This is a genomic window from Thermobifida halotolerans, from assembly GCF_003574835.2.
GTDB lineage: Bacteria > Actinomycetota > Actinomycetes > Streptosporangiales > Streptosporangiaceae > Thermobifida > Thermobifida halotolerans.
Map to the genome: position 1 here is coordinate 4532242 of NZ_CP063196.1, position 461373 is coordinate 4993614.

The following is a 461373-nucleotide window of genomic DNA, read 5'->3' on the forward strand; positions in this document are numbered from 1 at the left end:
ATCAACCCGCTGGCGCTGCCGTACCTGTCGGGACTGGCGCTGATCACGGTCGCGGTCGGGACCGCGTGCGCGGTGAGCCTGTTCACCGACGTCACCCAGGCGGTCCGGGGCCTGGCGCTGCTGTTGGCGGTGTGCGTGGGCGTGCTGCCGAGGATCGCGCTGGCCATGGGAGGACTGTCGAACCTGGACTACGAGGTCCGCCACTCGGGCTCCACCGGAACCGAACGGTTCGAGGAGAGCCTGCGCGACAGCGATCTGCTGCTGCTCGGCGCGGTGATCGGCGCGGCGGTCGCGGCCGCCGCCACCGTTCCCCTGCTGGCGTACGCGGGCGACGGGCTGCCCGACCTGGTGGTGGCCGCACTCGTCGGACTGCTGCTGATCATGCGTTCGCGGTTCTTCGACCGGGTGAGCCACGTGCTGCCGCTGCGTCTGGGCGGGGTGCTGTCGCTGGCGGTGGTCGGTGTCGCCGCGGTGACGGACCGCCTGCCGGTGCTGCTGCCGTGGCTTTCGGGCATCGCCCTGGTGGCCGGGGTGGCGGTCGCGGCGATCAGTTGGATCGACCTGCCCGACGTGCCCCGCGCCAGCCTGCGCCGCCTCCTCAACGGCGTGGAGATCGCGGTGGTGATGGGCCTGTGCGTGGCCCTGGCCTGGGCGATGGGCCTGTTCGGCCTGGTGGCGACGCTGGCGGGGTGAGCGTCGTGGCGACCGCGGCACCAGGAGCGGTGCTCCGCGTTTCAAGCACTGATACCGGTCATCGCCTGTGAGAGGAGTCTTCGATTATGTCTGGTGGTCGGCGTTCGCGGTGGGTGTGGCCGGTGGCGGGGGTGGCGGCTGTGGCGGTCACGGCCCTGGGAGCGGTGGTGTGGTTGGGCAGGGATGTCGAGCACACCACTGCCGGGCCGCTCGGTGAGGAGTTGGCTGTTCCGGCTTCGGTGAGCGAGGTGGGGTGGACGTGGCGGCCTCCGGAGGATGCCCGGGTTTACCGGGTCTATCGGGGGACGGCCGGGATGGTGGTGGCCTTGGACGACGGGGTGGTGGCCGTGCACGGGCGGACCGGTGAGGAGTTGTGGCGGTACCGCCGTACTGACGGGGTGGTGGCCTCGGGGGTGACGCCGGACGGGAGCAGCGTCGTGGTGGCCTTCCGTGTCGGCGGTTCCTCGGGTTCTGAGGGCCGGTTGCTCGTGCTGGACGCGGCCACCGGAGAGGTTCGACACCGACACGAGTTCTCCCTGTCTGGAGGCGAAAGGGGCAGTACGGCGGAAGAGTTGGCCGCGCTGCCGGAGGTGCGGATGCTCACTTCGTCGGTGCGGGTGGTACCCGATGGCACGGACCTGGTGGGTTATGCCCTGGAGAGCAACGAGGAGGTGTGGCGGTTCGCCGCGCCGCCCGAGTGCGGCCACGGCCCGGCCACCTCTGCCGGTGATGGTTGGGGCACGTTGTTCCACTCCGAGGTGGTGGTGGTTCCGCTGGTGTGTGTGCCCGGGGTGGACGACATCGACGAGGTCGAGCCCAACACGGACCCGGACACCGCGTCTTTGGTGGTGGCTTTGGACGCCGAGACCGGGCGGGAGGTCTGGCGGCACGAGAACACCGGGGACGCCGGGGACACCTCGCCCGACCTTCGGGCCTCTGTTGACGGAACCGCTCTCACCATTGCTGAGCGGTTCACAGACGATATGGAGTACGCGTTGTCCGGAGATCGCAGGGTCCTCGACATCGAGACGGGTGAGGTGCTGGTCGAGTCCGTGGAGGAGGTCGCGGGGAAGAGAGACGTCTTCCAGGTTGACGGGGCGGCGGGGACGCTGACCTACTCACTCACCTCAGGTCAGGGCGAGGATGCCGCGGTCGAGTACGGTCAACTCTCCTTCGACGGTGACGTTCTGGCCACCGCGGTCCTGCCCGAGGACGCTGTTGGGAGGGGTCGAGGATTCTACGGGCCGATCAGGAACAACTTCGACCACAGGACAACAGCGGCGGTCCTGGAAGACGGAATCACCGTCCTCACCTGCGACAGAGAATGCAGGACGGCTGACGACCCCGAAGCCGTGCGAATCCAGGGCATGATGCTTCCCTGGGACGGGAGTTCCCCGGAGGGGGGCATCCCCTTGGGCGACCACCTCGACCCCTGGAATCCCAGTCGGACCGACGTCCAGGTCCCCGTTCCAGGAGCGGTTGTCGTCTACCAGACCGACTACGGCCTGGAGATGCTTCTCACGGGAGTCGGCGAAAGATCTCCCCACACCTTTCCTGACACCTCGGAAGCCATCGTGGGGCTCGTGTGACCCGCGCCCCCGTGTACGGCGGCTGTTCGCCCCTGCTCCGGCAAGGGGCCTGTCTGTGATGGTGGGGTTCTCATGAGGTGTCGGGTGTACGGAGGCTGCGGGCTGGCCGATCGGCCCGGGGGTATTCCAGTCCAGCCTTCGCGGTGGGGCGCCACGGGTTGCCGGTGGCCGGTCGAGGCGCCCGGGGCGCCGAGTCCGGACACGACTCCACCCACCTGTGCCCTCCAAGACGACCCCGTGCCACGGGGTACCGGCCTGTGGTGGCGGGTGTCCTCGGTACCGACGGATGCCGGATCGTGGCGGATCTTGGTGTCGCAGACTCCGGAGGTTAGTCGGTCCCCAAATGGCTTTCCAGGATTCTTAAGTGCCTGACCTGTGTGTTTGCCTTTTCTGGGTGGGTGCCCGAGAGATCGGGAGAGAAGTGAGATGGGCGTGGTGTCTCGACGAGGTTGGCTGTGGCTTGGTGCGGGAGCACTGGTCCTGGTGACGGTTCTGGTTCTGGTGGTGGTTGTGGTGCGGGATCGCTTGTCCGCGGGTCTGGTGCACACCACTGCCGCGCCGATGGGGAGTGTGCCGCAGGTTCCCTCAACGGTGGAGGAGGTTGCCTGGACCTGGAGGCTGGAGGAGGGTATGCGGCTGCGGGGGGTGTGGCCCACTGTTGACGGTGCGTTGGTGGAGCTTGAGGACGGGGTGGTCGCTCTTGACACCGAGAGCGGGCAGGAGCGGTGGCGTTACCGGTATCCGGGAGTGGGGATACGCGCGGAGGTCGCGGCCGGCGGGGAGACGGTGGTCATGGTGGTGGAGGAACCCGAGGCCGTGGAGGCGGGAGCCCGCCTGGTGGCGGTTGACAGTTCCACCGGAGAACTGCTCGGTGAAACACGTGTTTCCCCTGATGCTCCGGTCTGGTTTCCCTCCCAGGACTACACCCGGCTTCGGGAGTATCGGCGTCTGACCGGAGTCTCTCGGATCGTCACCGGGGAGTCCGAGGACGCCCCGGTGCTGAGAGCCTATTCGCTGACCGGCCACGAGCCTGTGTGGTCCTACCGCGGGGAAGAGGACTGCGCGCCTTCGCACAGCGGTCTTCCGCTGGTCACGGGATTGGGGGTGCTGCCGGATGTGGTGGTGGTGCCGCTGTTGTGCTCGGAGGGAATCGCGAGTGGAGAGAGCACGGTCGACGACCGCGAACCGATGACTTCCGGAGTCGTGGCTGTGGATGCTGCGACCGGGCAGGTCCTGTGGCGGCGGAACTGGCCCGACAGTTCGACCAGAGCGCTTCCCGCGGACCTGGCGGTTTCTGCCGACCACGGTGTGCTGGTGGTGGATGACAGCCTCCGCAGCGGGGTTCACGTGCTGGATCCGGCCACGGGGGAGGTGGTGGCCGCCGACGTGGAGGGGCTGACGCTGGGGGTGGGAGATGACGCACTGGTGGGCTTCGACTCCTCCTCCTATGTGCGGACGGAGCAGGAGGAGGAAGGGATCAGTTACCGGCGTTGGTCGTTCGACGGCACCGCGACGGCGGAGGTCCGTCTGGAGTTGGACGGGACGCAGTTGCAACGCGAGTTCGACACCCTCACCGAACCTGAGATCTTCCTCCTGGAGGAGGCACTGGTACGCACCGTGCCGTCTGGAAACACAGAGGACCTTCTCGTTCTCCCCTGGGACACCGATCGTCCTGAGCGGCGGATCACCCTGGAGGGCATGGTGTGGGATCCGGGACGCACGTATTTGCACCTGGTGCCTGGAGCACTGATTGTCGAAGGACCTGTCAGCGACGGGGGAGAAGAAGACAACGCCCTCTTCGGACTCAGGTGAGGTACCCCGTGTCGTCGTAATGAAGCCTCTTTCCAGAAGAAATGCCTTGCCTCCTGGGGATCCGCGAAGGACCCGCGCCAACCGCAGCACCCAACCGCAAGACCCCAGTGAGGTGGTCGAGGAGGCACGGGAAGCCAGCAGGACACAGGTGCCAGCGGTATCGTCGGCATCGATTATCGGGGCTTTGGGATGCCTGCTGGCCGGACCATCGCGTTGGCCGTCCTCTCGGTATCCGATTTCCCCGGCTGAATCGCTCTGGGAACCCTGACTCGTCGTCCAGTTTCTTCCGTCCGCTTGTCCTGTCGATGTCACTGTGCGCTAGATTTCGGGTGCGAAAGCGACCATAGGTCCACGAGGGGAGCGGCGCTCTGCTGGAGAAGCGAGGCAGTGTGCGGCAGGTGATGCTTTCCCATCGCCCGGTCCCTGTGGCCGGGCGGAAAAGTCTGGAGAAGGGCGATGACAGAACAGCACAACAGAGCGGGGTACCGCTTCCTCCTCTGGTGTGGGACCGGAATGGCCTCAACCGGTCTGCTGCTCGCGTCAGCAGGTCTCTTCTCTGGTAGGAGGAGGGAACCCGAAGTCTGGTCCTTCGTGCTCTGGGGAGTGCTGGGTGTTGCGGTCGTCGGTCTTCTGATCAGCGCCTACACCCTTTCCAGGAAGAGAGAGGGCAGAGAGGCAGTCCCTCAGGCGGGAGTGGTGCGGCGGTGGGCCTCTCTTGCGTTCCTCAGTTCGGTCGTGCTGTGCCTCGTGAAGTTTCCGAGTGAGAGTTTCTGGTGGACACGGTTCGGTTTTGTGGATCCGGAAGCGCTGTTCGCCTCGGTCACCTGGATGGGAATGGTCGCCGCGACCCTGGGTTTTCTGTTGATCTTGGTCGCGGGCGCCCAGAAGATCCGGCCTTGGCGGCAGTCCCTCACAGGACTGGCGTCCGGAGTCGTGGCTACGGCCGTGGCGGCGGCCGGAGGAGCAGTGGGAACGGTGTACGAAAAGGTGGAGCACACCACCGCCGAAGCCGCCGGGGACCCCGTGGCGGTGCCCGCCTCGGCGGAGAGAGTCGACTGGGTTTGGGAAGCACCGGAAGACGTTGCTGTCCACGACGTCCATCCCGTGCCCAGCGGTGCTCTGGTCGATGCCGGTGACGGAGTGATCTCACTGGACACCGCCACGGGTGAGGAGCGTTGGCGTTACCGAAGGCCTGGGCAGATCGCGCGATTCGCTGTCACCCCGGACGGGCAGAACGTGGTTCTCTCCTACTTCAAGAAGGAGAGAGGATTCCAGACCCGCAGGTTCGTGCTTGATACGCAGAGCGGTCGCCTGCTCGGGAACTATGACATAGGAGTCGGTATCTACCAGGAAGCCGGAGACAACGGTCAAGGAGGACCGGAACTCGACTACCGACAGGTCCAGGGGGTGGAGACCCTGGTTTCGAGAGTACGCGTCATCTCTGACGACGAGCGCGGTGGTCTCTCGGCTCACGACCTGACGGACAACAGTCTCCTCTGGGCGCGGGAAAGCGATCCGCAGTGTGTCGAACAATCCAGATCGGCGCTCGGTGACCTTCTCTTCCAAGCCGTTACGTGCGCGGATGGACTTGAGACCGACAGTGTGAGGGAAAGAACCGAGCACCTGGATTTAACGGAAGCGGAAACCAGGGTGGTGGCGCTGGACGCACTGACCGGTGAGGAGGTGTGGCGCCAGTCCTGGAAGACCAGGTCCTTCTATCCGAGGGTTTTCTTCCCGGGGATCAGGAGGAGTCTTGTCGGCCTTCCCGGATACCAGAGCCCCGGGGAATCCCTTCTCGTGGTTGAGAACACGACCAGAAACTCCTGGGAGACGTCCGGAAAGATCCTGGATCCGCAGAGCGGGGAGGTGCTCGTCGACGAGCTGGGACACGCGTCCGGCGATTCCGGCAACCCGATCCTCCACGCGAGCGGGGATTCACTTGTCGTCGGGGGCGAGGGTGCGTCCTCCGGTGTGGAGATGAGGTCCTTGGACGGGGATACCCAGAGGAGCCTCGCACTTCCCGGACCAGCGGCCGGAGGAGAAGCGGAGATCGCGTTCCTTCCCGGCGCGGTGGCATGGTTGAGCGCCGAAGGAGGGGCGGTCCACATCACACCGTGGTCCGAGGAGGAAGAGGCGAGCTCGGTTGACCTGCACAGTTGGCTGGAGGAGAGAGGTGTAACAGGCCCCTTCGGAATTCGCCCGGCTCCGGGAAGCTTGGTCGTGTACACGAGGAGCAGCGAGCAAGAAGAGGAAGAACCTGAGGGAGGAGTGATACTGGGCCTCTCCTGAGTCTTCCCCACCCGGAAGGCCTTTTTTAGAGCCCTGACACTTTGCGGAGAGTTTTCATCCTGACGCGATACCTGGGGAAACCTCGTACCGGTTTCCCGGGGGCTCTGAAAACCAGGAAGTCCCTGGTTGACGGATTGCTGCTCATGGCAACCACTCAACCAGATGCTCTGTTGCGGTGGAAATTCCCTGACTTCCGCTCCCGTCATCGCGGGAGGAATATGCAGTGGTCACCGTCCGGGACGGACTTTACCACGCAACGCTTTTCTGGCAGGCTGGCTGTCGTTCGTCCGAAGACCGGCGCGTCCTCTGCCGAATACGGTGCTCCCCTGACGGAGCGCAGACCCCGGCCGACTGACAGTGGCCTGCTGGTGTGAAGACTGACCGGGTTACGGATTTTTCCTGGGGCGGTCCGCCGGTCCTCCCACCCTCATGTTGTCGTATTCGTCAGAATTCTCTGCCTGCAGGTTATTGACAATTTTCTCATAGTAAAGATTGTGTTCGTCGAGATAGTCGTCCGCGAAAGACGATCCAGTGGAGAAGGCTCCGCCCGTCCACTGTTCCTCCCTCTTGATAAGGTTTTGGACCTGGCCGATTATTTCCGCTCTTTCTCGGTCTGAAAAAGACTCTTGTATCTCTCTCTCGGTGGCGATGCGGACATCTCCGCTCTCTGTCTCCGCCAGGATCCCCTGGGGGACTTCACTTGTCGAGACAGTTCCGTTCGCAACCATGTGCTCCAGGGTTTTTAGTCTCACGTGGTTCTCGACTATCTCCCTGTTTTCAAGATGGTCGAGAGAAACTCCTCCGTAGCCCTCTGCTTCGGGTTTTATCGAATCATCGAGGGCCATCTTGAGATATTCTGAAGCCCCCACCTTTCCTGAGTTGAAAAGGATTTCACTAGCGAATGAAAGCTCCCTTCCAGGGGGGAGGGATGAGATGATTCCTGCGCCGATGTCGACGCCGAGCTTCCTTGTCTTGTAGGTGTTCTGCCTTGCTTCGTCGGAGTCTCCGAGACGGTCCATGCTCTCGTTGTATATGGCTGCGTCCACAAGCCCTTGAAGGATTCCGGCGGTGCCAGCTGTCGGCCGCTCGCCGCTGGAGGTGTACAAGTACTCTGTGAGTTGGTCGTTGTTGTAGGTGTAGGCCGCAGACTGCAAGAGACCTGTGTACTCCTCGTTTGCGGCAATATACTGGAGGAACCGTACGCGACTCAGTGGATCGACCTGAAGCTCCTCTTCCTCTGAATCCCAGAGCGACCAAGTTCTGAGGGTCTCCCCATCCTCATTCAGAGGAAAGTTATTTCCGTCTTCCGAAGCAAATTCTTCGAGGTAAGTATAGAACACTCCGTAGAGGCTGGCCGAGAGCGACGGATTGACCTGACCAAAAGAAACCTTCTGATTTGTGTACGAATCATCTCCCTCATCGTGTGGAACCGAGTGAACAGTGTCGGTCAGTTTTTCGAACATATCATTCGATGTTGTTATCCGTATCAGACCTGCTGCTGCCTCACCGGCCATGGTCCGCTGGCTCTCGTCAGAGCTCCCCCCGTACTCGCTGATCCAATTGATGAGGTTATGTACAGAGAGCCCTTCGGCCTCCGCCTCATCCGGCCAGTCGTAAGTGAAGAGCCCCTCCATAATCTCTGAGGAGTCGATCTTGTAATCAGATTTGTTGTCTTCGCTGTCGTTCCGGTACTCCGGGTGGTAGAAGCTGTCGGTCAGGATCGCGTGGTTGGCCTCGTTGTTGCGAGTCGAGATGTCGAGGAGAATGCCGGCGTTGTCGTTGAAGAACGCCTCTCCTTCGGGGTGGAGGAACTCCGGAGACGCTCCGGCTCCGACGATGGAGGTCAGGAGAGCCGAGAAGTCCTTTCCACCCATGAGGTCTTCGTCGGAGTGCTCCAGGATGGCCGCCATCGGTTCGATGTCGGCTCCCCATCCCTGTGAGACGTCTCCTCCGCTGTACCAGTGCTCGGAGTTCAGTGCGTCACGGATGTCTTCGGGGAGGTTCTCGTACCCGCCTTCGAGGTCCTCCCGCGAGAGGACCAGTATTCCGTTTGCCAGTGTTCCCAGGATCTCCTCTTGTTCTTCTTTGCTTTTTTCGATCTCGTCAAGGTAGTAAGGAACGTTGAGGAGTCCATTGGAATGGGTGCCGATGGCGTCGTAGATCGATTTCAGTGTCTCCTGGTCCTGCCTGTCTGCTCCCGTTCCCCGGTTTCCGGCCTCAATGATCTTCATTGAGAGCATGTTCAACATCATCATCATGTCGTCGTACTCTTCGCCCCGCTGACCGGTCTTCCAGGCTTCGGACAGCTTCTCCCCCCACTCGTCCGCCTCGCTCGGACTGATCTCCGGGGCGTACTGGACCGGATCGATGTTGAACATCGACCAGTTGACGTATCCGGCGTCGATCAGGCTGCGGATGTTCGCCGGGGTGGGACCGTCGATGAGTTCCTGTTTCCGGTCGTCGGCGTTGTCCATCAACGTGTCCCAGTTGGTCTTGGCCTGGGCGTTGTACTCCTCGAGTTTCCCCTCGAGTTCGGCGATGATGTTGTCCTTGTCATCGCAGAAGAGGGAGGAGAACAGGTTGGCGTCTCCAAGGGCCGCGATCCGGTCCTCGGCGTCCTTCTTGTCGTCCTCCCACAGGCCGATGAGCCGGTTGCGTTCCCGCTTGAAGTCGTCGATGTTGTCGGCCCAGTGGTCGGTGACCGCGGCGCAGTAGCGCACCGCCCCGGACGCGTCGCGCCAGGCCTGGAGATCCTCGTCAGAGGCGCCCTCGATGTCCCACTGGACGAGTTCGGTGAACTCCATGGCGCTGTCGTCGAACTGCGCGCCCAGATCTTCGGAACGGCCGAGGATGCGGGCGCAGAACATGTCCAGCGAACTCGCCCACCCCCGCACGGTTCCGCCGTTGGCGTCGATGTCCGCAGGGTCGAAGGAGAGATCGATTCCCATGGCCTACTCGGTGTCCTTGCTTCGGTGCTTCGGCGAAAGAGCGGTCAGTACGGGCGGTACGGCGTGCCCGCCGATCCGTTGATGTCCCGGGAGAGCGAGGGCCAGGCGCCCTGGTAGCCGCCGGAGGCGTCCAGGTCGGTCAGGGCGGCCTCGCCCGCACCCGCCTGGATGTTGTTGGCCAGGGTCATGCCGTGGTCCTGGACCTTCTTGATGCTGTCGTAGTGGTCGTCGCGGAAACGGGAGTAGCCGTTGTGGACGTAGATGCTGGCCGCGTCGCGGACCTCGGTGATCAGGTCCTCGAAGGTGTCGGCCAGTCCGGCCATCGCGTTGGCCATCTCCTCGGCCGCCTCCCCCTTGGAAGCGGCCTCCTGGGGATTGGCTCCAGCCTCGTTGCCCACGTCTGTGCTCCCGTTCGCCTGGTTCGGTGCGGACGACGTGCCGAGAAATCCGACCACAGGAATCGGCCACGGTCCGAAGTCGCAGAGTAATACCAGAAAGTTTCCGAAAAGTCCCTTGTGAAGGGTGTTGCCACATGTGGCCACCGGATTGACCGGTCGTCCCTGTGTCACTAGCGTCACGAAGAGCCAGAATCGCGGAGGTGTGTCCGCCTGGCCCGCGTTCGAGGCTCCTTGCGCACTTCTCGCAGAATTTCTTGTCACAGATCTCTGTCCGAAAGGGACGACCATGAACGCTTATGTCGGTCTGACCCAGGCCGATGCCCTCGGGTCGGGTGGTGAGCAGCTCGGGATCGAGGCCGAAGGGCTGCGCTCCCAGTTGAACAACCTGATCGCCGACATGGAGAACGACGGCGAGTCGTTGCAGGGAGGCGCGCTGGCGGAGTTCCGCAAGGCGCGCTCCGAACTGAACCAGCGTTTCGACGAGCTGATCTCCTGGTGCAACAACAACGGCATCAAACTGGGTGAGGCCCAGACCCAGGTGACCCAGACCGACAACACCGCCGGCGAGGACTTCTCCAGTGCCGGAAGCGGGCTGGGCGGCCTCGCGCGTCCGATCAACCTCTGAGCGGAGGACAGCAATGGGCAACCAGTACGAGGTCTACGGAAACGTCGGCGGGCTCCAGGACATGGCGGCCACCCAGCAGGGGTATCTGGGCCGTTTCCAGGGCATCATGGAGCAGATCGACTCCCAGGCCAAGGACACCGTCGGCAAGTGGGAGGGCTCGGGCAGCCCCGAATTCCAGGCCAAGGCCGAGGAGTACAATACCCATTTCAGTGCGGTGAACGACGCCTTCGCCAAGCTCATCGACGCCACCGACGGCGCCGCCAACAATTACTCCAAACTCTCCAACTACCTGAACGGACTGTTCTAGGAGCCGTACCGGCCCGCCCCACCGGTCCCCCGCGATGCCCGACACCCCCAGAACCGACACACCCGCCAAAGGCTCCCCTGGCCCTGCGGTTCCCGAGGCGTTCCACGCCACCCCCAACGCCGAACGGTACGTTCTCCAGGCCGACGCGCTGCGCCGCCAGCAGTTGCGGGCCGCGTTGCTGTACGGGTCCAGCCGCTACTGGCGCCGCCGCCAGCGGGTCTGGCCCGCCGTGATCGCGGGTGCCATCCTCGTCGCGGTCGTGTCGGGCGGCATCGTGGTCGCCGGAGCCTTCGAAAAGCAGCAGGCCATCAACGAGGAGCGCTTCCAGCAGTACGGACAGCCGAGCACCTCGACCAGTCCGGCGGAACCGTCGGCGTCCTCCCCTTCGGCGACGCAGTGAGAGGGGAACACGGGTGAGCGGTCACCAGCACGGCACCGACTGGGTGGCGGGCTTCCACAGCCTGGAGGAGTTGTACCGGGGGCGGACCGCGCTGCTGTACCGGGCGGTGCGGTCCAGCACCGGCGCGCACGCCGTGCTCAAGGTGATGCGCGCCGACGACCGGACGGAGCGCGAGATCGCCGCCACGCGCATGGTGGCGGGCCAGCCCGGCACCGTGGCCCTGCTCGACCTCGGCCGCACGGCCACGGGAGAGCCGTTCCTCGCGACGGCCTACTACCCGGACGGCTCCTATGCGGCGATCACCTCCCGCGGTGGTCCGCTCTCCGTCCGGGAGTCGGCCGCGGTGGGGCGCGCGGTCGCGGTCGGGCTGACCGCCGTGCACACGCGGGGGATGCTGCACAACGACGTCACTCCCGGCAACATCCTGCGCGCCGGATCGGGTGCGGTGCTCATCGACTTCGGGTCGGTCGGTCCGGTCGGCGCGCCGCCGGTCCCCGGCGACCTCCGGTCGGAGACCACGCTGCACGCTCCGCCCGAGGCGCTGCGCGGCGAACCGCAGTCCGTGGCCTCCGACGTCTACCGACTCGCCTCCGTCCTGTGGTTCCTGCTCGCCGGGCGGGCGCCGTTCGCGGTTCGGGAGGGCGCCCCCGGCCCGGAGGGCTACCGGGACCGGGCCCTGTCGATGCCGGCCCATCCGGTGCCCCGCCCGGACGTGCCCGAACGGGTGCAGGAGGTGCTGCTCCGCGCGCTGGCCAAGGGCCCGGCGGACCGGTACGCGACCCCGGCGGAGTTCGCCGCCGCACTGGAGGAGGCCCGTGTCTCGGCGCCTGCTCGACCGGCTGCTCCGCCGCGACCCCCGGAACCGTTGCCGGAGCAGCCCGAGCCCCAGACGACAGGCAGAGTTTCGCCTCGGCTGAGCGGACGCGGTCTGCCGCTCAACCGTGGTGAAGCCGACCTCGCGAGTGCTCCAGACTGGTCCGCGCCGACCCCGCCCTCCGTTCTGTCCGCGCCCACCGGGCCGAACGCGCCGCGCAGGTCCGCGCCGGAGCCTCCGACGCAGCCGGTCCGCCCATCGGAAGCACAACCCGAGGCCGTCCAGCCGTCGACCCCCGCCGCGCCCACCGGGCCGCCCGCCGCCCCGGTCGACAGCGCTCCGCCGCGGCGAGGCGGGCACGCAGGCCGCCAGAGCGATTCCGCACCCGATGCGGCCCCGGTCCGGCCGGAGCAGCACGCACCCGAACCACCGGTTCCGGCGATCGCGGAGCGGGACCGTGAACCGGACCGCATTCTCGACGGTGGCCTGCACGAATGGGCGTGGACGCGGTTGGAGGGGTGGTCCGGGACCGCCGAGACGGCGGCGCTGCCGCGTGACGGTGACGACGACACCGACGACGATCGGCACGACGATTCGGTGCTTTCTCCCGCCGGTTCGGTGGAGAGCGAGCGTCGCCCGCTGTACGTCGCGGCGGTGGTGTTGTCCATCGTGTTCTTCTCCGGCACGTCGGGCATGCTGTCCCTGCTGTCTCCCGGCCCGTGGTGGAGTGGCGACCTGGTCCCGACAGCAGCGGCGGAGCCGAGTCCGTCAGCGCAGCCGTCGCCGAGCCCGCCCCCCTCACCGTCGCCCAGCGAACCGCCCCTGGTGCCGGTCGAACCCACCGGCATCTGGATGTACGACAACGGCAGCAGCGTCCAACTGTTCTGGGTCGACAACACCGAGGGCGACGTCCCCCACCACGTGTTCGGCGGGCCGGAGGGGCTGGCCCGCGCCTCCGTGCTGGAAGCCGAGCCGGGAGCGGAGACCGCGATCGTCTCCGGTCTCGACCCCGCGCTGGAGTACTGCTTCACCGTCGCGGCGGTGGCCGGGGAGAGCGAGGAGCAGATCGTCCACTCCGGTGTGATCTGCACGACGCGCGCTGAGGACCTGCTCGAACAGCAGGAGGAAGCGGAGGAGTCCGCCGCGGAGGAGAGCCCCGAGGCGGAGGGGAGTCCGTCCTCCGACGCGGCGGAGTAGTCCTTCCAGGGCGCCGAGCCCGGCGCCTCCCTGCCATGGAAGCGAAGAAGACCGGCTCTGAGGCATGCGTCTTCTTTAACCTAACAGTGTTAGGTATGGTGGGCCCCAAGGGGGGATGAGGCCGAAGCACAGAACGGAACGTCCACCATGTCCGCTGAGGAAACCGCAGCGTCCCGCCCATCGGGAAAGCCGGGATACTCCGCCCCGCACTTCGTCGCCCGGTTCGGTTGGGGACTGCTGGGTGCGGGACTGCTGGCACTGCCCCTCAGCGACCACCTGCGGTCCACCTCCGCCGATCCCGCCTCGCCACTGCCGCTGCGCTTCCTGTTCTGGCTGGTGGTCGGCTTCTGCGGGTTTCTGGTGGTGCTGCTCCGGCTGTCCGACAAGCAGCACGCCCCGGTCACCGGGCGTGGTGAACGCCTGGTCGTCCTGGGCATCGGGGGCGCCGCCGGGAGCCTGGCGCTCCTGGAGTCCTTCACGCTCCTCCCATCCGTCCTCGGCACGAACGTGGGGCGTCCGGAACTGGTGCTGCGTTGGGTGGGGTTGGTGTCCGTGGTGGTCGGAGCGGTCCTGGCCGCCGTCTTCCCCACCCGCGGCGCCCGCCCTCGGGGTCGCCGTCCACTCCTCGGCTTTGTCAGCGGTGTGCTCGCGGTGCTGGTGGTGGCCTCGGCGTCGTGGGTGTGGGCCGTGGGGCGTTCGGTGTGGCACACCACGGCCGCTGCCGTCGATCCCGGGCCGGTGCCGTCGACGGTGCACGAGGTCGCCTGGACCTGGGAACCTCCCCGGGGCGTCGAGTTGTGGAACGTGCTGCCCACGGCGAGCGGCGCGGTCGCGGTCCTCGACGACGGCGTGATCGGACTGGACACCGCCACGGGTGAGGAGAGGTGGCACTACCGCAGGCCCGGCACCGGCGTGGCGGCCAACGTCACCCCCGACGGAAAGACCGTTGTGCTCACCTTCCGGATCACCGACTACCGCCTCCTCGGTGATGGGAACCGCCGGGAGGCCCTGCTCGCGCTGGACGCCGCCACCGGACGGGTGCTCGGTGACGGTCTGGTACCGCCGGAGTCGCCGCCGCTGGGGGCGTCGTGGACCGACGCCGAGTCGTGGCCCGACCTGTACGTCGGAGGGCTGACCGCGGATGCCCTGATCACCTGGCCCGGCACCGAGGAGCTCCGTTCTCTCGGAGCCTTGGACCTGCGCACCGGCGAGATGCGCTGGACGGCGGACACCGACCCCGACTGCCGGATTCCGTCGGGAAGAACGATCTGGTGGCTGCGGACCCTGCCCGACACGGTGCTGCTCCCGCAGCTCTGTTCCGAGAACGGAGGGGAGACCGCGCGGATCACCGCGTTCGACGCGGACAGTGGGGAGCACCGCTGGGTCCACGAACAGCCGGTGCCGGGGCAGCGGGGATACCGGTGGCTCGTGGTCGCCGGGCACCACGCGCCCTTCGGCCACCCCCGCGGTGCGGGCCGCGGCAACGGCGAGCGACCGAACAGTCCGGTGGTCGTCGTGGCGTGGGACGGGGACAGCGGTCACCTGGTACTGGACAGCGCCACAGGCGAGGTACTGGCCGACGGAGCCGACCACGCCACCGGATGCGGAGGGCTCGCCCACTACACCGCGGAGACGGTCGCCGTGCTGTGCCCCGGCGAAGTGGAGCAGACGCTGCGCCTGGAGAAGCGCACCCTGGACGGCGACGCCGTGGCCGGTGTCGAGATACCCACCCGGCTCGGCTTCGACACCCTCGGAGCCGAACCGCTGTCCACAGCCGAGGTCGACTGGCTGTCCCTGGCCGGGGCCGGGGTGGCGGTCTGGGGTTACCAGACACCCGACGGACAGTCCCGCCTCGAGGCGTACGTCGCCGAGTGGGACGGCGACGTACGCACCATCGCACTGCCCGACACGGGGCGGAGTTGGACCAGGCTGCGGTCCGTCCCCGGGGCGGTCCTCGCCTACGCCAACGAAAGCCGGGAGGTGGTCGGTCTCCGATGAGCATCCCCGAACCGTCGAACCCCACCGCGAGACGAGGAGTGACGATGCACGGGACACCTGGTCCTCCGCCCGCTGCCCGCCTAGGCGGGCAGGCGCCTTCCGTCTCGGGGAACGGACTGCGGAACCTCGTCGCCTGGGCCGGTCTGGGAATGCTGTACACCAGGAACCCCGGTGACTGTCTTCGGGCTCCCCTACGCGCTCCTCACGTACGGGACAGTGGGGGCTTTGCTGTTCGTCCTCATCGTCTCGCCATGGTGGCTCTCCATCGTGGCCCTGTTGACCGTCCTGTTCCTCGTGGTCGGCGGGCTGGTGAAGCTGACCGTGGTGTTCGCCTCGAAGGACGGGCACCGTGCCGCCGCTTCGGCCAGGCGGTTCCGGAACGGTGCGGGAGTGCTGGCACTGCTGGGTGTTCTGGTCCTGCTGCGGCCGGGTTCCTTCTACGCCCCACTCGCGTTCGCGGCCTGGGCTGGTCTGGTGCTCGCGGTGGTCGGGGCGGTGCTGGTCGAGCGGCTGTGGCCGTACCGCACCCTGCGCCCGCCGGTCCTCTCGCTGGGAGGGCCGGCTGTCGGAGCGGCCGTGGCACTGGCCCTGGTCGGGCTGTTGGCGGTGTGGCCCGGCATGCTCCTGGCGGAGCACTACACAACCGTCGACCACTGATCACGTGTCTGCTCCCCGCCCCGACGATGCCGGCCCCGCCCCTCCGGAAGCGAGTGGAGTTGGCCACCGGTTCTGCTGACAGCGGTGAGTCCAAGTGAACGGAAGAGAGGAAACCCGTGGGTTCTGACGGTCACTCCACGCCTGTGCGAGTCTTCGAGTGGGGGCGGTCCCGGCGTGGTTGTCTCCCCTGGTCGGGGGTTGGTCTGCTGGGAGCCGGATCACTGGTGGCGGTGGTCGCGGCCTACTCGATCCTCGTGGTCCGCGACCCGTTCGTGGCCCTCTTCGCCTTCCTGCCGTTTCTTGTGGTTGTGGTGGCCGTGCTCGTGTGGTGGGTGCGGGTGGCCGTGGCGTTCCGGCGAGGGGAGGACCACCGCGGCCTCGTGGGGGCCCGAGCGGTCAGGTGGTTCGGGATCGGCGCGGGAGCGGCGGCGCTCGCGACCTCTCCCGTGCTGCTCAAGCCGGACTACTACCACGGTCCGTCGGCGGCCGCGACCTGGGCCGGCCTGGCGTCCGTGGTGGTCGGGACGGTCCTGACGAGGCGGCGGGACAGCCGCTGGGAACCGCGTCCGAGGGGCGGCCTGCTGGGCATGGTGAGCGGTGTGGCCGTAGCGGTGCTGGTGGCCGCCGCCGCGTGGTGGTCGGGCGCGGAGCGCGCGGTGCGGCACACGACAGTCGAGGCGGTCGCCCCCCAACCGGTTCCCGAGACGGTCAGCGGAATCGCCTGGACCTGGGAGGCGCCGGAAGACATGGGGTCACCGGAGCACTCCACGGTCCGGGACCTGAACATACTCGTGCTCTCCACGGCCGCGGGCGCGGTCGTGGAGACCGGGGACGGTGTGATCGCGCTGGACACCGCCACGGGCGAGGAGACCTGGCAGTACCGCCTGGCCGGGGTCACCGTGTGGGCCGGCGTCTCCTCCGACGGAAGGACCGTCGAACTCGTGCTCCGCCACGACGGCTGGGAAGGCAAGCCCTACTATGGTTCCATCTTTCTGGACGCCGCGACCGGAGAGATCCTCCAACCCGGTGCGGTGCCTCAGGATCTCGACTTCTCCGGCGGTGCCGAGTTCCTGACGGAAGTGGCTCCGGAGATCCAGGGAGCGGCGACACGGATTCCCGGCATCGGGCCGTCCCACGAGTTGCGGTCGGCTCCCGGAGCGATCCTCGCCGTCGACAACGCCGCCGTGACGGTCACCGGGCTCGCCTGACCACCGCACCGGCCGCCCGCCGACCGTCTCGACCGCGCATCCGGGACGGGGGCTCACCGGGGTTCCCAGATCCGCATCTCCGCTCCGGTGAGAGCGCCCGGGGTCCGTTCGACCGGGGGACGCGCCTCGGCCCAGGACAGTCCGCCGTGGCCGCAAGCGCCCGGGAGGCGTCAACCGCGCAGATACCCGCCGACCACCCCGACCGCGCGGTCCACGTCGGCGGCGTCGGTGGACAGGTGGAAGGCGCAGCGCAGGCGGCCCGCGCGCATGGTGGCGATGACGTCCTGCGCGGCCAGTGCGTCGGCGGCGTCCGCGGCGACCTCCAGGCTCACGATCGCGGAGTCCGTCGGAGGAAGTCCCAACCCGGCGCAGAACCGGTTGGCCAGCGCGACGTTGTGCGCGCCGATCGCCGCCTCGCCGAGGTCGGCGAGCATCTCCAGGGCCGGGGCCAACCCCACCCAGGACGCCCAGACCGGGGAGACGTTGAACCGGCGCGCGTCGGGGGCCAGGCGCATCCTCGTACCGTAGAACGACTCCGGCACGGTTTCGGCCGCGAACCAGTTGGCGGCAATCGGGGTCAGGTCGGCCAGCGCCTCCTCGGTCCCGGCGAGGAAGCACGCGCCCCGCGGCCCCAGCAGCCACTTGTAGGCGCTGCACACCAGGTAGTCCACCCGGTCCGCGGGGATCGGCAGCCACCCGGACGACTGGGTGGTGTCCAGCAGCACCCGCGCCCCGTGCGCGGAGGCGGCGGCCAGCAGTCCCCCGACGTCGACGACGTACCCGTCGGCGGACTGCGCGGCCGAGACCGCGACGAGGTCCACCGCCGAGTCCACCGCGTCGACGATCCGCCGCACCGGCACCGGCCGCACCTTGACGCCGCGCTCGGCGGCGGCCACGAAGGGATAGGTCACCGAGGTGAAGTCCTCCTCGGCCACCACGACGGTCGCCCCTGGGGGCAGCGACGCCGCGACCAGGCCGACGAACTGGGAGGCCTGCGAGCCGGCCGCCACCCGCGACCGGGGGACTCCCACGAGTCGGGCGAAGGCGGCGCGCGACCGCTCCACCGCCTCGTCGAAGACGGGCAGGGACAGTCGCCCCGCGGCGCGGTCGCGTTCGACGGCCAGCGTCGCCTCGTGTGCGGCGCGGGGCGGCAGGCCGCAGGACGCGGTGTTCAGGTAGACGACATCGCGGGTGAACTGGTCACGGACCGAAGCGGGAAGCAGCGTCGCGGTATCCATATCAGGATCTTCGGTGAGCGAAGGTAAAAGCACAAGAAGACATCTTCGGCATGACCCATAAGCGATGTTGATACCTTGGGGATGTGCTGGACCTGAACCGACTGCGGGTGCTGTGTGAGGTCGCCCGCCTGGGGTCGATGACCGCCGCCGCGCGCTCCCTCTCCTACACCCAGCCCGCCGTCTCCCACCACATCGCCCGCCTCGAAGCGGAGGCGGGCACGCCGCTGGTGGTGCGGCACGGGCGTGGCGTGCGGCTCACCGAGGCCGGTCGGATCCTGGTCGGCCACGCCGACGCCGTACTGGCCCGGTTGGCGACCGCCGAGGAGGAGGTCGCCGCCATCGCGGGACTGCGGTCGGGCCGGGTGCGCCTGGCCGCCTTCCCCACGGCCACGGCCGGAATCGTGCCGCAGGCCCTGGCCGCGCTGCGGAACCGCGCCCCAGGGGTCGCGGTCACCCTCGTCGAGGCGGAGCCGCCCGAGTCGCTCGCCCTGCTGCGTACGGGCGAGGTGGACGTGGCGGTCGCCTTCGCCTACGACGAGACACCCCCCGACGTGGACACCGGGACGCGGGAGGTCGTGCTCTCCCGGGAACGGGTGCGGCTGCTGCTCCCCGGAGACCATCCGCTCGCCGCCGAGAACCCGCTCGAACTGGCGGCCCTGCGCGGCGAGACCTGGGTGGCGGGCTGTGAGCGCTGCCGGTCGCACCTGGTCCACGTCTGCGGTCGGGCGGGGTTCGAGCCGAGGGTCGCCTACGCCACCGACGACCACCTGGCCGTGCAGCGCCTGGTCTCCCTGGGAATGGCGGTCGGGGTGCTGCCGCAACTCGCCCTGTCACTGCACCGGGGGGAGAACGTCGCGGTGGTCGACTCCCCGGAGCTGGGCTGGCGGCGCCTGTTCGCGGTGATCGCCGCGGGAACGGTACCGCCCGCGGTCGCCGCGCTCGTGGACGAGCTGGCCGCCACCGTGGGTCAACTCAGCTCGGGAAACCAGGAGGGATCGTAGACGCGGGCGGCCACCACGTCGCGCTGCTGCAGGGCGGCGCGCAGCGCCCGGTGCAGACCGTCCTCCAGGTAGAGTTCGCCCCTCCAGCGCACCACGTGGGGGAACAGGTCCCCGAAGAAGGTGGAGTCCTTGGCGAGCAGATGCTCCAGATCCAGGGTGGCCTTGGTGGTCACCAGCTCATCCAGTCGGACCTGACTCGGCGAGATACGCGTCCACGCACTCGCGGAGAGGCCGTGATCAGGATAAGGACGGCCGTTGCCGACCCGCTTGAAGACCATGCACCAATGGTAAGCGGGAACGGACAGTCGGTGAGAGAAGAACCGGAACCGGACACCCGTGGGGCGCAGAGAGTTTCCGGTACGCCGACAGGGGGCGGTGAATTTCTTCTCCGGGCGGTCCGGAAGACCCGAGGAAACCGGAGAACAGCGTGGTCACGCCTCCGAAGGGCTCCCGATGTGGCATATACCTCCGCCCCCGGGGGATTGACGGCCGTGAAACGGGCACAACAGGCATGCGGCTGTCGCGGTCCCCCTCCGGACAGCCAGGAAGAGGGCGGATTTCCGGGCGTCGGACCCCACCGGGGCCGGAATCTCGACTGTTTCGGAGTTTTGCACGGTTACCATCGTTAACATTTGGTACGCGGCGACTTTCCCCACTCCGTCACATGCCTGACGAAACCCGACACCGCGAACCCACGAACGCAACACATTGAGGAGGCGTGCGAATGTCGGAGCCGGACTCGGCGGCGCAGTGGTCCCACGCTCAGCGGGTGACCGACCTACTGCGGCGGCGCCGCGAACAGGCAGCGCAGCGGTGGGCGGAACTGCCGCTGTTTCGCACCGTGTTCACGGTCAGCCGGGACGAGGCGGTGGAGGCCGCGCGCGCCGTGGTGGACGCGCTCACGGCGGTGGCCGCCTCAGGACGCGCCAACGACATCGAAGCCCCGGGTTTCGATCCGGTGCGAGCCCAGATCGGACGGATGGCCGCGGCACGCTCCCGCGCCGGACAGTCGGTGAGCCAGGTCATCGGCGAGGTGGCCGACCTGAGGGACGTGGTCCTGGAACTCCTGGAGGCCGACACCGCACAGGAGCCACCGGAACGGCGGTACGCGGCCACCGCCTACGTCACCGAACTGCTGGCGACCCTGCGCCTGGTGACGATGGAGACCATGCTCCACGAGGGCCAGGAGATCATCCTGCGGCAACGCCAGCAACTGCTGGAGGTGGCCACCCCGGTGATCAAACTGTGGGACGGCGTGGTGGCCCTGCCGCTCATCGGTACGCTCGACAGCGCACGCAGCCAGGTGGTGATGGAGAACCTGCTGGAAGCGATCGTCGCCCAACAGGCCAAGGTGGCGCTGCTCGACATCACCGGTGTGGCCACGGTCGACACCCAGGTGGCCCAGCATCTGATGAAAACAGTCGCTTCGGCACGGCTGATGGGCGCCGAGTGCATCATCTCCGGCATCCGTCCGGCGATCGCGCAGGCCATCGTCCAACTCGGCATCGACCTGGAGTCCGTGATCACCCGTGCCACCCTGGCCGACGCGCTGGCGCTGGCCCTGCACCGTGTCGGTCTCCAGGTGCGGTCCTCCAATCTCGAGCAGCCCTAAGGAAGGACGGACGTCGGTGTCCCAGATCCCGGTCATCCCTCTCGGAGACGTCCTACTCGTCAGCATCCAGGGCGAGCTGCACGACGCGATGGCATTGAGCCTGCAGAACGACGTCACCATGGCGATCGAGCAGCACGGTGCTCGCGGGGTGATCATCGACATCTCCGCCGTCGACATGGTCGACTCCTTCCTCGGCCGTGTCCTGGCCGAGATCGCCGCCTGCTCCCGGCTGCTCGGCGCGGACACGGTGGTGGTGGGTATGCGCCCGGCCGTCGCCATCACCCTGGTGGAACTCGGCCTGACCCTGCCGGAGCTGCGCACGGCACGCACGGTCGCGGACGCCGCGGCACTGCTCGGCCTGTGGGTGCCCTTCCAGACACCGCGCACGTCAACGGCGCCACCGGAGGAGATCGACGGCGGTAGCGGAACACGGGATGTTTCATGAGCGCGGCCGGGGGTACGGCGGCACGGTTGCCGATCCTTTCCGACGCCGACCTGTCCCTGGTCCGGCAGCGCGTGAGGGCCAAGGCACAGGAACTCGGGTTCGGGCTGGTGCAGCAGACCAAGCTGGTGACCGCCGCCAGCGAACTGGCGCGTAACACTCTCGTCCACGGCGGGGGTGGGGAGATGGAGATGACCGAGGTGACACAGACCGGCAGACACGGTCTGCGGCTGAGCTTCATCGACTCCGGACCGGGGCTCGCCGATGTCGAACAGGCCCTCACCGACGGCTACACCACGGGCAACGGTCTGGGTATGGGACTGGGCGGTGCGCGTCGCCTGGTGCACGAGTTCACCATCGACACCGCTCCGCAGCGGGGGACGACCGTCACGATCGTGGCGTGGGCGTCGACGCCAGTGGACTCCCCGGTAGTGCGGAGATGACCAACGTCTGGGACATCCCCGTGTACGACCCGACACGGATCAGGGATGTGCGCTCGGCGGCCGAGGAGGCCGCCAGGCGGGCGGGGTTCGGCATTCTGCGCGGCGCGTCGGCGGCCCTGGTGGCCACCGAGATGACCACCAACCTCCTCAGGCACGGGGGCGGCGGGCAGGTGCTCATCGAGACGCTGCCGCACGCGGCGGGCGCCCGCCCCAGCGAGGTGCAGATCCTGGCTGTCGACCACGGCCCCGGCATCAGTGATCTCGCCGCCGCCGTGCGGGACGGAGTCTCCGGCGCCTCCTCCCTCGGCGCCGGACTGGGAACCTGCCAGCGCACCGCGGACGTGTTCGACATCCACAGCGTGCCGGGTCGGGGAACCGTGGCTCTGGCCCAGCTCTTCCGCACCTCCCACGACCGGCCGAGACATGCAGCGTGCGCGGGCACGCCCGCCCGGGTGGGGGGACTGCACCTGCCGATGGCGGGTGTCGGGCTGTCGGGCGACGCCTGGACCTGCTGGGCCTCCCGGGACGTCCTCAACGTGGTGGTCGTCGACGGTCTGGGCCACGGACCCGATGCGGCAGAGGCCAGCGACGCGGCGGTCCGCCGGTTCCACGAGAACCCCGACCTGCCACCGGACCTGCTGCTACGGGAGTTGGACGCCGCGCTGCGCCGGACCCGGGGCGCGGCGGCGGCCGTCGTCCGCATCGACACGCGCGCCGGTCGGCTCCACCACGCGGGGATCGGCAACGTCACGGCCCGGCTCCGGACCGGGGACCGGTGGCACCACCTGCTGTCCCGGCCAGGCATCGTCGGTGTGCACCGGCCGTCCCGCATCCAGGTCGAGCACCACCCCTGGGACGCCGACAGCCTGCTGGTCATCCACAGCGACGGGTTGCCCAGCCGCTGGGAGTACCGTGGCGACGGAGATCTGGCCCGACGAGACCCGGCCACGATCGCCGCGGTACTGCTGCGTGACGCGGGCAGTCCGGCCAGCCTGACCCGCGACGACACCACCGTCGTCGCGGTGACCGCGGACCCCTCCTGACAGGAACGAACATGGACAACGTTTCGGTCTCGCAGACGTTCAACACCGTCGAGGACGCCGCTCTGGCCCGCGCCCGGGCCGGTCAGGCGGCGACCGCGGTCGGACTGGACCGGGTCGAACGCCTGGCCTTCGTGGCGAAGCTGTCCGGTCACCTGAGCGAGGCGCTGCGCAAGGCGGGAACATGGCGGCTGGGCGTCGAGGTGGTCCCCGGCCCCGTGCCGCGACTGCGTGCCACGGTCCGCCCGCACGGCGCCGGCGAGACGGAAACCGTCTGGGAGGTCACCGCGGACCTGCGACCGGATGCGCAGCCCCGTCCCGTCGAGGGGAGCGGGAAGCGGGCACTGGTCGCCGAGGCGCTGCTGGACGCCGACGAGGACATCGCCGCCGTGGTGGAGTTGCTCCGCGAGGAGCGGGAGCGGGTGGAGTGGCACCGCGACGAGCTGGAGGAGACCAACCGGGGAGTGCTGGCCCTGCACGCCGAACTCGATGCCGCCAACGAGACGCAGCGCCGCCTGCTGGAGGCCGAGCAGGCGGCCCGCACCGCCGCCGAGACCGCCCGCAACAGACTGACCTTCCTGTCCAGTGCCAGCGCCGCCCTGACCGACTCGCTCAACCACGAGGAGGTGCTGCGCCGCCTCACCGAACTGCTGGTGCCCGGCCACGCCCGAGCCGCCCAGGTGTGGCTGCTGGACTCCCGCAAGCGCCTGGACCGGGTCATCGGCGACCGCGACGCGGTTCCCGAGGCCGAAGCCCGGAGGGCGGCGCTCGCGGCCGTGCGCACCAGGAGGGTGCAGCACGTCGCCGCACGCCCCAGCGGGCTGGACACCGTCGACGACATGCCGCCCGAGAACGAGGTGGAGGACCGGAAGTCCGAGCCGCTGCTGGCGATTCCGATGATCGCCCGCGGCGCCATCGTGGGGGTGCTGCTCCTGGCCGCCGTCACCCGGCTCCGCGACGACGACGTGGTCATGCTGACCGAGGTGGCCCGCCGTGCGGCCATCGCCGCCGACAACGCGCTGCGCTACGAGCGGGAACGCGACATCGCCGAGACCCTGCAACGGGCCATGCTCACCGACCTTCCCACCCGGAAGCACCTGCGGCTGGCGGCCCGCTACCTGCCCGCCACCAGCGGCCTCAACGTCGGCGGCGACTGGTACGACGTCTTCCCGCAGCCCGACGGCAGCCTGATAGGAGTCATCGGCGACGTCACCGGGCACGGCATCCAGGCCGCCGTCATGATGGGGCAGTTGCGCAACGCGCTGCGTGCCTACGCGATCGAGGGGCACCGCCCCGGAGGGCTGCTCACCCGCCTGCACGACTTCCTGCGCCACCTGGAGCCGAACCTGTTCGCCAGCGCGATCACCGCCCAGGTCCGCCCCGGCGACCCCACGGTGCACTGGGCCAGCGCCGGACACCTGCCGCCGCTGCTGCGCGACCCCGACGGCCACGTGCACGTGCTGGAGCCGAAACCGAACGCCATGCTCGGCATGCCCATCGACCAGGTCGTCACCGACCACGAACTCACCCTGGCCCCCGGCGCGACCCTGCTGCTCTACACCGACGGGCTCGTGGAGCGCCGCGCCAGCGGAGTGGACCCGGGAATCGAGCAGTTGTCCGGCATCCTGGCCCGACTGGGACCGCTCGTGGCGCGCGACCCGGAGACCGCGGCCGACGCGATCCTCGACGAGATGCTGCACGACTATCCGGGTGAGGACGACGTGTGCCTGCTGCTGTGCCACGCCGACACCTCGGTGGAGTGGGACCACGACACGGACCGGGCGTTCGGCGAGTTGGCCGCGTAGCGGGACGTCAACCGGGGGTGGTGTCCGCGCGACCGTGCCGCGGCCACCCGTCCGGGAACGGAACGGCCGACACGCCCCGGCCCTCCCATGGTGCGGGTCGGCCGGGAGCAGTCGCGCACCCGCGGCCCCGGGGCGACCGGCGGCGCCGACCATGCCCGCACCCCGCGCGGCGCGCTGACGAAACCGGAGAACCAGACGCACGTGGCGTGGCGGCACGTACGGGTGACCGCACTGGCGGCCCGGACCTGGACAGGGGCGGACGCCGGGGTCCCGTCGTGGAGGCCCCGGCTCCGGCTCACTTCTTGTCGACCGGCTCCAGCACGTCGCGGCCGACGAACGGGCGCAGCGCCTCGGGGACCGCCACGGAGCCGTCCTCGCGCTGGTGGTTCTCCAGGAGCGCGACGATCCAGCGCGTGGTGGCGAGCGTTCCGTTGAGCGTGGCGGCGAAGCGCGGCTTTCCGTCGGCGTCGCGGTAGCGGATGTTCAGGCGGCGGGCCTGGAAGTCCGTGCAGTTCGAGGTGGACGTGAGTTCGCGGTAGCGGCCCTGGCTGGGCACCCACGCCTCGCAGTCGTACTTGCGTGCCGCGCTCGTGCCCAGGTCGCCCGCTGCGATGTCCACCACCCGGTAGGGCACCTCCAGCAGGTCGAGCATCTCACGTTCCCACGCCAGCAGCCGCAGGTGCTCCTCGTGCGCCTGGTCGGGGTGGGCGTAGACGAACATCTCGACCTTGTTGAACTGGTGCACCCGGATGATGCCGCGCGTGTCCTTGCCGTAGGAGCCGGCCTCGCGGCGGAAGCACGGGGACCAGCCCACGTAGCGGGTGGGCAGCGCGTCGGCGGGCAGGATCTCACCCGCGTGGTACCCGGCCAGGGGAACCTCGGAGGTGCCCACCAGGTACAGGTCGTCCGCGGGCAGGTGGTAGACCTCGGCGGAGTGCTCGCCGAGGAAACCGGTGCCCTCCATCGTCTCGGGCTTGACCAGCACCGGCGGGATCATCGGGGTGAAGCCGTTGGCGACCGCCCGCTGCATGGCCAGGTTGAGCAGTCCCAGTTCCAGCATCGTGCCGACACCGGTGAGGAAGTAGAACCGCGCCCCCGACACCTTGGCGCCGCGGTCGGTGTCGATGGCACCGAGCAGTTCACCCAGTTCCAGGTGGTCGCGCGGGGCGAAGTCGAACTCGCGCGGAGCGCCGATCTCCTCGACCACCTGGAAGTCGTCGACACCGCCCGCGGGGGTCTCTGGCTCCACCAGGTTCGGCACGGAACGCAGCAGCGCGGTGAGGTCGCCGGAGAGCGCCTCGGCCTCGGTCTCGGCCGCCTTGACGTCGGCTGCCAGGCTCTTGGCCTGGGCCAGCAGCGCCTCGCGCTCGTCCGCCGACGCGCGGGAGACGGACTTGCCGACGCTCTTCTGCTCGGCGCGCAGCGACTCGAAGCGCGTCAGGGCGGCGCGGTGCCGCGAGTCCAGGTCCAGCAGCCGGTCGACGACGGACTCGTCCTCGCCGCGGGCTCGCTGCGACGCGCGCAGGCGTTCAGGGTCGTCCCGTAGAGCTCGAAGGTCGATCACGTTGAGCAGGGTACCGGTATCACGGCTTCAGGACACAGTGTCGTACCTTTCTGGAACGATACGAGCACCAGGTTCATCCAAGAAGTTGATGAACGTGTTACGGGGACACGACGCATGAAACGGAGGATCTGCGGCAGGGGGGAACAGCGGGACTCCTCATGGAACGGGTCTCGCTTCGGCCGGGGACACCGGCCTTTGCTTCGCGCCCGTGTCGGCGTCGAAGCGGAAAGGGGGAAGAAACACATGACACAGAACTGGGGGATGAAGCCGGTCGGCTCGATGACCGCCGCCGAGATCTGCGCGGCGCTGGACCGGCTCGACGAGGTGGCCCCCGAGGACACCGCCCTGGAGTTGGCACTGCGGCACGAACTGTACCGGGTGGCCTCCGAGGACTGGATGTTCGACGACGATTCGATGCTGGTGGCCTGACCGCCGTCGGATCACCGGCCGCGGCCGGTCGTGCGCCGCGGCCCGGAGTGCTCGGAGGCTCGCCGTCTCCTCACCGGGGAATCCGCGAACGCGGAATCCGTATCCGCTCGTCATGGAACCGCGGAACGGAGTCGCCGTTCACTCCCGGGGAGACGCGCCTGGCGTGTGCGCCGACCGCGGTCTCCCGGTGGTACCCGTTGACCTGCTGCTGGTGCTGGTACCCGGTGGGGGCGTGCCCCCCGGTGACGGGGTGGGACCCTCTGGGGCGCCCGTCCACGCGCGGCTCCCTCCCGTTGGGCTGGTAACCGGCGAACACCCGCTCCATCCGGTCCTCGAGCAGGTTGTCGCGGACGTGCTCACCGCTTCCGAGCCCTTCGTGCCGTCCACTCCTGACCAGTCCGAGCAGACTGTTGAGGGGGCCCTGACGGCCGATGACGAACCAGGCCACGGCGCCGAGGATCGGCAGATGGAGAACCGTGAGCGCCCACAGGAGCTTGCCGCCCCGGGTGAGCGTGCGCGCGGAGAGGACGGAGGCCAGTGCCGCGATGACCAGCGTGAGCAGCGCGATCGCGGCCAGGCCTCCGACCACTCCCAGGACCAGGGCGATGTTGTCCGACATCGGCTGCGTCGCGGCTGCCGCGAACCCCCCCATACGTGACCCCTCCATTCGACACCTCCAGCATGAGGGCTCGCTACCCAACGCACGTCGCGGCCAAGGCCAGCCTCGGGTAAAACTCCCCGCGAATGCGGACATCGGACTTTCGGGAGGGTTCGGGGGTGAGCACGGTGATACCGGCTACTGTTGATCCGTGCTCCGCCGAACCCGGCGGAACCTCTGTGACGGGGGAGTCTCGATGACTGACGGTCCGGTCGGTGAGTCCGCGGTGCCCGCCGCCGCGACCTGGGGTCTGTTCGTGGCCTGGGCCATCCACGACGCGGAGGAGCTGGCGACCATGGCGCACTGGACCCGGCGCGCCCGGCCCCGTCTCGAGGCGGCACTTCCGTGGGTGCCCGCGGCGGTGTGGGACCGCATGGACTTCTCCCAGGAGCACGTGAACCTCTCCGTCGGCCTGGTCGGGTGCGTGGTCGCCGCGGCAGCCGCCGACGGCGCCCGCACGAACGGCCGCAGCCCCCTCTACCAGACCACACTCGCCGCCCTCGGGCTGCACGCCGTTTCCCACGTGGCTTCGGCGGTCGTGACGAGGGGGTACACGCCGGGAGTGGTGACCGCTCCGCTCGTGGCGGCGCCGTTCTCGCTGTGGGCCCGGCGGGAACTGCGCCGTGCGGGGGTTCCCACCACATCGGTCAGACCGACCACGGCCCTGCTGTTCGTGCCGCTGGTGGCCGCGGTGCACGGGACGGCCCCGGCTCTGCTCGCCGCGGGGAGGCGGCTGCGCCGAGGTTTCCGGCGGAGGTGAGCGCGGCCCGGACGGGTGCTCGTCCGGGGCCGTGCCGGTCGCACGCGGAGCGTGAAGCTACTTTCCGGTTTGTCTGCGCGTGCGGGTGACCTGCTGCTTTACTGGGGCCATGGGCGAACACCGACATGTCTTCGCAGGTGATGCCGTATGTCCTGGAGTGGCCGCCTGGATCTGGGGCTCCGGTCGTCTCCGGGGAAACGCGGTCTGCCCGCACGGGTAGCCGCGATGGAGAAGCCCGGTTATCTGCGGGTCGCCGACAGCCTGCGGGAACCCATCCTCAACGGCGAACTTCCCCCGGGGGCGCGGCTGCCCTCCCGGGCCCAGTTGTCCCGCCGCTATTCGGTGAGCGACCAGGTGGCCCGCTGTGCGCTGCGTCTGCTCGTGTCCGAGGGGCTGATCGAGGGGCGGGCCGGCTCCGGATACTACGTGCGCGCACCCTCGATGGAGTTCCTGCTGTCCCGCACCGACCACATCCCCGGTCTCGACCCACTGCGGACCGAGCGGCTGGGCGCCCGTACCGAGACCGCGTCGGCCGCGATGGCGCAGCGGTTGGGGGTGCGTGCGGGTGAACCGCTGTACCAGACCGAGTGTCTGGGCTACGCGAAGGGCACGCCGATCGCGCTGCACATCGCATGGGAGCCCGCCCTGCTCACCCTCAACACGGGTCGGGCTCCGGGAGAGCTTCCCGCGTTCAGTGTCGCCGACCGTCTTGCCGAGGCCGGGATCGCCGTGGACCGGATCGAGGAGGAGGTGTCGGTGCGGGGCCTGCGCGAACCGGAGGCGCGTCGGCTCGCTCTGCGGCCGGGCGCGTCCACACTGGTGGTCCAGCGCACCCACTTCGCCGGGCAGCGCCCGGTGGAGACCTCCGATCTCATCGTCTCGGCCGACCACTGCCGTCTCGGCTACCGACTGGCTCCGCCCCGCCGAGACGGATGAGCATCCCTCCCCGACAGCAGGCCGCCTCCCGTGGTCCCACGGGAGGCGGCCGTTCTCCGTAGCGGAGAAGTCGCGGTCCGGTCCGCACGTGCGGACCGGCGTGCTGCTACTGCTCGGTGCTGTCGTTGACGGCGGTCTGCGCGGCGCAGGCGGAGGAGTTGAGGAGGTTCAGGTTCAGGCCCAGGCCGATCAGCAGACCGGCGCCGACGGCCTCCTGGGTGGACACACACTGAACCGCCTCGGTGGCGGTGACATCGGTCTCGGTGTCGTTGGCCAGAGCCGCGGAGGCGCTGCCACCGATCAGAGCCATGCTCATCGCGCCCACCGTCGCCAGCTTCATCATCCGACGCATGTGATTCATACCTTTCGATGGTGACCATCGACAGCCAGAACGACCGTCGACTAACAGGGATGATGACCGAGGGCTTCTGCTCGATCACCTATGGCAACAATGCCGCATGGTTCGAGCCCAGGCCACGTGGAGACGCCGCGATTACCTTTCTTTTACCGAAAAGGCCGCTTGTCCGCGCTGACGGGACAGGGCGCACGCAAAGGGCCGCCTCCCGGACGGGTGCCACGGGAGACGGCCGACGAGAAGCGACGGGGTGCGGTCCGCGCGTGCGGACCGGGTGCGCTCCTAGTTGTCGTTGACGTTGACGCTTCCGGAGCAGGACTCGGAGTTGAGCAGGTTCAGGTTCAGCCCCACGCCGGCGAGCAGGCCGGCGCCGGTGGCCTCCTGGGTGCTGATGCACTGGGCCGCCGAGGTCTTGGTGATGTCGGTGTAGTTGTCGCCAGCGAGGGCGGCCGAGGCCCCGGCACCGACCAGACCCGCGGCCATCGCACCCACGGCAGCCAGCTTCATGATTCGCCGCATTGCATCCATACCTTTCAACGACGACTGCGGTGGCACAGACGTCCACCAATCGGAGTTGTGCGGCCGAGGCAATTCCCCGGACGCGCACTGCAACAATGCTGCACACGTGCGGTGGAGTGGGGGAGGAAACACGTGACTTGTCTTTCCTTTGCACCGATTGGCGCCCCCGTTACCGTCGGGTGCTTCCGGAGGAAATGACGGGAGAGAGCAGGAAAAACGGAAACCGCCTCCCGCGGTCGTATGCGGGAGGCGGCTGTTCCGCTGAGTGGCAGCGGGACGCCCTCGATCCGTCCGGACCGGGCGCGCTCCTAGTTGTCGTTGACGTTGACGCTTCCGGAGCAGGAGGTGGAGTTGAGGGCGTCCACGTTCGCGCCCAGGCCGATCAGCAGACCGATGCCGGTGGCCGTCTCACTGGCGATGCACTGGGCGGCCTTGGTCTTGGTGATGTCGGTGTAGTTGTCGCTGGCGAGGGCGGCCGAGGCCCCGGCGCCGACCAGACCCGCGGCCATCGCACCCACGGCAGCCAGCTTCATGATTCGCCGCATTTGATCGCACCTTTCAGTAATTGTCGTCAACAACCGAAAACGGTCACTGATCCATCGTCGCGGCGGTCGGAGAGACCCTTCCGGACCGCGCACTGCAACAATGCCTTGTGCGTGCGGCGGAACCGTGCGGAGGACACGTTGCTTGTCTTTCCTTTGCATCGGCTGGCCATTCCGTTACCGCCGGGCTTTTGGGGAGGAAATGACGGGAGAGAGCAGGAAAAACGGAAACCGCCTCCCGCGGTCGTACGCGGGAGGCGGCCGTTGTGCGGCAGCGATGTGGTCCGTGCGGACCGGGTGCGCTCCTAGTTGTCGTTGACGTTGACGCTTCCGGAGCAGGACTCGGAGTTGAGCAGGTTCAGGTTCAGCCCCACGCCGGCGAGCAGGCCGGCGCCGGTGGCCTCCTGGGTGCTGATGCACTGGGCCGCCGAGGTCTTGGTGATGTCGGTGTAGTTGTCGCCAGCGAGGGCGGCCGAGGCCCCGGCACCGACCAGACCCGCGGCCATCGCACCCACGGCAGCCAGCTTCATGATTCGCCGCATTGCATCCGTACCTTTCACCGATGTCTGTCGGCGACACGAGCGCCGCCAACCATCCATGCTGGTGACTCTCCGTGTTTGATTGGTCACCCAAAGGGGCAATCCCCGTGGTCCGGCTGCCGAGAAACCTCTGGCCAGGCGTTATTGCCAGCCTTTTACCGCTTTTGCAGGACAGTCTCCCCATGACAGAGGCCGCGGTTTCGCCCCCGGAAGAGGGACGACCCGCGGCCTCCTGCTGCCCACGTGCTGCCGCAGCCCTAGCCGGTGAACTCCTCGGCGATGAGTTCGGCGATCTGGGCGGTGTTCAACGCGGCGCCCTTACGCAGGTTGTCCCCGCACAGGAACAGGTCCAACGAGCGCGGGTCGTCGATCGACCGACGGATGCGTCCGACCCAGGTCGGGTCGGTGCCGACCACGTCGGCCGGGGTCGGGAACTCGCCTGCGGCCGGGTCGTCCTGCACGACCACGCCGGGGGAGGAGGCCAGCAGACGGCGGGCCTCGTCGGCGTCCACCTCCGTGGCGAAGGTCGCGTGCACCGCGAGCGCGTGGGTGGTGACCACCGGCACGCGCACGCAGGTGGCGGCCACCCGCAGCTCCGGCAGTCCCAGGATCTTGCGGGACTCGTTACGGACCTTCAGCTCCTCCGACGACCAGCCGTCGTCCTTGAGCGACCCCGCCCACGGCACCACGTTCATGGCCAGCGGCGCGGGGAACGGACCCAGCTCACCCACCGCGGCCCGCACGTCACCGGCACGAGAGCCCAGCGTGCGGTCGGCGGCGACCTTGGCGATCTGGTCGTAGAGGGTGTCGATGCCCGACTGGCCGGCGCCCGAGGCCGCCTGGTAGGAGCTGACCACCAGGTCGGTGAGCCCGTAGGCCCGGTGCAGCGCACCGACCGCCACGATCATCGACAGCGTGGTGCAGTTCGGGTTGCTGATGATGCCGCGCGGCCGGTTGCGGGCCTGCTCGGCGTTGACCTCGGGAACCACCAGCGGCACGTCGTCGTCCATCCGGAACGCGCCGGAGTTGTCGACCGCGACCGCGCCCCGCGCCGCCGCGACCGGCGCCCACTCCTTGGACACCTCGTCGGGGACGTCGAACATCGCCACGTCCACCCCGTCGAAAACCTCGGGGGCGAGCGCCTGGACCTCGACCTCCTCACCACGCACGGTCAGCCGCTTGCCCGCCGAACGGGCCGACGCCACCAGTCGGATCTCTCCCCACACGTTCTCGCGGGTGGAGAGGATGTCCAGCATGACGGTGCCCACGGCCCCCGTGGCGCCGACGACAGCGAGAGTGGGAAGACGGGAACTCATCGGCCGGTACCTCCGTAAACGACAGCCTCTACCTGATCGGAGTCCAACTGGAACTCACTGTGCGCGGCGGCCACGGCCGCGTCCACGTCGTCCTGGGCCACCACGATCGAGATGCGGATCTCCGAGGTGGAGATCATGTCGATGTTGATTCCCTGCTGAGCGACGGTGTCGAAGAACCGGGCGGTGACACCGGGGTAGGACCGCATTCCCGCGCCGATCAGCGAGACCTTGCCGATCTGGTCGTCGTACAGCAGCGACTCGAAGCCGATCTTGTCCTGGATCTTCTTCAACGCCGTGAGCGCGGTCTGCCCCGAGTTGGCGGGCAGGGTGAAGGAGATGTCGGTGCGCGAGGTGGAGGCCGCGGACACGTTCTGCACGATCATGTCGACATTGATCTCGGCATCGGCCAGGGCCTTGAAGATCGCCGCCGCCTCTCCGACGCGGTCGGGCACACCCACGACCGTGATCTTGGCCTCGCTCCGGTCGTGCGCCACGCCGGAAATGATCGGTTGTTCCATGCCTTCGGTTTCCTCAACTTCCGAAACGACCCAGGTGCCGGACTTCTGACTGAAGGACGAACGCACATGCAGCGGGATGCCGTACCGCCGGGCGTACTCCACGCAGCGCAGGTGCAGGATCTTGGCGCCGGAGGCGGCCATCTCCAGCATCTCCTCGTAGGAGATCTTGGGGATGCGCCGGGCGGTGGGCACGATCCGCGGATCGGCGGTGAAGACCCCGTCCACGTCGGTGTAGATCTCACACACGTCGGCGTTGAGCGCCGCGGCGAGCGCGACGGCCGTGGTGTCCGAACCTCCGCGGCCCAGGGTGGTGATGTCCTTGCTGTCCTGCGACACTCCCTGGAAACCGGCGACGATGCAGATCGCGCCCTCGGAGAGGGCGTCCTTGATCCGGCCCGGGGTGACATCGATGATCTTGGCGTTACCGTGCAGGGACGTGGTGATGACACCCGCCTGCGATCCGGTGAAGGAACGGGCTTCGTAGCCCAGGTTTCCGATGGCCATCGCGACGAGCGCCATCGAGATGCGCTCCCCGGAGGTGAGCAGCATGTCCAACTCCCGCCCCGGCGGCAGAGGACTCACCTGCTCCGCGAGGTCGAGGAGTTCGTCAGTGGTGTCGCCCATGGCCGAGACCACGACAACCACGTCGTATCCGGCCTTCTTCTGAGCGACGATCCGCTGGGCCACTCGCTTGATGGCGTCCGCGTCGGACACGGACGACCCACCGTACTTCTGCACGATCAAAGCCACGGTCGGCGCTCCTGAGGAATTGGGTTCACAGTAATCGACCAGCCAGTCTAGTGATCGGGTTTTTCGCGGACCCGCCCCGTTCGGCACGGGACACCAAGGCAGGGGCATACCCACGAAAAACGGGCATATCCATCGGTGCCGCGAACACGATCACCCGAACACGGCTCTCGCCCGGCCAGGCGATCCGTCGCGGCCGCTGGGGCGAGGGGGCTGAGGTCGGCTCTCAGAAGTCGAGGGAACGTCGGCCCTCGAAGGCCCGGCCCAGGGTGACCTCGTCCGCGTATTCGAGGTCGCCGCCCACAGGCAGGCCACTGGCGAGCCGGGTGACCTTCAGCCCCATGGGTTTGAGCAGGCGCGCCAGGTAGGTGGCGGTCGCCTCTCCTTCCAGGTTCGGGTCGGTGGCCAGGATCACCTCGGTGACCCGACCGTCCGAGAGGCGCGCCATCAGCTCCTTGACGCGCAGGTCGTCGGGGCCGACGCCCTCGATGGGACTGATCGCACCGCCGAGCACGTGGTAGCGGCCACGGAACTCCCGTGTCCGCTCGATGGCCACGACGTCCTTGGACTCCTCGACGACGCAGACGACCGCGTCGTCGCGGCGCGGGTCACGGCAGATCCGGCACTGGGTCTCCTCGGCGACGTTGCCGCACACCGAACAGAACCGGACCCGTTCCTTGACCGCGACAAGCGCGTTGACCAGGCGCTTGACATCGGCGGTCTCGGCCGAGAGCAGGTGGAAGGCGATGCGTTGCGCGCTCTTCGGACCGACGCCGGGCAGCCGCCCCAACTCGTCGATCAGATTCTGAACCGCGCCTTCGTACATCGCCCGCCTACTCGTGGAGTGCTCGGTTACCACCGTAGTGGAGCCGCGGAGCCGTCGGGGACCCCGCCCTCACCCAAGCTCGGTCCTCCCTGGTCAGAGCCGGGTCAGAAGCCGGGAAGCCCCGGAATGCCGCCGCCCATCCCCTGCGCGAGCGGCCCCATCTTCTGCTGCTGGAGCTCCTCGACCATGCGCTCGGCGTCCCGGATGGCCGCGAGCACCAGATCGGCGATGGTCTGCGCGGTGTCGGACGCGTCGCCGGGGTCGACCGCCCCGGGATCGATCGTGATGTCCTCGACCTGCCCACGTCCGTTCATGGTGACGGTGACCAGGCCGCCACCGGAGGTGCCCTGCAGCTTGGCCTCGTCCAGTTCCTGCTGGGCCGCCATGAGCTGCTGCTGCATCTGCTGCGCCTGCTGCAGGATCGCCTGCATGTCCATTCCGCCGCCAGGATTCACTGTTTCGCTCCTTGCCTGGGTTGTCCGTGCCTGCGAGCCTAGCCGCTCGCCCGCCCACCCGCCCTGTTCCCCGGCACGTCCCGGTGCCGGGGAACCACGGGTTTATGAGGTGCCCCACGGGGACAGTCGAAACGCGGAGAGAGGCGTAGGACACCGGGAATCCGTTCTCGGCGCGGTGGACGGGAGGTAGGACTACGGTGATGGTCCACCATGCGGGCGGCAGAAGACACCTCCGCAGTGAACCGCATTCCGGACAGGCTCTTTCGGGGCCGCGGCCATGACCGCGGCCGAGTTCCCGCCGATCGGCGAGTACGCCCTGCTGTCCGACTGCCGCACGGCCGCACTGGTCGCCCCGGACGGCGCGGTGGAGTGGCTGTGCGTGCCGCGGTTCGACGGCCCCAGCGTCTTCGCGCGGCTGCTGGACCGGCAACGCGGCGGTGCCTGGGAGATGACCGTGGTCGGCGCCACCGCGGTCGAACGGAGCTACGTCGAGGAGACGTTGGTGCTCCGCACCCACTGGCAGACCCCCGAAGGCGTCGCGGTGGGCTACGACTTCCTGGCGACGCTGCCCCACGATCCCGAGGGCGTCGTGTCCGCGGGTGTCCTGGTCCGGCTGGTCCACTGCGAACGGGGAGCGGTGCGCGTCCGCTCCCGGGTCGTCGCACGCCCCGACTACGGTGCCCGTGACGCACGCTGGAACCCGCGCGACGGCGCACTGGTCGAGGACGGCAGCGGCATCCTGCTGTCCGGATTCGGCACGACCATGCCCGGGGTGGGCGGGGCCGTCACGACGGAGACGACGCTGCGCGCCGGGGAGTCGCTGGCCGTCGGTCTGGACTACACGGGAGACACCCTGCGCCGGATCACCGCCGAGACCGCGCACCACCTGCTCGACCAGTCCGTGCGGACCTGGCAGACCTGGTCCTCCGACGCCGACTACCACGGGGTGGCGGCCGACCGGGTGCGGCACAGCGCCGTCGTCCTGCGCGGACTGATGTTCGAGGATACGGGAGGGCTCATCGCGGCGCCCACGACCTCGCTGCCGGAGCGGGTGGGAGGCCAGCGCAACTGGGACTACCGCTACGTGTGGCACCGCGACGCGGCCCTGGTGGTGCTCGCGCTGCTGCGCATGGGACACAAGGAGGAGGCAGGGCAGTACCTGCGGTTCCTGCTCGGTTACTGCGTCGAGAAGGAGCGCCGCGTCCCTCCGATGGTCGGAATCGGTCAGACTCCGGTGCCCGACGAGAAGGTGCTGGACCACCTCAGCGGCTATCGGAACTCCCGGCCGGTGCGTATCCACAACAACGCCTACGACCAGCACCAACTCGACGTCTACGGGCACATCCTCGACGCGGCGCTGGCCTACCAGCAGGTCACCGGAGGTCTGGCCGAGGCCGATCTCGGCGAGTTGCGCAAGGTGGTGGAGTTGGCGTGCACAACGTGGACCCAACCCGACGCCGGGGTGTGGGAGGTCCGCGACGGCCACCGGCACTGGACCAACTCCAAGCTGTACGCGTGGGTGTGCTTCGACCGCGCCGTCCGGCTCTTCCAGAAGACCGGTGCGGTCTCCGACGAGCTGCTCGACACGTGGCGCGTGGAGCGCGACGCGGTCCGCGTCGATCTGCTGAACAAGGGCTGCCATCCCGGTCTCGGCAGGTTCGTGCAGTCCTACGGCTCGGCCAACGTCGACGGGTCGCTGCTGCGTATCCCGCTGGTGGGTTTCCTCGAAGGGGATGATCCCCGGGTGCTGGCCACCATCGACCGGATCGACGCCGAACTGGGCGATGCCGGTTTCCTGGTGCACCGCTACGACACCGCGTCGACGCGCGACGGCATCGACGACGCCCCCGAGGGCGCGTTCCTGCTGTGTTCCTTCGAGATGGTCTCAGCACTGGTGCTGGCGGGCCGGACGGAGGAGGCCCGGAGGCGTTTCGAGGCCCTGTGCTCCCACGCCGGTCCCCTGGGCCTGTTCGCCGAGGAGATGAGCGCTGACGGAACCATGCTCGGCAACTATCCGCAGGCGTTCACCCACCTGGCGCTGATCGAGGCGGCGATGAACCTGGACGAGGCGGGCCATGAGGACGCCCTCCACGCCTGGGCCCGTCGCCACCACACCCGATCACACCGTTGACCCTGACGGCGGAGGGTCTTTCCCGCTGGTTCGGAACCCCTGCCGTCAGGGTCGCCACGGCGGATCAGTAGAAGATCGCCTCCGGCCCCAGGATTCCCTTGATCTCACCGGAGAACTCGGGGCTGACGCGCACCGGGTAGTCGTCGACCGCGAAGATCCGGGACCGCAGCGGATTGTCCACCCTGATCCGCACCGGGGTGTCGCCCCGATGGCTGCGCAGCGCCTGCTTGAGTTCGCTGATCAACTCCTTGGTGACCCGCTTCTCCGGGATGGTGAGCAGTACCGGCGGCTCCCCCTCGGAGATGTGCGAGATGTCCAGGATGGACATCTCCGAGACGAAGAGCGAATAGGTGCCCTCGCGGTCGTTGAGCCGCCCCTTGATGGTGACCGCGGTGTCCTCGACCAGGGCGTCCACGTACAGCGGATAGGTCTTGGGGAAGAGCAGCGCCTCGATCGAGGCGTCGAGGTCCTCGACGGTGGCGATCGCCCACTGGTTGCCCGCCTTGTTGATCCGCTTCTCGACCTTGGAGATCAGTCCGGCGATGCGCACCTCGTCGTTGTTGCGCCGCTCGCCGTTGACCACCTCCAGGAGGGTGGCGTCGCTGGACCGCGCCAGGATGCGCTCGGCGCCCGCCAGCGGGTGGCTGGACACGTACAGCCCCAGCATCTCCCGCTCGAACGCGAGTTTGGTCTTGCGGTCCCACTCCTCACCGGTCCAGTTGATGTTGAAGCCGATCGGCGCGTTCTCCTCCTCCTCGTCGTCGCCCCCGCCGAAGAGGTCGAACTGGCCGTTGGCCTCCTGCTTCTTGGAGCCGATCATGGCGTCGACCGCCGCCTCGTGGTGGCGGTACAGGTCCAGGCGCGAATGGCCGAGGGAGTCGAACGCGCCCGCCTTGATCAGCGACTCGATGACACGCTTGTTGCAGACGGTGAGTTCGATCTTGGACAGGAAGTCCACGAAGGAGGTGAACTTCCCCTTCTCCTCGCGGGTCTTGACGATGGATGCCACGACGTTGGCGCCCACGTTGCGTACCGCACCCATGCCGAAGCGGATGTCGCTGCCGACCGGAGTGAAGCGCAGACCCGACTCGTTGACGTCGGGCGGCAGCACCCGGATACCCATCTTGCGGCACTCGGCCAGGTAGACGGCCATCTTGTCCTTGTCGTCGCCCACCGAGGTGAGCAGCGCCGCCATGTAGGACGCCGGATGGTTGGCCTTGAGGTAGGCGGTCCAGTAGGAGACCAGTCCGTACCCGGCGGTGTGCGACTTGTTGAAGGCGTAGCCGGAGAAGGGAAGCATGACGTCCCACAGGGCCTGCATGGCTTCCTTGGAGAATCCCCGGGCGAGCATGCCTTCGGAGAACTTGACGTACTCCTTTTCCAGGGCTTCTTTCTTCTTCTTGCCCATCGCGCGGCGCATCAGGTCCGCACCGCCCAGCGTGTACCCGGCGAGCTGCTGGGCGATCGCCATCACCTGCTCCTGGTAGACGAGCAGGTGGAAGGACTCGGAGAGGATCGGATCCAGAGCGTCCTTCAGCTCCGGGTGGATCGGGGTGACCTCCTGGCGTCCGTTGGAGCGGTCGGCGTAGTCGTTGTGCGCGTTGGCGGCCATCGGACCGGGCCGGTACAGGGCGAGGACAGCGGCGATGTCACCGAACTTCTTCGGTTCCATCCGCTTGAGCAGCGCGCGCATGGGACCGCCGTCGAGTTGGAACACGCCGAGGGTGTCGCCGCGTGACAGCAGTTCGTAGGTTTTCTTGTTGTCCAGCGGCAGGGTGGACAAATTAATTTCCGTGCCCTCGTTGGCCTTGACGTTCTGGATGGCGTCATCGATGACGGTGAGGTTGCGCAGGCCCAGGAAGTCCATCTTCAGCAGACCCATCTCCTCGCACTGGGGGTACGGGAAGCCGGTGATGATGGCGCCATCGGTGTCGCGTTTGTGCAGCGGGATGACGTCGAGCAGCGGCTCGGAGGAGAGGATGACGCCCGCGGCGTGCACGCCGGTGCCCCGGGTCAGGCCCTCCAGACCGCTGGCGGTCTCGTAGACCTTGCGGACCTCCGCGTCGGATTCGATGAGCTGACGCAGTTCGACCGCCTCGTGGTAGCGGGGGTGCTCCTCGTCGAAGACGGCGGACAGCGGGATCTCCTTGCCCATGACGGCCGGAGGGAACGCCTTGGTGATCTTGTCGCCGAGCGCGTAGGGGTAGCCGAGGATGCGGTTGGCATCCTTGATGGCCGCCTTCGCCTTGATGGTGCCGAAGGTGAGGATCTGGGCGGTGTTGGCTTCGCCGTAGCGCTCGGTGACGTAGCGGATCATGTCGCCGCGCTTGCGCTCGTCGAAGTCCAGGTCGATGTCGGGCATCGACACGCGCTCGGGATTGAGGAACCGCTCGAACAGCAGGGAGTGCTCCAGCGGGTCGAGGTCGGTGATACCGAGGATGTAGGCCACCATCGAGCCGGTCGCTGATCCGCGTCCGGGTCCCAGTGCGATCCCAGAACGGCGCGCGTACTGGCAGATGTCGGCGACGACGAGGAAGTAGGCGGGAAAGCCCATCTCCTCGATGACGCTCAGCTCGTACTCGATCCGCTCACGCACCTCCCGGCTGGGACCGTTGGGGTATCTGTCGTACAGGCAGCGTTCGATCTCCTTGCGTAGCCAGCTCGACTGGGTCTCGCCCTCGGGCACCGGGAACCGGGGCATCAGGTCGCGGTGCTGGAACACCTCGTCGTAGGCACCGTCCTCGACCTGCTCGGCGATCCACAGGGTGTTGCGGCAGCCCTCGGCCCACTCGTCGAAGTGGTTGAGGGCGCGCATCTCGTCGGCGCTCTTGAGGTAGTAGCCGGTGCCGTTGAACCGGAAGCGGGTGGGGTCGTCGAGGTTCTTGCCGACGCCCACGGCCAGCAGCGCGTCGTGCGCGGAGGCCTGGTCCTCGGTGACGTAGTGGGAGTCGTTGGTGACCAGGGGGCGCAGCCCCAGCTTCTTGCCGACCGACAGTAGACCGGAGCGGACCTCGTGTTCGATGTCGATGCCGTGGTCCATCAGCTCAAGGAACACCGAGTCGCGGCCGAAGATGTCCTGGAGTTGGCCCGCGTACTCGACGGCCTCGCGCTCCTGACCGAGCCGCAGCCGGGTCTGCACTCCGCCCGAGGGGCAGCCGGTGGTGACCATGATGCCCTCGCTGTGCTGGGCCATCAGGTCCAGGTCCATGCGAGGCTTGGTGTAGTAGCCCTCGATGGAGGCCAGGGACGACAGCCGGAACAGGTTGCGCAGCCCCTTGGCGTTACGCGCCCACATGGTCATGTGCAGGTAACGGCCGCCGCCGGAGACGTCCTTGCCGCCTTCGGTCGCGTCGTCGCCGCTCTTGCCCCGCCCCCAGTACACCCGCTGCTTGTGGAAGCGGGATTCGGGCGCCACGTAGGCCTCGATTCCGATGATCGGTTTGACCCCCGAGTCCTGGGAGGTCTGCCAGAACTCGTAGGAGCCGAACATGTTGCCGTGGTCGGTCATGGCCACGGCGGGCATGCCCAGCCGGGCTGCCTCCGCGAACAGCGGCCTGAGCTTGGCGGCTCCGTCCAGCATCGAGTACTCGGTGTGAACGTGCAGGTGGACGAAGGGGTCGTTCGTCACGGTGCGGCTACTCCCAACGCGACTTGGAGGACGGGTGTGGCACCTGAGCCTACGACTCTCCCATGCCCCGTGCAGCGCTATCCACAGGTGCGGGGGTGCGACGATCGCGACTTTCCCACGAGGCGCATCCAGTCTTGGACGTGGCCTGTCCAGCGCACGTTCCCCAAGGGACAGATCTGGCCAAAACCACCAAATCCCCCAAAAATTCTGCAAGCCTTGGGGGACACGGCTGCCCATCCCCCAACCCCATGGAAGGACACGAATGGTCTTCAAACGCTTCATGCGTGCCCTCGGCATCGGCGGCCCCACCGTCGAGACCGTGCTCGACTCCACCGAGGTGACCCCCGGCGGAGTCCTCACCGGACGCGTCGAGATCACCGGCGGCGACCACGACACCGAGATCGAGAAGATCTCCCTCTTCCTGGAGGCGGAGGTCGAGCACGAGTACGAGTACGAGTACGAGGACTCCGAAGGCGAGGAGGTGAGCGGGGAAGGCGAGTACACGAGCACCGCGCGCTGGGGGACTCTCCAGGTCTGCGACGCCTTCTCACTGCCCGCCGAGACGAAGAGGACCTTCGAGTTCGAACTCCCCATCCCGTTCGAGGCCCCCGTCACCGTTGTCGGTGACACCCCGCTGGGCGGTCCGAAGATCGGGGTGCGCACCAGACTGCACGTCGACGGCGCCCTGGACAAGGGCGACCTGGACGCGATCACCGTGCGCGCGCTGCCGGTCCAGGAGAAGATCCTGGCGGCCTTCGCCGACCTGGGCTTCTCCTTCGCCAAGATGGACCTGGAGCCGGGCAAGCTCATCGGCACCGAGCAGCGGCTCCCCTTCCACCAGGAGATCGAGTTCGGAGCCAGCCCCCACTACGGCGACACGGTCGGCGACGTCGAGCTGTCCTTCGTCGCCGACGACGAGGGAACCTTCGTCGTCCTCCAGATCGGCGCCCTGGACGACGCCGGCCACACCTTCCGGGTCTCCCACGCCGACGCCGACGAGGACGTCGACTGGGCCGAGTTGCTGGCGGCCCGGTTCGCGGCGGCACTGGACCGCTGACGCCGTTCCGGTCCTGACGGTGGAGGGCTTACGGAGGCCCCTGCCGTCGGGACCAGCGATGCTGTGGCGTCAGCGGGTGTGGTCGATCTCCTCGATGAGCTTGCCGCCCAGTTCGTTCTCGATCAGGACGGAACCGGTGAAGGCGCTCTCGTCGAGGTCGTTCTCGACCGCGTCCTCGGGAGCGTGCGGGGAGTCGTCGACCGGCGCGGGATCGGACCCGCCCGCCGGAGCCGGTCCGGGATCGGGCTCCGGCGCCGGAGACGGAGGAGCCGACCGGGCCGGCGGTTCGTGGCGCGACGGAGGCGCCGGAACGTCGTCCCAGCCGGTCCCGGCCTCCGGCCGGGGCTCGGCGCTCCCGTCCGGGGGCGCCGAGCCCCGGTCCGGCGGTCGCGCGGCAGGCGGCGCGGCCGGTTCCCGGACCGGCTGCGGACGCCGGGGCGGGGCGGCCTGCGGGACCCGCGGGGCACTGCCCGGATTCCCCGTGGATGCCTCCACGGAGACCTCCAGGCCGCACACCTGCTGCACCGCCTCGGCGATGTCCCTGGCCCGTCCGGCCGAGACGAAACTGCGCATCAGGCCGTCGGTCTCGAAGTAGAGGACGAGCGTGCGCCCGTTCAGGACGGTGGCGCGCACCCCGTCGCGGACGATGGCGTGCGCCGCCCGCTTCCGGTTGCTCGCCAGGTAGTCCAGGATGTACGGCCACCGGTCGTCGAACGACCCGTCCGACGCCGAAGCCTGCGGCCGCTGCGGAGCCGGAGCGGCCGCAGGCGTACTCGGGGGAGGAGTCCCCCAGTCGTCCGCCGGGGCCGGACGCGGCCGGGCCGGGGCCGGTGGTTCCGGCCGTGCGACTGGCTCGGGCGCGCTCGGACGGCCCGGTGCGGGCTGGGCGGCGGCCGGGGGCGCGGCCGGAGCGGGAGCCGCCGGGCCGTGCGGGGCGGGAGGCGCCGGAGCGACACCGCCGCGCTCCAACCGCTCCAGTCGGGCCGCCAGCGCCAGTTCGTCGTCGGGACCGGACACGGCGGGAAGCAGGATGCGGGAGCACATCAACTCCAGGAGCAGCCGGGGCGAGGTGGTCCCGCGCATCTCGGTCAGCCCCCGGTTGAGGATCTCGGCCGCCCGGGTCAACTGCGCCGCACCCAGACGGCCCGCCTGCTCGCGCATCTGCTCGACCGCGTCGGGCGGCACGTTGATCAGCCCCTTGTCCAACGCGTCGGGCACGGCGTTGAGCACCACCAGGTCGCGGGTGCGTTCCAGCAGGTCGGCGGCGAAGCGTCGGGGATCGTGCCCGCCCTCGACCACGCGGTCGATCAGCCCGAACACCGCCGCCCCGTCACGCGCGCCGAGCGCGTCGACCATCTCGCCGAGCAGGCCGGAGTCGGTGTAGCCGAGCAGTTGCACCGCGCCCTCGCGGGTGATTCCGCGTTCGTCGGAGCCCGCGAGGAGCTGGTCGAGGATGGACAGCGAGTCACGCGCGGAGCCGCCGCCGGCGCGCACCACGAGCGGCAGCGCGGCGGGGTCGTAGGGCACGCCCTCCTCGGTGAGGATCTCCTCCATGAGTTCGCGCAGTGTGCTCGGCGGGATCAGCCGGAACGGGTAGTGGTGGGTGCGCGAGCGGATCGTACCGATGACCTTCTCGGGCTCGGTCGTGGCGAAGACGAACTTCAGGTGCGGCGGCGGCTCCTCGACGAGTTTGAGCAGCGCGTTGAAACCCTCGCGGGTCACCATGTGCGCCTCGTCGATGATGTAGACCTTGTAGCGCGAGTTCACCGGTGCGAAGAACGCACGTTCCCGCAGGTCACGCGCGTCGTCAACACCACCGTGCGAGGCGGCGTCGATCTCGATGACGTCGATGCTGCCACCACCGTCGGGGGCCAGCGACACACACGACTCGCACACCCCGCACGGGTCGGGGGTGGGGCCCTTCTCACAGTTGAGCGAGCGGGCCAGGATACGCGCGCTGGAGGTCTTGCCGCAGCCGCGCGGACCGCTGAACAGGTAGGCGTGGTTGACCCGTCCGTTGCGCAACGCCTGGCGCAGCGGTTCGGTGACGTGCTCCTGACCGCGCACCTCGGCGAAGGTCGCGGGACGGTACTTGCGGTACAGGGCGATGCTCACGGCGCGCTCACTGCTCCCTCCGCGGACCGGCGCTGTGGGGTCACAGCCTCCTCGGTGGCGTCCACGCCATCCATTCAACCCCGTTCCGGTGACAGTCAGGGGTCGCTTCGCGCGATCCCGGAGCCCGAAACGCGAAAGGACCCCCCGCGCACCCGCCAGAGCCTACTTATCCTTGCTGCCTTCCGGCCCTGGGGAGGTTCGTAGGATGACGCCGCACGAGGGGTCTGCCTCAGAGTCTATAGCCCCTCGTCGCGTTCCGCGAACCAGCTGCCTCCCCTCGGAACGTGCGGGGACGAGAGGACTCCGGCAGGCGGTCGGTCAATCGGTTCGGAGCAGTGCCGGGTTCCATGTAAAGTGGTCTGCGGAGGATTCGCCTAGAGGCCTAGGGCGCACGCTTGGAAAGCGTGTTGGGGGCAACCCCTCACGAGTTCGAATCTCGTATCCTCCGCACCGCCTGACCAGGCAGAACGAGGGCTCCCACCGGACCGCCGGTGGGAGCCCTCGTCGCGTTCCGTCTCAGTTTCCGTCTCAGTTGCCCAGCCAGTCGGCGTGTGTGCCGCTACCGGGTCAGGGTTTCCGGCCGTTGCGACCTGTCCGGCCGGCGGAGTACTTCTAGAACACGCGATCGGCGCGGGGCAGCGAGCGCAGCAGATAGGCCGCGCCCCAGCACAGCGGTAGTGCGAGCGTGCCCACTGCGGCGAACTTGGCGACTGCCGGAGCCTCCCACAAGGAGAAGGCGTGGTTCAGTCCGATCAGCACCAGCGGATGCAGGAAGTAGACCGCGTAAGCCTGCTCGGACAGGAACGTCCACACGGCCGAACGGCGGTTGAGCCACCGCTGGAACAGGGCCAGTAATGCCAGCACGGCGCCTGTGGCCAGGACGTTCTCCGCAACGGCCAGCACCAGCGACTGCCAACTGCCGGGCGGGAGTGCCGTGTCGCGCAGAGCGCCCAACAGGAGCACGTAGACCGGCGCCATGAGTAGTGCGGCGCCCGCTCCGCCCCAGCCCGCCCAGCGCGGGACGGCGTTCAGCCAGCCCCTGCGGAAGGCCAGCACACCCGCGGCGAACATCAGGACGTACTGCGGCATGAAGGCGGGGGTGGGCAGTCCGATGATCGGCCAGGTGGTGCCCATCGGCACCACGGTGCGCCACAGGTAGGTGGTCAGCGCCAGGACGGTCACGAAGCCGGCGACAGCCAGCGGTCCGGGCGCAGGAGTCGGCCCGGCCCGGCGGACCGCCGTCGCGGGCGCGGTTCTGCGTGTGAGCCGGAACCGCCTGATCAGCGCGTACGCCAGGGCGAACACCAGCAGCACCTCGACGAACCACATCGGACCCGGCTCCCACGTCTTCACGTAGAAGAGCCAGTAGGGCGTCCCATCGGGATCGGTCAGGTAGATCCCCAGGTAGACCACGGGGCGCACCAGCAGCAGGTAGAGCAGCAGCGGCACTCCCAGCCGTATCAGCCTGCCGCGCAGGAAGCCGCGGGCCCCCTTGCGGTCATGGGAGCCAGGCGTGAAGAACCCGGAGACCAAGAAGAAGAACCCCATGAAGAATGCCTGGTTGAGGACGAGGAAGACATCCAGCAGGGTGCTGCTGGGGTCGTCGACGGGGTCGATGTAGTACCAGGCCGGGATGTTGCTGTAGGCGAGGGAGGCGTGGTGGAGCACCACCAGCACCGTCAACGCGGCGCGTAGGTGGTCGAGGTAGTGCAGTCGCGGGCGGGGCGGTGCGGCGGCCTCGGCCGGGGAGGCGGCGCTGACGTTCGGCGGAGGAGCGGTGGGCCGGTCCGTTGCCGTGGCTCTCCGAACCGGGTCGGGTGTGCTGTGGCGCGAGGGAGTCGGCCGGGCCGGTGGCCGGATCTGTTGACTCGGACTGTTTTTGTCCATGTGGCCAGTTTTTTGTCCATGCGGCCAGAATGTAAATCAGGGATCTCCCCTACGGGGCCCTGAGTCAGTCCTGAGACGGGTCGGGACAGCTGTCCGCGGCGGCACGGTGGTGCGGCCGAAGCACGGCTCGGCGGGGCGGAGTCAGGCGGGAGGGTCGGCGCGCGCGGAGCGCTCGATGATCTCGGCCAGTTCGGCGGCGTGGGCTTCCAGGTCGTGGTCCGGATGGGTCACCCAGTACGCGAACATGCCGTCGATCGACGCCTGGAGGGTCACCGCCATGACGCGCACGTCGAAGTCGCGCAGGACGCCCCGCTCCTGCCCGGCGCGCAGGCGCTTCTCGATCTCCTGGTAGACCGGCTCGGCCACCATGAGGCGGTGGCGCGAGGAAGTTCCCTCGGAGGTCCGCGTGCCGTTGAAGATGCCGGCCAGGGCCATCAGCTGCTCACGGTGCCCCCGCATGTAGTCGGCCACGGCCAGGACATGGGCCCGCAGGGCGGCGCACTCGTCGGGAGCCTCCGCTATGCGCGGCAGCACGAATTCCGCGATCGCCGAGTAGACCTGCTCGACGACCTGGTCCATCAGCTCGTCCTTACCGGAGAAGTGGTAGGAGATGACGCCTTTGCTGACACCGGCCCGCTGTGCGATGCGCGACAGCGAGGCGTTGGCGAAGCCCACCTCGGCGATGGTGTCGATGGCCGCGGAGACGATCTGCGCGCGCCGGGCCTCCTCGATGAAAGTGTGCTTGCGCTGGCCGTGCGGGCGAGAACCTGGCCTCATGGACAGCGAAGATAGCAGTCGGTCGGAAGAGGCCGCGGGCCCGTTCGGGGATCGTCCGCTGACGGACAGGTGAGCAACCCTGCCGTCGTCTTCCAACAGTCGGGGGAGACCACGCGAAGCCGCACGGAGGTGTGGAGCTCGCCAGACCGCTCCGGGGCGCGGACCCGCTGGGCGCCGGTCGGCGCTCAGCCCAGGTGCACCCTCCGGCCGGTGGCCCGGTAGACGGCCCTGCGCCACCGCGCGCTCGGCAGCGGCGGGAGGTCGCGCAGCATCCGCTCGTAGCCGGGACCGTCCGGGCTCCCGGTCGCCTTCGCCCTCACCGGAGCCAAGGCCGACGAGCGCCAGACCCTGCCGGAGGTGTTCACCGCCGCCCCCGACCTGGTTGCCGCCCGCCCCGGACAGACCCTGATCGCCGACAAGAACTACTACAGACGCGACTTCGAGCGGGTCCTGGTCGAGGCGGGCGTGCGTCTGCCGCGGCCAGCCCGCAGGGGCGAGTCCACGCGGGCCGGAGCGGGGCTGTTTCGGCCGCTGCGTCAGATCACCGAGTCGACCAACCAGACGCTCAAGGGCCAACCCGATCTGGAGCGCCACGGCGGGCGCTCACCGGACAGGGTGGTCGCCCGGGTGCTCCAGCGCATTCTGGCTCTGACCGCCGTGGTTTGGCACAACGACCACACCGGTCAGCCGGTCCTACGGTCGTTGACCGCCTACGACCACTGATCCCCTGGAATCACTCATCTAGGTGCTCAGGCTGCTGCGCCCCAGGTCAGGACGGGTACGGTCCAGACCGGACACCCGGGCGAACATTTGGCGAGCGTGTTGGGGCAATCCTCCAAGTGTTCGAATCCCCTATCCTCCGCGCCGTCTGACCAGGCAGAACGAGGCCCCGGAGTGCCCTGGGGGCTTGTCGTGCTTCCGTCTCAGTTGCTCGGGCGGTCGGTAAGTGCGTCGCCACCGAGCCGACGCAGCTCCGCGACCAGTTCGGCGAGTTCGTCGTCGCGTATGGCCCCTGTCTTTCCCCGAGTCCGTTCCGGGGTTGCTCACTGGGTGGCTCACTTGTTCGCCAGTGAGCAACCTAATGAGCAACCTGGTCCGTTGCGTTCCCCTCCCGACACCCGGTTCGGAGGGCTGTTGGCGGTGCCACGAGGGGCCGGATGGACGGGAGGCGTGGGCTTCGGAGGAGCGGAGCGGTGGGCGGCGAGGGCGTCTCGTCCCGAGCCCCATTCGACGCCGACGCCCATTCCCGAAAGGGAATGGTGAATTCCGGAGATCCATTCCTCTCGTTTTTCGGACGTCGCTCACCGCACTTCTGGACATTTCTGGCCATTGGGGAGACAGAAACGACGAATAAGTCTAGGTTGGGACTGTCAGCGGCCAGCGGAGGGCACGGCTGGATGAACAGTGGGAACGACCTCGTCGTGATCGGCCTGTCAGGGGTGCAGCGGTTCATCGCCGAGGCCCAGAGCACCGCCGACCTGGCCAACGCCAGCGACATCGCGTCGCGATTGGCGGCGGTGGCGGCGCACCGGTTCGCACCGGAGGACCTGGTGCTGCCCGCGTCGGCGGACCCCGAAGGCATGCCGAACCGGATCGTGGCGCTGACCCCGGCGGGGACCGGGCAGGATCTGGCCCGCGCGGCGGTGCGGGCGGTACGCGAGGAATGGGACACCTGGGTGGGTCGGCTGTTCGGCCGCGCGATCGAGGTGCCCGGTTTCCCCGAGGTGTTCTGGAGCGTGGCCGGTCCCGACGTCGGCAACTACGCGCGGCAGTGGGAGGACGCGCACGTGGCGCTGGCCGCCCGCAAACGGCTGCGCGGATTCGACGCCCCCGAGTACGCGGGGCGGCGCCCCTGCGCGCTGGCTCCCCGCTGGGCCGCCGAACCGCAGCCTCCTCGCGGGGTGCCCCGGCACGAACGCGACGCGGGGCTGTCGGCGGCCGGGTGGGTGAAGCGGCGCTGGCACGCCACTCCGGGACTTCCCGCCGTGCGCTCCTCGGGTTTTCCCTCCACCTCGTCGATCGCCTCTGCTCCCTACCGGGCCGCGGTCCTGGACCGGCTCGGCGAACCGGAGGTGCGCTCCGCCGCCAAACAGTTGCGGGCGGCGGTGCGGGCGGTCGCGGGCGACGAACGGTTCCGCGCGGTGGAGTCGCCGGTGCCGGCGCTGCGCTGGGACCGCGCCAACACGCTGGCCGAGTGGCTGGCGCGGGGCGCGGGCTGGTGGGTGTACCCCACCGTGTGGCAGGAGGCGTCGCTGCGCCGCGAGTACGCGACCGACGGCCACACCTTCGACGACGCGCACGTGGAGCGGGGCCGCGCCGCCGCCCGGGCCCTGCACGAGAGCGTCGGCTGGGCCGAACCCACCCCCTACTACGCGGTGCTGGCCCTGGACCTGGACGGCATGGGGGCCTTCCTGTCCCGTGATCCGGTCGACGCGGGACGGCACCGCGCCGTCTCCGCGCGGCTGGGGGACGTGGCGCGGGCCCAGCGGACGGTGATCGAGGAACGGTCGGGGGTGTGCGTCTACGCGGGCGGCGACGACCTGCTGGCGTTCCTCCCGGCGGCTGCGGCACTGGACGCCGTCCAGGCGTGCCGCGACGCACTTCCCGGGGACGGTTCGCTGCCGTCGGCCAGCGCGGCCGTGCTGTTCGTCCACTCCCGGTCGGCGCTGCGCCACGCCGTCAACCGGACGCGGTCACTGCTGGAGGCCGCCAAGTCGGTGCCCGGCAAGAACGCCGTCGCGGTCGGGTTCGCCACCGGTTCGGGAACGGCTTTCCACACGGTGCGGCCGTGGTCGGGCGACGGCTACGGCAACGCGGTCGAGCGGCTGCAGATGTTCCTGCCCGCCGACGCGGCGCAGGGGGCGGGGCTGTCGCCGCGGCTGGTCGCCGACCTGTGGCGGCACCGGCGCGGACTGGCGGAACTCGCCTCCGCGTCGGACAGCCGGGAGGTGTACCGCAAGGAGGTCACGCGCCTGGTGCTGCGGCACGGCGGCTCCCGGACCGACGCCGACACCCTGGTGGCGTTCGGTTTCACCGAGTACGCCGACAGCGGGAGCGCGCCCGTTCCCGTCGACGCGGCGCGGGTCGCGGTGTTCCTGCGGGGGGAGAGCCGGTGAACCGGAGCGGCGAGGAGTCGGTGTGGCTCGGATTCGGTCCGCGCGACGCGGTGCAGGTCCGCGACGGCCGCGTGTTCGACGCGGGCGACGCGGCCCGCACGCTGCGCCCGTGGCCCAGCACGATCGCGGGAGCGGTGGGGGCGGCGTTCGGCCGCGAGGTGGGGGCGGTGCGCGGCGCGCTGCCGACGCGCCGCGACCCGGTCGCCGAGCGCTGGCTGCCGTACTTTCCGCTGCCCGCCGACGTCGTCCCGGTGGAGCGGAACCCCCGCAGGTGGACCCGGCTGCGTCCGGTGGAGACCGGCGTCGCCACCGACCTGGGGGGAACCGACACGCTGCTGCTGTCGGCGCCCGGGGCCGGAGCGTCCCCCGCGGACTGCTGGTGGGGGGCGGCGCGGCTCCGCGACTACCTGCGCGGCGACGCTCCCGCCGCCCGGGCCGGGGCGGCGGCGAGCCCGTTCACGCTGGAACGCCGCACCGGCATCGCCCGCGAGGGGCGGACTGTCAGGGACGCCCACCTGTACAGCAGCGACTTCCTCCGCCTGCGTGAAACCCCCGGCGAGAGGTGGGTGTTCGCCGCCCAGTGCGTCCTGACCCGGGAGAACACGCGCACTCCACAGGGGCCGGTCCGGTTGGGCGGCGAGGGCCGCCTGGCCGACGTGGAGGTGCTGGACCCGGCCCCCGCGTGGCCCGAGCCCCCCGAGGACTTCCCCGGCGGCAGGGTGCTGGTCTACCTGGCCACACCGGGGATCTGGCGCGTCCGCGCCCCCGACGGGAGATGGCGCACCACGTGGCGTCCGCCGCTGCCGCGGCACGCGGTGGTGCGCGCCGCCGCGATCACCGGACCCGACGCTGTCGCGTCGGCCTCCCCCGACGGTTCGGGCGGGGTGCGCGGGGCGTGGCTGCGCTGGGCGGTGCCTGCCGGGTCGGTCTACCTGGTCCAGTTCGGCGGCGGCGACCCCGCCGGGACGGCCCTGGAATGGGCGCGCAAGACGCACGGCACGGCGTTGGGCGCCGACCAGCCCGACCCGATCGGGCGGAGGCTGGCCACGGCCGGGTTCGGCGTGGTCCTGACCGGAAGGTGGCAATGACCGAACTGCTGGCGTTCTTCTACACCGAGTCGCCCCTGCACGCCGGGGCCTCCGACAGTCTCGGCGTGATCGACCTGCCCATCCAGCGGGAGGCGCACACCGGCTACCCGGTGGTGTGGGGGCAGAGCCTCAAGGGCGCGCTGCGCCAGGCCGCGCAGGAGCACCCCGACTGGAACGACGCCGACGTGGCGGCGGTGTTCGGTTCGGAGGTGTCCCCGGGGCAGGCGACCACACCGGGACTGCTGGCAGTGGGCGACGCCCAACTGGTGGCCCTGCCGGTGCCGACCCTGCACCGCACCTTCGCCTGGGTGACCTCCGCGGTCGCGTTGGGCCGCCTGGCCCGCAAGTACCGTGCCCTGGGCCGCGAACCGGCGCCCGCCGTCCCGGACGTCTCCGCCGAGGCGGTGGCCGTCGACGCCGCCTGGACGGGGGAGCAGGCGCTGGGGCCGGTCGTCGCCAGGGTCGTGTCCGAACCCGCCGAGCAGGTCGAGCGGCTCCGCGCGTGGGCCGCGGCGGTGCGCGCCGACGCCTTCGACGCGGACACGGCGTTCGAACCGTTCCGCGCCAAGTTCTCCCGGGACCTGCTGCTGGTCGACAGCCAGGTGATGGGCGTCCTCGTCGAGGAGTGCACCGAGGTCACGGCGCGGGTGCAGCTCGACGACGCCAAGACCGTGTCTCACGGCCCCTTCCACAGCGAGTACCTGCCCACCGAGACCGTGCTGGCGGCCTCGCTCACCCTGCGTCCCGTCCGCTCCGGGAACGGGGTCGACGACGCGGCCACCCGCCGGCACCGGGACCTGGTGCGCGGGCTGCTGCACGGTGACGGCGCGACCCTGCTGCGGTTGGGCGGCGACGAGACCCTCGGCAAGGGGCTGGTCTGGTGCCGTCTCGCGGAGCGGCGGACCACCGGGGCGGGGGGACGCTGATGCGCCGCCTGGACCAGGGCATGGCGCGCGACGCCGCGCTGCTGCTGCCGGAGGGGGACCCGGCCCGCGCCAAGGAGTTGCGCACCCGGTTCCGGCGCCTGCCGGTGCAGTTGCGCACCTCCGGGCTGGCCGCCACCTACGCGTTCCTGGCCGCCCGTTCCGGCACGTCCGGCTCCGACCCGCTCGGGCGGTCCTACGCCGACGTGGCCCAGCAGGTGCGGGCCCGCCTCGCCGACGCCGGTCTGCTCCCGGCCGAGGTGAGGACGGCCGCCGCGCCCGCCGTGCACCGTACCGTCCTGCGCGAACTGGGGGAGATGGACACCGCCCGGTACGCGCGCGCCACCGCCGAGGTGGCGCTGCTGTTCGGGTGGCTGCGCCGCCTCGCCGAAGCCGTGTACGTCGAGGAGGAGTCGTGACCGACCGGCCGCGCCGCCCCCACCCCGGCATGATGCCGCAGACCAGGCCGTCGAATCCTGCCTTCCCTGGTGGGGCTGCGGAGAGCCGGAAGAAACCCGTCGCGACTCCGCCGCCCCCGCCCGGTGGGCGTCCCCGGCCGTCCCGAGGGGAGACGGAGGTGGCCGCCGCCGGTCCGCTGGGGCGGCTCCTGCGGGTGCGCTGGCGCGCCGACGATTCCGCGCCCGCCGTCCTGGACGGCGCCGACGCGGACGCCAACGCGCTGGTCCTACTGCACCGGACCGCGTTTGCCGACGTGACCGGAACCGAGGTGACCCTGCCGGAGAAGGCCAAGCAGGCGTTGCTGTCCTGGGCGCAGCAGCACCGGCTCGGCCAGGTCGCCGCGGACATGGCGCGGGTCGCGGCCCGCCGCGACCGCGCCCTGGAACAGTTGCGGCGGCAGGGGTTGGCCGTGCGCCGCGTCCATCTGGAACCCGAGTGGCGGCTCGTGTCCGGACTGGGGGAGCGCGCCAACGCCCACGAGATCGGCATCCACCTGCACGGCACCTACGGCTGGCCGGCCCTGCCCGGCTCCACTCTCAAGGGCGCCGCCGCCCAGTGGGCCTGGGAGAACACCGACCTGGACGACCCGGCCGCGCTCGGACGGTTCACCGGGGTCTTCGGCACGCCGCTGCCCGAACCCCGCGCCGAGAAGGTGGGGGAACACGACGGGGACCGTCCCGGCCGTCCGCGGTTTCCCGAGTCGGCGCGGGGCCGGGTGCGGTTCCTCGACGCGCTTCCCGCCGCGTCCCCCGTCACGGTCACCGTGGACGTGCTCACCCCGCACGTCAAGCCCTACTACGACGCGGCCGCCGACTCCCGCGCGGCACGGGACGTGCCGCCGCCCGCCGAACACCACCAGCCCGTTCCCGTGCAGTTCCTGACGGTGTCGGCGGGGCGGTTCGACGCCGCGCTCGTCGGCGACGGCGAGCGGGAGACCGAACAGGCCGCCTGGTGGCTGGCCGAGGCCGTCACCGAACTCGGGCTGGGTGCCAAGACCGGCGCCGGATACGGATACCTCGACGCGGAGGAGGAAACGTGACCGTCCATGTCGTCTCCGTGGGACTGAGCCTCGTCGAGTTCTTCGAAGACCCCGAATCCGAGCGGGTTCCCGAGCCGGTTCCGGGAGCCGAGGCGGTCGGGGAGGAGTGGCGTGGGGGACGGCTCGGCCTCGGTGACCACGAGCCCGTGGGGCGGCGCCTGGACGCCGCGTTCGGGACCGGCGCCGCCGACGACTCCCCGGAACGGCAGGAGTTCCAGGAGTTGGCCGGAAGGGTCGGCGCTCAAAAGTGGATTCGCTACCGGGGGGTGTCGGCGGAGTTGGACACCGTGCGCGCGGTGGTCGGCGGCGCTCTTCCCGCGGACGACGCGGTGTTCCTCATCGCCAGCGACACCGACGACGGCGTCGCCGCCGCCGTGTGGACCGCGATCGCGCTGGCCGACGGCGACACCCGCCGGGTCCGCTACCTGCCCGCTGTTGACGAGGACACCCGTCTGGGCGACTCGGTGGCCGGGCGCGTCCACGTCGTCCGGATGCCCGGCCTGGACGCGGCCGACTCCGACCGGGCGTTCCGTGAACCGATGCGGACCATGGGACGCCTGGGCCGCCTGCTCACCGCCCCTCCCGAGTCCGCGCTGGGACGACTCAAGCGGCTCGTCGGCCAGCGCGAGGAGATCTGCTTCCACCTGTCCGGCGGCTACAAGGCCACCCTCCCCTACCTGGTCGCGCTGGCCGAGTGGCTGCGCAGCCTGGGCGAGGAGGCGTCGGCGTGGGTGCTGCACGAAACCTCCGAGCGGGCTTTCCGGATGCCGCTGCGGCGGTTGCACGCCGACTGGGTCCGACGGGAACTCCAGGGTTTCCACGGCGGCAAACGCGCGAAGGCCCCGGAGACCGACTTCCTGGAGGGCTACGCCTACGAGCGGGAGGGTGACGGCGGGGCGCGTCTGACCGCGTTCGGGGAGGGCATGCGCGAACTGTTCGGCATTCCGACCGAACCGGTGCCGCAGTGACCGAGGAACCCGACTGGCGGGACAGGGTGACCGCTGCCTTCCTCGAACGGGAGGGCGACGGTGTCGGCGCGGCACTCCAGCAGGCCCGGGTCGGCGGGAACAGCGACACCGACGCCGCCGTCCTCGAACGGGCCGACGCGCTGCTCGCCGCCTACGACCCGGTGCCGCACCTGCTCCGCAACGACGGAGACCACGACCGGTCCCCTGCCGCGGTCGAGGAACACCTCCGCACTGTCACCGGCCTGTTGGCCGCGGACCGCACCCTGCTCATGGCGGCCCTGTACTCGCCGCTCGCCCTGGTCGCCGCCGTGGACCGGCGGCACGGCGGCCTGGGACCGCACCGGCAGTGGATCGCCTGGTGCTGGACGGTGGAGGCGGTGTGGTGGTGCGTGGCCCGCGTGGACGGCACCGCACCCGACGGGTTCACCGCCACCGAACTGGACATCCTGCTTCCCGTGGCCGCCCGGCAGCGCTGCGTGGCGTTCACCGAGGCGTACCGTTCGTCCGGCGGCGGCCCGGCGGACCGGATGGCCGGAACCGCGCCCCGGGTGTTCGGCACCGGAACCGCCCACCTGTTCGTCGCCCGCAGCGTCGAGGCCCGCCGCGCCTGGGTGGAGTTCCTCGACCAGTACGAGTCCCACATCGCGCTGGGCCGGGCCGACCCTTCCGCGCTGGAACGGGAGGTCACGGCGCTGCTGTTCGGCGGCGGCCGCCGCGGCCCCCTGCTGGGCGTGTCCAGCGCCCGCCTGCACGCCCTGGCCACCGGCGGCGGAAGACAACGCCGACTCCTGGAACGGGACGACCGGCGGATCGCGCACGACCTCGCCGAACACCACCTGCTGCCGCGTTTCCGACTCTGGGACACGCTGCGCGTCGCGGCGGCCACCGCCCAGCGCCCCCGCTTCGGACTCCTCACCACGGTCGCCACCGCCGCGGCGGCCCTCGCCATGCCGCTACTGGTGGCCGCCGCACCGCGCTGGCCCGAACTGGCGGGCCGCACCACCCTCACCCTGGCCGCCGCGGCGGCGGGACTCTGCTGCCTGCTGGGGGTCGTCGGCATCGTCGCGCACGGCCGCATGTGGGCGCTGCCGTGGCTGCTGCGGATGCCCGCCGCCGCCGCGATCGGGCTGTTCATGCTCACCGCCATGCACCCCTCCTGGTGGCACGCCGCGTTCGGCGACGCACTGCCCACCGTCTCCTCCGGCGCCCAGCCCGTCTCACCCCCGCTGGACCCGTCCTGGGTGGCGGTCCTGCTCGGCGCCGCCGCCTACGCCTACCTGATCACCACCGCCCGCAACAACGGGATCGCCTGGTGGGCGGCGCTGGCCCGCGCCCTGGTGGTCTGGCTGGTCGGCGCCCTGCACGCCCTCATGGTGTCGCTGCTGGGCCTGGCCTGGGTCGTCCCCGTGTTCAGCGAGGACGGCGCACAGCTCGCCCAGGGCTGGGCCGTCCACGGCGGCCCGGCCGTCGTCACTCTCGCCCAGGCCACCGCCTGGTGCCTGGCCGCGGGCGTGTTCTCCCAGATCCTGTGGGACGACCGTCCCATCACCGCACCGCTCACCCACACCCGCTGGCGCAAGGACAGGTGACCCATGACGTGGACGAGACTGCACCTGACCGTCACCACCCCGCTCTTCAACGGCGACGGCGACCCCCGACGCGCGGAGGTCCGGGTGCCGTCGATCCGCGGCGCGATGCGGTTCTGGCTGCGCGCCCTGGCCGGGATCACGGCCGCTGACGACCTGCGCGCCCTCAACCGGATCGAGAACCGCGTCCTGGGTTCCACGGCGGCGTCCTCCCCCGTCAAACTCCGCATCCCCCGCCAGCCGGAGAGCCGCTACACGGAACGGCCGGAGTTCCTCGCCTCCGACCTCCACAACCGGTGGATCGGCTACCTGCTGGGGCTCGGGCTGGCCGGTCTCGGCAACGACAACCGGATGCGCCTGGAGCGCGCCCACATCCCTGTCGGCCAGGACTTCGAACTGTGGCTGCGCTTCACCGGCAAGGACACCGACGCCCACGTCACCGCCCTGGCCGCGCTGTGGCTGGCCCTCACCTACGGCGGGGTCGGCGCGCGCACCCGACGCGGTTTCGGCGGGCTGCGCATCACGGGCGTGGGCGGGGGACTGCCCGGTCCGTGGGCGGAGAAGAACCGCATCCTCACCCCGGGCCTCGACTTCTACGAGCAGCACACGCGGTTCCTGTGGCCGAGCCCGAGCCTGGACGCCGCCATGCCCGCCGTACTCCGCATCGCCCGGGAACGCGGCCTGAACGGCATGGGAAGGTGGCGCGGCCATCCCTCCTATCCGGTGCTGTCCAGAGAGCACACCGTCGCGGCGGCCAGTGGGCACCGCTACCCGTCGTGGCAGGCCGTCCTCGCCCACGCCGGTGAGGAACTCAAGGGTTTCCGCCGATACGCCGAGGACGACTCGGGGAAGGAGTACGAACGGCCCGACTGGTTCGGCACCGTCAAGGGGGACGGCACCGACTTCCCGCTCGGGGCGTTCGGGCTTCCCGTCGTGTTCACCAAGGAGGTCGAGGTCCACGCGGACCGGGGTGCCGGAGCCGACGCGGAACCACTCCGCCGCGCCTCCCCGCTGTGGCTGCGCCCGGTCGGACAGGGCGACGAGTGGCGGCTCTTCTCGTTCGGGTTCCTCACCGCCTTCCTTCCCGAGGACGACGGCTCGGCCGTCCACGTCTGGCGGAACGGAAACCAGGACAAGGAGGTGACGGTCACCTCCGGCGACGCGCACGCCATCGTCCGCGAATGGGTTTCCGCGTTCGCAGACGACCGGCCGCCGGTCCGGCGGCTACCGGCCCGCTGGCCCGACGGTGACTGACCCGAGCCCGTACGCGGTCTGCGCGCCCACGCCCGCGAACTCGGCGAACTGCCACAGTCCCGCGAACAGTCGCCGCGTCGGATCGTCGGAGGAACCGTGCACCCCGAACACCACCTCGCCGGTGAACCCGACGCGGCGGCTCTTACCGAGGTCCACCGTGGTCGTGCGGATCTCATGGCGGACCACGAACACCCGCGCCAGCAGCGCGGACAGCGTGTCTTCGGCGATCGGCAGGGGACTGAACGCCCGCCACCGGCGCGCCAGACCGGACAGCAGCAGTTCGGGGTCGGGCAGCGGAATCTGGCGGCCCGCGCGGCTGACGTACGTCGGGGAGGCGAACACCACCCGCGTCCGCAGTGCCGGGGGCGAGGCCGCCAGTTCGGCGTACGGCACCGCGCGACGGCCGGTGACCTCCAACCCGATGGGCGTTGTCCCCAGACGCAGCCCGCCCGCGGCGATCCGCGCCTCCAGTCCCGGGTTCCGCGTGTCGTCCAGCCAGCCGATCTCCACGACCGGTGTGTCCGCCCCGCTGTTCACAGTGCGGGCACTGAACGGTTTGACCTGCGCGGTGTGGGCACCTTCGGGGGCCTCCACCAGCGCACACGCCAGTCCGTGCAACCAGGCCGCGGGAACCGGACTCGGGACCCGTCCCGAAGGCCGCAGCGACCACAGCAGCGGCATGGCCTCTCCTGTTCCTCGAACTCCCCGAATCCTGCCGGCGATTTCGGACACCGGCAGGGGCAGAAACGGTAGCAGTGAATGGCGCGTCTCGGTGGAAAACCGTGGAGAGTGGAACGGGCGGGAGGAATCCCTGGTGCGGTCGGCGCCTGGCGTGCCACCATGGTGGAAGGAACCTTCGTCGCTGGGGACGTGTACAGGGTTTTCCGCGAACCCGTGAGAAACCATGATCGCGCGCACGGTATAACCACAGGTCAACGGGACAGAATTCAAAAATGAGAGCCAGGTCACCCACTCCCTGCGAGGTCTTCCCGTGACCGCGTGCAAACGGACACCGTCGCCGCAGGTCAGCCTGGTCAAAAACCGGGAAGGGTTCCGAAGACCGTCCAAGCCCGAAGGGCATAGAAACGCGACCATTTGCATCTCGCGCCGGAATGATGACCTCGCCGTTCCGAAGACCGTCCAAGCCCGAAGGGCATAGAAGCCTGCTGTCCGAGAAGAATTATGGTGCACTCTTCTGAGGTTTCGAGGACTTTCCAAACCTGAACAGAGCCACTTCTAGATAGCTCTCTAGAGTTTGACCATTGAATATCAATGGTCCACTAGCAGCACCCCTCAAATCGCTGACGTGGGAGGTCACCGGTGGGTTCTTTGTTGGCGAAGGTGGCGAGTGAGGAGGTGTTGTCCTCGGCCTGGCACGAGGTACGGGAGAACGATCTCGATGACGGGGTGAAGTCCCCTCCGGTCCGCGAGTTCGAGAAGGGCGCGTTACGGCGGCTGCTGGATTTGGGGCAACGGCTGCGTTCCGGTGAGTACGAACCCGAACCGGTGGTGGCGATCGAGGTGCCCAAACCCTCTGGCGGGTCGCGGCTGCTGGCGATTCCGGCGGTGGCCGACAGGGTGGTGGAGCGTGCGATTCTGGAAGTCGTCGAACCGTACCTGGATCCGGTACTGCTGCCGTGGAGTTTCGCCTACCGCAAGGGCTTGGGGGTGGATGACGCGGTGCACGCGCTGGCGATGGCGCGGGAGGCGGGCAACGGGTGGGTGGTGCGCGCCGACATCGAAGACTGCTTCGAGGAGATCCCGCGCTGGCCGGTGGTGACCCGAGTGCGAGAACTGGTTCCCGATGCCGAGTTGTGTCTGCTGGTGCAGCAGCTTGTCACCCGTCGTGCGGTGGGTCCGGCCGCGCACCGGGTCCGTGACGGACGCGGCCGGGGTCTGCACCAGGGCAGCGCGCTGTCTCCGGTGCTGACCAACCTGTATCTGGACACCTTCGACCGGGCCATGCTGGAACGCGGCCACCAGGTGCTGCGCTATGCCGACGACTTCGCGATCCCGGCACCGTCACGTGGTGCGGCTGAGCGGGCGCTGGCCGATGCCGGTGAGGTGCTGGCCGAGTGGGGGTTGGCGCTCAACGACGCCAAGTCCCGAGTCGTGTCGTTCAACGAGGGAGTGGAGTTTCTGGGGCGCACGCTCGGTGGGCGGGACGGAGTGCGCGCCGAGGAGCGGGCCAGTCCGTTGGAGGCCACCTTGTACATCACCACTCCGGGGGCGCTGGTGCGTAGCCGAGGCGACCGCGTCCGGGTGGAGCACGGCGAGGAGACGCTGCTGTCGGTGAACCTCAAACGGGTTCGCCAGGTGGTCGCCGTGGGTCGGGTCGGATTCAGTACGCCGTTTGTCCACCGCGCGCTGCGCCAGGGGGTGGAGTTGGTGCTGCTGGATGACATCGGCCGGTTCCAGGGGCGGCTGTCCCGGGCCCTGGGCGGTGACGTGCACGTGCGGGCCGCCCAGTACGAGGCCGCACTCGACGGTGCGACCGCGCTGGCTCATGCCCGGTCTTTTGTGGCGGGCAAGATCGCGAACCTGCGTACCGCGCTGCTGCGTGCCTGGCGCCGTCACGGGGTGGCCGAGGACACCGCCGAAGTGTCGGCGCGTCTGCTGAAGGCACGTACGGGAGCGTTGCGGGCACGGAGCTTGACGGAACTGATGGGACACGAGGGTGCGGCCAGTCGCGACTACTTCGCCTGCCTGGGACGTCTGTTCGGTCCGGAATGGGGATTCACCCACCGCAGGCGGCGTCCGCCTCCAGACCAGGTCAACGCGATGCTGTCATTCGGCTACACCCTTCTGCTCAATGATGCCGTGGTGGCCTGCCACATCGCTGGTCTCGACCCCGAGGCGGGGTTCCTGCACGCACTGCGTCGCGGTCGGGCCAGTCTCGCCTTGGACCTGATCGAGGAGTTCCGGCCTGTCATCGTGGACTCGGTGGTCACCCGACTGGTGCTCGGCGGCAGGGTCACCCCGGACGGCTTCGACGTTTCCGGTGACAGCGAGCAGGGCTGCCGAATGAAACCGGACACCCTCAAGACGTTTCTGGCCGCCTACGAGAAACGCATGCTCACTCTGGCCCGACATCCCGGCTTGGGCCGCCGGGTGTCCTACCGGATGGCCCTGGTCGCGCAGGCCCGTCTCATGGCCTCGGTCATCGCGGGAGACGAATCCGCCTACACGCCTCTGGTCTGGCGGTGAACGCACGTGGGCCGCCATCCCCATCGCCGCCGCTTCTACCTGATCTGCTATGACATCGCCGACAACGAACGCCGCGACGACGTGTCCGAACTGCTGTCCGGCTACGGGCCGCGCGTGCAGTACAGCGTGTTCGAGGCGGCCGTGGAGACTCCGCACGTCTTCGACCAGCTTCAGCAGAGACTCACCGACCTCGTCGACCCCGACGAGGACCAGGTGCGCATCTACCCGCTGCGAGTCACCGACCTTGACAAGATCACCATCATCGGCAACCGTCGCCTTGAGGAACGCGACGACTTCTGGATCATCTGAGGGGAGGTGTACACGATTTGGAGGAAAGCCCGTAGAACCCTGGTTTCTGCGCACCGTATCACCGCAGGTAACAGCCATAGAATCAAGAAAAGAGACCTGGATCACTTGCTCTTGGAAGTGCGGGGACTTGATCACGCGTAAACGGACATCGTCAGCGCAGGTCAGCCCGACCGAAAACCAGGCAGGGGTCCAAAGGACGTCAAAGCCCGAAGGGCATAGAAACATAGGGGTGGTTCCCCGGATATTTTGGGCAGAACTGGTCCAAAGGACGTCAAAGCCCGAAGGGCATAGAAACTCTTGCTCAATGGTTATCCCTGCTCTGGTTTGTCCGGTCCAAAGGACGTCAAAGCCCGAAGGGCATAGAAACCCCCATGATGGCGGCCGGGACGCCCCGGAAGGCGCCCCTGGTCCAAAGGACGTCAAAGCCCGAAGGGCATAGAAACAGCCCAGCTGGACTGAGACCACTCCGAGGACGGCGGTCCAAAGGACGTCAAAGCCCGAAGGGCATAGAAACGTGAAGAGCATCGCCTGGGTCATGTCCCTGGCCGCCAGGTCCAAAGGACGTCAAAGCCCGAAGGGCATCAGAGCACTGTCGGAAGTTCTCGATATCAGCCTGTTTTCCAGGACCGGTTTGTTCCGTCCGATAAATGAGGGCTGCCGTTAATCTCCAGGCGCTGTTGTCCGCTCGTGAGTCAGTACGCGGTACGCAGCCGTCGCGGTATGCCGCTGAAGCGGACTGTTCGCAGGCCGTGACAGTTCGGTAGTGCGTTCGAGGGCTGTCGCGGGGCGCCGTCCGAGGTGGCCGTCACCGGGAAGAACCGGCCCTGGGACGGTGGGGTCTGGGTGCGGCGTGCGCCGCCCCCGGGTCACAGGTCCAGGTCGATGTCGTCGGCGCTGGTGGCCGCGTTGCGTTCGGGGTCGGTGAGTTCGGTGGCGGTGAGGGTCAGCGTGTAGTGGCGGCGCGGGTCGAAGTCGGGGAACTCGTCGACGCGGTCGAGGATGTCGGCGACGAGTTTGCGCAGGAACAGCCGGGGCGCCACACCCACCTTGCCGCCGAGGCCGCCGGTGACGGCGGTGGCGAGTTCCGCGACGTAGGCGTTGTCGACCACGTCGGTGATCCGTTCGGGGTCGCGGGCGCCGCCCGCGTACAGGTCACGGACCCGGCGGCCGAGTTCGCCGAGCCGGTGCAGGTCGAAGCCGGGCAGCCGCAGTTGGACCGCGCGCGGCGAGTCGAACCTGGGGTCGGTGGTGAAGTCGGTGGCGAGGCGCTGGGCGAGCGGGGTGAGCCGCTGCACGCCCTGCGGCCCGTCGTAGAAGGCGGGGGTGCCGGTGATGACGAGGAACAGGCCGGGGAACCGTCCGGCGTCGATCTCGTCGAGGAGCTGCCGCAGCGCGTTGAGGCCCTTCTCGCGGACGTCGCCGCGGACCCGTTGCAGGGTTTCGATCTCGTCGAGGACGAGCAGCAGCCCGGGGTGGCCGCAGTCGCGCAGGACCCGCAGCAGCCCCTGGAGGAAGCCGAGCGCGCCGTAGTGGTCGAGGTCGCCGCGGACCCCGGCGGCGCGCCGCGCGGAGGCGGCCACGGACTTCTGCCCGCCGAGCCAGGCAAGGAGTGCTTCGGCGGTGGCGGCGTCGCCGTTCTCGCGGGCGGTGTGGTAGCCGCGCAGCGCCGCCGCGAAGCCGGGGGTGGTGACGGCGACGTCGGCGAGTCGGGTCTCCAGCAGCGCGTCCACGGCGCGGGCGAGGGTTTCGGGGTCGTCCTCGGTGGCTTCGCCCGCTTCGAGGACTTCCTCTTCGAGGGTGAAGAACCAGGAGTCGACGACGGCGCGCAGCGCGCTGGGCGGGTGGGTGGCGGTGGTGAGCCGTTCGGTGAGCCGCCGGTAGACGGTTTCGAGCCGGTGCAGCGGGGTCTCGGTCTCGGAGATCTGGATTTCGGCGGCGGCCAGTCCGGCGCGTTTGGCGCGTTCGGCGAGCCAACGGGCGAAGAAGGTCTTCCCGGAGCCGTACTCGCCGCGGATGGCGTGGAAGGCGGCGCCGCCGCGGGTGACGGTGGCGATCTCGTCGTCGAGGGCGCGTTCGAAGCGTTCCAGGCCGACGGCGAACAGGTCGAGCCCGGCCTGGGGCACGGTGCCGCGCCGCAGTGCGTCGATCACGTCGCGGCGGCGTGCCGCGCTGACCGGGTCCGCCGGGGTGGCCACTGCTTCTCACCTCCGTGTCGTTGGGTCGCCACCGCCGAACATACGCCACGCCGGAGCGGGCCGTGACCGGCCCGGCCGAGGCGGCATCCGTGTGCCGCTGTCCACAACCTGTGGACAGCGGCACACGGACAGCAGAGGAGGCGGCGGCGCGCCTGGTCACCGCCCGCCCCGGCGGGGCGGACGGGTCACTACGGGTCCAGGTGGAACTGCTGGCGGGCCAGCGGGGTGTTGAGCCGCAGGCGGGCGCCGTTGTCGATGATCTCCAGGACCGGGTAGCCCTCCACGTTGAGCAGGCGTTGCAGCACGGTCATCAGCCCGGTGGCCTGGGTGCGCTGGAAGCCCGCCCGGGCGGCGGCCGCCGTGGCGGACATCGTCCCCCCGGACTCCACGAGCGCGTCGATCACCGCCGCGACCCTGGCCTGGGTCCACCGCTTGGCGGGCACGTACTTGCGCTGCGCCTCGTACACCTTCGACTCCACGACCCGCCAACCGAGCGTGGAGCGCGTCTCCTCCGGCGCGGGTTCGGGCACGGGTGCGGGCGCGGCGGCGGTCCGCTCCTCGCGCGGCGGCGCGGGTGGCGCCGCCGTCCGCCCGGCCGGTGCCGCCGGTGCGGCGGCGGGCCGTTCGGCGGGGCCGCCCGTCCACCAGGCGGGGGTCACCCGGTCCGGTTCCAGCACCTGCCACCCCTTCGGCAGCAGTTCGGTGGAGGGCAGGAGCACCAGGACGGGCACGGTCATCTCGGCGAGCGACGCGCCGCCGTGGTAGCCGCCCCTGCGCTGCGTGTAGCGGATGTCCTCCCGCCACGGCACCACGACCGTTCCGCCGCCCTCCCGCACGCGCGGCCCCGACAGTGTCACCTCGCCTTCCTGCGGGGTGCCGGTGCGCCAGCGGGCCGCTTCCGCCGGGCCGTCGGCGGCGCGGGTAGGCGTGCTGTCGCCGCGGTCCAGCACGTGCCCGTGGTCGGAGACCAGCACCACGGGCCGTCCGTAGGAGCGGGCCGCGTCGAGGAGTTCTTCGAGGTGGGTGATGTCGTGTGGCCGCCACCCGGTGCGGTCGCCCTGCGGCGAGTGGTCGAGGGCCTCGTCGATGGTGTTGAGCACCACGCCCACGACGACCGAGGCGTCGGCGAGCGCGGTCTGCAGTTCGTCGGAGAACCGCCGTCCCGCGTGCCCGGCGATGTCGGCCTTGTGGAACAGGGCGGCGCCGTGGATTCTGCGGGCCCGCCAGAACGCGGCGAACCCGTCCTTCTCCGCGGCCTGTCCGCCTTCGCCGGGGGCGCCGCTGAGCAGGGCGGTCCGGCTGGTGCGGGTGACGGAGGGGATCATCGCGACGGCCGCGTCGCGTACGTCCGGCCGCCGTCCGGCCTCCACCCAGGCGCCGCGCGCCGTGAGGTCGGCGGCGAGGGTCACGGCGACGGCGCTGCTCATGCCGTCCAGGACGACCACGAGCGGCGCGACCCGCTCGTCTTTCCGCTGCACGACCTGGTCGCCGTAGAGCGGTGCGACGACCTCGGCGAGCACGTCCTCCACGAGCAGGCAGCCGCCGGTGGTGTGCGCCTGGTCGGCGGTGCGCGCCCACTGGGCGAGCCGTCGGGCGAACTCCGCGTCGAGTTCGGCCCGCCACTGCCGGACCCGGTGGCAGACGGCGGTGTAGGCGGCGGCGACGTGCGCGTCGGCGTCCGCGTCGCCCGCCCACAGCACGGTGAGGGCGGCGTCGACCCAGCCCCAGTCGGCGAGGTGGCGGGTGACGCCGTCGGCCACCGAAGTGGGACCGGCGCCGGGGTGGGCGAGGCGACGCACCAGGCGCACGGCGGCCTCGGCGGTGCGGACCCGGCGCCGCCACAGGGGGGCGAGCCGGTGCTCCCTGAGCCGGGCGAGGGCGTGCTCGGCGTTCTCGGGGGAGCGGGTGAGGGCGTCGGCGAGGGCGCGCAGCCGGGCCTCGAACGCCGACGGCAGGTAGGGGTTGGCGGCGAGCGCGTCGGTGAGGTCGGCGTCGGCGGCGAGCGCGTCGGCGCGCCGCAGCACCTCCAAGGCCCGGTCGCGCAGCACGGAGCGGTCCTGCCGGTGGTCGGCGAGCCAGCGGGCGAGGGTGCCTTCCACGACAGCGGCGAACGCCTGGAGGTCGGCGGTGGGGATGCCGCGGCCGAACAGGGTGCCCAGGGCAAAACCCGCTTTCGCGAGGTCGACTCCGGCGGTGTTGTGGACGGCGGAGCCGACCACGCCGAGCGGCATGGCGTCGTGGCCGCGCCCCTCGGCGACCAGGGCCATCAGCGGGCGGACGGCGGGTCCGGCGACGTCGGCCAGCCAGTCGGTGATACCGGTCTGCTCGGCGGGGTCGAGCGCGGCGAACCGGTCGGGTCCGGTGCTGGTGCGCGACCAGGCGAGCAGCGTGTCGGCGTCGGGCACGGTGTCGTCGCCGCCGGGCAGGTCGAGGCGGGCGGCGGCGAGCGCGCGCAGCGCGGTGTCGCGGGTGAGGACTCCGCCGACCTGCGGCCACCCGTCGCGGGGTTCGGCGTCGAGCAGGGCGTCGACGAGCCACCGTTCGGCGCGGATGCGCGGATCGAGGCGGGTGGCGCCGAACCGCTGCCGCACGATCTCGACGCGGTCGGCGTTGAGGACGCGGCCCCGCACGGCGTGGCCGCGCAGGTCCCAGCCGAGGGCGGCGTCGGGCACGCCGGTGACGACCACCAGCAGACCGTCGCCGTCGGGGACGGCGGCGCGGTGGTCGTGCCAGGCGGCGGTGATGCCGAGCACCGAGCTGTGCTGGGCGACGGTGACGTCGCGGGGGGCGCCGTCGACGCGGACGGTGAACTCGGTGGGGTCGGCGGGGTCGTAGCGGCCGTGGACGAGGACGAGCCGCCGCCGCGCGTCCGGGTGGTCGCCGTCGCGGCCCGCGGCGGACAGCCGGTGGGCGAGCAGCGCTTCGAGGATGCGCCGCCCCAGCAGGGGCACGGTGGACGTGTCCTGCGGGGCGGCCATCAGGCGTCCTCCCCGTCGGCCGGGGCGACGGCCCGCCAGGTGACCTGGATCTCGGCGTCCGGGTTCTGCTCCGCGTATTCGCGGATCTCCTGGAGCAGGCCGTCCATCTGCTGTTCCAGGGCGGAGGGCGCGCTCCGCGCGGGGATGCGGCGGGTGGCGCCGGAGCGGACGGTGGCGGACACCGGCGGGTCGCCGTGCTCGGTGAGACTCACCTGCTCGGGGTCGGTGACCACCGGGTTCGGGGTGCCGACGGGAGGCTGCGGGTCGGGGGTCGGCTGCGGGTCGGTGATGTTGGCCAGTTGCAGCGCCCGGTTGACGAGTTTCCGCCCCTCCTGCTGGGCCTTGGTCAGCGCGGCGGCGAGGTCGTCGGGGTGGTCGAAGCTGCGCGCCGCCTCGGCGAGGGCGTTGATGGTCTTCCTGGCACCATCGCCCACCGTGTCGTCGCGTCCGGTGAGGGAGCGCACCTGGTCGAGGAGTTGCCAGTCGGTGGTTTCCAGGGCGCGTTTCATCCGGCCCGCCGATCCGACGGCCCGGCCGAGCGTCTGGTCGTCGACGTCATAGGCGACCGCGGCGAGCTCCCGCACCAGCGGCGTGTCGTCGGTGTGTCGCAGGACACGTTCGACGAGGTCGACGGCGTGCCGGGCGGCGAGCGGCCGGGGGGAGTCGAACGCGCCGACCAGGCCGAGCACGGTGGCGTTCTGCTCCCGGGTGAGGAGGGAGTACACGCCGTTGACGTCGGGTTCCGCCGCGCGGGCCTGCTCCCGCACCGCCGCGGCGAGCCGAGTGACGTTGCGCGCGAACAGCACCGGCGGGATGCCGCCGACGCCGAACAGGGCTCCGGCGCGGTTCAGCGCGGTGGTGAAGTCCGCTTCGTCGGGCAGTTCCTGCTGGCGGAGCAGGTACCCGGAGCTGATCTTGCCGATGTCGGGCGGGGCGGACTCCACGCCCCGGTACGGGTGGACCCACGCGCGGTCGGAGAGCAGCGCGTAGGTGGCGATGATCAGATCCTGGACGGGCGTGTCGAGCCCGGTCCAGCCGAGTTCCTCGATCCACTCGCGAAGCTGCGCCACGGACAGGTCGCGTCCGGCGTTCTTCTGGTGGGCGATCTGGTCGATGCGGCGGCGCCACTCGGTGCTGAGGACCAGCGGACCGTCGTGGACCTCGCCGAGTTCCAGCGGGTGCACGATCCGTTTGACGAGCGAGAGTTGGTTGCGGTCGACGGTGACGCGGCGCGACCCGTCCTCCATGGCCCGGCTGATCCAGGAGTGGACGGCACGCAGGTCCCGCACGTCGACGGCTTTGCGGGTGGTGCGAGGGTCGAAGTCGGGGTGTTGGGGGTACAGGTGGTCGAACAGGTTGTCGACCAGCCCGTACAGGGCGGTTTCGAATCCGCCGCCGCCGGCCAGGCGCGGCCGGTGGTCGGGCAGCAGGCTCATGACGTGCCCCTCCTCGGGCAGGGGCGTGCTGGTGTTGGCCTCGTCGAGTCGGGCGATGCCGTAGAGCTGCGCGAGGACGGTGGTGAGCTGCGATTCGAGGCTGTCCCGCTGCGCCTTGAGCTGGTTGCGCAGCCGCATCCGGTCGTCGGTGGACAGGTGGGTGGCGTAGTCGTCGAGGCGGTCGCGTTCCAGCAGGTGGTTGATGCGAATGAGGCGGCCGAGCTGGGCGGCGCGCTGCGGCGACAGGTGGACGGGCAGCCACACCACGGTGGGGTGGTGGTTGCGTTCGTCCTGCCGCAGCCGGTGGACGCGCTGCGCGTCGTCGCTGGGGTAGTGGCCGGGCTGGTCGAACGGGTAGTCGAGGACGAACCGGACGTGTCCCGTGACACTCGGCTCGAACTCCTGGTCGGGGAGGCGCTGGCTGTCGCGCACGTTGCCGAACACGAACTCGGCGGTGCGTCGGCTGCCCCGCCACACCACCTCGCGTTTGCACACGAACTCGCCGGTGTCGGTGACGCCGAGCTCCTTCCACAGGGTTTCCCGGACCCAGCGGAGGCGGGCGCCGGGGGTGTCATGGTCGGCGACCTGGTCAAGCAGAGGTTCGACGTCGAGGTCGGACAGGTGCAGGTTGAACACCGGGTCCTCGTCGCCGTCGGCGCGCAGCTCCCCGAACTCGGCCTGGAGCTCCCGCAGGTGCCGGGTGGCGAGGCGGGCGTCGTCGAGGACGCGGGTGCGTTTGATGGAACCGTGGTTGAGCGCGGCGAGCCGCCGCCCGGTGAGCCGGGTGAACGCGGCGACGTCGGGAGCCAGGTAGGCGAGCAGCAGGGTCTTCACCAGACGCAGGTCGCTGACGTAGCGCGGGTCGTCGGCCCCGTACTTCTCCCGCAGGTACGCCTCGACCCTGTCGTAGAAGCGGACGGCCTGTTCGCCTTCCTTCTTCAACCGTTCGGTGAACGCGCCGCCCATGCCCGCGGCGAGCACGTCCCACAGGTCGCCGAGCGGGATGACCTGGCCGATCTTCAGGTCGTCGCGGCGGCGGCCGAGCAGGTCCTGGATGAGTTTGAGACCGGTGCGTTCTCGTTGCAGCGCGCCCGACAGCGCGACGAGCACGTTGAGCAGGGCGGGAGTGAGCGGGTAGACGGCGCGGAAGTCGTCCCAGTCGGCCCCGGTGGCGCCCTGGGCGTCGAGCAGCGCGTCGCGAACCTCGGCGCCGGCCCGTTCCACGCCGGTGAACGCGGCGTCGATGATCTCGCCGGCGCCGGGCCGGGGTTTGAGGATCCGCTCCTTGATGATGGCGGGCAGGTTGCGGTCCTCCAGGTTGATCACGTCGAACCGTTCGGCGAGGTACTCGACCTGGGCTTCGAGGTTCTTCACCTCGATGCCGGTGACGTCCTCGCCGACGAGTTGGGAGAGGTTCCGCTGCCGGGAGATGAAGGAGACGAGGGGCACGGGCCGGTCGGCGTTGCCGGACTCGATGATCTTGACGAGCTTGTTGACCTCGCGTTTCACGAAGTCCTGGTCGGACATGTGGGACTGCAGCCACAGGATCAGCTCGTCGATGAACAGGATGATGCCGTCGTAGCCGAGCCGTTGGGCGTGGCGGCTGATGACGGACAGCCCGTCGTCGAGCGGCAGGAAGGCGTCGGCGTCGCCGCTGGCGCCGCGCGCGTACGCCTTCATCGGCCCGGACAGCAGCGCGGAGACGAGCCGTTCCCGCAGCGGGTCGCCGTGCGGTGCGGCGAAGGCGCGGTCGAGGAGTTCGCTGGTCCACCCGGTGTCCGCCGCGTCCAGCGGGGCGAGGTCGTCGTCGAGGGGCGCCAGGTCGTCATCGTCGGGGTCGGGGCCGCCGCTGTGGGCGAGTTTGCGGATGAACAGGTCGTCGCCTTCGACGGCGCGGTTGGCGCGGGCGTCGTCGAGGAGCGCGTCGGCGCGGTAGACGGCGGGGGTGGGCGCTTCGGGGTGCTGCCTGCGGACGGCGGCCACGTATCCGCCGAGCAGCGCCGAGTCGAGGTCGGTGGCGCCGACCAGGTGGTAGGGCACCATCAGGAAGCGGCGTTCGCGCAGCCAGGCGTCGTGGTCGAGGATGATCTCGCGCAGCCGGGGCTTGTCGAGGGCGGCGGGGTGCCGGTGCAGGACGGCGTGCAGCACCGTCATGAAGTGGCTCTTACCGGAGCCGAACGAGCCGTGCAGGTAGGCGGCGTGTGAGGCGTTGTCGCGCACGGCGGCGCGGACCAGGTTGAGGGCCTGTTGGAAGGCGGTGCGCAACTGGTCGGTGACGACGTACTCGTCGACGCGGGCGGCGGTTTCGTGGAATCCGCCGGACAGTTCGACTTTGAAGTCTCCGGCGTGGACGTCGTCGGGGGCGGGGATGTCCAGGACGTCGCGGAGGTAGACGTCGGTGGTGGGGGACATGCGCGTCGCGGTTCCCTTCGGGTCGCTACCAGGGGCGGTTCGGGGGACGGCTCGGTTCCGATGCTAGTGCGGGGCGCCGACGGCCGGGAGGAGACAGGGGAACGGGGACCGCCGCCCCCGCCCGGTCGCGGGGAGCGGCGGCCCGGCAGCGTCACTCAGGGACGCCAGTCGGAGAGGTCGTCGTCGGTGAGGCGGTGGCGTTCCTGCTGGTCGGCGAGCCACTGGGCGATCTGCTCGGCGGGGCTGCCGTCCCAGTCGGGGTCGTAGTCGCCGTGCCACTGCTGCACCCACGGCAGCAGTTCCCGGATTCCGGCGAGCAGGGGCGTGAGCTGCTCACCGGTCCAGTTGTCGCGTTCCACCCGGTCCTCGACCAGCCGCATGAGCGCTTCGGCCTGCTGCTGGTGGTTCCACCCGGCCCAGCCCACCACCAGGGTGGGATCCGAGGAGGGACCGGCACCCGGGTAGGAGACGAAGCGTTCCTTAGGCACGTCGAGTTTGCCGCGGTTGGCCCAGTACGACGGCTTGCGGAAGTCGGCGGAGGTGTACTTGGGCGGCACGGGGATGTCGAGGCGCTTCTCCTTCTCGCCTTCCGCGAGGTCGGCGTTGAGCGCGTCCTCTTCGCGCTGGAGGTCCCAGACCTCCTCCCACTGCTCGCGTTTGCGCAGCCCGGAGGGCTTGTAGCGCAGCGCCGCCAGGTAGGGCACGTGCTGGTCGGCCGTGATCTTCTCCAGCACCTCCACCAGCCGCGCGTCGGGTCGGCCGAGGTGGTCGGTGGCGTACAGCTCGGCGACGGACGCCACCTCGGCCCCGCCCGCACCGCGGACGAGCGCGTCGGCCAGCTCGGCGAGCGTCATCGCGCAGGGCACGTCGGCCAGCCCGTCCCGGTCCCGGAACCACAGGGCACGGTCCTCGCACCGGTCCAGCAACCAGGATTCGAGAGCGGCCTTCTCCTTCTTCTCCCACGGCTCGGACTGCCAGCGGCGTTTGTGCTCGGGACGCTCAAGGAGCGCGATGTCCTTGCGGGACTCGATGACCTCGATACGCCTGGCGACGATCTTCTTATAGGCGTCGGGCCAGTGGGAGGGGATCTCGGTGATCGGGGTGGAGCCGTGACGGTTGAACCACTCGCTGGTCGCCTCACCCGCCTTGATCCTGCGGGCGAGCACGATCTCGAAGGCCCGCTCACCCAGCTTGATGTCGGGGACGTCGGCGGTGTCGGAAAGCACCAGTTCGGCGTGCTCGGCGTCGTTGAGAAGGCCGTAGCGGTGATAGACGTCCCAGTCCAGTTCCTCCTGGAGAGCGATCATCCGGGAACGGACGGCGGCGTACTCGGCCCGGACCTCGTTCAGGCGAGCACGGGTGGGGGTGGCGGACTCGATGACGGAGGAGGGTTCCAGGACGGACAGCCGCTGGGCGAGAGAGTCGAGTTCGCGGGCACACTCCAAGGGGAGGGAGACGGGGAGGGGGAACTCTTGGAGTTTGGTTCCAGTGAACTCGTAGAAGTCTTCCCAGGGAATGGTTGTCTGACGTGCCCCTTTGGAATCTACGGTACTTCCCTTGTTGTGGCTGACCTGCTTGAGCCAGAAGCACGCTGTTGATGAGTTCAATACTCCAAGGAGTTCCAGGTGCTGGTCTTCCGTGGCATCTTTGGGAAGCTTGATCACCGGAGCGGAACGGTTGAATACCTTGCCGCCACGGTCCAGCACGAAGTGGTTGTGCGTGGCCACAAAGGCAAAAGTGATGTAGAAATGATGAGCATCAGATCGCCAGGTTACCTGATGCCACTGGTACCAGGGGCGACCTTCTTCAAAATAAGTTTTCTTGCTGAATGTTGCACGATTTCCGATCAAGGTTCGGGTTGGCCACATCCATTTTATGAAGTTAACTTTTTCTAGGGGGAGGAGTTTTCCATTTTGGTCATAAGGGAAGAAGCTTTCGAGGCCGTTGGCTAGTGACCAGTCTCGGATTTCGTCGCCCAGGACAATTCTCTTTGCCCAGTCAGATTTTCCGGTTTTGCGGAGCCAGCTTTCCTTTGGGGCCAGCATGACATCGTCTGCATTGGTCATTCCAAAAACGCCGATGAGAGGCGTTGTCTGACCTAGCTTCCTCTTTCGGTTTTCTTCCAGAAGACTGAAGAGGTTGGCAGCACCCCCACCACTTAGGCTCCACGGGTGGTGGCGCAGGGCCTCTCGATCCAAGTCAGTAACGCTTACCCATTCGCTTTCGCTGCCCGGTTGGTCAATTTGTTTGACAATGGCTTGCCAGACCATGCCCTTGGCGGGGTTGCCCGGTTGGGTGGGCTCTCCTCGGATTCCTAGGACTGCGCGGACAGTACTTCCGGGGCTCCAGAGGCTGTTGCGCCCGACGAGGATGACGGTCGGAGTTCCGTGGCCGGGGATGTAAGCACCGGAGGTGTCGATGACGTGGGTGAGGTTGACCTTGGAGTGGAAGTAGTCTTCGATAAGCTTCTTCCCGAACTCGCGTTTCATGAACGAGTTTGCGGTGATCTGTCCGACGAATCCAGATCCCGCAGTACGGCGGTCATCCCTACCTACCGCCAGTTGGAAGAAGCGCTTTGCGAATGGAACCGAGAGTGCGTATTTGCCGGAGCAGACGTCCTTATATGAATCCCGGTAGTTCTGGTTCTCCTGCTTGTCCTTGACCGTGATGTAAGGAGGGTTTCCCACAACCGCGTGGTAGCTGTTAATTCCGAGGAGATCTACACGTTTGGAGTAGTCCCACACGTCCTCGGTGGAGTAGGCGAACGTCTCTTTCTCAGGGGAGAAAAGATCGCCCGTGACGCTTTCCGATCCTCGACCGTGCAGCAGTGAGTCGCCCACTGCGACGTGAATGGGGAACTCCGGAGCCTGGTTCAAGTGCCGGACCCCTGCCTCCTTGAGAACGGCGATGAGTAAGCGAAACCGGGCGATACTGGCTGCGAACGGGTTCTTGTCGCAGCCGTGGACCGAGTTCAGCGCCTTGCGGATCAGTTCCCAGTCGTCAGTCTCCGGTCCAGCAGCCTCGCGGTGCTTCTCCAGCAGACGGGTGAACAGACCGATCAGGAAGTGGCCACTGCCGCAGGTGGGGTCGATGGTGCGCAGGCCCCTGTGGTGCCAAACCACCTCACCGGCAGCGTTCTTGACCTCAAGCTCTGGTTCCAGGCCGAACTCTTCGATGGCGGGATTCAGGGTGAGGTCAAGGATGAACTCCTCGACGAAGTCAGGAGTCTGCAACAGGGCGTAGGTCTTGCGGGCGTGCTCGCTCAGGTCCTGGTAGAGGTCGCCGAGGAAGCGGGTGTCCAGGTTCTCCCGGTCCTCGAAGACGTGGACGAGTTCACCGTTGGGACCGCGCCGACGCCAGAAGGAGAGCAGGGCGCTGGCAGCCTCGTAGCCGGGGGTGATCTGCCACAGCGGGTTGTACTTCCGGTCGAACAGTCCGGCGACTGTGGGGTGGCAGTCGGCCAGGTGGGTGAAGGCGGCGATGAGCCAGTCGCAGTCGTTGAGTTCGGGGTTGTCCCGGAAGAAGCCGTCGTGCCGGGCTTCGGCCAACTCCAGTCGGTCGCCCGGTCCGGCGATCCAGGGATGTTCGATCAGTTCGTTGTCCTCGCAGAACCGCACGAACAGCGTTCCCAGCACCCAGGCCACCGCCACCTGGGTCACCCGCTCGTCCCGCCAGGACTCGTAGGCGGCGGCGGTGCGGCCCGCCTCACGCGCCTCCCGGTACTCCCTGTCAAGGGGGAATCTGAATTCCGGTTCCTCGCTGCGGGAGCGTAGATCCTCCTCCAGCAGCGCGACCTGCTTGCGCAGGTCACCCAGCAGTCCGCCCTGCTCCGCCTTCCGGCCCGCCACCGGCGCCTCCCTGTTCAGTTCACGTCTTCTGGGCACACGTCCTTTCATCCTGCCAGGTCACGGGGATCTTCTTCACGGCCACAATTCGGGATAGCATGACGGCGGAACGAGTACACGGAAGCCCTCGGCGGTTCTGACCGCCGAGGGCTTCCGTTCGTTGTTCAGAACGTGTCCCGCTTGACGGCGTCGATGAAGGCACGCCACTCGGTGGAGGAGAAGAGCAGACTTCCCTGCTCTCGGTTCTTGGTGTCGCGAACGGCGGTGACACCGGGGGCATCGGCGACCTCGACGCAGTTCTGCTGCTGGGTGTAGCTCGAAGTGCGCCAGCGAGCGCCGTCAGGAAACACGTGCATGGTGGTCTCTCTATCGTCTGATCATCTGCTTCAGGTAGGGGATCGTTCGTTCCTCGTCCAGGGCGGAACTACGTATGTGATCCCACAGCTTCCTGTATAGGGCGATCTCCTCGGGGCGCTCCAGGTACAGGCCGTCGGTGAACGTCTCCAGGTAGACGATCGGGGATGCGGGCTCCAGGAACTCCATGATCACGAATGGTCCGGCCACACCCGCGTGGACTCCGGCACTGGTGGGCAGCACCTGTATCGTGACGTGACTGGAGGAGTCGGCGAGATCGACCAGGTGCTCGATCTGCTCCCGCATCACATCGGGAGCGCCAGCCAGACGCTGGAGTGCGTGCTCCTCGATCACGACCCACAGTTCCGGCGGGTTCTCACCCGTGAGGATCTCCTGACGCTTCATGCGGGCTTCGACAGCGCGCTGGATGTCCTCGGGGTTGCGCCACAGCCGTGCGCGTTGGAGGAGTCGGGCATAGCCGGGAGTCTGCAACAGTCCCGGAACACCGGAAGCCTCGTAGTTGGCAATGTGGGTCGCTTCCGCCTCCAACTCGACGTACGAGCCAGTGAGGATGTCGTCGTAGCGCGTCCACCAGCCGCGCTTCTGAGCCTGTCGGACCAGGGAGAGCACAGCGTCGTGCCTGGGGTCGCTCGGGTTCACGCCGTACTCCTGCATCAGCGCTTTGACTTCGACGACGCTGAGCCTCTTCCGCTCACCTGTCTCGATGTGCCCGAGTTTGGCCCTCGACCATTCGAGCCGCTTTGCCGCCTCCTCCAGGCTGAGCCCGGCGTCCTTGCGCAGGCGTCGGAGGATCGCGGAGAGCTGGCGTCGCCGGATCGTCGGGCTTGCCGCCATGCGCTTTCTTCCTCTCCCACGCTGGTTCCTGAACGTGCTGATGGTAGTCCCCCAACGAGAAAACGGACATTTAGCAATCTATGGATAGCGATCTAAAGCATAGAGCTTGAGATCTAGATTTCTAGGATTCAGTATGGGGGTGTACTCGTTCCCTGCCGTCCCGTTCCAGACGGCTCAGTCATGCGTGAGGAGGACGCCCATGCGTCTGGTCCACACCCTGGTTCCCCTGCTGGCGGCGCTTCCGCTGCTGCTGGCCCGCGCCCTGCCGCGGACGCGTCGACCGGTCGCTGACCGGCCCGCCCCGGCCCGTGCCCGGCGACCGCAGGCGGCCCGGCCCGCGCCCCGCGTTCCCCGGCCCCGTCCCTACGTGCCCCGGCACGCCGTGCCGCCTGCGGTGGACGCCGCCGAGTTCCACCGGGTCGCCCGGCGGCACGCGCCGCTGTGGCAGTTGAGCTACGAACCGCACGACCTCGTGCCGTACCTGGCGCGCCACCGGGTGCTGGGAGACCTGCTGGTCGGCTGCACCGACCTGGATGCCCTGGACTTCACGCTCACCGAGTTCACGCCGCCCGGGTACGCCCGCGCCTACCTGGCCCACCACCGGTGAGAGGGGCGGCGAGCATGCTGGACCTCACCCCCGAGGAGGCGCGCCTGCTGCGCGACCTCGCCGACAGCCTCGTGGCGGGCACGCGGGACCGCGCCTACTGGCTCACCGGAGTGCGGCACACCTGCCTGACGCTGCTGCACCAGATCGCCCTGTGGCTGGGCGAATCCTGCGACCAGTCCCACCCGCTCACCCGCACCGCATGCGTGCGCCCCGCCGACCACACCGGCTTCCACACCGACGTGTTCGGCCACCAGTGGCCCCAGGGCCAGCACAGGATCGCACAACCGGAACGGTAGCCGCCGTCCACCGAGCCGCCGTGCCCCAGCGGTCGGGGAAGACCCCCGACAGGGAGGATGCCGCTGGGGCACGGCCCCATCCCTCCTGCGGTTCCCGGTCCCGAGCCGGGCCGGGGACCGCCGCCGAAGCGCCAAGACCCTCCGTCAGGCTGCCGCGGAACCGTCCCCCGCCAGGCGGGACAGGAAGTCCTCGCGCAGCACCGCGCGCTCGTGGTCGCCCAGCACCTCGACGATGCGGCCGTCCAGGCGCGGCGCGGCCTGCGGGGCGTCGGTCGGGCACAGCAGCCACAGCCCGTGCGGGTCCGCCCCGGACCGGCGGGCCGCGTTCTGCAACCCGGTCAGCAGCGCGTGCCCGCCCGCGTCGGCGTAGCGGGTGGTCAGCCCCGCGTTGTGCAGCAGCACCACCGCGCGCGGCCCCGCCTCCGCGACCCGTTCCCCCAGCCGCTCCTCCGTCCGCTGCCAGGCGAACCGCACATAGGAGCGCAGCCCGCGGCTCAGCTCACCGGAGGCCGCGAACCGGGCGTCGCTGCGCAGCACCGCGTCCCACTGGCCGCGCTCGTCGGCGATGCCCCGCAGTTCCGCGAGGAACACCGCGCCCAGGTCCACCGGAGTCAGCGGATAGGCGGCGGCCAGCAGGTCCGCCACCCCCGGAAGACGCCTGCCGCGCAGCGTCAACGCCAGGAAACCGCCCCGGCGCACCGACTCGTCCAACCGCTCCGCCAGCAGCGCCACCGGGTCGCGTCCCGCCGCGGCCGCCACCACGGCCAGGTCGGTCGCGGCGTCGGTGTGCCGCCCGGTGGTGCGGGACAGTCCGCTGCCGGTCAGCGCGGTCGCGGGCGGCAGGAACCGGCGGCTCTGCGGGTCGTACTCCAGCGAGAACCCGGCCTCGTCCAGCGCCTCCGCCACCTCCACCCGGGTGGGCTCCGCCAACTCCAGGTCGGGGAAACGGGACCGGACCCGCGCCAGCAGCTCCGCCGCACTCACCCCGTGCCCGGCGAGCACCCCCGCCGCGGCCTGCGAGATCCGCAGCGCCCGCGCCAACCCCAGGTTCCGCGGGTACAGCTCCAGCCGCGGCGAGTACCGGGCGTCGTCGGACGCCGCCGCCGCCAACGCCACCAGGCGCGTGTCGGCCAGCGGCGCCATCCCCTCCGGGACCGGCACCTGCCGCAGGTCCCGCAGCACCGCCGAACGGCCAGGCAGCGGCTCGGCGGCCGCCAACCGGTCCGCGACCTCCCCCAGCGCCCGCGCGTAGTCGGCGAGGTCCGCGGGCACCGGATCGTCGGTGCCGGGCAGCGACTCGGCGGCCACCAGCACCCGACTGCCGCGCCGCAGTACCGCCAGCCGAGGCTGGTTCTCCTCGTCCTTGTCCTGCTCCCACAGCTCCGCGTCCAGGGCGGCACGCACCACCGCCGACGCCAGGGCGGCGACCCGCCGCGGATCGTCGGCCCCCTCACGGGTCCCCCGGTGCGCCCGCAGCTCGGCCGCCAACTCCTCGACGGCCATCACCCCGCCGGCCGCCCGCACATACCCCACCAGCTCGTCGCGGACGTCCCGCAGCTCCGGCAGCCCCACCCACCGCTTGATCGCGTCGCGGTGGTACACGGACACGGTCGGCTGCTTGACCCCGAGCCGCCGCGCCACATCGGACTGCGTACACCACGGCGGCAGCGGCGAAGCAGACCCGTCCGCGCCGGGCAGCCCCAGCAGCAGCCGCACCGCCTCCGGTTGGCGGCTGCGCCCGCCCGGCTCGGGAGTGACCAGCCGGGCCAGCTCCTCCACGCCCAGGCGGTGCCCGGCCCCGGCCGCGCCCGCCTCGTCGGCGGCCCCGTGCGGGTCCGCCACCGGGGCGGGCCGTTCCAGGCGCTGCCCCAGCCGGGTGCGCCACTGGCGGTGGCGGCGGTTCAACTCCCTGCGGACCAGCGCGCCCGTGCCGCGTGCCCGGGAGATCAGATGCGGCGCAACGCCCAGCAGTTCGCCCACGGTGGTCGCGCCGAGCTGGTGGGCCGCCGACTCGGCCGCCGGCGACAGCCCCGCCGCCCCCAGCGGCGTGTCCAGTTCGGCGGCCTCGGCCGCCCGGTCCCGCGCCTCGTCCACCGGCACCGACGGGGAGGCGTCCACCGTCGCGGGAGTGCTCGGCGGGGTGGCCGCGTCAGCGGCGGCGAACACCCTCCGCCACGCCTCCCGCATCTGCTGGAGGCTCTCGAACCGTTGGTCCGCGTCGCGGTGCAGGGCCCGCTCGAAGAACTCGACGAGCCCCGGCCGCAACGCCGTGTCGAACAGCTCCGCCGCCAGCGCGGGAACCTCGTCGTCCGTCATGGCCGGACTGGTCGCCTCGTCCCCCCAGCGGGGACGCTCCCCCGACGCCATCTCGTGCAGCGTCACCGCCGCCGCGTACCACTCGGCGTGGTCGTCGTACCGGCCGCGGCGCGGATCGGCTCCCAGGAACGGGTCCACGTAACCGGCGGTGCCCGCCCTCAGGTTCTTGTCCGACGCCCTGGTCAGCGAGAAGTCGAACAGCTTCAACTCCCAGGAGCGGTCCGCGCGGCGGAACAGCCCCAGGTTGTCGGGTTTGATGTCGCGGTGCCGCACCCCGTGCCCCGCCAACTGGTCCAGCGCCACGAACAGGTCGTCGCCGAACCGGGCCAACTCGTGGTAGGTGAGCCGCCCCTCCGACCGCAGCCGCTCGCCCAGCGACCGCTCCCCCGCGTACTCCAGCACCAGGACGGTGCGGCCGTGCACCTGGCGGGGGCCGTCCAGCAGCCGCACCACGCGCCCGCCGCCCACCTTCTCCAACGCCTCGGCCTCGTCGCGCAGCCGTGCCGCGCGCTCCCCCTCGTCCAACGCCACCTTGAGGACCCGCGTCTCCGGGCGCGTCACCCCCTCGGCGGTGACGACCTCGGCGCGCACCAGCAGCACCCGCGACGTCGCGCCGGTGCCGAGCACCCGCTCCACCGTCCACCCGTCGTCCACCTGCTGGCCGGGCAGCGCTTCGAGCGGATCGACGCCCGCCGCGACCGTCTGCTCCGCGGCGGCCCGCTGCTGCTCGAAAGCGTCCAGTCCGGCGACGAAACCCGCGACCGACTCGATGCGGTCGGCCACGTCGGCCCGCGTCACCGAGAAAACCAGGGAGTCCAACTCCTCGGGCACCTCGTCGGCCACCGCCCGCGGCCGCAGCCCGCCGTCCACCCGCAGCCGTTGCAGCAGCTCCGAACGGCTCACCGCGGGCGGGCGGCCCGTGAGCACCAGGTAGGCGACCGCGCCCAGACCGAACAGGTCCAGGTCCACCGGGTCGGCGAAACGCTGGTCGAACTCGGGAGCCAGGTACACCTCGGCGGTGTCCGCCACATGCTCGCTGTGGATGCTGGAGTCGCCCACGGAGGACAGCGGCGTGGTGTCGAAGTCGCGGGCCGCCACCTGCCAGTCGACGACCCGCAGCACCGGATCGGAGCCGTCGTCGCGGCACGACACGTACACCGACCGCGCCGCGAGCGCCCGGTGGTACAGGGAACGGTCGTGGGCGTACCGCAGCGCGTCGGCGAGCTGCCGCACCAGGTCCAGGCGGACCCGCAGCGGCAGCGAGGCGCCGTGCGTGTCCAGGTAGGCGTCCAGGCGCAGGTCGGAGGCGCTGTGCCGGAACAGGATCGCCGGGCTGCCCCGGTGGTCGCGGAACTGGAGGGCCTGGACGATGCCCCGGTGGTTGATGCCCTGCAGCACCTGGTACTCGCGTTCGGCGGCGCGCTCCACCTCGCGGCGGGCGTCCTCGTCGGTCCGCTCACCCACCAGGTAGATGCGGACCCGCCCCTCCTCGCGGATGGGATGCCGACGCACCGCCAACCGGTCCTCCCAGGTGGGACCGCCGTCGATGGGGCTTTTCGACAGCTCCCAGTCGTCGTCGAACCGGAGGTGGGCGGTGGAGGCGTCCACCCCGGCCTTCTTCATCAGACCGGGCAGCAGTTGCGCGAACCGGAACAGCTCCCGGCGCGCCTTCTCCGACGAGGCCGTCGGCGGCAGCGCGAGCAGGTCGTCCCAGATCCGGGGCAGGCCGGTGTCGCGGTCGTTGCGGCCGTAGACCTTGAGCCGCTGCTGCTCGTCCAACTCCGAACGCAGGTCGCGGGCGGACAGGAACACCGCGGCCTCGATCCGGGGGATGACGACGTTGGACCCCGTCGCCTTCGCGGCCCAGAGCAACCGGTCCTTCAGCTCCCGGGCCTTCAACTCGGTCAGGTGCAGCGGGTTGCGGAAGGTGCGGACCCGGTCCGAGGCGTGGAAGTTCCAGGTGCCGCCGTTGTTGACCAGACGGCCGGGATGCGCCTTCAACTCCAGCAGGAACAGGCCGCGCGGCACCAGGATCAGCAGGTCGCACTCGTTGACCCGGCCGCTTCCGGCGGTGAAGCAGAAGGTGGCCCAGGCGCGGAACGGTTCGGCCGGCGGCATGAGCCCGCGGATGTGGTCGAGCGCCTCCTGCTCGTGCGGGTAGGGGGAGGGGTGCTCCTGGAACCAGCGGATCACCCGAGGCGGGGCGGGCCTGGGGATGCGCTTCAACCGGGAGGAGTCTCCGCTCGCTGCCGCCATCGTCCGTCCTCCACGCATGCTGCGACCTGCTGCCGACCGGCGTGCATGGGAGCCTACCGGCCCGGCCGGACAATCCGCCAAGACAACCGCGAACCGGCCGCGCGGCACGCGGACCCCGGCCGACAGGCAGGTCGAGGCACCCCCGAGCCTTCAGAGCCTCCGGCCGTGCCGGACGCCGCTTGGTGGGTGGGCGGAGGTGAACCGGGGTCAGGTCCTCGACGGACTGCCCACGAGAGGACAGCGACACGAGGATCTCGACCGGGTCATCCGGCGGTCGCCGTCACCCACACACGGAAAGCCACCCCGGCAGACCCCGGTGATCTCAGGTCGCGGGGTTTCTGCCCGGTTGTTGCGGTTCGCGGCCCCGCTGGTCGGGGGCTGACGGGGGCGGTCCGGTCGGCCGGTGGGCCGCCGCTGGGCGCCGGTCGGCGCTCAGCCCAGGCGCACTCTCCGGCCGGTGGCCCGGTAGACGGTCCTGCGCCACCGCGCGCTCGGCAGCGGCGGGAGGTCGCGCAGCATCCGCTCGTAGCCGGGACCGTCCGGGCTCCGTTCGGGGTCCGGAACCGGGGAGGCGGCAGCCGGCTCCGGAGTGGGCTCGGGGACCGGCAGCGGACCGGTGATCCGGACCGCCTCCTGGGCGGGTTCCGGTTCCGGGTCTGCTGCCCGGACCGGCTCCGGTTCGGGAATCCGAACCGGCTCGGGGGCCGGGACGTGCGCGGCCTCGGGGTCTGGTTCGGTGGCTTGGACCGGGGGCGGCTCGGGTTCCGGTGCCGCATCCGTCCGCTGCTCCGCAGACCGCTCCGGTCCCGGATCGGGGGATGGTGCGGGCGGCGGGGCCGGAGCCGGGGCGGACGCCGCTTCGGGTTCGGGGGCCGGAACAGGGGCGGGAGGCGGCACCGGTTCGCGGCCCCGGGGCGGTTCCGGATGCGGCGCCGGGGGAACCACCGGCCTCGGTCCTGCCTCGGGCCGGGGAGTCGGAGGCGGCGCGGGCCGGGAGGACGGCTGGGCCTGGAGCCACGGGTGCGGCTCGGGAGCCGGGGGCGGTGCGGGCCGCTGCGGTGCGGGCGGCCCGGAGAGGAACGCCTCGGCCACGGGGTCCGCGGGAATCGCCGAGACGGAGCTGAACCCGGTGGGACCGGGGGGCAGCGCGGATTGGGGGCCCGAAGGTCCGTCGAACCCCTCCGCGCGGCGCGGGCGGGTCCTCGGCGGAGGTTCGGGCCTGCCCCAGGGCGGGGGCAGCGGTGTGGGAGTGAACCGGGGCCGGTTCGGACCGGTCTGGGAGACACCCCGGGGACCGGTCTGCGGCCCCGGGGGAGCCGCGGGAGGCGGGTACGGCCCGTGGGCGCGCGGAGGGACCCGGGGACCGGTGTCCGAAGCCGCCCTGTCGTCCTGCCCGCGCCGCCGGTGATCCTCGGGAACCGGCCCCCGGCCGCTGTGCGGAGGCTGGTCCGGCGGCGGACCCGTTGGAGGGCGTGGCATGGGCTCCTTCTCCTTTCCCGAAAGCTTCCCCGGAACGGTCACAGCGACCGGCGCAGGACCTCCGCGGCCACCCGGGCCATGGTGGTGTGCGTGGCCTGGGCGAGCCGCCGCGGATCGATCACCGTGGTCGCCGCCAGGTGCCGGTCGCGGCCCAGCCTGAAGACGCCGACGCCGCCTTCGGTGAGGATGTCGACCGCGCCCACGAGGTCGAACGTCGGGTCGGGGTTCGTCTCCTGAGCCACGAGGACGACCACGATCCGGGAGGTCAGCGAGTCGCCGCCGGTGGCGAGCAGGGTGTCGAGCATCCGGCCGACACCGACCACCCCGTCCCCGGTCTCGGGCGCCACCAGCACGTGGGCGTGCGCACCCGCCGACACGGCGTCGTGCAGTTCCGTGGGAAGGCCGGTCCCCGAGTGGATGAGCGTGATCCCGAAGAACCGGGACAGCGGAAGGAGTGCGCCCCGGTAGATCCGGGCACCGAGGTCCCCCTCGTCCTCCTCCCTCGCTCCCGGCAGCGTCCACAGCCGTTCCCGGACAGAGGACAGCAGGGGTTCGACGGCTTCGAACGAGTCCGGTGGGTTTGCGTCCGCGACGTCGGTGAGCGACCTCCGCGTCCGCACACCGAACCGCCGCGCCAGCGACCCCGTCCCCGGATCGACGTCCAGCGCCAGCACTCGGTCCTGTCGGTAGTGCGCGAACACCAGGGCGAGCAGCGCCGTCACGGCGCTCCTCTCTACACCGCCGCGCGGACCGTCCACCACGATCCGGCGGCCGGTCAGGATCGGCCGCTGCACCGCCGCACCCACCTCGACGGCGGCGAGGACATCGTCGGAGGGGAGGAAGGCGCGGACGAGCCAGCGTCCGGCCCGGCGGGGCAGCGGGTCCCCGTGCACGGTGGCCGCGGACGCACCGACGCTGCCGCGCGACTCCAGGACCTGGTCCATCTCACTCCCCTCCTCAGGCACAGCGGATCAGAACGTGTCGAGCAGCCGCTGGTAGGTGCCGAACACTCCGAGGGCCACCGGAACCAACGCCACCAGGGCCACAGCCTCGAACTGGCCGGCGATCCGCCGCAGCCGTGCGCGGACGTGCTCGGGCGGGTCCGTCATGAGCGCCATGACCGGGAAGACCAGCGCGATCCCCAGCACGCCCGCCGCAGGCCACACCGCCCACCGCGCGTCACCGGCCCATGCCAGGGCGGGGGCCACCAGGACCACCACCGCGGCCGCCAGCAGGGACGCCTTCTCCACGACCAGCGGGAACATGCGGGACCGGCTCGCCACCACGATCGCGAGCAGGACGCAGAGCGCCGCCGTCCAGCCGGTGAACTCCGTGGCCAGCCCCATTCCCGCAGCCGCGGCGAAGACCGCCACGGCGGCGGTCGCGATCACCATGCTGCGGTGGGCGTCGGTCAGCGCGCTCATCACGTCGGCTCGGCTCACCTCCGCTCCCGTGCTGCGCCGGTCGTCGAGCACCGACAGCCCCGACAGCGCCAGCGCGGTCCGCAGCAGCACGCTCAGCAGGACCACGCAGGCGATGGCCGCCCCCGCCGCGATACGTGAGGCGTCCAGGCCCAGGGCCGCGCTCGCCGACCACAGCACGGTCAGCAGCAGCGCCAGTCCGCCGCCGACCAGACCGGCTCTGCCGAGCCGACTGAGACCGAGGCCGAGAACGAGCAGGGACGCGATGGCGGCCATTCCGCCCCACCGCACCCAGTCCGGGAGTCCGTGCAGTTCCACGGCGAACCACAGCGCGAGTCCGCCCAGGGCGCCGCCCGCGATGGACAGCGCGGTGCCCAGCGGCTCCTTCCAGAACCGCCCCAGCAGCGGACCCAGGACGAACAGCGGTGCCGCGGCGCCCGTGACCGCCCACAGGCCCGTGGAGCCGCCCACCCCCCGCCACACGACACCGCCCAGCGCGAGGGACAGCACCGTGGCAGCCGCCGTGGCGGTCCACCGGGCCGCGTCGGGAGTCCACCGGCCGCGGTGCCCGTCGAGCGCGTCACTCACCGTCTCGGGAACCTCGTGCACCACCGGAGCGGGCAGCGGGTCGTCGGCGCTCACCAGGCGCAGCACCGCCCCGTCCAGCACGCCCTTGTCCGCGAGGGTGGTGTCGCCGTCGAGGATGACGCCGGAGGACGTCGTGAGGTGGCGCAGCCGGGGCGGGTTCTCCACCGGGTCGCCGAGCAACTCCAGGACCTCGGGCAGCAGCGCTCCGATCGGTTCCTGGGCGGGCAGGACGGCGTCGACCCTCCGCCGCTCGCCGACGAGCGTCACCCGGCTCCAAGACGTCATCGGGCTCTTCCAATCTTCCTCCGGGCCCGTTCGGCTCCGGAGACTCCTCGGATGTCGGTCTATTCGGGAACGCCGGTCACCTCGACCCGCTCCAGGTATCCGTTGCGCAGCAGCCAGCGGATGCTCGGCAGCGGCGCGGCCTGGGTGAAGCCGCTGGGGTCGATGACGTAGCGGACGCCGCCGCCCGGATACCGCCCGGCTGAGGGGGAGAACGAGGCGTTCACCAGGAACGGGTAGATGACGCGGTAACGATGGTAGACCGGCGACGAGGTGGGAGCACCGCCCTCCTCGGCGGGGGAGGTGCGGGCATACTCGGGCAGCCCCCGCTCCTCGAACGGCATGCCGTCGGGGAACAGCAGAGTGCCGCTCTCCGGACCGAACGCGTCCACGATCTGCCCGGTCTCCAACGTGACCTTGGCGGAGTCGCCCGGGTTCTCCGACAACCGCGTCTCGACCCGCGCGACGAACTCGGTGTTCTGCTCGGCGGCCCGCTGCTCCTCCTCGGCGGTGAGCCGGTCGGGGGCGGACTCCACCAGCGCCAGCTCCTGGTACAGCCAGCGGGCCGTCTCGTCCTCGGTGGTGAACTCCACGCCCGTGCGGCCCTGCTGGAACTCGATGACGCTGACGGAGTACCTGTCGAGTTCCCGGGTCACCAGGTAGTAGCTCGCGACGCTGTCGGCCGGGGGACGCGGTTCGTCCGGCAGAACGTACAGGTCGGCCGGGACCCCCGCCCGGTCGAACTCCTCCACCAGCATCCCGAACGTGACCTGCGCGCCCACCCAGTCGGCGGGGATCGGCGCCGTGGCGGTGCCGACCGGTCCGGACGCGATCTGCTCCTGCTCCTCCCGCTGGCTCTGGAACTGGCTGCTCGCGAACGACCAGCCGACGGTGCCCGCGCACGCCACCGCCGCCAGGCACACGCTCACGACGACCTTGGTGATGCCCTCGTCCAGGCGTCTGCGCATACGCTGCCCGCCGAAGAGTACGGCCTCGCGGAGCCGCTGACGGCGGACCGCGACCGACTCCAGCAGTTGGCTGTCGTAGTCGCGTGCCACCGGGCCTCCTTTCCGAGGTCGTGCGGGCCGTCACGGCACCGGGAGGGGAAACGCCCGCAACGGTCCGGGAGGGGCGTAGCGCGGCGCCCCTCCCCGCAGGAGTGAGGACGTGTCGTGGAAGTCCGGGGTCTCAGATGCCCTGGACCGCGGCCTGGGCGCGGCTGAGCGCCGACTGCGCGGTGCCGTCATTGGCCTCCAGGGTGTCGCGCACCAGTTGGATGATGTCGCGCACCTCGTTGGCGGCGCTGTGCCACTTCAGTTCCTTGGCGCTGTACTCGTCCGAGACGCCGGTGGCCTCGAAGTCGGCGAGCGCCCTGTCGACGTCGGCGTCGCGCTCGCCGATGATGGCCTCCAGCCGACTCATCACGTTGTGGATGTTGCTCTGCGCCTCCTGCGACGCACCGATGTCGTAGCTGTTGCGTCCGCTCATCGAAGTCCTCCTGGAGTGGGCGGGAGTCAGGCCGTGCGGAACTTGGCGGCGTCGAAGTTGGCCGCGCCCATGTTGCGGTTCGCTTCGTCGGCCATGGTCTGGCTGCCCTCGGAGAAGGCGGTCTGCATCCCGCGCTGGCCCTCGTTGATCGACCCGAGACCGGCGTTGAGGTCGGCGGTGATCTGCTCGGAGCGGCTCTTGAACGAGTCGAAGGCGGCCTTTCCGGCTCCGTTGAACTTGCCCGCCAGCGGTTCGGCGGCGTCGATCAACTGCTTGATCAGAGCGCCCAGGTCGTCCTGGGACCCCGAGGTGTTCTGCGTCAGGGTGGTCAGGGTCTGGTCGCCGAAGTCCCATCGTGATGATGACATCTGTTCACCTACTCCTCGCTGGCCTGCGGCGGGACATCTGCAGAGGTAGACGCTCGCGGGGCGTGGTCGGTTCTCGGAAAACCTCCTCGAATTCTACTGGACGAGGCAGAACCATATGGAGATCCCGGCATCTGCATAATACGAGTAAAGGAAACCGGTGGGCCGGTTCAGGAACGGGGGAAGGGGGCGGCGAAATGAAGTTCGAGTTGGTGGAACCCGCTGATTGGCGCACCGGGGAAGAACCGGACGTCCCCGACGCGGAACGGATCGGGGACCCCGCCGACGACCAGGCAGAAGACATTCAGGAAGGCGGAGAAGAGTCCGAACCGGCCCCGCTGGAGCGGCTCAGAGCCTCGACAGAGCAATTGCGAACCCACGTCACCGCCCGTGCGGCGCAGCTCGGTCCGGCCCTGGCCCGGTTGCGGGCGCACGTCGCCTCGGCCGATCACGGCCTGGCCGGTTCCGGCCACCGGGGCGAGGGGCGGCTTCCCTCCAGTTTCCGAGTGGACAGGTTCGGAGCGTCCAACCCGTGAGGCCGGGAGCGTCCGGCCCGCCTCGGATCCGGACGCGGCGGACAGGCGAGACGAAGGGAGACGATCGCGTATGTCCGGATGGGATCTCAACCCCGCGGAGATCAACACGGTGCTGCAGGCCGTCGGAGAGCACGTCGGCGGAGAGGACGGCACCGGCGGCCTGGTCGGCCTGCTCGACGACTTCGGCACCCACGTCGAGGAGGCCGGCACCGCGTGCGCCAGCGGCCCCATCGGCATGGCGCTGGGGGAATTCATGGACGAGTACACCGACAAGCTGAAAGGAATGGTCGACAAGAGCGTGAGCGCGGTCACCGGATGCAGTGACGCCACCATGTTCTACGTCAACGGAAACCTTGAGATGGCCGCGGAGGCGCAGCGCGGAGTCAACCAGAGCCCCGAAGAACTCGGACTCTGACACCGGATTTCTCCAGTGACCGCTGATTCCCGTGTTCTTCCTGATCATGTGTGTGGACGCCGGGTTTCCGAAAAAAGGGAACCCGGACGCGGTGAGGAGAATCCAACCCAACTGAAGCCGAAACGGGCGGTTGATGCGGTCCGCAGGTCGACTGGCGGGAATTCTGGAGGCTTTCGGTGAGCGGTGACGGGGTGATCGACCCGGACAAGATCGCGATTCCGGACGTGGATCCGGACACGATCGAGGCCACGGGAAAGACGCTGAAGGGCGACGGGTCCGACATCGGCCAGGCGGGGGCCGACATCAAGGCGGCCTGGTCGGGTCTGGAGGGCAACTACATCGCCCCCGAGTCCGAGGAGCTGCTGGCCGCGGTCAACCCGGTGGCCGACGCCGGGGACGAGATGGAGACCAACATCCGTACCGTGGGCCAGGCGCTCATCGACTTCGCCGCCGACATCCGCCCCATCCTGTCGCGGTGGAAGGCGTTGAAGGCCGACGCCGTGGAGCTGTCCGAGAAGATCAGGGGCGACGACGACTGGCGCGAGGACGAGGACACCGTCGAGGAGCACAACCAGCTCAACGACGACCTGCTGGCCGCGCAGAACGACTACATGGCGGCCGAACGCGAGTGCGCCAACAAGATCACCGGCCTGTTCGGCGGCACCCGCTTCATCGCCGCGGCCACCGACGGCTCCACCGTGGCCGACGACGGCGAGCAGGTCTACGGCTTCACCGAGGCCCCGGAGGGCGTGGAGACGCCGTGGGCCAGCCCGCAGGAGTACGACGCCCCCTGGTGGGAGGACGCCTGGAACGGTGTGGCCGACTTCGGGGTGGGCATCGCCCAGGACCTGGCGGGCATGGTCGGCCTGTACAGCGAGACCGGCGGCTGGGGAGCCGGGTCGTGGAGCGAGTGGGGCTCCAACCTGGGCGAGTACTGGGGCGGCACGCTGGAGGGACTGGGCAGCCTGGTCGGCCTGTACGGGGAGAACGGCTGGGGCGTGGGCTCGTTCGGGGAGTGGTGGGGCAACTTCTCCAGCGGGTGGACGGAGTTCGCGCACGCGATCGTGCCGTGGCGGGAGTGGGGCGACCGGCCCGGCTACGTGATCACCCAGAGCGTGCTCAACATCGGCAGCATGTTCCTGGGCGGCTCCGGCGTGGTCAAGGCGCTGGCGCAGGGGGCGCGCCGCGCCGGACCAGACGCCGGCGACCTGGACGCCCCGAACGCGGACGCGCCGACGATGAGCCGGGTGGACGCCTCCGACCTGTCCGGCGGGCTGGACTCCGGCCGCCTGCGGGCGGACCTGGGCGACGCCGTGGACGGGTTGGACATCGACACCTCCCGGTTGGGCGCTCTCGACGACGCGCTGGCCAACGCCGACGCCTTCGCAGACGCCGACTCCTCCCCCAGCCCGACCGGGGGCGGAGGCTCGCCCACCGGCGGCAACGGCGGGCCGACCATCACCCCGACCTCCCACGGCGGCGCTGACAGGCCGACCGGTACCGGCGACGCCCCGAGCACCACGACCGCCGACGTGCCCGCGCCTGCCCGCGGTGGGGACAGCACCCCGGCCACCGACACGGGCGACACCGACGTGGCCTCGCCCGGCACGGACACCCCCGCCACCGTCCACGCGGACGCCCCCGGGGCCGACCGTCCCGGCAGTGCCGACCGCACCGGTGACCGCGACGCCGCCGACGCCGACGCGGCGGCCGACCTGCCCACCACCGAGTGGATCGAGAACCAGGTCAACCAGTTCCGCAGCGACCTGGACCTGGCCGAGGTGGACGGCGGCATCGCCAACCGACTGGCCGAGGACCGCCAGCCCGCCCTGGTTCACGCCGGGGCCCCCGAGGTCCGCATGGAGGCGGGCGGCCACGACTCCGGAGGCTCCCCCGACCTCTCCCCCAGCGCCCACCACAGCGGCCCCGACGGCCCCGGTGGGGGCGGCGGGTCTGGAGGGCCGGGCGGGAGGCTCGATCAGCCTTCAAGCGGCCGTGGTGACACTTCCTCCCCAAGTCTCTCAAACGGAGACAGTGATTCCGGTTTCCCCGGGGGCGGTAGTGACACCCATACTCCAGGACAACACCGAGGAGACCTGGACGGTAACGGCGGTGACTCCGGTAACGGGGGTGACGGCCAGGGCAGCAGCCGGTCCGGTGGTCCATCGACCCGCTCCGTGGACGTGAACGCCGAACGGCCCGACCTGGTTCCCGGAGCCCGGGAGTTGTTCGCGGAGGGCGTCAAGTTGGACCCCGACACGACGTACCGGGTGACCGACAGTGAGGGGAACTACCGGGGGGAGTACACGACTGACCACACTGGTGAGATCGTGCAGATCCGGACGAACGGCGGAAGAGTCGGGCACGGGTGGAACTATGAGCTGAACAACCCGCGCCCGAACATGAAATACATTGTCGACGATCGCTACACATTCCAGACCGACCAGTACTCCAGAACCGTTTCCATGGAGGGCGAGCTCGAAGTCGACAAGAAGTCGGAGAAGGCTCGGAGAAACGGAAACAGCCAAGACAAGGTGATGGAGTTCGGCTACAACGACTACTCCGGCAACAGCCTTTACCAGAATGGCCCTTGGAATGCTGGACACCTCGTCGGGACGAAGTTCAAGGGTCCGGGAGAGCTCATCAACCTTGTTCCGCAGTTGAAGTTCACGAACCAGCATCAGAGGGGACCGAACAACCCGAACGTGAACTTCAGGGACATGGAGAGGGAGTGGCAGCGGCTCATCGAGAGGGAAGGAAAGACGGTCGAAGTAAAGGTCGAGTGCATCTATCCGGAGGACGGAAGTATCAGGACTCCGACGGTGATCCGGGTCCACCACTGGATCGATGGACAGCCGCAGCGGACCATTGACTATGGAAATGTTCCGTTTCGGAACGGAAATCAGGGTTCGGCGTGGAGTGAGACGATCGAACACTGGTGAGAGGCTGGGACCGCTTTCCGGACCGCTTCGGAAGCAGGGACGCCGAGCCGGCAGCGCCGGCAGACGGACGGGGCAGTGCCGTCCCACCGGCACCGGCGATGCGGTGGTTCGTCTGCTCGGGGCCTATTCCGGCCATGGGATCGCGGCGAGGAAGTCGCTGCCGTGGAAGCGGCGGTAGCGTGCCGCGGGCGGGTACCAGTCGGGGTGGTCCTCGAAGGGGATCCAGGCCGGTGCCGGGACGTCGCGCAGGTCGGCGAGCAGGGCTTTGTCCGGGAGATGCCGGGCGACCGCGGCGAGGTCGGGGTCGGGCAGGGCGCGGGCGGTGGGGACGTCCAGGGGGTCCACGTCGACGGGTTCCCTCTGTCGTGCCAGGACCGCCGGGTCCTGGTGGGGGTAGCCGGGGCCCGCCTCGGAGAAGTCGCCGAAGAACCAGGCGTTGAAAGCCTCCCGGAAGCTGGTGAAGTAGCCTTTCGCGGTCTCGGACGACGCCCGCGACACGTAGTCGGACAGATCCTCCAGCCAGTGGAGCAGGCTGGGCGCCACGACCTCGGAGATCACCTCCACGTGGAAGGAGAAGACGCGTCCCCACGCTCCCGTGGCGGGGTCGACGTCCACGTAGTAGGTGTCTCCGGTTCCGTCGTCGACGTGGACGACGCGGAAGGTTCCGGGATCTCCCGAGCAGAGGTGGTTGGGGTCCTCCGGTGCGCTGTTCACGGGGTGGGCCGGTCCGAAGTGTTTTTCTCGGACTCCGCTCGTGATCCGCAGGCCGCTGGTTCTGCGCAGCAGGATCCGGATCTCCTCGGGAACCGGTGCCTCCCAGGAGTCCAGTTCTTCGTCGGTCAGTCCGGGCAGCAGGGCCACGCTCCCTTTCGGGGCGGAGGCCGCCGCCGCGCGCAGTCTCGCGGCCACCTCCTCCGGACCGGGGGTGCTGACCAGGCTATTCACCATCGTTTCCTCCATTCGCCGTTCCCGTGTTTACGGGTAGGGTACTACCCCGTAAGTAATATTCGGGTCGAGAGGCGGTTCAGGGGTTCCGTGGGGTCTCTCCGGACGGAGAGTTCCAAGTTCAGTATCGAGAGGAATTGAAATGTCCCAGCAGGCTCCCATGAATCCGATCGAACAGGAAATGGTAATCCGCGAAATCGGCGGAAATCTGCTCAACTCTGTCCCCGGTGAGTGGGAGGAGATAGTCTTCGAGTACAGTTCCCTGGCCGACATGGCCGCAGTGGACCTTACTGTACTGCGGTCGAACGGGAGGAGGCAGCGTGTCGCTCCTCCCCAATCCGCTTCTGTTGGAATGCGGAGGCTCCGAGAGGGAATGTACCTTCCGGGCAAGGGCACATGGTATTCGGCCCGCTACACGATCCAGCGTTCCGGGAAATACCGAGTCGACTACAATTACGATGACGAACCGGAGTTCGGGTTCCCTCCGTCGGCTTCGAGCTATGTGCTCGACCTTCAGAATTTTCCCCGTGATGACGAGAACATCCCCGACTGGCTGCGGGAGAAGCTGCGGGAGGGGGCCGACCAGCCCTGAGGGCTGGACACTCCGACGCGGAAGGGGAGCGGGCGCCCGCGGCGAAAAGGCGGGACCGCACCTGATCCGGCCCGCCGGAGGGAGAAGGGGCCGCCTGTACGGTGGCTGCTCGGCACGGGAACGGCCTACCTGCGGGCCTCCGGCAAGAAGACAGTGGACGCCCGCGTGAGGAGTGCGTTGATGAGTGATCCGGTCGAGGCTGTGGTGGATCGCCTGCTTGCGGTGGACTGGACCGGAAGGTACGACCAGCGGCGTTCCCAGGCGGCGCTGATGCGGGAGTACCTGCGCCGGTCGGCGCTCTGGTCCAAGCACCTCGACGCGGAGGGCTGGCCGTTCTTCGACATCGCGGCGGCGGTGGACCCGACCGTCCGGGCGGACCGGGCGACAGTGGACCGGTTGGAGGCGGAGCTGCCCGACTGGATCTATCCCACGGTGCGACACACGTGCGTGTGGGCGCTGCACTTCGCGGAGCTGAGACGGTCGGGGACGGAACTGCCCGACCTGCCGGATCCGTTCGAGCCGCTGCTGCTGATGTACGAGCGCGGCAACGGGTTCACCCTGGACGGGACGGGCTTCATCGAGGTGGACTTCCTGAGCTTTCCCAGAGGCAGCCGCAGCGAGCACCTCACGGACGAGCCGCGCGCGCCCATGGTCCTGGCCGAACTGGACGCGATGGACCGGTGAACGGGCCACCGGAGCGTTGACTGACCCACAGGGACAGGGCCCTTCTACAAGGACGGAAACGCGCTCAGGAAGTGGGAGGGCGGAAGATGGGTGGATCTGTGGACTTCTATGTCCAGGATTTTCCCGGGCTGGCTCAGATTTCTGTGGAAACTGCCAGGGCTTTCCGCTCTCCCGCGTTCATGATGGGCTTCGAGGAGGCGCGTTTCTTCGTCGATCTCGAAGCTCTCGCCGGGGTTTCCGGTGCTGCCGAGGTGGCCATCGAAGAACTGCTGGACGAGAGAGGCGAGGGCGAGGAGATGTTCTCTGGTACGGTCCTCGAATCCTGCAGGTACGAGATATCCGTGGACTTCAGTCGCCGTACGGAGACCGAGACTCCCGGACCGGGGCAGGGCATCGGGCGGAAGTTGTTCGAAAGGCTCGTCGCCCCCAACGTTCCGATGGCCTACGCGGTGCAGGACGCGGAGAAGGTCGCTGCGGAGTTCTCTCCCGAGACCGGAGTGCGGGACCTCGTTCCTCCAGTGCCTGTCACTGACGAATCACTGAAGACGGAGTCGGTGCTTTCCGTCCGCCCGACCCAGCGCTTCTCCGGAGAACGCCTCCCGACGGCCGTGAATTCGTTCTTCAGGGTCCGCACGGTTGGGAACCTGGTGATTTTCGAACCTCTGGAGGGAAACGGCAGCGGAACCACACTGTCCCCGATCATCGAGGTCAGGTCCTCTCTGGAGGATCCCGAATTTGTCGGAAGTGTGGCAGGGGCGGTCGTGGACTACCTGTCGAGAGGGGAACTGGACAGAGGAGTGGACGACCCCCTCGGGGTGATCGCCACAGCAGTCGGAAAGTCGGTCGAGGAGTTCACTGACCAGGCAGCCAGCTTCCTGGTCGCGGTCGGAAGCGGAGGGGTGACGGTCACCCCGTGGCACTTCCGGCGGGACACCGAGTCCGCTTCTTCCAGTGGCCCCGACCGCGAGGTTGTCCGCGTGGAACTTCCTTCAGACAGCAGAGGATGGGGTGTTCTGCTGCGGGAGGCGTTCGGAACGATCCGTGGAAGGTCCTGATCGAGGTCTGGGTGTCGGGGCCGCGGCGGATACGGCCCGCCTTCCTGTGCCTTTGAAGTCGGTCCCGCGCCCCTGGGGACCGGGTCTGGGGTTTGCGGTGTTCTTGCGGACGAGGCTCCTCCCGCCGCAGAAGGGGAAGCCGTGGAACACAATCCCGATGGGGCGGCCGTCGCACTGACGACCTACCGGAACGGCTGCGAGGACGGTCGCAATGGGAGTGGTTCCCGGACGGCCCCTGAGAGTCGGGGGAACGTGTGTCTACGGCCTGGGGGCCGCGGGCACTTGGCGGGAGTGGGACGGGGACGGAAGCCCGACCAGGGACGAGACCTACCCGGGTGCCCTGTGAGCGGGGAGGGATTCCGGTGACGGGCGGACTGGTCGAACGTCTCGCCGAGCGGATACGGAACATCGACTGGACCGAGAGACCGGGATACCGGCCCTCTCAGGTGAACCTCATGCGGGAGTACCTGCGTCGCTCTGCCCGGTGGTCTGAGGAGACCGGTTCGCTGTGGCCCTTCGACGACTTCGCCCGGCGGATCGACTTCGACGTACGAGCCGACCAGAAGATCGTGGAAGAGATGCAGGAAAGCCTCCCCACCCTGGTTTTCCCCATGGTCGTCCGCACGTGTTCCTGGGCACTGCACTTCGAAGCCCTGCGGGATGCCGAGATCCAGATCCCCGACCTGCCGGATCCGTTCGAACCGCTGCTGCTCATGTACGAGCGCGGGAACTCGTTCAGCATGGAAGGTACAGGGTACGTGGAGGTCGGAACCACGGCAATACCAAAATGGAGCAAGGACGAATACCTCAGCTCCGAGCCCTTTACTCACATGGACCGGGAACAGTTGGACGCCGTGGACAACTGACTCCACGGGACCAGACGGAGATACAGACGATGAGGAGGACCAATGGCGGTTTCCCGCTTTCAGCGAGGGCATCTGAGCCCTCCCGAGCAGCAGGAGATCCTCACGCAGATCGGGATGAGAATCCTCGAGGAGGTTCCGGAGAACTGGGAGAGGATCACCTACTCCATACAGTCCGTCATCGACCATTCCAGCGCGGAGGTGGTCGTCGAGTTCCCGGACGGGACGAGCCGCAGGGAGCCTTTTCCTCCGGAGGTGCTCTCCCTGACGGACGAACTCCGGGCGGGAATGTACCAGGAGGGCAAGGGCACCTGGTTCTCCATGCGGTACGTGATCAGCCGGCCCGGAAAGTTCAACGTCGACTTCGACTACGACGAGGATCCGGGCATCACGTTTCCCACCTCCCGGGGCTTCACGATGGACCTTCGGTACTTCCCGCGCGAGGAGGCGAACATCCCCGACTGGCTGCGGGAGAAGTTGCGGGAGGAGGCCGATGGACGGGCCGACCAGCCCTGACGTCCGGACACCCCGAGGTGGAGGGCGTGCGGACGCCCGCGGCGAAAAGGGCGAGTTGACCGAGCGGGAGAAATCGGCAGCGGAAGTGATGCGGAACATTCTCCTGCTTCTTGAGGGCGGGGTGTCCGGTGCGGGTGCCTCCAAAGCGGAGGGGGCGATGGAATGGATGTCCGATCTGGGACGCCTGCTCCGGGAGTCACCTCCGCAAGACGGGGAGCTGCGGGAGTTCAAGGACCGCCTCACCGATCTGCTGGGCCGTGAACCCAACCTCACCGGTCTGCGGATGTACCTCCACCAGTGTTCCCTCTACGCGCAACGTGGCCGTCTCGACGGCTTCGAGAGTGCCTGCTGGATGCGTACGGGCCTGGAGGTGCTGAAGGAGGAGTGTGTCGCGTGGGAACGCCCCTCCAGTGCGGGCATCCGGGAGGAGTTGGAGGAACTCGGGGAGATCGACGAGACGATCGAGACCGTTTCGGACGAGGCTCCTCCTGTCGCAGAAGAGGACATCCCCGGTTGGGTTCCGGAGACGCACTGGTGGTGGCGGGCGCCCAAGCGGCAGGAGATGAGCCGGGAGGAGCGGGAGCGGCGGCTCTACCACGAGGCGTACGACGTACTGGACGAATGGGCTGAGAAGCGTTGACCGAGCACCCCCCGCCGAGGAAGCCGCGACAGAGCGGAGACCGGACGGTTCCGGCCGGGGCGGATCCGGCTGGGGAACCAGAAGTGATCAGGGTCGACGAGGAAGACCTTGACTTCGACTACGACAGGGCCATGTATGAGGGGGAGCCATTCACCGGTGAGGCGGTGGAGTACAACCCCGATGGGAAAATGGTCGCTTTGACGACTTATCTGAGTGGCTACGAGGACGGCCCGGCCAAAGAGTGGTTTCCAGACGGAACCCTGCGGGCTGAGGGGATGACCTCCTATGGGGCCGGAGCGGTCGGGCTCTGGAAGGAATGGGGTCCGAAGGGAAATCTGGTCAGTGAGAGGGAGTTCAACGAGAAAGGGTTCATCGTGGCCCTGCGTGAGTGGGATGACGAGGGAGACCTGGTGAAGGACGAAACCTACCCCGGGTCTCTCGAAGAAGCTAAGACATGGCCATCTAAGCGAGACAGCAGCAGATCCTCACGCAGACCGGAATGAAAGTTCTTGAGGGGGCTCCGGAGGACTGGGAGAGGATCACCTGTTCCATGCGGCAGGAGGCCGATTGAGGTTTGAGTGTTCGGTTCTGCGGTGGGCACGGGGTCTCCGCGGAGATCCCGGATACAGTGAGGCATTCCACCCTAACCATCCGGAGCGGCCCACCACGGGCTGGCAGCGACTGGTCGAGGCGCCCCCGGCGCTGAGTCCAGGCGCGCCCCACGGACGGATCAGCCGAAAGAACACCGGTCACCCCAGGAGTGGTGCCCCGTGGTGCGGGATCGCCATCAGGAGTGCGGGTGGGCGGGCCGCGTCCGGACTCGGCGCCGGGGCGTCTCGACCGGCCACTGGCAGCCGGTGGCGGGCCACCGCAGGGGGCGATGTGGAATACCCCGGCCCCGCCAGGAGTGGCGGCACAACCGTACCCGCCACGGAACCCGACTCTCCAACCTCGACGAGGAGCGTTGACCTTGGAGCGCCGACCGGAGGCTCCGTGACCGGGACCCCGGAGCGACGCGCCTCCCAAAGCAGTGGTGAGCGTCGCGTCCGCCGTGTGCCGTCCACGTCTCCCGACCGGTTCCGCCCCGGAGGAACGGTGCGGAAAAGGCGTGGACGCACGGTTCCGAAAGCGGCCGCCCGCGTTTTCCACAGCCGGACGAATTCAGAAGACACGGTCCGGATCGCCTTATATACAGTACGTGTGGCGCCTGCCGGTCAGGCTTCGGAACCACCGAGCCGTCCATTTCGAGAGGAGTGCTGGTGACCACCCGCATCGTGCATCGGCCAGCACGGACGGTCTATCCGCCCCCGCGTCGGGAGACGCGCGACGTCGAGGCGCCGCCCACCCTGCCCGAGGGCAACGCGCAGGGCAATCCGCTGATGAGCCTGCTGCCCATGGTCGGCATGATGGCCTCGCTGACCATCATGATGGTGCTGCGCAACCCGGCGTTCATGGCGCTGGGCGCGGTGGTGCTCGTCATCGCGCTGCTCGGCGGCGCGGTCATGATCTTCTCCCGCCGCGGCCAGGCGGCCCGGCAGCGCCGCACCCAACGGGAGCGGTACCTGGAGTACCTGGAGGAGTTGCGGGAGGAGCTCGGCGGTCAGGAGCGGGAGATCCACACCCACGCCCGGCTGCTCGACCCTCCCCCCGAGGCGCTGTACGACATCGTGCGCGACCCCACGCGCCTGTGGGAGCGCCGCCGCAGGGACGACGACTTCCTCCGCGTCCGGATCGGCATCGGACGCATGCCGGGGCAGCCGCTGCGGCTCGCCGAACGCGGCACCGCGCTGGCGCCCACCGACCCCTTCATGCTGTCGGAGGCCCAGGCCGCGATCCGGCGCTTCACCACGCTGCCCGACATGCCGCTCACCGTCCCGCTCGACATGGTCGGCAACGTCAGCGTGGTCGGGGAACGCGAGGACGTGCTGCGCCTCATGCGCGCGCTGATCGCCCACTTCAGCGTGTTCCACGCCCCCGAGGACGCGGCGCTGGCGGTGATGCACGGCGAGGACCGGGCCGACGACTGGGCCTGGCTGAAGTGGCTGCCGCAGGTTCTCGACCCCCAGCGGCGCGACGGCGGGGTCGGCGCGCGGCTCATCGCCCCCACCCCGGCGAAGCTGGGATCACTGCTCGCCGACGAACTCCGTTCCCGCACCGACTTCGCCGCCGAGGTGCGCCGCGGCATGGGCAAGCGCGAGGCCTACCGGATGATGCGCCGCCTGCTGGTGGTGCACGACACCCACGGCGGGGTCGCCCATGAACTGGTGCGCCCCGACGAGGCGGTGTCCCCGGCCGCCCTCGGCGCCACGGTCCTCCACCTGGTCGCCGACCAGGTGGAGGAGCCCGGGGACGTCAGTATCCGCCTGACCGTCTCCGGCGACCAGGTGCGCGTGGAGGACCTGCGCGCCACCGAGCCCGTGAGGCTGGCCGGGACCGTCGACGACGTTCCCGCGGCGACTCTCGACGGACTGGCGCGGATGCTCGCCCCCCTGCGGCTGTCCGCCGAGTCGATCGAGGAGACGGCGGCGGAGGGCGGAAGCGTCGACTTCACCACCCTGATGGGAGTTCCCGACCCGGGGAACATGGAGGTGGACCGGCTGTGGGCCCCACGCAGCGAACGCGCGTTCCTGCGCGTGCCCATCGGGGTCGACGACATGGGACAGCCCGTCATCCTCGATCTCAAGGAGGCCGCGCAGCTCGGCATGGGGCCGCACGGGCTGTGTGTGGGCGCCACCGGTTCCGGCAAGAGCGAGATGCTGCGCACCCTGGTCGTCGCGCTCGCCGCGGCGCACCCTCCCGAGCGCGTCAGCATGGTCCTGGTCGACTACAAGGGCGGCGCCACGTTCGCTCCGTTCGAGAAACTGCCGCACGTCGCGGGGGTCATCACCAACCTGGAGGACGACGCCGCGCTGATCGAACGGGTCCACGCCAGCCTGTCCGGTGAGGTGCAGCGCCGCCAGCAGGTGCTGCGGGACGCGGGCAACGTGGCCAACATCGGCGACTACACCCACAGGCGCAGCCGGGACCCGGGGCTGCCGCCGCTGCCGCACCTGCTGGTGATCATCGACGAGTTCGGGGAGTTGCTGACGGCACGCCCCGACTTCATCGAACTGTTCCTGTCGATCGGCCGGATCGGTCGGAGCATCGGCGTGCACCTGCTGCTGTCCAGTCAGCGGATCGAGGGCGGCAAGCTGCGCGGACTGGACACCTACCTGTCCTACCGGCTCGGGCTGCGCACCTTCTCCGAGGAGGAGAGCCGCACCGTCCTCAACACCCCCGACGCCTTCCACCTGCCGGCACTGCCCGGCTTCGGTTACCTGAAGGTCGACACCAGCGTCTACCAGCGGTTCAAGGCCGGTTACGTCTCGGGCCCCTACCGTGGACCGGTCGCGGAGGAGGAGAGCGACCGCAGGGGGCCCCTGCCGGTGCGCGGATACCCCGCCTACAACGTCGGCGACGCCGACCGGGAGACCCCGGCGACGGCGTCCGACGACGAGCCGATGCCGGAACGCTCCTCCGGACCGACGCTGCTGGACGTGATGGTCGGGCAACTGGCCCGGCACGGCGAGCCGACCCGCGGCATCTGGCTGCCGCCCATGCCGTCGAAGACCACCCTCGACCTCGTCACCGGCCCGGTGCAGATCACCGGGGACGCGATGCGGCTTCCGGCGGGGAACGGGACGCTGCGGGTCCCGGTCGGGCTGCTCGACGACCCCGCGAAGCAGTGGCAGGGGCTGTGGAACATCGACCTGACCGCCTCCGGCGGCCACCTGGCGGTCATCGGCGGCCCGCAGACCGGTAAGACGACGCTGCTGCGCACCCTCATCCTGTCCACCGCGCTGACCCACACGCCCGGCCAGGTGGCGATCTACGCGCTCGACCTGGTCGGCGGCGGCCTCCAGGCGCTGTCCGACCTGCCCCACGTCGGCGGGGTCGCGGTCCGGACCGACGCCGAGCGGGTCCGCCGCACGGTCGAAGAGGTCCGGGACATGCTGGAGCAGCGCCAGGAGGTCTTCCGCGAACGCGGCATCGACTCCATCCAGCAGTTGCGGCGGATGCACGCCAGAGGAGAGGTTCCCGAACTGCCGTGCGCCGACGTCGTGCTGTGCGTCGACGGATTCGGCGCGATCCGCAGCGACTTCGAGGAGATCGACGACATGGTCTCCGACCTGCTGCAGCGCGGCAGCGGATACGGCATCCACGTGGTGGCGGCGATGCTGCGCTGGAACGACGTGCGCATCGCCATGCAGGCCAACTTCGGTCAGAAGGTGGAGTTGCGGCTCAACGATCCGTCGGACTCGTCGATCAACCGCAAACTCGCCGAGACGATCAGCGCCGAGACGCCCGGCCGGGCGCTCACCGACAGCAAGCTCTTCGGCCAGATCGCCCTGCCGCGCATCGACTCGCTGCCCAGCGACGAGGAGTTGGGCGAGGTGGTGGCCAAGACGTGCCGGGCGATCAGCGGAGCCTGGCGGGGGGCCACCGCACCGCCGGTGCGGGTGCTGCCGTACCGGTTGCCCGCCCAGACCCTGCCCGGCCCCGAGGAGAGCCCCCTGGTGCCGATCGGTGTGGACGAACGCAGGTTCGAGCCCGTGCTGCTCGACCTGTTCGACCGCGACCAGAACCTGCTGGTGCTGGGCGACGGGGAGTGCGGCAAGACGAACCTGCTCAGGCTGGTCGCCGAGGGGCTGATGGCTCGCCACGCCCCCGGCGAGATCGTGTTCGCGGTCATGGATCCGCGGCGGACGCTGCGCAACGTGATCCCCGAGCCCTACCTCGGCGGTTACGCCAGCAACCCGCGGGTGTGCGCGGGACTCTCCGGCGGGGTCGCCAAGGAGTTGGAGGGCCGCATGCCCGACGACGCCGACCCCGACAGACTGGAGAACGGCGGCCCGGACGGTCCCCGCATCATCGTCCTCGTGGACGACTACGACCTGTTGACCACGGCGGGACAGAAACCCCTGACCCCCTTCGTCCCCTTCGTCGCCAACGGTCGCGACATCGGACTGCACTTCGTGGTGGCCCGCAGGGTCGCGGGCGCCAGCCGCGGGCTGTACGACCCGCTCGTCCAGGCCATGCGGGAGACCGGCACCGGCGCGGTGCTCATGTCCGGCGACCGCAGCGAAGGACAGCTCTTCCCCAGGGTGTACGCCAACGCGCAGCCTCCTGGGCGGGGACGCTGGATCCGACGCGGGGAACCTCCCCGCCTCATCCAGACCGGACTGCTGGAACGCTGACGGAGGAGAAGCGTTGACATACGACGTGGTGGCACTGGTCGCGCAGGCGCCGGATCTGCGCTCCCTGGTCAGGGGAATGGCGGAGGCGGGACGGGAACTGCGGGTCAGGGGCGCCGGTGAGGGAGCCGTGATCCAACTCTGCGACGACCGGGGGCGTCCCCTGGTCGGCCTGGAGGCCGCGCAGCGCGTCGACGTCCCCGACGAGGTCGAACGGCTGCTGGGAGCCGAGACCGCACGGCGGATTCCCGATCCCTGCTGGTGGGTGGAGGCCAGGGCGGTGGACGCCGACGAGCGGTCCACGGCCATCGCCCACCGGTTCGCGGACGAGATGTCCGAGCGGCTCGGCGGCACGGTCTGGTCCTCCCGGCCACGGCTGCGCGACCACATCGGTCAGGACGCCGAACGCCACCCGGCGGTCGCCGTCGCGACCGAGAAGACGTGGGTGGTGGTGCAGGACCGTCCGGTGGTGCCGCTGTCCTCCTGGTTGACCGACGCCCTCTCCGCGTGCGGGAAGGCAGGCCGGGGCCTGCAGGTCCTCACTCCGGCGGACTCCAGGATCACGTTCCCGCTGCGCGGCCTGCTGAACAACCCGAAGGCCCGCTGGGTGGTGGAGAACGCCTCCGGCGGTCACTATGACGGCTTCTCCGGCATCCCGCTGTCCTGGAACGGCGAGGCGGGGTTCGTTCCCGCCCCCGCCGAGGGCTCCGCGGTCGGTCCGGTGGCCGAGTTCGCCGGGGACGACCGCGCGCCGGGCTGCCAGCTGCTCATCGACCTCCGGGTGCGGCACCCGGCGTCCGAGCTCCTGACCCTCGGCGGTGCGGTCGAGGCCCTCGCGCGGACTCTCGGTGGAGCCGGACCGGTCGCGTGGGGGTTCAGTGAGCCCGCCCTGTCCGAGTGGAACCGCTCCGCGCTGACCGAGGAGTGTCGACGCCGTTCGCCCAGACCGACCTGGTCGGTGTTTGCCGGACCCGGCGGGGAGGCGCGGCGTTTTGTCGGCACGCAGCGGGTGACACGGGTGATGGAGGGGGTGAAGGAGATCATCACCTTCGCGGTGGGCTACGCCGAGGACGAGGAGCCCGCCCTCGACCGGGTCGCGGAACTCGCGCAGCACTTCGCTGACCAGCGGATTCTGCAGACCATGACGGTGCATCGGCTCGCCGGGCGCGCCGACCTCACCTACGCGCCGCGCTGGTCGGGCCTGCCCGTGCCGGTGGGGATGGCGATCGGCGCCGAGGGCGTGACCCACGTCGGTCGGGAGCGTGCTCTTGCCGCTCCCACCCCGGGGAAGGTCCTCGGTCCGGTGAACTCCCCGACGGTGTGGTACCGCTTCGGGGACGGCACCGACCCCGAAGCCTGGTCCAGACTCGACGAGCTGATGAGGTACCTGCATCCGCGGGGGCGCGGGGCGGAGTAGCACCGTCCGTGCCACGTGGACGGAGACGGCGGGGCCCGGAGGTCGGAAAGCTCCGGGCCCCGCCGTCTCCGTCGTGGTTCGGGGGGATGCGGCCGGTGCCGCTGACCGGCTCGGCCGTCGGGTCACGGATGCCGCTCCGGCGGTGGGGCCGGGCGGGGCTGGGGCGGCGGCGGAGGGGGCGGGACGGGGTGTTGGGGGCGGGGGTGCGGCGGGAGGGGAGGTTGTGGCCTCGGTGGCTCCCGGTGGGAGGGGAGCGGTTCCCTGGGAGGCGGAGGCGCCGCTCCGGGGAACGGCGCCGCTCCGGAGGAGGGGGCGCTCCTTTGGACGAGCAGTCCGGCGGTGTTGAAGGCGGCGATTCCGAGCAGCAGGAAGAGGGCCAGCCAGAAACCGATCTCGTCACGGGTGCTGATCATTTCGGACATGATCCCGTAGAGTACGTCTCCCTCGGTCTCCAGGCTCCGCGTCACTTCCTCGTGCACGGCCACCTGGTTTCCGACGAGGGTGAGCAGGGCCAGGAGCGCGCAGCCCAGAGCGGTGACTCTGCCCCACAGCGCGCCGGAGCCGCGGAAGTTCATGACCGCGCTCGCGATACCGCCGCCCAGAACCGCGAATACGGAGAACACCGCCAGGACCAGGACCCCAGAGCGCATTTCGTCGAGATCCTGTTCTGAGAACTCTTCACCGGTGGGTGCCTGAACGCTTGGTTCTCCACCGAATGCCAGGTCGAACCCGGAGTAGGTCACCTCGTAGGACACGCCTCCGCCTGAGCAGGACACCGTGAGGAAAGGGAGAAGGAAGCAGAGGAACACAAGGCCGAAGCCGCTTGGGTTCACGTATTTCAGTAGGGGGAGTCTCCCTGTCATACGGCACCTTTCAACGCGCGCCCGCAGATGCGGTGGGGTTTTCTCGAGAGCCTGCGACAGACTCTAACACCGGTGTCGCACTTCTTTTCGAGATCCGGGAATTCCTGCTGGCGAGGAGCGTCATGGGATGATTGGGTGTCTTACTTTAGGGATTGGTGGCCGACTTCGGTTCCTCTTCCGGGGAGTTGCGATCCCTCCGAGGTGGGACGGGGGATGCTTCACCGGCCGACGGCAGGATGAGGTAACGGGACAACCTCTTCCGCGGCCTGGGGTGAAGTTCTGAGACGTCATGACTCCCGCGTTTTCCCCGAAGTGGGAGGGACTGGTGTCCTCTGCCATGGAAAACGTTTCGAGAATCATGGGCAACGTACTGCGCACCGGTTTTGTCCGCGCGGGACTGATCTGCGCCTTCCTCGCCTTCGCCGGTGTTCGGGGAGGAATGTGGGCGGACTCGTTCCGGCAGGGCGAGACCGCGTGGGAATGCACCACCGATGCCGAGCACGGAATACAGGACCGCTACCAGAAGAGAACGGCCTACGACGCACCCACCGGATACGGGCTGCTCTCGGTGGCCTTCATGATCGGCGCGGTGGCCGTGCGGCCGTCTCCCCGTGTTCCCGTGCCTCTGCCTCCGACCCCTCCTGCGGCACCCCCGTGGCTCCCCAGCGGCAGCAGCCGCTCCACAGCGGACCGCAGGCGCCCCCGGCACGCTGACTGACTGAGGTGTGGGGGTTCGGTTCTGCGGTGGGCGCGGGGGTTTTCGCGGAGAACTCGGGGGCGGGTGGGGCATTCCACCCCGGCCGTTCGGGGCGGGCCACCACGGGTTGGCGGCGACTGGTCGAGGCGCCCCGGGCGCCGAGTCCGGGCGCGCCCTGCGGGCGGATCAGCCGAAAGAACACCGGCCACCCCAGGGGGTAGCGTCCTGTGGTGCGGGACTGTCTCCGAGGGCGCGGGAGGGTGGCGCCGTGTCCGGGCTCGGCGCCAGGGGGCGCCTCGACCGGACACTGGCAGCCGGTGGTGTCCCATCGCGGGGGCTGGGCTGGAACACCCCTGGGCCGATCGGCCGACCTGTCTTCTCCGCACGGGGCCGGTGCCCGTCGCGAAGGCGACCGTCACACCTCAGCGAGGTTTGTTGACCGGGTTCGCGGCGGGCGTTGGCTGTGCGGTGGACGCGGGCCCTGCCTTCCCGCGCGCACAAGACCAACCCGCACCACGGGCAGACCGGCCCCGGGGCGACCGGTGTTCTTCCAGGCGATCCGTCTGCGCAGGCGCGGATGCTCTCCCCGGAGACTCGGGCGGAATGTTTCGCTCTTCCCCGGCTCCCCGGAAGGAACCCGCTTCCACCGCAGAGCCCGGCGCTCAAACCTCAGTGAGTGCTGATCCTGACGATGTCGGGGTCAGAACCGCTGGTAACACCCCACTCTCGTCAAGGTCGTCGGGGTGGTGGCCGGAGCGTTGGCCCAGAACGCGGCAGGCCACGTCGACCGGATGCCGTGACCGGGCCTGCGTGGCGGTCCGGTGCCGCACGAGGGCGGTCACGGCGTGGGACTCTGCGGCAGACGGAGCGGCCCCGGGACGATGGGGGGCGTTCCGGGGCCGCGGTGTTCTCGGTCGGCGCCGTTGGTCACGGCGTCGACGGTCCTCATCCCGTGGACGGTGCCTTCGACGTCAGAGGCTGCGCCGCGGAGGTGGTGCGGGTGCGTCGGGTGAACTGGTCCAGTGCCCAGGCGCCGGGGCCGAGGACGGCGATGAGGAGGAAGGCCCAACTGTACATCGCGGCGAGTTCGCCGCCGTTGTTGAGGGGCAGCAGTGCCTGGGGTTGGTGGACGAAGAAGTAGGCGTAGGCCATGGAGCCGGAGGCGAGGGTGGCGTTGGTCCGGGTGAACAGGCCGATGAGGACGAGGGCGCCGCAGACGAGTTGGATGAGTGCGGCCCACCAGCCGGGCCAGGTGGCGAGTTCGATGGCCTGGCCGGTGCCCCGGTTGCCGCCGAGTACCCCGAACAGGGAGGCCACGCCGTGGAGCAGGAACATCAGTCCCACGACCATGCGGAACAGGGCGAGGACCGGTTCACGGAATTGGTCCAGATTCATGAGATCACCTCGAAGGGATAGGGGGAGGGGAGGAGGTCCGGGCGAGTGGGAGGGTTCGCCTCGGCCGTGTGGATCAGTCCGCGCCGGCAGCCCACCGTGACCCCGTCGCTCCGTTGGGAGGAGCGGCCGTGGGGCCCGTGGCGGGCTGTGGTCCGCAGGCCACCGCCACGTTCGGTCCGGCCGGGACCACCGCTGCGCGGCGGTAGGCCGGGGGCTTCACTGCGGGCGTGCACGGCGATGGAGGCGGGGCTGTCGCCTCCTCTGCCACACAGCGGCAGAGCGTGTTCCCGGTGGGCGGTCTCCTGGTCCGCCGGCAGGACCGGAGGGGCGCGTGCGCACTGGGGCGCCGGAGGCGGTGGATCGCCGTGACCGGGTGGTTTTCCCGACTCCTCGGGAGCGCAACGGGAACTGTTGTGGCCGCCGGTGCTCTCCTCAGCCGCGGAGACGGTGTGAGAACCGAAGCGAAGCCCGCCGTGACGCTCCAGGTACCTGGAGTGACCGCCAAAGGGCTGGCTGCGGGCACGGTTCTTCGCAGGGGCACGGTTGCTCCTTGGGGAGGATCCTCGGACGAGGACAGGTGACACAGGCCAGAGAATCGGAGGTCGCGTTCGACCCTGCCGTGTGGGAAAGCCGGTTCGGACGCGGCCGTCTCCGTCCGGTCGGACTTCCTGTCCGGCGCGACCCGGTGGGGACGCGGCGGCAGGCGTCTTCGCCGGTGTTCCCGAGTTGTTGTCCCGCACTGTCACGGGCGGCCCGATGTGGACGGGACCAGGTGACCGACCATCGCCCCGGTGGCGGGGCGCATCCGCAGCGACGATGGGTGTTGTCGTACGAGATACGGTGAATTACCCGGTGTGCCCGCAACGCGGTTGTATTAGATGGTGACTCTTGGTTTGACGGATGTCAACAGAGTGTAAATATTGGGAAGCGGACAATCTTCCTGAACACTCTCGAACAGGGAGTTTCCTGGTTTTCGACGGACCGGAACCGGTGGTTTCGGCGGCTCCCAAGGCGGTTCCCGAAGCTCTTCCATGTGTGCCGGATCCGGTCGACGACCGGGTTGCCGCCACGGAACGCCGCCGTGGGGCCCGTGGCGGAGCGGCAGGCAGCGGACCCCCATGCCGCCGGGGATCCGCTCCTTCCTGCAGGAGGGCGGTGTTCACCTCGCTTCGGGACGGCGGGCCCCGGCTGTGGTCCCAACGCGCCGGTGCCGGAGTCGGGCGGGACGGCGCCTTGTCCACAGGCTGTTGACGGAGGAGGGCGGCCTCGCGAGGCCGGGGTGGCGACCCCGGCCGAGGGCTGGGCCTCCGCGGCAGTCCGGTCAGCGGGAGCGTCCGGGCGGGACGTCCCGCCGACCGGGGTCACCGCTGTTCTTCGCCGAAGTCCTCGCGGGCGACGCCGGACTCCTTCATCGCGTCCTCCAGTTCCGCTCCCAGTGTGGGACGGGGCTTCGGAGGCTTCGGCGCCTGGTCGTCGGACTCCGGCAGAGCCTGGTCGGTGTCACGGGTCTTGGGCATGTTCTCCTCGGGCGTGGTCACTGCCGTTCCCCTCTCGACCTGTGGGTTCCTGTCGCCTTCCGGCTACCCCCCGGCCGCCCGGACACACGTGGTCCGCGCGGTGGCGACGCTTCCGCGCCGCGACGGCCGCCGCGGATCAGCAGTCCTTCCGAGAGGAGCGGTTGAACATCTCCTGCTGGGCGATGCGGCGCAGTGCGGCGATGGCCACGTCGCCGAGCACCGTGCCCAGGACCGCGCTCTCGACGGCGTCGGTCGCGTCCGCGCGTGAGGAGAGAAAGTCGATGTCGACCTCGGCGATCAGCTCGGCGGCCTCCGCGTAGCGGCCGATGCGGTCGACGAAGCCGTCCTGGTCGAGCAGGCGCAGTCGCGCCAGCACCTCGACCAGTGCGGGAACCCCGGGGTTGTCCTCGTCGTGGGTCCAACCGCGCTCGGCGAACACCGACTCGACCACGTGCCACGCGTCCTCACGCAACCGGTCGGTGCTTCCGCCGGTGGGAACGGCCAGTCCCTTGTGGGCGGTGATGACGGCCCGCCGCGTCGAGGGGTCGGGCCGGTCGATCTCGGCGAGGACCTCGCGGACGGTGGACACCGGAAGCCCGCCGACGTCGATGAGCCCCCGGATCAGTCGGAGGCGGCGCAGGTGCTCCTCGGAGTAGCTGACCTGGTTGGCGGCGGTCCGCTCGCCTTCGGGCAGCATCCTCTCCCGCACGTAGTACTTGATCGTCGGCACGGACACGCCGCTGCGTCGACTCAGTTCACCGATGCGCACCCCGACTCCTCCGTTCTTGCGACCCTGCCACCATATCGATAACCTCATTATCGATAGTTGCTCTATCGATAGAGGCATTGCCAAATCCGTGCGCGTCGCCGACCACAGGAGCAAGGACAGCCATGGCCACCCCCGACACCCTCACGCCGCCCCGCGATCCCGAACGGCCGCGACGCACCCGTTGGCCCCGGGCTTCGCTGACCGTGGCGGTCACCGCCGTCTCCTGCGTCCTCATCACTCTGGTCTTCGTGCCGACCTACCTGACCCTGGATCCCGACACCAGCAGGATCGAGATCCGCCCCGACTCCGCGCTGCACTTCCCGTTCCTGGTCGTCCACGCGGTGACCGGTGGAGTGGCGCTGCTGTCCGGACCCCCGCAGTTCAGCAGACGCCTGCGTCGACACAGGACATGGCACCGCTGGACCGGCCGCGTCTACCTGTTCGCCGGGGTGCTGCCCTCGGCCCTCACCGGAATCGTCGCGGCCCTGCTGACCCCCAGCGGCCCGGCCTCGATGGCCGCGTTCCTGATGCTCGACGTCCTCTGGATCACCACGGCCCTGGCCGCCTACCACGCCGCCCGCACCCGCCGATTCGCCGCCCACCGGGAGTGGATGCTGCGCAACTTCGCCCTCACCTTCTCCGCGGTGACCCTGCGACTGTGGCTCGGTGTCCTCATCGCGGTGCAGCTTCCCTGGCTGGAATCCGGCTACAACGGCGACTTCGAGCGGCTCTTCGACACCGCCTACGCCATCACCCACTGGGTGGCGTGGCTGCCCAACCTGCTGCTCATGGAGGTCTACCTCGCCCGCCACGCCGCCCGCGAGGCCCTCACCGCGGCCCGGCAGGGCTGACCGGGGCACACGGGGGCGACTCCCCGAACACCAGCGGGGCGGGCGGCCCTCCACCGAACACCGCCCGCCCCGCGCCGCTACGCCAGGCCCGCGCGGCGCAGCGCCTCCGCCATCGCGCCGGAGGGCTGCTGCTCGGCGCGGCCGCCGCGCTGCCGACGGTCGCCCCCGCTCCGCTGCCCGCCCCGGTCACTCCGGTCGCCCCGGTCACGTCGCTCACCGCCGGAACGTCCGCGCTCCCCGCGCCCGTCGACCTCGTCGTCCAGGCGCAGGGTGAGCGAGATGCGCCTGCGCCGCACGTCCACGTCCAACACCTTGACCCGCACGATGTCACCGGGCTTGACCACGTCACGCGGGTCCTTGACGAAGCTCTTCGCCATCGCCGACACGTGCACCAGACCGTCCTGGTGCACCCCCACGTCCACGAACGCGCCGAACGCCGCCACGTTGGTGACCACGCCCTCCAGCAGCATCCCCGGTTCCAGGTCGGTGATCTTCTCCACGCCCTCCCTGAACGCCGCCGTCCGGAAGGCGGGACGCGGGTCGCGGCCCGGCTTCTCCAGTTCGGCGAGGATGTCGGTGACGGTGGGCAGACCGAACCGCTCGTCCACGAAGCTCTCCGGACGCAGCGCCCGCAGTGTGTCGGTGTCACCGATCAGCGACCGGATGTCCCGGCCGGTCGCGTCGAGGATGCGCCGTACCACCGGATAGGCCTCCGGGTGCACGCTGGAGGAGTCCAACGGGTCGTCGCCGCCCGGAATGCGCAGGAAGCCCGCGCACTGCTCGAACGCCTTCGGACCCAGCCGCGGCACCTCCCTGAGCTGGGAGCGGGCACGGAACGGGCCGTTGGAGTCGCGGTGCGCCACGATGCCCTGCGCCAACCCGGCGCCGATGCCGGAGACCCGGCTGAGCAGCGGCGCGGACGCGGTGTTGACGTCCACACCCACCGCGTTGACGCAGTCCTCCACCACCGCGTCCAGCGAACGGGACAGCTTCACCTCGGACACGTCGTGCTGGTACTGGCCCACACCGATCGATTTCGGGTCGATCTTGACCAGTTCGGCGAGCGGGTCCTGGAGCCGTCGGGCGATCGAGACCGCGCCGCGCAGCGACACGTCCAGGTCGGGCAGCTCCTGGGAGGCGTAGGCCGACGCCGAGTACACCGACGCACCCGCCTCCGACACCATCACCTTGGTGAGCTTCAGCTCCGGGTGGCGTTTGATCAGGTCTCCCGCGAGCCTGTCGGTCTCGCGGGACGCGGTGCCGTTGCCGATCGCGACCAGTTGCACACCGTGTCTGCGGGCGAGCGCGGCCAGCACCGCGACGGACTCGTCCCAGCGGTTGCGCGGCTCGTGCGGGTAGATCGTCGCGGTGTCCACGACCTTGCCGGTGCCGTCCGCCACGGCGACCTTCACCCCGGTGCGCAGCCCCGGGTCCAGACCGATGGTGGGGCGGGTCCCGGCGGGCGCGGCCAGCAGCAGGTCGCGCAGGTTGGCGGCGAAGACCCGCACCGCCTCGTCCTCGGCGGCCTGCCACAGGCGGGTCCGCAGGTCGATGTCCAGCCGCACCAGGATTCGGGTGCGCCACGCCCAGCGGACCGTGTCCAGCAGCCAGCGGTCGCCCGGACGGCCCCGGTCGGCGATCCCGAAGCGCTGGGCGATGCGGACCTCGTAGCCGCTGCGGACCGTCGGGTCCTCAGGAGCCTCCCCGGGGTCCAGGGTGAGGTCGAGGATCTCCTCCTTCTCCCCCCGAAACAGCGCCAGCACCCGGTGGGAGGGCAGCGTGGCGAAGGACTCGGCGAACTCGAAGTAGTCGGCGAACTTCGCGCCCGCCTCCTCCCTGCCCTCGCGCACCCGCGACACCAGGCGGCCTCGCGACCACATGCGTTCCCGCAGCTCACCAATCAGGTCGGCGTCCTCGGTGAAGCGCTCCACCAGGATGGCTCGGGCGCCCTCCAACGCGGCGGCGGCGTCGGCCACCCCCCTGTCCGCGTCGACGTAGGAGGCGGCCTCGGCCTGCGGGTCCAGGGCCGGGTCGCCGCTCAGCGCGTCGGCCAGCGGCTCCAGTCCGGCCTCGCGCGCGATCTGCGCCTTGGTGCGCCGCTTGGGCTTGTAGGGCAGGTAGACGTCCTCCAGGCGCGCCTTGGAGTCGGCGGCCATGATCTTGGCTTCCAGTTCGGCGTCGAGCTTGCCCTGGGCCTTGACCGAATCGAGGATGGCCGCGCGGCGCTCCTCCAACTCCCGCAGATAGCGCAGGCGCTCCTCGAGCGCCCGCAACTGGGCGTCGTCGAGCATCTCGGTGGCTTCCTTGCGGTACCGCGCGATGAACGGCACCGTCGCTCCGCCGTCGAGCAGTTCGACCGCGGCCCGCACCTGACGCTCGTGTACCCCGAGTTCCTCGGCGATCCGCTGGTGAATAGACGTCGTCACAATCTGATCCGCTTTCTCCCTGAGGTGAGACAGGTGGCATTGTGCCGTCTGGGCACGGCCGCCGCGACCCGCGCGGGGGAAATTCGAGCCCCCGGGGGCCGGGATTTCCCGGAGGTCCGAATCCCGCACCGCCGTGCGGGGGGCGCAGGTCGGTGCGGGCCGCCCCTGTTCTCCGGAACGCCGACGGGTCCGCGGCGGAAGGTCTAAAATTCCGGTGTGGCCCACCATGGTGGCGCCGACGGGCCGAGCGCCACGGACCTCCTTCCCCAAGGTCCACCGGCGTGAGCCCCCGGCACAGGCGGGATCATCGGGGCCCTGCCGCTCACATCCCGGCAGCCGGGCGGTCTGGAGCAGTTCCGCCCGGGGCCCCGGTGCCGCCCGAAGCGCGGTGCGGACCGACCGCTCTCCCGCACCGCCACCGAAGCCGACCGCGGCCCCGGCGACCGGCCCGGGCCCGCTGAGCGTCGGCAGCCGGGGCGCCGCCCGGCGACCGCCTGCGGGGATGCTCCGCGCGTTCCACGAATTTTGTTGAACTCCGGCTGTGGAAGCTTTGACCAGGCATGCTGGGTTATGCGACGTGGGGCCCACGAGGGGTGCCCAACGGGGCGACGCTGGAGGTCTGGATGTTCACAGGGGACGGAGACGGCTGGGTGACGTTGGCTGACGGCTCCCAGCGGTGGGGGCTGCACGGGGCGTCGGGACTGCTGCTGCACAGCGTCGACGAGTCCGGGATCGGCCATGTGCTGCTACAGCATCGCGCTCCGTGGACCCACCAGGGCGACACCTGGGGACTGCCCGGCGGGGCGCGCAACAGCGGCGAGTCGTCGGTCGAGGCGGCGCTGCGCGAGTTCGCCGAGGAGGTCGCGGGCGAACTGGGCGCGCTGTCGCTGTTCGGCATCCACCGCCAGGACTACCAGGTGTGGGCGTTCGACACCGTGCTGGCGAACATCCCCGAACGGCGTCCCTTCTCCCCCGGAAACCCCGAGAGCCAGAACATCCGCTGGGTTCCGGTGCACGAGGTGCCGTCGATGCCGCTCATCCCCGCGTTCGGACGGGTCTGGCCCGAGGTCGCGGCGGCCCTGTCGGAGCGGCTGCTGCTGATCGTGGACGCCACCGCACCGGTACGGCGCCCGGAGTCGGTCGAGCCGCTGCGCGACGGTCTGGCCGAGCTGGCACGGACCGGCATCACCGACGACGCGCTGCCGCCGGAGCTGTCCCTGTCCCCGCTGCACCAGCGTTTCCCCAGCGTGCTGCTGCTGGTGGACGCCCGTGCCCGCGTCACCGCGCCGATGCCCGCACCGGGGGTGGAAGTGGTACCGGTCTTCGAGGACAGCGCCGACGCGGTCACCCGGCTGGCCCGCCGGTACGCCGCGCGGGCGTGCGCGGTGGTCGCCACCGACGACCCCGACGCGCGGACGCGGTCGGCGGCCGCGGGCGCCCACCCGGTCCCCGCCTCCTGGGCGCGCGACCTCGCGGCGGCGGCGCTGCGGATGGAACTCTCGGGCTGAACGGAGTTGCTCAGACGCGCAGCGTCCCCTCGCTGACGGTGACCGCGGTTCCGCCGATGCGCACCCGGCCGGGGGTGTCGGCGGGTAGTTCCACGACGAGGCGGCCGCCGCGCGCCGAGCACTGCACCGCCTCCAGTCGGGTGCGGCCCAGCCGGTCCGCCCAGTAGGGGGCGAGCGCGGTGTGGGCGCTGCCCGTCACCGGATCCTCGGGGACCCCGACCGCGGGCCCGAAGAACCGCGACACGAAGTCGTGGGAGCCTCCCGGAGCGGCGGGAGCGGTCGTGACCACCCCGCGCACGGTGTGCCGGGCGACCGCGGCCAGGTCGGGGGTGAGCGCACGCACGGCCGCCTCGTCGGGGTAGACCACGAAGTGGTCGCCCACGTCACTGAAACCCGCCCACACCGGGGCGCCGCCGAGCGCCGCCAGCAACTCCTCGGAGACCTGCCGCCCGTGGGGCGGGTTGGCGGGAAAGTCCAGCCACAGCAGGCCGTCGTGCGCGGTGACGGTGAGCACTCCGCTGTGGGTGGTGAAACGGAACGGGCCCGCCGCACCGGTTTCGGTGAGCACGTGCGCGGTGGCGAGGGTGGCGTGCCCGCACAGGTCGACCTCGGTCTTCGGGGTGAACCAGCGCAGTTCGTAGTCAGCGTCGGCCGTGGCCACGGGACGGGCGAAGGCGGTCTCGGACAGGTTGAACTCGGCGGCCACCCGCTGCGCCCAGGTGTCGTCGTAGGGCTCGTCCAGGACGAGAACCGCGGCGGGGTTGCCGCGGAAGGGCTGGTCGGTGAAGGCGTCCACCACGTGGAAACGGTTCATGCGACCCAAGAGTAAGGGGGACGCGGCGGCCGTCCTCGGGAGACGCCGGAGCCGAGGCCGCCGACCGGAGCACACGGGCGGCGCTCCCGGCCTTCCTCCGAACGGCCGTCACCGGAGGTGTGGAACTCGGTCCAGCCCGGCAGGACGGGGCGGTGAGGCCGAGGCGGCGCATCGGGCACTTTCCCGGCTGCCGGTTCGTTGAGGTGGGTGGATGACCCCGGTGCGGAAGTCAGGGGGAAGTCAGGGACGGAGCCCGATGTACCCCGGGTGTTTTCGGGGCATGGTGGAAGAAGAGGATGTCCGGGCCGTACCGTCCGGACCGCTCACTACGGACTTGGAGCAGACATGACGCTGGAGCGCGGCAACGCATTCACTCCCGTCGCCTCGGCGACGCTGATCTGGCCGTGGCGCAGCTCCGTGGTCGCGGGCGGCGTGACCGGGGCGCTTTCCCTTCTGATGAGCCTGGGTGAGGGAGTGTTCTCCGCACTGGGCAGCGGCTTCGGCACCGCGGTCTTCTTCTTCGCCCTGGTGGGCGGCGCGGTCGGCCTCCTCGGCGGCAAGGGCGACCCGCGGGCCCGCCGGTACGCGGCCCAGTACCCGTGGCGCTTCGCCGCGGCCCCCGCCCTCCTGGGCGGCGCCGGCGTGGCGCTGGGCGGCCTGCTCAGCGACGGGCTGTTCCTGGGAATCCTGGGCGGCGCCGCCAGCGCGGCGGTCATCTGGGTCATCCTGGGGATCGTCGGCATGGTGGTGGGCAGCAGGAAGTAGTCTCTGAACAACGCTTGACCCACCATCCAGGTGGTCGGCGACGGCCACGAACGCACTCACCGCTCCGGGGGACGCACGCCCCGGAGCGGTTTTTGACCGCCACCCGACGGGGGAACGGAGCTTGTGCCTATGGCGTCTGACACACGGGGACGCACCGGGGGAGACGCCCGGAAGAAGATGATCGAGCGGGTCCGCGGGCTCCTGCGCATGGCGGAGGACCCCGCGGTCACCGACGCCGAGAGCCAGGCGTTCACCGCCAAGGCCGCCGAGCTGATGACCCGCCACGCGATCGCGGAGGCCGAGGCGCGGGCGCAGCGCGGCGAGGGCGTCGAGGAGGTCACCCGACTGGACTTCCCGGTCTCCGGTGTCGGCGGGCACGGCAAGGCCCGGGTCAAGGCTCTGGCGGCGATCGCTTCGGCCTACGGCTGCCAGTCGGCGGTGCGCGGCAACACCTCGGCCAACACCGAGCGGACGCTGATCATCGTGGGCACGGTCACCGCGCTCGACTCGCTGCGGGTGCTGCTGCCGTCCATCAGCATGCAGATGGAGTCGTCGGCCCGGTTCTCCGCGCGCGAGCACGTGGCGAACCTGCGGGAGCTGCGCAACTACGACCGGTCGACACTGACCACCGAGCGCAACCGGTTCTACCGGTCGTTCATCCGCGCCTACGGGGCCGCGGTCGCCGAACGCATCCGCGAGTTCCGCGCCAGGCTGGCCGAGAACGCCGGGGGCGGCGTGAACGGGGACGGCTCGGAGGAGGAGACCCCCACCACCGGCGCGGAGCTGGTGCTGCGCACCGACGTCGACCGCGTCCAGGAGGAGTTCGAGCGCCGTTTCCCGAAACTGCGCCCCACCCGTCCCGAGCGCACCCACCACCGGGCCGGGTACCGCGCGGGCTACCTGCGTGGACGCAACGCCGAACTGGGTATGGGGACCGCTGTGGGAGGGGGCGGCGCGAACCCGCTGCCCGGGCACGCGGAGGCGGACTGACCCGGCGGATTCGGGGCCCGTGGCGTATTCCTTCCCTTTCCGCGAGACCGGAAACGGTCATCCCCAGTTGCTCAAAAGCTGTGGATAAACCTGTGGAAATCTGTGGATAACTTGGTCCACAACGGTGCGGCCGATGGTGGCGGAACCCGAAACCGGGAAGGGGAGCACCGATGACGCGCCTGCTCAGGAGGGGGGAGAGGATGCCCAGAACCGCGCTTCTCCAGGAATTCCGAAACCACCGGATCGCGCTGCTCACCACCTATCTGGACGGTGGCATGACCCCGGTGCACACCCCGGTGAGCATCGCCCTGGACGGCGACCGGCTGCTGTTCCGGGTGGGCAAGAATTCCGGCACGGCCGCCAGAATGGCCGAATACCCCCTCGTTGACCTGCGTACCTGCACACTTCGCGGGGAGCCCACCGGCAGTCCGGTGCGCGGCCGGGTCCGACCACTCAGGGACGGCGAGGCCCGCGAGGCCGCGCGGCTGCTGGCCCGCCGCAACCCCATGGTGCAGCGCTGGGCGATGCCGCTGTCCTACCGGATGCTGCGCTACGAACCGGTCCACTACGAACTGCGGCTGGTGGTGGACGACCCTGTGGAAAGCAGTGAGGGCTGGCCCGACTGACCAGCCCTCGTACCTGTTTTCGGCCCCGCTTTTCGGACACCCGTCCGCAACGGGCGGTCCGGCAGGGTCGCGGCCTACTTGATCAGACCGAGCTTGCGGACGGCGTCGCGCTCCTCCTCCAGTTCACGCACCGAGGCGTCGATGCGCTCGCGGGAGAACTCGTTGATCTCCAGGCCCTGGACGATCTCCCAGGAGCCGTTGCGGGAGACGGCCGGGAACGAGGAGATCAGACCTTCGGGCACGCCGTAGGAGCCGTCGGAGGGCAGCGCCACCGAGGTCCAGTCGCCCTCGGGGGTGCCGTTCACCCAGTCGTGGACGTGGTCGATCGCGGCGTTGGCGGCGGAGGCGGCCGAGGACGCGCCCCGGGCCTCGATGATCGCGGCGCCGCGCTTGGCGACGGTGGGGATGAAGGTGTCGCGCAGCCACGCCTCGTCGTTGACGGCCTCGGCGGCGTTGCGCCCGTCGACCTCGGCGTGGAAGATGTCCGGGTACTGGGTGGCGGAGTGGTTGCCCCAGATGGTCAGCTTCTTGATGTCGTTGACGGTGACGCCGAGCTTGCCCGCGAGTTGCGACAGCGCGCGGTTGTGGTCGAGCCGGGTCATCGCGGTGAAGCGCTCGGCCGGGACGTCGGGGGCGTGCGCCTGGGCGATCAGGGCGTTGGTGTTGGCGGGGTTGCCCACCACGAGGACGCGCACGTCGTCGGCCGCGCCCGCGTTGATGGCCTCACCCTGCGGGCCGAAGATGCCGCCGTTGGCCTCCAGCAGGTCGCCGCGCTCCATGCCCTTGGTGCGGGGGCGGGCGCCGACCAGCAGGGCCACGTTGACGCCGTCGAACGCCTGACGGGCGTCGTCGAAGATGTCGATCCCGGCCAGCAGCGGGAACGCGCAGTCGTCGAGCTCCATCGCGGTGCCCTCAGCCGCCTTGACCGCCTGCGGGATCTCCAGCAGACGCAGCTTGACGGGGGTGTCCGCGCCGAGGAGCTGGCCCGAGGCGATCCGGAACAGCAGCGCGTAGCCGATCTGTCCGGCCGCGCCGGTGACGGTGACGTTGACTGGGGCCTTGGCCATGGCTTGTCTTCTCCTGGTCGCTCAGAAGGTGTGCGGGAGCGGCGCCACGCCGGTGGGCGCCGAACGCCGAGAACCCGCCCGAATCGTGTTGCGACCAGTCTGTCAACCGGCGTCCCGGAGGCTGTGTAGCACCCCCTGTTTGCGTTCCCTGTGTCGCCCTGACCCGCGATGATCTCGACAGGAGCAGCCCGTTTTCTGTGCTTGGACGCCCCTGGGGTCAGGATCATCGAGGGTTCCGGTCACAGGGACCCGGTTTTGAGGCCGGTGAGGAACGCTCGCCACTCGGCGACGGGGAAGGTGAGGTGCCCCAGTTCGGGGTGCGCGGAGTCCCGGACAGCGGTGAACCCGGGGACGGCGGCGACCTCGACGCAGTTCTGCGTGATCGACCCGCTGTAGCTGGACTTGCGAAAGACCGGACGAGGTGTCTCAGGCATGACGTCTTTCCTGTAGGGAGGCCAGCAGGTTCCGGATGAGTTCCCGGGAGGCGTCGGCGGACAGGGCCTGGTCCCGCAGATAGTCGTAGATACGGCGATAGCGGCTGATCTCCTCGGGCTTGTCCAGGTAGATCTCCTCCGCCAACGCTTCCAGGTAGACCACCGGCTGGTTCGGCGGTGAGAAGTCCATGATGACGAGCTGCCCGGTCATGGCGGTGTACGGCCCTCTGGTCAGGGGAAGCACCCGGATGTCGACGGCGGGCCGGGCACCGATCTCCAGTAGGTGGTCGAGCTGGGCGGACAGTTCGGGAGTGACGCGCAGCAGAGCGGCCTCGTCGATGACGGCCTGGTAGTCGGGTGGGGTGCTCTGCGAGAGAACCTGCTTGCGCAGCATCCGGGCCTGGACCCGACGGTCGAGGTCCGCCGCGTCGCTGATCAGCTCGTTGTCACTCATGAGGGCGCGGGCGTAGTCCTCGGTCTGCAACAGGCCGGGCACCGCCGCCGACTCGAAGGTGCGGATGCGGGACGCCTCGGCCTCCAGCCCCACGAACTCGCCCGAGCCCAGCACGTCGCCGAAGGCGGCCCACCAGCCCTTCTGCGTGGCCTCCCGGACGAGGGTGAGGTAGGCGGTGCGCTCGTCCGGGCCGGTGATCCCGTAGATGTCGAGCAGGACGTTGATGTCTTCGGCGCGCACCCGCTTCCAGACGCCGCTCTCCAACCGGTTCAGTTTGGACTCCGACCAGCCGCGTTCCCGACCGGACCGCTCCTTGGCCTGGTCGGCCACCCACTTGGCCGTGAGTCCCCGCTTCTCGCGCGCTTCGCGCAGCAGCGAGGAGAGGCGTCGGCGTCGAAGAGTGGGACTGCTGGCCACGTCCTGTGCGCTCCTCGTGTCACAGCGGATCTGCTGTCCAGATCCTACGGCGATCTTCGGGGAACCAGACATTTCGCTCATCTTCCACTATATTTCTGCGTTGTCACTGATAGATGGGAGCTTACTTTGGAAATGCGGCTTGCAAATTAGCGTGGACGCGGTGAACATGGAAGTGACCAATGTTCGGCCCCTTCCCCGGGAGTGTGCTGATGAAGCTTGTCCGTGCCCTGGTTCCGCTGGTGGCGGCGTTGCCGCTGCTGCTGGCCCGTCTCTGGTCGCCCACCGCCTGCCGGGAGGGCGAGACCGGTCCCGCCCCCGCGCCTCCGGCCCGTTCCCGGCCTCGGGTGCCGCGCCCCCGCCCGTACGTGCCGGTTCCGGCGGCCACCCTGACGCAGGAGCGGGCAGCGGACTTCGCCCGCGTCGCCCAGCGGCACGCCCCGCTGTGGGCGCTGGCCTACGACCCCGTCCAAACGGTGGTGTTCACCGCCCGGCACCGGGTGCTGGCCGACCTGGTCGTGGGCTCAAGCGACCTGGATGCGTTGGACTTCGCGCTGACCGAGTTCACCCCGCCCGGCTACGCCCGCGCCTACCTCACCCGAGCGGAGCAGGCCCGCACCGGGGCAGGGGTGTGAGCGCGGTGGTGGAACTGTCCCCCGAGGAGGCGCGCATCCTGCGCGAGTTGGCCGACGACCCGGTTTCGGGCACCCAGCAGCACACCTTCTGGCTGGACCAGCCTCGACCTGCTGGCCCACATCGACCAGTGGCTCGGTGAGACCTGCCCGCGCGGGCATCCGGTCACAAGAGCCCCTGCCTGCGCCCCGAGGACCACGCCGGGGACTGCGCCGACCTGCACGACCGCACCTGGACCGCTTCCGTGCCTGCCCCAGGCAGGAGGAGGGGCGGATGGCCGCGTTCCCGACCGCCGGGCATGACCGCGGCTGACCCCTACGACACCCGCAGCGGCATCACCAGGTAGCGGAAGTCGGGCTTCTCCCCCTCTTCGGCCGGGGTGCCGGTGATGACCGCCGGTTTGGTGGGGGCGATGAAGTTGAGCAGCGCCGTCTCCGACTGCACCCCGGTCAGGCCGTCGAGGAAGTACTGCGGGTTGAAGGCGATGCGCATCGGCTCGCCCTCGAACTTGACGTCCAGCGCCTCCAGTGCCTGGGCGTCGTCGCCCGACCCCGCCTCCAGCACCACCTCGGACTGGCTGAAGGACAGCCGCAGCGGGGTGCTGCGGTCGGCGACCAGGGCGACCCGCTTGACCGACTCGACCAGGGAGGCCACCGGGACCTCGGCGCGGGCGGCGAAGTCGTCGGGGAAGCGCTGCTCGTACTTGATGAAGTCGCTGTCGATGAGGCGGGTGGTGGTGCGCTTCCCGGCGTGCTCGAAGCCGATCATGCCCTCACCGGTTGCCGGACCGCCGACCGTGGACAGCGCGATGTCGACGTTGCCGCCGGACAGCGCCCGGCCGACCTCGCCGAGGGTGCGGGCCGGGACCAGGGCGGAGGTGTCGAGGTCGGGCACCTGCGACTGCCACCACATCTCGCGCACCGCGATGCGGTAGCGGTCGGTGGCCGCGAGGACGACGGCGTCGGCGGAGAAGGTCAGGTTGACGCCGGTGAGCATGGGCAGCGTGTCGTCGCGGCTGGTCGACGGCAGGACCTGGCGCACCGCCGCCGCGAACACGTCGGCGGGCGCCGAACCGGTGGTCCGCGGCATGGGCGGCAGCGTGGGGTAGTCCTCCAACGGCAGGGTGAGCAGCGTGAACCTGGCGCTGCCGCAGACGAGGAGGGCGCGTGAGCCCTCGACGCGCAACTCGACCGGGTGCGGCGGCAGGTTGCGGACGATCTCGGCGAGCAGCCGCCCCGACACCAGGACACTGCCGGGCTCCTCGACCTGGACGTCCACGGACGCGCGGGCGGAGACCTCGTAGTCGAAACCGGACAGGTGCAGGGTGCTGGAGGCGGCGTCGGCGATGTCGAGGCGCATCCCGGCGAGCACCGGTACGGCGGGGCGTGCGGGCAGCGCCCGCGCCGTCCAGGTGATGGCGTCCGCGAAGGCGTCGCGGTCGGCTCGGAATCTCACTAGGGCCTCCCTGTGCGTCCGGAGTTCCGGAGTTGCCAAGACCCTACCCAGGGGGTACGACAATCCGAGGCAGGACCGCCCACAGCGTGTGGACGAACCTCTCAGTGGGGTTCCCGCAGCTCACGCCGTGCCGGAGGCGCGCGAGACCCTCAGCGGTACAGCCGGAGGGTCCACGCCACGGTCAGGGGCGGCATCAACTTTCACAGGTTGATTGCGCAATCATCTTGATCAAGCACAAGTCCTTGGGGTAAGCTGCTTCGAAGCAGCTTACCCCAAGGACTTGCGCTTGGCCTGTGTCGAGTCGTACGATAAGTCCTGCACGGAGCAGTAGCTCCGGTGAAGTGAAGGCGGCAGCCATCCGGACGGTTGGTGGGCCGCCTTTCGCGCGTTCAGGAGCGGTTTCAGAGTCGGTGGGTCTGGTCGACCATGGATTCCACGGCCGAGCGCCAGGAACCTCCTTTGGCCCAGCACCAGGCGACAGCGTCGGGGATGGCCAGAAGGCACTCCTCGTGGGCACGCATGAACACGTATTCCAGTTCGGTGGCACCGAATTTGCGCACACGCTCGTACAGCACACGCTTGTCGTGGTTCAGGACCGAGTCGTCGCGTTCCAGCACCAGACGCACTCGGCCGCGCCCCGCCAGGTCCTCGGTGATGGCTTCCAGGCAGCGTGTGCGGGCGTCCCGAGGGTGGTGGTCAGAGGCGTCGTAGATCTCCACGCGCGCCTTGAGACCGGTCATTGCGGTGATGATCTGCCGTCGGCGGGCGTCGTTCTCCTTGGTGAAGTGGATGCGCCGTTGGCCGGAGCGACACAGGCCGTTGACCGTCCGGCGTGTGGCGGTCACATCGGGAGGAAGAATGACGGCCGCGGCCACGAGGTAGCCGCGATTCTTGGTCTCGTCCACGAAAACGTGCATGCCCACCAGCATTCCAGCAACGGTTGACAGAACGTCCCGTGTCAGGCTCGCCCCGCTCAGAGCCACCGATGGGGGAAACACCGGAAAGCGCTGCTCGTTGGGGTATCGATCAGCGCATCCGAGTGTTTCTCACCTTTTGGACGTTGACGGGGTTTTGACGAGACCTGATCTCTTCCGGCGGGTGAGGTTTCCGGGGCTGACCAGCACGCACCGCCGGGGACGGTTCCGGCCTTTCCGGCGGTTGAGGCCGCCGTCACCACGGTCTGCCAGAGGCCCAGCGGGATGGTCAGCGGTACGGCCGCAGCGTCCACACGATGGTCGCGGCGGCGGTGGCCGCGCCGTCCTCGGTGCGCAGCTCCACCTCCACCGGGAACTCGGGACGGCCGCCCGCCTCCAGTTCGGCGACGGCCCCGTGCCACTCCTCGCCCAGGCGGGCCTCGGCGCGGACCGCGCCCCCGACCGGTTGCCGGTGGTCGATCCCGGCGCGCACCGCGAGCGGAAGGGCGACCCTGAGCCGGTCCCCGAGCGCGTTGAAGACGGCCGCGCCCGAGGCCGTCTCCGCCAGGGCGAGCAGCGCCCCGGAATGCTGCCCCTGGGCGTGGTCGTGGTGGTCGGGGTTGTCGGGCAGGCGCATCACGGCCCGGTCCTCCGCCAACTCCACGAACTCCAGGCGCAGGGCGCGGGCGAACGGTATCGCCGCGAGGATGGACGACTTCACGAAATCAGCGTCGGTGGTGACCATGACCGCAGATATTACTGACAGGTAAAACTCCGGGTGGCTCCCCCACCCCCGGGTGTCGGCGTTTCCTGGAATCATCGGATACCCACCCGAGCCAACGGACAGGAGAGGTACGTGACCGAGCAGCTCGCTCCCATGCCCGAGGACTGGCAGCGCGCCCTCGCCGTCGTCGCCCACCCCGACGACCTGGAGTACGGGGCCGCCGCGGCCGTCGCCGCCTGGACCGACGCGGGCAAGGAGGTCGCCTACGTGCTGGCCACCCGGGGCGAGGCGGGCATCGACGGCATCAGCCCGGACGAGGCGGCCCCGCTGCGGGAACGCGAGCAGATCGCCAGCGCCGCCGTGGTCGGCGTCACCTCCGTCGAGTTCCTCGACCACCGCGACGGCGTCATCGAGTACGGCCCCGCGCTGCGCCGCGACATCGCCGCGGCCATCCGGCGGCACCGCCCCGAACTCGTCGTCACCCTCAACCACCGCGACACCTTCGGCGGCACCTTCTGGAACACCCCCGACCACAAGGCGGTCGGCCGGGCCACGCTCGACGCCGCCGCCGACGCGGGCAACCGGTGGATCTTTCCCGAGCTCGTCGACCAGGGGCTGCAACCGTGGAACGGGGTGCGGTGGGTCGCCGTCGCCGCCTCCCCGCAGCCCACCCACGCCGTCGACGCGGCGGCGGGCCGCGAGCGCGCGGTGCGCTCGCTGCTGGAGCACCGCGCCTACATCGAGGGCCTCACCGACGAGGACCCCGAGACCTACGCGCGCACCTTCCTCGACCAGATGCTCTCGGCGAGCGCCGAGTCCTTCGGGGGCCGCCCGGCGGTCACCTTCGAGGTCTTCGCGCGGTGACGTCTCCCGCTCCGTGATCGTGGGACCGGCGGGCGCCGGGCGGTCGAAGCGGCCCGCCGGTGTCACGATCGCCGCGAAATGCGGTCGCGCGCCCGCCACCCGTGTGGGTTACCATCGCTTGGAGGGCACAGCCCCCTGGAGGGTTCGCATAGCGGCCGAGTGCGACGCTCTTGAAAAGCGTTAGGTCGGTAGCCCCGGCCTCGTGGGTTCAAATCCCACACCCTCCGCGACGACACCGGCCCCCTCCCGCGCTCGGCAGGAGGGGGCCGGTGCCTTCTCACCGTGACGTCAGCGGAGTGAAACCACGGGGGAGGCCGCCGACGTCACGGCTGGCGGGATCAGCCGAGCCGCCGGCGCAGCGCCTCGTACTCGTCCCACAGTTCGCCGGGCAGGTGGTCGCCGAAGGACTTGAAGAACTCGGGGACCAGGTCGGCCTCCTGTTTCCAGACCTCCCGGTCCACCGACAGCAGCAGGTCCAGGTCCTCGGCCGGAAGGTCCAGGCCCTCGGTGTCGAGGGAGCCCGGGGCCGGAAGCCTGCCGATGGGGGTCTCCCGGGCCTCGGCCGTGCCGTCCAGGCGTTCGATGATCCACTTCAGCACGCGGCTGTTCTCACCGAAGCCGGGCCAGACGAACCGGCCCTCCTCGTTCTTGCGGAACCAGTTCACGTAGTAGATCCTGGGCAGCTTCCCGGGGTCGGCCCGCCTGCCGATCTCCAGCCAGTGGCCGAAGTAGTCGCCCATGTTGTAGCCGCAGAACGGCAGCATCGCGAAGGGGTCGCGGCGCAGTTCGCCGACCCGGCCCTCGGCGGCGGCGGTGCGCTCGGAGGCCACGTTGGCGCCCAGGTAGACGCCGTGCTGCCAGTCGAACGCCTCCACCACGAGGGGCACGGCGGAGGCGCGGCGGCCGCCGAACAGGATCACCGAGATCGGCACGCCCCTCGGATCCTCCCACTCGGGCGCGATGGTGGGCGCCTGGGAGGCGGGGGTGGTGAAGCGTGCGTTGGGGTGCGCGGCGGGCTCGTCGGAGTCCGGCGTCCAGTCGCGGCCGCGCCAGTCGGTGAGGTGCGCGGGCGGCTCGTCGGTGAGGCCCTCCCACCACACGTCGCCGTCGTCGGTCAGCGCCACGTTGGTGAAGATGCTGTTGCCCCACAGCGCCTCGACCGCGTTGGCGTTGGTGGACTCGCCGGTGCCGGGGGCCACACCGAAGAACCCGGCCTCGGGGTTGATGGCGTAGAGGCGGCCGTCCTCGCCGAAGCGCATCCACGCGATGTCGTCGCCGACCGTCTCGACCTTCCAGCCGGGGACGGTCGGCTGGAGCATGGCGAGGTTGGTCTTGCCGCAGGCGCTGGGGAAGGCCGCGGCGACGTACCGGGGCTCGCCCGAGGGCGGGGTGACCTTGATGATGAGCATGTGCTCGGCCAGCCAGCCCTCGTCGCGCGCCATCACCGAGGCGATGCGCAGCGCGTAGCACTTCTTGCCGAGCAGCGCGTTGCCGCCGTAGCCGGAGCCGTAGGACCAGATCTCGCGGGTCTCGGGGAAGTGCGTGATGTACTTGGTGGGGTTGCACGGCCACGGCACGTCCTGCTGGCCGGGCGCCAGGGGGGCGCCCACGGAGTGGACGGCCCTGACGAAGGAGCCGCGCTCCTCGATCAGGCGCAGTGCGGGAGCGCCCATTCGGGTCATGATGCGCATAGACACCACGACGTAGGCGGAGTCGGTGATCTCCACGCCCAGTTGCGAGATGGTGCCGCCGAGGGGGCCCATGCAGAACGGAACCACGTACATGGTGCGGCCGCGCATGGAGCCGGCGAAGACCCCGTTGAGGGTGGCGCGCATCTCGTCGGGGGCGACCCAGTTGTTCGTGGGGCCGGCGTCCTCCTCCCGTTCCGAGCAGATGAACGTGCGGTCCTCCACCCGGGCGACGTCACCGGGGTCGGAGCGGCAGTAGAAGCTGTTGGGCCGGAGCTCCTCGTTGAGTCGGACCAGGGTGCCCTGTCCGACGAGCTGGGAGGTGAGTCGCTCCCACTCGGCGTCCGAACCGTCGCACCAGACCACCTCGTCCGGCTGCGTCAGTTCCGCGATCTCGCGCACCCAGTCGACCAACTCCTGATGGCTGGTCGGAGCCACGTCATTTCCGTGGACCGCAGTAGTCACGATTCCTCCTCCTCAGGGGTTGAAACGAATGATGAACGATCAACCCCTATTTCGACCAGTTGGCATAGACCTTGGACTAGACCTCTGCTGCGTTTTTGGACTAGACCATTCAGGGTGTCGGACAATGCTTTCTCGCGCCTGGTCCACACCTCTGGCCGTGTGCGTCTTCCCTGACGACTTCCCACGTCACAGGGGATACACGCTTATCTATTGAGATATAGGTCACAGCATTTTGGAATGCTGGAGGAGTCCCTCGGAGTCTTTTCGACGGAGTCGGGAATTCCGTGAGCCGTGCGGAGCCACACCCCGGAAAAACAGCCTACCCTCCCTGCTGAAAGCGGGTTGGTGCGGACCCCGTGGAAAACGCTCAGCGATCATTCCGGTGTTTTCCGTGTCCGCTTCCCGTGCCGGGACGGAACAGGGCGGCCGACGCCTGTGGCGCCGGCCGCCCGTCTTCTCCCGCCGCGTGCCGCAGTGCGGCTCAACAGCCGGTCACGCGCTCCCAGTGGTGGGGGGAGGTCTCCCGGAGCGAGGTGGTGACGTAGACGTTCCACAGGCCCAGGAGGTCGTCTCCGCCCTCGCTGTAGGCCTGGCCGTAGCTGACGTAGGCGCGGCCCTCGGCCACGTGCCGGTAGTTGTCCGCGGTCACGCACTCCCCCGAGGGCGGCGGAGGGGTGGTCGGCGACGGGTTCGCCGTCGGAGTGGCGGTCGGCGTCGGGGACGGTTCCGGAGGCTCGCCCAGCCCCCAGAACCGGATCGTGTGGTACGTGGAGCAGATCGTGTCGAGGAAGTAGGCGCCGGCGGTGCCGCACCGGTCGTCACCCGTCCCCGGGGCCACGGGGGTGCCGTGTCCCATGCCGGAGACCGTGTAGCGCGCCACCGCGTCGACGCCGGAGTCGGTCCGGTAGATCTCGACGGTGGTGTTCGAGCCGAGCGAGCCGGTCTCCGCGGGGGTCCGGCCGATGCCCCACACGTCGGTCCACTGGTCGCGGGAGGACGCCGCGTTGGCGGGAACCACCACGCTGTCGGAGGTTCCGTGCCAGACGGCCACGCGCGGCCACGGCCCCGTCCAGCCGGGGTTCTTGGCCCGCACCAGGTCGCCCCACTGCTCGGGGGTCCGGTTCTTCCCGGCGTACATGCAGGTGGTGGCGTCCAGCAGGCTGGTGGCGCAGCCGGTGGGCAGCCCGGCGACGATGCTGCCCGCGGCGAACACGTCCGGGTAGGCCGACAGCATCTCCGAGGCCATCGCGCCGCCCGCGGACAGTCCGGACACGTAGACGCGGTCCTCGTCCAGGCCGTGGATCCGGACCGCGTGGGCGACCATGTTCCGGATGGACAGCGCCTCCCCCGAGTCGCGCGCCGTGTCACCGGACCGGAACCAGTGGAAGCAGGTGGAGGAGTGGTTGCTCCGCCTCTGCTCGGCGTAGACCAGGGCGAAGCCGAGGCGGTCGGCGTACTCGGCCCAGCCGGAGTGCCGGTGGTAGGCGGCGGCGTCCTGGGAGCAGCCGTGCAGCAGCACCACCAGGGGGGCGCCGTCGGGCAGCGTGTCGGGCACGTAGGCGTACATGTTCAGATCGCCGGGGTTGGCGCCGAACGCGGACACCGGCGTCAGCGTCGCGGCCTCGGCCCGGGGGGCGAGGGTGGCGGCGGCGCCGATCACCGCCGCGCACAGTCCGAGCACGGCGGCCAGAACCGCCGGTAGGCGGAGGGGTGTTCGTCGGGTCAGATGCAACGGCATGCGTGCCTCCGGTTGAGAGACCCTGTGGGGAAACGGGTTCGGCCGAACACCGGTACCCGAAGGCTACGAACCATGTGATCCGCATAACATGTGGTCGGTGGCGGGATCTGCGGCGCGCAGCGCGTGGGGAGTCCACACAGCCCACCGCCACATGGGTGGAAGCCACACAGAAAAGCTCCTTCCTGTGGCGGTCGGCCATATCAGCGACCGGAGCCGGGAAACCTAGATTGAAGCCATGACGACGCATGACTTCCATCCCGACACGGCGCCGCCCCCCGCGCCCGCCGTGGCCGGGACGTCCGTTGACGTGGACCTCACGGGCAGGACCGCCCTGGTGACCGGAGCGGCGAGCGGCATCGGCCGGGCCTGCGCCGTCCGGCTGGCCGCCGCCGGGGCCGCCGTCCGCCTCGCCGACCTGAACCGGGCCGCTCTGGACGAACTCGCCGAGCAGGGCGTGGGCGAGCCGTTCTGCGTGGACCTGACCGACCTGGACGCGGCCGAGGACGTGGCGCGCGGCGTCGACATCGTGGTCAACAACGCCGGAGTGCAGACGGTCTGCCCCGTCCAGGACTTTCCTCCCGAACGCTTCTCCCTCATCCTGAGACTCATGGTCGAGGCGCCGTTCCGGATCGTGCGGGCCGCGCTGCCGCACATGTACGCCGGCGGCTGGGGCCGGATCGTCAACATCTCCTCCGTGCACGGGCTGCGGGCCTCCGCCTACAAGTCCGCCTACGTGACCGCCAAGCACGGCCTGGAGGGCTTCTCCAAGGTGGTCGCGCTCGAGGGCGCACCGCACGGGGTGACCTCCAACTGCGTCAACCCCGGGTACGTGCGCACCCCCCTGGTGGAGAAGCAGATCGCCGACCAGGCGCGCACCCACGGCGTCCCCGCCGACGAGGTGGTGGAGACGGTGCTGCTCGCCCGCAGCCCGATCAAGCGGCTCGTCGAACCGGCCGAGGTCGCCGAGATGGTGGCCTACCTGTGCTGTCCCGAGGCGTCCTTCGTCAACGGCGCCTCCCTGACCGTCGACGGAGCCTGGAGCGCGAGCTGAACGAACCCGCCGTCCCCCCGGAGGACGACCCCTGGGCCGCCGAGGCCCAGTCGGTCTTCCTGGAGCTGCTGCTGCGCGACGCCCCCTCGGTCGAGTACGAGCGCCCGCTGCTGGAGGCCCGCGCCCGCGGCGGCGACCCCGAACACCTGGCCCGCCTGGAGCGCGCCAAACTGCTGGCGCTGCGGGTCCGCACCGTGCTGCGCGACCTGCAGCGCCGCGAGTCCGAACTGACCGCCCTGTTCGAGACCGCCAACGACCTGACCGGCATGCGCAGCCTGGACCAGATGCTGCGCGCCATCGTGGACCGCGCCCGTCACCTGCTCGGCACCGACGTCGCCTACCTGACGCTCAGCGACCCCCGCCTGGGGGACACCTACATGCGGATGACGTCGGGATCGGTCTCGGCCCGCTTCCAGCGGCTGCGGCTGGGCCACGGCGAGGGCCTGGGCGGACTGGTCGCCCAGACCGCCCTGCCCTACGTCACCGCCAACTACTTCGCCGACTCCCGCTTCCAGCACACCGAACAGATCGACACCGGAGTGCGGGAGGAGGGCCTCGTCGCGATCCTCGGCGTGCCGCTCCAACTCAACGGCCAGGTCATCGGGGTGCTGTTCGCCGCGAACCGGCGGGAGCGGCCGTTCTCCCACGCCGAGGTGGCACTGCTCAGCTCCCTGGCCACCCACGCGGCCATCGCCATCGACAACGCCAACCTGATCGACGACACCCGCCAGGCGCTGACCGAACTGAACACCGTCAACCAGCGGCTCCAGGAGCACACCGCGTCGGTGGAACGCGCGGTCGCCGCCCACGACCGGCTCACCGACCTGGTGCTGCGCGGCGGCGGAATCGAGGAGGTGGCCGCCGCGGTCGGCGACGTCCTCGGCGGCCGGGTGCGCATCCACGACCTGAACTCGACCGGAGCGTCCCCGCCGTGCGACGACCCGGAGGTGTCCGAGGCGGTGCGCACCGCCCTGAGCAGCGGCCGGACCACCCGGGCCGGCGACACGTGGGTGGCGGCCGCCGCCGCGGGCAGCGAACTGCTGGGCACCCTCGTCCTCCACGGGGTGGAGCTGGACAACACCGGCCAGCGCATCCTGGAGCGCGCCGCCGTGGTGACGGCGCTGCTGCTGCTGATCCGCCGCTCCGCGACCGAGGCCGAGTACCGGGTGCGCGGCGACCTGCTCGACGAACTGCTGGACACCCCCGACCGCGACCCCGAGTCGCTGCGCCAGCGCGCCGCCCGCCTCGGCGCGGACCTCGGCGTCCCGCACGTGGTCGCGGTCGCCGAGTCGCCCCACGCCGATCCGGGACGGCTGCGCCTGGCCGCCATGCACATCGCCGAGACCACCGGCGGGCTCGCCGGAACCCGCAGCGGCCGGGTGGTGCTGGTGCTGCCCGGAACCGAGCCCACCCCGGCGGGCCGCCGGGTCGCCGCCGACCTGGCGACGGCCGCCAACGGCCCGGTGACCGTGGGTGTCGCCGGACCGGCCGACCAACTGCCCGGTTTCCGCGTCGTCTTCACCGAGGCACTGCGCTGCCTGCAGACCCTGCGGGCGCTGGGCCGCGACGGGGAGGTCGCCGCCCCCCGGGACCTTGGCTTCCTCGGGCTGCTGCTGGGCGACGACCGCGACGTCGACGGCTTCGTCACCGCGACCCTGGGGCCGCTGCTGGACTACGACGCCAAACGGAAGACGGTGCTGGTGGAGACGTTGCGCGCCTACTTCGCGGCGGGCGGCAACCTGTCACGCGCCAAGGACATGCTGCACGTCCACGTCAACACCGTCTCCCAGCGGCTGGAACGGATCTCCCAGCTCCTCGGCGCGGACTGGCAGGAACCGGCCCGCGCGCTGGAGATCCAGCTCGCGCTACGCCTGCACGGTCTGCTGGACGGCGGCGTGGACCTGAGCGGCGACGACGGCGGCGGTTGACGAGAACAGCGGGGTGTAGTGGTTGTCGTCGGGCAGCTCCACCAACCGCACCCCGCTGCCGTCCAGGGCGGTGAGCCGTTCCGGGGTGTAGAGGCCGGGGCTCTCGTCCATGAGGCCGCGCGCCGCCCACAGCAGCCACGCCGGGCACGGCAGCGCCCGGACCGCGCCCAGCACCTCGGGGTCGTCCAGTACCTGGGCGCCGTCGACGCGCACCGCCTCGACCACACAGCTCGACCGCATCGCGGGCGGCTCACCGACCAGGTCACGCTGCACGTGGTCGTCGACCCAGGAACTCCACCGCCCCGCGAAGGCGGGGTGCTTCCGCCAGAAGGCGCGGTACTCGTCCCGGTCGGCGAAGGTCATGGACAGCCGGGCCATCGCCGGGCCGATCACCGCCTCGATGTCGGTTCCGGGCGGTGCGGGCAGCCCGAACCCGCCGTCGACGAGGACCACGCCCGCGACCCGGTCGGGGTGGCGCACCGCGGCCAGGCAGGCCACGAACGCTCCCATGGAGTGCCCCACGACGACGGTGCGGTCCACCCCCCGGTCGTCGAGCAGCGCCACCAGGTCGGCGACGTGCGCGCCCAACCCGTAGGGACCGGGCAGATCCGCGCTTCGGGCCCGCCCCCGCAGGTCCGGGGCGAGCAGCGCCAGGCCGTCGGGCAGTTCGGCGGCGAGGCGCGCGAACGAGTGCCCGTTGGCGGTGATGCCGTGCAGGGCCACCACGGGCAACGCGTCCGCGGCGCCCCAGCGGGTGACGGCGAGCGCGCCGCCGTCCACGGCGACGGTGAATTCGGTTCCGGTCACGGATGCTCCTCAGCGGTCGGCGGTCGCACGGAACGGATCGGTTCCGCGCCCCTCCCCGAGTGGAGGGGCGCGGCCACGGGGACGGGTTCCGGCCCGCCTTCGGTGAGGGAGTTGACGGTCGGGGCCGGAACCCGGGTTCAGGGGGCGGTGGTCGCGCGCCCGCGGTCGCGCAGCGCGGCCCGGACGCGGCCCGGTAGAGCGGTCAGCCCGCCGGGAAAGAAGAACACCAGCAGCACGAACAGCGTGCCGAGGATGAACAGCGGCTGGCTCAGCGGGGCGCGGACCGCTGAGGGCAGGGTGTCGAACACGTCGGAGGCCGCCAACTGCAGCAGTCGGTGGTCGACATAGGTGTAGACAACCGCCCCCAGCAGCGGTCCCCACCGGGTGCCCGCACCGCCCAGGGACACCATCACCAGCAGGGTCAGCGTGAACTCGGCGGTGGTGATGGCCGAGGTGACGCCGCCTGCGACCAGCAGGTACACCACCCCGCCCAGGGACGCCAGTCCTCCGGCGACCGTGAACGCCGCCAGCTTGTAGGGGTAGGGGTTGACGCCCAGCACCGACACGCGCTGCTCGTTGGCGCGGATGCCCCGCCAGACACGGCCCACCGGGGTGGCGCCCAACCACCACACCACGCCCACCGCCACGGCCGCGTACGCCACCGCCAGCCAGTACAGGTTGACGGTGTTGACCACGCCGATGAAGGCGCCGGGAACCGTGTCCGGGTTGAGCGACAGTCCCTCCTCGCCGCCGGTCAGCCGCCCCGGGTCGCGGATCACCAGGATCGACCCGGCCTGTGCGAACGCCAGGGTCACCATGGCCAGCGCGATCCCGGACACCCGCAGCGACACCGCGCCCAGCACCAGGGACAGCGCGGTTCCCGACACGACCGCGATCAGCGCCGACCACAGCAGAGGCAGCTCCAGCGTCCCCATCAGCAGCGCCGCGAGGTAGGCGCCCGCCGCGAAGTACAGGGCGTGCCCGAAGGACAGCAGTCCCACCCGCCCGTACAACAGGTCGTAGCTGGTCGCCAGCCCGCCGAACACCAGGCAGGTCGCGAGCAGGTGCAGCGTGGCCGGGCTGTTCAGCGTCCCTTCGAGCACGCCGGGCAGCGGCAGTGTGGAGAACGGCAGGGTCAGCAGCAGTACCGCGACCACGGCCGGCGCCGCCCAGCCGGGGACGCGGCGCGGTCGGCGCACGTCCGCGACCGGCGTCGCCGCCGCGGTCGCGGACGTCCCGGGCGCGCGGTTGGTGTCGGTGTCGACGTTCATGCCACCCTCCCGGCGGTCACTCCGGCCAGTCCGCCCCGCCGCGTCAGCAGCACGGCGGCGAGCACGATGACCACGGCGATGTCGCCGAGCCCGGCGACGGTGTAGTAGTTGGCGAACTGCTGGATCAGGCCGACCGCCACCGAGGCGACCGCGCATCCGACGGTGGACGTGGTGCCGCCGATCACGACCACGATGAACGCGAAGATCAGCAGCGACGTGCCCTGGAACGGGGTGATCACGCCGAAGTAGAGCCCGCCGAGCGCGCCCGCCAGCGCCGCCGCCGCGCCGCCGATCGCGAAGACCAGGGTGAAGGACCTGCGCACGTCGATGCCGAGCGCGGTGACCATGGCCCGGTCCTCCACGCCCGCGCGCACGATGAGGCCGTAGCGGGTGCGGGAGCCGAACAGCAGCAGTCCGACCAGGACGAGTGCGGCGACCGCGATGAGCAGGAAGCGGTCCGTGGGGATGGCCGCGCCCAGCAGCGGGACGGTGCCCGAGACCAGTGCCGGCCGGGGGAACTGCAGCGGGTCGGCGCCCCAGACCGCCTGGACCAGGGCGGGCACGGCCAGGCTGAGACCCACCGTGACCAGGATCTGCTCGCGGTGCCGTCCGTAGAGGGGGCGGATCACCCCGAGTTCCACCAGGGTCGCCGCGAGGGTTCCGGCGGCGACGCCGAACGCCACCGACACCAGGAAGCCGAGTCCGTCCGGCCCCGCGCCGGGCAGGTGGACGCTGGCCCACCAGGTGGCGTAGGCGCCGATGGACAGGAACGCGCCGTGCGCGAAGTTCAGCACGTCCATCAGGCCGAAGATGAGGGACAGGCCCGAGGCGATGAGGAAGTAGAGCGCGCCGAGACCCAGGCCGGTCACGACGAGCAGGACGACGGTGCTCACGAGGTTCCCCCCTGCCGTTGGACGGGTGCGGCGGAGGTCTTGGCGACCCCGAGGAGCTCGCGGGTCCGCTCGGCGTCGTCCAGCAGGTCGAGAACCGGGCCGGTGTGCACGACCCGGCCCGCGTCCACGACGACGGCCCGGCCCGCGACCCGCCGCACCAGCGCCAGGTTCTGCTCCACCAGCAGCACCGGAACCTCCTCGGCGACGCGGGCGACCGCGTCGGCCACCTCCGCCACGACACGGGGCGCCAGGCCCTTGGTCGGCTCGTCCACGATGAGCAGACGGTTCTCGTTGAGCAGCACCCGGCCGATGGCGAGCATCTGCTGCTGCCCGCCGGACAGGGTTCCGGCGGGTTGCGCGGCCCGCTCGGCGAGTTCCGGGAACAGGTGGTGGACCAGCGTGTAGCGGGGGGTCTGGCCGCGCCGCTCCGCCAGTCGCAGGTTCTCGGCGACGGTGAGCCCGGAGAACACGCCCCGGTCCTCGGGCACGTAGCCGATGCCGCGGGAGGTGATGGCGTGCGTGGGATCGCCGGTGATGTCGCGGCCCGCGAAGACGACCCGGCCGCTGCGGGGGACCAGCCCCAGCACCGCCTTGACGGTGGTGGTCTTGCCGACGCCGTTGCGGCCGAGGATCGACGTGACGCCGTGGTCGGCCACCGTGAACGACACGCCCTGGAGAATGTGGGAGCCCTCGATCCACACGTGCAGGTCCTCGACGGTCAGCAGCGGTGCGGCGGGCGCGGCGCTCACAGCGTGTCCCCGAGGTAGGCGGCCTGCACCTGCGGGTCGGCCATGGCGGTGTCGGGGTCGGCCAGGGCCAGCAGCGCGCCGTGGTGCATGACGGCCAGGCGGTCGGCCATATCGAGCAGCACCTCCATGTGGTGTTCGACCATGAGGACCGTGCAGCCCTGTTCGCGGTGCACGGTCCGGATGACCTCGACGAGTTCACCGATCTCGCCCGCGCTCACCCCGGCCATGGGCTCGTCGAGCAGGATGAGGCGGGGCTCGCGGGCCAGCAGCAGCGCGAGTTCGAGTTTGCGCTTGTCGCCGTGGGCCAGGTCACCGGCGAGCGCGTCGACGCGGTGCGACAGCCGCACCAGTTCCAGCACCCGGCCGATCTCGGGGCCGCCCACGGGGGCGGCGCGCCGCCAGAAGCGGCGCGACTCCCCCGACCGGGCCTGCACCGCCAGCCCCACGTTCGCGCCGACGGACAGGTCGGCGAAGACGCTGGAGGTCTGGAAGGTGCGGCCCAGGCCCAGCCGGGCCCTCCGGTGCGGCGGCAGCCGGGTGATGTCGGTCCCGGCCAGCTCCAGACGGCCCCGGGTGGGCCGGGTCAGTCCGGAGACGAGGTTGAACAGTGAGGTCTTACCGGCTCCGTTGGGGCCGATGACGGCGAGGAACTCGCCGTCATCGACCGTCATGGACACGCCGTCGACGATGACGGCGCCGCCGACCGACCAGCTGAGGTCGTCCAGGACCAGCATCGGCGCCGTCCCGCGCCCGTCGCGCGGGGGCGCGGCGGAGGGAGTGGGGGAACTCATCGGCGGCTACTCCGCGACCGGGGGTTCGACGTCGGCGGCGGGGATCTCCGCGATCAGTTCGGGTGCGGCGTCCTCGCCGGAGCCGACCAGACGCACCTGGTACATCGGCTGGAGCAGCGCGTGGTCCTCGGCGCGGATGGTCAGGGTGCCCTTGACGCCCTCGAAGGTCCAGCCCTCCAGCGCGGAGATGCGCTCCTCGGTGGTGTCGCCCTCGGTGACGGCGTGGACCACCATCTGCGCGGCGGTGAAGCCGTCGGGGGTGAACAGGTCGACCGAACCGCCGTTGCCCTCGACGAACTCCTGCATCGCCTGGGCCGCCTCGGTCTGCGCCGCCCCGTCGAAGTAGTGGGACAGGAAGGAGATCTTGCCTTCGGCCTCACCGAACACCGGGTAGGAGGCCTTGATGTCCAGGCCGGTGACGACCTCGGTGGCGTCGAGCACGCCCTGCTGGTTGAGCGACTGCCACATGGCGGAGGCGGTCTCGCCCGCCCACGCCACGAACAGCAGGTCGGGTTCGGCCTGGCGGACCTGTTCGGCGAACGGGGTCAGGTCGGTGCTGTCGGGCGGCGCGAGGACGCTGTCCACCTCGGCGCCCTCGGCCTCCAGGACGGCGGTGACGGCGTCGACGTTGTCCTGGCCGAAGGCGTTCTGCTGGGCGAAGACCGTCACCTTCTTGCCGTCGGGGTCGTCCATGAAGGAGCCCGCGGCGAGGATGTCCTGGTAGGTCTGGCGGCCGGAGCGGAAGGTGTGGTCGTTGACGCCGGTGATGGCGTCGGTGGCGGCCGGGCCGGAGACGAACAGCACCTCGTTCTGCTCGGCGATCGGCGCGACCTGGACCGCCACTCCCGAGGAGGTGGACCCGGCGATGATGTCGTAGCCCTCACCGATGAGTTCGCGGGCCGCGGACACCGCCTTGGTGGGGTCTCCGGCGTCGTCCCGCGTGGTGACCTCGACGGGGCGGCCGTCGATCTCCATCGTGCCGCCGGTGGCGTACTCCAGACCGGCCTCGAAGCCCTGGTAGTACTGCTCGCCGTAGGTGGCCAGGGGGCCGCTGACGGAGTAGACGAGACCGATCCTGACGGGTCCGTCCGCGTCGCCGGTGGCGGCGCTCTCGGGGCTGCCGCAGGCGGTCAGGACGAGGGCGCCCGCGCACAGGACGGTCGCGAATGGGGGGTAGCGCATGGTCTCCTCCAGGTGTCCCCGCCGCCCTGCGGGCGGCGGTGGGGACGGCGGATCGGGGGTGTGCCACCGAAGCTAGAAAAGAAGTGATCCGTTTCACATGTTGTCGTGGCACATATTGATCCACGAACCGATGTGTGCGCTCCCCATCGGAAAACAGTGGGACCCGCCGCCACCGGACGGTGGACCCCGCGCGCTCCGGGCGGACGCCGGGGAGGACGGGCGGGGACAGCCGCCGGGGCCCACAGCCCTCCGACGCTCCGTGTCCCCCGCTCACAGGCGCCGCGCGGCGGGGCGTCCGTTCACCGGGGCCAGGCGAAGGCCTCCCCCACGGTGGCGGCCAGTTCCAGGTAGGCGTCACGGGTGGCCGAGTGCAACCGGTCCAGGTGGATCTCGGCCCCCTCCTCCAGGTGGGGGTCCCACGGGATCTGCACCACCGCGCGGCACCGGGAGCCGAAGTGCTCCTCCAGGCGCTGCAGGTCGACGTTGGACCTGCCGCCGCGGCGCACCATCGACAGCACCACCACCGCGCCGCGCACCAGGAAGCCGTACTCGTGGGCGTCCAGCCAGTCGAGGGTGGCCGACGCGCTGCGCGCGCCGTCCACCGACGGGGTGGAGACCACGATGATCTGGTCGGCCATGCCGAGCACACCGCGCATCGCCGAGTGCAGCAGGCCGGTACCGCAGTCGGTGAGCGTGATCGAGTAGAAGTGCTCCACGAGCCGGGAGACCTCCCGGTAGTCGTACTCGCTGAGCGCCTCCGAGACGGCGGGGTCCTGGTCGGAGGCGAGCACCTCCAGACGGGACGGCGCCTGGGAGGTGAACGCGCGGATGTCGGCGTAGCGCGCGATCATCTCCTTCTCGTTGAGCAGGTCCCGGATGGTCGCCGACGTCTCCAGGTGCAGCTTGTCCGACAGGGTGCCCCGGTCGGGGTTGGCGTCCACGGCGAGCACGCGGTCGCCGCGCAGGGAGGCCAGCGTGGACCCCAGGGCGGCGGTCGTCGTGGTCTTGCCGACCCCGCCCTTGAGGGAGAGCACCGCGACCCGGTGGTGTCCGCCCACCACGTGGGTGCACGCCCGGCCGATCAGTTCCTGGCGGCGGCGTGCCGCCCGGGACTCGCCCGGGGTGAGCAGCCCGAACGTGAGTGACTGTACGGCCCTGCGCCACCCGGAGGTCTGGCTTGAGCGGCGGCCGCCGGTCCACTCCCGGCCGGGGGTCACGGTGGGCGGGGCGAAAGCGCTCGGTCCGGTGGAGACGCCTCCCGGGGGTGTGCCCCCGGCAGGCCTCGGGGGAGTCTGCGGCGGGGCGGCGGGCGCTTCGGTCCACGTGGGCAACGCGGTCGGAGGAGGCCCCCCGAGGGGGTGGTCCGGGCCGCGGAGCCGCTCGCCGGGGAGCGCGGCCGGGCGCGGCTCCTCCCGGGGAACGGGACGCGGCCGCGGTTCGGCGGGCGGGGGCGGTCCGGGCGACGTGGCGGGCCGTGCCGGTCCGGCGTCCGCCGGAGCGGGCGGCTCCGGCGGCGGGGACTGCGGGGCGGGGTGGGGGGCCGGAGGCTCCAGAGGAGGCAGCGGCTCGGGTTCGGGGAGGTCGTCAACGGGCGGTGGAGGAGACGCGGACCGCTGCTGCGAGTCCTCCAGCAACTGCCGGATCTGCGGCCGGTTGCGGCCGAACAGCGACCGCGCGGACGGGGACTGCTCGGCGGGCTGCTCCTCCCCCTCCTGCCGAGCGACCGGTTCGGGACGCGCGGCCGGCGGTTCCGGCGCCTCGGCTCGGGGCTCCTCCGGGAACGGCTCGGGGCGGGAGGGGGGAGGAGGCGTCGGCGGGCCGGGCGGGTCCGGTCGGGCAGCGGGCTCGGGAGCCGACTCCCCGGCGGGCGGCCGCTCCCGAGGAGGCTCCGGGGCCGGGGGGAACAGCGGCTCGGGGCCGGACGGACCGGCCGCGGGGGGTGAGGGCTGGGCATAGGGCGGTGGAGGCGCGACCAGGTCGAAGTCGTCGTCGCCGAACCACTCGTCGGCGGCCTCGTACCGCTCCTCCTCGTATCCGGCGTCGGAGGCGAATCCGTCGTGTTCCGAGCGCGGTGAACGAGCACCGAAGCGTTCGGAACCGTCGTGCTCTCCGTAGGCCACCGCGCCACTCCTAAGGACACTCCGCAGACGATGCGTTCGGCTGTTCGGACCGGTGGAGACGGCGTTCCCGGCGGGCGCGCCGCCTCCGTTCCTCCAGACACCTGGGTCAACAACGATAAAACTAGCGGTCATGAGATGAGAAGAGACCGGGCGCCCGCATCCCGGGATCGTTCGGACTCCGAGACCCGCCCCTCCCCCGGATGGGTAGCGTGGTTTCCATGCGAGCGATTGTCATCAGCGCCCCTGGTGGCCCCGAGAAACTCACCTGGCAGGAGGTGCCCGATCCCGAGCCGGGGCCGGGCGAGGTTCTCGTCGAGGTCGCGGCCACGGCCGTCAACCGGGCCGACGTCAACCAGCGGCGGGGCGACTACCCGCCGCCGCCCGGGGCTCCCGAGTATCCCGGGCTGGAGTGTTCGGGCCGCGTCGTCGCGCTCGGACCCGACACGGCCGGTTCCGGCTACCGGGTCGGCGACGAGGTGTGCGCGCTGCTCAGCGGCGGCGGCTACGCGGAGCGGGTGGCGGTTCCCGTCGGGCAGTTGCTCCCGGTCCCGGCCGGGACGGACCTGGTCGAGGCCGCCGCGCTCCCCGAGGCCGCCTGCACGGTGTGGTCCAACGTGTTCATGACCGCCGCCCTGCGTGAGGGCGAGACCCTGCTGGTGCACGGCGGCGCCAGCGGGATCGGCACCTTCGCGATCCAGGCGGCCCGCGCGTTCGGCGCCCGTGTGCTGACCACCGCGGGCGGCCCGGCCAAGGTGGAACGCTGCCGCCGACTCGGCGCGGACGTCGCCGTCGACTACCGGTCCGAGGACTTCCCCGCGCGGGTGAAGAAGGAGACCGGTGGCCGCGGGGTGGACGTGGTGCTGGACATCATGGGCGGCGGTTACCTGGACGCCAACATTCGCTCGCTCGCGGTGGGCGGGCGGCTGGTCGTCATCGGCCTGATGGGCGGGCGCAGGGCCGAGCTCGACCTGGGACGGATGCTGGTCAAGCGGCTGTCCGTGCACGCCACGACGTTGCGGTCGCGTCCCGTCCAGGAGAAGGCCGCGATCGTGTCACAGGTGGCGGAGCGGGTATGGCCGCTGGTCGAGAAGGGGAGGATCCGGCCGGTCGTGGACCGGGTGCTGCCGCTCAGCCAGGCCGCCGAGGCGCACCGTGTGCTCGAGGCCGGCGGCCATGTCGGGAAAATCCTGCTTGTCACCGGTCAACAGCACGCACCGTGAGAATCGGCGTAGTGTCTCCGAATGTCAACAGCCGCAAGGTGGGAGATGCGATGAACAACGGACCCAGTCAGGAGGAACAGCCCCAGGTTCTGGTACTGGGGCCGGGAGGGCCGACGACCGTGCCCCCCGCTTCGTCCGGTGAGGACAAGGAGGAGTCGGAAGGGCGGCCGGTCACCGAGATGGTCGAGCAGCCCGCCAAGGTGATGCGGATCGGCAGCATGATCCGGCAGTTGCTGGAGGAGGTCAAGGCCGCTCCGCTGGACGAGGCGAGCCGGGTCAGGCTGCGGGAGATCCACGCCAGTTCCATCAAGGAGCTCGAGGACGGCCTCGCTCCGGAACTCGTGGAGGAGCTGGAGCGGCTCTCCCTCCCGTTCGCGGACGGCGAGACGCCCAGCGACGCGGAGCTGCGCATCGCGCAGGCGCAGCTCGTGGGCTGGCTGGAGGGCCTCTTCCACGGAATCCAGACCACCCTGTTCGCCCAGCAGATGGCGGCCCGCGCCCAGTTGGAGAACATGCGCAGGGCGCTGCCCGCCGGACTGCAGCAGCACCAGGGTGAGGGAGAGCAGCCCCAGCAGGGGCGTATACCGGGAAGCTCGGGACCGTACCTGTAGTCCCGGCTGCCTCGGACACCGGACCCGGACCGGCGGGGTCCGGGCGACCGTCCGAGGCGTAGGCCGTGGAAGCATCCCGGACGGGCCGCCCCGGGGCCGCGTGAGAGCCGCCGTGGCCTCCGGGGCGGAGCACCGCGGGTGGGCGGGAAGAGGCTGATGCGCAGCGCCCCGCCGCCCGCGCCTCCACACACGGACGCCGGAGGCGCCTCCTCCGCCGCGGGCACACTCCCCTCGGGGGCGTTCCCGAGCAGTGCCCCGGCCTCTTCCGAATGCCGTCGGCGCCGAACCGTGTGCGGATCCTCTGTTTCGGTCAGGAGACGCAGCCCCGGAGCGTCCCGGTGCGGTCCACCGTCTTTCCTGGTGGGCGGAGTTTCGGCAGGATCTCCCGTGGGAGCGGTCCCAGAGTTCTTTCCCCGTCTCCTCCCGAGTTTTGGACGACGACAATATGGAGAACGACGTTCTATTTGCTGGACTTTTAGGGGACTTTGCACTCAAAGCCCGAATTTTTTTGCCGAGACCATCGAGAACCTGAGCAAACTTCCTGCGAAACGCGGTGTTTTCTTTTTAGGCTTCAATCAATCCCGGCGAAGGAGGGCGCATGGGTGCTGATGATCACGGACCGGCACCGCCGTGCCCGTGGAACAGAGACGAGGTGATGCGAGAGTGGTGATTTCCGAACATCGCCGCCTGATCGCTCAGCTCGTCGCCGACGGGGATCTGACTCCCGACTGGGCCGAGGTCTTCGAGAGGGTGCCCCGCCACATGTTCATCCCCGACCGCTTCTGGGACCGCGGGGAGCACGACTGGTTCCAACGGGATCGCAACGTCGACCCCGGCGTCTGGTTGCAACGGGTCTACTCCAACGGGCCGATCGTGGTCCAGATCGACGACGGACGCGAGAATCCCGATGTCACACGGCCGCGCTGCACGAGTGCGGCGATCATGCCGACGGTGGTCGCGATGATGCTCGACCAGCTCGACGTGGCCTCCGACGCCCAGGTGCTGGAGTTGGGCACGGGAACGGGGTACACCACCGCTCTGCTGGCCGAGCGGGTGGGCGCGGAGAACGTGGTCACCGTCGAGCTCGACTCGCGGCTGGCGTATCGGGCGGGAACCACGCTGCGGCGGGCCGGGTGGGACGTCGCGGTGGCGATCAGGGACGGCAACCTGGGGTGGGCGAGGAGGGCACCCTACGACCGGGTGCTCTCCTCCTACGCCGTGCGGCGGATTCCGTACACCTGGTTGCGGCAGTGCGTGGACGGAGGGGTGATCGTCGCCCCGTGGGGAACGCCGTACGCCAACGCCTTCCTGCTGCGGTTCACGGTGCACGACGAGGTCGCGGACGGCCGGTTCCTGGCGGCGGCGGCCTTCCCGTGGGACCGCTGCCGTCCTCCCCGGTTCCGGGCGATGGACGACCTGGCCGAGCAGCGGCCGCAGGCGGTGGTCAGCCGCACCTTGCTGCGTCCGTACCAGGCCACTCCCGGCTCGGGAAGCTGCCTGGCGGTGGGGATACGGGTGCCCCGGTGCCAGTGGGTGTGGGAGGACGGCGAGGAGCCGGGCAGCGGGACCGTGTGGCTGTACGACGACGCCGAGTCGTGGGCGTCGGTGACGGTTCCCGACCAGTCGGCCGAGGAGTTCGCGGTCCACGAGTACGGGCCGCGCCGCCTGTGGCGTGAGGTGGAGGAGGCGCATGCCTGGTGGCAGCGGCTCGGCAGCCCGGAACAGGAGCGTTTCGGGATGACGGTGACTCCGGAGGAGCAGGTGGTGTGGCTCGACTGTCCTGACACCCCGGTGCACCGCTGGGGCCCGTCCGACAGATAGACCATCCAGGAGCCATCCCGAGGGGGGATAGAGGGGGGAGAGGCCACGGGCGGACTCGCCAACCAGGCGGGATCCCGCCCGTGGCTTTCTGTCTCTTCCGCGGACCCGGCGTGAATGAAAAGGATTCCCATTTTCTGTCGTCCGGATCCACGAATTGACTTAGTAGCTCCGGCCGTCGCGGCGTGAGAATCCGAGAATTCCCAACGCAAATTCAGGGCCGTGTCCGGAGTCATTGTCGGCGCGTCCGCTGCCGGGGGTGTTCCTGTCGCCGCTGCTGGCACGGCAGTCATCCATTCGGGCGAGGATTGTTTTTCCGCCGTCTCGGAAAGTCCGGCACGGTGACCGGCATCACCCCGGAGGCGACCGAGCGGACGGGGCGGATACGGGCGCACGGGTGTGCCCCGCGGCCGCGCTGAAGGCGGTGAGCCGACGCACCGGATCGCGTCCGCGGTCAGGGACGCCTCCCTCCTCCCCGGATCCGCTGCGCACGACCGGGGACCGGGCGCCTCCACTCCGGTGCCCGACTCCGGACGGCTGGAACGTCGCCCGCCAGATCCCGGGCGGGGTGGAGGGCGATCAACCGGATGGAACCTCGCCATACCCGTTTCTGATCTCGCCATCGGCGACCCGACTCGGCGGAGTCCGGGTACCGAGGCGCTGTCCGACGCCGGGGTCGTCACTCGGGTCGCCTCCACGGCATCCTGCCCGCCTCGGCTCCGCCCCGACCGTGGTCCCCATCACCACCCGCCCTTCCCGGCCGAGCGCGTGAACCTGCTCGACCGGCTCACCAAGGGCCGGGCGCTGCTCGGCGTCGGCGGCGGCAACCGCGACACGCGGGAGTGCGTCGGCATGGGGGCGACATGCGGGGTGCGGCCTCCCGTATATCCGGAAGGCGAGTTCACCGTGTCGGACGATCCCGACCCGGTCGCGGCGGGAATTCCCGGAATGTGCTGGTCCTACCACTGGCCCTCCCCACGGAGAGGTACGGGCGGACAGGGTCGCCGACTCCGTCCCCTCACTGGTGCTGCGAGGACTGCAACCGCGATAACGGACGGGACTTTTCTCCGGTGCGCGGTGGAGAACACCGCCGCGCACCGGGGCGCTCCGCCGGGAGGGACCGAATCGGACACGGTCCGGCCTGGGAAGACACCGGTTCTCCAGGGAGTGCGGGTTGTCTTTTCGGGTGTCCGTCCAGGTCGGGCGTTTCCCGGTGACGTCGGCCGTGTGACGCGGTTTTCCGTGCTCCCGACGGCGAAAGTGGCGCCATAGGCCCGTCTGTTCACTTCTGTGCCCATTTGATGGATATTTACCCGAGCATGGTAATGTTCGGAATCCCAGAACAAGCCCGCCCGGAAGTTGGTTTTTGACATTGAGCGAATTCGTCCCCGCTTCGTCGGAGACGGGGACGCGGTCGTGGTGGATCGGGCGTACCGGGAAAGCCTCGCGCTGGTGGAGGGGTTTTTCCGGGCGGGTGCGCGAAGGACGCGGGATGGACGGACCGGTCCCGCGACAACCAGTTCGGGTACGGCCGGCTCCGCCACGCGCCGAATCGGCTGCGAAGGAGACTGACCGGTGGACGGCCTGCTGAACGACCTGCCCGCACGGACCGAGGGAGCGGACTCCGCTCCGGTGCCTCCCCTGCCTGCGCAGGGAAGTGGGGAGCACTTCCGGTACCGGTCCCTGACCGACGCGGCGGTGCGCTACCTCCCCGTGTTCCGGGAGGGGGTGCTCCTGGGGTGCCTGTGGGCGGCCGAGACCGATGACGCGGCGGGTTTTGTCGCCGTGGGCGCCGACGCCGTCCAGGTGGAGCGTTTCTGGACGGAACGGCTCGTCCGGTGCGGGCGTGAGGGGATGCGTCCGCTCCAGGCACTGCACCGGTGGGTCGGCGCGGCAGAGGACCCGGTGGGCGGCGCGGTTCCCGCCGAGGCACGGGAGCGGATCGCGGTGACCCTGGACGCCCTGCGCGGCCTGCCCTGGCTGCGGTGAAGCGCGCGGTGGCCGTGCCCTGCGGCCACGGCGGCACGGAAACGGAACGTATCCGGACCGATCTCTTCGGTAACCGTGGCGACAGAGGGAACGAACCGCTTGTTTCGTGCATCCAAACGAGCGCGGGAACAGAAGACGAGCCCGCGCGAAAGGATGCGAGGCATGAAGACTGCGGTTCGGCGGAGCGTCGCTGTGGTGTCGGTGGGTGCGGCGCTTCTGCTGTCTGGAGCGTGCAGTTTCGATTTTAGCCTGGGTGCGGTGAGCGTCGACAGCGGCACCGTCGCCGAGGTGGTGGAGACCCAGTTGACGGCGGAACTGGGGCAGAGCCCCGGCGACGTCACCTGCCCGGAGAACCTGCCCGCCGAGGTCGGCGCGGAGATCCGCTGCGAACTGGACACCGGTGGCGAGGTCTACGGGGTGACGGTGACCGCGACGAGCGTCGAGGGCACCGATGTCAACTTCGACATCCTGGTGGACGAGCAGCCCATGGGCTGACCGGAGCGGACGACGAGTAGCGGGTGAGCGTGCCCCGGCCACGGGACCGGGGCACGCTCAGGTGCGGGAGTCCGTCGGCTCCCGGGTGAGGCTGGCCATGACGAGGTCGGCGAGGTGGCGGTAGGCCTCGGCGTCGTCGAGCCCGGTGGCCGTCTTGATCGTGCCGTTCTGGATGCCGGTCATGACCTGGGCCACCGCCGCGCCCACGAAGGCGGCGTCCACCGGGCGCAGCACCCCGGCCGCGACGCCTTCGGCGACCAGTTCCCGCACGCGTCGGGCCGCCACGAGGGTGTTCTCCTGGTAGACCTCGTTGGCGGGCGCGAACGCGGCGAGGTCGGCGTAGAACCGCTCCGAGGCCGGTTCCAGTTCCGAGGCGACGGCCTCCAGGTAGACCGCCAGCCGCCGCGGGTTCCGCGATTCGGCGACGCGCGCCTCGATGCGTTCGGCCGCCTTCTTGAAATAGGAGCGGACCGCCGCGACCACGATCTGCTCCTTGCTCGGCGCCACCAGGTACAGGGTGCTCTTGGAGCAGCGCAGCCGTTCGGCCATGTCGCCCACGCTGAACGCGGAGAACCCCTCGGCCAGGAACAGGCGCCGCAGCCCGTCGAGCACCTCCTCACGGCGCGCACGGGTCTTCTCGGGCAGATTCTGGAGGGCAGGCATGGCCCCAAGGGTACCGATCCTGGCATTTGGGTACTGAAATCAGTACTCTGGTACTGATGAAAGTACGGGAGGACGGTGGTCATGTCCGTAACACGTCTTGTGCCGTCCCGTGAAGCCGCCGATCTGGTCGAGCTCGTCCGCGAGGTGGCGCAACGGGAGTTCGCTCCGCACGTCGCCGAAGTCGAGGAGGCCGGGCGCTTCCCCCGCGAGGCGTTCCGGACGCTCGGCAAACTGGGGGTTCTCGGCCTGCCCTACCCCGAGGAGCACGGCGGGGGCGGTCAGCCCTACGAGGTCTACCTCCAGGTCCTGGAGGAGGTCGCGGCGGTCTGGGCGTCGGTGGGCGTGGGCGTCAGCGTGCACGTGCTGTCCTGCTTCGCCCTGGCCGTCCACGGCAGCGGGGAGCAGCGGCGGCGGTGGCTGCCCGACCTGCTCGGCGGTGAACTGCTCGGCGCGTACTGCCTGTCGGAGCCGCACGCGGGCTCCGACCCCGCCGCGATGACCACCCGCGCCCGGCGCGACGGCGACGGCTACGTCATCGACGGCGTGAAGTCCTGGATCACCCACGGCGGACAGGCCGACTTCTACACCGTCATGGCCCGTACCGGCGACGACCGGTCCCACGGCGTCTCCTGCTTCCTGGTGCCCGCCGACGCACCGGGCCTCCAGGCCGACCGGCCCGAACGGAAGATGGGGCTGACCGGCTCGCACACCACGATGTTGCGCTTCGACGGTGTGCGCGTCCCCGCCGAGCGGCGGATCGGCGAGGAGGGGCAGGGCCTGCCGATCGCGTTGTCGGCGCTCGACTCCGGACGGCTGGGCATCGCCGCCGTGGCCACCGGACTGGCCCAGGGCGCGCTGGACGCCGCCGTCGCCTACGCCGGGGAGCGCAGCACCTTCGGCAGGCCCGTCATCGAGCACCAGGGGATGGCGTTCCTGCTCGCCGACATGGCCGCCGCCGTGGAGACCGCCCGTGCCGCCACCCTGCGCGCGGCCCGGCTCAAGGACCACGGCCTGCCGTACAGCAGGGAGGCGTCCATCGCGAAGATGGTCGCCACCGACAACGCCATGCGGGTGACCACCGACGCCGTGCAGGTCCTCGGCGGCTACGGCTACACCCGCGACTTCCCGGTCGAGCGCTACATGCGCGAGGCCAAGGTCATGCAGATCTTCGAGGGGACCAACCAGATCCAGCGCCTGGTGATCGGCCGCCACCTCGCCCGGAACGCTCCGGGGACCACGGTGGCGGTCTCCGGTTAGCCCGCGGGGCCCCGAGGACGGAGTGCGGGGCGGCGACCGTCCGCCCCGCCCGCGTTCCCGGCCGCCGCGTCACCGCTCCTGCTTCCTGCGGACGAACTCGGCGACGAACTCCTGGAAGCGGGGGGAGTTCACCGACGACGCCTGCGCCCACGACTCGAACTCCAGCACGGTGCCGAGGTCGGCGCTCTCCGCCATCCGCACCGCCCGTTTCATGTCCCTGACCAGGCCGGGGTCGCGCTCGGCGTAACGGTGGGCGAGTGCGAGAGCGTCCTTGACGGGGTCCTCCGCCAGCCGGGTGGCCAGGCCGCTGCGGAACGCCTCCTCGGCGTCGATGCGCTCCGCGCCCAGGATGGTCGCCAGCGCGCGGTGTCCGCCCATGCGGCGGGTGAGGAACCAACTGCATCCGCCGCCGGGGTGCAGTCCCATGTCGGCGAAGGTGATCGCGAACCTGGCGCGCGGCCCCGCGATGACGATGTCGCAGGCCATCGCGATGTTCACGCCCGCGCCGACCGCCACTCCGCCCACCGCGGCGATCGTGGGGACGGTCAGGTCGGCGATGCCGAGGAAGCTCGCGTAGACCTCCTTCAACTCGTCGCGGAGCACCGTGGGCGGGCGGGTGGTGTCTCCGAACAGGCTGGTGACGTCGGCTCCGGCGCAGAACGCCCGACCCGCGCCGCTGACGACGAGCGCCCGCGCCGCCTCGTCGGCCGCGACCGCGCGGACCGCGTCGGCGAGCTCCGCCAGCATCGGCCGGTCCAGCGCGTTGAGCCGCTCCGGCGCGTCGAGGACGATGTGCCGCACCGGCCCGTCGGACTCGAACCTGATGAACTCCCCCATAGCTCCTCCACGGTGTCGCGCCCCGGGGCCGTCGTCCCCGCGCCGTCCCTCACGGCACAGAACCGCAGCGTAGCCCTGTGCGCACCGTGGTCACGGGGTGGCCCCCGGCAGTACCGCGGCGGTCTCGACGCCGGAGACCGCCCCAGCGTGTCTCCGGCGTCTCCCACCCAGACCGACGTTCGTCCGTCAGCCCGAGCCTCCACGAGGACGCGTAACGGCCCGGGCCGGTGCCGACCGACCGGCTGGATCTGATGGGGTTGGCCGTGTACGGCCCGCGCAACGCGGTGGACAAGATCCTCGGGGCGCCCGCATGCATCCGAGCGGGACGGCCCCGGCGGAGGGGAAGGGAGCCTCCGGTGACCGCCCTCTCCGCCGAGGTCAGCGGCGTAGGGGCTGTGACCTCGGGTAGCGGCCGAGAAGCCATTGCACGCAGTCGACCGCCGGAGGACGGCCATGACTGTTTCTGACGTCTCCTACGACACCCGGGAGTTCGCGCGCATGCCGATCGGCGGGCACTGGCGCGAGGGAAGCTCCGGAGAGAGCCGGGCCGACACCGACCCCTACCGGGGGGACACGCTGGTGGAGACCGTGCTCGCCGACGCCTCCGACGTGGACGAGGCCTACCAGACGGCACAGGTCGCGCAGCGGAGGTGGGCCGAACAGTTGCCCTCCGAACGCGCCGCCGTGATGCGCCGCGCCGCCGAGGTCATGGACCGGCGCAAGGACCTCATCGTGGACTGGCTGATCCGCGAGGCGGGCAGCACGGTACGCAAGGCCGAGGCCGAGTGGCTGGCGGCCCGCGCCGACTTCCTGGAGGCCGCCTCCTACCCCTACCGGGTGGAGGGCCGCATCCTGCCCGCCGACGTCCCCGGCAAGGAGAGCCGCGTCTACCGCCACCCGCACGGCGTGGTGTGCGTGATCAGCCCGTGGAACTGGCCGCTGCAACTGTCGAACCGGTCCCTGGCCCCGGCCCTGGCCGTGGGCAACGCGGTGGTGCTCAAACCCGCCAGCGACACCCCGGTCACCGGCGGACTGCTGCTCGCCAGGATCCTGGACGAGGCGGGGCTGCCCGCGGGAGTGCTCAGCGTCCTCGTCGGGCGCGGCAGCGAGATCGGCGACCCGGTCGTGCGGCACCCGATCTCGCGGTTCGTCTCCTTCACCGGATCCACCGAGGTCGGTGAGGGCATCCTGCACAAGGCGGGCATCCGCAGGGTCGCGCTGGAGTTGGGCGGCAACGGCCCGCTGGTGGTGCTCGACGACGCCGACCTGGACCGCGCACTCGACGCGGCGCTGTTCGGGTCGTTCTTCCACCAGGGGCAGATCTGCATGCGGGCCAACCGGATCGTCGTCGACGACGCGGTGGCCGACGAGTTCACCGAACGCTTCGTGGAACGGGTCAGCGCACTGCGGTACGGCGACCCCGCCGACCCGCGGACCGCGGTCGGACCCGTCATCAACCACAGCCAACTGGAGGCCGTCCGGGACAAGGTGGAGCGCAGTCGGGCCGCGGGCGCGACCGTCGCGGTGTCCGGTGAGCCCACCGGACCCACCGGACTGGTGCTGCCGCCGCACGTGGTCCTCGGAGACAACAGCGTGGCCACCGCCGCCGAGGAGGTGTTCGGCCCGGTCGCCACGCTGGTGCGCGCCCACGACGAGGAGCACGCGCTCAAACTCGCCAACGACACCGAGCACGGCCTGTCCAGCGCGGTCTTCACCCGCGACGCGGAACGCGGGGTGCGCTTCGCCCAGCGGGTGGAGGCCGGAATGGCGCACGTCAACGACCACCCGGTCAACGACCAGGCCAACACCGCGTTCGGTGGGGAGAAGGCGTCCGGACTGGGCCGGTTCGGCGGAGAGTGGGCGATCGAGGAGTTCACCACCGACCAGTGGGTGAGCGTGCAGCACCGGCCGCGCGCCTACTCGCTGTGACTCCGCCCCGTGACCGGGACGGCCGGACCGCCCCGGTCACGGCTCCTCGGAGCGCGGGGCCGGCTGTGCCGCGGAGTCCGGACCGAAGCGGCGGACACGGCGTGGCAGGCGCGGCATCCGCTGGTGCGGCAGTCGCACGCGCAGTGTCGGCTGGTGGTGGGTCGCCGGGGGAAGGGACTCCTCGCGCAGCGACCGCAGCAGGGCCGCCATCATCAGAAAACCCATGACGAAGAACGGCAGGCCGATGACGGTGACCACCTCCGACAGCGCGTCCAGCCCCGACTGCCCGGTCGCGGCGATCAGCGTCGCCGCGACCACGCCCTCGGTGACCGCCCAGAACACGCGCTGCCGGACCGGGGTCTGCTTCACCTGCTCCGGCGCGGACAGCAGGTCGATCACCAGCGACGCCGAGTCCGACGACGTGGTGAAGAAGATGGCCACGATCAGCACCGCCAGCGCCGACGTCACCGTGGCCAGCGGGAAGTTGTCCAGGAACACGAAGAGCGCGCCGGGGATGTCGTCCTGGACCACGACGGCCTGGACCAGTCCGCCTGGGCCGTCCAGTTCGATGCCGATCGCGGACAGGCCGAACACGCTGAACCAGACGATGGTGAACGCCGTGGGCAGCCCCAGCACCCCCAGGATGAACTCGCGGACCGTGCGTCCCTTGGAGATGCGGGCGATGAAGATGCCGACAAACGGCGACCAGGTGATCGTCCACGCCCAGTAGAACACCGTCCACGTGCCCTGCCAGCCGGTGTTGCCGAAGGTGTCGTTCCAGAACGACAGCGGGACCAGCCAGCTCAGGTAGACCCCCACCATCTCGATGCTTCCCCGGATCAGGTACAGGGTCGAGCCGGTGAACAGGACGAACAGCAGCAGGCCGACCGCGAGGGAGATGTTGATGTCGGAGAGACGCTTGATGCCCCGGTCCAGGCCGAGCGCCACCGAGATCGTCGCGACGACGGTGATCACGGAGATCAGCAGGACCTGCACCGGTTTGCTGAACTCCAGGCCGAACAGTGCCGCCAGTCCGCTGTTGATCTGCAGTGTGCCCAGACCGAGGGAGACCGCGACGCCGAACAGGGTGCCGATGACGGCGAGCGTGTCGATGGCCTTGCCGATCGGCCCGCGGACGCGGTCGCCGAGGAACGGGTAGAAGATTGAGCTCACCCGTAACGGCAGGCCGCGCCGGTAGACGAAGTAGGCGAAGCACAGCGCGGGCAGGCAGAAGATCGTCCAGGTGTGCAGGCCGAAGTGGTAGAGCGTGTAGCCCATGGCCTGGTTGGCGGCGGGAACGCTCTGCGGTTCGACGTTGTTCTGCGGCGGGTTGGCGAAGTGGCTGATCGGCTCGGCGACCCCCCAGAACATCAGGATGGTGCCGATGCCCGCCGCGAACAGCATGGCGAACCAGGTCAGCCTGCTGTAGTCGGGACGGTCCTCCTCCCCGCCCAGTCGGATGCGCCCGTACCGGCTGAAACCGATCCAGACCAGGAAGATCAGGAACGTGGTCACACCCAGGATGTAGAACCAGCCGAGGTTGGTGATGATCCAGGCGGACACCGTGCCGAACAGCACGTCGACGGGGGCGGTGAAGAGGATGGAGGCTCCGACGAACAGGACCGTCAACGCCACGGAGACGGAGAAGATGACGGGGTCCGTACGCAATCCCAGTTTGTGCAGCAGATACATCTGGTTTCGCCTCCTCGGGCCGGGTGACCGGGCAACCCGGTTCTCGGACGGGGAGTCGGCCGGCAGGCCCGTTCTCAGCGGAAGCCCCGCCGCATACACACCGTGATCATCGCACGCACAGAATGTGAAGGCACGTTTCGCTTCCGGAGAAGTCGTGCGTTGGTTCCGGTGAGAGAACCAGGTCAGGACGCTTACTGCCCGACGGAGGCGAAGATGCACATACGGCCCGCCCGCGGGGCAGACCAACGAGGCCGCTCCCGTGGACGGGCCGCGTGGCCCGGAATCAGGAGGCGGGCTTGATGTTGTGGTTGCGGTGGAAGACGTTGTCGGGGTCGTAGTGGGCCTTCACCCGGGCCAACCGCCGGTAGTTCTCGAGGCCGAAGCCCGCGATGGTCCGCTGTTCGCCCTCGTCGCCGATGAAGTTGAGGTAGACCGAGCCGATCGACCACGGCTGCATGTCGGCGCAGGTGCTGTGCGCCCACCGGATGGCCCGTTCGTCGTCGGCCGGGTCGTCCCACAGGCCGAAGGGGTGCACCACCCACGCGGCGTGCCGCCACGGCACCGGGTAGTCGGTCGGCCCCCGCGACACGGTGCCGCCCTGGGGCGCCAGCACGTGCTGCGACGGCGACGGGACGATCATTCGCTCGGCCCCCGCGCAGAACCGGTCCACCGCCTGGTCGGGAAGCGCGGTCAGATGCTCGGCCGACCAGTAGTTGCGGTAGCCGGGCGGGTCGTCGAGCATGCACTGCAGATCGGCGTAGGCCATCTCGGCGGTCATCTCGGCGGCGTGGCCCAGTTCCGTCATCGGCCGGATGGCGGCCAGCCCCTCCTCCTCGCCGCCGGTGTAGACGACCAGGGCCGCGCACGCCAGACGGCCGACCAATCGCTGCGGGACGAAGTCATCGGGCGGTGCGGTGAGGTAGAGGACGCCGCCGCCCACGTCGTCGGTCGAGGACCCGATGAAGTCGCGGTAGGCGCGCACCACCTCGGGTCCGGCCTCGGCGTCCCACAGCAGCAGGGACACGGTCACCGACGGCAGTTCGTGCAGGCGCAGGGTGATCGACGTGGCGATACCGAAGTTGCCGCCGCCGCCGTGCAGCGCCCAGAACAGTTCCGGGTTCTCGGAGTCGGAGGCGCGCACGATGCTGCCGTCGGCCGTCACCAGTTCGGCGTCGATCAGGTTGTCGCAGGCCAACCCGAACCTGCGATCCAGCCAGCCGTTGCCGCCGCCCAGGGTGAGGCCGCACACCCCGGTCGTGGACACCCGGCCGCCGGTGGTGGCCAGGCCGTGGGGCTGGGCGGCGCGGTCGAGGTCGCTCATGAGCGCGCCACCGCCGACCCGGGCGGTCCGCGCCTCGGGATCGACCGTGACCTCGTTCATCATCCGCAGGTCGACGACGATGCCTCCGTCGGTGAGCGCTTTGCCCGCGACGCTGTGGCCGCCGCCGCGGACCGCGATCTCCAGGCCGTGGCTGCGTCCGAACCGCACCGCCCTGACGACGTCGTCGACGTTGGCGCACTGGGCGATGACTCTCGGACGGAGGTCGATCATCGTGTTGAAGACCGTGCGGGCCTGCGCGTAGTCGGGATCGCCGGGTTCGAGGATCCGCCCGGCGAAACCGGTGCGGAGCTCGGTGAGCGCGGTGTCGGTGAGTGCCGTGTTGTTGAGTTGGGTCATGAGGACCTCCCGGTCGGTACGGGTCAGACCGGAGGCATCGGGACTCCGGTCCACGGTGAGGCCCCGATCGAGGTCTCCGCCGCCCTGGTTCGGACCCGAACTGCAAAAAGACTAGAAGCCCGCGCCGATGCTGCCAACACTCTTTTGTCCATGGTTCCCCAGGTAATTGTTTATGTAATTTGCGGAGGAAATTTTTGTCAGAGTTTCCAATTTTCTGTGTTGGGGATTGGACACTTCCGCATCGGGGCGAAGGGGGCGGCGGCGCTGCTCGGCGTGGGCGTCAGCACTGGTCAGCCGTGCTGATACGGCGAAGAGGAGTGATGCGGTGGTCCGGTCGGCCGGGTGGGGCGGAAGGGTGCGCCGCACACCAGGGGAAGCCCGCGGTTTCTGTGGGACGGACGGAAAACCGCCGTCCCTCACCGCACCCGGTAACCCACCCTGGGAATGGTCTCGATGAGTTGCGGTTCGCCCGGTCTGCGGCGCAGGCCGCGTATGGTGACGCGCACGACCGTGGTGAACGGGTCGGTGTTCTCGTCCCACACCCGTTCAAGCAGGGGCTCGGTGGACACCGGCGCGCCCCCCGCGCTCAGCGGCTCCTGGAGCAGCCCGAACTCCTTGGGTGACAGGGAGACGTCGCGTCCGTCCCGCGACACCCGGTGGTACCGCGTGTCCAACCGCACCCCGGAGCGCTCCAGCACGGGCGGGACGAGCCGGTCCGGGCGGCGCGCCAGAGCCCGCACCCGGGCGGCGAGCTCGTCGGAGACGAACGGCTTGGGCGGGTGGCCGTCGGCGCCGCCGGGCTCAGCGGTGCGCGTTCAGCGCGAGCACCGAGACCAGGTCGTAGGCGACGTGCGCGGCGGCGGTCGCGGTGATCTGGGCGTGGTCGTAGGCGGGGGCGACCTCGACGACGTCGGCGCCGACCAGGTTGCAGGTGGCCAGGCCGCGCAGGATCTCCAGGAGTTCCCGGCTGGTCAGGCCGCCCGCCTCCGGGGTGCCGGTGCCGGGCGCGTGCGCGGGATCGAGGACGTCGATGTCCACCGACACGTACAGCGGCCGGTCGCCGATCCGCTGGCGCAGCATGTCGACGACCTCGTCCACGCCGCGGCGCATCACGTCGGCGGAGGTGAGGATGCCGAACCCGAAGCGGCGGTCGTCTTCCAGGTCCTTCTTGCCGTAGAGGGGGCCCCGGGTGCCCACGTGCGCGATGGCCTCGGTGTCCAGGATCCCCTCCTCCACGGCACGGCGGAAGGGGGTGCCGTGCGTGTAGGGTTCGCCGAAGTAGGTGTCCCAGGTGTCCAGGTGCGCGTCGAAGTGCAGCAGCGCGACCGGGCCGTGGACGCGGTGCACCGCGCGCAGCAGCGGCAGTGCGATCGTGTGGTCTCCGCCGAGGGTGACCACCCGGGTGCCCCGGGACAGCAGGTGGCTGACCGAGTCGTCGACGGTCTCGATCGCGTCACCGATCGCGAACGGGTTGACCGCGATGTCGCCGCCGTCGGCCACCTGGACCTCGGCGAACGGGGAGACGTCCAGGCCGGGGTGGTAGGGGCGCAGCAGTCTGCTGGCCTCCCTGATGGCGGCCGGGCCGAACCGGGCCCCCGGGCGGTAGGACACCCCCGTGTCGAAGGGGATGCCGACCACGGCGATGTCGGTCCGTTCCACCTCGTCGGCGCGGGGCAGGCGGGCGAAGGTCGCCGGTCCCGCGAACCGGGGGACCCGGCTGGAGTCGGTGGGGCCTGTCGGAGCACTCACGGGCTACCGCCTTCCATACTGTCGGACCGGATGCGCGACTCTGGGGAGCGGTCCTTGGCGCGCTGTCGGAAACGCAGGTCAAGGCCACGAACACCATAGACTCGGGATGAGCGCCGAGCAGGTGGGCGCCGCACCCCGCCATTCCGCAGTTCTTGGACGAAACAGCCACTTGTCTGCCGCACTCCGCCACGATGGCGCACCGGACCCCCAGACCGTGCCGCTTCGGGCGATCCTCACCCGCCGCGATCTCGCGCTGGACACGCTCGTGCCCGCCTCCCCCGACGCGGGGGTGCGCTGGGCCACGGTCAGCGAACTCGTTGACCCCACCCCCTACCTGCTGGGCGGGGAACTGCTGCTGACCGCCGGAACGAATCTGCCGGAGGATCCCGACACGCTCGACCGGTACGTGTCGACACTGCTCGCAGCGGAGGTCACCGCTCTCGGGTTCGGGGTGACCCCCGTGTACGACGCCGTCCCCGCCGCTCTCGTCGAGCGCTGCCGGGTCCACGGCCTTCCGCTGCTGTTGGTTCCACGTGAAACACCGTTCGTGGCGGTCAGCCAGGCGGTGGGTGAGGAGTTGGAGCACCGGCGTCTGGCGGACCAGCGCCGGTTCGTCTCCGCTGGTCGTGCCCTGACCAGGGCCGCGGTCGGCAACACCCCGGTGCAGGGGGTGCTGGAGACCCTCAGCAGCGTGCTGGGCTGCTGGACGACACTGATCGGTGCCCGCCCACTGGGCCGTGCCGGTCGGGTGCCGACACTCTCCGCGGAGACGGGAGAACTGGTCGGCAAGGTGGGCGCCGCGGGCGGTCCGCTCAGCGCCAAGATCCAGGTCTCTCCGGATCGGGTGGTGCTGCACGCGGTCGGGGAGCACACCCGCGAACGGTCGGTGCTGCTGTTGGGGCGCCCGGAACCGCTGGACGCCACCGACCGTGCGATTCTGGGCACCGCCGTGGCGCTGCTGGGACTGCTGTCACGGTCGCAGTCGGCCGTGGTCGACGACGCTGGACGCCTCGCGGCCCGGCTGCTGTTGTCCGGTTCCGAGCCCGACACGGCCTCGTTCCCGCCACTTCGGGCCCTGCTGTCCGGCGGGGACAGAACCGACGTGTTCCGGGTGCTGCACGCGCGGTGGACGGGCCGAGGAGCGCGGCCGACCGCCTCACCGACACTGTTTCGCACCCGCCTCGTCGACGACACGGGCACGTCGGTGCGGGCCGTACTGGCCGACCAGGGCAGCCGGGAGGAGCACCTGGCCCTGTTGGACGAGTTGCGCGCGTCCGGCTGGCTGGCGGCGGTGAGCGGTCCGGTCTCCGGCACCGGACTGGCGACGGCGGACCGGCAGGCCGCGGCCCTCCTGGTGCGTGCGCACGCGACGGACCGTCCGCTGCTCCCCGACGAGGCGCCGGATCCGTTCGACACGCTGTTCGAGCGGGAGGCGGCGCGCACGGCGGCGCGGACGCTGCTGGGGCCGCTGGCAGGCCCCGGCGAGACCGCCCGAACCCTGCGCGCGACACTGCGCGCCTGGCTGGCCCGCCACGGAAGCTGGGATCGCGCCGCCGCCGACCTGGGAGCGCACCGCAACAGCGTCCGCTACCGGATCGGCCGTATCGAACGTGACCTCGGCGTCGACCTGTCCGACCCGGAGCAGCGGATGCGCCTGTGGTTCGCCCTGTCCCGCTTCGACGAGGACGCCCCGTGACCACGTGTCGTGCGTAGCCTCCGGCGGCTGCCGCCGATGCCGGAAAAGCCGGGTTCTCTTGGCGTAATGCCGTACGGAGACGCAGTCAGTGCCCGTCCGGGCGGTCTCGGTGAAGGCTGGGGCCGATGGAGCCGTTACAGCCGGGAGAGCCGGAGCGGATCGGCCCCTACCGGTTGGCGGGCCGTCTGAGCACGGGCGGGATGGGGCAGGTGTTCCTCACCCGGTCGCCGGGGGGGCAGGCCGGTGGTGGTCAAGGTCATCCGCCCCGAATACGCCTCCGACGTCGGGTACCGGGCCCGGTTCGCCCGCGAGGTCGACGCCGCCCGTCGGGTGGGCGGCTTCCACACCGCCCAGGTCGTCGACGCCGACCCCACCGCAGAACCGCCGTGGATGGCCACCGCCTACGTTCCCGGTCCCTCCCCGCAACGGGCGGTGCAGGAGCGGGGGCCGTGGACCGGGACGCCGTGCGCGCCCTCGCCGTGGGACTGGTCGAAGGACTGGCCGCCATCCAGGAGGCCGGCCTGGTCCACCGCGACCTCAAACCCGGCAACATCATCCTGGCCGCGGACGGGCCGCGCATCATCGACTTCGGCGTCACCCGGCCGCTGGACGCCAGCACCCTCACCGAAAGCGGCGTGTCGGTGGGCACCCTGGCCTACATGTCCCCCGAGCAGGTGGAGGAGCGTCCGGCGGTACCGGCCAGTGACGTGTTCTCCCTCGGCACCGTACTGGCGTTCGCCGCCACCGGAAGGTGCCCGTTCGCGGCCGACTCGATGGCCGGGACCGTGATGCGCATCATCGGTCCCCCTCCAGAACTGCCGGAACTCTCCGACGACCTGCGACGGCTGGTCCACAACTGCTGGACGCGCCAGCCCGAGCGGCGGCCCACCACAACCGATCTCCTGGCCTGGCTCGACGCGGATCGGGCCCGCGTCGACTGGCCGCCGCCCCACATCGGGGACCTGATCGAGGGCGAGGCGACGGGAGAGCCGGACCACTTCCGGCACGGTGCCGGTGCCCTTCCCGAACCGGACCCGCCCGGGCGGTCCTCACCCGATCGGAGGGGGAAACGTCAGAGGCTGCTCGGAGCGGCCGTGGCGGTGCCCGTCGTCGTGCTTGTGGCGGTCCTGCTCGTCTGGCTCTGGAGACCGCTCGTCGTGGCCGTCTCGGGAGTGGACCTGACCGCTCCCTCCAACGCCCCGGTGAACAGCCCCGTGCTGGGTGACCCCCTCGTCATCGACCTCGAACAGCAGGTCTTCCCGGTGGCGTTCGCTCCGGACAGCTCTGTGCTGGCCAGCGGTCATCCCGATGGCACGGTGCGGCTGCGGGACGCCGGAAGCGGCGAGCCCGTGACCGTCCTGGAGGGGCACGCGAACCTGGTGAACTCCCTGGCGTTCGCTCCGGACGGGACCGTGCTGGCCAGCGGCAGCGAGGACGGTACGGTCCGACTGTGGCCGCTGGAACCCGTCACGGACTGACCGTGGCGGAGCACCGGGATCAGGAACGCGGAGGCGTGTCCTCGCCCAGGACGGCGAGCAGGCGCTCCCGGTCGGCTCGGCGCATCCCCGCGACCACCTGCTGGTAGGAGTGCCGGAGCATCTCCAGCAGTTCGTCGTCGGGAACCGTGCCGTCGAGGACGACGGTGTTCCAGTGCCGCTTGTTGGTGTGGTAGCCGGGGATCACGGCGGGAAACTCGGCGCGCAACTCCAGGGCGAGGTCGGGGTCGCACTTGAGTGTCACGAACGGAATCCCCTCCCGATTGCGCTCGCCGAGCAGCGCGAACATCTTGCCCGCCACCTTGTACACCAGAGTGCCGGGACCGAACGGTTCGGTCTCGACGGCTTCGGGAAACCACAGTGCGGCGTCGATGAACTGCTGCGGAGTCATGGCGGGATCTCCTCGGCTGGTCTGCGGTGACGGTGTCCCCCGGCATCGTGGCATCCGGCGGTGACATTCCGCGCCGGGCACGAGGCCGCGGAACACCCCAGCGACTCACCTCTCGGAGCGGTGGACAACCACCAGGGAGTCGACCGCGGTGCGCGGCCCCTCGTCGGCAACCTCCCGGTCCACCTGTTCGGCGCGTTCGACGCGCACGGCGACGCGTTGCTCGGCGGCGATCTCGGTCACGGCCATGGCGATGTCCTGCGCAACGTGCAGGATCTCCGGGATCTGCGGGCCGCCGACACCGCGGGTGAGGTTGTCGAGGGCGTGTCCGACACTCACCAGCCGTCCCCCGGGCGCGAGCGACCGTACGGCCTCGGTGAGCGCGCGCCGCCAGTCGGCGGGCGGCAGGTGCAGGTAGGAGAGGAGAACCAGGTCGTAGCCCTCGGGGCGGGGCGAGGGGGCGCGGGCGTCGGCGCGCAGCCATTCCACCCGAACACCGCGCTCCCGGGCGATGCGCCTGCCCCGCTCCACCGCCACCGAGGAGAAGTCGCAGGCCGTGACCTGCCAGCCCCGCTCGGCGAGCCACACCGCGTTGCGCCCCTCACCCGCGGCGACGTCCAACGCCCACCCCGGCGGCAGGCCGGCGACCACCTCGACGACGAACCGGTTCGGCTCCGCACTCCACACCAGTTCTCGCTCCGCGTAGCGGCGATCCCAGTCACGTGCGTCCATGACACCTCCCCCTTCCCGGCGGCTCGGAGCGGCCCTCGGTCCCGCGTCAATTCTCGACGGAACCGAGGGCGGAGGCCACGGTGGCTTCCGCGGAACGGCGAGTACGGCGGGAGGCCCGGCGTGTCCGCCCCGGTCGGCACCCCGGCCGAGCCGCGGCCCCGGCGTCCGGTCCCACCCGGTGGAAGGGGCCGGCCGCCCGCCGGTCCGGGAGCGCCCGGAACAGCCGCCGGGCGGGATGGGTCCCACCCCTCCGGCTGGTGGGGTGCGTCGCCCCGGACAGCGGGCAGCCCCGCGTCAGGGCGGGCCGCCTCAGCTCACGAGCGGGGCCGCGACCGCCGGGCCGGACGCGGCGCCGAGCAGGCGGGCGAGGGAGAGTCCGCGGTCCCGGCCCGAGCCGGGGCGAGCCAGAAACCGCGGACCCAGGCCCCTCCACCGGGTAGCGTGGTCCCGGTCAGACGCGCCCGCGGCACTCCTCTGCGATGTCCGGAGTAACAGTCGGTCCTCCGCCGCTTCCCGGCCGCCCCGAGGGCGGAGGCCACCCGGTGGCCTTCGTGCAGGACGCGGGGCGGCGAGCGGGCGGGAGGTCCACGTGTCCGTTCCGATCGACGGATCGGTCGAGCCGCGCTTCGCCGCGGTCCGCGACGTTCTGGCCGACCTGGTGGAGACCGGCAAGGAGACCGGGGCCGGGGTGTCGGTCTGGCACCGGGGACGCGAAGTGGTCGGACTGAGCGCGGGATGGACCGACGCGGCGCGCTCTCGACCATGGCGCCGTGACACCCTGGTCAACGTCTTCTCCGTGGGCAAGCCGCTCGCCGCACTGGCGGCACTCGTCGCGTTCGCCCGTCGGAAGGTGGACCTGGACACTCCCGTGGCGCGGCTGTGGCCCGACTACGCGGCAGCGGGCAAGGAGCGCACGACACTGCGTCAGATGCTGGCCCACCAGGCAGGCCAACCGGCGTTCCCGGCCTCCGCAGCCGGAGTCGGCGCCCTCGACGACGCGGGCCTGCGCGCGGCCCTGGCGGCGGCCGCGCCCGAACACCGCCCCGGCGCGGGGGTCGCCGAGCACGCCCTCACCTACGGACACCTGCTCGACGGCGCGGTCCGCGGAGCGGTCGGAGTCCCGTTGGCCGGGGTGTTCGCCGAGACCGTGCCGGAACGGCCGGGGTCCGGCCTGTGGTTCGGTGTGCCGGAGGAGTCACTGCACCGCGTCGCTGATCTGGAGGTGGGAACCCCGCACTGGACGGCGGACTACCTGGCGGACCCGGACTCGTTGCCCGCACGCGCCCTGACGGTGCCGCACGGAGTGCTGCACACGGGCTTCCTCAACAGCACCGCATGGCGCCGCGCGTCGTTTCCCGCTGTGGGCCTGCACGCGAGCGCGTCCGCGCTCGGGGCGTTCTACGCCTCCCTCACCGACGGCGAGGGGCCGGTCGCACGTCTGCTGGGACCGGCCCTGCACGCCGAGTACCTGTCCCCCCAGGCCCGTGGTGTCGACGGGTTCGTGGGAAGGGACACGGTCTGGACCCTGGGCTTCCAGCGGGACGACGAGTCGGTGGGGATGGGCGGCATCGGCGGGAGCGCCGCGTGGTGGTCCTTCCGCCACGGCTACGCCCTGGCGTACCTCACCCGCCGGATGGCCGACCACTCCCGGGTGGCGGCGATCGCGGACGAGGTGGAGAAAGCGCTGGGCGCGTGAGCGACCGACCCCGGGCCCCGGTGGCGTGCCGACCGACACCGCGACGGATGCGGACAACCGGGCACGTGTCCCGCACCGGCCGCGGCCGGGATCCCGGCCGCCTGGCAGGCCCTACAACGCCGAACGCAGGTCTCGAAGACCGATGTTCTCGCTGGTCGGGGTGGCGGGACTGGAACCCGCGGCCTCTTCGTCCCGAACGAAGCGCGGCGCGGCCCGGGCAGTGCAGTGGGTGTGGCGGGCGCGTCCGTCCTGGTATGCCGTTGACCGGGGTTGCCCGGGGCGGTTGCGGTACTTCGCTGCTGTACTTCTGCGTCGCGGTATCAGACACCGAAGGCAACCGGAACGCTGGCACCGGTGTGATCCCTGTCGGGACGTCCTCAAGGGGACCAAGACGTCCTTTCACCGACGAGGTCCCAAGAGCGGGTCAGTTCGCCTCAGCCGAGATGGGGGACCCCTGTCCGTGCTGAGTGCGTGCTGGACACGTAGACGCTTGGGGTGCATGGACAGCGCGTCGAGCTCGCCACGCGGAACCCAGCGCACAAGGGTGGACTCGCTGCTGACCGTCAGGACACCACCGATCGGCCGCCCCCGGAAGCAGATGTTGGACTGCCGTCGGACCTCGCCGTCGTCGTAGGCGATGATGTGCCGCGGGTCGGTGTAGGTGCCCACCAGGCCGGTGATCTCGATGTCGATCCCGGTCTCCTCCCGGGTCTCACGCACGGCGGTCTCGGGCAGGCTCTCGGTCACTTCCATGACGCCTCCAGGCAGTGCCCACAGACCGTTGTCGACGCGCTGCTGCATCAGCAGTCGTCCCTCCGCGTCGAACACGGCGGCACTGGCGGCCACGACCGTGCTGTTGGGCACGGGCGCGGCGGGATCGTCGTAGTACTCGGTACGGGCCACGGCGGTCGCTTCCGGATCGGGGCAGCCGTCTTCCAGACCGCGTCGAAGCTCTCCGCATAGGTGGTGAAGAGCCCCGGGGCGTGGCCGTTGCGGAGGTGGAAGACGGGATTGGCGTAGGCGGTCGCCCCGTAGACGTGGGTGTTGGCGAGCAGTTCGTCGTCGGCGCGGTAGACGGAGTTGTACAGGACCGTGGAGTGCTGGGCCACCTCGATTCCCTTGGCACCGACCAGTGGGGCGTAGTGCAGACGGGCCAGGCGACACCGCGACTCGATGCCGTGTCCGAAGCGCTCCTCCCCGCCCCGCACCCGCACGGCCTCGCTGTCCGGGGCGCCTATGAGAACGCGGACTCGGCATCCGGCCGCCGCCCTGGCACGTAACAGGTCGTTCCAGTCGGGTATCTGCTCGTGGAGGAAGAGCGCCGCGTAGACCAGGACCTCGATGGCCTCCTGAGCCCGCTCGAACATCGAACGCCACGTCCCAAGAGGGACGTCCGACCGGCGGGCGTAGACCGCCACCAGTTCCTCGTGCGTCACCGAGCCGTTCCTGGTCTTCGTCCTCAACGAGGGCCAGAGGTGGGCAGCATCCTTTCCCAGGACCAGGGCTGCGGTATGGGCGTTGCTTCTGTGGGGAACCCGGCCGGTGCTGATCCACCGTTCCACCGTCTTCGGATCGATCCCCAGGGCCTCGGCGAGAGAACGCGCCGTGTGTCCGGCTTCGGTCATCGCGGAGCGCAGACGCTCATTGGGCGTGGGGACGTTGTACCGCACCCGGAGTGGCGATCGAGTGTTTTCCACAGATTGTGGACAGAGGATGGCTGTCGGAACGGTTCGACCTGCCTGTCCGCCTCTTGCTCCGCTTCTCCGGCCACGCTTTCCCCAAGGGTCCTTCTCTGGAAGGCGGCAGAGGGACGGTGACAGGCGCACGGGCTGCGGCATTCGCACAAGACGTTGATGGTCGAGGTGCGGACGCCGGAGGTGCTGCCGCATGAGCGGCGCGGTCACCGGATGGACGGGATCGGCGCGGCCCACACGCGCGTCACGCCGGGGACGCGGGAGGAGTTGAAGGGGGCGTTGACCGAGCGGTAGGAGGCGGCGTTGGACGCGCGGTTGGCGTTGTCTCCTGGCTTTCCGGTAGGCCTCACAACGCCGAACGCCGGCCCGAAGGACCGGCGTTCTTGCTGGTCGGGGTGGCGGGATTTGAACCCACGACCTCTTCGTCCCGAACGAAGCGCGCTGCCAAGCTGCGCTACACCCCGAAGCACCGTTGTCAGTCTAGCGGACACTGAGGGGTGTTCGCACAACGGTTGTCGCCGGGGGACACGGGCTTGTCCGTGCGGCCCGGGACGGTGGCCGAGGATGGCGGTACGGGCGAGACCGTGTCCCCCGGAACCGGTCAGGGAACGAGGATCGCCCGGCCGCCCGGAATCCGGCCCGCGTCCAGGTCGGCCAGGGCGTCGAGCGCCGAGTCCAGGGGGTAGGTGCGGGTGCGCAGCGTGACCCTGCCGCGCGCCGCCAGCGTCATCAGCTCATCCAGGTCGTTGTAGGTGCCCACCAGGTTGCCGACGATGTTGATCTCGCGGGAGATGATGTCGATCGTGGGCACGTCGACGTGGCCGCCGTAGCCGATGACGAAGTAGCTTCCGGTGTCGCGGGTCATCGCCACGCCGTCGGCCTCGGTGCCGTTCTCGCCCACGAAGTCGAAGACGACGTGCGCGCCCTTACCCGAGGTGATGTCGAGCACCGCGTTCACCTGGCCGCCGTCGGAGCGTACCGTGTGGTCGGCGTTGAGCTGGGACGCCAGTTCCAGGGCCGCGACGGACCGGTCCACCACGGTGATCTCCGCGGCCGTCAGCGCCTTCAGCGACTGCAGGCCGATGTGGCCGAGCCCGCCCGCCCCGATCACCACCGCGTGCGTGCCCGGGTACAGCAGCGGGACGGCCTTGCGCACCGCGTGGTAGGCGGTCAGACCGGCGTCGGCGAGCGCGGCCACATCCGCGGGTGCCAGGTCCGGGGCGAGTTTGACCACCGCGCGCGCGTTGCTGAGCAGCAGGTCGGCCATTCCACCGTCGGTGTCGATGCCGGGAAACGCGGAGTTCTCGCAGTGCGAGTCGTCGCCGGCCCGGCACGCGCGGCACAGTCCGCAGGTGACCAGCGGATGCAGGATCACGGTGTCGCCGGGGGCGACGTTGCTGACGGCCGAGCCGACCTCGCGGACGGTCCCGGCGTTCTCGTGGCCGATCGTGTACGGCAGCGAAACCCCGCTCTTCTCGGCCCACTGGCCCTCGACGATGTGCAGGTCGGTGCGGCACACCCCCGCCGCGTTCACCTCGACCAGCACGTCCAGTGGCCCGGTCACGACGGGTCCGGGCACCTGGTCGATCGACGGCGGTTCCCCGTACCGGTGTACTCGGACTGCGCGCATGGGTCCCTCCCGAAGACACGGCCGAACTCTTGTGGTCTGCGTCATTTGGCCGGCCGCGGATGGCGGCCACGGTCAGGGGGCGTGATCGCCTGCCGATGACCCTGGTGGGCTGCGCCCGGGGCGGAGGGGCGGTGATGCGGGTTCAGGCGCAGTGCGATCATCGTGATGTCGTCGTGCCCGGCGACGGGAAGGTCGGCGAGCAGACGGTCGCAGAATTCGTCGAGGGGAGCGTCCGCCATCGACGCGCAGTGGCGGGCCAGTCGCTCCAGGCCGACGTCGAAGTGCTCGTCGGAGTGTTCCACCAGGCCGTCGGTGTAGAGCAGCAGGGTGCTGCCCGGCGGCAGCGGCTCCACGGCACTGGTACGCGGGTGTTCGGCGTCCAGTCCGAGGAGGAGGTCGTGGGAGTCCTCCAGGAAGCGGGTGCTCCCGTCGGGGAGGACCAGCAGTGGGGGCGGGTGTCCGGCCACGGAGTAGGTCATCTGCCACCGGCCGCTGTCGTCCTGCTCGATACGGGCGAGGATGCAGGTCGCGGTCCCCTCGTACTCTCCGGATCTCTCCACCGCGCTGTCCAGGCGGCGCAGCACGTCCCGGGGTTCGGCCGGACGGTCGATGGTGAGGGCGCGGAGCATGTTGCGCAACTGGCTCATGGCGATGGCGGCGGTCAGGTCGTGTCCGGCGATGTCGCCGATGGCCAGCATGGCGGAGTCGTCCACCGTGAAGGCGTCGTACCAGTCGCCTCCCACGTGGGAGGCGGTCGGGCTGGGCTGGTAGCGGCCGACGATGGACATGCCCGGAATCTCCGGCAGGTTGCCGAGGAAACTTCGTTGCAGGGCCAGGGCCACGCGCTGGGTGCGCTGGAACTCCGCGATGGTGCCGATGGCGGGTTCCAGATGGCCGAACAGACCGGTGAGCAGGTCGACGTCGTTCTGGTCGATCGGTTCGCGGTCACCGCAGGCGGCCGCGGTCAGCACGGCGACTGCCGCGCCCTCGACGACCAGGGGCAGGACGATCACGCTGTTGGCCCCGACCCGGGCCAACCACCGCACGCTGTCGGCGGGGAGAAAGCCCGGCGGCGGCCGTCCCGGCGGGAACGTCCTGTGGAACGGGCGGTTCTGCTGGATCGCGTGAACGAACGCGCTGTCGGGGGCGAAGATCTCCTTGCGGCGCGGTGGCAGGTCGGAAAGACCCGGCCGGTGGGCCACGGCGACGCGCTCGGCCGCGAACGGGGCGCCGGCGGGCCGCAGCGCGGGATCGGGGATCAGGTAGATGGAGCACGCGTCGGCCAGATCCGGGACGATCACGTGGGCCAGTGCGGTGAGTGTGTCGTCCATCTGCGTGGCGTCGGCGATGGCGGCGGAGGCGCGGGCGAACAGGTCCCTGCGGCGCTGTTCCCGCCACTGCTGTTCGACGTCGGTACAGGTCCCGGTCCACTCGACCACGACGCCGTTCTGCCGCACCGGGACGGCACGGGTGCGGAAGTGCCGGTAGGTGCCGTCGCGCTGCCGGACCCGGAAGGTGTGCTCGAAGAGGTCGGGCACCTGCTCGACGGCCTGTGACCAGGCCAGTACCAGTGCGGGCCGGTCGTCGGGGGCCACGGCGTCCAGCCACCCGTAGCCCCGGTACTCCTCCGGTCTCTGTCCGGTGGCCTCCTGCCAGCCCCGGTTCAACTCCACAGCGCCGTCGACGGCCGAGGCGCTCCACTCGATCGGTCCTCCGGCCCGCACCAGGCTGGCGTAGCGCTGGAAGGCGAGGTCACGCTGTTCGATGCCGACCTGGTCGGTGACCTCCGACACCAGCACCAGAACCCCGCTCTCGCCGTTCTCCAGGAGGACCGGGGAGAAACTGGTGTCGAAGTAGCGTTCCCGGCGGCCGGTTTCGGGATAGTCCGCGGTGATCGGGGCGTCGGGCAGAAAGGCGGGCTCGCCCGTGGTCATGACCCGGTCGAGCAGGACGGCATACCCCGGCTGGGGCAGATCGCTGAAGGCCGTGTGGAAGGGCTGGTCCAGCGGCCTGTCACCGAACACGGATCGGTGGACGGCGTTGGTGTAGACCAGTCGGTGGTCGGGGCCGCGTGTGACCGCCACCCCGACCGGCGCCTGGTCGAACGCTTTCAACGTCAGGCCGCTGAGTTGGACGTTGCTACCGCTGCTCGTGTCTGTCCGTGGCCTTTTGCCCACAGGCACCCCCCATCTCCTGGGACAAACAGCGCTCTGTCTGCATGTATGCCTCGACTGAGGAGATCTATGCGTGCCTGCCCCGGGCGGGGACGGACCACGCACGGGAGCGTGTGGTCTCCGGACACGGCGGAAGCGGGAGCACAGGGTCGGGGAACCACAGCCGCTCCCGGTGCGGGATAGCGCCGAACGCTGCTCAGGACAGGCGCAGGGCGATCAGCGCGATGTCGTCGTTTCCGGTGATGGGGAGTTCGGTGAGCAGTCGGTCGCAGAACTCGTGGAGGGGTTCGCGCGCGAGTGGCGCCGAGTGGCGGGCCAGTCGCTCCAGGCCGATGTCGAGGGACTCGTGGGGGTGCTCCACCAGGCCGTCGGTGTAGAGCAGCAGGGTGCTGCCCGGCGGCAGCGGCTCCACGGCACTGGTACGCGGGTACTCGGTGTTCAGTCCGAGGAGGAGGTCGTGGGAGTCCTCCAGGAAGCGGGTGCTCCCGTCGGGGAGGACCAACAGGGGCGGCAGGTGTCCGGCCACGGAGTAGTTCACCTGCCAGTGGCCGTCGCCGGTCGGTTCGACGCGGGCGAGGACGCAGGTCGCCGTCCCGCGGTACTCCCCGGATTTCTCCACCGCGCTGTCCAGGCGGCGCAGCGCCTCCTGAGGTTTCTCCGGACGGTCGACGGCGAAGGCGCGGAGCATGTTGCGCAACTGGCTCATGGCGATGGCGGCCGACAGGTCGTGTCCGGCGACGTCGCCGATAGCCAGCATGACGGAGTCGTCCACCGTGAAGGCGTCGTACCAGTCGCCGCCCACCTCCGCGGCGCTCGGGCTGGGCTGGTAGCGGCCGACGACGGGCATGCCCGGAACCGTGGGCGGTTGACTGAGAAGGCTGCGTTGCAGGGCCAGGGCCACGCGCTGGGTGCGTTGGAACTCCGCGGCGATGTCGACGGCGGGCCGCACGTGGTCGAGTATGTCGGTGAGCAGGTCGACGTCGTCCTGGCTGATCGGTTCGCGGTCACCGCAGACAGTCGCGGTCAGCACGGCGGCCACCGCGCCCTCGACGACCAGGGGCAGGACGACGAAGCTGTTGACCCTGGTCTCGCGCAGCCAGCGCACGGTGTCGGCCGGAAGGAAGTCCGACGGTATCTCCTCCGGGAGAGACGTCTTGTGCAGCGGACGGCGTTCCCGGACAGCGTGGACGAACAGGCTGTCCGGGGAGAAGCGGTCCTTGCGGTGCGGCGGCGGGGCCGGGAGGTGCGACCGCTGGACCACGGCGACGCGCTCGACGACGAACGGGGCTCTGGCGGTCCGGAGCGCGGAGTCCGGAACCAGGTAGAAGGTGCATGTGTCGGCCAGTTCCGGGACGATCGCGTGGGCCAGCGCGTCGAACATGTTGTCGATCCGGGTGGCTTCGGAGGTGGCGGCGGAGGCGCGGGCGAGCAGGTCCCTGCGGCGCTGTTCCCGCCACTGCTGTTCGATGTCGGCGCAGAAGCCCGTCCACTCGACCACGACGCCGCCCTTGCGTACCGGGACGGCACGCGCGTAGAAGTGCCGGTAGGTGCCGTCGCGCTGCCGGACCCGGAAGGTGTGCTCGAAGAGGTCGGGCACCTGGTCGACCGCCTGTGACCAGGCCAGTACCAGTGCGGGCCGGTCGTCGGGGGCCACGGCGTCCAGCCACCCGTACCCCAGGTACTCCTCCGGTTTCTGTCCGGTGATCTCCTCCCAGCCGCGGCTCAACTGTACGGTGCCGTCGGTGGCCGAGGCGCTCCACTCCACCACCGCTCCGGCCCGCACCAGGCTGGCGTAGCGCTGGAAGGCGAGGTCACGCTGTTCGGCGTTGACCCGGTCGGTGACCTCCGACACCAGCACCAGAACCCCGGACTCCCCGTCCTCCAGGGAGACCGAGGAGAGGCTGACACTGAAGTAGCGCTCCCGCGGTCCACCCCCGGGGTAGTCGGCGGTCATGGGCGCATCGGGCAGGAACGCGGACTCGCCCGTGTTCATGACGCGGTCGAGCAGCAGGGCATAGCCCGACTGGGCCAGGTCGCCGAAGGTCGCCAGGAAGGGTTTGCCCAGCGGGCGCGGACCGAATATTTCCTGGTAGACGGCGTTGGCGTAGACCAGTCGGTGGCCAGGGCCGCGTGTGACCGCCACCCCGACCGGTGCCTGGTCGAACGCTGTCAGCGCCAGGTCACCGAGTCGGATCTCGTGGCCGACGGCTGCTGTGTCGGTCTCTGTCGTTCTAGCCACACGTACCTGCCCCACCTTGGACAAAGAGGGTTCTACCTGCATTTATGCCTCTGTGGAGAAGATCTATGCGTGTGGGGACAGGGACGGCGGACGCGAAGGGGATCGCGGTCTCCGAGCAACACCGGAGGTGGGAGCGCGCGGGTTCGGAGGGCTGGCGTGGCGACGGGGCAGCGTTACGCGGACAGGCGCAGGGCGATCAGTGCGATGTCGTCGCTTCCGGCGGTGGGGAGTTGGGTGAGCAGTCGGTCGCAGAACTCGTGGAGGGGTTCGCGCGCGAGTGGCGCCGAGTGGCGGGCCAGTCGCTCCAGGCCGTGGTCGAGGGATTCGCGGGGCTGCTCCACCAGGCCGTCGGTGTAGAGCAGCAGGGTGCTGCCCGGCGGCAGCGACTCCACGGCACTGCTCCTCGGGCGGTTGGCGGCCAACCCGAGGAGAGGGGCGTGGGCTCTGTCGAGAAACCGGACGTCGCCGTCGGAGGAGACCAGCAGGGGCGGCGGGTGTCCGGCGACGGAGTAGTTCACCTGCCAGTGGCCGTCGCCGGTCGGTTCGACGCGGGCGAGGACGCAGGTCGCGGTCCCCTCGTACTCTCCGGATTTCTCCACCGCGCTGTCCAGGCGGCACAGGACCTCTCCGGGAGAGCGCGGACGGTCGACGGCGAAGGCGCGGAGCATGTTGCGCAACTGGCTCATGGCGATGGCGGCGGTCAGGTCGTGTCCGGCGATGTCGCCGATGGCCAGCATGACGGAGTCGTCCACCGTGAAGGCGTCGTACCAGTCGCCTCCCACGTGGGAGGCGGCCGGGCTGGGCTGGTAGCGGCCGACGATGGACATGCCCGGAACTGTGGGCGGTTCGCCGAGGAGACTGTGCTGCAGGGCCAGGGCCACGCGCTGGGTGCGCTGGAACTCCGCGACGGTGTCGACGGCGGGCCTTATGTGGTCGAGTATGTCGGTGAGCAGGTCGACGTCGTCCTGGTCGATCGGTTCGCGCTCTCCGCAGACGGCCGCGGTCAGCACGGCGACTGCCGCGCCCTCGACGACCAGGGGCAGGACGACGAAGCTGTTGGCCCTGGTCTCGCGCAGCCAGCGCACGGTGTTGGCGGGAAGGAGGTCCGACGGCGGCTGTCCCGCGGGAAACGCCCTGTGCAGCGGGCGACGCTGTTGGACCGAGCGGGCGAACGCGTCGTAGGCGGCGAAGCGCTCCCTGCGGTGCGAGGGCAGGTTCGGGAGGTCCGGACGCACCGCCCAGGCGATCCGTTCGGAGATGAACCTCGGCCCCAGGGGGTGCGTCACGGAGTCCGGAACCAGGTAGATGGAGCATGCGTCGGCCAGTTCCGGGACGATCGCGTGGGCCAGCGCGTCGAACATCTTGTCGATCCGGGTGGCTTCGGAGGTGGCGGCGGAGGCGCGGGCGAACAGGTCCCTGCGGCGCTGTTCCCGCCACTGCTGTTCGACGTCGGTACAGGTCCCGGTCCACTCGACCACGACGCCGTTCTGCCGCACCGGGACGGCACGGGTGCGGAAGTGCCGGTAGGTGCCGTCGCGCTGCCGGACCCGGAAGGTGTGCTCGAAGAGGTCGGGCACCTGCTCGACGGCCTGTGACCAGGCCAGTACCAGTGCGGGCCGGTCGTCGGGGGCCACGGCGTCCAGCCACCCGTAGCCCCGGTACTCCTCCGGTCTCTGTCCGGTGACCTTCTCCCAGCCCTGACTCAGTTCCACGGAGCCGTCGACGGCCGAGGCGCTCCACTCGATCGGTCCTCCGGCCCGCACCAGGCTGGCGTAGCGCTGGAAGGCGAGGTCGCGCTGTTCGGCGTTGATCCGGTCGGTGACCTCCAGCAGCATCGCCATGACGGCGTGCTCCCCGTCCTCCAGGGAGACCGGGAAGAGGCTGAGATTGAAGTAGCGCTCATGGCGACCGGAGCCGGGATAGTCGACGGTGACGGGAGACTCGGACAGGACTATTGGCTCGCCCGTGGTCATGACGCGGTCGAGCAGCAGGGCATAGCCCGACTGGGCCAGGTCGCCGAAGGTCGCCGGGAAGGGTCTGCCCAGCGGGCGCGGACCGAATATTTCCTGGTAGACGGCGTTGGTGTAGATCAGACGGTGATCGGGGCCGCGCACCACCGCGATCCCTACCGGCGCCCTGCCCAGCGCCTCCAGTGCCAGACCGCCGAGTCGGACCTCTCCGCCGACGGCTGTCGCATTCTGCTCTGCCGCTTTGTCCACACGCACCAACACCGCCTTGGACAAAATCTCTCGCTGTTCGTTGTATGCCCGACCTGAACAGATTCGTGTCTGTCCTGTGAAGCGTCTCAGGAACGGGGGACGAGGTCCAGGATCGCGGCCTCGGGTCGGCAGCAGAAGCGGACCGGAGCGTAGGGGGAGGTGCCCAGACCACCCGACACGTGCAGCCAGGAGGCACCGTTGCGGCTCAGCCCCCAGGCGCGGGCGCGGTCGATGCCGCAGTTGGTGACCAGGGTGCCGTAGAGGGGCAGACAGACCTGGCCGCCATGGGTGTGCCCGGCGAGCAGCAGTTCGTATCCGTCCGCGGTGAACCGGTCGAGGTTGCGCGGTTCGGGAGAGTGCATGACACCGATGCGCAGGTCGGCTGCGGAGTCGGCGGTACCCGCCACCTTTTCGTAGCGGTCCAGGCCGATGTGGGAGTCGTGCACCCCCGCCACCGCGATCTCCAGGCTTCCGGCTTTGACGCTTCCCCGGCGGTTGTTGAGGTCCAGCCAGCCCGCCCCGCTCATGGCCGCCCCGAGCTCCCGCCACGGCAGGTCGGGGATCCTGCGCTTGTTGTAGTCGGCTTTGCTGCTGCGCCACAGGTAGCGGACCGGATTCTTCAGTTGCGGGGAGAACAGGTCGTTGGAGCCGTAGACGAACAGGCCCGGTCGGTCCAGCAGTGGTCCCAACGCCTCCAGGAACGGTTCCACCGCTTCGGGGTGGGCCAGTGAGTCGCCGGTGTTGACCACGAGGTCGGGATCGTGTGCGTCCAGTCCGCGGATCCAGTCGATGAGCATGCGGCGGCCCGGGGTCAGGTGCGCGTCGGACAGGTGGAGCACCCGCAGGCGGTCGCTGCCCGGAGCGAGCACCGGTATCTCGTAGCGGCGCAACCGGAACCAGTTGCGCTCCACCACGGAGGCGTACGCGAATCCGGCGACGCCGACGGCTCCCGTGACGGCCACGGCCCTGCCGACTCCGCGCAGTATCCTGCCCGCCCTGTTCATCACTGCCGAACCTGTCATGTGACGATGGTGTCAGATTCCGGCAACGCCTGGTTCCGGTCACATGAAAAATGTGGACAAGGGAGCAGACGCAGCGGTGTGTCGCGGTGGCGGCGATACGGTCACACCGCCGAGGTGGGCGACACCGGAGAAAACCCTTCGGGGCTTGTGGCGCGAGAACTCTATGATCCTTTCCATGGCCGAACTCAAGACCCGCCTGCAAGCCGATCTCACCAGCGCCATGAAGGCACGGGACCGGGTGCGGACCCGGACCCTGCGCATGGTGCTCACCGCGATCTCCAACGAGGAGGTGGCGGGTGAGTCCGCTCGCGAGCTCAGCGACGACGACGTCATCAAGGTGATCACCCGGGAGGCGAAGAAGCGCCGCGAGGCCGCCGAGGCGTTCGAGCAGGGGGGCCGCTCCGACAAGGCCGCCGACGAGCGGGCCGAAGGGGAGGTGCTGGCTTCCTACCTGCCCGCGCAGTTGAGCGACGAGGAGTTGGCCGCGCTGGTCCGTGAGGCGATCGCGGAGGCCGGGGTGAGCGACGTCAAGGGCATGGGGAAGGTCATGAAGATCCTCACTCCCAAAACTTCCGGACGTGCCGACGGCCGCCGCGTGGCCGACGAGGTACGCAGGCAGTTGGCCTGATCGGAGAGGCGACGGTGGCGGGGGAGCGCCGCCCCCTGTGACCGAAACCGCACGGCCCCGGGACGCCTGTCCCGGGGCCGTGCGGTTTCGGTCTGGGGAAGTACGGACTAGAACATGCCCCATTCGCTGTCGAAACCGGGCAGGCCCCAGTCGCCTCCGGGGAATCCACCGCCGCCTCCGCCCCCGCCGGAGGGGCCGCGGCTCAGGAAGACGTTGACGACCGACCCCTCGGGCAGTCGGGAGCCCGCTCCCGGCTCGACCACGGCCACCGTGCCCTCCGGTTGGTCGGAGGGCAGCCTCAGGTCGGACACGTTCGCCTGGTAGCCGGCCGCCTGGATCTCGGCCACCGCCTCGCCCCGGCCCAACCCGACGACGTCGGGCACGCCGCCCTGGTGGGCGGCGGGGTTCGCGTCGGCGTCGTCGTTCCGCTGCGGCGGAGCGGGTTCGCTGGTGGAGCCGAACTTCGAGGGAGCCTTCGCGAAGCTCTTCTCGTCCAGCTTCTTCACCGCTTCCACCATGGTGTCCCGCCAGATCGGTCCCGGGATGGTCGCACCGTAGACCACCGAGTAGTAGCGTCCGCCGAGCGTGACGTTGCGCAGCGGGTACTGGTTCGGGCCGCGCGGGTCGCCGACGAACACCGCGCCGGCCAGGTTCGGGGTGTAGCCGGCGAACCAGGCGCTCGCCGAGTTGTCGGTGGTGCCGGTCTTGCCCGCCACCGGCCGTCCGATGCTCAGACCCGAGGCGGTGCCGCCCCTGAAGGTCTGCTGGAGCAGGTAGTTCACGCCGTCGGCGACGTCCTTGGAGAGGCGGCGCTCGCACTCCGGTTCGATCTCGATGGTCCGCCCCGACTGGTGGTCCACGATCCTGGTGATCGCCTGGGGCTTGCAGTAGACGCCCCGCGAGGCGAACGTCGCGTACGCTCCGGCCACGTTCAGCGGGGAGACCTCTTCACTGCCCAGGGTGAAGGAGTTGTTTCCCTGGGTGTGGGGGTTGTCGTAGCTCTGGCCGTCGGCGCGGGTGACACCGAGGTTCTCGGCCATCCTGATCACGTCGCACAGCCCGACGCGCTTCTGCAGTCGCGCGAAGTAGGTGTTCACCGACCCCTTGGTGCCCGACACCATGTTGTGCGTCGCGGCGCTGCCGCTCTCGCTGGAGTTGCTGACGGTCCAGTCGGAGAGGGGAGCGCCGTCGCAGGACTTCTGGCCGGTGACGGTGATCGTGCTGCCTGTGGTGAAGGACGTGCTGTAGGGCAGTCCCTCGTCCAGCGCGGCGGCCAGGGTGATGGCCTTGAACGTCGATCCGGCCTGGAATCCCGTGCTGCCGCCGCGGTCGGCGTTGGCCGTGAAGTTGATGGAGGTCTCGCCGATCTTGCTCTCGTCGGGGCCGTAGTTGCGGCTCTGCGCCATCACACGGATCGCTCCGGTGCCCGGTTCCAGGAAGACCTCGGCGGCGACCTTGCGGGACTTGTTCTCGCGCGGCACCCACTTGTCCACGGCCTTCTGCCCGGCCGCCTGCATGTCCGGGTCGAGCGTGGTGTGGATCTCCAGCCCCGCGGTGCGCAGCCAGCGGGCGCGTTCGGTCTCGGTCTCGCCGAACATCTCGTTCTTCTCGATCTCCTGGATCACGTAGTCGCAGAAGAACGGCTGCTTGCTGGGCACGCACCCGTTGCTGGGCATGGTGATGTCGAGTCCCAGCTCCTCGGTCTTGGCCTCCTCGGCCTCCTCCCTGGTGATCACCCCCGTGTCCACCATGCGGTCGAGCACCACGTCGCGGCGGTCCTGGGCCTGGTCGGGGTTGAGCCGCGGGTTGTAGAGCTCGGGGTAGCGGACCAGGCCGGCCAGGGTGGCCGCCTGGCCGAGGGTCAGTTCGCTGGCGCTGACGCTGAAGAAGTGCTGGGCCGCGGACTCCGCGCCGTAGGCGCCGTCACCGAAGTAGGCGATGTTGAGGTAGCCCTCGAGGATCTCGTCCTTGGTCATCTGCTGTTCGAGGGCGACGGCGTAGCGCAGTTCGCGGACCTTGCGGCCCAGGGTCGTCTCGCGGGCCTCCTCCTGCTCGGCCTGGCTCGTGGCACTCTCGATCAGCACGTTCTTCACGTACTGCTGGGTGATGGAGGAGCCGCCCTGGGTGCGTCCGGCGATGGTGCGCAGCGCGGCCCGGAAGGTGCCCATGACGTCGAGGCCGCCGTGTTCGTAGAACCGGCTGTCCTCGATGGCGATGATCGCCTCCTGCATGATCGGCGCGATCTCGTCGAGTTCGACCAGTTCCCGGTTCTGGTCGTACACCTCCGCGATCACCCCGCCCTCGACGTCGTAGATGATCGAGCGTTCCGGTGGAGGTGGGGTCTCCAGTTCGCTGGGCATGTTGAGGAAGCCGGTCGCGACGTTGCGAGCGGTGATGCCGATGCCGCCGAGCAGGGGGGCGACAAGCGCGGCCACCAGCACACCGGCCGCGACCGCGACCCCGAACAACTGACCGAGTTTCTGCAGCAATGTCCCTTGACCCACCCGTCCAGATTACGTGCGGAAGCGGAGAAAACGGCGGTGAACCGCCGTGGGCCTCGCGGGGCCGTCTGTTTCGGCCATGTTCGAACTGCGAGCCCTGTGCCCTATCTTTCCATGATCAGGGACTTGGGCGGAGAACACCGTCGACTAGCGTTTTGTCACTCTCTGTAGTCAGGGGGTGACTAGTTTTCAAGTCTTTAATGGTCCACCTGGGCTATATCAGAAATGGGCCCAATGGGGACTGTTGGCCGCAGGCAGTGAACCGTAATTTCTTTACCAGCGGAGACACAAGAGACGGTACATCACCTACGGGCCCCGCACCCCGTCACCCCCTGAGCCAATCCGGTGTGCCCGCAGACACCGTCCCTGTTGTTCCGCCCGCCGACGTCCGCGCCCGTCGGCTCGATCCGCCAAAGCACAACACATGATGATCTTGGGAGTGGGGCACATGTGGAGCACAGACTGGGCTGCGCGAGCCGCGTGTCGGGAGATCGACCCCGACTCGCTGTTCGTTCAGGGAGCCGCGCAGAACCGGGCCAAACTCATCTGCCGAGGATGTCCTGTCCGTACGGAATGCCTGGCTGACGCGTTGGACAACCGCATCGAGTTCGGAGTCTGGGGAGGGATGACCGAGCGCGAACGCAGGGCGCTGCTGCGGCGCCGACCCGAGGTGACGTCGTGGCGCGCGCTGCTGGAGGACGCGCGGCAGCGGTACCAGCGCGTCGAGACCACCAGAGACGAGCTCGTCACCGGTTGAGGTCCACGGGTAGGGAGGAAACCCGTGGGCGTCTCGCGGCCTCGACGGCGGCCGTCCCGAAACCCTTGGAGGGCGGTTCTCGGGGCGGCACCGGAGGAGGCCGTGGACGAGCCGTCCGGCAGCAGGGGCCGATCGGCCCCGCAGGGTAGGCCCGCCTGGGGCATCGGGAGGACACTGGGCGGGCTTGTCCCTTTCGGTGGGCGCGCGGACGGGACGCGGCGTCTCGCGCACCACCGGAGGGGCGCCCGTCGGAACAGCCGCTCAGAGCGCCGACACAGCCCCATCAGCCCGGAGCGCGGCCGTCGCCGAGCGCCCGCCCGATCTCCCGGAGCGCGGCGAGATCGTGGACGTCCTCCGGGCGGGCCGGAACCTCCACCATGCCGATCCCGGGGTGTGCTGCCGCGAAGGAGTCCCGCAGGCGCAGTTCCCGGTGCCGGCGCCGCACACGTTCGGCGTGCAGCCGCAGGGCTGCGGCGGCGAGCGGATGGTCACCGGATTCCTCCAGCGTCTCCGCCGCCGCGGTCCCGCGCTCGGCCGAGAGTCCCGGGGCGAGTACGCGCTGGGTGCGGTTGAGGACCAGACCGGCCAACGGCATCCGCTCGGCGGAGAGCCGTTCCACGAAGTACGACGCCTCGCGCAGCGCGTCGTTCTCCGGCACGGCCACCACGACGAACGCTGTGCCCCTCGCCTGCAGCAGTCGGTAGGTCTGGTCGGCCCGCTCCTGGAACCCACCGAACACTGCGTCGAACGCGCCCACGAAAGACTGCACGTCCCTGAGGAGCTGCGCCCCCAGGACCTTGGTGATCACACCGGTGACCAGACCGATCCCCGCACCGAGCAGGCGCAGTGCCCCGCCTCGGGCCGGAGCGCTCAGGAACCTGATGAGCCGCCCGTCCAGAAACCTGCCGAGCCGCTTCGGCGCGTCCAGGAAGTCGAGCGCGGAACGGCTCGGAGGAGTGTCCACGACGATCAGGTCCCACTCGCCGGAACGCCGCAACTGCCCCAGCTTCTCCATCGCCATGTACTCCTGGGTGCCCGAGAAGCTGGAGGACAGGGACTGGTAGAAGGGGTTGCCCAGAATCTGCGCGGCCCGTTCGGGGTCGGCGTGCGCCTCCACCGTCTCGTCGAAGGTGCGCTTCATGTCGAGCATCATGGCGTGCAGCGACCCGCCGCCGTCCGTGGCGGTCGGGACCGGTCGCGGCGTGTTGTCCAGCTCGGTCAGCCCCAGCGACTGGGCGAGTCGGCGTGCCGGGTCCACGGTGATCACCACGGCGTGCCGACCGCGTTCGGCGGCGCGCAGCGCCAGCGCCGCGGCCATCGTGGTCTTGCCGACGCCACCGGAGCCGCAGCACACGACGATTCGGGTGTCACCGTCGTCGAGAAGCGCGTCCACGTCGAAGGCTGAGCTCTGGCCGCCGTTCACACCGCCCCCTGGTCCCGCAGCGATCCGGCCAGCCGGTGCAGACCGGCCAGGTCCACGCCGCCGTCCAGAAAGGCGACGTCGTAGCACGGCCGTCCGGCCCCGGCCAGCCGGTCCCGTGCCCCGGCCTCCATCCGCATGTGGCGTGCGTGCTCCACCACCTCGCCGGAGAGTTCCCGGGCGAGCCGCTCGTGCCCGGGCAGCCCCGCGGCCTCGAGACCGCGCGCCAGCGCGCCGACATCGACCGCACCCTCGGCTGCCGCGGCCAGCACGGCGGGTTCCAGCAGCGGGGGACGCACCATGTTCACCAGAATGCCTCCCACGTTCAGTCCCACACCGCGCACCTCCGCGATCCCGTCCAGGCACTCCTGGACCGGCATCTCCTCCAGAAGCGTCACGAAGTGCACCACCGTTTCGGGGGAGCGGATGACCTCCATGACCTGGTCGGCGTGGTTGCGCACCGGCCCCACCCGCGCCAGCCCCGCAACCTCGGCGGTGGCGTTCAGGAACCGCGCGACGCGGCCGGTCGGCGGGGCGTCCAGCACCACCGCGTCGTAGACGAGGGGCGACCGGCCGCCACGCCGCGCCCCCCGGCCGGGCCCGCTCCGGCGGCGTACCGCCTCGGTGGCCTTGCCGGTCAGCAGCACGTCGCGGACACCCGGCGCGATCGCCGTGGCGAAGTCCACCGCCCCGAATCGTCTGAGAGCCTCTCCGGCCCGGCGCAGCCCGTAGAACATCTCCAGATACTCCAGCAGCGCCGCTTCGGCGTCCACGGCCAGCGCGTGGACCGTCCCGCCCCCCGAGGCGACGGCCACCCCGCGCTCCTCGTAGGGAAGCGGCGGGCAGCCGAAGAGGGGAGCGATGCCCTGGCGTCCCTCGACCTCGACCAGCAGCACCTTCCCGCCCTCTGCGGCCAGTGCCAGAGCCAGAGAGGCAGCCACGGTCGTCTTGCCGGTCCCTCCCTTGCCCGTGACGACGTGGAGGCGGACTCCGTCCCAATCGCGATCGCGTGAGCTCACGCAACGGAGTCTATGCAGCGCCACCGCTCCCCGACCGTCCTGTCACCTGGGACGAAGGCACATGGGAGGACAGCCGGGCGCACTCTGCCATGGGGTTGCACGGACTCGCGCTATAAGGTGGGCGCCATGACGAAGTGGGAGTACGCGACCGTGCCGCTGTTGTCGCACGCAACCAAGCAGATTCTGGACACCTGGGGAGACGACGGCTGGGAGCTCGTCACGGTGATCCCCGGTCCCACCATCGGGGACGACCCGCGCAACCAGCAACTGGTCGCCTACCTGAAGCGTGAGAAGAAATGACGGCGGCGACTCCGGAGGAGCGGCTGGCCGAGCTGGGGCACACCCTGCCCGAGGTCGCTCGGCCGGTGGCCGCCTACCTGCCGAGCGTGCGCAGCGGACCCTACGTGTACGTCTCCGGACAGGTGCCGTTGGTGAACGGCGTGCTCAGCGAGACCGGCAAGGTGGGTGCCGACGTCACCCCCGAGCGGGCCAGGGAGTTGGCCGCGGTGTGCGCGCTGAACGCCATCGCCGCGGTCAGGGCCGAGGTGGGCGAGCTGTCCCGGGTCAGGCGCGTGGTCAAGGTGGTGGGGTTCGTGGCCAGCGATCCCTCGTTCACCGGACAGCCCCAGGTCGTCAACGGGGTCAGCGAACTGCTGGGTGAGGTGTTCGGCGAGGCCGGAAGGCACGCGCGCAGCGCGGTGGGAGTGTCGGTGCTGCCGTTGGACGCGCCCGTCGAGGTGGAGATGATCGTCGAGGTGGAGTAACGCGACTCCGGCCAGAGAATCCCACGACCTCCGGGGAGGATGTGCTCCGTGTCAGCGAACCGTCCGGAATGCCGGCAGGGGGAGGAGGGGCGTTCCCGGAGTTCGGTTCCGCCCGCCGGAGGAGACCCGGCCGGATCGGCGGGCGGGGTCGTCCGCCGCCTCGGCGCCGGTGAGATCACTCCCCGGATGCGGGATGTCCTGGCCGGGCGCGTCGCACCCGCGGAACCCCGGGACGCCGCGACCGTGCTGCTGGTGCGGCGGGCGGTCTGCGGACTGGAGGTGTACCTGCTGCGGCGGGTCTCCTCGATGCGGTTCGCTCCCGGCAGGTACGTCTTCCCCGGAGGATCGGTGGATCCCCGCGACTCCGACCGCGGTGTCCGCTGGGCCGGTCCCCCGCCCCGGGAGTGGGCGCACGCGCTCGGGGCCGACGAGCCGCTGGCCCGTGCCCTGGTGTGCGCCGCCGTGCGCGAGACCTTCGAGGAATCCGGGGTCCTGCTGGCGGGCCCCTCCGAGACCGAGGTGGTCGCCGACACCCGCGGTGACGACTGGGAGGACGACCGCCGGGCGCTCGTCGACCGTTCGTTGTCCCTGGCCGAACTCCTGGACCGGCGAGGACTTGTGCTCCGTTCGGACCTGTTGCGTCCGTGGTCCCGATGGATCACCCCCGATGTGGAGCCGCACCGCTACGACACCCGCTTCTTCGCCGCGGTGCTGCCCGAGGGGCAGCAGACCCGGGACGTCGGCGGGGAGGCCGACCACGTCGCCTGGATGGCCCCGAACGAGGCGATACGGCGGTGGCGGAACGGCGAACTGGCGATGCTGCCACCCACGGTGGCCAACCTCAACGGCCTCACCGAATGCGCCACCCCCGAGGACGTGCGGGCGGCCGAACGCGAGATCGTTCCGGTCCAACCCGAGTTCCGAGAGGCCGCAGGGGGAATCACACTGATCGTTCCTGATGGTGTCGGCTATCCGCTCTGACCCACCCCCCTGTCAGTCATGTCGCGAAATGAGGTGCGATGAGGATCGACGGCTCCGGGACCCTGCGCGCGAGTTGCGTTCTGTGCCCGAATCCCGGCCCGATGACGCTCGACGGAACCAACACGTGGGTGCTGCGGGAACCCGGAGCGCGCAGCGTGCTGGTGGTGGACCCCGGACCCGACCACGAACGGCACCTGGAACGGGTGGCGCGGATGGTGCAGGAGCAGGGATCGCAGGTGACGCAGACCCTGCTCACCCACGGGCACGCCGACCACTCGGCGGGGGCCCGCTACTTCTCCGAACTGACCGGATCGCAGGTGCGCGCCGTCGATCCCCGGCACCGGATCAGCGGTGACGGCCTCACCGACGGAGAGACCATCGAGGCGGACGGGCTGGAGGTGCGGGTACTGCACACCCCCGGGCACACCGCCGACTCGGTGAGCTTCCACCTTCCCGCCGATGACGTCATCATCACCGGTGACACCGTCCTGGGCCGGGGTACGGCGGTCATCGCCGACGACGGCGGCGACCTCGGCGACTACCTGAAGTCCCTCACCCTGCTGCGTGACCTGGTGAACAGCGCGGACATCCGTGCGCTGCTCCCGGCGCACGGTCCCGTCTGCACCGAGCCGCTGCTGAAGCTGACCTACTACATCGAGCACCGCGAGGAGCGGCTGGGACAGATCAGCGACGCCGTGGCGGCCGGGGCCGACTCCCTGGCCGAGGTCGTGGACAGGGTCTACGGCGACGTGGACGAGTCGGTGCGGTTCGCGGCCGAGTCGTCGGTCCGCGCCCAACTGCGCTACCTGATCAAACGCGGGGACGTGCCGCCGGAGAGCCTGCGGGAGTGACCTGCGCGGACCGGTGGGCGTCGCGGGAGGCGGGCCGGGAGGAGGACGTCCCGTACGCCCGGGGCCTGGAGGGGGCGGGTGGGGTCGGCGTCGGGGCGCCTCCCCCACTCCCGCTGTCGGTCCTCCGCTCGCGGCCGCTGCCCCAGGACCGTCGGGACGCTTGGCGGCTCCGGGGCCCGGACGTCCGTCAGCGCGCGCGGCGGCGCAGCCGCTCGATGTCGAGCAGTACCACGGCCTTGGCCTCGATCCGCAGCCAACCGCGCAGCGCGAACTCGGCCAGCGCCTTGTTGACGGTCTCGCGGGAGGCACCCACGAACTGGGCCAGTTCCTCCTGGGTGAGGTCGTGGTGGACGTGCAGACCGTCCTCGCCCTCCTTGCCGAAACGCTCGGCGAGGTCGAGCAGAGCCTTGGCGACACGCCCCGGAACGTCGGTGAAGACCAGGTCGGCCACGACGTCGTTGGTGCGGCGCAGCCGGGTGGCCAGCGCCTTCAACAGGTGCACCGCGACCTCCGGCTGCCGCATGATGAACGGACGCAGGTCGTCGTGTCCCAGTCCGGCCAGCACCGCGTCGGTCACCGCGACCGCGCTGGCCGTGCGCGGACCGGGGTCGAACAGGGAGAGTTCGCCCAGCATCTCACTGGGACCGAGTACCGCCAACAGGTTCTCACGTCCGTCGGCGGAGGTGCGGGTGAGCTTGACCTTGCCGCTGAGCATCACGTAGAGACGGTCTCCCTCGTCTCCCTCGGAGAACAGCGTCTGGCCCCGGCCGAGTCGAACCTCGGTGATGGAAGAGCGCAGCGCGGCCGCGCCATCCTCGTCAAGCGCCTCGAACAGGGGAGCCTTGCTCAGCACCTCGTTGGTCTCGTCCACCATTCCTCCTCGCAGCCTGACCGTCAACAGTGTGACGCAAATCGCACCAGCTGTGAAACCAGCGTGTGCCCTGGTGAGTGCACCGGGGGTACGAGCAGTCCGTCACAGCCGACGTCAGCAGTTCGATCCTAGTTGTTCTCCGGGGTCTGTGGCCGCAGACTTCGCCGAAGCGGACAAGAAGCCACGAACAAATCTGGCGATTCTTGCGAAATCAGACATCACTCCGGCAGGGGGAAGGAAGAATCCGTAGGCTGGAACGGTGCCCCGTGACGCATACACCACTTCCTCCTCCTCGGCAGCCAGCAGTGACGCCTCCCCAGCGGAACGCGACACACCCACGGGTGAGACTCGTCTCGCGCTGGTGAGACGTTCCCGACGGATCAACCGGGAACTGGCGCGGATGTATCCCGACGCACACTGTGAGCTTGATTTCACCGGTCCCCTGGAACTCCTGGTGGCCACCATCCTGTCCGCCCAGTGCACCGACAAGCGGGTCAACCAGGTGACTCCGGCGCTGTTCGCCCGCTACCGGTCGGCGGCCGACTACGCGGCGGCCGACCGGGAGGAACTGGAAGGCATCATCCGCTCCACCGGCTTCTACCGGTCCAAGGCGCGCAACATCATCGCCCTGGGGCAGCGACTGTGCGACGAGCACGGCGGTGAGGTGCCCCGACGCCTGGAGGACCTGGTGAAACTGCCCGGAGTCGGCCGCAAGACCGCCAACGTGGTGCTCGGCAACGCCTTCGGGGTTCCCGGCCTCACCGTGGACACCCACTTCGGAAGACTGGTCCGCAGGTTCGGTATGACCGGACAGACCGACCCGGTCAAGGTCGAACACGAGATCGCCGCGCTGTTTCCCCCCAAGGAGTGGACGATGCTGTCTCATCGGCTCATCTGGCACGGCCGCCGGATATGCCACTCGCGCCGCCCGGCCTGTGGGGCCTGCGGGGTCCACCACCTGTGCCCCTCCTACGGCGAGGGACCGGTGGACGAGAAGACCGCCCGGGCGCTCGTACGGACGGGGCCGTTCTCGTGACCAGGCCGCAGGTGACAACTCCCGAATGGTTGCTGTCGCTGTCCCGGGCCGCGCAGCGGATGCCGGTCCCGGCGGAGTTGCGTCCCCCCGCCAGCGGCGGACGCGACTCGGCGGTCCTGGTGCTGTTCGGAGAGGGCGAAGCCGGTCCCGACGTCCTGCTCATCCAGCGCAACACCGGGTTGCGGCGGCACTCGGGGCAGCCGGCGTTCCCCGGCGGCTCGATCGACCCGGACGACGACGGCCCCGTGGACTGCGCACTGCGCGAGGCGGAGGAGGAGACCGGGGCGGTCCGTGACGGAATCCACGTGCTCGGGACGATGCCGCAGTGCTACATCTCCCGTACCGGGTTCCGGGTCACCCCCGTCCTGGCCTGGTGGCACACGCCGACCGACGTGCACGCCGCCGACACGGGCGAGGTCGCCTCGGTCGCCCGCGTGCCCGTCGCCGAGCTCGCCGACCCGGCCAACCGGGTGCGTACCCGTCTGTCCAACGGCCTCACCGGTCCGGCTTTCCGGGTGAGGAACATGCTGGTGTGGGGCTTTACAGCGGGGATACTGGACCGATTGCTTGTATTGGGTGGTTGGGAACGTCCGTGGCTCGACGGAGGCAGCGAGGTGATCGACGTGTTCCAGGTCCTCGCCCGTGACAGCGGCGGCACACCTTAGGAAAACCTCGGCAACAGGGGGATGGGAGAGGGCGTGCTGGACGCGATCCTCATAGCACTCGTCGCGATCTTCGCGGTCTCCGGCTACCGACAGGGCTTCATCGTCGGGGTCCTGAGTTTCGCGGGCTTCATCGGCGGGGGCGTGCTCGCCGCGCTCGGCACGCCGCCGGTGATCCAGGCATTCGTGCCCAATCCCACCCAGCAGGCTCTGGCGGCCATAGCGATGGTGTTTCTGGCCGCCGCGCTGGGCCAGTTCCTCACCTCCTATCTGGGGGCGCTGATCCGCAACAGGGTCACCTGGGACTCGGCGCGGGTCATCGACGCCATGGGCGGCGCGCTGATGAGCGGTCTGTCGGTGCTGCTGGTCGCGTGGTTGATCGGCAGCGCGGTCGCCAACTCGGCGATCCCCATGGTCGCCAACCAGGTGCAGAGCTCCCGTGTCCTCCAGATCGTGGACGGCGTCATGCCCGACGCCACCCAGACGTGGTTCTCCACCTTCCGCAGGATCGTCGACCAGAGTGCCTTCCCGCAGGTGTTCAGCGGACTGGGCACCAGCGAACCGGCCGAGGTGGCCGAACCCGACCCGTCGGTGCTCCACACCGAGGAACTGCGGCAGGCCAGCGAGAGTGTGGTCAAGGTGTTGGGGACCGCGCCGTCCTGTCAGCGCCGGGTCGAGGGCACGGGGTTCGTCTACGCACACGAACGTGTCATGACCAACGCGCACGTGGTGGCGGGAGTCGAGGAGGAGTTGCGCATCGTCACCCGCACCGGGGAGCAGTACCCCGCCACGGTCGTGCTCTACGACCCGCAGCAGGACCTGGCGGTGCTGGAGGTCCCCGGCCTGGACCGCACACCGCTGGAGTTCGAGATGGAGGCGGAGAAGGGCGACGACGCCGTGGTCGCGGGTTATCCCCGGGGCCAGGGGTTCACCGTGGCCCCGGCCCGCATCCGCGCCGAGCAGACCGCACGGGGCCCCGACTTCTACCACTCCCAGCAGGTGAGCCGCGAAATCTACCAGGTGCGTGCGGTGGTGCAGCCGGGCAACTCCGGTGGGCCGCTGCTGTCCCCCCAGGGCACCGTCTACGGGGTGGTCTTCGCGGCCGCCACCAACGACGGGGAGACCGGCTACGTGCTGACTGCCGAGGAGGTCGCGGCCAACGCCGAGGCCGGAATCCGCGCCACCGAACCGGTGTCCACCCAGGAGTGCGACTAGGGTCCGGCCGGTGGGCCGTTCCGGGCCGGAAGCGGTCGGTGCGACCCGCGGACGGCCGGGCACAGGCACCGCGGGCGCCTCCCCGGGGGGAGACGCCCGCGCTGCGATGCTCCTGTCGGCGTCAGTCGAAGTCCGATGCGCCAGCGGCTCCCGCCTCGCCCCTGGTCAGCGGCCAGCTCATGCGGACCACCGTGCCGTCCTCGTTGGGTTCGATACTCACCTCGTCGGCCAGGCCCAGGATGACGGCCAGACCGACGTCGGGTGAAAGACCCGAGAACCCACCCGAAGAGGCGGAGTCGCCGAGGTAGGCCTGTGCACCGCCGTCGAAGCCGTTGAAGACGGGAGTGCCGACCTCCTTGGCCGGGGCACGGTCGGAGACGACCACCTCGAAGCGGTCGGAGCCACTGCCGTTGATCCGGTCCGGACCCACGGGGCCACCGGGGCCGGTGGGTTCCGAACTGTCGATCAACTCCAGTTGGACCGGCTGCTCGGGGCAGTGGGTGCGGTGCGCCTCCACGGCACGCGAGCAGGCCTCCCCGACCGCCAGGCGAATCTCGTCGAGAGTGGATTCGCCGACACCCGCACGCCGGGCCACGGCTGTGGCCATGAGCCGGGCGGTGCGTACATGCGCGGGCAGCGCACTGATCGTGAGCTGGACGATTGCCATCGTTTGCTTACGACTGCTTCGACTTACGCTTGTCGATGGCTTCCTGCACCGACTCGTAGATGCCGAAGACCTTGGTCAGACCGGTGATGCGGAAGATCTTCAGAATCCGCTCCTGGGTGCAGACCAGGTCGAGCGTGCCGTCGTGGGCACGCACGCGCTTGAGACCGCCCACGAGCACGCCGAGACCGGTCGAGTCGAGGAACTCCACCTTCTCCATGTTGACGACGAGGTGGTAGTTACCCTTGTTCACCAGGTCGATGAGGAGCTCTCGCAGGCGAGGCGCCGTATAGACGTCGATTTCACCTTCGACGACGACGATCTCGGTGTCGTCTTGGGTGTGGTGATCAAGCTTCAAGTCCACTAGTCCTCCAGCACCGAACCGCGAAAACTCGCGAGGGATCTCTGCCGGGCGTTACCCCCTCGGGGCGAAATTCAACCACGCCTGGCCTTGTCATCTGGTTGCCATGTCAAGAAAACCACGCCACCGCGCGAGTCTTACCCCAGATGTAACACTGAATACCGTCAATCATCAGCTGCCGTCCTGAGCGAAGACGCGCGATCCAACAGGAGGGTGTCGGGTTTGAACCGTTGGGAGCCGGTCCTCCAACGGCTGTGGCGTGACCATACCCGCACTTCGCAGGTAACACATGTGAAGCGCCTGGCAAGTAGCCCCGGGGTAAGGGAAGACTGGCCCGACTGGGTGTCGCCTGCGGTAGTGGAGCGTCTGGTCGAGTCAGGCATACCGGAGCCCTGGTCACACCAGGTGCGGGCGGCGAACCTGGCTCGCGATGGCAGCAATGTGATCATAGCCACTGGTACCGCCTCCGGAAAATCGGTCGGGTTTCTGCTCCCGTGTGCCGCCGCGGTCGCCGAGGGCGGAAGCGTGCTGTACCTGGCCCCCACCAAGGCGCTGGCGGCGGACCAGCGTCGGGTGCTGTCGGAGTTGGCGCTGCCCGGGATGCGGGCGGCCACCTACGACGGCGACACGGTCGCCGAGGAGCGGGCCTGGGTGCGGGCGCACGCCAACTACGTGCTGACCAACCCCGACATGCTGCACCGCTCGATTCTGGCACGCCATTCCGCCTGGGCGGACCTCCTGCGTCGGCTCAGATACGTCGTGGTCGACGAGGCACACCACTACCGGGGGGTGTTCGGGTCGCACGTGGCGCAGATCCTCCGGCGGCTGCGGCGGGTGTGCGCACGCTACCGGTCCGAACCGGGGTTCATCCTGGCCTCGGCGACCTCGGCCGCGCCCGCCGACACCGCGCGGCGGTTGACCGGTCTGCCCGTGGTGGAGGTGGTGGAGGACGCCTCACAGCGCGCCCCGTTGGACTTCGCCCTGGTGGAGCCGGAACTGACCGAACTGAGGGGTGAGAACGGGGCGCCGGTGCGCCGCACCGCGACGGCCTTCGCCGCCGAACTGCTGGCCGACCTGGCGGCGGAGGACGTGCGCACCCTGGTGTTCGTGCGTTCGCGCCAGGGCGCGGAACTGGTGGCGATGTCGGCGCAGCGGTCCCTGATCGAGGCCAGAAGGTCCGACCTGGCCCGCCGGGTGGCGGCCTACCGGGGCGGCTACCTGGCGGGCGACCGCAGGAGCCTGGAACGGCAGTTGCGCTCGGGGGAGTTGGTCGGACTGGCCAGCACCAACGCGTTGGAGTTGGGGGTGGACATCACCGGACTGGACGCGGTGCTGCTGGCGGGCTGGCCGGGAACCCGGGCGTCGCTGTGGCAGCAGGCCGGGCGGGCGGGACGCGGCGGCCGCGACGCCTTGGCGGTGTTCATTGCACGCGACGATCCGCTGGACACCTATCTGGTGCACCATCCGGAGGCGATCTTCGGGCAACCGGTCGAGGCCACCGTCCTGGACCCGGACAACCCCTACGTACTCGCACCGCACCTGTGCGCGGCGGCCGAGGAACTCCCGTTGACCCCGGAGGACCTGGCGGTCTTCGGACCGGCGGCTCCGGAGGTGCTGGCCGACCTGGTGGACCGGAGGATGCTGCGGCGCCGTCCCCGCGGATGGTTCTGGACCAGACGGGACCGTGCCTGCGACCTGGCCGATATTCGGGGATCGGGTGGACCCCCGGTGCAGGTCGTGGAGGAGGACAGCGGACTGCTGCTGGGGTCGGTCGACGAGGCCGCCGCCCACACGGCCGTGCACACCGGCGCGGTCTACCTGCACCAGGGACTGACCTACGTGGTTTCCGAACTGGACCTCGAAGGCGGGGTCGCGCTGGTCCGGGGAGAGAACCCCGACTACAGCACGTGGGCGCGCGAGGTCACCGAGATCGAGATCCTGAAGACGCTCCGCGAGGAGGCCTGGGGGGACGCGGCCGTGCGTTTCGGGGAGGTGCGGGTGGCCCGGCAGGTGGTGGGCTACCTGAAACGGGATCTGCGCACCGGATCGGTGCTGGGTGAGCAGCCGCTGGAGCTGCCGGAACGGGTGCTGCGCTCGCGCGCGGTGTGGTGGACGGTCGGTCGGGAGGCCGAGGAGCGGTTGAGGGCCGAGGGGGTGGAGCTGCGCGGCGCCGCCCACGCGGCCGAGCACGCCTCGATCGGGCTGCTTCCGCTGTTCGCCACCTGCGACCGCTGGGACATCGGTGGGGTCTCCACCGCCCTGCACGCCGACACCGGGTTGCTGACCGTCTTCGTCTACGACGGCCACGAGGGAGGCGCGGGGTTCGCCGAGCGCGGCTACGCCGCCGCGCGCGACTGGCTGCACGCCACCCGCGAGGCCATCGCCGCCTGCGAGTGCACCGACGGATGTCCCTCGTGCATCCAGTCGCCCAAGTGCGGAAACGGAAACGACCCGCTCAGCAAGCCGGGGGCGGTGCGGCTCCTGGACGCCTTGTTGGCGGCGGCCTGAACGGTCCTCCGGAACCGCCAGGGACGTGGCCGGGGCGCCCACGGGACCGGCGCGGGCGCGGGCCGCCACCCGTGCCGACCACAGACGGGTCGGCACGTCGACGGTGACGGTCAGGGTGAACCCGGAGAGCGAGCAGTGGATCAGCCTCGCCCGGTTCTCCTCGGCGGTGCGCCGGGCGAGCGCGCAGGCGTGCTCGGCGCCCCGCGCGGCCTCCTCGGCCCCGGCCAGCGCGGCGAGGTCGGCGGCGGTGGCGGCCCGGTGACGGTCGATCCGCACGCTCGCCGCCAGGAGGACGGCGGACGCGCAGAACCAGACCAGGGCGCACAGGGCGAGTATCCAGACGGTGCCCGAGCCGCGCTCACACGAGCGAAGCGGAAGAAGACGCATCGGAACCCCTTTCAGCGGTCGGGTTCGGCGGGGGCCGCGGCCGAGCCGCCGACCCGGAGAACGGGGGGTGTTCCGGGGACGATCCGGACCGTGGCGGTGACCGAGACGTGGACGAATCCGGCCTCGGAGGAGAGTTCGACCACGGAGCCGGGAGGGCCGGCCCCGGAGGCCAGGGACCTGACCGCGGCCTCGTCCTCGCCCCGGGCGAGCGCGCGGGCCCCGATCCGGGCGGCGTCGACACATTCGAGATGGCTACCGGCGGCGTGGACGCAGGCGAGCGCGACGCTCAGAACGAGGACGAGGCAGGGCAGCGCCACGGCGGTCTCGGCGGTGACCGCTCCGCCGTCGCGGTGCGGGCCGCTCCCGCGACGGCGGGGAAAGGCACCGGGACGGACGCGGGAGCGGCGGGCCACCTCAGCCCCCGATTCCGAGGGCGTCGACGACCAGGCGGGTGAGGAGATCACGGATCGTGGAACTGGTCACGACGGTGTAGAGGACGGCGGCGAACGCACATGCCGCGACCGTGACGAGCGCGTACTCGGACGTGGCCATCCCGGTGTCGCGGCCCCGGACGACGGGACGGCGCGGACGGCGGGACGGCGGTGCGGTGACGACGGACACAAGACCTCCCTGGAAGAAGGACGGCCGGAAGCGGACCGGAGAACCGGTGCGCTTCCAGGATGGGCGGTGGACACAGGCTGCGCCGGAGGGTTTTCTCTGTCTGTGGACAACCGGGCGGGATGCGGCCGCGGCTGTGCTCCGGCGCCCCGGCACGGAGCCGGTGCTGGGAAAACGGAAGGCCCCGGAGGGGCGGAGCCCAGAAGGCCCCGAAGCCGGTGTCGGGAAGCCAGGGGAGACGAGCTTTCGGGGCGTCTCGCCCCGAGGACCCTGTGGCCCCGGCCCGAGGGAGAACGGGACGCTGTGAAAGGGCGCTGCGTCGCAAGGGGGTGCCCGTTTTGCTGCCGATCCGGGGCAGTCCGCACCGGACCGCCCCCTGGAACACCTCGTCGCCTCCCGCATTCCGGCGTCGGGCTCAGGGCAGGACGAGGTCCGACAGCAGACCCGCCGCCAACGGGACGACCCCGATGAGGACGAAGGCGGGTAGAAAGCACAGCCCCAGGGGGATGACCACGGCCACACCGGTCCGCTGGGCCAGTGCCAGAGCCCTGGCGCGGGCGGCCCGGCGGCAGTCGGCGGCGTGCAGCTCCAGGACGTCGGCAAGAGGGGCGCCGGTGCGGCTCGCCCGGGCCACGGCCCGGCCGAGCGCGCCCAACTCCTCGGGGCCGCGCACGCTCCGCCAGGCGTGCGTCGGGTCGACGCCGAGCCGGAGCCGCCGCGCCACCCCGTCCAGTTCGGCTCCGATCGGCCCGCCCGTCGCACGGGCGACCGTCTCGACAACGTCGTTGGGGTGCGCCCCCGAACGCAGACCGGACACCAGCAGATCCACCACCAGCGGCAGCACCGCCGTGGCCGCGCCGGCGCGGTCGTGCGGACCGTCCGGGGCCGTGCGGCCGAGCCGCCACCACACCAGCGCGCCCACCGCCAGGCCCACCGGTACGCCCGCTCCCGTTCCCAGCAGCGGCCAGGAGACGGCCAGCGGGACACCCGCCAGGAGGACGCGCGGCACCCGGCCCGCCGCCCGGCGTGGTCGGCGCGGCGGAGGGGACGGGGGCGCCAGCGCGGAGAGTCTCCGCTCCGCGGCCGAGCGTCCGTCTCCGAGGAGCAGCGCTCCGGCCGACGCGGCCAGGGCGACAACAGCGGCTTCGAGCCATCCCATCTCCGGTCTCCGTTCATGCCTGCACCGTGCGCGCCACCCGGTCCACCATGCGCCGGATCCACCACAGCCCCAGGGCGTCCAGGGCGGTCCCGGCGGCCAGGCAGCCCACGCCCAGGGGAGTGGTCAGCAGAAAGGACAGCGGGGCGCCGCCCAGCGCCCCCGCCATCAGCAGGCCGAGCACCGGCAGCCCCGCGAGCAGCGCGGCGGTGGCGCGCGGACCCGCGAGTTGGGCGTCGAGTTCCCGCAGCAGCGCCTCCTCCTGGGTGAGTCCTTCGGCGAGGCGCTCGACCACCGCTGCGAGACCGGCGCCGGAGGAGGCGGCGACCCGCCAGCACACCGCGAGACCGGCCAGTCCCGATGCTCCCGGCAGGCGGGCCGCCGAGCGGAGCGCGGGGGCCGGATCGTGTCCCGCCTCGGTGAGCGCCGCCACATCGGCCAGTTCTGCCGCCAGTAGTGGATCGGTGTCGCGGACGGCCGTCGCCAGTGCGGCGGCGGGGGTGCTGCCGCAGCGGAGTTCCGCGACCATGGTGCGGCACACGTCCACGCAGCCGTGCAGGCGGCGACCACGCATCCGTCCGGGCCTCCGGGCGAGGCGGCGGCGGAGGGCCGTCCACAGGCTGTGGACGGTCGGCCGCGGGTCGAGTGGCGCGGTGAGCGACCGCAGTCGGAGTTCGGCGGCCGACGGCAGCGCCCATACCGCGGCGCAGCCGAGGCAGCCGACCGACCACAGCGCCCCACCGTACGGTACGAGCAACGCCGCCCAGCCGAGCACGGCGGTCACGACAGCCTCCCCGACCGCAGGGCGAACCGGTCGCGCAACTCCTCGAAGGCGGCGTCGCGCAGCAGCCCGCCGCCGTCGGGAAAGGTGACCGCCGGCACCGCGGTGACCAGACCGCCGCTGCCGCGCCGCAGCACGCACAGTTGCGCCACCCGACGCGGCCCGCCGGGCTCCCGGACCAGGTGTACGACGAGGGCGCGGGTGGCGGCGAGCTGGCTGTGCACGGCCTCGCGGCTCAACCCGGCGGCGCATCCCAACGCCTCGATCCGGGCGGGAACGTCGGTGGCGGTGTTGGCGTGCAGCGTCCCGCAGCCGCCTTCATGGCCCGTGTTGAGGGCGTGCAGTAGAGAGACCACCTCCGGCCCGCGCACCTCTCCGACGACCAGCCGGTCCGGGCGCATCCGCAGCGCCTGGCGGACCAGTTGGTCCAGCTCCACGCCGCCGCGGCCCTCGATGTTGGCGGGACGCGCCTGCAACCGGATCACGTGGGGGTGCTCGGGCCGCAGCTCGGCGGACTCCTCGACCAGCAGCAGCCGCTCCTGGGGACCGGCCAGCGAGAGCAGCGTGGACAGCAGGGTGGTCTTCCCGGTGCCGGTGCCTCCGGAGACCAGGAAGGGGAAGCGGGACTCGACCAGGGAGCGCAGCAGGAACACCCCCGGAGGTGGCAGGGCGCCCGAGGCGGCCAGTTCGGCGAGGGAGAACACCCGGTGCCGGGGCAGCCGCAGCGACAGGCGGGTGCCTTCGGGCGACACCGGGGGCAGGACCGCGTGCAGCCGCGCCCCGGAGGGCAGCCGCGCGTCGGCCCACGGCGCCGCCGTGTCGAGCCGCCGTCCGGCCTGCGCGGCCAGCCGCTGGGCCAGCCGACGCACCGCCTCCTCGTCGGCGAACCGCACCTCCTCGACCCGGCGCAGACCGGCGCCGTCGTCGACCCAGACGTCACGGGGGCCGTTGACCAGGATGTCGGTGATCTCGGGAGCGGCCATCAGGGGTTCGAGCGGCCCGACCCCGGCGAGGTCGGCGCGGAGGGTCCGGGAGATGGTCAGGACCTCGGCGTCCCCGAGCATCGCACCTTCGGCGCGCACGGCGGCGGCCACCGTGGCGAGGGTGGGTTCGGCGGCTTCGCGGATCAGACGGGTCCGGACCGCTTCGAGCAGTCGCGTGTCCGGTGCCCCGGAGGGCGGAGTCCGGCCGCTCATGCCGACCGGGCCGGGACGGAGCGGAGCCGCGTCACGAAGGCGTCACCGAAGGCCGCGAGCGGCGAACGCGACTGTCGGGCGGGAGGGTCACCGCGGTCCAGCAGACGGGACAGTCCCGGTTCGTCGGTGAGTTCTCCGGCCAGCGGAAGACCGAGCGAGGCGGTGACCGTCTCGGCGGACAGGCCGTCGGGGGACGCGCCGCGGACGACCAGGCGCAGATCCGGGACGAGTTCGCGCAGCATGGGGACCAGTCGTTCGGCGGCCACCACCGAGTACACGTCGGCGGGAAGCACCAGCAGGGTGACGGTGGCACGGCGCAGCACCTCCCGGGCCGCGGCGTCCAGTGAGCGGGGAAGGTCCGCCACCAGCAGTTCGGAGCCCCTGGCGGCGGCGTTGAGGACCGTGCGCACGGCCGACGGGGGAATGGGCGCGCAGGGGCGGCGCGCGTTCCAGGTCACGACGGGGATGCCGTGCGCGTGGGGCAGGGCGTCGCGCAGCGCCGACCAGACCATCCTGCCCTGTCGGTCGCTGAACTCCTCCCACCGGGAACCGGGAACGCGTTCGGCTCCGAGCAGCAGGTCGAGTCCGCCGCCCAGCGGGTCGGTGTCGACCAGGACCGTGCGGAGTCGGGCGCGGCGCCCGGCCAGCGCCAGGGCCACGGCGAGCAGGCTGGCTCCGGCCCCGCCCCGTCCGCCGACCACCGCGACGAGCGGCGCGTGGCCCGAGAGGCGTTCGGTGGATTCGGTGAGCAGGTCCACCACGTGCTCCTCGTCGTCGGGCAGGGTGAGGACCTCGCGTGCTCCGAGGCGCAGCGCGTCGGCGTAGACCCCGACGTCGGAGGTCGGGGCGGCGGAGGTGCGGCCGACCACCACCGCGTTGGGATGGCGTTGCGGCTCCGTGTGGGCGAGCGCGCCGACGAGGTCGACGCCCACGGCGACCAGTGGGGCGTCGGTCCAGTAACGGCCGCACCGCGCGGCGGAGGGGACCACGGTGACCTCGACGTTCGCTGCCGCGGCCAGCCGCAGCAGATCGTCGAGGAGTTCGGCGTCGTCGGTGACGACCAGCGGACGGACCGGATCGGCGGACGGCATGGGGACCTCCTGGAGGCGGCGGTGTGCTACCTCCACGCTCGCGAAAGCCGTCCAGGATGGGGGAAGCCGAATCCGCGGGCTGTGGACAACCACCGGTTGCCGGTGGAGGCGCCCCCGGCGCCGAGTCCGGGCACGGCCCCGTCTTCCCGCGCCTTCGAGGACGGTTCCGCGCCACGGGGCACCGGCCCGGGGCGGCCGGTGCCCTTGCCCTCGGTCCGCCCGTGGAGGCGTGCCCGGACCCGGCGCCCAGGGCGCCTCGACCAGGCACGGCCAGCCCGTGGGAGCCCGCCCCGGGCGCCGGGGTGGAATGCCCCGCCTTCCCCCGGGTTCTCCGAGAAGAACCCGCACCCGCCGCAGAACCCGACACTCACACCTCAGTCAGTCACCCATGTCAGGGCCACCGCTGTTGGGGGCAGGGGGGACCTGGAACCGGATGAACGCCGAAGCCCCGGTGGAGAAACCCCGCCGGGGCTTTTGCGCGGGTTCCTGAAGTTGGTCGACGCGGGGACCCTGCCCATCAGGGCGCACCACTCGGTGGAGTGGACTCCAGGCGGCCGGTGCGGCTGCCACCTCGCCGGGCGGAAGCCCGCGAACCCCGGTGGTGTTCGATGTTCCTCCACCGACGGACAAGACAGAAGGACGTCCGTCACCACAGAGCCCGGCAACCGGTGGTGCGGGACCGCCCGGGAAGCGCGCGAAGGCGGAAGCGCGGGCGGATGCCGCGCCGGGGTGCCTCGGCCGCCCGCCGCCGATCCGACGGGACCGCCCGTGAATCGGAAAAGCGACGGCCCCCGCCAGGGGGGAGAGGCGGGGGCCGTCTCACGGTCCGGCTCCGGGGGGAAGAGCCGGTGCCGTATCCGGTGAGGTCAGCTTCGGGACGGGGCCGGGGCGTCCGCCGCCACCGGGGGCGGGAGGGATTCCTCAACGCCCGGCCGAACCGGCCCTGTGAGTAATAGATGATATACACAAAGTTATCACGGTGCTTTGCTCGCTTGGTGAAAAAATGGTCTTCCGGGACCTTTCCAAGGCGCGCGGCGGGGCGTACAAAGGAAGCAGTCGATGGTGAAACCCATCGGACACGCCAGCCGGGCACCCACGCGTCACCACGCCGCGAGCGGCCCGTCTAGGCCAGGCGCAACCTGGTCAGACTACAGATATCGCACGCATGTTAACCCGGTCTGACGTGTTTTGGGCGACGCTTTGAACAGTCCCCGCGCGGGAGTCCGGGCGTCGCCCGCTGCTGTGTGACCCGAACCACGGGAGCCACTCCGTAATCCCCCGGCGGAAACGGAGTCCGAGGTCGCCTTTCCACCAGCCGGTCCTGGGGGAGAATTCCACCTGAACGGCAGGGAAACGGATCGCTGCGGTTCAGGACCGCGACGATGCGCGCCGGATGGCCTCGCACGTGGCCAGGGAGTCGCGCGCCCCGTCCATGACCGCGCGGGCGCAGTGCGCCACCCAGCCGCCCACCCCCTCGGGGGTCCCCGTCAGGTAGCCGCGCAGCGCGGAGACGTACTCCTCGCGCCGCTGTTCGTGGCCCAACTGGGTGGGGACCAGCGAGTTGGGGTCCAGCCCCCGTTCCAGCAGGGTCAGCCGTTCCGCGGCCCGCGCGACGATGCCGTCGCCCCACCCGAAGGGCCGCAGCGCCAGGAGTTCACCGTGCACGACCGCACTCACCACCAGGGCGGGGGCGTCGGTCCGAGCGGCCAGAAGAGCGGCGAGCGCCTCCAGGCGGACGGCGACCTCGGCCGAGTTCGGCGGCGCACCCAGCCCCAGGGGATCGGTCGCGCTCTCCCCCTCGCGTCGGGGCCGCCCCAGGTCCTCGGCGGCGACCGCGTCGGCCGCCGCCAGCATGTGCAGCCGCGCCAGCACCTGGCGCGGAGCCTTGGACCAGGTCTCCACGAGGAGCCCCAACTCCCCCGAGACCCGCAGCGCCCCCTTGACCCGGGGATCGTCGCTCTCCCCCGAACGCACCTGTTCCAGGGCGGCGTCGGCCCCTTCGAGCACCGCCGAGGCGCGGGCGCCCCGCAGTGCGGCCTCCATCGAGACGTCGCTGCCGCGGCGGCGCAGCACCCGTTGTCCGATCAGCATGTCGACGAGGTCGCGTGCCTCCGTGACGGCTCGGGCGACCTCGGGAAGTTCGGCGATCCGCATCAGGGGATCGGTCGGCACAGCGTTCACGTTACGAACCCTACGTCTGGGTAGTGGACAAGTGCACAACCGGGGGCGCCCCCGACCTCGACGGCCCGCCGGACCCCCTCGGCGGCATTGCGTGGGACACACGCGCGTCGCACCGACGGCGCCTGGGAACCGTCCGGAAGGAACTGTGCGAGGATGCCCAGAAATAGGTCCGATGGAAGGAGCCGCCTCGGTGTCCGAAACCAACACGGGTGGCCGGGAACCGGTGGACGTCGACGCTTCCGGACGTTCACTGGGCGAACTCACCTCCGAGGTGACCGGTAACCTCAGCCAACTGGTGAGCCTGCAACTCGAACTCGCCCGGACGGAACTCGCCGCGGATGCCCGCAGGGTCGCCCTGGGGACCGGGATGTTCGTGGTCGCCGCACTGATCGCGCACCTGATCCTCATCCTGGCCTCCATCACGATCGCCCTCGGGCTGGCCGCGATGGGGCTGTCCGGGTGGCTGGCCTTCCTGATCGTCACCCTCTTCTACACGCTTGTCGCGGTTCTTCTCGGCTTCCTCGGGTTCCGCGTCTACAAGAAGATCGAACGCCTGCCGCGCACCAAGGAGACCTGGGCCAGGACCAAGGCCGTGCTGCGCCGCGAACGCGCCGCCGGACTGTGACCGGTCGAGGCGGTGGCGATGCCCGATGAGTCGGCGGTCCTGATCGACGGCCCGTGGACCCACCGGACGGTCAGCGCCGGCGGAATCCGGTTGCACGTGGTGGAGGCCGGCGAGGGGCCGCTGGTTCTGCTGCTGCACGGTTTCCCGCAGTTCTGGTGGGCCTGGGAACGGCAGATCACGGCGCTGGCCGAGGCCGGTTACCGTGCGGTCGCGGTGGATCTGCGCGGCTACGGCGCCAGCGACAAGCCGCCCCGGGGCTACGACCTGTTCACGATGGCGTCCGACGTCGCCGGTCTGGTCCGGGTTCTGGGCGCACCCGACGCGGCCGTGGCCGGTCACGGTGTGGGGGGCCTGGTCGGATGGACGATGAGCGTCTGCCATCCCCGGACGGTCCGCCGACTGGCGGTGCTGTCGGCGCCGCACCCGGTGCGGCTGGCCGCGGCGGTGCCGCGGAGCTGGCACCAGGGGTGGGCGGTGCGGCACCTGCTCGGCTTCCAGGTGCCGGTGCTGCCCGAACGCCGCCTGGTGGCCGACGGCGCCGAAGCCGTGGGGCGCATGCTGCGCCGCTGGTCGCGTCCCGGCTGGCCGGACGCGGAGACCGAGTGGCGGTTCCGTGAGGCCTTCCGTATCCCTCTGGTGGCGCACTGCTCACTGGAGTGCTACCGGTGGCTGTTCCGTTCCCGCTTCCGCCCGGACGGCTATCGTTATCTGCGTCGCATGAGTGTGCCCGGCACCGTTCCCACGCTGTACGTGCACGGCGCTTCGGACCCGCTCGTCCCGCCCGCGACGGCGCGCGGCACGGAGCGGTACGTGTCGGCGCCCTATCGGCTGCGAACGGTGGAACGCGCGGGGCACTTTCCCCACCAGGAACGTCCCGACCAGGTCAACTCACTGCTTGTGGAGTGGTTCTCCTATGACGAACCGGACGCGTGACCCCCGCGACCGCGGCGCCGACGGTCGAGCCCAGAACCAGCGTCCCCGGGACCGCTACGGACGTCCCCTGCCGTACGGGACGCCGGGGGTGCCCCGTGTGCCCGACGACGCGGTGTTCACTCCCGCAGAGGGGTTGGCCGAGGCCCAGCGGCTGCTGGAGGAGGGGTACGCCTTCCACGCCCACGAGGTGCTGGAGGCGGTGTGGAAGGCGTCGGAGGCGTCCGAACGGGAACTGTGGCGCGGTCTGGCCCAGGTCGCCGTGGGGCTGACGCACGCCCAGCGCGGCAACGCGGTGGGCGCGGTCCGGTTGCTGCGCAGAGGCGCCGAGCGGGTCGCCGGATACGGCCCCGACGCTCCACACGGGGTGGACGCCGCGGGAGTGGCCGCGTACGGACGGGCCGCGGCCGACCGGGTCGAGGCGGGGCAGGCGGACCGGGTCGACCCCGCCGGGCTGCGGCTCACCCGCGCCCAGTCTGTGTGACGGGTCACACCGCGGCGAAAGGCATCCTGTCGCGGATGCGGTCCTGGTTGGGTGGAGCGGACGTCTGACTCCTGACCGGCTTCGGCCGACGCCATCCGGACGCCTGCTGTGTCACACGATGTGGAAACTGATTTCCGTGTGACTTGTGCACCCTTCATCACGTTTTGTCCCTGATTTTCACAGAATGTGAAGAAAACGGCATTCCTCCTGATTTCGGAGGGTGTGCCGTATTTCTTGTCTCGACGCAGGGTCACATATCCCGGGGATTTCTCGAAAAGCTTCTTTGGGCCCTCACATTTTCGGGTAACGATGCGTAGACTCCCGGCACATCGAATCCGTTAACACGGCGGAAACGATGCGTTTTTTCCTGATCAGTGGTGGCACCGGCAAGACCCCGCCTGACGCGCTCCCGGGCGAACCGTCCGGACCGACCCGGACGGCAGCACGCTCACGCGGGGCCCTGCCCGTCTGGAGGAGGACGGATTGACCGGGCTCAACCTCGCCGTGGAAAGCGGCACAGGGCTCGCTCTGCACGGTATGGATCTCACACTCGTCATTGTGGTCCTGGCGGTGGCGCTGCTCGCGCTGGCCGTCGCCGGAGCACTGGTGCGCGAGGTCCTCTCCGCGAACCAGGGCACAGAGCGAATGCAAAATATCGCAAGAGCCGTCCAGGAGGGGGCGGCGGCCTACCTCAAACGCCAGTTCCGCACCCTGGGTGTCTTCGTCGTCGTCATTCCCCTGCTGCTTCTCCTGCTCCCGGCGGACTCGGAGGCCGTCCGCTGGGGGCGTTCGCTCTTCTTCGCGGTCGGCGCGCTCTTCTCCGCGATGACCGGCTTCCTGGGCATGTGGCTGGCCGTGCGCGGCAACCTGCGGGTGGCGGCGGCAGCGCGCGCGGGGGCGGAGCACACGGCCATGCGGATCGCCTTCCGCACCGGTGGGGTGGCCGGAATGTTCACCGTCGGCCTCGGTCTGCTCGGAGCGGCGGTCGTGGTCCTGCTCTACCGTGAGAGCGCCCCCCTGGTCCTGGAGGGCTTCGGCTTCGGCGCGGCGCTGCTGGCGATGTTCATGCGGGTCGGCGGCGGAATCTTCACCAAGGCCGCCGACGTCGGTGCCGACCTGGTGGGCAAGGTCGAACAGCACATCCCCGAGGACGACCCCCGCAACGCCGCGACCATCGCCGACAACGTGGGCGACAACGTCGGGGACTGCGCCGGAATGGCCGCCGACCTGTTCGAGTCCTACGCGGTGGTCCTGGTCGCCTCCCTCATCCTGGGGCGGGTCGCCTTCGGCGTCGAAGGACTGGTCTTCCCGCTGCTGGTACCGATGATCGGTGTCATCACCGCGATCATCGGCATCTTCGTGGTGGCCCCCCGCGCCCGCGACAAGAACGCCATGGCGGCGATCAACCGCGGCTTCTTCGTCTCGTCGGTCATCTCCGCCGTCCTCGTGGTGGGCGCGGCCCTGCTGTACCTGCCCGCCACCTTCGCCGAACTGGAGGGCGTCTCCCCCGACATCGCCGCACTGGACGGCAACCCCCGGCTCATCGCGATCGGCGCGGTCCTGATCGGCCTGCTGCTCGCCGCGGCGATCCAACTGCTCACCGGATACTTCACCGAGACCACCCGCCGCCCGGTCCGCGAGATCGGGGAGAGCTCCCGGACCGGCGCGGCCACCGTCGTCCTGTCGGGCGTCTCGGTGGGACTGGAGTCGGCCGTCTACTCCGCGCTGCTCATCGCGGGAGCCGTCTACGCGGCCTTCCTGCTCGGCGCGGGCAACATCACCATCAGCCTGTTCGCGGTGGCGCTGGCCGGAACCGGACTGCTCACCACGGTCGGGGTGATCGTGGCCATGGACACCTTCGGCCCGGTCGCGGACAACGCCCAGGGCATCGCCGAGATGTCGGGAGACGTGCAGGGCACCGGAGCCGACGTGCTGACCAGCCTGGACGCGGTCGGAAACACCACCAAGGCGATCACCAAGGGCATCGCGATCGCCACCGCGGTGCTCGCCGCGACCGCGCTGTTCGGCGCGTTCCGCACCGCCGTCGAACTCGAACTGGGGGCCGAGGAGTTCAGTCTCTCCGTCGACCGGCCCGACGTCCTGGTCGGCGTGATCGTCGGCGCGGCCGTGGTGTTCCTGTTCTCCGGGCTCGCCATCATGGCGGTGGGCCGCGCCGCGGGCCGGGTCGTCCACGAGGTCCGCGAGCAGTTCCGAACCCGTCCGGGAATCATGGACGGCACCGAGAAGCCCGAGTACGGCCGGGTCGTCGACATCTGCACCCGCGACTCGCTGCGGGAGCTCATCACCCCCGGCCTGCTCGCGGTACTCACGCCCATCGCGGTCGGCTTCGCCCTCGGCTACGCCCCGCTGGGCGCGTTCCTGGGCGGCGCCATCGCCGCGGGTGCGCTCATGGCGGTGTTCCTCGCCAACTCCGGTGGCGCCTGGGACAACGCCAAGAAACTCGTCGAGGAGGGCCACCACGGCGGCAAGGGGTCGGAGGCCCACGAGGCCACCATCATCGGCGACACCGTCGGCGACCCCTTCAAGGACACCGCCGGACCGGCCATCAACCCGCTGCTCAAGGTGATGAACCTGGTCGCCCTGCTCATCGCGCCGAGTGTGGTCATCTACGCGGACAACCTCGCCCTGCGGATCGGTGTCACCGCCGTCGCGGTGGCCGTCGTCGTCGCCGCCATCGTGTGGGGCAAGCGGCGCGGCACGGACGGCACCTCCCCCGAGGGGACGGCCGAGGAGCGGAAGGGAGCCCTGGACCCCGGACAGAACACTCCGGCCGGGGCGGGGACGGACACCTCGGAACGGGCGCCGGTCGGTCAGGGCGGAAGCAACACCAAGGAGTGACCGGGGACTGACCTCCGCCACCCGATGACCCGTCGCGCCGGGAAGCACGCGGCTCCCCTTCCCGGCGCGACGCTCCTCCCCCACCACGGTGATCTCCGGGTCCAACTGGGACCGGCACCCGACACGTGGCAGACTTTCCGCATGACCGGTATGAGAGGGCTCGCCATCATCGTCGGCGTGATGCTGGCGTTCATCGCCCTGCTGACCGTCGTGGCAACGGTGGCCTCGTCATGAGTCGGCGGTTGATCGTGCTGCGGCACGCCCAGGCGGAGCACTCCGCGTCCCTGTCCGACATCGAGCGTCCGCTCAGCGGTGAGGGCCGCGGCCAGGCCAGGGCGGTCGGTGCGCTGCTGGCCCGCGAGGGACTCCTCCCCGAGCACGTCCTCTGCTCCACGGCGCAGCGCACCCGGCAGACCTGGGGCCTGGTCGCCGAGGAGCTGCCCTGCGAACCGGAGGTGGACTTCGAGGCGGAGCTGTACACCGCCGACGTGGACACCGCGCTGCGGCTGGTCACCCTGGTCGACCCGGAGGTGCGCACGCTGCTGCTGGTCGGCCACAACCCGACGATGGCACAGCTCGCCGCGGCGTTCGACAGCGACTCCGGGTACCTGTCCTTCCCACCGGCGTCGGCCGCCGTGATCGACCTGGAGGTCGACTGGCTCTACGCCGCCCCCGGAACGGGAAGCCTCAGGCTGCTGAACTGACCGTGGCCGGTGCGCGCCGCGGTCGCCCCGTGGCGCGCCGGTCGGCCGGGGTCACTGCTTCAGGTCGACGCGGTCGGCGGCCTCCACGTGTTCCCGGGAGATGCCGAGCAGGAACAGGATGGTGTCGAGGTAGGGCACACTCACCGAGGTGTCGGCCTGGGCGCGTACGACGGGCTTGGCGTTGAACGCCACTCCCAACCCCGCGACCTGGAGCATGTCGAGGTCGTTGGCGCCGTCGCCGATCGCCACGGTCTGGCTGAGCGGCACCCCGGCCTCCTCGGCGAACCGCTCCAGAGCAACGGCCTTGCCCTTGCGGTCGATGATCGGCCCCACCACCTCACCGGTGAGTTTGCCGTCGACGATCTCCAGCGTGTTGGCCGCCGAGTAGTGGATGCCGAGCTCTTCCACCAGGTGGTCCGTGAGCTGGGTGAACCCGCCGCTGACGATCGCGCACTCGTAGCCCAGCCGTTTGAGGGTGCGGATCAGGGTGCGGGCCCCGGGGGTCAGCACCATCTTCTCGCGCACGTTCTCCAGCACCCCCGCGTCCAGTCCCTTCAGCAGGGCGACACGGCGGCGCAGCGACTCCTCGAAGTCGATCTCGCCGCGCATGGCCTCTTCGGTGACCCGGGCCACCTCGTCGCCGCAGCCCGCGTGCTGGGCCAGCAGTTCGATGACCTCGCACTGGATGAGTGTGGAGTCGACGTCCATGACCACCAGATGCTTGGAGCGCCGGTGCAGGCCGCTGACCTGTACGGCCACGTCGATCGACTGGGTGACCGCCTCCAGCGCCAGGTCGGCGCGCAGCCGGTCGATGTCGGCCCCCGCGAGAGACAGCGAGAGCGCGGTCACCGGGTAGCTCGCCAGCCGCTCGATGCGGTCGATGTTGGCTCCTGCCCGTGCCACGCAGGAGGCGATCGCGCCGAGGGCTCCCGGGCGCAGCGGGTCGGCCATGATCGTGACGTCGAGTTTGTTCCCGCTGGATCTCACGCGGTCGCCGTCCGTGGTGAAGTCGACGACCATGTCGAGGTCGACCGCGACCTTGGCGACGGCGGAGCGGATCTCCTCGAACAGCCGCTCACGGCGGACGCCGGGGGCGACCCGCTCGTCAACCGTCAGAAGAACGCCCAGGAGCAGGCGGCCGCCGATGACCACCTGTTCCAGATCGGCGATGGTCACCGGGAAGACCGACAGCGTGCTCAACAGCCGAGCGCTGATCCCTGGGCGGTCCTTACCGGTAACCGTCACCAGAAGCGTTTCGGGCACGGAATTCGCAAAAGTCATGACGGCTCTACGGTACTCCGCCGCGCGGTGGTGGAGTAGACCAGGCCACCGAACCTTTCTGCACCGTCAATGCCCTGTTCATCGGCTTGGGAAGCCTCAGACAGCGGTGAATCTGTGGCCTATGTCACCTCCCCGGTGAGGGGGAGTCGCCGTTCCCCGAAGCCTCCTGGATCCAGCGGTTCTCTCCGCTCACCCTTTCGGTCGGCGCCGCGGCGACGGGGGACAGGGCCGCCAGGTGGGCCCGAGCGGAGGAAGCCGTCAGCGTCCGCGCTTCCTCTTGAGCGCCTTGGTCCTCACCTCGATGCCGCCGAGCAGGCAGGTACCGGTGAGGCGGATCGTGGGAGCGTTCGGCTCGGCGGAGCTGTCGACCCCGCTCAGGTCGACCCCGCCCAGGATGGCGTTGGCCGCGCTGGTCACGCGCACCCCGTACGGCACCGTGATCGACAGGCCGCCGAGGACCACCGCGCACTGGATGACGACCTCGCGCTGCGACAACACCGCCTCGCGCAGGTCGAGTTCCACCCCGCCGCACAGCGTGGACACACTCGTGTGCGGTTCGACCAGCCAGCGTCCTCCGCGCTCGGCCCCGCCGAACACCGCGGAGATGTTCTCCCGCCCCCGCCCCTCGGCCGCCAGCCGACGCGCCTCGTCGGAGGACACCGACAGGCCCACCGGCCCCGCGCCCGCCGTCTCCCGGCCGATGGGCGGCGGAAGGTCGCGGGTGACCTCGGCCAGTTCGCCCACGGTCTTGGCCCGGTACACCCGGTCCAGGCGCTCCTCCAGTTCGTCGTGGTCGAGTCGGCCTTCGGCGAGTGCGTCGCGGAGTCGCTCGGCGCCGCGTTCGCGGTCGGAGTCCGACGCGCGCAGGTGCTCCGGGTCCATGTGCGGTTCCTCGATTCCGGATGTGGGGTCAGCAGAACCAGGCGGACTTCTTCGACTTCTTCTCCTTCCGAGCCCGGGTCCTGACGCTGACCGTGCTGAAGATCGCGGTTCCCGTCAGGCGGACGGTGGGGGCGTCCGCGGGGACCGCCGAGTCGGCCCTCTTGAGGCTGACGTCACCGAAGACCGGCGTGACCTGGTTGACGACCCGCACTCCCGGAGGCACGGTCAGCTCCAGGGAGCCGAAGAGCAGGCCGCACTGGATGACGACCTCGCGCTGGGACAGCACCGCCTCGCGCAGCTCCAGCGACACGGAGCCGAACAGGGTGGAGGTGTTGGTGCGCGGCTCCACCAGCCAGCGCCCGCCCCGGTCGGCGTGGGCGAACACCGCGACGATGTTCTCCACGCCCTCGGCGGAGGGGTGCGGCTGTACGGTCGAGTCCCCGGCCGCGGTGACCGGGGCGGCCTCCAGGTCGAGGGTGAGCGGCGCGAGTTCTCCCAGCGTCTTGGCGGCGTAGACGGCCTCCAGACGCTCGGAGTGCTCCTCCTGGGTCAGTCGGCCGTCGGCCAGGGCGTCGGCGAGGACCCGGGCGACGCGGTCGCGGTCGGCGTCGGAGGCGCGCAGGGGGCCCGGCCCCGCGGACTGCGAGTGGTTCAGGATGTTCGCCATGGTCGACAGTATTCTTCCCCGGTCGGCGCGGTGGATCGGGAAACGACCCTGAGGTCTCCCCGAGTTTCCTCACCTCCGACCCTGAGTCCGATCCTCGGGCCAGTCCAGGACGGCGCAGTAGGCGGCGACACGGGCGCGGCGCACCGCCCGGTCCAGTAGGCGCAGCGCGAGTCGGCGGGACTCCGTCTGCGTGCCGCTCAGCCCTCGTCCCCGGTCGTCGTCCGCCAGGCGGACCACGACCGCCAACCGGTCGGCCAGCGCGGCGACCCGGTGGGCCCGCTGCGGATAGCCGGGGGCGAGGCCCGTGGTGGGCGGGCGGTCGGGGTCGCGCAGCGCGGTCAGCGCCCGCTGCACCTCGGGGCCCCACGACTGCGCGTCGTCAACGCGTCCGAACAGGGCGGCGGCCTCCCGGATCGCGGAGTTGAGGTCGTGTTCGGCCTCCGACAACTGGATCGACTCGGGGCGGCCGTCGGCGGCCGGACGGGGCGTCCAGGCCACCCCCCGGTAGGAGGAGCCGCGCAGGTCGGTCCGCGGCACCAGCCCGATCCACCGGTCGGCCAGGCGCACCAGCACCGCCTCCCGGGCCTCGATGGCGGCAGCCGCCAGCTCCTTCCCGCCGGTCAGCCCCAGGGGGTCTCCGGGGACGGGCAGGCTGAGCCGGAACTCCGCCAGGCCCAGACCACGCAGCCGGGCCAGCGCGCTGCGCAGCGGCACGCCCGGCTCAAAGGGCAGGGCGGGATCGACCACCGTGTCGATCAGGTGTGGTCCGGTGCGCCGCTCCACCGCGTCCACGGTGTCGTCGAGGCCCACCTGACCCGCCAGCCAGGCGTTCCCCCAGGCCACCAGAGCCGCTGAGGACAGTTCTGCAAGCATCGGTTCCAGCTTAGGACCTGCTTGGCGGATCGTTCCGGGTCCGCGACCGCCACAGCGACGCCCGGTGTCGCTCGAGCGGTCGGCCAGGACGCTCCTCGCGCGTCGCCGCAGCAGGCGCCGCCCCGGTCAGCGGGACCGCCCGCTGATCCGGAAGCCGCCACCGGACAGGCTCTGGAGCGCCACACGGGGCGGGTCGCCCTCTGGACGGAATCCGCTGCCGAGGACGATTCCGCGTCCAGTATGTTCGCACTCGGGTGTGACGAAGGAGGGCTATGAACGGGCACGTGCTGCGGATGAGCGGTGTCGGAGTGCGCCGAGACCGGACCGAGCTGCTGGACGGGGTGGACTGGACCGTCGAGGAGGACGAACGCTGGGTGGTCGTGGGGCCCAACGGGGCGGGCAAGACCACGCTGCTGCGGATCGCCGCCACCCAGCTCCACCCGAGCAGGGGGGCGGTCCACGTCCTGGGGGAGCGGCTGGGCGGCGGCGACGTGTTCGAACTGCGTCCGCTGGTCGGTTTCGCCAGCTCCGCGGTGGCCGCGCAGATCGAGGACGACTGGATCGTCCGTGACCTGATCGTCAGTGCCGCCTACGGCTACCTCGGCAGCGGCAGGGAGGAGTACGGCGCTCCCGACCACGCGCGGGCCCGCGCGCTGCTGGGCCGATGGGGGGTGCTGCGGTTGGAGGACCGCGCGTTCGGCACGCTCTCGGAGGGGGAGCGCAAGCGGGTGCTGATCGCGCGCGCCATGATGGCGGACCCGGAACTGCTGCTGCTGGACGAACCCGCCGCGGGGCTCGACCTGGGCGGCCGGGAGGACCTGGTGCGTCGGCTCGGCACCCTGGCCCGGGACGACGCCGCGCCCACGATGGTGGTCGTCACCCACCACGTGGAGGAGATCCCCGCGGGCTTCACCCACGGCCTGCTGCTGCGTGCCGGAAAGGTCGTGGCCTCGGGGCCGCTGGAGCAGGTGATGACCGCGGACAACCTCAGCCGGACCTTCGACATCGAACTCAAGGTGGAACGCGACGGGGAGCGCTGGACCGCCCGAGCGGCCTGACCTCCCGGACACCACCGGAGGACCGGCCACGGCGGGGCCGCCCCGGCCCTCGGCGCCGAAACAGCGGTTCGTAGACTGCACGGGATTCGGGGGACCGAAAACCGATGCGGGGGCGCGCATGGACGTGTGGCAGGCACTCGCCGTCCTCGCGGCGGGGGCCGGGGCGGGAACCATCAACACGCTGGTCGGCTCCGGCACGCTGTTCACCTTCCCGGTCCTGCTGGCCTGCGGCGTCCCACCGGTGACGGCCGCGATCTCCAACAGCATCGGGCTGACGCCGGGCGCCGTCGCCGGTGCCATCGGCTACCGCAGGGAACTCGCCGGACAGCGGACCCGGCTGCTGCGCTTCGGCGTGATGTCCTTCCTGGGCGCGATCACCGGCGGAACCCTGCTGCTCAACCTGCCCGAGAAGGTGTTCACGTCGGTCGTGCCGGTCCTCATCCTGCTGGCCTGCCTGCTCATCGTCTTCCAACCCCGGATCAACGCGTGGGCGCGCGGGCGCCGCGCCGCGCGCCCGAACGGCGGTCCCCTGCTGCCGTTCGGGGTCTACGGCGCGGGGGTGTACGGCGGCTACTTCACCGCGGCGCAGGGTGTTGTCCTGATCAGCCTGCTCGGCAGTTCCCTCGACGAGGACATCCAGCGCGTCAACGCCCTGAAGAACGTGCTGGCCTCGATCGTCAACGCCTCCGTGGCCACCTTCTACATCCTCTTCGCGGAGCCGTACTGGCCGGCCGCGGCCCTGATCGCCGGTGGCTCGGTCATCGGCGGCTACCTGGGGGCGCGTTTCGGACGCAGACTCAGGCCGACCGCGCTGCGCGCCCTGGTCGTGCTGATCGGCCTCACCGCAGCGGTCCAGTTGGTGCTGCGGTGAGGACGGGTCAGCCCCGACTGAGGTATCCGCGCCGTTCCGCGTCGTCGATCAGCGCCAGTGCGTAGGCACCCAGGGCTTCGGAGCCCTCGGCGATGAGTTTCACGTTCTTCAGCACATCGCTCTTGGAGACCCGGAACTGCTGCCACAGGGTGCCCTCGGTGTGCCAGTTGGCGAGCAGCGGCGAGAGCCGGTCGACGGCCCTGGCGAAACGCGACTCGGGGGTCCTGCGTTCCTCGAACTCGTCCCACAGCTTCCGCGCCCAGACGGCCTGGTCCTCGGGCAGCAGGGCGAAGATGCGGTCCGCGGCGGCGCTCTCCCGCTCCGCCTGGGAGTCGACCGCGGCGGAGTCGTAGACGAACGTGTCTCCGGCGTCGATCTCGACGATGTCGTGCAGCAGCAGCATGTTCACCACACGCTCGATGTCGGTGCCCTCGGGGGCGTACTCGGCGAACACCCGCGCGAGTACCGCCACGTGCCAGGAGTGCTCGGCGGAGTTCTCCCGGCGGGCGCCGTCGACGAGCAGGGAACGACGCAGGACGCGCTTGAGTTTGTCGACCTCCAGAACGAACCGGAGTTGGGAAGTGAGCCGTTCATGGTCGATTCCGCTGGTGAAAACCGGCGCCGGCTCGGTCACGTGAGTCGCCCTCCTAGAACTTGTCGCACGCGAGCCCCACGGGAAGACGCTCGCCCCGGACGAACGCCCAGCGGGGACAGTAACCGCCGAGTGGGGGACACCAGGTGATTATTCATCACGATGATGGAGATCAGCGGGGGATGTCCGGTCCTTCGCCATGGAGGGAAGTGGTGACTCCATGCAAGAGGGACATTCTGACGGGGAGAACTCCAGCAGGGGAGGAACCATGGAGCGGTCGGTGAACGGCGGACCACGGCTGGTTGCCATCGGCGGAGACGCCGCGGGGATGAGCGCGGCCTCGCAGGCCCGCCGCATCGGCCCCGGGGAGTTGGAGATCCTCGCCGTGGAGCGTGGACCCGTCACCTCCTATGCGGCGTGCGGTCTTCCCTATCTGGTCGCGAAGACTGTACCGAGTCCGGAGGACCTGATCGTCCGCGACCCGAAGACCTTCGAACAGGACTTCGCGATCCGGGTACACACCCGGACCGAGGCGACCGACATCGACCTCCAGGGACAGCGGGTCCACACGGTCGACGCCTCGGGACGGGAGCGTGAGGAACCTTACGATTTCCTCATGATCGCCACCGGGGGTGTGCCGCGCCGCCCGGAACTGCCGGGAGACCGCGCCGAGGGGATCTTCGGCGTGCAGACCCTCGAGGACGGGGTCAGGCTCCGCGACTACCTGGACGAGCACCGTCCGCGGCACGCCGTGGTCGTGGGGGCCGGATACATCGGTCTGGAGATGGCCGAGGCATTCCTGACCAGGAAAATCGAGGTCACCGTACTGGAGGCGGGCCCCGAACCGATGGGCACCCTCGACGAGGAGATGGGCGCACTGGTCCGCGAGACGATGGTCTGCATGGGGGCGGACTTCCGTCCGTGGACGCGGGCGATCGGCTTCGAGACCGACCGGGGGCGGGTGAGCGCGGTGGTGACCGAGGACTCCTCCTACCCGGCGGAGGTCGTGGTGCTGGGCCTGGGGGCTCGCCCCAACAGCGACCTCGCCCGGTCGGCCGGACTGCGGATCGGGCCGACCGGCGGGATCGCGGTGGACCGGCGTATGCGGACGTCGCAGGAGAACGTCTGGGCGGCCGGGGACTGCGTCGAGACCTTCCACCGGGTCTCGCGCGAGCCGGTGGCGATCGCGCTGGGAACGCACGCCAACAGGCAGGGCCGGGTCGCGGGCACCAACATCGGTGGCGGATACGCGAGCTTCGGCGGGGTCGTGGGCACCGCCGTCACCAGGATCTGCGGCCTGGAGGTGGGACGTACCGGCCTGAACGAGGCCGAGGCCCGGGCCGCCGGTTTCGAGTTCGAGTCGGTGACCGTGGACTCCACCACCCGCGCGGGGTACTTCCCGGGGGCACGTCCGATCACCGTGAGACTGCTCGCCGAACGGCGGACCGGTCGCCTGCTGGGCGGTCAGATCGTCGGCGGCGAGGGCGCCGCCAAACGGGTGGACGTGCTGGCCACCGCGCTGTGGAACGAGATGGGGGTGGAGGAGGTCGCCGGAATGGACCTCTCCTACGCCCCGCCGTTCTCCCCGACGTGGGACCCGGTGCTCATCGCCGCGCGCAGACTCGCCGAACGCGCCTACTGACCCCGACCGGGGACGGTGCCGTTCACAGGCGGACGGTGGTCTCGGCTCCGGAGAGCAGGTGGGCGTGGAACCACTCGGCGAGGGCGCGGTCGGCGAGCACGGTGCCGGGAGTGGGCGGCCCCGGGTCCAGGCCGGGTTCGGGGCCCAACGCGTGGGCGAGGTCGGGGACCACGATGTGCCGCAGGGTGTGCGGAAGGTGACGGGAGGCCAGGGCGTCGTGCAGCAGGCGGCCGTGGCCGGGGCGGATGATCTCGTCGTGCTCGCCGTTGACGATGAGCATCGGGGGCTGCGGATCGCGGGAGGCCAGCTCCTCGGCCCGTTCGGTGAAGTCCAGCCACGTGGCGATCTCGCGGGACTTGTCGCTCCAGTGGTAGGTGATGCCGAGGTGGCGTTCCCGGGCCGCGAGCACCTGCGCCGGGTCGATGACGGGGTTGACCACGCCCACCGCGCCGACGGGAAGGTCGCCCTCGGCGAGCGCGAGGAACACCGCGGCTCCGCCCGCGCCGACGCCCATCAGACCGGCGGGGGCCTCGGAGACCGGGAAGGAGCGCCGCAGTTCGGCGACGACCCGGGGCAGTTCGGCCGCGGCCTGCTCCACGACGGGGCCGTACAACTGGATCAGGTAGTCGGTCTGCCCCAACCGGTTCACCTCGGGGACGCCGCCTTCGGGAAGCCGGTGCCCGAAGAGCGGAAGCCCGAGGTAGAACCGCCAGACGGGCAGCCCGAGCAGCGGCAGGGTTCCGGCGAGGGCCGCCTCGCTGCGCGGCGGCTCGAAGGCGTGCAGGCCGATGACCATCGGCGCGGACCGGTCGGGGTCGGGCGGCGGGACCGCGAGATAGGGAACCCCTGCGGCGGTTCCGGTCAATGGTTCGGTGAGTGTGCCGTTGGCTACCACTGAGAGTTCCTCCCCTGTTCAGACGCACGCTGCCGCCCGCGTGAGGCGGGTGTGCCGACGCGTTGCGAACCTCGTGGTGGGAAGCGGGTGAAAAGGTCCTGGGTGGACCCGGCCGCGTGAGGCGGGCGAGGCGCCGTCTTCGTCCCCCGTGGCGACTCGCGCGCTGCCGCTGTGGATCGCAGACCGCACCACGGTCGGGTGGGACAGTGGCTCGCGGTGGTGTCGGCCGGATTGCGAATAGTCATTTTAGCGGTATTTTGTCGGATTCCTCGCTCTGTCGCAGACTCTGACGAGTTCCCCGTTCTGCGCGGAAAAGCTGCTCCAGGTATCCGCGGACCAGCAGCTTGGTCGAGGAGACGAGACGAGGATCACCTTCGGGGTCGTCGCGGAAAGCCAACTTGAGTACCGCGTCGGCGGCCTCGACCGCAACGACGGCCGCGAGGTCAAGCTTCTCACCTCCGGCCGCTCCGGCAACGGAAATCAGCAGGTCGCGTAGGCGTGTCGCGATAACCCTGTTGTTCTCGCGGGTGGAGTCGAGGAGTCGGGTGTCGACCGCGTCGCCAAAGTGCAGGCTGCGGAAGCCCGGTTCGTCGCGGTGCATGGTGATGTACTCGTCGATGATCGCGTCGACGGTCTCGGTCCAGTGGTCGAAATCCTGTTCCGCGATCCGATTGGCGACCCGCATGCTGAAGACGTCCAGATAACGCAGCCCCAGCGCCTGGGTGACGGCCCGCTTGTCCGGGAAGAACTGGTAGACCGAGCCGATCGCGACCCCGGCGCGTTCGGCGATCTTGGTCGTGGTCAGTTCGGCGTAGCCGCCCTCGTCGAGGAGTTCCGCGCAGGCGTCCAGCATCCGCTGCACCCGCGCCATACTGCGCTGCTGCGCGGGCAGACGGCGCAGGGGCGCATTGACCAGGGACTGGGAGGTGGGAATGGTCCGGTTTCCCGGGAAAGGGCGCGCGGCGCCTCTCCGCCGCTCGCCGGAGCCGGAACTGTGACGTGGTGCGGGCGGAGTGGCTGAGGAGGATCGGGAATTGGTTGTCACGGCCTCTATGATGCCTTTCTTAATTCGTTTGGTTCCGTACTATTCAGACTCCAAGGTGTGGACGGTCCGTTTCATGGGATTTGGCCACTTGTGGCCGGGGTGAACGCCGGAGCCCGCGGGAACTCCGCAGTCCGGATACCTCAAAGGGGCTGTCCCGATCGTCGGAGAGCGGAGATGGGGCCCGACGGTTCCGGGACGTGTGGGAGCACCCGCCGACCGCGCGGTGGGAATTCGGCGGGACCGGTCAGCGGCCCTTTCGGTAACGTCAACGCATGGACAACCCCAGCGTCCCCCGCGCCGCGGTCGAGAGGTTCATCCAGGACCTGCCCAAGGTGGAACTCCACGTCCACCTGGAGGGCTCGATGCGTCCCCCCGTCTTCCTGCGGCTCGCCGAGAAGCACGGCGTCCCCGGACTGCCGAGGTCACCCGAGGAGGTGGCGGCCTACTACGAGTTCCGGGACTTCGCCCACTTCATCGAGATCTACATCGCCTCGGTCCGGGTGCTGCGCGACGAGGAGGACTTCGCGCTGCTGACCGCGGACGTGGCCGAGCGGCTCGCCGCCCAGAACGTCCGCTACGCCGAGCTGCACATCAGCCTCTACAACCATCTGGTCCGCGGCATCCCCGCGTCCGTGGTCTTCGCCGGAGTGGAGCACGGGAGGCGCGAGGCCGAACGCGCGCACGGCATCGGGCTGCGGTGGATTCCCGACTTCCCCGGCGACTACGGGGTGGAGGCGGGAGAGCGGACGCTGGACGCGGTGCTCGCCGACGGTCCCCCCAGTGTCGTGGGGTTCGGCGTGGGCGGAATGGAGGTGGACCGGACGCCCTTCAGGGGCGTCTACGACCGGGCCCGGGCCGCCGGACTGCACAGCCTGCCGCACGCGGGGGAGACCGGCGGACCGCAGAGCGTGTGGACCGCGGTCGAGCTGCTGGGCGCCGAGCGCATCGGGCACGGGATCGACAGCGTGAAGGATCCGCGCCTGGTCGACCTCCTGTGCGAGAGGCGCATCCCGTTGGACGTGTCCCCCACGTCCAACGTGTGCACCAGAGCCGTCGCCGACATCGTGGAGCACCCGCTGCCGCGCATGCTGAAGACGGGGTTGACGGTCACGTTGAACTCCGACGACCCGCCCATGTTCGGCACCGACCTGGTGAACGAGTACCGGACCGCGCACGCCCTCGGACTGGACCTGGCGGACCTGGCGCTGCTGGCGGGCAACGGCGTCGCGGCCTCGTACCTCGACGCCGCGGCCAAGCGCGAGTTGACCGCGGAGATCGAGTCGGTGCTGGCGGCGGCCCTGGACCCGAGATGAGAAGGCGCGGGCCCCGGAGGCGTCGGTCGCTTCCGGGGCCCGCGGTGTCGGCCGTGCGGGCGGGTCAGACGGCCGGTTCGCCCGGCTCGGCGGTCAGATTGGTCCCGCCGCACTGCTCCCGGTAGCCCTCGAAGCTCGCCACTCCCTGGGAGACGGCGGACTCGTCCTCGTGCAGGATCGGGATGCCGCCCTGGATCTGGCCGGGCAGCCACTCGTCGTCGAGGATCTTGTCACCCTGGAGGGTGAGCCGCAGCACACCCGTCTCGGCGGTGGGGCCGCTGAAGTTGTAGAAGACGAAGTTGCCGAGTCCGTAGTGCACGTAGGCGTCGCCCATGTAGCCACCGGGGCTGACCACGTGCGCGTGCCCGCCCACCACGGCGGTGGCTCCCGCGTCGATGAGCTGCTGGGCGAGCCCGGGGGCGTGCGGCAGCGGGCAGTGGTCGCCCTCCAGGCCCCAGTGCAGGAACACGATGACGGCGTCGGCCCGGGAGCCGGCGTCCTCGACGGCCTGGATGGCGTGGGTGAGCATCTCGCCCTTGGTGGAGGCCAGACCCGGCTTGCCCTCGCCCGCGGTCCACTCGGAGATCAGGTGGTCGTCCAGCACGTCGGTGGCGCCGATGATGGCCAGGGTGTTCCCGTTGACCTCGAAGAACTCGGGTTCGTAGGCCTCGCTGAGGTCCCGTCCCGCCCCGATCACCGGGAAGTCCGCGGCCTCGGCGTTGTCGAGGGTGTCGATCAGGCCGTCGGTGCCGTAGTCCATGCCGTGGTTGTTGGCCACGGTCGCCACGTCGACGCCGGCCGACTCCAGTGCGGTGAAGGCCGTGGCGGGGGCGCGGAAGACGAACTGCTTGCCCGGTGCGGGGGTGCCGCCGTCGGTGACGGCGGTCTCCAGGTTGACCACGCTGACGTCAGCCTCCTGGAAGACCTCGGAGACCGGTCCCAGGGCGGTGGCCGGGTCGGAGTCCAGGCGCTGCCGGAGCATCCCCTCGAACATGACGTCACCGCCGATGGCGACGGTGTACGGCTCCTGGGAGGGCTCGGGAGAGGCGGACGGCGTGGGCTCCGCGGCATCGGGTGGGTCCGCGGCGGCTGCGGGGGCCTCGTCGCCCGAACCGCAGGCTGTGGCGAGCAGAGCCGTGGCCAGCAGCAGCGAGCCGAGGCGGAGCGGACGACCGTAGGGGCGTGGCGTCTGGGAAAGCGGGGTCACACGTATCTCCTGAGAAGCGGATTCGGCCGGTACTGGTAGGACGCGAGAGAGCGGTCCCCCGTTGTGGACGGGCCGACCGATGAACTTGATTTGTTACGAATGTCGGATTTGACGTCATCGAAACAGACCAGAATCACTACCTTGGGTGATGGTAGTGTGACGCGGAGTCCGGGATCGGGAACTGGGGGAGCGGGAACAACGTTACGTCCGCGGTCCCGCGGAAACGGGGGCGGGGGGTTTAACTGGACATACTCATTTTCTTGAACAACTCCAGATAGTGGCCTAGGGTGAAGCCATGGACGACGTCGCTGCCCTCCGCGCGGCCGGGCTGCGGGTGACCGCCTCCCGCCTGGCGATACTCGACGCGGTCCGTCAGGGAGACCACCTGGACGCCGACCGTGTGGCGCGTGCTGTCCGGGGCCGGGTCGGACACGTGTCGACCCAGGCGGTCTACGACAGCCTGCACGCCCTCACCGCCGCCGGACTGCTTCGTCGCATCGAACCCGCGGGTTCCCCCGCCCGGTACGAGACCCGCGTGGGGGACAACCACCACCACCTGGTCTGCCGCGACTGCGGTGAGGTGACCGACATCGACTGCGTGGTCGGGGAGGCCCCGTGTCTGCTGCCCTCGCAGACGCACGGCTACGCCCTCGACGAGGCAGAGGTGGTGTTCTGGGGGATCTGCCCCACGTGCCAGGCGGGGGAGCGGACTCGATGACCTGACCCTCCGGGCCTGTCCCGCACGGTGTGCGGCCCGGGGCCTCTCCATGGACGTCGGTTGACCCGACATCACCGTTTCCGAGGCTGAGCCTTAGCAGAAAGGTATGAGCATTGGTCGCTTACAGCACCGATGACGCCGGTATCCCGGCCCCGCACGACGGCCTCTCGCAGTCGGTCGGCCCCAACGGCCCCCTGCTGCTCCAGGACCACTTCCTGATCCAGAAGATGGCCCACTTCAACCGTGAGCGCGTGCCCGAGCGCGTGGTGCACGCCAAGGGCGGCGGAGCCTTCGGTGAGCTGGAGATCACCGAGGACGTCAGCCAGTACACGCGGGCCGACCTGTTCCAGAAGGGCAGGAAGACCCCGCTGCTCCTCCGCTTCTCGACCGTCGCCGGCGAGCTGGGCAGCGCCGACACCGCTCGCGACCCGCGCGGCTTCGCCCTGAAGTTCTACACCGAGCAGGGCAACTACGACATCGTCGGCAACAACACGCCGATCTTCTTCATCCGGGATCCCTCGAAGTTCTCCGACTTCATCCACTCGCAGAAGCGGCGCGCCGACAACCAGCTGCGCGACAACAACATGCAGTGGGACTTCTGGACGCTCAACCCCGAGTCGGCGCACCAGGTCTCCTTCCTGATGACCGACCGCGGCACCCCGAAGACCTGGCGCCACATGCACGGCTTCGGCAGCCACACCTTCATGTGGTACAACGCCAACGGTGAGAAGTTCTGGGTGAAGTACCACTTCAAGACCGAGCAGGGCATCGAGAACCTGACCGCCGCCGAGGCCAAGGCGATGGAGGCCGAGGACCCCGACGCGCACCGCCGTGACCTGTGGGAGAGCATCAAGAGGGGTGACTACCCCGCCTGGACGGTCAACGTCCAGATCATGCCCTTCGAGGAGGCCGCCGACTACCGGTTCAACCCGTTCGACCTCACCAAGGTGTGGCCGCACAGCGACTACCCGGAGATCACCATCGGCCGGTTCGTCCTCAACCGGAACCCGGAGAACTACTTCGCCGAGATCGAGCAGGCGGCGTTCGAGCCCTCCAACCTGGTTCCGGGTGTGGCCGGCAGCCCCGACAAGATGCTGCAGGGGCGGCTGTTCTCCTACCCGGACACCCACCGCTACCGGATCGGTCCCAACTACCTGCAGTTGCCGGTCAACCGGCCGAAGTCGCCGGTCCGCAGCTACAACTACGACGGGCCGATGGCGTACTACAACAACCCCGACCCGGTGTACGCGCCGAACACCGCGGGCGGCCCCGAGGCCCAGCCCGACCTGTTCAAGGGCGAGGAGTACCACGTGGCGGGTGAGATCGTCCGCTCCGCCTACACCCTCCACAAGGAGGACGACGACTTCGGCCAGGCGCGCACGCTGTGGGAGAAGGTCCTCTCCGACACCGACCGCGCCAACATGGTGGACAACATCGTCGGCCACGCCTCGGCGCCCGAGGTCACCGACGACATGAAGAAGCGCGTCGTCGAGTACTGGACCAACATCCACCCGGACCTGGGCGGCGGCGTCGCCAAGGGACTGGGAGTCCAGCAGGCCTAGCCGTCCCCGCCGGAGCGCGGTGACGCGCTCCGGCCGCGACGAGCCCCGGTCGAGGACCCTTCGCGGGTACCCGGCCGGGGCTTCGCCGTCTCCGGGCGGCGGACCGCGGCAGTGGCGGTCCGCCGCCTTCCGCATTCGGTACGGACAATTGCGCGCACACCGCTCCCCGGACCCGCGACAACGAATTTGCTTAGTAATTCGCCGGAGAGATATGTGCTGCTTGGGGGGGTTTCCGGCGCTGTGGCAGTGTCTGCGAAGGTGGATCGGTAGGAAATTTGACCAACAGACCCGTGAGTTTTGTGGAAGCTCTTGCAGAAAGTCTCGCGGAAAGCCGAGAAGCTGCTAACGTTACGGTCGGTCAGCGATCTGGAGCGGACCGTCGCTCTTTTTGGTTGGTCCGCCGTCAACCGGTTGGATCGCCCCCGTCGCTGTAGACAACATTCAAGCTTTGGATGTCGGGCCGTGGTTCACCGATCCCGCTCACGGTGACTCTTTGTGCTCAGTCATTCTCACTGGGTAGTGCAGTTAGCGAAAGGTCATACCGGAACATGCGTAAGACAATGCTCGCCACCGCCTCAACCGCCGTGCTCACGGCCGGTCTGGTGGCCGGGTTCGCCTCCCCTGCCTTCGCGGGTCAGACGGTCAGCGGCAACCAGATCAACATTCCGGTGGATGTCGCCGTCGACGTCTGCGGCAACGCCATCTCGGTCGTCGGGGAGGCCAGGGCCCAGTGCACGGTGATCGTCGACGCGCTCCAGGAGGCCTCCGAGGACGGCGAGGGCGGCGAGACGACCGCGGAGGGCGGTGACAGCGTCGCCAGCGGCAACCGGATCAACATTCCGGTGGATGTCGCCGTCGACGTCTGCGGCAACGCCATCTCGGTCGTCGGGGAGGCCAGGGCCCAGTGCACGGAGGTCGCCGAGGCGCTCCAGGAGGCCTCCGAGGGCGGCGAGAGCGGCGAGAGCGGCGAGACGGCCGCGGAGGAGACCGGTGGCTCCAACGCCTCCGGGAACGACGACGTCCTCAGTGACAACGAGGTCAACGCCCCCGTGAACGCCGATGTCGACGTCTGCGGCAACTCGGTCGCCGTCCTGGGCTCCGCCGAGGCCGACTGCGAGGAGACCGCCCAGGCGGAGGAGCCCACCGGGGTCGAAGAAGGCGCCGAGACTCCCCAGGAGTCGGGGACCGCCGAGGAGCCCGCCGACGACAAGCCCGCTCAGGAGACCAGGGAGGTGGCGACCGACGAGACCCTGCCGGTGACCGGCGCCGCTCTCGGCGGTCTGGTCGCCGCCGCGGTCGCGGCCCTCGGCGGCGGCGGCGCGGCCATGTACCTCTCCCGCAGGAAGAAGGCGACCGAGGACTGAGGCAGACCTCCTCCGTCATCCGTGTCCGTGCCCCCGGCCGATCGGCCGGGGGCACGGAGTTGTTCATGCGAGGGCGGAGAGTAACCAGTCAGAAGCAAACCGAAATCTGGCATTTTTTCGTGATCTGGGACACAATTCCTCTGCTGGAATGGGAAAGTCGGGGGGCTTCTTACCGGGAGAAGAACGCATATGAGCGCGCCGACAGGCCCTACCGACCGTGGATTTCTCCCCGCGCTGACGATCGGGGGCGGACTCTGGCTCCTCCTCGACGTACTCCGGGTGTGGCTTCCGTCGCTGATCACGGTCTTCGGTCAGGCCGGGACGACGCCGCCGCAGGCCGTCGGACTCTTCGCGCTCGGCTGGTTCCTGGCGCCCCTGCCCGTCCTGTTCCTGCGCTCCCTGCTCGCGGGCGGCGCGGCCGAGGACACGGAGGACCGGATTCCCCGCCTGCCGCTGGACGTGTGGTTCGCGATCGCGCTGGGCGGAGTGCGTCTGCTGCTCCAGGCCGCCGGCGGGGAGCAACTCCAGTTGTACGCGGCCTCCGCCGGGGTCCTCATCGGACTCGCCTGGCTGGCCACGGTCGCGGCACGGGCCCGGCGCTCCCTGCTGCGCGGATTCGCGCTCGGCCTCGCCCTGTCCACGCTCACCCACGCGGCACTCGGCACCTACGCGGCGGTGTGGCGGCCGGGGATGCTCGGCTGGGGGATCGTGGGCGCCCAGGTCGCCCTGTTCTGGTGGACGCTGACCAGGACACCGCGCCTCACCCGGCGGGACTTCGACGGGCAGGCCGCCGACCCGGTGCTGTGCTTCCTGTTGCTCCCCGCACTGCTGATCGCCGGCGTGCTCACGGCCTCGCCCGCGCGCGCCGAGGCCGCCGTCGGCTGGCCCGACGGCTGGGCCGCGGTGGTCGTCGCGGTGGCGGTCGCGATGGGATACGTCCTCTCGGGCGCGTCCGCGACCCCCGGACGCACGCCGATCGTTCCCGGAACGGCACTGGTCGCCGCGGTCGCGGTGGCCGCCTTCGGCACCGTCGAGGACGGAGGCGTTCCCGGACTGCCGCCCTTCTTCGCGGTCATCGCCCAGGCCGTGGGCGCACTGGCCCTCATCGCCTGCCTGGCCTGGGCCGACTGGCCCGGATCGCGGGGACGGGCGCCCCGGCCCGGCCGCGCCGGTCCGGCCGTGCTTCTCGGCGGCCTGGTGTTCCTGGGGGGCCTCTTCGGCTACTACGCGGGCTACGACCTGGGCTACCGCGCCGATGCCGTCCTGGTTGCCGTGGCGGTGCTGATCACCGCGACGGCGGCCGTGCACGGCCGCCGCAAGGACCGCGACTCGGGCAGCCGGGTGCGTCACCCGGCCGTCCACCGCTGGCCGGGCGCGGTGGTCGCGGCCGCCGGGACGGCGGCCGCCGTGTTCCTCCTGCCGTTCGTGACGGTGCCCGCGGCCGCCACGCCGTTCCCCGCCGCGGCCGCGGGAGGCGCCGACGAGGAACTGCGGGTGGTGGCCTACAACCTGCGGATGGGCTACGACACGGCCGGCACCTACGACATCGAGGGAGTGGCCACGGCGATCCAGCGGGTCGACCCCGACGTGGTGCTGCTGAGCGAGGTGGACCGCGGGTGGTTCCTCAACGGAGGACAGGACGTGCTGGGCGTGCTGTCCGACGCGCTCGACATGGAGGCCGTGTTCGCGCCCGCCGCCGACCAGGTCTGGGGGGACGCCGTGCTGACCCGGCTGCCGATCGTGGAGACCGTCGGCCACCGGTTGCGCTCCTACGGCGCCCCGATCGGCGCGCAGGCGCTGTCCGTGGTGGTCGAGCACGAGGACACCGAGATCGAGGTGATCTCCACCCACCTGCAACCGCCCGCCGACAGGGAACCGACCATGCAGGCCGCGGACCTGGCCGACATCGTCATCGAGCGTGCCGGACTCGGGCGGCCGATCGTCGTGGGCGGCGACCTCAACTTCGCGCCGAACGGCGCCGCCTGGCGGGAGATGGAACGCGCCGGGCTCTACGACGCGCTGTTCCGGATCCGTCCCGCCCCCACCTTCCCCGCGGACAGGCCGGAGCTGGAGATCGACCACATCCTCACCACCGAGGGGCTCGTCCGGGAACAGGCCGCCGCGCTTCCCGTGACGCACTCCGACCACCTTCCCGTCATGGCCGTGCTGCGGCTGGACCGGCCCACGGTGTACGGAACCTGACCACCGTCGTCGGAGAGCCGGGTCGGTGCGAGCGGCGGCCGACGGTCCCATAGCCTCGATATGTGCTTCGTGTCCTGACCTCACCTCGGATGTTGGCGTTCCACGCACTGCTGCTCGTGGTGGTGCCCTCGTTCATCGCCCTGGGCCTCTGGCAGTACGAGCGGGCGCAGGCCAAGGCCGCCGTGGTCGAGTTGCAGGAGACCAATCTCGCCGGCGACCCGGTTCCTCTCGACGAGCTGACCGCGGTCGGCGAGGAGGTGACCCGGCAGGACCGCTGGCGGCAGGTCACCGTCACCGGAACCTACGACTCCGACCGGGAACTCCTCGTGCGAAACCGGGGCGGCTCCGGCGGGGTCGGCATGCACGTCCTCACGCCGCTGGTGACCGAGGACGGCACGGCGGTACTGGTCAACCGGGGGTGGGTGCGGCAGCCGCCCACCGCGGCCGGGCAGCCCGAGGTGCCGCCCCCCGCCGAGGGGAGGGTCACGGTGACCGGGCGGCTGCAGATCTCGGAGACCCCCGAGAACACCGGGATCCGTCCCCGGGACGGACTGCCCGAGGGACAGATCATGATCATCGACGTGGCCGCCATCGCCGAGGAGCTGCCCTACGACCTCTACGGCGGGTACGTGGAACTGGTCGAGGAGGCCCCGGAACCGGCGGCGGCGCCCGAGCCGGTCGAGGTGGCCGAGGTCAACACGGGAATGAACTTCTCCTACGCGGTCCAGTGGTGGGCCTTCACCGCCATCGCGATCGGCGGATGGGTCTTCCTGGTCCGCCGTGAGGTCCAGGAGGCGGAGACCGGGGACACGCCCCCGGCCCCGGAGAACTCCGACACCACGCCCAGCCCCACCCCCGGGGCCTGACTGAGGTGTGGGTGTTGGGTTCTGCGGTGGGCGCGGGTCTTCGCGGAGACCCCCGGGGTGGGTGAGGCATTCCACCCCGGCCGTCCGGGGCGCCTCGACCGGTCACCGGCAGCCGGTGGTATCTCGTTTCCGGGGGTTTTGTGGAATGCCTCGGCCTTGCCGGGGTGCGGCGAAACCGCATCCGCCGCGAACCCGGCCATCACACCTCGGTGAGCGCCGTCTCCGCGGCGGGACCTTCGTCCGGAACCGGACACGGACACAAAGGCCAGGCGAGAGGGCGCGGCACGGGACTTCGGCCGCGGTGCGGCGGAACTCCGCCATTCTCCGGACCCCGCCGAAACGGCCTGGTCAGAACGGACCGAAACGGTTCCGACCGTTGCGTGGACGGTGCCGCGCCGATGGACGGGCACAGACGTTGTCCCGTTCTCCCGGTGACCTTCCGCGCCGTCCGCACGTACCGGAGTCCCTGGAGGACGCCCGGGGCCGGGAGTTGACTGGGACCAGCACCACCGGCCCCCCACGAAAGAGTGTGTGAGATGTTGGAGAACAGGGACACGGTCCGGACCGTCCCGCCCCCCGCCCGGGCCTGGTGCGGCGCCATCCGGCGCTGCGCTGACCCCGACCTCTCCGCCTCCTCGCCCCGGTGAGGAGGCGCGGCACGGCCCGGACACCGCGGGCGGGGCCGGTGCGAGGATGGGGGCATGACCGATGACCTGAGGAGCGCGGCCGTGGAGCGGATCGCGCGCCGGAGGACCGACGAGGAGGAGAGCGCGCGGGCCAACCGGGTGTGGTGGGAGCGCGCGGCCGACGACTACCAGGCCGAGCACGGCGACTTCCTCGGCGACGCCGAGTTCGTGTGGGGCCCCGAGGGACTGACCGAGGGGGACGCGCGGCTGCTGGGCTCTCCGTCGGAACTGGCGGACCGCCGGGTTCTGGAGGTCGGCTGCGGTGCGGGACAGTGCGGCCGGTGGCTGCGCGCGCAGGGGGTGGCCGAGGTGGTCGGGATCGACGTGTCCGGACGCCAACTCCAGCACTCCCGCCGCATCGACGAGGCCGTCGGGTGCGTGCTGCCCACCGTGCAGGCCGACGCCCAGCGACTGCCGTTCGCCGACGCCGCGTTCGACGTGGTCTGCTCGGCCTACGGCGCCTTCCCGTTCATCCCGGACGCCCACGCCGCGCTGGGAGAGGTCGCGCGGGTGCTGCGTCCGGGCGGACGGCTGGTGTTCTCGGTCAGCCATCCGGTCCGCTGGTGCTTCCCCGACGATCCGGGCGAGGCCGGGCTCCAGGCTCGCGACTCCTACTTCGACCGCCGTCCCTACGTTGAGGAGGACGGGCGGGGGCGTGCGCTGTACGTGGAGGCCCACCACACGGTCGGCGACTGGGTGCGCGCCATCACCGGCGCCGGACTCCTGCTGCGCGACCTCGTCGAACCCGAGTGGCCCGACGGCAACACCCGGACGTGGGGCGGCTGGAGTCCGCTGCGGGGCCGCATCCTGCCGGGCACCGCGATCTTCGTCGCCGACCGCCCGTAGCGTGCCCGGCCGGCGAGGACGTCAGGTGTGGCGTCCGCACAGATGATCAATGGCCGTGTTCTCCGCCGACGCGCCGGATCCGGCGGCCTCCGAGGTGTCCCCGTCGAGCCTGTGGGTAGCGGCAGGCGGGTGACACGGTCGGGCTCCGGAGGAGGTGCGGTCGACATGGGCGGAGTGGAGTTCGGGCTGTTCCTGATGCTGCTGCTGGGCGTGGTCGTTCCGGTGGGGGTGATCATCATCGTCGTGGCGATCCTGTGGCGCTCGCAGCGGTCCGCCGAGCAGAGGGTGCGCTCGCCGGAGTACTGGGAGCAGCAGTGGGCCGAGAGCGACTCGCTCCTCCGCGACCTGGACCGGCGGTTGGCCGAGGGGGAGATCGACCGGAGTGAGTACGAGCGTCTCCGGGAGAGGTACCGGCACTGAGGGGTTCGGGACGGCCGTCGGGGCCGGTGGGCGTGGGCGCCGAGTGGGCGAAGGGACACGGAAGGAGAGGTCATGGGAGTCATCCGCGCCGAGCACGTGGAGGAGTTGCTGCGGTCGGCCGACGCCGAGGCGGTGCTCGTGGTCCGGGGCGGGGCGGCCGAGGTGGTGCCGCGCGCCCGGCTCGGGGACCCCGAGTACCGGGGGGCGCTCCAGGTGGCGAGCCGCCGGGACCTGGAGGGGGAGGCCACGGCGGGAGACCCCGAGGCCCTGGCGCGCAACCTCGACGCGACGGTGGAGGGGATGGGCGGCTGACCCCGCGGCGGCCTCGGCGCGGCCCTGTCCGCCGCGGCTGGGGACCTCCGTCCCCGCGGCCGACGAAGTTGAGGTAAGGGCTTTCCTTCAATGCTGCAGGATGCCTGGGACAAAACCGCACGACGATCGGATGTCCGGGGTGACTGACCATTGACACTCTGGACTTTCTGTGACTAGTGTCACGGCAAGCGCTTTCCAGAAATCTGGTCCCCCACATCCGCCGCCCGCTTCCCCACTCCGGCGTTCCCCGAGTCGGGCGGCAAGGAGAGTCCCATGCGAAGAGCAGTCACCCTCGGCATCGCCCTCGCCCTGCCGCTCGCGTTGACCGCACAGGGCAGCGCGCTGGCTCGCCCCCACCACCATCACTCCGGCGTCTCGCACAAGGCCGAACGGGTCGCCCGCGAGGTGCTCGGCCCCAACGACGGCTGGGCCGCGCTCGGCACCGGCACCACCGGAGGCTCCGCCGCCGACGACGAACACGTCCACGTCGTGGAGAACTACGCCGAACTGCGTGCGGCGCTGGACGGCGGACGCAACAACGACACCCCCAAGATCATCTTCCTGAAGGGGCGGATCGACGCCAACACCGACGCGCAGGGCAACCGGCTCACCTGCGACGACTACGCCGACCCCGAATACGACCTCGACGCCTACCTGGCCGCCTACGACCCGGAGGTCTGGGGCTGGGACGAGGAGCCGTCCGGCCCCCTGGAGGAGGCCCGGGAACGCTCCTACCGGAACCAGCGCGACCAGATCGTCTTCGAGGTCGGCTCCAACACCACCCTCATCGGCCTCGGCGACGACGCCGCACTGGTCGGCGCGCAGATGATGGTGGAGAGCGTCGACAACGTCATCATCCGCAACATCTCCTTCGAGACCGCCCAGGACTGCTTCCCCCAGTGGGACCCCACGGACGGCTCCGCGGGCAACTGGAACTCCGAGTTCGACGGGGTGTCGGTGCGCCGCTCCACCCACGTGTGGATCGACCACAACGAGTTCAGCGACGGCGACGTGCTCGACAGCGAACTGCCCGAGTACCTCGGCCGCGAGTTCCAGGTCCACGACGGCCTGCTGGACATCACCCACGGCTCCGACCTGGTCACCGTCTCCTACAACGTCCTGCGCGACCACGACAAGACGATGCTGATCGGCAGCACCGACTCGCCCACCCACGACGTCGGCAAACTGCGGGTCACCCTGCACCACAACCGGTGGGAGAACGTGCTGCAGCGTGCTCCCCGGGTCCGCTACGGACAGGTGCACATCTACAACAACCACTACGTCATCCCCGCCACGCAGGAGGGGGAGAAGACCTACCAGTACTCGTGGGGCGTGGGCGTGGAGTCCCAGATCCACGCGGAGAACAACTACTTCGACATCGCCCCGGGCACCGACCGCTCCCAGGTCGTCGCCCACTGGAAGGGCGTCCAGATGTACGAGTCGGGCAGCTACGCCAACGGCCGTTCCCGCCGGCACCGGATCAGCTTCCTGGAGCAGTACAACGCGGTCCACACTCCACTGATCGAGAACCGGGCGACCTGGGAGCCCGAACTCCACAACCGGATCCACCCGACCCAGGCGGTGCCCGCCAAGGTGCGGAAGGCCGGTGTCGGACGCGTTCTGTGACGGTGCGCCCCGCCGCCCAGGCGGTGCCGCACCACCGCGGCCTCGTCCCCGACCCCCTCCCTCTCCCCGAAGGGGAACGAAGCCCGGAAGGCGGCCCCGGCGTCCACGGACGCCGGGGCCGCCGCCGTCTCAGGAGAGCGGCTTGCGCAGGTGGTAGATCCAGGCGGGAGGGATGTTGCGGAACACGCGCTCCCGACCCACCCCGTACCGGTTCACCCACTCCTCCACCTCCCAGCCGGACCGGACCTGGCGCAGGTAGTCGTCGAGCGGCGCGATGACCGCCTTGACCTGCTTGGTGTACAGGTAGCCGAAGAAGGACAGGTGGCCGCCGGGGCGCAGCACGGTGAAGTAGTACTCCATGATCGTGCGGACCTCGTCGGCGGTGAAGTTGGCGAACGGGAGGCCGGAGACGATGACGTCGAACCGGCGGTCCGTGCCCAGATCGGTGACCAGGGCCTGGTGCACGGTGACGCGGTCGGCGACCGCGAGGAACACCGGGTCGGTCTTGACCAGACCGTTCAGGTACTCCACGAACGTCGGGTTGGGTTCGACCATGTCGAACGTGTCGCCGCCGCGCATGCGCGAGGCGATGGCACGGGAGACGGGACCGGTTCCGGCGCCCGCCTCCAGGATGCTGAGAGGAGTTGACGGGTCGTCCCGTTCGGCGACGTAGCGAGTCAGCGCGTCGGCCAGCGCCGCTCCGCTGGGAATGACGGCGCCCGTGGCGCGGAAGGTCCGGACCGCCTGCTGGAAGAAGATCCCCGCGTCGTGGAAGGGCTGGGACAGGCGGGAGACCTGGGGGTCATGGTTGGCTGCCATGGCTGAACGCTACTGCCCACGGGGCTAAGAAGGCAGTCAACCGGACCGCCGTGTCGCGCCGATCGTGTCCCGCAGCACGGCCACGACGGGGATTTCGGCCTGGCGCCCCAGCGGAAGCAGCGAGCCCAGACCGAACATCCCGTGGAAGCCGCCGTTGACCCGGACGGTGGTGGCCGGAACCCCGGCGGCGGCCAGTGCCCGGGCGTAGGCCTCGGCCTCGTCCCGCAGTGGGTCGAAGTCGGCGGTGACCACCAGGGCGGGCGCGGCGCCGGACAGGTCGGCCGCGCGTATGGGCGAGGCGCGGAAGTCCCCGGCGTCGGCGGGATCGGCCAGGTACTGCTCGGCGAACCAGCGCATGCCCTCGGAGGTGAGGAAGTAGCCCTCGCCGTTGACGATCCGGGACGGGTACGGGGTGTCCTCGGTCACCGGGTATCCGGTGAGATCGGTCACCGGATAGATCAGGACCTGTGCGGCGAGCGCCGGTCCGCCGCCGCGGGCCAGCAGTGCCACCACCGCGGCGAGACCGCCGCCCGCGCTGTCGCCCACGACCGCCAGGCGGTCGGCGGCCACCCCCAGTTCCGCGGCGTGGTCGGCGACCCAGCGGGTGGCCGTGAAGGCGTCCTCGACGGCGGCGGGGAAACGGTGCTCGGGAGCCAGGCGGTAGTCCACCGAGACCACGGCGGCCCCGCTCTCCGCGGCGATCAGCCGGGCCACGTGGTCGTGGGTGTCGAGATCGCCGATGACGTAGCCGCCGCCGTGGAAGAACACCGCGCAGCCCGGAGCGGGACCGTCCGGCGCCGGATGGTAGAGCCGGACCGGAACGTCCCCGTCGGGAGAGGGAACGGCGAGATCACGTACCAGGGCGACGTCGGCGCCCACGATCCTGCGCTCCCTGCGGGACGAGCGCAGCAGTACGGCGTCCACCCCCACCGCGCCCGCCTGGGGCGAGGAGGCGACGAGTTCGTCGATGAATCTGCGGGTCTCCGGACTGAGCGACATACGGGACAGACCTTCCGTCGGGTGGACATCCAGACGATAACCGCCCGGTTGCGGTTTCGGACGGTCCGGAACGCGCCGCGGGGAAGCACCACGACCGCCGCCCCGCACAGCGGGTAGTCTCGTAGGAGGTCGAGCTGTTCGGGACGAGACTCGGCCCAGCCTTACTCCCATCGACTTTTTCGGAGAGTGCCCATATGGCTGCCCCTTGTGTGGGCGTCGTCACCTTCCCCGGTTCCCTTGACGACAGGGACGCCGCGCGCGCGGTGCGCATCGCCGGCGCCGAGCCCGTCTCCCTCTGGCACGGCGACGCCGATCTCAAGGGCGTCGACGCGGTCGTGCTGCCCGGCGGTTTCTCCTACGGCGACTACCTGCGCTGTGGGGCCATCGCCCGGTTCGCGCCGATCATGACCGAACTCGTGCCCGCCGCCCGCTCCGGGAACCTCCCGGTCCTCGGCATCTGCAACGGGTTCCAGATCCTGTGCGAGAGCCACCTGCTGCCCGGTGCGCTCACCCGCAACTCCTCCCAGCACTTCGTCTGCCGCGACCAGTTGCTGCGGGTGGAGACCGCCGACACCGCGTGGACCAACGGCTACTCCGCGGGCCAGGAGATCCTCATCCCGCTCAAGAGCGGTGAGGGCAACTACGTGGCCGACCCCGAGACCCTCGCCGAACTGAAGCGTGAGGGCCGTGTGGTGGTGCGCTACGTCGACTCCGCGCCCAACGGTTCCACGGACGACATCGCCGGGATCACCAACGAGCACCGCAACGTGGTCGGGCTCATGCCGCATCCCGAGCACGCCGTGGAGGCGCTGACCGGACCCTCGACGGACGGCCTCGGCTTCTTCACCTCGGTCCTGGCCCACCTGACCGGCGGCGCGCCGGTTCCCGCGGTCGCCGGTTGACCGCGCCCGCCGGAGGGCACGGGGGATGATGTCGCGATGATGGCGCTGCTGCGGTCCAGGAAGATCCAGGTCGGCCTGGCGATTGCGGGGGTCCTCGCACTGCTGGCCACGATGGGCGTCACGCTGCTGTACCGGCCGTGGGCCTCCGACAGCGCCGTGCCCCCGCCTCCCTCCGCGCCCTCCATGGAGGTCCTGGGCGCGGCACCCGAGGGGGTGGCCTACACCGACCTCGGTGAGCAGTGCACCCAGTTCGAGTGCTATCGCGCGGTCGCGATCACCACCGACGGTCTCAGCGCCGAGGAGGCGATCGAGGCCGTCTACACGCACCTGCTCGACCAGGGATGGGGACGTCTGCTGCCCGAGGGGGAGACCGACCCCGAGGAGGTGCCCTACGCCGAGTCGGCGCTCAGCGACGGCTCGGTCATGGTCCAGGGCAGCCTGGAACCCTATATCGAGGGCACCACGGCCGGGCTGCTGCTGGCCTACCTCGTACCGCCGTCCTCCCCCACCTCCTAAGCTCCGATCCGCTCCGCTTCCCGAACGGAAAACAACCCGTATGTCTGAAGAACCCCGGTTCGACACGGTCGCCAGGGCGGCGACCACCCCGGACCTTCCGCAGCCGTACACCGAACTCGGCATGAAGGACGACGAGTACGCGCGGGTCCGCGAGATCCTGGGCCGCCGTCCCACCTCGGCCGAACTGGCCATCTACTCGGTCATGTGGAGCGAGCACTGCTCCTACAAGAGTTCCAAGGTCCACCTGCGCCAGTTCGGGGAGAAAGCCCCCGAGACCGACGTGCTGCTGGTCGGCATGGGCGAGAACGCGGGTGTCGTGGACGTCGGCGACGGCTACGCGGTCACCTTCAAGATCGAGTCGCACAACCACCCCTCCTACGTGGAGCCACACCAGGGCGCGGCCACCGGAGTGGGCGGCATCGTGCGCGACATCCTCACCATGGGCGCGCGGCCGGTCGCGGTCATGGACGCGCTGCGGTTCGGTCCGGTCGACGCCCCCGACACGCGGCGGGTGCTGCCGGGCGTGGTGTCGGGCATCTCCTTCTACGGCAACTGCCTGGGCCTGCCCAACATCGGCGGCGAGATCGGCTTCGACGCCGGATACTCCGGCAACCCGCTGGTCAACGCCTTGTGCGTGGGTGTGCTCAAACACGAGGACATCAAGCTCGCCCAGGCCCCCGGCCCGGGCAACCACGTCGTGCTGTTCGGCGCGACCACCGGTCCCGACGGGATCGGCGGCGCGTCCGTCCTGGCCAGCGCCAGCTTCGACGACGAGAGCCAGGCCAAGCGCCCCAGCGTCCAGGTGGGCGACCCGTTCATGGAGAAGCTCCTCATCGAGTGCAGCCTGGAGCTGTTCGCCAGGGACCTCGTCGTGGGCATCCAGGACCTGGGCGCGGCGGGAGTCTCGTGCGCGACCACCGAGCTCGCGGCGGGCGGCACCGGAGGCATGCGCGTCGACCTCGACCGCGTCCCGCTGCGCGACCCTCGGCTGACGCCCGAGGAGATCCTGATGAGCGAGTCGCAGGAGCGGATGATGGCGATCGTCGAGCCCGCCAAGCTCGACGAGTTCCTGGCGGTCTGCGCCAAGTGGGACATCCTGGCCAGCGTGATCGGCGAGGTCACCGACGTCACCCCCGAGGAGGCCGAGCGCGGCGGCCGTCTGGTCATGACCTGGCGCGGCGAGACGGTCGTGGACATGCCGCCGCGCACCGCCGCCGACGAGGGGCCGGTGTACCAGCGCCCCGTCGCACGCCCCGACGACCAGGACGCGCTGCTGGCCGACGATCCCGCCGCGCTGCCCCGTCCCGACACCGACGACCGGCTGCGCGAGCAGGTACTGCGGGTGCTGGCGGCCCCCGGAATCTGCGACCCGAACTGGGTCACCAGCCAGTACGACCGGTACGTGCTGGGCAACACGGTGCTGGCCGTGCCGCACGACAGCGGCATGATCCGCATCACCGACAACAGCGACCGCGGAGTGGCGCTGGCCACCGACGGCAACGGGCGCTACACCCGCCTCGACCCGTACACGGGCACCCAGTTGGCCTACGCCGAGGCCTACCGCAACGTCGCGGCGACCGGTGCGCGCCCCATCGCGGTCACCAACTGCCTCAACTTCGGCTCCCCCGAGGACCCCGCGGTGATGTGGCAGTTCGCCGAGTCCACGCGCGGCCTGGCGGACGCCTGCCTCGCCCTGGGCACCCCGGTGACCGGCGGCAACGTCAGCTTCTACAACCAGACCGGGAGCACCGCGATCAACCCGACCCCGGTGATCGGTGTGCTCGGCGTCATCGACGACGTGAACAAGCGGCTGACCAGCGCTTTCAGCAACGATGCCGACGGTGCGGCGATCTTCCTGCTCGGTGAGACCCGGCCGGAGCTGGGTGGTTCGGCGTGGGCCGACGTCGTCCACGGGCACCTGGGCGGCCGTCCCCCGCGGATCGACCTGGACGCCGAGGCGGCGCTGGCCCGCGTGCTGGTCGACGGCGCGGGGGCGGGAGTGCTGGCGTCGGCGCACGACCTCTCCGACGGCGGGCTGGCGGTGGCGCTGGCCGAGTCCTGCCTGCGCGGCGGGATCGGTTGCGCGGTCGACCTCGGTGAGGACCCGTTCACCGCGCTGTTCAGCGAGTCCGCCGCGCGCGCGGTGGTGAGTGTGCGGCCGGAGAACGAGGCGGCCTTCACCGAGCTGTGCGCCGAGCACGGAGTCCCGGTCGCGCGGATCGGTTCCGTCGGCGGCACCGCGCTGGCCATGGCCCACCGCGGCGGCCGGATCAGCATCGAGCTGACCGAGCTGCGCGCCACCTACGAGTCGACGCTGCCCGCCGTCTTCGGCGGCGAGTGACCGGTCCGGCCCGGCCCCCGCCGAGTCGGGGCCGGGCCGGAGTCTCTGTCCCGAGGGTGTTCGAGGAGTTCAGGGACCGCCGCCGCGGCGGGCTCTCACTCGCTCTCCTCCTCCCGCTGGACCGCCTCGCGGTCGGTGGCCGGAATTCCCTGGTCGTCGACCACGGGTTCGGGTTCACGCCATTCCTCGGCGCGGGTGGGGCCCCCGCTCTTCAGCACACCGTCGATCTCCTCTTTCAGGTCCTCGTCGATCCGGGGCCCGTGCTTGTCGCTGCCGCGTTCTTCCATGAGGGGCGCCTCCTTCCGCTCACCGAAACCGGCTGGACCCCCGCACTACCCGACCCGGGGGGCGGAAAACGCGCACGTCAGGGCGGGCCACGGCGCCGGGCGCCGCACGGGGCTCACCTCCCGGACAGGGGTTCCTTACCTCACGCATGCCCCCACAAGGGTCGGGCAGCGGCTCCGGACGAGGCGAACACCGAGTTCGGAGGGGGTGAGCGGGCCGCCGACCGGGCCCGCGGCGCATGGATCTTGGTTTTCTGCGACCGTTGTACGAGACGACCGCTCCGGTGGCCTCGGTCTACCTGGACACCACCCGGGCTTCGGAGAACGCTGACAAGGAGATCGAACTGCGCTGGCGCGGGCTGCGGGAGCACCTCGCCGAGCAGGGAGCCGACGAGGCGACCCTGAGTGCCCTGGACGCCGAGGTCGGAGGAGCCTCGGGCGTCCCCGGCCCGCAGGGGGAGGCGCTGTTCGCCTCCGAGGGGCGGCTGCTGGGCGCGTTCACGCTGTCCAGGCCGCCGCTGCGGGACCAGGCCGCCTGGCTGCCGGTCGCCGACACGCTGGGACTGACCGTCGACCGCGGTCGCCAGGTGCCCTACGTGGTGGTCGCGGCGGACCGGGAGGGCGCCGACGTCACCGCCTACAGCGTCGCCCACCACGACCCCGAGAGCAGGCGGAGCTTCAGCGGAAGCACCCTGCACATCCAGAAGGTGCGCGTCGGCGGCTGGGCGCACAAGCAGTACCAGCGCAGGTCGGAGAACCTCTGGGACGCCAACGCGGAGGAGGCGGCCAAGGACGTGGAGGCCGCGGTCTCCGATGTGGCGGCCGAGGTCGTGTTCGTCGGTGGCGACGAGCGCGCCATCGGCAAGCTCCGCGACCACCTGAGCAGGTCGGTCCTCGACATCCTCGTCGAGCAGCCCGGCGGGGGACGCTACGACTACGCCGCTCTGGCCAGTCTGCGCGATTCGGTGGACCAGGCCCTGGAACGGGCGGTGACCCGGGCCAGGGCGGAGGAGCAGGCCGAGTTCACCTCGGCACTGGGGCGGAACGAGGGCGCGGTCGAGGGGGTGGAGGCGACGACCGAGGCGCTGCGCCGCGCCCAGGTCCGTGTCCTGCTACTGGCCGCCGACCTCGGTGACGAACCGCGGATCTGGGCTTCCCGGTCCGACCCCCTGGAGGTGTCGGTGGACCGGAACCGACTCAGCGCCCCCGACTCCGCGTTCCAGGCACCGGCCAGCGCGCTGATGCTGCGCGCGGCCACGCAGACCGACGCCGAATTCGTGGAGTTGTCCGAGACGAAGGCGGCGGAGGGGACCGGCGCTCTGCTCCGCTTCGTGACCGCCCAGTGACGGCCGCCCTGTCCGGGACGGCACGGCAAGAACAGGGAGGAGCATGCGACGGGGACAGCCGAGGGGACCGCTCGGCAGCCATGACCGACCGGCCAGCGCGCTGACGTTCCGGCTGGTTCTCGCCGTCTTCGGAGCGGTGGCCTTCCTCGTGGGCGCGGTGCTGGCCATGACGATGACGGATTCGCTCCCGTTGACGGTCCTCCTGGTCGCCGGGTTCCTCGCCGCCTGCCTGAACGTCTTCTGGGTCAGCCGTCGCCGCCGCTACGAACGTTGACCGGGGCGCCACAGCCGACCGGCCGGGAACCAGCGGACTCGGGAGTTTCGCCGCGGGGAGGAGCCCCGGGCGGCCTCGGAAGGCCGCCCGGGGCTCCTCCCCGCAGGGGTCAGGAGGACTTCTCCGCGCTGCCGATCCGGGGGAACGGGGTGGTGGAGAAGACCACCTCCACGGGGACCTCGAAGTATTCGGCGATCCGCAGTGCCAGGTGCAGACTGGGGCTGTACTCGCCGCGCTCCAGGTAGCCGATGGTCTGGTAGTGCACTCCCAGGGCCTCGGCGAGTTGACGGCGGGACACGCCCCGCTCGACGCGCAGCACCGCGATGCGGTTGTAGACGTTCTCGCCGCTCATCGCCCTGCCTCCTCTCACGCGCGATTCACCCGACCCGCTGCATCGCCCTGTGCCGCCGCTCCTCCAGGCTCGCACCGGACTCGCGTCGGGCCATCCGGCGCAGCACGACGGGAGCCAGTGCCAGGCCGACGACCGCCCACGCGCCCAGCACGCCGACCGTCTCCAGGTGCCGCCAGGACTCGCCGATCTCCTCGACCGTGGCGGTGTCGGGCAGCATGCCCGAGCGCATGCCCAGGCCCAGCCAGTAGATCGGGAACACCTGGGCGATCCACTGGGCCCACTCGGGGAGCAGGGTGATCGGGAAGAAGATACCGGAGACCACGACCAGTCCCATGAGCAGCAGCATCAGGATGCCCACCACGGTACGCGGGTTGGAGAACAGCGATCCCAGAATCGCGCCGATCGGCAGGGTCGCCAGGAATCCCAGGGCGATCACCCACAGCAGGGTCAGCGCTCCCCGGGCGGTGAACTGGAACCCGTCGATCGCCAGCACGGCGGGCACCAGGATGACCAGCATGCTCAGCAGGGTCATCAGCGACACGGAGACCACCTTGCCGACCAGGTAGCCGTGCGTTCCCCTGGGAATGGCCTTGGCCCGCAGCAGGGTGCCGTCCTCGCGGTCGGTGGCCAGCAGTTGGGCCATGGTCAGCAGCCCGCCGAACACCAGCGTCATGGCCAGCACCCCGGGCAGCGCCAGCGTCGCCTGGGTGACGCCCGTCCCCGACAGTTCGGTGTTCTCCATGCCGTTGTCGCTCATGAACAGCAGGATGGCCAGGAAGATCACGCTGTTCAGCAGGTAGGAGCCGAGGTCGGAGAGGCTGGTCAGGGTCTGGCGGAACTCGGTCCACCCACGGAGCAGCCCCAGGCGCAGGGCGAAGAGTGTCGTGTTCACCGGTTCTCCTTCCGCTCCCCGAAGCCGGGGTCGTCGTCGCCCGCGGAGCCGGTCTCGTGCCGGTGCACCATGGTCAGGTAGACGTCCTCCAGCGTGGCGCGGCGCACCTCCAGGTCGGTGATCTCCTCGCCGTACTGCGCGAGCAGTTCACGGACGAAGGCGGTGCCGTCGGTGGCCGAGTGCACGAACCGCTGTCCGCCGCGGCTCCAGCGGATCTCGGTCTCACGGCTCACCTGCTGGGAGAGCTGCTCCGCGCTGCCGTCGGCGACGATCCGGCCGCCCGCGAGGATCAGGATGCGGTCGGCCAGTTTCTCCGCCTCGTCCAGGTCGTGCGTGGTGAGCAGGACGGTGGTGTCCTCGAGGTCGGCCAGTCGGTGCACCAGGTCGTGGAAGTCCCGTCGGGCCTCGGGGTCGAAACCGGCGGTCGGCTCGTCCAGGAACAGCAGTTCGGGACGGCCGATGATGCCGACCGCGACATCGAGTCGGCGCCGCTGGCCTCCGGAGAGCTCCTTGATCCGCCTGCCGGCGTGTTCGGTCAGGCCCACGATGTCGAGCAGTTCCGCGGTGTCGCGCGGTCGGTGGAGTTCGGGGGTGGAGTAGGGGGCGTAGTACCGGCCGAAGTGCTCCAGCAGTTCGGCGACCCGCCATTTGCCGTGGTCGCGCCAGGACTGCAGCACCACGCCCAGACGGGCCCGCCACCGTTCGTCGCCGTGGGCGGGGTCGGTTCCCAACACGCTCACCCGTCCGGCGGAGCGCATCCGGAAGCCTTCGAGGATCTCGATCGTGGTGGTCTTTCCCGCGCCGTTCGGGCCGAGCAGCGCCAGCACCTCGCCGCGGTCGGCCCGAAAACTCACCCCTTTGAGCACGTCCGTCGATCCGTAGCGCATCCGCAGGTCGCTGACCTCGACCACGGACTGCTCCGATGACCCGGGCGGCTGGGAGGCGGTGACGGGCTGGGGAACCGTCGCCATACTCCTTCTCCTTACCGTTGTCGTCCTGTATACATTGATAGCACATGTACTACATTCCGACAATCTCGTACTCCATCGTGGAGTGCCATGGAATGCCCACGGTGAGCACGGGGGACGCGTTCGGGTCTTGGAGTACGGCCGCGGCAACGGCAGAATGTGGTTCATCAACCGTCCGGCGGCTCTGGAGGAGGCGCCCTGTGCGAATGAGTTACGTCCGACTCCTGGCAGACGACTACGAGGCGTGCTTCCGGTTCTACGCCGACGTGCTGAAACTTCCGGTGCTCCGCGGATCGGAGCACACCCGCTACGCCGAGTTCGGGACGGGCGCCGACACCAGGCTCGCACTGAACCAGCGCGAGGTGGTCGCCGAGGCGCTGGAAACCGACATGGAGGACCCGTACCTGCCCCGCCAGGACCGGGTGGCGGTGATCTTCGAGGTGGACGACGTGGACGCCAAAGCCGCCGAACTCATCGCGACGGGCGTCCCCCTGGTCTCCCCGGTCAAGGAGTGGACGGCGCTCGGCATCCGCGCGGCGCACTTCCGCGACCCCGACGGCTACCTGCTGGAGTTCAACCAGCCGCTACTGTGACCCGCACCGACCCGTCGCCGAGGTCAGGGCCAGCGGACCGCCATCGGATCCAGATGCCTCAGCAGCAGGTCGTTGACCAGGTCCGCGCGTTCGATGTTGGCCAGGTGCGCGGCTCCGTTGACCACCTCGAAGTGGGCGTCGGGAAGGGCGCTGGCGAGCCGGCGGCCGTGCCCGGGAGGAGTCTGCGGGTCGTGCGCGCCCGAGATGACCACCGTCGGCACCCGCACTCGTGCGGCCAGGGAACGGTGGTCGACGTCCGCGACGGCGTCACAGCACCCGGCGTAGCCCTCCGGGTCGGTTTTCTCGAACTCCTCGGTGAACCGCGACACGATGTCGGGTCGCCGCTCGCAGAACCCGGGGGTGAACCACGAACGGGTGACCTCGTCGGCCACCGATGCGACGCCGAAGCTGCGCACCCGTTCGCCGATGCTCCGCCAGCGCAGTGACGGGGGCGCCCACGAGGTGGTGGACACCAGCGCCATCCGGGTGATCCGTGAGGGTTCGGCCGCGGCCGCCCACAGCGACACCATGGCCCCCAGACCGACGCCGATGAAGGAGACCTGCTCCAGTTCGCACTGGTCGAGCAGGGACAGCAGGTCGCCTCCGAGTTCCGGCACGGAGTAGGGGCCACGGGGCGCGGGCGAGGTGCCGTGCCCGCGGTGGTTGACCCGAAGCACCCGCATGCGGCGGGTCAACTCCGGCATCTGCGGCTCCCACATCGACCACTTCACGCCGAGCGTGGGAACCAGCACCACCACCGGTGCGGTCCGCGGCCCGTCAAAGCGGTACTGAAGGGGAACAACGGCCATCTGGGACCTCCTGGAACAGCGAGCCAAAAGCCTACCGACATTCCCTCACACCGAAAGGGCGGTCGGTGCTCCGCGCTGGACGGATCGTCGCGGTCACTGACCCGTCGGAGAGACGGCCACCCTTCCGGAGTCTCCGGTCCCCCAACCTCCGCCGCCCCCGGTCGACGCGGTCGGCCCGTCGTCCTCCATGTCGGCGTCCTCGGTCGGTTCGGTGGTCTCCTCTTCTTCCTCCCAACCGGGCTCCTCGGTCCAGGTGTCCTCGTCGGTGGGGTGGTAGGGGGTCAGCGAGGGGTCCGGCTGGTGGCTGTTGGGCGGAGTGGAGGGTGCGTACGTCTCCTCGTCGAAGCCCGGGTCCGTCTCGTTGTCCACCTCGGGCGGTGAGGCGGCGGGCCGGTCGTCCTCCACCTCCGAGCCATCGGTGGTGGAGCCGTCCACGGGGGTGGCCTCGGGCCGTCCGTCGGACAGGAGGAAAGCGTCGACCAGGTACCAGCCTCCCGCCAACGCCATGATGAGGATGCCCGCGGCCATGACCAAGGACAGCGTCCGCCGGGTGCCCCGGCCGCCCCCGGAGCGGGGAGGCGGTGGTTGCCGGTTGTCCGGCGGAAGTCCCGTTCCGGGCGGGGGACCGTAGCCGCCGCCGTCTCCGGGCGGGCCGTAGGCGGCCGGAGCGGCGCCGCCGGCCGCGGCACCCGCGGCTTCCCACGCCGCGCCCTGCTGGGCCGCGGCGCCCCCCGGGGGAGTGACGCGCGCGGTTCCGTCGGCCGTGCCGGACGCGGGCGTGTTGACCGTCTCGGTGGCTTCCGTGTTGCCGACCAGTGCGGCGAGTCCGCTCGTGGTGCGCAGCGGGCCGCTGGTGGGTCCGGTGCCCGGACCGCTGTACGGGGTGCCGTCGGCGGGGCGGTCCGCCGCCAGCGCGGCCAGACCGCTGCTCGGTGTTCCGCCCGGGTCCTGCGGGTCGTCGTCGGCGGCGGGCAGCACCGCCGTGGGAGCGGCCTCCGCCGGTTCCTCCGGCGGGGCGATCGGCAGTGCCGCCGTGGCGGCGATCTGTGTCTGCTCGCTGATCGCCGCGGTGTAGCCCTCCTCGAGGACCTCCGTGACCGGTACCCGGGTCACGTCGGCCGGATCGTGTCCCACCAGCGCGCCGAGCACCTGCACGGCGGTGGGACGGCGCTCGGGCTCCTTGGCCAGGCAGGATTCGAGCAGTGGCCGCAGAGGTCCGTCCACACCGTCCAGTCGGGGCGGACGGTTCAGCACGCGATGGATGATCGCGGGCAGGGTCTCGTCGTGGAACGGGGACTCGCCGGTGGCGGCGAACACCATGACTCCGGCCCAGGCGAAGATGTCCACCGCGGGGGTGAGTTCTCGGCCCTCGACCTGCTCGGGAGCCATGTAGGCGGGGGTGCCCACGATGGAGTTGGTCGCGGTGACCGTGGCCTCGGTGGACCGGGCGATCCCGAAGTCGATCACCCTGGGGCCGTCCGGGCCCAGCAGAACGTTGGCCGGTTTGAAGTCGCGGTGCACGACTCCCGCCTGGTGGATCGCGACCAGCGCGGTGGCCGTGGAGATGGCGAGACGGTCCAGGGCGGCTCCGGTGCGCGGTCCGTCCCGCAGCACGGCCTCGCGCAGTGACGGTCCCTCGATGTACTCACTGACGATGTAGGGCGGTTCGGCGTCGATGTCGGCGTCCAGCAGCGTCGCCGTGCAGAAGGGGGCGACCTTGGACGCGGTCTCGATCTCCTTGGCGAACCGGCTGCGCGCTCGGGCGTCGGAGGCCCAGGAGCTCTCCATGACCTTCACCGCGACCCGAGTACCGTCCGGCCCCTGGCCGAGGTACACGACGCCCTGGCCGCCCTTGCCGATTCGGGCGATAAGCTCGTAATCTCCGACCCGAGCGGGATCCTCGGGCCGCAACGGACTCGTCATTCGCGTGCTCTCTCCCTCGACTCCTGAGCATTGGACGGCTCCGAACCGCGTCATGCCGGGAACCGTCCGGGAATGAGCGGGCAGATCAGGCTGTTGATCAGCTGGAACGGCCGTTCCCCACCAGCGAACCACACCGCGAGCGACCCCGCCAGGGCACATTCCCGTTCCCCGGACGCGCAACGCACCTCACAGGAATAGATGCACGAAACCACAGGAAGGTTCGCTCTGTCGAAAGGTCCGAAAACCGCGTTGGGGGCATTGTCGGACAAAAGGCAGCGATGATCATCATTGATGGTGAAGGTGTGGGCGATCTCCCATGCCCGCAGCGCAAAGGCCGCCCCCGTGTCCCCCCTCAAAGCACGGAGGCGGCCTTCGCATGGGAACGGTCGCCGGCTCCTCCCCCCAGAAGCCGCGACCTCGGAAAGGTCCGCGTCACGGGAGGTTGTGCTCCTCTCCCGTGGTGACACCCAGATTACCCATGCCCATCTGGCGAAACAACCGTCCGTCACCGTGTGACACTTAAAGTGATTGCTATTCGTTTCCCTGCTCACCGTCAACTCCACCGTGCGGTGGGGGCACCGAACGGCCCGTTCGCGTCGCACATAGCCTGGGAGGGTGCGTTTCCCACTTCTACGGCCCCGATGGCTCGGCATCCACCTGGTGGCGGTCATCGCGGTACTCGGTTGCTTCCTGCTGGGCTACTGGCAGTACGAGCGCGCCCAGCGACCCGACCGTGAGACGGTCACCAACCCCGTCGAGGACCTCGCCGCGGCGGAGGACATCAACGCACTGCTCGAACCCGGCGAGTACATGCCGCAGGACATCGCCAACGAGGCTGTCACCGCGACGGGAACCTATGACGCCGGACAGCAGCTGCTCTCCCCCGCGCTGTCTCCGGACGGCGAGGAGGGGTACTACGTGGTGGTGCCGCTGGTGACCGAGGACGATGCCGCGGTGGCCGTGAACCGGGGATGGGTGCCCGCCGACGCGGTCGACGCCGACGGTGCGATCCCGCCCGCCCCGGAGGGGGAGGTCACCGTCCGGGGGTGGCTGCAGCTTCCGCAGGACGAGGCGACCAAGGGCTACTCGGCGATCGTCCCCGAGGGGCAGGTGCCGCGGATCTCTCCGGCGCTGCTGGTCAACAAGTGGCCCTACCGGCTCTATGCGGGCTATGTCACCCTGGGCGAACAGACCCCGCAGGCCTCCGCGGGGACGGGGGCGCTGGAGAGGATTCCGCCGCCGGATCCGCCGCAGGAGATCGTCTGGAACTTCACGAACCTGAGCTACGCCGCCCAGTGGTGGGTGTTCGGGGCGGCCGCCGTCGTGTTCTGGGTCTCACTGGTGCGGCGCGAACTGGAGGAGCGGCGCTCGGCACGGGAGGACGACGGGGGCGACGGGGGCCGGGACTCCGCCGCCGACGCCGGGTCGCTTCACCCCTCGGCGGGCACGGCCGCGGACTGAGCGGTCCCGGCGGCCTGCTCCTCGGCCTCGATCGCGGCCTTCTCCCGGGCCGCGATCCGACGCTCGACGAAGAACCCCACCACGGGAATCGTTCCGGAGAGCATCACTCCGACGGTCCTGGGGGCGTTCCACCGGCGCTTCAGTGCCAGCCACAGCACGGACAGCACGAACGCCATGTAGATGTAGCCGTGCGGAACCGCGATGTACATCATCAGCGGTGTCTCGTCGCCGAACCACTGCTCCATGCCCGCGGGCGCGTCGACCAGGGAGAACCGCGCGGTCTCCCCGACGAGGTACTTGGCGGGCATCGCCACGAAGGTCAGCAGCAGCAGCCACGTCGAAGTGACGTAGGCCAGCACGCGGTAGAGAGTGAGAGGAAGACGCTTGTTGTCCAACGGGGCACCTCGGCTCGGATCTCGCGACCGGACCCGGCCGTTCGGCGCCCACCACCTGGTGGTGGGCGCCGAACGGCCGGGTCCGTGCTGTTCTTCTCTTCGAGCCTAAGCGCTGGGACAGGCGGCCGTGATCCGGGTGGACCGTCGGCGGCCGGTTCGGGCCGGGGCGGTCAGACCTTGATCGACACGCGCTCGGGGCTCTTCCACCGGCCGTCGGACTTCGCGGTCCACGCCTGCGGGATCGTGAGCAGGGTCAGGTAGGAGTCGAGCAGTCGCAGCGGCAGGAAGAAGAACCCGTAGAACAGGTAGCTCGGCCGCCGCCGGACCATCGCGATGACGCAGGTGAGGATGTAGTCGGGGACGAACAGGCCGACCGCCACCGTGCTCAGCGGCAGCACCGACGTCACCGCCCGGTAGCCGTCGGCGTACCAGTCGAAGGCCAGCACACCGTCGCCGAACAGCGTCGGAGGGAGCACGAACACGAAGATCAGCGCGGTGACGAGCAGCATGGCCGCGACCAGCACGACCTCCAGGATGTAGAAGAACAGCGAGAACCAGAACATGCTCGGCCACACGCCGTGCCGCCGCACCGTCTGCCAGAAGCCCAGGCTCCACCGCCGCACCTGGCTCTTGTAGTCGCGCAGGGTGAAGGGGTCCTGGGAGTAGGCCTTGGTGTCGGGGCGCATCGAGATGCGCCCCAGCTTCTTGTGGTGCACCTCGAAGGTCATGTTGAAGTCCTCGATGACCAGCCCCTTGGGGTTGATCTCCAGGTGCTTCAGAACACCGGTGCGGTAGGTGCTGGCGAAGCCGGGGACGATGAAGGAGACGCTGGTGAAGCGCCAGGTCTGCCCGAACCGGAGCATGTACTGCAGCAGCCAGTAGAGCCGGTCGCGGTAGGCCGAGATCAGCCGTCCGACGACGGTGCGCTGCTGCGGTTTCCACTCGGCGACGACGAATCCGGCGACGGCTGCGACGGTGGGGTCCCGGAACTGGTCGCGCACGCCCCTGACGTAGTCCTCGTGCAGTTCGGTGTCGGCGTCCAGGATCACCACGCCGTCGTAGTTCTCGATGAGGTCGAACTCCTGGATGACCGCCTCGATCGCGCCGGCCTTGCCGCGGTTGGTCAGCAGTTCCAGGACGTTGACACCGGTCTGCGCCGCGATCTCGGCGGTGGCGTCCTTGGAGCTGTCCGACACCACGTAGATGTCCCACCGGTCGAACAGCCGCAGCGCCGACCGGATCGCCCCGTCGATGACCGGTTCCTCGTTGTGCGCCGGGATGATGACCGCCAGCGTGATCGTGTCGGGGTCGGTGTTGACCCGGGGCATCTCGAACTCCCCGGTGTCGGGCCCCGAGGCCAGCGCGCGGCCACCGGAGTGGCGCGGCGCGTACCGGTCGTCGCCGCGGGACCGGGAGGCGACCGTCACCCGCTTGTCCTCGTCCCGGACCCGGGCGCCCGCGGGGAGCGGTGCCTCCCTGCGGGGCAGGATCGTGGCGTTGTCGCGCCGCAGGAGTTTGTGCACGGACTCGTCCACCAGCCGGATCAGACCGATGAGCGACCAGACCATGAGGTTGAGGCCCAGGCCGACGACCAGTAACAGCAGGACAGGGGTGTCTTCGGCCGAGCCGAGCACGAACCGCAGCCACAGCACGAAGAGCAGAGCCGCAGTCGACAACGAGAGTAGACCCGCGAGCCAGCTTCCGATGAAACGCGCGGTGCGCACTGGGGACCTCCGAAGGGTGACGGGGCGACAGCGGGGGTGAACCACCGTTGTAAGGACGTTCCAACGGGGCGGTCAGTTGCCCGGCGGGAGCGACCGGATACCGGGACGCCGGAAACACGCGCGAACCCACCGCGAGCCTGCACCACTGCCCCGATAATCAGGAACGCCACCCCGCCTTATGGGATTGTCCCGCACAAAATTTCGTCGTAATTGGGGATGCGCCGCGTTCTCAGGTCACGAATATATGACTTGGGCTATGAAAGAGCTTGTTCCGAGTCAAGAGGAGGGTGGCACGGCGGCTCGTCCCGTACTCTCGACGACGGACCATGAGCATCTCGACAGCTCGAAGGGGAAATGACTGTGCGTGTTGCCATGCACCAGCCGCACTACCTGCCATGGCTGGGCCTGCTGGACAAGATCGACCGCTGCGACCTGTTCGTTGTGCTCGACCACGTCCAGTTCGAACGCAAGGGGTGGCAGCACCGCAACTACGTGGCGTCGAAGAACGGTCCGGTCCTGCTCACCGTTCCCGTGGTGCAGCGCAGCCGTGACGAACGGATCATGGAAAAGTCCGTCAACAATGACTCGCCGTGGTGGGACAAGCACCGTAAGACACTCGCGGAGCACTGTTACCGCAAGGCGCCTTTCTGGGGGGACTTCGGCGCTGACATCATGGCTGTCTACGACCGCCGATGGGAGAATCTGGCCGATCTTTCCATGGCGACCACCGACCTCGTCCTCAACGCGTTCGGAATCACCACTCCCATGGTGCGTTCGAGCGAACTCGGTGAGTTCACCGTGCAGAAGAGCGAGCTGCTCGCCCAGATCAGTGCCAAGGTCGGCGCGACGTCGATGCTCTCCGGCGAAGGCGCCCGCGACTACCTCGACTCCGAGGTCTTCCGCAGTCACGGCGTCGAGGTCGAGTGGCAGGGGTTCCGTCATCCGGAGTATCCGCAGCACAACCGGCGCGGGCAGGAGTTCCTGCCCCGTATGGCCGCAGTGGACCTGCTGCTCAACGTCGGCCCCGAAGGCATGGACCTGGTGCGTGCGGCCCGCACCGCGGCCTGACCCCGCTGTCCGTCTCCCCGCCATCGAGTCCACGCGGCCGTCGAGGGCCGCATCTATCGCCCGATGCCCTATGTGTTTTAAGGACACCGAATGACGATCGACTGGTCCCGAGAGCGGATTCTCATTCTCGCACCGCACCCCGACGACGAGACCCTCGGCTGCGGCGGCCTGATGCGCAGGGCCAAGGACATGGGAGCCGAGGTCTACATCCAGTTCATGACGGTCGGGGACACCGCGGACAACTCCGCCAGGGGCCTGTCCACCGCGGACGAGCGGTGCGGGGAGGTCAAGGAGGTCGCCGAGTTCTTCGGCTGGGACGGCTGGGACTTCGCCTTTCCCGGGGACCGCTACCACCTGAAGCTCGACACGGTGTCCCGGTTCGAGTTGGCCAACGCGATCGAGCGGAACAGCCCGCTGTCTGTCGCCGAGTTGCAGCCGACCACGGTGATCGCGCCCCACCGCACCAGCTACAACCAGGACCACCAGGTGACCGCGGAGGCCGTGCACACGGCGCTGCGGCCGTCCAACAACCGGTTGCGCCACCACCCGCGCCTGGTGCTGGCCTACGAGGAGGCCGCCGACCAGTGGCGGTACGACGCCACGCCGCCGCCCAACTTCTTCGTCGAGCTCACCGAGGCGCAGTTGGACGCCAAGATCAAGGCGATGCACCTGTACGGGACCCAGACCCACGAGCATCCGCACACCCGTTCCGACCTCACCCTGCGGAGTCTGGCCGCGCTGCGCGGAATGCACGCGGGAGTGTCCTTCGCGGAGGCCTACCACATGATGCGCTGGCTGGCCTGACCGTATGGGGAGCGGCGACGCCACCGTGCGGACACCGTGAACAGTCAACGCCCTTTCCGGGCCGTGTCTTCTGAAGGAGAAACAGCGTGAAAGCCTTGGTCACCGGTGGCGCCGGGTTCATCGGCTCCCATCTGTGCGACTACCTGATCGCCCACGGGCATCAGGTGACCGTGCTCGACGACCTGTCCACCGGTTCCGAGGAGAACCTGAGGCAGCTCGCCGACGCCCCCGACCTCCAACTGGTCAAGGGATCCATCCTGGACACCGCTCTGGTCGACGACCTGGTCGGCTCGTCCGACACCGTGTTCCACCTGGCCGCGGCGGTCGGCGTGCACACCATCGTGGACAAGCCGCTGGAGTCGCTGCGCACCAACCTGCACGGCACCGAGAACGTGGTCGACGCCGCCGCCCGGCACGGGGCGCGCATCATGGTCGCCTCCACCAGCGAGGTGTACGGCAAGAACGACGCCGACGGACTGACCGAGGACGCCGACCGCGTTCTCGGTTCGCCGCTGAAGAGCCGCTGGTCCTACGCGGCGGCCAAGGGCCTGGACGAACTGGTGGCCTACGTCTACGGCAGGGAGACCGGCGTTCCCACGGTCATCACCCGGTTCTTCAACATCGTGGGGCCGCGCCAGACCGGCCGCTACGGCATGGTCGTGCCGCGGTTCGTCGGTCAGGCGCTGGCGGATGAGCCGATCACCGTCTACGGTGACGGTTCCCAGCGGCGCTGTTTCGGCTCGGTCTTCGACGTTGTTCCGGCCGTGGTGAAACTGATGGACACGCCCGCCGCCTACAACCGCGCGGTCAACCTCGGCGGCCTGGAGGAGGTCTCCATCCGCGGCCTCGCCGAGCGGGTCATCGAGCTGACCGGGTCGAAGAGCACGATCGAGTACATCCCGTACGAGAAGGCCTACGGCGAGGGCTACGAGGACATGCGCCGCCGCATGCCCGACACCTCGCTCGCCAGGGAGCTCATCGACTACGAGCCGACCCGCCGCCTCGACGACATCATCAACTCCATCGTCGAGTCCAAGCGCGCCTGACCAGGAACGCTCCCGGCGTCGGGACCGCGGAACACCGGCCCCCGGCACCGGGACACAAGGAGGATCAGCGCGGGACGGCGGTCAGGATGGTCGCCGTCCCCAGCCCCATCACGGCGACGCTCAGCAGTATGAGCGTCCACGGGCGGGCCAGGGGCGCGGGAGGGGTGCCCAGGGACTCGTCGTGGAGGCCGTGGTCGGTGCGCCGCCACCGCAGCCGCAGGTGCGCGGTGAGTACGATGGCCGCGCCGAGGGGGGTGAACACCACCGCCATCTGGCCGAACACCCCGGCGGGGATGCTCTCCGCCGGAATCCGCAGGTACAGCAGCGCCACCGCGATCAGCAGGAACAGGGTCCGCTGCCAGGACAGCAGAGTGCGTTCGGGCTGCAGACCGCTGTCCCGCTTCCGGGGTCCGCTCATGGCCAGTAGTTCCCCACGACGACAGCCAGACAGATCAGGGCGACGCCCACCGCGGTGATCAGCGGCAACGGAGTGGTCGGCAGCGGTTGGCCGTGGCGCATGGCGCGCTGTACCTGCCGCCAGCGCACCGGGGCGTAGCCGGTGATGATCACGGCCAGCACGGCGAGCGCCAGTCCGACGGACAACTGCGTCGCGCCGTGCCACTCCAACGGAACCAGGTGCAGTACCGCCACCGCCCCGGCCACCAGCGCCAACGCGGTCCGGATCCATGCCAGGAAGGTGCGTTCGTTGGCGAGGGTGAAACGGTAGTCGGGTTCCCCGCCGTCGCCGCGTCCTCGCTCCCGGTCCGGATTCGACCCCACGTGTTTTTCCCCTCCTCTGTGTCGTCACCCGCGCCACCGAATGTATGCGCGGAGGAATTTTCCTCCCAAATCGGTATTGATCTGGGGTTTTGTCGGGTTCTCGGGTTGCCCGGGAACACGGAGGCCGATGCGGGTATGCGGAACAATCGAGTGGGAAAAACCGCTCTAGCTAGCGAAGACCGTTGCCGACGCCACGATCAGGAGAGCCTGTGGCCACCATCGAACTGACCAAGGACAACTTCAACGAGACGCTTCAGGACAACGACTTCGTCCTCATCGACTTCTGGGCGTCCTGGTGCGGGCCGTGCAAGATGTTCGCTCCCGTCTACGAGCGGGCCTCAGAGAAGCACGACGACCTGGTCTTCGCCAAGGTCGACACCGAGGCCCAGCAGGAACTGGCGGCCAGCTTCAACATCCAGTCGATCCCGACACTGATGATCGTGCGCGACCGCACCGTCCTGTACGCCCAGCCCGGCGCCCTGCCCGAGACCGCGCTGGAGGACCTGATCCAGCAGGCCCGCGACCTCGACATGGACGAGGTCCGCAAGCAGATCGCCCAGCAGCAGGGGGACGGCTCCGCACAGGAGTGAACACCGTCTCCGCGGTGGGCCGTGCCCCGTCCGGCGCGGCCCACCGCGTGTGTCAGCCCTCCCGGTCCGGGCGGACCAGGTACACCACGTCCGGATCACCCCGGCGCACCGGGACCCTGACCTCCTCGACCGCGCCGAACCGGCGTTCCAGCAGTGCCGCGAAGTCCGGCGCGGGCATCGCGCTCCAGAACGCCACCACTCCGCGGGGAGCGGTGATCCGCGCCAACCGGTCCAACCCGGGCGGCCCGTACAACCGCTCGTTGCCCTCGACCACGGTCCAGTCGGGGCCGTTGTCGATGTCCAGGCACACCGCGTCGAAGACCTCCTCCGCGGTGTCCAGCCACTCGACCAGGTCGGCGCAGGTGATCCGGCATCGCGGATCGTCGGTCGGGCGCCCGGCGACCTCTCCCAGGGGACCGGAGTGCCAGGCGATGACCCGCGGCTCCACCTCGACCACCCGCACCAGAGCCACCTCGGACCGGGCCAGCGCCTCGGCGGCGGAGAACCCCACACCGAGCCCGCCGACCAGCACCCGAAGGTCGGTGCGCCCGCCGGGCAGGGCACGCAGGCAGGCGCGGACCATCTCGCGTTCGGACCGGCCGTCACGGGTGTCCATGAGGAACACCCCGTTGCTGATGATCTCGTAGTCGGCGCCGACCCGCCGCAGCACCAGTTCTCCACCGCTCACCCCCCGGGCGCGGTCGACAACCACCGGCTCGGTCGGTTCGGCGGGAAACGGCATTCCTACTGCGGACCTCCCCGGCCGCCTACAGGCGGCAGGCGTAGATGTCGGTGACCAGGATGGCGCGCGCCCCGATCTCCCAGAGATCGTCCATGATCCGCTGGGCGTCCCGGCGCGGCACCATGGCGCGCACCGCGACCCAGCCCTCCCGGTGCAGCGGGGAGACCGTGGGTCCCTCCATACCGGGAGTGAGCGCGATGGCGTCGTCCAGGCGCTCGGCGTGCACGTCGTAGTCCATCATCACGTAGTCGCGGGCGACGAGCACGCCGCGCAGTCGCCGCAGCATCTGCTCGACCTTCGGGTCGTCCGGCTCCCCCCTGCGGCGGATGACCACGGCCTCGGACTCCAGGATGGGGTCGCCGAACGTCTCCAGCCCGGCCTGGCGCAGGGTGGTACCGGTGGACACCACGTCGGCCACCGCGTCGGCCACGCCCAGTTGGATCGAGCTCTCCACCGCGCCGTCCAGGTGGATGACCCGCGCCTCGATGCCGCGCTCGGCCAGGTAGGCGGCGAGCAGTCCCTCGTAGGACGTGGCGATGCGCTTCCCCGCGAGGTCCTCGACCTTCATCGAGGAGCCGTTGCGCGCGGCGAAGCGGAACGTGGAGTTGCCGAAGCCCAGCGGCAGCAGTTCCTCGACCGGGGCGCCCGAGTCGAGCAGCATGTCGCGGCCGGTGATGCCGACGTTGAGGATGCCCTCGCCGACGTAGACGGCGATGTCCTTGGGGCGCAGGAAGAAGAACTCGGTCCCGTTGTCGGGATCGAGCATGACCAGGTCGCGCGAGTCCTTGCGCTGACGGTATCCGGCCTCGCTCAGCATGGCGACGGCCGGTTCGGAGAGCTGGCCCTTGTTGGGCACGGCGATGCGGAGCAGGTCGTTCATGAGGTGCTTCCTCGACTCACGGGTTCAGGTTCTGGACGTCGGGACAGGGCCGGTCTCGGGGACGGGAGGTGCGAGACCGACCTACAGATGCCGGTAGACGTCCTCCAGACGCAGGCCACGCGCCAGCATCAGGACCTGGAGGTGGTAGAGGAGTTGGGAGATCTCTTCGGCGGTCTGTTCGTCGCTCTGGTACTCGGCGGCCATCCAGACCTCGGCCGCCTCCTCGACGACCTTCTTGCCGATCGCGTGCACACCGGCGTCCAGTTGGGCGACCGTGCCCGACCCCGCGGGCCGGGTCCGTGCCTTCTCGGACAGCTCGGCGAACAGCTCTTCGAAGGTCTTCATGATCTCTTTCCTCGACGGCGTGCCTTCCTAGGGTAGGCGCAGCCGACTCCGGAGCGGGAATCGGAGGAGGCGAAGCCGCGGTGAACAGTTGCGCGGACCGCTCGGCGCGGGCGGGGAGCGGTCAGGGGGAGACGCGTCTGGCCACCGCGTTGAACAGCCCGGACGGGAGGGCGTGCAGCAGGGCGCTGGCCGCCCGGTACTGGAGGCCGGGCACCACCCGGACGCGGCCCGCGGCCCAGCCGCGCAACGAGTCGGCGACCACGCGCTCCTTGGGGACGAACGCGATGTCGGGCAGTCCCATCTCCTGAACGTAGCGGGTCATGTCGGTGCGCACGTAGCCGGGGAGCACGGCGGACACCCGCACGCCGTGTCCGGCCGTCTCGACCGCCAGCGTGTCGGTGAAGGACAGCACGTAGGCCTTGGAGGCGGCGTAGACCGCGCCTCCCGGGGAGGACGGGAGCAGTCCGGCCACGGAGGCGACGTTGATCACCCCGATCGGTCGGGGGCGTCCGGAGCCGCGGAGCCGTTCCGCGCGTCCGATCTGCACCGGCAGCACGGCACGCGCCAGTCGGGTGAGCGCGCGGATGTTCAGCGCGAGGGTGCTGTCGACCGTCTCGGTCGGCTGCGTGGCGAACTCACCGCCGTGCCCCCGGCCCGCGTTGTTGACCAGCAGGTCGATCGGGGCGTCCGCGGCGTCGCCGGTCGCGCGCAGCCGTTCCTCGACCGCGGACAGGTCCGCGTCCCGGGTGAGGTCGGCGGGCAGGGGCCGCACCCCGACCCCGTAGCGGTCGGCCAGGTCGTCGGCGAGGGCGGCGAGCCGGTCGGCGCTGCGGGCGACCAGTACGAGGGAGTAGCCGCGTTCGGCCAACTGCCGGGCGTACTCCGCACCGATCCCGGTCGAGGCTCCGGTGACCAGCGCGGTACGGGGATGGGCGTGGCGATCGCTCATGGTCACGCATGGTATCGCCGCCGTGCGCCGGATGCGGAGCGGGTGACCGGTGGCCCGAAGCGGTCACCGGGCCCCGGTGACCGGCCGGCGGTCCCGGCAGGCGCCTTCCGGGCGGTTCATCCCCCGGCGGCCGTGGCGGCCAGGCTGCGCCCGGCCGAGGGAAGAAGACACAGCCGCTTGGACATGTGGACCGTGGTCCGGCCGTTGGAGGCCACATCGAAGACGACCTCGTCCATGAGGGAGTGCATGAGGAAAACACCCCGCCCCGACTCGGATTCCGGAGCGGGACGGGGCGGCGCGACCGCCGGAGTGAAATGACGGCCGGTATGCGTGATCCTCAACGTGCAGAAAGTCCGTTCGATGTGGACCGAAACCTGGTAGTCAGGTGCGGGTTCCCCGTGGTCGACGACGTTGGCGCACGCTTCGGAGGCCGCCGTCAGGATGTCGCGTCGGCACTCGGGGCAGACACCGTGGACCCTGAGAGTACTTCCCAGGAAATTCCGCAGTACGGGGACGGTGTACGCCGCCCTGGGCAATGCGACCAGGAATCGCTCATCCATCCGAGTCAGCCCCCCAAACCCGTCGGCACGGTTAGAGACTTTCCCGGGGCTATTCCTGTGAAACCGCTTAATTTCGGACAGATTACGGCGTCCGCGTGGGCTACTCCACGCGCAGGGAGAAGTCCTCGATGACCGGGTTCGCGAGCAGGGTCTCGGCGAGTTTGCGGACCTCGCCGAGACGGGTCTCGTCGGCCTCGCCCTCGATCTCGACCTCGAAGCGCTTGCCCTGCCGGACCTGGGTCACCCCGGAGAAGCCGAGACGCCCGCAGGCGCCCAGGATGGCCTGCCCCTGCGGGTCCAGGATCTCGGGCTTGAGCATGACATCGACGATGACGCGGGCCACGGGTCCTCCAGGTTGTGCCGCACAGGTGGTGGAAGCGCCGCGTTGTGCCCCCGCGGGCACGGTTCACGTGGGAGGGGATCCCTCCAGCGGGCGGACCGGCGGGTCCCGGTCGCGGCGGTTCGGCTCAGACAAACCAGAGCGTACGGCACTGTCAGCACGGGGGAAACCGGCGGCTCGGCGCGACGGCATGTGTGTGGCGCTCTGTCACGGGAAGCGGATCGGTAGCACCGGACGCGCGGACGTGGAGAGCGGAAAACCCGTGGATGCTGCGGCCGGTACCGACGGTGTGCGTCTCCCCCCACGGGAGAGGGCTTGAAGAATCCTTCTTACCGGATTCTTACCGCGGATACACCCGGAAAGGGGATTTCGTGACTTTAATCACCTGAAGTGCAGGCATCAAGGATCGGTCCGGAGCGCGTCTCAACAAGTGGCAGCATCCACGGTCGTCGTTAGGGGGAAATTTTGACGACCATTGAACTCGAACGCTCGGCGGACGCCACCGCCACCGCGGAGGTTCCCGACTTCACCGAGGCCGTCACGCCCTACGCGGACCAGCTCTACCCGGCGGCCCTGCGGATGACCAGGAACTCGGCCGACGCCGAGGACCTCGTCCAGGAGACCTTCGCCAAGGCGTTCGCCAACTTCCACCAGTTCCGCGCGGGAACCAACCTGCGCGCCTGGCTCTACCGGATTCTCACCAACACCTTCATCAACGGCTACCGCAAGAAGCAGCGGGAGCCCCGCCAGGAGACCACCGACGAGATCAAGGACTGGCAGCTCGCCGCGGCCGACACGCACGCGTCCACCGGTTCGCGTTCGGCCGAGGCCGAGGTCCTCGACCGGCTTCCCGACTCCGCGGTGCGCACGGCGCTGGCCCGGCTGCCGGAGGAGTTCCGTCTGGTCGTGTACCTGATCGACGTCGAGGGCTTCTCCTACAAGGAGGTGGCCGAACGGATGGACACCCCTCTGGGCACCGTCATGTCGCGGCTGCACCGCGCCCGCAGGCAACTGCGCGTGCTTCTCGCGGACTACGCCAGGGAGCGCGGACTCCACGCCGGCTGACCGGAGCCGTACCTCTCGGGGCGTGCGGCATCCGGTCCGCGACGCGCCACGCGCTCTCGCTCTCTCCTCACGGCACGGCCGCGGGCTCGCGTGAGCGGTGCTCCGCCACCCGACCGTTGCTCCTCGACAACCTGAGGTCCGCCATCCGGCGCGGCCGATCCGCGGAACCGGACAGATGCTAGGAAGACCGAATTTTTATTCGGTTTCCCTTGTATTTGCTAGGAAGCCCTGGTATTTGGGGTTTTCTGCGTTCTGCGGGATCATGGCCCAGATCGACGCGAGGTGTCGCTTAGGGCTTGCGCCGCCCATAGTGATATCTGTCACGATGGCGGTAGGGCTACCCGATCACACCCGTTACCCCGGGCAGATCGGGCGGACAACAGGCCGACCAGCGGTACCCCGTCAGTCGGCCCCGAGACCGAGGAGCGACAGGTGTCCGACAGCGCCGCGCACGAAGAGCAAGAACTCATCCAGCTCTTGACCCCTGATGGGGAGTCCGTCCCTCACCCCGACTATCCACTCGACCTGACAGCCGAAGAGGTACGCGGCCTGTACCGCGACCTCGTGCTGGTGCGGCGCCTCGACGCGGAGGCCGTCGCGCTGCAGCGACAGGGCGAACTCGGCCTGTGGGCCTCCCTGCTGGGCCAGGAAGCCGCGCAGATCGGCTCGGGCCGCGCCCTGCGGCGGCAGGACGTGGTCTTCCCGTCCTACCGCGACCACGGTGTGGCCTGGTGCCGCGGACTGGGCTCCAAGGAGCTGCTGGGCCTGTTCCGAGGTGTCACCAACGGCGGCTGGGATCCGGCCGAGTACAACTTCTACCTCTACACGATCGTCATCGGCAGCCAGACGCTGCACGCCACCGGTTACGCGATGGGCGTCCAGCGGGACGGCGCGCTCGGCGAGGACGGCATCGCCGTCATCACCTACTTCGGCGACGGCGCCACCAGCCAGGGCGACACCAACGAGGCGTTCAACTACGCCGCGGTCAACAACGCGCCGATCGTCTTCTTCTGCCAGAACAACCAGTGGGCCATCTCCGAGCCCTCGGAACGCCAGTCGCGGGCGCCGATCTACCAGCGGGCCGCCGGATTCGGCTTCCCGGGGCTGCGCGTGGACGGCAACGACGTGTTCGCCTGCCTGGCGGTCACCCGCGAGGCGCTGCGCCACGCCCGCGAGGGGCAGGGGCCCACGCTGATCGAGGCGTTCACCTACCGCATGGGCGCGCACACCACCTCCGACGACCCCACCCGCTACCGGCTCTCGGCGGAGGCCGAGGAGTGGCAGCGCAAGGACCCGATCAGCCGGGTGCGGGCCTACCTGGTCCGTGAGGGCATGGCCGACGACGGGTTCTTCGCCGCGGTCGACGCCGAAGCCGAGGAACTGGGGGCGCGGGTACGCACCGACTGCCGGGCGCTGCCCGATCCCGCACCCCTGGACATCTTCCGCGAGGTCTACGCGGAGCCCCACAGCCACCTGGACCGGCAGCGAGCCGAGTTCGCGGACTACCTGGCCTCCTTCGAGGGCGCGGAAGGAGCGGCCCGATGAGCGGAACCGAACTCACCCTGGGCAGGGCGATCAACGCGGGACTGCGCCGTGCCATGGAGAACGACCCCAAGGTCCTGATGATGGGCGAGGACATCGGCAAGCTCGGCGGGGTCTTCCGGATCACCGACGGCCTGTACAAGGACTTCGGAGCGGACCGGGTGATCGACACCCCGCTGGCCGAGTCCGGCATCATCGGCACCGCGATCGGACTGGCGATGCGCGGCTACCGCCCGGTCTGCGAGATCCAGTTCGACGGGTTCTTCTTCCCGGCCGCCAACCAGACGTTCACCCAGCTCGCCAAGTTCCGGGCGAGGTCCGGGGGACAGTTGCGGATGCCCGTCGTCATCCGCATCCCCTACGGCGGAGGCATCGGCGCGGTCGAGCACCACAGCGAGTCGCCCGAGGCCTACTTCACACACACCGCGGGGCTCCGGACGGTCACCGTCGCCAACCCCGAGGACGCCTACTGGATGATCCAGCAGGCCGTCGCCTGCGACGACCCGGTGGTCTTCCTCGAACCCAAACGCCGCTACTGGGACAAGGCACAGGTGCGCACCGAGGGCACGCCCGAGACGGCCACCCCGATGGGCGCGGCCCGCGTGGCCCGCTCCGGCACCGACATCACCCTGGTGGCCTACGGGCCGATGGTCAAGATCGCGCTCCAGGCGGCCGAGGCCGACACCGAGCGCTCCATCGAGGTCGTCGACCTGCGCTCACTCTCCCCGGTGGACTACGACACCGTCTTCGAGTCGGTCCGCCGCACCGGACGCCTCGTCGTCGCGCACGAGGCCCCGGTCAGCAGCGGACTGGGGGCGGAGATCGCCGCCCGGGTCACCGAGTCCTGCTTCTACCACCTGGAGGCCCCGGTCGTCCGGGTCGGCGGGTTCGACACCCCGTACCCGCCGTCGCGGCTGGAGGAGCACTACCTGCCGGACCTGGACCGGGTCCTGGACGGTGTCGACCGCGCGTTCGCGTTCTGAGGGAGCTGGGGCATGACTCAACAGGGGATACAACGGTTCGCGCTGCCCGACGTCGGGGAGGGCCTGACCGAGGCCGAGATCCTGTCGTGGAACGTCCAGCCGGGCGACGAGATCCGGGTCAACCAGATCATCTGCGAGATCGAGACGGCCAAGGCCGCGGTGGAGCTGCCCAGCCCGTTCACGGGACGGGTGGTCGAGCTGCTGGCGGAGGTCGGGACCACGGTCGAGGTGGGCTCCCCGATCATCGCGGTGGACACCGGCGGTGCGGACGGGACGCCGCAGCCGCCCGCGGAGGAGCCGCGGGAGGCGCGGGTTCCCGCCCGGTCCGAGGAGGACAGGCGCGAGCCGGTGCTCGTCGGCTACGGCGTGAAGGGCGGAGCCACCCGGCGCCGTGCGCGCAGGCGGACCGGACCGGCCGCACCGCCCCGCCCCGCCTCCCCCGGGCGGGGAACCGGGACGCGGACGGTGGTGCTGGCCAAGCCGCCGGTACGCAAACTCGCCAAGGACCTCGGCGTGGACCTGCGCGCCGTGGCCCCCAGCGGACCGGACGGGATCGTCACCCGTGAGGACGTGCGGCGGCACGCGGAGCAGAGCCTGCCGCGCACCCCGGCGGAGCCCCGTCCCGCCCCGGAGACCGCCGGACAGCCGGCGGCCCCGGCCGTCGTCGACCGCGCCGCGCGGGAGGAGCGCGTCCCCGTCAGGGGGGTGCTGAGGCACATGGCGACGGCGATGGTCGACAGCGCGTTCACCGCGCCGCACGTGACCGAGTTCCTGCAGGTGGACGTCACCAGGACGGTGAAGGCCGTGGGCAGGCTGCGGGAGCGCCCGGAGTTCGCGGGAGTGAAGGTCTCCCCGCTGCTGCTGGTGGCTCGGGCGCTGCTCATGGCGGTGCGCCGCCACCCGCGGATCAACGCGTCCTGGGACGAGGCGAACCAGGAGATCGTGGTCAAACGCTACGTGAACCTGGGGATCGCGGCGGCCACCGAGCGCGGTCTGGTCGTGCCGAACATCAAGGACGCCGACCGGTTGCCGCTGCCGGAACTGGCGCGGGCGCTGACCGACCTCACCGAGACCGCGAGGGCGGGCAGGACCGCACCGGCGGACCTGAGCGGCGGCACCATCACGATCACCAACGTCGGTGTCTTCGGTGTCGACGGGGGAACTCCCATCCTCAACCCGGGGGAGGCCGCGATCCTGGCGTTCGGCCAGATCCGCGACATGCCGTGGGTGCACAGGGGCAGGATCAGGGTCCGCAAGGTGACCACGCTGTCGCTGGCCTTCGACCACCGCCTGGTCGACGGTGAACTGGGCTCGAAGGTCCTGCGCGACATCGGCGCGGTCCTGGAGGACCCCGAGGAGCTGGCCCTGGCCTGGGGGTGATCCCGGGAGGCTCCGGGGCCGCCCGGCGACTCTCCCCCTGGTTTCCCGGCACCGGCCTGGTGGCCGGTGCCGGGAGGCCGGGGAGAACGTTCCGGGGTGGCTTCGACCCGAGGAGGGCCTGGAACCGGTGCTGGGAGGTCGGGGCCGTCCGCCTGGACGCTCCTGATCAGGGGGCCGCGTCCTCGGCCGGTTCCTCGGCGGACTCCTCGGCGGTCCGGGCGTCGAGGGCCGCGCGGATGGCGTTCTCGGCGGCGTCCAGCCCGGCCCTGGCGGTGATGGCGTTGGTGTGCGCGCGGTCCAGGTCGCCGAGCGCGATGCAGTCGAACGACACCCGGGCGTCGTGGATGGCCTGTTCCAGTTGGCGCGATGCTTCTTCGAGACTGACGTCCATGACTCTCCCTGACACTCGTTGTCCCATACGCCCCAGGAATATCCCCGAGTCACCGCCGCGGTATGCACGGCATCTCGGGGCCGGGGTTGTGAACAGGCGTTTTTGTCACCACTGACCAGTAGAGTCACGGCATGACGGACAACAGCGCGACCGCGCCCGGTTGGCACCTGTGCCCCCTGGCCGCCTTCGACCTGGAGACGACCGGTGTCGACCTCGAACACGACCGCGTCGTGACCGCCGCGGTCATCGAGACGGCCGCTGACGACATCCTCAGCGCCCGGTGGACCTGGCTGGTCGACCCCGGAACCGAGATCCCCACCGCGGCGGCCGCGATCCACGGCATCAGCACCGAGAAGGCCGTCGCCGAAGGCCAGCCCGCCGCCGTCGCGGTGGCCGCGATCACCGACGTCCTGGAACGCATCCTGACCGCGGGAACCCCGCTGGTCATCATGAACGCCCCCTTCGACCTCACCATCCTCGACCGCGAGTGCCGCCGCCACGGCGTCGTTCCACTGTCGGAGCGGCTCGGCGCGGTGGCCCCGGTCATCGATCCCCTGGTGCTGGACAAGCACGTCGACCGCTACCGCCGGGGCAAGCGCAACCTGGAGGCGCTGTGCGCCCACTACCGGGTGCGCCACGGCGGAGCGCACGAGGCGGGCGCGGACGCGGCGGCGGCCGCGGCGGTGGCCCGCAGCATCGGCCGCACCGTCCCGCGTCTGGCCGCCATGACCCCCGCCGACCTCCACGTGCTCCAGGTGCGCGCGGCGGCCGAACAGGCCGCCTCCTTCGAGGAGTTCCTGCGCAGGAAGGGGCGGGCCGACGCGCGGATCAACCGCTCCTGGCCGCTGATCCCGGTCGAGGAGCCGTCATCGGACCCGGTGTGACCCCGGCGGATCCGACCGTGGGTGCATGGGGGGCCGACAGCGGGGGAAGCAGGGGCGCGTAGTTTCCGCCCCTGTGTTCTCCAACGAAGGAGGCTGGTGCGCACGCGCACCGGTTCGCCGTGAAAAGACAACCCCGACCGGCCGCGACCGCGGCCGGCAGCACAGCCGACACCACGACAGCCACGGCCCGGGAACTGCTGTGGGAACCGCCGCAGACCTCCGGAGCCGAGACCAGACCGCGGACCGACTGGTTCGTCTTCACCGTCGCGGGACTGCTCACCGTGGTCTTCGTCGCCTGGGGCGTGGTCGCCAGCGACACCCTGGGCGCCGTCGCCGCCGCCCTGCTCACCGACCTGATGCGCTACGGCGGATGGGTGTTCGTGCTCGCCGCCTCGGCGTTCGTGGTGCTCGCGGTGTGGCTGGCGCTCAGCAGGTACGGAGGCATCACCCTGGGGCGGGAGGGCGAACCCCCCGAGTACGGCACGTTCTCCTGGATCGCGATGCTGTTCGCCAGCGGAATGGGCATCGGGATGATGTTCTACGGGGTGGCCGAACCGCTGACCCACTACGTCATTCCCCCGCCGGGAACCGAGGGCGACGAGACCGAGCGCGCCCTGACCGCGCTGTCCACCACGCTGTTCCACTGGACGCTGCACCCGTGGTCGATCTACGCGGTGATCGGCCTGGCCATCGCCTACGGCACCTACCGCAGGGGACGCAGCCAGTTGATCAGCGCGGCGTTCACCCCGCTGATCGGGGAGAGGGCCGCCAACGGGCCGCTCGGCAGGGTCATCGACGTGGTCGCCATCCTCGCCACCCTGTTCGGCACGGCCACGTCCCTGGGGCTGGGCACGCTGCAGATCGCGGGCGGTTTCCAGATCCTCGGCTGGGTGCAGACGGTCACCACAGGTCTGCTCATCGGCATCATCGTGGCGTTGATGGCCTGTTTCCTGCTGTCGGCGGTCTCGGGGATCTCCAGGGGCATCAAGTGGCTGTCCAACACCAACATAGTCATGGCGGCGCTGCTGCTGGTCTTCCTGCTCGTGGTGGGGCCGACCGTCTACCTGCTGAACCTGGTCCCGGGGGCGTTGGGCGACTACTTCCAGAACCTCTTCAGCATGGCCGGACGCACCGAGGGCACCGTCGGGGCCGCGGGCACCGCCGAGTGGCTCCGGACGTGGACGGTCTTCTACTGGGCCTGGTGGATCTCCTGGGCGCCGTTCGTCGGCCTGTTCATCGCCAAGATCAGTCGTGGCCGCACCATCCGGGAGTTCGTGGCCGGGGTCGTCCTGGCGCCGAGCCTGGTCAGCCTGGTCTGGTTTGTTGTCCTCGGCGGCACCGCCATCGACCTGCAGGCGTCGGGGACCGGCCTGGCCCAGGCCGGCGGACTGGAGGAGCAGTTGTACGGGACGCTGGGGTACTTCCCCTGGAGTACCGCGGTGAGCATCCTGGTCGCGGCGCTGGTCGCGATCTTCTTCATCACCGGCGCGGACACGGCGTCCATCATCATGGGCACCCTCTCCCAGCGGGGGGCGAGCGAGCCGCGGCGGCCCATGACACTGCTGTGGGGTCTGCTGATCGCCGCGGTCGCCGCGATCATGCTGCTCGTCGGCGAGGGGAGCGGCACCGCCATCCAGGGGCTGCAGAACCTCACCATCCTGGTGTCGGCTCCGTGGTTGGTCGTGACGCTGCTGCTGTGCGTGGCACTGCTGCGGGACCTGGCCCGCGATCCGCTGGTCGCGCGCACGCGCAAGGCCCGGGAGGCGATATCGGAGGCGGTGGTCACCGGTGCGCGCGCCTACCACGGTGACTTCCGGTTCGTTGTCTCCCCGGCAGAGGAGGAGCCGACGGGAACGAACGGGGCCGACCCGGCGACCCCGCGGCGGCGGACGCCGCATAGTGCGGCCCCGGAGGGTAGTGGCCCCCAGAGTGAACCGCCCCCGTCGTGACACCCTTCGGAGGACGCGATGCTGAACCTTGTTCTGGCCCTGCTGGCGATCTGGCTGGTGCTGTCCATTCTCGGACTGGTCATCGAAGGACTGTTCTGGCTGTTCGTCATCGGTGCCGTGCTTTTTGTGGCGACCGCCATCTGGGGGGTGGTCCAAAAGCGCAACGGCTGACCGAGGGGCACGGAGCGGACCGACTCCGCGCCCCGCCCACCCCGAACACCGACGGTCTTGACCGATGCGGCCATGGCCTGCGGTTTCGGCCTTCTCGCGTCAAGAGCATCGGTGGTTACCGGACCACCCTCAGGACAACACCGGGAAGCAGGGGGCAGGGCATTCCAGAGAATGCCCAGACGCGCTCCACCCCGGGTCGGCGGCGGAGTGGAGAGGCGCCCCGGCGCCGATCCATCCGCGCCTCCACGGACGGAGAGTTCGCGGCGCACGCCGCACCCCGGCCCGGCCCGCGACCGTGTGACGGTCGCGGTTGCCGGGCTGTGGTTCTCTGACGTCCCGGGGCCGTGGTCCCCGCCGCCGTGGCTGCTGGACACGGAGAACCGTCAGCGGGCAACCGACCGCCCCGAACACTGGTGATCTTGACGGACGGGGCCTGTGAACCGCGATTATGGCCCTCTCGCGTCACGGTCATCATCACTGCTTACAGGCGCTCGGCCTTCAGGTCCGCGAGGAAGGCGGACCACGCCCCCGGAGCGAAGTCCAGGTGGCCCGAGCTCTCCCGCACCAGCACCGCACCAGGCGTCTCGGCCGCCTCGACGCATTCGCCGTCGGTGTCATCGCTGTAGCTGGACCTGTGCCCGTTCAAGTGCTGAGCGGTCAGGGGAACTCTCCTCGGATCTGCGCGATCAGCTTCCGGGAGGCCGCCGGAGGCAGCGCGACCCCGAGCAGGTCGCCGGACAGCCGCGTGTGGTCGCTCACCCGCTCGGCGTCGTCGGTCGCCATGCCCGCGCCCCGTGTCTCCACGTACAGCACGCTCCCCCGGTCGGGGATCCCGTATGACCTTGTCCGCATCCGCTCCCCGGGAGAGCCCCGTGCCCGCGTCCCGCCCGCTCAGTCGACCCGGACGATCCGGCGCAGGACGAGGCGTTCCAGCACCGTCCACGACGTGGACGCGACCAGGTAGATCCCGGCCGCCAGCGGAGCGACGGCGGCGACCAGCACCGTCGTGTAGGGCAGGTAGGTGAGGACGCCCATGCCCGGCACCCGCTGTCCTTCAGGGGCCTGCTGGGCGAGGGCGGGCAGGGTCAGCCACCGCCGACTGGCCCAGGCGACGGCCGCGAGCAGCGCGAGCAGCGCCAGGAAGACCAGGACCGGCGCGGCGGCCCCGCCCGTGAGGGCCTGCGGCAGGGTCGAGCCCAGCGGCACCCCCGCCAACGGAAGGGCCAGCAGCGCGTTGGCCGTGCCGTCGATGTCCGGAGCGGTGAACAGGCCGTAGAGAACGACGAACACCGGCATCTGCGCGAGCGCGGGCAGGCATCCGGCAAGCGGTGACGTGCCCTCCCCGGCGTAGAGCTTCCGGGTTTCGGTCAGCAGCCGTTCGGGGTTGTGGCCGTGCTGTTCCCGGAGCGCTGTCAGGCGCGGAGCGAGACGGGCGCGGATCTTCTCCCCGCGTATCTGGAGACAGCTGAGCGGAAGCAGGAGCAGACGGACGCCGAGGGTGAGGCAGACGATCGCCGCGGCGGCGGACGCCGGGCCGAGGACCGGAAGAAGTGCGTCACTGACGGTGATGGTGAGGGTGTGCGCGGCGTTGAGGACCGCGGCGGACGGACCGAACGTGTACATGGGGGCCTTTCGTCACGAGGATCGGTGATCGGCGAAAGGCCGCGCGAGGCAGCGGCGAGCACCCCGTTCCGAACGCGGGGACGAGGGGGCGTGCGGTCACGCGGCCGGGACGGCCGCGCCGGGTGCCCGTGGCCGGGGTTTTCCGGGCACGTTGGGGGCTGTGGAGACGACGACGCCGACGCGCTGCTGCCGTAGGCGCATCGCGCCGCGTCGAGCCCCGGGTTCGGTCTCGGTGGACGGCCGGAGGCGGTGACCGGGGACGACGAACCAGAACAGAGCCGCGCCGACGGCCAGCACCGCCAGCACGGTGAGAGGACCCGCGTCGAACGGGGTGCCGTCCATCCCGAACAGGAGCGCCTGGACGGCGAAGAGGACGAGCGCCATGGCACCTCCCTCGCCTCCGGACGGATCTGTCGGAACAGACGCGCGGGACGGAGGAAAGGTTCCCGCGGTCGGGGTGCGGGCCCGACCGCGGTGCGCTCAGTTCCCGATGAGCGCGCCCACGCCGCGGCTGAGCAGCGCGGCGGCGACGCGGGTGCCCAACCGGGTCGGCCGGTTGGGGGCGTCCTGCTCGCACACCTCGATCATGTGCTTGCCGTCGCGGGTGAACACCATTCCGCGCAGGGAGAGCTTCCCGTCGGGAAGGGACCGGCAGTGACCGGCGATGGGGCTGTCGTAGTGCGCCTTCAGCCCGTGTTGCAGGGTGCGTTCGGCGGTGATGTGGGACCGGGTGACCGGGTCGTCGATCGTGTAGAGCAGATCGGCGAGGGGGACGTCGTCGATCCGGCAGGCCACCCCGATCGCCGCGGCGCCGACCGGCGGGCACATCACCTCCAGGTCGAGGGTCTGCACGGCCCGGTCGTCCGGCGGGTGGGGACGGGCGATCTCGGAGCGGGCCACGACCACCGCCTCGTACTCGTCCTGGGCGTCGAGCGTGTCGATCTGACTGTCGGCGTCGCCGTGGGTGGTGAGGACGTGCAGGTCGGGGCGGTGGCGCAGGAGTTGCCCGCAGCGGTGGACCGAAGGAACGCCCACGGCGGCGCCTTCGGGGAGTTCCGCGAGCGACCGGTACGGGGAACCGGCCCGGAAGACCACCACGTCGTGGATGTCCTCGCGGCGGATGTAGGCGCCGAAGGTGATTCCCTCGGGGACGGTGGAGTCGCTGGGGACCTCCTTCATCCAGTGCACCGCGAGGTCGATCTGGCCGGAGAGCAGCCGTCGGTCGAGTTCCCGTTTGGCGGCGGTGCGCCCGTGCAGCGAGGCGAACCCGCCGACACGACGCTCGGCCGCGGTCTCGACGGGGATGATCTCCATCGAGACTTCGGGAAGGGCTTTGGCCAGCAGGTCACGCACTTGGAGGGCGTGGACCCGGGCGGTGGGGGAGATGCGGGTACCGATCCGTAACCGTTGCTGTTCTACAGGAAGCACATCCCCAAAGATAAGCAAGTTACGCTCATATCAACAGGAATTTAACAAGCTCGAAACATGAGATTCCGGCAATAGTGTGCTTGCTTCCCCGGTGTCGCAAATGTGAGCCGAGGTGGAAACGGTGACACGCCGTCCGTGTGTCTTTTGTTTACACAGGGTACCCGGTCGATGACCATTGAGTGGGAAATCGCTCCTCCGTGAAGTGGAAAACCGACCGTGCCGATCCGCCCGCACTATCTCGCCGCCATGGCCGCCACCATCGCCAGGGCGTCGGACATCGCCGCCCGTCGCTCGGGGGCTCCGGTGACGGTCCACTACGAGTCGGGCCACCGTCAGGTGATCGAGGCGGCGACGCCCCACCGCCTGGTGCGCGACCAGGGCGGAATCGTGGCGGTGGAGGCCGACGCGGACACCGGCTACTCCCTGTACGCGGGAGCGGCCTGCCACCCGATCCTGATCCTGCGCTCGGACCGCGGCGGAGTCGAATTCGACATCCCGGTCCGGGCGGGGTCGATCCGGGTCGAGGACGCGCTGGAGCATTCTCCCGAACGAGCCATTCGTCACGGACGCGGTTAATGAGGCGGTCTTCCGCCTGCTGACCGTTTTGTTGCCCGGGGTGGTGGTTTTCCGCTCACGGGAAAGTCAACCACCGATGATCTCGGTGAGTTTCTCCCACTGGGACGGGTCCGCCAGGGCCGAGCCGACGGCCACCGCCCGGGCGCCCGCCGTCAGGTAGTCCGCGGCGTCGTGGGCCGAGACCCCGCCGGTCGCCACCAGGTTCACCTCGGGAAAGGGGCCGCGCATGGCGGTGAACCAGTCGGGGCCCAGCACGCTGGCGGGGAACGCCTTCAACCACGTGACGCCGTGGCGCAGCGCCCGCTGGATCTCGCTGGGGGTCGCCACGCCCGGCAGGTGCGGCATACCCGCTGCGAGGGAGGCGGCCAGGACCTCGCCGTCGAAACCGGGGGCCACGGTGAACGCGGCTCCCGCCTCGGCGGCCTGGACCACCCGGGCGGGGGTCGTCACCGTCCCCGCGCCCACGGGGCGGCCGCGTTCGCGTCCCGCGGCCACCGCCGCGCGCAGCGCCGGGAGCGCGGCAGAGGACTGGATGGGGACCTCGACCAGGTCCATTCCCAGGTCCCAGGCGCGGTTGGCCAGTTCGACGGTGGTGTGTTCGGACATGCCGCGCAGGATCGCCATGATCCGCTGACCGGAGAAGAGCTCGGTGAGGTCCACGGACATCGGGTCACGCTCCGGAGAAGAGAGGGGCGGTCGGGTCGAGGGGAAACAGCGAGGCGTCGGGAACGCGCAGGGCCGCCCACTCCGCGTCGGACAGGGCGAGCAGGCGCTCGCGGGCGGCACGCGGCGGGAAGGGGGCCAGGTCGGCGACGCTGAGCAGGGTGGCGGCGGCCATGACGTGCCCCAGGCGCAGGCACTGCTCGGTGGAGCGGCCGTCCAGCAGCCCGGAGAGGAAGCCCGAGGCGAAGGCGTCACCCGCCCCGACCGGTTCGACCACCTCCACCCGGGGAGCGGGCACGAACACCCGGCTGTCCCCCGAGTAGCAGGTCGCGCCGACGTCGGCGTCCTTGACCACGAGGCGGCCGACCGCGGGCAGCAGAGCGCGCACCTCGTCGGCGGTGGCGGTGTGCCACAGCCGTTCGGCCTCGTCCCGGCCGACGAAGACCAGGTCGGCCGCGCGGGCCGACTCCAGCAGAGGACGCGCCGCCCGCTCCGCGGACCACAGCGCGGGGCGGTGGTTGACGTCGAAGGAGAGGATCGGTCGCCCGGGGGCGCGGTCGGTGAGCAGGCGGCGGGTGAACTCGGCACAACCGGACGACAGCGCCGGTGTGATCCCGGACAGGTGCAGCAGCCGCGCGCCGCCCAGTTCGGGGGACCGGGCCAGCTCCGGACCGATCGCGGAGGCGGCCGAACCCCTGCGGTAGTAGTAGACCGAGGTGCCCTCGGGAGAGGGGTCCTTGAGGTAGAGGCCGGTGGGCCGCTCCGGGTCGACCTCCACCAGCGCCACGTCCACCCCGTATCCGGACAGGGTCCGGAGGATGATCCGTCCGAAGGGGTCGTCGCCGATCCGGCTCATCCAGGCGACCCGGTGGCCCAGCCCGGCGAGGCCGCAGGCCACGTTGGACTCCGCACCGCCGATCCGCGGCAGGAGCGCGGGCCGTTCGACCAGTGGAACCGCCGAGGCGGGAGAGAGCTGCCCCATGGTCTCGCCGATACAGATCACGTCGTACAAGCCGGTTCCGGCCATCGCGCCACCACCCTCCGCACTGCCGCGCCCGCCACACTAGCGTTCCCGGCCCGTTCCGGGTGGGGGCGCCGGGGCGGGCGCGGCAGCGGGGGAGCCCGTCGGGAATCCGCTCCGGGCGACTCGGCACGCGCTCGGGACGGAGACCGACGGGGGTTCCGTGGCGGCTCAGGCGACCCTGCGCGCGGAGTGGAAGTTGCGGTCGTAGTGGTGGGCCATGGGCACGATCTGGACGCGCTTGCCGCTGTTGGGCGAGTGGATCATCTTGTCGCCCCCGACGTAGATGCCCACGTGACTCGGGCCGGAGTAGAAGAAGACCAGGTCACCAGGGCGCAGGTCGGAGCGGGACACCGGCTGGCCCTGGGTGACCTGGCCGCGGGTGGTGCGTTTCAGCGTCACCCCGGCCTGTCTGTAGGACCACTGCACGAGCCCGGAACAGTCGAAGGCGTTCGGTCCGGCGGCTCCCCAGCGGTAGGGGGCGCCGATCCTGCTCTCGGCGTGCCGCAGCGCCTCCTCCGCGGTGCTGCTGCCCCTGTCTCCGTTCCGGTTGCCCCGAACGTGCTGCTCCTCCTGGGCGGACTCCGCTCCCGGGTCCGCGCGGTGCGCGGCACCCGTGACCGGAGTCGCGGTCGCGACGCTGACCGTGGCGGCCAGTGCCAACGCCGAGAAGGTCGTGGCGGCCCGGCCGATGAGGCGCGGGGTGTTGTCTCTCTGCGACCGACCGAAACCCTCGCTGCAGAACATGGTGTCTTCCCTCGATTTTTGGACAAAGGACGCGTTCGTCTTGCGGAAGGGGATGACGCTGCCCACGGAAACACAAGGCCGCTGGGGTTTCGGATATAAAAACCGGGTCGGCGTGTCGCTGCGAATCCTTCTTGCGCGGTGCTTCGGCGGGAGTGAATCGGAACCCCGGGGAGTGGCGTGCCGAGGTGCGGCGCAGTGGCCGGAACATGCGTCTTCAGGTGTCCGCAACCGGTTCGTCCGTTATCGGAGAAAGCCCTGCCAGCTTGCGACTTCGGTCACATCGTCGAGGGGCGACGCGGAGGATTCAGACATCGGGTGGTCCCATGAATGGGGGTGTCGGAGAACTGATCCGAATCTGTTACCGAAACACCGGAGAGAGCGTCGATGGTGTCGCCGTGGAAAAAGCGGCTCCTGTGATTTATTGGCTCCTCCTTGACCCGTGGAAAACCGATTTGGCCGGGAATTCGGATACCACGCCAAGAGGACGACGGGGGACAATGGCGAAGAGTTGCTCCGGGAATTCGACCAGATTGCCGCATTTCTCCGGTCGGGTCCGGTCACCTGCGGCGGCTCCGTGGCTGTTCCACGGCACTGCCCGGGGAGCTTCGGGCGGCGAACCCCGGCTGGGCCGCCGACGGGGCGCGCCGCCGCCGCGAGTATGGGGCTGATGTGGGGCATCGTCCGTCTTGCGACCGCTGTGGGCTACGATTCCGAAAGCCATGATTATCCGTGCGGCCATCCGGTCTGACCTCGGCGCGATCCTGCGGCTCCTGCGCGACCTCGGGGAGGCTGCCCCCACGCAGAGCGGCACCGTTCGCATGTCCTCGGCCACCGTCCGGGCCTGGACCCGCATCGAGAACGACCCCGAGCGCACCGTGCTGGTCGCCGAGCGGCGAGGACAGATCATCGGGACTCTCGACCTGATCGTGATCGCCAACCTCACCCACGACGCCCAACCGTGGGCGGTGATCGACAACGTGGTGGTGGACGCGGCCTACCGGCGGACCGGGATCGGCCGGGCGTTGATGGACGACGCGGTGAACCGCGCCGTGCTGGCCGGCTGCTACAAGATCGAACTGCTCGCCCACGAGAGCCAGGGCAGCGCCCGGGAGTTCTGCCTGGCGATGGGATTCACCACGTCCGCCGAGGGATTCCGCCGCTACCTGTGAGCCCGGACGACGAGGGGGCGGGACCGTGCCGGTCCCGCCCCCTCGTTCCGCGGTCGGTGCGTGTCACGAAGCGCTGGGGTCCTTGCTTCCGTTGTCGGAACCCGCGGCTCCGGGGTGCCGGTAGACCCCGGTGAGGTCCGGGGACGAGGGGGGGACGGGGGCCGTGGTCTCGTCATCGGGAGCCGGACCCGAGTAGCGGAAACCGTGGGGGCGCCCCGGGAGCGGACGTACCGGCTGCGACACCGGGCCGGGCTTCGGCTGCTCCTCGGGCTTCAGGTTCACCGTGGCCTCGTTGTCGGCCGGAGCCAGCCGGGCGGTGGCCTCGTTGTCGGACGAGGTCTGCCGGTCGGCGGGCCTGGGAGTCGGAGCGGGCTTGGCGGCCTCGGACTGGGCTGAGGAGGGGGCGGTCGGCTTGGCGGGCTGCGGCTTGTCGGCGGCAGCGGGCTGCGGTTTGTCCGCGGAGTCGGTCGAGGTGGTGGACTTGGCCTCCGACTTGCCCTCGAAGTCGGACCGCTTGAGCCCGGCGTCCAGCACACCGGCCTTGGCCTCGGCCTGGAGCAGTTCGGCGAGCGTGTCGCGCATGTCGTTGAGGCGGCGCAGCGCCTCCCCGTGCGTCGCGGTCAGCCGCTTCAGACGCCGGTCGGCGGTGTCGTGGATCTTGTTCGCGCGGGTCTCGGCCTCGCTCAGCTTGCGCTCCGCCTCCTTGGCGGCCTGGTCGCGCAACTGCTCGGCCTCCTTCTTGGCGGAGGTGAGATGCTCCTTGGCCTCGTCGCGGGCGCCGTTGACGATCCGCTCGGCCTGCTCCTGCGCGCTCTTGACCTTGGCCTTGGCCTCCTCCTCGGCCTTGGCCCGGATGTCGTCGACCTCCTTGTCGACCTGGGCGCGCTTGTCCGCGGCCTCTTCCTCGGCGATCCGCAGGATGTTGGCCAGGCGCTCGCTGATCTGCTCGTGCTCCGGCTTGACCGCGGCCTTGGCCTTGGCGTCGGCGAGTTCGTGGCGCAACTGCTCCAGTTCGTCGTGGGCGCGAGCCAGACGCTCCTGCAGGTCACGGAGTTGGTTGTGGTTGCGGACGACGAAGTCGTCGACCTGACGCTTGTCGTATCCGCCCTTGCGGACCGTCGGGAAGGCGTCTTCGCGCAGCAGGTTCGGGAGTATTTCTGAGGTGTGTTCGTTCATGTCCTTGGTAACCGGGTCGACAGTGATTCGGGCGGGACGGGTCTTTACTCTCTGCCTATCGTTCCCATAACACCTCAAACGCGAGGTGTGGGATTCCTAGTCTTCAACAGGGGAATGCTGGGTGCGAGAGGAAACGGATTGTGTGCGGGCCGTGACCGGGTGGCCGACTGCGGTGTGCCCCGGCGACGACGCACTCGGGCCGGCCTCGGCGGCTCCACGGCGGCGCGTGCGGCAACCCTGTCAGAGCCGACCGGGATCCGCCCTACTAAAGTATGGGCGATTGCGCCCGTGCATGGACGGTATCGGTCATTTCCGCTGTCCGCACGCGGTTCCCATTCGCGAGGAGGTCGCATGTCCGGCAGCGGCGGAGTCCCGCGCATCGGTTCGGCCGCGTTCGGTGAGCCGGTGATCCACCCCGAGGCCTGGATCGCGCCAGGAGCGGTGGTGGTGGGGCGGGTCCGGATCGGCGCCCGCAGCAGTGTCTGGTACGGGTCGGTGCTGAGAGCCGACACCGAGGACGTCGTCGTGGGGGAACGCTGCAACATCCAGGACCTGTGCTGCCTGCACGCGGACCCCGGCGAACCCGCGGTCCTGGGCGACGGGGTCAGTCTCGGCCACAAGGCGATGGTCCACGGCGCGGTGGTGGAGGACGGCGCGCTGGTCGGTATCAACGCCGTCGTGCTGGGGCGCGCGACGGTGGAGAGCGGAGCTCTTGTGGCGGCGGGCGCACTCGTGCCGCCGGGTAAGCGGGTGCCCGCGGGAACACTGTGGGCGGGAGTGCCCGGCAGGGTGATCCGGGAACTGACCGACGCCGAGCGGGAGAACCTGGTGGGCACATCCGAGCGGTACACGGACTACGCCGACCAGCACCGCGGAGTCGAGTGGCGCTAGGGCCCGCCCGGCGGAGCGCTCCGGGATCGCGGCCGCCGGGACGGCGGACGCGCCGTCCACGGGACCGCGTCCGCGGTCCCGTGGACGGGGAAGTCGACGAGGGTGCGAGGGTCAGGCCGCGACCGGGCCGGAGACCGGGAACCACCGGTCGCGCACGAAACGCACCGCCAGGGTGGCGATCTGGGCGACGAGCGCTTCGACGAGCATGGCCAGGGTCTTGGCGAGCAGTGTCGAGAGGAAGTCGGACACAGACGATCCTTTGGTGACTTGGGGAAGTACGCACCTTTTATAACCGATCGCGAAGTCCGGTAGGTGTGACGGACGCTGTCATCCAGATGAATCATCCCTGACCACCAGGTTTCTCCTCTGAGCTGCGCAGACGCCGGGTGAACAGCGCCGCGACGACGGCGAACCCCGCGGACGCGCCGAGCCCGACGAGCCAGCCGTACCACGCCAGCGGCTGGCAGCCGAAGAAGCGACTGATCCCCGGCAGTTGCACGATGGCGCCGAGCACGGCGAAGGAGGCGAGTCCCGAGGCGAGCACCACCGGGTCCCGACCGCCGGCCGTGATGGTCTGGGCGAGTTGGGCGCCCACCAGAGCGACGAGCGCGGCCGTGTTGGCCTGCCCACCGATGCCGCCGGCCCTGCTCAGCAGCCAGGTGGCCAGCGCGGCGGAGGCGGTGGTGGCCGAGCGCACGGCGATGTCGCGGTTGAGCGCCGCCCCCAGCGACTGCTCCGGTCCCTCGTTGAGTAGTTCCTCCTGGCTCACCCCGTGCGGTCGCCGCATGGCCAGGGCGATCGACGGCAGCATGTCGGTGAGCAGGTTCACCAGGAGCAGTTGGCGCACGTTGAGCGGACTCGCACCGCCGAGCAGGCCCGCGCCGACCGTGAAGGCGATCTCGCCCAGGTTGCCGCCGAGAAGCACGGCGAGGGCGTTGCGCGTCGACTTCCACATGGCCCGGCTGTCGGCGATGGCGTGGGCGATGGTCTCGATCCGGTTGTCGGTGACCACCACGGCGGCCGCCTCCCGTGCCGCGGGCGTGGCCCGACTGCCCAACGCGATCCCCACGTCGGCCAGCCGGATGGCCGGGGCGTCGTTCGCACCGTCGCCGGTGACGGCGACCACACGCCCGTCCTCCCGCAGCGCCCGGACGATCCGGGCCTTCTGGTCCGGGCTGACCCTGGCGAACACCGAGACTTCGGAGACCAGCCCGGTCAACGCCTCGTCGGAGAGCTCCGCCAGTTCCGACCCCGTCATGGTCCTGCCGTTCAACAGGCCGAGCTCCGCCGCGACGGCCTCCGCGGTACTGGGATGGTCGCCCGTGACCATGACGACCTTGACGCCCGCCGACCCCAGCCTGGCCACCGCCTCGGCCGCGGTGGAGCGGATCGGGTCGGCGATCCCGACCAGGCCGAGGAAGCGCAGTCCCCTGATGCGCTCGTCCTCCAGGTCGCGCCGGTCGGAGGCGGTGCGCTCCGCCACGGCCAGCACCCGGTAGCCCTGCCTGGCCAACCGCTCCACCTCGTGCTCCACCGTGGTCCGGGCACGTCTGTCGAAGGCCGTGGACGTACCGGACTCCGTCCAGGTGTCGCAGCGCTCCAGGACGATCTCCGGAGCGCCCTTCACGGCGATCATCTGCCCCTCCGGCGTTCTGCCGAGCACCGCGTGGTAGCCGCGGCCGGGTTCGAAGGGCAGTTCGTCGACGCGCTCCCAGGCCCCCACTCCCTCGCCGGTGTCCATGTCCAGCCACCTCGCGCCGCGCGCGATCGCCCGGTCGGTGGGGTGCGCCAGTCGCCCGCCCCCGTCGTGTTCGGGATTGGCCCGCAGCGCCCCGGCGACGATGGGACGCATCTTCGCCGAGAGCTTCACACGCTTGCCGACAGGAGCGGACTCGACACCGTCGGAGACCAGTCGCAGTCGCAGCCGCCCCTCGGTCAGGGTTCCGGTCTTGTCGAAGCAGAGCACGTCGACCCGTCCGAGCGGTTCGATGGTCGTCGGATCGCGGACGAGCGCGCCGTGGTGGGAGAGCCGTCGCGCGGTGGCGAGTTGGGCCGCTGTGGCGAGGAAGGGCAGTCCTTCCGGCACGGCGCCCACCGTGAGCGCCACCGCGGGGCCCAGCGCCTGCGCCAGGCTCCGCCCGCGCAGCAGTTGCGCCGCCATGAGCACGACCCCCGCCCCCAGCGAGATGGGCAGGGTGATGTTGGTGAGCTTCCGGAGCCGGGCCTCCACACCTCCTCTGGGCGCCTCCTGCGCCTCCGGGCGCATGGCCCGGCCGATCTCGGTGCGTTCGCCGGTGGCGACCACGACCGCGACGGCGTCGCCCGCGGCGATGACCGTGCCCTCGTACAGCATGGAGTGCCGGTCGGCGACCGCTCGGGCCGCGCTCGGCGCGGCGCTCTTGGCGACGGGCTGCGACTCGCCGGTCAGGCTGGACTCGTCGACCTCCACCCCCTCGGCCAGCAGCAGGCGGCAGTCGGCCGGGACGGAGTCTCCCGCCGTGAGCGCGATGACGTCGCCCGGCACCAGACGTTCGGCGGTCTCCGCGACCGGGTCGGAGCTTCCCGGGCGCCGTACCGCGGTCCGCACCGCGCTCAGGTCGACGAGCCTGCGCAGAGCCCGGTCCGCGCCGATCCGCTGGGCGCCGGAGACGACCGCGTTCACCCCGAGCACCGTGCCGATGAGCGCCGCGTCGACAGCGGAGCCCACGGCGGCCGAGAGGCCCGCCCCCACCGCCAGCGCGGGCGTCAGCGGGTTGTCCAGTTCCTCCATCATGAGCTGACCGAAACCGGGACTTGCGGCCCGTTCGTCGTCGGTCTCGGCGGGGCGGCGCTGAGCGGCCTCCTCCTCGCTCAGCCCCGACATCGAGGATCTCAGCCGGGAGAGCACCGCCTCGACCGGCCAGGCGTGCCAGGGGACGCGCTCCTGCGGCACCGGGTCGGGGCGCCGTGCCGCCTCCAGTCCGGCCCAGGTGCCCCGGGCCATCGCGAACAGGACCGCCGTGTTGACCGCCATGGAGGCCCTCCGGCCCGCTCCCGCCGCGGGACCGGCGGCGGTGAGCAGCACGCCGGCCGTCGCCCCCATTCCGGCGATACGCACACCGATCTCACTCATCCGCCGAGCGGTCCGCATCGCGTCGATGACCGAACAGGCTCCGTCGAGGCCGGGACCGCACAGCAGATGGGCGGCCCAGGCGGGATGGGCGGTCCGCCCCGTGATCCCGATGCCCACGTCCGCCGCCGCCAGCGCCGCCTGCTCCCGGGCGCTGACGAGAGCGACCCCGTGCCCCTCCTCCTGGAGCGCGCGCACCGACGCCGCCAGGGACGTGCCGCCCGGAACGGTCCGGTCGACCCGTAGTCGTTCGCCGAGGCGGCTGCGTACACCGGCGACCACGACCGGACCGGTCTTCCGTGCGGCGTCGACGAGGGCTTCGGCGAGCGGATCGAGTTCCGGCAGCACCGAGACCAGTGCGACGACCTCCTCTCCCCGGGAGAGAGCGAGGAGTCGGGCTCCCCGGTCTCGGCACGCCCGCGCCCACTCCCTGGACTCCCGTGGGACCTGCGACAGGCTCGTCCTGGCCGCCGTCCAGCCGTTCCGCTCGTGGCGTCGGTCGATCCGGTCCAGGTCGATCAGTGCGTGTGCGCGGCGGTGGGCCTCCTCGGCGGTGACCGCGTCCGACACCGGAACGACCTCGTCGATCGCCAGTGCGCCGGTGGTCAGCACGGAGGCGTCGAGAACGGTCAGGTCGACGCGGTCGAGGCGGCGGAGGACCTCGGTGTCGCGGACGAGAACGCCCCGGGACGCCGCGGCCCGGCCGAACCGACTGGCGAACGCGTCGCGGCCCAGGGTCGCCGCCCTCGGGATGCCGGAGACCAGGACCCCTTCGGCGCGGTGCAGGTTCCGCGTGATCGCGTAGGTGGCGCCGAAGGCCGCGAAGGTGAACGGCGCCAGGCGGACGGCCTGTTCGACCGGTCCCGGCGGTAGCGGGACCGGGCGTGCTCCGGCCGTGACGGGTTCTGCGCGGAAGGCGCCCGGCGCGGAGAGGAAGTCGGCGCCGTGGCGGTCCCACGCCTGTTTGTGGGCCCTGCTCTCCGCCAGACGGCCCAGTCGGTGCAGCGCGTCGATCGCCAGACCGGTGGGTTCCTGGGTGAGGGCGTGGGAGAGGGTGACCCCTGTGGAGAAGAGGAACTCGGTGGTGCGTCGACCGATCCTCCGTTCCAGTTCGCCGCGGATGCGGGGGGTCATTCCGCTGAGGACCAGTGAGGGGGTCACCGCGGGCGGGAGCGGTGTGGCGCGCAGCGCCCTGCCGAGGAAGGCGACTCCGAAGCCCGCGATGTCGGCGCCCACGAGCGCGGCCTCGCGCAGCACGGTCCGCTCGTCGCCGGGATGCGGGACGGGGGCGAACTCCGTCCTCTCGTGGCCGTGCTTGCGTTCCACCTCCTCGACGGCGTCGAGGAGGTCGTCGGTCGGCACCTTCTCCTCGTGGAACACCCTGACCCGGCCGAGGACCGCGTTGACCTCCGCGCGGTGCACGCCACCGATCCGGGACAGCCGGTTCTCCAGGCCGCGCGCCATGCGCTCTGTTCCGGGCAGGTGGACGCCCCTGACCCGGATGTCGGTGTGGTCCGGAGCGCGGCGGGTGCGGCGGGAGTCCGCGATGCCGGGAAGGGACTTGGCGAGGCGGGCGGCAGTCCCGAGCAGGTCCTTCAGTGACATAACCATTCCGTAGCGTGACTGTGGCTGTCCATAAAAAGGCTGCGGCCGAAAACACGCCGGTCGCAGCCCGTGCTCGAATCTCAGGACTTCCTGCCCCGGCCCTTCCTGTTCTCCGCTTTCTCGGCCTGGGCCTCCGGGGCCGCCTCGGTCTGCGACTTTTCCCTGTCGGAGGATTCCGTGGACTCGGTCTTCTCGACCTCCGATTTGCCCTCGGTTTTCTCCTCGGAGCGTCCGCCGAAAGGCGGCCCGTGCTCGTCGGTCTGCTGGGGGCGCCTGGCGATCGCCGTGCCGACGCCGATCGCCGCGGCCACCGGCCACTCGATGACGCCGAACGCGGCCAGGGCACCCAGTCCCGCGTAGTAGGCGAACTGGTCCTTCGGCGGCAGGTAGTCGGCGGCGGTGCGCCCGGCCGTGGAGACCTCCTCCTTGTTCACCTTCGGCATGCCGGGGACGGGGATCCTGATTCTGTGGACTTTGAACTCGGGAGCGACGACAGGTACGGTGATCGCCATATTTCGCTCTCCCTCTTCTTCCGTGGTCGCGTGTACGCGACGTGGGTACTGAGTCGGCTCGGCCGTGCGGTCAACGGGTTTCCGGCGGCGTGCCGGCCGCTTTTCAGGGCATTCGCCGCCACGGGCCTGTCGGTCCGTCGGGTTTCCGGGCGTAATTTATAATTCCTATTCCTGGATATCCTACCCGTCATGTGGGGGCACAATGGTAAAGAAAATGTCCGCGCCGGTTAATATCGGGGAGGGGAGGCGGCGAAGGGGGCGGCGTGCTCCGGGCGGCGCGGAGTCGGCGCCGCGCCCGCGGGGCCCGGCGGCCCGTGGCGGCGGTTTCCCTCCGCGGTGCCCGCCTGTCCTGCGGTGTCGGTCGTTCGTCGGGCGGAGCGGCGTGCCGGACGCCGGGTGGGTGGCGGCTTCTTCGGCGGTATGCCGAGAGGTGTACAAAAGGACCGGAGAACCGGCATGCCGCATCGCAGTGGTCTAAACCACTCCTGCGGTCGGGAGGGTTGTGCCGGGACGGGGTCCCGGTGCGGAGGAATCCTCGTCCGGGGTCCGGTGCGCCAGGATATAAGCGCAGGTCACAACTGTTTTTTGGGGTTTCCTCATTTCTTCTCGTTCTGTAGCGGACGGGGATGAAAGGAGGATTGCGCTAGTCCGGATGACCGCTGAAATGACGGGAATCCGTGGCATTGAAGAACTAGCTCTCCGGGCGGCTGAAAAATGGTCCCTATGGGTCATGCCCCGGATGGCTACTGCCGCGTAACCTTGGTCGGGACACTGGCGGAGGGCCTCCCCGGCGTGTTCCGGACCGATGGGGCCTCCCCTGGGCAAGGCGCGGATCGGAGGTGGCACAGGTGGACGCCGACCCCTGTTCACGCCTTCATGACGCCGTGGCGCTGGCCGAGATCGACCTGTACACCGACGTCCTGGCGGCCGTGAGCGACGCCGACGCCCCGCTCACCCCCGAAGAGCTCGACCGGGTGCTGGGCCTGCTCCCGCCCGAGCCCGCGAACCCTCCCCGTCTCCGCGTGTCCTGCACGCGTTCCGCCCGCCGTGGAACCTCCGAGCTGTCGATCTGAACGGACCGCAGAGGATGACCGTGTCGTCACCGGGGCACAATCGACGTTCGGAGCCCGATGGGAGCGGAAGCACGGTGGCTTGACGCGCCCGAAGGAGAGGGAACGTGGAGTTTGCAGACCGGTTGGCCCGGGCGCACGAGCTGATCGACGACGAGGACTACCCCGGTGCGGTCGGCGCCGTCGAGGCGTTGATCCCGGAGTTGGCGGCGGCGTTCGGGGAGCACCACGAGGACGTGCTGCACGCCCGGGTGCTGCTGGCCCACACGCACAACAGCGCCGAGGAACCGGAGCGGGCACTGGCGCTGGCCCACGCGACGCTCTCCGACATCGAGGCCCACCTGGGAGAGGAGCATCCGCTGGCCGCCCGTGCGCAGTTGGTGATCGGCCGGGGGCTGGAGATCCTCAACCGCCTCGACCAGGCGGAGACCTGGTACCGGCGGGCCGCCGGTGGAGGGGAGACCCTGGCGATGGCCAACCTCGGCTTCCTCCGCTACTCGGCGGGAGACACGGTCGAGGCGACGGCGTGGTGGCGCAGGGCCGCCGAGTCGGGGCATGTCGGGGCGATGAACAACCTCGGCTTCCTCTACGAGGAGACGGGGAACACGGGGCGGGCGGAGGCGTGGTACCGCAGGGCCGTCAACCGGGGCCACGTCGGGGCGATGAACAACCTCGGCTTCCTCTTCGGCCGGACCGGGCAGATCGCCGAGGCCCGGGTCTGGTTCCGCAGGGCGGCCGAGGCGGGTCACGTCGCCGCCATGGCCAATCTGGGCCTCCTCCTCTACGGGGCCGGAGACACCGGAGAGGCGGAGAGGTGGCTGCGGCGGGCCGCCGAGGCGGGCAACGTCGACGCGATGACCCATCTCGGCCACCACTACCGGAAACTCGGGGACACGGAGCGCGCGGAGGAGTGGTTCCGCCGCGCGGCCGACGGACAGCACCCCTGACCGCCGTGGCGGCGGGGCCGCGCGGCAGAGGGGAGGGCCGCGGCCTCCGGGGCGGGTGACCCCGGGCGCCACGGCCCTCGCCCGGTTGTGCCGGAGAACAGCGGGTCAGCCGGTCAGACCGTCTCCCTGGCCTGCGGCTCCTGCTGGTTGTCCTGCTTGGCCGACCTCAGCAGGAGTTGGGCGACGTCCATGACCTCCACGGACTCGTCCGCCTCCTGCTTGGACTTCTTCTCGTTGACCGCGTCGCTCACCATGACCTGGCAGAACGGGCAGCCGGTGGCGATCAGGTCCGGCTTGGTGGACAGCGCCTCCTCGACACGCTCGGTGTTGATGCGCTTGCCGATGCGCTCCTCCATCCACATGCGCGCGCCGCCCGCGCCGCAGCAGAAGCTGCGCTCCCGGTTGCGCGGCATCTCGGTCTTGTTCACGCCGGGCACGCCGGTGATCAGCTCACGCGGCGGCTCGTAGACCTTGTTGTGGCGGCCCAGGAAGCACGGGTCGTGGTAGGTGACGTTCTTGTCCACCCGCTCGATCGGCGCGAGGCGGCCCTCCTTGACCAGTTGGGCGAGCAGCTTGGTGTGGTGCACCACCTCGTAGTCGCCGCCGAGGTCCGGGTACTCGTTGCCGATGGTGTTGAAGCAGTGCGGGCAGGTCACGACGATCTTGGTCGCGCCGACCTCGTTGAGCGTCTCGATGTTCTGCTGGGCGAGCATCTGGAAGACGAACTCCATGCCCAGGCGGCGCGCCGAGTCACCGGTGCAGGCCTCCATGGAGCCCAGCACCGCGTACTTGACGCCCGCGATGTGCAGCAGTTCCGCGACGGCCTTCGTGGTCTTCTTCGCGCGGTCCTCCAGCGCGCCCGCGCAGCCCACCCAGAACAGGTACTCGGTGCCCTCGGGCAGCCTGTCCTCGACGACGGGGACCTCGAAGTCGACCTCGGAGATCCAGTCCGTGCGCTTGGACTCGCTCATGCCCCACGGGTTGCCCTTGTTCTCGAGGTTCTTGAGGAGGGTGTTGGCCTCGGAGGGGAAGCTGGACTCGATCATGACCTGGTAGCGGCGCATGTCGAGGATGTGGTCGACGTGCTCGATGTCCACCGGGCACTGCTCGACGCAGGCGCCGCAGTTGGTGCACGACCACAGGACGTCGGGGTGGATGACGCCGTTCTCCTCCTCGGTGCCCACCAGCGGGCGGCTGAGCAGGGCCAGCACGTCGTCGTGGATGTCGGGAGTCTCCTCGTTGATGCCCTGCATCAGGTACGGGGCCTTGGCGTAGGCGTGGTCCCGCAGGTCCATGACCAGCTTCTTCGGGGACAGCGGCTTGCCGGTGTTCCAGGCCGGGCACTGCGACTGGCAGCGACCGCACTCGGTGCAGGTGGAGAAGTCGAGCAGGCCCTTCCAGGTGAACTCCTCGACCCTGCCGACGCCGAACGGGTCCTCGTCGGGGTCGGCCTCCTCGAAGTCCAGCGGTTCGCCGTCCCTGTTGAGCATCTGCTTGGCCGGGCCGAGCGCGACCGAGCCGTCGACGTTGCGCTTGAAGTAGATGTTGACCGGCGCGGTGAAGCGGTGCCAGGCCACGCCCATGGTCAGGTACACGCCGATGGCGATGAAGAACAGCCAGGAGATGATCAGCTTGAAGGCCGCGACGAGCGCCAGGGCGGGCTCGCTGGCCGGAAGCACCGCGCCGAGCGCGTGCGAGACCGGGGTCGCCCACACCGGGAACGGGAAGTCGTCCATGGCGACCTTGATGCCGCGGATCACGAAGATCGAGACCAGCAGGGCGATGATGTAGGCCTCGACGTAGTAGGCCGTCCAGTGCCGGGAGTTGGCGAACTTGGACCTGCGGCCCAGGGCGCGCGGCCCCCGGAGTTGGCGGTAGAGCGTCAGACCGAGGATGCCCGCGAGGCTCGCGGCGGCGATGACCTCGATGAACAGGCCGTAGATCGTCCAGTCGTGGATGATCGGCAGGTGGAAGTGGGGGTTCCACACCTCGCCGTGCGCCTCGGCCACCGTGAACACCAGTGCCGGGAACGACACCATGATGAACCAGTGGGCGATGCCGATCCAGCGCCACTTGAGCATGCGTGTGTGCCCGAGGGTCTCGATCAGCGTGTTCGTGATGCGCCGCCCGAAGTCTGCCTTCCGAGCGGCTTCCACCGGACGGCCGACGCCCAGGGTGCGGACCATCCGGCGTATGCCATAGGCCCACACGGCGACTCCGACCACGGCGAAGGCGGTCGTGATGATCCCCAGTATCAGGTAGAGCATCGCCCGCGGCCTCCCAACGTGATGTCGTGTCCTGGTGTGCCGCACACCAGGGGTCCACTCAATGTTACTAGCGAGTAATGCCCGACGGGTCAACGCTCCGCCGGCCCCGTCCCTTGACCGACTGGGCGGGATGGCTGGTTGTCAAGGTTAGTGAAGAGGGTATGCGGCCTCTTCAGGTGGGTAGCCGGTCCGAGGGGCGGGGCGCGACCCCGGTCGTACCGTCCGGGGGTTCCCCGGGAGGGGGGTCAAGGCTTTCCCCCGGATGTCCCTGAATCCGGGAGTCCGCGATGGGAGACCGGCGCCCGTCGGGAACAACCGTGGTGGCTTCCGCGTTGATCCGAGTGCGAGCGTAACTTGAGTCGAGTCGGCTCAACTGATTTGACAGTGAGTCTCTCTCGAAGCAATATTGCGTTGGTAAGACTCAACCTTGACGGAGGAAGCACTCATGGCACGTGCGGTCGGCATCGACCTGGGAACAACGAACTCGGTCGTCGCGGTCCTGGAAGGCGGCGAGCCAACGGTCATCGCCAACGCCGAGGGCGCCCGGACCACCCCGTCCGTCGTGGCCTTCGCGAAGAACGGCGAGGTGCTCGTCGGTGAGGTGGCCAAGCGCCAGGCGGTCACCAACGTCGAGCGGACCATCCGCTCGGTCAAGCGCCACATGGGCACCGACTGGAAGACCGAGATCGACGGCAAGACCTTCAACCCGCAGCAGATCAGCGCCTTCGTGCTGCAGAAGCTGAAGAGGGACGCCGAGGCCTACCTCGGTGAGGAGGTCACCGACGCGGTCATCACCGTCCCGGCCTACTTCAGCGACGCCGAGCGGCAGGCCACCAAGGACGCGGGCCGGATCGCCGGCCTCAACGTCCTGCGCATCATCAACGAGCCCACCTCCGCCGCGCTCGCCTACCACCTGGAGAAGGAGGACGAGGCCACCATCCTGGTCTTCGACCTCGGTGGCGGTACCTTCGACGTCTCCCTGCTGGACGTCGGCGACGGCGTGGTCGAGGTCAAGGCCACCCACGGCGACAACCACCTCGGTGGTGACGACTGGGACCAGGCCATCGTGAACTGGCTGGTCGAGCGGTTCAAGAACAGCAACGGTGTCGACCTGTCCAAGGACAAGATGGCGCTGCAGCGGCTGCGCGAGGCCGCCGAGAAGGCCAAGATCGAGCTGTCCAGCTCCAGCGAGACCTCGATCAACCTGCCCTACATCACCGCCTCCTCCGAGGGGCCGCTGCACCTGGACGAGAAGCTCACCCGGGCGGAGTTCCAGCGGCTGACCGCCGACCTGCTGGAGCGCACCAAGGCGCCGTTCCACCAGGTCATCCGGGACGCCGGAATCGACGTGAGCAAGATCGACCACGTGGTGCTGGTGGGCGGCTCGACCCGTATGCCCGCCGTGGTCGACCTGGTCCGCGAGCTGACCGGCGGCAAGGAGCCCAACAAGGGCGTCAACCCCGACGAGGTCGTCGCGGTCGGCGCGGCGCTGCAGGCGGGGGTGCTCAAGGGCGACGTCAAGGACGTGCTGCTGCTCGACGTGACCCCGCTGTCGCTGGGCATCGAGACCAAGGGCGGCGTGTTCACCAAGCTCATCGAGCGCAACACGGCCATCCCGACCAAGCGCTCGGAGATCTTCACCACGGCCGAGGACAACCAGCCGTCGGTGCAGATCCAGGTCTACCAGGGTGAGCGCGAGATCGCCCAGTACAACAAGAAGCTGGGTGTGTTCGACCTCACCGGCCTGCCCCCGGCGCCGCGCGGCGTGCCGCAGATCGAGGTCACCTTCGACATCGACGCCAACGGCATCGTCAACGTCACCGCCAAGGACCTCGGCACCGGCAAGGAGCAGTCGGTGACCATCTCCGGCGGGTCCGCCCTGCCCAAGGAGGACATCGAGAAGATGGTCCGCGAGGCGGAGGAGTACGCCGAGCAGGACCGCAAGCGCCGCGAGGAAGCCGAGATCCGCAACAACGCCGAGTCGCTGGTCTACCAGACCGAGAAGGTCATCGCCGACAACGAGGACAAGATCCCCGCCGACGTCAAGAGCGAGACCCAGGAGGCGGTCGGCGACCTGAAGAAGGCCCTGGAGGGCACCGACATCGAGGCCATCCGCAGCGCCAGCGAGAAGGTCGCCATGGCCAGCCAGAAGATCGGCTCCGCGATCTACAGCCAGGGGCAGCAGACGACCGCCGACACCGGCGCCTCCGACGGCCAGAGCGCTGACGACAGCGAGGTCGTGGACGCCGAGATCGTCGACGAGGAGAACAAGCGCGAAGGCAACGCCTGAGACCGGACGCTGGATGAGGAGGCGTAGCTAATGGCGGTGCCGGAGAACGAGCACGGCAACGAGCAGGAGGGGCCGGTGATCCGCGACAACCGGCGCATCGACCCCGAGACCGGCGAACCGCGCGCCCCGGAGGGGACGGCCGAGTCGTCCTCTCCGGCCTCCGAGGCGCGGGAGGCCGGGTCCGCCGCGGCGGAGACCACCGCGACCGTGGACGACGCGGAGCTGGCCAGGCTGCGGCAGGAGGTCGAGGAGCGCACCAGCGACCTCAAGCGGTTGCAGGCCGAGTACGTCAACTACCGCAAGCGGGTCGAGCGCGACCGGGTGGCCGTGCGCGAGCAGGCGCTCTCCCAGGTTCTCGGTGAACTGCTGCCGATCCTGGACGACATCGGCCGGGCCCGCGCACACGACGAACTGGTCGGCGGCTTCAAGTCGGTGGGCGAGGCGCTGGAGGCCCTGGTCTCCCGGCTGGGGCTGAAGAAGTACGCGGAGAAGGGCGACGAGTTCGACCCGACCGTCCACGAGGCCCTGACCATGGTGCCCTCGCCCGATGTGACCGTCCCGACCGTCATCGAGGTGTTCCAGCCGGGGTACCTCATGGGTGAGCGGGTGGTCCGCCCGGCCCGCGTGGTCGTGGCCGGACCCGCCGAGGAGGAGGCGGACGCCTCCGCGGAGGCGTCCGGGACCACCGGGGCGGCTCAGGCGTCCGAGACGGCCGAAACGTCGGGCGAACCCGAAGAGAACACCACCGACAACAAGCAGGGCGAGCAGTAGCGAGCAGCAGACGTGTCCCGGGCCGCGGCCCGGGACACGCCACTCACCAACCACCTGAGCACGGAGCGGGAGAAGCAGACGTCGATGAGCACCAAGGACTACCTGGAGAAGGACTACTACAAGGTCCTCGGAGTCTCAAAGACGGCCACCGCGGACGAGATCAGGGCTGCCTACCGCAAGCTCGCGCGCAAGTACCACCCCGACGCCAACAAGGGCGACACCGAGGCCGAGGGCAGGTTCAAGGAGATCTCCGAGGCCTACAGCGTCCTGTCGGACGAGAAGCGCCGCAAGGAGTACGACGAGGCCCGGTCGCTGTTCGGCGGCTCCTACCGGCCCGGCGGAGGCGGCGGTGTCGGCGACTTCCACCTCGGCGACCTGTTCGGTCAGACCGCGTCCAGCGGCGGCGAGCGGCTCACCGACCTGTTCGGCGGGCTGTTCGGCGGGCGCGGCGGCCGCACCAGCCAGTCCCGGCGCGGCGCCGACCTGGAGACCGAGACCACGCTCAGCTTCACCGAGGCGGTCAACGGGACCACCGCGTCCTTCAACCTGACCACCTCGACCTCGTGCCCCACCTGCCGGGGCACCGGGGCCAAACCCGGGACCACACCCCGGGTCTGCCCCAAGTGCGCGGGCACCGGACACGAGAGCACCAACCTCGGCGGCTTCTCCCTGTCGGAACCGTGCAGCCTGTGCAAGGGACGCGGCTTCCTCGCCGACGACCCGTGCGCCACCTGCGGCGGCTCCGGGAACGTCAAGAGCACCCGCACGGTGCAGGCCCGCATTCCCGCGGGAGTGGCCGACGGGCAGAAGATCCGGCTCCGGGGCAAGGGCGAACCGGGGGAACGCGGCGGACCCGCCGGCGACCTGCTGGTGACGGTCAGGGTCAGACCGCACCCCGTGTTCGGGCGGTCCGGCGACAACCTCACCGTCACCGTTCCGGTCACCTTCGCCGAGGCCGCACTGGGAGCGGACGTGCGCGTGCCCACCCTGAGCGGCTTCCCCGTCACCGTGAAGATTCCCCCGGGCACCCGCAACGGGCGTGTCCTGCGCGTCCGAGGCAAGGGAGCCACCAGGCGCGACGGCACGACCGGCGACCTGCTGGTGACCATCGAGGTGGCGGTGCCGCAGAATCTCAACAGCGAGGCGCGGGAGGCGCTGGAGCGGTTCCGAGCCGCCACCGCCGACCACAACCCGCGCGCCGACCTGGAAGCCCGGGCGAAGGGGGCGTGAGAACCATGAACGATGCCACGTTCGGCGACGACACTCCCGTCTACGTCATCTCGGTGGCGGCGGAACTGTCGGGACTCCACCCGCAGACACTGCGCCAGTACGACCGGCTCGGACTGGTGAGTCCCGGGCGTACGGCGGGCCGCGGCCGACGCTACTCGATGCGCGACATCCAGATGCTGCGCGAGGTGCAGCGCCTGTCCCAGGAGGAGGGCATCAACCTCGCGGGCATCAAACGCATCCTGGAGTTGCAGCGCGAAGTGGCCGAACTGCGCGAACACATCTTCCACCTGCACAACGAACTGAACGCGGCGCGCTCCGCCGCGGCCCGCCGGGCCACCAGCGCACGGCCCGGCGGGGGCGGCGGTGAACTGATCCCGGTCCGCCGCACCCGCGTCACCATCTTCAACCACACCACGACCCAGCCCCCCGAGACGCAGTAGCAGCCCCGGGCCGCCCCGGCCCCGGGCTCCTTCGGGCCTCCGGGCGGGTCAGCGCATACGTCCTACCTGTTCTGTGCCTTGAAGGGGCGGCAAACCATGGATTACAAGCTCACCAAGAAGAGCCAGGAGGCGCTGTCCGCGGCGATCCGGAGAGCCACCGCGGACGGAAGTCCACAGGTCGAACCGGTACATCTGCTCTCCGCCCTCGTCGGTCAGGCCGAGGGGGTCGTGCGTCCCCTGCTCAAGGAGGTCGGCGCGGACCCCGGCAGGCTCGTCCCCCGCGTGGAGGAGGCGATCTCCGCGCTTCCCAGGGCGGCGGGGTCCACGGTCAGCGCACCGGCGACCTCCCGGCAGCTCATCGTCTCGCTGAACACCGCGGCGCAGCGTGCCAAGCAGTTGGGCGACGAGTTCGTCTCCACCGAGCACCTGCTGGTCGGACTGGCCGCCGACGGCGGCACGGCCGCGACCCTGCTCCGCGAGGCGGGCGCCACGCCCGAGACGCTGCTGGAGGCGTTCGAGCGGGTGCGCGGCGGCGCCCGGGTCACCTCGGAGACCCCCGAGGACACCTACCAGGCGCTGGAGAAGTACGGGGTGGACCTCACCCGGCGCGCCCGTGACGGCGAACTGGACCCGGTGATCGGCCGCGACGCCGAGATCCGCCGGGTCGTCCAGGTGCTGTCGCGGCGCACCAAGAACAACCCGGTGCTCATCGGCGAGCCGGGGGTGGGCAAGACCGCGGTCGTCGAGGGCCTGGCCCAGCGCATCGTCGCCGGCGACGTGCCCGAGTCGCTGCGCGACAAGCGGCTCATCTCGCTCGACCTGCCCGCGATGGTGGCGGGAGCGAAGTACCGGGGCGAGTTCGAGGAGCGGCTCAAGGCCGTCCTCAACGAGATCAAGCAGAGCAACGGCCAGGTCATCACGTTCATCGACGAGCTGCACACCGTGGTCGGCGCGGGCGCGGCCGAGGGCGCGATGGACGCGGGCAACATGCTCAAGCCGATGCTGGCCCGCGGTGAGCTGCGCATGGTGGGCGCGACCACCCTGGACGAGTACCGCGAACGCATCGAGAAGGACCCGGCGCTGGAGCGGCGCTTCCAGCAGGTGATGGTCGGCGAACCGTCGGCGGCCGACACCATCGCGATCCTGCGCGGGCTCAAGGGCCGCTACGAGGCCCACCACAAGGTGCAGATCGCCGACTCGGCGCTGGTGGCGGCGGCCACCCTGTCCGACCGCTACATCACCGCCCGGTTCCTGCCGGACAAGGCCATCGACCTGATCGACGAGGCGGCGTCCCGGTTGCGCATGGAGATCGACTCCCGGCCGGTGGAGATCGACGAACTGCAGCGCGCCGTCGACCGCCTCAAGATGGAGGAGATGGCGCTGAGCAAGGAGTCCGACACCGCCGCCAGGCAGCGGTTGGAGCGGCTGCGCGCCGACCTCGCCGACCGGCAGGAGCAGCTCAACGCGCTGGTCGCCCGCTGGGAGCAGGAGAAGGCCGGGCTCAACCGGGTCGGCGAGCTCAAGGAGAGGCTGGACGAGCTGCGCGGCCAGGCCGAGCGCGCCCAGCGCGACGGCGACTTCGAGGAGGCCTCCCGGCTGATGTACGGGGAGATCCCGCAGTTGGAGCGGCAGCTCGAGGAGGCCGCCTCCGAGGAGGGGGAGGCCGAGCGGCAGGCCACCATGGTCAAGGAGGAGGTCGGTGCCGACGACGTGGCCGACGTCGTGTCGTCGTGGACCGGAATCCCCGTCGGTCGGCTGATGGAGGGCGAGACCACCAAGCTGCTGCGCATGGAGGAGGAGCTGGGCAGGCGCCTGGTCGGCCAGAAGCGCGCGGTGGCCGCGGTCTCCGACGCGGTGCGCCGGGCGCGGGCCGGGATCTCCGACCCGGACCGGCCCACCGGTTCCTTCCTGTTCCTCGGCCCCACGGGTGTGGGCAAGACGGAACTGGCGAAGGCGCTGGCGGAGTTCCTGTTCGACGACGAGCGCGCGATCGTGCGTCTCGACATGAGCGAGTACTCCGAGAAGCACTCGGTGGCCCGGCTGGTCGGCGCGCCTCCCGGCTACGTCGGCTACGAGGAGGGCGGCCAGCTCACCGAGGCCGTGCGGCGCCGCCCCTACACGGTGGTGCTGCTGGACGAGGTGGAGAAGGCGCACATCGAGGTCTTCGACACCCTGCTGCAGGTCCTCGACGACGGTCGGCTCACCGACGGCCAGGGCCGTCACGTGGACTTCCGCAACACCATCCTGGTCCTGACCTCCAACCTGGGGTCGCAGTTCCTGGTCGACCCCGCGCTGGACGACGCCCAGCGGCACGACAGGGTCATGCAGGTGGTGCGCACCACCTTCAAGCCGGAGTTCCTGAACCGGTTGGACGACGTGATCGTGTTCGACGCGCTGTCCACCGACGAGCTGACCGAGATCGTCGACCTGCAGGTCGACCGGCTGGCCCGGCGGCTGGCCGACCGGCGGCTGAAGCTGGACGTCACTCCGGCCGCCCGCGACTGGCTGGCCCTGACCGGCTACGACCCGGTCTACGGCGCCCGTCCGCTGCGGCGGCTGGTGCAGACCGCCATCGGCGACCCGCTGGCCCGGGAGCTGCTGTCGGGTGCTCTGAACGAGGGCGACACCGTCCTCGTGGACCTGGACGAGTCCAAGGACTCACTGGTGGTGGAACCGGTGGGAAAGACCGTGCCCGCGGGCATCGCGTGACGGAGGCCGGGAACCGCTGAGGGGCGGTGGCGTGTGAACGCCGCGGCCCCTCAGCGGTTCCGGCGCGGGGCGCGGCGGTCAGTGCTGGAGTCCGAGGACCGGTCGGATGCGCTCCTCCCCCGGCGCGAGCGGACAGCGACGCTCGGAGGCGGCGCTCCCCGGGGCCGCCGCGGCCGGTTTGCTTGCCAGGGCGGCAGGTACTTGCCATGGTAGGAAACCCCGAAGAGACTACGAGGCGGTGGCCGTGGCGCAGCGGCGGGGCGAGGTGATCCCGATTCGGAGAGTCCGGGTGCCGTGCCGACGTGGCGGCCGGGCCGCCGCGTGCGGTCACCGGGCAGTGGATCTGTCCTGCGCGACGCGGCTTCCGGCCCCGGGGTGCTGTACTGGTGGATACCGACCGGGTCCGCCGTCGGGCGGCCGTCCCGTCCTCCTGCCGTCGACCCGCACCGGCGAGGGCACCACGATCTCTGGGGGGAGTACGCGGCCATGACGCATCCGCGCAAGTCGCTTGACGAGGTCATCCACGCCCCGGTGCGGTTCTCCGTCATGGCCGCCCTGGCGGCGGTCGAGACGGCGGACTTCAGGACCGTGCGCGAGGCCGTGGAGATCACCGACTCGGCGCTGTCCAAGCAGATCGCCACCCTGGAGAAGGCCGGTTACGTCAGGGTGCGCAAGACGTTCGTCGGCAAGCGCCCGCGCACCTACCTGTCTCTCACCGGGGAGGGGCGGCGCGCGCTCGAACGCCACGTCAACGCGTTGAGGGAGATCGCGTCGGGAGTGGTCGAGAGCTCCTGACCCGCGGAGTCCGCGGCCCGCCCGCGCCCGTCGACCACGGGCCGGGCGGGCCTTCTTCGTTGGCTAGTACTTGCCAGAATGGAAAGTATGTGCCACCTTGGTGAAAACAGTCGGCAAGGAAAGTACTTCCGAAAACCGGAGAGTGCGGTCGACGACGGGAAGGAGGTCGCAATGGCCCCGACCGGCCCCGCGGTGGTCATCGAGAGACTGGTCAAGCGCTATCCCGCTCCCGGCGGCGGAGTCACCGCCGTCGCCGGGATCGACCTGACGATCGGGGACGGGGAGATCTTCGGACTGCTCGGCCCGAACGGCGCGGGCAAGACCACGACCATCGAGACCCTGGTGGGACTGCGCACGCCCACCGAGGGCACGGTGCGCGTCCTGGGGTTCGACCCGGTCCGTCAGCGTGACGAGATCCGCAGATCGGTGGCCGTCCAGCCCCAGCAGGCGGCGGTGTTCGAGTTCCAGACCGTCGCGGAACTGCTGCGCGCGTGGGCCTCCTTCTACCCCGACGCCGCTGACCCCGACGAGGTCATCGAACGGATGGGCCTGACCCGGTCGCGTGACGTGCGGGTGGCCAGACTGTCCGGCGGGCAGCGGCAGCGGTTGCTGGTCGGCGCCGCGCTGATCTCCAGGCCCGGGCTGCTCGTCCTGGACGAGCCGTCCACCGGGATGGACCCCAACGCCCGCGAGGAGCTGTGGGAGGCGATCCGCGCGCACCGCGACACCGGGGGGACGGTGCTGCTGTCCACCCACTCCATGGAGGAGGCCGAGGAGCTCTGCGACCGCGTCGCCATCCTCGACCGCGGCCGGATCGTCGCCTGCGGCGCACCGGAGGAACTGGTCCGCGAGCACGCCCCCGAACAGGAGGTGCTGTTCACGGTCGCGGCCGGAAGTGACCTGACCTGGCTGGAGGAGCACGCCGGCGTGCTGGAGACGACCACGGTCGAGCGGCCCGGAGGCGGCGTCCGGGTGCGGCTGCGGACGCTCGACCCCGACCGCGTCCTCGTGGATGTGCTGACCGGACCGTTGGACGCCCGCCGCATCCAGACCGGGGAGGCCGGACTGGAGGAGGTGTTCCGCCGGGTCACCGGACGCTCCTTCGCCCGGGCCGACGTCACCGAGAACGCCGAGGAGGGCGCGTGAGCACATCCGTGATGCGGGAACTGGTCCTGCTGCAGACCCGCGAGTTCGTCCGCGACCGCAAGTACTTCCTCTTCGCGCTGATCTTCCCCCTCGGCATGATGGGGATGTTCCTGGGGCTGGAGCGGATCATGCCCGAAGCCCCCGGCTCCGGTACGGACCTGCGGCAGATGGTTGTGCCCATGGCGGTCTACCTGGCGCTCACCGGTGTCGGCTGCACGGCGACCGCGGCTCCGCTGGCCGCCATGCGCAGCAGGGGGACGCTGCGGCTGCTGGGCACGACCCCCGTGGGCCGGACCCGGTTGGTCCTCACCCACATGCCCGCACGGCTGGGACTGGTGCTGGTCCAGGTGGCGCTGCTGCTCGCGATCGGTGTGGCGATCGGCGCGGTGAAGCTGTCCGCGCTGCCCGCGCTGTTCGGCGTCAGCCTGCTCGGCCTGCTCATGTTCGGTGCGCTGGGCTACCTGCTGGGCGGGCTGCTGGAGACCCCCGACGCCGCGGCCAACGTGAGCACCCTGGTGCAGTTGGCCGCGTTCTTCCTCAGCGGGTTCGTCGTCCCGCTGGACCTGCTGCCCGACGCGGTCGCGAAGGTGCTCGGCCACCTGCCGACGGCCTTCTTCGCGGACCTGATGGCCGCGCGGTTGCCCGGCAGGGACCCCGTGCACCCCGCCTGGCTCTCGGTGCTCGTGGTCCTCGCCACGGCGGCGGTGTGCGTCCTGCTGGCGGTCCGCACCTTCCGGTGGGACCAGGGCGAGTCCCACTGACCGCGACGGAGCCTCCCGGTCCTCCCCGACGGCGCCGCCTCGGGGAGTTCTCCTTCTGCTCCTCCGAAGGGAGAGGACAATGGTTGCCAGGTGCTTCGGCTGGGAGGAGCAGGCATGCGTGCGGGGCATGTGCCACGCCGGGACGACGACACGCCTCGGCGTCACCACCACGAGTTCACCAACGTCGTGCTGCGCGCGATCACGTTCCAACTCGGTCCCCGGTTCTTCACCCTGGCCCGCGAGAAGCGGCTCGCCGAGGGCCTGCTCGGCGCGTGGCAGCGCGCCGGAGCCACGCTGCCCGAGGAGCAGCGCCTGTCGTCCGCCGGGTTGACCACGGTCTTCACCGTCCGTGGAGCGCTGGAGGCCGCCGTGGTGGTGCTGCCCCAGCCGATGCGGACGGGGGAGGCCTACCTGGTGTGCGGCGCCCGCGGCGACGATCCGTTCCTCGGCCCGGGCGACCCGGACTTCTTCGTCCTGGAGGCCGACCGCACGTTCCGCGGAAACAGCACCGAGCGCCGGACCCGGCTGGTCCGCTGGACCCGGGACGGGCGCAGCCTCGACCTCGGGGAGGGGCCGCTGCCGGAGGTCGGCGCACTGCTGGACGCGATCATCCGGGTGATGGCCATCGGGTCATGACGCTGTCACCCGGGCCCTCTGGCACTCGACTACTACTGAGTAGTAACATTGGTTTGTTACCAGTCAGTAGATCGCTGTGTGTAAGCAGCGGCCGTGACACAGCGGAGCGCGGGCCATGACGCACTACAAGAGCAACCTTCGGGATCTCGAATTCAACCTGTTCGAGGTGTTCAACCGCCAGGAGGTGATGGGCTCCGGTCCCTTCGGAGAACTCGACGAGGACACCGCCCGTACCATCCTGGACGAGGTCAACCGCCTGGCCACCGGGGTTGTCGCGGAATCCTTCGAGGACGCCGACCGCAACCCCCCGGTGTTCGACCCCGAGACCAACTCGGTGAAGATCCCCGAGAGCTTCAAGAAGTCCTACAAGGCGTACATGGACGCCGAGTGGTACCGCCTGGACCTGCCCCCCGAACTGGGCGGCACCGGCGCTCCCCGCTCCCTCGTGTGGGCGGCGGCCGAGCTGATCCTGGGCGCCAACCCCGCCGTGCACATGTACTCCGCAGGCCCCGGTTTCGCCCACGTCCTCTGGCAGGAGGGCAACGAGGAGCAGAAGAAGTTCGCCCAACTGGCGATCGAGCGCGGCTGGGGCGCCACCATGGTCCTCACCGAACCCGACGCGGGCTCCGACGTGGGCGCCGGACGCACCAAGGCGATCAGGCAGGACGACGGCACCTGGCACATCGAGGGCGTCAAGCGCTTCATCACCTCGGCCGAGCACGACATGACCGAGAACATCTTCCACCTCGTGCTCGCCCGCCCCGAGGGCCACGGCCCCGGCACCAAGGGCCTGTCGCTGTTCCTGGTGCCCAAGTACCTGGTCGACGAGGACGGATCGCTGGGAGAGCGCAACGGCGTCTACGTCACCAACGTCGAGCACAAGATGGGCCTGAAGGTCTCCACCACCTGCGAGGTGACCTTCGGCGCCAAGCACCCCGCGGTCGGCTACCTCGTCGGCGACAAGCACGACGGCATCCGGCAGATGTTCCTCGTCATCGAGTACGCCCGGATGATGGTCGGCACCAAGGCCATCGCCACCCTGTCCACCGGCTACCTCAACGCGCTCGCCTACGCCAAGGAGCGGGTCCAGGGCGCCGACCTCACCCAGCAGGCCGACAAGACCGCGCCCCGGGTGACCATCACCCACCACCCCGACGTGCGCCGCAGCCTGATGCTGCAGAAGGCCTACGCCGAGGCGCTGCGCGCACTGGTCATCTACACCGCCACCCAGCAGGACGCGGTGCAGATCGCCACCGCCAACGGCGAGGACGCCTCCGAGCACGAGGCCCTGAACGACCTGCTGCTGCCGCTGATCAAGGGCGTGGGCTCGGAGCGCTCCTACGCGCTGCTCGCCGAGTCCCTGCAGACCCTGGGCGGCTCCGGCTACCTCCAGGAATACCCGATCGAGCAGTACATCCGGGACTCCAAGATCGACACCCTCTACGAGGGCACCACCGCCATCCAGGGCATGGACCTGTTCTTCCGCAAGATCGTGAAGAACAACGGCCAGGCGCTGGGCAGGCTCATGGGCGAGATCCAGGCGTTCGCCACGAGTGAGGCGGGCAACGGCCAGCTCAAGAACGAGCGCGCGCAGCTCGCCGAGGCCGCGGCCGACGTCCAGGCGATGGTCGAGACCATGGTCGGCGACGCGATGCGCTCCATGGAGGAGACCCGCGAGATCTACAAGGTCGGCCTCAACACCACCCGCCTGCTGCTGGCCCTGGGCGACCTGGTGCTGGGCTGGCTGCTGCTGCGCCAGGCCGAGGTCGCGCTGTCCCGCCTCGACGGCGCGGGCGACGCCGACAGGGACTTCTACACCGGCAAGATCGCCGCGGCGCGGTTCTTCGCCGACCAGGTCCTGCCCCGGCTGTCCGTCGAGCGCAGGATCGCCGAGCGCACCACGCTCGACCTGATGGACCTGCCCGAGTCCGCGTTCTAGAGGAGACGACCAGGCGACACGGTCGGGGCGGGGGCCGCACGGCCCCGCCCCGACTACTCCTCCGGCGGTGTCGGCGTGCTGCGCACCTCGCTCGACGGAGGGCGCAGCGGCGGTATGCCGCTCCTCCGGGGCTTGAGGACCATGGGACGCCGACGGATCGCCGTCTCGGCTTCGGCGTCCTCGGGCGGCACGGTGTCGGCCTCGGAATCCTCGGAAGCCGAAGCCTCCGGCTCGGCACCGGAGGACGGTTCCGGCGCGTCGACCGCCCCCACGGCCGAGTGCGCCTCGTCGCCGGCCGGGTCGTCCGTGAGCGGGGAGGCGCTCTCCCAGTCGTCGAGGTCGTCGACGCTCTCCCAGTCCGCGTCGTCCGCCCAGGCGGTGTCGGGGGCCGCCCGGTCCGCGTCCCGCCGCGCCGCGGCGGACCCGGTGGGCTCGGACGGTTTCTCCGTGTCGTCACGGGGGGCGGCGGCCTGCCGAATCGCACTGCTGCCCGACGCGGGGACGCGCCGGGGAAGTCGGTCGCCTCCGGAGTCCGGCGGGAAACCCGACGCGGAGACGGAGTCCGGCTCGGAGCCGCGCACCCCGCCGTCCGGCTCCGGCCGGTGGGGGCCGTCGAACAGGTCCGGGAGGGGCGGCGCCGAGTCGGCCGTCCAGTTGTCGGCCGCCGACAGCGGCTCGGAGGCGTACGGTCCGGTGTCCGCCACCGGATCGGGCAGCGGAGCCGGGGAACCGGGCGGCGTCGGCACCGGTTCCGGCTCCTCCGGTGCGCGGTCGACCGGTGGCAGGGGAGGCGCGACGGCCGGAGCGCGTGCCGCCGTCCGGTCCGGGTCCGGTTCCTCCTCGTCCGCGGCCCCGTCATCGACGTCGGCCGGAACCGGCCGGTGTCCGGAGGAGCGTTCGCCGCGGACCTGCGCCACGATCCACAGCATGAGCCGGAACGAGATCAGCAGCGCGGCCCAGGGCGCCACCGCGACGACGAGCGTCGCCACCCACTCCAGCAGTTCGTAGCGGAACGAGCGCAGCGCGCTGGCCGCCGCCGCGAGCAGGATCATCACCAGGACGAGCAGGTCCACCCAGACCCGGCGGCGCCGTGGCGCCTCGCGCAGCAGATAGGTGGTCCAGAAGGCCATCAGCAGCAGCAGGGTGAACAGCGCCGGGTACAGGTGCGCGGTCCACCCGTCGGCGCCGCCCCGCACGGCGACCTGGTAGATGCCGTTGTAGGACAGCAGGACGGCGCAGGACGCGATCACGGCGACACCGAGAACGGCCATCACGATGACAGCCGAACGCGGCGACCCGCCCGTCGCGTTCGGCGGGGGCGCCGTGCGGCGGGCGGCTCGGGAGGGTCGGGAGGATTGAGCTGCCATCGTGCGCAGGCTAGCCCAGAACCGGCTGCTAGCACGAGGTTCCCGGCCGAAAACGGTAGGAGACGCCACGGCGTGCGCCCCGGGGCTCTTCCGGTTCTCCCAGTTGGCAGGCGCCGCGGGGAAGAGAGGTGTGCGAAGAGCCGATCGGTCCCGTGCGCCACGTCACGGCTTCGGTCGAGGAACCTCGGGCAATTACGTGCCGACCGCTTCACGGATCATCCCGCCCCCACGCGGCGGACGCGGGCGCGACGTACAGCGGTCCGGGAGGATCGCAGAGAGGGCCGGGAAACGGCTACCCTGGGCAGCGTGAGTCTGCGCTTCTATGACACCCGAACCCGCCAGGTCCGTGACTTCGTCCCGCTTCGCGAGGGATGTGTCTCGCTGTACCTGTGCGGCGCCACGGTGCAGGCTCCCCCGCACATCGGGCACATCCGCTCGGGCGTGAGCTTCGACATCCTCCGCCGCTGGCTGCTCCACCGCGGCTACCAGGTGGTCTTCTGCCGCAACGTCACCGACATCGACGACAAGATCCTCCGGGTCGCCGCCGCCGAGGGCGTGCAGTGGTGGGAGGTGAGCGAGCGCAACCACCGCGCCTTCAGCCACGCCTACGACGTGCTGGGCTGCCTGCCGCCCACCGTGGAGCCGCGCGCCACCGGGCACGTCCCCGAGATGGTCGAACTGATGCGGCGGCTCGTCGAACGCGGTCACGCCTACGCGGCCGAGGACGGCTCCGGCGACGTCTACTTCGACGTCGCCTCGTATCCCAGGTACGGTTCGCTGTCCAACCAGCGTGTCGACGAGATGCGTGCGACCGAGGACGGCGACGCGCGCGCCAAGCGCGACCCCCGCGACTTCGCCCTGTGGAAGGGCGCCCGTCCCGGTGAGCCCTCCTGGCCCACCCCGTGGGGACCGGGGCGTCCGGGCTGGCACCTGGAGTGCTCGGCGATGGCCACCAAGTACCTCGGTTCCACGTTCGACATCCACGGCGGCGGTGTCGACCTCGTCTTCCCGCACCACGAGAACGAGTCCGCGCAGTCCAACGCGGCCGGGGACGGGTTCGCCCGCTACTGGCTGCACAACGGGATGCTCACCACCGGCGGCGAGAAGATGAGCAAGTCGCTGGGCAACTCGCTGCTGATCCCCGAGGTGACCCGGCGGGTCCGCCCGGTCGAGCTGCGCTACTACCTGGGCCAGGCCCACTACCGCTCCAACCTGGACTACTCCGAGGAGTCGCTGCGCGAGGCGGCCACCGCCTACCAGCGTTTCGAGAACTTCCTCGTCCGGGTGAACGAGATCGCCGGACCGGTGCCCGAGGGGGTGCCGGTGCCCGACGAGTTCGCCGCCGCACTCGACGACGACCTCGGCGTGCCCCAGGCGCTGGCGGTCGCCCACACGCACGTGCGCGAGGGCAACTCCGCGCTCGCCGAGGGCGCCAAGGAGCGCGCGGCCGAGATCGCGGGACGGCTCCGGGCGATGCTCGCGGTCCTCGGCCTGGACCCGCTGTCGCCGCAGTGGGCCGGATCCGACGACTCCGGGCTGCGCGGGGTGGTCGACGCGCTGGTGTCGGTGGTGCTGGAGCAGCGCCAGGCCGCGCGCAGGCGCAAGGACTACGCCACCGCCGACCAGATCCGCGACCAACTCGCCGAGGCGGGGATCGCCGTCGAGGACACCCCCCAGGGACCGCGCTGGGAACTCAAGCGCGACTAGGACGTCGACCCGTCGGTGCGGCCGGGAACACCCGGCCTGCCCACCGACGTCGAATCGAGGAATCAGGACATGCCGTCGAAGAGGACGAAGAAGGGTCCCACCAAGGGCAGCGGCGGCAAGGGCCGCCGCGCGCTTGAGGGCAAGAAGGGCACACTTCCCGCCGAGAAGCGGCACTGGTACGCCGACAAGCAGCGGGCCAGGGCCGACCGGAGCGCCAGCAGGCCCGCGACACCGGTGCGTGTCGCGGGCGACAACGGGGCCGCGCTGCGCCGCCGGGACGGCTCGGAGCTGCTGATCGGCCGCAACCCGGTGGTGGAGGCGCTGCGCGCCAGGGTGCCCGCGACGCGGCTGCTGCTGGCCAACAGCCTCGACCCCGACGAGCGGATCACCGAGGCCGCCAGGCTCGCCGGACAGCAGGGCGTCGCGGTCTCCGAGGTCACCCGGGCCGAACTGGACCGGCGCTGCGAGGGCAACGGGCTGCCCAAGGCCGCGCACCAGGGGATGATCCTCCAGGTGCGCCCCTACGAGTACTGGACGGCCGAGGACCTGCTCGACGAGGCGCGCAGGGGCGAGACGACCCCGCTGGCGGTCGCCCTGGACGGGGTCACCGACCCCCACAACCTGGGTGCGGTCGCGCGTTCGGCGGCGGCGTTCGGCGCGAACGGACTGCTGGTGCCCGAGCGGCGCGCCGCGGGCGTCACCACGGCCGCGTGGAAGGCGTCGGCGGGAACACTGGCCCGCCTGCCGGTGGCGCAGGTTGTCAACCTGACCCGCACGCTCAGGCAGTACCAGGAGGCGGGATTCTTCGTCGCCGGTCTGGACGCCGAGGGCGACACGGGTCTCGACCAGTTGGAGTTGGCCACCGAACCGCTCGTGGTCGTCGTGGGCTCCGAGGGCAGGGGGCTGTCCCGTCTGGTGCGTGAGACCTGCGACGTCGTGGTCTCCATCCCGATCCGAGGCGTGGAGTCCCTCAACGCCTCGGTGGCCGCCGGAGTGGCCCTCTACGAGGTGGCCCGCCGCCGCACGGCAGCGGAGTGAACCCGAAACCGGTACCATTCCCCCTGGGTGTTCCGACACCGGCCGGCGTAGCTCAATTGGCAGAGCAGCCGCCTTGTAAGCGGCAGGTTAGGGGTTCAAGTCCCCTCGTCGGCTCCACTCGGGCAGCAGCGACGATCTTGCCGGAAGTGGGCTGTGACCAGCGGTTCCGGCCCGTGTTCGTCAGGATCAACACTCCAGCCGTGGGCGACCGGCAGCGTCTGGAGGAGGTCGCCGCCGAGCTGGACTCGCGCCCACGCAAAGCGCTCGGCTGGGAGACCCCGGCCGAGCGCCTGGCCGTGGCCAGTCGATCAGCAGTGTTGCGACGCCCCCTCGAATTCGCCCTCTGAGAGCGAGGGCTTTCTTCACAGCGGTTACAGACCGCCGGTGCGCACCGCAACCCAGCAGCCCCGCCCACTCGGCGGCCGGGAACTCCAGGTGCCCTTCCGCCGGGTGCTGCGAGTCGCGAACAGCAGTGGTGCCGGGCAGGTCGGCGATCTCCACGCAGTTCTGGCCGGTGTCCGTGCTGTGGCCGGACTTGCGCCAGTCGGTGATGTGGGAGTCCATCTCATCGGTGATCACCCAGACCCGCGGCGAGTTCGGACGGCCCAAGGTCTGCTTGTGCATCATCGGTGCCTCCACCCGCCGCTCCGCCTGGTCGTCGGGAGCGACGCCACCGCCCCTGACGAGTGCTCTGGCGTAGTTCGCGGTCTGGAGAACGCCAGGAATGACCGCCGGTTCGGACGTGCGAATCCGTGGCGCTTCGGTCTCCAGGTCGACATACGCCCGGAGCCGAGCACGTCCCGGTAACCAACCCACCACCCGGTCTGGGGTGCCTCCCGAGCCAGGCGCCGGTACGCCTCCCGGGTCTCCTGGCCGGTCACCCCGTACACGTCCAGCAGCGCCTGCACGTCGACGTCACGCAGCCTCAAGATCCTTCGCATCCCGATCCTGGTGACTCCGTCTCTGACCAGGCGCGCTCAGGACTGCGCTCCTTCGCTTCGGTGGCGGCCTGCTCCGCGGTCAAACCTCTGGCCTCGCACAGTCGGAGCAGGACGCGGGCGGTGCGCCGACGACGGAGCGCGGGACTGACAGCCGATTCGGTCCGGGTCCTCTTCCGGGGGCGGCGTGGACCTTCAGATCCTACGGTCGCGGATTTCGCCCGTGTCCTGCTCCCACAGGGCACCTGTCTCCCAGGAGTGCCATGCGTCTGCTGGCCATGTCCGCCACGCTGCTGGCTGCGGTCCTCGCGCGTCCGACGCCTCACGAGAAATCCCACCGCCGAAGTCCAGCGAGCCCTCGCCCCGCCCGGAGGGAAAAGGACGATCCCTCCCCGGCCCCGAACCGACTCCGAAGCTGCCGCGCCTCGCGGCCGAAGGGGACCTCGGCATCGGTTGAGGCCGGTGAACCAGGCACCAGGATGCGCGTCGGCCGGGAGGTCCGGCAGCTCTGTCCTTTCCTCACCGGGACTCGAGCGTCCGACTCCGCGGCGGGCGCGGGCGCGGGCTCGGGCCGGGGAGGGGAGGCAGTCCACCCCAGCCGTCCGGGGCGGGCTCCCACGGGCAACCCGTGGCGCCCACCCCAGGGGCCGAACTGGAATACCCCTGGCCCGGGACCGGTTCGCGGCCCCCGTACCCCCCATGAGCACCCCACCGCCAGAACCCGGAAAAATCATGCGGCACCGGGCCAGTACACCCAGTTCTTCGTGGAGTTGCCGCCGCCCCCCGCACACCGCCCCGTCCGAAACCCGTTTTCCCGTTCGGTGCGCGGTGAGTCGGACACTGCCAATCTGGGGTGTTTATCGCGGTCACGCTCGGACAGTGGGCAGTTCTTCCCGGTCAGCGCGGACCGGTCGAGCAAGACCGAATTTTTACCCGCCGGAAAGGGTCTGTCCGTATTGCGGCCGAGTGAGATCCCCGCCGGTCGGGGTATCCGGGGGGATGGGTTTCCGCGAATCCGGGAGACGAAAAGGGGGAGACGTGTGCGTGACGGGGAGTGGGTAGCGGGCACCGGCGCGGAGTTGCGAGGGGTCCTCAAGGTCATGGTCGACGCCGGATGGCTGCCCGGCGGCGTGGCGGTGGTCGGCTCCGGAGGGCTGTGGGAGTTCATCGCGATCGGCCGCGTCGGCATCGAGTGCGGGGAGGCGGTCACCGCACCCGACACGTACTACGACGTGGCCGGGCTCACCCAGGTCATGGCTACCTGGCCGCTGGTCGGGCGGGCGGTCGCCGAAGGCATGCTGGACCTCGACGCGCCCATGTCCCACTACTTCCCCGGCAGCTATCCGGGGGGCGCGGTGACCGCCCGGCAGATCCTCACGCACACCTCCCGCCTGAACCCGGTGACCTGGTTGGAACGCTACGTCGGCACCGACCAGCCACTGGCCGAGGCGATCCTCTCCGAGGAACTGGAGGAACCCGGATACCGCTCCACCGACCGAGGCTTCATCCTGCTCGGCCTCCTGTTGGAACACCTGCACCGGCAGCCCCTGGACCAGCTCGCGGACGACCTGTGGCGGCACATCGGCCTGACGGAGACCCGCTACGGCCCGCTGCCGCGCACCGCGTCGGTGGCCCCCACCGAGCGCCGCATCCCGGGCGTGGCGGCCACCTGGGGGGTGGTGCACGACGAGAGCGCGGCCCTCATGGGCGGTGTCGCGGGGCACGCCGGGGTTTTCAGCACAGCCACCGACCTGGGGATCTTCGCCCGAGGCCTGCTGGCGTGGCACGCGGGCGAGCACGGCGTCACCCCGTTCACCAGCTTCGTGCGGCAGAGTTGGCTGCCGCACCGGGCGGTCGACTCCCGGTTCGCCCGCGGCCTGGCGTGGAAGGTCACCGACGACGGCCTCGTCTACCACAACGGACTCACCGGGACGAGCCTGTTCCTGCACCCGTCCACCGGACGCTACGTCGGCCTGCTCACCAACGCCATCCACTACGGACGCCGCCGCCCCGGCCTGTGCGACCTCAGGGCGGCCGTCCGTTCGGCGTTCACCGGCTGACGCCGCGCCGCCCGCGTCCGCGACGGCGCCGCCCCCGGACCGGGCGCCTGCCGGACTCCGCCGTCGACTCCGGTTCCCGTCGGGGAAGGTCATAGGGGTTGGCGGAGCGCCGCCACAGCACCACCAGGCCCACCACGGCCATCAGGACCAGAAGCGCGGTGCCGCCCGCCCACAGCACCCACCGGGGAACAAGCGGGTCGTCGGCGAGCTGCTCGGCGAGCTCCGGGTCGAAGGGAGGCACGTTCTCGGCGGTCGTCCCGGCGGCGGCCATCGCCCCCGAGGCGCTCAGTGTTCCCGCTCCGTAGCCGGGCTGTCCCTGTTCGGCGGGGGCCTCGGCGCCCTCGGTGAGCGCCTCGACGACCTGGTGCGGCTGTAGCTGCGGGTACTCGGCGCGGATCAGCGCGGCCACCCCGGCGGTGAACGCCGCCGCCGCGTCGCTGCCGGTGACGGTCGTGTAGCCGCCCTCCGCGTCCAGGACGGTGATCTCCTCCCCCGGAGCGGTCAACGCGATGTGCTCCCCGCGACTGGAGAAGTCCGAGAGCGTCCCGTCGGAGCCCACCGATCCCACCGCCAGCACACCCGGGTAGGCGGCCGGATAGCCGGCCTCGCCGTCCGCGCCGCCCGAGACGATGACGACCACACCGTTGTCCAGAGCGTAGTCGACCGCCTCCCGCTCGGCGTCGTCGGCCTGCGCGGAGAAGCCGCCGGCGGCGAGCGGAATGCTGACGACCTGCGCGCCCTCGTCCACGGCGCGGCGGATGCCCTCGGCGAGCGCACCCGGTTCGACCGCGGCGCGTTCCGGTCCGTCCGCCTCGGTCGCGATCCGGATCGACAGGATCTCCGCCTGCGGCGCCACCCCCATGGCGCCGCCGGTGTGCTCGACGCCGTGCCCGCTCGCGGCGATGATCCCGGCCATCATCGTGCCGTGCACGCCGTAGCCGTCACTGCCGGGATCCGGGTCCTGGCCGGTGAGGTCGGGACCGACCGTGACCGAATCCAGGTCGGGATGGTCGGTGACCACCCCGGTGTCCAGCAGGGCGACGGTGACGCCGGAGCCCCGGGACTCCTCCCACGCCTCGTCCACGCCGATCCTGTCCAGTCCCCACTGGTCGACACCCAGGTCCGCGACGTCCGCCGCCGACGGGGCGGCCAGCGGGCCGGCGGCCAACGCCGCGCAGACGCCCAGAGCGACGAGCGTCCTGGTCCGTGTCGTGCGCATGGCGACTCAAACCTCCCCGACGGCCGATGACCTCTGACGTGCGCGCTCCGGCCGGGACTGCCGTGGGCGCATGTCATTCTTTCACGTGCTTTGTGCTGGTCAGTGTCAGTTCCACGGGCACCCCCACCCGCAGCCCGAGCAGTTCGGCCGCGCTCGCGCCGTTCACGGCCAGGGCCAGCCGCCCGGCGGAGTCGGTCAACAGCAGCGGTTCGCCTCCGGGCACCGCGCCGAAGGTCGGGGCGACGGCGAGCGTCCGCGGACCGGTGGGCAGCAGCACGGTGATCCGGTCGGGCGGCTCCGCCCCGCCCAGGGCGGCCCGCAGGTCCTCGGGGAACAGCGACAGTTGGCAGTTGCCGAACCGGTCGACGGCGTGCACCTCGCCCCGGACCGCTCCCGCGACGACCTCCCGGCGCGGTTCGGGCAGCCGCACCAGGCCCGCCGGGTCCACCGCGCGACCGGCCGCGGTCAGCGGCAGCCCGGCGGCGATCCGTGCCCCGACGGGGGCGTAGACGTCCCGGCCGTGGAAGGTGCGCGACACCGGATGCCGCCACAGCGACCCGTTGGTCAACTCCACGGCCGACTCGATCCCGCCGAGCGCCTCCGCCGCCCAGACCAGCAGCCCGTTGTCCGGACCGACCAGCACGTGTCCTCCGGCGGCGAGCGCGACACTGCGCCGCTCGGTGCCCACCCCGGGGTCCACCACGCACACGTGCACCGCGTCCGGCAGTTCGGGGGCGGTGTCGGCCAGCACGGTCGCGCCGCACCGCACGTCCCCCGGCGGGATCTCGTGGGTGATGTCGATCACCGGCACCCCGGGGGCGTGCCGCAGCATCTGGCCGCGGCAGGCGGCCACGAAACCGTCCCGTGTTCCGTAGTCGGTGAGGAAGGACAGGCAACTGTGACCTTCGCGGTTAGTCATTCGGAGGTTCTCCCTGATTCCCACCTGGAGTCGCTACGATAAATCGCCCGATCCGGACGAGGAGGCGTCCAATGTCAGATGCCGGACCCAGAGAACAGGACCCGCCCGATCGCGCCCCCCGGCGATCGGCGTCCGCTGACCAGACCCGACTCGACGAACGCGACCAGCGCATCCTCGCCTTCGAACGCCAGTGGTGGAAGCTCGAAGGCTCCAAGGAGCAGGCCATCCGCGACGAGTTCGGTTTCTCACCCACCCGCTACTACCAGATCCTCAACGGCCTCATCGACCGCCCCGAGGCGCTCGTCTTCGACCCGATGACCGTCAAACGTCTCCGCAGGAGGCGCGCCGACCGGCGGCGGCAGCGCGTCGCCCGGAAACTCGGCATCCGACTCTAGGCGCGTCCACCGGACGTGCCCGGACCCGCGGCGCGCCCCGGGCGGGGGTTCCGCCGCGGCCGGTTCGGGGCATACCCCCCACCGTCCAGTCCACCGAGTGGAAAGCCGCCCATGTCTCTTCTCCAACCGACAACCGAGAGCGGCAGGGCCGCGCTCGACCGCATCCGCGCCGAGCCCGACCGCGCCGTCCTCGCGTTCGACTTCGACGGAACCCTCGCGCCGATCGTGCCCGACCCGCGCGACTCCAGGGCCCATCCCGGCGCGGTCGCGGCGCTGCGCGCCCTGGCCGAACGGGTGCGCGCGGTCGCCGTCATCACCGGACGCCCCGCCGCGGTGGCCGTCGAGTACGGCGGGCTCGACACGGTACCGGGGATCACCGTGCTCGGCCACTACGGCCGCGAGCGCTGGGAGGACGGTCGGCTCGCCGTGCCCGACCCGCCGCCCGGCGTGTCCACGGTGCGCGCGGCGCTGCCCGGGGTGCTCAAGCGGGTCGGCGCGCCCGACGGCACCTGGATCGAGGACAAGGACCACGCGCTGGCCGTGCACACCCGGCGCACCGCCGACCCCGACGCCGCTCTGGAACTGCTGCGCGCCCCGCTGGCGGACCTGGCCGAACGGTCGGGGCTCGCGGTGGAGCCGGGCCGCATGGTCATCGAACTGCGTCCGCCCGGCATGGACAAGGGCGCGGCGCTGACCGACCTGGCCGCCGCCACCGGGGCGGGGGCGGTGCTGTACGCGGGCGACGACCTGGGCGACCTCGCCGCCTACGACGCGGTGGAGCGGCTGCGGGACCGCGGCGTGGCCGGGTTCAGGCTGTGCAGCGGCTCCACCGAGGTCACCGAACTCGCCAAGCGCGCCGACCTGGTGGTGGCCGGACCTTCGGGGGTGGTGGAGTTCCTGGAGGAGCTGGTGGCGGACCTGGGTGGTTGAGCCGACCGGGTCCCGGATCAGTCGGCGGCGTCGGTCCCGGCGCCGCCGATGCGCTGCCGCCACGGGCCGTCGGCCAGCAGCCAGTGCGGGACGGTCCGCACCGGGAACGGCACGTCCGTGGCGAGGACGTTCTCGCCGAACACCTGCGCGTGCTCGACGTAGCGGTCGCCGTCGAGCCGGAACTCGGCGATGCCGGGCTTGTCGGCGGACGGGTTGACGATCCAGTACGAGGCGATGCCGAACTCGGCGTACTCGCGCAGCCTGGTGTGGTGGTCGCGGAACACGCTCTCGGGCGAGACCACCTCGACCGCGAGCAGCGGCGGCCGGGTGAGGTAGGGCTTCTCGAAGTCCTCGGCGCGGATCACCGCGAGGTCGGGGATGCGGTGGTGGGTGCCCTCGGCGTTGAGGTTGAGCCCCGGCCCGGTCAGCACCATGAAATCGTCGGGCGCGTTCACGCCCAGGTGGACCATCAGCCGCGACTCGATGAGTGTGTGAACGGAGAGCGGTGCGGGCGACACGTCAAGCCGCCCCTCGACCAGTTCGTACCTGCGGCCGTCGTCGGGCATCCGCCGCAGGTCCTCCACGGTCAGCGGCCGGTGCGGGGTGTGTGTCTCGCCAGCGCTCATGAGTGTCATCGTGCCTCCCATCACTCACGGAAGCCAGTATGGCGACGGAGGGTGACGGCGGAGGTGCTTTTCCGGAATCTGTGGACAACTTCCCTCCGGCGCCGGGGCCGTGCCGCACCCGGCGCCGGAGGGAGGCGGTCAGTCCAGCGCCCGCAACTGGTCCAGGAACCAGCGCTGCGGGGGCAGCGCCGAGGCGGCCTCCGCCAGGCGCTCGGTGCGCCGCCTGCGCTCTGTGTCGTCCATGGTCAGCGCCCGGTGCAGGGCGTCGGCGGTCTCACTCACGTCGTAGGGGTTGACCAGCAGCGCGTCGCGGCCCAGCTCGTCGGCGGCGCCCGCCTCGGTGGACAGCACCAGCGCCACCCCGTCCAGCGACAGCACCGGCCCCTCCTTGGCGACCAGGTTCATGCCGTCGCGGATGGGGTTGACCAGCAGCACGTCGGCGATCTGGTAGGACGCCAGGGAGCGCGGGTAGTCGTCGTTGACCTCCAGCACCACCGGTGTCCAGTCGTCGGTGCCGAACTCGGCGTTGACCGCCTCGGCGGTCGCGCGCACCGACTCGGTGTAGGCGCGGTACTCCGCCACACCGCCCCGGCTGGGGTAGGCGAACGCCAGGTGGGTGGCGCGTCCGCGCCACTCGGGCCGTTCGCGCAGCAGCTCGCCGAAGGCCTCCAGCCCGCGCACGATGTTCTTGGACAGCTCGGTGCGGTCCACCCGCACGACCAGCTTGCGGTCGCCGACGCGCTCGCGCAGTCGGGTCCGCCACCGCGCCACGTCGTCGGCCGCGGCCCGCTCGCGCATTCCCTCGGCGTCCGCGCCCAGGCCGTGCACCCCGACCCGCACGATCCGGCCGCCGTGGTCGACGGTGCGGGTGCCCCAGTTCACCGGGGCGCGCAGGAAGACCTCGCAGCACCGCAGGAACGCGTCGGCCCAGCGCACGCTGAGGAAGCCCAGGTAGTCGGCGCCGAGCATGCCCTCCAGGAGTTCCCGGCCGATCCCGGCGGGCAGCATCCGGAAGTACTCCGGCGGGGCCCACGGGGTGTGCGAGAAGTGCGTGATGCGCAGGTCCGGACGGCGCACCCGCAGCATCTGCGGCACCAGAGCCAGGTGGTAGTCCTGCACGGCCACCTTCGCCCCCTCGTCGGCGCCGGTCAGCAGCGCTTCGGCGAAGGCGGAGTTGTAGGCCCGGTAGTCCGCCCACTCGGCGCGGAACCGCGCGCCGAACGCCGGCTTGTTGGGGGTGTCGTAGAGCATGTGGTGAACAAACCAGAGTGTGGAGTTCGCCACAGAGTTGTAGGCGTTGCCAAAGGTTTCGGCGGGAATGTCCAGCATGCGTACGCTGGCCCCGCCGACGTCGTATCCGGCCTTGTCCAGTCGGCCCTCGGGCGCGGCCGCGGCGGCCTTGCGGTCGGCGTCGGACAGTGCCGCGCACACCCACAGCGTGTCGATCTCGGCGGCCACCGAACTCAGCCCGGAGACCAGGCCGCCACCGCCGCGCCGGGACTTGACGGCGCCGTCGTCTCCGATCGAGAAGGACACTGGTCCCCTGTTGGAAGCGACGAGGATCTGTGCCTTGTCCACCTGTTGGTCCACCTCTCAGCGGTTGGAGTCCGATGCCCCATTTGACTACACGGCCCAAGAGCCGGGGGGAGGCGGGTCGTGTCACACGTTCTGGTTAGTCTCGCCGGTCGGAGTGCCGTGCAAACCAGTCCGGCGACCTGCTGTCGGCCACGTCCACGTGACCGGGGAAGCGGCGAAGACGAACTACCCCGGATGGAAATACCGACACGTTGTCCGTTAAAGTGACCGACAGGTCTCGGTGCGGAACCGAGCGCACAACTTCAGATTGCTCATCCAGAGGGGTGGAGGGACACGGCCCTGCGAAGCCCCGGCAACCATCTCGGTGCACGTTTCGTCAGGTGCGAGGCGGCCGAGACAGGTGCCAACTCCGTCCCGTCGCCAGGGTGGCGCGGGGAAGATGAGGGGAGAACGCCTCATGGCGCTGACCGCCACGGAATCCGCCACGTCCGTCACCGACTCCTTCGGCTCCGCTGTCGCGCTGTCCTGTCGCGAGTGCGGCGCCCGCTACGACCTCGGTCCCGTCTTCGCCTGCATCGAGTGTTTCGGTCCGCTGGAAGTGGCCTACGACTTCGGCCGGATCACCCGCGAGTCCATCGCCCGGGGGCCGAACAACATCTGGCGCTACAAGGCACTCCTGCCGGTCCCGGCCGACGTCGAGGACCTGCCGAACATGAACCCCGGCCAGACCCCGCTGGTCAGGGCCGACCGGCTCGCCGCCGAACTGGGGCTGCGCTCCCTGTACGTCAAGGACGACTCCGGCAACCCCACGCACTCCTTCAAGGACCGCGTCGTGGCGATGGCCGTCGAGGCCGCCCGTACCTTCGGCTTTACCACCCTGTCCTGCTCCTCCACCGGCAACCTCGCCGGAGCGGTCGGTGCCGCCGCCGCCCGGGCCGGGTTCCGGTCGTGTGTGTTCATCCCGGCCGGTCTGGAGGAGGGCAAGGTCGTCATGGCGGCCGTCTACGGCGGCCAACTGGTCGCGATCGACGGCACCTACGACGACGTCAACCGGTTCTGCTCCGAACTCATCGGCGACCCGGCCGGTGAGGACTGGGGGTTCGTCAACGTCAACCTGCGCCCCTACTACGCCGAGGGCTCCAAGACGCTCGCCTACGAGATCGCCGAGCAGTTGGGGTGGCGCGTTCCCGACCAGATCATCATCCCCATCGCTTCCGGCTCCCAGCTCACCAAGATCGACAAGGGGTTCCAGGAGCTGATCAAGCTCGGGCTGGTCGAGGACAGGCCGTACCGGGTCTTCGGCGCGCAGGCCACCGGCTGCTCCCCCGTGGCCCGCGCCTGGGAGAACGGCCACGACGTCATCCAGCCGGTCCGGCCCGACACCATCGCCAAGTCGCTGGCGATCGGCAACCCGGCGGACGGGCCGTACGTGCTCGACATCTGCCGTCGCACCGGAGGCGCGGTCGAGCACGTGAGCGACTCCGAGATCGTCGACTCGATCAGGCTGCTGGCGCGCACCGAGGGCGTCTTCGCCGAGACCGCGGGCGGAGTCACCACCGGTGTGCTGCGCAAGCTGCTGGCCGACGGGGTGCTCGACCCCGAGGCCGAGACGGTGGTGTTGAACACCGGAGACGGGCTCAAGACGCTCAACGCCGTGTCCGGCACCGGAGTCACCGCGACGATCAAGCCGTCGCTGGGCGCCTTCAAGGAGGCCGGACTGCTCTGAGGCGTCGGTCCGTTCCCGTCGAGTCGAAAAGAACCAAGGAGTCCCAGCGATGAGCGTCAGTGTCCGAGTCCCCACCATTCTGCGCACCTACACCAAGGGGCAGGCCGAGGTGACGGCTGAGGGGAGCACCCTGAAGGAGGTGCTGGCCGACCTGGAGGCCAACCACTCCGGCATCCAGGCCCGCATTCTCGACGACAGCGGCAGGATCCGCCGCTTCGTCAACGTCTACGTGGGAGACGAGGACGTCCGGTTCGCCGACGGCCTGGACACCCCGACCCCGCAGGGCGTCCAGGTGTCGATCATCCCGGCGGTCGCGGGCGGCTGCTGAACAGGTCCGCGGCGGTGTGAGCCGATCCGGCCGGAGCGCGGTGCGCTCCGGCCGTTTCCGTTTCCCGAGGAACGCGGGAAAGTTGGGCAACGGCCGGTTTTGGCCGCTCTGACCTGCGGGTAGCGACCAGAAGAAGAATCCGCGAGACATTTGCACTCCCATCCTGAGAGTGCTAAAAAGAGACCGTTAGCACTCTCAGGACGTGAGTGCTAAATCGCGGATCGAGACGATGAGGTCGCGACTTCCGGCAGACGGGTGCCGGGCAGCCGCGGCCATCCGTCGCGGGCGTCGGCTCGTTCCCTCGCGTATCAGCCCGGTCTCGGGAGGACTAGAACTCTATGGCAGCCAAACTGATCGCGTTTGACGAGGAAGCCCGGCGCGGCCTCGAGCGCGGTATGAACCAGCTCGCTGACGCCGTCAAGGTGACCCTCGGCCCCAAGGGCCGCAACGTCGTCCTTGAGAAGAAATGGGGCGCGCCGACCATCACCAACGACGGTGTCTCCATCGCCAAGGAGATCGAACTCGAGGACCCCTACGAGAAGATCGGCGCCGAGCTGGTCAAGGAGGTCGCGAAGAAGACCGACGACGTCGCCGGTGACGGCACCACCACCGCCACCGTGCTGGCGCAGGCCCTGGTGCGCGAGGGGCTGCGCAACGTGGCCGCCGGTGCCAACCCGATCGGCCTGAAGCGCGGTATCGACGCCGCCGTGGCCCGTGTCAGCGAGGAGCTGGCGAACCTCTCCAAGGAGATCGAGACCAAGGAGCAGATCGCCTCCACCGCCTCCATCTCCGCCGGCGACACCCAGATCGGCGAGTACATCGCCGAGGCGATGGACAAGGTCGGCAAGGAAGGCGTCATCACCGTCGAGGAGGGCCAGACCTTCGGGCTGGAGCTGGAGCTCGCCGAGGGTATGCGCTTCGACAAGGGCTACATCTCGCCCTACTTCGCCACCGACCTGGAGCGCATGGAGACGGTCCTCGAGGACCCGTACATCCTCATCGCCAACCAGAAGATCTCCAACAACAACGAGTTCCTTCCGGTCATCGAGAAGGTCCTGCAGTCCGGCCGTCCGCTGGTCGTCATCGCCGAGGACGTCGAGGGCACCGCGCTGCAGACCCTGGTGGTCAACAAGATCCGCGGCACCTTCAAGTCCGTCGCCATCAAGGCCCCCGGCTTCGGCGACCGCCGCAAGGCCCAGCTCGGCGACATCGCCGTGCTGACCGGCGGCCAGGTCATCACCGAAGAGGTCGGCCTGAAGCTGGAGAGCACCGAGCTGGAGATGCTCGGCCGCGCCCGCAAGGTCGTCGTCACCAAGGACGAGACCACCATCGTCGACGGCGCCGGTGACGCCACCGCGATCGCCGGCCGGGTCAACGAGATCCGCGCCGAGATCGAGCGCACCGACTCCGACTACGACCGCGAGAAGCTGCAGGAGCGCCTGGCCCGCCTGGCCGGTGGCGTGGCCGTCATCAAGGCCGGCGCCGCCACCGAGGTCGAGCTCAAGGAGCGCAAGCACCGCATCGAGGACGCCGTCCGCAACGCCAAGGCCGCGGTCGAGGAGGGCATCCTGCCCGGTGGTGGTGTCGCGCTGCTGCAGGCCAGCGTCACGGCCTTCGAGAAGCTGGAGCTGGAGGGCGACGAGGCCATCGGCGCCGACATCGTGCGTCGCGCCGTCGAGGAGCCGCTGAAGCAGATCGCGATCAACGCCGGTCTCGAGGGCGGCGTCGTCGTGGAGAAGGTGAAGAACCTGGAGACGGGCGTCGGCCTGAACGCCGCCACCGGTGAGTACACCGACCTGTTCAAGGACGGCGTCATCGACCCGACCAAGGTCACCCGCTCCGCCCTGCAGAACGCCGCGTCCATCGCGGGTCTGTTCCTGACCACCGAGGCCGTCATCGCCGAGAAGCCGGAGAAGGCCGCCCCGGCCGCCCCCGGCGCCGGTGACATGGGCGGCATGGACTTCTAGTCCGCACCGCGGCGTCACACACGTCCACAGGGGACGGTCCCTTCCGGGACCGTCCCCTTCGTGCTGTCCGGACCCGTGGCCGCGGCCCTTCGCGGGGTCAGCCCTCCACCAGTCCCCGCCGCGCCAGCTCCTCCAGCACCCGCACCCCCGCCGGAGGGCACCGGTCGGCGTCGGCCGCGGTGAACCAGGCGAGCTCGGCGATCTCGGAACTGGGGGCGAGCGTCCCGGCGAACTCGGCGGTGTAGCAGGCCAGCCTGACCCGGGTGCCCTCCGGATAGCCGTGCGCGGCCGCGTCGACCACCGTGAACAGTTCCAGCGTCGCCGGGTCGAGCCGTACCGACACCTCTTCGGCGACCTCCCGCGTCAGCGCCTCGGCGTCGCTCTCACCCGGTTCGCGCTTGCCTCCCGGAAGGTAGAAGACGTCCTTGCCGGTGGAGCGGACCTTGAGCACTCTTCCGTCGCGAACGTGCACCCAGGCCAGCGCGTCCACGAGGGCGGGGGCGGCGGTGTCGGAGAAGTCCATGCCCCAACCCTAGAACCTCCTCCCCGTGCCGTTTTGCGGGGAACTGTAGGCACGAATCGGACTTTCCGGGGTACCGTCAAAGGGGTGTCGTCCTCACAGAACCGGACCGGAGAGGCGCCCGCGGCAGCCGCGGCGCTGACGATCCTCGCGGTCGTGGACGTCACGACGGCGGCCACGTACTCGCTGTTGGCTTTCACGGAATCGGGAGACAAGGTGTTCTGCGGTGATCCGCTGGAGCAGGGCTACCAGAAATGCGTTGACCAGATGGCGTTGTTCGCCGGAGCCTCGCTGATCCCCGCGATGCTCGCCCTGGCCTTGATGGTGGCCGCCTTCGCCGCTCCCATCCTCCGGAGCAGACCCGCCCTGCGCGCCCAGACCCTCGGGTACTCGCTGGTGGCGTGGGTGATCGCGGGCGGCACCCTGCTGATGGGCTGGCTGCCCGCCATCTGAGCACACCGTTGATCGTGGGAGATCACCGGTACCGGAGGAGTTCGGACACGGTCACGAACTCGTAGCCGTCGGCCCGCAGCGACTCGACGACGGGAGCGATCGCGGCACGGCTCGCCTCCCGGCTGTCGTACATCACGTGCAGCAGGACGATCGACCCGGGCCGCACCTGCCGCACCGTCTGGGCCACGATCGTGTCGGCGTCGGCGGTCGCGTCGGAGTCCGGTTCGACGTCCCAGGTCACCGTGGTCCTGCCGTGCTCGGCCAGGTACCGCGGGAGCACGTAGAGCTTCTTGCCGTTGGGGGGACGGAAGGTGATCTCCCCCGAGTAGCCGGTCGCGCGGATCGCCTCGTCGGTGCGCTCGATCTCCGAGGCGACGAAGTCGGGGGAGTGGAACACCATCCGCCGGTGCGAGTAGGAGTGGTTGCCCAGCTCGTGCCCGGCCCCGGCGATGAGCCGACCCGCACCGGGGTTCTCCTCCAGTTCCCGACCGGTCAGGTAGAAGGTGGCCGTGACGTCGAGTTCCGCCAGCGTGGCCAGAACCTCCTCGGTGTACTCGGTGGGACCGTCGTCGAAGGTCAGCGCCACGACGCGCGCGTCGGTCGCCACCCGGTGCACGAGGGTCCCGCCGAGCTGGAAGGTGCGCGAGTTCACCAGGGTGTTCAGGCCCCACAGGACGAGAGAGAGGCAGAGCAGGACCGAGGCACCGACCAGGACGCGGCGGCGCCGGGCCGAACGTGGGGACATGTCACTCCCGACCGGAACGAAGGGGGCGGCGGGAGCCTACCACCGTCCGTTCCCACCGGGGCGCGCGGCGAGATCAGATCTCGCCGCCCGCCAGCACGTCGTCGGCGTCCACGATCCGGTAGGCGTAGCCCTGTTCGGCGAGGAAGCGCTGCCGGTGGGCCGCGTAGTCCTGGTCGAGGGTGTCGCGCGCCACCACCGCGTAGAACCGGGCGGCCCGGCGGTCGCCCTTGGGACGCAGCACCCGGCCCAGGCGCTGCGCCTCCTCCTGGCGGGAGCCGAAGGACCCCGAGACCTGGATGGCCACGGACGCCTCGGGCAGGTCGACGGAGAAGTTGGCGACCTTGGACACCACCAGGGTGTGCAGCCCACCCGACCGGAACGCGTCGAACAGCCGCTCCCGCTCCCTCACCGGGGTCTCCCCCTTGATGACGGGCGTGTCCAGTTCCGCGCCGATCTCGTCCAACTGGTCGATGTAGGAGCCGATCACCAGCGTCCGCTCGCCCTCGTGCCGCTGCACCAGTTCCCGCACGACCGAGGTCTTGACGGGGGTGGAGGCGCAGAACCGGTAGCGGTCCTCCGGTTCGGCGGTGGCGTAGGCCAGCCGCTCGGACTCGGTGAGCGTGACCCGTACCTCCACGCAGTCGGCCGGGGCGATCCACCCCTGGTTCTCCATCTCCTTCCAGGGCGCGTCGTAGCGTTTGGGACCGATCAGCGAGAACACGTCGCCCTCGCGGCCGTCCTCGCGCACCAGCGTCGCCGTCAGTCCCAGACGGCGGCGCGCCTGGAGGTCCGCGGTCATGCGGAAGATCGGCGCGGGCAGCAGGTGCACCTCGTCGTAGACGATCAGCCCCCAGTCGCGCGCCTCGAACAGTTCCAGGTGGGTGTGGACGCCCTTCCGGCGCGACGCCATGACCTGGTAGGTGGCGATGGTGACCGGGCGGATCTCCTTGCGGGCGCCCGAGTACTCGCCGATCTCGTCCTCGGTGAGCGAGGTGCGGCGCAGCAGTTCGGAGCGCCACTGGTGCACCGAGACGGTGTTGGTGACCAGGATCAGCGTGGTGGCCCCGGTGCGGGCCATCGCCGCCGCGCCCACGACGGTCTTGCCCGCCCCGCACGGCAGCACGACCACGCCCGAGCCGCCCGCGTCGAAGCTGTCGACCGCCGCGCGCTGGTAGTCGCGCAACCGCCAGCCGTTCTCCTCCAGGTCGATCCGGTGCGCCTCGCCGTCGACGTACCCGGCCAGGTCCTCGGCGGGCCAGCCGAGTTTGAGCAGGGCCTGTTTGAGGTTGCCGCGTTCGCTGGGGTGCACCGCGACGGTGTCGGACTCGATGCGCGCACCCAGCATCGGCCTGATCCGGCGGGAGCGCACCACCTCCTCCAGCACCGCCCGGTCCAGCGCCTGGAGCACCAGGCCGTGCGTCGGGTGGGAGAGCAGTTGCAGCCGCCCGTAGCGGCCCATCGTCTCGGCGACGTCCACCAGCAGTGAGTGCGGCACGGGGTAGCGCGAGTAGGTGAGGAACGCGTCTACGACCTGTTCGGCGTCGTGCCCGGCGGCCCGCGCGTTCCACAGCGCCAGCGGCGTCACCCGGTAGGTGTGCACGTGCTCGGGGGCGCGCTCCAGTTCCGCGAACGGCGAGATGGCCCTGCGGCACTCGTCGGCCAGTTCGTGGTCGACCTCCAGCAGCAGGGTCCTGTCGGACTGGACGATGAGCGGACCGGACACACGTACCTCACAGCGGGTCCCGGAGACGATGATGCGCGAACACCTCACCGGGACCGCCCCGACGCGGGGGGATGGACGACGACGGTGAGGGGGTGTTGTCTTCGGAGTCTATGTTCGGTCCGGAGGGCGCGGACCACGGTTCTTGGGGAGAACCGGGGGATTCCGGGGCCGTGCCCCTCACCGGACTCTGATGACGGGGTTCGCGTGGGGGCTGTGCGGCTGGAGTGCGGGTGGGTCGGCGTCGGGGCGCCTCCCCCCGCTGCCACCCCGGGGCCGTGTGGCCTCGGCCCCGGGGGTGGTTTTCGGGTGGCCCTGACTCCAGGGGGCCGAGGCCGGGTGCCCTGGAAACTTCCTCTTCTAAACCGTGTCGAGTGCCACGAACAGCACGAGCAGCAGCACCAGGAAGCCGATGTGGATGAAGTTGCTCAGCCACGCCCAGCGGGTGTACCTGTCGAACTCCTCCGGGTCCTGGTCCTTGCTGAGTGCGACGGCGGCCAGCGCGATGCCGATGACGTCGGTGACTCCCACGCAGGTCAGGGTGAGGATGATCGCGATGATCAGCGCGAGGACCGCGTTGCCCTTGGCCAGCGGAGGGCCGGAGAGCGGCGGCTGGCCGGGGTGGGCGGGCGGTGGAAGGTCGGGTGGGGGGAAGGAGTGCCAGGGAACACCGGAAGCACCGTGGGCGCCACCGCCCGGGCTCGGGGGCTGGGGCCCGGTGCGGTCGCCCCACGAGTCGCCCGAGCCGGGCCACTGGCTGTTCATGAGTTCCGCCCTCTCTTCAATCCACGTCATCCACATGGCGGAGCGTCGGCCGCGACGTCGGTCAGTAGTTCAGGTCCGGCGAGACCACTCCCTCCACCCAGGAGCCGGCCTGGGTGAGGAGCACGCCGAAGGAGATGACCATGACCAGGAGCATCACCGCGCCGGCGCCGAGGCAGTACCAGGAATACCTGGTCAGAGTTTCGGCCTGAGTGTAGAGCCCCTGGTCGCGTTTGTGTGCGGCGCGCACCGCGAAGACGATGCCGATGACCCCGAACAACCAGTTGGCGCAGCACAGGAAGGTGAGCGCGTGCAGGATGAGCGCCATCGTGGAGCTGCTCGACCCCGACGGACGGGGCCCTGTCCCGTCACCGGGGCGGTCCTCGTCCCGCTCGCCCGCGACCCGGCGGACCCGTGGCGGCGGCTCGTCGCGGGGGTCGGAGGCTCCGGGGGGCAGCGACGGGTTGCTCATGGGGGAGAAACCTCGATTCCGTACACCGGACATGGCTTCCCCAATCTCATCAGAATCCACGGCGTGATGCCGAGTGGGCAGCCACCACGATCGTGTCGGGGTCAGGCCCCCGTCTCCGGGGCGAGGGCGGCGACCCCGGTGATGCGGTGGACGGCGAACCGGCGCACCGCCGCCCGGGTCGCGTCGTAGGCGGTGAGATAGCCGCCGTCCACCCGGGAGGGTTCCACGATGCTGCCGCTGGCGACACCGTCGGAGTCCAGGTAGCCGATCCACACCCGCTCGCCGCGTTCGGCGGCGGAGGAGAGCGCCGCCAGTGTCGCCGCGGCCGGGGAGCGCGGCGGTGGGGCGTCGGGAACGCCGACGGACCGCCGCAGCGCGGACGCGGCCTCGTCGCCCGCGCGGATCGCGCGCACCGTCGCCGCCCGCAGCCGGGGTTCGAGCGGCCGGGGTTCGGTCAGGTGCGCGTCCTTCGGCGGCTCGGCCGCACGGCGGATCCGCGGCCGACTCAACTGCACCGACCCGTCGGTGGCCTCGGGAACCGGGTGGTAGCCCAGTTCGGCGAGCCGGTCCAGCAGGACCGGCCGACTCGCGCGGGATGCCACGACGGTCGGGGCGAGCGGGAACAGCATCAGGTCGGCGGCGCGGCGGTCGCTCAGCAGTTGGCCCAGCACGGCCGGATCGTCGCAGCGCAGGTAGCTGGAGGCGGTGCCCACGCGCAGCCGTCCGTGCCTGCGGGCCACGTCGGCCACCAGGTAGCGCAGGGGCTGCGGCAGCGGCGTGGCGGAGTGCCGCTCCAGCAGCGCGAGCACCTCGTCGGCGCCGCGGCCCGCGTCCAGGGCGCGGCGGATCGATGCCTCGCTGAACCGGTAGACGGTGGCACCTCCGGTCGACTCCACGTCGGCGAGCAGTGCCAACTCCCTGGCCAGCGAGGCGACCAGGGGGCCGGGGGCCACCGCGGTCAGGTCGCCCTGCACCAGGATGTGGTCGAGCGGTTCGGGGAGTTCGGCCGCGAGCGGGGCGAGCGAGGCGTCCGAGCCGTCGACGCCGTGCTCGGCCAGCAGGGCGCGCGCGTAGGGGGCGAGCGCGTCGCGGCCGGTCACCCCCAGGACCGCCGCGTCGTCCAGGGTGTGGCGCACCAGTTCCGCGACGACCGGTCCGTGGCGGCGCGGTCGCAACCAGGCCAGCCGTTCGACCACCGACCCGGGGGACGGCGCGTGGCCCTCGGGAGGCTCGGCGAGCACCTCCAGCACGTCGCGGCGCACCTCGGGGGCCAGACGGTGCTCCAGGCCCTCGCCGAGGACGTTGCGGCTCCTGCCGCGCGCGTCCCTCTCGGCGCAGCGGCCCGCCACCCGCGGGGAGCGCAGCCACGCGTCGGCCAGTCGCAGCCAGCGGCGGGCGGGCCTGTCGGCCTGCCAGGCGTCGTAGTCCGCGGTGGGCAGCCACTCGGCGTCCTCGTCGCCGCCGCAGCCGAGCAGTCCGGCCGCGTACGCGGTCTCCACCAGCACCGCCGCGCTCCGCTCGTCGGTGTCCAGCAGTCGGGCGGCGTCGCGGAGGTCGCGCACGCCCAGTCCGCCGTTGCGCAGCACCCCCGGCGGCTCGTCGGCCCACGCCTCCAGCAGTTCCCCGACCGCGCGGACCGCGGTGAACGCCTGGCCCGCGGCCGCGCGGACCACCAGCGTGGCGTCGCGTGTGGCGGTGGAGAGGGCGGGAGCGGCCGACTCGACCTTCGCGAACACCCGTCCGCCGCGCAGGTGCAGGGCCACCTCGCGGGGCAGCGTGATCGTGGTGTCGTCGGTGGCGACGACCAGTCCCAGCGCCAGCAGTCGGTCGATGGGGGAGGCGGCCGTGGCCAGTGACACGGCGCGTCGGGCGTTGGAGACGCTGCCGTGCGGCGGTCCCCACATCAGCCGGTCCAGTACGGCGCGGGCCTCCTCCCCCACCTCGGCGAGGAGTTCGTCCAGCCGTCCCGGGCGGACGACTTCGGCGGTGATCCGCGCCGCCGGTTCGCCTTCGGTGTACCCCGTGGACAGGCCGAGGTCGGCGGCCAGTCGGTTGAGCCGGTCCAGGGGGTAGCCGGTGAGCAGTGCGGCCAGCGGGGGGCCCAGTCCGGCGGGCCGGTCCAGGATGTCGCGGAGTACCGCGACCGGCCGCAGCGTCTCGCCGTCCGTCCAGACCAGGGCGGCGGTGCGCAGCCGCTCCAACGCGGTGTCCAGGGCCGGGCCCGGCCGGCCCAGGGCCGTGGCCAGCGCGGTCCGGTCTGTGCCCACGGGGGGACCCGACCCCAGCGGGTCGCCCAGGGCCAGCAGGGCTTCCAGCACCTGCAGGCCGAACCGGTCCAGGCGGTCCAGGGCGCGCAGCACCGAGGGGCGGGCGGCGGCACGCGAGGCCAGCGCCACGAACCCGGTCGGCACGGGGGAGGCCAGATCGGGGCGTGCGTCCAGCAGCCCGTCCAGTTCGGCGTCCGACAGGCTCCGCAGCCAGGAGGTGTAGGTGGGGGCGCGCCCCGAATCCCGGCGCGTCACAGGCTCGGTGTCGTCGCTCATCGTGGTTTCACGCTATGCCATCACCGCGCGGAGGCGCGCCGGACGGGTATTCCGACGCCGCACTCGGTCAACCCAGGGCAAACGATCCGGAATATCCCCGTCCGCCCGCGGTTCGCGGTCGCGGGGCGCCGACGTGGCGGATGATGATGGTCATGCGTCCCAACTCTGGCGCGCGGTGGCTCCGGTAGGTCCATCCCGGGAAGCGCCGCCGCCGGTGGACGACGGTGCGACGGCCGTCGGTGGAGCCCGTCACCGCAGTGGTCGTCGGCCGTGGCGGCACCCCGGAACCGCCGGGTCCCGTCCCACAACTCCGCAACCAGCGGTACGCGGGGGCCGCGTGCGAGAGGCCCGGAACACAACGGTTTTCCGGGCCTCTCGGCAGATCTGCACGGCATGACCGAAAGACAAGTCCCCTAATCGGTTACCAACCGAATTAGCTTGCTTTTGTTTGTTTCGGGGCAGTTATCCAGTGGCTGTCCCGGACGGGCACGGTTAGCCTGAAAGACCCGTCCGATGTTGGACGGGCGAGAGGGCGGCCGTACCGCACGGTCCTGGCGAGGGGCGGTACGAGCGCGGTCCTCCCGGTGTTTCGACGGCGAAAGCGAAGAGGTCACACGTGCCCACTGGCAAGGTCAAGTGGTACGACGCGGGCAAGGGTTTCGGTTTCCTCACCAAAGACGACGGCGGCGAGGTCTTCCTGCATGCCTCGGCGCTTCCGCCCGGCACGACCACGCTCCGTCCCGGGCAGCGGGTCGAGTTCGGGATCGTGGAAGGGCGCAAGGGCGCTCAGGCGCTCCAGGTCAGACTGCTCGAGGCGCCCCGGTCGGTGGCCAAGGCGCTGCGCAAGAAGCCGGACGAGATGGTTGTCATCATCGAAGACCTGATCAAGCTGCTTGACGGTGTGTCCAACACCTACCGCAGGAACAAGCATCCCGACCGCCGCGAGGCGGCCAAGATCGCTCAGGTCCTGCGCGTGGTCGCCGACGACCTGGAACTCTGAACACCTCCTCGCAGCAGCACGCCCTGTGGCACACGCCACAGGGCGTATCTGTGCTTCTCGAAGGCCGATAAGCGGGTAACGGTCGGCTATCGATCGCCGTCATGGTCAAGCCGGTGCTGGTAATCAGCGAAAATGGAGTTGTGAGACGTACCCGTCGATCCCCCGTACCAGACAAGGCGTGCATCGAGGCTCAGGACCTCGCCCGCGCGGCGGCCGCCGAGATCGGACGTCCCGAGTGGGTGGGCGAGCACCTCGGAACCCAGGTTGAGGGTGACCGCCTGGTCACCCATCTCTTCAGGTGCCTCGACCCGGCCTACCCCGGTTGGCACTACGCGGTCACGGTCGTGCGCGCGGCCCGGGCCAAGTACGTCACCGTCAACGAGTCGGTGCTGCTGCCCGGGTCGGACGCGCTCACCGCGCCCGAGTGGCTGCCCTGGAAGGAGCGGCTGCGTCCGGGAGATCTCGGCGTGGGCGACCTGCTGCCCAGTTCCGCCGACGACGAGCGGCTGATGCCGGGCTATGCCCAGATCGCCTCCGAGGAGATCACCGAGGACGGCGAGGACAAGCAGATGCTGTGGGAGTTGGGGCTGGGCCGGCCCCGCGTGCTCTCGGAGGTGGGACGCGAGGCCGCGGCCGAACGCTGGTACTCCGGCGAGTCCGGCCCCGACAGCCCGATCGCCACCGCGGCCCCGGCCAAGTGCGCCACCTGCGGGTTCATGGTTCCGCTGGCGGGTGAGCTGCGGCAGATGTTCGGGGTCTGCGCCAACGAGTACGCGCCCGACGACGGCCGGGTGGTCTCCCTCGACCACGGCTGCGGGGCGCACTCGGAGGCGGCGCTGCCCGAGAACGAGGCCGAACCGCTCACCCCGGTGGTCGACGAGATGGGCTATGACACCATCGTCTTCGACGACACCAGCGAACTGGAACTGGTCTCCTCGGACCAGTCGGCACAGCAGTGACACGGCGGGCCTGACCGGAAACGGTCGGGCCCCTGCTACCGCTGAACCGGTTTGGTTATGCTGCGATCCCATGCCCTCCAGTGAGATCCGGGAACTCGTCGACCCGAGCCGACCGCACCACACGGATGCCGGGCCGCGCCCGGTCCGACTCCACCTGACCCGCCCGGACCGTCCGGGCCCCGCGCCGCTGGTGCTGCTGTCGCACGGCACCGGAAGCGCCGCCGACCAGATGGCCTGGCTGGCCGAGCCCCTGGCGGAGGCGGGTTTCCTGGTCGCCGCGGTGGACCACCACGGCAACAACTACCGCGACGGATACACCGCGATGGGGTTCGCCTGCTGGTGGGACCGTCCTTTGGACCTGGCCTTCGCGCTGGACCGCATCACCGCGGACGAACAGGTCGGCGCGGTGGGCGTGGCGGGATTCTCGCTGGGCGGCTACACCGCCGCCGCCCTCGTGGGGGCGCGCCTGTCGAAGGAGGTGGTCGAGGGGCTGCTGAGCGGCGCACTCCGCATCCCGCCCCCTCCCGAGTACCCGACCCTGGTCGAGGAGATCGCGGCGCTGCCCGCCGAGACCGTCGCCTCCTGGGTGGATCTGGCGTCCGCCGACCACACCGACGAGCGGGTGCGCTGTGCCTTCCTGGTCGCCCCGGCGGTCGGGGAACTCCTCGACACCGACTCCCTCACCCGGATCCGCCGCCCGGTCGCGGTGCGCTGGGGTGACGCCGACGTCCTCGCGCCTCCCGACCGGAACGCCCGCAGGTACCTCGACCTGGTCCCCGGCGCGGAGGGGCGCTCCGTCGGCGCGCACGTCGGCCACTACGAGTTCCTGTGCCGCTCCACGGAGGACAAGCCGTTCCACGCGGCGGTCCGGGCGGGCGGGCCGGTGCGCGCCGAGGTCGCGGCCGAGGCAGTGGAGTTCTTCCGGCAGCACCTGGGATGATGGGCGGTCAGCGTCCGGACTGATCCCGGAGGGTCCGGGCCGCGTCCGGAAAGGTTCCACGGCGATCCGAGACCGCGAGGAGTGACCCAGTGCGCAGCGAACTGTTCCACCAGGCCCAGGAGAACGACCTGCCGGGAATGGCCCTGCAGAACCCCAGGATGCTGCGGGTCGCCTGCGACGGGGAGTTCTACGCGCGCCAGGGGTCGATGGTGGCCTACCAGGGGAACGTCGACTTCGCCTACAAGGGCGCGGGCAGCGTCGGCCGGTTCTTCAAGAAGGCGTTCACCGGCGAGGGCCTGCCGCTCATGCGGGTCTCCGGGCAGGGCGACGTCTTCCTCGCCCGGGACGCCTGGGAGGTCCACCTCCTGGACCTCGAGGACGAGTCGATCACCGTCAGCGGCGAGAACGTGCTCGCCTTCGAGGCCGGGCTGGAATGGGACATCCACCGGCTCAGGGGGGTGGGAATGGTCGCGGGAGGACTGTTCAACACGGTCTTCACCGGCCGGGGACGGATTGCCGTCGCCTGCCACGGCACCCCGGTCCTGCTCAACGTCGACCAGCCGACCTTCGTCGACACCAAGGCGGCGGTCGCCTGGTCCACCTCGCTGCGCACCAGCCTGCGCAGCACGGTCAAGGCGGGCGCGCTGATCGGCCGCGGCAGCGGCGAGGCGTTCCAACTCGCCCTGGAAGGCCAGGGGTTCGTCCTGGTCCAGGCCTCCGAGGGGCCGGTGCGGGCGGCCGTGCAGCAGGGGTGAGCGGACGTCACTCCAGGTCGACTTCGGCGCGCAGCACCGGAAGGGTCTGCGGGTCGCGCAGCAGGGCGGCGATGAGGTGGCGGCGCGACCACTGGCCGGTGGCCCAGCACAGGGCGCGGGCCAGACCGTCGGTGGTCGAGGCGTGCAGGTGGCCGCCCACGGAACGCCACTCCACCTCGACGCCGTCCACCCGCAGCTCCGCGTGGTGCAGGTAGGTCAGCGGCGCGCCGCCGAGGAACACCCGCACCTCGTCGGGGACCGGCCGGACCTCCCCGGAGGAGGTGATCCGGCCCTCGACCGTCTCGGAGGCCAGGTCCAGGTCGAGCACGTCGGCCAGGTCGGCGGCGCGGTCGACCGGTCCCAGCACCACCGGCTGGCCGGTGAACAGCGGGAGCAGGTCGGGCGCGTCCATCACCACGGTGTCCTCGGCGTCGGCGACCACCACCGAGCCGTCCTGCACCGCCCGCACCCGCTCCGGCGGGGACACCCCGTCGGCGGGCACCTCGGCCAGCGCCGCCCACAGTCGGCGCAGCGACGCGCGGGACACCGACCGCCCGGAGTCGCCCAGCCGGTCCAGCAGGTCGTCGGGGCCGTCCGGGGCGGCGAGCAGTTCGGTCAGGTCGGTGCGGACCCCCAACGCGCGGGCGAACTCCCGGTCCAGTTCCGTGGGAATCTCGTCGTAGAGACCGGTCAGCGCCGGATCGGCGTCCGCGGCGCGCAGCTCCACGGGGACGTGGTCGCCCAGCAGAGCACCCGTGCGCAGCCACCACGCCGTGTACGAGGGCACGTCCACCGCGCGGCCGTCTCCGGTGAGCACCCGGGTCGGCTCGATCACGGCCGCGCGGGGGCCGGGGGCCGCCAGCAGTTCCAACGCCTGCGGCCAGCGGTCCTCGCGGACGAACTCCAGGTCGCGGACTCCCACCAGTTCGGGGACGACCGGAGGCAGTTCGGGGCGGCCCAGCAGCGCCGAGATCTCGGCGGCCCACTCCGCCACGCCGTCCAGCGGAACCTCGTCGAGGCTCTCCTCCAGTGCCGCGCCCAGGGTCACGTCGTGGGCGCGGTGCACGATGAACAGCCGGACCACGCCCACCGACTCCAGGACCTCGGCGTCGTAGGACTCCGCCAGGTCGTCGGCGAGCACCCCGAAGGGCGCGTCGTCGGTGAGGATGTCCAGCAGCGGGCTGTCGGGATGCAGCAGTTCGGCGGCGGGCGAGTAGTCGCCGTCGGCGTCGCGCAGCGCCAGTTCGGCCAGCCACGGCTCGTCCTCGATCGTCGTGGCCGACGCGGCGACCAGTTCCAGCACGGCCTGGGCGATCGCGTCGGGATCGTCGGAGTCCAGCGAGTGCTGCACCGCCGCCCTGGTCATCGGGTCGGTCAGGACCGCGCGTTCGTTCGCCTCGATCGCGCCGAGCCGGACCAGCAGCGGGTCGACCGCCTCGGGATGCGCGATCCGCAGTCCCAGCGGCACCAGCGCCTCCGCGTCCAGCGTCCCCGCCGTGAACGACGGTCCGGTGGGCAGCAGCAGCCCGCGCGGCCCGCGCACCAGCCGTCCGTCCCACAGCGGCACCGGGAGCGCCCCCAGTTCGCCGAGGTCCGCGCCGTGCCGCCCGGCCTCGCGCAGCGCCGCGTACAGCCGCGCCCACCAGGCGGGCTCCCGGTCCAGGTCGCCGAGCAGGTCGGCGAGATCGGCGAGGCCGATCCGGCGCAGCCGCAGCGCGCGCAGTCCGGGGTGGCGCAGGTTCCAGTCGCCGGGCAGCGCGTTGGGCACCAGGTCGCCCAGAACGTCCAGCAGGTCGCCGCCGCCTTCGACGACCACCGCGTCGCGGGGGCGGATGGGCGCGTCCGCGACGGTCCTCAAGAAGGGCGTGTCCGGCAGCAGCCGGGTCACGCGGGCCCGGAAACGGGCGTCGAACTCGCCGCCGCCGAGGCGTTCCAACGGGATCAGGTCCCAGGTGGCGGGAGCGTCCAGGTGGCACAGCAGTTCGGTGTAGGCGGCGGCCGCGGCATCGGTGAGGGTGTCGGCGGCGGTCCCGGGAGCGATGCGTCGGCGGTCCGGGGTCATCGGGAACGTTCCGATCAGCAGCGCCGGGACGTGCAGTTCCTCGTCGCTGGGAGTGGGCGCGTGCACCACGTGCGGCACGTCCGCGGGCAGCTCGGCCGCCCCTCCGGCCGAATCGAGCGCCACCGCCCAGGTCAGCGACCAGTCCCGGCGGTCGCGTTCCTCGGTGGGGCGGTCGGCCAGCTCCTCGGGCGTGAACCGGCCCGAACGGGTCAGGGTGTGCCAGTGGGTGACGTGCTCGCCCCCGGCGTCCACGCTGCGGACGGCCACCCGGCCGTCCGCGCCGGGCGAGGAGTGGAGTGAGCGGACCTGGCCGTCGGCGTCGATCTCCACCTCCGCCAGCCACGGCAGGGCCAGCAGCAGCGCCTGACCGGCCTCGGCGAGTTGCAGCGCCAGCCGCGCGCCCGCGTCGGCGTCGCGCAGCAGCAGCGTCACCGCGCTGTCGTAGCCCTCGGGCGGTCGGGCGTCGTCGGCGAACGGCAGCCGCAGCAGCGGCACCCGCCCGCCGCGCCGCACGAGTTCCTCGGCGAGTTCGGGACGGGCCCGCCCCGCGTCCACCAGTTCGCCGCGCACCGCGGCGGCGGCGAGCTCCCGGCTCCACCGGACCGCGCCGCCACGGGAGGCGATGACCACGTCGTCGCTGATCGACGCCACCGAGGTGAACCCGACCCCGAAGCGGCCCACGGCCGCGGCGTCGCGTTTGGCCGAGGCGCGCAGGGTGGATAGCGACTCCACCCCCTCGGGGGTGAGCGGGGCGCCGGTGTTGGCGGCGGTGAACTCCCGGCCGCGCAGGACCAGGCGCAGCCGCCCCCGGACCCCGGCGCGCTGGGCGGCGTCCGCCGCGTTCTGCGCCAACTCCACGACCACCCGGTCCCGGTAGCCGCCGAGCGCGTAGTCCTCCTCGGCGTTGGCGTCCTCGCGGAAGCGCGCGGGGGAGTCGGCCCAGCCGTCCAGGACCCTCCTGCGCAGTTCGGTCACGCCGAACGGGTCGGCCATCGTGTGTGTCAAGGCGGACCTCCCAGAGCCGGTGCGGCACCACCGTATGCGACGGTTCCGACGGATGGACCCCTACCGTGTCCCCGCTCGGTGAAAACCCCGAGGGCCCGGGGAAGCGGTGCGGGCCTCCGGGAGGGCCTGACTGAGGTTCGACGGCCGCCTCGGCGACGGACACCGGCTGTGCGGAGAAGACGGGTCGGCCGATCGGCCCAGGGTATTCCAGCCCTGTCCTCGGACGGGCCGGTGCGGAATGCCTCGCCTTCCCCCGGTTTCTCCGCGAAGACCCCCGCGCCCACCGCAGAACCCAGTACTCAAACCTCAGTGAGCTGCGGCGCTGTCCCAGAAGGCGCTCAGCGGGCCACGCGGAAGAAGCCCTCCGCGATCAGGTCGCGCAGCACGGCGGGGGTCCGTTCCCGCAGCACCGCCGACTCCTGGCCGGTCAGTTCCGCGATCGCGTCCAGCAGCGGCCCGACCGGGATCGTGCCGTCGCACACGCTCGCCAGCGCGGCCTCGACCGTGCCCACCTGGGCCGCGCGGCGCAGGCCCTCGGTCTGGCGGAGCAGAATCCGTTCCGGGTCGGGGGCGCCCGGGACGCTGATCCGCTCCTCGCGGACCCCCGGAGCGGGCGCCACCCGCGCCGACAGCAGGGCCGCGTCGGTGAGGCGGTGCGCGGTCATCGCCCCGTTCACCACCTCCGGCAGGTACGGTCCCACCGGCTGGTCGATCTCGTGGCGCAACTCCTCCACGCGCACCGTGGCGTCCTGGGCCGCGTCGTTGCGCAGGCAGATCCACCCGAAGCCGATGCCCTTGATGCCCCCGCGCTCGAAGTAGTCGAGCCAGGCGTCGTAGCGGGCCGTGTACTCGGCGCTGCCCTGCTCGCAGGAGTCGCGCAGCCACAGCTCCACGTACTCGGCCGGGTCCTGCACGTCGCGCTGGACCACCCAGCCCGAGCAGCCCGTCCCCGCGACCCAGCCGCCGACACGGTCGCGCCAGTCCTCGCCGTCGACGTGCATCCAGTTGGCGAGCAGTTGGCACCAGCCGCCTTCGGTCAGGTGCGCGGGGGCGTCCGCGACGATCTCGGCGCACACGGAGTCGCCGGGAAGGTCCGACTCCCGGTAGGTGTAGCGGGCCGAACCGGGGGTGATCACGAACGGCGGGTTGGAGACGATCAGGTCGAACCGCTCCTCTCCGACCGGTTCGTACAGCGACCCCTCACGTGTCTCGATGTTGTCCATGCCGGACAGTGCGCAGCTCACCCGCGTCATCCACAGGGCGCGCGGGTTGACGTCGGTGGCGTACACCCGGTTCGCCCGCTCGGCCAGGTGCAGCGACTGCACGCCGCAGCCCGAGCCCAGATCGAGCGCGCGTTCCATCGGGCCGTCGACGATGAGCCGGGCCAGGGTGGTCGACGCGCCGCCCGCCCCCACCACGTGGTCGGGGCGGGGGCGGCCCCGACCGGGGCGCACGGTCGGGTCGGAGACGACGTAGCCGGGGCGGCCGTCGGACAGCTCCCACGGTTTCAGATGCACCAGGGCGCGCACCCGGCCGTCGCGCACCGTCAGCAGGCGGGCCTCGGCGAGTTCGGCGAGGGGCAGGGCGCGCAGTGCGGTCTCCGGCACCGGCTCGCCCAGCCACCACAGGCGCAGCAGCACTCCGAGGCGCTCCTCGCCGCCGGTCGCGCGCAGCGCGGGGATCAACTGTTCCCGTGCCAGCGCCCGCGCCGCGGTGTCCCCGAGCCGGTCGCGGACACCGGAGACGGTGTAGTCGGCGTCGAGCAGGGTGCCGCGGAGCCGGTCGGCGAGGTGCGGTGGCAGAGGGCGGAGCGTTTCGGACACCTGCTCATTATCGGGGACATTCCCGCTGCGGGGGAGCCCGTCCGGTCAGTGGCGGGGCTGCTCCGAGACCTCCCCGCGGGCTTCCTTCCGGGGCTCCTGCCGGTCCGGCCCCGGAAGAGCGGTGGAACCGGCGGGGAGTCCGGCGGAGTGCCGGTCGCGACGGCGCTCCTCGGCTTCGGCGCGTCTGCGCAGCAGGCGGGGGATGTAGAAGAAACCGAACACGCCCAGAGCGATTCCGGTCACGCAGACCCAGATCCACCAGCGGTCGTCCGCGGGAAGCCGGTCGCCCCGGACGAGGAGCACGATCAGGGCGACGGTCCACGCCGCGGTCCCCACCGCCGCGGGAACGCGGTAGTCGGACTCGTGGACCTCGGGATCGGGCTTCCGGGGTTTGCGCACGCTTCCAGGCTAGACGATCGGCGAAGGGGGCGTCGCTGGCCGTGCGGCCTCTCGACCGTGGGCCGCTGACATGTGAAGACTCGGAACTTATCCGATGTTTCACCGTGACCGGGGCCTGTCAGATTAGAGCGAGTGAGCGAAACCTCTGACACCGCCTCCCAGACGGTGCCTTCACCCAAGCGCACCGGTCTTCTCGCAACCCTCGACCGCTACTTCCACGTCAGCGAACGTGGCTCGGACTTCTCCCGTGAGATCCGCGGCGGGATGGCCACGTTCTTCGCGATGGTCTACATCGTCGTCCTCAATCCCCTGATCATCGGCAACGCTCCGGACGTCAACGGCGACACCCTGGGCATTCCGCAGGTTGCCGCGGTGACCGCGCTGGTCGCCGCGGTCACGTCCATGCTGATGGGCGTCATCAGCCGCTACCCCTTCGCGATCGCCGCGGGCATGGGCCTCAACGCGATCGTCGCCTACGTCCTGGCGCCCGTGATGACCTGGGCCGACGTGATGGGCCTCATCGTCATCGAGGGCGTCATCATGCTGGTGCTCGTGCTCACCGGCTTCCGCAACGCGGTCTTCAACGCCGTCCCCGTGGGGATCAAGAGCGCGATCGCGGTCGGGGTGGGCCTGTTCCTCGCCCTGATCGGCTTCGTCAACGCCGGTTTTGTGCGCTCCGGCGCCGGCACCCCGGTCCAACTGGGGGTGGGATCGGGCTATCTGGACGGCTGGCCGATCCTGGTGTTCATCGTCGGACTGGTGATCACCATCGCCCTGCTGGTGCTCCGGGTCAAGGGCGCAATGCTTCTGGGCATCGTCTTCGCCACGATTCTGGGCATCGTGATCGAGGTGTTCGCCAATGTCGGGCCCCGGGACGAGAACAACCCGCTGGGCTGGTCGCTGACCGTTCCCCAGGTGCCCACCTCGGCCGGTGACCTGGTGTCGCTGCCGGACCTCAGCCTGGTCGGCCAGTTCGACCTGCTCGGCAGTTGGCAGAACGTGAGCATCGCCACGGTCCTGATGCTGCTGCTCACCGTCCTGCTCGCGGACTTCTTCGACACCATGGGCACCATGGTCGGGGTGGCCAACCAGGCGGGGCTCACCGACGAGGAGGGCAACGTGCCCAACTCGCAGGGGGTGCTCGTGGCCGACGCTCTCGGCACCGTCGCGGGCGGTCTCGGCTCGGCCTCGGTGGCCACGACGTACGCCGAGTCCGCGGCCGGTGTCGGCGAGGGCGCCCGCACGGGCGTCGCGCCGATCGTCACGGGTCTGCTGTTCCTGGGGACCCTGTTCATCACGCCGCTGACCAGCCTGGTGCCCTTCGAGGCGGCCACCCCGGTGCTGATCGTCGTCGGTTTCATGATGATGACCCAGGTGGTCCGGGTGGACTTCACCGACCTGGGGATCGGCATCCCGGCCTTCCTGGCCGTCGTGGTCATGCCCTACACCTACTCGATCGCCAACGGTATCGGCGTTGCGTTCATCGCCTACACGATCATCCGCCTGGTGCAGGGCCGCTGGCGCGACGTGCACCCGCTGATGCTGCTCGTCTCCGTGATCTTCCTGATCCACTTCGCCGAGGCCCCGATCCAGGACCTCATCGGCTGACCCCGGTGTCATGCCGACGTCCGGCGTTCCGCCTCTCCGGAGAGGCGGAACGCCGGACGCGTGTCCGCACCCCCCGCGGCAGCGGGTCGGGTTTCTCACAGAGCCTCGTGGAAACGACTCCCCACGAGATATCGTTAGCAAGAGTAATGAGCCATGCTAATGAACCATCCCGACACTTCCCCGCAGACCGGAACCGACGCCGGTCTGGCCGCGGTGCTGCGCATGGCCGTGGGGCGACTGGCCCGGCGGCTGCGCGCGCAGCGGCCCGACTCCTCCCTGTCCCTTGGACAGGGGTCGGTGCTGTTCACCCTGGCCCGACACGGACAACCGATGACGCCCGGCGCGCTCGCCGACCACGAGAAGGTGCAGCCGCCGTCGATGACCCGGATCGTCGCCGCGCTGGAGGCGCGCGGGCTGGTCCGCAGGATGCGGCACCCCGAGGACGGCCGCCAGCAACTGGTGGAGATCACCGAGGAGGGCACCCGCCTGGTGAACTCCGACCACCAGCGCCGGGAGGCGTGGCTGACCCAGCGCCTCACGGAGCTGAGTCCGGAGGAGAAGGACGTCCTGCGCAGGGCGGCGGAGATCATGGACCGGTTGAGTCAGTCGTGACCGGGGATGAGGGGACGTGTGACGACGCGGAGGAGGGACACGCCACGACCACCAGCACACCCGCTTCGGACACCCGTACGGAACAGGACACCCACACCGGCGGCGCGGAGGAGACCGGACGCCGCCACAGCATGTTCCGGTCGCTGCGCATCCGCAACTACCGCCTCTTCGCGGTCGGCCAGGTCATCTCCAACAGCGGCACCTGGATGCAGCGCATCGCCCAGGAATGGCTGGTCCTGCAACTCAGCGGCGGCAGCGGCGTGGCGCTCGGCATCGCCACCGCCCTGCAGTTTCTGCCCATGCTCGTTCTCGGCCTGTGGGGCGGCGCGCTCGCCGACCGGTTCCCCAAGCGTCGCCTGCTCCTCGCCACCCAGATCCTGATGGGCCTGCTCGCCCTCGGCCTCGGCGTGCTCGCCACGCTCGGCACCGCCGAGGTGTGGCACGTCTACGTGTTCGCACTGGGACTCGGCCTGGTCACCGTGGTGGACAACCCGGTCCGCCAGAGTTTTGTGATCGAAATGGTGGGACGGCAGGACCTGCCCAACGCGGTCGCGTTGAACAGCGCCGGCTTCCAACTCGGCCGGGTCGTCGGTCCCGCCGTCGCGGGACTGCTCATCGGCCTCGTCGGCAGCGGTCCGGTCTTCCTGATCAACGCGGCCTCCTTCGTCGCCGTCATCACGGGCCTGCTCATGATGCGGCCCGAGGAACTCCACACCGGTGATCCCGCGTCCCGGTCCAAGGGCCAGGTCCGCGAGGGGCTGCGCTACATCGCCGGCCGCCGCGACCTGACGCTGCTGCTCGCCATGATCGCCTTCGTGCAGTTGTTCGGCTCCAACGTCCAGACCCAGCTCGCGCTCATGGTCAACAACGTCTTCCGGACGGGCGCGGAGGCGTTCGGCCTGGCCGCGACCTTCCTCGCGGTGGGCGCGCTCAGCGGGGCGCTCCTCGCGGCCCGGCGCGAGGCCCCCCGGCTGCGCACCGTGGTCCTGGGCGCGTTCCTGTTCGGGGTGCTCCAGATCGTCGCCGGGTTCATGCCCGGCTACGTGCCCTTCCTCCTGGCGCTGGTGCCGATGGGCATCTGCTTCATGACCTTCACCACCTCGATGAACGCCTATTTCCAGCTCAACGTGGAGCCCGGGATGCGCGGCCGGGTCATGGCCATGTACATGCTGGTGTTCCTCGGGGTCTCGCCCATCGGCGCACCCATCGTGGGCGTGCTCGCCGACGTCTTCGGCCCCGCGGTCAGCATGGTCGTCGGCGGTGCGGTGAGTGCCCTGGTCGCCGCCGCGGTCACCGCCATCCTGGGACGTAGGCTCGGGGTCGGGGTGCGCCTCACCGCGCACCGACCCTTCGTCGAGGTGACCCGGAGGAGCGCCGCCGAGTCACCGCGGTCCGACCAGGAGGCATGATGCGCCTGTTCACCGCTGTCGTCCCGCCCGCCGCCGCACTCGACGAGCTGAGCGCGGCGGTGGAGTCCGCGCGCCCCACGGCACGCAGCCTGCGCTGGACTCCCCGCGAGCAGTGGCACGTGACCCTGCTGTTCCTCGGGGAGGTGCCCGACGAGCAGGTCGACACGGTGGCCGGGGCGCTGTCGCGCGTGGTCGCCCGCCACCCGGCGATGACCCTCAGCCTGACCGGCGGCGGCACCTTCCCCACGAAGCCGGTCCGCTCCCACGTGCTGTGGGCGGGACTGGGCGGCGACACCGAGGAGCTGACCGCGCTGGCGACCGACCTGCGCGACGCCGCCGCCGAACTCGGCGTCCCGGTGGAGAAGCGCCGCTTCACCCCGCACGTGACCGTGGCCCGCGCCCGGATCACCACGAACCTCACCGCCCCGCGCGCCCGCCTGGACGCGCTGGCCACCGACCCCTGGGAGGCGGGTGAGGTGCACCTGGTGCGCAGCCGACTGGGCGGCACCCCCCGGTACCAGACCATCGCCACCTGGGAACTAGCCTGAAGGGCACCGGCCCGGCCGGTCCGAGGACCAGAGTTCGCAGAAAGCAGCCGCCCCATGAGCATGCTCACCAACAATCGGAAGCAGCGCTGGCTCCTGCCCACGGTGCTCGCGGTGATCGTGCTGATCGTGGTTGTCGGGTCGCTGCTGCAGTCCTGACAGCGGCGCGGGGTCCTCGCGGGTGCGCGGGGCGTCCTCGCCCCCGTCCCTCCGTGGGGGCGCGTGCGGATCCGGCGCTCCGGCGCCTCGACCGCACGCGGCCGATCCGGGGTTTCTCGTCCCTGGGGGGTTCCGTGGAACGCCCTGCTCCCTCCGGGGGGTTGTGGGAGGTGTCTTCCGCGCGGAACCGGGTGGCAGGATGGGCCCCATGACAAGAGGCGTCCGCGTGTGGCTGGCAGCCGTGCTCCTGGGGGCTCCCGTGGTCACCGGGGCCGCCGCCCCCGAGCAGATCGACCCGGCGTCGCCCGACGTCTCGGCGGGTGAACAGGTCCCCGCGGGAACCGGGGTCGCCTTCACCCTCAGCGACCCGCGGATCGCCGAATCCAGCGGGCTCGCCGCCTCCCACCGCCACGAGGACGTGTACTGGACGCACAACGACAGCGGCCCCGACTACGGCCCCGTCCTGTACGCCGTGGACAGCGACGGCGACACCGTCGCCACCGTCCGACTCGTCGGGGACGGCGTGGCGATCCGCGACTGGGAGGCCGTCGCGATCGGCGCCGACGACGAGGGGGAGCCCGCGATCTTCGTCGCCGACATCGGCGACAACTTCCAGGGCGGCTGGCCCGAGGTGCGCGTCTACCGGATTCCCGAACCGCGCGACCTCGTCGACCAGACCGTCACCGCCACCACGTTCACCCTCACCTACGAGGACGGCGGCCGGGACGCCGAGGGGCTGCTCGTCGACCCGCGCGACAACCGGCTCTACGTCGTCTCCAAGGAGGTCGCGGGCAGCCTGTACGCGGCCCCCGAACAACCGGACCCCGACGGCGCCAACACCCTCACCCGTGTCGGCACGGCCCCGCTGTTCGCCACCGACGCCGCGTTCTCCCCCGACGGCTCCCGCTACGCCATCCGCACCTACTGGAACGTGACCGTCTACGACGCCTCCGGCGGGGTGCCCGGGCGGCGCATCGCCACCCTGACGCTTCCCGAGAGCGACCAGGGCGAGTCGCTGACCTTCACCCGAGACGGCAACGCGCTGCTGGTCGGCAGCGAAGGCGTGCACAGCCCGGTGTGGCGGATGCCGCTGCCCGAGGCGATGCCGGTACCGGTCTCCTCCACCGAGCCCGAGAGCACCCCCACCGTCGCGCAGCAGGCCGCCGAACCCCGCACAGGCGGCGCGGGCAGCCTCATTCTCCTCGGTGCGGGCGTGGCGGGCGTGGTCATCCTCGCCATCGTCTGGCTGGCGCGCAGGGGCTAGCCGCTACCGGTCCGCGCCGGGCGGGAACTCGGCGGAACGGGAGAGCGCCGACCCGGCGACCAGGTCGGCGCTTGGGAACGGGCCGTTTCCCGGAGGTCAGCCCTGTTCCAGGAACACCTCCCGGGCCAGGAACGCGTGCCGGGAGTGGTCGGTGAACACCCCGTCGACGCCCGCCGCGAAGAACGCCTCGTACTCGGCGGCGAAGGACCCGTAGGCGGTCGGGTCGTCGCCGGAGCGCAGCGCCGGAGGCAGGAAGTGGTTCTCGCTGCGGAAGGTGTACGGATGCACCAGCAGGCCCGCCTCGTGGGCGTCGGCGACCAGGGAGGTGGGATCGCCCAGCGTCCCCTCGTCGGTGACCGGTACGACGAGGGACTTGACCGGGCCGATCGCGTCGGCGAAGGACGCGACCTCGGCCAGGCCCCCGGGGGTGGTGTAGGGCAGCCACGGTTCCCGCGCGCCCATGAGGAACACCAGCGGCACCTCCAGTTCCCGCAGCTTGCGCAGGCTGTCGGCCTCGAAGGACTGGAGGAACACCGGAACGCGCGGCTCGGGACCGCTCAGGCCGCGCTCGCGCAGCAGTCGGACCAGCGGCGGCTCCAACTCCAGGCCGACCGACTCGTGGTAGGCGGGGTGCTTGGTCTCCGGGTAGATCCCGATCGGCCGACCCAGTTCCGCGGTCAGCTCCACGGCCAGGTCGATGATCTCCTCCAGGGTCGGGATCCCGTACTCGCCGTCGTGCTCGGCGCTGTACGGGCGCACCTCGGGCAGCCGCTCCACCGCGCGCAGCGTCCTGATCTCCGCGAGCGTGAAGTCCTGGGCGAAGAACCCGGTGACCTCCTCGCCGTCGATGGTCAGGGTGCGGCGGCGGTCGGCGAACTCGGGGCGGGACGCCACGTCGGTGGAGTGCCCGATCTCCGGTTCGTGCCGGGCGATGAGGTGTCCGTCCTTGGTGGCGACCAGGTCCACCTCGATGAAGTCGCCGCCGTAGCGCGCTCCCAGCGCGTAGGAGGCCAGCGTGTGCTCGGGGCGGTGCCCCGACGCGCCCCGGTGCGAGATGATCTTGATGTGCGGAAGCCGCTTGTTCCTGCGCATGACCGAGACCGTTCCTGAATCCGTGCTGCGGAAACGCCGACCGGCCCGGACATCTTCCGGACCGGCTGACAGGGACTGCGGTGTGGTGGGTCGGCTCAGCCGAGTTCGCCGACCACGTGGTCGACGCACTCGGTCAGCGCGCGCACGTCGTCCGGCTCGATCGCCGGGAACATGCCGATGCGCAACTGGTTGCGGCCGAGCTTGCGGTAGGGCTCGGTGTCGACGATGCCGTTGGCCCGCAGCACCGCGGCGACCCTGGCGGCGTCGACCTCGTCGCTGAAGTCGACGGTGCCCACGACCTGGGAGCGGTGCTCGGGGTCGGTGACGAACGGGGTGGCGTACTCGGACTTCTCCGCCCAGCCGTAGAGGACGCCCGAGGACTCCGCGGTGCGGCGCACCGCCCAGTCCAGGCCGCCCTGGCCGTTGATCCACTCGATCTGCTCGGCGAACAGCAGCAGCGTGGCGACGGCCGGGGTGTTGTAGGTCTGGTCCTTGCGGGAGTTGTCGACCGCGGTGGTCAGGGAGAAGAACTCCGGGACGTAGCGGTCGGCCGCCGCGATCTCCGCCATGCGCTCCAGCGCCCGGGGCGACATGATCGCGATCCACAGTCCGCCGTCGGCCGCGAAGCACTTCTGCGGCGCGAAGTAGTAGACGTCCGTCTCGCTGATGTCCACGGGCAGGCCGCCGGCGCCGCTGGTGGCGTCGACCAGCACCAGCGCGTCGTCGTCGGCGCCCGCCACCCGCCTGATCGGCGCGGCCACGCCGGTGGAGGTCTCGTTGTGGGTGAGCGCGTAGACGTCCACCCCGGCCTCGGCCCGCGGCGGGGCGTAGGTGCCCGGCTCGGCGGTGATGACGGTGGGCTCGGCGAGCCACGGAGCGCCCTTGGTGACCTTGGCGAACTTGGAGGAGAACTCGCCGAACGACAGGTGCTGGGCCTTGTTCCGCACCAGGGTGTGCGCGGCGATGTCCCAGAACGCGGTGGTGCCGCCGTTGCCCAGGACCACCTCGTAGCCGTCGGGCAGGGAGAACAGGTCGGCGAGTCCGGAGCGCACCCGGCCGACGAGCGACTTCACCGGCTTCTGGCGGTGCGAGGTGCCGAGGTAGGCGGCACCCGAGGAGGCCAGGGCGTTGAGCTGTTCGGGACGGACCTTGGACGGGCCGCAGCCGAAGCGGCCGTCACCGGGCAGGATGTTCTCTGGAATGTGGATCTCGGTCACCCGGCCAGCCTACTCGGCCGGACCGTCTCCGCGCAGGCGAGGGGCCGAACCGGGAGGGACCCCTCGGCGGCGGTGACCGTCCGGACGTTTTGCGAGAAAACGTAGAGTTGCAATTCCGTCACCGGTCTGGTGTGGAACGCGCCGTGCGAGAAGAATTGGCTTTTCCGGAAAGCGCGTCCCAGAAAGGGCACGTATTCGTGACCTCGGACCAGTCCCGGTCGGACACTCCCGTGGGAGACGAGGGATACAGACCCGAGTTTCTCGACCTCTACGACGACCTCCGCGCTCCGCTCGACAGCCGCCGACTGTTCGGCAACCGGACAAGGGCCGGCCGACTGATCCGGCGCCGCCGCCCCTGGAAACACCTGTCGACCGGCGAAACGGTCAGGGAGCAGCGTCCGCTTCCGGTGATCGAACTGCGGACGGCGTCGGAGGCGGACGCCGAGACCGTCACCGCGATGCTGGTGGAGCGCAGCGGAAACCAGCCTGTCGCGGTGCTCTCCCGCTGCGAGACCGGGGAGGGGAGCGCGGAACCGGACGCGGCCCCCGCCGCCTACGCCGCAGTGCGGCGGACCGAGGACGACGTGGCGAAGCTGGTCAACGGGCTGCGGGAGCACCGCGGCAGGAAGGTTGACGACCCTCACCGACGTTCTCCCGGGCCGCTGGAGTTTCCCCGCACCGAGTCCCTGCTCACCCTGTTCGAGGTGTTCCGCGAGGACGGCAGGTGGGGATGGCAGCGGAAACAGGACCGGGAAGGGGAGCAGGAGGACACCGGACCGCCCGCCAACTATCTGAACCCCCTGGACATCACCGAAGCCCTGTGGGAGAGAACCGAGAGAAGACGCGATGACCGAAGACACACGCCGGTCGGCGCGGACCGGAGTTCCCCGGAGTCGCCGCGGTCGGTTCTGCGCTGGTTCGGCGAACCGGGCGGAAAGGGGTTGGACGGTGTCGTCCGACTGGCTCGCGGAGGCTACACGGGGCTGTACAACCTGATCAACGGCCTGCTGCGGCGGCTGGGCGCGAACGGCGCGGGCAACGGGATCAGCTTCGACCGGTTCGACCAGTGGGTGGTGACACCGCTGGGCCTGTGCATCAACTTCCTCCTCGGCCTGTCCCTGCTGCTCGGGGTGCAGAACATCCCCGACCTGGAGGCCCTGGAGCAGGTCTTCACCGTTCTGATCCTGCTGTTCCTGGTGTTGCTGCGTGCTCTGGTCCACCTGTGCCTGAGCCGGCCGTGGCGGCCCTACCGGTGGCTGACCCGTCAGCCCTACCTCCGCTACGAGGGGGACTCGCACTTCCTGGTGGGCCACCGCGCCGTCGCCCAGCACATCGGGCTCACCTACCGGCGGCTGAGGTCCGCGCACTCGGGGAGCGGCTTCGGAGCGGACCGGATCGACACGCTCCGCGACGACGCGCGGGCCCTGCGGTTGCTCCTGGTCAACGCGGTCCTGGAGGACCTGACCGCGGCCTACCCCGAACGGCACCGCTACCGCACGAGGTTCCACCGTCCGGTCCTGATCGCGGACCGGTACGCCACCCGCTGGAAGGGCGGGCGGGACACCTCCGCCCGGGAGGCCGACCTCGTCCACCTGATCGAGCGGGTCCGCGCCGAGCAGTACGCCCCGGATCCCCTGGTCGTCGTCGCGGTCGTCCCCGACCCCACCCCGTTGGCCGACCGCGACACCGGTTCCGCCAGGGAAGCGGTCACCACCTGGGTCGAGCGACGCCGTCGGTGCACCCACCTGGGGCCGGAGCGGACGGTCTCCGTCGACATCGGACCCGAGGCCGGCGACCGGGAACGCCACCACCGGAATGTCAGGGGGGTCGTGCAGGGGGAGCCCACCCCCGGCAAACGGTGGCGGGAGGCCCTGACCACCACGGTCGCCGGGCTGCTCGTCCTGCTGCTCCTGGCGGGCACGGCCACCCTGATGGACCTGTTCAACGGCAGGTGCTGGCGCCCGCTGCTGACCGATCCCGGAGTGTGGGAGGTCCGGGGCGAGAACGGCCGCCGGGACTGCGTCGGCTACACCGACGGGTCCTTCGTCTTCCACGAGCGCCTCGCAGCGGTCCAGGGCCGCATCAAGGAGCAGAACGACGGGGTCGTCACCGCGAGGACCCCCTACGTCACGGTGGTCTACCTCGGCCAACTGTCGGTGAGCGACACCGAGGCGAGCAACAGCAGACTCGCCGGGGTCCTGGGAGAGCTGACCGGCCTGGCACTGCGGCAGAAACGCCACAACGCCGACGCCCCGGACAAGGGCAGCCCGCGCATCCGCCTGCTGATCGCCAACACCGGCCCCGGATGGCGGCACGGAACGGCGGTCGCCGAGCGGATCGGCCGCCGGGCGCGCGAGGAGAACATCGTGGCGGCCGTCGGCTTCGGGCAGAGTCTGACCACGACCACGGAGACGATCGAGGTGCTCTCCAGGTACGCGCTGCCGATGGTCTCCAGCACCGCGACCTTCGACGACATCGCCGCGCTGCACGGCTCCTACAGCGACTTCTTCTTCCCCATCGCGCCCTCCAACACCCGGCTGGGCAGCCAGGCCGCCGAATGGGCGCTGCGGGGAGCGTCGAGCACCGACGCGGACGGCACGTGGGAACTGCCCGCGACCGGGACGGCGGTCGCGGTCGCGGACACGACCAGCACCGAGAGCTACGGGGAGGACCTGGCGAACAAGTTCATGGACCACTTCCTCGCCGGGGGAGGCCGGGCCGGGACGGAGGCCCTCGGCGCACTGGCCTACAGGGCCAACGGCGTCATCCCCTACGAGCGGAACGGCGGGCAGTCCCTGGACACCGTGGTCGAGCGGATCTGCGCCGACCCGCCCGACCTCGTCTACTACGCCGGACGCTCCGCCAACTTCGGAGTCCTCCTCGACCGGCTCTACGACGAGAACAGGTGCGCCGACGGGATCACGGTGCTCGGCGGCGACGACGTCGCCCAGTACGTCACCGACAACGCGGACCGGCTGAGCGGCGTCCACGACCGGATCTCCGTCTACTACACGCCCCTGGCCGCGGACGGGGTCTGGGGCAGCCCCGGGGCGCAGAACGACGAGGTTCCCGCCTTCTACGAGAACCTGGCGGACCTGACCGAGGAACTCGACGCCGACACCCCCTCCATCGCCCACGCCGTGATGGCCCACGACACCCTGGACGTGGTCTCGCGCGCCCTCGACAGCACCGATCTGCCGTGGGGCGACCCGGGGAGGGCCGGGGAGGCGGCGGCGGTGGTGTTCCCCGCGATCCAGCAGACCGGCAGGCAGGTCGGGATCAGCGGGGCGCTGGACTTCGGGGAGGTCGGCACCGGGTACTGGTACGAGGACAAGCTCGTGCAGTTGGTCCAGGTGGACGCCGAGGGGCGACCGCACGTGGTCGCGGCGTGCGGGTCGATCACCTACCAGCGGCGGGGCGGGGGGCCCAACTGCCTGGAGACCCCCGAAACGGAGTGAACCCCGTGTCCTGGCGGCCACGGGGTCCAGCGGAACGGCGGGGCTACACGCCCGCGGAGAGGGCCTCCTGCGCGCCTTCGACGGTGTTGATGTCGCGCTGGGCGGGACCGATGTAGTTGGCGCTGGGACGCACGAGGCGGCCGGTGCGCTTCTGCTCCAGGATGTGCGCCGACCATCCCGCGGTGCGGGCGCTGGTGAACATGGAGGTGAACATCGACGCCGGGATCTCGGCGAAGTCCAGCACGACCGCGGCCCAGTACTCCACGTTGGTGGCGAGCACCCGGTCGGGCTTGCGGGCGTGCAGCTCCTCCAGCGCGGCCGTCTCCAGGGCGCTGGCCACCTCGAAGCGGGGCGCGTTCAGTTCCTTCGCGGTGCGGCGCAGGACGCGGGCCCGGGGGTCCTCCGCGCGGTAGACGCGGTGGCCGAAGCCCATCAGACGCTCGCCCCTGTCGAGAGCCTGGGTGACGTACTTGCGCGCGTCGCCGATGCGCTCGGTCTCGTCCAGCATGTGCAGGACGCGGGCCGGAGCGCCGCCGTGCAGCGGACCCGACATGGCGCCGACCGCTCCGGAGAGGGCCGCGGCCACGTCGGCGCCGGTGGAGGCGATGACGCGGGCGGTGAACGTGGACGCGTTCATGCCGTGTTCGGCGGCGGACGTCCAGTAGGCGTCCACGGCCTTGACGTGGCGGGGGTCGGGCTCGCCACGGAGTTGGATCATGAACCGTTCGACGACGGTCTTTCCCTCGTCGACACGGCTCTGGGGAACCTTGGGCTGGTCCCCCCGGGCGGACTGGGCGATCACCGACAGGGCAGCGGAGGCGGCGCGGGCGACGTTGTCGCGCGCTTCCGCGTCGTCGATGTCCAGAAGCGGCTTGAAGCCCCACAGCGGTGCCAGGGTCGCCAGCGTGCTCTGGACGTCGACGCGCACGTCGCCGGTCGAGACCGGAATGTTGATCGGGTCCGCGAAGGGAAGTCCGGGGGCGAAGCTGTTGTCGACCAACAGCCCCCACACGCGCCCGAAGGTGACATGGCCGACGAGGTTCTCGATGTCGACGCCCCGGTAGCGGAGAGCACCGCCCTCCTTGTCCGGTTCGGCGATCTCGGTCTCGAACGCCACGACTCCTTCGAGCCCGGGTTTGAAGTCCGACATACCGGCTTCCTCCGTCTCCTCGGTCCTCGGATTGGTAATCCATTGAACCGGTCCGGGATTCTTTACTGACATGCGAGGTGCCGTTAACGGTCCGCCCACTGCTGGCAACTACCCCACAGATCGTGTGAGGATGCACCACTGTGGACTATTCTGACCCCGCTGAGCTGCGCGAATCGTACGGTGGCCGCCCGTTGCGCCGTCGTGACCTCGCTCCGCACCCCATGGAACAGTTTCACACCTGGTTCACACAGGCGCGCAGGTCAGGGCTGGCGGAGCCCAACGCGATGGTGCTGTCGACGGTGGAGCCCACCGGCATGCCGCGCGCCAGGACCGTGCTCATGAAGGGGTACGACCGTCACGGCCTGCGGTTCTTCACGAACTACCGGTCGCGCAAGGGGCGGGCGCTCACCGAGGAGCCGCGTGCCTGCGTGGTCTTCCCGTGGCATCCGATCAGGCGTCAGGTCATCGTGGGCGGGTGTGCCGAACGGCTCACCGACGAGGAGAACGACGCGTACTTCGCGCGGCGTCCCCACGGGTCGCAGCTCGGCGCGTGGGCGAGTGAGCACCAGTCGTCGCCGGTCGCCGGCCGGGAGGAACTCGACCGGCTGTACGCGCGGTTCGCGGAGGTCTGGCCCCCCGGCAGCGCGGTGCCCCGGCCCGCCTACTGGGGCGGGTTCCGGCTGGTGCCGCAGGAGGTGGAGTTCTGGCAGGGGCAGAGCGACCGGATGCACGACCGCTTCCGCTACCTGCTGACCTCGGGGACCGCGGCCGACGGGGAGTGGCGGATCGACCGGCTCTCCCCCTGACAAACACCGCTCTGCCGGGGAATTCACCAATTTGTTAAGTGGTATAGGTCACGTTTTTCGAAAAAGTGGTGGAGCCTGTCACGCTATGATTGACGTGGACGGTGGCCGTTTCCACGGTCAGATGCGTGTTTCAGGCTCACGGCTGGCATACACCCTCACTTGAGCGTGCGATCCCGGAACAGGCGCGCACTGGCCCGTGTTGAGACAACTGCCGTTGGCCGCTCTCAACCGGGCCCAGAAGGGGAGAGGGAGCCTTGACCGCACACGGACTCATCGACACCACGGAGATGTACCTCCGCACGATCTTCGAACTCGAGGAAGAGGGGATCGTGCCGCTGCGCGCTCGTATCGCGGAGCGTCTTCGCCAGAGCGGCCCCACCGTCAGCCAGACGGTCGCGCGCATGGAACGCGACGGCCTGCTCCGCGTGGAGAACGACCGGCACCTGGTCATGACGGAGAAGGGACGCCGTCTGGCCACCCATGTCATGCGCAAGCACCGGCTGGCCGAACGGCTGCTGGTGGACGTCATCGGCCTGCCCTGGGAGGACGTCCACGTCGAGGCGTGCCGGTGGGAGCACGTGATCTCCGAGGCCGTGGAGGAGCGCCTGATCGGGCTCCTCAAGGCCCCGTGGACCTGCGCGCACGGCAACCCGATTCCCGGCCTGGACGAACTGGGGGTCGAGGACTACTCGCCCGAACCGTTCGCGAGCCACTCCATCGTCCCCATGACCGAGGTGCTGTCCGAGGCGCCCGCCACGGTGACGGTCCGCCGCATCAGCGAACAGGTGCAGAGTGATACCGATGTCATGCTCGCCCTCAAACGCGCCGGGGTACAACCCGAGAGAGAAGTGACGCTCGTCGCGAGCGATGACGGTGTGCGAGTGATTGGTGGTAGCCGCGAGGATGGCGAGTCGACCGAACTGTCCCGGCAGGTCGCCACTCATATTTTCGTCACCAGGTCCTAGTCGGAGCGCGGATCCCGCGTACGGTCCACGAGATCGCCCATTGCTCTGCGGATACTTCCCCGCAGTTGCTACCCTCGCCACATGGCGTGGACCGGAAAGAACCAAGCCGGGTGTGCTTGTCCAACGGAGGACGATGCGGGTCTCGTCGGTCATTGTCAGTACGGTCCGTGACGGCGAGGTGGCTGCGCGATGAAGCGGTGGGGGGAAGCCTTCTACGACGACGCACTGTCCGGGGCCGAGGTGCTGGACCAGGTGCAGATCGCCGTGGTGGTGACGGACCGCTTCAGTAATCTCCGGTACTGGAACGCCTACGCCGGCAAGCTCTTCGGTCTCGACGGGGGAAGCCGACACCTCGGAGTTCCCCTCGTGGACATCGGCATCCACGAGGCCGACCACGAACAGTTGGCCCAACTCGCGCGCAGGGTCCTCAAGGGCGACACCTGGGAGGGCGCCTTCGCCGTACTGCGCGGCGACTCCACCTGGGTGCACCTCCGAGCCAGCGCGGTCCCCCTGAAGCACCCCTCCGGAGCGGTGGACGGAGTGGTCATCCTCGCCAACGAGGCCCTGCGCAGCGGGCGGGTCGAGGAGCAGTACGGCCTGCTGGACCGCATCGGACGGCGGCTGGCCAGTTCGTTGGAGTTCGAGGCCACGGTGAAGGCCGTCGCCGAGATCCTGGTCCCCCAGTTCGCCGACCACTGCTTCGTCGACCTGTACGACCGCAAGCGGATGATCCGCCGCGTCTCGGTGCACGCAGAGGGATGGACCCCGCCTCCGGGCAGTTGGCCCGACGTCGGCGAGGAGGTCCACTACCCGGAGCGGCACTTCGTCAGCAAGGCACTGCGCCGCATGGAGACGGTGGTCGTCAGCGACTACTCGAATCCCGGCGGGGTCTTTCCCAACCGGCGTTCGGTGCGGGTCTCCGAACAGGTGGGGGTGACGTCGGTCATCGCCGCGCCGCTGCGCGCCCGGGGCGAGACGCTGGGCGTGCTCACCCTCGCCCTGTCCGGTCTCACCTCGCGGGACAAGACCGACTACGACAGCTTCGACCGTGACCTGGTCGGCGCGATCGCCTCCCGGGTGGCCGTGGCCATCGACAACGCCCGCCTGTTCGAGGAGGAGCGCGACACCGCGCTGGCCTTCCAGAGCAGTCTGCTCCCCAGGGACTTCCCCCAGTTCGACGGGTTGTCCATCGCGCACGACTACCTCCCCGCCAAACCACTGGAGTCCTACGGCCAGGGCATCCAGACCCAGGTCGGCGGGGACTTCTACGACGTGATCCCGCTGTCGGCCGGGCGGGTCGGGATCGTCATCGGCGACGTCGAGGGACGCGGTCCGCACGCGGCGGCGGTCATGAGTCAGCTTCGGGCGGCGCTGCGGGCGTTCGCGCAGGCCGACCGGGAGCCCGCCGAGATCCTGCGGGAACTCGACGAATGGGTGCGTCGACTCGGCCGCCCCGACGACGAGGGCGGCACCTGGGTGCCCAGCGTCAGTTGCCTGTACATGGCCTACGACGCCTGGTCGCGGGAGCTGTCCTATGCCAACGCGGGCCACCAGCCTCCGCTGCTGATCTGCGACGGCAAGGTCGACGACCTGGAACTGGCGATCCGGGACAAACTGCTGGGAGTCAGACCCAAGGGTGTGCCGGGTGACTCGGTGTACCGGCAGGACGTCCTCACCCTCCCCCCGGGGGCCACCCTGCTGCTGTACACCGACGGTCTGGTGGCGCGCCGACCGCTCGGCGGCGTGGTGGACGTGACCGAGGGACTGCAGCGGTTGCAGGCGCGGATCCGCGAGGTCGCCGACAAGGACGTCCAACAGATCGTCGAGGCGGCCGAGAAGGCCGTCCCCGGTGAGACCGACGACGACACCGCCCTGCTGGTGGTGCGCTCCCACTCCGAGGAGTTGGCGCTGAAGCAGGAGTGGTTCGCCGCCGAGGCGCCCACGGTGGCCGAGGCGCGGCACCTGGCCGCGGACACCTTCAAGGAGTGGGGGATGGACCGCGACCAGGCCGAGCTGGCCTGCCTGCTGGTCTCGGAGATCGTCACCAACGTGGTTATCCACGCCACGCCGCACCCGGTGACCCGCGAGTTCACCGACGAGGGCGTCAAGGACTCCGACGACCAGCTCTCGCTGGACGGGTTCGACGAGTTCGACGAGGACTGGTCGGACCTGCTGGAGGAGGCCGAGCAGGCCGAGGAGCCCGCGCCGGTCAGCCGCGAGTTCCTGCTGCGGCTGCGCAGGGGCGCGTCCTCGGTGTGGGTGGAGGTCTTCGACCACGACCTGAGACTGCCGCGCATCCGCACCGCGGGAGCCGACGACGAGGGCGGCCGCGGCCTCTACCTGGTCGACCAGTTGGCCGAACGCTGGGGCTCCCGGCCCACCCCCGACGGCAAGGCGGTGTGGTTCCAGATGCCCATGCACCGGACGGAGAACGACGGCGGGTGATCTCGACCCCAGGGGCCGGTTCTCCGTGACGCCGGGCCCCGGGGCCATCGCGTTGTCGCAAGTGTCGGCGACCGACCCAACCGAGCGGGCCACTCCGCCCTCTTCCAGGTGCTCGCTGTAACGGATCGACAGGCACTGCGCCCCGCGGCGGTGAAACACCGGTCCACCAGGTCGGGCGGGCGGGACCTGTCAGGTGGCACGTGACCTTTGGCCGGGAGGCCCGGCACCCTCCAGGTGGGCTTGGGGGATTGGAAGGCTCTGCGTGCGCTTAACCTCCCTCGCCACGGGTGCTGTCTAATCCCTCTCGCACCCCCGGCGGCGACCGCAGAACAGCCGGCGCGGTACCTGGTGCTGTGCTCCTTCCACCGGTTCGGGATCTGGGAGCCCGGCCGCTGCAGCCAGTCAGCGCGGCCGGGGATCAGGCGGTACCGTCGCAGTTGGACGAGGATTTCCTGCGGGCGCTGGAGTACGGGATGCCGCCCACCGCCGGAGTGGGAATCGGGATCGACCGCCTTCTGATGGCCTTCACCGGCAGGGGCATCCGGGAGACCATCCTCCTCCCGCTCGTCAGACCGGCCGAGAACTGACTCCGACAGTGGGGGAGCCCCGGGTCACCTCCCGGGGCTCGCCTGTCCCTGACGCCACGACGCGGTTCGGTGTTCCCGGTGTCGAGGTCACCCCGGACTGTCGTGGGGACCGCCGTGGAACGGTCGGGGCTTGGGCACGTCACGCGGCTCGACGTAGGGTTCCACCGTGATCGGCTGCCCGGTCTCCAGCGCCCGGCTCCGCTCGATCTCCGCGTTGTACTCGCTGCCCAGCAGGATCGCGATGTTGGAGATCCACAGCCAGATGAGGAAGATGACCACACCGGCGAGGCTGCCGTAGGTGCGGTTGTAGTTGCCGAAGTTCGCCACGTAGAAGGCGAACCCCGCCGACGCCACCAGCCAGATCAGGACGGCCAGCAGACCGCCCGGGCTGATCCAGCGGAAGGGCCGTTTGGCGTTGGGCGCGGCCCAGTACAGCACCGAGATCATGAAGCTCACGAGGAGCACCAGGACCGGCCACTTGGCGATGTCCCAGACGGTGACGGCCACCGGGCCGAGTCCCAGGAGACCGCCCACCCACTCGGCGATTCCGCCGGTGAGGATCACGGCGAGCGCGCTGATGGTCACCAGCACCAGCAGGAGCAGGGTGACGCCGACCCGGATGGGCAGGGTCTTCCAGAACGGCCGTCCTTCGCGGATGTCGTAGACCACGTTGGAGGCCCGCATGAAGGCGGCGATGTAGGCGGAGGCCGACCACACCGCCAGGGCGAGGCTGACCAGACCGAACAGTCCGGCGGCGGCCTGGTTGGCCTGGAGGTTCTGCATCACACCGGTGATGATGTCCACGGTCGCCTCGGGCGCCACCGCGCTCACCTCGCCCACGATGGCGTTGGTGGCCTCCTGCCCGGCCAGGCCCAGCAGCGACACCAGGACCAGCAACGCGGGGAAGACCGACAGCACCGCGTAGTAGGTCAGTCCCGCGGCCAGGTCGGTCAGGTTGTCCTCCTTGAACTCCACGACCGTGCGTTTCAGCGACGCCCACCACGACGTCGCCGGAAGCTTGGCCAACGAGTCAGGTTTGGCGGCGCCGTCCGAGGTGGTCGAGGGCTTGTTCGTTGCGGAGGTGCGCTCGCTCATCCCAGCTCCCCTGTCCTCTCGTCCTGTAAGCGACGACTGCCCCGGGAGGAACCGATGAATCACGAGGTGGGGGCGGGACAACCCCCGGGGACGCGCCCCCGGTCAGGTGGTGGTCTGGTAGGCCCACAGCAGCAGGACCAGGACCACGAAGAACACCGCGATCCCACTTGTGGTCCAGGGGATCTGCACGCGCTTGCGGAGCCAGCGGACTCCGAGGACGACGAAGATGACCAGCAGCCCGAGGAGGATCGCGCCGTCGTACGCGCCGCTCATGAGGTGACCCTTCCGCTGAGTTCCGTAGGGGGTGTGGCGTTCGCCGACCCGGACGGTGACCCGCGGTCCCCTTCCCGGTTCGGCGAGAACCCCCGGGACGACCGTATCCGGTGTCCCGCTGGGGCTTCTGCCACGGAGGCGGTCCACCGCGGATTCATACCCACCGGACGCGGTCGGCGACGACCGGTGAAGAGGCACGTCACCGGGGCTTGCCCCGCCACCAGAACCGAATATCGTTCGGTACAGAGGTCTCACCGCGCCGACAAGGAGGAACCGTGGCCGAGGCATACATCGTCGGAGCCGTACGCACCCCGGTTGGAACCAGGAAGGGGGCGCTCGCGGCGGTGCACCCGGCCGACCTGGGGGCCCACGTGCTCAGGGAGCTCGTCACACGCACCGGAGTCGACCCGTCCGCGGTCGAGGACGTGATCATGGGCTGCGTCACCCAGGTCGGACCGCAGGCGCTCGATCTGGCCCGTACCGCGTGGCTGTCCGCGGGGCTGCCGGAGAGCACGCCGGGCGTCACCATCGACCGGCAGTGCGGCTCCTCGCAGCAGGCCGTGCACTTCGCCGCCCAGGGCGTCATGTCCGGCACCCAGGATCTTGTCGTCGCCGCGGGCGTGGAGAACATGGGCATGGTCCCTATGGGGGCCAACGCGCAGTTCGCCGTCGACAACGGGCTGGCGGTCTACGGGGAGGGCTGGACCGAGCGGTACGGCACCCAGGAGATCTCCCAGTTCCGTGGCGCGCAGCTGATGTGCGAGAAGTGGGGGTACACGCGCGGGGAACTGGAGCGCTACGCGCTGGAGAGCCACCGCCGCGCCGCGGCCGCGATCGAGGAGGGCCGCTTCGATGCCGAGATCGCGCCACTGGCCGGAGTCAGCCGGGACGAGGGCGTGCGCCCCGACACCTCCCTGGAGAAGATGGCCGCCCTCCCACCGCTGCGGGAGGGCTGGGCGCTGACCGCCGCCGTGGCCAGCCAGATCTCGGTCGGTGCGAGCGCGCTGCTCATCGCCTCCGAACAGGCCGTCGCCGAGCACAACCTCACCCCGCTGGCGCGGATCGTGCAACTGGCCCTGACCGGGGACGACCCGGTGTACATGCTCACCGCCCCCATCCCCGCCACCCGCATCGCGCTGCGGAAGGCCGGACTGGGCATCGACGACGTCGACGTCACCGAGATCAACGAGGCGTTCGCCCCGGTCCCGATGGCCTGGACGGCGGAACTCGGCGCCGATCCCGCCAAGGTCAACCCCAACGGCGGCGCCATCGCGCTGGGCCATCCGCTGGGTGCCACCGGAGCCGTCCTCATGACCAAACTCGTCCACGAACTGCACCGCACCGGCGGACGCTACGGACTGCAGACCATGTGTGAGGGCGGCGGACAGGCCAACGTCACCATCGTCGAGCGGGTCTGACCCCGCGTCCCTTCCGGGGCGGCCGCCGGAGCCGTCCCGGAAGGAGCCCTCCGGGGCTCCTCAGCCCGCGGAGTGCGCCACGCCCCGCTCCAGGCCCAGCCACGCCGCCATCCGGGCGAGTTCGGCCGCCAGTTCGGACGCGGTCTCGGCGGGCGCGTCCGGTTCGACCGTGGTACGCCGCACCAGCAACGTGCCCGACGCGCGGTCGGCCTTCAGGTCGACCCGCGCCACCAGGCGGTCGCCCAGCAGGAACGGCAGCACGTAGTAGCCGTGAACCCGTTTGGGCGCGGGAACGTAGATCTCCAGGCGGTAGCGGAACCCGAACAGCGCCTCGGTGCGGGCGCGCTCCCAGATCAGCGAGTCGAACGGGCTGAGCAGGGCGCGAGCCGCCACCCGGCGCGGAAAACGCGCGTCGCGGTGCAGGTAGGCGGGCTGCCGCCAGCCCTCGACACGCACCGGAACCAGTTCCCCCGAATCCACCAGGTCGCGGACTGCCGCACGGCACTGGGCCGCGCTCAGCCGGAAGTAGTCGCGCAGGCACCTCTCGGTGGCCACGCCGTGCGCGCGGGCCGCGATGGCCACCAGGTCCCGGCGGGCGTCGTCCGGATCGGGGTCGGGCGCCCGGTGCACCTCCGCGGGCAGCACCCTGCGGGTCAGGTCGTAGCGGCGCTCGAACTGCTGGTTGCGTCCGTCCGCGGTGATCTCGCCGCACCAGAACAGGTACGCCAGCGCCGCCTTCACCGCGGACCAGTTCCACCCCCACTGCTTCTCGGTGCGCGGCGCGTCGTGTGCCAGCGCCGCCTCGACCTGCCGCGCGGTGGCCGGACCGATCCGGGTCACCTCTTCCAGCACCGTCCGGACCAGGTCGGGTTGGTCGTCGGCGATCCGCCGCACGACTCCCCACGCGTCCTCGACCCGCGCCATCCGCCAGCGCAGCAGTCGGTGCGTGGTGGGCGGGACGAGACTGGCCTCGTGCGCCCAGTACTCCACCAGGGGCCGGTCGCGTGCGGTGGTGGCCCGGTCCAGCAGCGCCCGGTCGTAGGGCCCCAGCCGGGCGTACACCGGCAGGTACTGGCTGCGGCACAGCACGTTCACGCTGTCGATCTGGATGACGCCGACCCGGTCGACCACCCGCCGCAGGTGCCGCATGGTGGCCGCGCCGGTGGGGCGGCGGTCGGTGAAGCCCTGGGCGGCCAGCGCCACCCGCCGGGCCTGGGCGAGGGAGAGGGCGGAATCGCGTCGAGGATGGGGAAGTGTCGCCGATTCGTACACACGTACAACCTAGCGGATGGCGGCTTCGGGGACAGCGCGTCCGTCGCTCAGTTCCCGCGCTCCTCCGGGCAGTCGGGCCACAGGGTGAGGAAGGAACCGTCGCACCGTTCCTCCTCGGAGGGCGTGTCCGAAACGCCCTCCTGCTCCGCGGGGCGCTGGGGGGACCAGCGGTCGGGGCTGGACTGCTCGGTCGCCTCGGAGGTGTCGGGGGAGTCGTCGGCCGCCGCGGCGGGTGAGGGGGACGGCGCCCCCGCCTCCGAGAGCGCCGCGGTCCGCACGACCACGGTGCGCGTGAGGGGGCGGGCAGCGGGAACGGCGCCGGAAGCCGGCGTCGCGGTGCGGGACGGCGCGAAGTAGGTGGCTGCGGACGAGGGCACGGCGGCGGCCGTGGGCTGTGCGGCGGGCTGCTCGGGGTGCGGCGACAGCAGGGCCGCCATGCCGCCGAGGGCCAGCACGACCAGGGAGGCCACCAGCCAGCGCGGCGACAGGGGAACGCGTGTGACGCGTGTGACGCGTGTGATCCGCGACGGAAGCGCGTGCCGCGGCCGGTAGCCCTGTCGACGGAAGAGGCCTGGAAGCATGAGGGGACGTCTCCTCCTGAACAAAACGGTGGTGGAAGCCACCGGAAATTGTGGAAGTGAGAGGAGGTCCGCGACGGGGAGGGCACTCGTTCGCTTCCCGGACAGTTCCCGCAAAGCGCTCCAGGGGGTGAAGGTCAGTCCTTCGCGGACCAGCCCGGGAGCAGTATGCGCCCCGAGCCGCTGCATGGCGCGCAGTCACGGGGAACGAGGACTTCGGCATGACCCTCAGTAGCGGAGAAGAAGCCGTAGACCCGAACCCGGTAACCACTGCCGTGGCAATCCTGACACACGATCGCGATGTCCATGGCCCAAATCTAAAGGTTGGCCGCTGTTTTTGGCAGACCGGCGGGACGTGGGACGGTCCCGGGGACGACGGGGTCAGTCCGGGGGTCGGTCCGCCGCGGGGATACGTACGGTGATCGTTGTCCCCTCGCCGGGACGGGAGTCGAGGGTGACCGTGCCGCCGTGGGCGACGGCGATGGCCTGGACGATGGGCAGCCCCAGGCCGCTGCCTCCCCCCGGTGCCCGGGTCCCCCGGTAGAAGCGGTCGAACACCCGGGCGGCGTCCTCGGAAGACATGCCCGGTCCGGCGTCGGCCACCTCCAGAACCACCTCGCCGTCGTCGTCGGAGTGCAGCCGGACCGTCACCGGCGTCTGCGGAGGGGTGTGCTCACGCACGTTCGCCAGCAGGTTCGCGAGGATCTGCCGGAACCGGGTCTCGTCGACCTCCCAGAGGAGCCGGTCCGGCACGTCCAGGGTGAACTCCCGGTCCGGTTCCAGGGACGCGGCGTCCCCGGTCATCTCCCGCACCAGCGCGGCCAGGTCGCAGGTGGCCAGTTCCAGCGAACCGGCACGGTCCAGCCGGGCCAGCTCCAGCAGTTCCCCCACCAACCTCGACATGCGGGAGGCCTCGTCCTCGACGCGGCGCATGGCCTCGGGCAGTTCGTCGTCCGGGATCGCGCCCTGCCGGTACAGTTCGGCGTAACCCAGGATCGTGGTCAGCGGGGTCCGCAGTTCGTGCGAGGCGTCGGCGGCGAACTCCCGCACCCGGCGCTCCGACTCCGCCTTGGCCCTGAAGGCGTTCTCCAGGCGGCCCAGCATCGTGTTGATCGCTATCCCGAGCCGTCCCACCTCGCTGTAGGGGTCGGCGTCGGGCATCCGGTCGGCCAGGTCGGAGCCGGTGCTGATCTGTCCGGCGGTGGTCGCCATCCGGTCCAGCGGCGCCAGCGCCCGCACGATCAGCCGTCCGCCGATCAGCAGCAGGCCGCCCAGCAGCAGAACCGCGGTGAGCAGCTGCACGGTGATCAACTGGCGCGGGTACTCCTCCCGCTCCTCGGTGGGCACCCCGCTGATCAGGATGGAGTCGGCGCGCATCCGCACGGTCACCATGTGCGGGGGCACCGACTCGTCGGGGGTGTCCAACTCCACGATCTCCTGGGAGGAGGCGTAGGAGCGCAGTTGGGCCAGCGACAGCCGGGCGATTCGGCTCAGCACCACGTCCTCGCGGAAGGTGTCGCCGTAGATCTGGTTGACCTCGCCGGTGTCCGGATTGATCAGCACCACGAAGTACGGGGACGGGCTGGGCGCGTCGACGCCCACCGGCGGGGTGTCGTTGTCCAGCCGGACCATGGCCCGCTCGGTGGTGAGCAGCAGTTGCGCCTCAAGCCGCTCGGTGATGAAGGAGCGCAGGGTCAGCACGCTCACCAGCGCGCTGACGAGCAGGCCCACGCCGGTCACGACGAGCAGCCCGACCAGCAGCCGGGAACGCAGCGTTCCGGGGGGAGCCGGGGGGCCGCTAATGGTCATCCTTGGCACGCAGCGCGTAGCCCACCCCGCGCTGGGTGTGGATCAGGCTGGGACCGAAGGGCTCCAGTTTGCGCCGCAGGTAGCTGACGTAGGTCTCCACGATCTGGGACTGGCCCGCGTAGTCCCATCCCCAGACGTTCTCCAGGAGTTGGGCGCGGGTCAGGACCCGTCCGGCGTTGCTCATCATGTAGGCCAGCAGTCGGAACTCGGTGGGGGACAGGTCGATGGGCACGCCGCCGCGGCGCACCGTCCAGGTCTTCTCGTCCAGTTCCAGGTCGGCGACCCGCAGTACCCCGTCGGAGGAGTTCGGTGCCGCCGGGTCGCGTTTGACGCGGCGCAGCAGGGCGCGCACCCGGGCGATGAGGGCCTCGACGGAGAAGGGCTTGGTGACGTAGTCGTCGCCGCCCAGGGACAGACCGGTGACCGTGTCGGAGGGGGTGTCTCTGGCGGTGAGGTAGATGACCGGGACGTCGTCGTCCTCCTCACGCAGTCGGCGGCACACGTCGAAGCCGTTGATGTCGGGCAGCAGCACGTCCAGCAGGATCAGGTCCGGCCGCTTCGTCCGGGCGAGCGAGAGACCCTCCCCTCCGGAGCCGGCCGTGCTCACCTCGAAGCCGTGGAAGCGCAGCGCAGCCTGAACCAGGTCGCGTATGTTGGGCTCGTCGTCGATCACGAGCACATGGGGTCGCGTCGTGGTCTCTGCTTCCGTCATCGATCCACCTAGCGGAGACATCGGGGGCTGCTGCCATGGTAGTTCGCGCCGCTCCGGGGCGGGGCATCCCTGTTCCGGACGGCTGACGGCACGGAAAGAGCACGGGGGCGGTGGACGCACGCCTCGTCCACCGCCCCCGCTGACGTCCCGCCACCGCTACTGCCCCACGAGACGGGATCGATGAGGTGAGCCGGTCGTTTGTGGAGAATCGACCCGACAGCCCTCATACAACCGGCAGATCCTGTGATGTTGGCTGGTACACGCTGGGAAAACCCTGAGTCCTGACTCCGGGGCGGCCCCGTCGGCGGAGGACGCGCGCCGGGCTGTCGGGCGGAAGGCGCTAGCCTTGCGGTGTGCGATTGGCGACGTGGAATGTGAACAGTGTGCGGGCGCGCAGTGAGCGCGTCGCCGCCTGGCTGCGGCGCAGCGACGTGGACGTCGTCGCCCTCCAGGAGACGAAGTGCCGGGACGCCCAGTTCCCGGTCGAGGTCTTCACCGAACTCGGCTACGAGGTCGCCCACCACGGGCTGTCGCAGTGGAACGGGGTCGCGATCGCCTCGCGGGTGGGACTTTCCGACGTACGGGTCGGTTTCCCCGGGCAGCCGGGCTGGGGCGACCCCGCGGAGGCCGAGGCCCGCGCGATCGGAGCCGTGTGCGGCGGGGTGCGGGTGTGGAGCCTCTACGTTCCCAACGGCCGCGAGATCGACAACCCGCACTACGTCTACAAGCTGCACTGGCTGGACCGGCTCCGCGAGGCCGGGGAGAGCTGGCTGGCCGAGGAGCCCGAGGCGCAGATCGCGCTGTGCGGTGACTGGAACATCGCCCCCCAGGACGACGACGTGTGGGACATCGCGGAGTTCGAGGGGCGCACGCACGTCACCAAGTCCGAGCGGGACGCCTTCCAGGCGATGGTCGACGCCGGTTACGCCGACGTGGTGCGTCCGCACGCGCCCGGCCCCGGCGTCTACACCTACTGGGACTACAAGGGCCTGTCCTTCCCCAAACGCAAGGGCATGCGGATCGACTTCGTGCTCGCCTCGCCCGCGCTGTCCGCCCGGGTCACGGGCGCGCTGGTCGACCGTGAGGAGCGCAAGGGCAAGGGCGCCTCCGACCACGCCCCCGTCATCGTCGACCTGCGGCCGCAGTGACCGCCGCCCCGGTAGCGTGAGGGGCGTGAACCGAGCATCGGCGCCGCGGATCGCGGTATTCGGCAGTGTCAACATGGACCTGGTGGCCTATGTGGACGTCGCGCCCGCCAGCGGGGAGACCGTCCAGGGGCGGGAGTTCCGCCAGATCCCCGGAGGCAAGGGAGCCAACCAGGCGGTCGCCGCCGCCAGGGCCGGGGCCGAGGTGGCCTTCCTCGGCGCGGTGGGCGACGACGCCTTCGGGGTCCAGTTGCGCACCACGCTGGTCGACCACGGGATCGAGGTGTCGGGCCTGCGCACGGTCGCGGGGACCTCGGGGGTGGCGCACATCGTCGTGGAGGGCGACGGGGCCAACTCCATCATCGTCGTCCCGGGCGCCAACGGCACGGTCACGGCACTTCGGGAGGGCGACATCCAGTTGCTCGACGGCGTGCGGGCGCTGCTGTTGCAGTTGGAGACGCCGATGTCCGGTGTGGTCGCGGCGGCACGGGCGGGACGCTCGCTGGGGGCGACCACCGTGCTGACGCCCGCTCCGGCCCGGCCGCTGCCGCCGGAGCTGCTGGAGTGCGTGGACGTGATCCTGCCCAACCAGCACGAGGCGGCGGCGATCACCGGGCAGGACGATCCCGAGCGGGCGCTGGCCGCGCTGCTGGAGACGGTGCCCGAGGCGGTCGTCACGCTCGGCGCCGACGGGGTGCTGTACGGGCGCCGGGGCGCCGACCCGGTCCGGGTTCCGGCGGTGCGGGTGGAGCCGGTCGACACCACCGGGGCGGGCGACACCTTCTGCGGCGCGTTCGCGGTCGCCCGGGCCGAGGGCCGCGACCCGGAGACGGCGCTGCGGTTCGCGGCGAAGGCGGCGGCCCTGTCGGTGCGGCGGCACGGGGCGAGCACGTCGATGCCGACCCGGGCCGAGATCGACGCGTTCTGAGCGAGGCCGGTCCCCGCCGGGGAGCGCGGCCACTCCCGCCCCCTCCACGGGAGTGACCGCGGGACTGTGCGGTGGTCAGGACAGCGAGACGGTGACGCCGCCGCTGAACATCGAGTCGTGCAGTTCGATCGACGCGGGCTCCACGCCTTCGGGGATGTCGAAGACCACCTGGGCGTCGACCTTGTTGCCGGGGTTGATGTCGGTGAGGAACGCGTCGGAGTTGTCCAGGGCGATCTCGGCGGAGGAGTCGTTGGAGTACTCCTTGCCGTCGGCGTCGAAGAGCTTCTGGTTGGAGCCGTCGAACATCTGGGCCTGGTCGCCGATGTTCTCGACGGTGACGTGCACGATCACGTACTGGCCCTGGGCCTCTTCCGCCAGGAAGCTGTCGCCGATGCTGGACACGCCGGTCTCGACGTCGGTGACGGTGAAGGCGAACGCGCCGTCCTCGACGGTGTCGCCGACTCCGGCCTCGGCTTCGCCTTCGGAGTCCTCTTCGGTCTCCGCGCTCTCGTCGCCGCCGCCGTCCTCCGCGTTCTCGCTGTCGTCGGAGGAGGAGGCGCTCTGACCGGAGTCGGAGGAGCCGGTGTCGACGCTGGCGACGAGCGCGACGCAGCCGACGAACCCGAAGAGCATGAAGAGGCCCAGGGCGATCAGCGCGGCCCACAGGCAGCCGCGGCTCTTCCTCGGCTGCGGCTGGGGAGCCTGGGGTGCGGGGTAGGTCATGGTTTTTTCCTTTGTTGACGGGAGTTGGCCGCTGCCCGGACTTCCCCGGGCAGCGCGGACGGAGCGGACGGTGTCCACCGGGGCGCGGATGCGGGGAAGCGGTGGTCAGGTGCCGTGGCGAATGCCGACGACCTGGACGTCGATGCCGTACCTTTCGAGGGCCACGGCGGTGCGGTAAAGCTCCACCCGCGCCATCGGGTAGAGGGTGTCGACGGTGACTTCGGAGTGCGCCGACAGTCGGATGCCGAAGACGACCGTCTTCGGCGGCAGCACGGGGGGAGTGCGGTCGGGAGCGATTGCGGCGACCTGTTCGCGGAACCACTCCCGGGCCTCCGGTTCGTACTGGAGACTTTCGACGGCGGACCTGACCTGGATGAAGAGGTGGCTCAGCTTCGACGCGCCCGCTGCCTGTTTGACGTGGACGAGTTCGTCGTTCGGGCCGAGCAGGTCGCACAGTTCGATGCCCTTGCCGTCGTGCATGGGGGTGGAGGCCAGGTCCGTGTCCAGGCAGAGGAAGCGGGAATCGCTCTTGGGGACCGTTTTCTCGTTGTAGAAGCCCTCGGAGGCGGGTTTGCCGTCTGAGCGCGGCCAAGCGGGAAATTCGATGGAGGAGCCCTTCTCCAGCAGTTCCGTGACCTTGGTGCGCACCTTGTCCAGGAAGCGCTTCCCGTACTCGTACCAGTGCCCCTCGCGCAGAATGTAGGTCTTCTGCCCGTCGTGGACGGTGGCCTCGATCCAGGGGCGCAGGTCGCGGCACACCGCGATCTGCTCGCGGCCGTCGGAGTCTCCGTACAGCCGGATCTCCGCGCGGCGCAGGCGTGTCTCCAGCGTTTCCGGCTGGATGCTCTGGAGACGGTCCGCGAACAGGTCGGACAGGGTCTCGTAGTCGGGAGCCGGGAGCTTTTCGCCGAGGTGGAGGGTGAACGAACACGCCTCGCCGAGAACGGTGAGGACGTCCGAGGGCGGTGCGATCTCCGGTCCGCCTCCCGCGCTTTGGCCGCCGGATTCGGTTCCGACGAGAGACCACAGTCTGGTCTTGGTGGCGGAGTCCCGGACTTCCTTCTGGTCCTCCAGGTCGCCGAACAGTTCGTGGGGCGTGCCCTCTTTGATGGCTGCGGCGATGAAGCGGATGTCGTTGACCAGGTCGCGGGGTTCGACGCCCAGGTGAGTGCGGATTCCGTCGCTGCAGTACGCGAATCTGGGGGTGCGGCCGTCCCGTGACGCGGTCAGGCCCGGGATGCCGCACCTCGCCCTGATCCGGCCGACGAGTTCTCGCTCGTGGCGCAGGGCGTAGGTACGCATGGAGCCGCCCTTGATGATGGTGGTGTTCACATAGCGGCCGTGGGAGTCGAGGGAGCGGGTGTGAACCGTCTGCACCGTTTCGGGGTTGAGTGCACGCGCGGCGAACAGGCGTCCGAAGTCGGGGTCACGGCGGTCGTAGGGGATCAGCCAGTGTCCCATTCCGTAGCTGAACGCGTAGACGTCGCCGTCCACGTCGACCAGGACGGCGACGGCCGGGCTCCTCGTGGTCAGTTCCAGGGGCAGGCCGGTCGATGTGCGTGCGTCTCGCAGCCAGTCGGGCGGGCGCTCGCCCCAGCGCGTTCCTTCGAGTACGACAGCGGGCCGGTCGTCGATGCGCGTGGTCCTGAGGTTCAGGTTCTGCTGGGCGGTCTCGTCGATGGCGAAGACGTCGCGCATCTCCTGTTCGGTTGGGGCAACACCGGCGAGCCGGTACAGCGTGACCTCGCGGACTCTGGGTGCTGCGGATCGGTAGGGCATAGTGGCCTCCTGGGGACAACCCGGGGTGTGTTCACATCCAGGTGGATGTCTGATGCGGGTCTAATGTAAACACTGTCTGTGTACATAGTCAACATAGATATTTCTGTCTGTCATTATCAACATTCATACGCATGTGCGATAGAGTGCACGGAGAAGCCCCGGAGTACAGGAGCCGCGATGTCGAACACCCAGTTCGGGACCACCGTGAACTCGGTAGGTATCGCCCGCCTGGCGGGCGTGGGACGGGCCGCCGTCAGCAACTGGCGGCGGCGCTATCCGGACTTCCCCGACCCCGTGGACGGCGCCGAGGGCAGCCCGCTCTTCGACCTGGCCGAGGTCAGGGCCTGGCTGCGGAGGATGGGCAAACTCGCCGCCGACGAGAGCCCGGACGCGGTGGTCGAAGCCGTCTGGAACGTGCTCGACCCGCTCCGGGAGCACCTGGACGGCGTCGACGCCGTCGCACTGCTGGGCGCGGCTCTGGCGGCGCGCGAGGAGGGCGCGGACCTGGCGGCGCTGCCCGAGGAGCGACTACGCGACCGACTGCTGGCCTCCCTCGACGTGGGCGCCCCGCCACCGGACCTGCCCGACGCCGCCCCGCTGCGCCGCGTCCTGGTCGACGCGGCCGACCGGCTGGACGCGGTCGGCGGCGCGCCGGACGCCTTCGAACGCCTCCACCAGCGCTACCTCACCTCGGTCTCCCGCCACTTCTTCGCCGACACCCCCGAGATCGGCGCACTGATGCTGCGACTGGTGGACGACTCCGCCGCCACGGTCCTCGACCCGGTGTGCGGTACCGGGACACTGCTGCGCGAGGCGGCCCGCCGCATCCCGGGCGTCGCGGTCCTCGGACAGGAACTCGACCCGGGAGCCGCCCGACTGGCCAGGGTCCGCCTCCTCCTGGCGGGCGCCCGGCCCGACATCCGCTGCGGCGACTCGCTGCGTGCGGATACGTTCGGCGGTCCCGCCGCCGACGCGGTGGTCGCCCACCCGCCGTTCAACCAGACCGACTGGGGTTTCGAGGAACTCAACCTCGACCCGCGGTGGCGCTACGGGGTCCCGGCCCGCAAGGAGCCCGAACTCGCGTGGGTGCAGCACGCCCTGGCGCGCGTGCGGCCGGGCGGCACGGTGGTCATGGTGCTGCCCCCGACCGTGGCGTCACGCGGCAGCGGCCGACGGGTGCGCCGCGAACTGATCCGGCGCGGGGCGCTGCGCGCGGTGATCGCCCTGCCCGCCGGACTCACCCCGCCGATGGGGGTGCCGCTGACGCTGTGGGTGCTGCGCAGCCCCGAGAACGGCAGCGCTCCGCCGGACGGGGTGCTGCTGTTCGACGCGTCCGACGGCCGGGCCGACGACTCCAGGGGAGAGGCCGCCCGGTCGTGGCCCGCCACGGCCGAGAGCGTGGTCTCCGTCTACCGGGCGTTCACGAAGGCCCCGGAATCGGTCGCGGAGAGCCCCGGCCGCTACCGGGTCATGTCGCTGGCCGATCTGCTGGACGAGGCGGTGGACGTCTCCCCGGGGCGCCACGTGCGGCGGCCCGGCCTCGACCTCGACAGCCTGGCCGACACCCGCGGCGATCTGCTGCGGCTGTCGGAGGACCTGGCCGCCTCCCTGCCCGGGCTGCGGCCCGCCACGGGGACGCTGCACCAGGCGATGACCACGCTCGGGGAACTGAACCGGATGGGCGGTCTGGAGATCGTGTACCGGCGCTCCGGCGACGACCCCGGCGAGGGCGAGCCGTCCCTGCCCGCCCTCACCGGGGAGGACATCGAGCGCGAGACCGCGCCGTCGGGCCGGGGCCGCCTGGACGAGCACACGGTCCGACTCCGCCCCGGCGACGTCGTGCTGCCCCGGATCGCGCGCCGTCCGGTGGCGCGCGTCGTCACCGACGAGGAGGCGGCCCTGCACGGCACCACCTACCTGCTGCGCCCCGATCCCGAGGTGGTCGATCCGTGGTTCCTGGCCGGGTTCCTCACCGGCTCGGGCGCCTGCGCCGCGGCAGCCTCCACGAGCCGCCCGGGGGTCACCCGCATCACGGAACTGCGCAAGGTGCGGGTGCCCCGCCTGCCACTGGCCGACCAGCGCGCCTACGGTGTGGCGTACCGCCGGTTGACGGAGTTCCGCCGCACCCTGCGCCGCACCACCGAGGTCGGCGACCGCCTGTGGTGGCTGCTGACGGAGGGGCTGGCGGTGGGCACGCTGCGTCCCGAAAACGGGAAAGAGGCTTGAGTACAGTCCTGTACCCGCGATAATGGACGGTCACGGGCGCACTGCGCGCCCGTTCGTCGCACCGCCTCTGGCCGTGGAGATACCGGGGGCGGTTTTCACGTGCCGGGAACAGAGACGAAGGGCGGCCGTTGACCGCGGATCAGGGACAACTCGAACAGTTCATCTGGCAGGTGGCCGACCTGCTGCGGGGCAGCTACTCCCAGGCCGACTACCGGAAGGTGATCCTGCCCTTCACGGTGCTGCGCCGCCTGGAGTGCGTGCTGGAGCCGACCCGCGACGCGGTGCTGGCCGAGAAGGAGGAGTTGCAGCGCCTGGGCATCCAGGACATGGACCTCATGCTCACCCAGGCCAGCGGCTGCGGCTTCTACAACAGGACCGGCCTGACCCTCAAGCGGATCGCGGTCAACACCGACCAGCGGATCGTCGCCACGAACCTTCGCACCTACCTGGCGGCCTTCTCCGAGAACGCCCGGGAGATCTTCGAGTACTACGAGTTCGACAACCAGATCGAGAAGCTGCGCAAGGCCGACCTGCTCTACCAGGTGGTGACGGCATTCGCCGGGATCGACCTCAGCCCCGAACGGGTGAGCAACCACCAGATGGGCTACCTGTTCGAGAACCTGATCCGGCGCTTCTCGGAGTTGTCCAACGAGACCGCCGGCGAGCACTTCACCCCCCGCGAGGTGGTGGAGCTGATGGTGAACCTGCTCCTGGGGCCGGACGAGGAGCGGCTGCGCGACGAACTGGTGGTCCGTATCCTGGACCCGGCGTGCGGTACCGGGGGGATGCTCACCGCCGCCGAGGAGTTCATCAAGGAGCGCAGCGACGCCAAGGTCGACGTGTTCGGCCAGGAGATCAACCCCGAGTCCTACGCGATCAGCCGCTCCGACCTGCTGATCAAGGGCGAGGACGTCGGCCACATCGAGTTCGGCAACTCCTTCACCGAGGACCGGCACGCCGGGGAGCGCTTCCACTACCTGCTCGCCAACCCGCCGTTCGGGGTGAACTGGAAGCAGTTCAAGGACGTGGTGGAGACCGAGCACAAGGTGCAGGGCTTCGACGGCCGGTTCGGCGCCGGACTGCCCCGGGTCAGCGACGGCTCGCTGCTGTTCCTCCAGCACATGGTCCACCACATGCGCAAGCCCGAGGAGGGCGGTGCGCGCATGGCGATCGTCTTCAACGGCTCGCCGCTGTTCACCGGCGGCGCGGACTCCGGCGAGTCGAACATCCGCCGCTGGATTCTGGAGAACGACCTGCTGGAGGGCATCGTCGCGCTGCCCGAGCAACTCTTCTACAACACCGGGATCGCGACGTACTTCTGGATTCTGTCCAACCGCAAGGACGAGGCGCACCGCAACCGGGTGGTCCTGCTGGACGCCCGCGACCACTGGGAGCGGATGCGCAAGAGTCTGGGCGAGAAGCGCAGGCACATCACCCCCGCGCAGATCCGGGAACTGACCGACCTGTACCTGAACGCGCTGGAGAAGGGCGAGGAACACCCGAAGGTGAAGGTGTTCGCGCCCTCGGACTTCGGCTACCGGCGCATCACCGTGGAACGGCCGCTGAAGCTGCGGTTCGAGGTCACCGAGGAGGCGCTGGCCGAACTGGAGGCCAACAGGACGCTCGCCGGAGCCAAGTACGAGAAGCTCCGCCCGAGCCTGCTGGCGGCACTGCGCGCTCTGCTGGGGCGCGAGCCGGTGTTCGCCAAGGCCGACTTCGACGCGCTGCTGAAGAAGATGTACGCGAACGAGGGAATCGCGAGCGTGCCCGCGCCGGTGAGCAAGCAGGTGTGGAACGCGGTGAGCGTGCCCGATCCCCACGGCGAGGTGCAGAAGGACGGGAAGGGCCGGACACTGCCCGACCCGGACCTGCGCGACCACGAGAACGTGCCGCTGGACGAGGACATCCACGCCTACCTGGAGCGCGAGGTGCTGCCGCACGTCCCCGACGCCTGGATCGACGAGGAGAAGACGAAGGTCGGCTACGAGATCCCGTTTACCCGGTACTTCTACGAGTACGTCCCGCCCAGGCCGCTGGAGGAGATCGACGCGGAGCTGAAGGGACTTGAGAAGGAGATCCAGCGGCTTCTGTCGGAGGTGACGGAGTGAGGTGGTCTTCCCTCCCGCTGCGACGTATATTCCGTGTGATCAATGGCGGGACACCAACAGCAGACCCTAAGAACTGGGGTGGAGATATTCCGTGGGCGACGCCAGTGGACCTCGGTAAAGCTAACGGGGAGATCTCCCGAACCGGACGCACACTTACCAAGAAAGGTGTCGATAGCGGATCTCAGATAGTTCCTAGTGGATCGATTATCATTTCTACACGTGCGCCGATCGGGTACCTTGCTTTAACAAAGGTTCCTATGGCGTTCAACCAGGGATGCCGCGCCCTCGTTCCCACCGCTGACGCGGATGTAAGGTACTTCGCGTATCAGTTGTCTGCACTTACAGAACCATTGCAGGCACAAGGTTTGGGAACGACTTTTGTTGAGCTTTCTTCTAGCTCATTGTCAGACTTCAAAGTGCATGTTCCTCCTCTGGAGGAACAACGGAGGATCGCGGAATACCTCGATGCTGAGACGGGGCGGATCGATGCGGTCTCGTCAGCTTACTCAGATATCAAGATCCTTGCTCTTCAGAGAAGGGGGGTGGCTGTCCATTCCCTGGTTACCGGAGCGTTCGCCCTTGATCAAAAACCTTCCTCGCTTTCGTGGACGGAGAGTATCCCCAGCCATTGGGCTGAGGTGAGGCTGGGTCTTGTAGCCACGATGGGAAGCGGGCACACTCCCAGTCGCTTGCGTTCCGATTGGTGGGTTGACTGTGATATTCCGTGGATCACCACGGGCGAGGTCAGCCAGGTCCGGGACGACCGCCGGGAGGTGATCACCGAGACCAGGGAGAAGATCAGCAAGCTTGGTCTGGCGAACAGTTCCGCTGAGTTGAAACCGGCGGGAACGGTGGTGCTGTGCCGCACGGCTTCGGCTGGTTACTCGGCGATCATGGGCACGAACATGGCCACGAGCCAAGACTTCGTTACGTGGACCTGCGGACCGGACCTTGACCCCGCCTATCTGCTGTGGGTGCTTCGTGCCATGCGTCCGGACCTCTTGGGACGTCTCGCGATGGGGTCCACTCACAAGACCATCTATGTGCCGGATCTGCAATCCCTTCGCATCCCGCTTCCTCCGGTTGAAGAGCAGCGGAAGATCGTGGAGAAGATCCGTGCCAGTAACAGGCGGATTGACGAACTGGTAGACAAGTTGGACCGCCAGATCGACCTCTTAGCCGAACGCCGACAGGCGCTCATCACGGCCGCGGTCACCGGGCAGTTCGACGTGACCACGGCTGGGCGGGCCGGGAAGGCTGAGGCTTCGGTATGAGTCCAGGGAAAGCAGCGACCCCCGAATCTGGTTCCGGGGGCCGCGGTGTGTTGCCTGCTACAGATGCCCTGACTTGATGTCCGTGAGGAAGGCAGCCCACGCCTCCGGAGTGAACCTTAGGTGTCCCAACTCCCGGTGTTGGGTGTCGCGTACGAGCACGTTGTCCGGGGTCTCCGCGACCTCGACGCAGGCCCCGCCGGTGTCATTGCTGTAGCTGGACTTGTGCCAGTTCAGGTCTTGGGCGGTCATGAGAATTCTCCTTGGATCTGCTCGATCAGCTTCCGGGAGGCGGCCGGGGGCAGCGCGACCCCGAGGAGGTCCCCGAACAGCCGCATGTGGTCGCTCACCCTCTCGGTATCGTCCGTGGCCATACCTGTACCTCGCGTCTCCACGTACAGCACGCTGCCCCGGTTGGAGATCTCATACAGGATGAATGCATTGGACAGGCCAGGGTGGTGCTCGGTGTCGTAGGGAACCACCTGGATGGAGATGTGCTGTTCGTCCGATGCCTCCAGGAGTCGGGCGATCTGCCGCTTCATGATCCCACGGCCCCCCAGTGGGCGGCGGAGCACGCCTTCGTCAACCACCACCAACAGCCGTGGGGGTCGATCCGAAGTGAGAAGGGTCTGTCGGTCCATTCGACCGCGCACCAGGTCTTCGATCTCGGCGGGGGTGCTGTGCGGCAGTCCCACCCGCAGTAGTGCGCGCGCGTACTCTTCGGTCTGGAGCAGTCCCGGTACAACCAGCGGATGGTATTCGCGGATCTCGAAGGCCATTCGCTCGCGTTCCGCGCCGTCCTGGTACCACTCGGGAAGCCCTGAGTCGGAGGAGCGATCCCAGGCATCCGCGAGGACACCGCCGGTGCCGAGCGCCTTGTCGATTCGTTCCAGATGTTCCCTTTTGATTCCCCGTGCTCCGCGTTCCATAGCACTGAACATGGTGGGTGACAGTGCCACCCTCCGTGCCAGTTCTCGCTGTGAGATCCCAGCCCGTTCCCGGCAGCCCTTGATCTGACGGCCGAGCTTGACCCAACGTCCTTTGACTGTGTGCACCATAGTTCCCCAGTTGAGCACAGGATGTGCTCCCATTGCCACAGGAATGGACTTTTCTGTGGATTAAAGTCAAAGGAATAGCGAAGAAGACTGGGTGTTGGCAGGGTGTACACCGAGAGCATAGAGCTGACCATGCTTCTGTCTCTCACACGCAAGCGGCCCTGGCCCGGTGCTGGCACACCGAACCAGGGCCTTAGCTCCCAACCTGATCAACCCAGGTGGTGACTCATGCGCAAGGCTACTGCCCCGCCCATGCCCGGATCGCGGCGAACGTCCCGCGTCCGGCCCTACGTCCTTCTCGCCCTGGCCGACCACATCGGCCCGTCCGGGCAGGCGGTGACCCGGTGACCGTCGCCTTCACGTCCTTTCCCGGAATCCCGGACAGCGTGGCCGCCGCTCGTCGGTTCGTGGTCGGCGCGATCCGGTTGTGCCCCCGCTCCACCGCCCCCGACGAGGTGGTGGGCCGGGCCGAGTTGATCGTGTCCGAGCTGGCCACGAATGCGATCCGACACACTCGGTCCAGCGACCCCGGCGAGTCCTTCATGGTTCGGGTCCGTGTGGATGACCGGGGAGTGTGGGCCGAGGTGTGCACCCGGGAACCCCGCCTGTGGAACTCCGTTCCCCGCGTCGTCAAGTCCGACGACCCATTCAGCGAGCACGGTCGCGGCCTGCTGCTGGTCGAACAGCTCGCCACCCGGTGGGGTCGCCTGGCCCCGTGGGAGGACGGCGTGTTCTTCCACCTCGCCTGGAACGACGGCCCGCCCGACCTCGCAGCCTGACCCTGGGTGGGCGCGCGGGGGCGCGCCCACCCGCACTTTCCAGCCCCTCCCGCGCTGGTGGGGTGGTGAAGGCTGCCGCGCCTCGCGGCCGAAGCGCGTCCCGCACCCGCCCGGCCCGTCCCAGCCCCTCGACCCACGGAAAGCCCGCCTTGACCGCGACCGCACCGCACCGGCCCCGGATGCGCCCGCCGCGCCCCTGGGTGCCCGGCGACCAGCCCGAAACCGTCCTGCCCGCCTGGATGTACGCCCGCCGGGAACCCCGCTTCCCGCACCTGGTCATCCACCCGGCCGAGCCCCGCCCCGGCCGGGACCACCGTCCCGCGTCCCTCCGGCCCCGGCGACCGCACCGCACCGGCTCCCGGCCGCACACCGCCTTGGCCGTGCTGATCGCCGCGGCGCTGGTTCTCGGCGCAGCCCTCCACGGCTGCGTCTCCCTCACCGCGGCCTGCTCCCTGTGAACCCTCCACGAGATCGACACCAGGGACCTATTTCCCGCGTTTTTCGGCCTCTGGTGCCGATCCAGACGCTCCCCGTCCGCTCCGACCCCCGGGAAAGCCAGCCGTGTCCCAGCAGTCCGCTCCGCTGATCACCTCCACCGCGATCGAGGCCGCCATTACCGCCCGGGAACTCGACCCCGCCCACCCGGTGCTGCCCGAGCGGTTCTGGACCCGTCCCGACGTGGCCGACGCCGTGGCGCGCCTCGACGTCACCGCCCTCATCCGCCGGATGCGCGCCCTGACCCCCATCACCCAGGACCAGATTGCCCGGCTGACCGGCCTCACCCAGTCCACGATCTCGCGCATCGAGACCGGCCGCAGCCGACTGCGCGACCTCGCCCGCGTCAGAACAGTCCTGACCGCCCTCGGCGCCCCCGAACTCCCGAAACGGCGCAGACCCAACCGGCTGACCGACTACACCATCCGCGCCGTCATCGCCGACACCCCCGAAGGGCAGACCGTCGTCCTGCACGCCTCCGCCCAGGACGTTGCCGAAGTCTTCATCTACACCGAAGACACCGAAACCGCCCCGCTGCCGCCCCAACCCACCCACCCGGTGTGGCCCCCGCCCAGGTGATGACAGTCGGCCCCGCCCAGCCGGGTGACGGACCTGGCAGGTCAGCAGTCCGTGGCGGAGGTGACCGGTTAGCGGCTCTCACACCGAGTCCGGCCCACCCGTCCGCGCCTCAGGACGCTGCCCCACTGGGGTGGCTGGTGTTCTTTTGGCTGGTCTGTCTGTGGGGCGCGCCTGGGCTCGGCGCTGGGGGCGCCTCGACCAGTCGCGGCCAGCCCGTGGTGGCTCGTCCCGGACGGCTGGGGTGGAATGCCGTGCCTTTCCCAGGGGCTCCGCGAAGACTCCCGCGTCCATCGCAGAAGCGAACACCCACACTCAGTCAGACAGTATTCGGACACGCGCGAACTCGGTGCCGTCGGAATCCTTTTCCTCTGAGAATCCTCATGGCCAACAGGGCCACCGGTCCTGCGACCGCTCAATCTCCTCCTGGCCATCTCCAGTGTTCACGAACAGGAATTCAACTGGTCGGTCCGGGGCCTACCGCCTCTCCTGCCGAGGAAGCCCCGAGTCCCAGCGAAATCCGAATGTGAAAAATCAGCCCTCTTTTTCAGGAGTGCGCTACTGGGTTGCGGTGAGGTTCCCGAAAAAGGATGAAAGCAGTATTTCCGGCGACTACGGTTGGAGCATGCCCGAGATCACTCCGCTGCCCGTGCTGCGAGTCCGCAACTTCCTGCTGCGCGAGTACCAGGAACTCATCGATCTCAGTAACCTCCGAAAGGGCTGCTCCGAACACGAACGGAACCAGAACCTCCTGTCTCGGGCACTGGCCGCCCTCACCATTCGCCACCTGAGCGGATGTAGTAAGGAGCAGGCAGCCGCCGCCGTCATCGACGGGGACAAGGACCAGGGGATCGACGCGCTCCGGGTGGACAGCGACGCCCAGGACCAGCCTCGCCTCCTCCTCGTGCAGAGCAAATGGAGTGACAAGGGCAGAGGCTCATTCGATCAGAACGATGCGCGTACCCTGAACGACGGACTCAGGTACCTGACCAACACCGAGTACGAACAGTTCAACGACCGCTTCCGACTCTTCGTCAACCAGGTGCACCGGGCCATCATGACACCGGGAGCGCGCATCGTTCTGGTGGTCACCGTGATGCGGGAGGCCCCCCTCGACCCCACGGTGCTCGGCAAGCTGGAGAAGCTGTGCCAGGACCTCGGTGGTGAGGAGACCGTCCATCTCAGGGTCCTGTACTTGAGAGACATCGAGGCGATGGTCCGCGAAGAACTCGCGGGACCGGTGGTCAACCTGGATACCCGCCTGGAGACGTGGGCGCCGCACGCCAGCCCGTACCAGGCGTTCCACGGCACCGTCCGGGCAGCCGAGATCGCCGACTGGTACAAGAAGGAGGGCGAGAGGCTCTTCCGGAGCAACATCCGCCAGTCACTCGGCATCACCCCGGTCAACCAGGAGATCACCGACACCCTGCTCACCAACCCGAGCCACTTCTTCTACCTCAACAACGGCATCACCGTCCTGTGCGAACGGATCGTCAAGGGGGTGCGCAGCTCCATGGAGGTGGGGGGCAGCGGAGACTTCGAGCTGACCGGGGTGAGCATCGTCAACGGCGCGCAGACCGTCGCCGCGATCGCCCGTGCCATGGAACAGGACCCCCAGCAGACCGCACGGGCCTACGTCGGGATCAAGCTGATCTCCCTGGAAGGCTGCCCACCGGACTTCGCGGAACTGGTCACGCAGGGCACGAACACGCAGAACGAGGTGAAACCGCAGGACTTCGTCGCCCTGGACCCGCTCCAGCGCGGCCTGCGCGACGACTTCTACACCCTTCTCGACAAGACCTACGTCATCAAACGCGGGGAGATGGCGCCGCCCCCGGGCGAAGGCTGCACCGTGATCGAGGCCGCGCAGGCGCTGGCCTGCGCACAGCCCAAAGCCGAATTGGTCGCCCGGATCAAGAAGAACCCCGACCTGCTCTGGGACGAGCATCAGGGCGTCTACGCCGCGCTCTTCGGCAAGGGCAGGAGAGCGGTTCAGGCGATGCGGGTGTGGAGCGACGTGCTCCTCCTCCGCACGATCAAGGAGCAGCTCGGCAGAGAACGGGCGAAGCGCGAGGGCAGGGCACAGGCCGTCGCGGAACGGGGAGACCTGCTCACCGCGCACGTCATCTTCCAGTGGCTGGCCTCCGAACGTTCCACCGACTCCGACCGGGAGCACGACTGGCACACCGTCATCGAGGACCTGCCCAAACTGGTCACGACCGTGCTCGACTGGCTGACCCACCACGTCGACGCGGAGTTCACCAAGAACAGCTTCATCCAGAGCACCTTCACCAGCCCCGAACGCTGCTCCCTCCTCACCGAACGCGTCCTGGCGAGCCTGCACGACGGCGGTGAGATCCCCGAACTCCCCGACACCTACCGGCCGCCCGCGAAAACCGGCAAACGCAGGCCGAAAGCCGTGGCCACCCTCCTCGACAGCGGACGCATCCCATCGGGAACCTCCCTGGTGTTCCAGGCCCAGACCGGCCCCGAACGCCGCACACTCGCCGCGTGGCTGCAACAGGACGCCCGGCGCGGCCGAGCGGTCTGGAACAGCGGCAGCCGGTCCAAACCCCTGATCTGGGAGGCCGACGGGAAACGCTACTCACCCAGCGGACTGGTCCAGCACATGCTCGACCTGGCCAGCAGGGAACGCAAGGACCGGCCGCTCCAGGGAACCACCCGCTGGTTCGTTCCCGGTGAGGGCTCCCTCGCCGACCTGGCCGAGCAGGTGCGTCGCGAGGACGAGGAGAACTGACCGCCTCGGCGCCGCGTTTTGCGCAGTCAGGATGCGTCTCGGTGGGCGGACCCCCTGCGGCGGTCGAACGTGGTCTCCCGTGACCCGTGCTTCCTAGCACGGTTGTCGTCCTCCCCGCCGTCACGCACCGCCGCGTCGAACTGGCTGTCGACGACCTCGGGGACTGCGCCGTAGCGCCCGGTCAGGTACCACAGCATCGGGTTCTCGTCGCTACCCTCTTCCTCCTCGTACTCGGCCAGGGAGAAGAGTTGGGTCGCCCCGTGCTGGTCCTTCTCGGTGAACCAGATCTCCTCGCGCCCGAGCACGTCCCTGCCGCGAATCCACCCCAGCAGTGCGGCGTCGTGGCTGGAGAACAGGAGTTGCGCGCGCCGGGGGTTGGTCTCCGGGTCTTTGAAAAGCTCAATGATCTTGGTCGACAGCAGGGGATGCAGGTTGGCGTCCAGTACGTCGACGACCATGAGGGACCCCGTGCGCAGAGCGGAGATGACCTGGTATCCCAGGTTTAACAGGGCGATCGTGCCCTGCGACTGCTGCCGGATGCCGAGAGGCCGGACGCTGCTGTCCGCCGAACGGTGGTGGAAGAGCAGATCCACCCGGTCGAGCGTCCGGATTCGATGGCGGCGAAGAACCTCCGGAGCGTCGGCGTACCGCTCCTCCACCTCGGCGATCTCGCTCTCGGTGGGGCGGTGTCGTTTGAGTTCCAGGCGCTCGATTCCGGTGTCGGCCGCACGCAGCAGTTCCTCCAGCTTCGGAAGCCACCGTTCATCCGTGCTGCGAAGCCGACGCAGCAGCAGTTGCGCCCCATGCCATAGTCCGGGGTCGGTGGAGCGAAACCTGAGGCGCTGCGCGAACCAGTCGTACACCGGTCGGACGACGTGCTGTTTGGAACGGGCCGCCACCGTCAGGAAGAGGGTGTTGTCGTCGGTGATCTCCTCGACCTGGGTCACCGAGTCGGGAAGATCCGGCCCGAAGCGGTAGCCGTCCGCGTCGCGTTCGAAGACGACCTGCTTCCCGTCCAGGGGATAGCAGTACAGCCACTCCTCGACCACCCGCACGTCGTCGATCGCGAAGCCGTAGGTGTAGCGCAGGCCGTTGGTCCACAGGTCCACGACGTAGCTGGACGGTTCCGCCAGACTTCGCGAATCCAGGGTGAAGGGGTCCCGCTCGATTCCGGCGTCCGGCTCGTGGTCGGCCATCGACGTGCGCACCATGTGCTGCATGAACCCCAGCGCGTTCAGGACGTTGCTCTTGCCGGAGGCGTTCGAGCCGAAGATCCCTGCCACCCGCAGTGACTCGGGCTCCACCGGGTCGGGGCCTTCGGGCGCATCCTGCGCGGGGACCAGCAGGAGTTGCTGCTCCTCCTTCAGGGATCGGTGGTTGGCGGCCCGGAAACTCAGCAGCATGTGCCGCATCCCCTTCCCAGTCCGCTCCCGCCGTCGACATCCGACCGTGAGGATTCGGAACTCGGCGTAGTCACGGTGACCGGATGGTTTTTGTTCCTTTTCGCGCTTTCTCAAATTTTCTCGAATTGAGAACCGTACCGACAGCCTATAGATCACCTTTGGCGGCCCGGCTCCCGGCTCGCGCGGACGAACTGCCAGCTCCCCGCCCAAGGTCCTCGGACTGCGGGAAATCCCGCCCGGCCCGACCGTGCGATTGGCCATACTGGAGAGGACCCCAGCAGCGCCACGCCCCCGGGAGCCGCCCCGTGAGTCACGCCCCCGCCTACTTCGAATCCGCCTTCGAAAACACGATCGTTGCGGAGCTGGTGAAACACAGCGGCTGGCGGGCCGTGCCCGAGGACGGCGGCTACGACCCCGAGCGCGCCATCGACACCACGCGGCTCTTCGAGTTCCTCGGCCGACCCTCCCAACGCGACCAGGTCGAGCGGCTCACCGACCGCTACGGCGGAGTCGAGGAGTTCCAGAGAGGCTTCCTGCGCAGACTCACCGACCAGCTCGACCGGTACGGCACCCTGCACGTGCTGCGCAACGGGGTCAGGGACCAGGGAGTGGAGATCGCACTCGCCCACTTCAAACCCGAAGGGGCCGAAGCCGTCGACGCCCTGGCGCACTACGAGGAGAACATCCTCAGCGTCACCCCGCAACTCCACTACTCCACCCGCAACCGCAACTCCCTCGACCTGGTGTTCTTCGTCAACGGGCTGCCGGTGGCCACCGCCGAGCTGAAGAACCCGCCGACCGGGCAGACCGTCGCCCACGCCATGCGCCAGTACCGCGACGACCGCGACCCCCGCGAGACGCTGTTCGCGGGCCGCGCGCTCGTGCACTTCGCCGTGGACACCGACGAGGTGTACACGACCACCCGGCTGGCCCGCCGCGACACCGTGTTCCTGCCCTTCAACCAGGGCTCCAACGGCCCCAACGCGCCCGGAGGCAAGGGCAACCGCAGGGCCGTCCCCAAACGGGAGGGCGGCTACCCCACCGCCTACCTGTGGCGCGAGGTGCTGCGGCGGGACAACTTCATGGAGATCCTGGAGCGCTTCCTCGCGGAGAAGAAGACCGACCGCGGCACAGAACTGATCTTCCCCCGCTACCACCAGTGGCACGCCGTGCGCACCCTCGCCGACCACGTCCAACGCCACGGCAGCGGCGAGAAGTACCTCGTCCAGCACTCCGCGGGCTCCGGCAAGTCCAACACCATCGCCTGGCTCGCGCTGCGCCTGCTCGACCTGCACACCCTCGCCGACCCCCGGAAACTGGAAGGACGCGCCCGCGAACTCGGCCCCGCCACGCCCGTCTTCGACAAGATCCTCGTCGTCACCGACCGGACCGTCCTGGACGACCAGCTCAGGAAGACCGTGGAGGGCTTCGTACGCACCCCCGGCGCCTTCAGGGCCATCACCGGTGAGGGCGGCAGCAAGTCCGCCGAGCTGGCGGCGGCACTCAAGGACTCCACCACCCGGGTCCTCACCGTCACCGTGCAGACCTTCCCCTACGCGCTCAAACTCCTCCAGGATCTGCCCGAGAAGCGGTGCGCGATCCTGGCCGACGAGGCGCACTCCTCGCAGAGCGGCGACACCTCGGACCAGTTGCGCAGGGCGCTGGACGCCATGGAACGGAACGCGGCCGACGACCGAGCTGAAGACGACGGAGTGCCCGAAGCCGCCGAGCAGCTCGGCGAGCGCGACCACCCCAACCTGTCCTTCTTCGCCTTCACCGCCACCCCCAAGACCAAAACCCTCAACCTGTTCGGGGTCAGACGCGACGACGGCACGCGCGGCCCCTTCCACCTGTACTCGATGCGGCAGGCCATCGAAGAGGGCTTCATCCTCGACGTGCTCGGCCGCTACATCACCTACGACCGCAGCTTCCGACTGGTCAACGAAGCCGTGTTCGACGACGACCCCGAAGTCGACAAGAAGCGGGCCAAGGCCGCGCTGATGCGGATGGTAGACCTCAGCGACACCCGCATCACCGAACTCGCCGACCTGATCGTCCGACACTTCCACCGCTACATCGCCCCGCAGATGGGCGGACGCTCCAAAGCCATGGTCGTCACCGGCGGCCGGGAGCACGCGGTGCGGCTGCACCGCGCCATCGAACGCCGCCGCAAGCGGCTGGGGTGGGACGACTGCCGCGCGCTCGTCGCGTTCTCCGGTTCGCTCAACCTCGACGGAGAAGACCTCACCGAGGCGGGAATCAACGGGTTCGGGGAGAAGCAGTTGCCCGCACGGTTCGGCTACACCAGGGCCGACGACCCCCACGCCGTCACCAACCAGCAGGACGAGTACCGCATCCTCGTCGTCGCCGACAAGTACCAGACCGGCTTCGACCAGCCGTTGCTCACCGCGATGTACGTGGACAAGCGGCTCGGCGGCGTGCAGGCGGTGCAGACGCTGTCGCGCCTCAACCGCACCCACCCCCTCAAGGACGCCAACGACCTGTTCGTCCTGGACTTCCGCAACACCGCCGACGAGATCACCGCCGCGTTCCAGGACTACTACACCACCACGCTCGCCGACGAGACCGACCCGAACGCCCTCTACGACAAGCACACCGAACTCCTGGGCTTCGGTGTCCTCGACCGCGACGAGATCGCCGAGTTCGACCGCTGCTGCCTGCCCGGCGAGGACACGCCCCCGCACCAGGACATGATTCGGCTGACCGGGCCGGCGCTGCACCGCTACGAGGAACTGCTCGACTCCGACCCCAAAAACGCCGAGGCGTTCCGCGGCGGCCTCGACGGCTACCAGCGCGCCTACGGGTTCCTGCAACTTCTCGCTCGATGGGTGCGACAGGACGAGGAGTTGCGCGGTCTCTACCGTTTCGGCAAGGTGCTGCTCAAACGGCTGCCGCGTCGCCCCGAAGAACGCGGGGTGGACCTGTCCGGGACCGAGGTCGCCGAGTACCGCGCCTACAAGACCTCCGAGAGCGCACTGAAACTCGACGGAGACCAGTCCAGCCGCCTCGGCGGGACTACCGTCGGTGAGAGCGCCCCTGCCGGTGAGGCCACCGTCGAGACCGGACGGCTTTCCGACATCATCGACGAGATCAACGAACGCTTCGGGGTCGGCCTGCGCGCCGAACACCTCGACGACCCCATCGCCGAGGTGGGCGAGCGCAGCCCGCATCTGAAACGGGCGGCGGGCAAGGCCACCCCCGAGGAGTTCCGGCGCCTGTTCGTCGAGGAGTTCCGCCCCGACTTCCTGAAGAAGGTCCGCAACCCCGAGGACATCGAACTCTTCCGCGCCTACAACGACAACCGGGACCTGCGCGACGTCATCGACTCCGAAGCGGCCCGGCGGGCGCAGAAGGACTGGGGAACGGCCGCCTGACCAGTATCCCCAACGACACCGGCACAGAAACGGAGCCGTGCGCGTGACCGACGGGCGCGTCATCGCTGACAGGTACGAACTCACGGTGCCCCTCGGCCGAGGCGGCATGGGCCAGGTATGGGAGGCCTACGACCGCCGCCTCGACCGCAGGGTCGCGGTCAAACTGCTCAACCGTGACCTCCTCTCCGACTCCGGAGACGGCGACGAGGTCGGTGAGAAGCGGTTCCGCCGCGAGAGCCAGGCCACGGCCCGGGTCGAGCACCCCGGTGTGCCCGCCGTCTACGACGTGGGCTCCCACGAGGACACGCTGTACCTGGCGATGCAGTTCGTCGAGGGGCACCTGCTGGGCGACGTGATCGCCGAGGAGGCGCCTCTGCCCGTGTCGTGGGCGGCGGCGATCGCGGCGCAGCTCGCGTCCATCCTGTCCGCCGCGCACGAGCGCGCACTCGTCCACCGCGACCTCAAGCCGTCCAACGTCATCCTGTGTCCCGACGGCTCGGTCAAACTGTTGGACTTCGGCATCGCCGCCGTACTCGACGCCAAGACCCGGCTGACGCGGGGCGCGACCCCCGGCACGCCGCTGTACATGGCCCCCGAACAGATCGAGGACCGGCCCGCGACCCCGCGCAGCGACCTGTACGCGCTGGGCTGCCTACTCCACGAACTGCTGACCGGGGAGCCGCCCTTCACCGGGACGCTGCCCTCGGTCACCTACCAGCACGTCCACACCGCGCCCGAACCACTGGACGCGCTCCGTGACGACGTTCCCGAAGCACTCACCGGCCTGGTGGCCGAACTGCTGGCCAAACGGCCCGAAGACCGCCCGGCCGACGCGCGCGAGGTGTACGGACGGCTGGTTCCGCTGCTGCCCGCCCCCAGTGGTACGACCGAACCCGGAGGGTACGACCCGACACGGCCCTACCGGGAGCCGATGGCGCCGCCTCCGGTGCGAACCGCACCCCGCCAGCGCGACGGCGCCGTGCGCTCACGTCCCCGAGGCGACTCCCGGGAACGGATCGACGTGGCGGCGCTACGGGCCGAAGCGGAACGGCTCCGGGCCGCCGAACGCTACACGCAGGCCGGTGACGTCCTCGACCGGCTGCTCGACGGCGCGGACGACCTCCCCGAGAACGAGCGGCTGGGGCTGATGTGGCGGCGGGCCGGGTTGGCGATGAGCGCGCGGGACCACCGCGACGCGCTGCGACGCTACCGGGCGCTGCTGCCTCGGGCGGTCGACCACTTCGGGGAGGGCAGCGAACCGGTCGTCGACTGCCGCCGCCAGATCGTGGACTGCCTCGCTTTGCTCGGGCAGTTCACCGACGCCGCCGACGAACTGCGGACCCTCTACCGGGACCACTACGCGGCCCAGCCGTACGACCGGGAAGCACTGGAGGTCGGCAGGCGCATCGGCGCCATCCTCGCGGCGGCGCGCCACCACGAGCAGGCCGAGCGGTGGCTGCGCGGCCAGGCCGACCGGGCGGCCGAGGCGTTGGGGCTCGACGACAACCTCAGCAGGGGAATCATCGCCGACTGGATACGGGTCCGGGACGCGTTGGAGGAAACACCACGCGACTGACTGAGGTATGAGTGTTCGCTTCTGCGGTGGGCACGGGGTCTTCGCGGAGAACCCGGAGAAAGGCGAGGCATTCCACCCCGGCCGTCCAGGGGGGTACCACGGGCTGGCCGTGCCTGGTCGAGGCGCTCTGGCGCCGAGTCCGGGCGCGCCCTGCGGGCGGATCGGCCGAAAGAACGCCGGCCACCCCAGGGGGCAGCACCCTGGGGGGCGGGATTGTCGTCGAAGGTGCGGGTGGGCGAGCCGTGTCCGGACTCGGCGTCGGGGCGCCTCGACCGGCCACTGGCAGTCGGTGGTGGCCCGCTTCTGGAGGTTTTTTGTGGAATACCTCACCTCGCCAGGAATGGCGGTGCAACCGTATTCGCCGCGGAATCCGACCATCAAACCTCGATGAGTTTCAGCATCCATGCCCCAGGCTCCTCAGGATCAATTCCGCCCACCAGCGGTCACTCCAGACAACTTGTGTCACTTGGTGCCGCGAATTCAACACCGGATCCGGTAAATCGTGCTGGTCGTATTTTGTGGTGTATTGACAATGCTTGTCGGCGTTGGAAGACTCCGGGTGGGCGATCAGAATATTTCATGCCCAGTCGTGCCCCAGGGAGCCAACCATGGATACCGTGACAATCACGGCCGCAGGACAAGAGTCCGTTATCGACATTCCCCTGCCCACCGAAGCCTGGCACGAGACCGTGGACGAGTCGGTCCAGTTCGAAGTGCAGCAGGCGTCCCTCGCTGAAGGCCACTTCGGAACCAACTTCCGTCGCTGCTGATCGCTGAGGGCGGCGGACGGTGCCTCGCAAAGCGAGGTGTCGTACGCCGTCCTAGGCATGGAACCGGCTTCATCGGTGCCAATGGGTCCGACCCGACATGCGGGGAGCGATGGGATTAGCGGGTGACGTAAGTTTTGTGCTGGCCAAGGCGAAGCAGGCCAGGCGCCGACGAATATCACCAGGACTGACGGAGGACAAGCATGTCCTCAAGATGCTTCTCCGTGATGGCATCGTGGTCATTCCACAGTTTTTGGATATCGAGACCGTGCGCGCCATCGCAGAAGAGACGCACAGCAGTACGGATCTGCTGGCCGATGCCCTACACCCAGACATTGTGAAGCGGAACGCGCGGCGGTTGCTTCTCAATCCGCGCAAACATGTCCCCAGTTCGGTGCGGGTATTCGACGACGGGCGGATCCGGAACCTAGCGAGAGCGTACCTTTCGCCCGAAGCGGTGCCCGACAGGGAGGCAGTCCAGGTCAAGAAGGGAGTCGGAGAGCAGAGTATTGTCGATTTTTACCACATCGACGAGTGGCGTCCGCTGCTCTCCGTCTTCTTTTACCTGACGGACGTCGGCTCCGATAACGCCCCGATGGAATACCTTGTCGGCAGTCACCGTGGGGCTCTGTGGAGAGCCCGACTCGAACAGGACTTTTTTGAGTACTACCGCAAGGATGCTCAGGGCCGATACGCCAATGAGGAGAGCGCGTATGCTGGCTGCATACTTCCGACACAGGCGAGGCGCCTTCGTGAGCGCTATAAATGGCGATCGATGTCCTGCGAGGGCGCGGCGGGCACCCTGGTCATCTTCGACAACCTCGGTCTGCATAGAGCCCGGCCGCTGAAGGCTGGCACACGACTGCTGCTGTCGGCGTACTGGCAGTTGCCGGACGGAGATATGGAGTGAACGGGCCGGATGGCTTGGACATTCCCAATGACGGCCAGTGACGTGAGCAGCGTGCTGGCGTAGATGCAGCGCCCGACAGGAGCGGACTGACATGGGGACCACCGAATCTCACGACTCGGACGGACAACTCCGGCAGAAGCTGATCAACCGGATCACTCGCCGAGCATGGCTCGACAAGGATTTCCGGCAGCTTCTCATCGATGATCCGCAGGCGGCAGTGCTGACAGAGTTTGGCGAGATTCCCGCCTTGATCCGAGGTTTCACGGTCCGCCCCGCGCCGGTCGATCGGGCAGCCCTGCGCCCCTTGGAAGGACGTCGGACTCTGCGTATCAAGCCGAAGCCCGGCGGTCGCCCGATTAGCGTCGTGCTGCGCCACTTCCTTGGTGACCAGGAGCTGATCGTTGTCCTCTACACTCGGCGGTGCGCCTTCAGTTGCTCCTTCTGCACCCTGCCGTCAGCCGGGGCGATCACGGACGTGAAGACGGAGGAGATAGCGGCCCAGTTTGGAGCAGTGAACGACTTCGTCCGGGCGAAGGCGAAAGGCGACGTCACACGGGTCGCCCTCGGCAATGAGGGTTCCATACTCGACGAACGCACCCTCCCCGTGGACCAGTTGCACATGGTGATGGCTGCGGCGCGCAGCCTGCCCGGAGTCCGGGAGATCGTCCTGGAGACCAGACCTGAATTCGTCACCTCCACGGTGCTCGATACGGTCGACTCGCTCAGGGGCGACTGTTCCGTGACACTGAAGATCGGCTTGGAAAGCAGTGACGGCCATCTACGGAACGGCATCCTGGGAAAGCGCATGTCCTTGCTGGATTTCGAGGACGCCGTGCGCCGCGCGGGCACATTCGGCTATGCGCTGGAAAGCTACGTCCTGCTCAAATCGCATCCGCACCACAGTGACACGCAGGCGCGACAGGAGACCATCAAGACATGTGAGTACGTCAAACAGGTGTGTGCGGAACACACGGTTCCGCTGACCCTGCGCGTCAACTCCATGTACATGGCCGCCGGTTCGCGGTGGGCTTCCGAGGCCGAAGCCGCCGGGTGGCACCCGCCGTCGGTCTTTGACGTGGCAGAGGTGATGTGGGCAGTCCGAACGGACCAGGTACGTGTCTTCGCCGGTGTCTCCGAGGAGGGTCTGGCCACCCAGAACGGGCACTTCGTCGCCCGCGACGACTTCGAGCCGTGGGCACTGGACGCTCTGGTGAAATACAACGCGACCGGTGACCTGGAGTACCTGAGGCAGGTCGCCCTCTTCAGAGATCAACGGTTCGGAGGCGACGCTTGACAACAAAACCGAACCCCGATCACCGGGGCCGCTTCGACGGTCACCTCAAAGACATGGGAGCGGTACCGCCGAGCCTCTTCCAAGACCTGCGCGATCGAGTCAACTCATCGGTCTGCGAGTGGCCACAAACCGGTACGAAATTCACGCAGGCCATCAGCGGCCTGGACAACATCGCACTCCTGTTCCCAGCGAATTATCCGGCATCACATCTGGACTCTCGACCCACCGAACAGTGGAGTCACTGGCAAGACTGCGTATCGCCGCTGATCGGCTTCGTTGCCGCTCGGCTCCGTCTCGGCGCCTACGAGCCGGCGAAAGTACTTCTCTCCCGGCTCCGGGCCGGTGCTGTGATCGCCGAGCACATCGATCTGAACCCGTCCTCGCAGGTGCCCCACAAGGTCCACATTCCGATCATCACGTCTCCTCTCGTGGCATTCACCGTGGAGGACGACGAGTACCACCTGCGACCCGGCCGGGCATACGAGCTGAACAACCTGCGAAGGCACGCTGTCTACAACCGTGGGGAGACCGACCGCATACATCTGATCATCGAGGTGTATCCCACCTCCGGGGCGAGCCGTCCGGCCCAATAGCGCGATGGAAGTGAGACTCGCGCCGGACGTGGACATCTTCATGGTGGACCGGACGCTGCTCCTGCACCGCCAAGGCCGCGCGTTTGTCCGGATCCCCGCGACGCCATCCGCACTGACCGCCGCAGCCCGTCTCAGCGGTGTCCCGTCGTGTCCGGCACCAGACATCAGCTCCACCGGCGGCAGTGGGAGGGCAGGGGCGATGGTCACCTCGGTACTCGACAAGGCGGGCCTGCTCGAATGGGGACCAAGGCCGAGCGGAGTCTCGAACTCCCCGCAGAACACCAAGGACAGCGCGCCTCGGTTCGGTCGAGCGTGCATCAAGCGGATGCGCATCAGCGGCAGCGACGCGCAAGCCTCAGAACCTGTCGTTTTCGTGGTGGAGAGCTGGGCCGATCTGGCGCTGTTCGATCCGTCAGCCGTTCCCGTCGGCAGACCGTGGGCCGTCTGCCGCGTTCGGGCCGGTACCGTGCAGATCTCCTCGCTGCTCCAACTACCCGAACCCACCATGTGCTGGGAGTGCCTGCTCGGCCGTCTACTCGGCCACGACGATCTACTCCGTGCGATCTGGCCCCGTCTCTCCAGCGGTGCCTGTGTGCGACTGACCGCCGGGGGCATGCCATCGGAAGAAACCATGAGGCTGGTCCGATCCGCACTGCGATCGGTCACCGCCGATGCGTGTCCTGGCATCCTGCGCCTGGACGTCGGAGAGGAAGCCTCCGCGTTCCTCCCCGTTTCACCGTACGCCACCTGTCGGCACGGTCACCGATACGACAGGAGTTGGCGGTCGTCGGCCGGACCTGGGAGCTGTGCCGACCCGACCAAGGGACTGACGCGGGCGCGCCTGCGGTTGGAACCGTTGACCGGGCCGGTCACCGGACTGATCGAGCCAGCACGGACCGTCGCGGACCTGGATCTGCCGATCCATGTGGCCACTGTGCGCTACGCCGACGCCAGCGGTGAGGGCTCGACCGTAGCGGTGCACCCGGACGGATCGATCACTCATGACTCAAGACTGCGAAGGGAGGCGTTCGGCAGCGGCCTGACAGCGGAGCAAGCCAGAGTTCGCGCTGGTCTCGAAGGTCTGGAACGGTACTGCTCCGTACAGCAGGCGCACGATCCTCTTCTCCTTCGTGAGAGAAGTCTGGCAGACCAGGCGCACCTGTGTCCGGAGCGGAACATCGTCGTGCCAGCCGGCCCGGACCTCGGGTGCTGCGCCGAGCAGGAATGGGTTCTGTGTACCCCTCTGGAAGGCATGTCGGCCGTCGCGGTTCCGGCGGCGATGTGTTTCCATCGAGCGGCGCGTCCAGCGATCTCCGGAGGCACTGGAATGGCGCTGGGGGAGACGCCCGAGGACGCCGTTGTCACGGGCTTCCTGGAATATCTGGAGCGGGAGGCGGTCAACAGGTGGTGGCGGCAAGGGCCGGGGGCCGATCGGATCCGCCTTGACCTGGTCGCGGACGAACTCGTGGAAATCATGGTGTCGTACCACCGGGAGCGTGGGAGATCACTGTTCGCGCTCCGGGTGCCGCCGCCGATGCCGGGCATCGAGGCTGTTGTCGCCGTGTCCAGCCTGTCGCAACGCGGATTTCCCCTACTGGGCATGGGGGCGGGCTTCACGTTGACGACAGCGGCGGCAAAGGCCCTGCGCGAGGTAGGTCAGGCACTCGCCTTCGAGCAAGCCGAAAGGCGGAAGTGGGCCTCGGTCCCACACTCGGCTGTGCGATGGCTCGCCGATCAGGCCACGGCCCCGTTCAGCATGTCGGATGACGGGGGAAGCACAGTGCCCCCGGCTACGGACGGACTGACCCGCGTGACCAACCTGTCGCGGGCAGTTGGTAGAACGCCTCTCATTCTCAACTACCAGCGACCCGAGGTGCCGTTCCCCTGCGTCCGTGTTCTGGTCCCCTCGGCGCTCGGCGACGAATCAGTTCCGTGTCGCGCGGCACCAGGGAGCGGAAGGGGAGAACTACCGTGGTGAAGTCCCCGGAGGTCTTCGTCATCGGCTCCTCCCGGGCCGGTACGAGCACCCTGCGCACCTACTTCGATGAGCACCCTCAACTGTTCGTGCCCGAAGTCCTGGAGCCTCGCTACCACGCAGTTGACACCCGTGAGGCACTCCGCGGCCCGGGGGACGAGGAGATGGCCGCCGGGATGGTCGCTTCACGCGACGACTACCTGGGCCTCTTCCAGGAGTGTGCGCCGCATCAGCGTGGCGTGGAGGTCACACCGGCCTATCTGTCGTCGCGGTGTGCTGCGGAATCCATTCGGCGGACCGCTCCGGAGGCGCAGATCATCGCGATCCTTCGGCATCCGGTCGAGCGGGCGTTCTCCAGCTTTCGGCTTGAGCGACTGGAAGGCACGGAGCCGGAGAGCGATTTCAGCCGGGCGCTTGACCTGGAGGCGCAACGACGCGCCTCAGGGTGGGGTTACGTTTGGCGTTACCGTGAGCGCGGCTTCTACGGCAGACACCTGCTGCGGTACTTTCAGACCTTTGCTCCACACCAACTGCTGGTCCTTCTGTACGACGACTGGAAGCGCGATGGCGGACACCATGTGCTTGCGGCCATCTCCGACTTTCTTGGCGTGGAGCCCTTCGGACTGACCGGACCCGCCCGGGTGGAGAACTCCGCCTCACCCGAGCGCTTCAGAGCCCGAGGGCTCACGCCGCCGGAGTTGGACTCCGCCACTGCCCTGAAACTGCGCGATTCGTACGAATCGGACTTCGACACTCTGGAGACACTGATCCGCCGGGACCTGACGGTCTGGCGCGAATGGTCCCCGTCAGGAGCCAACGCTTAGCTTCGTCCACACCGTACGAGAAGTGTCGAAACGTGTGTGCGAGGGAGCACCGAGGCGGACGGGCTTCTCCGCGCACGGCAGGGTCCGGCCAGTTCCCTTCCTTTGGTCGAGAACACGGTCCAGCGCACGGACCCGGTCCCGCGAGGCACACCGCTTCCAGCCCCACCCAGCACCGTCAGATCTGGGGTGGGCACTCCACGTGGCACAGGCTCAGGCCGTCCGTGAGCGTGAGTTCCACCGCTTTGGTGATCAACAGCCGGAACTCGTTGGCCCGGCCGCCTTGCAGGACGGGGGCGACGGTGTAGTAGGGGTTGTAGAGAGACGCTATGCCCAGCAGGTGACGGACCAGGATGGACGGGTTGTCCTCTGCGGCGGCCTTGGCCACCTTCTCCGGGAACTCGAACAGCCTGAGGAGCAGCAGCGCCTCCTGGGCGTCGACAGAGAAGGATGTGATATCGGCGGCCTTGGGGAGGGCTCTGCCGTAGCGGCGCAGAATCGACCGGGCGCGTACGGCGGAGTACACCACGTAGGGACCGCCGGACTTCTCGAACTCGGCGATCACCGGGGCCAGGTCCTCCTGGGGGATGGGCACAGTGCCCTTCATGTCCTTCTTCAGGTCGTTGAAGAACACCGCCCCGACCGCGAGCTGCTGTGCCGCCTGTTCGACCTCGGCGGCACTCATGTCACTGCCGTCGGCGGTCTTGGCCCGGTAGTGCCGCACCGATTCGGCCAACAAGTCGGTGACACTGGCCACGCTGTCGCGGCTGGAGAGCTTTTTGCCGGTCTTCGCGTCGACGTAGAAGCCGAAGTAGATATGCCGGAAGTCCACCTGCCCGGGTCGCACCAGACCGAGGACCTCGGCGGCCTGGAAGAGCCGGGAGAAGTGCACGCGCTGTTCCTGGCCGACGACGTAGACGATGTCGGTGGGGTCGAAGATGTCCCGGCGCATCCGGATCGCACCCACGTCGCGGGTGGCGTAGATGCTGCGTCCGTCGGAGCGCCGCACGACCAGGCGCTCCCCTCCCGGAAGAGGCACCACGATGGCCCCCAGGTCCTTGGCGAGCTGGGTAGCTGCCTGATCCCGGGCTTCAGCGGTCGTCTTCTCAGCCTCGACCAGCCGGTCGAGTCTGGCGATCTCCTCGTCGACCATGTCCTGGGTGAGCCGGTAGGCGCGCCCGTCCTGGATGGCCTGGTCCACCACCTGGTTGCCGGCGTCGGCGTAGAAGCTCTCACCCATGGTGAAGTCGATGTCGATGTCCAGCGCCCGATAGAAGGACCGGAAGTCGTCCAGGCTCCAGCCGACCATGCGTTCCCACAGGGCGACCTCTTCGGCGTCGCCCTCCTCCAGTTTCTGGAAGCGGGCGTCCGAAGCGGCCACGAACTCCTCGTGGGCGTTCTTCAGTTCCTCGGCGGTGGTCAGGCCGGGGAAGTAGGTGGCGATGACCTCACGGTCGGTTTCCGGTGCGGCGTCCAGGTCGACGCCTGCCTCGACAGTGCGTTCGAGGGAGCGCCGGATGGCGTAGATCGCCAGAAGCCGCTCGTTGTCGTCCATGGAGGCGGGGAACAAGTCATGGAAGCGGCGGTAGCCCTCCAGCATGAAGCCGAAACCACCGAAGTCGTTGATGTGGTTGACCCGGTAGACGAGTGCGCCGCATGCCTCGTACAGGTTGGCCAGTACGTGGCCGATCATGGTGGAGCGCAGGTGACCGGCGTGCAGTGTCTTGGCGACGTTGGGCGAGGAGTAGTCCACCACGTAGGTGCGGTCGGCCTGGCTGTCGTTCAGTCCGAACCGGTGGTCCAGGTCGACAACGGCCTGGACGCTGCTGAGGAACCAGGAGTCGGCCAGACGGACGTTGACGTAGATGCCCTTGTGCGTCACCTCGGCGACCGCGTCGCTCAACTCGGGGCCGCGCATGGCCTCGACGATCCATGGGACGTGCGAGGCGATGTACTCCTTGGCACCGACTTCCTTGAGCAGGCCGGTCACCCGGATCGCGATGTCAGCGCCCATCTTCGCGCGATCGAGGATGTCGAGTTCCCAGAGCAGCTCGGTGCGTCCCGAGCGTTCCCGCAGCGCACGGGTGATACGAGCTTTGAGGTCGGCCAGTGGGTAATCCGTCGCGGCCGGGGGAGTGGAGACCTGCCACCGCTCCTTGACGGAGTCGCGGAGCGCTTCCACCTCGTGCCTACGGGTTTCGTTCAGCTTGGCCAACTCGTTCATAAGGATCGGTTCTAGTGTCCTGGAAGTAGTCGTATCGGGTGAGTGTGTGGCCTGATGCTCGCCTGCGCCGCATCGGGAACCGAATTCCGGCCGGAGACACGGACCGCACACGGCTGGTACCGGTTGTCTTCACGAAGGGCGGTGACCCGGGGGTCAGCGGCGGTGCCGACGGCGAGAATCACTCGTCCGGCGGCGTGCCGCCCAGCCAGTCTGAAGAGACACTGCGTGGATCGGCACCTTCGAGGCGGTTCTAGGGCTTCGGCTTCTGAGCGTACCCTAGTGCTCCGGCCGCACAGGTTTGCCGGGGTGGTGGTGACGGCGGGCGGCGGTTGGACAGGCGGTGACTTTCCGCCCCGAAAGAGCGGCTTCGTGAACCCGGCACGCACCGCCTCACGCCGGAGCGGGGCGCGGACGGCGGGGCGGACGCCACAGGCGGACCGTCCACCACAGCAGGGCCGCCGTCGGCAACAGGGTCAGCGCGTGCCAGGGCAGCCGCCACCACGGGGAGACGGTGGCGGCGGGGGCGGCGGGGACGTGCGCGGGCACGGCGGGCGTCGTGGCCAGCGCCCACATCAGGAAAGCGTCGCCCACCGGCAGCACGCCGCCCAGGTAGCGGCGCTCGCCTCCCCACTCCACCGCCATGCCGGCGGCCTCGGCGAGACCGGTGAGCGCGGCGGCGGTGGGCGCGTCCCCGGCGAGCACCGCGTCGGCGATGGCGACCGTGCTGGCCGACGCGGACAGCCCGAGGACCAGCGGACCGGAGTCGACGTCTCCGGGGGAGTCGTCGCCCCGGGGGTGTTCGCGCACACCCGGCAGCATCGCGGTGTCGGAGGCGAACAGTTCGCGGAAGACCGTGTAGTCGGCCGCGGCCCACTCGGGGTCGATCTCGAACAGGAAACGCAGCAGCAGCGACTGGGAGGTCGCCCGCGCGCCCTGGAGCACGCGGCCGTCCACGGCGTCCACCCGGTGCGGGATGAGACCGGTCACGGGGTCCAGGCGCGTCCGCACCTGCGTCATCCACGTCCGGAACAGGAGAGCGTAGCGGTCCTCTCCGGCCAGGTGGTCGCGCAGCCGCAGCGCGGCCATGGCCACGACGCTGTCCACCGGCCACGCCTGCCCCGGGTAGGCGGACAGGAACGGGGTGCCGTCCGCGATGGACGTCTCGAACGCGGCGGCCAGCTCCTCGGCGGCGGCGTCGAGTGCGGCCATCTCCTCGGGCGCGGCCCGTGCCCCGCCCGCCGCGGCCACGAGCCGTCCGCGCAGCCAGGTGCTCCACCCCGCGTGGAACACCCCGTGGGCGGGCACGGCGTCGGCGGGAAACGGCGCGGTCCCCTCCGGTGAGGACAGCCGCTCCAGCGTCCAGCGGGCCTCCGCCAGTGCCTCGTCCCGCCGCTCCGGGGCGCGCTGGGCGACCGACAGCCAGGTCAGTCCGTACAGCGCGTGCGTGAAGAAGTAGCCCTCGGGAAACAGCGCCTGCATGTCCGCGCCCGCGCCCCCGTCCAGCGCGCTCCGGACGAACGCCAGGCGGGGCAGCGTGTCGGCGACCACCTCGGCGTCGGTGCGCTCCAGCGGCGACGGGGTGTAGGAGCGGACACTCGTCAGGGTCACGACCCCGGTGACCGCGACGGTCGTCAGGGTCAGCAGCAGCGCCGCGGTGGTGCGCGCGGGGGAGCGGCGGGCGGACTGATCGGGCACCCGCCCAGCATGCCGCGAGTGGGGGTGTGCGCGAAACCGCGGTCCGCGGGACGGCGGCGCCGGACCCTCACTCCTCGGACGAGCCCAGCCGGTGCAGCCAGGACGGGGCGCGGCTCACTCCCGCCACGCCCCGGCGGACCTGGTCGGTGATGCGGCCGAGCACCAGGTTGTTGGCGAGCACGCAGGCCTGGGCGACGCCCTGGGCGCGGCTGGCGCCGTGCGCGATGACCACGGTGCCGTTGAGGCCGAGCAGCACCGCGCCGCCGTAGGACTCGGAGTCGAAGCGCGCCCGCAGTTCGCGCAGGGCCCGGCGCTGGAACAGCGCGCCGAACCGCGCCAGCGGGCTGGAGGTGAGCGCCGCGCGGATCTCCTCGAAGGCGAAGCTCACCGCGCCCTCCACCGACTTCAGCGCCACGTTCCCGGTGAAACCGTCGGTGACGACCACGTCCACGAGTCCGGCGAGCAGGTCGTGTCCCTCGATGTTGCCGCGGAAGTCCAGCCGGGGCTCCTCCGAGGCGTGGGCGGACAGCAGTTCGGCCGCCCGACGGGCCAGCCTGTTGCCCTTGCCCGGTTCGGAGCCGATGGTGAGGATGCCCACGCGCGGTTCCGCGACGCCGTGCCCGATGCGCGCGTAGGCCGCCCCCAGGTGGGCGAACTGCACCAGCATCTCCGGTTTGGCGTCGGCGTTGGCCCCGGCGTCCAGCAGGACCGTCGGTTTGGGGCGGGTGGGCAGCACCAGGGCCAGTGCGGGGCGCAGCACTCCAGGAAGGGTGCGCAGGCGGACCGTGGACGCCGACACCACGCCGCCGGTGGATCCGGCCGAGACCAGTGCGGCGGCGGTGCCCTGGCGGATCAGTTTGCAGCACACCGCGACACTGGACCGCGCCCGCCGCCATGCCGCCAGCGCGCCCTCGTGCATCGCCAGCGCCTCCTCGGCGTGCACGATCGGCAGCTCTCGGGCGGCTCCCTCGGCGGCGACCAGCGGGGTCAGTTCGGGGGTGCGTCCCACCAGGACCAGGCGCAGTCCGTGCTCGCGTACCGCCCGCACCGCTCCCGCGACCACCTCGCCGGGGGCGTGGTCGCCGCCCATCGCGTCCACCGCGATGAGAGGCGGTTGGGCGGAAGAAGACCGCTGGGCGGTGACTGCGCTGCTCATGGGGCTCCTCGTGCGGGTGGAGGGCACGCGGCGGGCCGATCCGGTGCGTCCCCTGGGTCAGGGTATTGCGCATCGCCGGGGCCGTGGTGACGAGGCCACACCTTGGACGAGAAGATCGGTTATACGGTGCGGAACCTGAGAAATCACTGTGTTTCCGAGATATTGCCGCACTCGGAATTCTCACCTCAGAAGGGGATGAATAGTGTAAGAAGCCTGCCGGAATCGGACCCCCGCGAGTGAGAGGGGGGCGACGCAGCCCATGTCGCCCCGTGACCGCGCCGACAAGGTCATAAGCGGGTCCGATATGCGCACACAGTGCGACCGCGATATCACGTTCGGTCGACCGACCGCCGACTCGCGTGATATGTGACACGAGAGGAGACGCGTGAGCTTGACGCACGACATGGCACTGCAGGCGTCCGCCGGCCGCCGGTTCCGTGCCTACACGTCGAAGCACCTCGACGAGCTGACCGCTCGTGCGGGGCTGGGGGACGACGAGCGGCTCGCGATCCGCGCGGTGGCCACCGTGCTGCCGTTCCGAGTCAACTCCTACGTCATCGACGAGCTGATCGACTGGGACGCGGCTCCCGACGACCCCATCTACCGACTCACCTTCCCGCAGGCGGACATGCTCCCCGCCGAGGATGTGGCGAGGATCGCCGACCTGCTGCGCGGCGACGCCCCCCGCAAGGAGATCAACCAGGCCGCCAACGAGGTGCGGGCCAGACTCAATCCGCACCCGGCCGGGCAGATGGAGCTCAACCTGCCCAAGGTCGGCGAGGAGCCGATGCAGGGCGTGCAGCACAAGTACCACGAGACGGTGCTGTTCTTCCCCAAGCAGGGCCAGACCTGCCACTCCTACTGCACGTACTGCTTCCGCTGGGCGCAGTTCGTCGGCGAGCCCGACCTGAAGATGGCCACCGACGAGATCGACCGCCTGGTGGCCTACCTGCACCAGCATCCCGAGGTCACCAGTGTCCTGCTGACCGGCGGCGACCCCATGATCATGGGCGAGGCGGTGCTGTCGCGCTACGTCGAGCCGCTGCTGGGCGTGGAGACCCTGGAGTCCATCCGCATCGGCACCAAGTCGCTGGCCTACTGGCCGCAGCGGTTCGTCACCGACCCCGACGCCGACGACACGCTCCGGCTGTTCGAGCGGGTGGTGGAGTCGGGCAAGAACCTGGCGTTCATGGCGCACTTCTCCCACCCCAGGGAGATGGAGCCCGCGATGGTGCAGGAGGCGGTGCGGCGCATCCGCGGCACCGGAGCGGTGATCCGGACCCAGGCGCCGCTGATCCGCACCATCAACGACGACCCCGCGGTCTGGGCGAGCATGTGGCGCACCCACGTGCGGCAGGGGATGGTCCCCTACTACATGTTCGTGGAGCGCGACACCGGGCCGCAGGACTACTTCGCGGTGCCGCTGGCCGAGGCCTACGAGATCTTCCGCGACGCCTACACCAGCGTCTCGGGGCTGGCGCGGACCGTGCGCGGCCCGTCCATGTCGGCCACCCCCGGCAAGGTGTGCGTGGACGGAGTCACCGAGATCAACGGTGAGAAGGTGTTCATGCTGCACTTCATCCAGGCACGCGACCCCGAACTGGTCAACCGGCCGTTCTTCGCCAAGTACGACGAGAAGGCCGCCTGGCTGTTCGACCTGCAGCCGGCGCTGGGCGCCACCCGTTTCCCCTACGAGGCGGAATCGCCCGGAGACGCCTCAGGGCTGGTCGGCGCCGCCCACCCCTGATCGCCGAGTGCGCGGTTCCGGCTCCCCGCGGAGGAGGAGTCGGGACCGCGCCGCACGCCGGAACGGCCGGACGTGGTGGGACGACGGAACGTCGCGGGCCAGGTCCGCCGCGCCGATCAGACCCGCCTCGTTGCCCAGCGCCGCCCGGACAATGCGCGCCTCGGGGCGGTGGCCGCGTCCGGTGAGCGCGCGCCCGAAGTGGGTGCGCGCCGGAGCGAGCAGCAGTTCGTCGGCCTCGCACACCCCGCCGCCGATGACGAACAGTTCCGGGTCGAAGGCCGAGGCCAGGTTCGCCAGACCCACGCCCAGCCAGGCGCCCATGTCCTCCAGCAGTTCGACGCAGGCGCGGTCGCCCTCGCGGGCCAGTTCGGTCACCAGCGGGCCGGTGATCATGGACGGGTCGCCGTTCACCGCGTCGAGGAGCCGGGAGGCCATCGGGGAGTGCGACGCGGCCAGTTCCCGGGCCTCGCGGGTCAGGGCGTTGCCGCTGGCGTACTGCTCCCAGCAGCCCCGGTTGCCGCACTCGCAGCGGTGTCCGTTGGGCACCACGACCATGTGACCGAACTCTCCGGCCAGACCGTGGCGTCCCCGGCGCAGCGCTCCGTCGATGATGATGCCGCCGCCGATGCCGGTGCCCAGGTTCACCACGACGACGTCGCGCACTCCGCGTCCCGCTCCCATGCGGGTCTCGGCCCAGGCCGCGGCGTTGGCGTCGTTCTCCACGACCACGGGGAGCCCGAGCCGGTCCTGGAGCGCCTCGCGCAGCGGTTCGTCACGCCAGGACAGGTGCGGGGCGAACAGCACGTTGGTGCGCCTTTCGTCGACGAATCCGGCGGCGCCCACACCGACCGCCCTGATCCGGTGGCCGCGGCTCAGTTGTTCGACGACGTCGACGATGGTGTCCTCGACGACCTTGGGGCTCTTGCTCCGGTCCGGCGTCTCGGTGCGCAGCCGTGCCAGGACCCGGCCCGCCGGGGTGACCACGCCCCCCGCGACCTTCGTGCCGCCGATGTCGATTCCGATGACGAGCCCGCGCCGTCGGCGGCCCGTCCCCCGTGTGAAGACCACGCCGTGTGACCCTAGTCGACCTGGGTGACCGGATGGTCACGCCGCTCCGGGACGGCGGGCAGCGCCGCGCGGTCGAGGGCGGAGGCGGCTTCGAGGACGAGGTCGTGGCGTCCGGCGATGAGTTCCTGGAAGCGGATCTTGGCGCGGATGAGCGGGCGGCGCAGCCGCTGGTCACGGCGGATCGCGGCGGAGAGCTTGACCGAGTCCTCGGGGTAGCGCCACCGCGCCCACGGCGAACCGGGGACCGCCAGTCGCACCGCGGCGACGATGCTGATCACGGGGACGAAGACCCCGATGATGCCGCTCCAGATCTTGCCCTTGAGGAGGCTGACCGTCGCGCCCGCGAAGTTGACCAGGATGAGCGAGGCCATTCCGGTCTGCGCGAGCGCGGCGCCCGGTGCGGTGCTCTGGAACTCGCTCCAGCCCACCGGGCGCAGACCGGTCAGCAGCAGTCCGCTCAGGGCGATCGCCACGAACACCGCGTCCACGGAGGTGCGTCCCTGCTCGGTCCAGTACACGTCGCGCAGGTGCAGGATCAGCGCGAACTCGTCCAGCACCAGTGCGGAGCCGAGTCCGAACAGGCCCGCGGCCGTGGCGATGGTCCAGCCGCTCCGGTCGGTGATGAGCAGCCCGGCGACCCCGCCGACCAGCATGAGCGCCACTCCGAAGACGACGTGGTGGATGTGCAGGCCGCCGGGGGTGACATTGCCGGGCCACCACCGGACCTGGGCGCGGATCATCCGCACGCTGAGGCGGATCAGCAGGAACCCGGCCACGAACGCGACAAAGAAGCTGAACAGCGGCAACCGTCCGGTGGCCACGATGTGAACGGTGAACCAATCGCTCACGCATGCCTCCTAGGCCCGGGAAGGGCGCAGTCGACAACCAGGGGGAGAGGAAAGGGGGACGGCGGAGAACGAGGAACCGGCACACCTGCGGATCCGCCGAGCGGAGGGGCGCGCCCGCTCCGGACTCCTGGTGGACAGGTAGGCAAGTGTACGTTCGCCGGATCCTCTCGGACACCCGTGTCGTCCTGAGAACCTCTTGGGAGGCGCCGGGATTCCGGAAGAGTCCAGGAAGAGGGCGAGATCACGGCGCTCCCTCCCCGGTGGCCACTCCCGGCCACCGGGGAGGGAGCGCCGTGGGGACGGGGCCTGCGGGCGCCGGGGGTGGCCGGGGCCGCCGTCAACTCCTCGGGCGATGCCTTGACCGAAAGAACCGAATGTCGTTCTAGTTTTTTGGGGTCCGGCTCTGTAGAGTGCGCCCCATGGAACTGAACGGAGTTGCCGCCGTCGTGTCCGGCGGCGCGAGCGGTCTGGGAGAAGCGACCGTCAGGGAACTGACGTCGGCAGGGGCGACCGTGGTCATCGCGGACCTCAACGCCGAACGCGGCGAGGCTCTGGCGGAGGAGGTCGGCGGCGTCTTCGTCCGCACCGACGTCTCCGACGAGGAGCAGGTGCAGGCGGCGGTGCGGGCCGCGGTGGACACCGGCAGGCCGCTGCGGGCGGCGGTGTCCTGCGCGGGCATCGGCTGGGCGTCCCGCACCGTGGCGCGCGACGGCACACCGCACGACCTGGCCTCCTACCGCAAGGTCATCGACGTCAACCTGATCGGCACCTTCAACCTGGTGCGCCTGGCCGCCGCCGCGATGGCGCGGACCGAGCCGGTCAACGAGGACGGCGAGCGCGGCGCGATCGTCAACACCGCGTCGCTGGCGGGCATCGAGGGACAGATCGGCCAGATCGCCTACTCCTCCTCCAAGGGCGGCATCATCGGCATGACCGTCCCGGCCGCGCGCGACCTGGCCGCGATCGGCGTGCGCGTCAACACCATCGCCCCCGGAATCCTCGACACGCCCATCTACGGCCAGGGGCCCGACGCCGAGGCGTTCAAGGAGCGGCTCGCCGCACCGGTGCCGTTCCCCAAGCGGCTGGGCACCCCGGCGGAGTTCGCCAGGCTGGTCCGCGCGCTGCTGGAGATCAGCTACGTCAACGCCGAGGTCGTGCGCATCGACGGCGGCCTGCGCATGCAGCCGAAGTAGGAGGGCAACCATGGCCGACGAGGTTCTCTACGAGGCGGCGGACGGCGTCGCCGTCATCACCATCAACCGCCCCCGGGCCAGGAACGCGGTGAACCGGGCCGTGGCCGAGCAGATCGCCGCGGCACTGGACGACCTCGACTCCCGCGGGGACCTCACCGTCGGGATCATCACCGGCGCGGGCGGCACCTTCTGCGCGGGCATGGACCTCAAGGCGTTCCTCCAGGGTGAGGTGCCGATCGTCGAGGGACGCGGATTCGGCGGCTTCGCCCAGCGCCCGCCGAAGAAGCCGCTGATCGCGGCGGTCGAGGGATACGCGCTGGCCGGAGGGTTCGAGGCGGTGCTCGCCTGCGACCTCGTGGTCGCCGCCGAGGACGCCAGGTTCGGGATTCCCGAGGTCAAACGCGGTCTGGTCGCGGCGGCGGGCGGACTGCTCCGGTTGCCGCACCGCATTCCCCGCAACATCGCCATGGAGTTCGCGCTGACCGGGGACTTCGTCCCGGCCCCGCGCGCCGCCGAACTCGGCCTGGTCAACCGGCTCACCCCCAGCGGCCAGGCACTCGACGGGGCACGGGAACTCGCCGCGCGGATCGCGGAGAACGCCCCCATGGCGGTCGCCGTCTCCAAACGCGTCATCGTCGAATCCGACGACTGGGCGGGCGAGGAGCGGTGGCGGCGCCAGGACGAACTCACCGGACCGGTCTTCACCAGTCACGACGCGGCCGAGGGCGCCGCGGCCTTCGCGGAGAGGCGCAGGCCGGTCTGGAGGGGTGAGTGACCCGGCACCTCCGACAGCGGCCGTGGCACCGGCGGGCAGACCAGCCGCCGGCGCCACGGCCGTCGCCGTGGGATCACCTGAGCCGGTGCCGCCGGACCGGACGCTGACGGCTCCCCGCGATGAGTGCCGCGCCGATGAGCGCCACGGCGAAGGCGATCACGGCGAACACCATCGTCTCCACACCGGTCACCGGCAGTGACCCCCCGTCCGCCGCGGGCGGCGTCTCGGTGGGCGAGGCGGTGGGCTCCTCCGTCGGAGACGCCGTGGGCGAGCCGGTGGGCTTGCCGGTCGGTTTGCCGGTCGGTGACGCGGTCGGTTTGCGAGTCGGCTTGTCGGTGGGCCGGTGCGTGGGCCGTTCGGTGGGTGACGCGGTCGGTTTGCGGGTCGGCTTGTCGGTGGGCCGGTCCGTCGGCCTGTCGGTCGGCTTGCCCGTGGGCCGGTGCGTGGGCCGTTCGGTGGGTGACGCGGTCGGTTTGCGGGTCGGCTTGTCGGTGGGCCGGTCCGTCGGCCTGTCGGTCGGCTTGCCCGTGGGCCGGTGCGTGGGCCGTTCGGTGGGTGACGCGGTCGGTTTGCGGGTCGGCTTGTCGGTGGGCCGGTCCGTCGGCCTGTCGGTCGGCCTGCCCGTGGGCCGGTCCGTCGGCCGTCCGGTGGGCGAGTGGGTCGGCGACCCCGTGACCCCGTCCAGCCGGGTCGCCGCCGGGGGCGGCCACTGGTCGGGCCATGAGGCGTCGGGGTCGTCCTGGACCGTGGCCTCCCCGGCCAGGTCCAGTCCGGTCGGAAGGTCGGTCGTCTCCCGGGAGCAGCCCGCGGAACCCGATCCCGGGGAGGACTCGGCGAAGCACTCCCACCCGGTGACCCTCGAGGCGTCCCGGACCAGTACCGCTGACGTTCCGGCCTCGGGAGGCGGTATCGCCCGGTCCGTGTTGTGCCAGGCCAGAAGTGATATCGCGGAGAAAGCCAGGGCGGCCGACAACCCCGCCGCCACGATTCCCCTCATCAGAAGACTCAACCTTCCCCCCAGGAGTGAGCGCTGCCGGTTCCACACCCGCGGGACTTTTGGGTGCGCAATCCGAACAACAATCCGTGGAGAGGAGCCCTGAAACCCGGCAGCCCGCACTCTTGGCCAACAATTGGCCTCCTCACCCCGGTTTTGGCAGGCCGATTACCCGCATGATCAGCAACCGGGGAACGCCGCCGACCGCTGGGAGCGCGGACCCGCTGTGCACGGCTCGACCAGGTCGAGGCATCCCACGCAACCCTTTCGGAGTGGGATGCCCCGGAGTGTTGATCTTGACGGGAGCGGGCATCCAACCGCGGAAAATGGCACGCTGGTGTCAAGGTCATCTGGGCAGTGACCGAGGTTGCGCCCACCCGGAGCGTGTCGATCGTGCTCCTGCGGTCATGCCCGGCGCCGGGGACGGTCGCGGCGGAGACCCGCGGGAGGAAGGGGGACCGGGGAGCCCTCCCGCTGCTTCCCGGTCCTGGGGGTGGGGGTCAGATCCGCTGCCACGCCTCGGTGAGCACGGTGCGCAGGACGCTCTCGATCTCGGTGAAGTGCTCCGCGCCGCAGACCAGCGGCGGGGAGAGCTGGACGACGGGGTCGCCGCGGTCGTCGGCGCGGCAGATCAGACCCGCCTCGAACAGGGCGGGGGAGAGGAAGCCCTTGAGCAGGCGGTGCGACTCCTCGTCGGTGAAGGTCTCCTTGGTCTCCTTGTCCTTGACCAGTTCGATGCCGTAGAAGTAGCCCTCGCCGCGCACGTCCCCCACGATCGGCAGGTCGAGCAGCTTCTCCAGCGTCGCCCGGAAGACCGGGGCGTTGGCCTGGACGTGCTCGATGATCCCCTCGCGCTCGAAGACGTCCAGGTTGGCCAGTGCCGCCGCGGCGGCCACCGGGTGTCCGGCGAAGGTGACGCCGTGCAGGAAGGAGTTGCCCGCCTCCAGGAACGGCTCCATCAGCGCCTCACGCGCGATCAGGCCGCCCATCGGCACGTACCCCGAGGTGACGCCCTTGGCGAAGGTGATGATGTCCGGCAGGTAGTCGAAGCGCTGCGCGCCGAAGTACGCGCCCAGTCGGCCGAACGCGCAGATGACCTCGTCCGACACCAGAAGCACTCCGTGGCGGTCGCAGATCTCCCGCAGCCGCCGGAAGTACCCGGGCGGCGGCGGGAAGCAGCCGCCGGAGTTCTGCACCGGCTCGACGTAGACGGCCGCCACGGTCTCGGGGTCGTTCTGCAGGATCGCCGCCTCGACCTGGTCGGCGGCCCAGCGGCCGAACGCCTCCGGGTCGTCGCCGTGCACGGGGGCGCGGTAGATGTTGGTGTTGGGCACCTGGATGGTGCTCGGGACCAGCGGCTCGAACGGGGTCTTGATGGCCTGCAGGCCGGTGATCGACAGCGCGCCCATGCTGGTGCCGTGGTAGGCGATGCGGCGGCTGATCACCTTGTGCCGGGTGGGCTGTCCGATGAGCTTGAAGTACTGGCGGGCCAGCTTCCAGGCGGACTCCACCGCCTCGGAGCCGCTCGTGGTGAAGAACACCCGGTTCAGATCGCCCGGAGCCAGGTCGGCGAGCCGGTCGGCCAGTTCGACGGCCGTGGGGTGGGCGTAGGTCCAGATCGGGAAGTAGGCCAGCTTCCGGGACTGCTCGGCGATCGCCTCCGCGATCTCGGCGCGGCCGTGGCCGATCTGCGAGACGAACAGACCGGCGAGGCCGTCCAGGTACCTCCTGCCGTCGGCGTCGTACACGTAGGGTCCTTCACCCCGCGCGATCACCGGGACGTCGCCGTCCCGGTACGCCGCCATCTCGGTGAAGTGCATCCACAGGTGGTCCTTCGCCGCCTGTTGGAGCTCGTTCGCCGTGAGTCCACTGCCTGACCGCACTGTCACTTGGTTCCCCCAGAGCTGCGTTCCAGCGGAGGGCGCCGGGTCCGGCTCCCTCCGCGCAGACAAGTCGGAGCACGGAGTGCCCCCAATGAAATAGTCGCATCTAAAGAAAACCTGTCAAGTATCGGTTGTGAAATCCAATGTTTACAACGGAATCCCTTGTTCTAGGATGAGGAGTCTGCCAGGGTTTCCGTAGCGGCCCTGTGCGTGCCGTGCCGCAGATGACCAGGGAGAAGAACGTGACCAGCCACTCCGAAGGCCCGCGACGCCTGCGCAACTTCATCAACGGCGAGTTCGTCGACTCCGTCGACGGCCGCACCGCCCCGATCGTCAATCCGGCCACGGGCGAGGTGTTCGCCGAAGCTCCGGTCTCCACCGCACACGACGTCGACAGCGCCTTCCGGGCCGCGGCCGACGCGTTCGAGAACGGCTGGCGCGACTCCACCCCCGCCGAACGGCAGCTCGCGCTGAACAGGATCGCCGACGCCGTCGAGGAGCGCGTCGACGAACTCGTCGCCGCCGAGGTGGAGAACTGCGGCAAACCCGTCCAGGCCACCAAGGACGAGGAGATCTGGCAGGTCACCGACTCGCTGCGGTTCTTCGCGGGCGCCGCGCGCACCCTGGAGGGCAGGGCCGCCGGAGAGTACCTGGCCGACCACACCTCCTGGATCCGCCGGGAACCCCTCGGCGTGGTGGGACAGATCACCCCGTGGAACTACCCCATGGCGATGGCCGCGTGGAAGATCGGCCCGGCCCTGGCCGCGGGCAACACCATCGTGCTCAAGCCGTCCGACACCACCCCCGCGTCCACCCTGCTGCTCGCCGAGATCGCCGCGGAGTTCCTGCCGCCCGGCGTGTTCAACGTCGTCACCGGCGACCGCGACACCGGCCGCGCCCTCGTGGACCACCCCACCCCCCGGCTCGTCTCGCTCACCGGCTCCACCCGCGCCGGATACGAGGTCGCCCAGGCCGCCTCCCGCGACCTCAAGCGGCTCCACCTGGAACTGGGCGGCAAGGCCCCGGTGATCGTGTTCGACGACGCGGACGTGGAGAAGGCCGCACAGGGCATCGCCGAGGCGGGCTACTTCAACGCCGGACAGGACTGCACCGCGGCCACCCGGGTCCTGGCCGCTCCCGGCATCCACGACGACCTCGCCGCCGCGCTCGCCGAACAGGCCAAGCAGACCAAGACCGCGGGCCCCGAGGAGACCGACGCCCTGTACGGGCCGCTGAACAACCCCAACCAGCTCGCCCGTGTCGGCGGCTTCCTCGACCGCGTCCCCGACCACGCCAGCGTGCTGGCCGGCGGCTCCGCCCTCGACCGTCCCGGCTACTTCTTCGCCCCCACGGTCGTGTCCGACCTGCGCCAGGGCGACGAGATGGTCACCGACGAGATCTTCGGCCCGGTCATCACCGTCCAGCGCTTCGACGACGAGGACACCGCCGTGGCCTGGGCCAACTCGGTGGAGTACGGACTGGCGTCCAGCGTGTGGACCAGGGACCACGCGCGTGCCCTGCGGGTGTCGCGCCGCCTCGACTTCGGCTGTGTGTGGATCAACACCCACATCCCGCTCGTCGCCGAGATGCCGCACGGCGGCTTCAAGCACTCCGGTTACGGCAAGGATCTCTCCCTCTACAGTCTGGAGGAGTACACGCGCGTCAAGCACGTCATGAGCTACATCGGTAGAGACTGAGACGTCAGCTGATCCGCTCCTCGGACCAGTATGAGTAATCGACGTCCTCCCGAGGGCCACGTCGAGACGCACCCCCTCCGAGTAAAGGACCACCACGACTATGGCGACCACCACGCAAGAGACACCGGCCGCGCGCGGCGCGGGCACAACGGGCGCCCCAGCGGCCCCCGCCATCAGTCTGGAAGGAGTCGGTAAGGTCTACCGTTCCGGTCACGGCACGATCACCGCGGTGCAGCGGATCGACCTGGAGATCCAGCAGGGGGAGTTCTTCTCCCTGCTGGGGCCCTCCGGCTGCGGCAAGACCACCACCATGCGGATGATCGCGGGATTCGAGGAGCCCACCTCGGGAACCGTGCGCCTGGCGGGCAGGGACGTCACCGGTGTTCCGCCGAACCGCCGCGACGTCAACATGGTCTTCCAGAGCTACGCGCTGTTTCCGCACATGACCGTCGCGGACAACGTGGCCTTCGGCCTGAGGCGCAGGAAGGTCCCCGCAGCGGAGATCAGGACCCGGGTCGCCGAGATGCTCGAGCTGGTGGAGCTGAGCGACCGGGCCAGGCACAAGCCCACCCAACTCTCCGGCGGCCAGCAGCAGCGGGTGGCCCTGGCCCGCGCGCTCGTCAACCGGCCCAGCGCGCTGCTGCTGGACGAGCCGCTCGGCGCGCTCGACCTGAAACTGCGCCAGGCCATGCAGTTGGAACTCAAACGCATCCAGCGCGAGGTCGGCATCACCTTCGTCTACGTCACCCACGACCAGGGTGAGGCGCTGACGATGTCCGACCGCATCGCCGTCATGAACAAGGGCGTGGTCGAGCAGCTCGGCACTCCGGCGCAGATCTACGAGACCCCCGCCACACGGTTCGTCGCCGGGTTCATCGGCACCTCCAACATCCTGACCGGCGCCGTCCACGGCGTCGCCGACGGCCACGCCAGGATCGACTACGGCGACGACCAGCACGTTCTGGCGCACGCGGACGGAGCGGCCCCCGGAGTGGACCTGATTCTCACCGTCCGTCCCGAGAAGATCCATTTGGGCGTCGAGAAGCCGAATGAGACTCTGAGTCGGATTCACGGTACGGTACGCGAGGTCGTCTACCTCGGATCGACCACGCACTACACCGTGCGGACCGTTGACGACACCGAGATCGTGGTGTTCCAACAGAACTCCTCCGACGCCAGCAACCTCGCCGAACGCGGCGACACCGTGTGGCTGTCCTGGCGCCCCGAACACTCCTATGTGCTTCCCGGCTGAGCGATCGGCCGGTCGCCATCCGTCCCCACTACATCAGGAGCAGTACGACCCCGTGCGTAAGACCAGAAGACCCACCATCACCCCAGCCCAGCTTCGCGGCCTCACCCAGGCCCGCTACAGCCGTCGGGACACCCTCAGGTTCGCCGGACTCTCCGCCGCGGCCCTGGCCCTGGCCGGTTGCGGCGTCGAGGGCCAGGGCCAGCAGGCCCCCGCCTCGGAGAACTTCTGGGCGGACAAGAAGAGCAACGGCCAACTCCGCTTCGCCAACTGGCCGCTCTACATGGACCCCGAGAAGCCGGAACTCAAGCAGTTCACCGAGACGACCGGCATCGAGGTCGAGTACAGCGAGTCCATCCAGGACATGCCGTCGTGGTTCGGCGAGATCCAGCCGCTCCTGGCCAACGGCGACGACATCGGCGCCGACCTGATGGTGCTCACGAGCGGCCAGGAGCTGAACAAGCTCATCGCGCTGGGCCACCTCGCGCCACTGGACCACGACCAACTGCTCAACTTCGCCGAGTTCGCCGGTGACACGTACAAGATGTCGGCGTACGACTACGGCAACCGGTACACCGTGCCCTACGCCTCCGGCATCACCGGCATCGCCTACGACCCCGAGCGCGTCGGACGCGAGATCACCTCCCTCAAGGACCTGTGGGACCCCGAGTTCGAGGGGCGGGTCGGCATGTTCCGCGACCCCCAGGAGATCGCCAACTTCGGCCTGCTCTACAACGGCGTCGACCCGGCCGACTCCACCCCCGAGGACTGGAAGGCCGCCGCCGACGCCCTGAAGAAGCAGCGCGACGACGGCATCGTGCGCGCCTACTACGAGCAGGACTACGTCCAGCCGCTCACCAACGGCGACATCTGGATGACCATGGCCTGGTCCGGTGACATCTTCCAGGTCAACGCCGAGGAGGGCACCAACCTGAAGTTCGTCATCCCCGAAGAGGGCGCCACGCTGTGGACGGACAACATGACGATCCCGATCACCGCGCAGAACCCGGTGGACGCTCTCATGCTGATGAACTTCTTCTACAACCCCGACATCGCCGCGAGCCTCGCCGAGTACATCAACTACATCTGCCCGGTGCCGCACGCCCAGGAGGTGCTGCGCGACAAGGCCGAGGAGCTGAGCGGCGAGGAGAAGCAGGCCCTGGAGGACCTGGCGGACAGCCCGCTGGTCTTCCCCACCCAGAGCGACTACGCCAAGCTGCACAACTACGTGCCGCTGGACGTGGAGGCCGGTGAGGACGAGGAGTTCAACTCCACCTTCCAGGCGATCACCCAGGCGTAGCCGACCATGACACGGTTGAGAAGTAAGGCCGCCCCGTACCTGCTGGCGCTGCCCGCGTGGCTCTGGCTGGGTATCTTCTTCGTGGTGCCGATCATCGGACTGCTGTGGATGTCCCTGATGACCGGCAACATCATCACGGGGTTCACGCCCACCTTCAACGTCGCGGTCTACCCGGAGGTGGTCACCACCTACTGGGAGCAGATCCTGCGCTCCCTGGGCTACGGACTGGCCGCCACCCTGCTGTGCATCGCGGTCGGGTACCCGGTGGCCTACTGGATCGCCTTCCACGGGGGCGCCCACAAGTCCACCTACCTGCTGCTCGTCCTGCTGCCGTTCTTCGTCACGCAGGTGCTGCGGACCATCTCCTGGAAGTTCCTGCTCGCCGACAACGGGCTGGTGCTGGGGCCGTTCAAGGCGATCGGGCTGCTGCCCGAGGACGCCCGTGTCCTCAGCACCGCGGTCGCGGTCGTCTTCGGCCTGGCCTACAACTTCCTGCCGTTCATGATCATGCCGATCTACGCGGTGCTGGAACAGGTGGACCACCGGGTCGTCGAGGCCGCCTACGACCTGTACGCCTCCCGGTTCCACGCGTTCGTCCACGTCATCCTGCCGCTGTCACTTCCGGGGGTCTTCGCCGGAGTGCTGCTGGTCTTCGTGCCCAGCAGCGCCGACTACGTCAGCGCCTCGGTCCTGGGCGGCACGAACAACACCATGATCGGCAACATCATCCACTCGCAGTACCTGGTCAACAACGCCTATCCGACCGCCGCGGCCATCACGTTCGTACTGATGGCGGTCCTGCTGATCGGTATCTTCAGCTACGCCAGGGCTCTGGGCACCGAACGCGTGATGGAGGTGCAGGCCGGATGAGCGCCACTGTCGCAGAGAGCACCGGGCGGACGGCCGCGCCGCGCCGGTGGCGGCCCCGGATCAGTCTGGGCAAGCTGTTCACCTGGGCCGTTCTGGTCTGGCTGTTCGTGCCCATCGTGGGCATGATCGCGTTCAGCTTCAACGACATCTCCGGACGCCAGAACGTCACCTGGCAGGGGTTCACCCTCAAGTGGTACGGCCAGGCGTTCGCCTACCCGGACCTCAACCAGGCGCTGCTCAACACCCTGGTCATCGGGTGCTCGACGATGCTCGTCTCCGGCATCGCCGGCAGCCTGCTCGGCCTGGCGATGGGCCGGTACCGGTTCCGCGGTCAGCAGGTCAGCAACCTGGTGATGTTCGCGGCGATCTCCGCGCCGGAGGTGGTCATCGGTGCGGCGCTGCTGTCGCTGTTCCTCACCGTCAACCTGACCACCGGTCTGGCCACGGTGATCATCGCGCACGTCATGTTCACCGTCTCGTTCGTGGCGATCACGGTGCGGGCGCGGGTCATGACGCTGGACCCCAAGATCGAGGAGGCCGCACGCGACCTGGGCGCCGACAGTTGGACCACGTTCCGGCTGGTGACCTTCCCGATGCTGTTCCCCGCGATCATGGCGGGCGGGCTGCTGTCGTTCGCGCTGTCGGTGGATGACTTCATCATCACCACCTTCGTCAGCGGCGACCTCAGCACCTTCCCGCTGTGGATCTGGGGAGCCACCCGGGTCGGCATCCCCCCGCAGGTCAACGTGATGGGCACGCTGATCTTCGTGGTGGGTGTGCTGCTCACCATCACCAACGTCGTCCTCGCCCGGCGGCGTTCCTGACCCCGTCCCCCCGACCACGGCCGAGTCTGTTCCACGTACCGACGAGAAGAGTGATATCCCGTGTCCGCAACCGCACGCCTGGCCGCCGCCGCGCTGGCCGACGCCGAGCCCCGGGTGTTCTGGCAGGACCCCGGGGTCGCGGACCACGAGGTTCCGGAAGCGCGACCGGCGCTGAAGGGGCACATCACCACCGACCTGGCCGTGGTCGGGGGCGGGTTCAGCGGCCTGTGGACGGCGCTGCTCGCCAAGGAGCGCGACCCCGACCGCGACGTGGTGCTGCTGGAGGCGCGCACCGTCGGCTGGGCGGCGTCGGGCCGCAACGGCGGGTTCTGCGAGTCCAGCCTCACCCACGGACACGCCAACGGCGTGGAGCGCTGGCCGGACGAGATCGCCGAACTGGAACGCCTGGGGCACCAGAACCTGGACCGCATCGCCGAGGCCGTCGAACGGTACGGCATCGACTGCGAGTTCGAACGCACCGGCGCGATCTCCGTCGCCACCGAGGAGTGGCAGGTCGCCGACCTGGCCGAGGACGCGCGGCGGATGCGGGAGTTGGGCTACGACGTGGTCGACCTGGACGCCGACCAGGTGCGCGCCGAGGTGGACTCACCCACCTACCTGGGCGGGGTCCACGACCGCGACGGGGTGGCCATGCTGCACCCCGCGAAGCTCGCCTGGGGGCTGCGGGAGGCGTGCCTGCGGCTGGGAGTGCGGATCTTCGAGCACACTCCGGTGCGCGCGATCCGCTCCGAGCCGGGACGGCTGCGCCTGGAGAGCCGCGGCGGGTCGGTGGCGGCCCGCCGGGTGGCGTGGGGGACCGGCGCGTTCCCCGGCCCGCTCCGGCGGCTCAGGCACTTCGTGGTGCCGGTGTACGACTACGCCCTGATGACCGAACCGCTGACCGCCGAGCAGCGCGAGGCCGTCGGCTGGGCGAGCCGCGCGGGCCTGTCGGACGCGGGCAACCAGTTCCACTACTACCGGCTCACCTCCGACAACCGCATCCTGTGGGGCGGCTACGACGTCATCTACCACTACGGCGGCAGGGTGCGCCCCGAGTTCGACCAGCGGCCGGAGACCTTCCGGGCGCTCGCAGAGCACTTCTTCACGACCTTCCCGCAACTGGAGGACGTGCGGTTCACCCACACGTGGGGCGGGGTGATCGACACGTGCAGCCGGTTCTGCGCCTACTTCGGCACCGCCTACGGCGGCCGTCTGGCCTACGCCGCCGGTTTCACCGGCCTGGGGGTGGCGGCCACCCGCTTCGGGGCCGAGGTCATGCTCGACCGGCTCGCCGGGATCGAGACCGAACGCACCCGCACCGCGATGGTCCGCAGCAGGCCGATCCCCTTCCCGCCCGAACCCCTCCGCTACGTCGGCATCGAGCTGACCCGCCGGTCCATCGCCGCCGCCGACCGCAACAACGGCCGCCGCAACCTGTGGCTGCGCGCCCTGGACGCGGTGGGCATGGGGTTCGACAGCTGATCCGTCCTTCCTGGAAGGGATTTCCGGGGACCGGAGCCCCGCAGGAGGAAACCGGGACGCTTCCAGCCGGGTCACTCTGTACGGCACAACGGGTCATCTGGTCCCCGGAGCCGTTGGGAACCTTGATGACGCGCTCTTTCCCCTGACCTTCCTGACGGAAACCCGGTCCCCTGCGGTCGCCCATGCCGGCGATCTGACCGAGGTTCGAGTCTCGGGTTCGCGGCGGGTGCGATTCCGCCGCATTCCGGCGGGGCCGGGGTGTTCCACGGAACTCTTCAGAAGTGGGATACCACGGGTGGCCGGTCGAGGCGCCCCTGGGCGCCGAGTCCGGACGCGGCCCCGCCTTCCCGCACCTGAACAATCCACCCGCATCACAGGGCGCTGCCTTCCTGGGGTGGCCGGTGTTCTTTCGGCTGGTTCGTCTGTGGGGGCGCGCCTGGGCTCGGCGCTGGGGGCGCCTCGACCAGGCGCGGCCAGCCGGTGGTGGCTCGTCCCGGACGGCTGGGGTGGAATGCCCCATCCCTCCCCGGGGTCTCCGCGAAGACCCCCGCGCCCACCGCGGAACCGAACACCCACACCTCAGTGAGACACCCTCTGGTGGGACATTCCCAGCAGTCGAGCCGCGTCGCGCTGGCTGGCACCGGTGCTCAGCAATTCCGACACGGCTCTGTCCAGGGCGCGCCGTACCCGATCCTCCGCCTGTTTGCGGAGCCGCTGTGCCTCGGCCACTTGAGGAACGTCCAACAGCGTGGTTACGGCGTCACGGGCCATCTCCTCGGCGTCGGCCAAGGTGGTGCCGAAAGTGTGTGTCCGGAGTCGGGGGACGTCGACTGACCATGCGCGCCCATCGCGTTCACACCAAGCCTCGTAGTGGTGCTCCGCCTGGTTCGCAGGTCCCCCACCCCCTGGATGATCTTGCGGTCATCTCCGGGATGTCCCTGTGGCGGCCGATGGGGAACAGGAAGTCACCAACCCGGTAGACGCCGTGCCTACCGCCGTGGCGCGTCCAGTAGGCAGAACACGAGTCCGACCGGACAGCACTCACCGCTGCGCCCGCAGGGCCTGGACCAGGCTGGTCAGGCGGTGGACCGGGTCGTCCAGTTCCCGCACCACGCCCATGACCCGCTCGTCGTCCACGGTGCGCTCGCGCACCCCCTCCAGTTTGTCGTTGATCTCGTTGACCAGCGCGGACAACTCGGCGACCACCGTCTCCACCCCCGCGGTGTCCTGGGACAGGTCGCGCCGCAGCCAGTCGGACTGGCTCTGCAGTTGCCGCTTGAGGCGGTCGAGTTCCAAGAACACCTCGACCTTGGCGCGCAGCAGCCACGGATCCAGCGGCTTGGTCATGTAGTCGACGAACCGGCTGGCATATCCCCGGAAGACCCGGTGGCGGTCGATGCCCTCGGCGGTCAGGAAGATGATCGGGACGTCCTTGGTCTTCTCCCGCTGCTTGATGTGGGTGGCGGTCTCGAAACCGTCCATCCCCGGCATGACCACGTCCAGCAGGATCACCGCGAAGTCCCCTTCGAGCAGTGCCTTCAGCGCGGCCTCACCCGAGCTCGCCCGCACCAGGTTCTGGTCCAGCGAGGTGAGAATGGCCTCAAGGGCGGTGAGGTTCTCCTCTCGGTCGTCGACAAGGAGGATGTTGGCCTTGTAGGGCACGGTCACTGCTCCCGGCTCGTTTCGGTGTCGTCGTTGTCCTGATCCAACCACTGACGCATGACATCCAGCAGGTGGTCGAGGTCCACCGGTTTGGTCACGTAGTCCGACGCGCCCGCCTCCAGACTGCGTTCCCGGTCGCCCTGCATGGCCTTGGCGGTGAGGGAGATGATCGGCAGGTCCGCGAACTGCGGCATCTCCCGGATGGCGCGCGTGGTGGCGTTGCCGTCGAGTTCCGGCATCATGATGTCCATCAGCACGAGCGCGATGTCCTCGTTGGCCTCCAGCTTCTCGATGCCCTCGTGGCCGTTGTCGGCGTAGAGCACCTCCAGGCCGTGCGCCTCCAACGCGCTGGCCAGCGCGAAGACGTTGCGGATGTCGTCGTCGACGATCAGGACCCGCCTGCCCGCCAGGACGTCGTCCGCCGCGGTCTCCCGCTGCGCCTCGTCCGCGTCGTCCGAGGGCGACGCCACCGAACTCCCGGCGGTGAGCACCGGCACCGGTTCCGGCTCGTCGGGCGCCTCCAGGGAGAGCGGCTCGCTCTCGGGGGCCGTCTGCGGCGCCGCCTGCCCGTCGGGCAGCGGAACCAGGTCGGAGGGGGAGTCGATCGGAGCGAACACGTCGGTGCCGTTCAGCGACTGGTACATCCGCTCCGTGGTGCCCTCCGGCAGCCGCACCGGCAGCAGCAGCGTGAACGTGCTGCCCTCCCCGAGCACACTGTTCACCCGGATCTCACCGCCGAGCAGCTCGGCCATGTTCCGGCTGATGGACAGCCCCAGACCGGTTCCGCCGAACCGCCGACTGGTACCGCCGTCGCCCTGGTGGAACGCCTCGAAGATCAACTGGAGCTTGTCCTCGGGGATGCCGATCCCGGTGTCGGTCACCGAGAACGCGATGACCTCGTCGGTGTCGGCGAACATGTCGAGGTCGGCGTCCTCCAGCGCCCACGCCGGTTCGATCAGCAGCCGCACCTCACCGGTGCTGGTGAACTTCACCGCGTTGGACAGCAGGTTGCGCAGCACCTGCTGGAGCCGCTGCTCGTCGGTCCACAGGTGGTCCGGGATGTCCGGGGACACCTCGACCGCGAACGCCAGCCCCTTGTCGCTGGCCATCGGACGGAACGACGCCTCGACGTAGTCCACCAGCTGACTGATGGACACGTTGCTGGGGCTCAGCTCCATCCGTCCCGCCTCGACCTTCGACAGGTCCAGGATCTCGTCGATGAGCTGCAGCAGGTCGCTTCCGGCCTTGTGGATCGTCTGGGCGAACTCCACCTGCTTGGGGGTGAGGTTCTGCTCGCTGTTGTCGGCCAGCAGCCGCGCCAGGATCAGCAGGCTGTTGAGCGGGGTGCGCAGCTCGTGCGACATGTTCGCCAGGAACTCCGACTTGTACTTGGAGGACACCTGGAGCTGGTGCGCCCGGTCCTCCAGCGACCGCCGGGCCCGTTCGATCTGCCGGTTCTGCAGCTCGATGGCGCGGTTCTGGCTCGCCAGCTGCCCCGCCTTGCTGTGCAGTTCGGCGTTCTTGCGGCGCAGCTCCTCCTGTTGCCGCTGCAGCTCGTTGGAGCGCTCCTGCAGCGCGGTGGTCAACTGCTGGGACTGGGCCAGCAGGTACTCGGTCTTGGAGTTGGCGAGGATCGTGGTGATCGTGGCGCTGATGAGACTGACCAGTTGGCGCAGGAAGTTGAGGTGGATCTCCCGGAACTCGCCGTAGGAGCCCAGCTCGATCACGCCGAGCACCCGGTCCTCCGACAGGATCGGGAAGACCGCGATGCTCAGCGGCGGAGCCTCGCCCAGCCCCGACTCGATGCGCACGTAGTTGCCGGGAACGTTGTGGACGATCATCTCCTTGCGCTGCGCGATGGACTCCCCGGCCAGGCCCTGGCCCACGGTGATGCGGCGGCGCTGCTCGCTGGGCTGGTAGCCGTACCCCGCGTAGAGCCGGAAGGTCTCGGTGTCGTTCTCGTCCTCGGGCAGGAAGCAGGCGCCGTGCTGGGCGTCCACCAGCGGGGTCACCTCGGTCATGATGAGGCGGGCCAGGTCGTTGAGGTCGCGGTGGCCCTGGATGAGACCGGACAGGCGCGCCAGGTTGCTCTTCAGCCAGTCCTCGTCGCGCTGCGCCGCGGTGGTCTCCCGCAGGTTGGACACCATCAGGTTGACGTTGTCCTTCAGCGTGGCCAGCTCGCCGCGCGCGCTCACCTGGATGGACTGCGTCAGGTCGCCGCGGGCCACCGCGCTGGCCACCGACGCGATCGCGCGCACCTGCGTGGTGAGGTTCTTGGCCAGTTCGTTGACGGTGTCGGTGAGCTCCTTCCACACGCCCGACACCCCGGCCACCTTGGCCTGCACACCGAGCTTGCCCTCGCTGCCCACCTCGTAGCCGACGCGGGTGACCTCCAGCGCGAACGTGGAGAGCTGGTCGACCATCGTGTTGATGGTGTCCTTCAGCTCCAGCATCTCGCCCTGGGCGTCCACGGTGATCTTCTTGGTGAGGTCGCCGCGCGCCACGGCCGTGGTGACCTGGGAGATGTTGCGCACCTGCGTGGTGAGGTTGTGCGACATCGAGTTGACGTTGTCGGTGAGGTCCTTCCAGATGCCGGAGACGCCCTTGACGTTGGCGCGTCCGCCGAGCTTGCCCTCGGTGCCGACCTCGCGCGCCACCCGCGTCACCTCGTCGGCGAAGGAGTCCAGTTGGTCCACCATCGTGTTGATGGTGTCCTTCAGCTCCAGGATCTCGCCCTTGGCGTTCACCGTGACCTTCTTCGTCAGGTCGCCGCGCGCCACCGCCGTGGTCACCACGGAGATCTGCCGCACCTGGTGGGTCAGGTTGTTGGCCATGGAGTTGACGTTGTCGGTGAGGTCCTTCCACACTCCCGACACCCCGCTCACGTGCGCCTGACCGCCGAGCTTGCCCTCGGTGCCGACCTCGCGCGCCATGCGGGTGACCTCGTCGGCGAACGCGGAGAGCTGGTCGACCATCGTGTTGACGGTGTCCTTCAGCTCCAGCATCTCGCCCTGGGCGTCCACGGTGATCTTCTTCGTGAGGTCGCCCGCCGCCACCGCCGACGTCACCTGGGAGATGTTGCGCACCTGGTGGGTCAGGCTGTTGGCCATGGAGTTGACGTTGTCGGTGAGGTCCTTCCAGATGCCGGAGACGCCCTTGACGTTGGCGCGTCCGCCGAGCTTGCCCTCGGTGCCGACCTCGCGCGCCACCCGCGTCACCTCGTCGGCGAAGGAGTCCAACTGGTCGACCATCGTGTTGACGGTGTCCTTGAGCTGGAGCATCTCGCCCTGGACGTCCACGGTGACCTTCTTGGTGAGGTCGCCGCGCGCCACGGCCGTGGTGACCTGTGAGATGTCCCGCACCTGGTTGGTGAGGTTGTCGGCCATGGAGTTGACGTTGTCGGTGAGGTCCTTCCAGATGCCGGAGACGCCCTTGACGTTGGCGCGTCCGCCGAGTTTGCCCTCGGTGCCGACCTCGCGCGCCACCCGCGTCACCTCGTCGGCGAACGTGGAGAGCTGGTCGACCATCGTGTTGACGGTGTCCTTGAGCTGGAGCATCTCGCCCTGGACGTCCACGGTGACCTTCTTGGTGAGGTCGCCCGCCACCACGGCCGTGGTGACCTGTGAGATGTCCCGCACCTGGTTGGTGAGGTTGTCGGCCATGGAGTTGACGTTGTCGGTGAGGTCCTTCCAGATGCCGGAGACGCCCTTGACGTTGGCGCGTCCGCCGAGCTTGCCCTCGGTGCCGACCTCGCGCGCCACCCGCGTCACCTCGTCGGTGAACGCCGACATCTGGTCGGCCATCCGGTTCACCGAGGACGCCAGTCGCAGCAGGTCGCCGTGGAGTTCCCCGTGCCGGCTGGACAGGTCGACCCGCTGGGAGAGGTCACCGTTGGCCACCGAGTCCAGAATCCGCGCCACCGAGGTCACCGGTTCGCTGACCTCGTCGAGCATCTGGTTGAGCGCGCGCACGCTCTTGCCCCAGGCGCCCCGGGCCGGACTGATCGAGATGCGCTCGGAGAGCCGCCCGTCGGAGCTGACCACCCTGCTGGCCCGCTGCAGTTCGTCGCTCAACTGCTCGCAGTGGTCCAGCACCTCGTTCAGGACCCGCGCGATCTCTCCGTACCTGCCCCGGCCGTGAGGGGTGAGGCGGACCGCGAAATTCCCGTCGCGCATCTTGTAGAGCGCGTCGAGGAGCATGTCCAGTTCGTCCTCCGACACGGTCCGACTCTTCATCCTGGGCATCGATCCCCTCCTCCACCAGCCGAAGTGTTGCGGTGTGCGTCCGAGACGTGCGGCATCACCCAAGAGAGTCTCCGGCCCTAGAACTCACCAACGACCACGGTGCACTACGTTAATCAGACACCTGCTTATTACTATGACGTTTTGGCAGCGTGATGGAATTTCTCCACCGGTACGGACCGGTGCGAAAGCGTCCCAGCCCCCGACGCCGCCCACAAACGGACATCATCGCCCAATCCCCCGCCAGTAGGGCAAGGGCGACGCATTCGACAGTCTGATCTGCCAGCCCGCCGAAGGAACCCACGGCTCCGCCATGCCACACGATGCTATGAAAGTCGCCCACAGGGAATTCTCGCCCAGCCCCGAGACGGTGGGCGAAGCGCGCGTGTTCGTGCGTGACACGCTGCTCGAATGGGACGTGCGGCGCGGAGCGGACGAGGTCATCCTGCTGACCAGCGAGCTCGTCACCAACGCGGTCGTGCACGCCGGAACCACACTGGAGTTGACGGTACGGCTCCTGGGCGACGATGTGGAGATCGTCGTCGCGGACCGGGTCCCGCAGCGGGCGCTGCCCAAAGCCGGACCGCTCAGGGTCAACCTGTCCCCCGGCGAGGAGGTCCACAGAGGCGGGCTGGGGCTGGCGCTGGCCGGAGCGGTCGCCGACACCTGGGGAGTCAGCTACAGCAGGAACGACAAGGCGGTCTGGTTCCGGATCGCGGTCGGCGAGGACGCCGACGACAGCGCGCAGGCCGCGCTGACGCCGCCGCTGGCGGTCAGCGGACGCGCCCGACCGGGGCAACCCGAGCCGTGGGCGCGGCTCGACACGCTGCTCTCCGCGCGCCTGACCCTCCCCGAACTGCTGGAACGGGTCGTGGAACACGTCAGGGCGGCCCTCGGCGGGGACGCCGCCTACATCGCGCTGGCCACTCCCGGCGACACCGAGTGGGAGATGGCCGCGGCCGTGGGACTGTCCTCGGGGCCGTGGCGGCCCTTCCGGAGCCGCACCGAGGAGACCTTCCCCGCCTCCACCCCCGAAGCCCGCCCCGTCATCAACGACGACCTGATGATCGCCCGCGCGCACCGGGGCATGCTCGCCGCCGCGGGAATGCGCTCCCTGGTGACGGCGCCGCTCAGCGTGGACGGCAGGATCACCGGACTGATCGGGGTGGCCTCCAAACGGGTCCGGCACTTCGGACAGACCGCCGCGCAACGGCTCCAGGAGGGCGCCGACCGCATCGCGCTCACCGTGGAGCGCGCCCGCCTGGCCCAGGTCGAGATCCACCGCCGCGCCTCCCTGAGCTTCCTGGCGGAGGCCAACGACCTGCTGTCGGGCACCCTGGACGAGCAGATGACCGCCGCGCTGGCCGCACAGTTGAGCACGTCGCGTCTGGGGCACTGGTGCGTGGTGCACATCGCCGACGACCTGGGCGCGAACCGTCTGGCGTTCGCCATGCACCGGGACGAGAACATCACCGACGTGCTGCGCGACCTGGTGGGAGCGCTCATACCCGAGGAACGGAAGGAACCCGGGGCGCTGTGGCCGATCGAGGACATCGTGGCGGCGGGCCTGGGCGACGCGCTGAGCCTGGAGTTGGCGCACGGACCGGGCATCAGCCTGCCGCTGACCGCGCACGGCCGCGCTCTCGGCCGGATCACCATCGGCAGGGGCGTGGGCGAGGAGTTCCCGCACGAGGACGTGGACCTCGCCGCCGACCTGGCCCAGCGGGTGTCCTCGGCGATGGAGAACGCGCGGCTGTACTCGGCCCAGACGTCGATGAGTGAGGCGCTGCAGCGCAGCCTGCTGCCCGCCAGGGAGAAGCAGCCGACGATCCCGAAGGTGGACTACGCGGTGTTCTACCAGCCCGCGGGGGAGCGCACCGTGGTCGGCGGGGACTTCTACGACCTGTTCGCCACCGACGGCCGCTGGTGTTTCGCGATCGGCGACGTCTGCGGGACCGGCCCCGAGGCCGCCGCCGTCACCGGACTGGCCCGCCACACCCTGCGCGCCCTGGCCAGGGAGGGGTTCTCCCCCGCGCACATCATGCACCGGCTGAACCTGGCCATTCTGGAGGAGAACATCACGACCCGCTTCCTGACCATGCTGTACGGGGAGATGGCTCCGATCGACGGACCGACCGCGGGCAGGGGCATGCGCATCCGCCTGGTCTCGGCCGGGCATCCGCTGCCGCTGCGGTTGAACCGGCACGGCGAGGTCGCGACCCTGGCGACCTCGCAGCCGCTGCTGGGGGCCTTCGAGGACGTGGACTTCTTCACCGAGACCGTCGAGGTGGCGCCCGGCGACGTGGTGCTCGCGGTGACCGACGGGGTGACCGAGCGGCGCAACGGCGACGAGATGCTCGGCGACGAGGGGCTGGTCAAGATCTTCTCCGGCTGCTCGGGACTGACCGCGCAGGCCGTCATCTCCCGGATCGACCGCGAGTTGGAGGCGTTCGCGTCCGGAGGGCACACCGACGACACGGCGATGCTGGTCCTGCGGTTCGTCTGACCGCGGTCCCGTCGGCAGCGGTCCCCCACCGGCCGGACGGTTCCGGGGACTTCGGCGGCGGGATCACCGCGGACCGAAGTCCTCGGGGCCGGGACCGGGGCCGCCGGGGCGCGGACTGGGCACGCCCGCGTCCTCGGCGAGCTGGTCGTAGCGGGTCTCCGGGCTGAGCGGCACCCGCGACCGGTAGGCCGCCCGGGCGATGGCGAATCCGCCCAGGGCGGAGGTGGTCAGTTGCAGCACGACCGCGACGAGCGTCTTGGCCGCACCCCACCAGCTCGGCATCAGCGCGGCCACCCCGATCAGGGTCAGCACGACACCGAGGGTCGCGGCCTTGGTGACGGCGTTCAACCGGCTGTAGGCGTCGGGCAGGCGCAGCAGGCCGATCCCGGCCACCACGGTGAGTCCGACCCCGACCGTGGCGGAGATCACTCCGATCGCGGTTCCCACGGCTCCTCCCTCCTCGACGTCCGGGACCTTCCGACCATCCGGGCCAGCCAGACCGTGGCGATGAACCCGACGAGCGCCGCCACGAGGACGATGTCGAACACCCACTCGCTGCCGACCCGCGCGCCGACGAGCGCGGTCATGCTGATGAACACGAAGAAGCCCAGGTCCGAGGCGACCAGTCGGTCGGCGGCCGTCGGACCGCGCACGACCCGCACCACCACCATCACGAAGACCGCCCCCAGCGCGGCCAGTCCCACGTCGATGAGGATCACGGCGCCTCCCCGCTCCGCGAGGAACGGCGCGGACCGTCCTCCGGAGGCTCCTCGACCTCCCCGGGCCTGCGCATCGCGGCCAGCAGGCGGGTCTCGGTGGTGCGCAGCGAGGTCCGGAACTCCTCCGGGTCGGCCGCGTGCGTGCCGTGGATCCACAGCGCCGGGGGTTCACGGCGGACCGCGATGACGAGGGTCTTGGGGGTGAGTGAGATGAGGTTGGCGAGCACGCTGATCTCCGGTTCGGTCCGGGCCCGCAGGTCGAGGCGCACGATCCCCGGGGCGAGTCCGCTGCGGGGGGTGAGGATCTCCCGCGCCATGTGGGCGTTGGCCTCGACGAGGTGCCCCAGGAAGTACCCCAGGAACACCAGGACGCGCCACACCCGCCCGGGCGCCTCCGCGGCCGCGCGTACCAGGGACCTCATCGTCGACTCACCTCCGCCGCGTAGGAATCGGTGTTCGCCAGCCCCTCCGCCGCCGTCTCGCACCACTGCAGCACCGGCCCGGGGAAGACGCCCACGGCCAGGGTCACCGCCGTGAGCAGCGCGGGAGCCAGGAGCAGGGACACGGGAACCCGGGGCGCCTCGGAGTCGTCGCCGCTCCTCTCGGCCCTGTCCCAGAAGACGCCGTTCCAGATCTTGGCCATGGACATGAGGGTGAGGAGGCTGACCACGACGGCGACCGTCGCGACCACGTACTGCTGCTCCGCGACAGTGGCCTGCACCAGCACGAACTTGGCGACGAACCCGGAGAGGGGCGGAAGCCCGGCCAGGGAGAAGGCCGACGCGATGAAGAGGAACGCCAGTACGGGCTCGCGTCTGCCCAGCCCGCCGAGCCGGTCGAGACGCCCCGTGGAGTGGACGGTCTCCACCGCGCCGGTGGACAGGAACAGCGAGGCCTTCACCACCATGTTGTGCAGCATGTAGAAGATCCCCGCGGCCAGTCCCGCGGCGCCGAACAGGGCCACCCCCAGCAGGATGTAGCCGATCTGGCTGATCATGTGGAAGCTGAGGATCGAACGCGTCGTCTTCTCGCCCACCGCGCCGAGGACGCCGACGACCATGGTCACCGTGAACACGACCAGGCCCAGCCACAGGTAGCGCGTGTCACCGTCGTAGAGCACCGCGTAGACGCGGTAGACCACGTAGATGGCGACCTTCGTCTGGACGCCGGAGAACAGCGCCGAGACGGCCGGGGAGGTGTACGGGTAGGTGTTGGCCAGCCACCCGTGTACGGGGACCACGGCCGCCTTGACGAACAGCGCGAGCAGCACCGCCGCGCCCGCGACCGCCACCGCGGGCGCCTCCCGGGCCGCGCCCGCGAGGGCGCCCGTGTTCACGGTCCCGGTCAGGGCGTAGACGGCGGCGACTCCGGCCAGCAGCAGGGTCGACGCCAGAAGGCTGACCGTCAGGTACAGGCGGCCCGCGGCGATCCGGGACCGGCCGCCGAACACGCTGAGGAGCGCGTAGGACGGCACCAGCATGACCTCGAGGAAGACGAAGAGGTTGAACAGGTCCGCGGTGAGCAGGGCGCCGTGGACCCCGCCGGTCAGGACCAGTACCAGCGACGCGAAGTGCCGCTGGCGCGTGTGGCCCGACGCGGCGGCGTGGCCGGTGCAGGCGAGGATCAGCAGCGACGTGGTGACCAGCATCAGGGAGCTGAACGCGTCGGCGGCGAAGGTGATCACGAGCCCGCCGGGCCATCCGCCGACCGTGTGCGTCAGCACCGCACCCTCGCCCGTGGCCGCCAGCAGCGCGCAGCTCCAGCCGAGAGCCGCGGTGAGCACGGCGAAGAGCACACCGGTGCGCAGGCCCGCCGACCGCGGAAGCCACGCCAGGAGCGCCGCCGCGCCCAGCGGGCCCGCGGCGGCCAGGGGGAGCAGCGCGTCCGTCACGGCTCCTCCTCGGTGTCGTCGTCGCCGCCTCCCCGCGCCGCCAGGGCCAGCAGGAGGATGGTGATGCCGAAGGTGATGACGATCGCGGTGAGGACGAACGCCTGCGGAATCGGGTCGGTCAGGCGCTCCAGCGGCGCGGACCCGGCGATGGCGGGCTCGCGCCGGTCCGTTCCGCCGGATGACAGCAGCAGCAGGTTCACGGCGTGGCCCAGCAGCACGAACCCGAAGGCCACCCGCACCACGCCGCGCTGCAGCACGAGGAACACCCCTCCGGTGACGAGGACGCCGACCCCCAGGGCGAGGATCATGTCCGCTCCTCCCTCCTCGGGTCGCCGCTCTCCTCGGAAGGAATGTCCATACGGTTCACCGCCGTGACCACCAGGCCGATGACCACCAGGTACAGGCCGACGTCGAAGAGCAGGGCCGTGCTGACCCCGACGGTGAGGTCGAACAGCGCCACCTCCCCGTGGAGGGAGCGCAGGTAGGACCCCTCGACGAACCCCAGCAGGCCGGTGAGCGCGGCGACGAGAAGCCCGAAGCCGACCAGCGGGGGGCCGAGCCGCCGCTCCGAGAGCAGCGGCGCCCCCGGCGCGGAGACGTGGGCGAGCGCGATCCCCGCGCCGCCCACGAGACCGGCGACGAAGCCCCCGCCGGGGGAGTAGTGGCCTCGGAACAGCAGGTAGACCGACAGGGCCACCACGATCGGGGAGAGCAGGCGGACCCAGACCCGGATCACCATGAGGTTGTCGGCCTCGTTGTGGATCGGGCCGCCGCCGGTCCTCGGACCGGTCCAGCCCGAGGGCGAGGTGCCGTGCAGCAGCGCGGCGAGGCCGAGGGCCACCACGGCCAGCACCGTGACCTCGCCGAGGGTGTCCAGGGCGCGGAAGTCCACCAGGACGGTGTTGACGGCGTTGCTTCCGCCGGTCAGCTCCTCCGTCTCGGTCAGGAAGTAGCGGCCGCCGGGGGAGAGCTCCCGTCGGCCGGTGAAGGCGTAGGTGCCCGCGGCGGCCACCGCGCCGCAGGCCACCGCCACACCCAGGACCACCGCGGTGCGCGTACGCCGCACGGGGTGGAAGGAGGTGGGCAGTCGGCGCAGCACCAGCACCGCGACGGCGACGGTGAGGACCTCGATGAGGAGCTGGGTGAGCGCCAGGTCGGGAGCGCCGAGCAGCAGGAACCAGACGGAGACGACGAAGCCCACGAGTCCCATCAGGCTCACGGCGGCGACCCGGGAGCGCGCGACCATCAGGCCGGCCACCGTGGAGGTGATGATCGCGGCCAGGAACCAGTCCTCCACCACGGTCGCGCCGCTGATCCGCGGCCCCAGCGGCGGCCGGAGGAGGAGGGCGGACACCCCCAGGGCCACGAGGAGGGCGAGTACGGGCAGCAGGTGGCGGACGGGGGCGAACCCGGCCGTGGGCGCGCCCACCCCGGCTCCGAGGTGCACGACGGAGTCGTGGCCCCGGTCGAAGAGGTCCTCCGCCCGCACCGGGGTGTCCCACCGGTGCAGCCACCGGTCCACCGGGTGCCGGGCGAGGAAGAGGACCGTGCCCAGCAGGATGGTCAGCGCCGACAGCAGCAGTTCGGGGGACAGCCCCGGCCACAGGGTGAGGTGGGGGTCGGTCACGATGCCGTGCGTGGCGGCGATGACCTCCTCGACGAGCGGGTCCAGCACGGGCACGGCGAAACCCAGCACGATCCCGGCGACGGCGGCCACCGCCGCGGGCAGGAGGAACTGCCAGGTCGGTTCGTGCAGGCTGGGCTGCGTGAGAGGGCCGATGAAGGTCCCGTGGAAGAGCCGGAACCCGTAGGCGAAGGTCAGCGCGGACGCCAGGACGGCCACCCCCGCCAGCGCCTCCCCCAGCCAAGGGGGCCCCGAGACCTCCAGGAAGGCGGCGAGGATCTTCTCCTTGCTGACGAAGCCCAGCGCGGGCGGTATCCCGGCCAGGGAGAGGGCGGCCAGCGCGGTCAGGGCCGCCGTGACCGGCATGGTTTTGCGCAGGCCGTTGAGTCGGCGCACGTCGCGGCTGCCGGCCTCGTGGTCGATGATGCCCACCAGCATGAACAGCGTGGCCTTGAACAGGGCGTGGGCGACGGTGTGCACGGTGGCCGCCTCGAACGCCTCGGGGGTGCCCACCCCGATCAGCGCGACGAGGAAGCCGAGCTGGCTGACCGTCGAGTAGGCCAGCAGCGCCTTGAGGTCGTGCTGCTTCAGGGCCAGGGTGGCCCCGAGAAGCGCGGTGACCAGTCCGGTGGTGAGCAGCAGCACGATCCACAGCGGCCGGCCGGAGAAGGCCGGGGACAGGCGCATGAGCAGGTAGATCCCGGCCTTGACCATCGTGGCGGCGTGCAGGTAGGCGCTGACCGGCGTGCTGGCCGCCATGGCCGCGGGCAGCCAGAAGTGGAGGGGCACCTGCGCGGACTTGGCGACCGCGGCGAGGAAGACCAGCAGGACCAGGGCCACCCCCGGACCGCCGTCGGGGAGCAGTTCCGGGTTCTCCAGCAGGAGGCTGATCCGGGTGGTTCCGGCCGTCACCGACACCAGCACGACCGCGCCCAGCAGCGCCAGGCCGCCGGACACGGTGGTGAGCAGCGCCTGGCGGGCGGGCAGCACCGCGCTCGGTCCCGCGCCGCCGATGAGGAAGAACGAGCTGATCGTGGTCAGCTCCCAGAACACGAACAGCAGCAGCAGGTCGTCGGCCAGGACCAGTCCCAGCATGGCCATGGCGAACAGGCACAGCAGGGCGAACAGGCCGCGGTCGGGCGCGTGCTTGGGGAAGTAGCGGGTGCAGTAGGCCAGGATCAGCGTGCCCACACCCAGGACGATGAAGCAGAACATCAGGGACAGGCCGTCGAGCCGCAGCCGGAACGCCACGTCGAGGGTCGCAATCCACGGGAACTCCAGGATGACGGGGCGGCCCGCCAGGACCGTGGGCGCCTGGCTGGCGAACGCGCCGAGCAGCGCCAGGAAGAGCGCGGCCAGCGGCCATCCGGTCGTCCGTCCCAGCCGGTGCTGCAGTGGTTGGGCGATCAGGGCCGCGCCGCCGAGGGCGACGAGCGTCCACACGAGGACCAAGCCCTGCTCCCTCCGGTGCCACGGTCTCGACACGGCTCCCGCCGGGAACGGCGGAAGGAGATCCGAGCGCAGCGCCTACCCGTGGAAGCGACCGGTGAAACAGCCGGGGCGCCGACGGGGTCGGCTCACAGCCAGCCCATCTCGTCGGCCTTCCGGATCGCCGCGATGCGGTTGGCCGCGCCCGTCTTGGTGATGGCGCTGGACAGGTAGTTGCGCACGGTGCCCTCGCTCAGGTGCAGGGTGCGGGCGATGGCCGCGGCCGAGGCCCCGGTGGCGGCGGCGCGGAGCACGTCGGTCTCCCTCGCGGTCAGCGGGTTCTCCCCGGACGTCATCGCGGTGGCGGCGAGTTCGGAGTCGATGGAGCGGCCCCCCGCGTGCACCGTGCGGATGGCTCCGGCGAGCTGGTCGACGGGGGCGTCCTTGGCGAGGAAGCCACGGGCCCCGGCCGCCAGCGCGCGACGCAGGTAACCGGGGCGGCCGAAACTGGTGAGGACGAGGATGCCGCAGGAGGGAACCGCGTCCCGCAGTTCGGCGGCGACCTCCAGCCCGGTGGCCCCGGGCATCTCGACGTCCAGGACGGCGATGTCCGCGCGGTGCGCGGTCACGGCGGCCACGACCTCGTCCCCGCGGCCCACCTCGGCGACGACCTCCAGATCCTCCTCCAGGCCGAGCAGCGCGGCGATGGCTCCCCGGACCAGCCGCTCGTCGTCGGCGAGGACGACGCGGATCACGTGGCCACCTCCTTCGCTTCCGCCCCCTGCCGCGGGGAGGCGTCGCCGCGCACCGGAAACACGGCGCGCAGCAGGAATCCGCCGTCGTCGGTGCCCGCCGCCGAGAGCGTACCGCCGACCGTCGCGGTCCGCTCGGACAGGCCGGTCAGCCCGTTGCCGAACACCGCGGCCCGCCCCGGACGCACCCCGTCGTTGTACACCTCCACCACGCAGGCGCGGTCCTGTTCGGCCAGGGTGATGTCGCAGCGCCGGGCGCTGCTGTGCCGCAGCACGTTCGTGGCGCCCTCGCGGGCGATCCACGCGGCCAGGGGCCGCAGCTCCTCGGGCAGTGCCGCGTGGCCGCCGGTCACGGTCGTGTGGACGCCCGCCGCGGTGAGCACGGACCGCACGCTCGCCAGTTCGTCGGCCAGATCCACGTTCCGGTAGCCGCTGACGGCGGTGCGCACTTCACGCAGCGCCTCCCTGGCGATCCGCTGCACCTCCGCCATCTCCACGGCGGCGCGCCCGGGGTCGCGCTCGGCCAGCCGTGCCGCCAGCTCGCTCTTGACCGCGATACCGGACAGGCTGTGGCCGAGCAGGTCGTGCATGTCCCGGGCGAACCGCAGCCGCTCCTCGCTGACGGCGAGCCTGGCCCGGGCCTCACGGGCGAGCGTGGCCTCGCGCGCGATCTCCCACAGCCACAGCACCGCGAGGTTGCACACCAGGAACAGCACCGCCAGGAAGCAGGTGTACCCGGCGACCACCGCGACCAGCAGCGCGTCCGGGGCGGGCAGGAAGGCCAGGCGCACGGCCAGGAGCGCCACCAGCACCAGGGTGAAGCCCGCGATTCTGCGGCGCGTGGTCACCAGGGCCGCGATCGACCACCACAGCGCCGCGATCATCAGCGACCACGTGGTCGCGTCCATCACGGCGAAGAGCGCGAGGAGCAGCCCGAAGGAGCCGTAGAGGACCGCGTCGGGGCGGGCCGGGGGCCGGTCCAGTCGGGAGCCGACCAGCCGCAGCGTCAGCCACGCCAGCGCCACCGTGACCATGAGGGCGATGACGGCGGACCAGCGTGGGCCCACACCGAGCGGTCCGAGGACGCCCGGGGACGTGTCGTCGCCCGCGGAGGAGACCACGTACAGACCGCCCAGCGACACGATCATGACCGACACGAGGAAGAAGGAGCTGACCACCACCTTGCGGGAGAAGCGCAGCCGCCGCATGCTCCGGTCGTCGGCCGACGGTACGGCCGACACGTCCGAGTTCCGTGGTCGAGGCATCGAACCTCCCTTCTCGGGAAGAGTAACGGCGGTGCGCGCCGGAGTCCGTCCTCCCCGGCGCGCACCGCCCGTCCCGGTCACCGGGAGGTGCGCGGGTCCCACTGGAAGGAGCGCAGCAGGACGACCATGACCGCGGTCCAGGCGGCCAGGACGAGCAGGGAGGGCGCGGCCGCCAGCCACAGGTCCAGGCCCGTGGCCCGTTCGGCGCCGTCGACCCCGCCGAAGAGGTCGTAGCCGAAGTAGGCGGACTGGGCCACCTCGATGGCCGGGACCATCGGCAGGAGGCCGAGAGCGAGCGCCACTCCGTCGGGCAGGATCTCCAGCGGGACGAAGAAGCCGCTGACCGCGAGCAGGAGCAGGAACGGCACCATCGAGATCATCTGCGCGCTCTCGGCGTTGCGCGCGAACCGGGTGATGAACGCGCCCAGCAGCGACATGACAACGGTGATCAGCACGATGGACAGCACCAGCAGGACCGGGGCGGTCGGCAGTGTGCTCTCCGTCGCGCCCAGGAAGGCCACGACCGCCGCGGACTGCACCGCGACGACGCCGAGCACCGACAGGGTCGTGGCGCCGAACAGCGCCACCGGGGGCACCCCCGAGACCCGGAAGCGCTTGAGCACCAGTTGCTCACGGCGCGCCGCGTAGACGTTGGAGACGTGCGCCACGCCGACCGTCATCGCGGCCAGCGCGAAGAACCGGGTGAGCGACAGCGCCGCGGTGTCCACGCCGGGCAGCACCTCGGTGGGCTCGCCGACGGCGAGGGGAAGCAGGAAGATCGCGGGGAGCACCGCGACGTAGAGGGCCATCCGGTACCGGTAGAAGAGGGTGAACTCGGTGCGGGTCAGGCGCAGGGTCTGCCGCAGGACGCTCACGGGGGCGCGCGGTGTCCGCGCGGTCGGGGCCGCGGACCGGGGGGTCGAGGTCGTCACAGGAGGTCTCCTTCGGGAGTTCAGTGGCCGGGCAGGTCGGCGAGGTCGCCGCTGGCGACGGAGAGGAACACGTCCTCCAGGGAGGCCGAGCGCAGCTCCAGCCGCTCCAGGGTGAGCGAACGCTCCTCGGCCCAGGCCAGCAGCGGGGCGAGCGCCCGGTGCGCGCGGGAGGCGACGTCGGACCCGGTGACCGTGTAGACCGCCCACGGGTCGCCCTCGCGGACGTCGATGGCGAGTTCGGCGTCGGGCAGCCGGGGCAGCTCCTCGGAGCGGATGTGGGCGGGGAGCCGGAAGCCGATCCGGTCGCCCCATCCGGCGACGACCTCGCTGGGCGTGCCCTCGACCCGGATCTCGCCCTGGTGCATGATGGCGAGCCGGTCGGCGAGCCGTTCCGCCTCCTCCAGGTAGTGGGTGGTGAGCAGCACCGCGACCCCCTCGGCCACCTGGCCGTTGATGATCTTCCAGGTCTCGCGGCGCATCTCCGGGTCCATGCCGGTGGTGGGCTCGTCCAGGAAGAGCACCTCGGGGCGGGTCAGGACGGCCAGCCCCAGGTCGAGGCGGCGCTTCTGTCCGCCCGACAGTCTGCGGACGGTGACCCCGGCCTTGTCGGCCAGGCTGACCATGTCCAGCACCGTGGCGGTGTCCAGCGGGTCGGCGGCCAGGTCCCGGGCCAGCTCGACGGTCTCGGCGACGGTGAGTTCCTCGAACACCCCGCTGTGCTGGAGCACCGCGTTGACGCGCGGACGCAGCGCGGCGGGCTGGCCGAACGGGTCGGTCCCGAAGACCCGGACCGACCCTCCGGAGGGTCGGCGGAACCCTTCGAGGGTTTCGACGGTGGTGGTCTTGCCCGCCCCGTTGGTGCCCAGGAGTGCGAAGAGCTCGCCGGGGGCGACCGTGAACGAGACGCCCCGGACGGCTTCGAAGTTCCCGTAGGACTGGCGCAGGTTCCGGACACTGACCGCGGCGGCGCCCTCATGGTGTGGCGTTGTCATGTCCTCAGGTTCACAGAACACGGCGGGGCGGGGCAGACGCGGCCGTCACCGGACGGCCGTGAGGAATCCACGGCCCCGGCATGATGACCGTCATGCCGGGGCCGGAGCGTCCCGGTTCAGCAGCGGTGCGACGGCAGCGCCAGGCCGATGTGCTCCCCGATCTCCTCGAGCAGGCCCTGGTCGGCCAGCCGGAAGGAGTTGCGGTTGCTGCGGCGGATCAGCGTGAGGGCGCCGCCCACCCCCTGGCTGCCGTGGAGGGGCACGCTCAGCAGAGAGCCCGCGTTCAGGGCGCTCAGCACCGGTATGCCGCCGGGTGTGCGGCCGAGCAGCGTCTCGTCGTCGATGAGCTGCCGCAGCACGGCCTTGCCCTGGGCGAGGACGGAGCGGGGGATCTCCGCGGCTCCCGCGTCGAGGGCGCGTACCAGTTCGCTCAACTCGGAGTTCGGCGGACCGGCCACGACGGCGCGCCGGACCCGGTCGGGACCGCCGGGTGCGTCGCACAGGTCGATGATCACCCAGTCGGCGTAGGAGTCGGCGAGCAGTTCGGCCGCCTTGTCGAGGACCAGCGGCGGGTGGTCGCCTCCCGGGCCCGCGCTGCGCAGCAGCAGTCTCGTCATCCGGGTCAGCACGTCCAGCCGGCGCGCGGCGAGCACCACCACCTGGTCCTCGACCTCGGTCTCCAGCGGTGCGGGACCGGAGTCCTCGCTGGTGCGCAGCGGAGGGGACATCGCCACCAGCAGCAGCGGATTGGGCTCGCTCGGCACGGTCAGCCGGCTCACGGTCAGCCGGACGTCCTCGACGTAGCCGCGCCGGGCCAACCGCGAGTCGAACGACACGGTCTCCCCGCTCTGCAGCACGGCCGCCTGCCAACTGCGCATGGCCGCGCGCGACCGCAGGTCCACGAAGATCGAGAACGGTTTGCCGGTCAGATAACCGGGGGTGCTGCCCAGCCGTTCCGCGCCTATGGCGTTGATCCTGCGGATGTAGCCTCCGTGGTCGAGCAGGACCACGGGGATGCTGAGTTCGTTGAACACGGCGCGCAACAGCGTCCGCTCGTCATCGCTGCGGCGGCTGGTGGCCGGGCCGATCAGGGCGGCCAACCGTTCCTCGCACTCCCGCAGCAGCCGCTCGGCGAACCCCAGTTCGGCGAGCGCGGCCTCGGCGGTCGTCGCGGCGTCGTCTGGATACATCACATGCGTGGCTCGCAGCGCGGCGACCCGGTCGTGCAGGTCCGCGATCGCGTGTTCCAACTTCGCGAGATGTTCCGGCAAGCTGACAGCTCCTGACTTGGTTCCGGAGGTTCCGGCAGAATCGACGCTAGCCCATGGAGCCGCACGCCGGAACGTCCCGCCTATTGGGAGCATCTTGCCGGGAACGCGGTTGAAACAGCAGCTAATTGCCCAAAAACGACAGGAATGACGTGCTGGTGCCTGCGGTAGCTACTGTGGAGTCAGCGGGCGGGAAACGCTGCCTCCCGCGTGGGGGAAAGGGGCCGGAGAGCGATGTGGGTCGAGCGGCTGGCACGGGACATCGGTGCGTTGGCCCAGAGCGTGGAGGGAACCCGCGACCGTGCGCTCGACCAGGTCAGTCTCCTGACGTCGCGGCATGTCCCGGGCTGTTCGGCGGCGCTCGTGGTGGTCTGGCGCGACACGCGTCCGGAGGAGCACGATCCCAACGCCGAACTGTGGGGGCGGCACGTCGTCGTGGACTACGCCGCGTCCCATTCCGACCTCGCCAAGGCGTTCGAGTACCAGTACACCACCGACCAGGGACCGACCGTCCACGCGGTGCGGGAGCGCAGCACGGTCGTCGTCGAGGACAGTCTCCGCGACGACCGGTGGCCGGCCTATACCAGCATGGCCGTGCAGTGCGGGGATCGGTCGTCGGTCACCTACCCGTGTGACCTGGACGGCGAGATCCTGACTTTCGGGGTGCACTCCTGTCGGGCGCGTCGGTTCGATCCCGAGGAGGTGGTTCCGCCGCTGGCGATGCTCGCCGAGCACACCGTGACCACTCTGCGCAGTCTCGGCCGTGACGCCGCCGCCGTGCGGGAGGCGGTACACATGCGCCGGGCCATGTCCGCCCGCACCGTCATCGACCAGGCCAAGGGGATCCTCATGCACGCTCGCGGGCTCACCTCCCAGCAGGCGTTCGACGAGTTGCGGCGGGTGGCCCAGCGCAACGGCATGAAGGTCGCCGACGTGGCCCGACGGCTGATGGCGGAGCAGGTCACGAGCAACGGTCACCGCCGGTGAGAGCCGCGGAAAGCGAACCGGTTCACCCCGGTAGCCCGGAAGAGGCGGCCTCCGTGCGGCCGCCGATTTTCCCGAAAGTGAGATCACTGAGAATGAGGATGTGCTGACGGTATCGGAGTGGTCAAAGCATAACTGTGAATCTGTTTCACATGAGGTTCTGGCGCTAAGGTTGCCGCAGGAAGCCCGGACTGGCGCCTCCTGCGCCCTCATTCCAGGAGTTGTGAGGTCCATCGGGTGCCGCGACAGCGCGGCGGTCAAGTAAGCGAGAGATGTGAGCGCGGAATTCGGCATTACGACCAGGACTGAGGGAGACGTGGTCGTGGTCACCCCCAAGGGGGACCTGGACGCCATCACCTCCCCTGCGCTGGCCAACGTGCTCGAGGGCTACCTCGGCACGGTGGAGCCCTGCCAGGGCGTCGTCGTGGACTTCTCGGAGGTGGAGTTCTGCGACTCCCGGTGCATCGGTGTGCTGGTCGCCAGCTACCGGCAGGCCCGGGACCGGGGCATCGGCATGGCCGTGGCCTCTCCCCGGGGAGCGGTGCAGCGGTTGTTCGTGATCGCGGGAATCGACCAGGTGATCACGATCGAGGAGGATCTGGGGCGCGCCGTCAAAGCGGTGGCCGCGGTCTAGGAGTCGGATGGGCGTGCCGGGGCGAGGCGGTCCTCCTCTCCCCGGGGCGCGCGTCCCCGGCCCCGTGGGCGGCCGCCGGGGAGACGCGGCTCACAGCCTGAAGTGCATACGCACCAGCGACCCCTCGGTGCCGCCGCGCACCTCCATGAAGTCGCACATCTGACGGGTGATCCACAGGCCGTATCCGCGTGTGCTCAACTCGTTGCTCGTCCGGTAGCCGCTGAGCGGGTCGGTCAACTGTCCGGCCTCGTCGAACACGTCGCAGACGATCCGCCCGTCCTGGCGCCACAGGGTGACCGCTCCCTTGCCCGCCCCGTGCTCCAGTACGTTCGCGACCAGTTCGTTGACCGCCACCACCAGGTCGTTCGCCAACACGCCGGGAACCTCCAGCCGATCGGCGAGCCGGGCCACCTCGTCGCGTACCGCGGGAAGGTCAGCGGAGATCCTGACCCGGTGCACCGGCTCCTGGGGTGGCGGCAGGGGATGGGCGGCGACCTCCGCCCCCAACTCCTCGGGGTCGCGGTAGCGAAGGCCGGGACGGCGGCCGTTGTCGGTGATCACCGTGGGGTGGGTGTGCCACACTCCGTCCCGGACCGGTCCGGACAACCGGCGGGCGTCGTGCACGCACAACAGTTGGATCGGGTGGCGGGCCAGTGCCATGTTCAGCACCGAGTCCAGCAGGCGCCACTCGCGCAGGGCCAGCGGGTCCTCCTCCGGCAGGGGCGGCTGGCCCACGACGGTGAGCCGACGCCCGGGGGCGGAGTTCGCGAGTCGGCGCAGTGCGGCCAGAGTCCGCCCCGGTGTGCTGTAGAAGGACGACCGGGACAGGAACTCCACGTCCTGCCGCAGCGGAGGGGACAGGCCCGTGCGCAGGGCCTTCTCCTCGTCCTCGCCGAGGGCGACAAGGACGCGGTCCCCTCCGCTCACCGCGGCCCGGACCATCGGCACGACCAGGGCGGTCAGCCCGTGGAGGGAATGGGAGACCAGGCCGGTGTGGACGAACTCCACAGGCCGGGTCTCCTTCTTCTCGATCCGCGCTGTCATGCCATTGTCCGGTGCCGGTACCTCTCTTCCGAGAACGGCTGGTGGTTCTGTGTCGTACCTGGGGCTACTATGCATCATCCCCGGCGGCGAGGGGCATACCGGGTGCCGTCGGCAGCAGCCGACTGTAGACCCGCTCGGTCTCCGCCGCCACCCGGGGCCACTTGAAGCGGGAGACGGCGCGGTCGGTGCCGGCGATTCCGTAGGCGGTGCGCTGGGTGGTGTCGGACGCCAGTTGGCGCAGGGCACGGGCCAGCGCCTCGGGGCGGGACGAACGGAGCAGCACACCGGTGGTGCCGTCGACCATGGCGCCGGTCACACTGCCGACCGCGCGCGCCACGACCGGAAGCCCGCAGGACATGGCCTCCAGGACGGCCCCGCCGTAGGGATCGTAGGCGGTGGTGGACACGAACACGTCGGCCGACCGCAGCAGCCGGGGAAGTTCCCTGCGGCTGACCGCTCCGGTGAGGGTGACGCGGTCGTTGACCCCCGCCTCCTTGGCGCGCCGCTCCAGCCGGTTGGCGTCCGGGTCGATCGCCAGGTGTTCGGTGTCGGGGCCGCCGACGATGAGCAGTTCCCCGTCGGGCACCCGCGTCATCATGTCGACCAGCGCGTCGGCCCCGCCCAGCGGGTCCAGTCGGGTGACGGCGATGATCCGCAACTGCTGGTCGGTGGTGGAGCGTCGACGCTGCCACGGCCCGTGGGCGCTCCCCTCGGCGGTGAAGTGATCGACGTCCACCCCGTAGGGGACGACGCTGACATGGCCGCGCGGCACTCCCATCCGGGCCAGTTCGAAGTGCTGGTCGGCGGAGTTGACCAGCACCGCTCCGGCGCGCTGGGCCAGGGCGGCCTCGAGTCGGACCCGTTGGGGGCTGGCGGGCAGGCCCACGCGCTGTTCGCTGATGCCCAGCGAGTGGAAGGTCTGTACGACGGGGATGTTGTGTTCACGGTCGCGCGTGGCGGCCAGCGCCGCCAGTCCACTGCTCCAGCCGAACGCGTGCACGACGTCGGGGACGTCGGCGCGGAGCAGGTCGGTCAGTCCCCGGGCGAAGGCGCCGGTGTGCTCCGGGTACTCCTCCTCCCGCAGCGGCCGCTGGGGACCCGAGACCACGGGTTCGACGGCCACGCCGCGTCCCATGCGGGTGCGTTCACTGATCCGCGGATCGGTACACCGTGTGTAGACGGTGACCCGGTGCCCCATCCGGGCCAGGTTGCGGGCCAGATGGCACAGGTGCAGGCTCTCACCGTCGGTGGGCTCACCCTTGTGTGCGGGGATCGGGGTGGCGTGCTCAGAGACTAGGGCGATCTTCACGTGCGACTCCTCATCGATGGCGGCCTGGCATGCCTGGTCTTCACTGCCATGCGGCGATGACGAAGAGACCCGTGCCGGGCAGAACACGGGAAGGGCATGCTGACAGGAGCCCGGACGGGCGATGACTCGTGCGGTGGAACGAGAAAACAGAAGAGGGCAGACGCATACGGATCACACCTTTGGCCATTGGGAGAAACACAAAAAGCGCTCGTCCAGAACCACTGGCCACAGCCAGGTGCGAGCGCACAAAGGCGAAGGTGTGTCTGCGTCTTAGACACCCAACGCCGGTAATTCTGCCAGATGAGAGGGGGAGCGACAACCCCTGGCGATGCTCCTCCGGGCGGAGCGGCTCGATGGAGCCCGTGTTTGTCCTGTTCAGAGGAGGGCACGCGCTTTGGGAAGGTAACGACGGCAGGAATTGGAAGGCAGGAGGGTTCATGGAGCGGTGGCTTCCGGCCTGGTTCCGGACGGTGACTACTGAGCCGGTAGGCGCCGACCCGATCCCCGAATACGTGGGCACGGGGCGACTACGGGACAGACGGGCTCTGGTGGTGGGACGTTTCGCCCCCGAAGAAGGAGTGGGAAGGGTGGTCGCCGCGACCCTGGCCAAGGAGGGCGCGGCGGTCGCGGTGGCCGGACCCGGAACGGCCGCCGAGAGCACGGACCGGTCCCGTGCTCGGGAGGGGTGGACAACCGTGCCGCACACCGGACCCGAGGTACTGGCCACCGCCGCTCTGCTGGCCGATCTGGGCGCGCACACGCTGCCGCTGCGCTGCGAACTGGACGACGAGGACGCCTGCCGCAGGGCGGTGGCCTACACGGCGCTGGAGTTCGGCGGTGTCGACCTGCTGGTGACCTGCGGCGACTCCCTTCCGCCCAGCGAGACGGTGGCGGAGGTCGACACGCCGGGGCTGGAGAACTGTCTGCGCACCTCCGTCATGGCGACGTTCTGGCTGGTCCAGGCGTCCGCGGTGTACATGCCGAAGGGGGCGGCGATGGTGGTGACCTCCCACAGCACGGGGCGTCGCGGCTCCGCGGGACGCGTGGGACACGCGGCGGGAGCGGCGGGGGTGATGAGCCTGGCGCGCTCGCTCGCCGCGCCGATGCGGGAACGTGGCATCGCGATCAACTGCCTGGTCTGCGACGGGGCGGAGGACCCCTACCAGACGGCCCGGGCCTACCTCGACCTGGCGACCGCGGCTCCGGGGGCGGACACCGGAGCGGTGCTCGCCGTCCCGAAGGCACGGCGTCCGCTGTAGCGGAGGCGCCGGGCGGCCGACGACACGCTCCGCCGGGAGGGAATGGGACGCCCCGAAGCGGCGAGAAACCGGAAAACATCCTCCAAAGGGGTGAACCACCGTGTCCGGTCGGGCATCACACCACCCGTAGGGAGCTGAGCGGCCCCGCGGGTCCCGCACTCTTCCGGGTGGGGCACCGCCGGACAGTACGCCGGCCGGAGGCGGCGAGGAGGACGGCGATGTCCCGGGGAGTGGTGGAGCACCACCGGAGGGACGAGACCACAGAGGTAACCGGTGTCGGGGGACTGCGCACCAACGCGATTTCCGCCATGATGGACACGGATTTTGACCACGGCCGACCGTCCATCGGTACGGTTACATGATCAACGCGCCTCGGCTGCCGTCCGGTTGAGGCGCCGCTTGGCACTGTTCGGCTGTCAATGCCGATGAACAGGAGGTAGGGCGCATGGGTGTGGCTCGTGGGGCAGTCGAGGTCACGGTCCTCACGCACAGAGGCGCTGTCCGCCAGGCCAATGAGGACGCCGTGGTCATGGGCGCGCTCACGGTCGCGGGCGCCGAGATGAACGCACCGGCACACTGCTGGCTGCCCATAGCTGACCCCGTCATCATCGCGGTCGCCGACGGCCTGGGAGGGCACGCCGCGGGAGAGATCGCCTCTGAGCACGCGGTGCATCGAATGGCCGAGAGCGGCCCCCAGTTGACCGGTCCCGACTCGGTGGACCTGCTGCTCAAACACATCGACGACGAGATCAAGGAGCACGCCGGCCAGCACGTGGAGTTCTCGGGGATGGGCACCACGGTCGCGGGAGTGCTGCTGACCCCCGACGCGAACTACTGGTTCAACGTCGGCGACTCCCGCACCTACCGGCTGCAGGACTCCCGGCTGATCCAACTGTCGGAGGACGACTCCCCGGTGCTGCCGCCCTCGGAGGACGGCCGTCCGGTCACGACGAACTACATCACCCAGTCGCTGGGCGGCAGCGGAAACACCGCCATGGTCCCGCACGTGGGCCAGGACACCGAGCCGGGACCGGGCGCCTGGCTGATGTGCAGTGACGGGCTCTCCGACCTCGTCTCGCTGGAGGAGATGGAGCGCATCATCGCCGAGGCCGGCGACGACAACATCGCCGTCTACAACCTGTGGAAAGCGGCGATGAACGCCTCCGGGCGGGACAACATCAGCATCCTGCTGGTGCGCCGCCACTCCTGACCGTCACCTCGCCGCACCGAGGACACCCCCTCCGACGGGGACGGGAGGGGGCGTCTCCCGGGATCACTCCCCTGAGCCGGAGCGGCGACGCAGCCGGATGACGATGATGGCGATCACCGCGATTCCGCCGATGGCCACGAGGACGCCCAGAACCGGCGCGAAGGGCCCGGCGAGTGACCGGAGGTCCGTGGCGGCCTCCTCCTCGACGGAGTCGGCGGGTTCCGTCTCCGCTTCCTCTGCGGTGGGCTGAGCTTCGGCGGTGGGCCGGGCCTCGGCGGGGTCGGGGAGAGCGGACTCGTCCAGAGTGAAGGTCAGGGTGTCCGACAGCGGGTGGCCGTCCGCGGAGACGATGCGGTACTCGATGGTGTACTCGCCGGGTTGGGACAGTGGGGCGAGCGCGACGGAGGCCGTCGGACCGTCGACGGAGATCTCGCCCTCGGCGTGGTCGACGCCGTCGGGGCCGGTCACCACGATCCCGTTGCCGCCCTCGATGACGTCGTCGTTGAAGGTCAGCACCACCTCCTCGGGAAGGGCGTCGAGCGTGGCTCCGTCCTTGGGAGACGAGGAGATCAGGGTGTTGTGCGCCTGCGCGGCGGGAGCGAGTCCGACCGACAGCAGCAGTGTGAGGGTGAGACACGTCAGCAGTGCGCCGAGGAGGCTTCGGGAGGACGGGGCGGATGTGGCTGGCATCGTCGGGACCTTCCTGGTGTCTTCTCGAGGGGACGCGGAGTGCGCGTGGGGGCCGTGCGGCACTCCGCCGAGTGGTGTCCGTCACCTTCGAAGCTACCCGGTCACCCAGTGTGATACCCCGGTACGGGACCGGTCGCGCAAAAGCCGCCGGGCCTGACTCCCGGCGGCTTCCGCGCGACCTCCGAGGGATTCAGCTCGCCGCTGGCAGCAGTTCCCTGCGCAGGTAGCGGCGCTCCTCGGGGGTGGTCGCCCCCCATACCCCGTGCGCCTCACCGGCTCGCAGCGCCCACCGCAGGCATTCTTGGCGAACAGCGCAGCTGCGGCAGATGGCCTTGGCGAGTTCCACGGTTTCGCGTCCGGGGCCGGTCGTGCTCACCGGAAAGAAGAGCTCAGGGTCGTAGTTGCGACATGCTCCCTGCCGGACCCAGTCTTCGCTCTCGTGGTAAAGGCGGTTCACCAGGCGCCTCCGATCCCTGGCTCGTGGCTCTGACTCCCCCCGGCGAAAGTGTCGGGGACCGTGGCCCTGTCGCGGGTGTGTCGTTGGACGGCTGACTCCGCGGGCCGTTGTGCGGCTGTTGTCGCCGTACGTGACCGAGGAACCCGTCCGTGCGGCGACAGGTGTGAAGACGACTCAGCGCCTCTCGACCGATTGTAGTACTACGCATAGTCGTACTACGCAAAGTCCGAGAAAATTTCCCCCAAGCGTCACAGAAGTGCAACCATGTGCGTCGTCTCCTGTGGCGGGGCGACGGACCGCGGGCGGCCCGGTGTCCGCGGTCCGCCGCGGCGGGGACCCCGGTTCCTGATTGATTGGCCCTTTGCACCGAATTCATGTGACCTAAGTCACCCTTAAAGTTCTCTTGGATTTCTCTCAGGTTCGCGTGTGCCACGCGCAGCCTGACGAGAGGCGGTTCACACGGCAGGGGGCCGCGGAGTCGGGGATGCTCCCCGGTATCCCCTGGTGAGCAGTCGAAGAGAGAAGGCGGCAGGGGTCGCTTCGGCGAGGGGACCCGGTGGCGCAAAGTAGCGGCCGCGAGCAAAGAGTCCTGTCCTACCCGATGGAAACATCGCTGAAACATATGTCGCGCTTGGCGCGAAAATCCTGCTCAGAAACGTTCGCTAGGGTCCTACGACGTGCTTGGACGAAAAACACCAGCGACCGATCGACATAGTACGGACACTGATTGTAAGCATTCGGCTGTGTCATCCGACGACAGCGACGTGACCCTGGAACCGCCCTCCCTCGACGACGGGCGGCATCTCTGGCAGTTGGCCCGCGGCTCCGGCCTGGACGTGAACTCGCCCTACGCGTACGTCCTGTGGTGCCGCGACTTCGCCGCCACCTCGCTGGTGGCCCGTGACGACACGGGTGCGCTGCGTGGATTCGTCACCGGCTACGTGCGCCCCGAAGCACCCGACACCTACTTCCTGTGGCAGGTCGCGGTGGACTCCGCGTTCCGCGGCCGCCGCCTGGCCCGCAGAATGCTCGACCGTATCGGCTCCCGCCTCGTCGAGCGCGGCGTCCACTACCTCGAAGCCACGGTCACCCCCGACAACACGGCGTCGCGGGCGCTGTTCGCCTCGTTCGCCCGCGACCGGTCGGCCCCACTCTCCTGGACACCGCTCTTCGAGCGCGCGCACTTTCCCTCGGACGTCCCCGAACCGCACGACCCGGAGGATCTGGTCCGCATCGGCCCGCTGCGCTGACCGCGCCGGCCGACCCATGCCTTGACACCAAGGAGATCAAGGAGAATCCCATGCTGGAAACCTTCTCCCACCTCGAGTCCGAAGTCCGCAGCTACTGCCGGGGATGGCCCACCCTCTTCGACAAGGCGCGCGGCAGCCACGTCTACGACGACTCCGGCCGCGACTACCTCGACTTCTTCGCCGGAGCCGGATCGCTCAACTACGGTCACAACAACCCGCGCCTCAAGGCCGCACTGCTCGACTACCTGAGCGGTGACTCCGTCGTCCACAGCCTGGACGCCTACACCGTCGCCAAACGCGACTTCCTCACCACCTTCGAGGAGGTGATCCTCAAACCCCGGGGGTTGGACTACAAGGTGCAGTTCCCCGGCCCCGCGGGCAACAACGCCGTCGAGGCCGCACTCAAACTCGCCCGCAAGATCACCGGGCGTGAGACCATCGTCAGCTTCACCAACGGCTTCCACGGCATGACCCTGGGGGCGCTCGCCGTCACCGGCAACTCCATGAAGCGCGGCGGTGCGGGCGTTCCGCTCAACCACGCCGCCACCATGCCGTTCGACAACTACATGGACGGCAAGACCCCCGACTTCCTCTGGCTGCGCAGCCTGCTGGAGGACAGCGGAAGCGGCCTGGACAAGCCCGCCGCCGTCATCGTGGAGACCGTCCAGGGCGAGGGCGGCATCAACGTGGCCAGCACCAAGTGGCTGCGCGGCCTGGCCGAACTGTGCCAGGAGTACGACATCCTGCTCATCGTCGACGACATCCAGATGGGGTGCGGCCGCACCGGCCCGTTCTTCAGCTTCGAGGAGGCCGGGATCGTCCCCGACATCGTCACCCTGTCCAAGTCGATCAGCGGCTACGGTCTCCCGCTGGCGCTGACCCTGTTCAAGCGGGAACTGGACGTGTGGGAGCCCGGCGAGCACAACGGCACCTTCCGAGGCTTCAACCCGGCCTTCGTGACCGGCACCGTGGCGCTCAACGCCTACTGGCGCGACGAGGTCTTCCAGAAGGAGACCCTCGCCAAGGGTGACCTCGTCGGCGAGCGCCTCGGCGCGATCGCCGACGAGCACGCCGAGGCCGGGGTGAGCACGCGGGGCCGGGGCATGGCGCGCGGCCTGGTGCTGCCCAACGAGGGTGAGGCCAAGCAGGTGTGCGCCGAGGCGTTCGAGCGCGGCCTGCTCATGGAGACCTCCGGACCCCAGGACGAGGTCGCCAAACTGCTGCCGCCGCTGACCACCTCCGTCGCCGAACTGGAGGAGGGGCTGGAGATTCTGGCCGAGTCGGTGCGCGCGGCGGTCAAGACGCCGCAACCTGCCTGACCTGCCGCTTCCGACGGGGAAATCCCGGCGGACCTGTCTGGCGGTCCACCACCGGGTGATCAGGGCGGCGGTCCCGTGGCGTCCCGTCTCCTTGCATATGCAGTTGCATATGCGCTGCCAGGAGAGACGGGAAGCGTCCACCGGGGCCGCCGCCTTCCGAGGGTGAGGCACCGCCAACAGCACGGATCGAAAGGAAACCACCGCATGATCGTGCGCAGCCTGGACGACATCGACGGCACCGACGCCGATGTCGTCACGGAGAACTGGCGCAGCCGCCGCATCGTCCTGGCCCGGGACGGTGTCGGCTTCTCGTTCCACGAGACCGTTCTGTACGCGGGCACCGAGACGTCGATGTGGTACGCCAACCACATCGAGCTGGTGCACTGCATCGAGGGCGAGGCCGAGGTCACCAATGACGAGACCGGCGAGACATTCCTGATCAAGCCCGGCATGCTCTATCTGCTTGACGGGCATGAGCACCACACGGTCCGGCCCAAGACCGACTTCCGGGTGCTGTGTGTGTTCAACCCGCCGGTCACCGGCCGCGAGGTGCACGACGAGAACGGCGTCTACCCGTTGCTCACCGAGGAGCCCGCGACTGCCGAGTAGTCCGTGGGGCTTCGTGCACATCGAACCGTTCGCAGACAAGGAGAGAACCCGTTAGGGGGAATCGAGATGACTGCCCTGACCACCGACACCGCACGATCGGTCGCCGACGACTATCCCACCCGCAAGACGCCTGAGCCCGCCCTGCTCTATCGCAGGGACCCGGTCGTCTGGGGGGACAACGACGGACCGATCGACAAGGAGACCCTCGACAGCTACGAGGCCAAGGGCTACCTGCAGGTCGAGCAGTTGCTCACCGGCGACGAGCTGGCCGCCTGCAAAGCCGAGCTCGAACGGTTGAGCGCCGACGAGGAACTCAAGAGCGACGAACGTGTCGTGGTCGAGCGCACCTCCAAGGAGGTCCGCTCCATCTTCGACGTGCACAAGATCAGTGGGCTCTTCGCCGACCTGGTGCGCGACCCGCGCGTGGTGGGTCGGGCCCGCCAGATCCTCGGCTCCGACGTCTACGTGCACCAGAGCCGGATCAACTACAAGCCGGGCTTCGGCGGCGGCGACTTCTACTGGCACTCCGACTTCGAGACCTGGCACGCCGAGGACGGAATGCCGAAGCCGCGTGCCACCAGCATCTCCATCGCGCTCACCGAGAACTACGTCCACAACGGGGCGCTGATGATCATGCCCGGTGCGCACAAGACATTCGTCTCGTGCGTGGGGGAGACCCCCGCCGACCACTACCGGGAGTCGCTGAAGAAGCAGGAGATCGGCGTTCCCGACCAGAACAGCCTGACGATCCTGGCGGAGAAGCACGGCATCGACGTGCTCACCGGACCGGCGGGCGGCGCGATCATGTTCGACTGCAACTGCATGCACGGGTCGGGCGGCAACATCACGCCGTTCCCCCGGTCGAACATCTTCATCGTGTTCAACAGCGTCGAGAACACCTGCGTGGAGCCGTTCTCCGCGCCGCGGCCGCGCCCGGACTTCCTGGGCTCGCGTGACTTCACGCCCGTGAGGTGACCGTGGGCGGCGTCCCGCCTCTCCCCGGGCGGGACGCCGCGATCAGGGCACGTGAGAGCCGGGATTCGGTTACGAATCCCGGTTCGTTGGATTAACACCCCCGCCCCCTGGGCATGGCAGCCAAAAATTTTCTGACATTTCACCCCTCATCCGAAATGTCGGATGCGGGATCGGCCTCACGAGGGCGGTCCCGCCAGAAGATACACACCCCCCATCAGAACGCCGGCCACAACACCCCTCCGGCGTTCACGAACAGGAGCAAGACACCATGACGGATCACAGATCTCTGGACCGCCGCGGCCTCTTCCGGGTCGGAGGGATCGGACTGGCCGCGGTCGCGCTGGGCCCCACCCTGGCCGCCTGCTCCCGCACCGAGGACATCGTGACCCTCGACAGCCTGCGGGAGCAGGGCTACATCCGGGTCGCGATCAACAACGAGGCGCCGTTCGGCTACATCGGCGACGACGGAGAGGTGACCGGCTCCTCCCCCGAACTGCTCCGCGCGATCTTCACGGAACTGGGCGTCGAGGATGTCCGGGCCGAGTCGGTGGCCTGGGACGGACTCATCCCCGGCCTGAAGGCCAAGCGGTTCGACGCGGTGGCGGCCGGGATGTACATCACCCCGGAGCGGTGCGCCGAGATCGCGTTCGCCGAACCGACCTACCGGGTGCTGCAGGCGTTCCTCGTCCCCTCCGGCAACCCCGACGGACTGAGCACCTTCGACGACATCGCCGCCAACCCCGACGTCACGGTGGCCGTGCTCAACGCCTCGGTCGAGCAGGGCTACGCCGAGGGCGCGGGCGTGCCCGCCGACCAGATCGAGACGGTCGACAACCAGGTCAGCGCCTACGAGCTGCTGCAGAACGGCCGGGTCGACGCGGTCGCGCTGAGCACCCTCTCGCTCAACCGGATCCTGGAGCAGCGCGACGGCGACTTCGAGGTCACCGAGGGGTTCATCCCTGTGGTGGACGGCGAGGAGGTCACCCCCGCCGGCGGTCTGGCCTTCCGCCAGGGCGACACCGAGCTCCTCGACGAGGTCAACCGGGTGCTCGCCGAGTTCAAGGAGAGCGGACGACTCCTGGAGATCATCGAGCCGTTCGGCTTCACCGAGCAGGAACTCCCGGGCGACCTGACCACCGAGCAGCTCTGCCAGGCCTGACGGACGGCAGCCCGACGTGGAGTTCTTCATAGACCGGCTCCCGCTCTACCTGAGCGGGGCCGGAACCACCCTCACGATCACCCTGCTGGGGGCCGTGCTCGCCTTCGTCCTCGCCATGGTCATCGGCACGCTCGGAACCCTGCGCAACCCCGCCGCCCGCGGCTTCGCCACGTTCTACACCGAGACGTTCCGCGGAGTGGCCGCGCTGATCCTGATGTACTGGATGGCGTTCGCGGTTCCCCAGATCACGCCGTACGAGATCGACCCGATGTTCGCCGCGGTGCTGGCTCTGGGCCTCAACATCGGCGCCTACGGGGCCGAGGTGGTGCGGGCCGCGATCAACGCGGTGCCCAAGGCGCAGATCGAGGCGACCGTCGCGCTCAGCATGTCGTGGTGGCGGCGCATGCGGTCGGTGGTCCTGCCGCAGGCGTGGGCGCAGATGCTGCCCACCTTCGGCAACCTGATCATCGAACTGATGAAGGCGACCGCCATCGTGTCGCTGATCGGCGTCGCCGACCTGACGCGGATCGCCCAGGAGCAGCGGACCGCCACCGGTGAGACCATCCTGGCCTTCAGCGGCGCCCTGGTCGTCTACTTCGTGATCGCCCAGGTGCTGATCCTGGGCATGCGGCTGCTGGAACGCCGGGCCAACCGGAGGCTGGGACGGCCCACCGAGAGCGGCTTCCTGGCCCTGCTGCGGCCCCCGCCCGTCAACGCGATCGGAGGTGGCCGCCAGTGACCTGGGACTGGGAGTTCACCGGGAGGATCATCCCGGACCTGCTCGACGGCCTGGTCGTCACCGTCCAGGCCACCCTCGTGGGCTACGTGCTGGCGCTCGCCCTGGGACTGGCCGTGGCGATGGTGCGCCGTGTCCCGGTGATCGGCTCCGTGGTGTTCGTGGCCATGGAGTTCGTCCGCTGCACCCCGCTGCTGGTGCAACTGGTCTTCGTGTTCTTCCTCGCTCCGAGCTACCTGTCGGCGTTCACGATCGGCGTCGTGGTGCTGGGCGTGCACTACGCCGCCTACACCGCCGAGGTGTACCGCTCGGGGATCGAGGGTGTACCGCCGGGACAGTGGGAGGCGTGCCGGGCGCTGAGCCTGCCCCGGTACCGGACCTGGGGCGCGGTGGTGCTGCCGCAGGCCATCCGCAAGGTGATCCCCGCACTCGGCAACTACCTGATCGCCATGTTCAAGGACACCCCCCTGCTGTTCGCGATCACGGTCGGCGAACTGATGTACCAGGCGTCCCGGATCGGCGGGGTGTACTTCCGCTACCTGGAGGCGATGACCCTGGTCGGCCTGTTCTTCCTCCTGGTGAGCGTGCCATCGGCCGTTCTCATCCGACGACTGGAGCGACGCTATGCCGCAGTCTGACCCCTCTCCCGGCGCCGGGTCCGGCGTCGGCGAACCGCTCATCCGCTTCGACAGGGTGGTCAAGCGGTTCGGTGACAACACCGTGCTCGACCACCTCGACTTCACCGTCGCCGCGGGCGAGCGGGTGACCCTCATCGGCCCCAGCGGCTCCGGCAAGACCACCATCCTGCGCCTGCTGATGACGTTGGAGCAGGTTACCGACGGCGTCATCTGGATCGGCGGCGAACCGCTCAGCCACATGCGCAAGGGCGGCCGCCTGGTCCGGGCCGGCGAGAGGCACCAGCGCCAGGTGCGCAAGCAGATCGGCATGGTGTTCCAGCAGTTCAACCTGTTCCCGAACATGACCGTCCGGCAGAACATCACCGAGGGACCCGTCCACAGCCTGGGGGTGCCCAAGGCCGAGGCCAACAGGCGGGCCGAGGAACTGCTGGAGATGGTCGACCTGTCCGACAAGATCGACGCCCACCCCACGCAGTTGTCCGGCGGCCAGCAGCAGCGGGTCGCCATCGCGCGGGCGCTGGCCATGAGCCCGAAGATCCTGCTGCTGGACGAGGTCACCTCCGCGCTCGACCCCGAACTGGTCACCGGCGTCCTCGACGTGCTGCGCACCATCGCCGAGACCACCGACATCACGATGCTGTGCGTCACGCACGAGATGCAGTTCGCGCGGGACGTCTCGCACCGGGTGCTGATGTTCGACGGGGGGCGCATCGTCGAGGAGGGGCCGCCCGAGAAGATCTTCGGCGATCCCACCGAGGACCGCACCAAGGCCTTCCTGCACGCGGTCCTGGACTAGCCGGGACCACGGCACCGGCGGTGTCGGCGGCGTCGGGAGCGGAAGCGCGCCCGGCGCCGCCGACGTGTGCGCGTGCCGCCCCACCTCGCTCCCGGGACAGAAGGGCCGGTCGCTAGACTCTCCCTCCGGCGGAGGACGCGCCCGGCGCAGGCAATCCGGTCGGAATCCGGAGCGGTCGCGCCACTGTGGACGGGCCCCGGCCCGTGAGCCAGAAAACTCGCCGGACGCGCACACGGATCTCTACGGGACGCGTTATCCCAGGGAGGCGGCCATGACAGCACCGCGCACAACCGCAACGGACACGAGGACCCCGCGGTGACGGGGCGGGCCCGCGGCCTGCTGGTGGCCGGGACCTCCTCCGACGCGGGAAAATCCGTGGTCACCAGCGCCCTGTGCCGGGCCATGGCCCGCCGCGGGATCAGGGTGGCGCCGTTCAAGGCGCAGAACATGTCGAACAACTCCATGGTGGTCCCCGGCCCCGACGGGCAGGGCGCCGAGATCGGCCGCGCCCAGTGGGTCCAGGCGCTCGCCGCACGCGCCGAACCCGAGACCGCCATGAACCCGGTGCTGCTGAAACCCGGCAGCGACCTGCGCAGCCACGTCGTGGTGCGGGGCCGCCCCTTCGGCCGCCTGGCGGCGGGCGAGTTCGCGGGGGAGCGCGCCGCGCTGGCCCGGGCCGCCCACACCGCGCTGGAGGACCTGCGCTCCCGCTACGACGTGGTGGTCTGCGAGGGCGCGGGCGGAGTCGCCGAGATCAACCTGCGCGCCCACGACTACGTCAACATGGGACTGGCGCGCGCCGCCGACCTGCCCGTCGTCGTGGTCGGCGACATCGACCGCGGCGGCGTGTTCGCGTCGCTGTACGGGTCCCTCGCCCTGCTCGACCCCGCCGACCAGGCGCTGGTCAGCGGGTTTGTCATCAACAAGTTCCGGGGCGACGTCTCCCTGCTGGGACCGGGGCTGGACGCGCTGGGGCGTATGACCGGCCGACCGGTGCTGGGCGTCCTGCCGTGGCAGCGGAACCTGTGGCTGGACTCCGAGGACTCGCTGGCCCTGGCCGACCGGGAACACGATCCCGCGGCCACCCCCGTCCTGCGTGTGGCGGTGGTGCAGTTGCCCCGGATCAGCAACTTCACCGACGTCGACGCCCTGTGCCTGGAACCGGACCTGCGCGTCGACTTCGTCACCGACCCCCGGCCGCTGGCCTCCGCCGACGTCGTCGTCCTCCCCGGAACCCGGGCCACGCTGTCGGACCTGGAGTGGCTGCGCTCCCGCGGCCTGGACACCGCGATCGCCGAGCACGCCCGCCGGGGGAGGACGGTGCTGGGCGTCTGCGGCGGCTGCCAGATGCTGGGCCGCGCGATCCACGACCCCGAAGGAGTCGAGGGCGCGGCGGGGCGGCGCGCCGACGGTCTGGGCCTGCTCGACCTGGAGACGGTCTTCACCCGCGACAAGGTGCTGCGGCTGCCCTCCGGTGAGGGGCTGGGCGTGCCGGTCGGCGGCTACGAGATCCACCACGGCCGCATCCGCGCCGGCCGGGGGGAGCCGTTCCCCGGCGGCCTGCGCGACGGGACCGTGTTCGGCACGATGTGGCACGGCAGCCTGGAACACGACGCGTTCCGGGGAGCGTGGCTGGAGGCGGCGGCCGAGACGGCGGGCGCCGAGGGCGGCCGGTTCGGGAAGGTCGGTTTCACCGCCGCCCGCGAGGCCCGCCTGGACCTCCTCGCCGACCTCGTGGAGGAGCACCTCGACATGGACGCGGTCCTGCGCCTGGTCACCGACGGCGCCCCGGCCCTGCCGACCCTGCGGGGGGAGCTGCGGTGACGGTGCTCGTCCTCGGCGGCACGGCCGAGGCGCGCGCCCTCGCCCGGGCGCTCGTCGACGCCGGGACGCCGGTGCTGTCCTCTCTCGCGGGACGGGTCAGCCGACCGAGGCTGCCCGTCGGCGAGGTCCGGATCGGCGGGTTCGGCGGGGTGGACGGACTGGTCCGCTTCCTGCGGGACAACGGGATCGCCCGGGTGGTGGACGCCACCCACCCCTTCGCCGCCCGCATCTCCGCCAACGCCGCCGAGGCGTGCGCGCGGACCGGCGTGCCGCTGCTGCGCCTGGTCCGCCCCGGCTGGGAGCACGGGCCCGGCGCGGACCGCTGGACCTGGGTGGACGGCCACGACCGGGCCGCCGCACGCGCCGCGGAACTGGGCCGCCGCGTCTTCCTCACCACGGGGCGGCAGAGCCTGCACCGCTTCGTCGGACCGCTCGCCGGGCACACGGTGCTGGCCCGGGTGGTGGAGGACGTGGACGTCGAACTCCCGCCGACGTGGACGCTGCTGCGCGACCGCGGCCCCTACACCCTCGGGGGCGAACGCGCGCTCATGGCCGGACACGCCGTCGACGCGCTGGTCACCAAGGACTCCGGCGGCGCCCACACCCGCGCCAAACTGGACGCCGCCGACGAACTGGGGATCGCCGTGGTGGTGGTGCGCCGCCCCCGGTACGCGGACGGCGTTCCCACGGTGGAGGACGTGCCGACCGCCCTGGAACGGCTCGGGCTGCCGCGGTGATCCTGCTCCCAGGACACCACCGTTCTTTCCGGTTACTCGAGGTACAGGGTCACCGGGAGCGGACCGCTTCCGCGAACCGGGCCGCGGCCTGCGGGCAGCCCGCCCAGTGGGTGTGCAGGTAGGAGGCGTGCAGCGTGGGATGGCCGGTGCCCGCCGGATCGGCGGAGAAACCGTCGGGACGCCCGTCGAGCAGCCAGGCCGGACCGGACCTCTCTCCGGTGGGGGTGACGGCGGTCCGGTGGAACTCGTGCCCGGACACCCGCGCCCCCGCCCCGGCCAGCAGGGTCTCCTCCGGCGCGAGCGCCGAGTGGTAGGCCAGCGCCAGCTTCGGCGTCATGTGCGCCACCGCGTCCAGCGCGCCGACCATCGGCGCGCCGTCCACCTCGCGGCACAGGTACAGCAGGCCCGCGCACTCGGCGACCGTGGGCACGCCACCGCGCACCGCGTCGAGCAGGGCCGTGCGCAGCGCCGTGTTCCCCGACAGCTCCGCGGCGTACACCTCGGGAAAACCGCCGCCCAGGTAGATTCCGGCGGTGCCCTCCGGCAGGGCGGAGTCCGCCGTCGGGTCGAACACCACCGGGCGGCACCCGGCGGCGCGCAGCAGTTCCTCGGTCTCGGCGTAGCGGAAGGTGAAGGCCCGTCCCCCGGCCACCGCCACCACCGGCTCCTCCCCGCGGTCGGACGCGGGCGGGCGCCCCGCCGCGGCGAGCGCCGCCTCCGGGGACCACGCCGCCGCGCGCAGCACAGGAGCGGACCGCGCGACGTCGACCACCGCGGACAGGTCCACCTGCGCGGAGATCCGCTCGGCCAGCCGGTCGAGGGCCGCCGCCGACTCGCCGCGCTCCTGCGCGGGCACCAGGCCCAGGTGCCGCGACGGCGCGGCGATCCGCTCGTCGTGGCGGAGCACCCCGAGCACCGGGACGTCGATCTCCTCCAGCGCGGAGGCGACCTCGGCGGCGTGCCGGTCGGAGCCCGCCCGGTTCAGGACGGCACCGGCGATCCGCACCCGGCGGTCGAACACCGCCATGCCCGCCACCACCGCCGCCGCCGACCGCGACGTGCGGGACACGTCCACCACCAGCACCACGGGCGCGTCCAGGACGGTGGCGACGTGCGCGGTGGACGCGAACCCGCGCCCCCCGATCCGCCCGTCGTAGAGCCCCATCATCCCCTCGACCACGGCGATGTCGGCGGGCCGCGGGGCGTTGGCCCCGTGCAGCAGCAGCGGCGCCAGCAGGTCCTCGCCGTGCAGGTGGACGTCGAGGTTGCGCCCCGGACGCCCCGTGGCCAGGGCGTGGTAACCGGGGTCGATGTAGTCCGGTCCGGCCTTGTGCCCCGACACCTCGTACCCGGCGGCGCGCAGCGCGGCCATCAGCCCGGTGGCCACGGTGGTCTTGCCGCTGCCCGAGGTGGGGGCGGCGACGACCAGCCGGGGCAGGGGCGTCACCGGGCCGCCACCGGTGCGGTCACCACTCAATGCCGCGCTGCCCCTTCTGGCCCGCGTCCATCGGATGCCGCACCTTCGTCATCTCCGTGACCAGGTCGGCCGCCTCCAGCAGCGCGGGGTGGGCGCGGCGGCCGGTGACCACCACGTGCTGGTGGCCGGGACGGTCTCGCAGCGTCGCCACCACGTCGTCGACGTCGACCCACCCCCAGTTGATCGGATAGCTGAACTCGTCGAGGACGTACAGGTCGTGCCGCTGCTCGGCGAGGCGGCGCTTGACCTCGGCCCAGCCCTCGGCGGCCGCGGCGGCGTGGTCGGCCTCCGACCCCGCCTTGCGCGACCACGACCAGCCCGACCCCATCTTGTGCCACTCGACGGGGCCGCCGACACCCTTCTCGGCGTGCGCCTCGGCGAGCGCCTCCAACGCGCTCTGCTCTCCGATGCGCCACTTCGCGGACTTCACGAACTGGAACACCGCGATGCTCCAGCCCTGGTTCCAGCCGCGCAGCGCCAGACCGAACGCGGCGGTGGACTTGCCCTTGCCGTCCCCGGTGTGCACCATGAGCAGCGGCCGGTTGCGGCGCTGGCGGGTGGTCAACCCGTCGTTCGGCACGGTTGTCGGCTGGCCCTTCGGCATCAGGCGGCCCTCCCGGTGGCGTCGGCGACGGCGGAGGTCAGGGACTCGGCACTGACCTCGCCGACGTGTGTGTACTCGGCTCCCATGCGGCGGGCCAGCGCGGCGGCCAGCCCCATCCGGAAACGGCCCGTCTCGGAGTCGACCACCAGCGCGGAGACTCCCTCGCGGGCCACGTGGTCGGCGGCGCGCAGGGAGCGTTCCAGCGCGTCGGGTCCGGCGGTGGCCCGGCCGTCGGTGACCACCACGAGCAGGGCGCGCCGGTCGGGGTCGCGCAGCCGCTCCCGCCGCAGTGTCGCCGCCGCCTCCACCAGCCCCTCGGCCAGCGGGGTGCGGCCCCCGGCGGGCAGGTCCCGCAGCCGGGCCGCCGCGACGTCCACCGAACCGGTGGGCGGCAGCACCAGGGCGGCCTCCCGGTCCCGGAAGGTCACCAGCCCCACCCGGTCGCGTCTGCGGTAGGCGTCCAGCAGCAGGGAGAGCACGGCCGTCTTGACCTGGGTCATGCGCCGCCGGGCGGCCATGGAGCCGGAGGCGTCCACGCACAGGAGCACCAGGTTGGACTCCCGGCCCTCGCGCACGGCCCGCCGCAGGTCGGCGGGGACGACCGGCAGCCGCGAGGCGGTGCGGGCGGCCGGGGACGCGGCGGTGCGCAGCGCGGCGGCGCGCACCGTGGCGGCCAGGTGGACCGGGCCCGTTCCCCGGTGCGCCGGGACGTCGCCGACGGTGCGCCCCGACGTGGTGATCGCACGCGAGCGGCGGCCCAGCACGCCCGTGCCGGTCCCGGCGACCGAGAACAGCCGGGTGCGGTACGCCTGCTCGGGGGCTGCCACGGACACCGGGGCCGCGGCGTCGGGCCGGGGCTCGTCGGAGGACGGGGCGGAGGCCGGTGCGGGCGGGTCGGACCGACCGTCGGACGCCGAACCGTCGGCTTCGGCGTTGTCCGGGGAGGGACCGTCCTGCGGGCCGTCCTGCGGGGCGGGGCCGCCTCCCCCGCCGGGGTCCTCCGGACCGGGATCGGGGTCGTCGCCGAGCACCTCGTCGAGCAGGTCCTCGTCCATGCCGGGACTGTCGAAGGGGCCGCGTCTGCGCCGGTGCGGCAGAGCGAGGCGGGCGGCGGCGCGCACGTCGTCGCGGGTGACCCCGGTACGGCCGCACCAGGCGGCGTGGGCCACGGCCGCGCGGGCGCACACCAGGTCGGCGCGCATGCCGTCCACGTCGAACGCGGCGCACACCTCCGCGATGGCCAGCAGCGCGTCCTCGCCGAGCACCACCTCGGGCAGCAGGGCGCGGGCGGCGGCGACACGCTCGGACAGTTCGCGCTCGGCGGCGGCGTAGGCGGCGGTGAACCCCTCCGGGTCGGCGTCGAACGCGAGCCGCCGCCGCACGATCTCCGCACGCAGCGCCGGATCGCGGGGCGCGGCGACCTCCACCGACAGGCCGAACCGGTCCAGCAGTTGCGGACGCAGCTCACCCTCCTCGGGGTTCATGGTCCCCACCAGGGTGAACCGCGCGGCGTGGGAGAGCGACACCCCGTCGCGCTCCACGGTGGCGCGTCCCATGGCCGCCGCGTCGAGCAGCAGGTCCACCAGGTGGTCGTGGAGCAGGTTGACCTCGTCGACGTAGAGGATGCCGCGGTGGGCGCGGGCCAGCAGCCCCGGCTCGTACTCGACGCCGCCCCCCGACAGCGCCTTCTCCAGGTGCAGGGAACCGACCACCCGGTCCTCGCCCGCGCCCACCGGCAGTTCCACGAGGCGGACGGGGCGGCTGACCGCGGCGGCGGAGGCGGGGTGCGGACCGTCCGGGCAGCCGGGGTCGAAAGCGGCGGGGTCACAGGAGAACCGGCAGTCGGCGACCACGGTGACGGGAGGCATCAGGGCGGCCTGCGCGCGCACCGCCGTCGACTTCGCGGTGCCCTTCTCGCCCCGGACGAGCACCCCCCCGATCTCGGGGCTGACACCGGTCAGGATCAGGGCCAGCACCAGGTCGTCCGAACCGACGACGGCGCTGAACGGGTACACGTGCACGCGCTCCTCCACAGGTTCCCGCTGGGGGCTGGGCAACAGCGACAGCCGTGTCGAGGCCGGTCTTCGGACTCCCTGATCGACACCGTCCGACCGCCTTCCCGGACATCCGGTCCAGTGGCTGCGCGACGCGCGTGGTCGGCGGCTCCCAGGTCACCGCAGCGGGCCTGCGCCGGATTCGCACCGGCTTCCCGATTATCCCCGTGGGGCACCTCGACGGTCCTGCCGCGGCCGAGTCTAACCGGTCGGGATCAGGGTGGCCGGAGGCCGGGGTGGTCATCCGCGTCGGCTAGGGTGGCCCGCCATGGAAACACCGGTCACCGTGGTCGGCGTGGGCGCCGACGGCTGGGAGGGGCTGCCGCCGCCCTCCCGCGCGGCCATCCGGGACGCCGAGGTGATCATCGGCGGCGTCCGGCATCTGGGGCTGGTCCCCGACACCGGAGCGGTCCGTGAACCCTGGCCGTCCCCGCTGCTCAGCGGCCTTCCGGCGGTACTGGAGCGGCACCGCGGCCGGAAGGTGGCGGTCCTGGCCTCCGGCGATCCCCTGCTGTCCGGGGTGGGCACCACCCTGGTGCGCCTGCTCGGCGCGGAACGGGTGCGTATCCTGCCCGCCGTGAGCTCCGTCGCCTTGGCCCGCGCCCGGATGCGGTGGAGCGCGGAGACCGTGGACGCGGTCACGCTCGTGGGACGCGACGCCGACTCCGTGCGCCGTTTCTTCACCCCCGGGCGGCGGCTGGTCGTGCTCTCCTCCGACGGCGCCACACCCGCCCGGGTCGCCGAGCGGCTGGTGGCCGACGGCCTGGGCGACAGTCGCATGACCGTCCTGGCCGACCTCGGCTCCGACCACGAGACGCGGCAGGACGCCACCGCGGCGGAGTGGGACGGGCGGAGCGCGCCCGCGCTGAACGTGGTGTGCGTGGAGGTCGCCGCGGGAGGAGGCCACCCCGTCACCCCCGGTCTGCCCGACGACGCCTTCGACCACGACGGTCAGCTCACCAAGCGGGAGCTGCGGATCGCCGCGGTGTGCGCGCTGGGCCCGCGCCCCGGGGCGCTGCTGTGGGACGTGGGGGCCGGGGCGGGGTCGGTGGCCGTGGAGTGGCTGCGCGCCGATTCCCGGTGCCGGGCCGTCGCCGTCGAGCAGCACCCCGAACGGGTGCGCCGCATCGCCCGCAACGCCTCCCGGCTGGGCGTGCCGTCCCTGCGCGTGGTGCACGGTGCCGCGCCCGACGCCCTGGCCGGACTGGAGCCGCCGGACGCGGTGTTCGTCGGCGGCGGGGCGTCCGACCCGTCCGTGCTGGACCGGTGCTGGTCGGCGCTGCGGCCCGGCGGCCGGATGGTGGTCCACGCGGTGACGTTGGAGACGGAGGCCGCCCTCGTGGAGCGGTGGAAGCGCCACGGCGGCGACCTGACCCGCCTGGCGGTGGAGCGGGCCGCGCCGCTGGGGACCTTCACCGGGTGGACTCCGGCCCGCCCGGTCGTCCAGTGGGCCGCGACCAAGACAGACCAGGAGGACCAGCCATGACCGTCCACTTCGTCGGAGCCGGACCCGGCGCCGCCGACCTGCTGACCCTGCGCGCGGTGGAACTGCTGCGCACCAGTCCCGTCTGCCTGTACGCGGGGACCTACATCGACTCCGAGATCCTGGCGCACTGCGCGGAGGGCACCGAGCTGGTGGACACCCAGCACCTCGACCTCGACCAGATCATCGGCCGCCTGGTGGACGCCGACCGGCGCGGCCTGGACGCGGTCCGGCTGTGCTCGGGCGACCCGTCGGTCTACAGCGCCCTGACCGAGCAGACCCGGCGGCTCGACGAGGCGGGCGTGGCCTGGGACGTCACTCCCGGGGTTCCCGCCTACGCCGCGGCGGCCGCCCTGCTGGGCACCGAACTCACGGTCCCCGAGGTGGCGCAGACCGTGGTCCTCACCCGCACGCGGGCCCGGTCCACGAGGATGCCGGAGTCGGAGGCGCTGGCGAACGTGGCGAAGGTGCGCGGCACCCTGGTGCTGCACCTGGCGATCCGGCGTATCCGCGTCCTCGCCGAGGAACTGGTCGGCGAGTACGGGGCCGACTGCCCCGTGGCGGTCGTCGCCCACGCGACCCGGCCGAACGAGCTGGTGCTGCGCGGCACCCTCAGCGACATCGCCGACCAGGTGGAGGCGGCCGGGCTGCGCCACACCGCCGTCATCCTGGTGGGCCGGGCCGTGGCCAGCCGCGAACTGGACACGGCGGAGATCGTCTGCTCCCACCTGTACGACCCGGCGCGCGACCGCAGCGGCGCGAACTGACCGGACCCCGTGGGAACCCACCCCCACAAACTTGATGGTCTTGACGGAAATGGCCCATGATCTGCGGTTTCAGGCCCACTCGTGTCAAGATCACGGCCGTTTCACAAGGCCTTGTCGGTGCGCGTTCGGTAGCTGTCCGGTCGCTGTGTCCGGGGCGGGTTGGCATGAGCGCGTGCCCCCAGGTCTGGCAGCCTGGTGGTTGGTCTCGATCAGGACCACAAGAAGCCCCCGGCGACCACGCTCGGGGGCTTCTTCGCGTCACGTGTCACAGACGCCCGGTCCGCACGGCTCCGAGCAGTCCAGCCCACTCAGCGGCAGGAAACGCCAGGTGTCCCGCGTCAGGGTGCTTCGAGTCGCGTACGGCCGCGCCTGCGGGCAGGTCGGCGACCTCCACGCAGTTGGCTTCAGCCTGGCTGTAGCTGGACTTGCGCCAAGCACTTTCGACGTTCACGTGTATTCTCCCAGGGTTCTCTCCAGCAGGGCGCGCGACTGGTCTGGAGGCAAGGCCAAAGCTCGCAAATCGCCCATGAGGGCTGTATGTCTCTCCACTATCTCAGGGTCGATGATCACGCCACCTGTGGAGCCAGCTTCGCGGTAGAGGATCGTTCCTGCTCCAGGCACCCTGAGAAGCCGAAAGCTGCCGTCCACGCCTGGGGAGTCCCAGGTACTGCTGGGGATGATCAGCACCTCTACCCGCTCCCAGGTTGATGCGTCACAGAGGTGGCGAAGCTGCTCCCGCATGACCTCGGGACTACCAAGTCGTCTGCCCAGCACTGACTCGTCGATGGTCGCAACCAGAAAAGGAGCCTGTGTGCTCTTCAGGATCTCCTGTTGCGCCATTCGCGCTTGGACCCTTGCCTCTACCTGTTCTTCTGAGGCAAGCCTGTCACCAGCTCGCATAGTGGCGCGTGCGTAGCGTTCTGTTTGCAGCAGTCCAGTGACCACAAGAGCCTGATAGTCCTGGATCTGGACCGCTCGGCGTTCCATCTCGGGAATCTTGCGGTACCAGTCGGGGGGATCGTAGCCGTCGTATTGGCTCTTCCACAGCGCTACCAGCCTTCCCTTGGCGGTAAGCGCCTGGTCGATACGTTCTGCTTGGTCCTTTTTGACCTGTGTTTTGCCGCGCTCAATGTCGCTGATTGCTGACTGGGATACCGGGATCGTCTCAGCCAGCCGAGTCTGCGAAAACCCAGCCTGAAGGCGCAGTCGACGGACTTCCGCACCGAACTTACGACTAGCTTCATCCGGGTCTATCGGCATGTATCCAACTTTACCAGATGGCTATCTGGCTGCAGTTGTTCTCATGTGGAATCATTGCAGGTTGCGCGGATATCTGGAGGTGGAGGATGCGGGATTGGCACGATAACTATCGGGAGTTTGTAAGTGTCTCCCATAAAAGCGGCCCTGGTTCGGTGTAGGCGCACCGGACCAGGGCCTTAGCCCCCGACCTGACCAAACCAGGTGGTGACTCGTGCGTAAGGCTATCTCTCTCTGTTCCTGCTCCTTTCTGGGGACCGTTGTGCTGCTGGCGGCCCTCCGGCCCGTCCCCGCATCCCCCTCGCCTCGGCGGCGGCCGGTGGTCCACCGGCCCCGGCACGCCGCGCCGCCGCCCCGGCAGGCGCGGGCCATCCCGCCGCGCATCCCTGACTACCCCGAGTTCGTCAGGTGCGCCCGGCGGTACTCGGCCCTGTGGGAGATCACCTACGAATACGGCTCCCCCTGCCCCTACACCGCGCGCAACCGGGTCACCGGCAGGGTGGTGGCCGTGGACGATGTGGACCTGCTCGACCACATCCTGGCCACCTACGAGCCCCCGCACCCGGTGCGCGGCTACTACGGACAGCAGCGCAAGCGTGTCCGCGCCTACCTGAACGGCGGGGAGCAGTGATGGCCGACCACGTCCTCACCCCCGACCAGGTCGCGCTGCTGGCCGACGGCCGCGCCTATGTGGAAGACCACGCGCAAGGAATGGCCGTCGTCCTGGGTTCCGACCGGCTTATTCTGCCCGTCCACAGCGTGGAGCGGACGGTCACCGCGCTGGCCAACCTTGACAGCCTGCTCGGCGCGGCACTGTCGGCCGTGGCCCTGTACCGCCGCACCCACCCCTGGAACAGCCGTGGGAAGGAGTCGCGGTGAGCGTCGCGTTCACGTCCTTTCCCGGCCTGCCTACCAGTGTGGCCGCCGCCCGCCGGTTCGTGGCCGGAATCCTGCGCGCCTGCCCGGAGGCGACCGCGCCCGAGGAGGTGGTGGACCGGGCCGAGCTGATCACCTCAGAACTCTGCACGAACGCCCTGCGGCACACCCGCTCCGGCGACCCCGGGCAGACCTTCACCGTGTGGATACGGGTGGACGAACACGGCGTGCGCGGCGAGGTCCACACCGAGCCCGTCCGGCTGCCCCACCTCGTGCCGCAGGTGGTGGAATCCCACCCGTGGTGCGAGTCCGGCCGGGGCCTGTTCCTCGTGGACCAGTTGGCCACCAAGTGGGGAACCCTCTCCCCGTGGGAGAACGGCGTGTACTTCCTGCTCGCCTGGCCCCAACCCCGGTGACGCTTCCTGACGCCGGGGGCCGGTTCTCCGCGATCCTCGGCCCCCGGCGTCGATCTCAACGCCTGTCTGTCCGCGCCCCCGGTCGGGGGTGAGGGCCTGCGATCACCCGCCACCCGACCGCGACCGTCCGCCCGCACCAACCCCGGAAAGCCGCCCGTGCCCGCACCGCTGATCACCCGCGCCGCCCTCAAGGTCGCCATCACCGCCCGCGAACTCAACCCCGACCACCCCGTCTTCCCCACCGAGTTCTGGACGCATCCGGTCGTCGCCCGGGCCGTGGCCCGCCTCGACACCACCACCCTCATCCGCCAGGCCCGCACACTCACCCCCATCACCCAGGAACAACTCGCCCACCTCACCGGACTCACCCAGGCCACCATCTCCCGCATCGAACACGGCCGCACCCAACTGCGCGACCTCGACCGGATCCACACCCTCCTCACCGGCCTCGGCGCACCCCACCCCCCAGCCCTGAAAAACACCGACCCCCTGGACGGCTACACCGTCCGCGCCGTCATCGCCGAAAACACCGACGGCCACCTGGTCGTCCTCCACGCCCCCACCCAATCGATCACCGAAGCCCTCACCCACACCGGAAAACCCGCCGCCACACCACTCCCACCATCCCCCACCCACCCCGAATGGCCCCCACCCCAATAGCGGGGATCGTGGCGCCAGGGACACTTTCCCGCGCCTTCATGCCTCTGGCGCCGCGCCCTCCGCCTGCTAGTCCGGCACGTACCGCCGGGTCCACACCGCGCCCGACGGGGTCATCGAGGTGCCGGAGGAGCCCACGATGAGCAGGCAGCGCATGTCGATACCGTCCGGGTCGAGCTTCTCCAGGGTGGTGACCTCCACCGACTCGCCGTCGCGGCCCACGTTCCGGCCGACCACCACCGGGGTGTCGCCGGGGCGGTGCCGCAGCAGCACCTCGCGGGCCCGCGCCACCTGGGTCGTGCGGGACCGGGACGCGGGATTGTAGACCGCGATGACCAGGTCGGCGCGGGCCGCCGCCTCCAGGCGCGCCTCGACGACCTCCCACGGTTTGAGCCGGTCGGACAGGCTCAGCACCGCGAAGTCCCCGCCGACCGGCGCGCCCGCCCGCGCGGCGACCGCCTGCACCGCCGTCAACCCGGGCAGCACCCGCACCGGAACATCCGCGTAGCGGGGGTCCTGCGCCGCCTCGAACACCGCGGAGGCCATGCCGAACACCCCGGCGTCCCCGCCCGACACCACGGCCACCCGCTCCCCGGCCAACGCCAGGTCGAGGGCGAGCCGTGCCCGGTCCACCTCCACCGTGTTGCCGCTGGAGTGCCGCCGCTGGCCGGGCCGCACAGGGACGCGGTCCACGTACGGGCCGTAGCCGACGACGTGGTCGACCTCGGCGAGCGCCCGTGCCGCCTCCGGGGTCAACCACTGCTCCCCGGCCGGACCGAGCCCGACCACGAGCAGTTCGGCGGGCGCCGCGCGGTCGGCCGCAGTGGTCTCTCCGACCGCGTGGGACCGGGTGGCCGCCCCTCCGTTGCGGGGGGCGTCGTCGCCGGTGGCCAGGACCATCGAGAAGTAGGGCACGCTCGCCGGGTCCACGTCCCCCACCGGCAGCACCCGCTGCCCGTCCATGGAGGCGCGCTCCACGTAGACGGCGTCGTCGAGCCGCCCGGCCTGCGCCAGGGCGTCGCGGACCCCCTCGAACGTCCGGCCCAGCTTCATGATCGCCACGCCGTCGGTGTCGGCCAGCCGCCGCGCCAGTTCGGGCACGGGCAGGGTGCCGGGCAGCACCGTGAACACGTCGGTGCGGCGCACCAGTGGGCGCGCCACCGCCGCCGAGGCCGCCGACACCGAGGTCACCCCGGGCACCACCTCGGCCGGGAACCGGGGCGCCAACCGGTCGTGCAGGTACATGTAGGAGCCGTAGAACAGCGGGTCGCCCTCGCACAGCACCACCACGGCGCGGCCCCGCTCCAGGTGCGCGGCCAGGCGCTCGGCGGAGGCGTCGTAGAACTCCGCGATGGCGCCCTCGTACCCGCCGGGGTGGTCGGTGGTTCCGGTGGTGACCGGGTAGACGAGGCGCTCCTCGACCACGCCGTCCGGGATCAGCTCGGCGGCGATGGACCGCGCGATGGAGCGGCCGTGGGTGCCCGAGTAGTAGGCGACGACGTCGGCCTCGGCGATGAGGCGGGCGGCCTTGCGGGTGATCAGTTCCGGGTCTCCGGGACCCAGGCCGACGCCGTAGAGGCGGCCGGAGGTGCTGCTCATTCCTTCTCCTGGGCGAGTGCGTTGATCGCGGAGGCGGCCATGGCGGAGCCGCCGCGTCGGCCGCGCACCACCAGGTGGGGGATGTCCGCCGGGTGCGCCACCAGGGCTTCCTTGGATTCGGCGGCGCCGATGAACCCGACCGGGACGCCGATGACCGCCGCGGGGCGGGGCGCGCCCGCGTCGACCATCTCCAGCAGGTGGAACAGGGCGGTGGGGGCGTTGCCGATCGCGACGACCGCGCCCTCCAGGCGGTCGGCCCACAGCGACACCGCCGCCGCCGAGCGGGTGGTTCTCCACTCTTCGGCGAGCGCGGGGACGCGGGGGTCGCGCAGCAGGCACAGCACCTCGTTGTCGGCGGGCAGTCGCGTGCGCGTCACTCCGGAGGCGACCATGTGGGCGTCGGTGAGGATCGGTGCCCCGGAGCGCAGCGCGGTCCGGGCAGCCGCCACCAGATCGGGATGGACGACCAGGTCGCGGCTGAGGTCCGGCTGTCCGCAGGCGTGGATCATGCGGACGGCGACCCGCTCGGCGTCGGCGGGCAGTCCGGACAGGTCGGCCTCGGCGCGGATGGTGGCGAAGGAGCGGAGGTAGATCTCGGCGCCGTCGGTCTCGTACTCGTAGCGGCGGGGTGGTCGGACCGGTCGGCCGTGGCTGTCGGGACGTGGATGTGGTGTCACGTGCTGCTCCCGATGAGGATGCGGGTGTGTGGGGTGTGCGGGGCGCCGCAGGCGCGTTCGCAGCCGGCGACGTGGACGGGGAGTCCGTCGTCGCGGACGTCGGTGGTCTCGAGGCGTCGGACCAGGTCGGCCGCGCGCGAGCGGGTGTCGCCCCGGCTCCGGGAGCAGCCGGGGGAGCCGACGCAGGCGCTGACCCGGCTCCACGGGGAGTCCGGGTCCAGGACCAGGCCGGCCGCGGCGAGCGAGGCGGCGGCCCGCTCGGCGCGGTCCGCGCCGAGCGGGGCCACGACGGCGCCGCGCCACGGGGTGAGGACGATCGTTTCCGAGCCGTGCCCCGCCGAGTCGAGAAGCGCCCTCTGGAGGGCCGGGGTGAGGATGCCGAGCGGGACCGAACCCGCCACCGCGGCCTCGGAGTCCGACACGGGAAGAATGCCGTGGCGCCCGTTCCGCCGCCGTTTCTCGGCGTCCGGCCCGCCGGTCTCGCCGGTGTCGCCGGAGGACTCCGGGAATTCGGCCCCGTCGAGCAGCTCCCGGCCTTTTCCGGGAAGCCGGCGCACATTCCACAGGTCCGCGCGCAGGTCGAGAAAGCGAAGCGCAAGCGCGGTCAGCGCCGAGGCGATTTCCTCCCGCGCCACCACGGGACCGGGCAGGGCGCCGACACGCAACTGCGCCGATTCCCCGTCGACCGCGCGGGCCCCCAGGTCGCAGGGCATTTCGGCGAGGTCGGCGCGGCCGTCGTCGAGGCCGAAGAGAAAGCGTCCCGGCAGCTCTGCCAGGCGCGGATCGGCGCACAGGGCGCGGTCCAGGGCGGCCACCACGGGCCGCACGTCCATTCGTCCTCCGACAATCCCGGAAAGGGGCGAGGCGACGATGTTGCGCACCCGCTCGTGGGCGAAGGACGGCAGAAAGCCGGCAGCGGCCACAGAATCCGACAGATCGTTCGGAATCTCCCCTTCGGGGGTTGTGGAAATCCCCCTGATCTGAACGTTGCCGCGCGAGGTCAGGTGGAGGTCGCCGTCGCCGAAGTCGGCCGCGATCCGGCTGAGCGCCGCCAGTCCCCGGCGGCCGATCCGGCCGCCGGGGACACGGATCCGCAGCAGCGCGCCGTCGGCCGCGAGGTGCGGTCGCAGCACCCCGGGGCAGCGGTCGGGAGGCAGTGGGTTGAACACCGGCACATGGTTGCACACGCTCTCACCGGGTGGGTTATGGTGGGCTCGCCGTGGTGAACGGGAAGCCGGTGCGGAACCGGCGCGGCCCTCGCCACTGTGATCGAGGAGTCGTCGGGCCTCACCCGGGTTGGGCAACCACCCCGGGGACCACTGGGGGACCACCCGGGAAGGTCGGCCCGTCGACGGTGACTCGTCAGCCAGGAGACCGGCCACGGCACGTCATGTCCACGAGGGTTTGGAGACATCGACCATGGCCCGTGCCGTGCCGCGCCCCGCGCCGCCTCCGGCGTTCCCGCCGCCGTCCCCCCTGATCGCCGGACTCCGGGCGGGCCGCCGATGCCCCGCGTAGCGCTGCTCTCCACGTCCGACACCGACCTGCTGTCGGCCCGCGCCAGCGGCGCGGACTACGTCTGGGCCAACCCGTCGCGCATCAGTGTCACCGGTGACGGCCCCGGCTCGCTTCCCGCGCTCCTCGACGGCGCCGACCTGGTGGTCGTGCGCATCCTGGGCTCCGCCCGCTCCTGGCAGCAGGGACTCGACCGGGTCCTGGCCCGCGGGGTTCCGGTCGTGGTGCTCGGCGGGGAGCAGACCCCCGACGCGGAGCTGATGGCCCACTCCACCGTGCCCGTCGGCACCGCCGCGGAGGCCCACCGCTACCTGGCCTACGGCGGCCCGGCCAACCTCGCCGCGCTGCACGGCTTCCTCTGCGACACCGTACTGCTGGGCGGGGAGGGCTTCGACCCGCCGACCGAGCTGCCCGAATGGGGCCTGCTCGACCGGCCGCCCCGCCCCGGCGCGGAAGGCGCGGAACCGGACGCCGCGCTGCCGAGGGTCGGCATCCTCTACTACCGCGCCCACCAGGTCAGCGGAAACACCCGCTTCGTGCACGACCTGGCCGACGCCGTCGACGCCACCGGCGAGGCCGTCGCCGTCCCCCTCTACTGCTCCTCGCTGCGCGGCGCGCCCGCGGACCTGATCGCCGAGTTGGGCACGCTCGACGCCCTGGTGGTCACCGTGCTGGCCGCCGGCGGCGCCCGCCCGGCCACCGCCGGAGCCGGGGGCGACGACGAGGCGTGGGACGTCGCCGAGCTGGCGCGCCTCGACGTCCCGATCCTGCAGGCCCTCTGCCTGACCTGGGGACGCGACCAGTGGGAGGCCTCCGACGACGGCGTCTCCCCGATGGACTCCGCCTCCCAGATCGCCGTCCCCGAGTTCGACGGCCGCATCATCACCGTGCCGTTCTCCTTCAAGGAGTTCGACGACGAGGGCCTGCCCCGCTACGTCACCGACCCGGAGCGGTGCCGCCGCGCCGCCGACATCGCCGTCGCCCACGCCCGCCTGCGGCACACCCCTCCCGAGCGGCGCCGCGTCGCGGTCGTGCTGTCGGCCTACCCCACCAAGCACTCCCGCGTCGGCAACGCCGTGGGCCTGGACACCCCGGTCTCGGCGGTGCGCCTGCTGCGCGCCATGCGCGACGCGGGATACGACCTGGGCGACGGACTGCCCGGACTGGATCTCGCCGACGACACCGAGGCGGGCAACACGCTCATCCACGCGCTCATCGAGGCCGGAGGCCAGGACGAGGAGTGGCTGACCGCCGAGCAGATGGCGGGCAACCCGGTCCGCATCCCCGCCGAACGCTACCGCGAGTGGACCGCCGAGCTGCCCGCCGAACTCACCGACGCGATGGCCGAGGCGTGGGGCGAGCCGCCCGGCACGCTCTTCGTCGACGACGGCGACATCGTGCTGGCCACCCTCCAGGCGGGCAACGTGGTGCTCATGATCCAGCCGCCGCGCGGGTTCGGCGAGAACCCGGTGGCGATCTACCACGACCCCGACCTGCCGCCCTCGCACCACTACCTGGCCGCCTACCGGTGGCTGGAGCGCGGCTTCGGCGCCCACGCGATCGTCCACCTGGGCAAGCACGGTTCCATGGAGTGGCTGCCCGGCAAGAACGCCGCGCTGTCGGCGGCGTGCGCCACCGACGCGGCGGTCGGCGCGCTGCCGCTGGTCTACCCGTTCCTGGTCAACGATCCGGGGGAGGGGGCGCAGGCCAAGCGGCGCGCGCACGCCACCATCGTCGACCACCTCGTGCCGCCGATGGCGCGCGCCGAGTCCTACGGCGACATCGCCCGGCTGGAGCAGCTCCTCGACGAGCACGCCAACATCGCCGCGATGGACCCGGCGAAACTGCCCGCGATCCGCGCGCAGATCTGGACCCTGATCCAGGCCGCGAAACTCGACCACGACCTGGGGCTGTCCGAACGGCCGCACGACGCCGAGTTCGACGACTTCCTGCTGCACGTCGACGGCTGGCTGTGCGAGGTCAAGGACGCCCAGATCCGCGACGGACTGCACGTCCTGGGCGCGGCCCCCACCGGGCCGGCCCGCGTCAACCTGGTGCTGGCGATCCTGCGCGCCTCCCAGGTGTGGAGCGGGCAGGCGGGCGCGGTCCCGGGCCTGCGCCGCGCGCTCGGACTGGACGGCGACACCGGCGACCTCGCGCGGGTCGACGCCGTCGAGGCGCGCGCCCGCGCCCTGGTGGAGGCCATGGAGGAGGCCGACTGGGACCCCGGCGCGGCACAGGCCGCGGCCGAGCGGCTGGGGGAGGCCGACCCCGACGTGGTGCGCGTCCTGCGGTTCGCCGCCGAGGAGGTCGTTCCGCGCCTGGCCGGGACCGGCCACGAGATCGACGCCGTCCTGCACGCCCTCGACGGCGGCTACGTCCCGGCGGGACCGTCCGGGTCGCCGCTGCGCGGCCTGGTCAACGTGCTGCCCACCGGCCGCAACTTCTACACCGTCGACCCGCGCGCCGTGCCCAGTCGGCTCGCCTACGAGACGGGCGCCGCGCTGGCCGACGCCCTGATCGACCGCTACCGTGCCGAGACCGGCGAGTATCCGCGCTCGGTGGGCCTGTCGGTGTGGGGCACCTCGGCCATGCGCACCTCCGGTGACGACATCGCCGAGGTGCTGGCCCTCCTCGGGGTGCGCCCCGAGTGGGACGAGGAGTCCCGGCGCGTGCGGAAGCTGACCGTCATCCCGCCGCAGGAGCTGGGACGGCCCCGCATCGACGTCACCGTCCGCATCTCCGGGTTCTTCCGGGACGCCTTCCCGCACGTCGTCGCGATGCTCGACGACGCCGTCCGGATGGTCGCCGAACTGGACGAACCCGACGAGGTCAACTACGTCCGCGCCCACGCCCGAAGGGACCTGGCCGAGCACGGCGACGCCGACCGCGCGGTGCGGCGGATCTTCGGCTCCCGGCCCGGCTCCTACGGCGCGGGCATCCTCCAGCTCATCGACTCCGGGAACTGGCGCACCGACGCCGACCTCGCCGAGGTCTACACCGCGTGGGGCGGTTTCGCCTACGGCCGCGGCCTGCACGGCGAGCCCGCCGCCGAGGACATGCGCGCCAACTACCGGCGTATCGCGGTGGCGGCGAAGAACACCGACACCCGCGAGCACGACATCGCCGACTCCGACGACTACTTCCAGTACCACGGCGGTATGGTCGCCACCGTGCGTGCCCTCACCGGCGCCGCCCCGAGGGCCTACATCGGCGACTCCACCACCCCCGACCAGGTGCGTACCCGGTCGTTGGGGGAGGAGACCGCCCGCGTGTTCCGGGCGCGGGTCGTCAACCCCCGGTGGCTGGCGGCGATGCGCCGCCACGGCTACAAGGGCGCGTTCGAGTTGGCGGCGACCGTCGACTACCTGTTCGGTTACGACGCGACCGCCGGTGTGGTCGCCGACTGGATGTACGAGACCCTCGCCCAGACCTACGTCCTGGACGCCGAGAACCAGGAGTTCCTGCGCCAGGCCAATCCGTGGGCGCTGCGCGGCATCGTCGAACGGCTCACCGAGGCCGCCGACCGCAAGCTGTGGGAGGCGCCCGATCCCGCGACGATGGACGCGCTGCGCCAGGTCTACCTCGACGTCGAGGGGGACCTGGAGGACCGGGGGACGGAGCGCCCATGACCCGGCGGGCGCTGCTCATCGGCATCGGTCCGGGCGGGCCCGACCAGCTCACCGTCGAGGCGGTCCGGGCGCTCAACGAGGTCGACGTCTTCCTGGTCGCCGACAAGGAGGCGGAGGCGGGCCGGGCGGGCACCGGCGACCTCGTGGCGCTGCGCGAGGAGATCTGCCGCCGCCACATCACCGGGGACGGCTACCGGATCGTCGCGGTACCGGACCCGCCCCGGGACCGCGCCCCCAAGACGGACCGCGCGTACGGCGACGAGGTCCGGGACTGGCACGCCGCCCGGGCCCGCGCCTACGCGCGCGTCCTCCTCGAACAGACCGGTCCCGACGACACGGTCGGTTTCCTGGTGTGGGGCGACCCGAGCCTCTACGACAGCACGATCCGGGTGGTGGAGCGGGTCCGTGAGACCGGTGAGGTGGACCTCGACTACCGGGTGGTTCCCGGGGTCAGCAGTGTCCAGGCGCTCGCCGCCCGGTACCGGCTGGTGCTCAACCGGATCGGCAGCCCGGTCACCGTCACCACCGGTCGGCGGCTGGCCACCGACGTCGCCTCCGGCGCCGACAACCTGGTGGTGATGCTCGACGGCAACCTGGCCTGCGCCGACCTGCCCGGCGACGCCTGGGACATCTGGTGGGGCGCCAACCTCGGCACCGACGGTGAGGAGTTGGTCGCCGGGCCGCTCGGCGAGGTCGTCGACACCGTCCGCGCCGCCCGCGCCCGCGTCAGGGCGTCCCGGGGCTGGGTGATGGACATCTACCTGCTGCGCCGCCGCTCTCCGACCTGACGCCTCCCGCCGCCCCGGCCGGAAGCGGCCGGGGAGCGGGCCTCCGGTCCCCGAGCGGGGCGTGGTGGGGCGGCAGAGACGGCTGGGGCGGGAAGTGCCGTGGCGGACTCCCCGCCTCTGCGACGGAGCGCACGCCGCCTCTCCCCTGGGGCCGTCAGCTGGCGGATCGGCGGCCGGAGGGCGGCCGTCCGCGACCGGCCGTGGGCAGCGACCTCCGCTTCCCGGGCGATTCGGGCGGGGCGCCCCTAACGTTGCCGGGACGGTTCCGACCCGCGGAAAGGAAGCGGCCTTGTTCCCCGGCTTCGCACGTGTTGTCAGACGCTCCGCTCTGGTTCTCGGCCTGGCGGCGGCCGCGGTGATGAGCACCGCTGCCCCCGCCTCCGCGCACTCGCTTGACTCGGCTGTTGTCTCCGAGGCGGGATGCGGCTGGTCCAACGGCAACTACACCGTGCTCCACAGCGACGCGATCGAGGTGGACCTCCCCGGCCACGCCTACGAGCGGATGGGCACCGTGTACCTGCTGTGGAACGCCCAGTACGGGGAGAACTGCGTGGTCGCCCTGCGAACCGGGGACGCGCACGGGGTCGCGAGCGACACGCAGGCGCTGCTCGCCGTCCAGGCGGGCTCCACCGTCGTCAGGCACCGCGACGGGGGCGACTACGCGCACTACGCGGCGGCGAGCGGTCCCGCCGCCAACCAGTGCGTGAGGTACGAGGCGCTGATCCAGTCCCCCTTCACCGGCGTCTGGACCTACGGAGGCCGCCCGACCTGGGGCAACTGCGGCTGACCGGCGGTCCGCCCTCCCGAACGCGGCGTCCGGGCGCCCGACCACGGTGGCGGACCCCGTGCCGCCGGATTCGCACCGGAACTCCCCGAGCACCGCGGCACCGGAACGGTACGGCGGTGTCGGACGGAGCCACCGCCCCGCCCCCGGGAAGGCCCCGGGGGCGGGATGTGTCACGCCTGCTCCAGCCCGTCCACCAGGGCGTCCAGGAACTCCTCGGGGCGTTCCAGGTGCGGGCTGTGGCCCGCGCCGTCGATCACCGTCTCCGTGTACCGTCCGCCCGCCTCGGCGTAGCGGTCCAGCAGGCGCCTGGTCTGGGAGACCATCGGCTGCGGGGGCGCCTGCTCGGGACCGGGCCAGCCCTCGACCGCGCCGATCGAGCCGAGGTGGGCGAGGTCGAGCAGTGAGGTGTCGGAGACGATCACGTCGCGGTCGCCGCGGACCCACCGCACCGGCGGCTTGGGGTCGATCTTCTCCAGGCCCTCGATCCGCAGGTGCAGCGGCGACATCGTGTTGAGCACGCCCCTGGTTCCGGGGGCCGTGCCGGGCCAGGCGTCCGTGGCCGTGGAGTCGCCCGGGTAGTGGTCGTCGCCGGTGCGGGTGGACAGCATCGAGTCCAGGTAGCGGTCCACCGTCTCGGGATCGGCGGTGAAGCCGGGGGCGACGTAGGTGGTCAGGAACACCTGGAGCGGGCTGGTCGGCGCCTCGTCCGAACGGTCCCCGGCGGCCAGGCGGGCCACGAAGTCGGGGTTGGCGGTGCCGCCGCCGGAGCCCGCGCCCGACGGGTGGTTGAGCGCGCCGTCCACGCCGTGCGTGCCCCCGAAACCGTACGGCGAGACCGGGTTGACCAGGGTCAGCGACGCCACCCGCGCGGGCGCGGCCTGCGTGACGCGCAGGACCACGCCGCCGCCCATGCTCCACCCGACCAGGTGCGCCCGCTCCAGGCCGTAGGCGTCGAGGAAGGCCAGCACGTCGTCGGCGTAGTCGTCGAGTCCGCGGGTCGCGTCCACCGGCAGCGGGTCGCTGTCGCCGAACCCGCGCAGGTCCACGGCGACGGGCCGGTACCGTTCGGGCAGCGCGAGCATGGTCTCCTGCCAGAACAGGCTGGAGGAGACGTTGCCGTGCACGAACACCACGGGTTCGCCGTCGCGCCCCAGGTGCAGGGTGTGCACGGTGAGCCTGGAGGTGGGCACCCGTTGGCCGGTCACTCCGGAAAGCAGTCGAGTGGTCAACGCTTTTCCTTCCTGTCACCGTGGCGAGAACGGCACGGCCACCGGTTGCGGACGGCGGCCGGGCCCGGTTCTCCCACGAACCCGTGTCGTGCTGATTCTTCCCGAGGGGAGGTGACCTGGACCATGTCGGGAACCCACACCGGGAGACGGGGGGATGTGTGGGCTTCCCACCAATGGCGCTTCCTGGCGGAAACCGCTGGTGAGGTGCGGTTTCGGTCCGCTCATGTCAGGCCGTCACCAGGAGACGGGTCCCGCTCCACCGCCGACCCGGGGCGCTCCGACCGCGATACTGGGGACATGGCTCGACTGCTGATCGTGCACCACACCGCGTCCCCCTCCACCCAGGCGATGCTGGAGTCGGTGCTGGAGGGGGCGCGCACCGACGAGGTCGAGGGAGTCGAGGTGGTCACCCGCGCGGCGCTGGCCGCCACCGCGGTCGACGTGCTCGCCGCCGACGCGGTGATCCTGGGCACCCCCGCCAACATCGGTTACATGTCCGGCGCCCTCAAACACTTCTTCGACGTCGTGTACTACCCCTGCCTGTCCGAGACGGCCGGTCTGCCCTACGCGCTGTACGTGCACGGCAACAACGACACCGCCGGGGCGGTCCGCGCGGTCGAGTCGATCGCCGGGGGCCTGTCCTGGCAGCGCCACCGGCCCCCGGTCACCGTCGTCGGCGACCTCGACCGCGCCGACCGGGAGGCGTGCTGGGAACTGGGCGCGGTCACCGCACTGGCCGCCGCCGAACGGGCACGGGGATGAGCGAAACAGCACACGACCGGGAATAACGACATTCCGTGGACGTTCTACGGCGTCCGACGTGGTCCGGGGCAGACTGGAAAACCGGCTGTCGAGGGGGACCGGTGGATCGGGTGCGCGTGTGGGTGCTCTGGGCGGGGACAGCCCTGATCCTGGCATGCCTGCTCGTCGTGGCCACCGCCTACGCCACGGGCGTCGGCTGGATCGACCCCCACAGTCCCGTCTCCCTGCCCCGGGTCTACTGGGTGCCCGCGGCGCTCGGCGCCGCACTGGCCTGGCTGCTGTCCCCGCGCCGCGGCAGGGCCGAACTCGACGAGCGGGTCGGGTTGGCGCTCAAGGGGCACCCGATCGGCCGCGAACTGACCCGGCTGCTCCTGTGCCTGCTCGCCTTCCTGCTGGGCGCGGTCCTGTTCACGCGGTTGTTCGAACTCTTCGGCGGTTCCCTGTACATCCTGGGCACGCCGGTGGCCAGAGCGGTGTTCCTGGCCGCCCTGCCCGTCCTGCTGATCGACCGGGCCGGACAGTTGCGCGTGGGCCGCGTCACGGACATGCAGACCCTCTCGCTGCGGGTCCGGGAGCCCTGGCGCTGGTGGGGGGCGGTGCCCGTTGCCGCGGCACTGGCGGCCGTCCTCACCCACCGGTGGGACGCGCTGCAGTCCGTGGGAGCGCTGGAGCTCCTGCTCGGAACGCTGGCGATCCTGCTGGTCGTCGCGGTACCGGAGGAGGTCTTCTTCCGCGGTCTGCTGCAGACCAGACTGGAGGCGGTCCTGGGCACGGCGGCGGGGATCGTGCTGACGGCGCTGCTGTTCGCCGTCACCTACGCGGCCCTCGGCGCCTACGCCGACTTCTTCCGCTTCGACGCGCACGCCGTCGGCGGCGACTACGTGGCGGCCATCGCCGGATACGGGGTCGCCGGTCTGCTCTACGGCTACCTGTGGACCCGCTACCGCAACATGTGGCTCAACGTCGCGCTGCGGACCGGACTCCTCACGGCTGTCGTGGCCTCCGGGATCGTCCTGTGACGGCGACCGGCGGTCACCTTCCGCTCACCGGAAGGACACGTGGCGGTCTCCCACGTGATGCCTGATATGTGAAGAATCGGCTGCCCGGTCAGTGTGTACGGCAGTTCGGGGGAAACGTGGCTGGACCGACCACACGGAGCAGAAGCCCTCTGAGCCCCCTGGTCATCGTGCTGATGGCGATCGCCGCGCTGCTCGCAGCGGTCCTCGTGGCAGTGGTCGCCGTGCGGTTCGTCGGAGCGCGCGCGGTGGTCGTCACCGGAGTCATCGGTTCGGAGAAGGAACCGTTCTTCGCCAACCCCGAGGTGCGGGCCCGCTTCGCGGAGCTCGGCTACACGGTCGAGGTGCGCACCGCCGGGTCGCGCGCCATCGCAACCACCGACCTGACCGGATACGACTTCGGGTTCCCCGGCAGCACCTCCTCGGCCGAGAAGCTGAAGGCCGCCGTCGGCGTCGACCACGACCACCAGCCGTTCCACTCGCCGATGGTGATCCTCACCCGGCAGCCCGTGATCGAGTCACTGGTCGGCGCCGAACTGGTCACGCGGGGCCCGGACGGGGTGCACACCTTCGACATGGCCGCCTACCTGGAGTTGACCGGGGAACGCACCCGGTGGCGGGACCTTCCCGGCGGCGGCGGGTTCGGCTCCGCCAACCGCAACGAGGTGCTGGTCCGCACCACCGACCCGCGCAGCTCCAACTCCGCCGCGATGTACCTCGCCGTCGTCAGCTACCTCCTCAACGGCGAGAAGGTGGTCACCGACCCCGACACCGAGACGCTGGACGAGGCGGCCCGCCTGTTCCTCGCCCAGGGCGACCCGCCGCAGACCTCCCAGCAGCCCTTCGACCACTTCCTCGCGCTCGGTGCGGGCCACACCCCGCTGCTGTGGGCCTACGAGGCGCAGTACGTGAGCGCCGCGGTGAACCTGACCTCCTTCCCGGAGGACGTCGTGATGCTGTACCCGGCGCCCACCACGATCTCCCACCACACGCTCGTCCCCCTCACCGAGGAGGGGGACGAGGTCGGCAGGCTCCTCGTCGAGGACCCCGAACTCCAGCGGCTCGCCGCGCTCAACGGCTTCCGCCCCAGCGATCCCGCCCAGTTCACCGGACTCGCCGACCGGCACGCAATCCCCGTTCCCGCACAGGTGACCGACGTCGTCAACGCCCCCTCCCACGGGGTCCTGGAGCAGATGCTCAGCGAGATCGAGGACCGCTACACGGCAGACGGGGCCGCGGCCCCCGCGGCGGACGTCGGCGAGCTGCCCGACGTCACCGCCTCCCCCCGAGACCGAAGGGACCGAGGAACCCGATGAACCGCGACCGCTGGATGCCGGCCGCCCTCGCGGCGGGACTGCTCCTGAGCACGGCGGCCTGCTCCGGGAGCGACCCGGCCGGTCCCGGTACACCCGGAGAACTGCGGGTGCTCGCCGGGAGCGAACTGGTCGACATGGAACCCCTGCTCCAGGAGGCCGCCGAGGAGATCGGGGTCACCGTCCACATGGACTACACCGGCACCCTCGACGGTGTGGACATGATCCGCACGGGAGAGGTGGAGCACCGCTACGACGCGGTCTGGTTCTCCTCCAACCGCTACCTCAACCTCTATCCCGACGGCAGGGAGGCCCTGAGCGCCGAAACCCCCGTCATGGCCTCACCCGTCGTCCTCGGCGTGGGCGCCGAGGCCGCCGACCGGCTCGGCTGGGGACCCGACGACGAGGTCACCTGGGCCGACATCGCCGAAGCGGCCGCGGACGGGGAGCTCGCCTACGGCATGACCAGCCCGGCCGCCTCCAACTCCGGGTTCACGGCCCTCGTGGGCGTCGCCTCGGCGCTCGCCGACACCGGGGCGGCGCTGGAGAGCGACGACATCGCCGGGGTCACCCCCGCCCTCACCGAGTTCTTCTCCGGTCAGCGGCTCACCGCGGGCTCGTCGGGATGGCTCGCCGAGGAGTACACGCGCCGGGCGCGGCAGGGCGAACTCGACGGGATGATCAACTACGAGTCGGTGCTGCTGTCCCTGGACCACTCCGGTGAGCTCGGGCAACCCATGCGGATCGTCCACCCGGCGGACGGGGTGGTCACCGCCGACTATCCGCTGTCCCTGCTGGCCACGGCGGCCGACGAGGCGGCCGAGGACTACCACACGCTCGTCGACCACCTGACCTCCCCCGAGATCCAGGAGGAGATCAGGGTCCGGACACACCGCCGCCCCCTGGCCCCGGGAGGGCAGGCCGCGGCCCAGGACTTCCCGGCCGTCACCGAACTGCCCTTCCCCGCGCGCGCGGAGGTGGTCGACCAACTGGTCGACGCCTACTTCGACAGAATCCGCAGACCCGCCCGCACCGTCTACGTGATGGACGTGTCCTACTCGATGCGGGGCGAGCGGATCGAGGGCCTGCGCTCGGCCATGCACACCCTCGCCGGTACCGACACGGACTCCCTGGCCGACCGCTATCTGCGCTTCTACGGGCGTGAGGAGGTGACCCTCATCGCCTTCGACGGGACGGTGCACCCGCCGCGGACGTTCACGGTCCCGCCGGAGGACCCCGATCCCGTCCTGGCGGACATCAGCGCGACGGTCGACGGCCTGTCCCTCGGCTCGGCCACCGCCGTCTACGACGCGCTCGCCGCGGCCTACGGCGAACTGGACGACGTCGACGAGGACGAGTTCACCTCGATCGTCCTGCTCACCGACGGCGAGGTGAACGAGGGCATGGACTTTCCGGAGTTCCGTGACGGATTCCACCCCCGACTCTCGGAAGAAAAGCGTGACATTCCGGTGTTCACTGTGCTGTTCGGTGAGGCCAACACGGAGGAGATGACCGAACTCTCCGCGCTGGGCGGCGGCCGGGTCTTCGACGCGCGCGAGACCCCGCTCGCCGAGGTGTTCCGCGAGATTCGCGGATACCAGTGAGGCCCGCCGCTTTCACCTGGCCGTCACACAGTGTGCACCGAACGTCGTGCGATGCGTGTTTTGGGGTAAACCGTTACCGGGCATGCTGCCTGAGGCAGCGGCAGGCCGGTAGACGTGTGCGGCCGGGGGACGCCGTGAGTCCGGGGGACGACCGTTTCGGGGAGATGAGGTCTGCGACTGTGGGTGTGGAAACGGTTCACGCGGTGCGGGACGACGAACCCCTGCCCGCCGACCGCTTCATGGATCGCGAGGTCGGCTGGCTCCGCTTCAACCAGCGGGTGCTGGAACTGGCTGAGGACACCTCACTGCCGCTCCTGGAACGCGCGCTGTTCCTGTCCATCTTCTCCAACAACCTCGACGAGTTCTTCATGGTCCGCGTCGCCGGACTGAAACGCCGCCTGGCCACGGGGGTCGCGGTCTCCTCGCCGAACGGCCAGAGCCCCCGCGAGCAGTTGCGCACCATCAGCGAGGTCACCCACGAGCTGATGGAGCGGCACGCCGAGTGCTTCCACACCTCCGTCGCGCCCGCGCTGGTCGAGGCCGGAATCCGCATCGTGCGCTGGAAGGACCTCACCAAGGACGAGGCCCAGCGCATGCACCGGTTCTTCCGCCGCGCCATCTACCCGGTGCTCACCCCGTTCGCGGTCGACCCCTCCCACCCCTTCCCCTACATCTCGGGACGCTCCCTCAACCTCGCGGTGACCGTCCGCGACCCGCACACCGGGCGGCAGACGTTCGCCCGCATCAAGGTCCCCTCGGTGCTGCCGCGCTTCATCGAGCTCGACGGGCAGCGGTTCGTCCCGGTCGAGGACGTCATCTCCGCCCACCTGCCGCAACTGTTCGAGGGCATGGAGATCCAGGAGCACCACGCCTTCCGGGTCACCCGCAACGCCGACCTCGAAGTGGACGAGGACGAGACCGACGACCTCGTCAAGTCCCTGGAGCAGGAGCTGCTGCGCCGCCGTTTCGGCCCGCTGGTGCGCCTGGAGGTCGAGGAGACCATCTCCGACGAGATCCTGGACATCCTCCGCGAGGAGCTGGGCGCGGTCGAGGAGGAGATCTACCGCGTCCCCGGTCCGCTGGACCTCGCCGGACTCTCCCAGTTGCACAGACTGGACCGGCCCGAACTCAAGTACTCGCCGATGGTCCCGGTGGAGCCGCGCGCCCTCGCCCAGAACGACTTCTTCGATGTGGTGCGCAGCCGCGAACTGCTCGTCCACCACCCCTACGAGTCGTTCGCGACCACCACCGAACGGTTCATCGCGCTGGCCGCCGCCGACCCCAAGGTCGTGGCGATCAAGCAGACCCTGTACCGCACCAGCGGCGACTCCCCGATCGTGGAGGCCCTCATCGAGGCGGCCCGGGCGGGCAAGGAGGTGGTCGCCCTGGTCGAGATCAAGGCCCGCTTCGACGAGCAGAACAACATCCGCTGGGCGCGCAAGCTCGAGGAGGCGGGCTGCCACGTGGTCTACGGCGTGGTCGGCCTCAAGACGCACTGCAAACTCGCGCTCGTGGTCCGCCAGGAGGACGACGGCAGCCTGCTGCGCTACTGCCACGTCGGCACCGGCAACTACAACCCGAGCACCGCCCGCATCTACGAGGACTTCGGGCTGTTCAGCACCGACCTGGAGATGGGCGAGGACCTCAGCGACCTGTTCAACCACCTCACCGGCTTCTCCCGCAAGAAGCACTACCGGCGGCTGCTGGTGGCCCCCCACGCGCTCCGCGAGGGGCTGATGCGCCAGATCCAGCACGAGGTCAACAACCACGCCCAGGGACTGCCCGCACGCGTCCGGATCAAGACCAACTCGCTGGTGGACGAGGAGGTCATCGACGCCCTCTACTCCGCGTCCCGGGCGGGAGTCCCCATCGACCTGTGGGTGCGCGGCAGTTGCGTGCTGCGCCCGGGGGTGGAGGGGCTGTCGGAGACGATCAGGGTGCGCAGTATCCTCGGACGGTTCCTGGAACACTCCCGAGTCTTCGTCTTCGAGAATGGAGGGGAACCGCAGGTCTGGATCGGCAGCGCCGATCTCATGCCGCGCAACCTGGATCGCCGGGTCGAGGCGCTGGTGCGCGTCACCGACCCGGGGCAGCGCGCCCGACTCGCCGGCCTGATGGACCTGGCGATGGCCGACAGTACGTCGACGTGGCACCTCAACCCCGACGGGAGTTGGACCCGCTTCACGCACGACGAGGAGGGGACGCCGCTGCTGGATCTGCAGAACACCCTGCGCGGTGACCGTCACCTGCGGGTCGTCGATGGCTGAACCAGAAAGACCCGGCACCGAAACGATCACCGTCACCAGCGCCTTCCCGCCGCGCGACACCGCACCCGGCGGGTACCTGGAACCCATCCGGGCCGCGGGCGCGGTGCTGTGGCGCGACACCGGGCACGGACGCGAGGTCGCCCTCATCCACCGGCCGGGCCGCGACGACTGGACCCTGCCCAAGGGCAAGCTCAAGAACGGCGAGCACATCCTCACCGCCGCGGTGCGGGAGGTCTCCGAGGAGACCGGCCTGCTCCCGGTGCTGGGCCGCCGCCTGCCGCCCCAGCGCTACCTCAAGGACGGCTGGCCCAAGCAGGTCGAGTGGTGGGCGGCCACCCCCTCGCCCGCCGCCTCGCGGTTCACCCCCAACGAGGAGGTGGACGCGCTGGAGTGGACGCCGCTCGACGCGGCCCGGGAGCGCCTCAGCTACGACCACGACGTGCACGTTCTCGACAACTTCCGCGCCGGTCCGGCGCGGACGGTTCCGCTGGTCCTGCTGCGGCACGCCTCGGCGGGCGACAAGCGCGACTGGAACGACCACGACCTGCTGCGCCCGCTGGACGAGACCGGACGCGCCGACGCCCTGGCACTGGCCGAGACGCTCGCCGTGTTCGGCCCGCTCCGCGTGGTCTCCTCGGCGGCCGCGCGCTGCACCGAGACCGTGGTGCCGTACACGGTCACCCACGCGGCGGAGATCCGCACCGAGCGCGCGTTCACGGTCGGGGCGCTCGCGTCGGACTCCGGCTCCTTCGACCGCGCCGCCGCCCGCGCGGCCTTCGGCGCCCTGCTCGACGAGCGCGGCCCCACACTGGTGTGCACCCACGGGGAACTGGTGGCCGACCTCATGCGTGAGGCGTTCGACCGGCTCGACTCCCCCGTGCCCCAGCAGTTGTCCCTGCGCAAGGGCACCTTCTGGGTGATGCACGTCGACGCCGAGGACGGTTCCCTGGCCGCCGTGGAGCGCCACACCCGCGTCGGCTAGACCACCGAGGCGCGGACGGTCCTCGGAACCGACCGCAGAGAAGTGAAGTTGGGACGTGATGACCGACACGATCGTCAGCGCCGCCAACCCGCTGGTGAAGCGGATGCGGCAGCTCGCCTCCCGCAGGTACCGCCGGAAGGAGGGCGTGTTCCTCGTGGAGGGCGCGCAGCCGGTGTGGCGCGCCGTCGAGGCCGGGTGGGACATCGAGACCCTGGTGGTCGCCCCCGACCTGCTCGCCGGGTCGGCCGCCGCGCGGATGGTCGCCGACCAGGAGGCGCGGGGGACGCGGGTGGCGCGGCTCAGCGCCGAACTGTTCACGCGGCTGTCCGACCGGGAAGGCCCCTCGGGGCTGGCCGCGATCGTCCGGTGCCGCACGACGCGGCTGGACGATCTCGCGGTCGGGCCCGGCGCGGTCTTCGCCGCGCTGCACCGCGTGGGCAACCCCGGAAACCTCGGCACGGTCGTCCGGACCGTCGACGCGGTCGGCGGCGCGGGCGTCGTCCTGGTGGGGGAGACCGCCGACCCGTACGCTCCGGCGGCGGTGAAGGCCAGCATGGGCTCCCTCTTCGCCGTCGACGTGGCGTCCGCCCCCGACGCGGACACGTTCTTCGCCTGGGCGGAGGCGAACGGCGTCCAGGTGGCGGCCACGTCCGGATACGCCGACAGCGACCACTGGCACGCCGCCTACCGGACGCCGCTGGCCGTCCTGCTCGGCAGCGAGGGCGACGGGCTGCCGGACGACCTGCTGGACCGCGCCGACCTGCGGGTACGCATTCCGATGGTCGGCACCGCCGAGTCGCTGAACCTCGCCGTCGCCGCCGCCGTGATGCTGTACGAGACGCGGCGGCACGCACCGGGCCTCGGCGGCTGACCGAGGGGGAGGCGAAGCGCCGGCGGGCGCGCTCGGTAGGGTGCGGGCATGGCCAAGCACCGGGTGTCCCGCAGCATCGTCGTCAACGCCCCCGCGGAGGAGGTCTTCGCCGTCATCGCCGACCCGCGCCGCCACCCCGACCTCGACGGCTCCGCCACGGTGCGCGGCCACCTGCACGGGCCGACCAGGTTGACCGCGGGCTCCGAGTTCGGCATGGACATGAAGATGTTCGGCGTGCCCTACCGGATGACCAACCGGGTGGTGGAGTACGAGAAGGACCGCCGCATCGCCTGGCGGCACATCGGCGCGCACCGCTGGCGCTGGGAACTGGAGCCGCTGGACGACGGCACCACCCGGGTCACCGAGACCTTCGACTACTCGACCACGGGCCCGCTCGCGGTCCTCTACCGGCTCGCGGGACATCCGGCCCGCAACGCCCGCGCCATCGAGGCCACTCTGCCGAGGTTGAAGGCGCTGGTGGAAAGCGCTCAGGAACGGTAGATCTCCCGCCGGTGGCCGATTCTCACGACGAGAACGCGGATGAGCCGGTCGTGGATCTCCACGATGATCCGGTTGTCCCCGACCCGGTAGCGCCAGAGGCCACCGAGCCGCGCTCCCTTCAAAGCATCGCCGAGGACCCTGGGGTCCTCGGCGGGGGCGATCCGTTCGTTCAGGAAGCGAAGTACTCGTCTGGCTTCCTGCCTGTCGAGTTTGCCGAGATCACGGCGTGCTACTTCGTCGAACTCAATCGTCCAGGTCATACTCGGCCATGACTTCGCTCAGAGGGATGGTGTGGCTGCGTCCGGCACGCAGGTCCTCGATCCGACGCTCGGCCAGGTAGACGTCTTCCAGATCATCGATGTAAGCCGCGATGGCTTCGCGCGCGTAGAAACTCTTGGATCGTCCGGTCTCTTGGGCGAGAGCGGCAAGACGCTGTTCGAGTTCTTCCGGAAGTCTGAGAGCCAGCATGCCGACCTCCTGAAATAGGTTGCTATACAAGTATAGCGACGAGGAGAGCGGTACTGTCTCGGCTGTTCATCGGTGATGAGAGGGCCTGTCCGCCGCTCACGCCGGATAGCACTCCACCTCCGTCGCCTTCACGCTCGCCCACACCCGTTCGCCCGGGGCGAGCGACAGCTCGGCGAGCGCGGCCGGGGTGATGTCGGCGCTCACCGCCAACGCGCCGGTCAGGTGGACGCGCACCTGGTCGCCGAAGCGCTCCACGCCGTCCACGGTCAGCGGCCAGGCGTTGCGGGGACTGCCGTGGGGGCGGTCCCGGTACAGGGCGACGGCGCGCGGCGGGAACGCGGCGAACACCTCCCCCGAGTGGGACGACGCCGCGGTCAGCGCCACCGGTCCGCCGGGGCCGCCGGGGAGCAGCACCCGCGTGCCCTCGGCCTCCCCCCGGTACAGGTTCACCCCCACCAGGCGCGCCACGTACCCGGTGCGGGGCCGCCGGGCCACCTCCGCGGGCGGCCCCTCCTGCACGGCCGAGCCGTCCTCCAGCACCAGCACCCGGTCGGCGAGCACCATCGCGTCCAGCGGGTCGTGGGTGACCAGCACGGCCGCGCCGTCGAACGCGGCCAGGCGGCGGCGCAGTTGCGAACGGACCGACACCCGGGTGTGCGCGTCCAGCGCGGCCATCGGCTCGTCCAGCAGCAGCAGCCGCGGACGCACCGCCAACGCCCGGGCCAGCGCGACCCGCTGCGCCTGCCCACCGGACAGGGCGCGCGGCCGGGCCGCCGCGTACTCGGCCAGACCCACCTCGCCGAGCAGGTCGAGGGCGAGACGGCGAGCCCGCCGCGTGGGCACGCCCCGGCAGCGCGGCCCGAACGCCACGTTCTCCACCACGCTCAGGTGCGCGAACAGCAGGTAGTCCTGGAACACCATGCCCACCGGGCGCCGTTCGGCGGGCTCGGCGGTGATGTCGACGCCGTCCAGCAGGACGCGCCCCTCCGACAGCGGCAGCAGTCCGGCGAGCGCGCGCAGCACCGTGGACTTGCCCGCGCCGTTGGGGCCGAGCAGCGCCAGCACCTGGCCGGACGCGACCCGCAGCCCCACGTCCAGGGAGAAGGCGGGGCGGCGCACCGCCACCCGCGCGTCCAGCACCACGTCGCCGGAGGTCACAGCGTCCCCACCCACCGGTCCCGCAGCAGCACCAGGATCAGCAGCGACACCGCCAGCAGTACCAGGCTGAGCACGATCGCCGACTCCGGGCTCTCCTGCATCGCCAGGTAGACGGCCAACGGCATGGTCTGGGTTCGGCCGGGGAAGTTGCCCGCGAACATGATCGTCGCGCCGAACTCGCCCAGTGCCCGCGACCAGCACAGCACCGCGCCCGCCAGCACGCCCGGCGCGACCGTCGGCAGCGTCACCCGCCGGAACACCGTCCACCGGGTCGCGCCCAGGGTGGCCGCCGCCTCCTCGTAGCGCCGGTCGACGCCGCGCAGCGCCCCCTCCACGCTGATCACCAGGAACGGCATCGCCACGAACACCTGGGCCACCACCACCCCGGCGGGGGTGAACGGCAGCGAGTACCCGGTCCACTCGTACAGGTGGCGGCCGACCACGCCGTTGCGGCCCAGCACCAGCAGCAGCGCCACCCCGCCCACCACCGGCGGCAGCACGAGCGGCACCGTGACCAGCGCCCGCGCCACGCGCCGCCCCGGGAAGGCGGTACGGGCCAGCAGCCAGGCCAGCGGCACTCCCAGCAGCAGCGACACGGCGGTCGCGGCGGTCGCCGTGACCAGCGACAGTCCCAGCGCGTCGCGCACCTCGGGGGAGACCAGCCGGGTGCCGAGGGTGGGCCACGGGGCGCGGACCAGCAGCCCGGCCATGGGCAGCACCAGGAAGCCGAGGCCGAGCAGCGCGGGGACCACGAGCGGCCAGGGGACGCGGCCCGCGGACGGGCGGACGGGGCGCCCCGCCCGTCCGCGCGGGTCAGGGGAGGTCGAAACCGGCATCGTCCAGCGCCTTCGCCCCCTCGGGGGAGGTCACCAGGTCCACCCACGCCGCGGCCGCTCCCGGTTCGGGGGCGTCGGCGAGCACCGCGACCGGGTAGTCGTTGACGG

The 461373-nt window shown here is 70.3% G+C and carries 398 protein-coding genes, 4 tRNA genes, 1 other RNA gene, 5 pseudogenes, 1 CRISPR repeat array and 3 riboswitches (2 of these 412 cut by a window edge); of the genes and pseudogenes, 214 read left to right on the forward strand and 194 right to left on the reverse strand.

All coding sequences use genetic code 11. From position 1 onward, the window contains the following. The 4 genes from eccD (NI17_RS20285) to NI17_RS20305 form a co-directional block, all read left to right on the forward strand. Nucleotides 1–693 carry the 3' portion of a type VII secretion integral membrane protein EccD gene (gene eccD / locus NI17_RS20285; protein WP_243597554.1) on the forward strand. The gene continues 630 nt to the left of window position 1, outside the view, so the window shows 693 of its 1323 coding nt (coding positions 631–1323); the start codon falls outside the window, past its left edge; the stop codon is at nt 691–693. An 86-nt stretch (nt 694–779) separates the two neighbouring features. After that, complete coding sequence (locus tag NI17_RS20290) at nt 780–2282, forward strand: outer membrane protein assembly factor BamB family protein (RefSeq protein ID WP_119268213.1); 1503 nt, start codon at nt 780–782, stop codon at nt 2280–2282. Between the two features lie 672 nt (nt 2283–2954). Continuing rightward, complete coding sequence (locus NI17_RS24485; RefSeq protein ID WP_170163104.1) at nt 2955–4094, forward strand: outer membrane protein assembly factor BamB family protein; 1140 nt, start codon at nt 2955–2957, stop codon at nt 4092–4094. 456 nt (nt 4095–4550) lie between these two features. Beyond that, nucleotides 4551–6383: a PQQ-binding-like beta-propeller repeat protein gene (locus tag NI17_RS20305; protein WP_147417024.1), complete on the forward strand. Its 1833-nt coding sequence runs from the start codon at nt 4551–4553 to the stop codon at nt 6381–6383. A gap of 386 nt (nt 6384–6769) precedes the next feature. On the opposite strand, the gene NI17_RS20310 is transcribed toward NI17_RS20305, so the two are convergent. Together NI17_RS20310 and NI17_RS20315 are read right to left on the reverse strand one after the other, a co-directional pair. Next, nucleotides 6770–9331, reverse strand: a complete 2562-nt coding sequence (locus NI17_RS20310; RefSeq protein ID WP_068693119.1) for a TPR repeat domain-containing protein — start codon at nt 9329–9331, stop codon at nt 6770–6772. Between the two features lie 44 nt (nt 9332–9375). After that, entirely contained in the window at nt 9376–9729 is a 354-nt protein-coding gene (locus NI17_RS20315) for a hypothetical protein (protein ID WP_084012783.1), read from the reverse strand. Between the two features lie 286 nt (nt 9730–10015). Here NI17_RS20315 and NI17_RS20320 point away from each other — a divergent pair, with 286 nt between their 5' ends. The 7 genes from NI17_RS20320 to NI17_RS20350 all read left to right on the forward strand — a co-directional run bounded on the left by NI17_RS20320 (nt 10016) and on the right by NI17_RS20350 (nt 16935). After that, nucleotides 10016–10354 carry a hypothetical protein gene (locus NI17_RS20320; protein WP_068693120.1) on the forward strand — a complete coding sequence of 113 codons (339 nt, stop codon included), beginning with the start codon at nt 10016–10018 and terminating at the stop codon, nt 10352–10354. A 13-nt stretch (nt 10355–10367) separates the two neighbouring features. Continuing rightward, nucleotides 10368–10661 (forward strand): WXG100 family type VII secretion target, encoded by a 294-nt coding sequence (locus NI17_RS20325; RefSeq protein WP_068693121.1) that lies wholly within the window; start codon nt 10368–10370, stop codon nt 10659–10661. Nucleotides 10662–10695: 34 nt separating this feature from the next. Next, nucleotides 10696–11061 carry a hypothetical protein gene (locus NI17_RS20330; protein ID WP_068693122.1) on the forward strand — a complete coding sequence of 122 codons (366 nt, stop codon included), beginning with the start codon at nt 10696–10698 and terminating at the stop codon, nt 11059–11061. A gap of 13 nt (nt 11062–11074) precedes the next feature. Further along, a complete protein-coding gene (locus tag NI17_RS20335; RefSeq protein WP_068693123.1) occupies nt 11075–13072 on the forward strand; it encodes a serine/threonine protein kinase in 1998 nt (665 codons plus the stop codon). A gap of 147 nt (nt 13073–13219) precedes the next feature. After that, nucleotides 13220–15070 (forward strand): PQQ-binding-like beta-propeller repeat protein, encoded by a 1851-nt coding sequence (locus NI17_RS20340; protein ID WP_068693124.1) that lies wholly within the window; start codon nt 13220–13222, stop codon nt 15068–15070. A 171-nt stretch (nt 15071–15241) separates the two neighbouring features. Continuing rightward, on the forward strand, nt 15242–15727 hold the full coding sequence (locus NI17_RS20345; protein ID WP_147417016.1) for a DoxX family protein: 486 nt from the start codon (nt 15242–15244) through the stop codon (nt 15725–15727). Nucleotides 15728–15951: 224 nt separating this feature from the next. Continuing rightward, a complete protein-coding gene (locus tag NI17_RS20350; RefSeq protein ID WP_068693126.1) occupies nt 15952–16935 on the forward strand; it encodes a hypothetical protein in 984 nt (327 codons plus the stop codon). 170 nt (nt 16936–17105) lie between these two features. Here the strand turns inward: NI17_RS20350 and NI17_RS20355 are convergent, their stop codons facing one another. Next, nucleotides 17106–18173, reverse strand: a complete 1068-nt coding sequence (locus NI17_RS20355) for an aminotransferase class V-fold PLP-dependent enzyme (protein WP_068693127.1) — start codon at nt 18171–18173, stop codon at nt 17106–17108. Nucleotides 18174–18256: 83 nt separating this feature from the next. On the opposite strand from NI17_RS20355, the gene NI17_RS20360 reads away from it, so the two are divergent. Then, entirely contained in the window at nt 18257–19174 is a 918-nt protein-coding gene (locus NI17_RS20360; protein ID WP_068693128.1) for a LysR family transcriptional regulator, read from the forward strand. Here NI17_RS20360 and NI17_RS20365 read toward each other — a convergent pair. Then, nucleotides 19141–19452 carry a type II toxin-antitoxin system VapB family antitoxin gene (locus tag NI17_RS20365; RefSeq protein WP_068693129.1) on the reverse strand — a complete coding sequence of 104 codons (312 nt, stop codon included), beginning with the start codon at nt 19450–19452 and terminating at the stop codon, nt 19141–19143. The two genes, NI17_RS20360 and NI17_RS20365, sit on opposite strands and share 34 nt — an antisense overlap. 446 nt (nt 19453–19898) lie before the next feature. On the opposite strand from NI17_RS20365, the gene NI17_RS20370 reads away from it, so the two are divergent. Genes NI17_RS20370 through NI17_RS20390 form a run of 5 tightly spaced genes read left to right on the forward strand, consistent with a single transcriptional unit; the run spans nt 19899 to nt 24516 of the window. After that, nucleotides 19899–20786 carry an STAS domain-containing protein gene (locus tag NI17_RS20370; protein ID WP_068693130.1) on the forward strand — a complete coding sequence of 296 codons (888 nt, stop codon included), beginning with the start codon at nt 19899–19901 and terminating at the stop codon, nt 20784–20786. A gap of 16 nt (nt 20787–20802) precedes the next feature. After that, on the forward strand, nt 20803–21231 hold the full coding sequence (locus NI17_RS20375; protein ID WP_084012784.1) for an STAS domain-containing protein: 429 nt from the start codon (nt 20803–20805) through the stop codon (nt 21229–21231). Next, nucleotides 21228–21671 carry an anti-sigma regulatory factor gene (locus NI17_RS20380; RefSeq protein WP_068693131.1) on the forward strand — a complete coding sequence of 148 codons (444 nt, stop codon included), beginning with the start codon at nt 21228–21230 and terminating at the stop codon, nt 21669–21671. The genes NI17_RS20375 and NI17_RS20380 overlap by 4 nt, the downstream gene beginning before the upstream one ends. Further along, complete coding sequence (locus NI17_RS20385; protein ID WP_068693132.1) at nt 21668–22714, forward strand: ATP-binding SpoIIE family protein phosphatase; 1047 nt, start codon at nt 21668–21670, stop codon at nt 22712–22714. The genes NI17_RS20380 and NI17_RS20385 overlap by 4 nt, the downstream gene beginning before the upstream one ends. Nucleotides 22715–22725: 11 nt before the next feature. Next, nucleotides 22726–24516: a PP2C family protein-serine/threonine phosphatase gene (locus NI17_RS20390; protein WP_068693133.1), complete on the forward strand. Its 1791-nt coding sequence runs from the start codon at nt 22726–22728 to the stop codon at nt 24514–24516. Nucleotides 24517–24811: 295 nt separating this feature from the next. Here the strand turns inward: NI17_RS20390 and serS are convergent, their stop codons facing one another. Next, a complete protein-coding gene (serS, locus tag NI17_RS20395) occupies nt 24812–26080 on the reverse strand; it encodes a serine--tRNA ligase (RefSeq protein WP_068693134.1) in 1269 nt (422 codons plus the stop codon). A gap of 243 nt (nt 26081–26323) precedes the next feature. Here serS and NI17_RS20400 point away from each other — a divergent pair, with 243 nt between their 5' ends. After that, nucleotides 26324–26509 (forward strand): hypothetical protein, encoded by a 186-nt coding sequence (locus NI17_RS20400; protein ID WP_147417017.1) that lies wholly within the window; start codon nt 26324–26326, stop codon nt 26507–26509. A 70-nt stretch (nt 26510–26579) separates the two neighbouring features. Here the strand turns inward: NI17_RS20400 and NI17_RS20405 are convergent, their stop codons facing one another. Next, complete coding sequence (locus NI17_RS20405) at nt 26580–27161, reverse strand: PLD nuclease N-terminal domain-containing protein (RefSeq protein ID WP_068693135.1); 582 nt, start codon at nt 27159–27161, stop codon at nt 26580–26582. Between the two features lie 202 nt (nt 27162–27363). Between NI17_RS20405 and NI17_RS20410 the strand changes: the two genes are divergently transcribed. Further along, the gene (locus tag NI17_RS20410; RefSeq protein WP_068693136.1) at nt 27364–27927 is read left to right on the forward strand and encodes an HXXEE domain-containing protein; all 564 of its coding nucleotides are present in this window, start codon (nt 27364–27366) and stop codon (nt 27925–27927) included. A 225-nt stretch (nt 27928–28152) separates the two neighbouring features. Next, nucleotides 28153–28863 carry a GntR family transcriptional regulator gene (locus tag NI17_RS20415; RefSeq protein ID WP_068693137.1) on the forward strand — a complete coding sequence of 237 codons (711 nt, stop codon included), beginning with the start codon at nt 28153–28155 and terminating at the stop codon, nt 28861–28863. A 106-nt stretch (nt 28864–28969) separates the two neighbouring features. On the opposite strand, the gene NI17_RS20420 is transcribed toward NI17_RS20415, so the two are convergent. From NI17_RS20420 to NI17_RS20455, 8 genes are all read right to left on the reverse strand, one after another. Further along, nucleotides 28970–29215, reverse strand: coding sequence for a hypothetical protein (locus tag NI17_RS20420; RefSeq protein ID WP_068693138.1), 246 nt, complete (start codon nt 29213–29215; stop codon nt 28970–28972). A 285-nt stretch (nt 29216–29500) separates the two neighbouring features. Beyond that, entirely contained in the window at nt 29501–29725 is a 225-nt protein-coding gene (locus NI17_RS20425) for a hypothetical protein (RefSeq protein WP_234402079.1), read from the reverse strand. A gap of 320 nt (nt 29726–30045) precedes the next feature. Then, nucleotides 30046–30282: a hypothetical protein gene (locus NI17_RS20430; protein ID WP_068694325.1), complete on the reverse strand. Its 237-nt coding sequence runs from the start codon at nt 30280–30282 to the stop codon at nt 30046–30048. Between the two features lie 302 nt (nt 30283–30584). Then, nucleotides 30585–30809 carry a hypothetical protein gene (locus NI17_RS20435; RefSeq protein WP_234402079.1) on the reverse strand — a complete coding sequence of 75 codons (225 nt, stop codon included), beginning with the start codon at nt 30807–30809 and terminating at the stop codon, nt 30585–30587. 266 nt (nt 30810–31075) lie between these two features. Further along, the gene (locus NI17_RS20440; protein WP_068692638.1) at nt 31076–32134 is read right to left on the reverse strand and encodes an aspartate-semialdehyde dehydrogenase; all 1059 of its coding nucleotides are present in this window, start codon (nt 32132–32134) and stop codon (nt 31076–31078) included. Next, nucleotides 32131–33402 carry an aspartate kinase gene (locus tag NI17_RS20445; RefSeq protein ID WP_068692639.1) on the reverse strand — a complete coding sequence of 424 codons (1272 nt, stop codon included), beginning with the start codon at nt 33400–33402 and terminating at the stop codon, nt 32131–32133. Before NI17_RS20445 ends, NI17_RS20440 begins: the two co-directional genes overlap by 4 nt. A gap of 223 nt (nt 33403–33625) precedes the next feature. Then, on the reverse strand, nt 33626–34225 hold the full coding sequence (gene recR / locus NI17_RS20450; RefSeq protein WP_068692640.1) for a recombination mediator RecR: 600 nt from the start codon (nt 34223–34225) through the stop codon (nt 33626–33628). 104 nt (nt 34226–34329) lie between these two features. After that, on the reverse strand, nt 34330–34662 hold the full coding sequence (locus NI17_RS20455) for a YbaB/EbfC family nucleoid-associated protein (protein WP_068692641.1): 333 nt from the start codon (nt 34660–34662) through the stop codon (nt 34330–34332). Nucleotides 34663–34957: 295 nt separating this feature from the next. Here NI17_RS20455 and NI17_RS20460 point away from each other — a divergent pair, with 295 nt between their 5' ends. After that, entirely contained in the window at nt 34958–36811 is a 1854-nt protein-coding gene (locus NI17_RS20460; protein ID WP_068692642.1) for a glycoside hydrolase family 15 protein, read from the forward strand. 64 nt (nt 36812–36875) lie between these two features. Here the strand turns inward: NI17_RS20460 and dnaE are convergent, their stop codons facing one another. After that, a complete protein-coding gene (dnaE, locus tag NI17_RS20465) occupies nt 36876–40439 on the reverse strand; it encodes a DNA polymerase III subunit alpha (RefSeq protein ID WP_084012715.1) in 3564 nt (1187 codons plus the stop codon). A 262-nt stretch (nt 40440–40701) separates the two neighbouring features. On the opposite strand from dnaE, the gene NI17_RS20470 reads away from it, so the two are divergent. Then, nucleotides 40702–41496 (forward strand): sporulation protein, encoded by a 795-nt coding sequence (locus NI17_RS20470; RefSeq protein WP_068692643.1) that lies wholly within the window; start codon nt 40702–40704, stop codon nt 41494–41496. A gap of 69 nt (nt 41497–41565) precedes the next feature. Here the strand turns inward: NI17_RS20470 and NI17_RS20475 are convergent, their stop codons facing one another. Together NI17_RS20475 and ffs are read right to left on the reverse strand one after the other, a co-directional pair. Continuing rightward, nucleotides 41566–43611 carry a DNA polymerase III subunit gamma and tau gene (locus tag NI17_RS20475; RefSeq protein ID WP_068692644.1) on the reverse strand — a complete coding sequence of 682 codons (2046 nt, stop codon included), beginning with the start codon at nt 43609–43611 and terminating at the stop codon, nt 41566–41568. Between the two features lie 132 nt (nt 43612–43743). Continuing rightward, an RNA gene (gene ffs / locus NI17_RS20480) (signal recognition particle sRNA small type) lies at nt 43744–43839 on the reverse strand. A gap of 135 nt (nt 43840–43974) precedes the next feature. Here ffs and NI17_RS20485 point away from each other — a divergent pair. After that, nucleotides 43975–44059 (forward strand) — tRNA-Ser (locus tag NI17_RS20485). A gap of 164 nt (nt 44060–44223) precedes the next feature. On the opposite strand, the gene NI17_RS20490 is transcribed toward NI17_RS20485, so the two are convergent. The 3 genes from NI17_RS20490 to NI17_RS24490 all read right to left on the reverse strand — a co-directional run bounded on the left by NI17_RS20490 (nt 44224) and on the right by NI17_RS24490 (nt 46595). Further along, nucleotides 44224–45498 (reverse strand): acyltransferase family protein, encoded by a 1275-nt coding sequence (locus tag NI17_RS20490; protein WP_084012716.1) that lies wholly within the window; start codon nt 45496–45498, stop codon nt 44224–44226. Between the two features lie 141 nt (nt 45499–45639). Continuing rightward, entirely contained in the window at nt 45640–46275 is a 636-nt protein-coding gene (locus NI17_RS20495; protein WP_068692645.1) for a TetR/AcrR family transcriptional regulator, read from the reverse strand. A gap of 185 nt (nt 46276–46460) precedes the next feature. Next, entirely contained in the window at nt 46461–46595 is a 135-nt protein-coding gene (locus NI17_RS24490; protein ID WP_279395507.1) for a hypothetical protein, read from the reverse strand. Here NI17_RS24490 and NI17_RS20500 point away from each other — a divergent pair. The 9 genes and pseudogenes from NI17_RS20500 to cmr1 form a co-directional block, all read left to right on the forward strand. Next, nucleotides 46570–46998, forward strand: a pseudogene (locus NI17_RS20500) (IS982 family transposase); the annotation flags it as partial. The gene NI17_RS24490 and the pseudogene NI17_RS20500 sit on opposite strands and share 26 nt — an antisense overlap. Nucleotides 46999–47672: 674 nt before the next feature. Next, nucleotides 47673–49391 carry a Cas10/Cmr2 second palm domain-containing protein gene (locus NI17_RS20505; RefSeq protein WP_068692646.1) on the forward strand — a complete coding sequence of 573 codons (1719 nt, stop codon included), beginning with the start codon at nt 47673–47675 and terminating at the stop codon, nt 49389–49391. Further along, nucleotides 49388–50479, forward strand: a complete 1092-nt coding sequence (locus NI17_RS20510) for a type III-B CRISPR module-associated Cmr3 family protein (protein ID WP_084012717.1) — start codon at nt 49388–49390, stop codon at nt 50477–50479. Before NI17_RS20505 ends, NI17_RS20510 begins: the two co-directional genes overlap by 4 nt. After that, complete coding sequence (cmr4, locus tag NI17_RS20515; RefSeq protein WP_068692647.1) at nt 50476–51405, forward strand: type III-B CRISPR module RAMP protein Cmr4; 930 nt, start codon at nt 50476–50478, stop codon at nt 51403–51405. Before NI17_RS20510 ends, cmr4 begins: the two co-directional genes overlap by 4 nt. After that, on the forward strand, nt 51405–51821 hold the full coding sequence (gene cmr5, locus NI17_RS20520; protein WP_068692725.1) for a type III-B CRISPR module-associated protein Cmr5: 417 nt from the start codon (nt 51405–51407) through the stop codon (nt 51819–51821). The genes cmr4 and cmr5 overlap by 1 nt, the downstream gene beginning before the upstream one ends. A 158-nt stretch (nt 51822–51979) precedes the next feature. Further along, nucleotides 51980–52900, forward strand: coding sequence for a type III-B CRISPR module RAMP protein Cmr6 (cmr6, locus tag NI17_RS20525; RefSeq protein WP_170163034.1), 921 nt, complete (start codon nt 51980–51982; stop codon nt 52898–52900). Continuing rightward, on the forward strand, nt 52897–53868 hold the full coding sequence (locus NI17_RS20530; RefSeq protein WP_068692649.1) for a hypothetical protein: 972 nt from the start codon (nt 52897–52899) through the stop codon (nt 53866–53868). The genes cmr6 and NI17_RS20530 overlap by 4 nt, the downstream gene beginning before the upstream one ends. Further along, nucleotides 53865–55457 (forward strand): hypothetical protein, encoded by a 1593-nt coding sequence (locus NI17_RS20535; protein ID WP_119267807.1) that lies wholly within the window; start codon nt 53865–53867, stop codon nt 55455–55457. The genes NI17_RS20530 and NI17_RS20535 overlap by 4 nt, the downstream gene beginning before the upstream one ends. A gap of 3 nt (nt 55458–55460) precedes the next feature. After that, nucleotides 55461–56708, forward strand: coding sequence for a type III-B CRISPR module RAMP protein Cmr1 (gene cmr1, locus NI17_RS20540; protein ID WP_119267808.1), 1248 nt, complete (start codon nt 55461–55463; stop codon nt 56706–56708). On the opposite strand, the gene cas6 is transcribed toward cmr1, so the two are convergent. Continuing rightward, nucleotides 56679–57389: a CRISPR system precrRNA processing endoribonuclease RAMP protein Cas6 gene (gene cas6, locus NI17_RS20545; RefSeq protein WP_170163035.1), complete on the reverse strand. Its 711-nt coding sequence runs from the start codon at nt 57387–57389 to the stop codon at nt 56679–56681. The two genes, cmr1 and cas6, sit on opposite strands and share 30 nt — an antisense overlap. Before the next feature lie 639 nt (nt 57390–58028). Here cas6 and cas1 point away from each other — a divergent pair. Continuing rightward, a complete protein-coding gene (cas1, locus tag NI17_RS20550) occupies nt 58029–59915 on the forward strand; it encodes a CRISPR-associated endonuclease Cas1 (RefSeq protein ID WP_084012720.1) in 1887 nt (628 codons plus the stop codon). A 6-nt stretch (nt 59916–59921) separates the two neighbouring features. Continuing rightward, nucleotides 59922–60224 carry a CRISPR-associated endonuclease Cas2 gene (gene cas2 / locus NI17_RS20555; RefSeq protein WP_068692652.1) on the forward strand — a complete coding sequence of 101 codons (303 nt, stop codon included), beginning with the start codon at nt 59922–59924 and terminating at the stop codon, nt 60222–60224. 186 nt (nt 60225–60410) lie between these two features. Then, a CRISPR array of direct repeats spans nt 60411–60812; the repeat unit is 37 nt; unit sequence GGTCCAAAGGACGTCAAAGCCCGAAGGGCATAGAAAC. 278 nt (nt 60813–61090) lie between these two features. On the opposite strand, the gene brxD is transcribed toward cas2, so the two are convergent. From brxD to NI17_RS20585, 6 genes are all read right to left on the reverse strand, one after another. After that, a complete protein-coding gene (gene brxD / locus NI17_RS20560; protein ID WP_068692653.1) occupies nt 61091–62419 on the reverse strand; it encodes a BREX system ATP-binding protein BrxD in 1329 nt (442 codons plus the stop codon). 188 nt (nt 62420–62607) lie between these two features. Next, nucleotides 62608–65397: a BREX-2 system phosphatase PglZ gene (gene pglZ, locus NI17_RS20565; RefSeq protein ID WP_243597555.1), complete on the reverse strand. Its 2790-nt coding sequence runs from the start codon at nt 65395–65397 to the stop codon at nt 62608–62610. Then, nucleotides 65397–69245: a BREX-2 system ATPase PglY family protein gene (locus tag NI17_RS20570; protein WP_068692654.1), complete on the reverse strand. Its 3849-nt coding sequence runs from the start codon at nt 69243–69245 to the stop codon at nt 65397–65399. The genes pglZ and NI17_RS20570 overlap by 1 nt, the downstream gene beginning before the upstream one ends. Nucleotides 69246–69400: 155 nt before the next feature. Further along, nucleotides 69401–73093 carry a BREX-2 system adenine-specific DNA-methyltransferase PglX gene (gene pglX, locus NI17_RS20575; RefSeq protein WP_068692655.1) on the reverse strand — a complete coding sequence of 1231 codons (3693 nt, stop codon included), beginning with the start codon at nt 73091–73093 and terminating at the stop codon, nt 69401–69403. Between the two features lie 161 nt (nt 73094–73254). Then, on the reverse strand, nt 73255–73446 hold the full coding sequence (locus NI17_RS20580; protein ID WP_068692656.1) for a DUF397 domain-containing protein: 192 nt from the start codon (nt 73444–73446) through the stop codon (nt 73255–73257). A 10-nt stretch (nt 73447–73456) separates the two neighbouring features. Then, nucleotides 73457–74299, reverse strand: a complete 843-nt coding sequence (locus NI17_RS20585; RefSeq protein ID WP_068692657.1) for a helix-turn-helix domain-containing protein — start codon at nt 74297–74299, stop codon at nt 73457–73459. A 199-nt stretch (nt 74300–74498) separates the two neighbouring features. Between NI17_RS20585 and NI17_RS20590 the strand changes: the two genes are divergently transcribed. After that, a complete protein-coding gene (locus NI17_RS20590; protein ID WP_068692658.1) occupies nt 74499–74906 on the forward strand; it encodes a hypothetical protein in 408 nt (135 codons plus the stop codon). A 14-nt stretch (nt 74907–74920) separates the two neighbouring features. Continuing rightward, nucleotides 74921–75202, forward strand: a complete 282-nt coding sequence (locus tag NI17_RS20595) for a hypothetical protein (protein ID WP_068692659.1) — start codon at nt 74921–74923, stop codon at nt 75200–75202. 144 nt (nt 75203–75346) lie between these two features. Here NI17_RS20595 and pglW read toward each other — a convergent pair whose 3' ends face one another. The 7 genes from pglW to NI17_RS20630 form a co-directional block, all read right to left on the reverse strand. Beyond that, a complete protein-coding gene (gene pglW, locus NI17_RS20600; RefSeq protein WP_243597556.1) occupies nt 75347–79774 on the reverse strand; it encodes a BREX system serine/threonine kinase PglW in 4428 nt (1475 codons plus the stop codon). A gap of 432 nt (nt 79775–80206) precedes the next feature. Further along, nucleotides 80207–80719 (reverse strand): hypothetical protein, encoded by a 513-nt coding sequence (locus NI17_RS20605; RefSeq protein ID WP_068692660.1) that lies wholly within the window; start codon nt 80717–80719, stop codon nt 80207–80209. Nucleotides 80720–81291: 572 nt separating this feature from the next. Then, a complete protein-coding gene (locus NI17_RS20610; protein ID WP_068692661.1) occupies nt 81292–82197 on the reverse strand; it encodes a hypothetical protein in 906 nt (301 codons plus the stop codon). Between the two features lie 27 nt (nt 82198–82224). After that, nucleotides 82225–83547 carry a type VII secretion integral membrane protein EccD gene (gene eccD, locus NI17_RS20615; protein ID WP_068692662.1) on the reverse strand — a complete coding sequence of 441 codons (1323 nt, stop codon included), beginning with the start codon at nt 83545–83547 and terminating at the stop codon, nt 82225–82227. A gap of 59 nt (nt 83548–83606) precedes the next feature. Continuing rightward, nucleotides 83607–84602 (reverse strand): TNT domain-containing protein, encoded by a 996-nt coding sequence (locus tag NI17_RS20620; protein WP_068692663.1) that lies wholly within the window; start codon nt 84600–84602, stop codon nt 83607–83609. A gap of 130 nt (nt 84603–84732) precedes the next feature. Then, nucleotides 84733–85032, reverse strand: coding sequence for a pore-forming ESAT-6 family protein (locus tag NI17_RS20625; RefSeq protein WP_068692664.1), 300 nt, complete (start codon nt 85030–85032; stop codon nt 84733–84735). 26 nt (nt 85033–85058) lie between these two features. Beyond that, nucleotides 85059–85400: a hypothetical protein gene (locus NI17_RS20630; protein ID WP_068692665.1), complete on the reverse strand. Its 342-nt coding sequence runs from the start codon at nt 85398–85400 to the stop codon at nt 85059–85061. A gap of 194 nt (nt 85401–85594) precedes the next feature. Between NI17_RS20630 and NI17_RS20635 the strand changes: the two genes are divergently transcribed. The 3 genes from NI17_RS20635 (at nt 85595) to NI17_RS20645 (ending at nt 89290) form a co-directional block, all read left to right on the forward strand. Further along, complete coding sequence (locus NI17_RS20635) at nt 85595–85933, forward strand: hypothetical protein (RefSeq protein ID WP_068692666.1); 339 nt, start codon at nt 85595–85597, stop codon at nt 85931–85933. A gap of 70 nt (nt 85934–86003) precedes the next feature. Beyond that, nucleotides 86004–86348 (forward strand): DUF6507 family protein, encoded by a 345-nt coding sequence (locus NI17_RS20640; RefSeq protein WP_068692667.1) that lies wholly within the window; start codon nt 86004–86006, stop codon nt 86346–86348. A gap of 176 nt (nt 86349–86524) precedes the next feature. Continuing rightward, nucleotides 86525–89290: a DNA/RNA non-specific endonuclease gene (locus tag NI17_RS20645; RefSeq protein ID WP_068692668.1), complete on the forward strand. Its 2766-nt coding sequence runs from the start codon at nt 86525–86527 to the stop codon at nt 89288–89290. 123 nt (nt 89291–89413) lie between these two features. Here the strand turns inward: NI17_RS20645 and NI17_RS20650 are convergent, their stop codons facing one another. Next, nucleotides 89414–90238 (reverse strand): SMI1/KNR4 family protein, encoded by an 825-nt coding sequence (locus NI17_RS20650; RefSeq protein ID WP_068692669.1) that lies wholly within the window; start codon nt 90236–90238, stop codon nt 89414–89416. A gap of 139 nt (nt 90239–90377) precedes the next feature. Between NI17_RS20650 and NI17_RS20655 the strand changes: the two genes are divergently transcribed. The 9 genes from NI17_RS20655 (at nt 90378) to NI17_RS20695 (ending at nt 101236) form a co-directional block, all read left to right on the forward strand. Then, a complete protein-coding gene (locus NI17_RS20655; protein ID WP_068692670.1) occupies nt 90378–90827 on the forward strand; it encodes an antitoxin YezG family protein in 450 nt (149 codons plus the stop codon). 180 nt (nt 90828–91007) lie between these two features. Beyond that, the gene (locus NI17_RS20660; RefSeq protein ID WP_068692671.1) at nt 91008–91511 is read left to right on the forward strand and encodes a hypothetical protein; all 504 of its coding nucleotides are present in this window, start codon (nt 91008–91010) and stop codon (nt 91509–91511) included. Nucleotides 91512–91609: 98 nt separating this feature from the next. Further along, complete coding sequence (locus tag NI17_RS20665; RefSeq protein WP_068692672.1) at nt 91610–92566, forward strand: hypothetical protein; 957 nt, start codon at nt 91610–91612, stop codon at nt 92564–92566. A gap of 362 nt (nt 92567–92928) precedes the next feature. Next, nucleotides 92929–93432, forward strand: coding sequence for a hypothetical protein (locus tag NI17_RS20670; protein WP_084012722.1), 504 nt, complete (start codon nt 92929–92931; stop codon nt 93430–93432). Nucleotides 93433–93474: 42 nt separating this feature from the next. Continuing rightward, complete coding sequence (locus tag NI17_RS20675) at nt 93475–93945, forward strand: immunity protein YezG family protein (RefSeq protein ID WP_068692673.1); 471 nt, start codon at nt 93475–93477, stop codon at nt 93943–93945. A 157-nt stretch (nt 93946–94102) separates the two neighbouring features. Next, complete coding sequence (locus NI17_RS20680; protein ID WP_147416947.1) at nt 94103–94585, forward strand: hypothetical protein; 483 nt, start codon at nt 94103–94105, stop codon at nt 94583–94585. A gap of 83 nt (nt 94586–94668) precedes the next feature. Then, complete coding sequence (locus tag NI17_RS20685) at nt 94669–95088, forward strand: toxin-antitoxin system YwqK family antitoxin (protein ID WP_068692675.1); 420 nt, start codon at nt 94669–94671, stop codon at nt 95086–95088. 756 nt (nt 95089–95844) lie between these two features. Continuing rightward, a complete protein-coding gene (gene eccCa, locus NI17_RS20690) occupies nt 95845–99822 on the forward strand; it encodes a type VII secretion protein EccCa (protein WP_119267990.1) in 3978 nt (1325 codons plus the stop codon). A 13-nt stretch (nt 99823–99835) separates the two neighbouring features. Next, a complete protein-coding gene (locus NI17_RS20695; protein ID WP_068692676.1) occupies nt 99836–101236 on the forward strand; it encodes a DUF6177 family protein in 1401 nt (466 codons plus the stop codon). A 122-nt stretch (nt 101237–101358) separates the two neighbouring features. On the opposite strand, the gene NI17_RS20700 is transcribed toward NI17_RS20695, so the two are convergent. Continuing rightward, on the reverse strand, nt 101359–101886 hold the full coding sequence (locus NI17_RS20700) for a hypothetical protein (protein ID WP_147416946.1): 528 nt from the start codon (nt 101884–101886) through the stop codon (nt 101359–101361). 571 nt (nt 101887–102457) lie between these two features. Here NI17_RS20700 and NI17_RS20705 point away from each other — a divergent pair. Next, a complete protein-coding gene (locus NI17_RS20705; RefSeq protein ID WP_068692678.1) occupies nt 102458–102817 on the forward strand; it encodes a hypothetical protein in 360 nt (119 codons plus the stop codon). A 924-nt stretch (nt 102818–103741) separates the two neighbouring features. Here NI17_RS20705 and NI17_RS20710 read toward each other — a convergent pair. The 3 genes from NI17_RS20710 to NI17_RS20720 all read right to left on the reverse strand — a co-directional run bounded on the left by NI17_RS20710 (nt 103742) and on the right by NI17_RS20720 (nt 106477). Beyond that, complete coding sequence (locus NI17_RS20710) at nt 103742–104191, reverse strand: DoxX family protein (RefSeq protein WP_068692679.1); 450 nt, start codon at nt 104189–104191, stop codon at nt 103742–103744. A gap of 1361 nt (nt 104192–105552) precedes the next feature. Next, nucleotides 105553–105708: a hypothetical protein gene (locus NI17_RS20715; protein ID WP_157129765.1), complete on the reverse strand. Its 156-nt coding sequence runs from the start codon at nt 105706–105708 to the stop codon at nt 105553–105555. Nucleotides 105709–105844: 136 nt separating this feature from the next. Next, nucleotides 105845–106477, reverse strand: a complete 633-nt coding sequence (locus NI17_RS20720; protein ID WP_068692680.1) for a MerR family transcriptional regulator — start codon at nt 106475–106477, stop codon at nt 105845–105847. A 122-nt stretch (nt 106478–106599) separates the two neighbouring features. Here NI17_RS20720 and NI17_RS20725 point away from each other — a divergent pair, with 122 nt between their 5' ends. Then, entirely contained in the window at nt 106600–107328 is a 729-nt protein-coding gene (locus NI17_RS20725) for a DUF2306 domain-containing protein (protein WP_068692681.1), read from the forward strand. A gap of 77 nt (nt 107329–107405) precedes the next feature. Here NI17_RS20725 and NI17_RS20730 read toward each other — a convergent pair whose 3' ends face one another. Then, nucleotides 107406–109754, reverse strand: a complete 2349-nt coding sequence (locus NI17_RS20730) for a Tex family protein (RefSeq protein ID WP_119267989.1) — start codon at nt 109752–109754, stop codon at nt 107406–107408. A gap of 623 nt (nt 109755–110377) precedes the next feature. Here NI17_RS20730 and NI17_RS20735 point away from each other — a divergent pair. Further along, nucleotides 110378–111262 carry an NUDIX hydrolase gene (locus NI17_RS20735; RefSeq protein ID WP_068692730.1) on the forward strand — a complete coding sequence of 295 codons (885 nt, stop codon included), beginning with the start codon at nt 110378–110380 and terminating at the stop codon, nt 111260–111262. Between the two features lie 10 nt (nt 111263–111272). Here the strand turns inward: NI17_RS20735 and NI17_RS20740 are convergent, their stop codons facing one another. Then, nucleotides 111273–112076, reverse strand: coding sequence for a PhzF family phenazine biosynthesis protein (locus NI17_RS20740; RefSeq protein ID WP_068692682.1), 804 nt, complete (start codon nt 112074–112076; stop codon nt 111273–111275). Nucleotides 112077–112421: 345 nt separating this feature from the next. Here NI17_RS20740 and NI17_RS20745 point away from each other — a divergent pair, with 345 nt between their 5' ends. From NI17_RS20745 to NI17_RS20755, 3 genes are all read left to right on the forward strand, one after another. Continuing rightward, the gene (locus NI17_RS20745; protein WP_068692683.1) at nt 112422–112841 is read left to right on the forward strand and encodes a hypothetical protein; all 420 of its coding nucleotides are present in this window, start codon (nt 112422–112424) and stop codon (nt 112839–112841) included. A gap of 177 nt (nt 112842–113018) precedes the next feature. Continuing rightward, a complete protein-coding gene (locus NI17_RS20750; protein ID WP_119267995.1) occupies nt 113019–113831 on the forward strand; it encodes a DUF2786 domain-containing protein in 813 nt (270 codons plus the stop codon). Nucleotides 113832–114031: 200 nt separating this feature from the next. Beyond that, entirely contained in the window at nt 114032–114457 is a 426-nt protein-coding gene (locus NI17_RS20755; RefSeq protein ID WP_068692685.1) for a PPOX class F420-dependent oxidoreductase, read from the forward strand. Between the two features lie 74 nt (nt 114458–114531). Here the strand turns inward: NI17_RS20755 and NI17_RS20760 are convergent, their stop codons facing one another. From NI17_RS20760 to NI17_RS20770, 3 genes are all read right to left on the reverse strand, one after another. Next, on the reverse strand, nt 114532–115524 hold the full coding sequence (locus NI17_RS20760) for a malate dehydrogenase (protein WP_068692686.1): 993 nt from the start codon (nt 115522–115524) through the stop codon (nt 114532–114534). A 239-nt stretch (nt 115525–115763) separates the two neighbouring features. Then, nucleotides 115764–115958, reverse strand: a complete 195-nt coding sequence (locus NI17_RS20765) for a DUF397 domain-containing protein (protein ID WP_068692687.1) — start codon at nt 115956–115958, stop codon at nt 115764–115766. Further along, nucleotides 115951–116829, reverse strand: a complete 879-nt coding sequence (locus NI17_RS20770; RefSeq protein ID WP_068692688.1) for a helix-turn-helix domain-containing protein — start codon at nt 116827–116829, stop codon at nt 115951–115953. Before NI17_RS20770 ends, NI17_RS20765 begins: the two co-directional genes overlap by 8 nt. A 209-nt stretch (nt 116830–117038) precedes the next feature. On the opposite strand from NI17_RS20770, the gene NI17_RS20775 reads away from it, so the two are divergent. Next, entirely contained in the window at nt 117039–117461 is a 423-nt protein-coding gene (locus tag NI17_RS20775; protein ID WP_068692731.1) for a hypothetical protein, read from the forward strand. A 313-nt stretch (nt 117462–117774) separates the two neighbouring features. Here NI17_RS20775 and dnaN read toward each other — a convergent pair whose 3' ends face one another. From dnaN to NI17_RS20790, 3 genes are all read right to left on the reverse strand, one after another. Further along, on the reverse strand, nt 117775–118914 hold the full coding sequence (dnaN, locus tag NI17_RS20780; RefSeq protein ID WP_068692689.1) for a DNA polymerase III subunit beta: 1140 nt from the start codon (nt 118912–118914) through the stop codon (nt 117775–117777). A 401-nt stretch (nt 118915–119315) separates the two neighbouring features. Beyond that, entirely contained in the window at nt 119316–119837 is a 522-nt protein-coding gene (locus tag NI17_RS20785) for a hypothetical protein (RefSeq protein ID WP_199860113.1), read from the reverse strand. 280 nt (nt 119838–120117) lie between these two features. Then, nucleotides 120118–120573, reverse strand: coding sequence for a DUF4442 domain-containing protein (locus tag NI17_RS20790; protein WP_068692690.1), 456 nt, complete (start codon nt 120571–120573; stop codon nt 120118–120120). A gap of 111 nt (nt 120574–120684) precedes the next feature. Between NI17_RS20790 and NI17_RS20795 the strand changes: the two genes are divergently transcribed. After that, nucleotides 120685–121416, forward strand: a complete 732-nt coding sequence (locus NI17_RS20795) for a PIG-L deacetylase family protein (protein ID WP_068692691.1) — start codon at nt 120685–120687, stop codon at nt 121414–121416. Nucleotides 121417–121553: 137 nt separating this feature from the next. Further along, a tRNA-Ser gene (locus tag NI17_RS20800) sits at nt 121554–121643 on the forward strand. Nucleotides 121644–121754: 111 nt separating this feature from the next. On the opposite strand, the gene NI17_RS20805 is transcribed toward NI17_RS20800, so the two are convergent. Together NI17_RS20805 and NI17_RS20810 are read right to left on the reverse strand one after the other, a co-directional pair. Next, complete coding sequence (locus NI17_RS20805; RefSeq protein WP_119267987.1) at nt 121755–123569, reverse strand: phosphoenolpyruvate carboxykinase (GTP); 1815 nt, start codon at nt 123567–123569, stop codon at nt 121755–121757. A gap of 481 nt (nt 123570–124050) precedes the next feature. Further along, the gene (locus NI17_RS20810; protein WP_068692693.1) at nt 124051–125307 is read right to left on the reverse strand and encodes an extracellular catalytic domain type 1 short-chain-length polyhydroxyalkanoate depolymerase; all 1257 of its coding nucleotides are present in this window, start codon (nt 125305–125307) and stop codon (nt 124051–124053) included. Between the two features lie 235 nt (nt 125308–125542). Between NI17_RS20810 and NI17_RS20815 the strand changes: the two genes are divergently transcribed. Continuing rightward, on the forward strand, nt 125543–126358 hold the full coding sequence (locus tag NI17_RS20815; RefSeq protein ID WP_068692694.1) for a 3-hydroxybutyrate dehydrogenase: 816 nt from the start codon (nt 125543–125545) through the stop codon (nt 126356–126358). Next, nucleotides 126343–128286 carry a helix-turn-helix domain-containing protein gene (locus NI17_RS20820; protein WP_068692733.1) on the forward strand — a complete coding sequence of 648 codons (1944 nt, stop codon included), beginning with the start codon at nt 126343–126345 and terminating at the stop codon, nt 128284–128286. The genes NI17_RS20815 and NI17_RS20820 overlap by 16 nt, the downstream gene beginning before the upstream one ends. Here the strand turns inward: NI17_RS20820 and NI17_RS20825 are convergent. The 7 genes from NI17_RS20825 to NI17_RS24495 all read right to left on the reverse strand — a co-directional run bounded on the left by NI17_RS20825 (nt 128224) and on the right by NI17_RS24495 (nt 136099). Then, nucleotides 128224–129093, reverse strand: coding sequence for an alpha/beta hydrolase (locus tag NI17_RS20825; protein WP_068692695.1), 870 nt, complete (start codon nt 129091–129093; stop codon nt 128224–128226). The genes NI17_RS20820 and NI17_RS20825 overlap by 63 nt on opposite strands. Before the next feature lie 137 nt (nt 129094–129230). Continuing rightward, nucleotides 129231–130364 carry a branched-chain amino acid ABC transporter permease gene (locus NI17_RS20830; protein ID WP_068692696.1) on the reverse strand — a complete coding sequence of 378 codons (1134 nt, stop codon included), beginning with the start codon at nt 130362–130364 and terminating at the stop codon, nt 129231–129233. Next, nucleotides 130361–131257, reverse strand: coding sequence for a branched-chain amino acid ABC transporter permease (locus tag NI17_RS20835; protein WP_068692697.1), 897 nt, complete (start codon nt 131255–131257; stop codon nt 130361–130363). The genes NI17_RS20830 and NI17_RS20835 overlap by 4 nt, the downstream gene beginning before the upstream one ends. Continuing rightward, a complete protein-coding gene (locus tag NI17_RS20840) occupies nt 131254–132006 on the reverse strand; it encodes an ABC transporter ATP-binding protein (RefSeq protein ID WP_068692698.1) in 753 nt (250 codons plus the stop codon). The genes NI17_RS20835 and NI17_RS20840 overlap by 4 nt, the downstream gene beginning before the upstream one ends. Then, nucleotides 132003–132797, reverse strand: a complete 795-nt coding sequence (locus NI17_RS20845; protein WP_068692699.1) for an ABC transporter ATP-binding protein — start codon at nt 132795–132797, stop codon at nt 132003–132005. Before NI17_RS20845 ends, NI17_RS20840 begins: the two co-directional genes overlap by 4 nt. Nucleotides 132798–132803: 6 nt before the next feature. Continuing rightward, a complete protein-coding gene (locus NI17_RS20850; RefSeq protein WP_119267851.1) occupies nt 132804–133979 on the reverse strand; it encodes a substrate-binding domain-containing protein in 1176 nt (391 codons plus the stop codon). Nucleotides 133980–134278: 299 nt separating this feature from the next. Next, nucleotides 134279–136099, reverse strand: coding sequence for a MinD/ParA family ATP-binding protein (locus NI17_RS24495; protein WP_279395508.1), 1821 nt, complete (start codon nt 136097–136099; stop codon nt 134279–134281). A gap of 218 nt (nt 136100–136317) precedes the next feature. Here NI17_RS24495 and NI17_RS20860 point away from each other — a divergent pair, with 218 nt between their 5' ends. The 5 genes from NI17_RS20860 to NI17_RS20880 all read left to right on the forward strand — a co-directional run bounded on the left by NI17_RS20860 (nt 136318) and on the right by NI17_RS20880 (nt 142232). Beyond that, nucleotides 136318–137319, forward strand: coding sequence for an NAD(P)H-quinone oxidoreductase (locus NI17_RS20860; protein WP_068692701.1), 1002 nt, complete (start codon nt 136318–136320; stop codon nt 137317–137319). A 50-nt stretch (nt 137320–137369) separates the two neighbouring features. Then, nucleotides 137370–137930, forward strand: coding sequence for a bacterial proteasome activator family protein (locus NI17_RS20865; RefSeq protein ID WP_068692702.1), 561 nt, complete (start codon nt 137370–137372; stop codon nt 137928–137930). Between the two features lie 666 nt (nt 137931–138596). Continuing rightward, nucleotides 138597–139751, forward strand: a complete 1155-nt coding sequence (locus NI17_RS20870) for an rRNA adenine N-6-methyltransferase family protein (protein ID WP_068692734.1) — start codon at nt 138597–138599, stop codon at nt 139749–139751. Between the two features lie 1572 nt (nt 139752–141323). Further along, complete coding sequence (locus NI17_RS20875) at nt 141324–141737, forward strand: hypothetical protein (protein WP_068692703.1); 414 nt, start codon at nt 141324–141326, stop codon at nt 141735–141737. 162 nt (nt 141738–141899) lie between these two features. Beyond that, entirely contained in the window at nt 141900–142232 is a 333-nt protein-coding gene (locus tag NI17_RS20880) for a DUF4333 domain-containing protein (protein ID WP_267887207.1), read from the forward strand. Nucleotides 142233–142289: 57 nt separating this feature from the next. Here the strand turns inward: NI17_RS20880 and NI17_RS20885 are convergent, their stop codons facing one another. Next, nucleotides 142290–142895 (reverse strand): TetR/AcrR family transcriptional regulator, encoded by a 606-nt coding sequence (locus tag NI17_RS20885; RefSeq protein ID WP_068692705.1) that lies wholly within the window; start codon nt 142893–142895, stop codon nt 142290–142292. 81 nt (nt 142896–142976) lie between these two features. On the opposite strand from NI17_RS20885, the gene NI17_RS20890 reads away from it, so the two are divergent. After that, entirely contained in the window at nt 142977–144152 is a 1176-nt protein-coding gene (locus NI17_RS20890; protein ID WP_068692706.1) for an acyl-CoA dehydrogenase family protein, read from the forward strand. A gap of 69 nt (nt 144153–144221) precedes the next feature. Here the strand turns inward: NI17_RS20890 and NI17_RS20895 are convergent, their stop codons facing one another. Further along, the gene (locus NI17_RS20895; RefSeq protein ID WP_068692707.1) at nt 144222–144989 is read right to left on the reverse strand and encodes an enoyl-CoA hydratase; all 768 of its coding nucleotides are present in this window, start codon (nt 144987–144989) and stop codon (nt 144222–144224) included. Nucleotides 144990–145442: 453 nt separating this feature from the next. Here NI17_RS20895 and NI17_RS20900 point away from each other — a divergent pair, with 453 nt between their 5' ends. Continuing rightward, nucleotides 145443–146918, forward strand: coding sequence for an aldehyde dehydrogenase family protein (locus NI17_RS20900; protein WP_068692708.1), 1476 nt, complete (start codon nt 145443–145445; stop codon nt 146916–146918). A 36-nt stretch (nt 146919–146954) separates the two neighbouring features. On the opposite strand, the gene NI17_RS20905 is transcribed toward NI17_RS20900, so the two are convergent. The 4 genes from NI17_RS20905 to speB all read right to left on the reverse strand — a co-directional run bounded on the left by NI17_RS20905 (nt 146955) and on the right by speB (nt 152037). Next, nucleotides 146955–148610, reverse strand: a complete 1656-nt coding sequence (locus tag NI17_RS20905) for a BCCT family transporter (protein ID WP_068692709.1) — start codon at nt 148608–148610, stop codon at nt 146955–146957. Nucleotides 148611–148893: 283 nt separating this feature from the next. Next, nucleotides 148894–150288, reverse strand: coding sequence for an FAD-binding oxidoreductase (locus tag NI17_RS20910; protein ID WP_068692735.1), 1395 nt, complete (start codon nt 150286–150288; stop codon nt 148894–148896). 416 nt (nt 150289–150704) lie between these two features. Further along, the gene (locus NI17_RS20915) at nt 150705–151028 is read right to left on the reverse strand and encodes a winged helix-turn-helix domain-containing protein (protein WP_068692710.1); all 324 of its coding nucleotides are present in this window, start codon (nt 151026–151028) and stop codon (nt 150705–150707) included. A 61-nt stretch (nt 151029–151089) separates the two neighbouring features. Next, nucleotides 151090–152037 (reverse strand): agmatinase, encoded by a 948-nt coding sequence (gene speB / locus NI17_RS20920; RefSeq protein ID WP_068692711.1) that lies wholly within the window; start codon nt 152035–152037, stop codon nt 151090–151092. Between the two features lie 169 nt (nt 152038–152206). Here speB and NI17_RS20925 point away from each other — a divergent pair, with 169 nt between their 5' ends. Then, the gene (locus tag NI17_RS20925) at nt 152207–153733 is read left to right on the forward strand and encodes a PucR family transcriptional regulator (protein WP_068692712.1); all 1527 of its coding nucleotides are present in this window, start codon (nt 152207–152209) and stop codon (nt 153731–153733) included. A gap of 449 nt (nt 153734–154182) precedes the next feature. Further along, nucleotides 154183–155211, forward strand: a complete 1029-nt coding sequence (locus NI17_RS20930) for a protein kinase domain-containing protein (RefSeq protein ID WP_068692713.1) — start codon at nt 154183–154185, stop codon at nt 155209–155211. Nucleotides 155212–155230: 19 nt separating this feature from the next. On the opposite strand, the gene NI17_RS20935 is transcribed toward NI17_RS20930, so the two are convergent. Both NI17_RS20935 and NI17_RS20940 read right to left on the reverse strand, forming a co-directional pair. Next, the gene (locus NI17_RS20935; protein ID WP_068692714.1) at nt 155231–155620 is read right to left on the reverse strand and encodes an MmcQ/YjbR family DNA-binding protein; all 390 of its coding nucleotides are present in this window, start codon (nt 155618–155620) and stop codon (nt 155231–155233) included. 105 nt (nt 155621–155725) lie between these two features. After that, entirely contained in the window at nt 155726–156349 is a 624-nt protein-coding gene (locus tag NI17_RS20940) for a class I SAM-dependent methyltransferase (protein ID WP_119268164.1), read from the reverse strand. A gap of 589 nt (nt 156350–156938) precedes the next feature. Here NI17_RS20940 and NI17_RS20945 point away from each other — a divergent pair. Continuing rightward, nucleotides 156939–158045 carry a serine hydrolase domain-containing protein gene (locus NI17_RS20945; protein ID WP_068692716.1) on the forward strand — a complete coding sequence of 369 codons (1107 nt, stop codon included), beginning with the start codon at nt 156939–156941 and terminating at the stop codon, nt 158043–158045. 399 nt (nt 158046–158444) lie between these two features. Here NI17_RS20945 and NI17_RS20950 read toward each other — a convergent pair whose 3' ends face one another. The 9 genes from NI17_RS20950 to NI17_RS20990 form a co-directional block, all read right to left on the reverse strand. Next, on the reverse strand, nt 158445–158948 hold the full coding sequence (locus NI17_RS20950; RefSeq protein WP_068692717.1) for an NUDIX hydrolase: 504 nt from the start codon (nt 158946–158948) through the stop codon (nt 158445–158447). Beyond that, nucleotides 158846–159481 carry a transcriptional regulator gene (locus tag NI17_RS20955; RefSeq protein WP_199860115.1) on the reverse strand — a complete coding sequence of 212 codons (636 nt, stop codon included), beginning with the start codon at nt 159479–159481 and terminating at the stop codon, nt 158846–158848. Before NI17_RS20955 ends, NI17_RS20950 begins: the two co-directional genes overlap by 103 nt. A 464-nt stretch (nt 159482–159945) precedes the next feature. Further along, nucleotides 159946–160089, reverse strand: a complete 144-nt coding sequence (locus NI17_RS20960; protein WP_157129766.1) for a hypothetical protein — start codon at nt 160087–160089, stop codon at nt 159946–159948. Between the two features lie 37 nt (nt 160090–160126). Next, nucleotides 160127–160203 (reverse strand) — tRNA-Pro (locus NI17_RS20965). 137 nt (nt 160204–160340) lie between these two features. Further along, the gene (locus NI17_RS20970) at nt 160341–161369 is read right to left on the reverse strand and encodes an NAD(P)-dependent alcohol dehydrogenase (RefSeq protein ID WP_119268163.1); all 1029 of its coding nucleotides are present in this window, start codon (nt 161367–161369) and stop codon (nt 160341–160343) included. 41 nt (nt 161370–161410) lie between these two features. Continuing rightward, nucleotides 161411–163552, reverse strand: coding sequence for a SpoIIE family protein phosphatase (locus NI17_RS20975; RefSeq protein ID WP_341721506.1), 2142 nt, complete (start codon nt 163550–163552; stop codon nt 161411–161413). Nucleotides 163553–163739: 187 nt separating this feature from the next. Next, nucleotides 163740–165782: a SpoIIE family protein phosphatase gene (locus tag NI17_RS20980; protein WP_243597559.1), complete on the reverse strand. Its 2043-nt coding sequence runs from the start codon at nt 165780–165782 to the stop codon at nt 163740–163742. Between the two features lie 173 nt (nt 165783–165955). Beyond that, a complete protein-coding gene (locus NI17_RS20985; RefSeq protein ID WP_243597560.1) occupies nt 165956–168007 on the reverse strand; it encodes a SpoIIE family protein phosphatase in 2052 nt (683 codons plus the stop codon). Nucleotides 168008–168087: 80 nt separating this feature from the next. Further along, nucleotides 168088–169005 carry a metallophosphoesterase gene (locus NI17_RS20990; RefSeq protein ID WP_068689852.1) on the reverse strand — a complete coding sequence of 306 codons (918 nt, stop codon included), beginning with the start codon at nt 169003–169005 and terminating at the stop codon, nt 168088–168090. 193 nt (nt 169006–169198) lie between these two features. Here NI17_RS20990 and NI17_RS20995 point away from each other — a divergent pair, with 193 nt between their 5' ends. After that, nucleotides 169199–169651, forward strand: coding sequence for a GatB/YqeY domain-containing protein (locus NI17_RS20995; RefSeq protein WP_068690352.1), 453 nt, complete (start codon nt 169199–169201; stop codon nt 169649–169651). Nucleotides 169652–169758: 107 nt separating this feature from the next. On the opposite strand, the gene NI17_RS21000 is transcribed toward NI17_RS20995, so the two are convergent. Next, nucleotides 169759–172140, reverse strand: a complete 2382-nt coding sequence (locus tag NI17_RS21000) for a penicillin-binding protein (RefSeq protein WP_068689854.1) — start codon at nt 172138–172140, stop codon at nt 169759–169761. Between the two features lie 460 nt (nt 172141–172600). Here NI17_RS21000 and NI17_RS21005 point away from each other — a divergent pair, with 460 nt between their 5' ends. Next, on the forward strand, nt 172601–172909 hold the full coding sequence (locus tag NI17_RS21005; RefSeq protein ID WP_068689856.1) for a WhiB family transcriptional regulator: 309 nt from the start codon (nt 172601–172603) through the stop codon (nt 172907–172909). Between the two features lie 283 nt (nt 172910–173192). Here NI17_RS21005 and bagB read toward each other — a convergent pair whose 3' ends face one another. Together bagB and bagA are read right to left on the reverse strand one after the other, a co-directional pair. Continuing rightward, entirely contained in the window at nt 173193–174332 is a 1140-nt protein-coding gene (gene bagB / locus NI17_RS21010) for an ATPase BagB (RefSeq protein WP_068689858.1), read from the reverse strand. Further along, nucleotides 174329–175348, reverse strand: coding sequence for an ATPase BagA (gene bagA, locus NI17_RS21015; protein ID WP_084012507.1), 1020 nt, complete (start codon nt 175346–175348; stop codon nt 174329–174331). Before bagA ends, bagB begins: the two co-directional genes overlap by 4 nt. Nucleotides 175349–175474: 126 nt before the next feature. Here bagA and NI17_RS21020 point away from each other — a divergent pair, with 126 nt between their 5' ends. The 4 genes from NI17_RS21020 to NI17_RS21035 all read left to right on the forward strand — a co-directional run bounded on the left by NI17_RS21020 (nt 175475) and on the right by NI17_RS21035 (nt 177944). Continuing rightward, nucleotides 175475–175648: a DUF4177 domain-containing protein gene (locus NI17_RS21020; protein ID WP_119268160.1), complete on the forward strand. Its 174-nt coding sequence runs from the start codon at nt 175475–175477 to the stop codon at nt 175646–175648. Beyond that, complete coding sequence (locus tag NI17_RS21025; RefSeq protein WP_068689860.1) at nt 175645–176112, forward strand: RidA family protein; 468 nt, start codon at nt 175645–175647, stop codon at nt 176110–176112. Before NI17_RS21020 ends, NI17_RS21025 begins: the two co-directional genes overlap by 4 nt. A gap of 186 nt (nt 176113–176298) precedes the next feature. Beyond that, nucleotides 176299–177093: an NUDIX hydrolase gene (locus tag NI17_RS21030; protein WP_068689862.1), complete on the forward strand. Its 795-nt coding sequence runs from the start codon at nt 176299–176301 to the stop codon at nt 177091–177093. A 38-nt stretch (nt 177094–177131) separates the two neighbouring features. Next, nucleotides 177132–177944: an MBL fold metallo-hydrolase gene (locus tag NI17_RS21035; protein WP_068689864.1), complete on the forward strand. Its 813-nt coding sequence runs from the start codon at nt 177132–177134 to the stop codon at nt 177942–177944. Between the two features lie 187 nt (nt 177945–178131). On the opposite strand, the gene NI17_RS21040 is transcribed toward NI17_RS21035, so the two are convergent. Continuing rightward, on the reverse strand, nt 178132–178818 hold the full coding sequence (locus NI17_RS21040) for a Crp/Fnr family transcriptional regulator (RefSeq protein ID WP_068689866.1): 687 nt from the start codon (nt 178816–178818) through the stop codon (nt 178132–178134). Between the two features lie 358 nt (nt 178819–179176). On the opposite strand from NI17_RS21040, the gene nth reads away from it, so the two are divergent. The 3 genes from nth to NI17_RS21055 are packed head-to-tail and all read left to right on the forward strand — an operon-like array spanning nt 179177 to nt 181728. Then, on the forward strand, nt 179177–179851 hold the full coding sequence (gene nth / locus NI17_RS21045; protein WP_170163096.1) for an endonuclease III: 675 nt from the start codon (nt 179177–179179) through the stop codon (nt 179849–179851). Between the two features lie 59 nt (nt 179852–179910). Further along, nucleotides 179911–180516 (forward strand): NUDIX hydrolase, encoded by a 606-nt coding sequence (locus NI17_RS21050; protein WP_068690358.1) that lies wholly within the window; start codon nt 179911–179913, stop codon nt 180514–180516. A gap of 33 nt (nt 180517–180549) precedes the next feature. Then, nucleotides 180550–181728: a MarP family serine protease gene (locus tag NI17_RS21055; protein WP_068690359.1), complete on the forward strand. Its 1179-nt coding sequence runs from the start codon at nt 180550–180552 to the stop codon at nt 181726–181728. Between the two features lie 121 nt (nt 181729–181849). Here NI17_RS21055 and NI17_RS21060 read toward each other — a convergent pair whose 3' ends face one another. Both NI17_RS21060 and NI17_RS21065 read right to left on the reverse strand, forming a co-directional pair. Further along, entirely contained in the window at nt 181850–182395 is a 546-nt protein-coding gene (locus NI17_RS21060) for an ATP-binding protein (protein ID WP_068689868.1), read from the reverse strand. A 7-nt stretch (nt 182396–182402) separates the two neighbouring features. Then, on the reverse strand, nt 182403–182756 hold the full coding sequence (locus tag NI17_RS21065; protein WP_068689870.1) for an STAS domain-containing protein: 354 nt from the start codon (nt 182754–182756) through the stop codon (nt 182403–182405). A gap of 219 nt (nt 182757–182975) precedes the next feature. On the opposite strand from NI17_RS21065, the gene NI17_RS21070 reads away from it, so the two are divergent. Then, nucleotides 182976–185261 (forward strand): DEAD/DEAH box helicase, encoded by a 2286-nt coding sequence (locus NI17_RS21070; protein WP_084012509.1) that lies wholly within the window; start codon nt 182976–182978, stop codon nt 185259–185261. 102 nt (nt 185262–185363) lie between these two features. On the opposite strand, the pseudogene NI17_RS21075 reads toward NI17_RS21070, so the two are convergent. The 8 genes and pseudogenes from NI17_RS21075 to NI17_RS21110 form a co-directional block, all read right to left on the reverse strand. Beyond that, nucleotides 185364–185648 (reverse strand): annotated as a pseudogene (locus tag NI17_RS21075) (Rv3654c family TadE-like protein); the annotation flags it as partial. 11 nt (nt 185649–185659) lie between these two features. Beyond that, on the reverse strand, nt 185660–186061 hold the full coding sequence (locus NI17_RS21080; protein WP_068689876.1) for a TadE family type IV pilus minor pilin: 402 nt from the start codon (nt 186059–186061) through the stop codon (nt 185660–185662). 1 nt (nt 186062) lies between these two features. Next, the gene (locus tag NI17_RS21085) at nt 186063–186269 is read right to left on the reverse strand and encodes a DUF4244 domain-containing protein (RefSeq protein WP_068689878.1); all 207 of its coding nucleotides are present in this window, start codon (nt 186267–186269) and stop codon (nt 186063–186065) included. A 412-nt stretch (nt 186270–186681) separates the two neighbouring features. Then, nucleotides 186682–187425 carry a type II secretion system F family protein gene (locus tag NI17_RS21090; RefSeq protein ID WP_068689880.1) on the reverse strand — a complete coding sequence of 248 codons (744 nt, stop codon included), beginning with the start codon at nt 187423–187425 and terminating at the stop codon, nt 186682–186684. A 13-nt stretch (nt 187426–187438) separates the two neighbouring features. Further along, on the reverse strand, nt 187439–188206 hold the full coding sequence (locus NI17_RS21095) for a type II secretion system F family protein (RefSeq protein ID WP_234401801.1): 768 nt from the start codon (nt 188204–188206) through the stop codon (nt 187439–187441). Continuing rightward, complete coding sequence (locus NI17_RS21100; RefSeq protein WP_068689882.1) at nt 188203–189399, reverse strand: TadA family conjugal transfer-associated ATPase; 1197 nt, start codon at nt 189397–189399, stop codon at nt 188203–188205. Before NI17_RS21100 ends, NI17_RS21095 begins: the two co-directional genes overlap by 4 nt. Next, nucleotides 189396–190490: a septum site-determining protein Ssd gene (ssd, locus tag NI17_RS21105; protein WP_068689884.1), complete on the reverse strand. Its 1095-nt coding sequence runs from the start codon at nt 190488–190490 to the stop codon at nt 189396–189398. The genes NI17_RS21100 and ssd overlap by 4 nt, the downstream gene beginning before the upstream one ends. A gap of 1368 nt (nt 190491–191858) precedes the next feature. Beyond that, nucleotides 191859–192644 carry a Fic family protein gene (locus NI17_RS21110; protein ID WP_068690363.1) on the reverse strand — a complete coding sequence of 262 codons (786 nt, stop codon included), beginning with the start codon at nt 192642–192644 and terminating at the stop codon, nt 191859–191861. Between the two features lie 217 nt (nt 192645–192861). On the opposite strand from NI17_RS21110, the gene NI17_RS21115 reads away from it, so the two are divergent. From NI17_RS21115 to NI17_RS21135, 5 genes are all read left to right on the forward strand, one after another. Continuing rightward, entirely contained in the window at nt 192862–193296 is a 435-nt protein-coding gene (locus NI17_RS21115) for a phage holin family protein (protein ID WP_234401802.1), read from the forward strand. 18 nt (nt 193297–193314) lie between these two features. Further along, nucleotides 193315–194229: an alpha/beta fold hydrolase gene (locus tag NI17_RS21120; protein ID WP_068689888.1), complete on the forward strand. Its 915-nt coding sequence runs from the start codon at nt 193315–193317 to the stop codon at nt 194227–194229. Further along, entirely contained in the window at nt 194210–194710 is a 501-nt protein-coding gene (locus NI17_RS21125; RefSeq protein ID WP_068689890.1) for a DUF309 domain-containing protein, read from the forward strand. The genes NI17_RS21120 and NI17_RS21125 overlap by 20 nt, the downstream gene beginning before the upstream one ends. A 537-nt stretch (nt 194711–195247) precedes the next feature. Then, nucleotides 195248–197569, forward strand: a complete 2322-nt coding sequence (locus NI17_RS21130) for a sodium-translocating pyrophosphatase (protein WP_068690365.1) — start codon at nt 195248–195250, stop codon at nt 197567–197569. A 230-nt stretch (nt 197570–197799) separates the two neighbouring features. After that, complete coding sequence (locus NI17_RS21135) at nt 197800–198273, forward strand: SixA phosphatase family protein (protein ID WP_068689893.1); 474 nt, start codon at nt 197800–197802, stop codon at nt 198271–198273. Nucleotides 198274–198324: 51 nt separating this feature from the next. Here the strand turns inward: NI17_RS21135 and serB are convergent, their stop codons facing one another. The 4 genes from serB to NI17_RS21155 all read right to left on the reverse strand — a co-directional run bounded on the left by serB (nt 198325) and on the right by NI17_RS21155 (nt 201976). Beyond that, nucleotides 198325–199554 (reverse strand): phosphoserine phosphatase SerB, encoded by a 1230-nt coding sequence (gene serB / locus NI17_RS21140; RefSeq protein WP_068689895.1) that lies wholly within the window; start codon nt 199552–199554, stop codon nt 198325–198327. 258 nt (nt 199555–199812) lie between these two features. Beyond that, nucleotides 199813–200436 carry a DUF1707 SHOCT-like domain-containing protein gene (locus tag NI17_RS21145; protein WP_068689897.1) on the reverse strand — a complete coding sequence of 208 codons (624 nt, stop codon included), beginning with the start codon at nt 200434–200436 and terminating at the stop codon, nt 199813–199815. Between the two features lie 28 nt (nt 200437–200464). Then, entirely contained in the window at nt 200465–201103 is a 639-nt protein-coding gene (locus tag NI17_RS21150; protein WP_068689899.1) for a DUF1707 SHOCT-like domain-containing protein, read from the reverse strand. 69 nt (nt 201104–201172) lie between these two features. Continuing rightward, a complete protein-coding gene (locus NI17_RS21155; protein ID WP_068689901.1) occupies nt 201173–201976 on the reverse strand; it encodes a hypothetical protein in 804 nt (267 codons plus the stop codon). A 272-nt stretch (nt 201977–202248) separates the two neighbouring features. Here NI17_RS21155 and NI17_RS21160 point away from each other — a divergent pair, with 272 nt between their 5' ends. Further along, nucleotides 202249–203034, forward strand: coding sequence for an ABC transporter ATP-binding protein (locus tag NI17_RS21160; RefSeq protein ID WP_068689903.1), 786 nt, complete (start codon nt 202249–202251; stop codon nt 203032–203034). 118 nt (nt 203035–203152) lie between these two features. Next, nucleotides 203153–203905: a sulfite exporter TauE/SafE family protein gene (locus tag NI17_RS21165; protein WP_068689905.1), complete on the forward strand. Its 753-nt coding sequence runs from the start codon at nt 203153–203155 to the stop codon at nt 203903–203905. Between the two features lie 7 nt (nt 203906–203912). Here NI17_RS21165 and NI17_RS21170 read toward each other — a convergent pair whose 3' ends face one another. Next, complete coding sequence (locus NI17_RS21170) at nt 203913–204539, reverse strand: HD domain-containing protein (RefSeq protein WP_068689907.1); 627 nt, start codon at nt 204537–204539, stop codon at nt 203913–203915. Nucleotides 204540–204777: 238 nt separating this feature from the next. On the opposite strand from NI17_RS21170, the gene NI17_RS21175 reads away from it, so the two are divergent. Further along, nucleotides 204778–206139: an FAD-dependent oxidoreductase gene (locus tag NI17_RS21175; protein ID WP_267887177.1), complete on the forward strand. Its 1362-nt coding sequence runs from the start codon at nt 204778–204780 to the stop codon at nt 206137–206139. Nucleotides 206140–206161: 22 nt separating this feature from the next. Here the strand turns inward: NI17_RS21175 and NI17_RS21180 are convergent, their stop codons facing one another. Then, complete coding sequence (locus NI17_RS21180; protein WP_068689912.1) at nt 206162–207034, reverse strand: alpha/beta hydrolase family protein; 873 nt, start codon at nt 207032–207034, stop codon at nt 206162–206164. 241 nt (nt 207035–207275) lie between these two features. Then, a complete protein-coding gene (locus NI17_RS21185) occupies nt 207276–207905 on the reverse strand; it encodes a TetR/AcrR family transcriptional regulator (RefSeq protein ID WP_068689914.1) in 630 nt (209 codons plus the stop codon). 446 nt (nt 207906–208351) lie between these two features. Here NI17_RS21185 and add point away from each other — a divergent pair, with 446 nt between their 5' ends. Then, nucleotides 208352–209392, forward strand: coding sequence for an adenosine deaminase (gene add / locus NI17_RS21190; protein WP_068689915.1), 1041 nt, complete (start codon nt 208352–208354; stop codon nt 209390–209392). Between the two features lie 64 nt (nt 209393–209456). Here add and NI17_RS21195 read toward each other — a convergent pair whose 3' ends face one another. Continuing rightward, nucleotides 209457–210599: a CapA family protein gene (locus NI17_RS21195; protein ID WP_068689918.1), complete on the reverse strand. Its 1143-nt coding sequence runs from the start codon at nt 210597–210599 to the stop codon at nt 209457–209459. 295 nt (nt 210600–210894) lie between these two features. Between NI17_RS21195 and NI17_RS21200 the strand changes: the two genes are divergently transcribed. The 9 genes from NI17_RS21200 (at nt 210895) to NI17_RS21240 (ending at nt 221201) form a co-directional block, all read left to right on the forward strand. Further along, complete coding sequence (locus NI17_RS21200) at nt 210895–211317, forward strand: Fur family transcriptional regulator (RefSeq protein WP_068689920.1); 423 nt, start codon at nt 210895–210897, stop codon at nt 211315–211317. Between the two features lie 113 nt (nt 211318–211430). Then, a complete protein-coding gene (locus NI17_RS21205; protein ID WP_068689922.1) occupies nt 211431–212879 on the forward strand; it encodes a catalase in 1449 nt (482 codons plus the stop codon). Nucleotides 212880–213427: 548 nt separating this feature from the next. After that, nucleotides 213428–214243 carry a chaplin family protein gene (locus tag NI17_RS21210; RefSeq protein WP_068689924.1) on the forward strand — a complete coding sequence of 272 codons (816 nt, stop codon included), beginning with the start codon at nt 213428–213430 and terminating at the stop codon, nt 214241–214243. Between the two features lie 189 nt (nt 214244–214432). Continuing rightward, nucleotides 214433–216445, forward strand: a complete 2013-nt coding sequence (locus tag NI17_RS21215) for an endonuclease/exonuclease/phosphatase family protein (RefSeq protein ID WP_243597561.1) — start codon at nt 214433–214435, stop codon at nt 216443–216445. A 62-nt stretch (nt 216446–216507) separates the two neighbouring features. After that, the gene (locus NI17_RS21220; protein WP_440571739.1) at nt 216508–217311 is read left to right on the forward strand and encodes an SURF1 family cytochrome oxidase biogenesis protein; all 804 of its coding nucleotides are present in this window, start codon (nt 216508–216510) and stop codon (nt 217309–217311) included. Nucleotides 217312–218012: 701 nt separating this feature from the next. Continuing rightward, a complete protein-coding gene (locus NI17_RS21225) occupies nt 218013–218843 on the forward strand; it encodes a class I SAM-dependent methyltransferase (protein ID WP_068689928.1) in 831 nt (276 codons plus the stop codon). Nucleotides 218844–219008: 165 nt separating this feature from the next. Next, complete coding sequence (locus NI17_RS21230) at nt 219009–219263, forward strand: SHOCT domain-containing protein (RefSeq protein WP_068689930.1); 255 nt, start codon at nt 219009–219011, stop codon at nt 219261–219263. 72 nt (nt 219264–219335) lie between these two features. After that, the gene (locus NI17_RS21235; RefSeq protein WP_068689932.1) at nt 219336–219575 is read left to right on the forward strand and encodes a hypothetical protein; all 240 of its coding nucleotides are present in this window, start codon (nt 219336–219338) and stop codon (nt 219573–219575) included. 273 nt (nt 219576–219848) lie between these two features. Beyond that, complete coding sequence (locus NI17_RS21240; protein ID WP_068689934.1) at nt 219849–221201, forward strand: pectate lyase family protein; 1353 nt, start codon at nt 219849–219851, stop codon at nt 221199–221201. 129 nt (nt 221202–221330) lie between these two features. Here the strand turns inward: NI17_RS21240 and NI17_RS21245 are convergent, their stop codons facing one another. Together NI17_RS21245 and NI17_RS21250 are read right to left on the reverse strand one after the other, a co-directional pair. Then, nucleotides 221331–222020, reverse strand: a complete 690-nt coding sequence (locus tag NI17_RS21245) for a class I SAM-dependent methyltransferase (RefSeq protein ID WP_119268084.1) — start codon at nt 222018–222020, stop codon at nt 221331–221333. Nucleotides 222021–222056: 36 nt separating this feature from the next. Beyond that, nucleotides 222057–223019, reverse strand: coding sequence for an alpha/beta hydrolase (locus tag NI17_RS21250; RefSeq protein WP_068689938.1), 963 nt, complete (start codon nt 223017–223019; stop codon nt 222057–222059). A 194-nt stretch (nt 223020–223213) separates the two neighbouring features. Between NI17_RS21250 and purQ the strand changes: the two genes are divergently transcribed. From purQ to purL, 3 genes are read left to right on the forward strand one after another with little or no spacing between them, the layout of a single operon-like run. Next, entirely contained in the window at nt 223214–223921 is a 708-nt protein-coding gene (gene purQ, locus NI17_RS21255; protein ID WP_068689940.1) for a phosphoribosylformylglycinamidine synthase subunit PurQ, read from the forward strand. 36 nt (nt 223922–223957) lie between these two features. Continuing rightward, nucleotides 223958–224437 (forward strand): hypothetical protein, encoded by a 480-nt coding sequence (locus tag NI17_RS21260; RefSeq protein WP_068689941.1) that lies wholly within the window; start codon nt 223958–223960, stop codon nt 224435–224437. Between the two features lie 40 nt (nt 224438–224477). After that, nucleotides 224478–226778, forward strand: coding sequence for a phosphoribosylformylglycinamidine synthase subunit PurL (gene purL / locus NI17_RS21265; RefSeq protein ID WP_068689943.1), 2301 nt, complete (start codon nt 224478–224480; stop codon nt 226776–226778). 95 nt (nt 226779–226873) lie between these two features. Here purL and NI17_RS21270 read toward each other — a convergent pair whose 3' ends face one another. Then, nucleotides 226874–227065, reverse strand: a complete 192-nt coding sequence (locus NI17_RS21270; protein WP_068689944.1) for a hypothetical protein — start codon at nt 227063–227065, stop codon at nt 226874–226876. 260 nt (nt 227066–227325) lie between these two features. Between NI17_RS21270 and NI17_RS21275 the strand changes: the two genes are divergently transcribed. Further along, entirely contained in the window at nt 227326–228408 is a 1083-nt protein-coding gene (locus tag NI17_RS21275; RefSeq protein ID WP_234401804.1) for a baeRF2 domain-containing protein, read from the forward strand. Between the two features lie 43 nt (nt 228409–228451). After that, nucleotides 228452–228682 carry a hypothetical protein gene (locus NI17_RS21280; RefSeq protein ID WP_068689949.1) on the forward strand — a complete coding sequence of 77 codons (231 nt, stop codon included), beginning with the start codon at nt 228452–228454 and terminating at the stop codon, nt 228680–228682. Nucleotides 228683–228791: 109 nt separating this feature from the next. Here the strand turns inward: NI17_RS21280 and NI17_RS21285 are convergent, their stop codons facing one another. The 3 genes from NI17_RS21285 to NI17_RS21295 are packed head-to-tail and all read right to left on the reverse strand — an operon-like array spanning nt 228792 to nt 230897. Further along, on the reverse strand, nt 228792–229034 hold the full coding sequence (locus tag NI17_RS21285; protein ID WP_068689951.1) for a helix-turn-helix transcriptional regulator: 243 nt from the start codon (nt 229032–229034) through the stop codon (nt 228792–228794). Nucleotides 229035–229059: 25 nt separating this feature from the next. Continuing rightward, entirely contained in the window at nt 229060–229926 is an 867-nt protein-coding gene (locus tag NI17_RS21290; protein ID WP_068689953.1) for an ABC transporter permease, read from the reverse strand. Next, nucleotides 229923–230897 carry an ABC transporter ATP-binding protein gene (locus NI17_RS21295; protein ID WP_084012512.1) on the reverse strand — a complete coding sequence of 325 codons (975 nt, stop codon included), beginning with the start codon at nt 230895–230897 and terminating at the stop codon, nt 229923–229925. The genes NI17_RS21290 and NI17_RS21295 overlap by 4 nt, the downstream gene beginning before the upstream one ends. A gap of 197 nt (nt 230898–231094) precedes the next feature. On the opposite strand from NI17_RS21295, the gene NI17_RS21300 reads away from it, so the two are divergent. Beyond that, nucleotides 231095–231487 (forward strand): VOC family protein, encoded by a 393-nt coding sequence (locus tag NI17_RS21300; RefSeq protein ID WP_068689955.1) that lies wholly within the window; start codon nt 231095–231097, stop codon nt 231485–231487. Between the two features lie 23 nt (nt 231488–231510). On the opposite strand, the gene NI17_RS21305 is transcribed toward NI17_RS21300, so the two are convergent. Both NI17_RS21305 and NI17_RS21310 read right to left on the reverse strand, forming a co-directional pair. Next, nucleotides 231511–232296 carry an alpha/beta fold hydrolase gene (locus NI17_RS21305; RefSeq protein ID WP_068689957.1) on the reverse strand — a complete coding sequence of 262 codons (786 nt, stop codon included), beginning with the start codon at nt 232294–232296 and terminating at the stop codon, nt 231511–231513. A 93-nt stretch (nt 232297–232389) separates the two neighbouring features. Next, nucleotides 232390–234219: a serine/threonine-protein kinase gene (locus NI17_RS21310; protein WP_243597562.1), complete on the reverse strand. Its 1830-nt coding sequence runs from the start codon at nt 234217–234219 to the stop codon at nt 232390–232392. A gap of 615 nt (nt 234220–234834) precedes the next feature. Here NI17_RS21310 and NI17_RS21315 point away from each other — a divergent pair. Continuing rightward, nucleotides 234835–235680, forward strand: a complete 846-nt coding sequence (locus NI17_RS21315; protein WP_068689961.1) for an SURF1 family protein — start codon at nt 234835–234837, stop codon at nt 235678–235680. Here the strand turns inward: NI17_RS21315 and NI17_RS21320 are convergent. Continuing rightward, a complete protein-coding gene (locus tag NI17_RS21320; protein ID WP_068689963.1) occupies nt 235650–236075 on the reverse strand; it encodes a DUF3817 domain-containing protein in 426 nt (141 codons plus the stop codon). The two genes, NI17_RS21315 and NI17_RS21320, sit on opposite strands and share 31 nt — an antisense overlap. A 170-nt stretch (nt 236076–236245) precedes the next feature. Continuing rightward, nucleotides 236246–237799: a glycosyltransferase family 2 protein gene (locus tag NI17_RS21325; protein ID WP_068689967.1), complete on the reverse strand. Its 1554-nt coding sequence runs from the start codon at nt 237797–237799 to the stop codon at nt 236246–236248. Nucleotides 237800–238153: 354 nt separating this feature from the next. Here NI17_RS21325 and NI17_RS21330 point away from each other — a divergent pair, with 354 nt between their 5' ends. The 3 genes from NI17_RS21330 to NI17_RS21340 all read left to right on the forward strand — a co-directional run bounded on the left by NI17_RS21330 (nt 238154) and on the right by NI17_RS21340 (nt 240717). After that, nucleotides 238154–238867, forward strand: a complete 714-nt coding sequence (locus tag NI17_RS21330; RefSeq protein ID WP_234401805.1) for a WbqC family protein — start codon at nt 238154–238156, stop codon at nt 238865–238867. Between the two features lie 90 nt (nt 238868–238957). Then, a complete protein-coding gene (locus tag NI17_RS21335) occupies nt 238958–239671 on the forward strand; it encodes a PIG-L deacetylase family protein (protein ID WP_068689971.1) in 714 nt (237 codons plus the stop codon). 86 nt (nt 239672–239757) lie between these two features. Beyond that, nucleotides 239758–240717, forward strand: a complete 960-nt coding sequence (locus tag NI17_RS21340; RefSeq protein ID WP_068689973.1) for an NAD-dependent epimerase/dehydratase family protein — start codon at nt 239758–239760, stop codon at nt 240715–240717. A gap of 64 nt (nt 240718–240781) precedes the next feature. On the opposite strand, the gene NI17_RS21345 is transcribed toward NI17_RS21340, so the two are convergent. Both NI17_RS21345 and NI17_RS21350 read right to left on the reverse strand, forming a co-directional pair. Continuing rightward, on the reverse strand, nt 240782–241135 hold the full coding sequence (locus tag NI17_RS21345; protein ID WP_068689975.1) for a DUF202 domain-containing protein: 354 nt from the start codon (nt 241133–241135) through the stop codon (nt 240782–240784). Further along, a complete protein-coding gene (locus tag NI17_RS21350) occupies nt 241132–241497 on the reverse strand; it encodes a YidH family protein (protein ID WP_068689977.1) in 366 nt (121 codons plus the stop codon). The genes NI17_RS21345 and NI17_RS21350 overlap by 4 nt, the downstream gene beginning before the upstream one ends. Nucleotides 241498–241706: 209 nt before the next feature. Between NI17_RS21350 and trxA the strand changes: the two genes are divergently transcribed. After that, nucleotides 241707–242087, forward strand: a complete 381-nt coding sequence (gene trxA, locus NI17_RS21355) for a thioredoxin (protein ID WP_068689979.1) — start codon at nt 241707–241709, stop codon at nt 242085–242087. 52 nt (nt 242088–242139) lie between these two features. Here the strand turns inward: trxA and NI17_RS21360 are convergent, their stop codons facing one another. From NI17_RS21360 to purS, 6 genes are all read right to left on the reverse strand, one after another. After that, entirely contained in the window at nt 242140–242829 is a 690-nt protein-coding gene (locus tag NI17_RS21360; protein WP_068689981.1) for a polyamine aminopropyltransferase, read from the reverse strand. Between the two features lie 25 nt (nt 242830–242854). Next, nucleotides 242855–243709, reverse strand: a complete 855-nt coding sequence (gene hisG / locus NI17_RS21365; RefSeq protein WP_068689983.1) for an ATP phosphoribosyltransferase — start codon at nt 243707–243709, stop codon at nt 242855–242857. Nucleotides 243710–243790: 81 nt separating this feature from the next. Further along, entirely contained in the window at nt 243791–244054 is a 264-nt protein-coding gene (locus NI17_RS21370) for a phosphoribosyl-ATP diphosphatase (protein WP_068689985.1), read from the reverse strand. Nucleotides 244055–244175: 121 nt separating this feature from the next. Beyond that, nucleotides 244176–245003 (reverse strand): SDR family NAD(P)-dependent oxidoreductase, encoded by an 828-nt coding sequence (locus NI17_RS21375; RefSeq protein WP_068690369.1) that lies wholly within the window; start codon nt 245001–245003, stop codon nt 244176–244178. Nucleotides 245004–245119: 116 nt separating this feature from the next. Beyond that, nucleotides 245120–245563 carry an ATP-binding protein gene (locus NI17_RS21380; RefSeq protein ID WP_068689987.1) on the reverse strand — a complete coding sequence of 148 codons (444 nt, stop codon included), beginning with the start codon at nt 245561–245563 and terminating at the stop codon, nt 245120–245122. A gap of 100 nt (nt 245564–245663) precedes the next feature. Next, the gene (gene purS, locus NI17_RS21385) at nt 245664–245906 is read right to left on the reverse strand and encodes a phosphoribosylformylglycinamidine synthase subunit PurS (protein WP_068689989.1); all 243 of its coding nucleotides are present in this window, start codon (nt 245904–245906) and stop codon (nt 245664–245666) included. 462 nt (nt 245907–246368) lie between these two features. Between purS and NI17_RS21390 the strand changes: the two genes are divergently transcribed. The 4 genes from NI17_RS21390 (at nt 246369) to NI17_RS21405 (ending at nt 250873) form a co-directional block, all read left to right on the forward strand. Then, nucleotides 246369–246968, forward strand: coding sequence for a sigma-70 family RNA polymerase sigma factor (locus NI17_RS21390; RefSeq protein ID WP_068689991.1), 600 nt, complete (start codon nt 246369–246371; stop codon nt 246966–246968). A gap of 432 nt (nt 246969–247400) precedes the next feature. Next, nucleotides 247401–248513, forward strand: coding sequence for a pyruvate dehydrogenase (acetyl-transferring) E1 component subunit alpha (pdhA, locus tag NI17_RS21395; protein ID WP_068689993.1), 1113 nt, complete (start codon nt 247401–247403; stop codon nt 248511–248513). Beyond that, the gene (locus NI17_RS21400; RefSeq protein WP_119268087.1) at nt 248510–249493 is read left to right on the forward strand and encodes an alpha-ketoacid dehydrogenase subunit beta; all 984 of its coding nucleotides are present in this window, start codon (nt 248510–248512) and stop codon (nt 249491–249493) included. The genes pdhA and NI17_RS21400 overlap by 4 nt, the downstream gene beginning before the upstream one ends. A gap of 12 nt (nt 249494–249505) precedes the next feature. After that, nucleotides 249506–250873, forward strand: coding sequence for a dihydrolipoamide acetyltransferase family protein (locus NI17_RS21405; protein ID WP_068689995.1), 1368 nt, complete (start codon nt 249506–249508; stop codon nt 250871–250873). A 166-nt stretch (nt 250874–251039) separates the two neighbouring features. Here the strand turns inward: NI17_RS21405 and NI17_RS21410 are convergent, their stop codons facing one another. Then, nucleotides 251040–251264 (reverse strand): hypothetical protein, encoded by a 225-nt coding sequence (locus tag NI17_RS21410; protein ID WP_068689997.1) that lies wholly within the window; start codon nt 251262–251264, stop codon nt 251040–251042. Nucleotides 251265–251395: 131 nt separating this feature from the next. On the opposite strand from NI17_RS21410, the gene NI17_RS21415 reads away from it, so the two are divergent. The 3 genes from NI17_RS21415 to NI17_RS21425 all read left to right on the forward strand — a co-directional run bounded on the left by NI17_RS21415 (nt 251396) and on the right by NI17_RS21425 (nt 254268). Then, entirely contained in the window at nt 251396–252148 is a 753-nt protein-coding gene (locus NI17_RS21415; RefSeq protein ID WP_068689999.1) for an exonuclease domain-containing protein, read from the forward strand. A gap of 119 nt (nt 252149–252267) precedes the next feature. Then, the gene (locus tag NI17_RS21420; protein ID WP_068690001.1) at nt 252268–254097 is read left to right on the forward strand and encodes a BCCT family transporter; all 1830 of its coding nucleotides are present in this window, start codon (nt 252268–252270) and stop codon (nt 254095–254097) included. A gap of 18 nt (nt 254098–254115) precedes the next feature. Continuing rightward, the gene (locus NI17_RS21425; protein ID WP_147416976.1) at nt 254116–254268 is read left to right on the forward strand and encodes a DUF4175 domain-containing protein; all 153 of its coding nucleotides are present in this window, start codon (nt 254116–254118) and stop codon (nt 254266–254268) included. A 481-nt stretch (nt 254269–254749) separates the two neighbouring features. On the opposite strand, the gene NI17_RS21430 is transcribed toward NI17_RS21425, so the two are convergent. From NI17_RS21430 to hemC, 5 genes and pseudogenes are all read right to left on the reverse strand, one after another. Next, complete coding sequence (locus tag NI17_RS21430; RefSeq protein ID WP_234401806.1) at nt 254750–254914, reverse strand: DUF397 domain-containing protein; 165 nt, start codon at nt 254912–254914, stop codon at nt 254750–254752. Between the two features lie 11 nt (nt 254915–254925). Continuing rightward, nucleotides 254926–255132, reverse strand: a pseudogene (locus tag NI17_RS21435) (Scr1 family TA system antitoxin-like transcriptional regulator); the annotation flags it as partial. A 27-nt stretch (nt 255133–255159) separates the two neighbouring features. Further along, the gene (gene yidC / locus NI17_RS21440; RefSeq protein ID WP_068690002.1) at nt 255160–255891 is read right to left on the reverse strand and encodes a membrane protein insertase YidC; all 732 of its coding nucleotides are present in this window, start codon (nt 255889–255891) and stop codon (nt 255160–255162) included. 96 nt (nt 255892–255987) lie between these two features. Further along, nucleotides 255988–256275: a DUF6412 domain-containing protein gene (locus tag NI17_RS21445; RefSeq protein ID WP_068690005.1), complete on the reverse strand. Its 288-nt coding sequence runs from the start codon at nt 256273–256275 to the stop codon at nt 255988–255990. Between the two features lie 96 nt (nt 256276–256371). Beyond that, nucleotides 256372–257319, reverse strand: coding sequence for a hydroxymethylbilane synthase (hemC, locus tag NI17_RS21450; protein WP_068690007.1), 948 nt, complete (start codon nt 257317–257319; stop codon nt 256372–256374). Between the two features lie 216 nt (nt 257320–257535). Between hemC and NI17_RS21455 the strand changes: the two genes are divergently transcribed. Further along, a complete protein-coding gene (locus NI17_RS21455) occupies nt 257536–257895 on the forward strand; it encodes a hypothetical protein (protein WP_068690009.1) in 360 nt (119 codons plus the stop codon). A gap of 66 nt (nt 257896–257961) precedes the next feature. On the opposite strand, the gene NI17_RS21460 is transcribed toward NI17_RS21455, so the two are convergent. The 3 genes from NI17_RS21460 to NI17_RS21470 form a co-directional block, all read right to left on the reverse strand. Then, the gene (locus tag NI17_RS21460) at nt 257962–258561 is read right to left on the reverse strand and encodes a bifunctional 4-hydroxy-2-oxoglutarate aldolase/2-dehydro-3-deoxy-phosphogluconate aldolase (RefSeq protein WP_068690011.1); all 600 of its coding nucleotides are present in this window, start codon (nt 258559–258561) and stop codon (nt 257962–257964) included. Nucleotides 258562–258565: 4 nt separating this feature from the next. Further along, nucleotides 258566–259585 carry a sugar kinase gene (locus tag NI17_RS21465; RefSeq protein WP_068690013.1) on the reverse strand — a complete coding sequence of 340 codons (1020 nt, stop codon included), beginning with the start codon at nt 259583–259585 and terminating at the stop codon, nt 258566–258568. Nucleotides 259586–259750: 165 nt separating this feature from the next. Further along, on the reverse strand, nt 259751–260326 hold the full coding sequence (locus NI17_RS21470; protein ID WP_084012514.1) for a C40 family peptidase: 576 nt from the start codon (nt 260324–260326) through the stop codon (nt 259751–259753). A 719-nt stretch (nt 260327–261045) separates the two neighbouring features. On the opposite strand from NI17_RS21470, the gene NI17_RS21475 reads away from it, so the two are divergent. Then, a complete protein-coding gene (locus NI17_RS21475; protein ID WP_068690016.1) occupies nt 261046–261495 on the forward strand; it encodes a GNAT family N-acetyltransferase in 450 nt (149 codons plus the stop codon). 63 nt (nt 261496–261558) lie between these two features. Here the strand turns inward: NI17_RS21475 and NI17_RS21480 are convergent, their stop codons facing one another. Further along, nucleotides 261559–262671, reverse strand: a complete 1113-nt coding sequence (locus tag NI17_RS21480; protein WP_084012515.1) for a hypothetical protein — start codon at nt 262669–262671, stop codon at nt 261559–261561. A gap of 351 nt (nt 262672–263022) precedes the next feature. On the opposite strand from NI17_RS21480, the gene NI17_RS21485 reads away from it, so the two are divergent. Continuing rightward, nucleotides 263023–263562: a gamma carbonic anhydrase family protein gene (locus NI17_RS21485; RefSeq protein WP_068690018.1), complete on the forward strand. Its 540-nt coding sequence runs from the start codon at nt 263023–263025 to the stop codon at nt 263560–263562. A gap of 111 nt (nt 263563–263673) precedes the next feature. On the opposite strand, the gene NI17_RS21490 is transcribed toward NI17_RS21485, so the two are convergent. From NI17_RS21490 to NI17_RS21500, 3 genes are all read right to left on the reverse strand, one after another. Continuing rightward, nucleotides 263674–263811 carry a hypothetical protein gene (locus NI17_RS21490; RefSeq protein WP_157129713.1) on the reverse strand — a complete coding sequence of 46 codons (138 nt, stop codon included), beginning with the start codon at nt 263809–263811 and terminating at the stop codon, nt 263674–263676. 91 nt (nt 263812–263902) lie between these two features. Then, nucleotides 263903–268276: an HAD-IC family P-type ATPase gene (locus NI17_RS21495; protein ID WP_119268088.1), complete on the reverse strand. Its 4374-nt coding sequence runs from the start codon at nt 268274–268276 to the stop codon at nt 263903–263905. An 80-nt stretch (nt 268277–268356) separates the two neighbouring features. Continuing rightward, nucleotides 268357–268788 carry a hypothetical protein gene (locus NI17_RS21500; RefSeq protein ID WP_068690029.1) on the reverse strand — a complete coding sequence of 144 codons (432 nt, stop codon included), beginning with the start codon at nt 268786–268788 and terminating at the stop codon, nt 268357–268359. An 848-nt stretch (nt 268789–269636) separates the two neighbouring features. Between NI17_RS21500 and NI17_RS21505 the strand changes: the two genes are divergently transcribed. Continuing rightward, nucleotides 269637–269861, forward strand: a complete 225-nt coding sequence (locus tag NI17_RS21505; protein WP_068690031.1) for a hypothetical protein — start codon at nt 269637–269639, stop codon at nt 269859–269861. A 104-nt stretch (nt 269862–269965) separates the two neighbouring features. Beyond that, complete coding sequence (locus NI17_RS21510; RefSeq protein ID WP_147416977.1) at nt 269966–270805, forward strand: tetratricopeptide repeat protein; 840 nt, start codon at nt 269966–269968, stop codon at nt 270803–270805. A gap of 113 nt (nt 270806–270918) precedes the next feature. Here NI17_RS21510 and NI17_RS21515 read toward each other — a convergent pair whose 3' ends face one another. Then, the gene (locus NI17_RS21515) at nt 270919–273072 is read right to left on the reverse strand and encodes a (Fe-S)-binding protein (protein WP_068690035.1); all 2154 of its coding nucleotides are present in this window, start codon (nt 273070–273072) and stop codon (nt 270919–270921) included. A 445-nt stretch (nt 273073–273517) separates the two neighbouring features. Between NI17_RS21515 and dnaK the strand changes: the two genes are divergently transcribed. The 10 genes from dnaK to NI17_RS21565 all read left to right on the forward strand — a co-directional run bounded on the left by dnaK (nt 273518) and on the right by NI17_RS21565 (nt 285789). Next, a complete protein-coding gene (dnaK, locus tag NI17_RS21520; RefSeq protein WP_068690037.1) occupies nt 273518–275362 on the forward strand; it encodes a molecular chaperone DnaK in 1845 nt (614 codons plus the stop codon). A 30-nt stretch (nt 275363–275392) separates the two neighbouring features. Continuing rightward, nucleotides 275393–276133: a nucleotide exchange factor GrpE gene (grpE, locus tag NI17_RS21525; protein ID WP_068690039.1), complete on the forward strand. Its 741-nt coding sequence runs from the start codon at nt 275393–275395 to the stop codon at nt 276131–276133. Nucleotides 276134–276217: 84 nt separating this feature from the next. Beyond that, on the forward strand, nt 276218–277363 hold the full coding sequence (gene dnaJ / locus NI17_RS21530; protein WP_068690374.1) for a molecular chaperone DnaJ: 1146 nt from the start codon (nt 276218–276220) through the stop codon (nt 277361–277363). Nucleotides 277364–277368: 5 nt separating this feature from the next. Next, nucleotides 277369–277803 carry a heat shock protein transcriptional repressor HspR gene (locus NI17_RS21535; protein ID WP_068690041.1) on the forward strand — a complete coding sequence of 145 codons (435 nt, stop codon included), beginning with the start codon at nt 277369–277371 and terminating at the stop codon, nt 277801–277803. A gap of 96 nt (nt 277804–277899) precedes the next feature. After that, nucleotides 277900–280512 carry an ATP-dependent chaperone ClpB gene (gene clpB, locus NI17_RS21540; protein WP_068690042.1) on the forward strand — a complete coding sequence of 871 codons (2613 nt, stop codon included), beginning with the start codon at nt 277900–277902 and terminating at the stop codon, nt 280510–280512. Nucleotides 280513–280998: 486 nt separating this feature from the next. Further along, nucleotides 280999–281307 (forward strand): winged helix-turn-helix domain-containing protein, encoded by a 309-nt coding sequence (locus NI17_RS21545; RefSeq protein WP_068690044.1) that lies wholly within the window; start codon nt 280999–281001, stop codon nt 281305–281307. A gap of 171 nt (nt 281308–281478) precedes the next feature. Then, nucleotides 281479–282453 carry an ABC transporter ATP-binding protein gene (locus NI17_RS21550; protein WP_068690046.1) on the forward strand — a complete coding sequence of 325 codons (975 nt, stop codon included), beginning with the start codon at nt 281479–281481 and terminating at the stop codon, nt 282451–282453. Then, the gene (locus NI17_RS21555) at nt 282450–283214 is read left to right on the forward strand and encodes an ABC transporter permease (protein ID WP_068690048.1); all 765 of its coding nucleotides are present in this window, start codon (nt 282450–282452) and stop codon (nt 283212–283214) included. The genes NI17_RS21550 and NI17_RS21555 overlap by 4 nt, the downstream gene beginning before the upstream one ends. Nucleotides 283215–283328: 114 nt before the next feature. After that, nucleotides 283329–283850, forward strand: a complete 522-nt coding sequence (locus NI17_RS21560; protein ID WP_068690050.1) for a hypothetical protein — start codon at nt 283329–283331, stop codon at nt 283848–283850. Between the two features lie 115 nt (nt 283851–283965). Next, nucleotides 283966–285789: an acyl-CoA dehydrogenase gene (locus tag NI17_RS21565; protein WP_068690052.1), complete on the forward strand. Its 1824-nt coding sequence runs from the start codon at nt 283966–283968 to the stop codon at nt 285787–285789. Nucleotides 285790–285842: 53 nt separating this feature from the next. Here NI17_RS21565 and NI17_RS21570 read toward each other — a convergent pair whose 3' ends face one another. Next, a complete protein-coding gene (locus NI17_RS21570; RefSeq protein ID WP_243597563.1) occupies nt 285843–287060 on the reverse strand; it encodes a DUF2637 domain-containing protein in 1218 nt (405 codons plus the stop codon). A gap of 402 nt (nt 287061–287462) precedes the next feature. On the opposite strand from NI17_RS21570, the gene cysS reads away from it, so the two are divergent. The 4 genes from cysS (at nt 287463) to NI17_RS21590 (ending at nt 290248) form a co-directional block, all read left to right on the forward strand. Next, the gene (gene cysS, locus NI17_RS21575) at nt 287463–288863 is read left to right on the forward strand and encodes a cysteine--tRNA ligase (protein ID WP_068690056.1); all 1401 of its coding nucleotides are present in this window, start codon (nt 287463–287465) and stop codon (nt 288861–288863) included. 69 nt (nt 288864–288932) lie between these two features. Next, complete coding sequence (rlmB, locus tag NI17_RS21580; RefSeq protein ID WP_068690058.1) at nt 288933–289901, forward strand: 23S rRNA (guanosine(2251)-2'-O)-methyltransferase RlmB; 969 nt, start codon at nt 288933–288935, stop codon at nt 289899–289901. A gap of 41 nt (nt 289902–289942) precedes the next feature. Continuing rightward, nucleotides 289943–290018, forward strand: a tRNA-Thr gene (locus tag NI17_RS21585). Nucleotides 290019–290047: 29 nt separating this feature from the next. Further along, a complete protein-coding gene (locus NI17_RS21590; RefSeq protein ID WP_243597722.1) occupies nt 290048–290248 on the forward strand; it encodes a hypothetical protein in 201 nt (66 codons plus the stop codon). Between the two features lie 64 nt (nt 290249–290312). On the opposite strand, the pseudogene NI17_RS24760 reads toward NI17_RS21590, so the two are convergent. Beyond that, a pseudogene (locus NI17_RS24760) lies at nt 290313–290720 on the reverse strand (Scr1 family TA system antitoxin-like transcriptional regulator); the annotation flags it as partial. A 1159-nt stretch (nt 290721–291879) separates the two neighbouring features. Between NI17_RS24760 and NI17_RS21600 the strand changes: the two are divergent. Beyond that, nucleotides 291880–292899, forward strand: coding sequence for a serine hydrolase domain-containing protein (locus NI17_RS21600; protein WP_068690062.1), 1020 nt, complete (start codon nt 291880–291882; stop codon nt 292897–292899). On the opposite strand, the gene NI17_RS21605 is transcribed toward NI17_RS21600, so the two are convergent. Both NI17_RS21605 and NI17_RS21610 read right to left on the reverse strand, forming a co-directional pair. After that, a complete protein-coding gene (locus NI17_RS21605) occupies nt 292889–294118 on the reverse strand; it encodes a S8 family serine peptidase (protein WP_068690064.1) in 1230 nt (409 codons plus the stop codon). The two genes, NI17_RS21600 and NI17_RS21605, sit on opposite strands and share 11 nt — an antisense overlap. A 73-nt stretch (nt 294119–294191) precedes the next feature. Further along, on the reverse strand, nt 294192–295037 hold the full coding sequence (locus tag NI17_RS21610; protein ID WP_068690066.1) for an SAM hydrolase/SAM-dependent halogenase family protein: 846 nt from the start codon (nt 295035–295037) through the stop codon (nt 294192–294194). A 71-nt stretch (nt 295038–295108) separates the two neighbouring features. Between NI17_RS21610 and NI17_RS21615 the strand changes: the two genes are divergently transcribed. Continuing rightward, nucleotides 295109–295432, forward strand: a complete 324-nt coding sequence (locus NI17_RS21615) for a DUF3263 domain-containing protein (RefSeq protein WP_068690068.1) — start codon at nt 295109–295111, stop codon at nt 295430–295432. 111 nt (nt 295433–295543) lie between these two features. Beyond that, a complete protein-coding gene (gene otsB, locus NI17_RS21620) occupies nt 295544–296362 on the forward strand; it encodes a trehalose-phosphatase (protein ID WP_068690070.1) in 819 nt (272 codons plus the stop codon). A gap of 17 nt (nt 296363–296379) precedes the next feature. Here the strand turns inward: otsB and NI17_RS21625 are convergent, their stop codons facing one another. Continuing rightward, nucleotides 296380–296997, reverse strand: a complete 618-nt coding sequence (locus NI17_RS21625; RefSeq protein ID WP_199859989.1) for a Uma2 family endonuclease — start codon at nt 296995–296997, stop codon at nt 296380–296382. A gap of 129 nt (nt 296998–297126) precedes the next feature. Then, nucleotides 297127–298566 carry an alpha,alpha-trehalose-phosphate synthase (UDP-forming) gene (locus tag NI17_RS21630; RefSeq protein ID WP_068690376.1) on the reverse strand — a complete coding sequence of 480 codons (1440 nt, stop codon included), beginning with the start codon at nt 298564–298566 and terminating at the stop codon, nt 297127–297129. A gap of 266 nt (nt 298567–298832) precedes the next feature. Next, nucleotides 298833–298970: riboswitch (SAM riboswitch) on the forward strand. Between the two features lie 11 nt (nt 298971–298981). On the opposite strand from NI17_RS21630, the gene thrC reads away from it, so the two are divergent. The 3 genes from thrC (at nt 298982) to groL (ending at nt 302545) form a co-directional block, all read left to right on the forward strand. Next, the gene (gene thrC, locus NI17_RS21635; RefSeq protein ID WP_068690072.1) at nt 298982–300250 is read left to right on the forward strand and encodes a threonine synthase; all 1269 of its coding nucleotides are present in this window, start codon (nt 298982–298984) and stop codon (nt 300248–300250) included. Between the two features lie 49 nt (nt 300251–300299). Then, nucleotides 300300–300578, forward strand: a complete 279-nt coding sequence (locus NI17_RS21640) for a MoaD/ThiS family protein (protein WP_068690074.1) — start codon at nt 300300–300302, stop codon at nt 300576–300578. A 338-nt stretch (nt 300579–300916) separates the two neighbouring features. Beyond that, entirely contained in the window at nt 300917–302545 is a 1629-nt protein-coding gene (gene groL / locus NI17_RS21645) for a chaperonin GroEL (protein WP_068690076.1), read from the forward strand. 97 nt (nt 302546–302642) lie between these two features. Here the strand turns inward: groL and NI17_RS21650 are convergent, their stop codons facing one another. Continuing rightward, complete coding sequence (locus tag NI17_RS21650; RefSeq protein WP_068690078.1) at nt 302643–303068, reverse strand: NUDIX hydrolase; 426 nt, start codon at nt 303066–303068, stop codon at nt 302643–302645. Nucleotides 303069–303152: 84 nt separating this feature from the next. Here NI17_RS21650 and NI17_RS24570 point away from each other — a divergent pair, with 84 nt between their 5' ends. Further along, nucleotides 303153–303518, forward strand: coding sequence for a hypothetical protein (locus NI17_RS24570; RefSeq protein ID WP_324609952.1), 366 nt, complete (start codon nt 303153–303155; stop codon nt 303516–303518). Nucleotides 303519–303540: 22 nt separating this feature from the next. On the opposite strand, the gene NI17_RS21660 is transcribed toward NI17_RS24570, so the two are convergent. From NI17_RS21660 to NI17_RS21680, 5 genes are all read right to left on the reverse strand, one after another. After that, a complete protein-coding gene (locus tag NI17_RS21660; protein WP_068690080.1) occupies nt 303541–304263 on the reverse strand; it encodes a polysaccharide deacetylase family protein in 723 nt (240 codons plus the stop codon). A 73-nt stretch (nt 304264–304336) separates the two neighbouring features. Then, nucleotides 304337–305986, reverse strand: a complete 1650-nt coding sequence (locus NI17_RS21665) for a DNA repair helicase XPB (protein ID WP_068690082.1) — start codon at nt 305984–305986, stop codon at nt 304337–304339. Nucleotides 305987–306343: 357 nt separating this feature from the next. Beyond that, nucleotides 306344–306748 (reverse strand): hypothetical protein, encoded by a 405-nt coding sequence (locus NI17_RS21670; protein ID WP_068690084.1) that lies wholly within the window; start codon nt 306746–306748, stop codon nt 306344–306346. A gap of 61 nt (nt 306749–306809) precedes the next feature. Beyond that, nucleotides 306810–307217, reverse strand: a complete 408-nt coding sequence (locus NI17_RS21675; protein ID WP_068690086.1) for a hypothetical protein — start codon at nt 307215–307217, stop codon at nt 306810–306812. A gap of 101 nt (nt 307218–307318) precedes the next feature. After that, complete coding sequence (locus tag NI17_RS21680) at nt 307319–309760, reverse strand: helicase-associated domain-containing protein (protein WP_068690087.1); 2442 nt, start codon at nt 309758–309760, stop codon at nt 307319–307321. A 616-nt stretch (nt 309761–310376) separates the two neighbouring features. Between NI17_RS21680 and NI17_RS21685 the strand changes: the two genes are divergently transcribed. The 4 genes from NI17_RS21685 to NI17_RS21700 all read left to right on the forward strand — a co-directional run bounded on the left by NI17_RS21685 (nt 310377) and on the right by NI17_RS21700 (nt 313414). Continuing rightward, a complete protein-coding gene (locus NI17_RS21685) occupies nt 310377–310760 on the forward strand; it encodes a cold-shock protein (protein ID WP_068690088.1) in 384 nt (127 codons plus the stop codon). 140 nt (nt 310761–310900) lie between these two features. Continuing rightward, nucleotides 310901–311719: a DUF3027 domain-containing protein gene (locus tag NI17_RS21690; protein WP_234401810.1), complete on the forward strand. Its 819-nt coding sequence runs from the start codon at nt 310901–310903 to the stop codon at nt 311717–311719. Between the two features lie 70 nt (nt 311720–311789). Next, complete coding sequence (locus tag NI17_RS21695; protein ID WP_068690089.1) at nt 311790–312659, forward strand: alpha/beta hydrolase family protein; 870 nt, start codon at nt 311790–311792, stop codon at nt 312657–312659. An 89-nt stretch (nt 312660–312748) separates the two neighbouring features. Continuing rightward, entirely contained in the window at nt 312749–313414 is a 666-nt protein-coding gene (locus tag NI17_RS21700; protein WP_068690090.1) for an AIM24 family protein, read from the forward strand. A 7-nt stretch (nt 313415–313421) separates the two neighbouring features. On the opposite strand, the gene NI17_RS21705 is transcribed toward NI17_RS21700, so the two are convergent. The 3 genes from NI17_RS21705 to NI17_RS21715 form a co-directional block, all read right to left on the reverse strand. Next, nucleotides 313422–316481, reverse strand: coding sequence for a sacsin N-terminal ATP-binding-like domain-containing protein (locus NI17_RS21705; RefSeq protein WP_369974988.1), 3060 nt, complete (start codon nt 316479–316481; stop codon nt 313422–313424). Between the two features lie 338 nt (nt 316482–316819). Beyond that, complete coding sequence (locus NI17_RS21710; protein ID WP_068690094.1) at nt 316820–318304, reverse strand: DUF7059 domain-containing protein; 1485 nt, start codon at nt 318302–318304, stop codon at nt 316820–316822. A 45-nt stretch (nt 318305–318349) separates the two neighbouring features. Continuing rightward, nucleotides 318350–318703: a DUF2530 domain-containing protein gene (locus NI17_RS21715; RefSeq protein ID WP_068690095.1), complete on the reverse strand. Its 354-nt coding sequence runs from the start codon at nt 318701–318703 to the stop codon at nt 318350–318352. A gap of 132 nt (nt 318704–318835) precedes the next feature. Here NI17_RS21715 and NI17_RS21720 point away from each other — a divergent pair, with 132 nt between their 5' ends. The 5 genes from NI17_RS21720 (at nt 318836) to NI17_RS21740 (ending at nt 324300) form a co-directional block, all read left to right on the forward strand. Beyond that, the gene (locus NI17_RS21720) at nt 318836–320311 is read left to right on the forward strand and encodes an NCS2 family permease (protein WP_084012518.1); all 1476 of its coding nucleotides are present in this window, start codon (nt 318836–318838) and stop codon (nt 320309–320311) included. Nucleotides 320312–320470: 159 nt separating this feature from the next. Then, nucleotides 320471–320923 (forward strand): MarR family winged helix-turn-helix transcriptional regulator, encoded by a 453-nt coding sequence (locus NI17_RS21725; protein WP_068690097.1) that lies wholly within the window; start codon nt 320471–320473, stop codon nt 320921–320923. Between the two features lie 131 nt (nt 320924–321054). After that, complete coding sequence (locus NI17_RS21730) at nt 321055–322332, forward strand: MFS transporter (RefSeq protein WP_068690388.1); 1278 nt, start codon at nt 321055–321057, stop codon at nt 322330–322332. Next, nucleotides 322329–322880: an RNA 2',3'-cyclic phosphodiesterase gene (thpR, locus tag NI17_RS21735; protein WP_234401814.1), complete on the forward strand. Its 552-nt coding sequence runs from the start codon at nt 322329–322331 to the stop codon at nt 322878–322880. The genes NI17_RS21730 and thpR overlap by 4 nt, the downstream gene beginning before the upstream one ends. 364 nt (nt 322881–323244) lie before the next feature. Next, on the forward strand, nt 323245–324300 hold the full coding sequence (locus tag NI17_RS21740) for a hypothetical protein (RefSeq protein WP_068690101.1): 1056 nt from the start codon (nt 323245–323247) through the stop codon (nt 324298–324300). 96 nt (nt 324301–324396) lie between these two features. On the opposite strand, the gene NI17_RS21745 is transcribed toward NI17_RS21740, so the two are convergent. Both NI17_RS21745 and serC read right to left on the reverse strand, forming a co-directional pair. Beyond that, the gene (locus tag NI17_RS21745) at nt 324397–325392 is read right to left on the reverse strand and encodes a glycerophosphodiester phosphodiesterase family protein (RefSeq protein WP_068690103.1); all 996 of its coding nucleotides are present in this window, start codon (nt 325390–325392) and stop codon (nt 324397–324399) included. 95 nt (nt 325393–325487) lie between these two features. Then, nucleotides 325488–326609, reverse strand: a complete 1122-nt coding sequence (gene serC, locus NI17_RS21750) for a phosphoserine transaminase (RefSeq protein ID WP_068690105.1) — start codon at nt 326607–326609, stop codon at nt 325488–325490. Nucleotides 326610–326839: 230 nt separating this feature from the next. Here serC and NI17_RS21755 point away from each other — a divergent pair, with 230 nt between their 5' ends. Continuing rightward, entirely contained in the window at nt 326840–330067 is a 3228-nt protein-coding gene (locus NI17_RS21755) for a type 1 periplasmic-binding domain-containing protein (RefSeq protein ID WP_147416961.1), read from the forward strand. A gap of 43 nt (nt 330068–330110) precedes the next feature. Here the strand turns inward: NI17_RS21755 and NI17_RS21760 are convergent, their stop codons facing one another. After that, a complete protein-coding gene (locus NI17_RS21760; protein WP_068690111.1) occupies nt 330111–331217 on the reverse strand; it encodes a citrate synthase 2 in 1107 nt (368 codons plus the stop codon). Nucleotides 331218–331357: 140 nt separating this feature from the next. Here NI17_RS21760 and pdxH point away from each other — a divergent pair, with 140 nt between their 5' ends. From pdxH to NI17_RS21780, 4 genes and pseudogenes are all read left to right on the forward strand, one after another. After that, the gene (gene pdxH / locus NI17_RS21765; RefSeq protein ID WP_068690113.1) at nt 331358–332023 is read left to right on the forward strand and encodes a pyridoxamine 5'-phosphate oxidase; all 666 of its coding nucleotides are present in this window, start codon (nt 331358–331360) and stop codon (nt 332021–332023) included. Nucleotides 332024–332277: 254 nt separating this feature from the next. Next, entirely contained in the window at nt 332278–332988 is a 711-nt protein-coding gene (locus NI17_RS21770; RefSeq protein WP_068690115.1) for an iron-dependent transcriptional repressor DtxR, read from the forward strand. A gap of 189 nt (nt 332989–333177) precedes the next feature. Continuing rightward, the gene (locus NI17_RS21775; RefSeq protein ID WP_068690117.1) at nt 333178–335433 is read left to right on the forward strand and encodes an ATP-binding SpoIIE family protein phosphatase; all 2256 of its coding nucleotides are present in this window, start codon (nt 333178–333180) and stop codon (nt 335431–335433) included. 431 nt (nt 335434–335864) lie between these two features. Next, nucleotides 335865–336020: pseudogene (locus NI17_RS21780) on the forward strand (amino acid--tRNA ligase-related protein); the annotation flags it as partial. Between the two features lie 87 nt (nt 336021–336107). Here NI17_RS21780 and NI17_RS21785 read toward each other — a convergent pair. Both NI17_RS21785 and NI17_RS21790 read right to left on the reverse strand, forming a co-directional pair. Continuing rightward, nucleotides 336108–337115, reverse strand: coding sequence for a YihY/virulence factor BrkB family protein (locus NI17_RS21785; protein ID WP_068690119.1), 1008 nt, complete (start codon nt 337113–337115; stop codon nt 336108–336110). A 102-nt stretch (nt 337116–337217) separates the two neighbouring features. Next, nucleotides 337218–337388, reverse strand: coding sequence for a hypothetical protein (locus NI17_RS21790; protein WP_170163072.1), 171 nt, complete (start codon nt 337386–337388; stop codon nt 337218–337220). 275 nt (nt 337389–337663) lie between these two features. On the opposite strand from NI17_RS21790, the gene NI17_RS21795 reads away from it, so the two are divergent. Then, nucleotides 337664–338806, forward strand: coding sequence for an acetyl-CoA C-acetyltransferase (locus NI17_RS21795; RefSeq protein ID WP_068690121.1), 1143 nt, complete (start codon nt 337664–337666; stop codon nt 338804–338806). A gap of 60 nt (nt 338807–338866) precedes the next feature. Here the strand turns inward: NI17_RS21795 and NI17_RS21800 are convergent, their stop codons facing one another. The 4 genes from NI17_RS21800 to NI17_RS21815 all read right to left on the reverse strand — a co-directional run bounded on the left by NI17_RS21800 (nt 338867) and on the right by NI17_RS21815 (nt 343177). Beyond that, nucleotides 338867–340078 carry a winged helix-turn-helix domain-containing protein gene (locus NI17_RS21800; RefSeq protein ID WP_068690122.1) on the reverse strand — a complete coding sequence of 404 codons (1212 nt, stop codon included), beginning with the start codon at nt 340076–340078 and terminating at the stop codon, nt 338867–338869. Between the two features lie 47 nt (nt 340079–340125). Then, nucleotides 340126–340659: a hypothetical protein gene (locus tag NI17_RS21805; protein ID WP_068690124.1), complete on the reverse strand. Its 534-nt coding sequence runs from the start codon at nt 340657–340659 to the stop codon at nt 340126–340128. A gap of 378 nt (nt 340660–341037) precedes the next feature. Beyond that, the gene (locus NI17_RS21810) at nt 341038–342465 is read right to left on the reverse strand and encodes a sensor histidine kinase (protein ID WP_068690126.1); all 1428 of its coding nucleotides are present in this window, start codon (nt 342463–342465) and stop codon (nt 341038–341040) included. Then, nucleotides 342455–343177 carry a response regulator transcription factor gene (locus NI17_RS21815; protein ID WP_068690128.1) on the reverse strand — a complete coding sequence of 241 codons (723 nt, stop codon included), beginning with the start codon at nt 343175–343177 and terminating at the stop codon, nt 342455–342457. The genes NI17_RS21810 and NI17_RS21815 overlap by 11 nt, the downstream gene beginning before the upstream one ends. 353 nt (nt 343178–343530) lie before the next feature. On the opposite strand from NI17_RS21815, the gene NI17_RS21820 reads away from it, so the two are divergent. Together NI17_RS21820 and rbsK are read left to right on the forward strand one after the other, a co-directional pair. After that, nucleotides 343531–344325, forward strand: a complete 795-nt coding sequence (locus tag NI17_RS21820; protein ID WP_084012519.1) for an exodeoxyribonuclease III — start codon at nt 343531–343533, stop codon at nt 344323–344325. A 25-nt stretch (nt 344326–344350) separates the two neighbouring features. Continuing rightward, nucleotides 344351–345250, forward strand: coding sequence for a ribokinase (rbsK, locus tag NI17_RS21825; RefSeq protein ID WP_119268046.1), 900 nt, complete (start codon nt 344351–344353; stop codon nt 345248–345250). A gap of 75 nt (nt 345251–345325) precedes the next feature. Here rbsK and NI17_RS21830 read toward each other — a convergent pair whose 3' ends face one another. Continuing rightward, complete coding sequence (locus NI17_RS21830; protein WP_068690134.1) at nt 345326–345973, reverse strand: DUF4352 domain-containing protein; 648 nt, start codon at nt 345971–345973, stop codon at nt 345326–345328. Between the two features lie 105 nt (nt 345974–346078). Next, nucleotides 346079–347752 carry a DUF6119 family protein gene (locus NI17_RS21835; RefSeq protein WP_068690136.1) on the reverse strand — a complete coding sequence of 558 codons (1674 nt, stop codon included), beginning with the start codon at nt 347750–347752 and terminating at the stop codon, nt 346079–346081. Nucleotides 347753–347929: 177 nt separating this feature from the next. On the opposite strand from NI17_RS21835, the gene NI17_RS21840 reads away from it, so the two are divergent. The 3 genes from NI17_RS21840 (at nt 347930) to NI17_RS21850 (ending at nt 353360) form a co-directional block, all read left to right on the forward strand. Then, nucleotides 347930–349978, forward strand: coding sequence for an N-6 DNA methylase (locus NI17_RS21840; protein ID WP_119268047.1), 2049 nt, complete (start codon nt 347930–347932; stop codon nt 349976–349978). A 128-nt stretch (nt 349979–350106) separates the two neighbouring features. Further along, nucleotides 350107–352086 (forward strand): type I restriction-modification system subunit M, encoded by a 1980-nt coding sequence (locus tag NI17_RS21845; protein WP_068690138.1) that lies wholly within the window; start codon nt 350107–350109, stop codon nt 352084–352086. Continuing rightward, nucleotides 352083–353360, forward strand: coding sequence for a restriction endonuclease subunit S (locus tag NI17_RS21850; protein WP_084012520.1), 1278 nt, complete (start codon nt 352083–352085; stop codon nt 353358–353360). The genes NI17_RS21845 and NI17_RS21850 overlap by 4 nt, the downstream gene beginning before the upstream one ends. Before the next feature lie 57 nt (nt 353361–353417). On the opposite strand, the gene NI17_RS21855 is transcribed toward NI17_RS21850, so the two are convergent. Both NI17_RS21855 and NI17_RS21860 read right to left on the reverse strand, forming a co-directional pair. Beyond that, the gene (locus tag NI17_RS21855) at nt 353418–353609 is read right to left on the reverse strand and encodes a DUF397 domain-containing protein (RefSeq protein ID WP_068690142.1); all 192 of its coding nucleotides are present in this window, start codon (nt 353607–353609) and stop codon (nt 353418–353420) included. After that, nucleotides 353606–354448, reverse strand: coding sequence for a helix-turn-helix domain-containing protein (locus tag NI17_RS21860; protein ID WP_324609954.1), 843 nt, complete (start codon nt 354446–354448; stop codon nt 353606–353608). The genes NI17_RS21855 and NI17_RS21860 overlap by 4 nt, the downstream gene beginning before the upstream one ends. Nucleotides 354449–354756: 308 nt before the next feature. Between NI17_RS21860 and NI17_RS21865 the strand changes: the two genes are divergently transcribed. From NI17_RS21865 to NI17_RS21880, 4 genes are all read left to right on the forward strand, one after another. Beyond that, nucleotides 354757–355191 carry an ATP-binding protein gene (locus NI17_RS21865; protein ID WP_068690145.1) on the forward strand — a complete coding sequence of 145 codons (435 nt, stop codon included), beginning with the start codon at nt 354757–354759 and terminating at the stop codon, nt 355189–355191. Between the two features lie 149 nt (nt 355192–355340). Further along, a complete protein-coding gene (locus NI17_RS21870) occupies nt 355341–355649 on the forward strand; it encodes a hypothetical protein (RefSeq protein WP_068690147.1) in 309 nt (102 codons plus the stop codon). Nucleotides 355650–355752: 103 nt separating this feature from the next. Further along, nucleotides 355753–356265, forward strand: a complete 513-nt coding sequence (locus tag NI17_RS21875) for a helix-turn-helix domain-containing protein (RefSeq protein ID WP_068690149.1) — start codon at nt 355753–355755, stop codon at nt 356263–356265. Nucleotides 356266–356887: 622 nt separating this feature from the next. Next, nucleotides 356888–359020 (forward strand): AIPR family protein, encoded by a 2133-nt coding sequence (locus NI17_RS21880; RefSeq protein ID WP_084012521.1) that lies wholly within the window; start codon nt 356888–356890, stop codon nt 359018–359020. A gap of 26 nt (nt 359021–359046) precedes the next feature. Here the strand turns inward: NI17_RS21880 and NI17_RS21885 are convergent, their stop codons facing one another. Beyond that, nucleotides 359047–360423, reverse strand: coding sequence for an AAA family ATPase (locus tag NI17_RS21885; protein ID WP_170163074.1), 1377 nt, complete (start codon nt 360421–360423; stop codon nt 359047–359049). 305 nt (nt 360424–360728) lie between these two features. Between NI17_RS21885 and NI17_RS21890 the strand changes: the two genes are divergently transcribed. From NI17_RS21890 to NI17_RS21925, 8 genes are all read left to right on the forward strand, one after another. Further along, nucleotides 360729–363818, forward strand: a complete 3090-nt coding sequence (locus NI17_RS21890; protein WP_170163075.1) for a type I restriction endonuclease subunit R — start codon at nt 360729–360731, stop codon at nt 363816–363818. 43 nt (nt 363819–363861) lie between these two features. Further along, nucleotides 363862–365394, forward strand: coding sequence for a serine/threonine-protein kinase (locus NI17_RS21895; protein ID WP_068690156.1), 1533 nt, complete (start codon nt 363862–363864; stop codon nt 365392–365394). A gap of 608 nt (nt 365395–366002) precedes the next feature. Beyond that, nucleotides 366003–366164 (forward strand): hypothetical protein, encoded by a 162-nt coding sequence (locus NI17_RS21900; RefSeq protein ID WP_157129714.1) that lies wholly within the window; start codon nt 366003–366005, stop codon nt 366162–366164. A gap of 136 nt (nt 366165–366300) precedes the next feature. Beyond that, complete coding sequence (locus tag NI17_RS21905) at nt 366301–367071, forward strand: phytanoyl-CoA dioxygenase family protein (RefSeq protein WP_170163076.1); 771 nt, start codon at nt 366301–366303, stop codon at nt 367069–367071. 91 nt (nt 367072–367162) lie between these two features. Beyond that, complete coding sequence (locus NI17_RS21910; RefSeq protein ID WP_068690160.1) at nt 367163–368365, forward strand: hypothetical protein; 1203 nt, start codon at nt 367163–367165, stop codon at nt 368363–368365. Continuing rightward, the gene (locus tag NI17_RS21915; protein WP_147416962.1) at nt 368362–368958 is read left to right on the forward strand and encodes an aspartyl/asparaginyl beta-hydroxylase domain-containing protein; all 597 of its coding nucleotides are present in this window, start codon (nt 368362–368364) and stop codon (nt 368956–368958) included. The genes NI17_RS21910 and NI17_RS21915 overlap by 4 nt, the downstream gene beginning before the upstream one ends. A 28-nt stretch (nt 368959–368986) precedes the next feature. Beyond that, nucleotides 368987–370936, forward strand: a complete 1950-nt coding sequence (locus tag NI17_RS21920) for a YcaO-like family protein (RefSeq protein ID WP_170163077.1) — start codon at nt 368987–368989, stop codon at nt 370934–370936. Further along, nucleotides 370930–371757 (forward strand): sulfotransferase family protein, encoded by an 828-nt coding sequence (locus NI17_RS21925; protein ID WP_068690165.1) that lies wholly within the window; start codon nt 370930–370932, stop codon nt 371755–371757. The genes NI17_RS21920 and NI17_RS21925 overlap by 7 nt, the downstream gene beginning before the upstream one ends. Before the next feature lie 175 nt (nt 371758–371932). On the opposite strand, the gene argS is transcribed toward NI17_RS21925, so the two are convergent. The 3 genes from argS to plsX form a co-directional block, all read right to left on the reverse strand. Further along, nucleotides 371933–373978 carry an arginine--tRNA ligase domain-containing protein gene (gene argS, locus NI17_RS21930; RefSeq protein WP_068690167.1) on the reverse strand — a complete coding sequence of 682 codons (2046 nt, stop codon included), beginning with the start codon at nt 373976–373978 and terminating at the stop codon, nt 371933–371935. A gap of 390 nt (nt 373979–374368) precedes the next feature. Continuing rightward, the gene (locus NI17_RS21935; RefSeq protein ID WP_084012528.1) at nt 374369–375673 is read right to left on the reverse strand and encodes a hypothetical protein; all 1305 of its coding nucleotides are present in this window, start codon (nt 375671–375673) and stop codon (nt 374369–374371) included. A gap of 67 nt (nt 375674–375740) precedes the next feature. Beyond that, nucleotides 375741–376829: a phosphate acyltransferase PlsX gene (plsX, locus tag NI17_RS21940; protein ID WP_068690169.1), complete on the reverse strand. Its 1089-nt coding sequence runs from the start codon at nt 376827–376829 to the stop codon at nt 375741–375743. Between the two features lie 403 nt (nt 376830–377232). Between plsX and NI17_RS21945 the strand changes: the two genes are divergently transcribed. Further along, on the forward strand, nt 377233–378576 hold the full coding sequence (locus NI17_RS21945; protein WP_068690171.1) for a KamA family radical SAM protein: 1344 nt from the start codon (nt 377233–377235) through the stop codon (nt 378574–378576). Here NI17_RS21945 and NI17_RS21950 read toward each other — a convergent pair. Both NI17_RS21950 and NI17_RS21955 read right to left on the reverse strand, forming a co-directional pair. After that, complete coding sequence (locus tag NI17_RS21950) at nt 378547–379644, reverse strand: ROK family glucokinase (RefSeq protein ID WP_068690173.1); 1098 nt, start codon at nt 379642–379644, stop codon at nt 378547–378549. The genes NI17_RS21945 and NI17_RS21950 overlap by 30 nt on opposite strands. Nucleotides 379645–379655: 11 nt before the next feature. Continuing rightward, entirely contained in the window at nt 379656–380492 is an 837-nt protein-coding gene (locus tag NI17_RS21955) for a hypothetical protein (protein ID WP_068690176.1), read from the reverse strand. 419 nt (nt 380493–380911) lie between these two features. On the opposite strand from NI17_RS21955, the gene NI17_RS21960 reads away from it, so the two are divergent. Both NI17_RS21960 and NI17_RS21965 read left to right on the forward strand, forming a co-directional pair. After that, nucleotides 380912–381685: an SDR family oxidoreductase gene (locus NI17_RS21960; protein ID WP_068690178.1), complete on the forward strand. Its 774-nt coding sequence runs from the start codon at nt 380912–380914 to the stop codon at nt 381683–381685. Between the two features lie 10 nt (nt 381686–381695). After that, entirely contained in the window at nt 381696–382460 is a 765-nt protein-coding gene (locus tag NI17_RS21965) for a crotonase/enoyl-CoA hydratase family protein (RefSeq protein WP_119268049.1), read from the forward strand. Nucleotides 382461–382533: 73 nt separating this feature from the next. Here NI17_RS21965 and NI17_RS21970 read toward each other — a convergent pair whose 3' ends face one another. Next, on the reverse strand, nt 382534–383457 hold the full coding sequence (locus NI17_RS21970) for a PT domain-containing protein (protein ID WP_243597564.1): 924 nt from the start codon (nt 383455–383457) through the stop codon (nt 382534–382536). Between the two features lie 497 nt (nt 383458–383954). Further along, the gene (locus NI17_RS21975) at nt 383955–385343 is read right to left on the reverse strand and encodes an aspartate aminotransferase family protein (RefSeq protein ID WP_084012529.1); all 1389 of its coding nucleotides are present in this window, start codon (nt 385341–385343) and stop codon (nt 383955–383957) included. A 218-nt stretch (nt 385344–385561) separates the two neighbouring features. On the opposite strand from NI17_RS21975, the gene NI17_RS21980 reads away from it, so the two are divergent. From NI17_RS21980 to NI17_RS22005, 6 genes are all read left to right on the forward strand, one after another. Continuing rightward, the gene (locus NI17_RS21980; RefSeq protein ID WP_119268062.1) at nt 385562–387034 is read left to right on the forward strand and encodes a gamma-aminobutyraldehyde dehydrogenase; all 1473 of its coding nucleotides are present in this window, start codon (nt 385562–385564) and stop codon (nt 387032–387034) included. 100 nt (nt 387035–387134) lie between these two features. Then, nucleotides 387135–388286, forward strand: a complete 1152-nt coding sequence (locus NI17_RS21985; RefSeq protein ID WP_068690185.1) for an ABC transporter ATP-binding protein — start codon at nt 387135–387137, stop codon at nt 388284–388286. A gap of 52 nt (nt 388287–388338) precedes the next feature. Continuing rightward, the gene (locus NI17_RS21990; protein ID WP_369974982.1) at nt 388339–389583 is read left to right on the forward strand and encodes an ABC transporter substrate-binding protein; all 1245 of its coding nucleotides are present in this window, start codon (nt 388339–388341) and stop codon (nt 389581–389583) included. A gap of 6 nt (nt 389584–389589) precedes the next feature. Next, nucleotides 389590–390453 carry an ABC transporter permease gene (locus tag NI17_RS21995; RefSeq protein WP_068690187.1) on the forward strand — a complete coding sequence of 288 codons (864 nt, stop codon included), beginning with the start codon at nt 389590–389592 and terminating at the stop codon, nt 390451–390453. Further along, nucleotides 390450–391277, forward strand: coding sequence for an ABC transporter permease (locus NI17_RS22000; RefSeq protein WP_068690189.1), 828 nt, complete (start codon nt 390450–390452; stop codon nt 391275–391277). The genes NI17_RS21995 and NI17_RS22000 overlap by 4 nt, the downstream gene beginning before the upstream one ends. A 60-nt stretch (nt 391278–391337) precedes the next feature. Further along, complete coding sequence (locus NI17_RS22005) at nt 391338–392759, forward strand: NAD(P)/FAD-dependent oxidoreductase (RefSeq protein ID WP_068690191.1); 1422 nt, start codon at nt 391338–391340, stop codon at nt 392757–392759. A gap of 1041 nt (nt 392760–393800) precedes the next feature. On the opposite strand, the gene NI17_RS22010 is transcribed toward NI17_RS22005, so the two are convergent. After that, nucleotides 393801–394421 carry a response regulator gene (locus NI17_RS22010; protein ID WP_119268063.1) on the reverse strand — a complete coding sequence of 207 codons (621 nt, stop codon included), beginning with the start codon at nt 394419–394421 and terminating at the stop codon, nt 393801–393803. A 2-nt stretch (nt 394422–394423) separates the two neighbouring features. Further along, nucleotides 394424–398665 carry a HAMP domain-containing protein gene (locus NI17_RS22015; RefSeq protein WP_119268050.1) on the reverse strand — a complete coding sequence of 1414 codons (4242 nt, stop codon included), beginning with the start codon at nt 398663–398665 and terminating at the stop codon, nt 394424–394426. 325 nt (nt 398666–398990) lie between these two features. On the opposite strand from NI17_RS22015, the gene NI17_RS22020 reads away from it, so the two are divergent. Beyond that, the gene (locus tag NI17_RS22020; RefSeq protein WP_068690195.1) at nt 398991–401168 is read left to right on the forward strand and encodes a SpoIIE family protein phosphatase; all 2178 of its coding nucleotides are present in this window, start codon (nt 398991–398993) and stop codon (nt 401166–401168) included. Between the two features lie 63 nt (nt 401169–401231). Here NI17_RS22020 and mnhG read toward each other — a convergent pair whose 3' ends face one another. The 11 genes from mnhG to NI17_RS22075 form a co-directional block, all read right to left on the reverse strand. Continuing rightward, a complete protein-coding gene (mnhG, locus tag NI17_RS22025) occupies nt 401232–401615 on the reverse strand; it encodes a monovalent cation/H(+) antiporter subunit G (RefSeq protein ID WP_068690197.1) in 384 nt (127 codons plus the stop codon). Beyond that, nucleotides 401594–401887 (reverse strand): MrpF/PhaF family protein, encoded by a 294-nt coding sequence (locus NI17_RS22030; RefSeq protein ID WP_068690199.1) that lies wholly within the window; start codon nt 401885–401887, stop codon nt 401594–401596. Before NI17_RS22030 ends, mnhG begins: the two co-directional genes overlap by 22 nt. Then, a complete protein-coding gene (locus NI17_RS22035; RefSeq protein WP_068690201.1) occupies nt 401884–402309 on the reverse strand; it encodes a Na+/H+ antiporter subunit E in 426 nt (141 codons plus the stop codon). The genes NI17_RS22030 and NI17_RS22035 overlap by 4 nt, the downstream gene beginning before the upstream one ends. After that, nucleotides 402306–403778: a monovalent cation/H+ antiporter subunit D family protein gene (locus NI17_RS22040; protein ID WP_068690203.1), complete on the reverse strand. Its 1473-nt coding sequence runs from the start codon at nt 403776–403778 to the stop codon at nt 402306–402308. The genes NI17_RS22035 and NI17_RS22040 overlap by 4 nt, the downstream gene beginning before the upstream one ends. Further along, entirely contained in the window at nt 403775–404086 is a 312-nt protein-coding gene (locus tag NI17_RS22045; RefSeq protein WP_068690205.1) for a sodium:proton antiporter, read from the reverse strand. The genes NI17_RS22040 and NI17_RS22045 overlap by 4 nt, the downstream gene beginning before the upstream one ends. Beyond that, nucleotides 404083–406845 (reverse strand): hydrogen gas-evolving membrane-bound hydrogenase subunit E, encoded by a 2763-nt coding sequence (gene mbhE / locus NI17_RS22050; RefSeq protein ID WP_234401841.1) that lies wholly within the window; start codon nt 406843–406845, stop codon nt 404083–404085. Before mbhE ends, NI17_RS22045 begins: the two co-directional genes overlap by 4 nt. A 134-nt stretch (nt 406846–406979) precedes the next feature. Continuing rightward, the gene (locus tag NI17_RS22055) at nt 406980–407585 is read right to left on the reverse strand and encodes a response regulator transcription factor (RefSeq protein ID WP_068690209.1); all 606 of its coding nucleotides are present in this window, start codon (nt 407583–407585) and stop codon (nt 406980–406982) included. After that, a complete protein-coding gene (locus tag NI17_RS22060) occupies nt 407582–408847 on the reverse strand; it encodes a sensor histidine kinase (protein ID WP_068690211.1) in 1266 nt (421 codons plus the stop codon). The genes NI17_RS22055 and NI17_RS22060 overlap by 4 nt, the downstream gene beginning before the upstream one ends. Nucleotides 408848–408924: 77 nt before the next feature. After that, nucleotides 408925–409779 (reverse strand): ABC transporter permease, encoded by an 855-nt coding sequence (locus tag NI17_RS22065; protein WP_068690213.1) that lies wholly within the window; start codon nt 409777–409779, stop codon nt 408925–408927. A 20-nt stretch (nt 409780–409799) separates the two neighbouring features. After that, nucleotides 409800–410771 (reverse strand): ABC transporter ATP-binding protein, encoded by a 972-nt coding sequence (locus tag NI17_RS22070; protein WP_068690215.1) that lies wholly within the window; start codon nt 410769–410771, stop codon nt 409800–409802. Nucleotides 410772–410887: 116 nt separating this feature from the next. Continuing rightward, nucleotides 410888–412042 (reverse strand): GAF domain-containing protein, encoded by a 1155-nt coding sequence (locus NI17_RS22075; RefSeq protein ID WP_068690217.1) that lies wholly within the window; start codon nt 412040–412042, stop codon nt 410888–410890. 231 nt (nt 412043–412273) lie between these two features. Here NI17_RS22075 and NI17_RS22080 point away from each other — a divergent pair, with 231 nt between their 5' ends. Together NI17_RS22080 and NI17_RS22085 are read left to right on the forward strand one after the other, a co-directional pair. Next, nucleotides 412274–413026 (forward strand): ANTAR domain-containing response regulator, encoded by a 753-nt coding sequence (locus NI17_RS22080; protein ID WP_068690220.1) that lies wholly within the window; start codon nt 412274–412276, stop codon nt 413024–413026. Between the two features lie 271 nt (nt 413027–413297). After that, the gene (locus NI17_RS22085; protein WP_084012532.1) at nt 413298–413657 is read left to right on the forward strand and encodes an STAS domain-containing protein; all 360 of its coding nucleotides are present in this window, start codon (nt 413298–413300) and stop codon (nt 413655–413657) included. Nucleotides 413658–413747: 90 nt separating this feature from the next. On the opposite strand, the gene NI17_RS22090 is transcribed toward NI17_RS22085, so the two are convergent. Together NI17_RS22090 and NI17_RS22095 are read right to left on the reverse strand one after the other, a co-directional pair. After that, nucleotides 413748–414701: a sensor histidine kinase gene (locus tag NI17_RS22090; protein WP_170163078.1), complete on the reverse strand. Its 954-nt coding sequence runs from the start codon at nt 414699–414701 to the stop codon at nt 413748–413750. 67 nt (nt 414702–414768) lie between these two features. Next, nucleotides 414769–416010 (reverse strand): glycosyltransferase, encoded by a 1242-nt coding sequence (locus NI17_RS22095; protein ID WP_068690222.1) that lies wholly within the window; start codon nt 416008–416010, stop codon nt 414769–414771. A gap of 587 nt (nt 416011–416597) precedes the next feature. Between NI17_RS22095 and NI17_RS22100 the strand changes: the two genes are divergently transcribed. Both NI17_RS22100 and NI17_RS22105 read left to right on the forward strand, forming a co-directional pair. Next, the gene (locus NI17_RS22100; RefSeq protein WP_068690224.1) at nt 416598–417269 is read left to right on the forward strand and encodes an SDR family oxidoreductase; all 672 of its coding nucleotides are present in this window, start codon (nt 416598–416600) and stop codon (nt 417267–417269) included. Between the two features lie 445 nt (nt 417270–417714). Then, a complete protein-coding gene (locus NI17_RS22105; protein WP_068690226.1) occupies nt 417715–418479 on the forward strand; it encodes a PP2C family protein-serine/threonine phosphatase in 765 nt (254 codons plus the stop codon). A 63-nt stretch (nt 418480–418542) separates the two neighbouring features. Here the strand turns inward: NI17_RS22105 and NI17_RS22110 are convergent, their stop codons facing one another. Together NI17_RS22110 and NI17_RS22115 are read right to left on the reverse strand one after the other, a co-directional pair. Beyond that, on the reverse strand, nt 418543–419169 hold the full coding sequence (locus tag NI17_RS22110) for a copper resistance CopC family protein (RefSeq protein ID WP_068690228.1): 627 nt from the start codon (nt 419167–419169) through the stop codon (nt 418543–418545). 190 nt (nt 419170–419359) lie between these two features. Further along, nucleotides 419360–419626 carry a WhiB family transcriptional regulator gene (locus NI17_RS22115; RefSeq protein ID WP_084012535.1) on the reverse strand — a complete coding sequence of 89 codons (267 nt, stop codon included), beginning with the start codon at nt 419624–419626 and terminating at the stop codon, nt 419360–419362. A gap of 743 nt (nt 419627–420369) precedes the next feature. On the opposite strand from NI17_RS22115, the gene ectA reads away from it, so the two are divergent. The 10 genes from ectA (at nt 420370) to NI17_RS22165 (ending at nt 429669) form a co-directional block, all read left to right on the forward strand. Beyond that, nucleotides 420370–420876: a diaminobutyrate acetyltransferase gene (gene ectA / locus NI17_RS22120; RefSeq protein ID WP_243597565.1), complete on the forward strand. Its 507-nt coding sequence runs from the start codon at nt 420370–420372 to the stop codon at nt 420874–420876. 53 nt (nt 420877–420929) lie between these two features. Continuing rightward, nucleotides 420930–422195: a diaminobutyrate--2-oxoglutarate transaminase gene (gene ectB / locus NI17_RS22125; RefSeq protein ID WP_068690409.1), complete on the forward strand. Its 1266-nt coding sequence runs from the start codon at nt 420930–420932 to the stop codon at nt 422193–422195. A 204-nt stretch (nt 422196–422399) separates the two neighbouring features. Then, a complete protein-coding gene (locus tag NI17_RS22130; RefSeq protein ID WP_068690230.1) occupies nt 422400–422804 on the forward strand; it encodes an ectoine synthase in 405 nt (134 codons plus the stop codon). A 66-nt stretch (nt 422805–422870) separates the two neighbouring features. Beyond that, entirely contained in the window at nt 422871–423779 is a 909-nt protein-coding gene (gene thpD, locus NI17_RS22135) for an ectoine hydroxylase (protein ID WP_068690232.1), read from the forward strand. Between the two features lie 268 nt (nt 423780–424047). Beyond that, a complete protein-coding gene (gene ehuB, locus NI17_RS22140; protein ID WP_068690234.1) occupies nt 424048–424938 on the forward strand; it encodes an ectoine/hydroxyectoine ABC transporter substrate-binding protein EhuB in 891 nt (296 codons plus the stop codon). A 16-nt stretch (nt 424939–424954) separates the two neighbouring features. Beyond that, nucleotides 424955–425677 carry an ectoine/hydroxyectoine ABC transporter permease subunit EhuC gene (ehuC, locus tag NI17_RS22145; RefSeq protein WP_068690236.1) on the forward strand — a complete coding sequence of 241 codons (723 nt, stop codon included), beginning with the start codon at nt 424955–424957 and terminating at the stop codon, nt 425675–425677. Then, nucleotides 425674–426312: an ectoine/hydroxyectoine ABC transporter permease subunit EhuD gene (gene ehuD / locus NI17_RS22150; protein ID WP_068690238.1), complete on the forward strand. Its 639-nt coding sequence runs from the start codon at nt 425674–425676 to the stop codon at nt 426310–426312. The genes ehuC and ehuD overlap by 4 nt, the downstream gene beginning before the upstream one ends. Then, nucleotides 426299–427108 carry an ectoine/hydroxyectoine ABC transporter ATP-binding protein EhuA gene (gene ehuA / locus NI17_RS22155; RefSeq protein WP_068690241.1) on the forward strand — a complete coding sequence of 270 codons (810 nt, stop codon included), beginning with the start codon at nt 426299–426301 and terminating at the stop codon, nt 427106–427108. The genes ehuD and ehuA overlap by 14 nt, the downstream gene beginning before the upstream one ends. 315 nt (nt 427109–427423) lie before the next feature. Continuing rightward, nucleotides 427424–428932, forward strand: a complete 1509-nt coding sequence (locus NI17_RS22160) for a cobyric acid synthase (RefSeq protein WP_068690243.1) — start codon at nt 427424–427426, stop codon at nt 428930–428932. Then, nucleotides 428929–429669 (forward strand): cobalt-precorrin-6A reductase, encoded by a 741-nt coding sequence (locus tag NI17_RS22165; RefSeq protein WP_068690245.1) that lies wholly within the window; start codon nt 428929–428931, stop codon nt 429667–429669. The genes NI17_RS22160 and NI17_RS22165 overlap by 4 nt, the downstream gene beginning before the upstream one ends. A gap of 49 nt (nt 429670–429718) precedes the next feature. Here the strand turns inward: NI17_RS22165 and NI17_RS22170 are convergent, their stop codons facing one another. Genes NI17_RS22170 through NI17_RS22180 form a run of 3 tightly spaced genes read right to left on the reverse strand, consistent with a single transcriptional unit; the run spans nt 429719 to nt 433771 of the window. Next, nucleotides 429719–431146 (reverse strand): cobyrinic acid a,c-diamide synthase CobB, encoded by a 1428-nt coding sequence (locus NI17_RS22170; protein WP_234401821.1) that lies wholly within the window; start codon nt 431144–431146, stop codon nt 429719–429721. After that, entirely contained in the window at nt 431136–431750 is a 615-nt protein-coding gene (gene cobO, locus NI17_RS22175; protein WP_068690249.1) for a cob(I)yrinic acid a,c-diamide adenosyltransferase, read from the reverse strand. The genes NI17_RS22170 and cobO overlap by 11 nt, the downstream gene beginning before the upstream one ends. Continuing rightward, nucleotides 431750–433771: a VWA domain-containing protein gene (locus tag NI17_RS22180; protein ID WP_234401822.1), complete on the reverse strand. Its 2022-nt coding sequence runs from the start codon at nt 433769–433771 to the stop codon at nt 431750–431752. The genes cobO and NI17_RS22180 overlap by 1 nt, the downstream gene beginning before the upstream one ends. 37 nt (nt 433772–433808) lie before the next feature. Continuing rightward, a riboswitch (cobalamin riboswitch) is annotated at nt 433809–433999 on the reverse strand. Nucleotides 434000–434072: 73 nt separating this feature from the next. On the opposite strand from NI17_RS22180, the gene NI17_RS22185 reads away from it, so the two are divergent. After that, nucleotides 434073–435290, forward strand: coding sequence for a bifunctional cobalt-precorrin-7 (C(5))-methyltransferase/cobalt-precorrin-6B (C(15))-methyltransferase (locus NI17_RS22185; RefSeq protein ID WP_068690253.1), 1218 nt, complete (start codon nt 434073–434075; stop codon nt 435288–435290). Then, a complete protein-coding gene (locus tag NI17_RS22190) occupies nt 435287–436054 on the forward strand; it encodes a cobalt-precorrin-4/precorrin-4 C(11)-methyltransferase (protein ID WP_068690254.1) in 768 nt (255 codons plus the stop codon). The genes NI17_RS22185 and NI17_RS22190 overlap by 4 nt, the downstream gene beginning before the upstream one ends. A gap of 265 nt (nt 436055–436319) precedes the next feature. Here NI17_RS22190 and NI17_RS22195 read toward each other — a convergent pair whose 3' ends face one another. Together NI17_RS22195 and NI17_RS22200 are read right to left on the reverse strand one after the other, a co-directional pair. Then, the gene (locus NI17_RS22195; protein WP_084012537.1) at nt 436320–436505 is read right to left on the reverse strand and encodes a DUF397 domain-containing protein; all 186 of its coding nucleotides are present in this window, start codon (nt 436503–436505) and stop codon (nt 436320–436322) included. Continuing rightward, nucleotides 436502–437314: a helix-turn-helix domain-containing protein gene (locus NI17_RS22200; protein WP_119268053.1), complete on the reverse strand. Its 813-nt coding sequence runs from the start codon at nt 437312–437314 to the stop codon at nt 436502–436504. The genes NI17_RS22195 and NI17_RS22200 overlap by 4 nt, the downstream gene beginning before the upstream one ends. Nucleotides 437315–437525: 211 nt before the next feature. On the opposite strand from NI17_RS22200, the gene NI17_RS22205 reads away from it, so the two are divergent. The 4 genes from NI17_RS22205 to NI17_RS22220 all read left to right on the forward strand — a co-directional run bounded on the left by NI17_RS22205 (nt 437526) and on the right by NI17_RS22220 (nt 439263). Next, nucleotides 437526–437942, forward strand: coding sequence for a hypothetical protein (locus tag NI17_RS22205; RefSeq protein WP_243597566.1), 417 nt, complete (start codon nt 437526–437528; stop codon nt 437940–437942). Further along, on the forward strand, nt 437942–438190 hold the full coding sequence (locus tag NI17_RS22210) for a hypothetical protein (protein ID WP_068690264.1): 249 nt from the start codon (nt 437942–437944) through the stop codon (nt 438188–438190). The genes NI17_RS22205 and NI17_RS22210 overlap by 1 nt, the downstream gene beginning before the upstream one ends. Further along, nucleotides 438187–438603: an ATP-binding protein gene (locus NI17_RS22215; protein ID WP_119268054.1), complete on the forward strand. Its 417-nt coding sequence runs from the start codon at nt 438187–438189 to the stop codon at nt 438601–438603. The genes NI17_RS22210 and NI17_RS22215 overlap by 4 nt, the downstream gene beginning before the upstream one ends. Before the next feature lie 156 nt (nt 438604–438759). Further along, nucleotides 438760–439263, forward strand: coding sequence for a helix-turn-helix domain-containing protein (locus NI17_RS22220; protein ID WP_068690268.1), 504 nt, complete (start codon nt 438760–438762; stop codon nt 439261–439263). 66 nt (nt 439264–439329) lie between these two features. Here the strand turns inward: NI17_RS22220 and NI17_RS22225 are convergent, their stop codons facing one another. Genes NI17_RS22225 through NI17_RS22235 form a run of 3 tightly spaced genes read right to left on the reverse strand, consistent with a single transcriptional unit; the run spans nt 439330 to nt 442723 of the window. Then, on the reverse strand, nt 439330–440859 hold the full coding sequence (locus NI17_RS22225; protein WP_068690270.1) for a precorrin-2 C(20)-methyltransferase: 1530 nt from the start codon (nt 440857–440859) through the stop codon (nt 439330–439332). Next, entirely contained in the window at nt 440856–441536 is a 681-nt protein-coding gene (locus NI17_RS22230) for a precorrin-8X methylmutase (protein WP_068690272.1), read from the reverse strand. Before NI17_RS22230 ends, NI17_RS22225 begins: the two co-directional genes overlap by 4 nt. Next, nucleotides 441533–442723, reverse strand: coding sequence for a nitrite/sulfite reductase (locus tag NI17_RS22235; RefSeq protein ID WP_199859994.1), 1191 nt, complete (start codon nt 442721–442723; stop codon nt 441533–441535). Before NI17_RS22235 ends, NI17_RS22230 begins: the two co-directional genes overlap by 4 nt. Before the next feature lie 16 nt (nt 442724–442739). Continuing rightward, nucleotides 442740–442933: riboswitch (cobalamin riboswitch) on the forward strand. A 108-nt stretch (nt 442934–443041) separates the two neighbouring features. Here NI17_RS22235 and cobN point away from each other — a divergent pair. The 3 genes from cobN (at nt 443042) to NI17_RS22250 (ending at nt 448258) form a co-directional block, all read left to right on the forward strand. Continuing rightward, nucleotides 443042–446683: a cobaltochelatase subunit CobN gene (cobN, locus tag NI17_RS22240; protein WP_068690274.1), complete on the forward strand. Its 3642-nt coding sequence runs from the start codon at nt 443042–443044 to the stop codon at nt 446681–446683. Next, nucleotides 446680–447471, forward strand: a complete 792-nt coding sequence (gene cobF / locus NI17_RS22245) for a precorrin-6A synthase (deacetylating) (RefSeq protein WP_068690276.1) — start codon at nt 446680–446682, stop codon at nt 447469–447471. The genes cobN and cobF overlap by 4 nt, the downstream gene beginning before the upstream one ends. A 289-nt stretch (nt 447472–447760) precedes the next feature. Next, nucleotides 447761–448258, forward strand: coding sequence for a hypothetical protein (locus tag NI17_RS22250; RefSeq protein WP_068690278.1), 498 nt, complete (start codon nt 447761–447763; stop codon nt 448256–448258). Between the two features lie 170 nt (nt 448259–448428). Here the strand turns inward: NI17_RS22250 and NI17_RS22255 are convergent, their stop codons facing one another. Further along, a complete protein-coding gene (locus tag NI17_RS22255; RefSeq protein WP_068690280.1) occupies nt 448429–449487 on the reverse strand; it encodes an alpha/beta fold hydrolase in 1059 nt (352 codons plus the stop codon). Nucleotides 449488–449784: 297 nt separating this feature from the next. On the opposite strand from NI17_RS22255, the gene NI17_RS22260 reads away from it, so the two are divergent. The 8 genes from NI17_RS22260 (at nt 449785) to NI17_RS22295 (ending at nt 458803) form a co-directional block, all read left to right on the forward strand. Next, nucleotides 449785–450249 carry a flavodoxin family protein gene (locus NI17_RS22260; protein WP_068690282.1) on the forward strand — a complete coding sequence of 155 codons (465 nt, stop codon included), beginning with the start codon at nt 449785–449787 and terminating at the stop codon, nt 450247–450249. Nucleotides 450250–450350: 101 nt separating this feature from the next. Beyond that, entirely contained in the window at nt 450351–451268 is a 918-nt protein-coding gene (locus tag NI17_RS22265) for a CPBP family intramembrane glutamic endopeptidase (RefSeq protein WP_147416963.1), read from the forward strand. Between the two features lie 116 nt (nt 451269–451384). Next, nucleotides 451385–452581: a hypothetical protein gene (locus NI17_RS22270; protein ID WP_199859995.1), complete on the forward strand. Its 1197-nt coding sequence runs from the start codon at nt 451385–451387 to the stop codon at nt 452579–452581. Continuing rightward, complete coding sequence (locus NI17_RS22275) at nt 452578–454182, forward strand: vWA domain-containing protein (protein ID WP_068690288.1); 1605 nt, start codon at nt 452578–452580, stop codon at nt 454180–454182. The genes NI17_RS22270 and NI17_RS22275 overlap by 4 nt, the downstream gene beginning before the upstream one ends. Before the next feature lie 164 nt (nt 454183–454346). Next, the gene (locus NI17_RS22280) at nt 454347–456449 is read left to right on the forward strand and encodes an RNA degradosome polyphosphate kinase (RefSeq protein WP_084012547.1); all 2103 of its coding nucleotides are present in this window, start codon (nt 454347–454349) and stop codon (nt 456447–456449) included. Further along, the gene (locus NI17_RS22285) at nt 456442–457431 is read left to right on the forward strand and encodes an NUDIX hydrolase (RefSeq protein ID WP_068690415.1); all 990 of its coding nucleotides are present in this window, start codon (nt 456442–456444) and stop codon (nt 457429–457431) included. The genes NI17_RS22280 and NI17_RS22285 overlap by 8 nt, the downstream gene beginning before the upstream one ends. A 58-nt stretch (nt 457432–457489) precedes the next feature. Continuing rightward, on the forward strand, nt 457490–458302 hold the full coding sequence (locus NI17_RS22290; RefSeq protein ID WP_068690290.1) for a TrmH family RNA methyltransferase: 813 nt from the start codon (nt 457490–457492) through the stop codon (nt 458300–458302). A 48-nt stretch (nt 458303–458350) separates the two neighbouring features. Next, a complete protein-coding gene (locus tag NI17_RS22295) occupies nt 458351–458803 on the forward strand; it encodes an SRPBCC family protein (RefSeq protein ID WP_068690292.1) in 453 nt (150 codons plus the stop codon). Here the strand turns inward: NI17_RS22295 and NI17_RS22300 are convergent. The 5 genes from NI17_RS22300 to modA all read right to left on the reverse strand — a co-directional run. Continuing rightward, nucleotides 458791–459063: a type II toxin-antitoxin system RelE family toxin gene (locus NI17_RS22300; protein WP_068690293.1), complete on the reverse strand. Its 273-nt coding sequence runs from the start codon at nt 459061–459063 to the stop codon at nt 458791–458793. The genes NI17_RS22295 and NI17_RS22300 overlap by 13 nt on opposite strands. Beyond that, entirely contained in the window at nt 459047–459271 is a 225-nt protein-coding gene (gene relB / locus NI17_RS22305; protein WP_068690295.1) for a type II toxin-antitoxin system RelB family antitoxin, read from the reverse strand. Before relB ends, NI17_RS22300 begins: the two co-directional genes overlap by 17 nt. Nucleotides 459272–459367: 96 nt before the next feature. Then, nucleotides 459368–460429: an ABC transporter ATP-binding protein gene (locus NI17_RS22310; RefSeq protein WP_068690297.1), complete on the reverse strand. Its 1062-nt coding sequence runs from the start codon at nt 460427–460429 to the stop codon at nt 459368–459370. After that, a complete protein-coding gene (locus NI17_RS22315; RefSeq protein ID WP_068690299.1) occupies nt 460426–461265 on the reverse strand; it encodes an ABC transporter permease in 840 nt (279 codons plus the stop codon). The genes NI17_RS22310 and NI17_RS22315 overlap by 4 nt, the downstream gene beginning before the upstream one ends. Continuing rightward, nucleotides 461243–461373: the 3' end of a molybdate ABC transporter substrate-binding protein gene (gene modA, locus NI17_RS22320; protein ID WP_068690301.1), read on the reverse strand. The gene runs 634 nt beyond the window's last position; 131 of the gene's 765 nt are visible here — the last part of the coding sequence; its start codon lies off the right edge, out of view; its stop codon occupies nt 461243–461245. Before modA ends, NI17_RS22315 begins: the two co-directional genes overlap by 23 nt.

Excerpts from the sequence above, each read along its gene's own strand:
- NI17_RS21215 (WP_243597561.1), top strand. The coding sequence starts at position 214,433 with ATGAGCGCGCCGACAGGCCCTACCGACCGTGGATTTCTCCCCGCGCTG.
- recR (WP_068692640.1), bottom strand. The coding sequence starts at position 34,225 with ATGTACGAAGGCGCGGTTCAGAATCTGATCGACGAGTTGGGGCGGCTG.
- NI17_RS22295 (WP_068690292.1), top strand. The coding sequence starts at position 458,351 with ATGGCCAAGCACCGGGTGTCCCGCAGCATCGTCGTCAACGCCCCCGCG.
- NI17_RS20890 (WP_068692706.1), top strand. The coding sequence starts at position 142,977 with ATGTCCGTAACACGTCTTGTGCCGTCCCGTGAAGCCGCCGATCTGGTC.
- NI17_RS20365 (WP_068693129.1), bottom strand. The coding sequence starts at position 19,452 with ATGGTCTTCAAGCGGGTCGGCAACGGCCGTCCTTATCCTGATCACGGC.
- NI17_RS20650 (WP_068692669.1), bottom strand. The coding sequence starts at position 90,238 with ATGGTGAATAGCCTGGTCAGCACCCCCGGTCCGGAGGAGGTGGCCGCG.
- NI17_RS20370 (WP_068693130.1), top strand. The coding sequence starts at position 19,899 with ATGTCGGAGCCGGACTCGGCGGCGCAGTGGTCCCACGCTCAGCGGGTG.
- NI17_RS21025 (WP_068689860.1), top strand. The coding sequence starts at position 175,645 with ATGACGGCGGCGACTCCGGAGGAGCGGCTGGCCGAGCTGGGGCACACC.
- NI17_RS21110 (WP_068690363.1), bottom strand. The coding sequence starts at position 192,644 with ATGCGGATCGCCGAACTTCCCGAGGTCGCCCGAGCCGTCACGGAGGCA.
- NI17_RS21475 (WP_068690016.1), top strand. The coding sequence starts at position 261,046 with ATGATTATCCGTGCGGCCATCCGGTCTGACCTCGGCGCGATCCTGCGG.
- NI17_RS20700 (WP_147416946.1), bottom strand. The coding sequence starts at position 101,886 with ATGCGCTCTGGGGTCCTGGTCCTGGCGGTGTTCTCCGTATTCGCGGTT.
- NI17_RS21550 (WP_068690046.1), top strand. The coding sequence starts at position 281,479 with ATGGCCCCGACCGGCCCCGCGGTGGTCATCGAGAGACTGGTCAAGCGC.
- NI17_RS21775 (WP_068690117.1), top strand. The coding sequence starts at position 333,178 with ATGAAGCGGTGGGGGGAAGCCTTCTACGACGACGCACTGTCCGGGGCC.
- NI17_RS21885 (WP_170163074.1), bottom strand. The coding sequence starts at position 360,423 with ATGCTGCTGAGTTTCCGGGCCGCCAACCACCGATCCCTGAAGGAGGAG.
- NI17_RS21985 (WP_068690185.1), top strand. The coding sequence starts at position 387,135 with ATGGCGACCACCACGCAAGAGACACCGGCCGCGCGCGGCGCGGGCACA.
- NI17_RS22200 (WP_119268053.1), bottom strand. The coding sequence starts at position 437,314 with ATGCCGATAGACCCGGATGAAGCTAGTCGTAAGTTCGGTGCGGAAGTC.
- NI17_RS20940 (WP_119268164.1), bottom strand. The coding sequence starts at position 156,349 with ATGGACGCACGTGACTGGGATCGCCGCTACGCGGAGCGAGAACTGGTG.
- NI17_RS20505 (WP_068692646.1), top strand. The coding sequence starts at position 47,673 with ATGAACAGTGGGAACGACCTCGTCGTGATCGGCCTGTCAGGGGTGCAG.
- NI17_RS21155 (WP_068689901.1), bottom strand. The coding sequence starts at position 201,976 with ATGCTTGCAGAACTGTCCTCAGCGGCTCTGGTGGCCTGGGGGAACGCC.
- NI17_RS21810 (WP_068690126.1), bottom strand. The coding sequence starts at position 342,465 with ATGACCATTAGCGGCCCCCCGGCTCCCCCCGGAACGCTGCGTTCCCGG.
- NI17_RS20390 (WP_068693133.1), top strand. The coding sequence starts at position 22,726 with ATGGACAACGTTTCGGTCTCGCAGACGTTCAACACCGTCGAGGACGCC.
- NI17_RS21610 (WP_068690066.1), bottom strand. The coding sequence starts at position 295,037 with ATGACTAACCGCGAAGGTCACAGTTGCCTGTCCTTCCTCACCGACTAC.
- cmr4 (WP_068692647.1), top strand. The coding sequence starts at position 50,476 with ATGACCGAACTGCTGGCGTTCTTCTACACCGAGTCGCCCCTGCACGCC.
- NI17_RS20885 (WP_068692705.1), bottom strand. The coding sequence starts at position 142,895 with ATGCCTGCCCTCCAGAATCTGCCCGAGAAGACCCGTGCGCGCCGTGAG.
- NI17_RS20655 (WP_068692670.1), top strand. The coding sequence starts at position 90,378 with ATGTCCCAGCAGGCTCCCATGAATCCGATCGAACAGGAAATGGTAATC.
- NI17_RS21125 (WP_068689890.1), top strand. The coding sequence starts at position 194,210 with ATGACGAACCGGACGCGTGACCCCCGCGACCGCGGCGCCGACGGTCGA.
- NI17_RS22080 (WP_068690220.1), top strand. The coding sequence starts at position 412,274 with ATGTGGGTCGAGCGGCTGGCACGGGACATCGGTGCGTTGGCCCAGAGC.
- cas6 (WP_170163035.1), bottom strand. The coding sequence starts at position 57,389 with ATGCCGCTGCTGTGGTCGCTGCGGCCTTCGGGACGGGTCCCGAGTCCG.
- ehuA (WP_068690241.1), top strand. The coding sequence starts at position 426,299 with ATGCCGCAGTCTGACCCCTCTCCCGGCGCCGGGTCCGGCGTCGGCGAA.
- NI17_RS22070 (WP_068690215.1), bottom strand. The coding sequence starts at position 410,771 with ATGACAACGCCACACCATGAGGGCGCCGCCGCGGTCAGTGTCCGGAAC.
- NI17_RS22035 (WP_068690201.1), bottom strand. The coding sequence starts at position 402,309 with ATGAGGTCCCTGGTACGCGCGGCCGCGGAGGCGCCCGGGCGGGTGTGG.
- NI17_RS22045 (WP_068690205.1), bottom strand. The coding sequence starts at position 404,086 with ATGATCCTCGCCCTGGGGGTCGGCGTCCTCGTCACCGGAGGGGTGTTC.
- NI17_RS21405 (WP_068689995.1), top strand. The coding sequence starts at position 249,506 with ATGACTCAACAGGGGATACAACGGTTCGCGCTGCCCGACGTCGGGGAG.
- NI17_RS22285 (WP_068690415.1), top strand. The coding sequence starts at position 456,442 with ATGGCTGAACCAGAAAGACCCGGCACCGAAACGATCACCGTCACCAGC.
- NI17_RS22210 (WP_068690264.1), top strand. The coding sequence starts at position 437,942 with ATGGCCGACCACGTCCTCACCCCCGACCAGGTCGCGCTGCTGGCCGAC.
- NI17_RS21840 (WP_119268047.1), top strand. The coding sequence starts at position 347,930 with ATGTCGAACACCCAGTTCGGGACCACCGTGAACTCGGTAGGTATCGCC.
- NI17_RS20635 (WP_068692666.1), top strand. The coding sequence starts at position 85,595 with ATGAAGTTCGAGTTGGTGGAACCCGCTGATTGGCGCACCGGGGAAGAA.
- NI17_RS20625 (WP_068692664.1), bottom strand. The coding sequence starts at position 85,032 with ATGAGCGGACGCAACAGCTACGACATCGGTGCGTCGCAGGAGGCGCAG.
- NI17_RS20745 (WP_068692683.1), top strand. The coding sequence starts at position 112,422 with ATGACGCTGGAGCGCGGCAACGCATTCACTCCCGTCGCCTCGGCGACG.
- NI17_RS20590 (WP_068692658.1), top strand. The coding sequence starts at position 74,499 with ATGCGTCTGGTCCACACCCTGGTTCCCCTGCTGGCGGCGCTTCCGCTG.
- NI17_RS22105 (WP_068690226.1), top strand. The coding sequence starts at position 417,715 with ATGGGTGTGGCTCGTGGGGCAGTCGAGGTCACGGTCCTCACGCACAGA.
- NI17_RS21815 (WP_068690128.1), bottom strand. The coding sequence starts at position 343,177 with ATGACGGAAGCAGAGACCACGACGCGACCCCATGTGCTCGTGATCGAC.
- NI17_RS20570 (WP_068692654.1), bottom strand. The coding sequence starts at position 69,245 with ATGTCCCCCACCACCGACGTCTACCTCCGCGACGTCCTGGACATCCCC.
- NI17_RS20705 (WP_068692678.1), top strand. The coding sequence starts at position 102,458 with ATGGGCAACGTACTGCGCACCGGTTTTGTCCGCGCGGGACTGATCTGC.
- NI17_RS20405 (WP_068693135.1), bottom strand. The coding sequence starts at position 27,161 with ATGGGGGGGTTCGCGGCAGCCGCGACGCAGCCGATGTCGGACAACATC.
- NI17_RS21425 (WP_147416976.1), top strand. The coding sequence starts at position 254,116 with ATGCTGAACCTTGTTCTGGCCCTGCTGGCGATCTGGCTGGTGCTGTCC.
- NI17_RS21135 (WP_068689893.1), top strand. The coding sequence starts at position 197,800 with ATGAGTCGGCGGTTGATCGTGCTGCGGCACGCCCAGGCGGAGCACTCC.
- grpE (WP_068690039.1), top strand. The coding sequence starts at position 275,393 with ATGGCGGTGCCGGAGAACGAGCACGGCAACGAGCAGGAGGGGCCGGTG.
- NI17_RS21880 (WP_084012521.1), top strand. The coding sequence starts at position 356,888 with ATGCCCGAGATCACTCCGCTGCCCGTGCTGCGAGTCCGCAACTTCCTG.
- NI17_RS20990 (WP_068689852.1), bottom strand. The coding sequence starts at position 169,005 with ATGAACAGGGCGGGCAGGATACTGCGCGGAGTCGGCAGGGCCGTGGCC.
- NI17_RS21910 (WP_068690160.1), top strand. The coding sequence starts at position 367,163 with ATGGGGACCACCGAATCTCACGACTCGGACGGACAACTCCGGCAGAAG.
- NI17_RS21250 (WP_068689938.1), bottom strand. The coding sequence starts at position 223,019 with ATGTCGCTCAGTCCGGAGACCCGCAGATTCATCGACGAACTCGTCGCC.
- NI17_RS21560 (WP_068690050.1), top strand. The coding sequence starts at position 283,329 with ATGCGTGCGGGGCATGTGCCACGCCGGGACGACGACACGCCTCGGCGT.
- NI17_RS20880 (WP_267887207.1), top strand. The coding sequence starts at position 141,900 with ATGAAGACTGCGGTTCGGCGGAGCGTCGCTGTGGTGTCGGTGGGTGCG.
- NI17_RS21160 (WP_068689903.1), top strand. The coding sequence starts at position 202,249 with ATGAACGGGCACGTGCTGCGGATGAGCGGTGTCGGAGTGCGCCGAGAC.
- NI17_RS21360 (WP_068689981.1), bottom strand. The coding sequence starts at position 242,829 with ATGCCGTTTCCCGCCGAACCGACCGAGCCGGTGGTTGTCGACCGCGCC.
- NI17_RS21965 (WP_119268049.1), top strand. The coding sequence starts at position 381,696 with ATGGCCGACGAGGTTCTCTACGAGGCGGCGGACGGCGTCGCCGTCATC.
- cmr1 (WP_119267808.1), top strand. The coding sequence starts at position 55,461 with ATGACGTGGACGAGACTGCACCTGACCGTCACCACCCCGCTCTTCAAC.
- NI17_RS21730 (WP_068690388.1), top strand. The coding sequence starts at position 321,055 with ATGTTCCGGTCGCTGCGCATCCGCAACTACCGCCTCTTCGCGGTCGGC.
- NI17_RS21130 (WP_068690365.1), top strand. The coding sequence starts at position 195,248 with ATGGATCTCACACTCGTCATTGTGGTCCTGGCGGTGGCGCTGCTCGCG.
- NI17_RS20830 (WP_068692696.1), bottom strand. The coding sequence starts at position 130,364 with ATGAACGTCGACACCGACACCAACCGCGCGCCCGGGACGTCCGCGACC.
- NI17_RS21330 (WP_234401805.1), top strand. The coding sequence starts at position 238,154 with ATGACTGTGCGTGTTGCCATGCACCAGCCGCACTACCTGCCATGGCTG.
- NI17_RS21460 (WP_068690011.1), bottom strand. The coding sequence starts at position 258,561 with ATGTCCGTGGACCTCACCGAGCTCTTCTCCGGTCAGCGGATCATGGCG.
- NI17_RS20320 (WP_068693120.1), top strand. The coding sequence starts at position 10,016 with ATGAACGCTTATGTCGGTCTGACCCAGGCCGATGCCCTCGGGTCGGGT.
- NI17_RS20865 (WP_068692702.1), top strand. The coding sequence starts at position 137,370 with ATGAACAACGGACCCAGTCAGGAGGAACAGCCCCAGGTTCTGGTACTG.
- NI17_RS21480 (WP_084012515.1), bottom strand. The coding sequence starts at position 262,671 with ATGAACGAACACACCTCAGAAATACTCCCGAACCTGCTGCGCGAAGAC.
- NI17_RS20910 (WP_068692735.1), bottom strand. The coding sequence starts at position 150,288 with ATGACCCAACTCAACAACACGGCACTCACCGACACCGCGCTCACCGAG.
- NI17_RS20815 (WP_068692694.1), top strand. The coding sequence starts at position 125,543 with ATGACGACGCATGACTTCCATCCCGACACGGCGCCGCCCCCCGCGCCC.
- NI17_RS21725 (WP_068690097.1), top strand. The coding sequence starts at position 320,471 with ATGAACCATCCCGACACTTCCCCGCAGACCGGAACCGACGCCGGTCTG.
- NI17_RS20660 (WP_068692671.1), top strand. The coding sequence starts at position 91,008 with ATGAGTGATCCGGTCGAGGCTGTGGTGGATCGCCTGCTTGCGGTGGAC.
- relB (WP_068690295.1), bottom strand. The coding sequence starts at position 459,271 with ATGCTGGCTCTCAGACTTCCGGAAGAACTCGAACAGCGTCTTGCCGCT.
- NI17_RS21210 (WP_068689924.1), top strand. The coding sequence starts at position 213,428 with ATGCGTAAGACAATGCTCGCCACCGCCTCAACCGCCGTGCTCACGGCC.
- NI17_RS20460 (WP_068692642.1), top strand. The coding sequence starts at position 34,958 with ATGACCGCGGCCGAGTTCCCGCCGATCGGCGAGTACGCCCTGCTGTCC.
- NI17_RS20715 (WP_157129765.1), bottom strand. The coding sequence starts at position 105,708 with ATGCCCAAGACCCGTGACACCGACCAGGCTCTGCCGGAGTCCGACGAC.
- NI17_RS21445 (WP_068690005.1), bottom strand. The coding sequence starts at position 256,275 with ATGGCGCTCGTCCTCTTCGCCGTCCAGGCGCTCCTGTTCGGGATGGAC.
- NI17_RS21100 (WP_068689882.1), bottom strand. The coding sequence starts at position 189,399 with ATGAGCGGCCGGACTCCGCCCTCCGGGGCACCGGACACGCGACTGCTC.
- groL (WP_068690076.1), top strand. The coding sequence starts at position 300,917 with ATGGCAGCCAAACTGATCGCGTTTGACGAGGAAGCCCGGCGCGGCCTC.
- NI17_RS21615 (WP_068690068.1), top strand. The coding sequence starts at position 295,109 with ATGTCAGATGCCGGACCCAGAGAACAGGACCCGCCCGATCGCGCCCCC.
- hisG (WP_068689983.1), bottom strand. The coding sequence starts at position 243,709 with ATGAACGACCTGCTCCGCATCGCCGTGCCCAACAAGGGCCAGCTCTCC.
- argS (WP_068690167.1), bottom strand. The coding sequence starts at position 373,978 with ATGAACGAGTTGGCCAAGCTGAACGAAACCCGTAGGCACGAGGTGGAA.
- NI17_RS21400 (WP_119268087.1), top strand. The coding sequence starts at position 248,510 with ATGAGCGGAACCGAACTCACCCTGGGCAGGGCGATCAACGCGGGACTG.
- NI17_RS21225 (WP_068689928.1), top strand. The coding sequence starts at position 218,013 with ATGACCGATGACCTGAGGAGCGCGGCCGTGGAGCGGATCGCGCGCCGG.
- NI17_RS21500 (WP_068690029.1), bottom strand. The coding sequence starts at position 268,788 with ATGGCGATCACCGTACCTGTCGTCGCTCCCGAGTTCAAAGTCCACAGA.
- NI17_RS20710 (WP_068692679.1), bottom strand. The coding sequence starts at position 104,191 with ATGAATCTGGACCAATTCCGTGAACCGGTCCTCGCCCTGTTCCGCATG.
- NI17_RS21145 (WP_068689897.1), bottom strand. The coding sequence starts at position 200,436 with ATGGACCCGGAGCACCTGCGCGCGTCGGACTCCGACCGCGAACGCGGC.
- NI17_RS21495 (WP_119268088.1), bottom strand. The coding sequence starts at position 268,276 with ATGTCACTGAAGGACCTGCTCGGGACTGCCGCCCGCCTCGCCAAGTCC.
- NI17_RS20640 (WP_068692667.1), top strand. The coding sequence starts at position 86,004 with ATGTCCGGATGGGATCTCAACCCCGCGGAGATCAACACGGTGCTGCAG.
- NI17_RS20425 (WP_234402079.1), bottom strand. The coding sequence starts at position 29,725 with ATGAAGCTGGCTGCCGTGGGTGCGATGGCCGCGGGTCTGGTCGGTGCC.
- NI17_RS21240 (WP_068689934.1), top strand. The coding sequence starts at position 219,849 with ATGCGAAGAGCAGTCACCCTCGGCATCGCCCTCGCCCTGCCGCTCGCG.
- dnaJ (WP_068690374.1), top strand. The coding sequence starts at position 276,218 with ATGAGCACCAAGGACTACCTGGAGAAGGACTACTACAAGGTCCTCGGA.
- add (WP_068689915.1), top strand. The coding sequence starts at position 208,352 with ATGGACAACCCCAGCGTCCCCCGCGCCGCGGTCGAGAGGTTCATCCAG.
- NI17_RS21565 (WP_068690052.1), top strand. The coding sequence starts at position 283,966 with ATGACGCACTACAAGAGCAACCTTCGGGATCTCGAATTCAACCTGTTC.
- NI17_RS21335 (WP_068689971.1), top strand. The coding sequence starts at position 238,958 with ATGACGATCGACTGGTCCCGAGAGCGGATTCTCATTCTCGCACCGCAC.
- pglZ (WP_243597555.1), bottom strand. The coding sequence starts at position 65,397 with ATGGCCGCCCCGCAGGACACGTCCACCGTGCCCCTGCTGGGGCGGCGC.
- NI17_RS21295 (WP_084012512.1), bottom strand. The coding sequence starts at position 230,897 with ATGGCGACGGTTCCCCAGCCCGTCACCGCCTCCCAGCCGCCCGGGTCA.
- NI17_RS22260 (WP_068690282.1), top strand. The coding sequence starts at position 449,785 with ATGGCTCGACTGCTGATCGTGCACCACACCGCGTCCCCCTCCACCCAG.
- otsB (WP_068690070.1), top strand. The coding sequence starts at position 295,544 with ATGTCTCTTCTCCAACCGACAACCGAGAGCGGCAGGGCCGCGCTCGAC.
- NI17_RS20495 (WP_068692645.1), bottom strand. The coding sequence starts at position 46,275 with ATGAGGCCAGGTTCTCGCCCGCACGGCCAGCGCAAGCACACTTTCATC.
- cobF (WP_068690276.1), top strand. The coding sequence starts at position 446,680 with ATGACCCGGCGGGCGCTGCTCATCGGCATCGGTCCGGGCGGGCCCGAC.
- thpR (WP_234401814.1), top strand. The coding sequence starts at position 322,329 with ATGATGCGCCTGTTCACCGCTGTCGTCCCGCCCGCCGCCGCACTCGAC.
- NI17_RS20325 (WP_068693121.1), top strand. The coding sequence starts at position 10,368 with ATGGGCAACCAGTACGAGGTCTACGGAAACGTCGGCGGGCTCCAGGAC.
- NI17_RS21670 (WP_068690084.1), bottom strand. The coding sequence starts at position 306,748 with ATGAACAGCCAGTGGCCCGGCTCGGGCGACTCGTGGGGCGACCGCACC.
- NI17_RS20630 (WP_068692665.1), bottom strand. The coding sequence starts at position 85,400 with ATGTCATCATCACGATGGGACTTCGGCGACCAGACCCTGACCACCCTG.
- NI17_RS21785 (WP_068690119.1), bottom strand. The coding sequence starts at position 337,115 with ATGAGCGAGCGCACCTCCGCAACGAACAAGCCCTCGACCACCTCGGAC.
- NI17_RS20330 (WP_068693122.1), top strand. The coding sequence starts at position 10,696 with ATGCCCGACACCCCCAGAACCGACACACCCGCCAAAGGCTCCCCTGGC.
- NI17_RS21790 (WP_170163072.1), bottom strand. The coding sequence starts at position 337,388 with ATGAGCGGCGCGTACGACGGCGCGATCCTCCTCGGGCTGCTGGTCATC.
- NI17_RS20675 (WP_068692673.1), top strand. The coding sequence starts at position 93,475 with ATGGCGGTTTCCCGCTTTCAGCGAGGGCATCTGAGCCCTCCCGAGCAG.
- NI17_RS20410 (WP_068693136.1), top strand. The coding sequence starts at position 27,364 with ATGACTGACGGTCCGGTCGGTGAGTCCGCGGTGCCCGCCGCCGCGACC.
- NI17_RS21960 (WP_068690178.1), top strand. The coding sequence starts at position 380,912 with ATGGAACTGAACGGAGTTGCCGCCGTCGTGTCCGGCGGCGCGAGCGGT.
- NI17_RS21745 (WP_068690103.1), bottom strand. The coding sequence starts at position 325,392 with ATGCGCAGGAACAAGCGGCTTCCGCACATCAAGATCATCTCGCACCGG.
- NI17_RS20760 (WP_068692686.1), bottom strand. The coding sequence starts at position 115,524 with ATGGCCAAGGCCCCAGTCAACGTCACCGTCACCGGCGCGGCCGGACAG.
- NI17_RS22315 (WP_068690299.1), bottom strand. The coding sequence starts at position 461,265 with ATGCCGGTTTCGACCTCCCCTGACCCGCGCGGACGGGCGGGGCGCCCC.
- NI17_RS22130 (WP_068690230.1), top strand. The coding sequence starts at position 422,400 with ATGATCGTGCGCAGCCTGGACGACATCGACGGCACCGACGCCGATGTC.
- NI17_RS21995 (WP_068690187.1), top strand. The coding sequence starts at position 389,590 with ATGACACGGTTGAGAAGTAAGGCCGCCCCGTACCTGCTGGCGCTGCCC.
- NI17_RS20790 (WP_068692690.1), bottom strand. The coding sequence starts at position 120,573 with ATGGTCACCACCGACGCTGATTTCGTGAAGTCGTCCATCCTCGCGGCG.
- NI17_RS21625 (WP_199859989.1), bottom strand. The coding sequence starts at position 296,997 with ATGACACTCATGAGCGCTGGCGAGACACACACCCCGCACCGGCCGCTG.
- NI17_RS21060 (WP_068689868.1), bottom strand. The coding sequence starts at position 182,395 with ATGGCAATCGTCCAGCTCACGATCAGTGCGCTGCCCGCGCATGTACGC.
- NI17_RS21680 (WP_068690087.1), bottom strand. The coding sequence starts at position 309,760 with ATGAGCGACGACACCGAGCCTGTGACGCGCCGGGATTCGGGGCGCGCC.
- NI17_RS22185 (WP_068690253.1), top strand. The coding sequence starts at position 434,073 with ATGGAAACACCGGTCACCGTGGTCGGCGTGGGCGCCGACGGCTGGGAG.
- NI17_RS21760 (WP_068690111.1), bottom strand. The coding sequence starts at position 331,217 with ATGTCGGACTTCAAACCCGGGCTCGAAGGAGTCGTGGCGTTCGAGACC.
- NI17_RS21030 (WP_068689862.1), top strand. The coding sequence starts at position 176,299 with ATGCGGGATGTCCTGGCCGGGCGCGTCGCACCCGCGGAACCCCGGGAC.
- NI17_RS21805 (WP_068690124.1), bottom strand. The coding sequence starts at position 340,659 with ATGCTTCCAGGCCTCTTCCGTCGACAGGGCTACCGGCCGCGGCACGCG.
- NI17_RS21605 (WP_068690064.1), bottom strand. The coding sequence starts at position 294,118 with ATGCGCACGACACGGACCAGGACGCTCGTCGCTCTGGGCGTCTGCGCG.
- NI17_RS20935 (WP_068692714.1), bottom strand. The coding sequence starts at position 155,620 with ATGACTCCGCAGCAGTTCATCGACGCCGCACTGTGGTTTCCCGAAGCC.
- NI17_RS20900 (WP_068692708.1), top strand. The coding sequence starts at position 145,443 with ATGACTGTTTCTGACGTCTCCTACGACACCCGGGAGTTCGCGCGCATG.
- NI17_RS21165 (WP_068689905.1), top strand. The coding sequence starts at position 203,153 with ATGGACGTGTGGCAGGCACTCGCCGTCCTCGCGGCGGGGGCCGGGGCG.
- NI17_RS20355 (WP_068693127.1), bottom strand. The coding sequence starts at position 18,173 with ATGGATACCGCGACGCTGCTTCCCGCTTCGGTCCGTGACCAGTTCACC.
- NI17_RS21970 (WP_243597564.1), bottom strand. The coding sequence starts at position 383,457 with ATGAGGGGAATCGTGGCGGCGGGGTTGTCGGCCGCCCTGGCTTTCTCC.
- rlmB (WP_068690058.1), top strand. The coding sequence starts at position 288,933 with ATGCCGTCGAAGAGGACGAAGAAGGGTCCCACCAAGGGCAGCGGCGGC.
- NI17_RS21945 (WP_068690171.1), top strand. The coding sequence starts at position 377,233 with ATGGCACTGCAGGCGTCCGCCGGCCGCCGGTTCCGTGCCTACACGTCG.
- NI17_RS20490 (WP_084012716.1), bottom strand. The coding sequence starts at position 45,498 with ATGGACAAAAACAGTCCGAGTCAACAGATCCGGCCACCGGCCCGGCCG.
- NI17_RS21570 (WP_243597563.1), bottom strand. The coding sequence starts at position 287,060 with ATGGCCGTTCTCGGTGTCGCCGTGATCGCGTCCTGCGCCGTCCTGCTG.
- NI17_RS21535 (WP_068690041.1), top strand. The coding sequence starts at position 277,369 with ATGAACGATGCCACGTTCGGCGACGACACTCCCGTCTACGTCATCTCG.
- NI17_RS20860 (WP_068692701.1), top strand. The coding sequence starts at position 136,318 with ATGCGAGCGATTGTCATCAGCGCCCCTGGTGGCCCCGAGAAACTCACC.
- NI17_RS20850 (WP_119267851.1), bottom strand. The coding sequence starts at position 133,979 with ATGCGCTACCCCCCATTCGCGACCGTCCTGTGCGCGGGCGCCCTCGTC.
- NI17_RS21545 (WP_068690044.1), top strand. The coding sequence starts at position 280,999 with ATGACGCATCCGCGCAAGTCGCTTGACGAGGTCATCCACGCCCCGGTG.
- NI17_RS20610 (WP_068692661.1), bottom strand. The coding sequence starts at position 82,197 with ATGGACCAGGTCCTGGAGTCGCGCGGCAGCGTCGGTGCGTCCGCGGCC.
- NI17_RS22000 (WP_068690189.1), top strand. The coding sequence starts at position 390,450 with ATGAGCGCCACTGTCGCAGAGAGCACCGGGCGGACGGCCGCGCCGCGC.
- NI17_RS20595 (WP_068692659.1), top strand. The coding sequence starts at position 74,921 with ATGCTGGACCTCACCCCCGAGGAGGCGCGCCTGCTGCGCGACCTCGCC.
- NI17_RS22225 (WP_068690270.1), bottom strand. The coding sequence starts at position 440,859 with ATGAGCAGCACCTCCGGCCGCCTCTACGGCGTCGGCCTGGGTCCCGGA.
- NI17_RS21035 (WP_068689864.1), top strand. The coding sequence starts at position 177,132 with ATGAGGATCGACGGCTCCGGGACCCTGCGCGCGAGTTGCGTTCTGTGC.
- NI17_RS20765 (WP_068692687.1), bottom strand. The coding sequence starts at position 115,958 with ATGCCTGAGACACCTCGTCCGGTCTTTCGCAAGTCCAGCTACAGCGGG.
- NI17_RS22015 (WP_119268050.1), bottom strand. The coding sequence starts at position 398,665 with ATGCCCAGGATGAAGAGTCGGACCGTGTCGGAGGACGAACTGGACATG.
- NI17_RS21640 (WP_068690074.1), top strand. The coding sequence starts at position 300,300 with ATGAGCGTCAGTGTCCGAGTCCCCACCATTCTGCGCACCTACACCAAG.
- NI17_RS20290 (WP_119268213.1), top strand. The coding sequence starts at position 780 with ATGTCTGGTGGTCGGCGTTCGCGGTGGGTGTGGCCGGTGGCGGGGGTG.
- NI17_RS20440 (WP_068692638.1), bottom strand. The coding sequence starts at position 32,134 with ATGAGTTCCCGTCTTCCCACTCTCGCTGTCGTCGGCGCCACGGGGGCC.
- NI17_RS21150 (WP_068689899.1), bottom strand. The coding sequence starts at position 201,103 with ATGGCGAACATCCTGAACCACTCGCAGTCCGCGGGGCCGGGCCCCCTG.
- NI17_RS20415 (WP_068693137.1), top strand. The coding sequence starts at position 28,153 with ATGGAGAAGCCCGGTTATCTGCGGGTCGCCGACAGCCTGCGGGAACCC.
- NI17_RS21230 (WP_068689930.1), top strand. The coding sequence starts at position 219,009 with ATGGGCGGAGTGGAGTTCGGGCTGTTCCTGATGCTGCTGCTGGGCGTG.
- NI17_RS21370 (WP_068689985.1), bottom strand. The coding sequence starts at position 244,054 with ATGAAGACCTTCGAAGAGCTGTTCGCCGAGCTGTCCGAGAAGGCACGG.
- ssd (WP_068689884.1), bottom strand. The coding sequence starts at position 190,490 with ATGCCGTCCGCCGATCCGGTCCGTCCGCTGGTCGTCACCGACGACGCC.
- NI17_RS20905 (WP_068692709.1), bottom strand. The coding sequence starts at position 148,610 with ATGTATCTGCTGCACAAACTGGGATTGCGTACGGACCCCGTCATCTTC.
- NI17_RS21040 (WP_068689866.1), bottom strand. The coding sequence starts at position 178,818 with ATGGTGGACGAGACCAACGAGGTGCTGAGCAAGGCTCCCCTGTTCGAG.
- NI17_RS22280 (WP_084012547.1), top strand. The coding sequence starts at position 454,347 with ATGAGGTCTGCGACTGTGGGTGTGGAAACGGTTCACGCGGTGCGGGAC.
- NI17_RS21285 (WP_068689951.1), bottom strand. The coding sequence starts at position 229,034 with ATGAGCGGCGAGAACGTCTACAACCGCATCGCGGTGCTGCGCGTCGAG.
- NI17_RS21660 (WP_068690080.1), bottom strand. The coding sequence starts at position 304,263 with ATGTCCCCACGTTCGGCCCGGCGCCGCCGCGTCCTGGTCGGTGCCTCG.
- NI17_RS21515 (WP_068690035.1), bottom strand. The coding sequence starts at position 273,072 with ATGCTCTACCTGATACTGGGGATCATCACGACCGCCTTCGCCGTGGTC.
- clpB (WP_068690042.1), top strand. The coding sequence starts at position 277,900 with ATGGATTACAAGCTCACCAAGAAGAGCCAGGAGGCGCTGTCCGCGGCG.
- NI17_RS21235 (WP_068689932.1), top strand. The coding sequence starts at position 219,336 with ATGGGAGTCATCCGCGCCGAGCACGTGGAGGAGTTGCTGCGGTCGGCC.
- NI17_RS21470 (WP_084012514.1), bottom strand. The coding sequence starts at position 260,326 with ATGTTCTGCAGCGAGGGTTTCGGTCGGTCGCAGAGAGACAACACCCCG.
- NI17_RS22090 (WP_170163078.1), bottom strand. The coding sequence starts at position 414,701 with ATGACAGCGCGGATCGAGAAGAAGGAGACCCGGCCTGTGGAGTTCGTC.
- NI17_RS21860 (WP_324609954.1), bottom strand. The coding sequence starts at position 354,448 with ATGGGAGCACATCCTGTGCTCAACTGGGGAACTATGGTGCACACAGTC.
- NI17_RS20585 (WP_068692657.1), bottom strand. The coding sequence starts at position 74,299 with ATGGCGGCAAGCCCGACGATCCGGCGACGCCAGCTCTCCGCGATCCTC.
- NI17_RS20435 (WP_234402079.1), bottom strand. The coding sequence starts at position 30,809 with ATGAAGCTGGCTGCCGTGGGTGCGATGGCCGCGGGTCTGGTCGGTGCC.
- NI17_RS21200 (WP_068689920.1), top strand. The coding sequence starts at position 210,895 with ATGGACGACGTCGCTGCCCTCCGCGCGGCCGGGCTGCGGGTGACCGCC.
- NI17_RS21410 (WP_068689997.1), bottom strand. The coding sequence starts at position 251,264 with ATGGACGTCAGTCTCGAAGAAGCATCGCGCCAACTGGAACAGGCCATC.
- NI17_RS21695 (WP_068690089.1), top strand. The coding sequence starts at position 311,790 with ATGCCCTCCAGTGAGATCCGGGAACTCGTCGACCCGAGCCGACCGCAC.
- NI17_RS20970 (WP_119268163.1), bottom strand. The coding sequence starts at position 161,369 with ATGCGCGCAGTCCGAGTACACCGGTACGGGGAACCGCCGTCGATCGAC.
- eccD (WP_068692662.1), bottom strand. The coding sequence starts at position 83,547 with ATGACGTCTTGGAGCCGGGTGACGCTCGTCGGCGAGCGGCGGAGGGTC.
- NI17_RS21415 (WP_068689999.1), top strand. The coding sequence starts at position 251,396 with ATGACGGACAACAGCGCGACCGCGCCCGGTTGGCACCTGTGCCCCCTG.
- NI17_RS22060 (WP_068690211.1), bottom strand. The coding sequence starts at position 408,847 with ATGCCTCGACCACGGAACTCGGACGTGTCGGCCGTACCGTCGGCCGAC.
- NI17_RS21485 (WP_068690018.1), top strand. The coding sequence starts at position 263,023 with ATGTCCGGCAGCGGCGGAGTCCCGCGCATCGGTTCGGCCGCGTTCGGT.
- thrC (WP_068690072.1), top strand. The coding sequence starts at position 298,982 with ATGGCGCTGACCGCCACGGAATCCGCCACGTCCGTCACCGACTCCTTC.
- NI17_RS21310 (WP_243597562.1), bottom strand. The coding sequence starts at position 234,219 with ATGACGAGTCCGTTGCGGCCCGAGGATCCCGCTCGGGTCGGAGATTAC.
- NI17_RS21280 (WP_068689949.1), top strand. The coding sequence starts at position 228,452 with ATGCGACGGGGACAGCCGAGGGGACCGCTCGGCAGCCATGACCGACCG.
- pglW (WP_243597556.1), bottom strand. The coding sequence starts at position 79,774 with ATGGCGGCAGCGAGCGGAGACTCCTCCCGGTTGAAGCGCATCCCCAGG.
- cmr5 (WP_068692725.1), top strand. The coding sequence starts at position 51,405 with ATGCGCCGCCTGGACCAGGGCATGGCGCGCGACGCCGCGCTGCTGCTG.
- NI17_RS21020 (WP_119268160.1), top strand. The coding sequence starts at position 175,475 with ATGACGAAGTGGGAGTACGCGACCGTGCCGCTGTTGTCGCACGCAACC.
- purQ (WP_068689940.1), top strand. The coding sequence starts at position 223,214 with ATGGCTGCCCCTTGTGTGGGCGTCGTCACCTTCCCCGGTTCCCTTGAC.
- NI17_RS22190 (WP_068690254.1), top strand. The coding sequence starts at position 435,287 with ATGACCGTCCACTTCGTCGGAGCCGGACCCGGCGCCGCCGACCTGCTG.
- NI17_RS20400 (WP_147417017.1), top strand. The coding sequence starts at position 26,324 with ATGACACAGAACTGGGGGATGAAGCCGGTCGGCTCGATGACCGCCGCC.
- NI17_RS20810 (WP_068692693.1), bottom strand. The coding sequence starts at position 125,307 with ATGCCGTTGCATCTGACCCGACGAACACCCCTCCGCCTACCGGCGGTT.
- NI17_RS21005 (WP_068689856.1), top strand. The coding sequence starts at position 172,601 with ATGTGGAGCACAGACTGGGCTGCGCGAGCCGCGTGTCGGGAGATCGAC.
- NI17_RS21375 (WP_068690369.1), bottom strand. The coding sequence starts at position 245,003 with ATGAGCGATCGCCACGCCCATCCCCGTACCGCGCTGGTCACCGGAGCC.
- thpD (WP_068690232.1), top strand. The coding sequence starts at position 422,871 with ATGACTGCCCTGACCACCGACACCGCACGATCGGTCGCCGACGACTAT.
- NI17_RS21305 (WP_068689957.1), bottom strand. The coding sequence starts at position 232,296 with ATGGCCGTTGTTCCCCTTCAGTACCGCTTTGACGGGCCGCGGACCGCA.
- NI17_RS20305 (WP_147417024.1), top strand. The coding sequence starts at position 4,551 with ATGACAGAACAGCACAACAGAGCGGGGTACCGCTTCCTCCTCTGGTGT.
- NI17_RS20340 (WP_068693124.1), top strand. The coding sequence starts at position 13,220 with ATGTCCGCTGAGGAAACCGCAGCGTCCCGCCCATCGGGAAAGCCGGGA.
- NI17_RS20310 (WP_068693119.1), bottom strand. The coding sequence starts at position 9,331 with ATGGGAATCGATCTCTCCTTCGACCCTGCGGACATCGACGCCAACGGC.
- NI17_RS22290 (WP_068690290.1), top strand. The coding sequence starts at position 457,490 with ATGACCGACACGATCGTCAGCGCCGCCAACCCGCTGGTGAAGCGGATG.
- dnaK (WP_068690037.1), top strand. The coding sequence starts at position 273,518 with ATGGCACGTGCGGTCGGCATCGACCTGGGAACAACGAACTCGGTCGTC.
- NI17_RS20750 (WP_119267995.1), top strand. The coding sequence starts at position 113,019 with ATGATCGAGCGGGTCCGCGGGCTCCTGCGCATGGCGGAGGACCCCGCG.
- NI17_RS20755 (WP_068692685.1), top strand. The coding sequence starts at position 114,032 with ATGCCCAGAACCGCGCTTCTCCAGGAATTCCGAAACCACCGGATCGCG.
- NI17_RS20420 (WP_068693138.1), bottom strand. The coding sequence starts at position 29,215 with ATGCGTCGGATGATGAAGCTGGCGACGGTGGGCGCGATGAGCATGGCT.
- NI17_RS20995 (WP_068690352.1), top strand. The coding sequence starts at position 169,199 with ATGGCCGAACTCAAGACCCGCCTGCAAGCCGATCTCACCAGCGCCATG.
- NI17_RS21120 (WP_068689888.1), top strand. The coding sequence starts at position 193,315 with ATGCCCGATGAGTCGGCGGTCCTGATCGACGGCCCGTGGACCCACCGG.
- NI17_RS21980 (WP_119268062.1), top strand. The coding sequence starts at position 385,562 with ATGACCAGGGAGAAGAACGTGACCAGCCACTCCGAAGGCCCGCGACGC.
- NI17_RS20385 (WP_068693132.1), top strand. The coding sequence starts at position 21,668 with ATGACCAACGTCTGGGACATCCCCGTGTACGACCCGACACGGATCAGG.
- NI17_RS21050 (WP_068690358.1), top strand. The coding sequence starts at position 179,911 with ATGCCGGTCCCGGCGGAGTTGCGTCCCCCCGCCAGCGGCGGACGCGAC.
- yidC (WP_068690002.1), bottom strand. The coding sequence starts at position 255,891 with ATGTACACGTTCGGTCCGTCCGCCGCGGTCCTCAACGCCGCGCACACC.
- NI17_RS21380 (WP_068689987.1), bottom strand. The coding sequence starts at position 245,563 with ATGGATGAGCGATTCCTGGTCGCATTGCCCAGGGCGGCGTACACCGTC.
- plsX (WP_068690169.1), bottom strand. The coding sequence starts at position 376,829 with ATGAGCAGCGCAGTCACCGCCCAGCGGTCTTCTTCCGCCCAACCGCCT.
- serB (WP_068689895.1), bottom strand. The coding sequence starts at position 199,554 with ATGACTTTTGCGAATTCCGTGCCCGAAACGCTTCTGGTGACGGTTACC.
- NI17_RS21245 (WP_119268084.1), bottom strand. The coding sequence starts at position 222,020 with ATGGCAGCCAACCATGACCCCCAGGTCTCCCGCCTGTCCCAGCCCTTC.
- NI17_RS21345 (WP_068689975.1), bottom strand. The coding sequence starts at position 241,135 with ATGAGCGGACCCCGGAAGCGGGACAGCGGTCTGCAGCCCGAACGCACT.
- purL (WP_068689943.1), top strand. The coding sequence starts at position 224,478 with ATGTCTGAAGAACCCCGGTTCGACACGGTCGCCAGGGCGGCGACCACC.
- NI17_RS21675 (WP_068690086.1), bottom strand. The coding sequence starts at position 307,217 with ATGAGCAACCCGTCGCTGCCCCCCGGAGCCTCCGACCCCCGCGACGAG.
- NI17_RS20895 (WP_068692707.1), bottom strand. The coding sequence starts at position 144,989 with ATGGGGGAGTTCATCAGGTTCGAGTCCGACGGGCCGGTGCGGCACATC.
- NI17_RS20740 (WP_068692682.1), bottom strand. The coding sequence starts at position 112,076 with ATGAACCGTTTCCACGTGGTGGACGCCTTCACCGACCAGCCCTTCCGC.
- NI17_RS20725 (WP_068692681.1), top strand. The coding sequence starts at position 106,600 with ATGGCCACCCCCGACACCCTCACGCCGCCCCGCGATCCCGAACGGCCG.
- NI17_RS20380 (WP_068693131.1), top strand. The coding sequence starts at position 21,228 with ATGAGCGCGGCCGGGGGTACGGCGGCACGGTTGCCGATCCTTTCCGAC.
- NI17_RS20470 (WP_068692643.1), top strand. The coding sequence starts at position 40,702 with ATGGTCTTCAAACGCTTCATGCGTGCCCTCGGCATCGGCGGCCCCACC.
- NI17_RS22110 (WP_068690228.1), bottom strand. The coding sequence starts at position 419,169 with ATGCCAGCCACATCCGCCCCGTCCTCCCGAAGCCTCCTCGGCGCACTG.
- NI17_RS22275 (WP_068690288.1), top strand. The coding sequence starts at position 452,578 with ATGAACCGCGACCGCTGGATGCCGGCCGCCCTCGCGGCGGGACTGCTC.
- NI17_RS21185 (WP_068689914.1), bottom strand. The coding sequence starts at position 207,905 with ATGGCGCGGGTGCAGCGGATGCTGGACGCCTGCGCGGAACTCCTCGAC.
- cobO (WP_068690249.1), bottom strand. The coding sequence starts at position 431,750 with ATGCCGAAGGGCCAGCCGACAACCGTGCCGAACGACGGGTTGACCACC.
- cobN (WP_068690274.1), top strand. The coding sequence starts at position 443,042 with ATGCCCCGCGTAGCGCTGCTCTCCACGTCCGACACCGACCTGCTGTCG.
- NI17_RS22020 (WP_068690195.1), top strand. The coding sequence starts at position 398,991 with ATGAAAGTCGCCCACAGGGAATTCTCGCCCAGCCCCGAGACGGTGGGC.
- NI17_RS21740 (WP_068690101.1), top strand. The coding sequence starts at position 323,245 with ATGACAAGAGGCGTCCGCGTGTGGCTGGCAGCCGTGCTCCTGGGGGCT.
- NI17_RS20430 (WP_068694325.1), bottom strand. The coding sequence starts at position 30,282 with ATGCGGCGAATCATGAAGCTGGCTGCCGTGGGTGCGATGGCCGCGGGT.
- NI17_RS22300 (WP_068690293.1), bottom strand. The coding sequence starts at position 459,063 with ATGACCTGGACGATTGAGTTCGACGAAGTAGCACGCCGTGATCTCGGC.
- NI17_RS20680 (WP_147416947.1), top strand. The coding sequence starts at position 94,103 with ATGGAATGGATGTCCGATCTGGGACGCCTGCTCCGGGAGTCACCTCCG.
- NI17_RS20735 (WP_068692730.1), top strand. The coding sequence starts at position 110,378 with ATGTTCACAGGGGACGGAGACGGCTGGGTGACGTTGGCTGACGGCTCC.
- NI17_RS20775 (WP_068692731.1), top strand. The coding sequence starts at position 117,039 with ATGAAGCTTGTCCGTGCCCTGGTTCCGCTGGTGGCGGCGTTGCCGCTG.
- NI17_RS21260 (WP_068689941.1), top strand. The coding sequence starts at position 223,958 with ATGATGGCGCTGCTGCGGTCCAGGAAGATCCAGGTCGGCCTGGCGATT.
- NI17_RS20455 (WP_068692641.1), bottom strand. The coding sequence starts at position 34,662 with ATGGACATGCAGGCGATCCTGCAGCAGGCGCAGCAGATGCAGCAGCAG.
- NI17_RS21650 (WP_068690078.1), bottom strand. The coding sequence starts at position 303,068 with ATGGACTTCTCCGACACCGCCGCCCCCGCCCTCGTGGACGCGCTGGCC.
- NI17_RS21855 (WP_068690142.1), bottom strand. The coding sequence starts at position 353,609 with ATGACCGCCCAAGACCTGAACTGGCACAAGTCCAGCTACAGCAATGAC.
- NI17_RS21830 (WP_068690134.1), bottom strand. The coding sequence starts at position 345,973 with ATGACCTACCCCGCACCCCAGGCTCCCCAGCCGCAGCCGAGGAAGAGC.
- NI17_RS20845 (WP_068692699.1), bottom strand. The coding sequence starts at position 132,797 with ATGAGTTCCCCCACTCCCTCCGCCGCGCCCCCGCGCGACGGGCGCGGG.
- NI17_RS21465 (WP_068690013.1), bottom strand. The coding sequence starts at position 259,585 with ATGGCCGGAACCGGCTTGTACGACGTGATCTGTATCGGCGAGACCATG.
- NI17_RS21900 (WP_157129714.1), top strand. The coding sequence starts at position 366,003 with ATGGATACCGTGACAATCACGGCCGCAGGACAAGAGTCCGTTATCGAC.
- NI17_RS21270 (WP_068689944.1), bottom strand. The coding sequence starts at position 227,065 with ATGGAAGAACGCGGCAGCGACAAGCACGGGCCCCGGATCGACGAGGAC.
- NI17_RS21835 (WP_068690136.1), bottom strand. The coding sequence starts at position 347,752 with ATGCCCTACCGATCCGCAGCACCCAGAGTCCGCGAGGTCACGCTGTAC.
- NI17_RS21090 (WP_068689880.1), bottom strand. The coding sequence starts at position 187,425 with ATGGGATGGCTCGAAGCCGCTGTTGTCGCCCTGGCCGCGTCGGCCGGA.
- ehuB (WP_068690234.1), top strand. The coding sequence starts at position 424,048 with ATGACGGATCACAGATCTCTGGACCGCCGCGGCCTCTTCCGGGTCGGA.
- NI17_RS20580 (WP_068692656.1), bottom strand. The coding sequence starts at position 73,446 with ATGCACGTGTTTCCTGACGGCGCTCGCTGGCGCACTTCGAGCTACACC.